Origin of the sequence: Pseudarthrobacter sp. L19 (genome assembly GCF_050859435.1) — a bacterium.
Taxonomy (GTDB): Bacteria; Actinomycetota; Actinomycetes; order Actinomycetales; family Micrococcaceae; genus Arthrobacter.
This window is the reverse complement of the sequence record NZ_CP193935.1, coordinates 1,821,192-2,278,493: the sequence shown is the minus strand read 5'-3', so window position 1 is coordinate 2,278,493 and position 457,302 is coordinate 1,821,192. Positions and strand designations below refer to the sequence as shown.

The following is a 457,302-nucleotide window of genomic DNA, read 5'->3' as shown; positions in this document are numbered from 1 at the left end:
GTCCGCCTCCGGGACCAGGAAAGGGCGGGTGCGGGCGGCGGCCTTGAAGGCCATCCAGACGCAGGCGTCCACGGCCCGCTCCTCATCGAGCGGCAGCAGTTCCTCCAGCAGCGCCAGCACGGCGGTCCGGTGGCCGGGGGTGCCGGGGCTGCCGCGGCGAGGTGCTCCTCGGCGGCGAGCAGCCGGCCGGTGATGCTGTCAACGGCGACGCTGAAGGAGTGGATGAGCAGCTCGTCGCTGCTGGCGAAGTAGTGCCGCACGGAGCCGACGGCCAGGCCGGCCTCGTCGGCCACCTCACGCAGGGACGCCCGTTCCAGGCCGTCGGTGGCGATAATGCGGAACACCGCGTCGACAATTTCCTGGCGCCGCAAAACAGCGTCGACAAATTTGGGCATTGCTCCTTTTTAGCACGCATGTGCCCCGTCCGCGGCGAACCACGCCGTCCCACCCGTCACTCTCGTACCAGCTACGGGTGCTCCCGGCACGGAAAACGGCGGCGGCCGCGCCCCGGAAGGGTGCGCGGCCGCCGCCGTCAGGCTGTGCACAATGGTGCGGTGCCGTCGGATGGGTCCTAGACGGCCGGGTAGTTCCGTTCCGGCTCTCCCGTGTACAGCTGGCGCGGGCGGCCAATCTTAGTGTTCGGGTCGCTGATCATCTCGCGCCACTGGGCGATCCAGCCGGGGAGGCGGCCGATCGCGAAGAGCACGGTGAACATCTTCTCCGGGAAGCCCATGGCCTTGTAGATCAGGCCGGTGTAGAAGTCCACGTTCGGGTAGAGCTTGCGCTCGATGAAGTAGTCGTCCTGCAGCGCCTTCTCTTCGAGGCGCAGGGCGATCTCGAGCAGTTCGTCGTTGCCGCCGAGCTTGCTGAGGATCTCGTGGGCGGTGGCCTTGACGATCTTGGCGCGCGGGTCGTAGTTCTTGTAGACCCGGTGGCCGAAGCCCATCAGGCGGACGCCGTCTTCCTTGTTCTTAACCTTCTCCATGTAGTCCTCGGGCTTGATGCCGTCGGCCTGGATCTGGCGGAGCATCTTGAGGACGGCCTCGTTGGCGCCGCCGTGGGCGGGGCCGAAGAGGGCGTTGATGCCGGCGGAGACGGAAGCGAAGAGGTTGGCGTTGGAGGAGCCCACCAGGCGGACCGTGGAGGTGGAGCAGTTCTGCTCGTGGTCCGCGTGCAGGATGAGCAGCAGGTCCAGGGCCTTGGCGACGACCGGGTCCACCTCGTACTGCTCGGCGGGGAGGCCGAAGCTCAGGCGCAGGAAGTTCTCCACCAGGTTCATGGAGTTGTCCGGGTACAGCATCGGCTGGCCGATGGACTTCTTCAGCGCGTAGGCGGCGATGACCGGCATCTTGGCCAGCAGGCGGTAGGTGGAGACCTCGACGTGCTCGGCGTTGAACGGGTCCAGCGAGTCCTGGTAGAAGGTGGACAGCGCGGAGACGGCGGAGGACAGCACCGGCATCGGGTGCGCGTCGCGCGGGAAGCCACTGAAGAAGCCCTTGAGCTCCTCGTGCAGCAGGGTGTGGTGGCGGATCCGCTGGTCGAAGGCGTCCAGCTCGGCCGGCGTCGGCAGGTTGCCGTAGATCAGCAGGTAGGACACCTCGAGGAAGCTCGAGTGCTCGGCCAGCTGCTCGATCGGGTAGCCCCGGTAGCGCAGGATGCCGGCGTCGCCGTCAATGTAGGTGATGGCCGAGGTGGTGGCCGCGGTGTTCATGAAACCGGGGTCAAAGGCAACGGCGCCGGTCTGCTTCAGCAGCTTGGAAACGTCGTAGCCTTCGTTTCCTTCAACAACCTTGATGCGCGGGAGCTCAAGCTCGCCGCCTGCATGACGCAGGGTTGCGCTGGTGGTCTCAGTCATGGATTCTCCTCATGAGGCCCTGGGCCCCTGTTGAAAGCTTGATCCAACATCTGGTGAAGCCGCCCACGGAATCCGCATCTGCATGCCGGTTCCAACGGCCGCGCTGCCTTCTTGTGGAAAGCCACCATTGATCGTCAGTTAAAAAGTACCGGGAGTTCGCGGGTGGCACTAATCCGCGTGGCCTTCAAGGCGGCGAATCCGCGCTTTGTGTGCCCCGCGTCACAGCATCGTTACGGTCCCGTAGCCAGACGCTCCGCGGCGGCGGCGATCCGCTCGTCGCTGGCCGTCAGCGCCACCCGCACGAAGCCGTTGCCGGCGTCGCCGTAGAACACCCCTGGGCCGACGACGATCCCGCGGTCCGCCAGCCGCCCCACCGTGTCCCAGGTCGGCTCGCCCGCGGTGGCCCACAGGTAGAGGCCGGCGCGGGACTCGTGGATGGTGAGCCCGAAGGCCTCCAGGGCGGGAACGATCCGCTCGCGGCGGCCGCGGTACAGGTCCTTCTGCGCGGTGACGTGGGCGTCGTCGCCGAGCGCCACGCGCATGGCCTCCTGGACCGGGTAGGGCACAATCATCCCGGCGTGCTTGCGGCTGTTGACCAGGTTGGCCATCAGGGCCCCGTCGCCGGCGACGAAGGCGGCCCGGTAGCCGGCCAGGTTGGACTGCTTGCTCAGCGAGTAGACCGCCAGCAGCCCCTCGTGGGAGCCGCCTGCCACCCGCGGGTCGAGGATGCTGGGTACGGGTTCGCCGCCACGCTGGACGTCCCATTCGCCCCAGCCGAGTTCGGCGTAGCACTCGTCGGAGGCGACGACGGCGCCCAGCTCACGTGCCTGCGCCACGATCCGGCGCAGGGACTCGGCGTTGCGGACGCTGCCGGTGGGGTTGGCCGGAGAGTTGACCCAGACGAGCCGGACGCGCGAGCGCGTGCCGGCGTCGAGTTCATCGAGGTCGTCGGCGGCGACGTGCTCGGCGCCGGCGAAGGTGGCCCCGATGTCGTAGGTGGGGTACGCGACGGTGGGCCGGACAACGACGTCGCCGGGCTTGAGGCCTAGCAGGAACGGCAGCCAGGCCACCAGTTCCTTGGACCCGACGGTGGGCATGACGTTCTGCGGGTCGAGGCCGGGGACGCCGCGGCGGCGCTCGAACCAGGCGGCGATGGCCTCGCGGAGGGCGGGGGTGCCGTGCACGGTCGGGTAGCCGGGGGCGTTGGCCGCGGCCCGGAGGGCGTCCTGGACCAGGGCGGGCGTGTCATCCACCGGGGTGCCGATGGACAGGTTGGCCACTCCCCCGGGGTGCCCGGCGGCGCGGGCGCTGTAGGGCGCCATCGCCTCCCACGGGTAGTCGGGCAGGCTGAGGCCGAAGCTGCGCACCGCAGAAGTCACCGTGGATCCGTCCTAGTGGTCTTGGTTCTGCGGCGGCAGGGCGGCGATCATCGGGTGGTCGGTGTGGGTGTTGCCGATCTTGGCGGCGCCGCCCGGGGAACCCAGCACGTCGAAGAACTCGACGTTGGCCTTGTAGTAGTCCGCCCACTCTTCGGGGGTGTCGTCCTCGTAGTAGATCGCCTCGACGGGGCAAACCGGCTCGCAGGCACCGCAGTCCACGCACTCGTCCGGGTGGATGTACAGGGAACGCTCGCCCTCGTAGATGCAGTCGACGGGGCACTCCTCAATACATGCCTTGTCCTTAACATCTACACACGGCTGCGCGATTACGTACGTCACGACCCTGGCCTCTCCACGTTGGCTCCGGCTTCCGCCGGGCGTTCTGCCCCGGCCTGAGCGCCGGGCTGCTGACTTCCGAGCCTATTATCCCCCAGCCCGCTCCCGCCAACCTACCCGGCCGTCACAGACGCACGCGGCAGGCGGTCCGCCCCCGGGACCTAGGATGGTCCCGTGAGCGTTTCCCCTTCCCGGCCCCGTGACTTCCTGGCCTCCGCCGCGCCGGGCACCCGGGTGGTGGTCCGGTACCGGATCGACGGCGGCCTGACCGACGCGCTGGGCGAGCTGCTGGGCTGCGACGGTACCGAGTGCACGGTGCGCACGCGCCGGGAGGACACCGTGATCACGCTGGCGTCCGTGGTGGCGGCCAAGGCCGTGCCGCCGCCTCCGCCCCGCCGGGCGCCGCGGGTGAGGCCGAGCTCTATTGAGCCGGAGAAATCCCCGGACCCGGCCGGCCCGGAGGAAGCCTAGGACGCGGGTTCCTCGACGCTGTCCGGGAGCTTCCGCATGGACATCAGCGGCGAGAACAGCACCGGCGCCACGGAGAGCAGGCTCAGTGCGGCACCCAGCCACATGGCCGGCACCATCCCGATGGATTCGCCGAGGAAACCGCCGATCAGGGCCGCCACCGGCATGACGCCCCAGACGACGCAGCGGACGGAGGCGTTCATCCGGCCGAGCAGCCGCGGCGGGCAGACCCGCTGCCGCATGGTCAGCTGCATGATGTTGTAGACCAGCGCGCCGAAGGTGGTGCCGAACTCGGAGATGGTCAGCAGCACCAGGGCGTTGCCGGGTTCGGTCTGCAGGGCGGCCACCGGCACCAGCACCAGCGCCAGCGACCCCAGCAGTGCCCCCGCCGGGATGACCCGGCCCTCGCCGATCCGGCGGGCAAGCCACGGACCGGACACCGCGCCCAGCAGGCCGCCCGCGGCGCCGACGGACATGATGATGCCCATGCCCTGGGGGCCAAGCCCGAGCTGCCGGAGCACCAGCACCGGCAGCAGCGTGAACACCAGCATGCTGGCGAAGTTCATGCCGGCGGTGCAGAGCACCACGCGGCGGATTAGTTCGTGCCGCGCCACGAAGGAGAGGCCCTCGCGGATCTCGGTGCCCAGCGAACCGTGCTCCCTGGCCGGGCGGGGTTCCTCCCGGTCGCGGGTGCGGCTCAGGAACAGGGCGGAGAGCAGGTATCCCACGGACTGGCCGACGAAGAGCACCGGCGCCGTCACCACGGCCAGGAGCGCTCCGCCGGCGGCCGGGCCGCCGATCCGGGCGATCTGGGCCGTGGCCTCAAGTTTGGAGTTAGCCTCGCCCACGTGGCGGGCGGGCACCAGCAGCGGGACGAAGCTCTGGTAGGAGACGTCGAAGAACACGGTGGCGACGCCGACGACGGCGGAGATGACATAGAGGTGCCAGACCTGCAACGCACCGGCCCACCAGAGTAGGGGCACGGCGCTGATCGCGACCACCCGGACCAGGTCCGCGAGGATCATGGTGCGGCGCTTGAGCCAGCGGTCCACCCAGGCGCCGGCGGGCAGTCCGACCAGCAGGAAAGCGGCGAGTCCGGCGGCATTGAGGATGCCCACCTCGAACTCGGTGGCGCGCAGCAGGGTCACGGCCAGGACGGGGAACGCGAGCTGCCCGAGCTGGGCGCCGAGCTGGGAGAGGGACTGGGCGGTCCAGAAGACTCCGAAGTTGGCGTCCCGCCAGAGCGAGGCCTCCCGGGCAGTGTCCTCCGGGGCCTCAGCGTCCCCGCCGACGTCGGAATCCGCGGCGTAGTCGGCGGGTTTCTGGGCTGTCACCGGGTCAGCTTTGCAGTAGAGGTGACAGCTGTCAATCACTTCGCGGCGCGGCGGGGCGGCGGTGTGCCGCACCGGCGCAGGCAGGACCGGGAGGGCCGAGTTGATCGGCGCTGCCGCCGGGCGGCGGTTGGACCGCCTGCCCCGACGGCAGTTCGTGGTGGCGCTGGATGCACCGGTGCCCTGGCGGGCTGGACCCTAGGCCTTGGCGCGGGCGCGGTTGGCCTTGGCACGCTCGTTGGAGTCCAGGATCAGCTTGCGGATACGGATATCCTCCGGGGTGACCTCGACGCACTCGTCCTCGCGGGCGAATTCGAGGGATTCCTCGAGGGTCAGCTCGCGCGGCGGGGTCAGGTTCTCGAAGGAGTCCGAGGAAGCGGCACGCATGTTGGTGAGCTTCTTTTCCTTGGTGATGTTGACGTCCATGTCATCGGCGCGGGAGTTCTCGCCGACGATCATGCCCTCGTAGACCTCGGAGGTGGGCTTGACGAAGAAGGAGCCACGCTCCTGCAGGTTGATCATCGCGAACGGGGTCACGACGCCGGCGCGGTCGGCGATCATCGAACCGTTGGTGCGGTATTCGATCGGGCCGGCCCACGGCTCGTAGCCCTCGGAGATGGAGGCGGCGATGCCGGCGCCGCGGGTGTCCGTGAGGAACCGGGTGCGGAAGCCGATCAGGCCACGGGCGGGAACGATGAACTCCATGCGGCACCAGCCGGTGCCGTGGTTGGCCATGTTGGTCATGCGGCCCTTGCGGGCGGCCATCAGCTGCGTCACGGCGCCGAGATACTCCTCGGGCACATCGATGGTCATGTGTTCCATCGGCTCGTGGACCTTGCCGTCGATGGTCTTGGTGACAACCTGCGGCTTGCCGACGGTCAGCTCGAAGCCTTCGCGGCGCATCTGCTCGACCAGGATGGCGAGGGCGAGCTCGCCACGGCCCTGGACTTCCCAGGCGTCGGGACGCTCGGTCGGGAGGACCTTGATGGAGACGTTACCGATCAGTTCCTTGTCGAGGCGGTCCTTGACCTGGCGTGCGGTGACCTTGGCGCCCTTGACCTTGCCGGCCAGCGGCGAGGTGTTGATACCGATGGTCATCGAGATGGCCGGGTCGTCAACGGTGATGAGCGGCAGCGGCTGCGGGTTCTCGGCGTCGGTCAGGGTCTCACCAATGGTGATCTCCTCGATACCGGCGACGGCGACAATCTCGCCCGGTCCGGCGGACTCGGCCGGGACGCGGTCCAGGGCCTTGGTGGCCAGCAGTTCGGTGATCTTGACGTTCTTGAGCTCACCGTTGGCGCGGGCCCAGGCCACGGTCTGGCCCTTGCGCAGGGTGCCGTTGTAGATGCGGAGCAGCGCGAGGCGGCCGAGGAACGGGGAGGCGTCCAGGTTGGTGACGTGTGCCTGCAGCACACCCTCCGGGTTGTAGGTCGGGGCCGGGATGTGCTCAATGATGGTCTTGAAAAGCGGTTCCAGGTCCTCGTTCTCCGGAGCGGTGCCGTCGGCGGGCTGCTCGAGGGAGGCGCGGCCAACCTTGGCGGCGGCGTAGACGACGGGAACTTCGAGGATCTTGTCCAGGTCCAGGTCCGGAACTTCGTCCGCGAGGTCGGAGGCCAGGCCAAGGAGCAGGTCCATGGACTCGTGCACGACCTCCTCGATGCGGGCATCGGGACGGTCGGTCTTGTTGACCAGCAGGATCACCGGCAGGTGCGCGGCGAGGGCCTTGCGCAGCACGAAGCGGGTCTGCGGCAGCGGGCCTTCGGAGGCGTCCACGAGGAGGACGACGCCGTCGACCATGGACAGGCCGCGCTCGACCTCGCCACCGAAGTCGGCGTGGCCGGGGGTGTCGATGACGTTGATGGTGATGGTCTCGCCGTTGGAGGACGGACCGTTGTAGGCCACCGTGGTGTTCTTGGCCAGGATGGTGATGCCCTTTTCGCGTTCCAGGTCACCGGAGTCCATGACGCGGTCTTCGAGGTGGTTGTGCTCGGCAAAGGAGTTGGTCTGCTTGAGCATGGCGTCGACCAGGGTGGTCTTGCCGTGGTCAACGTGGGCCACAATCGCGACGTTGCGCAGGTCACTGCGCAATGCAGTGGCTACCGCAGTGTTGGTGGTGGTTTCAGACATGCGTTATTGCTCGATTCAGTGGTGAAGTCAGCTGTTGTATCGCGACATTTCCGACCGGAACGCACGACAGGAATGGCCCGTTCGCACAGGGCACCTGCATCCATTCTAGCGGCACGGGCATTTATTGGCCTAAATCGCCCGCCGGCCCGGGGATCTTCGGGAACCGTGTCCCCCGCCCGACGACGGCGGCAGGGGCGCGCAGGCGTCGTGTCCCCGTGAGGAATGTCACTGGCTTTTGAGAGCGAAGTACCGCATTATTGCCGTGGTAAAGAAAAACAAAGCCCGGAGACCCCAGATGCGAATCGCCTCGGCTCTGACCCGCTACGCCGCACCTGTGATCGCCACCGGCGTTCTCCTGGCCGGCTGCGGGCAGGCACCCACCACTACCTCGTCCGGCCCGGACTCACCGGCCAGCGCCAGCGCCCCTGCCTCCGGCGTACCCGGCAAGTCGGCTGCCCGTGCGGGCGCCGGCGTGTCCGGCGAACCCGTCGCGGCCGGCGGCCAGAAGTCACTGCTGGCACCCCTGCCCAACCCGGCCACCATGGCCCCGGGCACGGTCTACCGCAACCCGGCCAACGGCCGGGACGAGGTCATCGTGGCCAACATCAACCGGACCGCGCTCCTGATCGGCGACTCCCAGTCCGAACCGACCAACGGGTGGCCCCGGCAGGGCCTCTCCGCGGCCGGCTACGACGTCTTCTTCTGCGGCCTGGGCGGCACTGGCTATGTCGCGGCAAACGGAAAGACCGGCAACTACATCGACGCCCTGCAGCGCGGGGACTGGAAGCTGCCCTACGGCGCGCCCGCCCTGGTCGTGATGGAAGGGGGCGGCAACGATGCCACCCGCGGGGCCACCGACGCCCAGATCGTGGCCAACGCCGAGCGGCTGATCGGCTCCCTCAAGCAGCGCTATCCCGCCGCCCGGCTGGCGATGATCGGCACCCTGGCCCGCGGGGCGAACTACGGCGGCGGCCGCCGGACGCAGGTGGATTCGCTGCTGGGCGGCCTCGCGGCCCGGCATTCCATCCCGTTCATCAGCACCGGCGACTGGCTGACCAAGTACAACCTGACCTCGCAGATGGCCGACGGCGTGCACATGAACAGCACCGGACACGCCGCTCTGGGCACGATCCTGGCCGGCAAGCTCAAGGATCTGGGCCTCGAACTGCCGCCGCCCGGGCCCGTGACGACCGAGCCCGGCAACTAGGCAGCGGTACGCCAGGACCGGGAAAAGTAACAAAGGGAGCCGGTGACCACCCCGCGGGGTGGTCACCGGCTCCCTTTGTTAGTGAGGGCCCGGAGGGGCGTCCTGCCTGGAGGTCAGGCGACGTCCGGCGGAAGCATCAGCTTGGCGCCGGGGATGGCGTTCAGCAGGGCCTTCGTGTAGTCCATCTGCGGCGCGTCGAAGACGTCGTCGGTCGAACCGGTCTCCACCAGCTTGCCCTTTTCCATCACGCAGACGTGGTCCGCGATCTGCCGGACCACGGCCAGGTCGTGGGTGATAAAGAGGTAGGTCAGGCCCAGCCGCGACTGCAGGTCCGCGAGCAGGTTGAGCACCTGCGCCTGGACCAGCACGTCGAGGGCGGAGACGGCCTCGTCACAGATGATGACCTCGGGATCGAGGGCCAGGGCACGGGCAATCGCGACGCGCTGGCGCTGGCCGCCGGAGAGCTCGTTCGGGTAGCGCTGCATGGTGGACTGCGGCAGGGCCACCTGGTCCAGCAGTTCGCGTACCTTCTTTTCCCGGCTGGCCTTGGTCCCGATCTTGTGGGTCCGCAGCGGTTCCTCGATGGTCCGGAAGATGTTGTACATCGGATCGAGGGAACCGTAGGGGTCCTGGAAGATCGGCTGGACGCGGCGGCGGAACGCGAAGATTTCCTTGGCGTTCAGCGTCGAGGTGTCCACTCCGTCGAACACGATCTTGCCGGAGGTCGGCTGGAGCAGGTTCAGCACCATCTGGGCCACCGTGGACTTGCCGGAGCCCGACTCCCCACGATCGCCGTCGTCGTTCCGCGCTTGACGCTGAAGGACACGTCGTCCACCGCGGTGAAGTCGGTGGACCGGCCCAGGCCGGAGCGGAGCTTGAAGACCTTGCGGAGGTTCTCGATCTTGAGCACCTCGTCCGGCTTCGCGGCCTCGACCACGCCCTCCTCGGCGGGGGCGAGCAGGTCCTCGGACTCGACGCCCTGCTCCTTGGCTGCCTGGATCCGGCGGGACGCCAGCGACGGCGCGGAGGAGACCAGGCGCTGGGTGTACGGGTGCTGCGGGTTGCGCAGCAGCTCCAGCGACGGACCCGATTCCACCACCTGGCCGCGGTACATCACGACCACCTTGTCGGCACGTTCGGCGGCGAGGCCAAGGTCGTGGGTGATCAGCAGCACGGCGGTGCCGAGCTCGGTGGTCATCTTGTCCAGGTGGTCAAGAATCTGACGCTGCACGGTCACGTCCAGGGCCGACGTCGGCTCATCGGCGATGAGCAGGCGCGGCTGGCAGGACAGGCCGATGGCGATCAGCGCACGCTGGCGCATGCCGCCGGAGAACTCGTGCGGGTACTGCTTGGCGCGCCGGGCGGCGTCGGGCAGGCCCGCCTCCGAGAGGACCTTGGCGACGTCGTCGGGACCGTCGGGCAGCCCGTTGGCCTTGAGCGTCTCGCGGACCTGCTGGCCGATCTTCCAGACCGGGTTGAGGTTGGACATCGGGTCCTGCGGGACCATGCCGATGCTGTTGCCGCGCAGTTCGATCATGCGCTTCTCGCTGGCGTTGGAGATGTCCTCGCCGTCGAACAGGATCTGGCCGCCGGAGACCCGGCCGTTGGTGGGCAGCAGGCCGATCGCGGCCAGCGCGGTCGTCGACTTGCCCGACCCGGACTCGCCCACGATCGCGACCGTTTCGCCCGGCATCACGGTGAGGTGGGCGTTGCGGACGGCGTTGACGTCGCCGCCGCCGGTCTTGAAGGTGATCGCCAGGTCCCGGATTTCCAGGAGCGGACGCACGGCGGCCGTTCCCTCTTCACGGATTTCAACAGGGGTGTTCATGGCTTCCCCTTTCATCGCTTGCGCGCTTTGGGATCGAGAGCATCACGGAGGGCGTCGCCCAGCATGATGAAGCTCAGAACGGTGATGGAGAGGGCGATGGCCGGGTAGAGCAGCGGCATCGGGTTCGAGCGCAGCGAGGCCTGCGCTGCCTGGATGTCGTTGCCCCAGGACATCACGCTGGGCGGGAGGCCGATGCCCAGGAAGGACAGCGTGGATTCCGCCACGATGAAGGTGCCCAGGGAGATGGTGGCCACGACGATGATCGGGGCCAGCGAGTTCGGCATGACGTGACGCATGAGGGCGCCGAACTTGGACACGCCCAGGGAGCGCGCGGCGGTGACGAAGTCGGCATTGCGGACCTCGATCACGGCGCCGCGGGTGATGCGGGCGATCTGCGGCCAGCCGAACGCCATCAGGATCAGTACCAGGGTCCACGCGGTGCGGTTGGAGCGGAACATCGGCAGCTGCATGACGACGATTGCGCCGAGGATCAGCGGGAGCGCGAAGAAGATGTCGTTGATCCGGGCCAGGACCGCGTCAACCCAGCCGCCGTAGTAGCCGGCCAGGGCGCCCATGATGCCGCCGATGACCAGCACACCGATGGTGGTGAACAGGCCGACGGTCACCGAGGAGCGCGTGCCGTAGATGACGCGGGCGTAGACGTCGCAGCCCTGCTGGGTGAAGCCCAGCGGGTGGCCGCCAGTGGGTCCACCGTCGGAGTTGGCCAGCTGGCAGGCCTCGGAGGTGGGGTCGATGCCGGAGAACAGTCCCGGGAAGAGGGACACGGCCACGACCACCAGGATCAGGAACGCGGAGATCAGGAACAGCGGCTGCTTGCGCAGGTTGCGCCAGGCCTCGGCCCAGAGGCTCAGGGGTGCCTGATCCTCCTTGACCTTGTCCGTGGCCTGCAGCGGGGTCTCGGAGAAGTCGGCGACGAAGTGCTCGATGTGGCGCGGGGCGGGCATCGGAGCGTCCTGCCGTGCGGGATTGGTTTCAGGAGTCATAGCGGATCCTCGGGTCAAGCCAGGCGTAGAGCAGGTCAACGAGCAGGTTGGAGAGGCAGTAGATCAGCACCAGGACGGTGACGATCGAGACCACCGTGGGTCCCTCGCCGGAGAGCACGGCCCGGTAGAGCCGGTTGCCGACGCCGGGCACGTTGAAGATGCCTTCGGTGACGATCGCGCCGCCCATCAGGCTGCCCAGGTCCGCGCCCAGGAAGGTGATGACGGGGATCAGGGAGTTACGCAGGATGTGCACGCGGACCACGCGGAACCGTGACAGGCCCTTGGCGGTGGCGGTGCGCACGTAGTCGGCGTTCATGTTCTCGATCACGGAGGTGCGGGTCAGGCGCAGCACGTACGCGAAGGAGCCCAGGCCCAGCACGATCGCCGGCAGGATCAGGTCCTGCACCGTGGCCGCGGAGCTGACCGTCGGCTTGGCCCAGCCGAGCTGGACGCCGATGGTGAACTGCAGCAGGAAGCCGAGCACGAAGATCGGGATGCCGATGACGATCAGGGACGCCACGAGGACGGTCGCGTCGAAGAGCTTGCCCTTCCGCAGGCCGGCGATCAGGCCGAAAATGATGCCGAAGAAGGCCTCGAAGATCAGCGCCATGATGGCCAGGCGGGCGGTAACGGGGAACACCTCGCCCAGCACGGCGGCGATGGGACGGCCGGAGAAGTCCTGGCCGAGGTCGAAGGTGAAGATGCTCTTGAGGTAGAGCAGGTATTGGATCCAGAAGGGCTGGTCCAGGTGGTACTGCGCGCGGAGCTTCGCGGCGACGGCCTCGTTGACCGGCTTGTCGCCGAAGAGGGCGACGATCGGGTCACCGGGGAGGCTGAAGACCAGGAAGTAGACCAGCAGCGTTGCGCCCAGGAAGACGGGGATCAGTTGGAGAAAACGCTTGAGGATGTAAGTCGCCATCAGCGAAGCACACCCTTGTCAGCAGGCATCCGGTCCAGGGATGCGGCGGAGTTGTTCATCGAAGAACCTTTTCACTATGGACTGCAGCCCGGCGCCGGGTCGGTCACGGAGGACGGGCTGCAGAGTTCACCCGAGGCGGTGGCCGTCAGGGCGGACTGTCAGGGAGAACTTTCGGGGATCTGTCCGGGAAAACAGAGTGGAAGCAGAACAACGGCGGAGGCCCCAATCCAGGCAGCCCCCGCCGTCGTTCAGTTATTTACTTGCCGCTGATGTTGTAGTACAGCGGGACGCCGTCCCAGCCGTAGTCAACGTTGGTGACCTTGTCGCTCCAGCCGCCCTGGGCAACCTGGTACCACAGGGGATGGCCGGAAGGTCGGTCAGGAGGATTTCCTGGGCCTTGTTCATGGCCTTGTTGCCGTCGGCGACGGTGGGGGCGTTCAGGCCGTCGGAGATGGCCTTGTCGAACGTCGGGTTCGCGTACTTCGCGTCGTTGGAACCGGCACCGGTCTTGTAGATCGGGCCGAGGAAGTTGTACAGCGACGGGTAGTCTGCCTGCCAGCCGGCGCGGATGGCACCGGTCAGGGTCTTGGCGGTGGCGTCGTTGCGGGCTTCCTTGAACGTGGCGTACGGCTTGCCCTCAACCTTGATGCCGAGGGTGTTCTTCAGCTGGTTCACGACAGCCTCAACCCATGCCTTGTGGCCGCCCTTGTCGGCGTTGTAGGCGATGGTGAAGGTCTTGTCAGCGTCCCACTTCTGGATCGCGTCGGCCTTGGCCCAGGCGTCCTTGGCCTTGGTGGCGTCGAACTTCAGGTTGTCCGAACCCGGGATCGAGTCGCTGTAGCCGTCCAGCACGGGGGCGGTGAAGTCCTTGGCGGGCTGGCGCGCACCGTTGAAGATGACCTTGGTGATCTCATCGCGGTTGATGGCCATGGAGATGGCCTGGCGGCGCAGCTTGCCGGCCTCGCCGCTCCACTCCGGCAGGTATTCCGGGATGGCGATGGTCTGGTTGCCGGCGTACGGCTTGTTGATGGTGCGGTCACCCAGGTCGGACTTGTAGTTCTTCAGGGCGCTCGTCGGGATGGTCTGCAGGATGTCCAGGTTGTTGGACAGCAGGTCCTGGTACGCGGCGTCGTCGTTCTGGTAGATCTTGAACGTCACGCCGGCGTTCTTGGCCTTGCGCGGGCCGTTGTAGTCCGGGTTCGGGACCAGCTGGATCTGCACGTTGTGCTGCCAGCCGCCGTCGGCCATCTTGTACGGGCCGTTGCCGACCGGCTTCTCGCCGAAGCCCTTCGGGTCCTTCAGGGCACCGGACGGGACCGGCACGAAGGCGGTGTAGCCCAGGCGCAGCGGCCAGTCGGATTCCGGCTGGGAGAGTTCAACGGTGAAGGTCTGGTCGTCAACGACCTTCAGGCCGGACATGGTCTCGACCGTGGAGCCTTCCTTGCTGGCCTCGTCGTAGCCCTTGATGGACTCGAAGAAGCCACCGCTGAGCTGTGCGTTCTTCGCGGCGGCACCGAAGTTCCAGGAGTCAACGAAGGTCTTGGCCGTGATGGCCTCGCCGTTGGTGAACTTCTGGTCCTTCTTGATCTTGATCGTGAAGTGCTGGCCGTCCTTGCCTTCGATGGACTCGGCCAGTTCGTTCACGGGCTTGCCGTTGGGGTCGTAGCTGACCAGACCGGAGAACATCAGGTCGATGACCTTGCCGCCGCCAACCTCGTTGGTGTCGGCGGGCATCAGCGGACGCTGGGGCTCGGAACCGTCAGCAATGATGACCTTGCTGGTGTCGCCACCGGTGCTGCCGCCGGCGGTGTTGGAACCGCCGCCGCCGCAACCGGTCAGGGTCATGGCAGCGATCGCCACCAGGCCCAGTGCTTTGGAAGTGCGCGAAAAACGCATTCCTCCTCCTAAGAGTTGTGGGAGTTCTGCGGGAGAGACTTGTGCTTCCCGGCAGGCGCAGGCACAGGGATATCCCTGTGACGTGGCCTACATATGGAAGTAGCCTAACCGCAAGATGTCCAGATCATGGAACTCCGTTGCCAAACCGTGACTCGACAGCACTGTGACGGCTAGCGTCACGCGCAACGTATTTCAAGTCACAGATTACTCGCTGGTAGGATTCGTGCCCCGCCTTTTCGGTTCCTCCTGGATTCCCTCCCCGTTGCCCCTCTTTTAGCCGCTCTCCTAACCGCTCTCTTAGCTGGCGCCCGAGAGCAGCTGGGCACGCAACTCCCGCCGTTCCCGCTGCTTCTCCGGATCCGGCAGGGGTACGGCCGCCAGCAGGCGCTGGGTGTACGGTTCCTGCGGGTTGCGCAGGATCTGGTCGCGGCTGCCCTGCTCGACGATCCGGCCCCGCTGCATCACGCAGATGCGGTCGGCGAGGACGTCGACGACGGCGAGGTCGTGGGTGACGAAGAGGCAGGCGAAGCCAAGTTCCTTCTGCAGGTTCTGGAACAGCTCCAGCACCTTGGCCTGGACCGAGACGTCCAGCGCGGAGGTGGGCTCGTCGGCCACCATCAGCTTCGGCTTCAGCGACAGCGCCCGGGCGATGCCGACGCGCTGCTTCTGCCCGCCGGAGAGTTCGTGCGGGTAGCGGTTGCGGTAGTTGCGCGGCAGTTCCACCTGGTCCAGCAGCGCCTCGATCCGGGACTGCAGCTCGGCGCCCTTCGCCACGCCGGCCAGGAACATCGGCTCGCCGATGCTCTCGCCGATCGGCAGGCGGGGGTTCAGCGAGGAGGACGGGTCCTGGAAGACCATGCCCACGTGGCGGCGCATCTCGTGCAGCTGCCGGCCGTTGCGTTTGGCGGCGGAGATGTCCTGGCCCACCACCTTCATGGTGCCGGCCGCGACGGGCAGCAGGCCGACGGCGGCGCGGCCGATGGTGGTCTTGCCGGAGCCGGACTCCCCCACCAGGCCGACGACCTGGCCCGGGTAAATCGCCAGGTTGGCGCCCTCGACGGCGCGGAACGCCGGCACCCGGCCCTGCTTGGGGTATTCGATGGCGACGTCGGTCAGTTCCAGGACCGGATCGCCCTGCGGCTTGGCGGCCTCCGCGGCGGCGGCGAGGGCCGCGGCGTTCGCCCGCTCCCGGCGGAGGAGCTCCTCGTGCGGGATGGCCTCAAGGTCGGCCTGGGTGGCGGCGGCGAGGGCCGCGGTAACGTCGACGTCGCCGTCGGCCTCCCCGCCCTGGCCCAGGTGCGGGACGGCGTCCAGCAGCGCCTTGGTGTACTCGTGCTGCGGGTTGTGGAAGATCTCCGCCGCCGTGCCGGTCTCCACAATCACACCGCGGCGCATGACCGCGATCCGGTCCGCGAGGTCGGCGACGACGCCCATGTCGTGGGTGATTAGGACAATCGCGCTGTCGAGCTTGTTGCGGAGGTTGCGCATCAGGTCCAGGATTTCGGCCTGGACGGTGACGTCGAGGGCCGTGGTGGGCTCGTCGGCGATCAGCAGCTTGGGGTCGCAGGAGAGCGACTGGGCGATCATGGCGCGCTGCCGCTGGCCGCCGGAGAGCTGGTGCGGGTAGGAGCGGAAGGCCTTCTCCGGATCCGGCAGCTCCACCAGCTCGAGCATCCGGACGGCCCGTTCCCTGGCCTGGTCCGGGGAGACCTCGTTGTGTAGCCGGATGGTCTCCACGATCTGCGACCCGACGGTGTAGACCGGGTTCAGCGCGGTCATCGGCTCCTGGAAGATCACGGCGACGTCCTTGCCGCGGACGGCCCTGATGTTGGCCTCGCTGCCGCCGAGGAGTTCCTTGCCGGCCAGCTTGACGCTGCCGCTGACGCGGCTGTTGCTCGGCAGCAGGCCCAGAAGCGCCATGGAGCTGGCGCTCTTGCCCGAGCCGGACTCGCCGACGATCGCCAGGACCTCACCGGCCCGGACCTCGTAGTTCAGCCGGATGGCGGCCGGGACCCATTTCTTGTCCACGCCGAAGTCGACGCTGAGGTCGCGGACCTCCAGGACGACGTCGCCCTTGCCGGGGGCGGAGGGCTGCGCCGGGTCCACGGTGATGAAGTCAGTCATGATGGGGTGTTCCTTCCGCCGGGCCGCCGCACCGGGAATTTAGTGCGCACGGCCGGAATGCTGAAATATGGGGGGCATGAGCACAGTGCCCGATGCCGGAAACGTCGAAATCTTCAAGGCCCGGACAAACAAATGGTTCGCCGGCCTGGCCTGGGGTGTGGGGCTGCTGGGCCTCGTCGTGACGGTGGCCTCGGCCGGTCCCGCGGGGCTGCTGGGCACCGCTCCCCTGCTGCTGGTGGCCTTCCTGGGCTGGCAGTTCTTCTGGCTCCCCGCCGTCGTGGTGCACGACGGCGGGGTCACCCTGGAGAACCCGTTCCGGTCCGTCGAGGTGCCGTGGGCGGCGCTGGTGCACGTGGACACCCGCTACGCCCTGACGCTCGTGACGGCACAAAAGAGCTACGCCGCGTGGGCAGCCCCCGCGCCGGGCATCTGGGGCGGCCGCAACGCCCGTCCCGAGGACCTGCGCGGGCTGCCGGACACCAGCTACGGCCCGGGCAACTCGGTGCGCCCGGGCGATTTGAAGACCACCGACTCGGGCCAGGCCGCCCGGCTGGTGCGCGGCCGCTGGCAGGCCCTCGTGGAGAGTGGCGCCCTGGCCGCCGGCGAGGCCGCCACCACCGCGGTGGCCGTGACCCCGCGGTGGGCGGCGATCGCCGTCGCCGTGCTGCTGCTGGCGGCCAGCGCCTGGACCGTCGCAGCCGTCTAGCCGGAGGCCCGGGTTCGGGGCTGTCATCTTAGTCGTCCTTGGTGCCGTCGAAGGCGGTGACCGCGGACTTTTCCGCGGCCGGCGAGGCACCCGCCCCGGCGGAAGCACCCGCCGGGGCACCCGCGGCGGCGTCGGCCTCGCGGGCCTTCTTGGCGTTGAACTTCTTCTGCCGCGGGTCGAAGGCGTCCCGCAGCCCGTCGCCGATGAAGTTGATGCTCAGGCAGATCAGCACGATGAACAGGCCGGGGAACCAGAACAGCCAGGGCCGGGTGGCGAAGGCCTGCTGGTTCTGCGAGATGAGCAGGCCCAGGGACGTGTCCGGGGCCTTGACGCCGACGCCCAGGAAGCTCAGCGCGGTCTCGGTGAGGATGGCCGCGGACATGGTGAGGGTGACGTTGACAATCAGGACGCCGACGGCGTTGGGCAGGATGTGCTTGAAAATGATCCGGGCGTTGCTGGCACCGGAGATCCGGGCGGCGTCGACGAATTCGCGTTCCCGCAGGGACAGGAACTCGCCGCGCATGAGCCGGGCGAGGCTGACCCAGCTGATCAGGCCGAGGAAGATGCCCAGGGCCAGGACGCCGTTGGTGCTGGCGAAGGAGGCGAACCAACTGCCGGAGTCGCGCCGGCCGGCCATCTGCGCCATGACCGCTGCGAGGAGCAGTGCCGGGATGATGATGATGACGTCGGTGAGGCGCATCAGGACGGCCTCGGCCCAGCCGCGGAAGTAGCCGGAGATGGCTCCGACCAGGACGCCGAGCAGGCCGGCAATCACGCCGATGACCACCATGACGGTGATGGACTGCTGCGCGCCGCGCATGGTCATGGCGAACAGGTCACGGCCGATCCGGTCCTGGCCGAAGGGGTGCTCGCCCCAGGCCAGCGGCCACAGCGAGGAGGTGGGGGCGCCGTCGTTGACCAGTGCGGAGACCTGCTCGTGGTTGTACTTCCACCAGCCCGGGATGCCGAGGTAGCCCACTGAGGTGAAGGCCATCAGGAAGATGATGGCGAAGACCACCAGGCCGATGATCGCGCCGGTATGGCCGAGGAAGCGCTTGCGCACGATCTGGCCCTGGCTTAGGCCCTTGGCCTCGAGGACGGGTTCGATGCCGGCCGCGGGGGCACCCTTGAGGGCCGCGTCCTCGGCCATGATTTCGTCTTGCTGGCTTGGCTGGCTCATGCTTTTACCCTTACGCGCGGATCAAGTGCGGAGTAGGCGAGGTCCGCAATGAGGTTGAAACCCATGGCCGTTATGGCCACACAGACGAAGACGCCCATGACCGGGTTGGGGTCGGTGTGGGAGATGCCGTCCAGGAACAGGAAGCCCATGCCGCGCACCGAGAACACGGATTCGGTGATGACGGCGCCGCCGATCAGGCCGCCGATGTCGAAGGCCACGATCGTGGCGATGGGAATCAGGGCGTTCCGGAAGGCGTGCCGCATGACCACGGTCCGTTCCGAGACGCCCTTGGCGCGGGCGGTGCGGATGTAGTCCATGTTCATAATTTCCAGCATCGAGGCCCGGGTGAAGCGGGTGTAGCTGGCCAGCGAGATGAGGATCAGGGCCATGGTGGGCAGGATCAGGTGGGTGAACGAGTCCAGCCCGAGGATCCAGAAGTCGCCCTCGATGTTGGGGGTGCCGGCGCCGATCGTGGCGATCGGGCGGCCGCGGACGCGGCTGTTGTCGAAGTAGCTCGGCCAGGCCTGCATGAACCGGTCCAGCAGGATCATTCCGCCGACCAGGAACGAGGTGATCGCTGCGGCGCGCATGGACTGGCCGCGGTCGTAGCCGCCCATCAGGTAGCCGATGCCCAGGCCCACCAGGACGGCGGCGATGGCCAGCAGCACGATCATCAGGAAGGTCGCCTGGTTCAGCAGGGGCTGGACCACGAAGTAGAGGACGACGCCGACGGCGACGGCGATCAGCGAGGACTGCAGCGCCTTGCGATTCTTCAGGCCCGCGGAGAGCAGGGTGACGGCGAAGGCGATGCCGACGCCGGCGATCGCAATCACCACCGGGCCGAGGCCCGGGTTCTTGAACCAGAGGGTGGCGGAGAAGTAGATCAGGACGGCGCTGACGAAGGCAAAGACGACGGCGCCGACGGTGAGCCGTCGTCGCGGTGCGCCGCCGGCGGCGACGGCGACGATCACGCCGAGCACCAGCCCGATGGCCAAAGCCACGGGGAGCGGGACGTCGGGGTCCCTCAGGAAGTTGTTAAAGCCGATGGCGCCGAATTCCTTGAGCAGGACGGCGACCCAGAAGATCGGCAGCGAGAAGAACAGGAACGCCATGAAGGTGACGCCGTAGTCCAGGGCGCTGTACTGGCGCAGCGCGGTGATGATGCCGAGCGTGATGCCGATCAGGATGGCCAGGATGGTGGCGCCGGTGACCAGCGTCAGGGTCTGGATCAGGGCGTGGCCGAGGGCGTCCGTGACGGGCTGCCCGGCGATGTTCTTGCCCAGGTCGCAGGAGTTGGCGAACGGCACCAGGCACTGGGCCGCTCCGCCGAGCCAGCGGAAGTAGCGCACCGGGGCGGGGACGTCGAGCTGCAGCAGCTGCGTCCGGGCGTCCATCAGGGCCTGCTTCTGCGGGGAGTTATTGACCCGGAATTCCTCCAGGGGGTCTCCGGACGCCGCTGTCAGGAGATAGACCAGGAAGGAAGCGCCGAGAAGGATGAGGGCGGCCGTCATGAGCCGCCGGACTACGTAAGTCACCATGGGAGTACAACCTCGGTATTCAGGCCCTGGGATTGCCGGGACCGGTTGCTGGGTTCACGCCGGCCGCGGGGATACGGCGGGGCCAAACCTCTGTGGGGTGCCGCTAGAAAGGCGTCGGGACCGTGGAGCCTTGGTCCCGACGCCTTTCGCCAGCACGTGTTACTTGCGGTCGTCGGCTACTTCTGAGCCCACTCCCAGAAGTTCCACCAGACGCCGGTCTGGTTCGGCATGTACTTCACACCGGTGATGCGGTCGGAGTAGGCGTCAACGCCCACTGCCTGGAACAGCGGCAGACCGTACGCGGAATCCCAGATCTTCTTGTCGATCTGCTGGATCAGGCCGTCCTGCTTGCTCTTGTCGGTGGTGACGATCAGCTCGTCCATCAACTTGTCAGCATCCTTGTCGGAGAACTGGTTGAAGTTGGAGTCGTTGCCGGTCTTGAAGATCTGCGGGACGCCGGAGACACCGACGCCCGGGTTGATCCAGCCGAAGATGGTGGCGTCGTAGCCACCCTTGCCCAGGGCCTTGCCCCAGTCGGACTTGCCGAGGCCGCCGTCGACGATCTTGAAGCCTGCCTTGGCGGCGGACTCGCGGATCAGGGAGAAGGCGTCAACACGGTTGGGGTTGTCCTTGTTGTACATGATGCGGACTTCGGGGGTGGCACCGTTGAGCAGCTTCTTGGCGCCGTCGATGTCGACATCCTGGTACGCGGAGGAGCCGTTGTTCTTGACCGAATCGGCGTAGGCGGCCTGGTCCGGGACGAACAGCTGGGAGTCCAGCGGCGCAGCCTTCGGGTCAAGCTTCTTGACGATCTTGTCGACGATGTCCTTGCGCGGGACGGTCTTCATGAACGCCTCGCGGACGTTCTTGTCCGCGAACGGCCCGGTGTAGTTCAGGTCGATGTGGTCGTAGGAGAGCTGGTTGCCCTGGTCGACCGTGACGCCCTGGCTCTCGAGTGCCTTGAGCTGGTCCACCGTGTCGGCGGAGGCCTGCGGGGCGATGATGTCGGCTTCGCCGTTCTTCAGCGCCTGGACCTGGGCGGCGGAGTCGCCGATGTAGCGAACGGTGATTTCGTCCAGCTTGGCGTCCGGGCCCCAGTTGTAGTCCTTGTTCTTGACCATGGTCAGGGACTGGTCCTGGTTGATGGTCTTGACGACGTACGGGCCGTTGGAGAGGAAGAGCTCCGGATCGGCCGGGAGGGTCTTGGTGTCGAAGCCGGTGTTCCAGAGGTCGGACATGGCCTTCAGCTGCGCGTTGGCAGGCTTCGGAGCCTTGGAGTCGCCGCGTGGCATGCCCTTGAGCATGGAGACGAACGCCTTGGCATCGGCCAGGCCGGCCTTCTTGGCCAGGACGTGCGCGGGGATGTCGACGCCGGGGCCGCCGAGGGCGATTTCCCAGTCGGCGAACGGCTTGGAGTACTTGATGGTCATCGACTTGCCGTCGTCGCTCATCTCCGGGAAGTCGGTGAGCGCCAGGCCGGTGGGGTCACCGGCGTAGGAGAAGTACGAGGTACCTGTCTTCGCGTCGGCATCGGCGTCGTTGTAGTAGCCGGAGAAGGCGGCCCACTGCAGCAGGAGGTCGGCGGCGGTGACGGGCGTGCCGTCGGACCACTTCACGCCGTCGTTGATGGTGTATTTCACCGTCAGCGGGTTATCGGAGGTCTTTTCCATCTTGCCGAACTTTTCGTTGCGGACAACGTTCAGCTTGTTATCGATGTAGTAGAAACCCGAGTGGGTGGCGTAGCTGACCTTGGAGTTGATGTCAGTGTTGCCGTCGGCGGTGTTCGGGTTGAACGTGTTGAACGCGTTAACCTCGACGACCGTTGCCGATCCGCCGGTTTTGCCTGCCGCGGCCGACGACGACGGGGTTGACCCGCCGCTATTGCCGGCGCAGGCGCTGAGTGCGAGGGCAGCTGCCGCTGCCACCCCCACCGCTTTGGAAATACGACCGAAGCGCATTCCGCCTCCTTGTTTCTGTGGTGTGGATGAGACCTGCGCCAACGGCACCGGCCAGACGCCCACACTCCCCCAGCGGCAGTGTGGTTCGTCTCACATGGCATGAACTGTAAACCCGGGATGGCGCGGAATGGTGGGAAATTTGGACAGCACTATCGTTCGTTATCGAGCTGTAACAAACTTTCATTCGGCTGTGTAAATTTTGTGAAAATTCGTTGACGGATCCGTTACCGGGGGCTATTGACGGTGCGGCAGAAATGCGCTTGCCGAAGCTTTGCTGAGGTTTCCCAGTTAAGCCGTAATTACCGGGCTCCCGTTGCGGTGAGCCGGTTCCCCGGCCGGCCGGCCGCCAGGAGGACTTCAGCGCGGTTCCGGTGGCGGGCGCGCGTCTCCGGATCCATCCCGTCCAGCAACGAGACGACCATCCGCGACCGCGGGTTCGCGGCAAACACCTCCCGGTGGTCCGCGATGAATGTCCAGTACAGCCCGTCCCAGTCCGCGGTCCACTGCCCCGGCGGGAGGTCCGACATCTTCTTCAGGTAATTGCTGCCGGAGACGTAGGGCTTGGTGGTGATGGCATCCCCGGCCGCGAACTGGCTCATGGCGTAGACGTTGGGGACCATCACCCAGTCGTAGGCGTCTATGAACAGTTCCATGAACCACTCATAGACGGCGTCCGGGTGAATGCGCAGCAGGGACATGGCGTTGCCGAGGACCATCAGCCGTTCGATGTGGTGGGCGTAGCCGGTGGCCAGGACGCGGGAGACCACCAGGTCTACAGGCGCCAGGCCGGTGCCCGCGTCCCACCAGCCCTCACCCAGTTCATTCCGATGCCCCAGCCGGTTGGCACTGCGCAGGGCACGGCCACCCGTCAGGTACGTGGCGCGCATGTATTCGCGCCAGCCGATAACCTGCCGGATGAAGCCCTCCACCGAGGCCAGGGGCGTGGCCTCATCCGCCCCGTCCAGGACGGCGTCGACCACCTCCCGCGGATCCAGCAGGCCGACGTTCAGGGCCGGGGTGAGCAAGCCGTGCGCGATGAACGGGTGCCCGGCGGAGATCGCGTCCTCGTAGGGTCCGAAGTCGTTCAGCCGGTCCCGGACGAATTCACGCAGATGGTCCCGGGCCTCCCCGGCGCTGGTGGGCCAGGCGAAAAGCGTCGGGTCCCCCGGGGCGTCCGGGAACTCCCTGGCCACCCAGTCGATGGCGTCGGCGACGTCGCGGTGCTGGCCGGCCTGCGGCCCGCCGTCGGGCTGTTCCGCCGCGGCTCCGTCCAGACCCGTCAGGTCGAAGCTGCCCTGCGGCTCGACGGCGGGATGACCGGCGAACCGGCCTACGGTGGCTGGGGTATAGCCGCGCGGCAGTTTCTTGCGGTTCTCCGCGTCGAAGGACCATTTGCCGCCCACGGGCCGGCCGCCCTCCATCAGGAGGTCCAGCCTGCGGCGCTGCCACACGTAGAAGTCGTGCATGCGTGCGGTTTTCCCGGCGAACCAGTCGTCGATCTCCCGGCGGCTGGTGAGGAAGTTCGGGGTCTCCAGCACGTCGGCCTCGCGCGGCCGGTAGCCGCCGTCGTTCAGCGCGGCGTCCAGGTCCCGCTCCAGCCAGTCGTCGACGACGTCGAACCACGTGACCCGGGACGGGCGGCGGCCGCGGACCAGCGCGGCCAGCTGTTCGCCGGAGGGCCGCCCGGCGTCGCTGGCCAGGACCTCCACCTCGAAGCCGCGGCCGCGCAGCCGGCGGGCGAAGCGGGTCATCGTGGCCCGGTGCAGGACCAGCTTCTGGGCGTGGAACGAGTACTGGCGGAACATCAGGTCGTGCTCGATCAGCACGAACACGGTGCCGGCGGCCGCGTCCAGGTGCTGGTCGAACAGCTGGTGCGGTAGGACGAGGCGCAGTTCCGGGCCGGGGCTCATGACCCTACGATAGAGGACTCCGCGCGGCGGTCCCCGGGCCTCAGCCCTGTGTCAGCCCAGGTCCAGGGCCTTGAGGACGCGGGCGACGCGGGCCCGCTGCTCCGTGTCCAGCCCCCGGATGGGCAGCGGAAGGCTTGGCCCCTGGACGAGGCCCAGCTGTTCGGCCACCGCCGCAACCACGCGGAGGCTGCCGCCGAACTCCTGGAAGAGTTCCCACAGCGGGCCGAGCCGCGCGGACTCCGCCGCCGCGTCCGCGGCCTTTCCCTCCTGGACGGCCCGCGTGATGGTGAGCGCAGGCCCGGGCAGCGTCCCGGCGATCACGGAGTACCAGGCGTCGCAGCCCGCTGTTAGCCCGGCCGCGGCGGACGCATCCCCGGAGATGCCGATGGTGACGTGGGCGGGGATGACGGCGCGGATCTCCGCTACCCGTGCGCGGGCCTCCGCCGGGCCGGCGGGGACGGGCGGGATCTTGATCGAGGCGATCCCCGGGAGCGCCGCGATGCCCGAGTACAGGTCGGGGGTGAAGGTGAAGTGTGTGGTCCCGGGATTGTCGTAGACAATGACGGGCAGCCCGGTGTGCCCCGCGACCGTCTCGAAGAGTCCAAAGACGTCGTCCGCGGTGAGTGGCTGGTAGGTGATCGGGGCGAGCAGGACTCCTGCGGTGCCGGCGCGTTCGGCGGCGTCGATATGGCGGAGGACGTCGGAGGTGCGGAGCGCGCCCACCCCGACGAACACCGGCACGTCGCCGGCGTTGGCGACGGCCAGGCGTGCGACACGGGCCCGCTCCTCCGGGCTGAGGTAGGCGTAGGAGCCGGTGGATCCGAGGGCCGTGATCGAGTCGACGCCTGCCGCGGCCAGGCGCCGGACGAGGCCGCCGAACGCCTCCTCATCCACCGCGTCGCGTGTCAGCGGTGTGAGGGGGAAGGCACTCAGGCCGGTAAAGCTGGGGTTCACTGGTTGCTCCTTGCCGTGGCGGCCGCCTGCGTGGGCCGGCCCGAAGGGCAGCGGCCGGCCCTTGCGCCTAGAATACTGACATGCCCACACGTGTTCACGAGTTTGACTGGCCAGACCGGGTGGTCGTCGGCACCATCGGCGTTCCGGGGGCGCGGACGTTCTACCTCCAGGTGAACGCCGGGTCGCAGACGGTGAGCATCGCCCTCGAGAAGCAGCAGTCGGCCCAGTTGGCGGAGAAGATCGACGAGATCCTCGATCAGCTCTTCACAGTCGACGGCAATCCCTTCAGCGTGCCCACCAGCACACCGATCGAACTGGTCGACAACGATCCGCTGGCGCCCGTCCAGGAGCAGTTCCGCGCCGGTGCCATGACGCTCGGCTGGGACCCGACGACGGCCCAGATCATCATCGAGGCGTACCCGATCACCGACGTCGACGCCGATGAGGACGACGATTCGTTCGACGACGACGCGGACGATCGCGAAATGCTCCTGGTGCGCATCCCGGTGGGAACCGCGCGGGCCTTCGCCAAGCGCACCCGGGAAGTCGTGGGAGCCGGGCGTCCGACCTGCCCGCTCTGCGGCTATCCGATGGACCCCGACGGTCACACCTGCACCCTTCCGGGCATGTGATTTCCCCCTAGGCGAACCAGGTTCTTCCGGCCCCTCGGGTCTTCAGGGGGTCAGGACCCGGCGCCCGCGAAAGCCGTGCTGGGAAGATCCTTCTCGCCGTCGATAATAGCGGTGATGATCCGGGCGGCCACCGCGTCCGGGTCAAGGGCCGCGCCAAACTTCGGCGCCCGCCCGGCGATCGGATGCTCGGACAGCGCGGTGCCGGTATGGCCCGGCCTCGCATCCAGGATCCGGATCCCGGCGCGGCGGAACTCGCGGCCGGCGGCCACCGCGAAGGCTGCGAGCGCAGCCTTCGACGCCGAATAGGTCGCCAGCCCGGCGACGGGCGCCTCGGCGACAACCCCGCTCAGGGTGACTACGAACGGCTCCCGGCCCGCCCTCGCCGACTCCGCCAGGTGCGGCTGTGCCCCGGCGATCAGCTCCATGACGCTGGTCGTGTTCACGGCGAAGAGTTCGTCCACCGTCGCCGGGTCCAGGTCCGCCGCGGCGCCGAAGGCGACCACCCCGGCCGCCACCACCACTCCGTCCAGTCGGCTGTGCTGGGCCATCACGCCTTCAAGCACTTCCCTGACCGCGGCGGGCGAGCGCAGATCCTGTCCGCCGGAGCGCGAGGACCGGACCACCGTGGCTCCGCCGTCTTCCAGTCGGGCGGCTATGCGTGACCCGAGCCCTCCCGTGGCACCCAGCACCAGAACAACTGAACCCTCAAGCGTCGTCATGGCTCGATCCTAGGGCAGGGCCGCCGGGCTGCCCAGAGCAGCAAATTTGAAGAGACCTTCTTTTCCTGACAAACTGTCGGCAAGATGCTGACACCACGTCAGCATCTCTCCCACTTCCCCTCCAACCTAGGACCGCCAATGTTCCTCGCACTCCGCGAATTGATCTTCGCGCGCGGCCGCTTCAGCCTGATGGGCGGTGTCATCGCCCTCATCGCCGTGCTGATGGTGATGCTCTCCGGCCTCTCCTCCGGCCTCGTCAACGACGGGGTGTCCGGCCTCAAATCGATGCCGGTCACCGCTTTCGCCTTCGACCAGGGCACCAAGACCGACAATGCCTTCTCCCGCTCCGTCGTCGACCGCCGGCAGCTGGACGCCTGGCGCGGCGCCGACGGCGTGGCCGCCGCCGGACTGATGGGCGTCGGCATGGCCAACGCCACCACCGACGCCGGCAAGCAGGTGGACCTCACCCTCTTCGGCGTCGAACCCGGTTCCTTCCTTGAGCCGCCGCGCTCGGCCGGCAACGCGCTGAGCGCCCCGGACGGCATCGTCGTATCCTCGACGGCTAAGAGCGAGGGCATCAGCCTTGGCACCGTCGTCACCCTCGACCGGATCGGCACCAAGCTCACGGTTGTCGGCTTTACCGACGGCCAGGCAACCTTCGGGCACGTGGACGTCGCCTATCTGCCCTTGAAGACCTGGCAGCTGGTCGCCTCCGGCCAGGCCGCCGCCGGAGCACCGACTGAGGCGCAGCTGTCCGCGCTCAGCTTCGATACCGCCAGCGTCGTCGCGCTTCAGGCGAAGCCGGGCGCCACCCTGGATCTTGCCGCCGGCGACTCCGCCGCCGGGACATCCGCCAAGTCCCTGTCGGCTGCGTTCAACTCCTCCCCCGGGTACGAAGCCGAAACCATGACCCTGAGCATGATCCAGGTCTTCCTCTACGCGATCTGCGCACTGGTGGTGGGGGCGTTCTTCACCGTGTGGACCATCCAGCGCAAGCACGAAATCTCGGTACTGCGGGCCATCGGCGCCTCTACCGGCTACCTGCTGCGCGACGGCCTGGCCCAGGCTGCCGTCCTGCTGGTGGGCTTCACCGCCCTCGGGGTCGCCGCGGGGCTTGGCCTCGGCGCGGCGATGCCGGAGGCCATGCCGTTCTCGCTGGAGCCGGCCCCCATCGCCACAGCCACGGCACTCACCATCGGCCTCGGCCTGATCGGTGCGGCCGTGGCCGTGATCCGTATTTCCCGGATTGATCCGCTCAATGCCCTTGGAGGACAACGATGAGCACACAGCTGTTCCCCGCCGCCGGCCCCGGCCGTCCGGTCGCTTCACCCGCCGCCGGGCTGTCCATCCGTCACGCTGTCATGAGCCTGGGCGACGGCGACACCAAGGTCACGGCCCTGGACCACGTCAGCCTGGACGTCGCCCCCGGGGAGTTCCTCGCCGTCGTCGGGCCGTCCGGTTCGGGCAAATCCTCTCTGCTCGCCGTCGCCGGTGCCCTCGCCTCCCCCGACGCCGGAACCGTCAGCGTCAACGGGCAGGACCTTGGCGCCATGAGCCAGGGCCGGCGTGCCGCATTCCGGTTGGCGAACGTCGGCTTTGTCTTCCAGTCCGGCAACCTCATCCCCGCCCTGACCGCGGCGGACCAGCTGCGGCTGGTCAACCGGCTCGCCGGCGGCCCGCGGACGTTCGATCCCGTGGCCCTGCTGGAGAGCGTCGGCATGGCCCACCGCGCCGGCAACCGTCCGGCGCAGCTGTCCGGCGGTGAACGCCAGCGCATCGGGATCGCCCGGGCCCTGGTCACCGGGGCGAAACTGCTGCTCGTCGACGAACCGACGGCCTCGCTGGACCGGGCTCGCAGCCGCGAGGTAGTGGAGTTTCTCGCCCGGCAGAGCCATGACCACGGCGTCGCAACGGTGATGGTCACGCACGACCACGACGTCCTCGGGTACTGCGACCGCGTCCTCGAAATGGTGGACGGGCGGCTCGGGGCTCCCTCCCCGGTCCACTAAGGCCCCCGGGTGCGGGGCGGCGGCCCTATCGCGCCGCCGTCCCGCGCTTTCTTTGCGCGTCACCGCTGAGCCGGGACGTACCCTTGTGGGTAGGCCAGTCAGCGTCAAAGGATCGAGTCATGCCCAGAATCAGTGCCGCCACCGTTGCAGAGCACCGTGCCGCCCAGGAGCGCGCACTGCTGGACGCTGCCCACGAGATTCTGCGGGAGACCTCCGAGGCGCCGACCATGGCGGAGGTGGCCGCGCGCGCGGGGCTGTCCCGGCCAAGCGTCTACCAGTACTTCGACTCGCGGCAGGACCTGCTGCAGGCCTTGGTCCGCGATATCTTCCCGCGCTGGACCGAGCGGGTCACCGGCGCCATGGCCGACGCCCCGACCGAAGCCGACAGGGTGCTCGCCTACGCCACCGCGAATGTGGATCTGGTGGCCGAGGGCGCCCACGCCGTCGGCGCGGCACTGGCTGCGCTGGCCCCGGGGGCCGAACTCGACGAACAGGCCACGCGGATGCACCGGCAGCTTCAGGAACCGCTGATCGCCACGCTCACTGACCTCGGCGTGGCCGATCCCGTGTCACTCGCGGAGCTGATCAACTCGGTGGTCCACGCCGGCACGCGCCTGCTGGAGGCGGGCCAGCCCGTCGCGCAGGTCCACGTGCACCTGCAGACCCTGTTGGGGCCGTTCGTGGCGGCCCACAGGAATGCCGCGGGCGGCACCGACCCTGAAGGGCACCGCCCGCGGCACTAGCGTCCCTAGCGGGACCGGGCTTTAGTCGTCCCCGCCTGCAGGCCCCTGCCGCTCCTCCTCGATGCCCGGACGCTCAGGGCTACGACCGCCGCCGCGACCACGGCCCCTGCGACGGCCAGCAGCACCGTTTTTTTCGATGCCGGCGGGGTGGAGGCGTTCGCCCCGGCAGTAGTGCTGCGGCCCGCGGCCTCGGGCACGTTCCAGTCCGAAGCCGAGGGGAAGATGCCCGGCGGCAATTTCTCTGCACGGAGTTCGCGGCGCTTCTCCAGACGCTCCCTGACCTGCTCATTCGGCGCGGAGACGGCGTCGTCCGCTGCCAGCGCCGTCGGGAAGTCGATGATGTACGGCTCGCCGTAGTACGCCGAGGATGCCACGGACTCGAGCCAGGTGTAGGGCGGTTCATCCACGCCGTGGTCTGCGAAAGCCGCCCGCAGCCGCGTGATGATCTCATCGAGGCTCCGACCCTTGGAGTCCTTGCTGACCTCGAAGATTGCCAGCTGGAGCTGCAGTTTCGCCTCGGCATCCGGGTCAGTCGCGGCCGGGTCCTGACCGGTCGGGTCCTCGACCGGCAGTTTGGCGTTCACGTCGGCGGACTTGCTGTGGTCAGGATTCATGGGTTTCCTTTCGTCGTGCGTCTTCGCCGTATGCCCCGCTGCCAGAGCCGGAGACGTTCGACGACGACGGCGCGCTTGTCATCGCGGACTACGCAGCCACGGTGTGGCTCCTACCGGGATTATCCCCCACAATACCGACAGCAAACTTAGTATCGCGTGGGATTTCCCACCGCCTCTCGCGCGGCGGCGGGGAGGGTAACGGTTCGGAATGTCGGGCAGAATGCTGGTCAGGCGCTCTTGATGACGCTCGGCGGGTCCTGCCCCGGCCCGGGATCGGGCCCCTGTCCGGGTCTTGGACGGGCACCGTCCAGGAGTTGCTGCTCTCCGTGCACTACCTGATTGACGTATCCCGTGAGACGGTCCGCCTCGGCGCGGTAGTTGTCGGGGTCGGTCAGCGACATCGTCGCCTGGACAAACAAGGTCCCGTTCTTCGCTGCCACACGGAGGAAATGGGCTGGCGGCCGGCCTTCGATGATGATGGTGGCTATCACGGCAAAGCTTTGGTCAGCATCGGTGAACGCCGAGGCCCGCTGGTACGTGGCGGTGAACGACTGATCCTCCAGGGTCATGGTGGCCGGGGAACAGTCCGGCAGCTTGGTTATGGAGCGGAAGGCCAACGCCAACGCAGCATCCCGGTCCGCGCTGACGGCGATGAACACGGGCTCGGCATGGGTTCCGCTGAACGTTCCGGCGGACGGTATCCCCTCCGCCATCAGCGTGGCCCAACCGATAACGTCTGCGCACTCGGCCGGGATGACCTGTGCCGAACCGGCACCGAAATGCAGGGACTGGTTGGTATCCCACAGCCGTTCGCCGGTAAGAACCTCCCCCGTCGCTCCTCCCGGCCCGGCCACTATGCCTGCCAACGTCTCGACGTCGGCCTGTGAAAAGAGCCGTGTCCCTTTGGCGGTGACCGCGGAGTCTTTCGGGGCGGCGGTACTGGTCGCGGAGCTTGGGGTACCGGAATCCGCGCCGGGTTCGGCCGGAACGGAGGCGGCCAGGAGGATCGTCACGAGTGCTGCCGCCGCGAGACTGTGAAGAATTTTCGCCCTCGACATCATGGTTCCCCCAACCTTGCCCGGATGTGAAGTCATCCTATGCGACCCTGGCGGCATCGTTCCCTCCGCCCTCGTCAGGAATTCAGCCGATCCGCCCATGAGATTTGTTGTGCCCGCAGGCCCGCCCCTCACTGCAACGCGTTCGCCCCGATCCCGTCCACTAAAGTGCGACCTCTCCCTTGCCGTCTCCGTGACACCAAAGCGACAGGAGAGACGTGAGTGACAATTGCCGCAATGGGTGCGAAACTCTGTCACGACGTGATGACAGGTTTTGTCAACACGGATCTTGGTGATCCTCAGGGAGATTTCGTGAAGAAAATTCTTAGTGTCTCAGGGACTTTGCTCCTCTTGGTGGGTGCGCTCTCAGCGGCCGCCCCGGCGGCCGTCGCCCAGCCGGCTCCGAACGCCAACTGGCATGCGCAGAGGGTCTGCGCCGACGTCCTCAGCGGTTTTGCATCGTGCTTTGCGCTGAAAATTGTCGACGACTCGGCGACGGCAAACGCGGGCAAGGGTGGAAACGTCCAGCCGGCGGCCACCACACCGCCGGCCACCGGCAAGACTCCGACCGATATTCAGGGCGCCTACAACATCGCGGGCCTCAACCCGGGCGGGCGCACCGTGGCAATCGTGGACGCCTACGGTTATCCGAATCTTGAGCGCGACCTCGGCGTGTACCGTGCCCAGTTTGGTCTGCCGGCATGCACGGTCAGCAATGGGTGCCTCACCATCATGGACCAAAACGGCGGCAGCAAGCTTCCGCGCTTTGACTCTGGCTGGGCCGACGAAACGGCGTTGGACGTCGACGCCGTCTCCGCCGCGTGCCCGGGCTGCAAGATCCTCGTCGTCCAGGCGTCGACTCCCAGCATGGCCAATCTCGGCACGGCGGTAGCCACCGCAGCCAAGCAGCCGGGAGTCGTAGCGATTTCCAACAGCTACGGCGGCGGCGACTCCGCCGACTCCAGCTACGGCGCCTACTACAACCACCCCGGTATTGCCGTTACGGCATCCACCGGGGACAACGGCTACACCGGATCGTCCTACCCGTCGTCATCGAGTTATGTCACGGCGGTGGGTGGCACGTCCCTGGTCAAGGACACGAGTGCCCGCGGGTGGAGCGAGTCTGCATGGTCCGGCTCGGGATCCGGATGCTCCACCGTCAATGCGGCACTCGCGGCAGCGGCCTCATTCGGCACGGGGTGCAGTAAGCGGGCCTCCGCAGACGTCTCCGCAGTCGCAGATCCGCAGACCGGATTGTCCGTCTATGCGCCCACCAGCAGCACCGCGTCGTCCTGGGCGCAGTATGGCGGCACCAGCCTCTCCTCGCCCCTGATCGCCGCCATGTATGCGCTTTCGGGGAACACCGGCAACTCGTCCACGCTGGCCAACTCGCTCCCGTATTCACACACCGGCAACTTCAACGATGTCACCTCAGGTTCCGCGGGCAGCTGCCCTGTAACGCAGTGGTGCCTCGCCGGCACTGGCTGGGACGGACCCACCGGCGTCGGCACGCCGAACGGCGTCGCGGGTCTCTGACCGCAATCCCTAAGCGACCCGGTGATGGCCGGCAGCCCACGGCTGCCGGCCATCACTGCATTCTTGGCCATCTCAGGAGTCCTGGAAATCGAGGCCTACGTTCGAGTCGGAAATCTGCTACGTTCCGTCCCGGAGTAACGCGTTGATGCTCGCCCGCTCACGCCTTTCTACTCACCCTCGACGTCCACCCAATGTTGCCGAGACTCTGTCAACCGATGATGTAGGCAAATCCGCGTCCGTCTGAGGCAGAGGCGCTGACGAAGACTTTCGCTCGATCAAGGAAAGCGTTGGCATAGGCGACCTCGGACTCCAGCGAGAGGGCGGACGAGCCACCCACAAGGCCGATCACTGTGCGTGGATCAGCAAGTGCTTTCGCCGCCTGATCACTGTCAAATGCGTAGGCGTAGTACCGGATTCCCATGGCTGGTTCTCCAACGACGTCGCAGCGGGCTGGAAGGCCGGCCGCAACGACCCGCCCACGACATATTCGAACCGTCCACCATGGGACGCAGCCGGCTCCAGCAGCAGCGCCATCTCACGGCCCTCGCCCGGCGGCGTCACTGACGGGGGCGCCGAAATGGGTCAGGCCACCACCAGTGATGTCGCGATTGGCGCTCAGCCCTGCGTCGAGCAGTGTCCAGATAATCGTCACGCGCCGGGGCAAAGACCGACTCAGGTAGACTCAGCGGCGCGCGGTTCAACTCACATCCTGCCAGCAGATCGCTGATTGCCCTCGGCACCAGCCGCATCCCCCGGTACCTTTCACGGACCGCCGGAGCTGTCCGCCTTGCTCCGTGAGTCGCATCCCCCAGGATGAGTCGAGCTCAGCAAGGCCGGAGCCGACCAGGATCGATATTGCCGTCTCGATCTGTTCCCTTGAAGGCACGTCGGCCTGCAGCATGTCCCATCCTGACAGCAACCCACGTAAAGATGAGGGGTGCTTCCCACGACGCAGCAGGGTCATCAGCGTTGCGGCGTCCTCCACGTCTCTACGGTCCATGACGTTCAGGCTAACGCGCATCGAGCCTCCTACCGAGTCGTAAACAGTCACGGAGGGGCGTGGCGTTCCCATCGGCCGATGCAGCAAAGCCAGGAAGGCCCGGGATGCAATCAGCATCCCGGGCCTTCCTCGAGCTATTGGTCGAAACCTAGACGTTGAAGCGGAACTCCACCACGTCGCCGTCGGCCATGACGTATTCCTTACCTTCGATCCGGACCTTGCCGCGGGACTTGGCCTCGGCCATGGAACCGGCGTCGATCAGGTCGTCGAAGGAGACCACTTCGGCCTTGATGAAGCCACGCTGGAAGTCCGAGTGGATGACGCCGGCGGCCTGCGGAGCGGTGTCCCCCTGGTGGATGGTCCACGCGCGGGTCTCTTTGGGACCTGCGGTGAGGTAGGTCTGGAGCCCCAGGGTGTGGAAGCCGACGCGGGCCAGCTGGTCCAGGCCGGACTCTTCCTGGCCGTTCATTTCCAGCATCTCGCGGGCCTCGGCCTCGTCGAGTTCGACGAGGTCGGACTCGAGCTTGGCGTCCAGGAAGATGCAGTCGGCGGGAGCCACGAGGGCGCGCAGCTCATCCTGCTTCTCGGGGCTGCCGAGGATGCCTTCGTCGGCGTTGAACACGTAGATAAAGGGCTTGGCCGTCAGCAGGCCCAGCTCCTTCAGGTGTTCCATTTCCAGCTTGTCGCTCTTGATCGAGGAGAAGATGGTGTCGCCGCGCTCCAAGACGGCCTGGGCGGCCTTGACGGCGGCCAGCTCGGCAGCCTCACGCTTCTTGATCTTGACTTCTTTTTCGATCCGCGGGATGGCCTTCTCGATGGTCTGCAGGTCCGCGAGGATCAGCTCGGTGTTGATCGTTTCCATGTCCGAGCGGGGATCGACCTTGCCGTCGACGTGGATGACATCGGGGTCGTCGAATACGCGCACCACCTGGGCGATCGCCTCGGCCTCACGGATGTTGGCGAGGAACTGGTTGCCCAGGCCTTCACCCTCGGACGCGCCCTTGACGATGCCGGCAATGTCAACGAAGGACACTGCGGCCGGCAGGATGCGCTGGGAGCCGAAAATCCCGGCCAGCTTCTCCAGCCGCGGGTCCGGCAGGTTCACGACGCCGACATTGGGCTCGATGGTGGCGAACGGGTAGTTCGCCGCGAGCACCTGGTTGCGGGTCAGTGCGTTGAAAAGAGTTGATTTGCCGACGTTGGGCAGTCCGACGATGCCAATAGTAAGAGCCACGAGGATTGATTCTACCGGTAAACGGCTCCCCGGCGTCGCTGGCTAAAACTGTCAGGGGTGCGTGCCAGAGTGAAGCCATGGACGCTTTCGCACTCATTCTTGCCCTCCTGATGCTGCTCATCGGGGCCGTCGCCGGCGGCGGCTTCACCTTCGTCGTTCTCCGTCGCCGCGCGGTTGGCCTCGAGCAGGACTTCGACGGCCTTTCCGCCCGGCTTTCCGAGACCACGGCTCAGCTCGCCGCGGCCGACGCCGAACGCCGTCTCCTCGCAGCCCAGAACCGCGAGCTGGGTGACGCACGGTCGCAGGACGGCAGTGTGCTGCGCGCCCTGGCGCCCGTCGCGGAGAAGCTTTCCGCCGTGCAGCAGCAGGTTTCCCTGCTGGAGCGGGACCGCCTGGAGCAGTACGGCCAGCTCGCCCAGCAGCTGCAGGAAGCCAGGCTCTCGGATGAGCAGCTGCTGCGCTCCACCCACGCCCTGGAATCCGCGCTCCGGTCGAACAGCGCGCGCGGTCAGTGGGGCGAGGTGCAGCTGCGCCGCGTCGTCGAGGCAGCCGGCATGCTGCGGCACGTTGACTTCCACGAGCAGGTGCACAGCACGGGGTCGGACTCCGCCGTCCGACCGGACCTGGTGGTCCAGTTGCCCGGCGCGAAGCAGCTCGTGGTGGACGCCAAGGTCCCGCTCACCGCGTACCTTGAGGCGCAGGAACTCGGTGCGTCCGGCCGGGCCGGCCACGCCGCCGTGGGGACCACAGGGCAGGGCCCTTTGCTGGCGGCACATGCCAAGGCGCTCAAGGCGCATGTCGATGCGCTGAGCGGCAAGAAGTACTGGGACATCCCCGGAAACGCCCCGGAACTGGTGATCTGCTTCCTGCCGGCCGAATCCATTCTGGCCGCGGCTCTGACGGCGGACCCTGCCTTGCTGGACTACGCCCTGTCCCGGAATGTGGTGCTGGCCTCCCCGGCACGCTGCTGGCCGTCCTCAAGTCCGTGGCATTCACGTGGCGGCAGGACGTGCTGACAGACAGCGCCCGGGAATTGTTTGAATTGGCCCAGCAGCTCTACGAGCGGATGGGCACCCTGGGTGAGAACGTCTCCAAGCTAGGCTCCTCGCTGAAGACGTCCGTGGACCGCTACAACTCGATGGTGGGAACCCTTGAGGCCCGGGTGCTGCCAACCGCGCGCAAGCTCAACGCCATGGATGCCGCCGGTCTCACCGCGCCGGTCACCGTCGAGGTGACGCCGCGGTCAGTGGCCGCCCCGGAACTCCAGTACGAGGCCCCCTCCCTTGCCGCAACCGGACCGGCTGAAGAGGGAGAGTCCGCCGCCTGAGGCTTTCCTGGAAGGCCGGGAGCCCTAGGAGCCGGCGGGGCGTGCCCCGCGGCCGCCCAGGGCGCGGGAAACATCGCCGGCCTGCTTGAGGGTGGCCCGCAGTTCCTTCGGCAACGAGAACAGCAGATCCTCCTCCGCGGTGACGACTTCCTCCACGGTGCCGTAGCCGTAGTCGGCCAGCAGCCGGAGCACCTCCTGGACCAGGACCTCGGGCACGGAGGCGCCGGAGGTGACGCCGACGGTGGCAACGCCCTCGAACCAGGACTCGTCGACCTCGTTGGCGAAGTCCACCCGGTAGGAAGCCTTCGCCCCGTACTCCAGTGCCACCTCCACCAGCCGGACGGAGTTGGAGGAGTTGGCCGAACCCACCACGATCACCAGCTCTGCCTGCGGCGAGATCTTCTTGATCGCCACCTGCCGGTTGGTGGTGGCGTAGCAGATGTCGTCGCTGGGCGGATCCTGCAGGGTCGGGAAGCGTTCCTTCAGCAGCCGGACCGTCTCCATGGTCTCGTCAACGCTGAGCGTGGTCTGCGAGAGCCAGATGACCTTCTCCGGGTCCCGGACGGTGACCTTGTCCACCTCGTGCGGGCCGTTGATGATCTGGATGTGTTCGGGGGCCTCACCGGCGGTGCCCTCGACCTCCTCGTGGCCGTCGTGGCCGATCAGCAGGATGTCGAAATCGTCCTTGGCGAAGCGGACGGCCTCGCGGTGGACCTTGGTCACCAGCGGGCAGGTCGCATCAATGGTGCGCAGGCCACGGTCCTCGGCGGACTGCACCACGGAGGGAGCCACCCCGTGCGCGGAGAAGATCACCAAGGCGCCCTCGGGGACCTCGTCGGTTTCGTCGACGAAGATGGCACCCTTCTCCTCCAGCGAGCTGACCACGTGGACGTTGTGGACGATCTGCTTCCGCACGTAGACCGGCGGCCCGTAGTGCTCGAGCGCCTTTTCCACGGCGATCACGGCGCGGTCAACGCCGGCGCAGTAACCGCGCGGGGCCGCCAGCAGCACGCGCTTGGGCCCGGAAACGGGGGCCGCGGCCAGGATTTCCTCCGGCGAACGCCGCCGGCGCGGAACGGAGGGCATCGGAATGGAAACAGCGGTGGACGTCATGTCCCCCATGCTACCGGTGTTCGCTAGGGCCGGGCCGTGGGCCGCCTGTGCGGGGCGACGACGCGGAGTACGATGCCGGCCACCAGCAGCGCACCGCCGGCCACCAAGGCGGCGATGATCCACTGTCCGAAGTTTGCGGTGGCGGCGTCCACGAATTCGCGCTTGAAGATGCCCGCGACGTCGTTGCCGCCCGAGGTCGCCAGGACAGCCTTCCCGGCCAGGTCCGAGCCGAACTTCCACACCGCGGCCAGCACGAGCGCGCCCAGGCCCATACCGGCCAGAACGGTCCACTTGCGGCGGGCAGCGACAAAGGCCAGGAGGAAAGCGATGCCGGCCCCCACGGCCACGGGCGTTCCCATCGGCGCATAGGCGGACACGCGTTCGATCATCTGGCGCTGACTTGATTGCCCGATGTTGATCCGGACCGTGTCGGGGGCCTTCAGCGACAGGGGCAGCGGGGAAGCCTCGGTGATCCGTTTCACCACCAGACCCACCAAGGGTGCGACGTCGAGGGTCAGGGAGGTAGCGCCGTCGGTTTCCGGGGGCAGGGTCGACGGGTCCGCAAAGCTCAGCCGGTGACTGCGGCGGAGAGTCTCCGCCCAGGCGTCCGCGTAGCCCGGAGCGGTGGTGAGGGACTTCGCCGCGTCGGTCAGGATCGGTTTGATCAGGTTGGCCAGTGCGTCCGGGAGCTGCTGCTGGCCGGTGCCGATGCCGTTCACCGCCGCCGTCGCCAGGCCCTGCTGGAAGGCGGGATCCTTGCCCAGCGGAGCGGTCAGGGCAACAAAACCGTCTTCCTGGACGATGTTGCGGTCCACCCAGAGGGCGGGGACGGCGACCGCGGACAGGGCGAGGCCGATCAGCACGGCGATGGCCGAGACAAAAGTGCGCACGAAAGTCTCCTGATGGGTTGGGAGTGAAGCCATCCTACGGGTGAGCCCGGGCGGACGAGTTAAACCACCGCGCTCCCGGCCCCCAAGAGGCCTGCCGTTATAACGTCGGATGCCGCTGGTATTGCTATGGATAGAGTTGAAGCCGGCCCCGCCGCCGGAATCGTTCCGCGACCACCACAGAAGGACCCCGCAACCATGCACCTGGCACCCCGCGTCGACAGCCGCCGGCATGTCTGAGGAAACCGCCGAGGCCTCCACCCTGCCAGTCACCGCGGCCGGAACCAGCCCGGATAACCCGTGGCCGCTGCAGCTGCTCTCCCAGAAGCTGAAAGGCTACATCGATCGGGCACCGTCGGCGTGGGTGGAGGGGCAGGTCATCGAACTGAACCGCCGCGGCTCCAACGCCTACCTGACCCTGCGGGACATCGACGCGGAGATCTCCCTGCCGGCGTCCGTGTGGAGCAGCGTCCTGGACCGGCAGGCGACCCCGCTCGAACGCGGCTCACGCGTCGTGGCCCTGATCAAGGCCGAGTTCTGGCTGAAGACAGGCCGGCTGAACATGTCGGTCAAGGACATCCGCCCGGTGGGGCTCGGTGACCTGCTGGCCCGCATCGAACGGCTCCGCCAGGCGCTGGCCGCCGAGGGGCTCTTTGCCGAATCCCGCAAGAAACGACTGCCGCTCCTGCCCCACCGGATCGGGCTGATCACCGGCCGGGACTCGGACGCCAAGAAAGATGTGCTCCGCAACGCGGCGTTGCGCTGGCCCGCCGTCGAGTTTGAAATCCGTGAGGTCGCCGTCCAGGGCAACACCGCCGTCGCGCAGGTCCTCGGCGCTCTCCGCGAGCTCGACGCCCATCCGGGGGTGGACGTCATCGTCATCGCCCGCGGCGGCGGCTCCTCGAGGATCTCCTGCCGTTCAGCAGCGAGGAGCTCATCCGCGCCGTCTCCGCGGCGTCCACCCCGGTGGTCAGCGCGATCGGCCACGAGGCGGACCGACCCATCCTCGACGACGTCGCCGACCTGCGCGCCTCCACCCCCACCGACGCGGCCAAGCGGATCGTGCCCGACGTGGCCGAGGAACTCGCCCGGGTCCGGCAGGCCCGCGACCACCTGCGCCGCGGCGTCGGCCGGCTGGTCGACCGGGAAACGGACCGGCTGGCGTCGCTCCGGTCCCGGCCCGTCCTCTCCGCCCCCGAGGGGATGATCACCACCCGCCACGACGACGTCGAGCGGCTCAAGAACCGCTCGCACGCCGCGATCACTACGGCGGTGGTCCGCGCCGCGGACCAGCTGGTGCACCTCAAGGCGCAAATCCGGGCCCTGTCCCCGCAGAAAACCCTGGACCGCGGCTATGCCGTGGTCCAGTTGGACGACGGAATCGTCGAACCCGGGACCCGGCACGAGGTCATCCGCTCCCCCGACGAGGCCCCGGACGGCACCGCCCTGGCCATCCGGGTGGCCGGCGGAAAATTCACCGCCCGGTCCACCGGCGGCGCCGAACCCACCGACGACTAACCCAACAGACCACCAGGAGAACCACCATGGCAGCGGACAACGCGGCAACGCCCACCACCCACACGGACCTCGACGCCCTCAGCTACGAGGAAGCCCGCGAACAGCTCGTCGCGGTCGTCGGCAAACTGGAGGCCGGCGGGGTCAGCCTCGAAGACTCACTCGCCCTGTGGGAACGCGGCGAGGCACTGGCGAAGCGCTGCGAGCAGTGGCTGGAGGGTGCCCGGAAGCGCCTGGCCGCCGCAAAGGAGCACGCGGCCGACGAGGGCTAGGAGCGCCGGACCAGCTCCCGCTCCATGTCCAGGTCGATCTCCGGGGCGGGCCACTGCAGGGCCAGGGACTCCAGTGCGTCCAGCAGCAGCTGCTGCACGGCGATCCGGGCGTACCACTTCTTGTTCGCCGGCACCACGTGCCAGGGCGCGTGCTCGGTGCTGGTCCGCTCGAAGGCAGCCTGGTAGGCGTCCATATAGTCGTCCCAGAACGCCCGCTCCTTGAGGTCGTTGCCGCTGTACTTCCAGTGCTTGGCCGGATCGTCCAGGCGGGCGAGCAAACGCTCCTGCTGCTCGTCCCGGCTGATGTGCAGCATCACCTTGACGATCTTGGTGCCTGCCGCGGCCTGCCTGGCCTCAAATTCGTTGATGGCCCGGTAGCGGCGGTCCAGTTCATCGGCGTCGGCCCAGCGGTGCACCCGGTGGATCAGGACGTCCTCGTAGTGGGAACGGTCGAAGACGCCGACCATTCCGGCCGCCGGCACCTCCTTCTCGATCCGCCACAAAAAATCGTAGGACTGCTCCTCGGCCGTGGGTGCCTTGAAGGATTTGAGCTGCACGCCCTGCGGGTTCATCTGGCCCATGACATGGTTGACGATCCCGCCCTTGCCGGCGGTGTCCATCGCCTGCAGGACCAGCAGCACCCGTTTCTTGCCACCGGCGCGCGACTCCGCGAAGAGCTGTTCCTGGAGCCGGGTCAGCTTGCCGTCCAGTTCGCCGAGCAGGGTCTCGCCCGCGGCCTTGTCGCCGCTGTACCCGGGGGTGGCGCCGGGGTCCACATCGCCCAGGCTGAACTTCTTGCCCGCCCTCAGCAACTCGGCGGGATGTTCCTCAAAGTTCACGGCGTCTGCCATTACAGCCTCATTCCGGTCCGGGCAGCCGGCCGCCGCGACGGGTGTCCGGCGGCGCTGCTGACCCGAATCCTAGTTGCCCTTGTAGCGGCTGAGGAAGTCCGCCATGCGGTTGATGGCTTCCTCCAGGTCCTTGACGTTGGGCAGCGTGACCATGCGGAAGTGGTCCGGCCGCACCCAGTTGAAGGCCCGGCCATGGGAGACCAGGATCTTCTGCTGCCGGAGCAGGTCCAGCACAAACTTCTCGTCATCCCGGATGTGATAGACCTCGGGGTCCAGTCTGGGGAACAGGTACATGGCACCGCGGGCCTGCTGGGTGCTCACGCCGGGAATGGCGTTAAGCATGTCGTAGGCCTTGTTGCGCTGTTCCAGCAACCGGCCGCCGGGCAGGATGAGATCGTTGATGCTCTGGTACCCGCCGAGTGCGGTCTGGATGGCGTGCTGGGCCGGGACGTTGGCGCAGAGCCGCATGTTCGCCAGCAGGTTGATGCCCTCGAGGTAGTCCGCGGCGTTCTTCTTCGGCCCGGAGATGGCCATCCAGCCGGCCCGGAACCCGCAGACCCGGTAGGCCTTGGACAGTCCGCTGAAGGTCAGGCAGAGCACGTCGTCGCCGGTGAGGCTCGCCATGTTCACGTGGACGGCGTCTTCGTAGAGGATCTTCTCGTAGATCTCGTCGGCGAAGAGCACCAGGCCGTGCTTCTCGGCCAGGGCCACGATCTTCTTCAGCGTCTCCTCGGGGTAGACGGCACCCGTGGGGTTGTTGGGGTTGATCACCACGATGCCCTTGGTGCGCGGGCTGATCTTGGCTTCCAGGTCCTCCAGGTCCGGCTGCCAGCCGGACTCCTCGTCGCAGAGATAGTGGACGGGCTTGCCGCCGGCGAGGGCGACGGAGGCGGTCCACAGCGGGTAGTCCGGCGTCGGGATCAGCACCTCGTCGCCGGCGTCGAGCAGGGCCATCAGGGACATGGTAATCAGTTCGCTGACGCCGTTGCCGAGGTAGATGTCGTCGACGTGGATGTTCTGGATGCCGCGGGTCTGGTAGTACTGCGAGACGGCGGTGCGGGCGGAGAAGATGCCGCGGGAATCGCTGTAGCCCTGGGCGTGCGGCAGGTGGCGGATCATGTCCACCAGGATCGCGTCCGGCGCTTCGAAACCAAACGGGGCCGGGTTTCCGATGTTCAATTTGAGGATGCGGTGACCCTCTGCCTCCATCTGCTGGGCGGCCTGAAGAATCGGTCCACGGATGTCGTAGAGGACATTATGAAGCTTGGTGGACTGCTGGATTTCTGCCATCCATCAAATATGCCATAAGGGTGATGGACTTCCCCTGAGACTTGCCTCACAGACCGTCACGCCCACACGGACCAACGGCAACGGCCGCCGGGACCCGGTGATCCGGGTCCCGGCGGCCGCCGTCGTCAGGAGGTGGCGCCGTCTACTTGACGATGCCCTTGTCCTTCAGCCACGCCGCGGCGGCGTCCTTCGGGTTCTGCTTCTGGCTGCCGCTGACCGCCCGGTTGAGGTTGATCAGGTCGTCAGTGGTGAGCTGCTTGGAGACGGCGTTCAGCGCTTCCTTGGCCTTGTCCGTCATCTTCGCCTTGTTGTACAGCGGCAGGACCTGCTGGGCGATGAAGTTGTTCTTCGGGTCCTCCAGCACCACCAGGTCGTTATCCGCGATTGCGGGGGTGGTGGTGTAGATATCGGCTACCTGGACCTGGTCGGAGAGCAGGGCCTTGACCGTCAGGGGGCCGCCGCCGTCGCTGAACGGTTCCAGCTTCTTGGGCTCGCAGTTGTAGTTCTTCTTCAGGCCCGGGAGGCCGTAGGCGCGCTCGGCGAACGTCGCGGGGGCGCCGACGACGATCTCGTTGCAAACCTTGGCCAGATCCTCGATGGACTTCAGCTTGTACTTCTCCGCGGTGGCCTTCGTGACCACCATGGCGTCCTTGTCCTCGGCCTTGGACGCATCCAGCACTGCCAGGCCGTCGGGCAGCTTGCCGGGCAGTGCCTTGGCGATGTCGTCCGCGGAAACCTCGGTGGCTTCCTTGTTTACGTACAGCAGGAGGTTGCCGGTGTAGTCCGGAACCACGTCCACCGAGCCGTCCTGGACGGCTTTGAAATACACCTCGCGGGAGCCGATGTTCGGCTTGGTGGTGGCGGTGACGCCGGCCGCATTCAGGGCACCGGCGTACAGCTCGGCGATGATCTGGCTCTCGGTGAAGTCGGCCGAGCCGATCACCAGGGACCCGCCGGCGCCGCCGGTGGAACCGCCGCTGGCGGGCGCGGAGGACAGCGGGTTGGACGAGCCACCGCAGGCGGACAGCGCCAGGGCCAGGCCGACACCGGTGGCCAGGGCGCCGAATGCGCGCCTGCCGAGGGCTCGTTGGCGGTTTTCCTTCATGATGTACCTCCTTGAAGAACAGGCTCCGCGGTCGCGGGGTCTGTGAGATCAACCGTGGCCTGCTGGCCCCGGTTTGGTGTGCGGGCGGCGCCCCGGACGAGGAAGAGCCGCTGGAACAGGGCGAGGACGAGGTCGACGGCGATCGCCAGCACGGCGATCAGCAGCGAACCGCCGAGCATCTGGGGGAAGTCGGAGAGCACCAGCCCGTCGAAGAGGTAGCGCCCCAGGCCGCCGAGGTTGATGTACGCGACCACCGAGACGGTGGCGATGACCTGCAGCACGCCGGTGCGGAACCCGCCAAACATGACGGGCAGGGCATTGGGGAACTCGGCCCGGAACAGCACCTGGAGTTCGGTCATGCCCATCGCGCGGGCGGCGTCCACCACGTTCCGGTCCACGCTGGAGATGCCGGCATAGGTGCCGGCCAGCAGGGGCGGGACGGTCAGGATCACGAGGGCCCAGACCGGGGGCATCAGCCCGATTCCGGCGAGCAAAACAAAGAGCGTCAGCAGGCCCAGGGTGGGCAGGGCCCGCAGCGCGCCGGCGAGGGCGACGACGGCCACCCGGCCGCGGCCGGTGTGTCCGACGTACAGGCCCACCGGCACGGCGATGGCCACGGCGATCAGCATGACCAGGCCGGTGTACTGCAGGTGCTCGGCCAGGCGTACGGGTATCCCGGTGCTGCCGGACCAGTGGTCCGGGTCGGCCAGCCAGGCGAAAGTATCGGAGAAGACGTTGCTCATGCGCCGGCCTCCACGGTGGCCGCGCTGCCGCGGGTGGCCCGCTCCGAGCCGGCCGGGGTGGCGCCCGCGGCGCGGGCCCACGGGGTCAGGAGGCGTTCGAGGACCACGAGGATTGCGTCCATCACGAGGGCGAGGATCAGGATGGCGATGATGCCCACCATCACCTCGGTGACGAAGTCGCGCTGCAGTCCGGAGGTGAACAGCATGCCGAGGTTTCCGATGCCCAGCAGCGCCGCGACGCTGACCAGCGAGATGTTACTGACCGAGACCACCCGGAGGCCGGCGAACATCACGGGCAGGGACAGCGGCAGGTCGATCTGCAGGAAGCGGGCCAGCGGCCTGAAGCCCATGGCGACGGCGGCCTGCTGCAGGTCATCGTCCACCGAATCGAAGGCGTCGAGGGCGGCACGGACCAGGAGCGCCACCGCATAGATGGTCAGCGCGACGACCACGTTGAGGGGGTCCAGGATCCGGGTGCCGATCACGGTGGGCAGGATGATGAACAGCGCGAGGGAGGGAATGGTGTAGAGCAGGGACGAGGCCGTGAGGACCACGGCTCGGAGGGTGCTGCTGCGTCGCGCCAGCTGGGCGAGCGGGATCGCGATCAGCAGGCCCAGGACCATCGGAATCACCGCGAGGACCAGGTGCTGGCCCGCGAGGGTGAAGACGGTTCCGCTGTTGGCCAGGAACCATTCCATCAGAGTCGTCCCTGCCTGGCCCGCCGGTCCGCGTCGATGATGGCGAGCACCTCGTCGGCCTTGAGAATCCCGGCGACGCGGCCGTCGTCGTCGACGGCGACTCCCAGGCCCGAGGGCGAGGACAGCGCCGCATCCAGGGCGCGGCGGAGGGTCTCGCCCTTGCGGAAGAGGGAGCCGCCGGGGACGGTGGCCGCTCCTGCCCCGGGACCGCTCCAGCCCAGGGGACGGCCCTCGTCATCGACCACCAGCTGCCAGTCTCCGGCCCCGTTGCCGGTGCCGAGCTCGTGGAGCCGGACGGTCTGCGCTGCGTGGATGCGGACGCCGTCGGACGGGCTGAAGGCCAGGTGCCGGAAGCCGCGGTCCCGGCCCACGAAGGCCGCCACGAACTCATTCGCGGGAGCGCGCAGGATTTCCTCCGGCGCGGCGTACTGGGCGAGCTTTCCACCGGTAGCGAAGACGGCAACCTTGTCCCCCAGGACGGTGGCCTCGTCGATGTCGTGGGTGACGAACACGATGGTCTTGGCGAGGTCCCGCTGCAGGCGCAGGAGTTCCTTTTGCAGCTCGTCGCGGACCAGGGGGTCCACGGCGCTGAACGGCTCGTCCATGAGCAGCACGGGCGGGTCCGCGGCGAGCGCCCGGGCCACGCCGACGCGCTGCTGCTGGCCGCCGGAGAGCTGGGAGGGGTAGCGCTTCCCGAGGGTGGAGGCGAGCCCGACGACGTCGAGCAGCTCCTCGGCGCGCTTGCGGGATTCGGCCTTGGAGACGCCGTTGAGCCGCGGGACGGTGGCGATGTTGTCCAGGACTGTGCGGTGCGGCATGAGGCCGGAGGACTGCATGACGTAGCCCATGGAGCGGCGCAGCTGGGGTGCGGGGACGCTGGTGACGTCCCGGCCGTCCACGGTCAGGGTGCCCGACGTCGGTTCCACCATCCGGTTGATCATCCGCAGGGAGGTGGTCTTACCGCAACCGGACGGGCCGACGAAAACCGTGATCGCGCCCTTGTCGATGGACATGCTCAGATCGTCGACGGCGGCCTGGCCACCCTGGTACGTCTTCGTGACGCTCTGGAACTCGATCATGGCCTCTGCCATTACGGGCTTACCTAACTGTTGGCGGCAACATGGGACGGTCCAGCCAACTGATCATATGCATGCTTATTTTTTACTGTAAAGCGAGTAGGAGCCCAGCGTAACGGGCGCCGCAGACAGGTTGATCAAACGAGTCGAAAAAGTGATCAAACCGTCCCACGGCGCCCGCGTCTCCCGCAGCGACGGCGGACCGCCTCCGCGGGGAGAGCGAAACTCTCCCCGCGGAGACTTCGGCACCGTCGACCGGACGGATGGGCGTAACTTTCCGTTAGCGGCCGCGCCGCCCGGCCTTGTTACCCCTGCTGGCGCCCCTGCCGCTGCCGGGTTCCCCGGAGCCGGCGGCCCGTTTGGCCCCGTACCCCTCACCCAGGCGTTCCGCCGCCCGTTTGGCCCCGTACCCCTCACCCAGGCGTTCCGCCGCCCGCTGGCCGCGGCTGGCCGCGGACACTTTCTGGTACCATTCCCGCTGGTAGGCCCGGCGCGCGGCCGCGTCGTGCCGGCGGCCCAGGGCGGCGAGCTCGCGCTCCATCTTCTGGTAGCTGGTCCAGCGGCGGGCCTCCAGGGTGCCGTCGGCGAGCGCCGACTGAACGGCGCAGCCCGGTTCGCGGTCGTGGGCGCAGTCGGCGAACCGGCAGGCGGCAAACAGCTCCTCGAGGTCACCGAACATCTCTCCCATGCCGTCCTCGGCGTCGTACAGACCGAAGCCGCGCACCCCCGGGGTATCCATCAGGACGGCGCCGCCCGGCAGCGGCACCAGCTCGCGGACGGTGGTGGTGTGGCGGCCCTTGCCGTCACCGGCCCGGACGGGGCCGGTGTCCTGGACGTCGGCCCCGGCGAGCGCATTGATCAGCGTGGACTTCCCGGCTCCGGAGGGTCCCAGCAGCATGATGGTGCCTCCCGGGGTCAGGTGTGCGAGCAGTTCCTCGAGCCCGTCGCCCTGCTGCGCTGACGTGGTGACCACCGCGGCGCCGGCGGCCTGGTGGAGGACGGTGGCGACGACGTCGTCCGCCACGCCCGCCAGGTCCGCCTTCGTGATGACCACCAGGGGTGTGGCGCCGGAATCCCAGGCGGCCACAAGGGTGCGCTCCAGGCGGTTATGGGTGAGGGGCCGGTCCACCGGCACCACCACCCCTACGAGGTCCATGTTGGCGCCAAGCACCTGGGCCTCCGAGGAGGCGTCGAAGGCCTGTTTGCGGGTCAGGGCGGTCCGGCGGGGCAGGACGTCGATGATGACCGTCTCCCCCGCGCTGTCGGGGCCGAGCCACACCCAGTCGCCGGTGGCGGGCAGGCCGCGGTGGCGGGGATAAGGGAGGTGGAGCGGACCGTCGTGGGCGGCGACCACGACGCGGGTGCGGTCGACGCGGGCCACGCGGCCGGCACCGGTTCCTCCGGACACGGGATGGCCGGCAAACAGGTCCCGGACAGAATCGGTGAAACCGTACGCTTCCGGGCCCTGGAGGCCGTGGTGGTGGTGAAGAGATGGTGCAGAGTGCGCGTTCAAATGAGCGTTCAATGGGAACCCTTTGTACTGGGCCCCGGGACATGTCGCCCGCTGCGGTCGGAATGGACCGGTGGATACCCGCCCGGCAGGGGGTGCCGGGGTCGGGTCAGGAAGCGCGGACGGCCGGGGCAGAACGTGTGCTGTGGCTGCTGATGGTGCGCTGCGCGCACTGGTCCGTTGCAATCATCACGTTCACCTCCCCCGCAGTAACTTTCGCATTTCCCCGCTGCCGTTCACGGCGCGGTGTCTTCAGGGTAGCCGCCCCCGCGGCCGCTGGCTAGGGTCCGTTCGGGGAGAGTCTGCCGTCCAGCGGCCGTTCCCGGTAGAGCCTCAACGCCACGTCCACCAGCGAGACCCGGTTCAGTCCTGCTACCTCGGCCAGCGGGATCCATGCCGCGTGCGTGGTGCTGCCGCCGACCTCATGGCGCAACTCTCCCCCGGTGATCTCCGCTTCGTAGACGAGCCGGAGGGACTGGAAGTCCCGGTGGCCGCCGTCGAGCCGGGACTCGGCGGGCCAGTACCCGACGTCGACGCCAAGCAGGGCGCCGACAGCGGCGTCGTAGCCGGTCTCTTCGAAGATCTCCCGCCGGCAGCCGTCCACGGGGTGTTCGGCCAGGTCCAGTCCCCCGCCGGGCAGCGTCCAGCCCTCGCGGCCGCCCTGCTTCCAGTACGCGAGGAGGAGGCTGTCGTCGCGGATGACGACGCCGTAGGCGGCCGGGCGGGTGTCGAATGGCAGGGTCATCGTCCCAGCGTAACCGCGCACCGCCGGCCCTGCCGGATCCAGCGGCCGGGCCCTAGAGTTTGAGGGTGACCAACCTCGAAGTCCTGCCGCCCGAAGAAGTCTGCCCCGCCGCGCACAGCGTGGCTGGAACCGCCAGCGGTCCGTGCCTCCAGCTCTGGCCGGCCCGCGAGGTCCCGCTCGGCGGGGTCCGGGCCATGAACGTCTCCCGCACCCTCCCGCAGCGCGGCCTGCCGACCGTGGGCGCGTGGTGCTTCCTGGACAGCTTCGGCCCCGACCGGGTCGCGATGTCCGTTCTTCCGCACCCGCACACGGGCCTGCAGACCGTCACGTGGCCGCTGGCGGGAACCATCCGGCACCGCGACAGCGTGGGCAGCGACGTGATTGTGCGGCCCGGGGAGCTCAACATCATGACCGCCGGCCGGGGCGTCTCCCACTCCGAGTTCGCGGTGCTGCCCGGCGGCCCAGATGCCGAAATGCCGCTGCAGCGCGGCCTGCAGCTGTGGGTGGCGCTCCCGGACAGCGACCGGCACCGCGCCCCGGCGTTCGAACAGCACCGGGACCTGCCCGTGGTCCGCGGCGAGGGCTTCGCGGCGACGGTCATGGTGGGAAGCCTGGCCGGGACGACGTCGCCCGCCACCACCTTCACGCCGATCCTTGGGGCCGACATCAGTTGCGACGGGCCGCTGGACCTGCCCCTGGACCCGGACTTCGAGCACGCCGTCCTGGTGCTCGACGGCAGCGTGGAACTGGACGGCCAGCAGGTGCCGCCGGGACCGCTGGGCTACCTCGGCACCGGCCGGGACCGACTGAAACTGGTGGCCGCTCCCGGGACCCGGTTCGTGCTGCTCGGCGGGGAACCGTTCGAGGAGGAACTGCTGATGTGGTGGAACTTCGTCGGCCGCAGCCACGAGGAGGTGGCCAAGGCGAGGGCGGACTGGGAGGCGCAGGCCGGAATCACGGACGCGGACGCCGCGTCGGCCCGCTTCGGGCTGGTGCCCGGCCACGGGCCCGACGCCGGCCCGGAAGCCGGGCGGATCCCCGCGCCGCCGCTGCCCGGGGTTCCGTTGCGTCCGCGCCGGCGGCTCTAACGACGACGGAGGGGTGGCCCGCCGGGCCCGGGTAGGCCGGCTCAGTCCTGTTCGGCGACGAGCTGCAGGACCCCGAACACCGGCTCCTGCTGCAGCACCCGGACATCGGTGATGCCCTCGGCGGCGAGCGTGGCGCGGAACGCATCCTGCAGGCGCACCACGTTCATACCGAGGCCGCTGCCCAGGATCACCGGCCCGGCGATGCCGAGCTGCCGGAGGGTCTGCGCGGCAAGGTCGGCCAGGTCGCGCCCGGCCTGTCCGATCAGAGCCTGGCTGGCGGGGTGTCCGGCGTCGGCGGCCTCGACCACCAGACGCGCCTGCTGGGCCCAGAAGCGCCGGCCGGTGGCCGGCGAGTGGAAGAGGGCAATGAGCTTGTTGGGGTGGTCCGTGCCGCAGGAGGACAGTAGCGCCCGGGTCAGTTCGTCGGGTTCCAGTCCCTGGTTCATCCGGCGCAGGCTGTGCCGGACAGCTTCCCGGCCCAGCCAATAGCCGCTGCCCTCGTCGCCGAGCAGGTAACCCCAGCCTCCGGCCCGCGCCTCGGCGCCGTCCTCGTTGCGCCCCCAGGCGGCCGAACCGGTGCCGGCGATGACGGCCACTCCTGTGGCGGCTCCCCCGGCCGCCAGCAACAACCGGGAATCATGCACCACGGTGACCCGGGCACCCGGGGCTTGCGGGGCGATCAGCGCGGCGAGCGCGGCGGCGTCCTCGTCCGTGTCGATGCCGCCGGCGCCGGCATAGACGCGGGCGATCGTGCCGCCGCCGATCCGCGCAAACAGCTCCGCCAGGTTCCTGGCCGCTTCCTCGGGAGTGACGTTTTGGACGTTGGCGCTGCCGACGGACTCGTCGGCCACGGGCACGCCGGCTTCGAAGCGGACACCACGGGTCTTCGTCCCGCCGATGTCCAGGCCGATCACGGCCCCGCCCGGGCTCGGGACGGCGGCCGGGGAAACGGAGGGAGTGTCAGAATGGGTCACCGGACAAGCCTACTGACAACGGCCGCCGAAAATCCCGTCAGGAGTACCCATGCCGCACCCGATAGCACCCATGCCGCACCCGATGTTTGGCACCAGCGTCTTCGCAGCGCCGATGGCGGGCGGGACGTCGACGCCGTCGTTCGTCACCGCCGTGCACCAGGCCGGCGGGCTGGGCTTCCTCGCCGCCGGCTACAAGGACCCCGCCGCCATGGCGGCCGAGATCCGCTCCGTGCGCGCCACGGGCGCCAGGTTCGGGATGAACGTCTTCGTCCCCGACCCGGCCCAGCTGCCGCCGGGCCCCGCCGTGATGGCGGCGCTGGAGGCGTACCGCCAGGAGCTGATCCCCGAGGCGGAGCGCTACGGCATTGAGCTCCCGGCGCCGCGGCTGGACGATGACGACAGCTGGCAGGAGAAGATCGAGCTGCTGCTTGCCGACCCCGTGGAACTGGTCAGCTTCACCTTCGGCCTGCCCGGGACGGACACGGTGCGTCGCCTGCAGCAGAAAGGTTCCCTGGTCCTGGCCACGGTGACCGGGGTGGCCGAGGCGAGGCTTGCGGAGGAACGCGGCGTGGACGCCGTGGTGGTGCAGCACTCCTGCGCTGGCGGGCACAGCGGGGCCTTCCTGCCGGGATCGGCCGGGCCTGCGGAGGGAACGACGGCGGACCTGGTGCGGGCCGTCCACGCCGCCGTCGGACTCCCCCTGGTGGCTGCTGGCGGCATCATGGACGCGTCCGGCGTGGCCGGCGTCCTCGCCGCGGGGGCCGGCGCCGCACAGGTAGGGACGGCCCTGCTGCGCACCGCGGAAAGCGGAACCCGCCAGCTGCACAAGGACGCACTGGCCAACCCGCGCTTCACCGGAACGGCCATGACCCGGGCGTTCACGGGACGCTCCGCCCGGGCCCTGGTGAACGAGTTCGTCGCCGCACACCCCGACGCGCCGGAAGCCTACCCCGCGGTCCATCACCTGACGGCCCCGCTGCGGGCCGCCGCAGCCGCCGCCGGCGATCCGGAACGGCTGAACCTCTGGGCGGGCACCGGATGGCGGGAGGCGCAGCCCGGGCCGGTCGCCGGGGTGCTGGCACGACTCCTGGGCTAGCCGGGCTTAACGCGCCGGCGCAGCGCACCGGCCGCCGGAGACGACCAGTCAGTGCCCGGAGCGGCCACGGACGAAGCCTGCCAGCAGGGAGGGGCCCTCGCTGAGCACCAGCTCCCGGAACAGCCGTACCGGGTCCGGTTCGGCGTCGGCCCCGCCGCGCTGTTCCCGCCAGGCGAGGCCGATCTCACGGAAGGCCAGGTCCGACTCCAGCGCCAGCTCCACCCAGCCCAGTTCCGGCGGCTGCCCGGGCTGGTGCCGGTCCAGGGACGGCCCCGCCGGCGGAAGGATGCTGACGCCCAGCCCGGCCGAGACCAGGCCCCGGGCCGTATGGGAGTCCTGGCTTTCGAAGGCAATCCGCGGCCGGAACCCGGCCTCCCGGAACAGGGCATCGGAGAGGGAGCGCAGCCCGTACCCGGAGCCCATCGCCACGAACGGTTCGGCCCGCACTTCGGCCAGCGGCACGCTTGCCCGGCCCGCCAGACGGTGACTGTGGTGGACCACCAACCGCAGCGGTTCACGGTAGAGGGCGGCGGAGGAAATTCCCCGGGTGGGGGCGGCGACGGGGGCGGTCAACGCCAGGTCCGCCTCGCCCGCGGCAAGCTCGGCCAGGCATCCGTCGCGGGAGCCCTGGCTGAGCTGGAAGGCCGGCTGCGGGTGCCGCCGGTGGAAGGCGCTGATCAGCAGGGGCAGCATCGCCTCGCCGAAGGTGTGCTGAAAGGACACCGCGATCCTGCCGCGGACCACCTCCGATTCGTGCCGGACCACGTCCAGTCCCGCTTGAAACTGGGAAAGGGCCGCCTCGATGTGCGGCAGCAGCGCCTCCGCCGCAGGGGTGAGCCGGACACCCCGGCCGTCACGGAGCAGCAGTTCCGTACCGATGAGGCGGCCTGCCCGCGCTATGCCGCGGCTGACCGTGGATTGCGGCACGCCCAGGGCCTCGGCCGCCGCGGTGACGTGCCGGGTCCGGCCCAGCTCGGCCAGGACCGGCAGCAGCGGCAGCAGCTGGACAAGGTGTTTGTGCTCCACATCCACGCGGGACCTCCTCGGCACTGGACCTCCCGACGGGCCGGGAGAAGTGTTCCTTTGTGGCTATGAATCTGATGGCAATGATGCATTGGAAGCATACCCGGCCGACGTCTACGCTGGGCAGATGCCCCGCCACCCCGTCTCCAGCCCCGCCACCGGCCGGCCCTCCCCCACGGTTCCGCCCGTCCCCGGCACTGAAGTCCCGGGGCACAACGGGCACCGGGAACCCCAGGCAGCGTGGGCCGGCCACCGCAAGGGCTCCGCGGGGTACCGCAGGATCCTCGCCGGCCTGGCCTTCGCCGGCGTCGCCACGTTCGCGCAGCTGTACTCCACCCAGGCCGTCCTGCCGCTGATTGCGCGCGGGATGCAGGTCACCGCGGCGGAGGCCGCCCTGACGATCTCCCTCGCCACGGTCGGGCTGGCCCTCACGGTCCTGCCGTGGTCCTTTATTGCGGACCGGGTGGGACGGGTCCGGGCCATGGCCTGGGCGATCTCGGCGGCAACCGTGTTCGGCCTGCTGGCGCCGCTGGCGCCGACATTCCCGGTGCTGCTCGCCCTGCGGGCACTGGAGGGTATGGCACTCGGCGGGATTCCGGCGATCGCGGTGGCCTACCTGAATGAGGAGATCACGAAGGCCCAGGCCGCACTGGCCGCCGGGACCTACGTTGCCGGCACCACCCTGGGCGGGCTGGCCGGCCGGTTGCTCGCCGGACCCGTCGGCGAACTCTGGGGCTGGCGCGCCGCCGTCCTGTGCGTCTCCGCCATGGCCGCGGTGGCGGCGGTCCTGTTCCTGGTCCTAGTCCCGCCGGCCCGGAACTTCACCCCATCCCCCGCCGGGGGCTTGCGCGGCGCGCTGGCCACCCTGGGACGCCACAGCCGGAACCCCCGACTGCTGGCCATCTACCTGCAGGCCTTCCTGCTGATGGGCGGCTTCGTGGCCGTCTACAACTATCTGGGTTTCCGGCTCTCCGCCGCACCGTTCGGCCTGCCGGCCACCCTGATCAGCCTGATCTTCCTGGCCTATCTCTCGGGCACGGTCTCGGCCCGTTGGGCCGCCGGGCTGACGGCGAGGCATGGCCGGCGGAACGTCCTGATCGCCGGCACGGTGCTGATGGTGGGCGGCCTGGCCTTGACGCTTACCGCCCAGCTTGTCCTGATCCTGGCCGGGCTCCTGATCTTCACCGGCGGTTTCTTCGCCGCCCACAGCATCGGCTCCGGCTGGACCGGGGTGATCGCCAGCGGCGGCCGGGCCCAGGCCGCGTCGCTCTACAACCTCGCGTATTACCTGGGCTCCAGCGTCCTGGGCTGGGCGGGGGCCTGCTGTTCCAGTCGCTGGGCTGGACGGCGCTGGCCCTGGGGGTGATGGCACTGGCGGCGACGACGGCGGCCGTCACCGCCGTCGTCCATCCGGCCGGGGTGCCCGGCGCCGCGCAGGCCTAGCGCGTGGCTTCCAGGGCCTGGACCAGGTCCGCGATGATGTCCGCCGGGTCCTCGAGGCCCACCGAGACCCGCAACAGCTCGGCGTGTGGCCTCGCCTCGGCCGCAACGGGCCGGTGTGTCAAGCCGGCGGGATGCTGGATAAGGGAGTCGATGCCGCCCAGGGAGACCGCGTGGGTGAGCAGCCGGACGGCGCCCGGAAGCCGCTCGGCATGGTCCGCGCTGCCCAGCTCGAAGGCCAGCAGCGATCCCGGTCCGGCCATCTGGGTTCCCACCAGCCCCTGCGGATCGCAGTCCGGCAGTCCCGGGTAGAAGACGCGGCGGACCAGCCCATGGCCAGCCAGGGCGACGGCCACCTTGTGCGCGCCGGCCTGCTGGGCCCGGACCCGGACCGGAAGTGTGGCCAGTCCGCGGTGCAGGAGGTAGGCCGGCCAGGGCGTCAGGATGCCGCCGGTGATGGCCCGCACCCGCCGCAGCCGGGCGGCCCACTCGCCGTCGGCCGCGATGACCCCGCCCATCGCGTCCCCGTGGCCGCCGATGAATTTGGTGGCACTGTGCAGCACCATGGCCGCCCCGTGGCGTGCCGGCTGCTGCAGCACCGGGGTGGCGAAGGTGTTGTCGACCAGCACCGGGACTCCGTCGGCGGCGGCCACGACGGCGGCGATGTCCACCAGGTCCAGGCTGGGGTTCGCCGGTGTCTCCAGGATGACCAGGCCGGTGTCCGGCCGCAGCGCACCGCGCACGCCGTCGGCCGTGGTGAAGGTGACCTCGGTGCCCAGCGCGCCGGTGGCCAGCAGGTGGTCGCTGCCGCCGTAGAGCGGCCGGACGGCGACGACGTGCTTGCGGCCCGTCGCCACGAGGGCCAGCAGTGCGGCACTCAGCGCCGCCATGCCGCTGGCGAAGCCCACGGCCTCGGGCATCGCCTCGAGGAGGGCCACGCCCTCTTCAAAGCGTGCCACCGTCGGATTCCAGAGCCGCTGATAGACCGTGCTTTGGCCTTCCTCCGGGGTGCCGCCCGTGGCCAGCTGCTCGTACGCGAGGCCGCCGTCGTGGACGGAGGGAAGCGGGGCGGTGGTGGACAGGTCAATCGGGACGGCATGCAGGCCCTGGTCCGTGAGGCCCTGACGGCCGGCGTGGACGGCCTGGGAGTCGAAGGAAAGCACGATTCTCCTTGTGAATATTCGCCATTGAATAGGGAAAGTATCCGGCAGATATTCGGAAGGAGACAGGTGTTTCGAATGGAACCGGCGGATATGGCCGCCTATGATGAACCTAAACCAGATCGAGGAGGACCCGTGAGCAGTGCCGCGAAGAATGTTCGGACCGGAGCGGGGGCCGGCGAACCGCTGGACGCGATCGACGAGCGTCTGCTGGCGGCGCTGGTGGCGGACGCCCGCATCTCCAACAAGCAGCTGGCCGAGCTGGTGGGCATCGCGCCCTCCACCGCCCTGATGCGCACCCGGGCGCTCTCCGACCGTGGCATCATCCAGGGCTTTGAGGCCAAGCTCAGCCTCCCCGCCGTCGGCCGGTCCGTGCAGGCCCTGATCGCCGTGCGCCTGCGGGCCCACGACCGCGAACAAATCGACCGGTTCACCGCGCGCGTGCCCAAGCTGCCCGCCGTGCTGTCGACCTTCCACACCTCTGGCTCGGTGGACTACCTGCTGCACATTGCCGTGGCCACCACCGAGGACCTGCGCGACTGGGTGCTGGACAACCTGGCCACGGACCCGGTGGTGGGCCACACGGAAACCACGCTGGTCTTCGACCACATCCAGGGCAACCACGGGCCGCTGCCGGACTGAGGCGCGGGACCGTCGAAGCCCGCGGGCTTCGAGGGACTAGGCGCGCAGCGCCTGCCGCAGCGACACCGCCGCGAGGACCAGGCCCAGCGCGGCACAGAGCACCACGAAGCCGGCCACCGCGGTCTGCAGCCCGACGGCGCCGGCGGCCAGGCCGAGGCCGATCACCGGGAAGGCGCTGCCGAGGTAGGTGATCACGTACACCGTGCTGATGATCTGAGCGTGGCGGGCCGCCTCGACCTTGCCGGCGACGGTGTTGAAGACGGTCCGGAACGCCACGCCCTGGCCCAGGCCCGCGGTGACGCTGGCCGCGACCAGCAGCCAGGGGCTGCTCCAGGCGGCAGCGGCGGCGATCAACAGCACCGACACGGAGAGCAGCACGAGCCCCACCGGCACCACGAAGCGTCCCCGCACGGCCAGCAGCTGGCTCAGGGCGGACGCGGCGAGGGTGAGCCCGGCCAGCACACCGATCAGCGGCCGCGAGTCGGCGTGGACGATCTGCGCGAAGTAGCCCGGGGCCAGGGAGAGGCAGAAACCGAACACGGCGAAGCTGAGGAAGCCCACCGACGAGGCGATCCAGAAGGCGCCCCGTGCCTCGCTGGAGACGGAGGGCCGGCGCGGGGCGAGGACCTTCAGCGGCTGCTGCCCGGCGGTGGAGGTGATCGCCGGGCGGGCTTTGAGCAGGTACAGCGGGACCAGCAGCGCCGCCAGGACCAGCGAGTGCAGGTAATACGGCGTCGACGTCGGACCCGGGAACACCGAGAGCAGCCCGCCGATCGCCGGCCCGGCCGCCACCCCGCCGGCCGAGGCGAGCAGCGTGAACCGGGAGGCCCATTCGGGCCGGCTGGGCAGCAGTTCACGCAGCGCCGCGGAGCTCGCACCGGTGGCCAGCGCCACCGCCGCGCCCTGCAGGGCGCGGCCCGCGCAGAGCGCCGCCAGGCTGTCGGCCGAGGCAAAGACCAGCCCGCCGGCCAGGCCGGTCAGGACGGCCAGCACCAGGGCCGCACGCCGGCCGATGTGATCGGACCAGTGCCCCGCAAGGATCAGGGTGGCCACGAGGGCCAGGACGTAGGCGGAGAACGCCACGGTCACGTCCAGCGCCGAGATGCCCAGCCGGGCCTGCAGCAGCGGGTAGAGCGGGGTCGCGAGATTGGCTCCGACGAGGAGCGTGAAGATGACGACGCCGGCCATCACCAGCCGGGCGGTGACGGAGGCATCCCAACCCCAGCGGGCGGCGGTGGCCGGGCGCATGCGGAGTTCACTGAAGACGGTCATGACGGTGTCCCTGCACATCGGGGTGCCGCGCGTGTTCCCGGTGGGGAGGCCGCGGACCCGGTAAAGAAATGGATGCCTCCAGAATGCGGCACTCATGAGCGTTCACATCTCTTTTCATGCCAAAATTGATCAAAACCATCAATGATGCCCCGCGCGGATGAACCGGAGTGATGATTTGAACAGCCTCGACCCCACCGATCTGCGGATCCTGCTGGAACTGGTCAAAGATCCCCGGGTCCAGATCGGTGAACTCAGCGACGCCCTGGGCATCGCGCGGAACACGGCGCAGACCAGGGTCCGGCGGATGCTGCGTTCGGGGATCCTGCACGACGGTGGCCGCGAGATCGACCTGGAAGCGGTGGGATACGACGTCGTCGCGTTCGTCACGATCGAAGTGAACCACCGGGAGCTCGACGGCGTGGTCGCCGCGCTGCGCCTCATCCCCCAGGTCCTGGAGGTGCACGAAATCTCGGGCCGGGGCGACGTCTGGTGCCGGCTGGTCGCCACGGACACGCACAATCTCCAGACGGCCCTGCGCTCCATCCTCCGGATCAAGGGCGTCATCCGGACCGAGACGGTGCTCGCCCTGCACACCCACATCCCCTACCGCACCGAGCCGCTGATCAGCCGGCTGGCCCAGGGCGCCGCCGGAACCGCTGCGCGGCCAGCGCGCCGGGCCGTTGCGCCCGGTGACGGCACCGACGCTGGATAATGGCCCGGTGACTATCATCGACAACGCCGTCTACGTGGACGGCGTCCGCCGGGCCGAACCCGAGAGCCTGGAACAGACCTTTGAGACCCTGAACCGCCACGGCGGCATGGCGTGGATCGGCCTGTACCGTCCCACCACCGAGGAAATGGCCGCCGTCGCCGCCGAATTCGGGCTCCACGGCCTCGCCGTGGAGGACGCCGTCTCCGCCCACCAGCGCCCCAAGCTGGAGCGCTACGACGACAACCTCTTCACCGTGCTCCGGCCCGCCCGCTACCTGGACGACTCCGAGACCGTGGAGTTCGGCGAACTGCACGTCTTCACCGGCCGCAACTTCGTGGTGACGGTGCGGCACGCCGAGACCGCCGGCGTCGGCCAGGTGCGGCGCCGCCTGGAACTGCGCCCGGACCTGCTCTGCCACGGTCCCGAGGCCGTGCTCTACGCCCTGATGGACCAGGTGGTGGACGACTACGGGCCCGTGGTTGCCGGGCTGGAAAACGACATCGACGAGATCGAGGACCAGCTCTTCAGTGGCGACCCCCTGGTCTCCCGGCGCATCTATGAGCTCGCCCGCGAGGTGATCCACTTCCAGCGGGCCATCCACCCGTTGCCGGCCATGATGCAGCACCTGCGCAGCGGCTTCGAGAAGTACCGCGTGGATTCGGAACTGCAGCACAACCTCCGCGACGTCGAGGACCACGTGGAGCGGCTGATCTCCCGCGCGGACTCCTTCCGGGACCTGCTGCAGAACGCGCTGACCCTGGACGGCACGCTGACCGCCAACCGCCAGAACGAGGCGAGCGCCGAACAGAACGAGCAGGTCAAGAAGATCTCCTCCTGGGCCGCGATCTTCTTCGCCCCGTCCTTCGTGGCCGGGGTGTACGGCATGAACTTCGAGAACATGCCGGAGTTGCACTGGGCGTTCGGGTATCCGATGGCGATAGGTCTGATGGCCGCCACGGCGACGCTGATGTACGCCATCTTCAAGCGGAAGGGCTGGCTCTGACCGGAGCCCGCTGACGCCGGTGCCTCTGACGGGAGAGCCGTCCCTACCGCCCCGTGTCCCGCGCCCCCGTGTACTCTGGCCGCATGAGCGCGCGGCGGGAGCGGTTCCGGCACATCGTGGAGACCCTGGGCAGGCACGGGCTGGGGTTCGCGGCGGGCGGGCTGCACCTGGAGCGGCTGCATCTTCCCGGCCGGCCCGCCGGCACGCCCGGCGCCCGGATGCCTGCCCCGGAGCGGGTGCGCCTGGCCCTGGAGGAACTCGGGACAGTGTTCATCAAGTTCGGCCAGATCGTCTCCACCCGGACCGACATCCTTCCCCCGGACTACGCAGCGGAGCTCGCCACCCTGCAGGACGCCTCCCCCGCCATCCCGGCCGCACAGATCCGCGGGGTCATCGCCGAGGAGCTCGGGCTGGCCGCGGACCAGCTGCTGGCCGGGCTGCGGGACACCCCGCTCGCGACCGGTTCCATTGGTCAGGCCCACGAGGCAATCCTCGCTGCCGGCGGCGGGGCGGCCGACGGCGGCGCCCTGGCCGACGTCGTGGTCAAGGTGCGCCGACCCGGCGTCGTCGAGGAGGTCAACGAGGACCTGGAAATCATGGCCGAACTGGCCAAACGCGCCGAACAGGCATCCGCGGCCGTGGCCGGCTGGCGGGTCGCGGCACTGGTGGACGAGTTCGCCCAGACCCTCCGGGCGGAACTGGACTACCTGCAGGAGGCGCGCCACGCCGAGCAGTTCGCGGCGAACTTCGCCGGCGACCCGCGCGTACACATCCCCCGGGTCTTCTGGGACGCCACCACCACGCGGGTGCTGACCCTGGAGCGGCTGCGCGGCATCAAGATCAGCGACGTCGGCGCGTTGCGGGCGGCGGGAATCGACACCGGGGCCCTCGCCGTCCGCGCCTGCACCGTACTGCTGAAGATGGTCTTCGAGGACGGGTTCTTCCACGCCGACCCGCACCCGGGAAACTTCTTCGTCGAACCCGACGGCCGGCTGGGCATCATCGACTTCGGCATGGTGGGCAGGATCGACGACGGCGCCCGCTGGAACCTGGTGCGGGTACTCCTGGCGGTGGTGGACAAGGACCCCCGGAGCCTGACAACCGCGGTGGTGCGGCTCTGCGGAGGCGCCGACGGCGACTACGGCACCCTGCAGGCGGCGCTGGGCCGGCTGTTGGACCGCTACGCCGACCGGCCGCTGGCGGAGGTGCCGCTGGTGCCGGTGCTGGCCGAGCTGGCGGGCCTGCTGCGGACCAGCCGGCTCCGCCTGCCGCGGGAGACGGCCCTGATGGTCAAGATGCTGGTCATGGCCGACGGGCTGGGCAAACAGCTGGACCCCGGCTTCGAGCTGACCGAACAGCTGGGGCCCTTCACCCGCGGCGTGGTGCTCTCCTCGCTCACCCCGGAGGCGGTGGCGGAACGGCTGAAGAAGCTCGGGTGGGAGGCGCTGAGGTTCGGCATCGAGGCCCCGGAACTGGCCCGGAGGCTGCTGGAGGTGCTGGAGCGCGGCGGGGTGGACGTGCACTTCCGGGCCGGTGAACTCCAGGCGCTGATGGACCGGGCGGAGAAGACCGGCAACCGGATCGTCGCGGGCCTGATCGTCGCCGCGCTGATCGGCGCCGTCGGGGAACTCGTGTCCTTCCAGCCTGACCGGTGGAAACGGTGGCCCAAGGCCCTGTTCACCGCCGGGCTGGGCGGGGTGGGCGCGCTCGGCGGCTACCTGGCACTCGGCTCGAGGCCGCACCGGCGGCGCGGGACCGGCTAGGGCCGCCCGCTTCAATCCAGCAGGTTTAGCGGGCCTGCCTCAGGGTGTGGGGCGTCGATGCCGTGCCTGCGCCACCAGCCGGGCAAAGGCCAGGACGAATACCGCCTCGATCGCCGCCATCAGCGCGAGCCAGAGCCACTCCCGGTGGCCGATGAAGTAGACCACCCCCGCCCCCACCAGGATGCTGCCAAGAACCAGCGCGTACACCGCGAAGCCGACGGCCACCTTCGCGCTGCGGACCCCCGTGCGGAAGCCGAAGCCGTTGGGCTCGCCGCCCGGCTGTCCGTGCACACGGTCCTGCCGTGCCGGGCCAAGCCGGTCGAATTCCTCCCACGGATCGGGTCCCTGGTCCGGATGTTGGTCCGGAGGTAGGTCCGGAGGTTGTTCCGCCATTGCCCCATTTTAGTCGCCGCCGTCAGCCGCGCAGATCAGGCGGCGCGCTGCTCCACCTGGCCGGGGGCGGCGCCGTCGGCCCCGAAGACCAGCAACCGCGTGGCGATCTTGTCCGTGAAGAACCGGTCGTGGCTGACCACCACGACGGCACCCGGGAAGTGCAGCAGGGCCCGTTCCATCACCTGCGTACTGGAGAGGTCCAGGTGGTTGGTGGGTTCGTCGAGGAGCAGCACGGACGCCCCCGAGAGCAGGCACTGGGCCATGGCGACGCGGGCCTTCTGGCCGCCGGAGAGGTTGCCGATCTTTTGCTTGAGGTCCGCCTCGGAGAACTGGAACATCGCGAGGAAGCGGTTGACCGACTTCCGGGTGGCGGCCAGGGCCAGGCTGTCCGGGAGGGCGTTGACGGCGTGCGAGACGGTGTCGCCGTCGTCGAGCGCCGCCAGCATGGCGTTGTAGGAGACGTACCCCGGACCCTTGGCCCAGGCGACCGTGCCGGCGTCGGGGGCCTCCTCGCCGGTGAGGACCCGGAGGAGGGTGGATTTGCCGCTGCCGTTGGCGCCCAGGACGGCGATCCGGTGGCCCTTGCGGATCTCGAACCCCAGGCCCGTGAACAGCGTCCTGCCGTCGTAGGACTTTTCCAGCCCCTCGACCCGGCAGAGGACGTCCTTGACGTGCAGGCCGCCGTAGATCTCGGTGACGATCTGGTCCACCGGCCGGGGGTGCGGGACTTCTTGATCTTGGCCAGCTTGTTCTCCAGACCGCGGCTGGCGGCCTTGGCGGCCTCGCGCCGGTCGGCAATGCCCTCCGCCTCGAAGGCGAGCAGCTCGGCCTCATGGACGAACTGCTGTTCCAGGGTCTTGAGCCGAAACTGCTTCTGGACCACATATTCGGCGAAATTTCCCGGATACTCGTGCAGGTGGTAGTTCTCCACTTCGACGATCCGCGTGACCACGGCGTCCAGGAACATGCGGTCGTGCGAGACGATGACGGCGGCGCCCTTGAAGTCGCGGAACCAGTTCTCCAGCCACAGCACCCCGGCGACGTCGAGGAAGTTGGTCGGCTCGTCCAGCAGCAACACGTCCGGGCTTTCCAGCAGGATCTTCGCCAGCGCGGCGCGGTTGCGCCAGCCGCCGGACAGCTCGTCGATGGCGCAGTGCCGGTGGGCGTCCTCGAAGCCGAGGGTGGTCAGCACGGTGTCGATCCGGCGCGGGTAGTCCCACCCGTCCAGCCGTTCCATCTCCTCGAAGAGGGCGGCCTGCCGGGTGATCAAGCGGTCCAGTTCCTCTGCGCCGGGGTCGGCGGCGATGGCGGCGTCAATGCCGGCCAGTTCCGCCTCGACGGCCTTCACCGGGCCGAACAGTCCGTTGAGGACCTCCGTGATGGTGGAGGCGCCGTTGAGTTCGGAGAACTGGGAGAAGTAGCCCACGCGGACGCCGGGATCGACGCTGACCGTACCGCTGTCCGGGACGACCTGATCCAGGAGCAGCTTCAGGACGGTGGTCTTGCCGGAGCCGTTCTTGCCGATCAGCCCCACCCGGTCGCCGGGCTCGAGCCGGAAGAAGACCTCACGGAGGACCGGCATGTTCTCGAAGCGGACGCTGACGTCGTTCAGGCGGATCAGGCTCATGGGGGTCCTTTCGGGGCGCCCGTGCCCGACGGCGGACCGTACGGTGGGCGGCCCGGCCGCTGTGGGAAGCGGGAGTGGAAGTCCGGGTGGCGCAGGGAACCCGTGGTTTCCAGAATATCCCGGCATGCGAAGAGCCCCGCACCGCGGCTGCGGTACGGGGCTCTTGGGGTGCCGGACCCTTAGGGTGTGCGGTCCGCTAGCGGCCGGACTTCCCGTGGCCGGCAGCGGGAGCCGCTGCCTGGGCCGGCGCGGGAGCCGGGGCGTGCTCGGCTTCGTGGGCCGGGCCGTTGCCGTAGCTGGGGACGGCGGGGGTGGCAGCGTGCTCGTCGCGGTGCTGCTCGGCGTTGGCCTCGCCGGCGGCACGGTGCGCTTCGGCGTTCGCGTGGGCCCAGGCGCTGTTGCCCGGTTCAGCAGGAGCGGACTTCTCCGGTTCGCTGTCCTTCGTTTCCGTGGACTCGGCCGGCTCCGTGGCCTCGCCGGTTTCGGTCGGGGCCGCGGACGGGGTATCGGTGGCCGTGGGGGCCGGGGCGGGCTCCGTCGGTTCAGCCGTTTCCGTCGGCTCCGCGGATGCGGTAGCGGCCGGGGCCGGTTCCGTCGGCTCGGCCGTCTCGGTCGGCGCCGCCGACGGGGAGTCGGTAGCGGTCGCCGTGGCGGTGACGGCCGGCGTCGGATCCGCGGTGATCTCGCTGACCGTGGCGGCCATCGCCGCCCCTGCTCCGCCGGTGACGACGACGGCGGCCACGGCTGTTGCCTTGCCTGCAGTGCCAAGGGCACCGAGCCACGCAAAAACTCCTGCCAAGGGGTGTTCCTTCCAGAGTTCCAAAGAGGTGTCCGGCAGGCCCTGTCACCAAGCCAACCGGGGAAAACATTACTCAGACTGGGACGGCACTCAGACTGGGACGGCGCGACGGCGGGGAACGGGATTCCTGCGGATTTCTTTGGGATAAACAGTGGTGCGGGGCGTCGGCGCGGGCTCAGGGACCCCTGGGCGCGAACATGATCACGGCCACGCCCACCAGGCAGACCACCGACCCGATGATGTCCCAGCGGTCCGGCCGGAATCCGTCCACCGCCATGCCCCAGGCCAGGGACCCGGCCACGAAGACGCCTCCGTAGGCGGCCAGGATCCGGCCGAAGTGGGCGTCCGGCTGAAGCGTCGCGACGAAGCCGTAGAGCCCGAGGGCAACGATTCCGATCCCGGCCCACCACCAGGCACGGCCCTCGCGGACGGCCTGCCAGATCATCCAGGCCCCGCCAATTTCGGCCACGGCGGCCAGGGCAAAGAGCAAAACGGTGCGCGCAATGGTCATGGCACCATCTTTGCGCACCCCGGCCCTTGCCCCCGGCGGCGTTGGCGGGTATGAGGGAAGCATGCAGACCGGACAGGGGCTCCTCCGGGGGCGGGTAGCGGTGGTGACCGGTTCGTCCCGTGGCCTGGGCTTTGCGATGGCCGAGCTGCTGGGCGCCGAGGGGGCCGCCGTCGTCCTCGCGTCCCGGTCGGCCGCCGATGCCGAGGCGGCCGCCGCCCGGCTCCGGGCGGAGGGAATCACCGCGTCGGGACTGCGCTGCGACACCGCGGAGCTGGCCGACGTCGAGTCCCTGCGCGACGAGGCCCTGCGCCTCGGCGGGCTGGACATCTGGGTGAACAACGCGGGGGTCTCGGGTGTGTACGGGCCGACGGCCTCCACGCCGGTGGACGACTTCACGCGAGTGGTCCGGACCAACATCCTGGGCACGTTCCACGGTTCCCGGGTGGCCCTGCCGGTGATGCTCGGTCAGGGCCACGGCGACCTGGTCAACCTCTACGGTCAGGGCGATGGCGGACCGGTGCCGCTACAGAACGCCTATGCCTCCAGCAAGCGGTGGGTGCGCCAGTTCACCGAGACGCTGCGCCGGGAAACACGCGGCACCGGGGTGCGGGTCCACGGGATGAACCCCGGCCTGGTGGAAACCGACCTGCTGCGGCACACCCGGTCCCAGTCCGGCTACGAGAAGCGCCTTTCCGCCCTGCAAGTGGTCGTGGGACTCTGGGGTCAGGACCCGGAGGCCGCCGCGAAGCCCCTGCTGGGGCTGGTCACGTCGGATGCCGCGGCGTACCGGGACCTCACCCCGACGCGGCTGCTGTCCAGGGGCGCCCGGAGCGTCCTGGCCGGCCGGCTCCGTAGGAGTCACCGGATGCCGCTGGATATCACCGTGGTGGAACCGGAACGCTGAACGGCGGAAGCGCCGCCGCGTCTACCTGATGGGCCGCGGCTACCTGATGGTCAGCGCCGGGTTGACGGGCGCCTTGCCGGCGTTGACCTGCAGCCCGACCGTGACCTTTTGCCCGGCGGCGAGCTTCGCCGTCCAGTCCGAGCCGGTGCAGGTGACGGACGTCTTCGGGACCACGGTGCACTTCATCCCCCAGGAGTTGGCGACCGAGGTCACCATGGGGTCGTTCCAGGACACGGACCACGACGGCACCGCGCGCAGCGCCGTAAGGTCCAGGTTCGCCACGTAGCCGCCGGGCCAGGAACTGGTCAACCGCCAGGTGGCCGTCAGGGCATCCCCGCCGGCCGGTCCCGGGCTCGCGCTCGGCGAAGGCGACGGCGACGGACTGGTGGTCGGTGCCGGAGTGGGAGCCGTGGGCGCGCTTGTCGGCGTCGGGGTCGGGGACGTGCCCGGGGGTTGGTCAGGATCGGGGCCAGCGCATCCAGCTTGGCGCGTTCCGGCGTGCGCCAGTCGGATTGGACCAGACCGCCTGTCCCGGCCGAGTTGGGGTTGAACGCCCAGTAGGCAAAGGACATGCCGTTGGTCTTGAGGTAGCTGACAAGGGAGGTCATCCAGGCCTTGTCGGAGGCGGTGGCCAGGGCGGTGCCGAACTCCCCAGCAGCACCGGGGCGATCCCCTGCTTTTGCAGGTATCCCCAGTTGCGGTCCCAGACGGCGGGAAGGTTGGCCGGGTAGGCGGGGTCGCTGAACCATTTCTGGGCGAACATGGACGCCGGGTAGTCGTGCGGCGAGTAGACCACCCGGTGCGGCACGGCGAGGGTCACCGGCTTCGCACCGGCGTCGGCCAGGCCGCCACCCCACCAGGTGCCTCCCGCAGTCGCCTGGTTCTCGATCCCCTCGACGAGGATCAGGAGGTTCGGGTTGGCGGCCAGGACGGCGTTGCCTCCCCGCGTAGCCGCCGCCTGCCAGTCGGTCGCGGCGGGTCCGCCCCAGGTGGCCGACCCCGCGGGCTCGTTGTGCAGGTCGGCCCCGATCACGGTCGGATCGTTCCTGTAACGGGTCGCCAGCATCTGCCAGTCCGAGATCCACCGGGACTCGGGGACGGCGGCGGTGTACCAGAGGGGCGACTGGCTTGCCGAGGAGGGGCGGTGCCGGTCCAGGATGACCTGCAGGCCGTTGGCCTTAGCCCGGGCGATGACCGTGTCCATCACATCCAGCGGGCGTTTGCCTTCCAGGTTGTAGGCCCGGTTGGCCCAATAGTTGACGCTGCCCTTGATGGTCGTGGCGGCCAGGCACTCGTTGGAGAACGGCAGCCGGACGGTGTTGAACCCCATGGATTTTATGTTGGCCAGGGCTTCGTCGATGGTCAGGGTGCCCCAGAGTCCGTGCGGGACGCAGTCGGGGGTCTCGAGCCCGAACCAGGAGGCCGCCTTGATGATGTACGCGGCGTTGTTCGAGTCCCGGATGGTGCCGCCGTCCGTGTGCAGCCATCCCGTGGCCGCGGGCGTGGTGTCCGCGAGCCGCTCAAGGCCGGCACCGGACGCCGCGGGCCCGGCGCAGCCCGCCACCGCCAGCAGGGCGGCGACTCCCGCGGCGACGACGCCCAGCGTCCGGGCAGGACGACGGCGGGCAGGGCTCTGTTCGGTGGGGCGGCCTGATGACACATGTCCTCCAAGATTCCGGGCCAGGCAGGCCCACTGTGCCTCACCGTACCCACCCCGGGTGCCGCCCCTTCGGCGACGCTCTGGGTGGTCGGAATATTTCCTGGTTCTGGGCCGCGGCAGACGGCGACTAACCCTCGCGGCGCACGTGGCCGGGGCTGGGGTTTGGCTGGGACTTGGCCCCGGATGCGGCGCTCCTACTTGCGCGATAGATCATAAGCAGGCTTAGGATAGAGATATGGCCGTATCGAGCGGCCGCCAACCAGAGGAGGAAACACCATGGGACTGGGCGACAAGATCGAGAACGCTGCCGAGAAGATGACCGGCAAGGGTAAGGAAGCCGCCGGCGACGCGACGGGCAACGACCGCCTCCGCGCCGAGGGCCAGGCCGACCAGGCCAAGGGCGACCTCAAGCAGGCCGGCGAGAAGGTCAAGGACGCCTTCAAGAAGGACTGATCCTGGACAACTGCCAAGGGCGCTTCCCGTCACGGGGGGCGCCCTTTGCTGTGCCACCACACTTCCCACGGCGAACCGACGCGCCTGGAAGCGGTGGATCCTAGAACTTGCCGTACTTGGCCCGGGCCATCGAATACACCCCGTAGCAGACCAGTCCGGCGGCGGTGGCGGCGAGCAGCACCACGCCGAACGGCTGGGACCCCAGGGTCTTGAGGCCGCCGTCCAGGCCCGAGGACTTGGAGGGGTCCGCCGTCGCCGCCGCCACGATGATGAGTATGCCGACCACGGCCAGCACCACGCCCTTGGCGGCGTACCCGATGGTGCCAAGCCATTCCACGGCGGTGCGGGTGTTCCCGGGAACGCTGAGGTCCTCCATGAACTTCCGGGTGACGCCCCGGTAAACGTAGTAGGCCCCGCCGCCGATGATCGCTGCGCCGATGACGATCAGCAGGAGGACGCCGGCGGGTGCGCCGAGAATCTTTGCGGTGAAGTCGCTGGCCGACTGGCTGGAGCTCTTGGAACCGCCGGCGGCGAAGACGGCAAAGGTGATGGCCAGGAAGCCGAAGATGACGGCTTTTCCGGCCGCCGACGCCGTTTCCTTGACCTTGTCCTTCGCCTCGCCCTGCGCGCGGGCGGCGAGGACGGCCTCGCTCACCATCCACAGGGCCAAGGCCGCACAGGCGGCGAACCCCACCCACAAGAGGATTGCTCCGCCTGGCTTGGACGCCAGGGAGCCGATGGCCCCGGACTGGTCGGCCTCGCCGCCCTGCCCGCGGTCGATCTGGAGGGCGATGGCCCCGATCAGGATATGGACCAGGCCGATGAAGACGTAGCCGGCCCGGGCGAGGTTCCGGAGTACCGGTCCTCTGGCAGCGGAGCTGGCCTCCGAAACGGCCCGGTTGGCTTTTTGCGAGGCTTCACCCACGGCGTGATCCTTCACTGGTCATCAAGCGGCTGAACTGGTCCGCTCAGCATAGCCAGCGTGAGGGTGGAGGGGAATGATGGCGCCGCGCGGGGAACCTGCGGCGGGGAGGCAATGTGGAGCTAAGGAGATTCGAACTCCTGACCTCTTCGATGCGAACGAAGCGCTCTACCAACTGAGCTATAGCCCCGTGACAACGCCGCTCCCGAAAGGGAACGGCGTCACCAAACGTTCTTAGGCTACAAAGTATCTGCCCGCAACGCCAACCGACGCACCGGCGCGGGCAACAACCTCACCCGGAAAAGCCAGAAAGCCCCGGATTCACCGTGGTGGTGGATCCGGGGCCTCCTGCGTGGACTCAGGCTCGGCGCCGCTGGAGGACGTCGTCGAGGTTGCTCAGTGCGCTCTGGCCCTTGCCCTGGGGCTTGGCCTCGGCAGCCTCCTCGGCGCCGCGCACGGAGGCCTGCTTCAGAGACGGCTTGCCGACGGCCTTCGGTGCGGCTGGGAGGTCGAGGGGTTCCGGGGCCGCACGTTCGGCCTTGGGTGCCTCGACGTAGGTCGGCTTGGGCACCTGGACCGGTTCCCAACTGGCGCCCTCGGGGGATGCGGGGTCGCCGACCTGGTGGATGGAGGTGTCACCGGACGCGGCGGCCTCGGCCAAGGCAGCCTGCCGCAGCTCGGCGACGGTCAGCGCTGCGGGACGAACCGGCCCGGCGTCGGCTTCGGCGTCGAACAGGGGCTGTCCTTTGCCGGCGCATCGGAGGGGCAGCAGCGGGCTGCTCGGCAGGCGCGGGCCGGGCCGGGCGGGCCGGCGCCATGGCCGACCGGAACGCGCGCTCAACCTTACGGCGACGGTCACGGACAGCGAGGGAACGAAGGACCACGACGGCGGCCACCGCCGCCAGCAGGGTCAGGACCGGCAACCATCCAGAGCCCAGGCCGAAGAGGCGGAGCACGCCGGACACGACACCGGTCAGGAGGGACACCACCGCCAGCAATGCCAGCGACAGGCGGCCATACCGGATGCGGAACGCGGAGTTCGCCGGAAGGCTCGCGGGCCGGGCGGACTTCATCGACGTAGGGGCGGCCGACGGCGCTGCCGCAGACGAGGGCGCTGCCGCGGACGACGGCGCAGCCGCGTCGGGCGTCGAAGGGGCGGAGGCGGGGCGCTGCGTACTGGTCATCGGTTTCTCCTGCGGTGACGTCATGGCCATGACGTTTCCGGCTTGGGGGTCGGCTCGTTCCACGTCCGCGGCGTCCATCAGGAAGTCTCCAGCCGGCCGAAGCTGGCGGCTGTTCCGGAGCATGTAGGGAGCCACCCATACGATCCAGAGCGCAACAGCGACGACAAGGATCACTGAGCTGCTGAGAGGGAAGTCCACACTCAAAACCGTAAGAGCTTGAGGGCGTGGCGGACCGCATTAGCGGCGGTGTGTCGCGGCGCGGCCGGAGAAACTGTCCGACGTGACGAAAACGCAGGTCAGGACGGCGTTTCCCGTTGGCGTACCGGGCCCTCCCGGAGCCAACGGCCCAGCAGGCCCTCGGGGACTTCCTCGGCCGTCAGCGCAAAGCTGCGGTGGTCCGCCCAGCGGCCGTTGATGTGCAGGTACCGGGGCCGGTACCCCTCATCCCGGAAGCCGAGTTTCTCGACCACCCGCAGGCTGGGACCGTTCTCCGGCCGGATGTTGATTTCCATCCGGTGCAGCCCGAGGGTGCGGAAGCAGTGGTCCGTGGCCATGGCCACCGCGGTGGGGGCGATGCCCTGCCCGGCCCGGTCCTGGTCCACCCAGTACCCCAGCGTGGCCATCATGGCTGAGCCCCACACAATAGAGGAAACGGTCAGTTGCCCCACTATGACGGGTTCCCGGTGTCCCGGTGTCCAGGCGGCGATCACGAACGGCAGGGCCGTCGCCTGCGCCGCCTGGGCCTTCAGCGAACTCACCATCTGCCGGTAGTTGGGCAGGCCACCCCCGGGGGCCGGGTTGGACGCCTCCCAGGGCGCCAGCCACTGCTCGTTCCGGGCGCGGAGGGCGCTCCACTCGCGGCGGTCACGGCACCGGATCGGCCGCAGGACCAGGTCGCCGCTCTCCAGCGTGACCGGCCACGTGAAGCTGCCCCCACGGGACTAGTGCGTCAGGCCGGCGGTGAAGCCCGGCAGCCACTCCCGCAGGCCCGGGCCCAGGTCTTCGCTGTCGCAGGCCAGCTGCACGCAGGCCTTCAGGTAGCTCAGCTTGTCGCCGGTGTCGTAGCGGCGGCCGCGGAAGACGACGCCGTACACGCCGTAGCCCTCACCCTCGCCGGCGGCGAGTTCCTGCAGGGCGTCGGTGAGCTGGATTTCGCCGCCGCGGCCGGGTTCGGTGCGCTCCAGCACGTCGAAGACGGCCGGGTGCAGGACGTAACGGCCGATGATCGCCAGGTTGGAGGGCGCGTCTTCGACGTCGGGCTTCTCCACGAGGTGGTTGATGCGCACGTAGTCTTCGCCGTCGACGGCCTCGACGTCGGCGCAGCCGTAGGCGCTGATCTGGGACGGATCAACTTCGATCAGGGCCACGACCGAGCCGCCGGTCTTGGCCTGCACCTCGATCATGGTGCTCAGCAGTTCGTCGCGGGCGTCGATCAGGTCATCACCGAGCAGGACGGCGAACGGCTCGTAGCCGACGTGCTGCTTGGCACGCAGCACAGCGTGGCCGAGGCCCATCGGGTCACCCTGGCGGACGTAGTGGATGTCGCCGAGGTTGCTGGCGGCCTGGATGGACTCGAGCTTGGCGGTGTCGCCCTTCGCTTCGAGGGTCGCCTCCAGGGTGGGGACCCGGTCGAAGTGGTCTTCAAGGGCCCGCTTGCTGCGCCCCGTGATCATCAGGACGTCGTTGAGGCCCACCTTGACGGCTTCCTCGACCACGTACTGGATGGCCGGCTTATCGACGACGGGCAGCATCTCCTTCGGCATCGCCTTGGTGGCGGGAAGGAAGCGGGTGCCGAGGCCCGCAGCGGGGATGACGGCCTTGCGGACGGAGGCGTTAGGTGTCTTCACCCGACTAATCTAACCGAGGGGGCAAACATCAGGTAATTGCCAGTACAGTGCGGCCGTGGCGTTTTTGCCCGGCCGGCGAGGCGAAGGAGCCACCGCATGGACACGCACGACAAGGACACCAAGGAAGCGATCCGCAGCCGGCATCGGCAGCGTCGGGCGGCAATGACTCCGTTGGCGCGTTCGGCGGCCGGTGCAGGCCTGGCGGTGCATGGCGCCGCGTGGGCGGCTTCGCTGACCGACGGCGGAACGGGCACCTTCGCGGCCTACCTGGGGGTCGGTTCGGAGCCGCCGACTCTCCCCTGCTGGAGGCCCTGCACGACGCCGGGCACAGGGTGTTGCTTCCCGTCTGCGAGCCGGACCTGGAACTGAGCTGGGTGGTGTGGACGCCGCAGAGCGAATACGCGCGGAGCCGGTACGCGCCGCTTCAGGAACCGGTCGGTGAACGGCTCGGCACCGATGCCGTGGCGGGGGCCGCCGGAATCTTCGTTCCCGCCACCGCGGTGGACCTCGACGGAAACCGGATCGGCCAGGGCGGCGGCTACTACGACAAGTTCCTCGCCGCCCTCTCGGCCCTCCCCGGGGACAATGGCAGCCACCCGGTGCCGACTGCCGGCGTCGTCTACGCAGATGAAGTGCTGCCCGCGGGCACCATCCCCGTCGAAGTCTTCGACAGGAAGGTCGGCGCCGCGCTCACGCCCGCGGGCCTTGTTCCGACCAGCGCCGGCCGCTGACGCCGCGTATTCTTCCGCCTGTTCGCGCGGTGATAGAATTAGCACTCAGGCCCTGTGACTGCTAATCTCCTGGCTCCCCGAGCCAGCCGCCCCTCGTGGAGCGGACGGGAGGGATGCACTACGGGACCTGCTCGTTTGTCCTAGAGGAGGAACCCAGTGCCCACGTACGCCTACGCTTGCAAGGACTGCAACCACGCCTTCGAGACCGTGCAGTCGTTCTCCGATGAATCGCTGACGACCTGCCCGGAGTGCCAGGGAACGTTGCGCAAGAAGTTCAACAGCGTCGGAGTCGTCTTCAAGGGCTCCGGCTTCTACCGGACCGATTCCCGCGATTCCAAGGGCAGCTCGGTGGCGCCCGCCGCACCGGCTGCCACCCCGGCCGCGGCTCCGACCGCCGCCGCCAACTAGGGCACCTGCAGCTTCCCGCTGCAGCTTGTCCACATAGCCCGACCCGGGGCTAAGCCCGCCGCGTTCAGGCTCCTAGCGTGGAGCCATGGCACCAGCAAGGCTTCCCTTCTCCCGGCCCGGGTCTGCCGGGGGCCCGCCCGTTGCGGGCCGGCCCGCGGGAGGACGCTCCCTTCCCTCCCGCAGGTCCGCACCGCGTCGCCTCCGTCGATGGGTGGGGCGCAACCGCAGGCTGATCGCCGCCCTTCTGCTGTGCCTGGCCGCCGGGCTCGCAGTCCAGCAGCTTACTCCCGCTCCCCCGCCGACGGTCACGGCCTGGGCCGCGGCCGGGGACCTTCCGGCGGGGCGGCTCCTCGCCGCGGGGGATCTCATGGCCGTCCAGGTTCCGCCAGGGGTCTTACCTGACGCGGCCGTTGACCCGTCGACAGCCGAGGGGCAGCAACTGGGCGTCGCGTTGAGCCGGGGGCAGTTGCTGAGTTCATCGTTCTTTGTCGGACCCGGCCTGTTGACCGGCACCCCACCCGGTTCCGCCGCCGTGCCGTTGCGCATGGCTGATCCCGCCTCGATCCAGCTGGTCTCCCCGGTCAACTGGTCAACATCGTGCTGACCGGCGGCAACGGGTTTGAGCAGGCGGCGACGTCGCAGATTCTCGCCGCGCGCGTCCCGGTGCTCTGGACCTCCGCCCGGGGCGGCAAATCCGGGCAATGGCTCGGCGCCGGCGATACGGACGGGCTGATGGTGGTCGCGGCCGACCCGGAGCAGTCCAGAAAGCTTGCCGGCGCATCGACGCAGGGAAAGTTGTTTTTCGTCTTGGTTGGCCCCGGCGGGCCGTAGTCACGCTGCGGGCGTGCTGTGGCCCACCGTGCTGCGCAGGCCCCGGCCCCCTGGCGTCAGCCCCAGTGCGGTGGCTTCTGTTCCTGCAGCCAGGCGTCGTGGTCATACCCGCCGGGCTCGTCGCCCCAGCGTCGGGGATCATCCTCCGCGGCCTTGGTGGGAAGAATCCCCGCCGGGGACGCGCTGTGTGCAGCGGCGCCTTCGGCCCGGGACGGCTGACCGGAAGCACGGGCTGCAGTCCGGTCCGCGTCCTGATCCGGGGAGCCGGCACTCCGGCCGACTCCGGCCCGGGCTTCGCTGTCGGTATCCATGCTGGCCGCCGTGGCGGGTTCCTTGTATGCCTCGCTCGGCTGGTTCGGGTTGTCGTTTGCGGCGCTGTGCTGACTGGTCACGTCCGCCTCCTTAGTACTGCTCGTAAATTCCTGCTGGTGCGCCGCCGCGGCCCAGGCTGTGGGCGCCTGGCCGGAGGCTGCATACGCGTCCCGGGAGCTCTCGAGCCCGAAACTTTCCATGTCGTCCGAGAAGCCCGGCGCGGTCCCGATCCGGGAGGACACCACCGGCTTCTCCAATCCAAGGTACCCGCCAATCCGGTCCGCGCACACGGAGGGATCGGTGAAGACCTCGATGGTCCACAGCGGCATGTAACGCCAGCCCAGGCGTTCCAGCAGCTGCGGCCGGAGCCGGCTTCGTTCGCGGACGGTCATCCGCCGGTAACGCTCGGTTCCGTCGGACTCGATGGCCACCGGACGCGGGATGTCGGCGTCGTCCTGTCCAATCGTGTGCAGTGGATCCGCGGCTGCCACCATGTCCAGGGCCCCGTCGTACTGGTGCCAGACGCGGGCGCCGCGGGCGCGGAGCCTGTCGCCGAGGTCCGTGACCAACGGGTCGGCACCGAGGGCCTGCTCGCTGGCGGCAGCCCGGGAGGCGGGGCTGCCCAGGTCCGAGTTGCCGGCAATCTCCCGGTCGATCAGCTCGTAGAAGTCGACGGCCCCGTGGCTCAGCCGGGAGCTGTCCAGATCCTCGGGCCGGAAGCAGGTCAGCACGTGGAGGGAGCGCCGGGCACGGGTCATCGCCAGGGCGAACTTGGCGCGGCCGCCGTCGACGGACAGGGGACCCAGGCTGTGCAGCGCACGGCCGTGCGGCGTGCGGCCGTACCCGGGCGAGAAGATCACGCGGTCGCGGACCAGGCCCTGCGCACGTTCGAGGTCGACGACGCGGAACGATTCGGTGCCCGCGGTGAAGAAGCCCGCCAGGAGCGGGTAGTTCGGCAGCTGCAGACGGATGGCCTCGCCGATCCGGGCGGCGTGCCGCAGGCTGCCGGTGACGACGGCGAGGGAGGTCCTCGGACGCAGCCTCGCGTGATCGAAGACGAGTTCCACGACACGGTTCACCTCGGCCAGGACAGACTCGACGCCGTCCTGGTCGGCGCTCGGCAGACCCGTTCCGTCCGGCAGGTACTCGACCGTGAGGGCGCGGTCCAGGCCGGTCGCGGACTGCCCCTCCGGCAGCCGCCGGAGTTCGCCGTCGTAAAAGTTCTTGCTCAGCTGCCGGACCAGATCCTCGTCCACGGCACGGTAGACGGTCCGGAGCCTGCGCACCGGCAACACCGCCGCCAGGCACTGGTAGGCGCTGTCGACGCGGTGGTGGGAGCTCTCTCCCGCCGCCAGCCGCTCGACACCCACGGTAAAGGTCCGCGGGCTGGCGATCCTGTCGTCGCCAAAGGCAATGACCTGGCGGGACCGCGCAACCGCGGGGAGCACAGCCTGCAGGGAGGTCGCCTCGGCATCGAGGATCACCACCGCGTCGAAGTGCTGTTCGGCGGGCAGCAGGCTGGTCATCAGGTACGGACTGATGGACCAGACGGGCACGAGCATGGGGATGAGTTCGGCCGACTGGGCGGTGAGCGCCGCCGGCGTGACCCGGCCGTCCTTAAGCAGGCTCCGAAGGAGTTCGGCTTGCCGCGGGTGCTCGGCCAGCGCCGCCCGCCAACGCTCTGCGAGCTTCCATCGCAGCCGGGCCGCGCCGCTGGCGATGTGGGCGTTGTCCGCGAGACGGTATTCCGCCTCCAGCTGCCGGAGGGCGTCGCCGTCGGACATGGCGAGGTAGTCGTCCCCGCTGATCATCGCCTCCAGCGCGGACTGCCACCAGGCGAGCTCGAGTTCGGCGGCGACGGAGTCCGCGGAGACCTCACGCTCGGCGAGGTCCGCCAGCAGCTCACCCAGGCCGTGCTCGCGCATGTTCTCAATCAGCAGCGTGCGTTCGGGCAGGGTTTCGAGGGTCCCGGTGTCCGCCACGAGACGGGTCAGCCGGTCCAGCAGCTCCGGGTACGGCGTGTTCTGCACGTCGCCGCCATCGCGGGTGTACCTGACGGCCTCGCCGAGGTCCTTGAGCTCGGCGTCCAGCTCCCGATACAGCGCCGACAGTTCGCCCAAACCGGACGGCACCGCGGGGTGCCGCTGCGTGGTGGCGTACCCCGACCACGCCGCCCGCTGCTCCTGCACCAGGACCAGCGAACTGTGCAGGTCGGCAATGTGGACGCCCGGCCGGACGTACTCCTTCGCGACCCGCCGCAACCGCGACCGCTGCATCGAGGGCATATCAATGCTGCGCTCCCGCCGCCACGAGGAGGATGCGGTGGCCGAGATGAGGTCGTGGACCGGACGGTCGAAGATGTCCGGCGTGAATTTGTCCAGGCTTCCCCGCACGGCGACCAGCAGGTCGATCTGGTCGCCCCACTCGGCAAAGGTGTCCCCCAGCCGGATTTCGGCGTGCTCGGCGACCTCGTTCATGCGGTCGCGGAGCCGCGGCAGCTTCTCCGCGACAGAACGCGCCACCTGCTGCGCTTCCTGGGTTTCCTTGCGGGTCAGCAGACGGGCGCCGTGCCACGGGCTCAGGGTCGATGCCCGGCTGAAGCTGCCCAGTTCCGCGGCGCGCCGCAGCCGCTCGGCCAGTTCCGCGCGGTCGCGGATATTGTCCAGGACGCTTCGCTTGAGCCTGACGGTGGTCGCCGGGGCGGGATGGATCGCGGTCAGGGCCGCGAGCGACTGCATCGCCTCGTAGGGCGAGCAGCCCCAGCGCTCCCGTACGTTGTGCAGGGAGGCCACGTGGTCCATCAGGGCGTGCCGGTGCTCGGTCAGGGTGGCGTGCAGGTTCTTCAACTGCGGCTCGAGGGACTTCTCGTTGCGCACGATCGCGCGCACCAGCTGGCCTTTGAGCTGGAGCGGGGTGGTGCCCCCGGCCAGCTGCACCAGCATCGAGTCCAGGCCCAGGGCTTCGAGCTGCGCGGAGACCTCGCCCAGGCTGGCGCGGCGGTCCCCCACTACCAGCACGCTTTTGCCCTCGTCGACGAGGGCGCCGATGGTGTTGATCGCGGTCTGGGTCTGCCCGGTTCCCGGAGGGGCGCTGACCACCAGGGAGTCGCCGGCGCGGACCGCGTCCACCACGTACTGCTGGTCGGCGTCCGCGTCGAGGAGCAGCAGCTCATCGGCGGGGTCGCGCTCATCCGTGCTGGCGAAGCGGCCGTCCTTGAGCTCGGGGACCTCCACGGAGTCGCCGGCCGCGACGCGCCCAAGGGCGGCCACGAGCTTGTTCTCCGGGTTGATCCACGGGTCGTCGAGGTTGCCGGAGAGATCGGCGAAGGTGGAGACGAGGAGGTTGTGCTCCACCTCGGCGCCGTGGATCGGCTGGATCAGGGTCGCGAGCCGGTCCAGGACGGGGAGCGGGTCGAAGCGTGCGGTGCTGTAGGCCATCCGCGTCACGGCGTTGACGTCGAAAACGATGCCGTGGATGCTCTTCAGGTGACGGACCAAGGCCGGATTGATCCGGGCCTGCTCGGTCAGTTGCAGTTCGTAGTCGTCTTCGCCGGGACGGACCGTGAGGGACACGGCGGTGAGCATGACCGGAGCGGAGACACGCTGCGGTTTCCCGCCGACGGCCGAGGTCCATACGACGGTGCCGGCCGAGAGGTACCCCGCGTCGATGCCCCGGTCGTTGGCCAGCTCAAAGATCTTCGAGCGCAGGTTCCGCGAGGCCCGCGCCGCCACGACGTACTGCTGGCGGTCACGGATGAGGGTGGACAGCCGCGTGCGCCGCCCGGCCATCAACTGCGCCAGGCCCGACGGGTGGGCGTGCGTCAGGTCGATGGAACCCTCGGGAGTCTTGGTGAAGCGCAGCATCGTGTCGGGGCCCGTGACGGGCTTCAGTCCCGACAGCCATTTCCTGAACTCCTCGGAGCCTTCGGGGTGGCCTTGACCAACTGACACTTCTGCCTTCTTTTCTGTGCTCACGGTTTCTGTGTTCGCGCGGAACGCCCTGGACCATACCGGCATGCCTTCGAGCGTAGCCCGGATCGGTCCGCCGGGAGGGGCCGCAACACTGGCGGGGGCCAAAATAGTGCGGTCGATTCCTCTCCGCCGGCCGGAGGATTAAACGCCAAGGGCCGGCCTCCGGGGAGGCCGGCCCTTCACAAGGCTATTCCCACTCGATGGTTCCCGGCGGCTTGCTGGTCACATCCAGCACCACCCGGTTCACGCCGTCGACCTCGTTGGTGATCCGGTTCGAAATCCGGGCCAGCAGGTCGTACGGGAGTCGTGACCAGTCGGCGGTCATGGCGTCCTCGGAGGAGACCGGACGCAGGACGATCGGGTGGCCGTAGGTGCGGCCGTCGCCCTGCACGCCGACGCTGCGGACATCGGCCAGCAGTACCACGGGCATCTGCCAGACCTCATTGTCGAGGCCGGCGGCGGTCAGCTCGGCGCGGGCGATCGCGTCGGCCTTGCGCAGCAGGTCGAGGCGTTCCTTCGTGACTTCGCCGACGATGCGGATGCCGAGGCCGGGGCCCGGGAAGGGCTGGCGGCCGACGATTTCCTGCGGCAGGCCGAGCTGGGCGCCCACGGCGCGCACCTCGTCCTTGAACAGGGCGCGCAGCGGTTCGACGAGCTCGAACTGCAGGTCCTCGGGCAGGCCGCCGACGTTGTGGTGGCTCTTGATGTTGGCCGCACCCTCGCCGCCGCCGGATTCGACGACGTCCGGGTACAGCGTGCCCTGGACCAGGAACTTGATCTTGTCGCCGTGCGCTGCCGCCTCCGCGATGATCGCCCGCTCGGCCTCTTCGAAGGCACGGATGAACTCGCGGCCGATGATCTTGCGCTTGGTTTCGGGGTCGCTGACGCCGGCCAGGGCGGTCTGGAAGCGTTCCTGTTCGTTGGCGACGTAGAGCTTGACGCCGGTGGCGGCTACGAAGTCGCGCTCCACCTGTTCGGCTTCGCCTTCGCGCAGCAGGCCGTGGTCGACGAAGACACAGGTGAGCTGGTCACCGACGGCCCGCTGGACCAGTGCGGCTGCGACGGCGGAATCCACGCCGCCGGAGAGGCCGCAGATGACCCGGGCGTCGCCGACCTGCTCGCGGATGCGGGCGACCTGCTCTTCGAGGATGTTGCCGGTGGTCCAGTTCGGTTCCAGCTTGGCGCCCTTGAAGAGGAAGTTCTCCAGGACCTGCTGGCCGTAGGCGGAGTGCTTGACCTCGGGGTGCCACTGCACGCCGTAGAGGCACTTCTCCTCGTTGGCGAAGGCGGCGACGTCGGCGCCGGCGGTCGTGGCCAGGACCTCAAAGCCCTCCGGCGCATCGTGCACGGAGTCACCGTGGCTCATCCAGGTGCTCTGGTGCTGCGGCATGCCTTCAAGGATGGAGCGGCCCTCACCCAGGACGGTGGTCTCCGTGGCGCCGTACTCGCGCAGGCCGGTGCGGGCCACCTTGCCGCCCAGGGCGTTTGCCATGGCCTGGAAGCCGTAGCAGATGCCGAAGACCGGGACACCGGCGTCGAACAGGTCCGCGCCGACGCCGGGGGCGCCCTCGGCGTAAACGCTGGACGGGCCACCGGAGAGGATGATCGCGGCAGGGTTCTTGGCCAGCAGCTGCTCGGTGCTGTAGGTATGCGGAACGACTTCCGAATACACATTCGCTTCCCGGACGCGGCGGGCAATCAGCTGCGCGTACTGGGCACCGTAGTCAACAACCAGGACCGGCCTTTGGGACGTCTGGGATGCAGTGGGTGTGGTCACCCCTCTAGCCTACTTTGCGCCCCCGCTCCCCCGCACATTCGCGGTGCGGCGGGTGCGCGAACTCACAGCGCTCAGTAACGCTGGGGTGCCTGCGGGTTGGCGGCCAGTTCGGCTTCGACCTCGGCGTGGAACTTCTTCTCCACGAAGAACGAGAGGAACGGCACGACGCCGCCGAGGGCCAGGATGATCATTTTGCCGAAGGGCCAGCGCATCAGGGACCAGAGGCGGAAGTTGGACATCAGGTAGACCACGTACATCCAGCCGTGCACGATCAGCACCGTGACCGAGACGTTGACGCCGCCGATCACCCCGGCCGGGTCGGCGTCGGCGAACCCGAAGCCGAACGGCTGCCCGGTGACCGCGTTGGTGCCGCCGGCGAAGAGGTACTGGCCGAAAACGTAGCGGGCGATCAGCTCGGCGCACAACAGCAGCAGCATGGAACCGGTGAGGTAGGCCAGCACCTTGTAGAACTTCAGCGCGGAGCGGATCTGGGCCTCGGTTCCGCCGAAGCGGCGCTTCTTGCCGGCGGGACGTCCCGGTCCGGCGGGCTGCTGCGGGTCGATGGCCGGTTTGGGCTCAATCATGATTGCACTCTCGGGTCGGTGGTGGTGTGGGTGGACGTGGTGTCGGTGTCCGGGTCCTGGCGTTCGGCTTCCTCGCGTTCCTGCTCGTCGAGGGCGTCCTCGAGGTCCCGGCGGTAGTCGTCCTTGACCAGCCGCCACCAGATGAACAGGGCGAACCCGGCAAACACCACCCATTCGGCGGCGTAGAAGAGGTTCAGCCAATTGATGCTCTGTTGCGGCGGCTGCGGACCGATGTCCAGGGCCTTCGCCGGCGCGGCAACGGCGACGTCGGCCCCGCCGGAGCGCTCGGCGCTGGCGGCAACGAAGCCGGGGTAGCTGCTGACATTCCAGACGTTGATCAGCTCGGCCGTGGAGACGGCGGTCGCCCGGCCGGGACCCGGGTCCGTGTTGGGGACGGGTGCCTCGGACGGTATCAGCCGCCCGGTCAGGGAGATGGTGCCCGAGGGCGGCGCGGCCGCGTCCGCGGGATCGGCAACCCAGCCTCGGGCAACGGCCAGCCAGGTTTCGGGGCTCCCGCCGGCACCCGTCAGCACGGGGGCTCCCTGGACGGCGAACCCGGTGACAATCCAGTACCCCTTGGCGCCGTCCTTGACCCGTCCGGGGACCAGGACCTGCTTCTGAGGGTCATAGTGACCGGTGGCGGTGACCACTTGGTCTGCCGCGGTACCGGGGAAGAACTCGCCGGGTTTGAGGACGGCGGTTAACGGTTTCGGGTCTTCGGTGGCGGTGGAAACCGGAGCCTCGGACCGCGTGGAGCGGCCGAACTGCCACTGGCTCAGCAGCACGAAGACCCCCGAGATCACCAGCGCAAAGACCAGGCCGGCAATCCAGCGGGGTTTGAGGGCGGTTTTCAACACCCCTTAACCGTACTTCGTCCGCCTGTAGAAGACCGAAACGGGCCTGAGAGTGCCGGCCACGAGAGCAGGGCAGCAGGGTCCCTGCGTGGCGACGAAGTCGACACGAAAGGGCCTGCCCCAATCTTAGTGGTCGAAGAACACCAGGGAAGAGTTGATCAGCTCGGCAATGACTTCCGGGTCATAGGCCCGGCGCAGGGACTCACGGAAGGATTCCTTCGACAGCGAGCGGGCCAGCGTCGCGAGCACCTCGAGGTGGTCGGAGAACGAACTCGCCGGCGTCGCGATCAGCAGCACCACGGTGGCTGGACCGTCGGCGGCGCCGAAGTCGAGCGCCTTGCCGTACTTGGTGATGCCTACGGCGATCGAGGTGCGGGAAACAAACTCGCTGCGGGCGTGCGGCAACCCCACACCACCGGGCAGGCCGGTGGCCATCTGGTGCTCCCGGGCGTTGACGTGGGAGAGGAAGCCCTCCAGGTCCGAAATCCGGCCCGCCTCGAACATCCGTTGCGCCAGCTGGGCGGAGGCGTCGTACTTGTCGGCGGCGTCCAGCTCCAGGATGACCATCTGCGGCGTCGTGAGGTCGGCATCGTACCGGTCCAGTGGTTCCGCCAAGAGCTGTCCCTTCGGTTTGGCTTCGTGCACGCCGGCCGGCTGGGGCCGTTCCCGCCCGGGTCAGCGCAGCGGGACGATGTCCTCCACACCCAGCCGTGCGGCGTCGGCGGATTCGTCGTCCGGCTGCTCCTGGCTGAGCCGTTCGGCGTCCACCCGGGCCAGGTAGTGCTTGATTTCGCTCTCGCGCTGCGCATCGCTCCAGCCGAGAACTTCACCCATGAGTTTAGCGACTACCGGCGCGGCTGACACACCGCGGTCCCAGGCCTCAATCGAGATCCGGGTCCGTCGGGTCAGGACATCCTGCACGTGCCGGGCGCCCTCGAACTTGGCAGCATAGACCGCCTCGGCGCCCAGGTAGTCGTCGGCTCCGGGCAGCGGCTCGGCAAGCTCGGGATTCTCGGCGATGAGGGCCAGGACTTCCGGGGCCATCGACCCGTACCGATTGAGCAGGTGTTCGACCCGTGCCACGTGCACCCCGGTCTCCTCGGCCATCCGGCTTCGCTTGTTCCACGCCGCCTTGAAGCCGCTGGCGCCCAGCAGCGGGATGGACTCCGTGCAGGACGGCGGGACGCGTTCGTCCATGGTGCGGGTAGCCTCGTCCACGGCGTCCTTGGCCATCACGCGGTAGGTGGTCCACTTGCCACCGGCGACGACGACGAGGCCGGGTACCGGGTGCGCCACGATGTGTTCCCGGGAGAGCTTGGCGGTGGAGTCACTCTCCCCCGCCAGCAGGGGCCGCAGGCCGGCGTAGACGCCCTCGACGTCCTCCCGGGTCAGCGGGCGCTTCAGCACCTTGTTGACGTGCTCGAGGATGTAGTCGATGTCCTTGCTGGAGGCCGCAGGATGCGCCTTGTCCAGGTTCCAGTCGGTGTCGGTGGTGCCGATGATCCAGTGCCGGCCCCAGGGAATGACGAACAGCACCGATTTCTCGGTCCGCAGGATCAACCCGACGGTGGACTGGAACCGGTCGCGGGGCACCACCAGGTGGATGCCCTTGGACGCCCGGACCTTGAGCTGGCCGCGGTCCGTGACCATGGCCTGGGTCTCGTCGGTCCACACCCCGGTGGCGTTGATGACCTGCTTGGCGCGGATGTTGAAGCTGGAGCCGTCCTCGTGGTCGACCACCTTGGCGCCGACCACCCGCTCGCCCTCCCGGAGGAAGTCCACCACGGCCATCTGGTTCACCGCGTGCGCGCCGTAGTAGGCGGCGGTCCGGATCAGGTTCGCGACGTACTTGGCGTCGTCGACCTGGCCGTCGTAGTAGCGGATGGAGCCGACGAAGGCGTCGTTCTTCAGACTGGGGGCGGCACGCAGCGTTCCCCGCCGGCTCAGGTGCTTGTGGAATGGGACGCCGCGGCTGTGCCCGCCGGTGATGGACATGGCGTCGTACAGGGCGATGCCGGAGCCGACGTAGGGACGTTCGACGAAGCGCTTGGTCAGCGGATACAGGAACGGGACCGGCCGGGCCAGGTGCGGGGCCAGGACCGAGAGGATCAGGCCACGCTCGTGCAGCGCCTCCTTGACCAGGGCGAAGTCGAGCATCTCCAAATAGCGCAGGCCACCGTGGATGAGTTTCGAGGACCGGCTGGAGGTGCCTGCGGCCCAGTCGTTGGCCTCCACGATGGCGACGCTCAGCCCGCGGGTGACCGCGTCCAGCGCGGCCCCGGCGCCGACGATGCCGCCGCCGACGATGAGGATGTCGAGTTCCTTGCCGGGCTCCGCGGTTGCCCGCAGCGCGGCCAGGGAAGCTTCGCGCTCGTCGGGTCCGAGCGCGCCTCCGGCCTTGGGAGCACCACCGGGAAAACTGTTCATCTCACGCCTCCATCCGGATCAAACCTCGTAGTGCACCACACTACGTCCAAGTTCGGCGGATGGGCAGGGGCAGGACGGCGGACCGAGTTACCCCCGGCGCCGGCTCAGTTCCCGGCGTAGGGCGAGACGACGACGTCGACGCGCTGGAATTCCTTCAGGTCCGAGTAACCGGTGGTCGCCATCGACCGGCGCAGGGCGCCGACCAGGTTGGAGGTGCCGTCGGTGTGGTGGCCGGGTCCGAAGAGGACCTCCTCGAGCGGGCCGACGGTGCCGACGTTGACCCGGTCGCCGCGCGGCAGTTCCAGGTGGTGGGCCTCCTGGCCCCAGTGCCAGCCGCGGCCGGGGGCTTCCTCGGCGCGGGCGAGGGCACTGCCGAGCATGACGGCGTCGGCGCCCATGGCGATGGCCTTGACGATGTCGCCCGAGGTGCCCATGCCGCCGTCGGCGATCACGTGGACGTAGCGCCCGCCGGATTCGTCCATGTAGTCGCGGCGGGCGGCCGCGACGTCGGAGATGGCGGAGGCCATCGGCGAGTGGATGCCCAGGGCGCGCCGCGTGGTGGTGGTGGCGCCGCCACCGAAGCCGACCAGGACGCCCGCTGCGCCGGTGCGCATCAGGTGCAGGGCCGGGGTGTAGCCGGCGGCCCCGCCGACAATCACGGGCACGTCGAGCTCGTAGATGAACTGCTTGAGATTCAGCGGCTCGTGGTCCTTGGAGACGTGCTCGGCGGAGACCGTGGTGCCGCGGATGACGAAGATGTCGACACCGGCGGCCAGCACGGTCTTGTAGTGCTCCTGGGTCCGCTGCGGGGTCAGGGAGCCGGCTACGGTGACGCCGGCGGCGCGGATCTCGGCCAGCCGGGAGGTGATGAGTTCGGGCTGGATCGGCGCCTGGTACAGCTCCTGCATGCGGCGGGTGACGGCCGTGGAGTTCTCCTCCGCTTCGAGGGCCGCCAGCTGGTCCAGCACCGGCTGCGGATCCTCGTACCGGGTCCACAGGCCTTCGAGGTCCAGGACGCCGAGGCCGCCGAGACGGCCCAGGTCGATGGCGGTTTCCGGCGACATGGCCGAATCCATGGGTGCGGCGATCACCGGCATGTCGAACTTGTAGGCATCGATCTGCCAGGAAACGGAGACGTCCTTGGGGTCACGCGTGCGGCGGTTGGGGACGATCGCAATGTCATCCAGGGAGTAGGCACGACGCCCACGCTTGCCTCGGCCAATCTCAATCTCGTAAGTCACTGCTCTAGGTTATCCCAGGCCCGGCCCGGGATGCCTGCGGCCAGCCGCCATGGGTAGCGCTGCCCATGGCGGCCCCGCGGGCCTGTCCCCTACGCTGGGGTCACACCAGCCCCACTTCATCCCTTCCTGGAGGACCATCCATGGCCCCTGGCCTTTACGGCGCCGACGTCGAACAGTTGCGGTCCTTGTCAAAGTCCATGGGGCTCTCCGGGTCGCGGCTCTCTGACACGGAACGCCGGATCAACTCCCTGGTGGCGGGAGCCGCCTGGCAGGGCGCCGATGCCGGCCGGTTCCGCAGCGAGTGGAGCGGCACCCTGAAGCCGCTCCTCAGCAGGGCCTCGCAGTCGCTGGCGGAGGCCTCGAAGCTCCTCCTCACCCAAGCCAACGAGCAGGAGGCGGCCAGCGCGCAGGGTGGAACCGCGGGAACCCCCGGTACCGGAGGCACCTCCCGCCCGGGGACTCCTGCCGGCAGGCCCTCCGGCAGTACCGGCGGCACCGGGCAGGAAACCGGCCTCGAGGCGATCGTCGCCGGGGCCGGCGGGGCACCGTGGCTGGCAGGGAACGCTGCCGTCACCACCGCCGGGCTCTACGCGGACAAACTCTTGGACACCATGGCCAAGGGCGGGCTGGTCACGAAGCTGACCAACTGGCCCATGCTCAGCGCCCAGTACGGCCAGGCTGCCGAAGCCGGCTACGTCCGCGGCACCCAACTCCTCAACGGCACCTCCATGCTGGGGCGGCTGTCCGGCGGTCTGGGCATCGTCACCGGCGGTCTGCAACTAGCGCAGGGAATTGCGACGAACAACACCGGGATGGAGATCGACGGCGGCATCTCCACCATCCTCGCCGCGGGCAGCTTCGTTCCGGTGGCGGGGCCCTTCTTTGCCGTCGCCGGGGTTGCCTGGGGCGGGGCGGGCCTGCTCGCCAGCAAATTGGGCTACGGCTCGGCCTCGGAAATGATCGGCGACAGCGCCACGCATGTCGCCGATGCCGTGGCCGACGGCGCCAAAAGGTGTGGGGCTGGCTCACCTGAGCCGCCCACCGCCCCTTCTCCCTAGACTGGGACCAGAGACCGAGACCCGCACCACCACCCAACCCCCAGACCCGTCGCCCGAAAGGCAGTCATGACCGCGCAAGACGACGCACCCCTGCTTATCACCGAGCACGAACTGATCGCCCTGGTCGCCTTGGCGGGAACCGACGCGGCCCTGAAATGCCAGCGCTTATTCCGGCTGGACCACGCCGCCGGAGCGCCGCTGGAACAGGCAGGGGTCAGCACGCTCCTGGAACGGGGGCTGATGACCGTCGAGGCCGATGCCCTGGTGCCGGTCGGGCAGGCCGCCAGCGTGGCGGCCGCGCTGGCCGGTGCCGACACCTGGCTGGAAATCGCACTGGTTACTCCCCAGGCCGACCACGTGTACTTCCTCTTCGGCTCCGCCGAGGGCGCCCTGATCCTCAGCCTGAGCAAATACGGAGTGCACGAACTGCGACCGCTCACCGATGCCGAGGGCATGATCGTTACAGCCGTCGAGATGGTCAATTTCTACCTGGGCGCGGCCCCGGACGGGCGGCCCGCCGCGGCCACCCTCCGGCGCCACCTCCCGGACGGCGCCTCCCACGCCGTGCACGTGAAGGCGGACCCGGACGGGTCCCTCGAGCTCCGTGCCGGCGACGACGGCAGCGAGGCAGTCCCCCTCCGTCCCGAGGACCTGGACTCCAGCCTCCGCAAGGGCCTCGGCCTGCAGCCGGCATGACCGACCCGTCAACGTTCGCCCGGGACCGGTCCGCGCATCCCCTGGACCACTGGGCCTCGCCGGAGCTGGCCCGGGTCAGCCCGCCGAACGCCCCCTCCCGCCTGCGCCAGTTAGCCGACGCGCAGGCGGCCCGAGCCGCGGCATGGAGCGCTGCCATCGCCGCCGGCCCCGTGCTGCTGCTGGCGGGAGCCTTCATCTCGGCCTTGTCCGGAAACCCCGCCTGGGTCCTGGCCCTCGGCGTGGCCGGAGTGCTGTTGGCGGTGCCGGGCATCGTGGCCTGGAAACGGGTCCGCGTAACGCTGCCGCCCGACGGCGCCAGCCTGGTCACCCGCGGCCCGGGGTCGGCGCGCGGCGGCATCATGATGGTCGCCGTGCTGGCCGTAATCCTCGGGGCCATCCTGGGGTTCGTCTCCCCCGGCATCGCTGCCCGGGGCGGCTCAACGCTGGCGGCGGTAGCCGGCGCCTATGTCCTGCTGGTCGCGCTCCTGGTGGCCTGCATCCTGGTCCCCGCCGTGGTCCTGGGCCGCGGCCGGCAATCCTTCCGCCGCAGGATCGGCACGGACCCGCGCCTCCGTGCCGCGGTGGAAGCAGACCTTGCAACCTGGCGTGACCCCCGCGGTTCCGCTGGCTACGGACCCCTCTGACCATGGCCGGGCACTAATCATGGCCGAGCGCTGGATCTTTGACGGACACATCGCCGGGATTGGCGCCGCATCCGGTTTCCGGGCGGTGGTCGGCATCTGGCATTCCTCCCCCTTGGGCGCCTTCGCCGACGTGATGGTCCAGGAGGCCACCGGACGGCGACTGCTGCTTGCCCCCTCCGCGGCGGTGGCTGAGTTTGTCGCCGCCACTTACCAGTTCGACGAGGTACGGATTGTGGGAGTGGACGCCGGGCTCGACGGCGGCCGGCTCACCGTCGCCGCCGGTCCCCTGGCGATCGAGGCAGGCATCGGCACCCGCACGGTGACCGGCGTCGGGCTCCGGGCGGTCCCGCGCCGCCTGGCCGTCCACCCTGCCTGGCTGACCGCAATCAACCCCCTCGCCGCCCTGTTCAGCCCGGGCGCCCGGACGGCCGGCACCGCCGGGAACGGCAGGCGGGAGTTCTACGGCGTTACGGACCTGCACCGGATCACCGACGCCCGGGTCAGCTGGGACGGCGAAGACCAGGGCGCGCTGGTGCCGATCCGGCCGGCGGTGACCTTCGGTTTCAGCAGCGTCCCGGCCCGGCCCGCCGTGGCGACGGTCCGCACCACGATCCTTTCCGAGCACTGAGCTTCCGGTGAGGCAGCCTGCCGACGGTCAGACGGCGTCGTCCATGCCCAGCTGCGATTCGAACATCCGGAAGTAGCGGCCGCGCAGGGCAACGAGGTCCTTGTGGGTACCCTGCTCCACCACGCGGCCGTCCTCGAGCATGTACACCACGTCGGCCTTCTCGATCGTGGCGAGACGGTGGCTGATGGCGATGATGGTGCTGCTCCGGTCCGCGAACAGCCGGGTGAAGATCCGGTGCTCGGCGAGCGCGTCGATCGCCGACGTCGGTTCGTCCATCACCATGAAGGCGGCGTCCCGGTAGAAGTTCCGGGCCATGGCCAGCCGCTGCCACTGGCCGCCGGAGAGGCCGCTGCCCTTGCGCCCGCGGGGTCCTCCATCCAGTTGCTGACGTGGTTGTCCAGGCCGTTGGGGAGTTTGAGGATGAAGTCCAGCGCCTCGGCGTCGGCCGCTGCCCGGCGGATCCGTGCGTCATCCAGCGGGGCGTCGACGTCGCCGAAGCGGATGTTCTCCGCCGCGGTGGCGAACTCGTACTTCAGGAACTCCTGGCTGAGTACTGCCAGGTGGCGGTGCCAGGAGGTGACGTCGACGGCGGCCAGGTCGACGCCGTCGAGCAGCACCTGGCCCGAGTCGGGACGGTAGAGCCCGGCGAGAATCCGGATCAGGGTGGACTTGCCGGCGCCGTTCTCCCCCACGATGGCGACGTGCTGGCCCTGCCGGATGGTCAGCGAGATGCCCTTGATAACTTCCAGGTCGCTGCCGGTATAGGTGAAGCGGATGTCCCGCAGTTCCTCGGTGCGGGGTGCCTGCAGCAGCGGCGGCGCGTGCTCGGCGTGCACGGGCAGCGCCATGAACAGCTCGTAGTCCTTGAGGTTGGCGAGGTCCTCGTCGATGGAGCTCAGCGAGGAGACCAGGTTGTTCGCCGTGGATAGGGCGCGGCTGACGATCTGCTGGACGTAGAGGAACTGGCCGACGGGCTGGGCCCGGGCGATGATCTGCCCCACCACCCAGATCAGCGCCACCACCTCGGCGCCGTACTGGAGCGCGTCGGCCGCGAGCTGGCGGGGGATGTAACGCTTCTGGAAGTCCAGCCGGCGCTTCTCGTCGGCGTCGCGGAGCCGTGACCGGAGCCCCATCAGGTAGCCGACGATCCCGTAGAGCCGCATCTCGGCGATATGCTGCGGCCGCAGCAGGTTGGTTTCGATCATCCGCCGCTGCCGGCGCGAATCCACCTGGGTGTTCCAATGGGCGATCTGCTCCCGGGAGAGCTTGAACTGCAGGTAGACGCTGGGGACAATCGCCACCAAAACGATCACGGCGATCCACCAGCTGACCAGCCAGAGGGCGCCGATCGCCAGCACCACGGAGACCAGCTGCGTGAAAATCGCGGCGATCCTGTCCAGGACCCGGGCGTAGGAGTCGGAGAAGCGCTTGGCCCGGTCGTACAAGTCCACGGTCTCCTTGTCGTCGTAGCGCCAGAACTCCAGGGCCAGGAACCGCTCGTACATCAGGTCGCCCACGATCGCGCCGACCCGGAAGCTCATCAGCTGTTGAATGTAGCGGTCCACGCTGCTGAACGCGCCCCAGAACAGCCCCAGCGCGGCGGTGACGACGACGTAGACGATCGCCTGCTGCCCGGCGGCGGCATTGCCCGCGTAGGCGGCGGCCAGCGCCGTCGTCGTCAGCGCGGCGAAGTAGGTGGTGACCAGCGGCAACAGCGCCGAGATCAGCGAGCCGGCCACCTTCATGATGACGGCGGCGGGCGAGGCGCGGAAACTGACCCGCAGCACCTGCGCCACGGCCCGGGCGTAGGGCCGCAACGCGAGCTTCCGTGCCGGTTCGCGCGCGGGCAGCAGTTCGGACATAGCTTCAGCCTAGGTCACGCGCCCAGCGCCGCGGACACGCGGAAGGGGCCGTTCTGAGTGATCAGAACGACCCCTTCCGTGTGTCCGTCGGGCGACGGGTTCGGGTCAGCGTGCGCCGTAGTTGGGCGCTTCGACGGTCATCTGGATGTCGTGCGGGTGCGATTCCTTCAGCCCGGCCGGGGTGATCCGGACGAACTTGCCACGGGCCTTCAGCTCGGGGACCGTCGGGGCTCCGGTGTAGAACATGGTCTGGCGGAGCCCGCCGACCAGCTGGTACGCCACGGAGGCGAGCGGGCCGCGGTAGGCCACCCGGCCCTCGATGCCTTCGGGGATGAGCTTGTCGTCGCCGGAGACGTCGGCCTGGAAGTACCGGTCCTTGGAGTAGGAGGTGTTCTTGCCGCGGGTCTGCATCGCGCCGAGGGATCCCATGCCGCGGTAGAGCTTGAACTGCTTGCCGTTGACGAAGATCAGGTCACCCGGGGACTCGTCGCAGCCGGCCAGCAGGGAGCCGAGCATGACAGTGTCGGCGCCGGCCACCAGGGCCTTGCCGATGTCACCGGAATACTGCAGGCCGCCGTCGGCGATCAGCGGCACGCCGGCGGGAATCGCGGCCTTGGCGGATTCGTAGATGGCGGTGATCTGCGGGACACCGACGCCGGCCACGACGCGGGTGGTGCAGATGGAACCGGGACCCACGCCGACCTTGATGCCGTCGGCACCGGCGTCGATGAGGGCCTGAGCACCCTCACGGGTGGCGGCCTGGCCGCCGATGATGTCCACGTGCGCGGCGACCGGGTCCGACTTGAGGCGGCGGATCATGTCCAGCACGCCCTGCGAGTGGCCGTTGGCGGTGTCCACGAACAGGGCGTCGACGCCGGCGTCGATCAGGGCCATGGCGCGTTCCCAGCCGTCGCCGAAGAAGCCGATCGCGGCGCCGACGCGGAGGCGGCCCTCGTCGTCCTTGGTGGCCAGCGGGTACTGCTCGGCCTTGGTGAAGTCCTTGGTGGTGATCAGGCCCTTGAGCCTGCCCTGGTCGTCGACCAGCGGGAGCTTCTCGATCTTGTTGGTGGCCAGCTTGTGGGAGGCTTCCTCGCGGCTGATGCCCACGTGGCCGGTGACCAGCGGCATCTTGGTCATGACGTCGCTGACCAGGCGGATCGCGAAGTCGGCCTCGGGAACGAAGCGGGTGTCGCGGTTGGTGACGATGCCGAGCAGGCGCATCCCCTCGTCCACGACGGGCAGGCCGGAGACGCGATAGTGGGAGCAGATCTCGTCGAGCTCGGCCAGGGTGGCCTCGGGGCCAATGGTCAGCGGGTTGGTGATCATGCCGGATTCGCTGCGCTTGACCCGGTCCACCTGGTCCGCCTGGTCGGCGATCGAGAGGTTGCGGTGGACGACGCCGAGGCCGCCCTGGCGGGCCATGGCGATCGCCATGCGGGACTCGGTGACAGTGTCCATCGCGGCCGAGAGCAGCGGGGTCTTCACGGAGATGCGCTTGGAAATCCGGGAGGAGGTGTCGGCGTCGGAGGGGATGACGTTGGTGTGCCCCGGCAGGAGCAGAACGTCGTCGTAGGTCAGGCCGACGAAGCCAAAGGGGTCGTGTTCGGGCTGGGTCATGAGTGCGCCTCTTACCTTGGGTTTCTGGGGTTCACGGGTAGGGGTTGCAGCAGATGACCAGCCCGTCATTACGGGCATGGCCTGTGCAGAAGTGTTGAATAAATACTAGAACCTTGGCGCCGATCCCCATATTCCGGGCGGCGGGTGTGAGCCACTTCATCCGGGGCGCCCGGACGGCACGCAGGCTCCGCTCAACTCCAGCCCGTTGCCGCGAGCAGCCGCTCCTCGAACATCGGCATCATGGTCTGCACGTAGGTCTTGGTCAGGTGGTTGTCGTCCTTGTAGACGTAGACGTTGCCCACCACGGCGGGGCAGGTGCCGTTGGCGCAGATGAAGTCGCTCATGTCCATCAGGTGCAGCCGGGGCACCTTGCCGCGGTAGTCATCCAGCGGCGAGGCGGCGGCCAGGGACTCCTGGAGCGGGACGTTGCATGCGGCGGCGTCGGCGCCCTTCTTCTGGACGCATTCGGGCATGTTCTGGGTGAAGCGGGGGTTGTCCCGGATCCCGACGACGTCGATCCCGGCGTCGGTGAAGGGTTCGATGCCCTCGAGGTACTGCGGAACCTCGGTCTCGTAGGGAGCATCCTTGTGGGTCAGGGAGGCGACGGTGAAGACCGCATCCGGCTTATGCTCCAGGACGTACTCGGCGCTGGCCTTGTTGAAGGCGTTGCAGTCGGCGTCTCGCTGGTCCGACTGGCCGCCGAACCGGCAGTTGCCCTTGAGCAGGGTGACCACCTCCCAGCCGTGGCTCTTGGCGACCGGGCCGAGGGCGGCCATGTACTGCTGGGCGTGGGAGTCGCCGAGCACCACGATCCGCTTGGTCACGTGCTCGGGGCGGGTGTTCTGCAGGCAGCCCTGCAGCAGCGGGTTGCTGGGCACGTTCGCGTCCGTGCAGAGGCCGTCGATGTCCGCCCATTCGTTTTTCATCGCCTGCGGCGCGGGGATGATCTTCGCCTCCGGCGTGGGCTTGCCGGCGTTTTCCGGCGCCAGAACGGCGGCTCCCGGGGTGAGGTCCCGCGGCTGTGCGGCGGCGGCGGCCTCATCCGCGCTGATGCGTCCCTGCCAGAGCGTGATCGGGGCGGCCAGCAGGGCACCGCAGGCGGCGATCACGACGGCGGAGCGCCAGGCCCGGCTCTGCGGCCAGTGCCATTGGCGCAGCGGCTTCTCCACGTAGCGGGTGGTCAGCAGGGCCAGCGCGATGGAGACGGCGACGATCGCCAGGCCCTGCCAGAGGTTCGGGGCGGTGATCCCCAACCCGGCGAGGGCCAGCACCAGCAGCGGCCAGTGCCAGAGGTACAGGGCGTAGGAGTTGTCGCCGAGGGCAACCAGCGGTCGCCAGGTCAGGAGCCGGTCCACGCCGAACCGGCTGCCGCTCTGCCCGGCGACGATGATGGCGGCGGCGGCCAGCGTAGGCCAGAGGGCGATGAAGCCGGGGAAGGACCGGTCGACGGTCAGGAGCAGCCCGCAGGAAAGCATCGCCACGAGGCCGGTCCAGCCCAGCACCACGCGCAGCGCCTTGCCCGGCTTCAGGTGCGGCAGGGCCAGTGCGAGCAGCGAGCCCAGGGCGAACTCCCAGAGCCGGGCCCGGGTGTCGAAGTACGCGTAGGCCTGGTTGCTGGCGGTCTGGTCGATGGAATAGACGAGTGACGCGGCGAAGACTGCGCCGAAGGCCACCGCGAGCAACAGCGGGTAGCTGACGCCTTTCTTCCCCAGCGGCGTCCAGCGGTTCAGTGCCCGGCGGAGCAGCGCCGTTCCGGCGAAGATCAGCGGCCACAGCAGGAAGACCTGGCCCTGGATGGAGAGGGACCAGAAGTGCTGCAGCGGGCTTGCACCCGAGTGGTCCTGGGCGTAATAGTCCACGGCGGTGTCCGCGAGCAGCCAGTTCTGCCGGTACAAGAGGGACGCCCAGGCCTGGCTCAGCACGTCGGGCCAGCGGCTGGCGGGGAGGATCACCCAGGTCCCGGCGAGCACGGCCAGCACCACCACGACGACGGCGGGCAGCAGCCGCTTCAGCAGGTGGAGCCAGTGGTGCACGAGGCGCAACGGCTTCCCGGCCTCGACCTTGCGGGCGAAGCTCAGGGTCATGAGGAAGGCCGAGATGAGCAGGAAGATGTCCACGCCTCCCGAGACCCGGCCCAGCCAGACGTGGTAGGTCACGACCATGACGACGGCCAGGGCGCGCAGTCCCTGAACCTCGGGGCGGTAGCCCGTTTTCCGGCTCGCCGGAGACCCGGCCGGCGTAGGCGGCCGGGTGGGACTGGTTCGCAGCTCTGGCACGCGGGACCCCTCGGGGTGATTCATCGACACAGTGGGCAGGATTCCGAACCATCAATGTTACCGAACCGTAATTTCGTTCGCTAATCGCCAGAGTGCTTACTAATCGCCGCCGTTCCGGGGGCTGCGCTGCTCAAGGCCGCGCGGCTGGGTCGCCCGCCGCCTTCGCCCGGCTACTCTGAACGGGTCGAAGGAGGCCGCCGGTGATTGTCACGGTGCGAATAAGCGTTCCGGCGGAGCTGACCTCCGCCGTCGTCGAGTGTTGCTCGGATGCGGAGGGCGTGGCGGAGGTGGCGCTGCACCCGGGCACCTCGCTGGTGCCCAAGGGCGACGTGCTGCAGGTGATGATCGCCCGGGAAGCCGTCGAACCGCTGCTGGAAAGGCTTCAGGGCCTGGGCGTGCAGCGGGCGGGCTCCATCTCCGTGACCACCCCCGAACTCCTGCTGTCCGACCGGGCGGACCGCGCCGTCGCTGAGGCGCCGGGCGAGGGCGCGGACGCGATGATCTGGGACGAGGTCTCGCGGCAGACCGGGGATGACGCCAAACTGACCTGGAGTTTCCTGGCCTTCCTGGTTCTCGCCACCCAGCTCGCGGCCATCGGTATCGTCACCGACTCCACCATCGCCATCGTCGGCGCGATGGCCGTCGGTCCGGAATTCGGGCCGCTCGCGGCGCTGGCGGTGGCGCTGGTGCGGCGGCAGTGGCGGCTCGGCCGCAGCGCAGCCCTGGCCCTCGGCGTCGGATTCCCGGTCGCGATGCTCGCGGCCGCCTTCACCGCGTGGCTGTCCGTTCCGCTGGGACTCTTTCCCACGTCCGCACTGGACACCGGCTCCGCCGTCGAGTTCATCTACCACCCGGGACCGTATTCGCTTATCGTGGCACTGCTGGCCGGGGTTGCCGGCATGCTATCGGTCATCAGCCGCCGCTCCACCGCCCTGGTGGGAGTGTTCATCTCGGTGACCACCGTGCCGGCGGCGGGGTTCGTCGCGGTGGCGCTGGTGCTGGGCGAGTATCAGAAGGCGGCCGGCTCTGCCGCCCAGCTGTTCATCAACCTCGCCGGGCTGGTGGTCGCGGCGGTCGCCGTGCTCCTTTTCTACCGGGTGGTGACCCGGAAGCACCCCCGCGGCACGCGACCCCGCCAGGGACGGAGCAGCACTACTCCCAGCCGGTAGCGGAAAGCAACCGGTCCTTGACCATCGGCGCCATGCTCGCCGAATAGGTGCGGCTGAGGTGGTTGTTGTCCAGGTAGACGAAGGTGTTGCCCACAACGCCGGGGCAGTCGTTTTCACGGCAGATGAGGTCGGTCATATCCAGTGTGATGACGTTCGGGGCCCTGTCCGCCAGGGTGTCGAGCGGGTTATCTGCGGCGAAGAGTCCACTCTTGGCCGGCAGGCACGCCTTATCGTCCTTTCCCTTGGTCACGACACAATCAGCCATGTCAAAGCCGAACCGTGGGTTGTCCCGCAGCAGGACCACCTGAATTCCGAGTCCTGTCCACGTGTCGAGGCTGGACTGAAGACCGGGGATCAGCGTTTCACCGGATGACGAGGGCGACGCCGCGGTGCCCACCACCACGATTGCATTCGGGGGGTTGCGCTTGACCTCCGCGGTGACGGCGGCGTTGAACTTGTCGCAGTCAGCATTGGCGTTCTGCGCAGTCGTGCCGGGCTTGCAGCCGCCCATCAGCATGGCGTAGAGCCGCCATCCCTTCTCATCACTCACCGGTTCAAGGGCCGGGAGCCACTGTTCTGCGTGTGAGTCGCCGAGGACGAGGACCCTCTTCGCCGAATCCCCGTTCTGGGTGTTTTCGTTGCACACTCCGCGGAGTGTGGCGTCCTGGGGCTCCAGTGTGCCGCTGCACGGCTGCGGCAAACTGGCCCAGTCCTTACCTAGGTTCTCCGGCGCGGGAAGGAGCGCCGCGTCGGCGTCGGCCTGCTCTGTGAAGTCCGGCAGCAGCGCACGGGCACCGGGATTATTCCGCGCGGCCTTAGCCAGGATGCCCTGATTCTCGAAGTACAACGCCAGCTGAAGCCCGACCAGTGGGACGGCTGCGACCGTCAGGGCGGCCACGATCGCGAGTGAGGCCCGGCGCCGCTTTACCTCCGGCCACTTCCACTGCCGCCACGGGCGCTCCACGAACCGGGTGGTCAGGTAGGCCAGCGCGATGGCGGCCACGATGATCGCCGAGCCCGTGACTGGACCGGCGTGGCCGCGCTGCTGGACGGCAAGCGCAACGACCAGGAGCGGCCAGTGCCAGAGGTACATCGCGTAGGACGTGTCCCCGAGGCGGACCAACGGCCGGGAACTGAGGATCCGATCCACCCCAAACCGGCTGCCGGTCTGACCGGCGACGATCACGCAAGCGGCGGCAAGGGTGGGCCACAGCGCGATGCTGCCAGGGAAGGACGCCTGGACGTCCAGCAGGAAGCCGCAACTCAGCATCGCGGCGATACCAAGCCACCCAAGGCGCACCCGCCATGGGACCGGAATCCGGAGGATCGGAAGGCCCAACGCCACGAGCGATCCGAGGGCAAATTCCCACAGGCGGGCACCGGTGTCGAAATAGGCTTCGGTCTGGTTGGAAGCTGTGAACACGATGGAGTAGGTCAAGGAGACTGCGAAGACGAGCCCGAAAACGTAGGCCAGCAGCGCCCGGAACTTGAGGCGGAAGCGCTTGGCGAGGAACCCGGCACCCACGAAGATCAGGGGCCAGAGGATGAACACCTGCCCCTGGATGGACAGCGACCAAAAATGCTGGAAGGGGCTGGCCGAGGAGTGGTCCGACGCGTAGTAGTCGGTGGCCTGGGCCTGCAGCAGCCAGTTTTCGGAATACACCAGGGACGCCCAGGCCTGGCCGACGATGTCCAGCCACCGGGTCCGGGGAAGGAACAAGATCGTCGCCGCCAGCGTGGCGACCACCACGACGACGGCCGCCGGGATGAGGCGGCGGAAGAGGTGCAGCCAGTGTTTGACCAGGGCGGTCGGACGCCCGTCCTCGAAGCGTCCCACGAACTGCAAGGTCATGAGGAACGCCGAAACCAGCAGGAAAACGTCCACACCGCCGGAGACCCGGCCAAACCAGATGTGGTACGTCATCACCATCAGGACAGCCAGCGACCGCAGCCCCTGGATCTCGGGCCGGTAGCCGGGTTTCCGGTTGGGACGGGCCGGAATGCCCGTTAGGGCGGCTTCCTGGAGCCCCGCCTGCTGCGTCATCAAAATTCCTCACCACGGACGGCCCGCATCGGGCCGCCGAAACCTAAGTGTTCCACTTTACGGAAGGTGCGCCGGGGGTGCCAGCCGCCGTTATGCACCCAGCGAGTTAAGCAGGGCGGACTGTGAGGAGCTTGTGAACCGGCCATGCGGTTCCAGGCCGCACCGCGGCAAAACAGGCGCGCCATGAGACGAAAGAACGCCCCGGCGCGATGCCGGGGCGTTCTTTCTGGATGCACATGGTGCAGCCGGAACTACACATTGACCTTAGTGCTGGTGGCCGGCGTGCTCGTCCTCGTCGGCCGGCTTCTCCGCCACCAGGGTCTCGGTGGTGAGAACCAGTGCGGCGATGGAGGCAGCGTTCCGCAGGGCGGCGCGGGTGACCTTGACGGGGTCGATCACACCGGCGGCGATCAGGTCCTCGTACTCACCGGTCTTCGCGTTGAAGCCCTGGTTGACGGCCGAGTCCGCCACCCGTGCGGCGACGACGTAGCCGTCGAAGCCGGCGTTCTGGGCGATCCAGCGCAGCGGCTGGGTCAGCGCCCGGCGGACGATGCCCACGGCTGCTGCCGCGTCGCCGTCGAGTGCCTTGACCGTCGGGTCCTCGTCGAGGGCCTTGAGGGCGTGGACCAGGGCCGAGCCGCCGCCCGCGACGATGCCTTCTTCCAGCGCGGCACGCGTGGAGGAAACGGCATCTTCGATGCGGTGCTTCTTTTCCTTCAGCTCGACCTCGGTGGCTGCGCCGACCTTGATCACGCCGATGCCGCCGGCCAGCTTGGCCAGGCGTTCCTGCAGCTTTTCCTTGTCCCAGTCCGAGTCGGTGCGGGTCAGCTCGGAGCGCAGCTGCGCGACGCGGGCCGCAACGTCCTCGGCCGAACCGGCACCGTCGACGATCGTGGTGTTGTCCTTGGTGACGGTGATACGCCGCGCGGTGCCGAGGACCTCCAGCCCCACGGTGTCCAGGCTGAGGCCCAGTTCCGGGGAGACGACCTGCGCGCCGGTCAGTGTCGCGATGTCCTGCAGCATGGCCTTGCGGCGGTCACCGAAGCCGGGAGCCTTGACGGCGACGACGTTCAGGGTGCCGCGGATGCGGTTGACGATCAGCGTGGACAGGGCCTCGCCGTCGACGTCCTCGGCAATGATGAACAGCGGCTTGGAGGCCTGCAGGGCCTTCTCCAGCAGCGGCAGGAAGTCCTGCAGCGAGGAGATCTTGCCCTGGTTGATCAGGATGAGAGCGTCCTCGAGGACGGCTTCCTGCCGGTCCGCGTCGGTGATGAAGTACGGGGACAGGTAGCCCTTGTCGAACTGCATGCCCTCGGTCAGGACGAGTTCGGTCTGCGTGGTGGAGGACTCCTCGATGGTGATCACACCATCCTTGCCGACCTTGCCGAACGCCTCGGCCAGCAGTTCGCCGACCTCGTCGCTCTGCGCGGAGATGGCAGCAACGTTCGCCACCTGGGTCCCCTCAACCGGACGGGCGTTCTCCAGCAGGCGGGCAGCGATGGCCTCGACGGAGACCTCGATGCCGCGCTTGATCTGGCCCGGGGCGGCGCCGGCGGCAACGTTGCGCAGGCCCTCCTTGACCAGGGCCTGCGCCAGCACCGTCGCGGTGGTGGTGCCGTCACCGGCGACGTCGTTGGTCTTGGTGGCGACCTCCTTGGCCAGCTGCGCGCCCAGGTTCTCGTACGGGTCGTCCAACTCAACCTCGCGGGCAATGGTCACGCCGTCGTTGGTGATCGTGGGGGCGCCCCACTTCTTGTCCAGAACGACGTTGCGGCCGCGGGGGCCGAGCGTCACCTTGACGGTGTTGGCGAGCTTATCGATACCGGCCTCGAGGGACCGGCGGGCAGCGTCGTTAAACGCGAGCTGCTTTGCCATGGTGTTGTCCTTTCACGAAAGAACCCCGCGCAGCCGTTCCGTTCATTGCTGACGGTCCGGCGGCGCGGGGATCCAAGAGAGTTACTTTACGACGATCGCCAGAACGTCGCGGGCGGACAGTACGAGGTACTCGACACCGCCGGTCTTGACTTCGGTTCCGCCGTACTTGGAGTAGATGACGACGTCGCCAACGGCAACGTCGACGGGAACGCGGTTGCCGTTGTCATCGAAGCGGCCGGGGCCTACCGCGACAACTTCGCCTTCCTGCGGCTTCTCCTGTGCGGAGTCCGGGATAACCAGGCCGGAGGCCGTGGTCTGCTCGGCTTCGAGCGGGCGGACAACAATACGATCCTCAAGAGGCTTAATAGAGACCGACACTCGGACCTCTCCTTTTCGTCAGCAAATTCATGGACTTCAAAGCGGTGGTGCCATGCGTACAGACCGTCGTCGCGGTGCCGGCAGCAGCCTGGCAGCTGATGCTTTGGTATTAGCACCCGCCTAGGGGGAGTGCTAATGACGACTCTATGTAAGGAGTTAGCACTCGGTCAAGGTGAGTGCCAGAAGTTCATCTGGCGAACGGCCGTCTGGAAGAGCGGACGGGCGAGCGGCCCGGCTACTCCCCCGCCAGGTCGTCGTAGTCCCACTCCAGTCCGTCGTCGTCCTCCTCCACCCGGGGCACGTCGTTGCGCGTCCGGTAGAGCAGGAACCCGCCGGCCAGGGCCGCGATGACGCCGGCGACGAGGAAGATGATGCTGCCGATCCGGACCCCGGCGTAGGTGTCGCGGATGGCCCGGGCCTCGTCGGTGGCGTCCGCGACGTCCTTGCCGTCCACCGAGTAAACCGTTGCGTTGAAGGTGTCGAGGAGGAAGATGATCACGAGCAGCGCGACACAGACGACGGCGACCACGATGCCGGCGATCAAAGCCGGGCGGGCGTAACGCGCCAATCCCCGGCGGCCCGGAGCCTCCCCCGCTGCCGTTCCATCGGTTTCCGTGTTCCTGTCGTTCATGCCGTCAAGCCTAGTGGGCGCCGCGGGGTTCCCGGGCCTGAACTACGATCGATGGCATGGCTGAGACACCGCAGGACCAGATCGCACCACTGCTCAATCCGGCGGGGTGGGAACTGTTGTCCTCGCTGGGCCCGTACCGCGAGGAGGAGGCGTTCCAGCTCAACGCGGCGCTCCGCAAGGCAGGTCACCCGGCGGATCTGGTCTCCGCGGCCTTGACGCAGTCCCGGCTGCGGACCAAGGCGGAGGCCAAGTTCGGCGAATTCGCCCGGCAGATGATCTTCACCCGTGCCGGCCTGGAGCAGGCCACGCGGCTCACGGTCGCTGCCCGGCACGCCCAGCGCTTCGCGGAGGCGGGGGTCACCCACGTCGCGGACCTGGGCTGCGGCCTCGGCGCCGATGCGATGGCCCTGGCGTCCCTGGACCTGAGGGTGACCGCGGTGGAGCTGGATGAGACCACCGCTGCCTGCGCCACGATGAACCTGATCCCGTTCCGGAACGCCACCGTGGTCCACGCCGACGCGGAATCCGTGCCCCTGGACGGGATCGACGGGGTTTGGCTGGATCCGGCCCGCCGGACCACGTCCACCTCGGGCACTACCAGGCTCTGGGACCCGGAGGACTTCTCCCCGCCCCTGTCCTTTGTCGAGTCGCTGGCCGCCTCCGGCCGCGCCGTCGGCGTGAAGATGGGCCCCGGGATCCCCCACCCCGCGATCCCCGCGGACTGCGAGGCACAGTGGGTTTCGGTGGGCGGCGACGTCACCGAGGTGGCCCTGTGGTTCAACGCCGTCCGCCGCCCGGGCATCCGCCGCGCCGCTCTGGTGCTCGGCCCGCGGGGGGCGGCGGAGCTCACCAGCGCCGAGGACTTCGACGGCGGCCCGGCGGCCCCCGTAGGCCCGGTGTCCGGGTACCTCTACGAACCCGACGGGGCCGTGATCCGCGCCGGACTCGTGGCCGACGTCGCGCTCCGGCTCGGCGGACACCTGGTGGACGAGCACATCGCCTACATCTGCGCCCCCGAACTGCAGGACACCCCGTTCGCACGGGCCTACGAGGTCCTCGAGGTGATGCCGCTCAACGTCAAGGCCCTCAAGGCCTGGGTCAGGGAAAACGGAATCGGGGTACTCGAGATCAAGAAGCGCGGCGTGGCCGTGACCCCGGAGGAACTGCGCCGGCAACTGCTGCCGGGCGGCCGGGCCGCGAAGCAGGCCAAGAACAAAGCCACCCTGGTCCTCACCCGGATCGGCGAGGAACGGGTTGCCGTCGCGGTACGGCCGGTCGCCCCGTAGCGCTCTGTAGCGCCGGCGGCGCCGTTACTGGGCGCGCATGAACTCCTCGGCGGCCCGTACCTGCTCCACGCTGGGCCGGATGCCGGTGTACAGGACGAACTGTTCCAGCGCCTGGATGGTGGCCACCTCGGCGCCGGTGATGACCTTCTTCCCGGCGACCCGCGCGGCCTTGATCAGCGGCGTCTCGGCGGGAAGGGCGACGACGTCGAACACCACCTCGGCCGCCTCCACCGCCCACTGCGGGTAGGCCAGGGCGTCCGCCTCGGCGCCGCCCGCCATGCCGATGGGCGTGACATTGATCAGCAGCGCGGCGGGGTCCACCCCGTCACCCTGGGCCGGAACGTCGGCGCGCCAGGCGAAACCGTAGAGGTCGGCGAGTGCCCGGCCGGCGTCCTCGTTGCGGGCAATGATGGTGACGTCCCGGAACCCGGCGTCGCGCAGCGCTGCCGCCGTTGCCTTCGCCATGCCGCCGGCACCGCGGAGCCAGACGGAGTAGTCCACCGGCACGGCGTTGCGCTGCAGGAGCTGTTCGATGGCGGTGTAGTCGGTGTTGTAGGCCGTGAGGGTGCCGCCGTCGTTGACGATCGTGTTGACCGAGTCGATGGCCTTCGCGGACGGGTCCATGACGTCCACCAAGGCGATCACGTCCTCCTTGTACGGCATCGACACGGCACAGCCGCGGATCCCCAGCCCGCGGACCCCGGCGATCGCCTGGCCCAGGTCCGTGGGGGCGAAGGCCTTGTAGATCCAGTTCAGGCCGAGCTGCTCGTACAGGCGGTTGTGGAAGCGCGTCCCGTTATTGCTCGGGCGGGCCGAGAGCGAGATACACAGCGTCATGTCTTTGTTCAGGATAGGCACCGCTCCATTAAACGCCACTGGGCCGGACGGTACCGGGCGTAGGGACTGCTGCAGGGTCCAGCCGCTCATCCAGCGGCTGTACAGCCCCTGCGTGAAGCGCCTATTTGCAGCCGGCCCCCGGGCCCTGCGCGCCCACGGCCACCGGGAGTTTCCCCGGCGCCGTTGCCTTGCCGGCCAACACCGCCGCTAGGGCTTCGAAGGCCTCCTGACTCCGGCCGTAGAGGGCGATTTTGGCCGGGGCAGCGGACTTTTCCAGCGGCCAGGGCGCGTCGAGGGCCACCGCGACGTCGGCGGTCACGGGGCCCTCGCCGTAGCCGATGAGCGCCACCACCGGGCCGGCCCCGACGCCGATGCCGGCCTGCCGGGCGGCGGCGGCGAAGCGGGCCCGGTCCTGCTCCGTCCCGCCGGTCACCGGACGCTCGCGGGCACGATCGGACCCTTGCACGGCCCGGACAGCACCGTGATGGCTTCCTGGGAGACCTTCTCGGAAAGGGCCGAGCCGCTGCCGGGCGCCGAGGCATGGGACGGCTGGCTGCGTCCGCGCCAGAGCTGCATGGTCACGACGCGGCGCGCGGCCTCGTCCAGGCGTGCCGCCGGCAGGCTGCCGTTGCGGACGGCGGAGACGATGGCGGCGTGCGCGGTGTCCACCGAGGCGGGCATCAGGATCAGGTCCGCCCCCGCCGCGAGTGCCAGGGGCGCGGCCGAATCGTTGGGGAACTGCTCCGTTATGGCGCCCATATTCATGGCGTCGGTGATTGCCACGCCCTTGAACCCCATGCGGCGCAGTTCGGCATAGGAGGCTGCCGAGACGGAGGCGGGGACTCCGGGCTGGAGGGCGGGCACCGCGATGTGGCCGGTCATGACCATGGGCAGACCCGCGTCGATCGCGGCCTGGAACGGCTTGAGGTCACGGGCCCGGAGCTGGTCCAGGCTGGCGCCCTGGACGGGGAGGCCTTGGTGCGAGTTGACGCTGACGGAGCCGTGGCCGGGAAAGTGCTTGGCCGCGGGCAGCACGCCGGCATCCAGCATGCCCTTGGAGAACGCGGTGCCGACGGCGGCCGCCGTATCCGGGCTGCCGGAGAACGAGCGGGCCCCGATCGTGGGATCCGCCGGTCCCATGGTCACGTCCGCCGCCGGGGCGAAGTCGACGTTGAAGCCCACCCCTGCCAATTCGGCCGAGAGGGCCCGCCCGGCATCGGCGGCCAGCGGGTCGCTGCCGGCGGCGCCGTAGCTCATGGGGGCCGGCCATTCGGTCAGCGGGGCGCGCAGGCGGGCCACCAGCCCGCCCTCCTGGTCGACGCCGATCAGGCCGGGCCAAATACGGCCGTCGGCACGGGCCGCCCGCTGCAGCCGGTCGGTGGCAGCGCGCATGGCGCTGGTGTCCACCTGGCCGGTCGCCGTCGCGGGAACGTTGTCGCCCATCACGATCGACCCGGCCAGGTGCAGCCGTTCCACCGTCTTGGCGTGCGCCTCGACGTCGAGCCCGGCGAAGGAGGCCAGCAGGACCTGGCCCGCCTTCTGCTCCAGGGACATTCCCGCCACCGCCTTGGCGGCGGCGTCGGCGTCGGCCTGCTCGGGTCCCCAGCCGAGGGGCTGTGCGGACGGGGCCGTGGGGTGCCCGGCTGGCCCCGGTGTGCCGGCGTCGGGAGTGGCAGGAGAGGAACATCCGGCAGCCGGGAGCACGAGCCCCGCCAGCAGCGCCGCGGTCACGGGCAACAGGTTCCGGTTGTGAAGACTCTCACGCATCAGCTGTAACTTGACCACCAGCTCGATGCTACCCCTGCACTAGACTTGGGACATTGTTGCCATACCCCCGCTCGCCGCCCCGGCTGCGGTGACGGCGCACATAACCACCGGCGAGCGCCGCCACTACAGCGAAGGGACCGCATGAAGATCGAGTTCGCTTCATCCAGGCAGTCAACACTCGGCGTCGAATGGGAGCTGGCCCTCGTCGACGCCGAGACCGGCGAGCTTGCCTCGGTGGCCAAGGAAGTGCTGCGCGGCGTCGCCGCCCGGCACCCGGAACTCAACGAGGACGACGAGCACCCGCACATCAAGCAGGAGCTGTTGCTCAACACGGTGGAGCTCGTCACGGGGATCTGCACCACGGTGGCCGAGGCCAAGGCGGACCTGGCGGGTTCCCTCGCCGCGCTCCGTGAGGTCACGGATCCGATGGGCGTGGAGGTCTTCTGCGCCGGCTCCCATCCGTTCAGCCCGCCGCAGCTGCAGCCGGTGACGGACAAGGAACGCTACGCGAAGCTGATCGACCGCACCCAGTGGTGGGGCCGGCAGATGGTGATTTATGGCGTCCACGTCCACGTCGGCCTGGACAGCCGCGACAAGGTCCTGCCCGTGCTGGACGGCCTGGTCAACTACTTCCCGCACTTCCAGGCCCTCTCCGCCTCCAGCCCGTTCTGGGGCGGCGAGGACACCGGCTACGCCTCGCACCGGGCCCTGATGTTCCAGCAACTGCCCACCGCGGGCCTGCCGTTCCAGTTCGGCAGCTGGGAGGACTACGAGTCCTACGTCCAGGACATGTTCACCACCGGAGTGATTGACGCCCTCTCCGAGATCCGCTGGGACATCCGGCCCGTGCCCAACCTCGGCACCATCGAGATGCGCATCTGCGACGGCCTGGCCACCCTGGAGGAGGTCGGCGCTATCGCGGCCCTGACCCAGTGCCTGGTCCACGAGTTCTCCACCATCCTGGACAACGGCGGGACCATCCCCACCATGCCGCCGTGGCACGTGCAGGAAAACAAGTGGCGGGCCGCCCGGTACGGCCTGGACGCGATCATCATCCTCGACGCCGAGGGGAACGAACAGCTCGTCACGGACCACCTTCGGGAAACCCTGGACCGGCTCGCCCCGATCGCCGAGCAGCTGGGCTGCGCCGCCGAACTGGGCGACGTCGCGAAAATCATCGACCGCGGGGCCGGCTACCAGCGGCAGCGTCGCATCGCCGCCGAGCACGGCGGCGACCTGCGCGCCGTCGTCCTGGACCTGGTCAAGCAGATGCGGCAGGGCCCGGCGGCCTGACGCCTCCCGCCCGACGGAGTGGGGCAGATGCGGCAGGGCCCGGCGGCCTGACGCCTCCCGCCCGACGGAGTGGTCCGGCCGGAATTCCGGCGAGACCCGCCGCCTCGACCCCTCCGCCGGGTCAGACCGAGACGGACGTGACCGGCATCGACGAGTCCGGCGCAAAGCCGATCCCGCTGGGGGCAGTTCCGGCCATCACCAGTTGCGCCCCGAGGGCGGCCACCATGGCACCGTTGTCCGTGCAGAGGCTCAGCGGCGGCACGGTCAGCCGGATTCCGGCCGAGGTGCAGCGCTGCTCGGTGAGTTGCCGAAGCCGGGAATTGGCCGCCACTCCCCCGCCCAGCAGCAGCTCCGTGATGCCGTGTTCGCGGCAAGCGAGCACCGCCTTGGCCGTGATGACGTCCACCACCGCCTCCTGGAAAGCTGCGGCGATATCGGCCACCGGCACCTCATCGCCGCGGGCCTCGAACTGTTCGACGCAGCGGGCGACGGCGGTTTTCAGGCCGCTGAAAGACCAGTCGTAACGGTGCGGGCCGGGCTCCTCCGCGGTCCCCATGTACTTGGGCTGGCTGAGCCCGCGGGGGAAACGGATGGCCTTGGGGTTGCCCGTGCGCGCCAGCTTGTCGATGGCCGGGCCCCCGGGGTAGCCCAGGCCCAGCAGGCGGGCCACCTTGTCGTAGGCCTCACCGGCGGCGTCGTCGATCGTCGATCCGAGCAGTTCCACGTCGTCGGTGATGCTGCGGATGCGCAGGATCTCGGTGTGTCCGCCGGAGACCAGGAGGGCACCGAGGTTGTCGGGCAGGGCTGCCGGCTGGCCGGGACCGCCGGCGCCGTCAGTGTCCAGCAGCCCGACGCCGACGTGCGCCACCAGGTGGTTGATCGCGTAGAGCGGCTTCCCGGTGGCCACGGCCAGCGCCTTGGCCGCGCAGACCCCCACCATCAGGGCCCCGGCCAGGCCGGGTCCGGAGGTCACGGCGATCGCGTCGATGTCGTCCAGGGCCACGTCCGCGGCGGAGAGCGCCTCGGTCAGCGTGGGAACGAAGGCGTCGAGGTGGGCGCGGGAGGCGATCTCGGGGATGACGCCGCCGAAGCGGACGTGTTCCTCCATCGAGGAGGACACGGTGTTGGCCAGCAGGCGGGTGCCGCGGACAATGCCGACGCCGGTCTCGTCGCAGGAGGATTCGATGCCGAGCACCAGCGGCTGCTGGCTGTGCGGAGCGTTGTTCATGCCTGGCCTGTCTCCTCAGGGTAATCGTCCGGCGTGTGGCCCGGGGTTTCCGGGCCGGTCAGCGTCAGCCGCATGATCAGGGCGTCGACGCCGTCGCGGTAGTAGCGCGGCCGGATGTGGATCTGTTCGAAGCCGAAGCGCCGGTAGAGCTGCTGGGCGCGCGGGTTATCGGCCCGGACCTCGAGCAGCACGTCAGCGGCGCGGCGCCGGCGGCTCTCGGCGATCAGCCGGGTCAGCAGGGCCGAGCCGATCCCGCGGCCCTCCTGCTCGGGGACGACGGCGATGGTCTGGACGTCCGCGATGGGCTCGATGCACATCAGTCCGGCGTAGCCCACGATCCCGCCGTCGGCCTCGGCCACGAGGTAATGGCGGGTGTCGGTCTGCGAGAGCTCGTCGCTGAACATCTGCAACGGCCACGCGTCCACGGGGAAAAGCCGGACCTCCAGGGCGTGGACGGCCGGGATGTCCGCGGCCGTCATGGGCCGCAGGGTCACGCCCCCGGGGGCGGGTCCGGACCCGGCGGCAGCTGCCCCGGCGGTCACAGTGTGCGCTTCCGCGGGCCGGGCACCTGGGCGTCGGATTCGCGCAGGTAGAGGGGCGTGGTGTCGGGCAGTTGTTCCCCGGCGGCCAGGCGTGCGAGGGCGAACTGGCCCAGGGACACCGCCTCGGGCTGTCGTTCGGCGAAACCGGCGACGGCGCGCACCTGGTCGGCGTACAGCCCGGCACCGGCACCGTAGACCGGCAGGTCCGGCAACTCGGAGGCGAAGCCGACATGGGGTCCGTCCGCGAGCTTGGGCAGCTGCCCGGCGGCCAGGGTGTAGCGGGCCCAGTACACCTCGCGGCGCCGGGCGTCGGTGGCCACCAGGAACTCGGCGGCGCTGTCGATGGACTCGGCCACCTCGAGGGCGATCGCATCCAGGCTCATCATGCCGTACAGGGGTTTGCCCCAGACGTTCGCGAGGGTCCGGGCGGTGACGATCCCCGAGCGGAGGCCGGTGAAAGGTCCGGGGCCGACGCCGGCGACCACCGCGTCGAGGTCGGCGCCGGTGAGGCCGGCCCCGGTCAGGAGCCTCGCGATGCCGGGGGCGAGGACCTCGGCGTGGCTGCGGGTGTCCTCGGTGGCGAAGCAGCCCACCACGGACTCGAGGGAATCGTCGGAGACGAGGGCCGCGCTGGCAACCGCCGAGGTGTCGATGGCGAGAATCAGCATCTAGTCCTCTTCCTGGTTGCGCGTTGCGGCCGGGCCGCCCATCAGGGCCGCGGGAGGTTCGGTCCAGCGCGGGCCGTAGCCGCGGAAGACCACGGTGCGGGGTTCGTCGTCGTCCTCGTCTTCGAAGTCGAGCACGCCCTCCGGGGCGGTGTCCGTTTGAGGGGCGGGCTCGTGGCCTCCGCCGGGGCCGCTTCCCAGCCGGCGGTGCAGGTCGATTTCCAGGCGGCTCTCGCTCAGGTGTTCCACCCGATCCCGGCCCCACTCCACCACGGTCACCGCGGAGTCCATGGTGTTTTCAAGGTCGATGTCGTCGATCTCGGCGGCGGACTCCAGCCGGTAGGCGTCCACGTGGACCAGGTCCGGACCGCCGGGGCGCGGTCCGTCCGGCAGGTTGGGGTGGATCCGGACCAGCACGAACGTCGGGGAGATGATGCCGGCGCGCACGCCGAGCCCCTCACCCAGGCCCTGAGTAAAGGTGGTCTTGCCGGCGCCGAGTTCCCCGGTGAGCACCAGGAGGTCCCCCGCCCGCAGTTCGGCGCCGAGGGCGGCGGCCAGCGCCTGTGTCTGGGCGGCGGTGGCGACCTCGACGCTGCGCTCCCACACCGGCGCGCTCACAGCGACTCCCCGCCGTCGGCATCGGGGGCCTCGTTGATGTAGCGGCGCGGCACCCGGGTGCTGATCCGCGTGACGATCTCATAGTTGTTGGTGCCGGCGGCGCGGGCCCAGTCCTCGGCGGTGGGGCCGCCGTCAGCGCCGTCGCCGAACAGGACGGCTTCCTCGCCCAGCAACGACGTGCCGCCCGCCGAGACGTCCAGCGGCCCGAGGTCGATCACCATCTGGTCCATTGCGATGCGGCCCACCACCGGGTAGGTCCTCTCCGCCACCCGGACGGGTCCGCCCGTAGCCACCCGCGGGACGCCGTCGGCGTAGCCCAACGGGATGAGGCCCAGGGTGCTGGGCCCGGCGGTGCGGTAGTTCAGGCCGTAGGAGACGCCCTGGCCGGCGGGGACGTCCTTGCAGTGGGCCACCACGGTGCGCAGGGTCATGGCGGGGCGGAGGCCCACGTCCTCGGCGCCCTGGTCCTCGAAGGGCGAGAGGCCGTAGATGCCCAGCCCCACCCGGACCAGGTCGAAGTGCGTGTCCGGCCGGGACAGGGTGGCAGGGGTGTTCGCAAGGTGGCGGACCTCGGGGTCGACGCCGGCATCCTGGGCCATGGCCAGGATGTCGCGGAAGGCGGCGAGCTGCGCGTCGGTTTCCGGCCGATCGGGCTCGTCCGCGACGGCCAAGTGGGAGAAGATCCCGACCACGCGCAGCAGGCCCTGGTCCTGGTACTCGAGGGCCTCCCCGAGCAGCGAATCCCACGCCGCGAGGGTCACACCATTGCGGCCCAGGCCGGTGTCCACCTTGAGATGAACCCGGGCGGGGCGTTCCTGTTCGCGGGCCGCCGCGACTATCCGGCCCAGCTCCCAGCCGGAGCAGCCGATGTCGATCCCGGCGGCGACCGCGGCGGCAAAGTTGCTGTCCGGGGTGTGCAGCCAGGCCAGCAGCGGCGCGTCGATGCCAGCGGCGCGGAGGGCGAGTGCCTCGGAGATGTGGGCCACGCCCAGCCAGCTGGCGCCGGCGCTGAGCGCGGCGCGGGCCACCGGGATGGCGCCGTGACCGTAGGCATCCGCCTTGACCACGGCCATCACCTTCGCCGGGGAGGCGACGGCGGCGAGCCGCCGGACGTTGTGCCGGACCGCGGCGAGGTCGATGACCGCCGACCGTTCCTCCGCGCGGGCCGGCGCGGCGTCCTCGGACGGCTGGGACTCACCTGATGCTGCTGGGGATATCACCTAACGATTCTACGGGTGGCCCCGGACGCGGCTGAATTCGGGGGCCGGGCTCCCGGCCTGGGTCCCGGCCGTCCTACGTGACCCAGCCGTCCTACGCGTCCGAAAGGTGCGCGATGGTCGCCGCGGCCCGGCGCCGCGCCGCCGGCGGGACGTCGCGCACAATTTCCTCGAGGAAGCGGTAGCGGCGCAGCCACTGGCTGCCCTGCCGTTCCTTCCGGGCGTTGGCCCGCTGCCACCAGTCGGCCACGTCACCCCAGCCCGGCGCGGCGAGGGAACCTCCCACGTGCTGCACGGCCAGGGCGGCGCAGAGATTGGCGAAGCGCAGCCGGTCCCCCAACGGCCAGCCAGCCAGGCAGCCCACGATGAACGCCGCGGCAAAACAGTCGCCGGCGCCGGTGGGATCGAAGGCGGTGACGGGCAACGACGGCACCCATTCCTCCTCGCCGCTCTCCGAGTCCACCGCCATGGCACCCTGCGCGCCAAGGGTCACCACGGCCACCGGCACCCGGTCCGCGAGCGCGTAGAGCGCCGCCCACGGGTTGTCCTTGCCGGTGAAGGCCATCGCCTCCTCCTGATTGGGCAGGAAAGCGTGGAAGTAGCGCAGGTTCTCCAGCCGCGCCCGCGCCCAGGTTTCCGTGGGGTCCCAGCCGACGTCGCCGAAGAGCCGGACGCCGGCCCGGTGGGCGGCCACCGCCCACGGTTCCATCTCCTCGGAGAGGTCGGCGACGGCGGCGAGGGCGAGCGGCGGTGACCCGATCAGTTCTGTGGCGGACACGGGCGCCGGGTGGCCGTGGGTAATCATGGACCGGTCCTTTTCCACGCTGAGGGACACGGTGACGGGCGAGTGCCAGCCGGGAATACGGCGGGACAGCGAGAGGTCCACATGCTCCTGCCCGGCCAGGATCTTCCAGTTCTCCTCGCCGTATCCGTCGTCGCCGAAGGCCGCGGCGAGTCCCGTCCTCAAGCCCAGCCGGGCCGCGGCGATGGCCTGGTTCGCCACTCCGCCCGGGCAGCTGCCCATGCCCTCGCTCCAGATCTCGGTGCCCGGCCGCGGAGCGTGCGGGAGTCCGGTGAAAATGATGTCCTGGAACACGGTGCCCGTCATCAGCACGTCGAATCCCAGGGCCGCCGGGGCACGGACGGTGGCAAGCGGGTCAAAACGCGGCGCTGGAATCGCGTCCATACACCGCAGGGTACGCCGGCCGGCCCGCTCCCGGTAGCGTCTTTCGGCCGGCCCTCCCCTGCCACCGGCGGACGGGCCTACACTGCTGGCATGCGGCTCATGGTTGCCGGCGGCGGCGGGTTCCGGGTGCCGCTCATTTACCGGGCGCTCTGCACCGGCCCGTACGCCGGGCTGGTGGACGAGTGCGTGCTGTACGACGTCGATGCGCACCGGCTGGAGGTCATCGGGGCGGTGCTGGCCTCCTTCCGTGCCCAGCTTCCGGGCTCTGCGCAGGTCCCTGCCGTGCGGACGTCCACGTCCCTGGAGGTGGCCCTCGCCGGGGCGGACATGGTCTTCGCGGCCATCCGCCCCGGCGGAACCGCAGGTCGGGTGGCGGACGAACGGGTGGCCCAGGGCCTGGGGCTGCTGGGACAGGAAACCACCGGCGCGGGCGGCATCTCCTACGCGTTGCGGAGCATCCCTCCGATGCTTGAGCTCGCCGAGGCCATGCGCCGGCTGTGCCCCGGGGCCTGGCTGGTCAACTTCACGAACCCTGCCGGGATGGTGACGGAGGCCCTCGTGCCGGTCCTGGGCCCGAAGGTGGTGGGGATCTGCGATTCCGCCGGCGGCCTGGCCCATCGGGCGGCGCGCGCGGCCGGGGCAGCGCTGCCGGACGGCGTTCTGGCGGGGGTGGGCTATTACGGGCTGAACCATCTCGGCTGGCTGTACCGGCTTGAGGCCGGCGGCCGGGACCACCTGCCGGAGTTGCTGGCGAATCCGCGGGCTCTGGCCGGGTTCGAGGAGGGGCGCCTGTTTTCCCCGGAGCTTCTGGCCGGGCTGGGCTGCCTGCCCAACGAGTACCTCTTTTACTACTACGCCACGGAGCAGGCCGCCGCCGCGATGCGGTCCGCGACGGAGACCCGCGGCGAGTCCATCCACCGGCAGCAGGCCGGGCTGTACCCGCGGCTGGCTGCGGCGGGGGCAGAGGCCTATGCGCTGTGGGACGCAGCGCGCCGGTCCCGTGAGGAGGGCTACCTCGCCGAGGCCCGGCCCGGCGGCGAACAGCGGGACGAGGAGGATCTCGCCGGGGGCGGGTACGAGCGGGTGGCGCTGGCCCTGATGCGGGCGCTCTCCGGCGGCCCGGCGACGGAGTTGATCCTCAACGTCCCCAACACCCTGCCGGATGCCGGGAGCGGGGGTGCCGCGATTCCGGGCCTGCCGGGGGACGCCGTCGTCGAGGTGCCGTGCCGGGTCGGCGCCGACGGCGTCGTGCCCATGGCCCAGGACCGGCCGGCCCCGGCGCAGCTGGACCTGATGCGCCGGGTGAAAGAGGTCGAGCGGCTGGTGGTCCGGGCCACGACGCCGGGGCCGGGCTCAGGGAAGGGCATTCCGGCAAGCAACGACACCGGCGGCGCGGGCGGGGACGGCGGTCCCGGCGCCAGCTCCGGATCGGCACGTAGGGAAGCGGCGCTGGCGGCCTTCGCCCGCCATCCGCTGGTCGACTCCGAGGAGCTGGCCGCGAGGCTACTGGCCGGATACGAGGCGGCCTTCCCCGGCTCCACGCGCTATGGCAGGACGGCGCGGGCAGCTAGACGGAATTGCCGGACAAGCGGGAAAGCCTGCGTGGGAGCGGACCTGCCTACAGCATCCGGTGCATCACGTGCAGACCCACGAACCCGCGCTCCGGGTGCTGGAAGGCTTCCGGAATGGTGGCCAGAACGATGAAGCCCATGCCCTGCCAGGCGGCGACCGCCCTGACGTTGGTCTCCACCACAGCGTTGAGCTGCATGGCCCGGAAGCCTTCCCGGCGGGCGGCGTCGAGGGAGTAGGCGCAGAGCGCGCGGGCCAGGCCACGGCCGCCAAACCCGGCCCGCACCATGTAGCCCGCGTTCGCCACGTGGCTCCCGCCGCCGCCCTGGTTGGCGTGCAGTTCCCCCGTGCCCAGCACGACGCCGTCGCGCTCCGCAGTGCCCACGGCCACGAAGGTCCGGCCCGGCGCCGTCTTGACCCACTTGGCCCGCGCAACGTCCTCGGTGGTGTCCCGGTCCCAGGTGAAAGTCTCACCGGCACGGATCACCGGCTCCAGGATTTCCCAGATGCCGGGCCAGTCGTGGTCCGTGGCGTCCCTGATGATCCAGTCGGCGGTTTCCTGCGGGGCCTTGTCAACGGTGCTCACAGCGGCCACCGTACCAGCGCCGGCGCCGCGGTGGGACCGGTGAGCACGGCGGTGCCGGCATCGGCGAGCGCACCGGCGGCGAGCTGCCGGGTCGGGAACCCGGGGCCCCGCAGGAGTAGTGTTTTACCGAATCCACGTCCCCGGAACGCCGGGAACCAAACCCTGAGAGGAAGGACACCACGATGCCCCTGGTCCGTCGGGTCGCATTCCTCTCGCTGCACACCTCCCCCATGGAACAGCCCGGGTCCGGGGACGCCGGCGGCATGAACGTCTACATCCGGGCCCTGGCCGCCGCCCTGGCCGAATCCGGCGTCGAGGTGGAGATTTTCACCCGCTCCACCGCAGCGGACCAGCCCGCCGTCGAGCACCCCTCCCCCGGGGTGTGCGTGCACAACGTCTTCGCCGGGCCCCCGCGGAAGGTTCCCAAGGAGGAACTGCCCGCGCTGCTGCACACGATGGTCGCGGAGATTGACCGGATCAAGGCCGACCAGCCGCGGGGCCGCTACGACCTAATCCACTCGCACTACTGGGTCTCCGGGGTTGCGGGGCTGGAGCTCTCGGAGCTTTGGGGCGTGCCGCTGGTGCACACCATGCACACCATGGCCAAGGTCAAGAACCTGCTGCTGGAGTCAGGGGAAAAGCCGGAGCCGCGGCGCCGCGAAGAGGGCGAGCACCGGATCGTCGACGGCGCCACCCGCCTGATCGCGAACACCGCGGCGGAGGCGGCCGAACTGGTCTCGCACTACGACGCGGACCCGGACCGGATCGACGTCGCCCCGCCCGGGGTGGACCTCGATGTCTTCACTCCGGCGTTCCGGGCCAAGGCGCGCAGTGACCACGGCGTCCCGCCGGGCCGGTTCCACCTGCTCTTCGCTGGCCGGATCCAACGCCTGAAAGGCCCGCAGATCCTGATCAAGGCCGCGGCCCTGCTGCGGGCCCGGCGCCCCGATATCGACCTGCAGGTCACCATCCTCGGCGCCGTGAGCGGCGCGAAGGACTTCGACCTCAAGGCCCTGATCACCGCCGCCGGAATGGACGACGTCGTCACCCACCACCCGCCCGTCAGCGCGCCGAAGCTGGCCGGCTGGTACCGCTCGGCCGACGTCGTCGTGATGCCCTCCTACAGCGAATCCTTCGGGCTGGTGGCGCTGGAGGCCCAGGCCTGCGGCACCCCCGTGGTCGCCACGCGGGTGGGCGGCCTCTCCCGCGCCATCTTCGACGGCCGGACCGGGCTGCTGGTGGAGGGGCACAGGGCCTCGGACTGGGCGGACGCGCTCGAATCCCTGCACGACGACCCGCTGACCCGCGAGGACATGGGCCGCGCGGCGTCGGTGCACGCCCAGGGATTCGGCTGGCACCACACGGCCGCGCTGACGCTGGAGAGCTATCAGGGCGCGCTGGTCCAGTATTTTGGAACACGAAGCACCACGGCGGTGCCCGCTCCCTGACCGGGAGCCCCGCCGGACGCTTGGCCGGGACCGCCGGCACAGCGAATCCACGCCACGAGCCGAAGGACGCCGATGTCAGCCCCCACCTCCCCCGCCGCGCCCGTTCCCAGCGACCTCGAGATCGCCCGGCGCGCCACCATGCGGCCCATCGACGACGTCGCGGCGGCCGCCGGGATCAACCCCGAGGCGCTGGAACACTACGGCCGGTACAAAGCCAAGATCGATCCCGCCCGGCTCACCGGCGCCGCCACTCCGGCCCGCGGCAAGGTGGTGCTCGTTTCGGCCATGTCGCCGACCCCGGCCGGAGAGGGCAAGTCCACCACCACGGTGGGCCTGGCCGACTCCCTGGCCCGCGCCGGCCACCGGGTGATGATTGCGCTGCGCGAGCCCTCGCTGGGCCCGATCCTCGGGATGAAGGGCGGCGCCACCGGCGGCGGCTACTCGCAGGTGCTGCCGATGGACGAGATCAACCTGCACTTCACCGGCGACTTCCATGCCATCACCTCGGCCAACAACGCGCTGATGGCGCTGGTGGACAACCACATCTACCAGGGCAACGCGCTGAACATCGACCCCCGCCGGATGACGTTCAAGCGGGTCCTGGACATGAACGACCGGGCACTGCGCGAAGTGGTCATCGGCCTCGGCGGCCCCACCCAGGGTGTGCCGCGGCAGGACGGGTTCGACATCACCGTCGCCTCCGAGATCATGGCCGTCTTCTGCCTCGCCACGGACCTGGACGATCTTCGCTCCCGGTTGGGCCGGATCACCTTCGGCTACACCTACGACCGGGAGCCGGTTACCGTTGCCGACCTCGGCGTCGAAGGCGCGCTGACCATGCTGCTCAAGGACGCGATCAAGCCCAACCTCGTGCAGACCATCGCCGGCACGCCGGCCCTGGTCCACGGCGGCCCCTTCGCCAACATCGCCCACGGCTGCAACTCCCTGATCGCCACGCAGACGGCCCGTTCCCTGGCGGACATCATAGTCACCGAGGCCGGGTTCGGCGCGGACCTGGGCGCGGAGAAGTACATGGACATCAAGTCGCGGGTGGGCGACGTGGCACCGTCCGCCGTCGTCGTGGTCGCCACCGTCCGCGCCCTCAAGATGCACGGCGGGGTGGCCAAGGACCGGCTCCAGGAGCCCGACGTCGACGCCCTCGCCGCCGGCGTCGTAAACCTGCAGCGGCACGTCCGCAACATCGGCAAGTTCGGCATCACCCCGGTGGTGGCAATTAACAAGTTCGGCACCGACAGCCAGGAGGAACTCGACTGGCTGCTGGCCTGGTGCAAGACGGAGGGCGTCGAGGCCGCCGTCGCCGACGTCTGGGGCCGGGGCGGCGGGGGCGACGGCGGCGACGAGCTCGCCGCGAAGGTTGCCGCCGCGATCGAGGCCCCGCACGGGTTCTCCCCGCTGTACCCGCTGGAACTGTCGGTGGAGGACAAGATCCGCACCATCGTCCAGGAAATCTACGGCGCCGACGGCGTGGAGTTCTCCGTGCCGGCGCTGAAGCGGCTGGCGGACATCGAGAAGAATGGCTGGTCCTCGATGCCGGTGTGCATGGCCAAGACGCAGTACTCGTTCAGCGACGACGCCACCAAGCTGGGGGCGCCGAAGGGCTTCACCGTGCACGTCCGGGACTTGATCCCCAAGACCGGCGCGGGCTTCATCGTGGCCCTCACCGGCGCCGTGATGACCATGCCCGGGCTGCCCAAGGTCCCGGCCGCGATGCGGATGGACGTCGACGCCGACGGCAACCCGGTGGGCCTCTTCTAACCCCTCCCTCACGTCCGGCACTCCCAAACCCGAACCCTCCCTCACGTCCGGCACCGATCGACGAAACCCTCCCTCAGGTCCGGCACCGATCGACAAAACGCTCCCTCACGTCCGGCGGCTTCTTGGACCGCTGTGGATAACTCCTCCGAGGCTTGTCCAAGTCGTCCACAATGCCAGCATGAGCGCACGAAGAGAGTTGCCGGAGTCGTTGGAGGCTGGACCGTTCACCCTCACGGCCGCGATGTCGTTGGGAGTAACGAGAGCCAGGTTGCGGCAGCCGGATGTCCGGCACGTCAGTCGGGGGCTCTACCGGCCCGCAGGTTGGAGCTTCGAGTTGGAGTCGGCCGCCCGCGCGTTGTCCGAGGCCTCCCCGGGGCGTGGATCTCGCACGTCACGGCCGCTCGGCTTCGCGGCCAACTCTTGCCCCCGCGGCTCTCCGATTCCGAGGAGTTACACCTAAGCAAGCCCCGCGCGCTCCCGGAAGTCCGTCGGAAAGGGATTGTTGGACACACGGTTGTTGCGTTCGACGGCGAGGTCGAGACCGTTGATGACATCCGGATCAGTACGCGCTCCCGGACGTGGCTCGACTTGGCCAGGGTCCTGAACGTGCCTGAGCTGGTCTGCATGGGGGACGAGCTCGTTCGTGTCCCCCGGTTGAACCTGGAGGGCCGGAGCGAGCCGTTCGCGACCCTCGCCGGATTGCGTTTGATGCTGGGTCGCCACCCGAACCTTCAGGGAATCGTCCGGGCCCGAACAGCTTTGGAGTTAATGCGCGTCGGAGCAGACTCAGGACCTGAGACCCTCCTGCGCCTCGCAATGTGCGACGCCGGGCTTCCTGAACCGGAGCTTCAAATAGAACTGCGCCCGGGCAGTCCAGCAACCCCGACGGCCGACCTCGGGTACCGGCGTCGGCGCCTCGCCATCCAGTACGACGGCGGTCATCACCTGGAGCCCGCCCAAATCTTCAGCGATCGACGCCGAGATAAGGCCTTTGAAGCGGCCGGCTGGGCAGTGATCCTTTTGACTAAACAAGACCTCGCCGACGGTTTCGTTGCCGCGACGTCCAGAATCAAACGTGTCCTTCGCAACGCCTACGTTAGCCCGTCAAGCGCCGCAGGCTTTTGATGTCGATTTGAGGGAGCGTCCCAACGGAACCCGCCAATCGTGAGGGAGCGTCCCAACGAAACCCTCCAATCCTGAGGGAGCGTGCGGACAGGAACGTCCCTCCGGCAGGAAAACACAACGCTCCCGCACCGGAAGTGCGGGAGCGTCGTGGTGAAACGTTCCGGATCTGAGGGAGCGTCCGGAGGCGAAGAAGTGCTTTAGCGCTCCAAGTCTCCGCGGATGAAGGCCTCGACCTTTTCACGGCCGAGGTCGTCGTTGAACTGCTCCGGCGGGGACTTCATGAAGTAGCTGGAGGCGGAGAGCAGCGGGCCGCCGATGCCGCGGTCCAGGCCGATCTTGGCGGCGCGGACGGCGTCGATGATCACGCCGGCGGAGTTGGGCGAGTCCCAGACCTCCAGCTTGTACTCCAGCGACACCGGGGCGTCGCCGAAGTTGCGGCCCTCGAGGCGGACGAAGGCCCACTTGCGGTCGTCCAGCCACTGCACGTAGTCGGACGGGCCGATGTGCACGTCGCGGGCGGCGAGGTCGGCCTCGACGTTGGAGGTGACGGCCTGGGTCTTGGAGATCTTCTTGGACTCGAGCCGGTCGCGTTCCAGCATGTTCTTGAAGTCCATGTTGCCGCCGACGTTCAGCTGGTAGGTGCGGTCCAGGGTGACGCCGCGGTCCTCGAACAGCTTGGCCATCACGCGGTGGGTGATGGTGGCACCGATCTGGCTCTTGATGTCGTCGCCCACGATCGGGACGCCGGCCTCAGTGAACTTGTCCGCCCACTTCTTGGTCCCGGCGATGAAGACCGGCAGGGCGTTGACGAAGGCGACGCCGGCGTCGATGGCGCACTGGGCGTAGAACTCGGCCGCTTCCTGCGAGCCGACGGGCAGGTAGCAGACCATGACGTCCACCTGGGCGTCCTTGAGGGCCTGGACGACGTCGACCGGCTCCTCCGGGGACTGCTCGATGGTCTCGAGGTAGTACTTGCCGAGGCCGTCGAGGGTGGGGCCGCGCTGGACGGTGACACCGGTCGGCGGGACGTCCGCGATCTTGATGGTGTTGTTTTCGCTGGCGAGGATGGCGGCGGAGAGGTCCTGGCCCACCTTCTTGCCGTCGACGTCGAACGCCGCCACGAACTGCACGTCGTTGACGTGGTACTTGCCGAACTGGACGTGCATCAGACCCGGGATCGTGGCCTCGGGATCGGCGTCCCGGTAGTACTCGACACCCTGGACCAGCGAGGTGGCGCAGTTACCCACGCCCACGATTGCAACACGAATCGGATTTGCAGACACGAAACTCCCTTAGAGAACCAACAGGTGCCCGGCGAGGCCGTTCCGCGAAGGGGACGGCGAAGAAGCGGGCACGACGCCGTGCGGCGTCCTTGCATTCTAGTCAACGGTGCCACGGGCGGGGTTTGTTCCCGTCCGCGGCACCGTTTCGATAACGGACCGGTTACTTCTGGGCCCAGAGGTTGATGTCGGACTCGACGGCGAACTCGTCGATGGCGTCCAGTTCCTCGGCGCTGAAGTCCAGCTTGTTAATCGCGGCGAGGCTGTCCTCGAGCTGCCGGACGCTGGAGGCCCCGACGAGCGCGGAGGTGACCGGGGCGCCCTTGCGCTGGTCGCGCAGGATCCAGGCGATGGCCATCTGGGCCAGGGTCTGGCCGCGGCCCTCGGCGATCCGGCTGAGCCCGCGGACGCGGTCCAGGTTCTCCTCGCTGATCATGTCCGTGTCCAGCGACTTGTGCTGGGCGGCGCGGGAGTCCTCGGGAACCCCGTTGAGGTAGCGGTCGGTGAGCATGCCCTGGGCCAGGGGTGAGAACGCGATGGACCCGGCCCCCACCTGCTCCAGCGCCTCGTGCAGGCTCGGGCTGCCGTTCTCGGTCCAGCGGTTCAGCATCGAGTAGCTGGGCTGGTGGATCAGCAGGGGCGTACCGAGGTCCTTCAGGATGCGGGCCGCCTCCAGGGTCTGTTCCGGGGTGTAGGAGGAGATGCCGGCGTAAAGGGCCTTCCCGGAGCGGACCGCCTGGTCCAGGGCGCCCATGGTTTCCTCCAGCGGGGTCTCCGGGTCCGGGCGGTGGCTGTAGAAGATGTCCACGTAGTCCAGGCCCATCCGTCCCAGGGACTGGTCCAGGCTGGCCAGCAGGTATTTGCGGGAGCCCCAGTTGCCGTAGGGGCCGGGCCACATGTCGTAGCCGGCCTTGCTGGAGATGATCAGCTCGTCGCGGTACGGGGCGAAGTCGTCGCGGAAGTGCCGGCCGAAGTTGGTTTCGGCGCTGCCGTAGGGCGGGCCGTAGTTGTTGGCCAGGTCGAAGTGCGTGACGCCCAGGTCGAAGGCGCGGCGCAGGATGGCCCGCTGCACCTCGAAGGGCTTGTCGTCGCCGAAGTTGTGCCACAGGCCCAGTGAGATGGCCGGCAGTTTCAGGCCGCTGCGCCCGACCCGGCGGTAGGGCATCGTGTCGTAGCGGTTTTCCGCTGCGGTGTAGGTCATGGGCTTCCTTCCGTTCTGACGTTAGGACCGGGACGCGAGGATGCCGGCGCTGTGGCCGGGCAGGCTCAACGTCCCGCCTTCGAGGGCGACGGCGTCGTCCGTGGCGAGCCGCAGAGATGACCCGGCGACCGGCACGGTCCGGGCCTCGGCGGAGAAGTTCAGGGCGACCTCGGTACCGCCGCGGCGCAGCAGCAGCCAGCCTTCGTCCTCGCTGAAGTCGACGGCGGTGTCCGCGAACCCGCCGTCGGTGAGGTCCGGCGTCGAGCGTCGCAGGGCGATGAGTTCCCGGTAGAGGGCCAGGAGCCGGGCGTGGTCTCCCTCGGAGGCCTCGGCCCAGTTCAGCTTGGAGCGGGTGAACGTCTCCGGGTCCTGGGGGTCGGGGACGACGTCGGGGTCCCAGCCCATGCGTTCGAATTCCTTGATCCGGCCCTCGGCGGTGGCCTTGCCCAGTTCCGGTTCCGGGTGGGAGGTGAAGAACTGCCAGGGCGTGCTGGCGCCGTATTCCTCGCCCATGAACAGCATCGGGGTGAACGGGCCGGTGAGGGTGGCGACGGCGGCCAGGGCCAGCTGCCCGTAGCCCAGGGTCTGGGAGAGCCTGTCGCCGGTGGCCCGGTTGCCGATCTGGTCGTGGTTCTGGTTGCAGACCACTAGCGCGGCGGGGTGGACCAGGCCGGTGTTGATCGGCCGGCCGTGGTGCCGTTCGCGGAAGCTGGAGTAACTGCCGTCGTGGAAGAAGCCCTTCTCCAGCACCTTCGCCAGTGCGCCCAGGGAGCCGAAGTCCTCGTAGTAGCCGGTGGTTTCGCCGCTGACGTTGACGTGCACGGCGTGGTGGAAGTCGTCGCTCCACTGACCGGCCAGGCCGTAGCCGTTCGCGTCCCGGGGGTACAGCAGGCGCGGGTTGTTCAGGTCGGACTCGGCGATCATGGTGGCGGGCCGGCCGGTTTCGGCGGCGACGGCGTCGGCGAGCGCGCCGAAGTCCTCCAGCAAATGGACGGCGCGTTCGTCCTTGAAGGCGTGCACGGCGTCGAGCCGGAGGCCGTCGACGTGGTAGTCGCGCAGCCACATGGCGGCGTTGTCCAGGATGTAGGAGCGGACGACGTCGGAGCCGGGGCCGTCGAGGTTGACCGAATCGCCCCAGGTGTTGCCCTCGCCGGACTTCAGGTACGGGCCGAACCGGGGCAGGTAGTTGCCGCTGGGGCCGAGGTGGTTGTAGACCACGTCCTGGATGACGCCCAGTCCGGCGGCGTGGGCGTCATCGACGAAGCGCTGGTAGGCGGCGGGCCCGCCGTAGCCCTCGTGCACGGTGTACCAGAGGACGCCGTCGTAGCCCCAGTTGTGGGTGCCGTTGAAGCCGTTGACCGGCAGCAGTTCGACGAAGTCCACGCCGAGGTCGGCGAGGTAATCCAGTTTTCCGGCGGCGGCGTCGAGGGTTCCCTCGGGGGTGAAGGTGCCCAGGTGCAGCTCATAAATGACACTGCCCTGCAGTTTCCGGCCGGACCAGCCGGCGTCGGCCCACCGGTGGGCGCGGGGGTTGAAAGTCCGGGACAGGGAATGCACGCCCTCGGGCTGCCGGCGGGAGCGCGGGTCCGGCAGCGGGCTGTCGTCGCCGTCGAGGAGGTAGCCGTAGTCGACGTCGTCGCCGGCGGGCGCGTCCGCCGCCGTCCACCAGCCCTCGGGGCCGGAGGTCGCCTGGGTCATGGGGTAGCGCTGGCCGTCGGCGAGCAGGACGACGTCCTTCGCCTCCGGCGCCCAGATGTCGAAGCGCGCGGATCCGCCTGTGGGCAGTGTCATTGTAGTTCCCCCTGGGTTGGCGTCGGTCTGTGAAGGGCTCATGCGGTCGGGGCGAGGAGGGCCACCGGGAAGTGGCGGAGGAGGTCCCCCACCGCCACGGAGCCCGGCTCGAAGAACCGGCCGGTGAGCTGGTCGGTCATCGCCACGGCGAGCTCGAGGGCCGTGTCCTGCCAGCCGCCGCGCTGCTCCAGCCCGTGGGGCAGTCGGGTCGCGACGGTGACGGCGCCCGGGGCGTCCTGTCCGCGGTCGAAGGCGACGACGTGGCCGGCGGCGTGACCGGTGGCCTGCAACGGCGTGTAACCGGTGAAGAGGTCCTGCCGGTCGCGGCGCAGGCGCAGGGCCCGGGAGGTGACCAGGAGTTTGGCGTCGTCGTCGCGGTAGGAGTCCGGCAGTTCCCCGGCGTCCAGCCGCGCCAGGGCGGCCCGGCGGGCGCCGAAGTCGAACGGACGCCGGTTGTCCGGGTCGGTCAGCGACCGGTCCCAGAACTCGGTGCCCTGGTACACGTCCGGGACGCCGGGCATGGTGAGCTGGACGAGCTTTGCGCCGAGCGCGTTGACCGCGCCCCGCGGGTCCAGCCATTCGACCAGTGAGTCCAGCTCGGCGCGGACGGCCGGGTTGTCGAAGGCGGCGTCGACGGCGGCGGTCAGCTTAACCTCGAACTCCTCGTTCGGGTCCAGCCAGTCGGTGGAGTTCCCCGCTTCCCGGGCGGCCTTCTGCGCGTAGGACTGCAACCGGTCCCGGTCCGCCGGCCAGACTCCGGCGATGGCCTGCCAGAGCAGGTTCGCCAGCGGGCCATCGGGCAGCGGGGCGAGCTGCTGCAGCCGTCCCAGGGACGCGCTCCATTCGGCGGGGCACTCGGCGAGCACCGTGATCCGGGCGCGGGTGTCCTCGCTGCGCTTGGTGTCGTGGGTGCTGAGAGTCGTCATGGAGAGCGGCAGGCGCTCCTGCCGGCGCGTCATCCGGGTGTGGAAGTCGTCCACGGAGATTGCGAATTCGGTGGGGTCCGCACCGACCTCGGTGAGGGTGCCCAGGCGGGTGTAGCGGAAGAAGGCCGTGTCCTCGACGCCCTTCGCCATCACCATGCCGGAGGTCTGCTGGAAGCGGCGGCCCAGTTCCTCACCGGCGTCGGGGCCGGCCTTCAGGAGCAGCGGCAGCAGGGTGCGGACGGCGTCCTTGAGCTCCGGGCGGCGCTCGACGGCGAGATCGCACGCTTCCTTCAGCACGTCCTCCCCCTCGGGCAGGTAGCTGCGGTAGACCGGGAAGGCGGCAATGATCTCGGAAAGTGCGTCCGCCGCGGCGTCGACTCCCAGGCCCGCGTCCGACGGGACCAGCCGGGCGAGGCGGAGCATCTCGGAGTGCAGGATGCCGTCGGTGATCCGCCGCTTGGTGCCGCGGATCATGTCTTCGTAGTCGGGGACCCGGCCGTCGCGCAGGGACGCGTCCAGTGCGTCCAGGCGGGCCTGGCCGGCCGGGTCGACGAAGAGACGGTCCACGTCGGCGAGTGCGTCGTAGCCGGTGGTCCCCTCGGCTTCGAACCCGGCGGGCAGTTCCTCGCCCGGCTCAAGGATCTTTTCGATCAGCAGGTACGCCCCGCCGGTGGCCTCGCGGAGCCGGTGCAGGTAGCCGCCCGGGTCGGCCAGGCCGTCCGGGTGGTCGATGCGGAGGCCGTCCACCAGGTCCTCGCGGAACCAGCGGACAATCTCCTCGTGCGCCTCATCGAAGACCTTCGGGTCCTCGACCTTGATTCCGGCGAGGGTGTTGACCGCGAAGAACCGGCGGTAGTTCAGCTCGTTGTCGGCGCGGCGCCAGCCCACCAGTTCGTAGTGCTGCCGGTCGTGCACCGCGCGGGGGTCATCGCCCTCTGTGTAGGTGCCTTCGGCGAGGGGGAACCGGTGGTCGTAGTACCGGAGTTCGCCGTCGCGGACCTCCAGGGCGTCGACGTCGGTGTCCTCACCGAGGACGGGGATGCGGATGCGTCCGCCGCCGAAGTCCCAGTCGACGTCGAACGCCGGGGCGTACGGCGACTGGCGGCCTTCCTTGAGCAGGGACCACCACCACGGGTTCTGGACCGGGGTGGCAACGCCGACGTGGTTGGGCACGATGTCCACCAGCACGCCCACGCCGGCCTCGCGGGCGGCGCGGGAGACAGCGGCGAGGCCCTCGGGTCCGCCGCGGTCGGGGTCGACGCTGGAGGGGTCGGTGACGTCGTACCCGTGGTCCGATCCCTTCTCCGCGGTCAGGATGGGTGAGAGGTAGATCCAGTCGACGCCGAGTGACGTCAGGTACGGGACCTGGGCGGCGGCGTCCTGCAGGGTGAAGCCGGACCGGATTTGCAGCCGGTACGTGGAAATCGGTGTTTTCATGCCTGGGTGGCCTTCGCTTCGCTCTCGTCGGCGGCCTTGGTCTGGGCCTGAACCATCTCTTCCTGGGCTTCCTCGTCGGCGGCGCGGGCGGCCAGCGACGCGGCGGCGGAGTAGTCGACCTCCACCTCGGGGCCGGAGTAGGCACGCAGCACCACCATGGACTTGGCGGCGAGGGTCAGGGTGGTCCCGGCCTTCAGCGGCTCGTAGTCGTCGGCCTGGGCTGCGGTGTCGATGAGGACCTCCCAGTTCGGGGAGTACTCGTCCGGCGGCAGGACGAAGTCGACGCCGTCGTCGTGGGCGTTGAAGGCCATGAGGAAGCTGTCGTCCGTGATGCGCCGGCCGCGGGAGTCCTGTTCCTGGATGCCGTGGCCGTTGAGGAACACACCGATGGTCCGGCCGAAGCCGCTCCCCCAGTCCTCCGGGAGCATGCCCGTGCCGTCGGTCTTGAGCCAGACGATGTCCGGCAGCTTCTCACCCTCACCGCGGACCACCGGGCGGCCGTCAAAGAAGCGGCTGCGGCGGAAGGTCGGGTGGTCGTGGCGGAGCTTGTTCACGAAGGCGGTGAATTCCACCAGCGGCTGGTCCATCGCCTCCCAGTGGACCCAGCTGAGCTCGGAGTCCTGGCAGTAGGTGTTGTTGTTGCCCTGCTGGGTGCGGCCGAGTTCGTCGCCGTGCAACAGCATGGGGACGCCTTGGGAGAGCAGCAGGGTGGCGATGAAGTTGCGCTGCTGGCGGGCGCGCAGTGCCAGTACGGTCTCGTCGTCGGTGTCACCCTCGATGCCGCAGTTCCAGGAGCGGTTGTGGGACTCGCCGTCGTTGTTGCCCTCGCCGTTGGCCTCGTTGTGCTTCTCGTTGTAGGACACGAGGTCCCGCATGGTGAAGCCGTCGTGGGCGGTGACGAAGTTGATGGAGGCCACCGGCCGGCGGGCGGAGCTCTCGTAGAGGTCCGCGGAGCCGGTCAGCCGGGACGCGAATTCGCCCAGCGTGGAGGGTTCGCCACGCCAGAAGTCGCGCACGGTGTCCCGGTATTTGCCGTTCCATTCGGTCCACTGCGGCGGGAAGTTGCCCACCTGGTAGCCGCCGGGGCCGACGTCCCAGGGCTCGGCGATGAGCTTAACCTGCGAGACGATTGGGTCCTGCTGGATGAGTTCGAAGAAGGTGGAGAGCTTGTCGACGTCATAGAACTCGCGGGCCAGGGTGGAGGCGAGGTCGAAGCGGAAGCCGTCGACGTGCATCTCGGTGACCCAATAGCGCAGCGAGTCCATCAGCAGCTGCAGCGAGTGCGGGTGTCGGACGTTCAAGGAGTTACCGGTGCCGGTGTAGTCCATGTAGTGCTTGAGGTCGCCATCAACCAGGCGGTAGTAGGCCTGGTTGTCGATGCCCTTGAAGGACAGCGTGGGGCCCAGGTGGTTGCCTTCAGCGGTGTGGTTGTAGACCACGTCGAGGATGACCTCGATGCCGGCGCGGTGCAGGTCCCGGACCATGGCCTTGAATTCCTGGACCTGGTGCCCGCTGTCGCCGGCGGAGCTGTAGGTGTTCTGCGGGGCGAAGAAGCCGATGGTGTTGTAGCCCCAGTAGTTGTTCAGGCCCTTCTCCACCAGCGTGCCGTCGTTGACGAACTGGTGAACGGGCATGAGCTCGATGGCGGTCACGCCGAGCTTCTTGAGGTGTTCGACGACGGCGGGGTGCGCCACGCCGGCGTAGGTGCCGCGCTGCTCCTCGGGGATCTCCGGGTGGAGCTCCGTCAGGCCCTTCACGTGCGCCTCATAGATGACCGACTCGTGGTACGGCACGCGCAGCTGGCGGTCGCCGTCCCATTCGAAGTAGGGGTTGATGACGACGCCGTGCATGGTGTGCGGCGCGGAGTCGGCGTCATTGGTGGAATCCGGGTCGCCGAATTCGTAGGAGAAAAGGGCCGGTTCCCAGTCGATCTGGCCCTTGATGGCCTTGGCGTAGGGGTCCAGGAGGAGTTTGTTCGGGTTGAACCGGTTGCCGTTGGCCGGGTCGTAGGGGCCGTGGACGCGGAAACCGTAGCGCTGGCCCGGCTGGACCATGGGCAGGTAGCAGTGCCAGACGTAGCCGTCCACCTCGGTGAGTTCGATCCGCGTCTCGGTGAGGTCGTCGGCCAGAAGGCAGAGCTCCACCCGCTCAGCCTGTTCGCTGAACAGTGCAAAATTGGTGCCGGTGCCGTCGAACGTGGCACCCAACGGGTATGCCGTACCGGGCCAAACTTCCATGTGTACTCCTCGTGCGATGCGGACTATCTCTAGACAGACTACTTGTAAGCAGGGTTACTAAATTACCAAGGCGCGGCGGGGTCGGTTGTGTTACAGCGCGGCCATGACCTCCGGGAGCGTGCGGGCGATATCGGTGGCCGTAATGGGGCCTCCGCGGCTGGCGAGTGTCCCGGCCCGGCCGTGCAGGCTTGCGGCCATGGCGCCGACGGCGGCCCAGCGGTCCGCGGCCGGGATTCCGGCGGCCGCGAAGTGGCCCGGATCGTCAGCCAGCTGGGCCATCAAGGCGCCCAGGATGCCGCCCAGCACATCGCCGCTGCCCGCCGTGGCCATCCAGGGGTGGCCTCGGCCTGGCTGAATACCGCGCCGGACGGGGCCGCCACCAGCGTGGTCGCCCCTTGAGCAGCACCGTCGCGCCTGTCAGGGACACGGCGTGCCGTGCGCTGGCCAGCGGCGCGGCCTCGACAGCGGTGCGTTCCCCGTCGGCGCCGTAGCGGGTCAGGAGGGTGGCCAGTTCGCCGGCGTGGGGTGTCAGCACCGTCTGCCCGGTCAGCTCATGGGGCAGGACGGGAAGGGCCCCGGCGTCGGCCACGACCGGCAGCCCGGCGGCGGCCGCGGCCCGGACCCGGTCAAGCTGCTCCCCGGCGCCGTCGTCGAGTCCCGAGCCGAGGAGCCAGGCCTGGACCCGCACGTCGGTGTCCTGGCCGCAGACCACCTCGGGGCAGGCCTGCCGGACCAGGTCGGCGACCGCCGGCGGCCCGACGTAGCGGACCATGCCGACGCCGGCGGCGAGGGCGCCGCGGCAGGCGAGAACGGCGGCTCCGGGGTACCGCTCCGAGCCCGCGACCACGCCGAGGACGCCGCGGGAGTATTTCTGTGCCCGGCGGGTCGGGTGCGGCAGGAGCGCCGCCAGGTCGGGGCCCTGGAGCCGGCGCAGCGCCGGGGCACCGAGGCCGTGCTCAACGCCGATGGGTATGGTCACGATCCGGCCGACGTGGTCCGCGCCGGGGTCGGCCAGGAGACCGGCCTTGGCGGCGCCGAACGTCACGGTCAGGTGGGCGGACAGGACTGTGCCGTGCGCTTCGCCCGTGTCCGCGTCGATGCCGCTGGGGATGTCGCAGGCGACCACGAGGGCTCCGGTGCCGGGCGCCAGCCTCCGGTCCCGCTGGTTCCTGATCTCACCGGCCAGCAGCTCGAGGAAGCGCGCCGTCGGACCCTGCAGGCCGCCGCGGGCGCCGGTGCCGAGGATGGCGTCGATGACGATGTCCGAACCGGCGGCCCGGCGCGCCAGCCCGGCGGCTGCCCCGCCGGAGTCCGGCTGGGCGATGGACCGGCCGCCGGCGGCGTGGAAGGCGGACAGGCCCTCCGGGTGGGCGTCGCCGGCGGTGAGTACCGCCGTCGTCCTCATGCCGCGGCGGGCCAACAGTGCCGCGGCGAAGAGACCGTCCCCGCCGTTGTTGCCCTTGCCCGTGAGGACGGTGACACTGGCCCCGTAGAGGCGGCGCCCGCGGCCCCGCAGCTCCCGCACCACAGCGTTGGCCAATCCGTAGGCGGCCCTATGCATGAGAACAGCGCCCATACCAGGGTCCGCAGCTGCGTCCAGGAACCGCCTTTCGACGTCCCGGATGTGCGTTCCGGTATAGGCGCTGATCATGGCTTAGCCTTCGGCGATCACCGTGGCGGTGGCGATCCCGCCGTCGTGGCTGATGGACAGGTGCCAGCGCTTGACGCCCTTGGACTGGGCCACGGCCAGCACGGTGCCCTTGACCTGCACCGTGGGGCCGTTCTGGTCCAGGCCGATCCAGCAGTCCTGCCAGTTCATGCCGGCCGGGGCGCCCAGGACCTTGGCAACGGCTTCCTTGGCGGCAAAACGGGCCGCCAGGGAGCGGGTATTGAGCTCACGCTCGGCCGGGACAAACAGCCTGTCCCGCAACCCGGGAGTGCGCTCCAGTTGCCGTCCGAACCGCTCGATGTCTACGACGTCTACGCCAATGCCTACGATCATGCGGCTATTCTACGGTCACGCTCTTGGCGAGGTTCCGCGGCTGGTCCACGTCGTAGCCCTTGGCGCTGGCGAGGGCCAGGGCGAAGATCTGCAGCGGGACGGTGGTCAGCAGCGGTGCCAGCAGGGTGGGGCTTTCCGGGATGTAGATGACGTGCTCGGCGAAGGCCTTGACCGCTTCGTCGCCCTCTTCGGCGATGACGATCGTCTTCGCACCGCGGGCACGGACTTCCTGGATGTTGGAGACCACCTTGGCGTGCAGGGAGTCGCGGCCGCGCGGGGACGGGACCACCACGAACACCGGCTGACCCTCTTCGATCAGGGCGATCGGGCCGTGCTTGAGCTCGCCGGCGGCGAAGCCCTCGGCGTGGATGTAGGCAAGCTCCTTGAGCTTGAGGGCACCCTCCATGGCGACAGGGAACCCGACGTGGCGGCCCAGGAACAGCACGGACTTGGCATCCGCCATGGATTCGCCAAGCTCCTTGATCTGCGCGTCATTGTCGAGGATGGACTGGACTTTCTCCGGGATCTTGCCCAGGTCGGAGAGGATGTCCTTGATCTCGCCCTGGAACTTGTTACCGCGCAGCTGGGCGAGGTAGAGGCCCAGCAGGTAGGCGGCGGTGATCTGGGCGAGGAAGGCCTTCGTGGAGGCGACGGCGATTTCCGGGCCGGCGTGCGTGTAGAGCACGGCGTCGGATTCGCGCGGGATGGTGGAGCCGTTGGTGTTGCAGATGGCAACCGTCTTGGCGCCCTGTTCCTTGGCGTAGCGGACCGCCATGAGGGTGTCCATGGTCTCGCCGGACTGGGAGATCGAGACGATCAGGGTCTGGGCGTCCACGATCGGGTCGCGGTAGCGGAACTCGTGCGAGAGTTCGACCTCCGTGGGGATCCGGCACCAGCGCTCAATGGCGTACTTGGCGACCTGGCCGGCGTAAGCGGACGTACCGCAGGCGAGCACGATGATCTTGTCGACGCTCTTGAGCAGCTCGGGGTCGATGCGCAGCTCGTCGAGGGTCAGCTTGCCGTCGACGTCGGAGCGGCCCAGCAGGGTCTGCAGCACGGCGTCGGGCTGATCGTGGATTTCCTTCTCCATGAAGGACGGGAAGCCGCCCTTCTCCGCGGAGGCCGGGTCCCAGTTGACGTGGTATTCCTTGCCCTCGGCGGGGGCACCGTAGAAGTCGGTGATCTCCACGGAGTCGGCGGTGATGGTGACGATCTGGTCCTGGCCGAGTTCCACCGCGCGGCGGGTGTAGTCGATGAAGCCGGAGACGTCGGAACCGAGGAAGTTCTCGCCCTCGCCCAGGCCTACCACCAGCGGGGAGTTGCGCCGGGCGGCCACGACGACGTCGGGCTGGTCGGCGTGGATGGCGAGCAGCGTGAACGCGCCCTCGAGCCGCTGGCAGGCGAGCTGCATGGCCTTGGTCAGGCCGCCGTTGGCGTTGTCGCCCCCGAGCTGGTTGCGGTAGATGTCGCCGAGCAGGGCGGCCGCGACCTCAGTGTCCGTCTCGGACTGGAAGGTCACGCCCTTTTCCAGCAGTTCCTGCTTGAGTTCGGCGAAGTTCTCGATAATGCCGTTGTGGATCAGCGCCAGCTTGCCGCCGTCGGAGAGGTGCGGGTGGGCGTTCTGGTCGGTCGGACCGCCGTGCGTGGCCCACCGGGTGTGGCCAATGCCGGTGGTCGCATCCGGCAGCGGGTTGGCCTCGAGTTCGGCGATGAGGTTGCTGAGCTTGCCGGACTTCTTCCGCGAGGAGATCGCGCCATCGGCGACCACCGCGATGCCCGCGGAGTCGTATCCGCGGTACTCCAGCCGGCGCAGGCCTTCGAGGACAACGTCCAGGGCCTGGTGCTCAGTACTTGTCTGGCCACCCGGGCGGCCTACATATCCAACGATTCCACACATGCACCCAAGCCTATCTGGTTTTGGCGCTGCGTTATGGATCGCTACGTCCGGAAGGCCCGCCGCCACGGCGCGCGCATTTCGCTCTGGGCGCCTGCGAGGGCAGAATCTCTAGGGTGACTTCGCAACGCAACGATGCGAACGGCGAGGGCGTCTCCCCGTTCGTGGAGCTGGACCGGCAAACCTGGTCCCGGCTCGCTGCCCAAATGGAGCAGCCCCTCAACGAAGAGGACGTCCTCCGGCTCCGCGGCCTCGGCGACCCGCTGGACATGCGGGAAGTCCGCGAGGTGTACCTCCCGCTTTCCCGGCTGCTGCACCTCTATGTTGAGGCCGCCAATCAGCTGCACGCGGCCACCACCACGTTTCTGGGTGAGACGACCCGCCGCACCCCCTTCGTGATCGGCGTCGCCGGCTCGGTGGCCGTGGGCAAGTCCACCATTGCCCGTGTGCTGCGGGAAATGCTGCGCCGCTGGCCCGGCACGCCCAATGTGGAACTCATCACGACGGACGGCTTCCTCTATCCCCTTGCCGAGCTAAAGCGGCGACAACTGCTGGACCGCAAGGGATTCCCGGAGTCCTACGACCGCCGCGGCCTCCTGCGTTTTGTCAGCGAGGTCAAGGGCGGAGCGGAGGAAGTCCGGGCCCCGTGGTACTCGCACGTCACCTACGACATCGTCCCCGGCAAGGAAGTGGTGGTCCGCCGGCCGGACGTGCTGATCGTGGAGGGCCTGAACGTCCTCGCCCCCGCCCGCCCGCGCTATGACGGCCGCCAGGGCCTGGCACTGAGCGACTTCTTCGACTTCTCGATCTACGTGGACGCCAAGACCTCCTACATCGAGGAATGGTACGTGGACCGGTTCCGCAAGCTGCGCACCACCGCGTTCGCCCAGCCGGAGTCCTACTTCCACCGGTACGCCACGCTCTCCGACGCCGAGGCCGAGGAGACGGCCCGTGGGATCTGGAAGCGGATCAACGAGCCGAACCTGGTGGAAAACGTCCTCCCGACCCGGGGCCGGGCACAGCTGGTGCTCACGAAGGATGCTGACCACTCGATCCGCCGCATGTTGCTCCGCAAGGTCTAGCACGGGTGGGCTATATACCGGGCGAAGATGGGCTTGAGGGGCTTTTCAGCCGCCGGCGCTTCGGCGGCCTTCTGGCTGCGGCTGCCGTCCCAGTAACCGCCGCCGCCCTGACAGCCTGCGAGCCCTCCGTCCGATCCTCGCCGTCGGCGTCCGGCACGGGCGTGCCATCAACACCGGCTACCACCCCGGTCAGCTCCTCCCCGGAAACGACGCCGACGGCGACGCCCTCGGCAAGTCCGGAGCCCACCACACCGTCGGCGACCGCCCCGGCACCATCGTCGCCTGCGGCTTCCGCGCCCGGGCCGCAGCACTCCCTGACAGATCCCGCCAGCCCGTGGGTGGTGGTCAACAAGCACCGGCCGCTCTCCCCCGCGACCTTCATCCCGCCGGATCTGGTTCAGCCCGCGGTCCGCTTGGCGGTGTCCGGCGAGGCCGCCCTCCTGAACAGCACGACGGCGGCTGCAGCGGAGCGGATGTTCGCCGCGGCCGCAACGGCCGGCGTGGTGATGACCCTGGCCAGCGGGTACCGATCCTTTGTCACCCAGACCTCGACCTACAACGGCTACGTCGCGACCCGGGGACAAGCGGAGGCGGACACCGCATCGGCCCGGCCGGGCTTCTCCGAGCACCAGACGGGCTGGTCGTTTGATATTGGCGACGGCGGGGGCGCCTGCAGCTTCCAGCCGTGCTTCGCAGAGCAACCCGCGGCCGTCTGGGCGAAGGCCAACGCCCACCGCTTCGGCTTCATCGTTCGATATCCATGGATGTACCACGAGACCACCGGCTACTACTACGAGTCCTGGCACCTGCGCTACATCGGAGTGGAGGCCGCCGGCGACATGGCCGCCAGGGGTGTCCCCACGTTGGAGGAATACTTCGGCCTGGAAGCCGCGCCGGCCTACCTCTGATCGAGGCAGGCCGACGAAATCTGCTCCGCGTGGTCGTTAGTCGCCGGCCAGCGCCAGTGCGAGCTCGGTCCGAACCACCTCGGCCAATTCCCCGGCCACCCGTTCTGCGGTTTCATGGTCCCCTGCTTCGACCATGACGCGAACCACCGGCTCGGTACCCGAGGGACGCAGCAGCACCCGGCCCGTGTCGCCCAGCGCGGCCTCGGCAGCTTCCACGGCAGCGGCGACGGCCGCGTCGCCATTGACCCGGCTGCGGTCGACGTCGCGGACGTTGATCAGCACCTGGGGAAGCTTGGTCATGACCGTGGCGAGGTCCTTGAGTGGACGCCCCGTCAAGGCCACCTGCGCGGCAAGTTGGAGGCCGGTGAGGACACCGTCGCCCGTGGTGGCGTGATCGGCGAAAATGACGTGGCCGGACTGTTCACCACCCAGGCTGAACCCGCCGTCGCGCATGGCTTCAAGGACGTACCGGTCCCCCACACCCGTTTCCTTCAGCTCGATGCCGGCGCCGCGGAGGGCCAGCTTGAGGCCGAGGTTGCTCATGACCGTGGCCACCAGGACATCGTCCTTGAGTTTCCCGGCGTCCTTGAGGGCCAGGGCGAGGATCGCCATGATCTGGTCGCCGTCGACTTCGGTGCCCTCATGGTCAACGGCCAGGCAGCGGTCCGCGTCGCCGTCGTGCGCGATGCCGAGGTCTGCCCCGTGCGCCACGACGGCAGCCTTGAGCGGGGAGAGGTGGGTGGATCCGACGCCGTCGTTGATGTTGATGCCGTCCGGCTCAGCGCCGATGGTGATGACTTCGGCGCCGGCGGTCTTGAACACCTCGGGTGAGCAGCCGCTGGCCGCGCCATGGGCGCAGTCCACGACAACCTTGAGTCCCTCGAGGCGGTGCGGAAGCGTGCCGAGCAGGTGAACGATGTAGCGGTCCTCGGCGTCGGAGAAGCGCTGGATACGGCCTACGTCGGCGCCCACCGGACGGAGCGGCTCTTCGGAGAGTCGGGCTTCGATCGCGTCCTCGACGTCGTCGGGGAGCTTCTGGCCGCCGCGGGCGAAGAACTTGATGCCGTTATCCGGCGCCGGATTGTGCGACGCGGAAATCATTACGCCGAAGTCGGCGTTGAGGTCCGCCACCAGATAGGCGGCCGCCGGGGTTGGGAGGACACCGGCGTCGTAAACGTCGATGCCGGAGCTGGACAGCCCCGCCTCCACGGCGGCGGCGATGAACTCGCCGCTGGCCCGCGGGTCACGTGCCACGACGGCGCGCGGCCGCCCCTGGCCCGTGTTGCGGTCGTGCCCGAGCACGACGGCGGCGGCCTGTGCCAGCTGCATCGCCAGTTCCGCGGTCAACAGGCCATTGGCAAGGCCCCGGACACCATCTGTTCCAAATAATCTAGACATCGTGTCTGAGTTTAGTCGATGGGCCGGGACCGTGCCGCCCCCGTCCGGAGCCAACAACGACGGAAGCCCGCCCCGCGCGTGCGGGACGGGCTTCCAAAGCAGGCGCCGTTTAGCGCTTGGAGTACTGCTGAGCCTTACGGGCCTTCTTGAGACCGGCCTTCTTACGCTCGATGACGCGGGCATCACGGGTGAGGTAGCCAGCCTTCTTCAGGGTGGCGCGGTTGTTCTCGACGTCGATCTCGTTCAGCGAACGGGCGATGCCGAGGCGCAGTGCACCGGCCTGGCCGGAGGGGCCACCGCCGTGGATGCGGGCGATGACGTCGTAGGCGCCTTCGAGATCGAGGATCTTGAAGGGCTCGTTGACGTCCTGCTGGTGCAGCTTGTTCGGGAAGTAGTTCGACAGCTCGCGGCCGTTGATGGTCCACTTGCCGGAGCCCGGCACGACGCGAACGCGTGCAACGGCTTCCTTGCGGCGGCCAACAGCTGCGCCAGCGACGGTCAGTGCCGGACGTTCCTTCTTCGGAGCGGCTGCATCAGCAGCGCCGCTCTCCGAGGTGTAGCTGGTCAGGTTTTCCTCAGCCTCGACGGCTTCGGTGGTCTCTTCGTTCTGAGCCACGGTTCTCCTTGTATTAATAAGTTGTTTGGTGGCCAGGACTACTGGGCGACCTGGGTAATTTCGAAAGTCTTGGGCTGCTGGGCGGCGTGCGGGTGCTCCGCACCGCGGTAAACCTTCAGCTTGCCCAGCTGCTGAGCAGCAAGGGAGTTCTTCGGGAGCATGCCCTTGATGGCCTTCTCCACGGCGCGGACCGGGTTGGTCTCCAGCAGCTCCGCGTAGTTGACGGAGGTCAGGCCGCCCGGGTAGCCGGAGTGGCGGTAAGCGCGCTTCTGCTCCAGCTTGGCGCCGGTCAGGGCAACCTTCTCAGCGTTGATGATGATGACGAAGTCGCCCATGTCCATGTGGGACGCAAAGGTGGCCTTGTGCTTGCCGCGCAGCAGGATTGCGGTCTGGCTGGCAAGACGACCAAGGACAACGTCGGTGGCGTCAATGACGTGCCACTGGCGGTTGATATCGCCGGGCTTCGGGGTGTACGTACGCACGGTGTTTGCCTCGTTCTTGTTCTGGCGTTCTTGTTTTAGGCGTCACGCGGGGTGAACCTACTATCTATGCGCTACCGGAACAGAGGTGAGGGCTCTATGTAACCAGTCATCCTGTGGTCTCGAATGTGCACGCGGAGTAGTTATCCTGCAACCGGATTCTCAGCGGGCACGCACCATCGAGATAGGACACGCACAACGACTACTTAGATTAGCGGAAGCCGTGGGCATGGGTCAAAATGAACTGTCCGCCGCCCGCAGGCCTGCAGTGGCGCAGAACCGGGCGGCACCAGCGCCGCACTTGATACCAGGAGGCCCCGTGACCGCTCCCACCCTGGCCGGGGCGGAAGACCTCCCGGCGGCCGGCGCGGCACTCTTTATCCTGGCGATCGCCGTTGCGGGTGTCGCGCTCGACTTCGCAGCCCGGGCCGCCTCCAGACGCGCACTTCCGCAGTACGCCGCTTCGTCACCGCGCCGGGCCTGGCCGGCGACGGCCGCAGGGCTGCTCTGCGGCGCACTGGCCTGGCATTTCGGCCCCGCACCGGAATTACCCGCCTATCTTTTTCTGGCAATTGCCGCGGTGGAATTGACGCGAATTGATTTTACTTTCCATATCCTTCCCAACCGACTTGTGGGCCCACTCCTGGGCATCGGCCTTGTGCTTCTGACAGGCGCAGCGACTAGCTCCGGCGAGTGGCAGGCATTGCTCCGGGGCCTCATCGGCCTCGTCATCCTCTTCGTTTGCTACTTCATCTTGGCTCTCACCAGTCCCAACGGCATCGGAATGGGCGACGTAAAGCTGTCTGCGCCCCTCGGGCTGTACTTGGGATACCTAGGCTGGCCCCAGTTGTTCTACGGGGGCGCCCTGGGCTTTGTCGCCGGCGGGGTTGCCGCGGCGCTTCTCGTGGCCCGGAACCGCGAAAACAAGCCGAAGGAAGTCGCCTTCGGGCCATCCATGCTCGCGGCCGCCCTGGCCGTCATCCTTTTCCCCGCCTGAGTCGCCGGCGCCCTCCGAACATTCGCCTGATAAGTAAGCGAACTTATCAAACCAAGTAGTCGCCGCTTCGGGCCGAACACGACTGAGTACAGATCGCCTGCCACCCGCGTAATAACGCTCTTTTACCGCGGGAAGTCGAGTAGTTGAAATCATTGCCGGGCCGATATTTGCCGTGCCATTGTGGTCGCATCGACGCTCCACCGAATAGCAAATGGGGGATTTTGCCGGAGCTTCGTCAATATCAAAAACTCTGGAAAAGGATTAAAACAATGACTGGTCTCATGGTCTCAATGCTCTCCCTCATCGCCGGCGTCAAGAACAAGTTCGAATCCGAAAAGGGTGCCACCGCGACGGAATACTCGCTCCTCATTGCGTTCGTAGCCTTCGCGATCATCGTCGGCGCCACGCTCTTCGGCGGCGCCCTGAGCGCCTGGTTCGGCCGCCTCGCCACCCAGGTTGCCGGCTGGGCCACCCACCCCTAGCGCACTCGGTCCCAGCACCATCTCCTGTGCCGCGTCCGCGCCACGCGGGCGCGGCACAGTCCACATCTTCCGCTGCATCTATCCCTGGGGGATCCTATGAAGCGCAGCAACCAGCCTTCGCATGCCTCGAAGCCGTCCGTACGCGAACGCGGGGCCGCCGCCGTCGAGTTCGCCCTCGTCGCGCCGATCCTGCTGACCCTGGTCGGCGGGATCGTGGAGTTCTCCTACACCTATAACCTCCAGATCTCCGTTACGCAGGCGGCCCGCGAGGCGGCCCGGACCATGGCGATCTTCAATGACCCTGCCCGCGCTCAGACGGCGGCCGTGGCCGGAGCCCCAGGTCTCAACCCTGCGGGTTTCAGCTACACCTTTACGGGGGCATGCCCCACCGGCGGGACCGGAAATGCCCAGGTGGCCTTGAGTTACACCGCCAACTCCCTGACCGGAATCTTCGGAGGTTCCGTCACTGTCCGTGGGACGGGGGCCATGCGATGCCACGGTTGAGGACGCCTCCACCACAGGGCGGGAATCGGGAGCGCGGGGCCGCCGGCGTCATGGTGGCCCTGTTGATGCTGGTCCTGATCGGCGCAGGCTCCCTGGCCGTCGACACCGGGGAAATCTATGCCGAGCGGGCCCAGTTGCAGAACGCGGCAGACGCTGGCGCGCTCGCCGTCGCACAGCGCTGCCACGCCGCCGGATCCTGCTCCGTCAGCCAGGCTCTGACCTGGGCGCGGGAGCTCGCCGGCCCAAACGCGAACGACGGGGTCTCCGCCGTAGATTCCGTCGACCTCTCCGTGGCGGGTCAGGTCACGGTGGTCACTTCTACGCTGGGAACGGACGGGGCGGGCTACCTAACGAAGATGTTTGCTAGCGCCCTCAACGCCGGGCCGGCAACTGTCCGGGCGGCCGCTACCGCATCCTGGGCGCCGATGACGAGCGGCTCCGGATTTCCGCTCGCAATTTCCAACAGTTGCTTCAACCTCTCCACTGCCGTTGCAACCGGAGAGGTACAGAAGATTTCCTACAAGCCCGGCGGAACGTGCACCGGCCCCTCCGGCACCCAGATTCCCGGCGGATGGGGATGGCTCGACCGGAGCACACCATGCGTCGCCGTCACTACCACCGGCAGCAACCGGGCGGGATCCGATCCGGGAAACAATCCGCCGACTGACTGCGACTCCGTGCTTGGCGGCTGGATAACCACCATCCTCGCGGGCGGCGACGTCAAAGTAGCTTTTCCTGTCTTCGACGATGTGGGTAACCAGGGGCAGAACGGCTACTTCCACGTGATCGGCTACGCCACTTTCAAGATGTGGGGCTGGAAATTCGGCAACAACCACAACTACGAATTCAGAAACGACGCGGGCGACCCGAACATGACGAGTGCCCTTGCCTGCAGCGGCGGCAACAACCGCTGCATCATCGGCCAATTTGTGAAGTTCGAAACTATCGATTCATCCGGCGCAATTTCCGGCGGCGGAGCTGACTTGGGAACCGTCGACATAAAACTCATTCGATAAAAATTTTTAAGGAGTTAAAATGAGAACACGCCTGCTGGGGGGCATTGCGGCTCTACTCGTTGCCATCATTGGCACAATCCTTTTGGTCTCATATGTTCAGAATGCCGACAAACGCGCTATTGCCGGAACGGAAACAGAGTCCGTGTACGTCGTGCAAAAGCAATTCCCGCCGGAACCGCGGCGGACAAGGTCGCCGGCATGGTCGCCAAGAAAGACGTTCCGAAGCTGGCGGTGGCGGACAACACCATCACCGATCTCTCCTCCCTGGGGTCGAAAGTTACGGCCGTGACCCTGCAACCCGGAGAGCAGCTGCTGTCCAGCCGGATGGTGGACGAAACGTCGTTCCTCGGCCCGTCCCGGGTCCAGGTACCTGCCGGTCTGCAGGAGATCACTCTCAAGCTGCCCATCGAACGCGTGGCGGGCGGCATCCTGAAGGCCGGCGACACGGTCGGTGTCTTCCTCTCACTGGATTCGACGGGCACGGGCACCGACGGCGCCGCCGGAGCCAAGCTGAGCCGCACCCAGCAGACCTTCCACAAGGTCCTGGTCACCGCGGCACAGTACAGCGACGGTGCGGCGACCCAGTCCGGGGCATCCGCGGACACGGGCGGCGCCAGCCAGGTCTCGTCGACGACGACGTCGAAGTCCTCCGGCGACGCCAGCTACCTCATCACCCTGGCGCGGAACAGCGCCGACGCTGAACGCATCGTCTTCGCGGCGGAGTTCGGCAAGATCTACCTGTCCAAGGAACCCTCGGATTCCCCGGACGCCGGAACCGGCACGGTGGATGCGGCAGGGCTGTTCAAATGAGCCGCTTCGTCCTGATCACCCCCAATTCGGAATTCGAACGCCTGGTCCGTCTGGCCGTCAGCGGAATGCACGGCGAGCTGCACGTCTTCAAGGCGGACTACCTGCCCGAGGGTCCGGCCGACATGCTGAAGCAGCTGGTCGGCGAACCACCGGAGGTTCTCATCCTGGGACCGGGCGTTCCGGTGCCGGACTCGCTGAAACTCGCGTCCGTGATGGATCTGCAGTACCCCGAGATCAGCGTCGTGCTGGCCTGCACGGCCGAACATGAGACCGTGGTCCAGGCCATGCGCGCCGGCGTCCGCGACCTCCTCGACCCCGACGCGGATCCGGACACCATCAGGGTCATGCTGGAGCGGGCAAGCCTCGCCGCCGCGGGCCGGCGCCGGGGGCTGGGACCGCAGGCCACGGAGCACGCAGACCACGGCCCCGGTCGCGTGATTGCCGTGATGTCGCCCAAGGGCGGCGTCGGCAAGACGACGGTGGCCACCAACCTCGCCGTCGGGCTGGGCAAGAGCGCCCCGATGAGCGTGGTGGTGGTTGACCTGGACCTCCAGTTCGGCGACGTGGCCAGCGGGTTGCTGCTGGAACCGGAGTTCACCATCACCGACGCCGTCGCGGGCGCGGCCAGCCAGGACTCCATGGTCCTCAAGACCTACCTCACGGTCCACCCGGCCGGAATCTACGCGCTCTGCGCCCCGCGGACGCCGATCGAGATGGACCGCATCACCGCGGCCCACGTCAGCCACCTGCTCGAGCAACTGCGGCAGGAATTCCGCTACATCGTGGTCGACACCGCGCCGGGCCTGGGCGAGCACGTACTGGCCACGTTGGAGCAGGCAACTGACGCAGTCTGGATCTGCGGGATGGACGTCCCCAGCATCCGGGGACTGCGGACCGGGTTCCAGATCCTCGACGAGTTGAACCTGGTGCCGGCCCACCGGCACATCGTCCTCAACATGGCAGACCGCCGCGCAGGTCTCTCACTCAAGGACGTCGAGGCAACCATCGGGGCACCCGTCGACGTCGTCCTCCCCCGCTCACGCACCCTGCCGTTCTCCACCAACAAGGGCGTCCCCATCCTCCAGGACAACAGCCGGGACGCGGCACTCAAGGGCCTTCGGCGCCTGGTCGACCGGTTCAAGCCGGACTGGGACGCCCGGCCGCACAAGCAACTCCACAGAAGGGCGGTAGTCCAGTGAGCCTCGCGGACCGGTACCAGCAACTGCGCGGGGGCCCCGAGCCCACCGAAGCGAACAAGCCAGACGACGACGTTTTCGCCGCCCGCAACGCGCCGGCCACCCTCGGCCGGATCCTCGAGGCCAAGACAGCCGCGGATGCGCAGCTCCCGTCCGAAGAGCTCCAGCAGACGGCGACGGTGGCCAGCGATGCGCTCAACGCGCTCAAGGAACGGGCCAGCGTGTCGCTCTTCGAACGGTTGGGCTCCCGCATCACGGATTCCTCGGTGGACGAGGCCGAGCTGCACCAGTCGGTCAAGGAAGAGCTCAAGGCCGTCGTCGAAGAGGAGCAAATTCCCCTCTCCGCAGCAGAACGCCAGCGGCTGATCCGGGACATCACCGACGACGTGCTGGGACATGGACCCATCCAGCGCTATCTGGACGACCCGACCGTCACCGAGGTGATGGTCAACCGGTTCGATCAGATCTACGTGGAACGCCAAGGACGCCTGCAGCTCACCGACGCGAAGTTCACTTCCGACGAGGCACTGCGCCGGGTGATCGAGCGGATCGTCTCCAACGTTGGCCGCCGCATCGATGAGTCGTCCCCCCTGGTGGATGCCCGCCTCTCCGACGGGTCACGTGTCAACGCCATCATCCCGCCCCTCGCGGTCAGCGGGCCGGCCCTGACAATCCGCAAGTTCGGCAGGGACCCCCTGACGGTGCACGACCTGGTCACCATGGGCAGCCTGTCGCCCGAGATGGCCGAACTGCTGCTAGCGTGCGTTCAGGCACGGCTGAACATCATCGTCTCCGGCGGTACCGGCACCGGCAAGACCACCCTGTTGAACGTGCTCTCTTCCTTCATCCCGAGCACGGACCGGATCGTCACTATCGAGGACGCTGTGGAACTGCAGCTGCAGCAGGACCACGTGGTCCGGCTGGAGAGTCGTCCGCCCAACATTGAGGGCAAGGGCGAGATCTCCATCCGAGACCTGGTCCGCAACTCGCTGCGCATGCGGCCGGACCGGATCGTGGTTGGCGAGGTCCGCGGCGGCGAATCACTGGACATGCTGCAGGCCATGAACACCGGCCACGACGGGTCCATCTCCACCGTCCACGCCAACTCGCCGCGGGACGCTATCGCCCGGCTGGAAACCCTCGTGCTGATGGCCGGGATGGACCTGCCACTGCGGGCCATCCGCGAACAGGTCGCCTCCGCGGTGAACCTGATCGTGCACATCACCCGCCTCCGTGACGGCTCGCGCCGGGTCACGCACATCACCGAGGTCCAGGGGATGGAGGGCGAGGTCGTCACACTCCAGGACGCCTTCGTCTTCGACTACGCTGCCGGGGTCGACGGCAACGGCCGCTTCCTGGGCCGGACCATCCCCACCGGCGTCCGCCCCCGCTTCACGGACCGCTTCGCCGAGCTGGGGATTCCGATCTCGCCAGCGGTCTTCGGCGCCGCAGCGATGAGGGGGCGGTAACGGTGCAACTCTCTCCCTTGGTGTTTGTCGGCGGCCTGCTCCTGGTATACGCCGCCCTGGCCATCGTGGTCGCCGTCGTGTTCGCGTCACCCACCGTCCCCCTGTCGCGGCGCCGTCCGGAGCTGCAGGCCAGCCAGCACACCTCAGGCCTCACAAAGCTGACCGATCATGCGGTGACTGCCCTCAACCAGCAGCTCCGCGACCGAGGCCCGGGGCTGCTCAGCCGGGAACGGCTGGACAGTGCGGGCCTGAAGAAGCAGCCCGGAGACTACCTACTTTTCGGCGGAGCTGCCGCCTTCGTGGCCGCGGCCATCGGATTCGTGCTGGGAGGGCTGGTGCCGGCCTTCCTGTTGCTGGTCACGACGCCGGTGGGGCTGGTTCTCCTCTTAAACGTCCTCGTCTCCCGGCGCCGCCGGAAGTTCGACGAGCAGGTACCGGATGCGCTGCAGATGCTCGCCGGGGGCCTGCGCGCCGGACACAGCCTCCTCCGGGCGGTGGACGCCGCCGCTGAGGAAAACGAGTCGCCCATGAAAGATGAACTCAGCCGGGTGGTCAACGAGACCCGGATCGGCCGGGACCTCGGGGAATCGCTGGCCGACGTGGCACGGCGGACCTCCAATGAGGACTTCGCCTCCATCACCCGCGCCATCGAGATCCACCGCGAGGTGGGCGGTGACCTTGCGGTGGTCCTGGACAACGTCGGCGAGACCATTCGGGACCGCACCCGGCTCCGTGGCCAGGTGAAGGCCCTGAGCGCGGAAGGACGGATGTCCGCCATGGTCCTGATGGCGCTGCCGATCCTCATGTTTACCGGCCTGGTCATGTTCAACCCGACCTACTCCAAGACATTCCTGACCACGATCCCGGGATTCCTGATGATCGCGGCCTCGGTGGTACTGCTCGCCGTCGGCGGTTTTTGGCTCAGCCGCCTCATCAAGCCGAAGTTCTGAGAGGGAGAAGACCATGAATCCCATCGCCTACGCCGCCATCCTGGCGGTCATCGCCCCGGCATCCGTCATGACCTGGCTTGCCGTCACCGGCGACCGCGCCGGCCTGCGGAACATCCAGGCCAACCTCGGGCGGCGGCCTGAGGCGGGCGCGTCCCCGCTGTCGGCCACGGGGCAGTTCGCCGCGGTGTCCCGGAGGATCACCCCTGCCGGCTACACGGGATGGCTGGACCGGCAGCTCGCCGGTGCGGGCCGACCCAAGGACTGGCCCCTGGGACGGGTCCTGATGATGAAGCCCCTCCTCGCCTTGGGCGGGGCAGTTACCGGGGCTCTCCTTATCGCGGGGAACCCCACACCCGCCAACATCCTGCTGGCAGTCGCGGCCTCCGGGCTGGCGTATGCCGTCCCGGACATCCTGATCCGGAACAATGCCCAGAAACGTCGGGAGCAGATCAAGCTGGAGCTGCCGGACACGCTGGACCAGATGCTGATCTCAGTTCAGGCCGGGCTCGGATTCGAAACTGCCATGGCGCGCGCTGGCCAGAATGGCAAGGGTCCGCTTGCCGACGAACTCATTCGGACGCTGCAAGACATCCAGGTGGGACGGTCCCGGAAGGAGGCGTACCTGGCCATGGCGCAGCGCGTCGGCGTCCCAGACCTGCGGAGCTTCGTCCGCGCCGTCGTCCAAGCGGACAGCTACGGCATCGCCATAGCCGGCGTGCTGCACGCACAAGCCAAGGACATGAGGGTGAAGCGGCGCCAGCGCGCCGAGGAACATGCCATGAAGATGCCGGTCAAGATGCTCTTCCCGCTGATCTTCACCATCCTGCCCACGCTCTTCATCGTTCTGCTGGGGCCGACCGTGATGAGCACCATCGCGGTGTTCAGCGGTTCCCGCTGACGACGGCGGAACGCCTCACAGGCGCCTACAGACCGGACCCCCTCGGACCAGAGCCGAGGGGGTCCTCCGCTGTGATGGCCAGCCGTAAGGAATTTCCGGCGCAGTATCGGCGCAGGTAAAGAGCAGGAAAGGGACAGTTCGGCAAGCCTTCACACAGGAAGTTGGAAAGTCGGGTTGAGGGCGTGTCGGTGGTTGCTAAGTTCCTCTCAGTGCTGGTGCAGGGCCAGCCGCCCACCTCGCTCAGGAGTCACTCATGCGTTCCTTCTTCGCCACCATCGCAAGCCGCCTTCGCCGCGACCAGCGCGGCGCCACCGCCGTCGAGTACGGCATCATGGTCGCCCTCATCGCCGTCGCCATCATTGTGGCCGTCACGTTCCTCGGCACCAACCTGACCAAGACTTTCCACGACGTTGGCTGCAAGATCACCAACAGCACGACCGGCGATTGCGCTGCCCCGGCCGCACCGGCTGCTGGGTAGTCGGCCCTCAATACCCCGAAATGCGATGTGTGGCGGCGGCAACAGCCGCCGCCACTCATCTGTAACCGGCCCTCATGAGACCAGGAAGGCGGTACCCATGTCCAGGACAGGCGAACGGGGTGCCGTCGCCGTGGAGTTCGCGTTGTTGGCACCGGTCCTGGTCATGCTGCTGCTGGGGATCATGGAATTCGGCCGAGCATACAACGTCCAGGTCTCGCTTTCGAGCGCCGCCCGGGAGGGCGTCCGCGTGATGGCCATCAATAACAACCCCTCCGCCGCCCGCACCGCGGTCAAAAATGCGGCGACTCAGTTGCAGCCGGCCTTGACCGACGCCAACATCACGGTCGCCCCGTCACAATGTACCGCGGGCTCGCAGGTCACCGTCACCATCAGCTACACCTTGTCCACCATGACCGGCATCGCCGGGCCCTTTCCCATGTCCGGCAAGGGAGTCATGCTGTGCGGCGGCTAGCCTGCCCCGCATCCGACCGCGACGGCGAGCACGGCGCCATCGCTGTGATCGTCGCGGTCCTCATGGTCGCCTTGCTGGGATTTGCGGCCATCGCCGTGGACGTCGGCATGCTCTATGCCGAACGCACCCAGCTGAGCAACGGGGCGGACGCGGGGGCGTTCGCCATCGCGCAGAAGTGCGCCAAGAATGTCAACGATCCCAACTGCTCCGCTACGTCGTCGCTGCCCGGCATCCTCGCCAACGGCAACACCGGCGATGGCTTGAGCAATATCCAGTCCGTCGCACTGGACACGACGAACCGCACCGTCACAGTTACAGCAGGCGCCCAGGAAGCCGGCAAGGCCCCCAACAAGGTATCGCTGTTCTTCGCAAGGGTTCTCGGCATCAAGGACGCCTCGGTGACAGCGGCTGCCACCGTGCAGTGGGGCAGCCCCGTGGCGGGGCCCACCGCCTTTCCAATCGCCTTTTCTGTCTGCCAAGTCAACGACCATATAGGCGCTGGAGCCCAACTCCTGGTGAGCCACGGCAGCAAAGCTGAGACGTCCTGCAAATATGTACCGTCCGGGCAGGTCGTCCCCGGCGGCTTCGGCTGGCTGAAGCGCCCCGACGGCGGTTGCGCGGGGAATGTCAGCGCCTCAGGCTGGGCCGACGGCGACCCGGGCAACAGCTACCCCAATATCTGTAACAATCAGCTGATTTCCTGGGCCTCGGACATCCAGGCTGGCAAGGACGTCATCGTGCTCCTGCCGATTTTCGACCAGGTCACCGGCACGGGGACAAGCGTCTCGTACCATCTGACGTCGTTCGCCGCTTTCAAAGTCCAGGGCTGGAGCTTCAACGGCAACAAGTTTCCCATCACCTTCCGCAACGCCCCGCCCGACGTATCCCCCGCATTGTCTTGCACCGGCAGCTGTGTGGGCGTGATCGGCAGCTTCATCCGGTACGTCTCGCTGGACAACGCCTACACGCTGGGAACGCCGCCCGATTTCGGTGCCGGCGTCATCAAACTTACGCAATAGCCGTCCAGGCCTTCCCGTCCATCCACATCAGGAGCAGTTTTTTGAAGTCACGCTTATTGGCAGGCGTAGCGGCAATTGTCCTCGCCGTCGTCGGCGCCATCCTCGTCGTCAGCTACGCCCAGGGTGCGGACAGCCGGGCCGTCGAGGACCTCAACCCCGTCAGTGTCTTGGTGGTCCAGAAGGCCATCCCCGCGGGCACCCCGACGGCGAGCCTTCAGGCCTTCCTGACAACTGAGGAGCTCCCCGGCACTGCTGTTTCCAAGTCGGCTTTGAAGAACCTGGACGGTCAGGGCGGCAAAGTAACCTCCGTGGAGTTGCTGCCGGGCGAACAGTTGGTGGCCGAACGGCTGATCCAGCCCGAGGAACTGAAGACCAGCGGCGCCGTCGAGATCCCCAAGGGACTCCAGGAGGTCTCCTTCCAGCTCGAGCCCCAGCGTGTCGTCGGCGGACGTATCTCCGCCGGGGATCACGTCGGCGTCTTCATCAACCTGAAGAACGGGGGCCTGGACGCCAAGCCGGAGAAGGAAACCACCCAGCTGAGCATCCACAAGGTGCTGGTGACCTCCGTGCAGCGGGCGCCCACGGCCACGCCGAGCCCGGCGCCGTCAGCCAACGGCTCAACTGGCCCTGCACAAGACACCTCACTTCCCACCGGTTCCTTCCTCATCACCGTCGCCGTAAACGAGCCAGATGCGACCAAGATCGTCTATGCCTCCAACTTCGGAGAGGTCGCCAGCATTTGGCTCAGTAAGGAACCCTTGGACGCCACAGAAGCCCCCCGCCCCGGAATCATGACCCGCCCGGAGGTATACAAGTGAGCCGCTTCGTCCTCATCTCCCCCAACACCGACTTCGACGCGCGGCTCCGGCGGGCGGTGGGCGGCGGATTGACGGGCGGCGTCCAGACCTTCGCCGCCGTCGATCCCGCAAATCCGGGCGAGCTCTTCGCCAAGCTGGATCAGGAACGCCCCGAGGTGCTGATCATCGGACCCGACGTCCCCGCCGAGGACGCGCTCCGCCTGGCGACAGTCTTCGACGTGCAGCTGCCCGAGCTCAGCGTGATCCTGGTCGGGGAGACGGACCCCGACGTCGTCCTGCTCGCAATGCGCGCCGGGATCCGGGACATCCTCAGCCCTGCCTCGGACCCTGCACAGATCCGGGTGCTGCTGGAGCGGGCCTGCCAGTCCTACGCCAGCCGCAACCGCACCGCCGCGATCCAGAACCCTGACGCCCCGCGCGGCCTGGTGATCGGGGTCTTCTCCCCCAAGGGCGGCGTCGGGAAAACGACCATCGCCACGAACATCGCCATCGGTCTGGGCAAGGTCGCGCCGATGAGCGTCGTCGTGGTGGACCTGGACCTGCAGTTCGGCGACATCGCCTCCGGGCTCTACCTCAACCCTGAACACACCGTCACGGACGCCGTCTCCGCCTCCGCCAGCCAGGACTCCCTGGTCCTCAAGGCATTCCTCACCGTGCATCCGAGCAGCATTTACGCGCTGTGTGCGCCGCGGACCCCGGTTGAGGCGGACAGCATCACCCCGCAGCAGGTCAGCCGCCTCATCGCCCAGCTGGCCGAGCAGTTCCAGTACGTCGTCATCGACACGGCGCCCGGGCTGCCGGAGGTGGGGCTGGCCGCGCTGGAGCAGTGCACCGACGTGGTCTGGGTCAGTGCCATGGACGTCCCCAGCATCCGCGGCCTCCGGTCCGGACTGGACATCCTCCGCCGGCTGGACCTGCTTCCCGAGACCCGGCACGTCGTGCTGAACATGGCCGATGCCAAGTCCGGCCTCAGCGTCCAGGACGTGGAGGCCACCATCGGCGCCCCGGTGGACGTCAGCATCCCCCGGTCCAAGGCCGTGGCCTACTCCACCAACCGCGGCATTCCCGTCCTCCAGGCCGCGAGGAGGGACCCTGCCGTGAAGGGGTTGCGGCAACTCGTCGCCCGGTTCGATCCGGCCTGGCGTGCCAAGGCCCAGAAGAAGCTGCACCGAAGGGTGGTCGTCTAAATGAAACTCTCCGAACGCCTGTCCGTGGCAGAGGGCGGCCACGTCCCGTCACCCCCGCAGCCGGCTCCCCCGCGCCACACCCGTCCCCCATCCCGGGTGGTCCCCTCCCAACCGAAATCGGTGCACAGGCCGTCCCGGCGCACGCCACCGCCCCGCAGGGTCCGTCCCGCCTGGCCGCGGCGGCGCCGTCGCACGCCCTCGGCGAACACCACGACGGCGGCCGCGGAGCCCAGCCGGTGGATGCCTTCGCCGCACTCAAGGAACGCGCCGCCACGGCCTTGTTCGAGCGGATGGGCACCCGTTTCAGCGACTCCGCACTAAAGGAAGACGAGCTGCGGGCTACCGCCCGGGACGAACTGATCCGCATCGTCGACGCCGAACAGGTTCCGCTCTCCGCCGAGGAACGCGGCCGGCTGGTCCGCGACGTCGCCGACGACGTTCTCGGCTACGGACCGCTCCAACGGCTTTTGGACGACCCCGCCGTCACCGAAATCATGGTCAACCGGATGGACCAGATCTACGTGGAACGCAAGGGCCAGCTCACTCTCACGGAATCCCGGTTCAGCTCCGAGGAGCACCTGCGCAAGGTGATCGAGCGGATCGTTTCCAAGGTTGGCCGCCGCATCGACGAGTCCTCGCCCCTGGTGGACGCCCGCCTCGAGGACGGCTCCCGCGTCAACGCCGTCATCCCGCCGCTGGCCGTCGGCGGCTCCTCACTCACCATCCGTAAATTCAGCAAGATCCCCCTCACCGTGCAGAACCTGATCGAGTTCGGCACCCTGACCCCAGAGATGGCAGAGCTGCTCAACGCCTGCGTCCGGGCCAAGCTGAACATCATCGTCTCCGGCGGCACCGGTACCGGCAAGACCACCCTCCTGAACGTCCTGTCCTCGTTCCTGCCGCACGACGAGCGGATCGTCACCATCGAGGACGCAGTGGAACTGCAGATCCAGCAGGAACACGTGGTGCGGCTGGAGAGCCGACCGCCGAACACCGAGGGCAAGGGCGAGGTCACCATCCGCGACCTGCTCCGCAACTCCCTGCGTATGCGGCCCGACCGGATCGTGGTCGGCGAGGTCCGCGGCGGCGAGTCCCTGGACATGCTCCAGGCCATGAACACCGGCCACGACGGATCGCTGTCCACCGTCCACTCCAACTCCCCCAGGGACGCGGTCGCCCGCCTGGAGACGCTGGTCCTGATGGCCGGGATGGACCTGCCCCTGCGCGCCATCCGGGAACAGATCGCCTCCGCGGTGAACCTGATCGTGCAGATCTCCAGGCTCCGTGACGGCTCCCGGCGCATCACCCATGTCACCGAGGTCCAAGGCATGGAAGGGGACATCGTCACCCTCCAGGACGCATTCGTCTTCGACTACTCCGCCGGTGTCGACGGCAGCGGACGCTTCATGGGCAAACCGGTGGCCACCGGCATCCGCCCCCGCTTCATCGACCGCTTCGAAGACCTTGGAATCTTTGTCTCCCCGAGCGTGTTCGCGACGCCGCTGGCACCCGCCGGGCGGGGTGACCCGGACCGTGATTCTGTACACCGGCGTCGCCCTCCTGGTCGCCGCCATCCTGCTCCTCGCCGTCGCCGTCGTAGCCCCCGGCGCGTCCCGGGTACCCCTTGACCGACGGCGGCCGGTACAGGCCGCCGCGGAGTCCTCCCTCAGCCGCTTCGCCGGCTCCGCCGCAGGCCTGGCCGAGGGTTTCTTCGCCCGTCGCAAGATCCGGCTCTTCAACCGGGAAGCCCTCGAGCAGGCCGGTCTTCGCCTGGGACAGGGGGACTTCTACGTGCTGCTGCTCTCCGGCGCACTCGTCGGAGCCCTGGCCGGCCTCCTGGTGGGCGGCCCCCTCCTGGCGGTACCCCTGGTCCTCCTCGCTCCGGTGGCCGGTCACCTGGTCCTCACCTTCCTCGCCGGCCGCCGCCGTTCCCGGTTCGATGACCAGCTCGGTGACACCCTGCAGCTGCTCTCCGGCGGCCTGCGCGCCGGGCACAGCATCCTGCGGGCCATCGACGCGGCCGGCAACGAATCGCAGAGCCCCACCGCCGAAGAGATGCGCCGGATCATCACGGAAACCTCGCTGGGCCGTGACCTACTCGACTCCCTGACCGACACCGCGGACCGAATGCAGAACGAGGACTTCGTCTGGATCGCCCAGGCCATCCAGATCAACCGCGAGGTCGGCGGCAACCTGGCCGAAGTCCTGGACCAGGTCAACGAGACCATCCGCGAGCGCAGCGAGATCAAGGGCCACATCAAGTCCCTCGCCGCCGAAGGCAAGTTCTCCGCCTACATCCTGATGGCCATGCCCGTGGGCATCGTACTCATGCTGATGCTGGTCAACCCCGGCTACATGAACGTCATGTTCACCAACCCGCTGGGCTGGGGCATGATCGTCGCCTCTATCATCCTGATGACCATCGGCGGTCTGTGGATGCGCAAGATTATCGACCTGAAGTTCTGAGGCAGCCGTGAACCCCATCCTCCTCGCCGGGCTGCTGCTGATCTGCCTGCCGCTGTGCTACCTGTCCTGGTCCGTGCTCTCGGTGGACCGGAAGTCCCAGCGCGCCATCCGCCAGATGCTCGCCCTCGGCACCGCACCCGTAGAGGCCACCGAGACGCGCAAGCGTGACGTGCTGGAGCGGCTGGGACGCCGCCTCACTCCCCCGGCCTACGTCCGCAAGCTCGACCACCTGCTGGCCCTCGCCGGCAGGCCGGCGTCGCTGCCCCTGGGCCGGGTGCTCGCCGCGAAGCCGCTGCTCGGCGCCGTCGGGGCCCTGCTGGGGTTGTGGTTCGCCAGCACCCCCGCGCCCATGCTCAAGCTCGTGGGGCTCTTCGTAATACTGCTGGGCTACTTCATCCCCGACCTTTTGCTGTACAGCAAGGGCCAGGAGCGCCAGAAGGCCATGCAGCTGGAGCTGCCGAACACCCTGGACCAGATGCTCATCTCGGTGGAGGCGGGCCTGGGCTTTGAGGGCGCCATGGCCCGGGCCGGCGAAAACGGCAAGGGCCCCCTCGCGGAGGAACTGGTCCGCACCCTGCAGGACATGCAGGTGGGACGGAGCCGCCGCGAGTCGTACCAGGCCCTCTCCGAGCGCACCAGCATCCCCGAACTCCGCAGCTTCGTCCAGGCCGTGGTGCAGGCGGACACCTACGGCATCGCGATCAGCCGGGTCCTCCGGATCCAGGCGAAGGTCATGCGCGTCAAGCGCCGGCAACGGGCCGAGGAGAAGGCCATGAAACTGCCCGTGACCATCCTGTTCCCCCTTTTGTTCTTTATCTTTCCGGTGCTGTTCATCGCCATCCTGGGCCCCGCGGTCATCAACGCGATCAACACCTTCAGCGGCCACTGACGCCGCGTGTGGCGGGTGCCTTCGGGCCCGAGAAGGTTCCCCGCAGGGTTTGCGCAGGATCATCGGGCGCCCGGACGGGCACCGGGCCAAGCGGGTACCGTAGTGCCATGTCTCTTTCAGCTGCCAGCCCCGAAATCCCTGCATCGGGGGCCGCGACCACAGCCGTCACTCCCGACGACGGCGGGCGGCCGGGGCCCGCGGCGGCGCCCCTGATGGACCCGGGCGCCCTCCAGGACCTGGGTGAACAGGTGAACAGCGCGACGGTCGCGCGGGGATTTGCCCGCGACTACGCCCAGATGTGGGAGCAGCGCTACGCCTCCTGGCTGTTTCCCTCGAGCGCCGCGACGCGACGGCGGCCCTCGACGCCGTGCTGAGCGTGAAGACCTCGTCCTCGATGGTCGGCGGCCTGCGCCTGGCAGCCCTGGCCACGGAACTGGAAGTCCTGGTCCGGGAGGGCCTGCTGGCGGAGGCCGAGGCCAGGCTCGGCGAGGTCGCCGCCCGGGGCCGGGAAACCGTCCAGGAATTGCAGTTCAGCTACATCTTGATGGAGTGCTAGGGCTGCGCAGGCGCGAGCCGGTAGCCCACACCGCGTACCGTCTGCAGCCAGCGGGGCTGCACGGCATCCTCGCCCAGTTTCCGGCGCAGGTTGCCGATGTGAACCTCGACGGCGCGCTCGTCGGAGTCGCTGATGTACGCGTCGGCCCGGTAGTACTCCCCCGGACCACACGGACCAGGTCCGTCTTAGACCGGACCGCGCCTGCGCCCTTAAGAAGCGCATGCAGCAGGTCGAATTCGCTGCGGGTCAGGGAAAGCGGCTCGCCGTCAACCGTCACAGAGCGCATGTCCGGATTCAGCGACAGCCCGTTATGGCGCAGCACGTTGTCCGGCGCCGGTGCAGGCGCGGCCACAGCTCCGCCGTTGTCCCGGCGTGGGCGGCGCATCATGGCCGCCACGCGGGCGCGGAGTTCGCGCGGCCGGAAGGGCTTGGTGAGGAAGTCGTCCGCTCCGGTGTGGAGCGCGGTCAGGGTGTCGAGTTCGTCGGTGCGGGCCGTGAGCATGACGACGTACGCGTCGCTGAACTGGCGGATCCGGCGCAGGACCTCGAAACCGTCAATGTCCGGCAGTCCCACATCCAGGGTGACCACCTGGGCATCCTCGCGGCGGACGACGTCCACGCCCTCGCGGCCCTCCGAGGCGGAATGCACCTCGAAGCCCGCCTGCCGCAGCACAGCCTCGACGAGGTTCCGCACATCGGCGTCGTCTTCCACGACCACGGCCACGCCCAGGTCTGTCATGCCACCCTCACATCCGCTGCAGTTCCGCTTCCACCGCCGCCATCGGCCCGGGGCGCCACCGCCAGGCGGGGCACCGCCGCACCAAAGACCCGCAGCACGTCCTGCCACCATACCCAGCCCGGGACCGAATCCCGGGCTCCGGCACATTTTTGTTCAGCAATCTTCGTATGTTTTATGTCAATTTATTTTGACACGACTGTAAACTCAAGCTTCGTGAGAGGAGCGTTGGTCTTTGGGTGAGTGGCGGCTGGTTCATGACGTGCGGGTGCCCCGCCGCCCGACCACCCTGCACACCCGGCTTCGCGTCCTGACCTCCCAGCTTCCCCTCACCCTGCTGCTGACCGCTGGCCTCGCCGCGGCCCCCTCGGCTTGGGACCTGCACCTCTACAGCGGCTGGGGCCAGGCCGCCGTCGCCGCCCACGCCGCCCTCTTCCTTGCCTGCCTGGTGGTCCCCTGGGAGCGGCTCCCGCCCCTGGCAACGCTGTGGATTCCGGTGCTCGATCTCGCCGCCATCGGTCTGAGCCGGGCCGCCGCGGCCGAGGAGTTGCAGGGCCTCGGGGTGCTGTCAGTCCTGCCGGTGGTCTGGCTCGCCTCCTCCCGGCTCTCCCCCGCCGTCACCGCCGCCCTGAGCTTTTTCGGACCGCTGCTGGCCGGACTCCCGTGGTTCTTCGACGCCGGCCCCGACGACAGCCCCGGCCGGATCGCCACCGTCGCCCTGCTGTCGCTGACCACCCTTGCCGTGGCTGTGGCCATGGAGTTCGTCAAGGGACAGCTGGCCCGCCAGCAGCGCCGCGTGGACTCGAAGGAGGCGCAGCTGCAGGCGCTGCTGGCCGAGAGCCGCGAGCGGGAGCGGCTGCTGAACACCATCCTGGACACGGTGGACGTGGGGATCGTCGCCGTGGACGCCGAGGGGCGGCGCCTGCTCACCAACAGCTGGCAGAGCCGGCTCGAGGCGGGCGCCGCGCCGCACGGGGCCAGCACCGCCGTGCACCGCGGCTGGGAGGACCACCTGCTGCTGACCGGGCCGGACCAGCGGACCCCGCTCCAGCCCGAACGGCGGCCCATCCGGCGTGCCATGGCGGGGGAATCCTTTGCGGACCACCTGGTCTGCTTCGGCGGCGCCCCCGGCGGCCGGGTAGTCTCCACCGGCGCCCGGCCGCTGCGCGACGACGACGGCCGCTTCGGCGGCGCCGTCGTGGTCTACAACGAGGTCACGGGACTGGTGAATGCCCTGGCCGCCAAGGACGACGTCGTCGCCACCGTTTCGCACGAGTTCCGGACGCCCCTGACCTCCATCATCGGCAACCTGGACCTTGTCCTCGGCGAGGAGCTGCCGCCGTCCGTGCTGCGCCGCATTGAGGTGGCCCAGCGCAATGCCGAGCGGCTGCTGGCCCTGGTTTCCGACCTGCTCGTCACCGCCAGCGCCGCCGTCCAGCTGCAGCCCCGCCGGACCGACCTCGCCGGGCTGGTGGAGGCCAGCATCGGCTCTGCCCAGGCGCACGCGCACGCGGCCCGGGTGTCCCTGTCGATGGAGGCCCGGGAGCCGTTGTGGGCGAACGTCGATCCGCTGCGCATCAGCCAGGCCCTCGACAACCTCGTCTCCAACGCCATCAAGTACTCGCCCGACGGCGGGTCCGTGACGGTCTCCGGCTGCGCCGCGGAAGGCCGCGTGGTCCTCCAGGTGCGGGATACCGGGATCGGGATGACCGCCGCCGACGCCGACAGGGTGTTCACCCGCTTCTTCCGCAGCCCGGCGGTGCGCGACGGCGCCATCCCCGGGGCGGGGCTGGGCTTGTCCATCACCAAGGCGATCGTGGAGGGACACGGCGGGTCCATCACCTGCCGCACCCGCCCTGGCCACGGCAGCACCTTTACTGTCGAGTTGCCAGCGGACGGGCCGCCGCGCTCCTTCTAGCCGCGCCCTGCCAACCGAAGATCACGGGTGGGCGGCGAAGAGTTGCTACTCGCGCCGGGCGCGGGTCAGCTCCGCCCGGGCCAGCAGCCCTTCCGCCGAGGGGTACGCCACCTCTTCCAGGATCAGCGGATGCGGCGGGGCCAGGACGGAGCGGGCGTCCCGCTGCCGGGCCAGCAGCCGTTCGTACAGCCACCCCGGGGCTGCTCGCCGGCGCCGACGAACAACGCCGCGCCAATGAGGGCCCGGACCTGGTTGTGGCAGAACGCGTCCGCCTGGATGGTGGCGACAATGACGCCATCGGCCCCGCGGCTGAAGTCGAAGCGCTGCAGCTCACGGATGGTGGTGGCCCCCTCCCGCGGCTTGCAGTAGGAACGGAAGTCCTGCAGCCCCAACAGCGGCGCGGCGCCCTCGTTCAACAGGTCGGTGTCCAGGTCGGTCTTGTGCCAGAGCGTGGCGTGCCGGGTGACCGGGTCCCACCGGGGTGTGCCGTCGGCGATCCGGTAGCTGTAGCGGCGCCAGAGGGCGCTGAACCGGGCGTCAAAGCCTTCCGGCGCCAGCGCGGCGCGGTGTACCTCGACAGCACCGGCGAGGTCCCCCATGCCCCGGCGGAGGGCGCCGCGTAGCCGGCGCAGCAACGCGGCGGCCGGGTCCAGCCCGGCGCCGCGGGGAAGCCCGGCCCATTCGGCGGCGGCCATGTCGAAGTGCACCACCTGGCCGCGCGCGTGCACACCGGCGTCGGTGCGTCCGGCCACGGTGACCCGGGCCGGCCGGCGCAGCAACAGGGCCAGGGCTTCTTCCAGGACTCCCTGGACGGTGCGCCTACCGGGCTGGAGCGCCCAGCCGCTGAACGGCGCCCCGTCGTAGGAGAGGTCCAGCCGGATACGCAAAAACCCGCCGTCCCCGGTAAGGGGGACAGCGGGTTCGTGCTCGTTCATAGACCTAAGTCTATAAGAAGGCGGTCAGCGAATTACTTCGCTTCCTTCTCGGTCTCGGCGGGAGCTTCCTCGGCGGCCGGAGCCTCTTCGGTTGCTGCTGCCTCGGCCTCGGGGGCCTCTTCGGTCTCAGCGGCTTCGGTCTCGGCAACCGGAGCAGCCTCGTCCTTCTTGTCCGAGTCCTTCTTTTCAGCGTCCCGCTGGGCGGCGGTGGTGGCCTCGGCAACCACGGCTTGCTTGGCGGAAACCGGCTCCAGGACCAGCTCGATGACAGCCATGGGGGCGTTGTCGCCCTTGCGGTTGCCGATCTTGGTGATGCGGGTGTAGCCGCCGTCGCGGTTCTCCATCGCCTGGGCGATGTCGGTGAACAGCTCGTGGACGACACCCTTGTTGCTGATCAGGCCCAGCACGCGACGGCGGGAAGCCAGGTCGCCGCGCTTGGCGAAGGTCACCAAACGCTCGGCGTACGGCTTCAGGCGCTTGGCCTTGGTCACCGTGGTGGTGATGCGCTTGTGCTCGAACAGTGCGGCAGAGAGGTTCGCGAGCATGAGGCGCTCGTGAGCCGGGCCGCCTCCGAGGCGCGGACCCTTAGTGGGGGTAGGCATAACTATTTCTCCTCATATGGAAGCCTGCGGACCGTGCACGCTGCGGTGCGTCCGGTCCGCCGGCCAAGATCTGTTTTAGAGCTCGTCGTCGCTGAACGCGGCGTCGTCCTCTTCGATGGCTGCGGCGCGGGCTGCAAGGTCGAAACCGGGAGGGGAGTCCTTGAGGGACAGACCCAGCTCAACAAGCTTTGCCTTGACCTCGTCGATGGACTTCGCACCGAAGTTACGGATGTCCATCAGGTCAGCCTCGGAGCGGGCAACGAGTTCACCCACGGTGTGGATGCCCTCACGCTTGAGGCAGTTGTAGGAACGGACGGTGAGGTCCAGATCCTCGATCGGCAGTGCCATGTCCGCGGCCAGGGCAGCGTCCGTCGGCGACGGGCCGATCTCGATACCTTCAGCTGCGGTGTTCAGCTCGCGGGCCAGACCGAACAGTTCCACCAGGGTGGTACCGGCCGAAGCAACGGCATCGCGCGGGGCGATGGCCGGCTTGGTCTCGACGTCGACAATCAGCTTGTCGAAGTCGGTGCGCTGCTCGACACGAGTAGCTTCCACGCGGAAGGTCACCTTCAGCACCGGCGAGTAGATCGAGTCGACCGGGATGCGGCCGATCTCGGAGTCGCCGGACTTGTTCTGAGCTGCCGACACGTAGCCGCGGCCGCGCTCGATGGTCAGTTCGAGTTCGAACTTGCCCTTCGAGTTCAGCGTGGCGATGTGCAGATCCGGGTTGTGGAATTCGACACCGGCCGGCGGAGCGATGTCCGCGGCGGTGACGACTCCCGGGCCCTGCTTGCGCAGGTAAGCGACAACCGGCTCGTCGTGCTCGGAGGAAACCGACAGGTTCTTGATGTTCAGGATGATCTCGGTGACATCTTCCTTGACACCCGGAACCGTGGTGAACTCGTGCAGCACGCCATCGATCCGGATGCTCGTGACAGAGGCACCGGGGATGGAGGAGAGCAGGGTACGGCGGAGGGAGTTACCGAGGGTGTAGCCGAAGCCCGGTTCCAGCGGTTCAATGATGAAGCGGGAACGGTTTTCGGAGACGACCTCTTCGGAGAGGGTGGGGCGCTGTGCAATGAGCACTTAGGTTTCCTTTCGGCGAGCATCCGCTATATGACGCAACACAGGTGGTGGAAAGATCGGTCTAATGGCTTAACGCCGCGGCGCTTGCCCGGACCGGCGACGGTCCGGGCAAGCACGGCAGAGCATTAGACGCGGCGGCGCTTCGGCGGGCGGCAGCCGTTGTGGGCGCTGGGGGTGACGTCCTGGATGGAGCCAACCTCGAGGCCAGCGGCCTGCAGCGAACGGATGGCGGTCTCGCGTCCCGAGCCCGGTCCCTTGACGAAAACGTCAACCTTGCGCATGCCGTGCTCCTGGGCGCGCTTGGCAGCGGCCTCGGCGGCCATCTGAGCGGCGAACGGAGTGGACTTACGCGAGCCCTTGAATCCAACCTCACCGGACGAGGCCCAGGAGATGACAGCACCGGACGGGTCCGTGATGGACACGATGGTGTTGTTGAACGTGCTCTTGATGTGCGCCTGGCCAAGCGCGATATTCTTCTTGTCCTTCTTACGCGGCTTGCGAACCGCGCCACGAGTCTTCGGGGGCATTATTTCTCCTACAGAAAGTTATTTGGGGGAAGCGAACGCTGTCGGCCCACAAATGCCTGGTTCCCTGCAATCGCGAAGCGATCTCAGGGGGCACTTGGGTTTTAGCGTCCGGCCTTCTTCTTGCCGGCGACGGTGCGCTTCGGACCCTTGCGGGTACGAGCGTTGGTCTTCGTACGCTGACCGCGTACGGGCAGGCCCTTGCGGTGACGCAGGCCTTCGTAGCTGCCGATCTCGACCTTGCGGCGGATGTCGGCGGCTACCTCGCGGCGAAGGTCACCCTCAACCTTGTAGTTGCCTTCGATGTAGTCACGCAGCTGAACCAGCTCGGCGTCGGTCAGGTCCTTGACCCGAACGTCGGCGCTGATGCCGGTGGCAGCCAGGGTTTCGTGTGCACGGGTCTTGCCCACGCCGTAGATGTAAGTAAGCGCAATTTCCAGCCGCTTTTCGCGGGGAATGTCTACGCCAGCGAGACGAGCCATAGTGGCGGTACTCCTTGAATAAACCGGAGGTCGTAGGCAGTACACCCGCACGGTGTGTGCGGCCCCAGCCTCCGACCGGGGGTTAGCTGTCCGGACTCGTTGATGCTCAATGTCCCAGATCAGCTTGTGCTGCCTTTTATTTACTTGCGTGGGTTAGCAACCCGGGGTTCTCCGAAGGGGAGAATTAGCCCTGGCGCTGCTTGTGGCGCGGGTTCTCGCAGATCACCATGACCCGGCCATTACGGCGGATCACTTTGCACTTTTCGCAGATCTGCTTGACGCTCGGCTTGACCTTCATGGCGTTCCTTTGCGTGTTGCAGTGGTCAGCTGGCCCGGACCCTGGCTGATGCCACGGCCGTCCAGTGGTTATTTGTAGCGGTAGACGATACGACCACGTGTCAGGTCGTAAGGGCTCAGTTCCACCACTACGCGGTCCTCGGGGAGGATCCGAATGTAGTGCTGTCGCATCTTTCCAGAGATGTGTGCCAGAACGATGTGCTTGTTGGTGAGCTCAACGCGAAACATCGCGTTGGGCAGCGCCTCGGTCACAACGCCCTCGATCTCAATGACCCCGTCCTTCTTGGCCATACCCTCCGCTAACTGTTGTTGCCGCGGCACCCCGGTTTGCACCGGATGCGGCCGCGAACGTTTGTGATTTCTTGCTTGCCTCCCGGCTACCGCTCCCCAAAAGGGCACAGCAGGGCAGACAACCAACAGTCAACATTACGGCATCGAAGGCCGAATGTTAAATCCAGTCATGCTAGCGCACTCAGCGGCGGTATGCACGAAACCGGCCCGCCGGGGTGGTCTCGTCACCCGCGGCGTCGACCCCGTCCAGGATCGCCAGCCGCACGGCGTCGGCCGCCGCGCTCTGCAGCGCGATCAGGCTCAGCTGCCGCGCCGCGTCGGTGTCGCGGTCCAGCGCGAGCGCGCCCGTGGCGAGGCAAAAGACCGTGTCCCCGTCGGCCAGGGTGTGGCTCGGGTTCAGCGCCCGCGCCAGTCCGGCGTGGGCCGCTGATGCCGTCCTTTTGCACTCGGCCTTGTCCAGGATGGCGTTCGTGGCGACGACGACGAGGGTCGTGTTGAGCGGCGGCAGCTGCGGCGCTTGCGCGCCCTCCGCCCCGTGGCCGGCTTCCGCCGGCGCAGCCGCAACCCTCTGCGTGCTCGCTCGTTCCTCGCTTAGACGCACGCTGCCGGGTTCCGCCTGCTCCGGCGATGTGCCAAAGGGTAGTCCCAGCGCGTTGACTACTGCTATTGCTCCAACCACCACCGGCCCGTCTTTGGAGATGTTCTCCAGGGTGATTGATGCGGTACCGACACCGCCCTTGAACTGGCCCCGGCCGATCAGGGCTCCGGTGCCGGCGCCGGTGCTGCCGCGTTCGACGTTGTGGCCCTCCGGGCGGGAGGCGGCGTCAGCCGTGGCGTCGTAGCCCATGGCCGCGTCCGGGCGGGCGCCGAAGTCGCCGCCCCGGCCCAGGTCGAAGATCGCCGCGGCGGGCACGATCGGAACCACCCCGCCGGGGACTGCGAACCCCCTCCCTGCTCCTCGCACCACCTCTGCGCCCCGTGGGCGGCGGCGAGTCCGAACGCGCTGCCGCCGGTGAGGACGACGGCGTCGACCGTGGCCGTGAGGGTGGTGGGGTCCAGGGCGTCGGTCTCGTGGGTGCCGGGTCCGCCGCCGCGGACGTCGACCGAGCCGGCGGTCCCCGGCGGCGGCAGCACCACCGTCACCCCGCTCAGCCAGCCCCCGCTGCGGCGGCCGGCATGGCCCACCCTGATCCCCGGTACATCCGTGATCCCCGTCATGGCTCCATTGTGCGCCGGTGCGGGCCGAATTGGAGCCCGATCCGCCTTTCCCCGCATCCCTGACCACAGGCGAACGGTGTGGAATACTGCAACCAACAGTAGGTAAACGGGCAAGGAAGCCTGGCATAACAAAGCTCTGACGGGGCCTTGTGCGGGGTTCCACCCACCAAGTGTGTGATGAAGTGTATGTTGATCCCCCGCCCGAACGCCTGCCAGTGGCAGGCCTGGATCCGTTAGAGACGCACCATGACAAGACAATTGACTGACAGGCCTGCGGCTACCGCCGCGGCCGTCGCACCGGCCCGGCGCAGGGGACGCTGGTCCGCCAGGACCCGCCGGGACTTCTTCGTATTTCTCGCGCTGGCGTTGCCCAACCTGGCCCTGATCGCGGTGTTCACCTACCTGCCGCTGATCAACAACATCTACTACTCGACGCTGGACTGGACGCTCGGCTCCGCCTCCGCGACCGTCGTCGGCCTCGACAACTACATCAACTTCTTCACCAGCGCCGATGCACCCAACGTGCTCGGCACCACGGCGGTCTTCACCGTCGTGACCGTCGGCGGTTCGATGATCCTGGGGCTGCTGGTGGCCCTGGCCCTGAACGCCAAGGTCCGCGGCACCACCTTCGCCCGCTCCGCCGTCTTCGCCCCCTACGTCCTCAGCGGCGTCGGCGTCGGCCTGGTCTGGCTGTTCATCTTCGACCCGGGCTACGGCGTCCTCTCCTGGCTCCTGCGCAGCATCGGCCAGCAGAGCCCGCAGTGGATCAACGACCCGCAGCTCTCGCTGGTCATGGTCATCATCGTCTACATCTGGAAGAACCTCGGCTACTGCGCCGTGGTGTACCTCGCCGGGCTGCAGTCGCTGCCCAAGGACGTCATGGAGGCAGCGTCCCTCGACGGCGCCAATGGCTTCCGCCGCTTCATCAGCATGGCCGTTCCGCTGCTCTCCCCCACCACGTTCTTCCTCCTGATCACCACGCTGCTCAGCTCCCTGCAGGCGTTCGACCTGATCCGGATCATGACCCCGCTGGGCAACGGCACCTCAACGCTGATTTACGAGGCCTACCTGCAGGCCTTCGGCGCCTACAACCGGGCCGGCTACTCCGCGTCCATCTCCGTGATCCTCTTCGCGATCCTGCTCATCATCACCGTGCTGCAGGTGCGGTTCGTCGAACGTAAGGTGCACTACTCATGAGCACGCTCTCCCCCGTCAGTCCCGATCCGGCGGCCGGGGCCGCCCCCGCGGCAGGCGCGAACCAGGACCTCCCGCCGCAGCGGAACCGCCCATTCTCCCGTGCCAACCTGGTCCAGACAATCGTCGGCGGCTACGTGCCGCTGATCCTGGCCACCCTGGTCGTCGTCGTCCCGCTGCTGTGGATGCTGCTCAGCTCGCTTAAGACGCCGGGCGAGATCGTGACCACGGACCTGAAGATCCTGCCGCAGAGCTTCAACCTGGAGAACTACAAGGTGGCCATGACCACCGTGCCGTTCGGCCAGTTCTTCATCAACAGCCTGATCGTCACCACGGTCGGTTCCACGGTGAAGGTCATCCTGGCCATCCTCACCGCCTACGCCCTGGTGTTCGTCCGGTTCCCGTTCAAGAACGTCATCTTCATCGTGATCCTCGTGGCCCTGATGGTGCCGCCGCAGGTGTCCATCCTGCCGAACTACATCCTGATCGCCGGGATCGGCGGGAAGAACACCCTCTGGGGCATCATCCTCCCCGGCCTGGGCACGGCGTTCGGTACGTTCCTGCTGCGCCAGCACTTCCTGACCCTCCCGGCGTCCATTCTTGAGGCCGCGGAGATCGACGGCGCCGGCCACTGGCGCCGCCTCTGGCAGGTCGTCGCCCCGGTGTCCCTGCCCTCGATCGCCACCGTGGCGCTCGTGACCGTCGTCAGCGAGTGGAACGACTACATCTGGCCGCTGATCATCACCGACCGGCCCGAGACCATGACGCTGCCGGTGGGCCTGACCCTGCTGCAGAACTCCGAGGGCAACGGCGCGGGCTGGGGCATCCTGATGGCCGGCGCCATGTTGGTGATCGTCCCCATCCTGCTGGTGTTCGCGGCGCTGCAGCGGTACATCGTCGCCGGCCTCACCCAGGGCAGCGTCACCGGGTAGCCGCCCGGCCTGCCCTCCGCCCACACCCGATTTCCCCGTTCCACCACGCTTCAATCGAGTCAACCTTTCCCGAGAGGATCCATCATGGCCCCCACACTTGATCGACGTAACTTCCTTGGCCTCGCCGGCGCCAGCGCCGGTGCCGCGGCCCTGGCCGCCTGCGGCGGACCGTCCACCAGCGGCGGAGGCGCCACCACCGACGCGTCCGACATCGACTTCACCGGCGTCAAGCCGGCCGGCTCCTTCGACTTCTGGACCAGCCACCCGGGCAAGTCCCAGGACGTCGAGAAGGCCATCATCGACAAGTTCCAGGCCAAGTACCCGGACATCAAGGTCAACCTGATCACCGCCGGCGCGAACTACGAAGAGATCGCCCAGAAGTTCCAGACCTCCCAGGCGGCCAAGTCCGCCCTGCCCGGCCTGGTGGTCCTCTCCGACGTCTGGTGGTTCCGTTACTACACCAACGGCAACATCATCCCGCTCGACGGCCTGATCAAGCAGCTGGACTTCAAGATGGACGATTTCCAGAAGTCGCTGGTTGACGACTACAAGTACAACGACAAGCAGTGGGCCCTCCCCTACGGCCGGTCCACCCCGCTGTTCTACTACAACAAGGACCACTTCAAGGCCGCGGGCCTGCCAGACCGGGCACCGAAGACCTGGCAGGAATTCGGCGAGTGGGCCCCGAAGCTGAAGGCCGCCTCCGGCGCCAGCTACTCCTACATGTACCTGGCCCTGGCCGGCTACGCCGGCTGGACGCTGCAGAACAACCTCTGGGGCTGGGGCGGCAGCTGGTCCAACGGCTGGGACCTCAACTGCGACTCCGCCGAGTCCGTAGCCGCCCTGCAGTGGGCCCAGGACTCCGTCTACAAGGACAAGTGGGCCGGCGTCTCGTCCAAGAACGCCGCCGACGACTTCGCCGCCGGCATCGCCTCGGCCACGATCTCCTCCACCGGTGACCTGCTGGGCGTCCTGCAGTCCGCCAAGTTCAACGTGGGCGTCGGCTTCCTGCCGGGCGGCCCGAAGAAGGACACGGGCGTCTGCCCCACCGGCGGCGCCGGTCTGGGCATCCCGAGCGGTGTCAGCAAGGAAGTCCAGATGGCAGCCGCGACGTTCCTGAAGTTCATGACGGAGCCGGAGAGCACGGCGGCCTTCTCCGCCGCCACCGGTTACATGCCGATCCGCAAGTCTGCGGACATGGCCGCGGTGCTCGCCAAGACCCCGCAGATCAAGACCGCCATGGACCAGTTGGCCGTGACTCACGTCCAGGACAACGCCCGCGTGTTCCTGCCCGGCGCGGACCAGGAGATGGCCAAGGCCGCTGCCAAGATCCTCACCCAGCAGGGCGATGTCAAGGCCACCATGACGGACCTGAAGACCACCCTCGACGGGATCTACACCAAGGACGTCAAGCCGAAGCTGAAGAGCTAGCACCGGCCGGCGATACGCAAAGCCCTGGCGCAGCGGGAATTCCCGCAGCGCCAGGGCTTTTCTGTGTCACCGGGGACGCAGGGCGCCACCGTCCCTGGGTGGCCGGATGTTAGGGAATCGGCACGGGCACGACGCCGAGCGGGGCGAGCTTCGCGGCGCCGCCGTCGGGTGCGGAGAGGACCCAGATGCCCTTCTCGTGCACGGCCACGGAGTGCTCCCACTGGCAGGAGCGGGCGCCGTCGGTGGTGATGACGGTCCAGTCGTCCTCCAGCACGGCCGTGTCGATGCTGCCGCGCACCAGCATGGGCTCGATCGCCAGGCACAGTCCGGGACGGATCTTGGGCCCGCGGTGGCTGGTGCGGTAGTTCAGCACGTCCGGGGGCATGTGCATGGCGGAGCCGATGCCGTGGCCCACGTAGTCCTCGAGGATGCCCAGCGGCTTGCCCGGGACCGAGGAGACGTAGTCGTCGACGGCGTTGCCGATGTCGCCGACGAACTTGCCCTTCGCCAGGGCAGCGATCCCCCGCCACATGGCTTCCTCGGTGACGTCGGAGAGGCGCTGGTCCTCGGGGTCTGCGGTGCCGACGATCACGGTGCGGGCCGAGTCCGAGTGCCAGCCGTCAACGATCGCGCCGCCGTCGATCGAGATGATGTCGCCGTCGTTCAGCACCCGGTCCCCGGGGATGCCATGCACAACTTCCTCGTTGACCGAGGTGCAGATGGTGGCGGGGAACCCGTGGTAGCCGAGGAAGTTCGACGTGGCCCCGGCCTCCTTGAGGACGCCGGCGAAGACGGCGTCGAGGTCCTTGGTGGTGACGCCGGGGACGGCCGCGGCGACGGCGGCGTCGAGCGCCCGGCTCAGCACCAGGCCGGCATCGTGCATGGTCCGCATCTGGGCGTTGGTCTTGTATTCAATGCGCGTCTGGCCGAATGCCATACTCTGCGTCCTCTCGGTGGTGCCGCCGCCCCTGGCGGGATGGCGGACAAATGCCTGAGGCTCCTCCCGGCAGTGCGGGAGGAGCCTCAACGGTTTGCGGCGGGTCCTAGGCGGACTGTGCTGCCTTGATGGCCTGCATGACGCGGTCGGTGACCTCGTCGATGCCGCCGATGCCGTCCACGCGGGTCAGGATGCCGCGTTCGGCGTACTTGTTGACGACCGCCTCGGTCTGGCCGTGGTACAGGTCCAGCCGGTGGCGGATGACGGCTTCGTTGTCGTCGCTGCGGCCGGTTTCCTTGGCGCGGCCCAGGAGCCGGGTAACGAGCTCCTCGTCGTCGGCGGTGAGCTGGAGGACGACGTCGAGCTTCTGGTCGTTATCGGCCAGGATCCCGTCGAGGTAGTCCACCTGGGCGGTGGTGCGGGGGTAGCCGTCCAGCAGGAACCCTGCCTCGACGTCGCCCTCGGAGAGACGGTCGCGGACCATCTTGTTGGTCACGCTGTCCGGGACGAAGTCGCCGGCGTCCATGTACTTCTTGGCTTCGAGCCCGAGGGGCGTCTCACCCTTGACGTTGGCCCGGAAGATGTCGCCGGTGGAGATCGCAATGACGCCGAGGCGCTCCGAAATGCGTTCCGCCTGCGTTCCCTTGCCGGAGCCGGGAGGTCCGATAATCAACATTCTCGTCATCGCAAAAGCCCTTCGTAGTGACGCTGCTGTAGCTGCGCATCAATCTGCTTGACGGTCTCCAAGCCAACGCCCACCATGATCAGGATCGAGGTGCCACCGAACGGGAAGTTCTGGTTGGCGTTGATCAGGACCAGGGCGATGAGCGGGATCAGGGCAACGAAGCCCAAGTAGATCGCGCCGGGCAAGGTGATCCGGGAAAGCACGTACTGCAGGTAGTCCGCGGTCGGCTTGCCGGCACGGATGCCCGGAATGAAGCCGCCGTACTTCTTCATGTTGTCAGAAACTTCTTCAGGGTTGAAAGTGATCGCAACATAGAAGTACGTGAAGAACACAATCAGGGCGAAGTACAGCGCCATGTAGATCGGGTGGTCGCCCTTGGTCAGGTTGTTGTTGATCCACTCAACCCAGGGGGCCATCTGCTCGCCCGGCTTGGGCGCGTTGAACTGTGCGATCAGGCCCGGCAGGTACAGCATCGACGAGGCGAAGATGACGGGCACGACGCCGGCCATGTTCACCTTGATCGGGATGTAGGTGCTGGTGCCGCCCACGGTGCGGCGGCCGATCATGCGCTTGGCGTACTGCACCGGGATGCGGCGCTGAGACTGCTCGACGAAGACCACCAGGGCCACGGTCAGCAGGCCGATCAGCAGCACCAGGAAGAACGTGCCGGGGCCCTGGGCCTTCCAGATGGCGCCGAGGGACGTCGGGAAGCCGGCGGCGATCGAGGTGAAGATGAGCAGCGACATGCCGTTGCCCACGCCCTTCTCGGTCACGAGCTCGCCCATCCACATGATCAGGCCGGTACCGGCCGTCAGGGTGATGACGATCAGGATGGTGGTGATGATGCTCGAGTCCGGGATGATCGGCAGCTGGCAGTTCGGCAGCAGCTGGCCGGAGCGCGCCAGCGACACCAGCGTCGTGGCGTTCAACAGGCCGAGGGCGATCGTCAGGTAGCGGGTGTACTGGGTCAGCTTGGACTGGCCCGAGGCACCCTCTTCGTAGAGCTGCTGGAACCGCGGGATAACCACGCGGAGCAGCTGCACGATGATGCTGGAGGTGATGTAGGGCATGATCCCCAGGGCAAAGATGGAGACCTGGAGCAGTGCACCGCCGCTGAACAGGTTGACGAGCTGGTAGATCCCGCCCGAGGTCTGACCGTTCTGCAAGCATTGCTGGACATTCTGGTAGCTCACACCGGGCGAGGGGATGAAGGCACCCAAGCGGAAGATGGTGATGATTCCCAGCGTGAACAACAACTTGCGTCGCAGATCAGGCGTGCGAAAGGCCCGGCCAAATGCGCTAAGCAAGCGTCCTCCTGTGTAATAAGTAAAATCGTGTGAGATAGGTCAAACAAACCCAACAACCGAGTCTAGCGGTTGGAAGCTCCCTGCGAACAATCGACAGGGGGTCCGGGTGTGAAAAACTCCCGGCACCCGGAGGCGTGAGCCCCAGGGTGCCGGGAGTTTTATGCAACGGGCATCAGCCCCGCCGCCTCCTTAGAGGGCGGTGGTGCTTCCGCCGGCAGCGGCAATCTTTTCCGCGGCGCTGGCCGAGAATGCGTGGGCGGTGACGTCAACCTTGACGGTGATGTCGCCGGTGCCCAGCACCTTGACGGGCTGGTTCTTGCGAACGGCGCCCTTTTCGACCAGGTTCTCCACGGTGACAGTGCCACCTTCCGGGAACAGCTCGTTGAGCTTGTCCAGGTTTACAACCTGGAACTCAACCCGGAACGGGTTCTTGAAGCCGCGCAGCTTCGGCAGGCGCATGTGCAGCGGCAGCTGGCCGCCGGCAAAGCCAGCCTTGACCTGGTAGCGGGCTGCAGTGCCCTTGGTGCCACGACCGGCGGTCTTACCCTTGGAGCCTTCACCACGACCAACACGGGTCTTGGCGGTCTTGGCACCCGGGGCGGGACGCAGGTGGTGCACCTTCAGCGCGTTCTGCTTCTCAGCAGCGCCCTGTGCCTTCTCGGCGGTGTTCTTCTCGGCCATTTACTTCGCCTCCTCTACCTTTACCAGGTGCGGAACCGTGTTCAGCATGCCAACGGTCACGGCGTCGGCGGTGCGGACAACGGTGTGTCCGATCCGCTTCAGGCCGAGGGACCGAAGGGTGTCGCGCTGGTTCTGCTTGCCGCCAATGGCGGACTTGATCTGGGTGATCTCCAACTGAGCGTCGGACGGAATCAGGTTCTTCGCCATGACTCAGACACCTGCCTTCTGGTTCATGATCGCCTTCACCATTGCCGGCGTCGCGATCTCGTCGAGGGGCAGACCGCGGCGTGCTGCCACTGCTGCCGGCTCTTCGAGGCGCTTCAGCGCGTCAACGGTCGCGTGAACGATGTTGATGGCGTTGGAGGAACCGAGCGACTTGGAGAGGATGTCGTGGATGCCCACGCACTCCAGGACCGCGCGGACCGGACCACCGGCGATAACACCGGTACCAGCCGACGCCGGGCGCAGCATGACGACGCCTGCGGCGGCCTCACCCTGAACGCGGTGCGGGATGGTGCTGCCGATGCGGGGAACGCGGAAGAAGGACTTCTTGGCCTCTTCAACGCCCTTCGCGATGGCGGCGGGAACTTCCTTGGCCTTGCCGTAGCCGACGCCGACCATACCGTTGCCGTCACCGACGACGACGAGGGCGGTGAAGCTGAAGCGCCGACCACCCTTGACGACCTTGGAAACACGGTTGATGGTTACGACGCGCTCTACGAACTGGCTCTTCTCCGCTTCGCGGCCGCCGTCGCGGCCACCACGGCCACCACGGTCGCCACGGCCCTGGCCGCGGTCGCCACGCTCGCCACGACGGGCACCGCCACGGCGGTCGTCGGTGGTAGCAGGCGCAGCGGTCTCGGTTGCCGGAGCAGCTACAGCTTCAGTCACCTGAGTGTCCTTTTCGTTATTTTCGGTCACAGTGCCAGCCCACCTTCACGTGCGCCGTCAGCGACGGCGGCGATCCGGCCGTGGTACTTGTTACCACCGCGGTCGAAGACGACAGCTTCGATGCCGGCAGCCTTGGCACGCTCGGCAACGAGCTCGCCGACGCGCTTGGCCTTGGCGGTCTTGTCGCCGTCGAACGCGCGCAGGTCGGCTTCCAGGGTGGAGGCGCTTGCCACGGTCAGGCCCTTGGTGTCATCGACAACCTGGACGAATACGTGGCGGGCCGAACGGTTGACGACCATGCGGGGACGTACAGCCGTACCGGAAATGCGCTTGCGGATACGAAGCTGGCGGCGGCTGCGCTGGGCAGACTTGCTCTTGTTCGTACGCTTCTTGTTAATTGCGATGGCCATGGTTACTTACCAGCCTTTCCGACCTTGCGGCGGATGACCTCGCCGGCGTAGCGGATACCCTTGCCCTTGTACGGGTCGGGCTTCCGCAGCTTGCGAATGTTGGCAGCAACTTCGCCGACCTGCTGCTTGGAGATACCTGAAACAGAGAGCTTCGTCGGAGTCTCAACTGCAAAGGTGATGCCGTTCGGAGCCGAGACGTTGACCGGGTGGCTGTAGCCCAGAGCGAACTCCAGGTCAGAACCCTTGGCCTGGACGCGGTAACCGGTACCGACAATCTCAAGCTTCTTCTCGTAGCCTGCGGTGACACCCTGGATCATGTTGGCGATCAGGGTGCGGGTCAGGCCGTGCAGCGAACGGGAGGCGCGCTCGTCGTTCGGGCGGCTGACGGTCAGGGTGCCATCTTCCAGGGCGACCTCGATCGGGCTGGGCACGGTGTGGCTCAGCTCTCCCTTGGAACCCTTGACGGAGACGACAGAGCCGTCAACCTTGACCTCAACGCCGGCAGGAACGGTGATGGGGAGACGTCCAATACGTGACATTATTCTCTTCCTTTCCCGTTACCAGACGTACGCGAGGACTTCGCCGCCCACGCCCTTCTTGCCGGCCTGCTTATCAGTCAGGAGGCCGGAAGAGGTGGACAGGATTGCGATACCCAGGCCACCCAGCACGTGCGGCAGGTTGGTGGACTTCGCGTAAACGCGGAGACCCGGCTTGGAGATACGGCGAACACCGGCGATGGAACGCTCGCGGTTCGGACCGAACTTGAGCTCGAGGGTCAGCTTCTTGCCGACCTCCGCGTCTTCTTCCTTCCAGCCGGCGATGAAGCCTTCTGCCTTAAGGATGTCGGCGACGCGAGCCTTGAGCTTGCTGTAAGGCATAGACACGGAATCGTGGTATGCCGAGTTTGCGTTGCGCAGACGCGTAAGCATATCTGCGACAGGATCTGTCATAGTCATGGTGGGCTCTTGCCCTTCCTCATAACGGTTTCCGCTGCCGGCCTAGTGACTGGCGTGCGGACCTTTTATGTAGCTGGATTAGTCTTCGGTCTTGAACGGGAAGCCCAGCGCCTTGAGCAGCGCGCGGCCTTCGTCGTCGGTCTTGGCAGTGGTCACGACGGTGATGTCCATACCGCGAACGCGGTCGATGGAATCCTGGTCGATCTCGTGGAACATAACCTGCTCGGTCAGACCGAAGGTGTAGTTGCCGTTGCCATCAAACTGCTTGCCGCTGAGGCCACGGAAGTCCCGGATACGCGGCAGAGCCAGCGTGACAAGGCGGTCCAGGAATTCCCACATGCGGTCGCCACGGAGGGTGGCGTGCGCACCAATCGGCATGCCTTCGCGCAGCTTGAACTGTGCGATCGACTTGCGGGCCTTGGTGACCTGCGGCTTCTGGCCGGTGATCAGGGTGAGGTCGCGGACGGCGCCATCGATCAGCTTGGAGTCCTTGGCGGCATCTCCAACACCCATGTTCACAACGACCTTCACCAGGCGGGGAACCTGGTTGACGTTGGCGTACTTGAATTCCTCAACGAGCGCGCTCTTGATGGAATCGGCGTACTTGGTCTTCAGACGAGGAACGATCTTGCTAGCCGGAGTCTCGAGAGTCTCAGTCATTAGATGTCCTTCCCTGAGCTCTTGGCCACGCGGACGCGCACTTCGCGCTTCACGCCATCGCGCTCAACGGTCTCGGTGCGGAAACCGACGCGCGTGGGCTTCTTGGTGGAGGGGTCAACCAGGGCCACGTTGGAGATGTGGATCGGGGCCTCAACGACCTCGATGCCACCGGTCTTGGTGCCGCGCTGCGACTGACCGACCTTGGTGTGCTTGGTGACGCGGTTGATGCCTTCGACCAGCACGCGGTTGGTCTCGGGGAACACGCGCAGGACCTTGCCCTGCTTGCCGCGGTCGCCGCCGCGCTCAGCCTTGGCGCCAGTGATGACCTGAACGAGGTCACCCTTCTTGATCTTAGCCATGGACTAGAGCACCTCCGGAGCCAGAGAAACGATCTTCATGAACTTCTTGTCGCGCAGTTCACGACCAACCGGTCCGAAGATACGGGTACCGCGGGGGTCACCGTCGTTCTTCAGGATCACAGCTGCGTTCTCGTCAAACTTGATGTAGGAACCATCCGCACGGCGGCGTTCCTTCTTGGTGCGGACGATGACAGCCTTGACGACATCGCCCTTCTTTACGTTGCCGCCCGGGATTGCATCCTTGACGGTGGCGACGATGACGTCGCCGATGCCTGCGTAGCGACGACCGGATCCACCGAGAACGCGAATGGTAAGGATTTCCTTAGCACCCGTGTTGTCGGCGACCTTGAGTCGCGACTCCTGCTGAATCACTATTTACTCCTTGCGTCGCGCCGGTTCTCAGGCCGTGGTCTTGCTACGGAATGAGCCTTGCGGAACGGTTGATCGGGGTGTCTCTTGACCTGCCTGGATTTTGCCAGACCAGGCCTAAACGCCCGTGCCAAAAGCAGTTGCATCCCGTGCGCCCTGGGGCGCGGGCATGCACTATGCCGTGGCACGATTGTTTACGAGGTTGACGATGGCACACGAAAGGCGCCATACAAACTCAATATCTTAGCACGGCCGGGGCCCTGGCAGAGAATCGCCCATTACCACAGACCCTCCCCGGATCCGGCGGCCACTCCCCGGGAACGGCGAAACCCCCGCTCCCAGAAGGGAACGGGGGTTTCCTAGCCGATTCCCCTGAGGGGGAAGCAGTAGATGCTACTTGGCCTTTTCGAGGATCTCGACCAGGCGCCACCGCTTGGTAGCGGAGAGCGGGCGGGTCTCGGCGAGGAGGACCAGGTCGCCGATGCCGGCGCTGTTCTCTTCGTCGTGAGCCTTGATCTTGGTGTTGCGCCGCATGACCTTGCCGTAGAGCGCGTGCTTCACGCGGTCTTCGACCTGGACAACGATGGTCTTTTCCATCTTGTCCGAGACGACGTAGCCGCGCTTCGTCTTGCGGTAACCGCGCTCGTCAGCCTTGGCAGCGTCGGAAACAGTTTCCGTCACGTTCTCGTCCTTTTCACTCACTTGGCGTCCTCCTCGGTCTCAACCTCGTCGGCCTTGTCAGCCTTCTTGGTTGCAGCCTTCTTGGACTTCTTTTCTTCCTTGGCTTCCACAACCGGTGCGGCAACCTCGGCACGAATGCCCAGCTCGCGTTCGCGGAGAACGGTGTAGATGCGTGCGATGTCCTTCTTGACCGCACGCAGACGACCGTGGTTCTCCAGCTGTCCGGTGGCGGACTGGAAACGCAGGTTGAACAGCTCTTCCTTCGCCTTGCGGAGTTCCTCAACGAGACGCTCGTTGTCGAAACCGTCCAGCTGCTTGGGTGCGAGTTCCTTCGACCCTACTGCCATTTCTATTCACCACCTTCGCGACGCACAATGCGTGCCTTCAACGGCAGCTTGTGGATTGCCAGGCGCAGGGCCTCGCGAGCTACCTCTTCATTGACACCGGAGAGTTCGAAGAGAACCCGGCCCGGCTTGACGTTGGAGACCCACCATTCCGGCGAACCCTTACCGGAACCCATGCGGGTTTCGGCCGGCTTCTTGGTCAGCGGACGGTCCGGGTAGATGTTGATCCAGACCTTGCCGCCACGCTTGATGTGGCGGGTCATCGCGATACGGGCGGATTCGATCTGACGGTTGGTGACGTATGCCGGGCTCAGAGCCTGGATACCCCACTCACCGAACGAAACCTCGGTGCCACCCGTGGCAGCGCCGGAACGACCCGGGTGGTGCTGCTTACGGTGCTTGACTCGACGTGGGATAAGCATTTCAAGCCTGTCCTCCTTCTGCAGCGGCCGGAGCCGCCTCTGCCGGAGCCTCGGCAGCAGGAGCTGCGTCGGCGGCCGGACGGTCGTTACGACGACGGCGGTCACCACGGTCGGCGCCACCGGGACGGCCCGGACGGTCGCCGGCGCGGCCGCGGGACGGGGCAGCAGCAGCCTGCTGGGCCAGTTCCTTGGCAGTGACGTCACCCTTGTAGATCCAGACCTTCACGCCGATGCGGCCGAAGGTGGTCTTGGCCTCGTAGAAGCCGTAGTCGATGTTCGCGCGGAGGGTGTGCAGGGGCACACGGCCTTCGCGGTAGAACTCCGAGCGGGACATTTCAGCGCCACCCAGTCGACCCGAGCAAGCGATACGGATGCCCTTGGCACCGGCACGCTGCGCGGACTGCATGGCCTTCTTCATCGCGCGGCGGAAAGCCACGCGGGAAGTCAGCTGCTCTGCAACGCCCTGGGCAACAAGCTGGGCTTCCATCTCGGGGTTCTTGACCTCGAGGATGTTCAGCTGGACCTGCTTGCCGGTCAGCTTTTCGAGCTCGCCGCGGATGCGGTCTGCTTCGGCGCCGCGGCGGCCGATCACGATACCCGGACGAGCCGTGTGGATATCCACGCGGACACGGTCGCGGGTGCGCTCGATCTCAACCTTGGCAATACCGGCGCGCTCCATGCCCGTGGACATGAGCTGGCGGATGCGGATGTCTTCGCGGACGAAGTCCTTGTACCGCTGGCCGGACTTGGTGCTGTCGGCGAACCAGTGCGATACGTGATCGGTGGTGATGCCGAGTCGGAACCCGTGCGGGTTTACTTTCTGTCCCACTTAGCGAGCCTCCTCTTTCTCCGGGGTAGCGACTACCACGGTGATGTGGCTCGTGCGCTTCTTGATCTGAAATGCACGACCCTGGGCGCGCGGCTGGAACCGCTTCATGGTCGGGCCTTCATCAACAAACGCTTCGCTGATGATGAGGTCACCTTCGTCAAACGCCACGCCGTCGCGGTCCGCGAGGACCCGGGCGTTGGAGATTGCCGACTGAACTACCTTGAATACCGGCTCAGAAGCTGCCTGCGGGGCAAACTTCAGAATTGCCAGAGCCTCGTTCGCTTGCTTCCCACGAACAAGGTTGACGACGCGCCGGGCCTTCATAGGCGTTACGCGGATGTGACGCGCAATTGCCTTGGCTTCCATTGCTTTCCTTCTCTCGTCTTTGACGTAAGTGCAGGCGCCTAGCGGCGCTTGCCCTTACGGTCGTCCTTGACATGGCCGCGGAAAGTCCGCGTGGGAGCGAATTCGCCGAGCTTGTGCCCGACCATCGACTCAGTGACAAACACCGGGATGTGCTTGCGTCCGTCGTGCACGGCGATCGTGTGGCCGAGCATGTCGGGGACGATCATCGAACGGCGGGACCAGGTCTTGATGACGTTCTTGGTGCCCTTTTCGTTTTCCCTGGCTACCTTCACAAAGAGGTGCTGGTCAACGAAAGGACCTTTTTTCAGGCTGCGTGGCATGTGTCCAGGCTCCTATCGCTTGTTCTTGCCAGTACGACGGCGACGAACAATAAGCTTGTCGCTCTCTTTGTTGGGACGGCGGGTGCGGCCTTCGCGCTTACCGTTGGGGTTGACGGGGTTACGACCACCGGAGGTCTTACCCTCACCACCACCGTGCGGGTGGTCAACCGGGTTCATGGCGACACCACGGACGGTCGGGCGGACGCCCTTCCAGCGCATACGGCCGGCCTTGCCCCAGTTGATGTTCGACTGCTCGGCGTTGCCGACCTCGCCGACGGTGGCGCGGCAGCGCACGTCAACGTTGCGGATTTCACCGGAGGGCAGACGCAGCTGGGCGTAACGGCCTTCCTTGGCGACGAGCTGGATCGATGCGCCGGCGGAGCGGCCCATCTTGGCGCCGCCACCCGGACGCAGTTCAACTGCGTGGATCACGGTACCGACCGGGATGTTGCGCAGCGGCAGGTTGTTGCCGGGCTTGATGTCAGCGTCGGCACCTGCTTCCACGGTGTCACCCTGGGCCAGCTTGTTCGGGGCGATGATGTAACGCTTGGTGCCATCAACGTAGTGCAGGAGGGCGATGCGAGCCGTGCGGTTCGGATCGTACTCGATTTCGGCAACGCGGGCGTTGACGCCGTCCTTGTCGTGGCGACGGAAGTCGATCAGACGGTACTGACGCTTGTGTCCACCACCCTTGTGACGGGTCGTGATCTTACCGGTGTTGTTACGTCCACCCTTTTTCGGGAGGGGACGAACCAGCGACTTTTCCGGCGTCGACCGCGTGATTTCGGTGAAGTCCGCTACGCTCGAGCCACGACGGCCCGGGGTAGTCGGCTTGTATTTACGGATTCCCATAATTTATTTCCTCGTTAAAGTGGTCTCCGCTACGAGAGCGGACCGCCGAAGATGTCGATAGTGCCTTCTTTGAGGCTGACAATCGCACGCTTGGTGCTCTTGCGGGTGCCCCATCCGAATTTGGTCCGCTTGCGCTTACCGGCACGGTTGATGGTGTTGATCGAGTCGACCTTGACGGAGAAGATCTTCTCCACGGCCAGCTTGATCTCGGTCTTGCTCGAGCGGGGGTCCACCAGGAAGGTGTACTTGCCCTCGTCGATCAGGCCGTAGCTCTTTTCCGAGACGACGGGCGCCAGGACGACGTCGCGCGGGTCTTTGATGGTGGCTGCGCTCACTTGGCATCCTCCTCGGTCTTTGCAGCCTTGTCCGCAACGAATGCGTCGTAGGCGGCCTTGGTGAAGACTACGTCGTCAGAAACGAGCACGTCGTAGGTGTTCAGCTGGTCTGCGTACAGAACGTGAACGTCCTGGAGGTTGCGCACGGAGAGTGCAGCAACATCGTTGGCGCGGTCGATGACGACGAGCAGGTTCTTGCGCTCGGAGACGCCACGCAGCGTTGCCAGTGCTTCACGGGAGGACGGCTTGGAGCCGGCAACCAGTTCAGCGACGACGTGGACGCGGCCGTTGCGGGCGCGGTCAGAGAGAGCGCCGCGCAGTGCAGCAGCAATCATCTTCTTGGGGGTGCGCTGGCTGTAGTCACGCGGCGTCGGGCCGTGGACAACGCCACCACCGGTCATGTGAGGAGCACGGATGGAACCCTGACGGGCGCGGCCGGTGCCCTTCTGCTTGAACGGCTTGCGACCGGCCCCGGAAACCTCGGCGCGGGTCTTGGTCTTGTGGGTACCCTGGCGAGCAGCAGCGAGCTGTGCGACGACGACCTGGTGCAACAGCGGCACGTTGGTCTGAACGTCGAAGATCTCTGCAGGCAGGTCAACCTTGACAGTGCTAGTCATTGAACTAGGCTCCCTTCACGGCGGTGCGTACGAGGACGACCTGGCCGCGGGCGCCGGGAACGGCACCCTTGATAAGGAGCAGCGACTTCTCGACGTCAACCGCGTGGACCGTGAGGTTCAGCGTGGTGTGACGAACGGCGCCCATGCGGCCGGCCATTTTCATGCCCTTGAAGACGCGGCTCGGGGTGGATGCGCCACCGATTGAACCGGGCTTACGGTGGTTCTTGTGAGCACCGTGGGAGGCTCCAACGCCGTGGAAGCCGTGACGCTTCATAACACCGGCGAAGCCCTTACCCTTGGTGGTGCCGACGACGTCGATCTTCTGGCCGGCTTCGAAGAGCTCAACAGGAAGCTCCTGGCCCAGCTCGTAAGAGTCGGCATCTGCAGTGCGCAGTTCGACGACGTGGCGGCGAGGCGTGACGCCTGCCTTTTCAAAGTGACCAGCCAGCGGCTTGGTGACCTTGCGGGGGTCGATCTGGCCGTAGCCGATCTGAACGGCGACGTAGCCATCAGCCTCTGCGTTGCGCAGCTGGGTGACGACGTTCGAGTCTGCCTGGACCACAGTGACGGGGATGAGCTTATTGTTCTCGTCCCAGACCTGGGTCATGCCGAGCTTCGTGCCCAGCAGGCCCTTTACGTTACGGGTTGCGGTCATAGTCTCTCAGCACCTCCCTACAGCTTGATTTCGATGTTCACGTCGGCCGGCAGGTCGAGACGCATGAGCGAGTCAACAGCCTTGGGCGTGGGGTCGATGATGTCGATAAGACGCTTGTGCGTGCGCATTTCGAAGTGCTCGCGGCTGTCCTTGTACTTGTGCGGAGAGCGGATAACGCAGTACACGTTCTTCTCCGTCGGCAGCGGCACGGGGCCAACTACAGTTGCGCCTGCGCGCGTGACCGTCTCAACGATCTTCCGTGCTGAAACGTCAATGACCTCGTGGTCGTATGACTTCAGCCGGATGCGGATTTTTTGTCCCGCCATGTCGCCTGACTCTCTTTCAGTCTGTGCTTCCCCTGGTTAGGGCTGCCCTGTTCACTTACGTGTTGTGCGGCTGCCGAAGCATTTGAGGTCGTAACCACCACCCGCCGCACAAGCTGAATCCGGATGAATCCGGGTTCCTCAACCTGCCGGCGTAACCGACCCCCGCGGTCGGGCGTGTCGCGCTGTGCACGCGTACTCGTCCGCAAATCCTTGGAGAGTGGGTTATGTTTGGGCTCTTACCTGGACCCTGACACCCGGCATTATCCGGATCGGGACGCGAAAGAGCGCTTGAACAACTCATCTAGTATGCCGGAAATATCAGGCAGACGCCAATTGGCGGGATTTTCGGCCGCCGATCCGTTGCCTTCGGCGCCCGCGCGGACGAGGATGTGGTGATGACCGTGCAGGACTCCGCCGCCGTCCGCGACCTCGCCGAACGCCTCCCCGGAGGCTTCCTCCTGGGTGTGGCCTCCGCGGCCTTCCAGATCGAGGGTGCATTGTCCGCCGGCGGCCGCGGCCCCTCCGGCTGGGATGCCTTCGCCGAGAAGCCCGGGACCATCCAGGACGGCCACTCCCCGCGGTCGCGTGCGACCACTACCACCGCATGGACGGGGACGTGGACCTCATGCGGGATCTCGGTGTCGACTCCTACCGCTTCTCGCTCTCCTGGCCGCGGATCCAGCCGGACGGGACAGGCCCGGTCAATCCGGCCGGCCTGGACTTCTATGACCGGCTGATCGACCGGCTGCTGGCCGCCGGCATCACCCCCATGGCCACCCTCTACCACTGGGACACTCCCCTGCCCCTGGAGCACCGCGGCGGCTGGATGAACCGGGATACCGCCCTGCGCTTCGGCGAGTACGCCGCCGCGGCGGCCGACCGGTTTGGCGACCGCGTCTCCCACTGGGTGACGCTGAACGAACCGGCCTCGGTGACCCTGAACGGCTATGCCCTCGGCGTGCACGCCCCCGGCCGCGACCTGCTGTTCAATGCCCTGCCCTCCGTCCACCACCAGCTGCTGGCGCACGGCCTGGCGGTGCAGGCCCTCCGCGCCGCCGGCATCCCCGGGGCGGTGGGCGTCACCAACCTGCACTCACCCGTGCATCCGGCCAGCGGCTCGTTCCTGGACCGGCTGATGGCCACGGTCTTCGATCTCGCCCTCAACCGGATCTACGCCGACCCGATCCTGCTGGGCCGGTACCCTACGCCTCCGCTGGCGGCCCGGCCCTGGTTCCGCCACCTGTCCCGGGTGTCCGACGCGGATCTGGACACCATCCACCAGCCGCTGGATTTTTACGGGCTGAACTACTACTACCCCGTGCGCGCCGCCGCCGGGCGGGGTCCGGCGGAGAGTCCCGCCGGGACCACGGAAGCGATGGCACGGCTGCCGTTCCACCTGGCCGCTTTCCCCGAGTACCCAACCACCGGCTTCGGCTGGCCGGTGGCGCCTGAGCACCTGGGCACCCTGCTGCGCGGGCTCAAGGACCGGTACGGCGCCGCGCTCCCGCCGCTCTTCATCACCGAGAGCGGCGCCAGCTTCCCGGAGCCGGACCATGTCGACGGGACACTGCCCGACCCGAGCCGCATCGCCTATCTCGAGGGCCACCTGGGCCAGGCACTGGCGGCGACCGCTCCCGGCGGCATCGCCCACGACGTCGAGCTCCTCGGATACTACGTCTGGACGCTGATGGACAACTTCGAATGGGCCGCCGGCTATTCGCAGCGCTTCGGCCTGGTCCACGTGGACTTCGAGACCCTGGAGCGGACGCCCAAGGAATCCTACTACTGGTACCGCGCGCTCAGCCAGGCCCGCCGCCGGGGTACCTGACAGCGCGCGGCCTCTCTTAAAGCAAACAGCCCCGCTGCAGTGCAGCGGGGCTGTTGTGATCGTGGCGGCTCCGGGGAGCCGTTCCGATCGTGCTAGGCCATCAAATTACTTGATGATCTTGGTGACACGTCCCGAACCAACGGTGCGGCCGCCTTCACGGATAGCGAAGCCGAGGCCCTCTTCCATTGCGATCGGCTGGATGAGCGCAACGGTCATCTCAGTGTTGTCGCCGGGCATAACCATTTCCGTGCCTTCCGGCAGGGTGATGACGCCGGTAACGTCCGTCGTACGGAAGTAGAACTGCGGGCGGTAGTTCGAGTAGAACGGGTTGTGGCGTCCGCCTTCGTCCTTGGAGAGGATGTAGACGTTGGCCTCGAAGTCGGTGTGCGGGGTGATGGAACCCGGCTTGACGACAACCTGGCCACGCTCGACATCGTCGCGCTTGAGGCCACGGAGCAGCAGGCCACAGTTCTCGCCGGCCCATGCTTCGTCGAGCTGCTTGTGGAACATCTCGATACCGGTAACCGTGGTCTTCTGGACCGGGCGGATGCCGACGATCTCGACCTCGGAGTTGATGGCGAGGGTGCCACGCTCGGCGCGGCCCGTAACAACGGTGCCACGGCCGGTGATGGTGAAGACGTCTTCGATCGGCATCAGGAACGGCTTGTCGCGGTCACGAACCGGGTCCGGAACGGACTCGTCGACGGCTGCCATCAGGTCCTCAACGGACTTGACCCACTCCGGGTCGCCTTCCAGAGCCTTGAGGCCGGAAACGCGAACGACCGGGGCGTTGTCGCCATCGAAGCCCTGCGAGCTCAGGAGCTCACGAACTTCCATTTCGACGAGGTCGAGGAGCTCTTCGTCGTCAACCATGTCAGCCTTGTTCAGGGCGACCAGCAGGTAGGGAACACCAACCTGGCGGGCGAGCAGAACGTGCTCGCGGGTCTGAGCCATCGGGCCGTCGGTAGCGGCAACCACGAGGATTGCGCCGTCCATCTGGGCAGCACCGGTGATCATGTTCTTGATGTAGTCAGCGTGACCGGGGGCGTCAACGTGTGCGTAGTGACGCTTCTCGGTCTGGTACTCAACGTGGGAGATGTTGATGGTAATGCCGCGCTGACGCTCTTCGGGAGCAGAGTCAATCGAGGCGAAGTCACGCTTCTCGTTGAGAGTCGGGTACTTGTCGTACAGCACCTTGGAAATGGCGGCCGTCAGCGTCGTCTTACCGTGGTCAACGTGACCAATGGTACCGATGTTAACGTGCGGCTTAGTCCGCTCGAACTTTGCCTTTGCCACAGGTTCCTCCTAGAACGTTTTCAAATGACTTACCCTTCGCCCGCGCTTGTCGCGGCCGAAACTCCAGTAAGTCTACTTGGGGGCTTTGGATTGGTGAAATTGCAGATTCAGGAACTAATACTAGTGCCTCGAGCCTGTTCGTGCTGGCGGCCGGACCGGGTCCGGCCGCCGGCACAAGGTGAATCTCCCCTGGAGGAAACGCACCCGAGTTTTTGTCGCAGCTGCGTGCAGTCCGGAGACTACTCGCCGCGGCTCTTCTGGATGATCTCGTCGGCAACTGCCTTCGGGACCTCCGCGTAGCTGTTGAACGTCATGGAGTACACAGCGCGGCCCTGGGTCTTCGAACGCAGGTCACCGATGTAGCCGAACATGCCGGACAGCGGAACGTGTGCGCGAATGACCTTGACGCCCTGGGCATCCTCCATGGACTGCATCTGGCCACGGCGGGAGTTGAGGTCACCGATAACTTCACCCATGTATTCCTCAGGGGTGCGGACCTCGACATCCATCAGCGGTTCAAGCAGGACAGGGTTCGCCTTGCGGGCGGCTTCCTTGAAAGCCATCCGGCCGGCGATCTTGAACGCCATTTCCGAGGAGTCAACATCGTGGTAAGCGCCGTCAATCAGCGTGGCCTTGATGCCGACAACCGGGTAACTCGGCCAGGACGCCGTCGTTCAGTGCATCCTGGATACCGGCGTCAACCGAAGGAATGTATTCGCGCGGAACGCGGCCACCGGTGACCTTGTTCTCGAACTCGTACATCTCGCCCTCGGCGGTGTCCAGCGGCTCGATCGCGATCTGGATCTTTGCGAACTGGCCCGAACCACCGGTCTGCTTCTTGTGCGTGTAGTCGTGACGCTCCACAGCACGCTTGATGGTTTCGCGGTAGGCGACCTGGGGCTTGCCCACGTTTGCCTCGACCTTGAATTCGCGGCGCATGCGGTCCACCAGGATGTCCAGGTGGAGCTCGCCCATGCCGGCGATGATGGTCTGGCCGGTGTCTTCGTTGAGGGAGACCTGGAAGGTCGGGTCCTCAGCGGAGAGCTTCTGGATGGCCGTGGAGAGCTTCTCCTGGTCACCCTTGGTGTTCGGCTCGATGGCAACCGAGATCACGGGCTCCGGGAAGCTCATGGACTCGAGGACGATCTGGTTGGACGCGTCGCACAGGGTGTCGCCCGTGGTGGTGTCCTTCAGGCCGATCGCTGCATAGATGTGGCCAGCGGTAGCGCCGTCAACCGGCATTTCCTTGTTGGCGTGCATCTGGAACAGCTTGCCGATGCGCTCCTTCTTGCCCTTGGTGGAGTTGACCACCTGGGCGCCGGCCTCAACGTGACCGGAGTACACGCGGATGAAGGTCAGCTGACCGAAGAAGGGGTGTGCGGCGATCTTGAACGCCAGAGCGGAGAACGGCTCGTCAGCGGAAGGCTTACGGGTCAGTTCCTTCTCCTCGTCGCGCGGGTCGTGACCGACCATCGGCGGGACGTCAAGCGGGTTCGGCAGGTAGTCCACGACGGCGTCGAGCATCGGCTGGACGCCGCGGTTCTTGAACGCGGAGCCACAGAAGACCGGGTAGAGCTCGGAGTTGATCGTCATCTTGCGGATGCCGGCCTTGAGCTCGTCGATGGTGATTTCTTCGCCCTCGAGGTACTTCTCCATGAGCTCTTCGGAGGACTCGGCAACGGTCTCAACGAGGGCGTTGCGGTACTCCTCGGCCTTTTCCTTGAGGTCAGCCGGGATCTCCTGGATCTCGTACTTGGCACCCATGGTCACGTCGCCCTTGGCATCGCCGGGCCACACCAGGGAGCGCATGTAGAGCAGGTCCACGACGCCGATGAAGTCGTTCTCGGCACCGATCGGCAGCTGCATGACCAGCGGCTTGGCGCCGAGGCGGCTGACGATGGTGTCAACGGTGAAGTAGAAGTCAGCGCCCAGCTTGTCCATCTTGTTGACGAAGCAGATACGCGGAACGTTGTACTTGTCAGCCTGGCGCCAGACAGTCTCGGACTGCGGCTCCACGCCTTCCTTGCCATCGAACACGGCGACGGCACCGTCGAGGACGCGCAGGGAGCGCTCAACCTCAACCGTGAAGTCCACGTGGCCGGGGGTGTCGATGATGTTGATCTGGTTGTTTTCCCAGAAGCAGGTCACGGCGGCAGACGTGATGGTGATGCCGCGTTCCTTTTCCTGTTCCATCCAGTCGGTGGTCGACGCGCCGTCGTGGGTCTCGCCGATCTTGTGGTTCACACCCGTGTAGAACAGGATGCGCTCGGTAGTAGTGGTCTTGCCGGCATCAATGTGGGCCATGATGCCGATGTTGCGGACCTTGCTAAGGTCGGTAAGCACGTCCTGTGCCACGGTGTCTCCCTTTCGGATGGACTGCACGTTCGCCGCCGGCCCGGTTGAGCCGGCGGCGTCCGGGAAGTATTACCAGCGGTAGTGTGCGAAGGCCTTGTTGGACTCGGCCATCTTGTGGGTGTCTTCGCGACGCTTTACAGCGGCTCCGAGACCGTTCGAGGCATCCAGGATTTCGTTCTGGAGGCGCTCGGTCATCGTCTTCTCGCGGCGGGCCTTGGAGTAACCGACCAGCCAGCGGAGGGCCAGGGCCGTGGAACGGCCCGGCTTGACCTCAACGGGGACCTGGTAGGTTGCGCCACCGACACGGCGGGAGCGGACCTCGAGGGAAGGCTTGACGTTGTCCATGGCCTTCTTGAGGGCTGCAACGGGGTCGCCGCCGGACTTGGCGCGGGCGCCTTCGAGGGCACCGTAAACGATGCGCTCTGCGGTGGACTTCTTGCCGTCAACCAGCACCTTGTTGATCAGCTGAGTGACCAGCGGGGAGCCGTAAACGGGATCTAGTACTAGCGGCCGCTTGGGGGCCGGACCCTTGCGAGGCATATTACTTCTTCTCCATCTTTGCGCCGTAGCGGCTGCGGGCCTGCTTACGGTTCTTCACGCCCTGGGTATCGAGGGCGCCACGGACGATCTTGTAGCGGACACCCGGGAGGTCCTTCACACGGCCGCCGCGGACGAGCACAATGGAGTGCTCCTGCAGGTTGTGGCCAACACCGGGGATGTAAGCGGTGACTTCAACGCCACCGTTGAGGCGCACACGGGCAACCTTACGCAGAGCCGAGTTCGGCTTCTTCGGGGTGGTCGTGTAGACGCGGGTGCAAACACCGCGGCGCATCGGGCTGCCCTTAAGCGCGGGAGCCTTGGTCTTCGAGACCTTAGGCGTGCGGCCCTTGCGGACCAGCTGGTTAATCGTAGGCACTCTCGTGTTCTCCGTTTTATCCGGAACGGCCGTTGGCGGCCGCTCTCTTGTCGCTGCGCCCCGCCGCTCGAGCTTTGAAGTGATCTCCAGAGCAGCTGAGGCGAAGCCTTAATAGTCGGACCGCACACCGGGGCCGGCGGACTCACGTCCGGAACTGCCCCTAGGCATGCGAAAATGTGGCATACGTTGCACAAGAACCCTGCAAACCGGAAACGTCGTCTCGGTTCATCCTCAGCCTGAAGCTGTTTCCTGAACCGGCGCACTCATCCACTGCCACAATAACAATTAGTCTCCAGTCTACCACGGGCGGTCCCCAGCCCTTAATCGGCGCGGAAACCGGGCCCCTCGGACCATCGGAAGACGGCGTAAGGCGCTTAAAGGGAACGGTCCCCCACCGTGAGGTGGAGGACCGTTCCAGAGACCTGTTACCGGGGCGGCGGACCGCCCGGCAGGTTAGCGGAAGTCGCTGCCCAGGTCGTAGTCATCCAGCGGGATGGCGTGGAACTCAGGAGCTCCGTCGCCGCCCAGGGAATCGTAGGAGAAGTCACTGAACGCGCTCGGGCCGGTGAAGAGGTTGGCCTTCGCTTCCTCGGTCGGTTCGACCGTGACCTCGGTGTAGCGCGGGAGACCCGTGCCGGCCGGGATCAGCTTACCGATGATGACGTTCTCCTTGAGGCCCAGCAGCGGATCGCTCTTGCCTTCCATGGCCGCCTGCGTCAGGACGCGGGTGGTCTCCTGGAACGAAGCTGCGGACAGCCAGGACTCGGTGGCCAGGGAGGCCTTGGTGATACCCATGAGCTCGGGACGGCCGGAGGCCGGCGTCTTGCCCTCGGAGACCACGCGGCGGTTCGCGTCCTCGAACCGGCTGCGCTCGGCGAGCTCGCCGGGCAGCAGGTCGGATTCACCGGACTCGATGACCGTGACGCGGCGCAGCATCTGGCGGACGATAACCTCGACGTGCTTGTCGTGGATACCGATGCCCTGGCTGCGGTACACGCCCTGGACCTCGTCCACCAGGAACTTCTGCGCGGCACGGGGACCCATGATGCGCAGAACCTGCTTGGGGTCGACCGGACCGTTGATCAGCTTCTGGCCGACGCTGACGTGGTCGCCGTCTTCGATCAGGAGACGGGAACGGCGCAGCACCGGGTAGGCGATTTCTTCGGAACCGTCATCCGGGGTGATGACCAGACGCATCTGGCGCTCGGACTCTTCGATGGTGATGCGACCGGCTGCCTCGGCAATCGGTGCGACACCCTTCGGGGTACGGGCTTCGAAGAGCTCCTGGATACGGGGCAGACCCTGGGTGATGTCGTCGCCGCCGCCGGCGGACACAGCACCACCGGTGTGGAACGTACGCATGGTCAGCTGGGTACCGGGCTCACCAATGGACTGTGCGGCGATGATGCCGACGGCCTCGCCGATGTCCACGGTCTTGCCGGTGGCCAGCGAACGGCCGTAGCACAGGGCGCAGGTACCGACGCTGGACTCACAGGTGAGTACGGAGCGGACCTTGACCTCGGTGATGCCGGCCGCGAACAGCTCAGCGATGACCACGTCGCCGCAGTCGGTGCCGGCAGCCGCCAGGACCTTGCCCGAGGAATCAACGACGTCCACGGCCAGGGTGCGGGCGTAGGCGCTGTTCTCCACGTTCTCGTCCAGGACCAGCTCGCCGTTGGCGTCAGCCACGGCAATCGGGGTGACGAGGCCGCGTTCGGTGCCGCAGTCCTCTTCACGGACGATGACGTCCTGCGAGACGTCCACCAGACGACGGGTCAGGTAACCCGAGTTGGCGGTACGCAGTGCGGTATCGGCCAGACCCTTACGGGCACCGTGCGTGGCGATGAAGTATTCCAGCACCGACAGGCCCTCGCGGTAGGAGGACTTGATCGGACGCGGGATGATCTCACCCTTAGGGTTGGCCACCAGGCCACGGATACCCGCGATCTGACGGACCTGCATCCAGTTACCACGGGCACCGGAGGACACCATGCGGTTGATGGTGTTCATCGGCGACAGGCTGTCACGCATCGCCTGGGCGATCTCGTTCGTGGCCTTGTTCCAGATCTCGATCAGTTCCTGGCGACGCTCGTCGTCGTCGATCAGGCCCTTGTCGTACTGGCCCTGGATCTTCGCGGCCATGGTCTCGTAACCGGCCAGCAGCTCCGGCTTGGAGGCCGGAACCTCGATGTCGGAGATGGCGACGGTAACGCCCGAGCGGGTGGCCCAGTAGAAACCGGCATCCTTCAGGTTGTCCAGCGTTGCCGCGGTGACGACCTTCGGGTAGCGCTCGGCGAGGTCGTTGACGATCCGGGACAGCTCGCCCTTGTCGGCAACAGCCTCAACCCACGGGTAGTCCGCGGGCAGCGTCTGGTTGAAGATGACCTGGCCCAGGGAGGTCTCGACCAGTGCGGTCTGACCCTGCTCCCAGCCCTCCGGGGCTTCCCAGCCGGCGTAGGGCACGAAGCCGTCAAGACGGATCTTGATCTTGGAGTTCAGGTGCAGCTCGTGCAGGTCGAACGCCATGATGGCCTCGGAGATCGAGGAGAAGATCCGGCCTTCGCCCGCCGAACCCACACGCTTGGTGGTCAGGTGGTAGAGGCCGATGATCATATCCTGCGACGGCAGGGTCACCGGGCGGCCGTCGGACGGCTTCAGGATGTTGTTCGAGGACAGCATCAGGATCCGGGCTTCGGCCTGGGCTTCGGGGCTCAGCGGCAGGTGCACTGCCATCTGGTCGCCGTCGAAGTCGGCGTTGAAGGCGCCACAAACCAGCGGGTGAAGCTGGATGGCCTTGCCTTCGACGAGCTGCGGTTCGAACGCCTGGATGCCGAGGCGGTGCAGGGTAGGTGCACGGTTCAGCAGCACCGGGTGCTCGGTGATGATCTCTTCGAGAACGTCCCAGACCTGCGGACGGTAACGCTCGACCATGCGCTTGGCCGACTTGATGTTCTGGGCGTGGTTGAGGTCAACCAGGCGCTTCATCACGAACGGCTTGAAGAGCTCCAGAGCCATCTGCTTGGGCAGGCCGCACTGGTGCAGCTTCAGCTGCGGGCCGACGACGATGACCGAACGGCCGGAGTAGTCGACGCGCTTGCCGAGGAGGTTCTGGCGGAAACGACCCTGCTTGCCCTTGAGCATGTCGCTCAGGGACTTCAGCGGGCGGTTGCCCGGTCCGGTGACCGGACGGCCGCGGCGGCCGTTGTCGAACAGGCTGTCGACGGCTTCCTGAAGCATGCGCTTCTCGTTGTTGACGATGATCTCGGGGGCACCGAGGTCCAGAAGCCGCTTGAGGCGGTTGTTGCGGTTGATCACGCGGCGGTACAGGTCGTTGAGGTCGGAGGTCGCGAAGCGGCCACCGTCCAGCTGGACCATCGGGCGCAGTTCCGGCGGGATCACCGGGACGGCGTCCAGCACCATGCCCAGGGGGCTGTTGTTGGTGGTCAGGAACGCGTTGACGACCTTGAGGCGCTTGAGGGCACGGGTCTTGCGCTGGCCCTTGCCGTTGGCGATGATGTCGCGCAGCAGGTCGGACTCGGCCTGCATGTCGAAGCTCTCGAGGCGCTTCTTGATGGCTTCGGCACCCATGGAGCCCTCGAAGAACATGCCGTAGCGGTCACGCAGTTCGCGGTACAGGCCCTCGTCACCTTCGAGGTCGGCGACCTTGAGGTTCTTGAACCGGTCCCAGACCTGCTCGAGGCGCTCGATGTCGGCGTCGGCACGCTTGCGCACGTTCGCCATCTGGCGGTCGGCGGAGTCGCGGGCCTTCTTCTTGTCGGCAGCCTTCGCGCCTTCGCCCTCGAGGCGTGCGATTTCGCCTTCGAGGTCGCGGGCGATCGCGGCGATGTCGGCGTCGCGGTTGTCGATCAGCTGCTTCTTCTCGATGTCGTGCTCAACCTGCAGGTTGGGCAGTTCCTCGTGGCGGGCATCGGTGTCGACGCTGGTGATCATGTAGGCGGCGAAGTAGATGACCTTTTCGAGGTCCTTCGGAGCCAGGTCAAGGAGGTAGCCCAGACGGGACGGAACACCCTTGAAGTACCAGATGTGCGTGACCGGGGCGGCCAGCTCAATGTGGCCCATGCGCTCACGGCGGACCTTGGCGCGGGTGACCTCAACGCCACACCGCTCGCAGATGATGCCCTTGAAGCGCACGCGCTTGTACTTACCGCAGTAGCACTCCCAGTCGCGGGACGGGCCGAAGATCTTCTCGCAGAAGAGGCCGTCCTTCTCGGGCTTGAGCGTGCGGTAGTTGATGGTTTCCGGCTTCTTAACCTCGCCGTAAGACCAGCCGCGGATGTCTTCCGCGGTGGCGAGGCCGATCTGCATGAGGCCGAAGGAGGATTCGCTGGACATATGGTCCCTGTTCTCTCTTGTTCTCTAAATTCTGAAGTCTTGGGTTACGGGAAGAGGGAGGTCGTCCACGACGGCGGGCGGCAAGCCCGCCGTCGTGGACTCCCTGCTAGACCTCTTCTACGGAACTGGGCTCTGCACGAGACAGATCGATGCCCAGTTCTTCCGCAGCCGTGAAGACTGCGTCATCAGAGTCACGCATTTCAATTGTGGTTCCGTCCGTGGAAAGAACTTCCACGTTCAGGCACAGCGACTGCATTTCCTTGATCAAGACCTTGAAGGACTCAGGAACGCCCGGCTCGGGGATGTTCTCGCCCTTGACGATCGCTTCGTAGACCTTCACACGACCGTGGATGTCATCGGACTTGATCGTGAGGAGTTCCTGGAGCGTGTAGGCGGCGCCATAAGCTTCGAGCGCCCACACTTCCATCTCACCGAAGCGCTGGCCGCCGAACTGTGCCTTACCACCCAGCGGCTGCTGCGTGATCATGGAGTACGGGCCGGTGGAGCGCGCGTGGATCTTGTCGTCCACCAGGTGGTGGAGCTTCAGGATGTACATGTAGCCGACCGAGATCGGATCCGGGAACGGCTCGCCGGAGCGGCCGTCGAACAGGCGGGTCTTGCCGGAGGAGTTGATCAGGCGGTCACCGTCGCGGGTCACATTGGTGGAGTCCAGCAGACCGGTGATTTCCTCTTCGCGGGCACCGTCGAAGACCGGCGTCGCGACGGTGGTGGAACCACTCTCGCGCGGCAGGTTCGGCAGGTTCTTGACCCACTCGGGCTCGCCTTCGATCTTCCAGCCGGTCTTGGCAACCCAGCCCAGGTGCGTTTCCAACACCTGGCCGACGTTCATACGGCCCGGAACACCCAGCGGGTTCAGGACGATGTCGACGGGGGTGCCGTCGGCAAGGAAGGGCATGTCCTCGATCGGAAGGATCTTGGAGATAACACCCTTGTTGCCGTGACGGCCGGCGAGCTTGTCACCGTCGGTGATCTTGCGCTTGGCGGCCACGTAGACGCGCACCAGCTGGTTCACGCCCGGGGGCAGCTCGTCGTCGTTGTCGCGGTCGAAGACGCGGACGCCGATGACGGTGCCGGACTCGCCGTGGGGCACCTTCAGGGAGGTGTCGCGCACTTCGCGGGACTTCTCACCGAAGATGGCGCGCAGCAGGCGCTCTTCCGGGGTCAGTTCGGTCTCGCCCTTGGGCGTGACCTTGCCGACCAGGATGTCACCGGCTTCGACCTCGGCACCGATGTGGATGATGCCGCGCTCGTCCAGGCCTGCCAGGACTTCCTCGGACACGTTCGGGATGTCACGGGTGATTTCCTCGGCACCAAGCTTGGTGTCGCGGGCATCGATCTCGTGCTCCTCGATGTGGATCGAGGACAGGACGTCCTCGGCAACGATCCGCTGCGAGAGGATGATGGCGTCCTCGAAGTTGTGGCCTTCCCAGGACATGAATGCCACGAGGAGGTTCTTACCGAGGGCGAGTTCACCTTGGTCCGTTGCCGGGCCGTCGGCGATGATGCCGCCGACCTCGAGGCGCTGGCCTTCGTTGACCAGGACACGGTGGTTGTAGCAGTTGCCCTGGTTGGAGCGGGCGAACTTGTTGATCCGGTAGTTCGTCTCGGTGCCGTCGTCGTTGAGCATGATGACGAGCTCGGCGGAGACCTCGGTGACCACACCGGCCTTCTTCGCGATGACAACGTCACCGGCGTCGACGGCGGCGGCGCGCTCCATGCCGGTGCCGACAAACGGCGCCTCGGAGCGGACCAGCGGCACAGCCTGGCGCTGCATGTTGGCACCCATGAGTGCACGGTTGGCATCGTCATGCTCGAGGAACGGGATCAGGGCGGTAGCCACGGACACCATCTGGCGCGGGGAAACGTCCATGAACTCGACGTCGGCGGCGGGAACCAGCACGGGCTCGCCTCCACCACCACGGGCACGGACAAGGACGGTGTCCTCGGCGAACTTCTTGTTCTCGTCCAGCGGCGCGTTGGCCTGGGCGATCAGCACTTCGGCCTCGTCGTCGGCGGTCAGGTACTGGACGTCGTCGGAAACGACGCCGTCCTTGACCAGGCGGTACGGGGTCTCGATGAAACCGAACGGGTTGATGCGGCCGTAGGACGCCAGCGAACCGATCAGACCAATGTTCGGGCCTTCAGGGGTTTCGATGGGGCACATACGTCCGTAGTGGGACGGGTGCACGTCACGGACTTCCATGCCGGCACGGTCACGGGACAGACCGCCGGGGCCCAGCGCGGACAGGCGGCGCTTGTGGGTCAGGCCCGAGAGCGGGTTGTTCTGGTCCATGAACTGCGAGAGCTGGGAGGTTCCGAAGAACTCCTTGATCGCGGCAACGACCGGGCGGATGTTGATCAGGGTCTGCGGCGTGATCGCCTCGACGTCCTGGGTGGTCATCCGCTCGCGGACAACGCGCTCCATGCGGGACAGGCCGGTGCGGACCTGGTTCTCGATGAGCTCGCCGACGGCGCGGATGCGGCGGTTGCCGAAGTGGTCGATGTCGTCGATCTCGACGCGCAGCTCGTGGTCCTGGCCATCGCGCTTGCCCATGATGGTCTTCTCGCCGGCGTGCAGCGCGACGAGGAACTTGATCATGGCGACGATGTCTTCAACGTGCAGGACCGAGGCTTCCTTGTCGCCAAGGGAACGGTCGATGCCCAGCTTGCGGTTGATCTTGTAGCGGCCAACCTTGGCCAGATCGTAGCGCTTGGAGTTGAAGTACAGGTTGTCCAGCAGCGACTGGGCAGCCTCGACGGTGGGCGGCTCGCCCGGTCGCAGCTTCCGGTAGATGTCCAGCAACGCGTCTTCGCGGGTTTCGGTGGCGTCCTTCTCCAGCGTGGCACGCATGGAGTCGTACTGTCCGAACTCCTCGAGGATCTGGCCTTCGGTCCAGCCGAGGGCCTTCAGCAGCACCGTGACGGACTGCTTGCGCTTGCGGTCGAGGCGGACGCCGACCTGGTCGCGCTTGTCGATCTCGAGTTCGAACCAGGCGCCGCGGGACGGGATGATCTTCGCGGTGAAGATGTCCTTGTCGCTGGTCTTGTCGGCGGTGCGCTCGAAGTAGGCGCCCGGCGAACGGACCAGCTGGGAGACGACGACACGCTCGGTGCCGTTAACGACGAAGGTGCCCTTCTCGGTCATCAGCGGGAAGTCACCCATGAACACGGTCTGCTGCTTGATTTCGCCCGTGTTGTTGTTCATGAACTCGGCCTTGACGTACAGCGGAGCCGAGTACGTTGCGTCCCGGTCCTTGCACTCGGCCATGGTGTACTTGGGGTCAGCGAACTCCGGCTCGGAGAAGCTCAGGGACATGGTGCCCTGGAAGTCCTCGATCGGGGAGATCTCTTCGAAGATGTCGGACAGACCGGACGTCGTTGCGACGCTCAGGTCACCTTCTTCGACTGCCTTCGCTACGCGTGCCTGCCAGCGTTCGTTGCCGACGAGCCAGTCAAAGCTGTCGGTTTGCAGGGCAAGCAGATTCGGAACATCCAGCGGTTCGTGAATCTTAGCGAAGGAGAGCCGGCGGGTGGCACCATCGGTGCTGTCGGCATTAATAGCGGCGTTGTTTTCATTAGAGGTGCTCGAGGCGACCAAGAGGGATCCTTCCACAGACCTTCAGGCGTTTTCAGATCTCCCCCGTCATGCAGTCTGCGGAGTGACTCCGCAGTGCTACCAATCCGGTTCCGCTATATGACCCGGGACCCATACTGCCCATGCTGGTGCACGTTGTAGACGGCACATTGATGGAGCAGCTGTCAGGCTAAGCCCACCGCTATATGAAGGCTGAAGGTAAACAGGGAAGACGCAAATATCTACGATACGGCAAAGCAACCTACTTGTCTACCCCACTTGCGCCGTGATTGCAAACACCGGCCCTCCCCGGGCGGCGGGGTTGGAAGAGAGGTGTGCGGCAGGGCGGCCACCGGTGTGGCGGCCCTGTGGGCGGCCGGGCAGGTTCCCCAGATAGCCCCGTGATGGGGCTCACGATAACCTTGGGCTATCCCCAGAGATCGGAAAAGACCATCATGAACAACTCGCCGGACAACAACGATGTTGTCATCCTCGCCGCCGCCCGCACCCCGCAGGGCCGGCTGAACGGACAGCTGTCCAGCTTCACCGCCGTCGAGCTCGGCACCCACGCCATCCGCGCGGCCCTCGCCGCCAGCGGTGTCGCCACCGACCAGGTGGACGCCGTGATCATGGGCCAGGTCCTGCAGGCCGGCGCCGGGCAGAACCCCGCCCGCCAGAGCGCCATCGGCGCCGGTGTGGGCTGGAACGTCCCCACCGTCACCATCAACAAGGTCTGCCTCTCCGGCCTGACGGCCGTGATCGACGCCGCCCGGATGATCCGCAGCGGCGACGCCACCGTGGTGGTGGCCGGCGGCCAGGAGTCGATGAGCCGCGCGCCGCACCTGCTGCCGGGCTCCCGCCAGGGCTGGACCTACGGCTCCATCCAGGCCCTCGACGCCGCCGCGCACGACGGCCTGACGGATGCGTTCGACGGCCAGTCCATGGGCCTCTCCACCGAGAGCAAGAACGTCACCCTTGGCATCGACCGGACCGCGCAGGACGAGGTGGCCGCCGCGTCGCACCAGAGGGCCGCCGCCGCCGGCAAGGACGGCGTGTTCGACGGCGAGATCGCGCCGATCAGCGTGAAGCAGCGCAAGGGTGAACCGGTGACGGTCAGCACAGACGAGGGGTCCGGCCGGACACCTCCGTGGCGTCCCTCAGCGGGCTCCGCGCCGCCTTCGCCACCGACGGCACGATCACCGCCGGCAACTCCTCCCCGCTCTCCGACGGCGCAGCCGCCCTGGTGCTGACGTCCCGGGCCTACGCCGAGGAGCACGGCCTGGAGTACCTTGCGGTCGTGGGCGCGCCGGGCCAGGTGGCCGGGCCGGACAACTCTCTGCACTCCCAGCCCTCCAACGCCATCAAGAAAGCCCTGCAGCGGGCCGGGTGGACGACCGCGGACCTGGACTTCATCGAGATCAATGAGGCGTTCGGCTCCGTGGCGGTGCAGTCCCTCAAGGATCTGGACTACCCGCTGGAGCAGTGCAACATCCACGGCGGCGCCATCGCGCTCGGCCACCCGATCGGTGCCTCCGGCGCACGGCTGGCCCTGCACGCGGCGCACGAACTGAAGCGGCGCGGCTCCGGCAAGGCGGCGGTGTCCCTCTGCGGCGGCGGCGGACAGGGCGAGGCCCTGCTGCTGTACCGCGACTGATGACCGGTCCGGAGGAGGTCCCGGCGCCCGGCCTGGGCGCCGGGAACGGCCCCGTCGGCGGCGCCGGGCGCCGGCGGTTCCTGGCCGACGCCGCGGCCCGGGGCCTCAGTGTGGAGCTGGTGGAGCGGCAGGCGGCGCGCAGCCTCGAGGAGGCGGCCGCCATCCTGGGGATCACCCCCGCTGACATCGTCAAGTCGCTGGTGGTCAAGCACAAGGACGGCACGTTCCTCTTTGCACTGGTCCCGGGCGACCGGCAGATCTCCTGGCCCAAGCTCCGCCAGGCAGTCGGGGTCAACAAACTCTCGCTGCCCAGTGCCGACGTCGCCCTCGACGCCACCGGCTACGAACGCGGCACCATCACTCCCCTGGGCAGCACCACGGCGTGGCCGGTCTACGCGGACAGCACGGTCGCCGGCCGGCGGATTTCGATGGGGGCCGGGGAGCACGGCTACAGCGCCTTCGTCGACGCCGACGCGCTGCTGGCCGCACTTGGCGCCGTCGTCACGGACATCACCGACCCGATGTCCTAGCAGCGCCGGGCGAAGTAGCCGGCCCGGGTTAAGACGGGAAAGGGGCCCCGGCGGCCCGCCCCAGGTCGGGGGCGGGCCGCCGGGGCCCGCGTTGTCCGTGGTCCCTAGGCCCGGGGGCGGACCGCCGAAGCGACCGTCAGGCGGTGACCGTCAGGGGCTGGTCGTTGACGGTCAGGCGCCAGTTCGACTGGCTGAAGACCGCGGCGTCCAGGGTTCCCTGCGCCACCACGTAGTCGATGATCCGCTGCCGGATCTCCTGCTGGCTGTTCGAGAGCACCGGGGCGGTCTTGACCGCCGGGAAGTTGCCGCCGCCGCTCTGCCGGTAGTTGTTGATCGCCATGGCGAACTCCTTGCCCGCGGGCAGGGGTACGCCGTCGTAGCTGAGGTTGCGGATCCGGTCCCCCACCGGCCGGGCGAGGTCGATCTCGTAGTTCAGCGGTGCGTCCAGGCCGTAGACGACGTCGTAGTTGTAGTCCGGGGTGCCGTTGGGGGCCAGTGCGGTGGCCGCGTTGGTGATTTGGTCCGCCCGCACACTGGTACCGCTGGCCGGCTTGAAGTACTGGGCGGACCACTCCAGGTAGTCCTTGACCTGCGCGCCGGTGACCTTGATGGAGAGCAGGGTGTTGTCGAAGATGTACAGCCCGGCCACGTCCCGGATGGTCAGCGGACCGGCCTTGACATCCACCGACCGGGAGAACGCCGCGGCGATGGAGAGCACCGGGAGGCCGGCGGAGGGGCCGTTGGCGAGCTCGGCCTTGATGGTGCTGGCCTGGACGTAGTTGATGGCGTCGATCGCCGCGGAATCGGACCAGCAGGCCGTCGCGGTGCTCAGCGGCGCGGTGCACGTGCCGATCACCTGGTTGACGTATTTGACGGTGGCGTCGTGGCCGGCCTGGACGGCGCCGACGACGGCGGGATCGGCGTCGACGGTCTTGGCGTCCAGAAGGTGGGCGTGCGCCGCGGCGACGCTCCACCGACCCTGCTCCTTGCTCAGCTGCAGGTCAATCACGGCGACGCGCATGCCCCATTTGAGCGGCTCGGTCAGCAGCACCTGGCGGCCGGTGGCCTTGTTGGTGACGAAGCGCTCCGGGATCTCCAGGTGGGCGTGGCCGACCAGGATCGCGTCGATGCCCGGGACCTCCTCGGCCAGCTGGGTGGAGGCGTTCTCCGGGAACGGGAGGGCGTCACCGTAGGAGGAGCCCGGGGTGGCGCCCGAGTGGCTGGAGACGATGACGACGTCGGCGCCTGCGGCCTTCATCTCGGGGATGACGGTCCTGGCTTCCTCGACGATGCCATTGAAGTCCAGCTTGCCGTGGACGTTGTCGCGGTCCCAGAGCGCACAGCCGGGCGTGACGAAGCCGACCAGGCCCACGGTGACCCAGCCGCTCTCGGTTTTGACGCGCTTGAGCACGTAGGGCGTGAACGCGCGGCTTCCGCTGACGGCGTCGTGGACGTTGGCGCCCAGGAGCGGGAAGTCCAGCTGCTTCTCCCAGGTCCGCAGCAGGGGGATGCCGTAGTTGAATTCGTGGTTGCCGAGGGCGACGGCGTCGTAGCCGACGGCGTTCATGGCCAGCGCCATGGGGTGCTTCACCTCGGTGGAGATCGGGTTGACCTTGGCGAAGTAGTAGGCCAGCGGGGTGCCCTGGATGGTGTCGCCCGAGTCGATGGTCAGCGTATTGGCGGCCCCGCGCTCGGCGCGTACCGCCTTGATGAGGGTGGCGGCCTGGGCGATGCCGATCTTGTTCCCGGCGGTGTCCGCGTAGGGGGCGTTCTTGAAGTAGTCCCAGTTGAAGACGTTATTGTGCAGGTCGGTGGTGCCCAGGACGGTCAGGGTGAACTGCTTCTTCGCAGCCCCCTGGCCGCCGGCGTCGGCCTGTGCGGCCGGGGCTCCGGCGACGGCGGCCGCCGCGGCGCTGCCTCCGACGAAGGCTGCCGCGAGCATGGCGCGGCGGGACACGTGGGGGTTCGGATCGGTCATGGATGGACTCCTCGGGGTTGGCGGCCGGTTGGCACAATGCCACAGTCTAGGCCGCCGGCTCCCGGCTGAAAAGGAGAGGAGACGATCATTTTCCGAGCGTTTACCAGATGTTTTCTGCCCCGGAACGCAGGAAACCCCGCCCACCGGAGTGGACGGGGTTTCCCGGAGCTGAAAGGCGTGAAGCCTTCCGAAGAGCCGGTCGTTACTTGACGGTAACGGTGGCGCCGGCAGCCTCGAGCTGCTCCTTGGCCTTCTCGGCAGCTTCCTTGTTGGCGCCTTCGAGGACGGCCTTCGGGGCGCTGTCAACCAGGTCCTTGGCTTCCTTGAGGCCCAGGGAGGTGATGGCGCGAACTTCCTTGATCACTGCGATCTTCTTGTCGCCAGCAGCCTCGAGGATGACGTCGAAGTCAGTCTTCTCTTCGGCTTCCTCAGCGGCACCGCCACCGGCGGGGCCGGCGACAGCAACAGCAGCTGCGGTAACTTCGAAGGTCTCTTCGAAGAGCTTGACGAACTCGGAGAGCTCGATGATGGTCAGTTCCTTGAAAGCTTCAATGAGCTCTTCGTTGCTGAGCTTCGCCATGGTTTGGCGTCCTTCCTATAGTGGTGCTTGGCGGGCTTGGCCGTGCCGTCACACCGGAGTCTTGGGTGAGAGAGAGTTAGTTCTCTTCGGCGGCTGCGGCTTCGGCCGGAGCCTCGGCTTCTGCTGCGGGGGCTTCTTCAGCGGCGGGTGCTTCGGCTGCTGCCGGGGCACCGTTCTCTTCTTCAAGCTTGAGGCGCAGAGCGTCGATGATACGAGCGGCTGCGGCAGCAGGGGCCTTGAGGACGCCTGCGACCTTGGCGAGCTGAAGCTCGCGGGACTCGAGTGCTGCCAGGGCAGCAACTTCGGTGGCGTTCAGTGCCTTGCCCTCGAAGTAACCGGTCTTGATGACCAGCTGCTTGTTGGCCTTGGCAAAATCCGTCAGGCTCTTTGCAGCGGCAACTGCGTCACCCTTGATGAACGCGATTGCAGTGGGGCCGGCAAGCTGGCCGTCGAATGCTTCGACACCGGCTTCCTTGGCTGCAATGGCGGTCAGGGTGTTCTTGACGACCGAGAACTTGGTTTCCTGGCCGAGAGAAACACGCAGCTGCTTGAGCTGTGCAACGGTGAGCCCACGGTATTCGGTCAGGACAGCGGCGGTCGATTCCTTGAAATCGTTAGTGATCTCAGCTACTGCTGAAACCTTGCTAGGCGTTGCCATAACCCTCCTTCCGGGGATAAATGCCGGTGTGTCCGGGTCCCCTCAGGATCGCTAAAACTAAAAACGCCCCGCGCAGATGCACGGGGCTTGTCTCGACGCGGCGTGCCGCGGAGCTTTGCTTCGTTCACCTGCGCCGGCCGCCCTGCGTTGAGGGGCCTTCGTCCGGAAACCAACTTGAATCCCCCGCACACAACTGCAGAAGTGAGCAATGCTCAGGAGAGTGGATTTCCAACAACCGACGGTCTTTGGTTCTTCTAGGGTACGGGATAGGAGCGGGCCCCACCAAATCGGGTCAGCTGGTGCTGGGCCGCAGGTCCGGAAGCTCCTTCTGCCACAACCCGGTGACACCGGCCGTGGTGAAACCGAGCTTCTGGTTCACCGTGAGGAGATAGCGGTTTTCCGGGGCGTTCCAGGTGTAGAGCACCCGCGCGTCCGGGAACTGTTCCGAAAGCCGTTCCATGTTGGCCAGTTTGATCAGCAGGCCCAGTTTGTTGCCGCGGTGTTCGGCCAGGACCACGGTATCGTCCTGGAAGACGACGTCGGGGCGCTGTCCCAGGACACTGATGGTGGTCAGCCCCACCAGCGCGCCGCTGGCGATCTCCTCGACGGCGGTGACCACGGTCCGGCGGCCCTGGGCGATGGCGACGTCCTCGGTCTCGCGCAGGAGTTCGCTGTCGAACACCAGCGCGTCCTCGTCCTCCTCCGGCACGCCGCCCTCGCCCGCCCGGTTCTCCAGCAGTGCGACGGCCTCCAGCCAGCGGTCGGGGCACCGGTCGGTCCAGTGGTGCAACCGGTATCGTCCGGCATTGGCCTCCTCCGCCTCGGCCTGCAGGTCCGCCACCAGCTGGCTGTCCAGCGGTAGGGTGCAGGCGCTGAACTGTTCGATGTGCTGCAGCGTGTAGCCGGTGAGCCGGGCGAACTCCACCTCGCGGCTGTTCAGCGGGACGTACCCCAGACCCGCCCCGGGGATCAGCTGGCCGGCCGACTGGTCGGCGAGGGTGACGCCGGGGTGGTTGGTGTCGATCAGGATGATCCGCCGGCCCTCGTCGCGGGCCAGGTGCTCGGCGGTTTCGAGTAGCTGACGCCCCACCCCGCGGCCCTGGAAGTCAGGGAGAATGTCCAGGGTGAACTCGGCCAGTTCCAGATTGTCCGCGAGCGGCAGGGCGATGTCCACGGTCCCCACGATCCGTCCGTCGACCTTGGCCACCAGGATGATCTGGCGTTCGTACGGATCCGCCATCTCCAGCAGTTTCTCCTGCGGAGCATAGGCCAGGTCATCGGTGCCCCAGGTCGCCATCCGGACCTTGCGTCCCACCTCGACGGCGGCGATGAAGTCCGCCGCGTCCTCCCCTCCAACGAATCCGGGATCCAGAGCTGCTCGATCCGTACATCGCCTGCCTGAGCGGTCATGTTCCCAGCCATTCTGCCGCCTTAGCCTGGCCCCGCTGGTGCCAGGCTTTGAGCGTCAGCATATGCCCGAAACCCCTTGCGTTCCATGCCCCGCCACGGGGATTTTTAGCAGCGCGTCGCACCGCGGGCGGCGCGGGCTACTCCCCGCCAGGTCCGGCCCCGCGACGCGTTGCCACTCGCCATCCCACCCCGCGGGCCGGAAGCCCAGCGCCTCGTTGATGGCGAGCATGTAGCCGTTTTCGGCCGCGTTGAAGGTGGTGACGCGTTCGGCGGCGGGGGCGGCCAAGGCGAGGCGGCGGAGGTTCGCGATCTTCACCAGCATGCCCAGGCGGTGTCCGCGGTGCGAGGCGGCGACGAGGGTGTCGTCCTGCTCGGCCAGCCAGGGTTTACCGGCCGGGAGTTCCAGCACCGAGTAGGCGGCGAGGTCCCCGGTGACCCGGTGCCGTGCGGCGGCCACCAGCGAGGTGTTCCCGGCTTCCTGCCAGGTTTTCTCCACGTGCCGAACCCGCGCCGCGTCCCAGTGTTCCTCCTCGTAGCTGATGCCGCCGCTGGGGGCGTCGGAGCTCATCCGGGACATCAGGATGGCCAGCTGCGGCAACAGCGCCTCCGGGCAGTGGTCCGTCCAGGTGAGGATGTCGTAGCCGCCGGCCTTCGCCAGCGCCTCGGATTCCAGCCGGTCCAACTCCGGGGCCGATGCCGCCACGTCCAGGCTGCTGTACCGCTCCACCTGTTCGAGCCGGTAGCCGGCGGCGGCGGCGAAGCGGACGCTGCGCGCCCCCGCCGGGAGGGCCCCGGTCCCGGTGGCGGGACGGACCACGGCGCCGCCGTCGACGTCGAAATCCGCACGGTGCTGAGTGGAGCCGAGGAACACGGTCCGGTCCTCGGCGGCCGCGGCGGCTTCGGCGTGGGCCAGCAGGGCCCGTCCGATGCCCCGCCCGGTGTGGGCCTGCACCACCGCGACCAGGATCCCGGCGCGGTCAAGGTTTTCCGTCAGGCCCAGCCGGACGCTGGCGCGGGCCACCATCCGGCCTTCGGACCGGACGACGAAGAGCCGGGTCCGGCCGTACCCGCTCTCCTGCCAGAAGCGCAGGCGGGACCGGGCCGCCGTCGTCCGGTCGTGGTTGCCCCACGATTCGAGCGCCAGCGCGTCACAGAGTTCATTGAACTCCCGGAACTCCGTGGCGCCGTCGGCGTCGTCATCGAGCGAGGCGGGCAGGCGCAGTTCGTCGATGCGGTGGGGTGCTGGATTCACCCGCACAGCCTAGCCGGGGCGCCGACAGCAGAAAAGACCGCCCCGCGGGTGCGGGACGGTCTTCACTGGCGCCTGCCGCCGAAAGGCGGCGCGGGCGCGGGGTCCGGAAGCTTACGCTTCGGTCAGGACCTTGGTGACGTTCGGGTCAACCGAGATGCCGGGGCCGAAGGTGGTGGCCACGGTGGCCTTCTGGATGTACCGGCCCTTGGAAGCGGACGGCTTGAGGCGCAGGACCTCTTCCAGTGCGGCGGCGTAGTTCTCGGCCAGCTTGACGGCATCGAAGGAAACCTTGCCGATGATGAAGTGCAGGTTCGAGTGCTTGTCGACGCGGAAGTCGATCTTGCCGCCCTTGATGTCGTTGACAGCCTTGGTGACGTCAGCGGTCACGGTGCCGGTCTTCGGGTTCGGCATCAGGTTACGCGGACCCAGGACCTTACCCAGACGGCCAACCTTGCCCATGAGGTCAGGGGTGGCGACGGCGGCGTCGAAGTCGGTCCAGCCGCCGGAGATCTTCTCGATCAGGTCGTCGGAGCCAACGAAGTCGGCGCCGGCTGCGATCGCGGCCTCGGCCTTGTCGCCGGTCGCGAAGACCAGGACGCGGGCGGTCTTACCGGTGCCGTGCGGCAGGTTGACCGTGCCGCGGACCATCTGGTCGGCCTTACGGGGATCAACGCCGAGGCGGAACGCGACCTCAACGGTGGCGTCGAACTTGGACGGGTTGGTGTCCTTGGCGAGGGTCACTGCCTCGAACGGCGCGTAGAACTTCTCCGCGTCGATCTTGGCGGCGGCTGCCTCATATGCTTTGCTGCGCTTTGCCATGCTGCTGTTTCTCCTTGTGCAGTTGTGGTCTGCGGACCGCGCTGGGCCCTGCCACAGTCGGATATTCGGACGGCGTGTCCGGGGTTCCGATCTTTCGATAATTAGGGGGTGCCGGTTGCCCGACGGGTGCTGGTCGCTGCCGTTCGCGGTGTTCCGCGGCGGTGTTCTCCCAGCGGGTGGGGACTAGCCCTCGACGGTGATACCCATGGAGCGGGCGGTGCCGGCGATGATCTTCGCTGCGCCTTCGAGGCTGGTGGCGTTGAGGTCTTCCATCTTGGTGGAGGCGATCTCGTTGACCTGGGCCTGGGTCAGCTTGGCAACCTTGACGGTGTGCGGGGTAGCCGAACCCTTGGCGACGCCTGCAGCCTTCTTGATCAGCTCGGCGGCCGGCGGGGTCTTGGTGATGAACGTGAACGAGCGGTCCTCGTAAACGGTGATTTCAACCGGGATGACGTTGCCGCGCTGGGCTTCCGTTGCAGCGTTGTACGCCTTGCAGAATTCCATGATGTTGACACCGTGCTGGCCGAGCGCAGGACCGATCGGCGGGGCCGGGTTAGCGGCACCTGCCTGGATCTGCAGCTTGATGAGGCCGGTGACCTTCTTCTTGGGAGCCAATGTAGGGTCCTTCTCTCAATTTCGTCCTGGGACACAGGAGCGTGTCTCAGGTGGTTGGCCGCCATGGCGAGGCGGCCGGCCGCTCCGGGGCCGCAAAGCGGGCAGCCTGGAGCGAATTCTGTAATCGGTGCTAGATCTTGCTGACCTGGTTGAACGCCAGGGTGACCGGGGTCTCGCGCTCGAAGATGGAGACGAGGACGACCAGGGTCTGGGATTCGGGCTTGATCTCCGAGATCGTGGCAGGCAGGGTCTCGAACGGGCCCTCCTTGACGATGACGGACTCGCCAACCTCGAAGTCCACGGCAACCGGGGTCTGGTTCTGCTTGTTGACCGGCTTGCCCTTCTCGGCCTGCTCGCCCTCGAAGACGGGGGCCAGCATGGAGAAGACCTCGTCCAGGCGCAGCGGCACCGGGTTGTGGGCGTTGCCCACGAAGCCGGTCACGCCGGGGGTGTGGCGGACGGCGCCCCAGGAGGCGTCGGTCAGGTCCATGCGCACCAGCACGTAGCCGGGGATCCGGACGCGGTTGATGATCTTGCGCTGGGCGTTCTTGATCTCGACGACTTCTTCCATCGGGACCTGGATTTCGAAGATGTAATCTTCCATGTCCAGGGTCTGGATGCGGGTCTCGAGGTTGGCCTTCACGCGGTTCTCGTAGCCGGCGTAGGAGTGGATGACGTACCAGTCACCTTCCTGGCGGCGCAGCTTGGCCTTGAACTCCTCGGCGGGGTCGGCTTCGGCCGCGGCGGCAGCGGCTGCCAGGGCATCGCCTTCTTCCGCCTCGCCCTCGTCCTCGGAGCCGGCGGAAGCCTCGTCCACGGCGTCGTTCGCGTCAGCGTCGGCGGCGTCGTCGAATTCGGGCGCAGCAGCCGGGGCCTCGGACTCCTCCACGGCGTCCTGGCTCTTCTCCAGCTCAGTCTCAGTTACCTCGAGCTCCTGCTCAGACACTTGGTCTCCTGCTTCCTCATTGCCTAACATGCCTATTTCAAATGACTCAATTCCGCACACCCCGTTACTGCCCCGATTTCCCGGGGCGGCACGCGGCCTGCGGACGGTCGCCTTAGCGGTCCGTGGGACCCGTTCCGCCGAAGACCCAGCCGACGCCGGTCCCGAAGGCCAGGTCCAGCAGGGTGACGACGACCATCATGATGACCACGAACACCAGCACCACGAGCGTGTAGTTGACCAATTCCTTGCGGGTGGGCGCGACGACCTTCTTCAGTTCGCCGATGACCTGGCGGAAGAAGAGTGCGATCCGGGCGAAGAAGCCTGACTTGGGGGCCTTCTTGGCGGGGCGGCCTTTGGAGCTGCTGGCAGCTGTTTCGGTCACCTGACCCTCACTCATCCTCGCGATGTCGGATACCCGGCTCCGGACTGAACCATGGTTGCTGCGCTGGTTCCGGTGCATTCCGGAACAGCTTGCGCAGGGCAGACAGGACTCGAACCTGCAACCTGCGGTTTTGGAGACCGCTGCGCTACCAATTGCGCCACTACCCTATGGATTAAAAACCGTGCCGGCGGCGAACTGAACAGGTTTCCCTGAGGCGCACGCCATCATCGTGTTTTCAACACCGGAGAACCATTCTACGCATGAACTACGTCCACGTCGAACCGGCCCTCCCGGCATCCCGGAGGATCCGGTGAACAGCATAGAGTAGATTCCGTCGAATCCCACATCCAGCCCCGTGCTGACGCGAAGAACGGACCCGCGATGCCTGCCGCCCGCATTTCCAAGCGCATTTCCGCCATAGCCGAATCCGCCACCCTGGCCGTCGATGCCAAGGCGAAGGCACTGAAGGCGGCTGGACGTCCGGTCATCGGGTTCGGTGCCGGCGAGCCCGACTTCCCGACTCCGGGCTACATCGTGGATGCCGCCATCGAGGCCGCCCGCCAGCCGAAGTACCACCGCTACTCCCCCGCCGGCGGCCTCCCCGAGCTGAAGCAGGCCATCGCGGAGAAGACGTTCCGGGACTCCGGATACCGGTGCGAGGCGTCGCAGGTCCTGGTAACCAACGGCGGCAAGCAGGCCGTCTACAACACCTTCGCCACCCTGCTGGATCCGGGCGATGAGGTCATTGTCCCGGCACCGTTCTGGACCACTTACCCGGAGGCCATCCGGCTGGCCGGCGGCGTGCCGGTGGAGGTCTTCGCCGGGCCGGAGCAGGGTTACCTGGTGACCGTCGAGCAGCTCGAGGCCGCCGTCACGGACCGGACCAAGATCCTGCTGTTCGTCTCCCCCTCGAACCCCACGGGCGCCGTCTACTCCCCCGAGCAAGTCACGGCGATCGGCGAGTGGGCCGCGGCCAAGGGCCTGTGGGTGGTCACCGATGAGATCTACGAGCACCTGACCTACGACGGCGTTCCGTTCACCTCGATCGCCACGGCTGTCCCCGCCCTCGGGGACAAGGTGGTCATCCTCAACGGCGTCGCCAAGACCTACGCCATGACCGGCTGGCGGGTGGGATGGATGATCGGCCCGGCCGACGTCATCAAGGCCGCCACCAACCTGCAGTCCCACGCGACCTCCAACGTCTCCAACGTTCCGCAGATCGCGGCACTGGCAGCCGTCTCCGGCCCGCTGACCGCCGTCGAGGAAATGAAGGTGGCCTTCGACCGCCGCCGCAAGGCGATCGTCGCGGGGCTGAACGCGATCGAGGGCGTCGACTGCCCCACCCCCAAGGGCGCGTTCTACGTCTACGCGGACGTCCGCGCACTGCTGGGCAAGGAGTTCCCGACGGCGAACGGGCCGGTGGCGCCGTCGACGTCGGCCGAGCTCGCCGCGCTGATCCTCGACGAGGTAGAGGTGGCCGTGGTGCCTGGTGAGGCGTTCGGCCCCTCGGGCTACCTGCGCCTGTCCTACGCCCTCGGCGACGAGGACCTGGCCACCGGCGTCGGACGCCTGCAGGAATTCCTGGGCAAGGCCAAGTAGCCGACGCTCCCTCACGTTCGGCAGCCAATCGAGCGACGCTCCCTCACATCCTTCCGGGACGTGAGGGAGCGTCCGCTCTAACCCTGCCTAACGTGAGGGGGCGTCCGCTTTAACCCGGCCGTACCTGAGGGGGCGACGGGTTTCATGTCACCGGATCTGAGGGAGGGTTATAGCAGGCGGCGTTCGGCGGCCCAGCGGGTCAGTTCGTGGCGGCTGGAGAGCTGGAGCTTGCGGAGCACTGCCGAGACGTGGGTCTCCACGGTCTTGATGGAGATGAACAGTTCCTTGGCCACCTCCTTGTAGCTGTACCCGCGCGCGATCAGCCGCATCACCTCGAGTTCGCGGGCCGAAAGCCGGTCCAGTTCGTCGTCGGCAATGTCCGAGGGTGAGGTCCCGAAGGCGTCCAGCACGAAGCCGGCGAGCCGCGGGGAGAAGACCGCGTCCCCGCCCGCGACGCGGCGCACGGCGTTGCTGATTTCGGCGCCCGAGATGGACTTGGTGACGTAGCCGCGGGCGCCGGCGCGGATCACGGAGACGACGTCCTCGGCGGCGTCGGAGACGCTCAGGGCCAGGAATCGGGTGGTGCCCAGCAGCGCGGCGCAGCCGGCCAGGACGTCCCGGCCGCCGCCGCCGGTCCCGCCCGGCAGGTGCACGTCGAGCAGCACCACGTCCGGCCGGGCCTCGCCGATGACGCGCACCGCGTCTTCGACGGTGGCGGCCTCCCCGACGACGGCGATCCCGGCGTCGAGGTCCGCCTTCAGGCCGGAACGGAAGATGGCGTGGTCGTCCACAATCACCACCCGGGTGGCGGGGACGGGGGATCCCGCGGGCAGGGGGCTGTCGGGCTGGCTGGTCATGGCGTGTCCTTCATGGTGCTGCCGACGGGTGTGGGCCGGAGTGGTTCGGGAGGCGTGGTGGTGGACGGCGGCGGTGCGGCCGCGGCCGCGTCGGGGACCAGGGGCAGGCTGAGCCGGACCTCGGTGCCGTCCGGGTTGCTGACGATCACGGCCGTTCCGCCGTGCCGCCGCATCCGGCCGATGATGGATTCGCGCACGCCCAGCCGGTCCGCGGGGATGGCGGCCGGGTCGAACCCCGGGCCGCGGTCCTTGACGAAGATTTCCGCGGCCGCGCCGGTGGCTTCGAGGTATACGGAGACGGGACCGCCTCCGTGCCGGGCGGCGTTGAGCATGGCCTCCCGCGCGGCCATGACAAGGGCCTCCAGCCGTCCGGTCATGGCGCAGTCCCCGACGCTGACGACGTCGACGGGCTGGCCCAGAGCGTCCTCCACCTCCGCGGCGGCGGCCAGGAGGGCGTCCGAGAGCTGCCCCTCGTCCCGTTCCGCGTTGCGGTACAGCCAGCCGCGGAGTTCGCGCTCCTGGGCCCGGGCGAGGCGGATGACGTCCTGTTCGTTCCCGGCCCGGCGCTGGATCAGCGCGAGGGTCTGCAGCACCGAGTCGTGCAGGTGGGCGGCGATCTCGGCCCGTTCCGTGGCGCGGACCCGGCCTTCCCGCTCGGTCTCGAGGTCGCGCCAGAACTTCAGCCCCCAGGGCAGCAGCACCAGAGCAACGCCGCCCAGGACCGCCACCGAGGCCAGGAGCGCCAGCCAGGTCTGCTGCCACGATCCGGAGCCGGAGACCATCACCAGGACCCCGGCCACCACCAACGCCAGGCCGGCCGCGAGCCGTGCCCAGCCGCCGGCCTGGTTTGCTTTGGCCTTGTCCATGATCCCGGTGCGGCGGGTCTCATCCAGCTGCATCCAGGCGATGGCCGCGCCGCCGAGGATCGCGGCCACGGGAATCAGGGTGCCCAGCGGGACGTCCAGCCCCAGGAGCCGCGCCACCAGGATCCCGGCGGCCAGCAGCAACCCGACGCCCAGGAGGATCTCTTTCCCGTAGGGCATCCCGGCGAGCCGGAAGCGCCACGGCTCCCCGGCGGTGGCCGTGTTTCCTTGGGCCTCCGGGGACTCCACGGGGGCGCTCACGGCCGGGGCGATGGGCGACGCCGGACGCCGGGCGTTGCGGCGGGCGCTCTCGTCCGCCGTCGGCACCATGATCCACAGCCAGGCGTAGAACGCGACGCCGGCGCCGCCGGCGAACGCGGCAACCACCATCCCGGCGCGGACCATCTGCATGGGCCAGCCCAGGTGGCGGGCAAGCCCCGCGCAGACACCGGCAATCATGCGGTCGCCGCCGCGGGTCAGCGGTGGGCGGAGGGGCGCGGTGGTCATGGATCCATCCAAGCACGGCAGGGGCCTTCCGGAGGCGGTTCACGGCCCGAACCGGGGGCCGGTCAGGGACCGGTCAGGGGTTTCCCCAGTAGAGCGGACGGTCCCGCCGGCGGGAGGATCGAACTATGAACACGCACCCTGACCCCGATGAGGTCCCGGCCGCCGGCAGCCAGCCGGACGGCCGTCCCGCCACTGACCCGGCGGACAGCACGGCGGTCCCCTCCGCACCGTCGCCTTCCGGCCCGTCGCCTTCCGTCCCGTCGCAGGCCTCCTCGGCGGAACCGGACGGCGCGCCGCGGTATGCGCCGCCGTCGTACACCCCGCCGCCCTACACCCCTCCGCCCGGTGGCACCCCGCCATACACGCCTCCCCCGGGGCCGCCTTACTCCGGCGACCGCCGGCCGGCCGGGTCCCAGCAGAACTTCTTCGACTGGATCCGCAGCCACGGCATCCACCGGGGCCGCGAGCGCTGGGTGGCCGGTGTGGCCAGCGGCATCGCCCAGCGGCTGGGCGTCGATCCCCTGATTGTGCGCGGGATCCTGATTGTCCTGACGGTCTTCGCCGGCGTCGGCGTCCTGCTGTACGGGCTGGCCTGGGCCCTCCTGCCCGAACCCGACGGCCGGATCCACGTCCAGGAGGCGGCCGCCGGACGGTGGAGCACCGGTATGACCGGCGCGCTGATCACCACGCTGATCGGCTTCCCGAGCCTGGGCAACGGGGTCTGGGGCTGGGACCGGTACGGTTTCGGAGCCGTCGTGTGGACTGTCTTCTGGGTGGGCGGGGCGATCTACGCCTTCTATTACTTCTCCCAGCGGGGCAGGACGCGCCGGCCAGCCGACCCCCACGGCGGCGCGTTCACGCAGCAGGATCCGGCGGCAACCGGCCCGGCCCCTGCCAGAACGGCGCCGCCCGCGACCGGCACCCCGGCGGGTTTCCCGTCGGGTGGCACCCCGCCCATGGGCGCCTATCCGGCCGCCTCGTATCCCACCACGACCTACCCCACCGGGCCCGACTACACGGCGGCGCCCGCTGCCCCCGCGCCGGGCCGTAGCGCAGACCCGTCAGCATATGCGCCGGTGCCCGCTCCGAAGGTCCGGGCCACCGGTCCCGGCGCCCCCGCCGTCGCGGTCACGACCGGCCTCGCACTCCTGGCGGGTGGCGGGCTCAAGGCACTCGACGCCGTCCACGCAATCAACCTCGGACCGGCCGGCAACGCGGTGGTCTGGGCGGTAGGAGCCGCCGTCCTGGGCCTCGGCATCCTGGTCTGCGGCCTGCGCGGCCGCGGCGCCGGCATCCTCAGCTTCTTCGCCGTGGTGGCGCTGGTCACCGGGGCGGTCTACGGCCTTATCCCGAACGCGGACCGGGCACGGTTCCAGAACGTCGACTGGGCGCCCACCACCATCGGGCAGGCCGCCGACGGCTTCGACATCACCGGCGGCAGCGGCACGGTGGACCTGACCCGGCTGGACCTGAACGCACCGCTGAGCTCCGACGTCGTGGTGCCCCTGGACGCGACCGCCAGCAACATCACCGTGCTGATTCCGCGTAATATCCCCGTGCAGATCCGGGCGGACCTGACGATGGGAAACCTCAACGACTCCAACGGCAACCACGGCGGCATGACCAGCCAGCAGAGCGACTACAACACGGACGTCGCCGGATCCCGCCTGGTCATCAAGGTCTCCGGCACCCTGAGCAACATCACCGTGAAGGAAGGGAACTGACATGAGCAGCTACGACCCGGGAACCACCCCGGACGGCACCCCGTTGGTCACGGAGAACGCACCCGCCAGTGAGGGCGCCCGGGTGGGGACGGTGGTGTGGGGGTTGATCGTGCTGGCCCTCGCCGCGCTGATCATCATTTCCCGTCTGGGCCTGGTGGTCCTGAACGGGACCTACGTCCTGATCGGCCTGATGATCGGGGCCGGCGCGGCCCTCGTGATCGGCGGACTGGTCTCCGCCCGCAAGCGTGACAAAGCCACTACTACAAGGAAGTCTTAATCCATGGAAAAGTTCTTCAGCATTGTCCGGGGCCTCGGCCTGCGCCGGGGACCGCAGCGGTGGCTCGGCGGTGTCTGCGGCGGCATCGCGGCCAGGCTCAACGTGGACGTCGCCTACGTCCGGATCGCGTTCCTCCTCTTCGCCCTGCTGCCGGGCCCGGCCTTCGTGTTCTATCTGGCCGCCTGGGCCCTCCTCCCGGACCAGCAGAACGCCATCATCGCCCAGACGTTCCTGGAGCGCCGCGCGAACCGCCCCTGACCCCGGCTCATGACTGACGCTGCCCCCGCCACTGCCTGTGGCGGGGGCAGCGTGCGTCCGGGCCCCCGGGACCGGTTTGTGTCCTGCCCCACATCCCCGGCTAAACTTCTTGGTGAGCTCAGCGTGGCGCTCTGCCCGTATACCTTCAAACCAGGATTTGAGCCCAGATATGAAAATTGGAATCCTCACCAGCGGCGGCGACTGCCCCGGACTGAACGCCGTCATCCGTGGCGCCGTTCTCAAGGGCATCGCGGTCCACGGCCACGAGTTCGTGGGATTCCTGGACGGCTGGCGCGGCGTCGTCGAGGGCGACATCATCGAGATTCCCCGGACCATGGTCCGCGGCATCGCCAAGCAGGGCGGCACCATCCTGGGCACCTCCCGCACCAACCCGTTTGAAAACAACGGCGGCCCCGACGTCATCAAGGCCCACATGGACCGGCTGGGCATCGACGCCATCATCGCGATCGGCGGCGAGGGCACCCTCGCGGCCGCCAAGCGCCTCACCGACGCCGGCCTCAAGATCGTCGGCGTCCCCAAGACCGTCGACAACGACCTCGACGCCACGGACTACACCTTCGGCTTCGACACCGCCGTCGAGATCGCCACCGAGGCGATCGACCGGCTGCGGACCACCGGTGAATCGCACCACCGCACCATGATCGCCGAAGTCATGGGCCGGCACGTGGGCTGGATCGCCCTGCACGCCGGCATGGCCTCCGGCGCCCACGCCATCCTCATCCCCGAGCAGCAGGCCTCCATGGAGCAGATCACCGAATGGGTGGTCTCCGCCCATGAGCGCGGCCGCGCACCCCTGGTGGTCGTCGCGGAGGGCTTCGTCCCCGAGGGCCAGGAATCGCCGCACTCCGAGCGCGGGCTGGACACCTTCGGCCGGCCCCGGCTGGGCGGTATCGCCGAACTGCTGGCCCCCGAGCTCGAGGCCCGCACCGGCATCGAAACCCGCGCCACGGTCCTCGGCCACATCCAGCGCGGCGGCGTCCCCACTGCTTTCGACCGGGTCCTCGCCACCCGCCTCGGCATGGCGGCCATCGACTCTGTGGTGGAGGAGCGCTGGGGCACCATGGTCTCGCTCAACGGCACGGACATCGTCCACGTCGGTTTCGAGGCGGCCCTGGGCAACCTCAAGAGCGTCCCGCAGCACCGCTACGAGGAAGCCGCCGTCCTCTTCGGCTAAGCCGCCGCAGCCGCGCCCGGCCGATGCCCGCTACGGGTCTGGGTAGGGTTGAACCATGACACTCACGCCCGGCTCCGCCGACATCATCCAGCTCGCGTGGGCCCGCCGCTTGGGGCTCGACGACGGCGCGTTCGCGGCCTCCGGCGGGCAGCGGATCACCCGCGTCGTCGACGATGCCCGGGCGCTTCAGTTCGTTCGGCTGTTCGGCGGCTCGGCCCTGGTGGGACCGGGTTGGGCGTTGGAAGCCGCCGAGGCCTACTCCGACGAGGAGCTGGCCCAACACGTGACGCTCCTGACGATCACCCGTGCCCGGGGCGGCCACGGCCTCGGGGCCGCTGCCCTTTTCTTCGCCGATGACCTGCCCCTGCGGCAGCCTGCCGAAGAGCTCACCGTCTCCCACGGCAACCCCGAGGCCATCGAACTCGAGGGCCTGTGCCCGCCGGATGATGTCAACGAGGTGGGCCTGGCGGACCTGGAAAACCGGTTCACCATCATGCACGTCGAGGACGGCCACCGCTCCCCCGTGGCCTGCGGCGCCTACAGCGAGTGGGAGGGGATCCTGGCGCACCTTGGTGTCCTGGTGGCCCCCGAGTGGAGGCGGCGCGGGCTCGGGACGCTCGCAGCCTCGATCGCCGCCCACGAGGCCCTCGCCTCCGGGTTGACCCTGCAGTGGCGTGCCGATGTCAGCAACAAGGGCTCGCTGGCCCTGGCCCGGAGCCTGGGCTTCACCGCCGGCGGGATCCAGACCAGCGTCCTGCTGGGCTAGAGCTGCCTCTGCGGCCCCGGCCCCTCAGGGCCGCTCGACGGGGCATCCCATCGAGCGGCCCGGGCGTATCGCCTTAGACCTGCCGGGCTTCCACGCCCTCGGCCACGGCGTCGCGGGCCTCCTTAGCGGGCTCCGCCATCGCAGACTCCGACGTCGGCTTGGATTCCGTTGCCGGTGCCGTCCACGGCTGGGTGACCTGGGGCTTGGCGAAGAACAGCGCCACGGCAGCGCCGAGCAGGATGACGACGGCGGGCAGCAGGATGGACTGGCCCATCGCCGTCGAGAACCCCTCATGCAGCTGCGGCGGCAGCGCGCCGCCAAACGCCATGGGGCTGGCCTTGCCGGCCGATCCCGGCGCCGCGGGAAGCTCTGCGGCCAGCCGGGACTGGATCAGCACGGCGATCGCGGCGCTGCCCAGGACCGCGCCGATCTGGCGGGTGGTGTTGTAAACGCCCGAGCCGGCGCCGGCCTGCCGCGGCGGCAGGTTCCGCGTGGCGGTGGAACTCAGCGGAGCCCAGATCCCGGCGTTGGCGAAACCGAGGACGGTGCTGGGCAGCAGGAACAGCCAGATGGGCGTGTCCGGGTGCATCAGCGTGGAGTTCCAGAACAGGGCCACGGACATCAGGACCAGACCCGTAGCGGTGATGTACTTCGGGTTGACCCGGTCGATGATACGGCCGACCACCGGGGCCAGACCGCCGGAGATAACGGCCATGGGCACCATCATCAGCGCCGACTGCGTGGGCGTGAGGCCGCGGACCACCTGGTAGTAGAAGATCAGGGGCAGACCGAACCCGGTGACCGTGAAGCCAACCGAAGTGATGGCGATATTGGCCAGCGAGAAGTTGCGGTCCTTGAACAGGCCCAGCGGCAGGAGCGGCTCACCCTTGTTGAAGTGCTGCCAGAGGACGAAGCCCACGAGCACGATGATGCCGGCAATGATCAGGCCCCACACGGTGATCGGGCCGCTGATGGTGCCCCAGTTGTAGGTCTCACCCTCCTGGATGCCGAACACCAGCAGGAACAGGCCGACGGCGCTCAGCAGCACGCCGGGGATGTCGAACTTGTGCGGGTGGGTGCCCAGCGCCGGGACGAAGCGGGAGGCCAGCACGAAGCCGACGATCCCGACCGGAATGTTGATGAAGAAGATCCATTCCCAGCCAAGCCCGTCCACCAGGACGCCGCCGAGGATAGGGCCCACCAGGGTTGCGACGCCGGCGGTGGCGCCCCAGATGCCCATGGCGGCACCGCGGCGGTCCGGCGGGAAAATCCTGGTGATGACGGCCATGGTCTGCGGCGTCATCAGCGCGGCGCCGAGGCCCTGCAGCACGCGGGCTGCGATCAAGGTCTGGATGTCGCCGGAGAGCCCGCACCAGAGTGAGGCAAGGGTGAAGACCACCAGGCCGGTGAGGTAGAGCCGCTTCGGACCGAATCGGTCGCCAAGGCGTCCGGTGATCAGCAGCGGAACCGCGTAGGCCAGCAGGTAGGCACTGGTCACCCAGATCACCGAGTTGATGTCGGCGTTGAGTCCTTCCATGATCTTCGGGTTGGCCACCGAGACGATGGTGGTGTCGATCAGGATCATGAAGAACCCAATCACCAGGGACCAGAGGGCCGCCCAGGGCCGCGCTACGTTTTCCATCGGTTCTTCCTTTAGGTGCTTACTGCCGGGGTGAAGGTGGAGCGTTGAGACTACAGCCGGGGTGGGACAGCCACTTCAGCGCAGCAGTGCGAGGATCTCACTGCGCGCGAACATGGTGGCCGCGTCCCGGGCGGTGGGGCTGCCAGCGTCGGGGTCTGCGCCGGCGTCAACCAGCGCCTCGACCACGTCGCGGTAGCCCTTGAAGACGGCGCCGGCCAGCGGGGTCTGGCCGCGGTCGTTGGCGGTGTTGACGTCCCCGCCGTGGCTCAGGATCAGCCGCACCGTCTCCGCGTGGCCGTGATAGGCGGCCAGCATCAGGAGGGAATCGCCGGAGGCGGTGCTCAGCGTCGCGGGGGCGCCGGCGGAGAGGTATGCCGCCAGAAGCGCCGTGTCGCCCTCCCGTGCGGCGTCGAAAAGCCGGTGCGCGAGGTCGACGGCGTCCGCGTCCGGGGCCTGCGTGGCTGAATGCTGTTCGCCGGTCATCGGGGGCTCCTGAGGAATCCGGTCTGCCGGCCGACGACCTGGCCCGCGTCGGGCGCGACCACGAGTTCCTGGGCCGCGGGGTACGTCTCGGTGCCGTCGGCGACGGTCAGGACCTGCGCCGGATCGGCGGAGCGCTTGATCACCGCGAGGGCCACCGGGCCCATTTCGTAGTGCTGGCCCACCGAAGTCACAGTGCCGACCTTCTTGTCCCCGGCGAGCACGTCACTGCCGACGGCGGGCAGCGTGTGCTGGGACCCGTCGAGCTGGAGGAACACCAGACGGCGGGGCGGGTGGCCAAGGTTGTGGACGCGGGCGACGGTTTCCTGGCCCTTGTAGCAGCCCTTGGCCAGGTGGACGGCCGTGCGCAGCAGGTCCAGTTCGTGCGGGATGGTCTTCTCGTCGGTCTCCGCACCCCAGCGCGGACGCCAGGCGGCGATGCGCAGCGCCTCGGCGGCGAGGGTACCGGCGAGGGGGCGCTCCCCTACTGTGGCTTCAAGCTCCGCTGCGGGGACCAGGTATTCGAACCACGGCCGCTCCAGCCCGGGGTGCTCCTGCTCGGCCACGACGGCGTAGGAGTACCCTCCGGCGCCGACGTGCGGCCAGGGATCCTCCCAGACGGTCAGGCGGTCCCATTCGGGGACAGCCCGGGTGCTGCCCAGCACGGCCCAGTCCGCGGACACGTCGGCGATCTCCACACGGAGCATGAACTTCATCCGGTTCAACCACTCTGCCAACGGGGCGGCCTCCGCGGCCTCGACGATCAGCCAGGTGGTGGCGCCGTCGTCGACGACGCGGGCATCGAACTCAATCCGGCCCTGCACGCTGAGCAGCAGCAGCTCGGTGGACTGGCCCGGGGGCAGTGCCGTGACCTGCTGCGAGGAGAGGGTATTGAGCCAGCTCAGGCGGTCGGGTCCGGTGACCGTGACCACCCCGCGGTGGGATAGGTCGACGACGGCGGTGCCGGCCGCCAGGGCGCGCTGCTCACGCAGGGGCTCGCCGTAGTGGGCGGCGACGCCAGCGTCGGGTCCGGCGGCTTCCACGGCTCCGGGGCGCGACAGCAAAGGGCTCTTGGTGCTCATATGAAGTAGAAGTCCTCTGCCCTCAGCGGTATTCCGGATTTTCGAAGTCAAAACGGGTGCCCGATTTCCAAGCCTCGGGCAGGTTGCCGTAGGCGGGGATACCACCGGCGTCCTTGAGCATCCGGGCCAGGTGCAAAAGGTTCCAGGTCATGAAGGTGGCGTTGCGGTTGGTGAAGTCGTTCTCCGGGCCGCCGGAGTCCTCGTCGAGGTAGCTGGGACCGGGTCCCACGGCGCCGATCCAGCCGGCGTCGGCCTGGGGCGGGATGGTGAACCCGATGTGCTGCAGGCTGTAGAGCACGTTCATGGCGCAGTGCTTGATGCCGTCTTCGTTGCCGGTGATGAGGCACCCGCCGACCTTGGGGTAGAACGCCCACTGGCCACGGGAGTTCAGTTCGCCGGAGTGGGCGTAGAGGCGTTCGATGAGTTTTTGGTCTGCGAGCTGTTGTCGCCCAGCCAGATGGGGCCGGCGACGACGACGATGTCCGCGTCCCGCACCGCCGGGTACAGCTCCGGCCACGCGTCGCTGGACCAGCCGTGCTCGCGCATGTCCGGGTACACACCGCTGGCGATGTCGTGGTCCACGGTCCGAATGACCCGGGTGGCGACGCCCTGCTTCTCCATGATCCGGCGGCTGACCTCGATCAGCCCGTCCGTGTTGGAGGTTTCCGGAGACTTCTTCAGTGTGCCGTTGAAGAAGACGGCGGAAAGGTCGTCGTAGCGGCGCTTGCCGGCTTCGCTGGTCTGCGGATCCTTCATGGCTCTGCTCCCTGATTTATATGCGGACTTGTGGAAAGCCGGCGGCGGGGAGCGGTCCCGGGCAGCTGCGCTGTCAGCCGACCTTGCTGAGGATGGCGGAGGCGTGGGCCTCCAGGCCGCTGCCGCCGTCGGTAGCCTGGCTCTTTCCGGCTGCAACGTCCCACCTCCAGAGGAGGTTCCCGTCCACCAGTCCGAAGATGCGGGTGGCCGCGGTGTAGTCCTTGGAGTGGCTGCCGCGCATCACCAGGTCCGTGCTGAGCTGGATCTGCGGCCCCTTGATCTGGCCGTAGTACAGCTCGGAGATGCCGCCCGGGTGGGCGATGGAGACGGAGATGTCGAACCCGCCGTCGGCGTTGCGGAGCTCCTCGACCTCTTCGGCGCTCTTGAAGACGGGGACGATGTCGGCCGGGATCAGGCCGGGACCGCCGTCCTCCTCGCGCTGTTTCCGGTCGAGGGCCCAGAAGCCGGTCTCCACCGTCAGCGGGCGCAGCTTGGTGCCCTCGTCATCCGTCAGCCACGATTCGGCCCGGTACTGCAGGTAGGGCAGGCCGTTGTGGGTGAAGGAGACGTGCTGCAGGAAGTGCTCGGAATCCTCGTCGCCGGCGCCGAGCCGGCCGCGGCCCTCCCACTCACCAATGAGCCAGGACAGCGGAACGATTTCGGGCGTCAGATCGGTTGGGATCTCAATGGGCACGGCGATGACCTCTAAAGCGACGGTTTCCGGGCGGTTGCGGGGTGGTGGTTACTTCTGGCCCTTGAAGAGGCGGTAGACCACGAATCCGGCGAACCAGGCCATGGACAGACCGGCCACGGCAAGCAGGACAAGGAAGAAGATTTCAAATGCAAGTACGGACATGATGACATCCTAACGCGTTAGTGGATGAGGAGTTTATCGATGAAGTAGGCCAGGGATCCGACGGCTGAGACGGGTCCCAGCCCCATTCCAAGGACCGCGGCGAGGTTTAGGGTTTCGCCGCGGATGATCACGAGGCGGCGGAAGCTGACCAGCACGGCGCCGACCACTATTCCAACCAAGGCCGCGGGCACCACGGCGATGTTCGAGATCGCCAAACCCGCCAGCGGTCCGGCCAGCCCGGCCCCCACAATGCCCAGCGGCGCCACCACGCGGTCCGGCCAGCGGATCAGGCCGGCCGCCAGCGCGATCGCCGCGCTGATGGCGGCGATGAGCAGCATCTCCTTGACTCCGTTGAACCGCGAGCAGGCGATCCAGCCTGCGCCGAGGCAGGAGAGCAGGACGCCGGCGCAGGAGCCCAGGGTGGATTCGAGCCGCTGCGCCTGGCCGGTCCCGCGGATCAGCTGCATGACGAACACCGCCATCACGCCGGCGGCGATGAAGGCCGGGGTCCAGGCGAGGAATGCCGGGCCTGGCAGGTAGGTTGCGGCCACCGCGGATCCGATCCCCGGCAGCCCGATCAGCGCGGCAAGGGTCTTTTTGGCCGGGATGCCCAGGAAGTGCGGCCATCCGAAGCCCACGAGGGCTGCGGTCAGCACGGCGACGGCCAGCAGGACCTCCGGGGTGGAGTAGGCTCCGGCGACGATTGCGGCGAGCCCGGCCAGGCCGATAACACCGACGCTCCAGGACTTCATGCGCTTCTTCCCAATGCGGTTCTCCCCCGTGCGGCTCTGTTGACTGCCGTGTTGGCTGCTCTGTGGACTGCGGTTCTTTCCGCGGCGGTTCTCCGGTCAATCCTGCCCTATATGAACGTTGTGTGTCGCAGCAGCGGGCGCGGCAAGCCGCGAAACCGTGCCCGTTGGAGGGCGTTTGGGTATACTCAGAGCCTCAGCTACGCTCCCCCGGCCGGCCCCACCCAGGGCTGCACCAGACTTCAAGCAGGGCTCCGCACACCGGAGTCCGGACCGGGAGTCCAGTACCGGCCGGTGAAAGCCCGGCACAAACGCCCAACGATGCGCGGACACCCCTTGGAGGAACCATGTCGCACATCCTGTTATTGACGAACAGCACCGGCTCATCGGTGGACGTCCTGCCTGCGCTTGAGTTGCTCAACCACCGGGTCCACATCCTGCCGGCGGAGCCCACGGCACTGCTCGAGACCGACCCCTGCGACATCGTCCTGCTCGACGCCCGCAAGGACCTGGTGGGCGCCCGCTCCCTGACCCAGCTCCTGAAGGCCACCGGCCTCAGCGCCCCGCTCATGCTGATCCTCACCGAGGGCGGCATGGCCGCCGTTTCCTCCGCCTGGGCCGTTGACGACATCCTGCTCGAGTCCGCCGGACCGGCCGAGGTGGAGGCCAGGATCCGGCTCGGCATCGCCCGCGCCATGCCGGACCAGGACGACACCCCCACCGAGATCCGCGCGGCCGGCGTCGTGATTGACGAGGCCAGCTACACCGCCCGGGTCAACGGCGCCGTGCTGAACCTGACGTTCAAGGAATTCGAACTGCTGAAGTACCTGGCCCAGCACCCCGGACGGGTGTTCACCCGCCAGCAGCTGCTCACCGAGGTCTGGGGCTATGACTACTACGGCGGCACCCGCACCGTGGATGTGCACGTCCGGCGGCTGCGCGCCAAGCTGGGAGCGGACCACGAGAACCTGATCAGCACCGTACGCAACGTCGGCTACCGGCTCACCCTGGCCCGGCAGCCGGACGAGGAACTCTCCGAGGCGTAGCCCCTCGGCGCGGCTGTAAACTCCGCGACAGAACGCCGGACCATAGCCAGAAACAGCAAAGGCCCCGGACCATCAGGTCCGGGGCCTTTCCTGTGCACCTTCGGGCGCTTTCGTGGAGGACATACGGGTCGAACGTATCGAGGCCACCCCACTGGTGGATCCCCCTCACATTCCAAAACAGCGATCTGATCGATCAATCCCTGCGCCGGATGAGTTACCGACTATACGCATCCGGCGGCGATGCATCAAATCCGGCGGATACCCCGTTCCCGGGCCCGGGGACGTATAGCCTTGCACCATGAGTCCCGCGCACCCGGAAAACTGGCCCGTACTCACCCTGGAGGGAGCTGTGGATGAGCAGCTGCTGCGTGATGTCAGGACGCTGGTGGCCGCCGCGGAGGAATCCGACGGCAACCCGCCCCTGTCCGAGCAGACGCTGGTCACCCTGCGGGCGGCGGACGCCGGCCCGCAGTCGGTGATGACCCTGGCGCTCTACTCCCCCGACTATTCCGGCAAGGCCGCGGATGAAGACGTTCCGCAGGCTTCCGACGCTCCCGCCGGTCCGCACGGCAACGACCTGGCCGGCGTCGCCGTCGTGATCGGGGAGCCGGACGGCGGCGCGGTGCTGGAGGTGGCGGTGCACCCCAGCTACCGCAACCAGGGCGTGGCGGACCGTCTGGTCAGCGAACTGCAGCGCGTGCGTGGCCTCGACGGCCTGAAGGCGTGGTCGCACGGCAACCATGAGGCCGCGGCGGACCTTGCGGCCCGGTACGGGTACGTGCCGGTCCGGGAACTGTGGAAGATGCGGCTGGCCACGGCAGCCTCGGACCTGCCGGACGTGCCGCTGCCGGAGGGCGTGACGCTGCGCAGCTTCGAGCCGGGACGGGACGAGGAGCCTTGGCTGGCGGTGAATCGTGCCGCGTTCGCCCACCACCCCGAACAGGGCGCCATGACCCGCGCCGACCTGGACGCCCGGATGGCCGAGGACTGGTTCAGCCCCGAGGGATTCCTGCTTGCCGAGGACGCCTCCGGCCGGCTGCTCGGCTTCCACTGGACCAAGATCCACCCCCGGCACGGCGACCACCCCGCGATCGGCGAGGTCTACGTCGTCGGCGTCGCCCCGGAGGCCCAGGGCACCGGACTCGGCAAGGCCCTCACCGTCGCCGGGATCCGGCACCTCCAGCGGCAGGGCCTGCACGCGGTGATGCTGTACGTCGACGGCGACAACATCCCCGCCGTCGCGCTCTACCGCCGGCTCGGCTTCACCCGCTGGGACATGGACGTCATGTACGCCCCGCGGACCGCCGGCTAGGGCGCACCACGGCCGCCGGACCGGGCGTCAAACGGGCTCGCCGGGGTGCGAATCCTTGTAAGGTTGAAGCTACATCGCGCCAGCATTAGGAGAGACCATGCAACGGGAACACGCCGGGACGGCCACGTCTGAAGCCGGAACGCAGAACACCTCCTCCCGGCCGGCGCGGGCCCGGTTCGGCTCCTCCGAAGTTCCCGCCTCGCGCGCCACCCAGGACCGGATCGACATCCCGGAGTTCGCCCCGAACCTCGAACCGGAGGGCGACATCAGCCCGGACCGGTTCCTGGACCGCGAGCTGAGCTGGCTGGCCTTCAACGCCCGCGTCCTGGAACTTGCCGAGGATCCGAACCTGCACCTGCTGGAACGGGTCAGCTTCCTGTCCATCTTCGCTTCCAACCTGGACGAGTTCTTCATGGTCCGGGTGGCCGGCCTCAAGCGCCGCATCGCCACCGGACTCGCCGTGCCGTCCCCGGCAGGGCTGAGCCCCATGCAGGTCCTGGAACAGATCGGCGAGGAGGCGCACCGGCTGCAGCAGCGCCACGCCCGTGTCTGGGCCGAGCAGATCCGCCCGGCCCTGGCCTACGAGCACATCCACCTGATGCACTGGGACGAGCTGGATGACCAGGCCAAGGACCAGCTCAGCGCCATGTTTGCCGAGAAGGTCTTCCCGATCCTGACGCCGCTGGCCGTGGACCCCGCGCACCCGTTCCCTTACATTTCCGGCCTCTCCCTGAACCTCGCCGTCGTGGTCCGCAACCCGGTCAGCGACAAGGAACTCTTCGCCCGCGTCAAGGTCCCCGACCAGCTGCCGCGGCTGATCTCCATCGACGGCCCGCGCGCCGGGTCCGTGCCCGGCCGGGTGGCCCGCTTCATCGCGCTCGAGGAAGTCATCGCCGTCCACCTGGACCAGCTGTTCGCCGGCATGGAGGTGCTGGAGCACCACACCTTCCGCGTGACCCGCAACGAGGACGTCGAGGTCGAAGAGGACGACGCCGAGAACCTGCTGCAGGCGCTGGAGAAGGAACTGCTGCGCCGCCGGTTTGGCCCGCCCGTCCGGCTGGAACTTACCAACGACATCAACCCCAACATCCGGGCGCTGCTGATCCGTGAGCTGGGCGTCGAGGAGTCCGAGGTGTACTCCGTGCCCGCGCCACTGGACCTCCGCGGCCTCTCCGTCGTCGCCGGGATCGACCGGGCGGACCTGCACTACCCCAAGCACGTCCCCCACACCTCCCGCTACCTGAACGAATCGGAGACCTCGAAGGCGGCCAACGTCTTCGCGGCGATGCGCCGCCGGGACATCCTGCTGCACCACCCCTACGACTCGTTCTCCACCTCGGTCCAGGCCTTCCTGGAGCAGGCCGCCGCGGACCCCAAGGTCCAGGCCATCAAGCAGACCCTGTACCGCACCTCCGGTGACTCACCGATCGTCGACGCCCTGATCGACGCGGCCGAGGCCGGCAAGCAGGTCCTGGCCCTGGTCGAGATCAAGGCCCGCTTCGATGAGCAGGCCAACATCTCCTGGGCCCGGAAGCTGGAGCAGGCCGGCGTGCACGTGGTCTACGGCATCGTGGGCCTGAAGACGCACTGCAAGCTCTCCCTGGTGGTGCGCCAGGAAGTGGACGGGCTGCGCCGCTACTGCCACATCGGCACGGGCAACTACCACCCCCGCACCGCCCGCTACTACGAGGACCTGGGCTTGCTGACCGCCAACGAGCAGGTGGGCGAGGATCTGTCCCGGCTGTTCAACCAGCTCTCCGGCTACGCGCCCAAGTCCACGTTCAAGCGGCTGCTCGTGGCGCCGCGGTCCGTCCGGTCCGGCCTGATCGACCGGATCGAAACCGAGATCCGCAATGCCCGCGCCGGCATCGCCTCCCGGGTGCAGATCAAGGTCAACTCCATGGTCGACGAGGCCATCATCGACTCCCTCTACCGGGCCTCGCAGGCCGGCGTGAAGGTGGACGTGATCGTCCGCGGCATCTGCTCGCTGCGGCCGGGTGTGCCGGGCCTGAGCGAGAACATCACGGTCCGCTCCATCCTGGGCCGGTTCCTGGAACACTCGCGCGTCTTCGCCTTCGCCAACGCCGGGGACCCCGTGGTCTACATCGGTTCCGCGGACATGATGCACCGCAACCTGGACCGCCGGGTCGAGGCCCTGGTCCAGCTCTCCAGCAGCGACGACGTCACCTACGTGCTGGACATGCTGCGCCGGTACATGGACCCCGCGACGGCCAGCTGGCACCTGGACCGCAGCGGCGAATGGTCCCGCCACCACCTCGCCGAGGACGGCACCGAACTGCAGGACGTCCAGTCCTGGCTGCTCGCCTCCCGTTCCCGGCAGCGCCCGGCGAGCCTGCGCTAGGGCCGCCGCTAGTGAACAGCGACGCGCTGGCAGCGGACCAGACCGAGCATGCCGGCGAACCGATCGCCGTCGTCGCCGCCGGGGCCCTGCCCTGGCGGGTGAAGAAGGACACGCTGGAGGTCCTGCTGATCCACCGGCCCCGCTACGACGACTGGTCCTGGCCCAAGGGCAAACTGGATCCGGGCGAGACGGTTCCCGAGTGCGCGGCCCGGGAGGTCTCCGAAGAGATCGGCCTGCGGGCGCCGCTGGGCATCCCCCTGCCGCCGATCCACTACCGGGTCAACGCCGGGCTGAAGGTGGTGCACTACTGGGCGGTCGACGTCGACGGCGCTCCCCTGCACCCGGACGGCAAGGAAGTGGACAGCGTGCTGTGGTGCGCGCCGGAGAAGGCAGCCCGCCTGCTCACCAATCCCTCCGACCGCGCGCCGCTGGACGCGCTCGTGGCCGCCCACGAGCGGCACGAGCTGGAGACCTGGCCCCTTGTGGTGATCCGGCACGCCAAGGCCAAGCCCCGCTCCTCCTGGTCCAAGGCCGAGGGTGACCGGCCGCTGGCGGCCACCGGAACCCGCCAGGCCCAGGCCGTGGGGAGGCTGCTGCAGGCATGGAGCCCCTCCCGCGTGGTCACCAGCCCGTGGCTGCGCTGCGTCGCGACGGTCGCGCCCTATGCCAAGGCCGTGGACGCCAAGGTCAAGTTGCACGATTCACTCACCGAACACCTGCACAGCCGCAGCCCCCACAAGACAGCCAACGTGGTGGAGGGGCTCTTCGACAAGGAACGGCCGGTGGCGCTGTGCACGCACAGGCCGGCGCTCCCCACCGTGTTCGCGCAGCTGGGCAAGCACATGAACTCCAGGCTCCGCGCCCTGCTGCCGGAGTCGGATCCGTATCTTGCGCCGGGCGAACTCGTGGTCTGCCACGTCTCGCGGGCCAAGGGCAAGGTTATCGCCGTGGAGCAGTTCCGCCCGTTCGACGACTAGATCCTTGACCCCCGTGTCCCGCCGGGCTAGTTTGTATCAAATGCTTGATACAAAATAGGCGGATCATTGGGGGATCTTATGCCGGGCCTTCTGTACGTGCCATCGATGCTGGTGGTGGGGCTCTCGCTGGGCGCCATGGTGGTGTACATCGTGCTCCGCTAGGTGAGCCGCGACCCCGCCACCGGAACATCGGCCGCGTCGCTGTCCAATCATGCGCTGTGGGTGGGGATCATCGGCTGGTTTGCCAGCTCGCTTCAGGGCGCGATGAACCTCGGCATCATCCCGGCCAATCCCTCGGGGGCGCCCTATGCCAGGACCACAGACGCCGTCGCTCTCGCCCTGGCCTGGCCGGTCCTGGGCTGCCTCGCGGTGCACGCCGTGGGACAGCTCAGCTACCCCGGGCCCCAGCAGGCCCGACGTCGGACGGTGCTCTCCGTACGGCGGATCCGGGATTTCCTGCCGCGCCGCCTGGCGCTGGTGACGGGCGGGATTTTCGCAGCGGCCGGTGCGTTGATCGCCGTCGTTGCGACGCTGCCGGGCTTCGACGCCGTCCCGGCCGTTACCGTGAACGACGGATCCGTCCCCCTGATCCTGGGAGGCCGCGACGGGCGCATCCCCGGACTGGAACTGGCCGCCTGGCTCGGCGGGGCGCTGGTGGTCCTGGCCGGCGGCACTGTGCTGGTGCTCCTTCTCATCGCCGGCCGCCGTCAGCTGGAGGCCCTCGACGCCGCGGACAATGCGACCCTGCGCAGCATCGCCATGAACCGCCTGCTGAGGACCGTCGCCACCATCGCCGCGGGCCTGGGCGTCATCGCAGGCAACTTCGCGACGCACCCGGGTCCGGCCGCCGTTTCCACGGGGTGGGTCAATCCGGCCGGACTGGCCGGCATGGCGGTGTTGCTGGTGATGTTCTGCTGGCGGCCGCCCACGCTGGCGGCGTCGCTGCTCGGACCCGATAACCGTCCGGTTGAGGGGCTGCGATCCGGCCAGCATCCGGCGGCACGACTGCTGTCCTCGCTTGGGCCGCTCCACGCCGCTGCTGCCGGGTTGCCGGTGGTGGTGGGGGCATTCGTCCTCTCCGGTCCGGCTGCCGAAACCTTCGAGCTGGGCTGGGCCGTCTTCGCCACCGTCGCCGCGGTTGCCTCATCAGCCGTCCTGGCCGCCGGGGAGCTGGTGCTCCAGCACAACTACGGCGACGCCGGAGTCCCCCGCGGCCAGCCACGCAGGACCGTCGGCCCGGCGATGCTGACCACGGCCATCCTGGCGCTCGTCGCATTCCTGCTGGCCTTGGCCATCACGGCCGTCGGTCAGAGTTCACTCGGTGGCGCGGCGGACTGGCTGCCCATCGCGGGGCTGGCGGCTGTCGGCGCGGCCGCCTCCCTGCCGGTCGCACTGCTCTCCCAGTTCCGGCGAAGCGTCCTCAACGGGCCGGACACAGCGCTCCGGACCGTCACCGTGCACCGGGCCGTGCGGACCCTGTCGTCGCTCCTGGCCGCGTTGACCGCCGCCTTGCTCATGACCCAAACCCCGGCATGGGCTGCGGTCTTCGCGCCGGCCGGGACCGGAGTGCCTTTCGGGTACTCCGTCGGTGAGTGGTGGCCCGCTTCCGCGGCGGGCGCCGTCTTCGTTGCTGCCGCCATCGTCATCGCCATCGTGCCCGTCCGTCTTCCGCACGGAGGTTTCGTACGGTCCAGCCCGCAGCCGGCCGCATGACCGCAGGACTTTCCATCGATCTCCGCTCGGCAGTGCCCCCGTTCGAACAAATCCGGGCCCAGATTGCGGCGTTGATCTCAGCCGGCGCCCTTGAGCCGGGGGCACAGCTCCCGACCGTGCGGCGGCTGGCGGCAGACCTGGGCATCGCCACGGGTACGGTCGCCCGGGCGTACCGGGAGTTGGAGCACGCCGGTTTGGTCGAGACGGGCCGCCGGAAGGGGACGACGGTGGCAACCTCACTGCCGCCGAAGGCCAGCCCGGGAGGCGCCGGCGTCGAGGTGGCGCAGGCTGCCGACCGCCTCATCGCCGCTGCCCGCTCTGCCCATCTGGACGATGCGGCGGTCCTCGAACTGCTCAGGGTGCGGCTGTCCCGCACCTACGACTAGGACCGGCCGCCGAACACCGCCTCCGGGTTCCGGTCAGTAGGTCAGTAGACTGGTGGGGTGAGCATCCCAACGCCCTACGAAGACCTGCTTCGCGACGTCCTGGAGCACGGCACCCACAAATCCGACCGCACGGGAACGGGCACCAGCAGCGTCTTCGGCCGCCAGCTGCGCTTCGACCTGGCCGACAGCTTCCCGCTGATCACCACCAAGCGGGTGCACTTCAAGTCGATCGCCGCCGAACTGCTCTGGTTCCTGCGCGGCGACAGCAACGTGAAGTGGCTGCAGGAGCAGGGCGTCACCATCTGGAATGAATGGGCCGACGCCGACGGCGAGCTGGGCCCGGTTTACGGCGTGCAGTGGCGGTCCTGGCCCACGCCCGACGGCGGCCACATCGACCAGATCGCCGAGCTCATCGAGAACCTCAAGAGCAACCCGGACTCCCGCCGGCACATCGTCTCGGCCTGGAACGTCTCCGAACTCAAGAACATGGCACTGCCGCCCTGCCACGCGTTCTTCCAGTTCTACGTGGCCGACGGCAAGCTCTCCTGCCAGCTGTACCAGCGTTCGGCTGACCTCTTCCTCGGTGTCCCGTTCAACATCGCCTCCTACGCCCTGCTGACCCTGATGGTCGCCCAACAGACCGGGCTGGAACCCGGTGAGTTCGTCTGGACCGGCGGGGACGTGCACATCTACGACAACCACGTGGACCAGGTCCGCACCCAGCTGGAACGCGAACCATACGAGTACCCGGCGCTGAAGCTCACCCGAACCCCGGCGTCGATCTTCGACTACACCCTTGAGGACTTCGAGGTGGTCGGCTACCGGCACCACCCCACGATCAAAGCCCCGATCGCCGTATGAGCACCGAACCCCAGCAGGGCAACACGGCGGCCGCCCCGGCAGAGCCCGGCGGCTTCACCGACCAGTTGCACGGCAGCCTCACCGGCCTGGGCCTGGTGTGGGCACAGACAAGCACCGGAGTGATCGGCCAGGGCGGCACCATGCCGTGGGAGCTGCCCGAGGACATGCGGCACTTTAGCCGGCTCACCGCCGGACACCCGGTCATCATGGGACGGAAGACCTGGCAGTCCTTCCCCGCGAAGTTCCGCCCCCTTCCCGGCCGGGCCAACATCGTCATCACCCGGCAGGACGGCTGGGGCGACACCCCCGAGGCGGAGGGCGCCCTGGCCGTGGCATCCCTCGATGAGGCGCTCCTGGAGTCGCAGTTCGCGCCCGGCCCGGAGATGGTCTGGGTGATTGGCGGCGGGGAGATCTACGCGCAGGCCCTGGACCTGGCCGACGTCGCCGTCGTCACCACTATCGATACCGCTGCCGAAGGCGACACCTTCGCCCCCGAGCTCGGCTACGAGTGGCGCACCGATGCCACGTACCCGGCCGACGGCTGGCTCACCGCCGCCAACGGCACCCGCTACCGGATCACCCTCTGGCGCCGTACGGAGGCCAAATAATGCTACGTAAACCCGAAACCCTGTTCGTCCTGGGCTACATGCTCCTGCCCCTGCTGGCGCTGCTGTCCGCGATCGTGGGACTGACCATGATCCTGGGCGGCAACAAGATCGCCGGGGCGATCGTGCTGGTGATCGTCACCCAGGTGTTCGCCTTCGGCGCCATGTTCGCGCTGCGGCGGCGCAAGAGCGCCCTGCTGGCCGACGACGGCGAGTAGCGGCCGACGTCTCCTGCGGGACCCGGATGGGGAGAGCACCCCATCGCGGGCTGCCGGCAACCGGGTTAGATTGGGGCGGTCCGGTTCACGGGTCCCCTCGCTGAGGTGGACGCCTGCCGGTGGAATACGTGGGAGTGCGGCAGCGGCACAGTAGGCTGGTGCCCGACAAAGGGGATGGACATCGTGACAGGTCACGTGTGGGGCGCCGACGTCGCCCAGCTGCGCATGCTGGCGCAAAGCTTCGGGCAAACCTCGGAGACACTGCTGCAGCAGTCGACGGCCCTGACGGCGGCGATCAACAACAACACGTCGTGGAAGGGTGCGGACAGCGCGCGCTTCACCTCGGAGTGGAACGGCAGCCACCGCGCCCTGATCCAGCAGACCGCCCGGGCGCTCAAGCAGCAGTCCAAGCAGCTTCTGACGCAGGCTGACGAGCAGGAGAAGGCCAGTAACGCCAAGGCCGGGTCCGGCGGCGGGCCGCTGGGTCCGCTCGGCCATGGCGCCGGCGCATGGGCTGTGGTAGGCGGCGGCGCGGCCGCCGGGGGCGTTGCCACCATCAGGTCCATCATGGGGATCCATAAGAACATCAAGGCTCCCTTCACTCTGGCGAAACACCTCGGGCAGTATGGCTGGGTGCTCAAGAACGAGCGGGATGCACTGTCCAAGGCGTTCTTTACCAGCGGTCGTCACCGGGTGGGCGGCCCCGGATTCACCGCCCGCAACCTTTTGCGAAGTGACCCTCTCAAGAAGCTGCTCACGAAATCGACGGAGTCAAGCAAGACGATCGGCCTGATCGACAAGGCCTCGGACATCGCATCGCTCAAGGACCTTAACAAACACCTCCCCGGGCTGTCACGATTGGCGCCGCTGCTGGAAGAGCGGCAACTCTTTGGGGCTGGCAAAAGCTGGGACTGGCTAGGGAAATCCGGTCTGTCCCGAACTCTCGGCTGGGCCGGGGTCGGATTCAATGCCGTGGACACGGTCAAGAACTTCTCGGAAGGCAAACTCCTGGACGGCGCCGCCAGCCTGGGCAAAACGATGCTCGGTGTCGGATGCTTCATGCCACCACCTGCGGGGACCATCTGCCAAGTGGCCAGCGTGGGCGTAGCCATTTACGAGAATTGGGACACCATTACCAGCGTGGGAAAGAACGTCGGCGAAGGCATCGCCAATGCCGTCAAGGATCCCGGGAAGTTCGTCAGCGATGCCGCTGACAGGGTCACAGATGCTGGCAAGTCCGTGGCACACTTCTTCGGCTTTTAGATTAGGAGAACTACATGACAGTCCAGGACGAAACCGCCTACGAGCCCCGGCTCGGCGTCGATGTCGTCGGGTTCGGCGTTGGCGAAATCGCCTACCTGCTTGACGTTTTCGAGGGACCGGCCCGTGACCGTTCCGTCAGCGTCTTCCGGGCTGAAGAGATGGTGGACGACGTCACTCTGGCGACCGCCGGCGCCTCCTCACTGCTGGCACGGGATATGGCCACGGTCGATGAAGAGGGAGACCTCGGCGTGACCGGTGTCGCCGCCGCCGTCGCGGCTGCCTTTGGCCAGGCGACCCGCTGGACGGAGGTGTCCCTCCTGGCACCCGAGTCGATGGACAACGTGCTGCTCATCGAGGCCCCCGACATCGCGCTGATGCTCCAGCCCCGGCTGCTGGGCACATGGTTCGCGTTCGCGCAGGACCCGGCCATCACTTCTGCGGAAGCGACACTGCGCTTGGTCCGGCAACACGCTCAGGACAACCCCGGAGGCTCCGCCTATTTCGTTTTCAAGACCCTTGAGGATGAAACCCACCTGCTGGTGCGCAGGGAGGGCGACTTCTGGACGACCGGCGTTCCCGACTTCGCCACTGATCAGGTCGAGGAAACTGAAGGCCTGGACGATGTCGCTCTGTTGCGGGCCATCGAGGAGTGCCGTGGCGAGGCGTAGCAGGGACGTCCCGCAGGATCCGGGATATGTTCCGCCCGAGCCTCCGGAGAACCGGGTTCGGCACCGGCTGGGAGATAACGGTGAGGTTGTCGCTTACACCGACGAAGAATACGGCGTACGCAAAGACGACGGGCTGGGCGTCATCAAGCCGGTCAATAGCGCCAACGGCATTCTTTTCCTGGCTATCCTGCTGACGATCGGAATGGGTGGGCTGGTCTACTTCGTCGTCCAGGTCATCAGGCAGGACGCCTGGCACATCGCTGGCGAGGTCTGGTGGGTCTTTCCCGCGTGCATCTTCCCGTTCACCGCTGCCTGGTTCAACTACTTTAAGGAACGCAAAGCCGAAAGGCTTCGCAAGGCCCGTAACCTGCCCCGGCCAGTGGAATAGCGTGACGGAGGAGCCGCATGCGCGTCTGTTGCTGTCCCGAAACGTTGACAATGCGGCCGAAAGCGAGGAAGCACACCTAAAACACTTCGCGACCGAAAACGGCGAGATCGTCGCCTACACCGACGAGGCAAAGGCTGTGGCGTAACCGACTGCGGCTCCGGCGGCGTGAAGTCTAAACTGGCCCAATGACTACAGCAGCTTCCCCGACCGTCGGACTGGTCGGATGGCGCGGCATGGTCGGCTCCGTCCTGATGCAGCGCATGCAGGACGAGGGCGACTTCGCCGCCATCAACCCGGTCTTCTTCTCCACCTCCAACGCGGGCGGTGCAGCCCCGGACATCGCCGGTGCAGCGTCCGGCGCGGCCGGGAAGCTGGAGGACGCCTACGACGTCGAGACCCTCGCGAAGCTGCCGATCATCGTCACCGCCCAGGGTGGTGACTACACCAAGCAGGTCCACGGCGAACTGCGCAGCCGCGGCTGGGACGGCCTCTGGATCGACGCCGCCTCCACCCTGCGGATGAGCGAAGACTCAATCATCGTTTTGGACCCGATCAACCGCGACGTCATCGACGCCGGCCTGGACGGCGGGGTCAAGGACTTCATCGGCGGAAACTGCACCGTCTCCTGCATGCTCATGGGCCTGGGCGGCCTGTTCACCAACGGCCTGGTCGAGTGGGGAACCTCCATGACCTACCAGGCGGCCTCCGGCGGTGGCGCCCGGCACATGCGCGAACTGCTCAGCCAGTTCGGCACGCTCAATGCCGAGGTCAGCACGGAACTGGACGACCCGGCGTCGGCCATCCTCGAGATCGACCGCAAGGTCCTCGCCCACCAGCGCACCGACATCGACGCTACCCAGTTCGGCGTGCCGCTGGCCGGCTCGTTGATCCCGTGGATCGACGCGGACCTGGGCAACGGCCAGTCCAAGGAAGAGTGGAAGGCCGGCGTGGAGACCAACAAGATCCTTGGCACCTCCGCCGCGGACCGGGTGATCATGGACGGCCTCTGTGTCCGGATCGGCGCCATGCGCTCCCACTCGCAGGCCCTGACCCTGAAGCTCCGCGAGGATCTCTCCGTTGCGGAGATCGAGAAGCTGCTGGACGCGGACAACGAGTGGGCCACCGTGGTGCCCAACACCAAGGAAGCGTCCATGGCTGACCTGACCCCCGTGGCGGCGTCCGGCACATTGAACATCCCTGTGGGACGGATCCGCAAGCTGGAGATGGGCCCCGAATACATCAGCGCCTTCACCGTGGGTGACCAGCTCCTCTGGGGCGCGGCCGAGCCGCTGCGCCGCATGCTCAAGATCGCCACCGGCACGCTCTGACGCCCGGGGCTACAGCCCCAGGAACCGCCGGTACTCCGCGGCCCGCAGCTCGAACGAATGTCGGGCGGCGGGCCGCAGTCCGTCCCGGCCCTCGAAGGGTTCTGCGACGACGACGACGCCCTGGTTCCCGCCGGCGCCCTGGTTCCCGCCGGCGACGGCCCGGCCGCGGCGCGCCGTGGCGCTCCACGTCCCGACCACCTGCCCGCCGGCGACGATGGTCTTCTTGAAGACGCCGTTACCGCCCGGCACGATCTTGTCAGCGTGGTCGGCCGGGAGGACGACGGACCGGTCCGTGTAGCCGAGGACGAACTCGTCGAACCCCGGCAGTGCCAGTACGGAGCGGCCGCCGGGCACACCCTCGGCCAGCAGCGCCGCGGTTTCCGGGGCCAGCCAGTAGCGGTTCCCCTCGAACTCCAGCTCCGCCAGTTGGTCCCTGATCTGCGCCAGCGCGGCGCGGGTCTCGGTGAGCGGAATCCCGGACCACCAGGCGAAGTCCCGTTCGGTGGCCGGGCCGTGGCTGAGCAGGTAGCGCAGCAGCCATTCGGCCGTCCCCTCCGCCCGATCCAGGGTCCGCGACGCCGTGATCCAGTCATCGAAGGCGACCACCAGCTGCTGGTTGCCCGCAAGCGGACCCAGGACCAGCAGGCCCAGCTGGCAGAGGGCCGCGAGCAGGTGGATACCGCGCTGCCCTGCCGGGGATTGCCCCGCATGGTCAAATGCCTCGAACAGCTCCGCCCGGCTGACTGCTGCACCGCCGGCCACCCGTTGCAGCGCGGCGTCCGCGGCGGCGTCGATGTCCGCGCTGGTGATGTCCAGTTGCCGGTGCCGTGCGCCCAGGCTCCGGAGGAGCCGGCCGGAGGTGATCTGCAGGATCCAGCCCAAGTCCTCGGGAGCGAGCAGGTGAAGAGTCCCGCGCATCGGCCAGGACCGGACCACTTCGCCGCGGTCCAAGGCGTCGCGCACGTCGGCCAGGGCAGCCCCGGGGACCCGCACGCCCACGGCCCAGAGTGCGGCCGGCAGGTCCTGGGCCTGCATCGCCGTCATGGTCCGTACCGCCTCCGGAACCGACGCGAAGCCCGCCCCGACCAGTCCCTGCGACACGAGCCGGAGCCGCCCCAGCAAAGGACGGGTCAGGCGCGGACCGGTGCGTTCCATGGCACCATCCTAGGACCGCCTTCCGGCCGCCCGCGGGAACCCGCGGAACCCCCGGATCCCTCCCAGCGTCCGCCCAGCCGGAGTCCTTTAAACTGGATCAATGACATTGGGAGACGTGTGGCCCCGGCTGCGGCCGCTGTGCCGGAGGCTGGCCCTGCTGGGCTGGGTCGCCAGCGCGGTGGGCATGGCCGCGGGACTCGCCGTCGCCATCGCCAGCGGCACCCGCCTCTCCCCCTGATGACGACGTTCCAGACCGTCTCCGTGGCCGCCATGGCCGTCGCCGTCGTAAGCTTCGCGACCGCCGCCACCCTGCAGCCCCGGCGGACCCCCAGGGAGCAGGAGCGCCGGGACCTGGAGCTGGACCCGGGCGCCGCGTTCCCTGCCACGGTGCAGAGCCTGCTGCTGGGGTCCCTGGCCCTGCTGGCCGGAGCGGTGGCCTTCGCATGCGCCGGGCTGATGCTGCGCAGCGGCCCGAGCGTGCAGTCCGTGGCCTTCTGCCAGGTGTTCCTTCTGGGCGCGGCCGCCTCCGGCTTCACGTTCATGCTCTTCACCAAGGTGGTCCCGCGGCGGGGACGCAACTAGTCCGCTGCTGACGTGGCCCGGCCCCTCCCGTAGGCTGGCACGATGACTGTGGGGAGTTTACTTGGCGGGGTGGGACGCGCCCGCCTCTGGTGGCTGTCGCTGGCGAGCCTTGCCGTCGCCGCAGGAACCGCCGCGACGGCGGGAGCCCTGGGCCAGGAGGCGACCGGCCGCGACCCGGAGCCCTATCTCATCTGGGGAATCCTGGGGTTGGCCGGCGGGTACGCCTCACTCTCGGCCGGAGGCCAGGCTGTCACTGCGGCGCCCGGGAAGGTCAGGCTGCTGCGCGGCTGGCGTGAGCATCCCGGATCGGTCCGGGTGCTGGTGGTGCTGACCGCCCTGGGCACGGCGGCATCCATCACAGCCATGGCGCTGGGTCTGAACCATGTTTTCGGCGGGATACGGGCGAGCACACTTTCCGCGGCCGTCTATTACCCCACCATGGCGCTGGCGGGCTGGGCGCACGCGCTGGCGGCGTCGGCTCTGAAGACCCGCGCACGGCAGGAAGACCCCGCCCCGGATACCCTCCGCTAGAGTTCGACGCCGATTAGCAGTGGTTCTGGGTGCAGCTCGATGCCGAACCGGTCGGCGACCCCCGGCGCACCTCGCGGGCGATGGCCAGCACATCATCGGTGCTGGCGCCGCCGCGGTTGGTGATGGCGAGGGTGTGCTTAGTGGACAGGGATGCCCTGCCGCCGGACACGCTGCCCGGTTCCAGGCCGAACCCCTTGCCGAAGCCGGCCCGGTCGATCAGCCACGCTGCGGAAAGCTTGACCATGCCTTCGGCGCCCGCGGGGAACCGGGGCGCATCGGCCGGCAGCCGGTCAGCGGTCCCGGCCGGCACGATCGGGTTGGTGAAGAAGGACCCGGTGGAATAGGTATCGCGGTCCTCGGCGTCCCAGACCATGCCCTTGGAGGAACGCAACCGCAACACCTCGCGGCGGACATCGTTGGAATAAGCCCGCTGGCCGACCTCCACGCCGAGGGCCCGGGCCAGCTCGGCGTAGCGGATGGGGGCGCTCATGCGTCCCAACGGAAGCTGGAATTCGACCGTGAGGACCACGTAGCGGGGCGAACCAGCGACGGTGGTCTGCTTCAGGATCGAGTCGCGGTAGCCGAACTTCAGTTCGGAATTGGTGAAGGTCTGCACGGCGTTCCGCTGCCGGTCCCAAGTGCGGACCGTAGCGATGGTCTGGGACACGTCAGCCCCGTAGGCGCCGACATTCTGGACCGGGGTGCCGCCGGTGGCGCCGGGGATGCCGGAGAGCGCCTCGATGCCCGACCACGCGTGCCTGACGGCGTGTTCCACCATCGCGTCCCAGTTGTGACCGGCCTGGACCACGACGGCGACGCCGCCGCAGGAGTCCTCGGCGTTGACGGTGAACCCTTGGGAAGCGATCTTCACCACCGTGCCGGCGAACCCGGCGTCGGCAACCAGGAGGTTCGAGCCGCCGCCGAGGATCAGCACCGGCTCCCCCGCGGCGTCGGCGGTGCGGACGGCGTCGATAATCTCCGCCTCGGTCCGGGCCTCCACATAGCGGGCGGCGGGACCGCCGACGCCGGCGGTGGTCAGGGAGGAAAGCAGAGTCTGGGTCACCCCTCCAGCCTAGCCGCGTTCGGCGGCGCCTCCGAAAGCGTGGGCGGCCGCCGGGGAAGGCAGGCCGGCACCCGGGTGGGTATGCGGCCTGGCACCGGACAACGGACCATCGTCAGGCGGTCTTGCGCGCCACCGGCGAGAGCAGGAAACTGACCACCAGCATCACCATCACGGCCAGCAAGGAGTGCAGGATTCCCACGTGCTCGGCCAGCAGTCCCAGCAGCGGCGGTCCGCAGAGGAACGCGCCGTAGCCGATGGTGGACACCACGGAAACCCGGGCCGCGGCGCGCACGGGATCGTCGGCCGCGGCGGACATCCCCACCGGGAAGCCCAGGGACGCGCCGAGTCCCCAAAACGCGAGGGCCACATAGGCCAGCCACGGCACCGGGGCGAAGACGAACAGGGCGAGGCCGCCGACGGCCAGCGCGGCGCACCAGCGCATCACCGGGACCCTGCCGAAGCGGTCCAGCGCCACGGTTCCGGCGAACCGGCCCACGGTCATGAAGGTGACGAACAATCCGTACCCGGCGGCCCCGGCGGCCTGGGTCTGGCCGTGGCCGTCGGCCAGCGCCAGTGCCACCCAGTCCCCCGCAGCCCCTTCGGCGAGGGCCAGGCCGAGGACCAGCACGCCCAGCAGCAGGGTCCTGCGGTCGCGCCAGGCCTGCGCGATCTGGCGTTTGTTGTCCAGGGGTATGGCCTGATCCTGGGTGGCCTGGCTGATCACGGGGATGGGCCCGGTGGACGGGTCCTCGAAGGTATCGGGGCCGGAGGGGGTGAAGGGTTCCTCGGCGGCCACCGGGGTGACGTCGGCGCGGAACCAGGTGGCGGCCGTGGCCACGGATCCGGCGACGACGGCGCCGACGACGGCCAGGTGCCAGGCGACCGGGATCCCGGCGCCGGCGGCCCACGCTCCGGCGCCTGCCCCGGCGACGGTTCCGAGGCTGAAGGCGCCGTGCAGGCGCGGCATGATGTGCCGGCGCACCGCCCGCTCGACGGCGGCCCCCTCGACGTTGGAGGCGGTGTTCCAGCTGGCAGTACCCAGGCCCACCACCACTAGCCCGGCCGCGACCGCGAGCGGGTTGACCAAAACGGAGGTGCCGATCCCGGCGATCACCAGCCCGATGCCGACCATGATGCTGCCGATCCGGATGGTCTGCTTGGACCCGAAGTGCAGCACGATCAGCCCGGACGCGGACACGGAGACGAAGGACCCCAGCGTCATGCAGAGCAAGAGCAGGCCCACGGTGCCCGGGGTCAGGTCCAGCCCGTCACGGATGGCGGGGATGCGGGACACCCAGCTGGCGAAGGCGACGCCGCTGAAGGCGTAGGCCGCGACTACTGCGTTGCGCCACCGGGTGATCTCGGTGGCCTGCGGGGTTCCGACCGTCACGGCAGCGCCATCGGGTCAGGCCACCTTGACGACGGCCTGGGCCTTCATCAGGACCTTCTGGCCGCCCGAGACGACGGTGAGGTCCACGCGTGCGGTGCCCGCGTCGGCGTCGAGCGCGCCGATGACGGCACCGACCTCGATCACGGCGCCGGCGTCGGGCGTTCCGGTGGTGTCCGCAACGGGGACCGGCTTGCTGAAGCGGGTCTGGAAGTCGACGACGGCGGCGGGGTCGCCGGCCCAGTCGGTGACGAGCTGGACGACTGCGCCCATGGTGAACATGCCGTGCGCGATAACGCCGGGCAGCCCGACGCCGGTGGCGAAGGCCTCGTTCCAGTGGATGGGATTGAAGTCTCCGGAGGCGCCGGCGTACTTGACCAGGTCCGTGCGGGTGACCTCGATGGTGCGGCTGCCGAGGTCCTGGCCGACGGTGAGTTCTGTGAAGGTGGGGCTCATGGTTACTGTCCCTCTCCGCGGACCAGGATGGACGAGGTGGTGGTGGCGACCGGGACGCGCTGTCCGGCGTCGGCTCCGGCGTCGCCGCCGGTGACGGCGAAGATTTCGGCGCGGGTGGTGATCATGGCCCCTCCGCCCATGGCGCGGACGCCGTCGACGTGCAGTTCGGCGACGAGCCGGTCCCCTGCGGTGATGGGGCGGTGGTGGACGAAGCGCTGGTCCGCGTGGACCACGCGGGAAAAGTCGATGCCGGAAGCCGGGTCCGCGATCAGCTGGGCGTCGGCGCGCTGGGCGACGATGATGGCGAAGGTGGGCGGTGCCACCAGGTCCGCGTGGCCCAGCGACCGTGCGGCCTCGACGTCGAAGTGGGCGGGGTGGGTGGCCTTGACGGCGCGCGCGAATTCGCGGATCTTTTCCCGGCCGACGTCGTACACCTCTGCGGCAGGGTAGCTGCGGCCCTGCAGGTCCGGATTAATAGTCATGAGTCCAGCCTCAGCGGCCGCTAACGCTGGAGTTTTTGCGGATCGCCTGGCCGCGGACCACCATGCCGGCGATGTGCAGGATGAGGCCGGCGCCGATCACGCCGAGGGCGGTGAACGACAGCGGCTGGTTGCCGGTGGAGTTGCCGATCAGGGTGAGGATGATGCCGGCGGCGATCAGTCCCATGGCTCCGAATACGAGCACCTTGTAGCGGGTCGGCGCGGTGGCCCAGAATTCGTTCAGCACCCTGCCATTCTACGGGGCCGGTCCGGGCGGCCCGCGCCGGCGTGGAAGCCCCGGCTTGGAAGCTCGGCCCGGAAGAGCGCCTCCTGGACCGCCGGCACCTCGGAGTGGTGCTCTCCGGTTTCCAGCCGGCGTCCCTTCAGGTCTCCGAGGTTGATGACGAACTCCGGCCCGCTGTCCGTCAGGCAGGCCAGGGCGATGCCGCCGCTCAGGGACCGGATGGTGAAGCCGTGGGCGTCGGCGGCGAGGGGGTGCGGGTACGGGTGCCGGGGGCTGTGGCGGCAGGCCAGGTCCGCCAGCGCCGGCCGGGTCCAGGGTTCGTCCACCACTTCGTACCCGTCGCCGCCGGCCACACTCAGCAGCGTCCTGGCCCGTTGAGCTGCCTCGGCGTTGCGGGCATCGATCTCCGCCGCGGGGCGCGGGGCGGCCTGGCCTGCGGCCTTGGCGGCGGACCGGATCTGCTGGGGCAGGCCGGCGTCCCGGGTGATCAGGTCCTCGAGCAGCCGGACGATCCGGCCGTCGTCTGCCCGGGCAATGTACCGTGCCGCCACCGCGCCCTGTTCGGCGAGCCGGTGCCATTTCCGCAGCGCGGAGGCCGTGCCCACCTTGGTGACGCCGTGGGCGAAGGTGGCGACGTAGAGCCAGTGCGGCTGCATCAGGTAGGCCCGCAGGCCGGGCGGGACGCGGCCGCCGCGGTGGAAGTCGTGGATCAGGCGGGAATCGTCCGCGCCGAAGCAGGGGCCGCACTGGTTCCCGCGTTCGGCGTGGGCGTTCCGTGGGCAGGGGATGTGGTCCCGCTCGGCCGGGCCGTGCACCCGGTGGTGGCCCAGACAGTGTTTGCCGGGGACGGAGATCCGGAACCCGAGCCGGGTTCCGGCGTCGAGCCCCACGTCCCGGAAGCCGCCCGTGCCGTCCTGGACGCGCAGGGCGGCGCGGGGGTTCTGCGGTTGATCCCAAAGACCCCGTGAACCAGCTCGTTGGCATGGTTCACGGGGTCTCCTGACGGGTCGGGCGCGGCTACAGGGCCGGCTGCACCCCAAAGGCTACCGCGAGCTTCATGATCTTCTCGGCGCGGCCCAGGCGCGGCAGGTCGGAACCGTCGCGGATGACGCGGCCGTTGGCCTCGAAGTCGGCCATGAAGTCGGTGGCCCAGGCGACGTCCGACGGCGTCGGGCTGATGACCTCGTTGATGACGTGGGTCTGGTCGATGGCCAGGCAGAGCTTGCCGGTCATGCCCATCATCACGGTGATGCCGGTCTGCTCGCGAAGGATCGGGTGGTTGGTGCCCACCGTAGGGCCGTCGATGGGGCCGGGCAGGTTGCCGACGCGGCTGGCGACGACGAGCTTGGCGCGCGGGTAGGCCATGGCCTCCGGGGTGGCGGCCATGCCGGTGTCGCGGCGGAAGTCACCGGAGCCGAAGGCGAGGCGGAACGCGCCCTGGGCCTTGGCGATGTGGTTGGCTTCCTCGATGCCGACGGCGGATTCAACCAGCGGGATGACGGGGGTCTTGCCGTCCATGCGGTGGAAGCTCTCGGTGACCTGGTCTGCGGACTCGGTCTTGGCCAGCATCACGCCGAGCAGGCCGGGGGTGCCGCGGAGGCCGGCGAGGTCGTCGGCCCAGAACGGGCTGGTGGCGTCGTTGATCCGGACCCAGGCGTTGCCGCCCGCGGTCAGCCAGTCGACGACATGCTGCCGGGCCTGGTCCTTCTGGGAGGGGTCCACCGCATCTTCGATGTCCAGGATGATCGCGTCGGCGCGGGACTCCGAGGATTCGGTGAACAGCTCCGGCTTCATGGCGTTGACCAGCAGCCAGGAGCGGGCGATCTCGGCCGGGACATTGCGTTGGGGCCGGACAATCCCGGCGGTGGTCGTAGAGGTCATGCCTCTACGCTAGCCGCCCGGAACGTCCGGCCGCCAAGTAATACCCCGGTTCCGGGCGACCATTACGACCAAAATCACGTTCCGTTCGCCCGCGGGCCGGCAGGTGGGGCCTATAACGGCCTCGCCTGCCGGCCCGGTGGGGTCGGTTAGGGGATGTTGCTGCCGCGGGCGGTGATCCAGAGCCGGTACCACTCCGGCCGGGTCATGGCCGCGGCCACGTCCGCCGCACCGGCGCAGGCGCGGATTCGCTCCGGGTTGGCACTGCCGATCACCGGGGAGATGCCGGCCGGATGCTTCATCAGCCAGCCGAGCACCACGGCTTCGCCGGTGGTGTCCTTCTCCGCCGCCATCGCGGCGACGAGGTCCGCCGTCGCGCCTGCGGCGGCATCCCCACCACCCGCCGCCCCGGTATACCGGCCCTGGGCAAGCGCCCCGTAGGCCTGCAGCCCGATGCCACGACGGACGCAGTGCTCCACGGTGCCGTGCGGGAAGCTGTAGTCCGCCCCGTCGGCATGGTTCACCAGGACCGTGCTCTCCAGCCAGGCCCGGGCCGCCAGGCTCATCTCCAACTGGTTGGCCACGACGGGCACTTCCAGGCGGTCCTGCAGCAGGTCGATCTGCGCTGCGGACATGTTGGACACGCCAACCGCGCGGACCTTACCCTCGACCATGAGCCGGCCGACGGCGGAGGCCACCTCGGCCGGATCCAGCAGGGGATCCGGCCGGTGCAGCATCAGCACGTCCACGTAGTCCGTCTTGAGCCGGGCCAGGCTGCCGTTGACCCGGTCCAGGATGGACTCGCCGCTCAGGTCGTAGTAGGCGTCGAGTCCGTTCTCGCCCAGCCGGATCCCGCACTTGGTCTGCAGGCGGATTCGTTCGCGCAGGCCCGGCGTCCGCGCCAGCACTTCGCCGAACACCGCCTCGGCCTTGCCGCTGCGGTAGATGTCGGCATGGTCGAACAGGGTGATGCCGGCCTCCAGGGCGGCACCAACCGCGGCCGCCGCCTGATCGACATCGGCTGCCGTGTACGGCTCCGCCGACCAGCTGCCGCCCAGGCCCATGCAGCCATAAATCAGTTCCTGGACGGGCTTCAGTTCCCGGACGGGGCTCAGTTCCTGGACGGAGAGCAATTCTTCGGCACTCACCGCAGCCAGACGGTGGTGTTGCCAGGCAGCCGACCGCCGTCGAGGGGTCCGCTGCTGATCAGCACCTCACCGGCGGGCAGGTCGACGGCGTCGGAGCCGAAGTTCGTCACCGACTGCCAGCCGTCGTGCCGGCGGAAGTGCAGGACACCCGCGGCGGCGTTCTCCACCCATTCCAGGTTCTCGGAGGCCTGCAGCTCGCGGCGGAGCTTGAGGGCCTTGCGGTAGAACTCCAGGGTCGAGCCCTCCTGGCCGTCCTGGGCGGCGACGGCGTAGCGGCCGAACCATTCGGGCTGGGGCAGGTGGGCGGGGCCGGCGCCGAAGCCGAAGGAGCTTCCCTCGGTTTCCCAGGGCAGCGGGACGCGGCAGCCGTCGCGGCCGATCTCGACGCCCTTGTTGCGGAAGAACGTGGGGTCCTGACGCTCGGAGTCCGGGATTTCGCCGACTTCCTGGAGGCCCAGTTCCTCACCCTGGTACAGGTAGGCGGAGCCGGGGAGCGCCAGCATCAGCAGCGTGGCGGCCCGGGCACGGCGCAGGCCGAGTTCGATGTCGAGCTCCTCGGCGGGGGCGCCGGCGAGGAGCCAGCCCTTGCCGTCCTGGCCCTTGGCGTGCCTGCCGCCTCCCTGCGGGAGGCCGTAGCGGGTGGCGTGCCGGACGACGTCGTGGTTGGAGAACACCCACGTGGACGAGGCACCCGACTCGGTGGCCTCGGCGAGGTTGCGGGTGATGATCTCCCGGAACTCGTCAGCGTGGAAGTCGGCCTGCAGCAGGTCGAAGTTGAACGCCTGGCCCAGGCCCTGCGGGCTGGCGTAGCGGGCGCGGCGGCTCGCGTGGACCCAGGCCTCGGCGACCGCGGTGCGCGGCGGGTTGTATTCGTTGAAGACCTCGCGCCACTCGACGTAGATCTCGTGCACCTCATCGCGGTCCCAGAACGGGTGCGAACCGTCGATGAAGCCGTCGGTGCCGGTGTTGGCCTCGCTGAGCTCCAGCTTGGAGAGCAGCGGCTCGGTCAGGTCCTTGGTCAGGGCGTGCGCGACGTCGACGCGGAAGCCGTCCACGCCACGGTCGGACCAGAAGCGCAGGGTCTTGAGGAAGTCGTCCCGGATCTCGCGGTTGGACCAGTTCAGGTCCGGCTGCTCCTTGGCGAAGATGTGCATGTACCACTGGCCCGGGGTGCCGTCGGTCTCGGTGATGCGCTCCCAGGCGGGGCCGCCGAACACGGACTCCCAGTCCGAGGGCGGGATCTCGCCGTTCTCACCCTTGCCATCGCGGAAGATGTAGCGTTCGCGGGCGTCCGAGCCGCGCGGGGAGGCGAGTGCCTCCTTGAACCATTCGTGCCGGTTGGACGAGTGGTTGGGGACGATGTCGGCGATCAGCTTGATCCCGGCGGCGTGCAGCGCGGCGGACATCTCGTCGAAGTCGGCGAGGGTCCCCAGCTTGGGGTCGACGTCGCGGTAGTCGTCGACGTCGTAGCCGCCGTCGGCGAGGGCGGACGGGTAGAACGGGGAGAGCCAGACGGCGTCGATGCCGAGGGCCTTCAGGTACGGGACCTTGGCAGTGATGCCCTTGATGTCACCGATGCCGTCGCCGTTGGAGTCGGAGAAGCTGCGCGGGTAGATCTGGTAGACGGACGCCTGGCGCCACCAGTTCGGGTCGGCGGCGGCGTCGGATCCGGACAGGGTGGCCAGCGTGGCGGTGTTCGACAAGTGAAGTCCTTTTGAGAGCCGGGTCTGATACTTTGGACAGCATATTTTAGATAGAAACTAAATCTATTACCGCTCAATTATGGGTGCCGCGTCACAGGGAGGTCAAGATTCCGCAGTCGCACGCCGCCGGGACGCCGCAGTCCCTCCGCCGGGTCAACGCCCAGGCGGTGCTCGCCGCCGCCCGGACCACGGACGTGGCCACCGGCACCGGGCTGATGGCAGCCACAGGACTCACCCGCGCCACCGTGATCGCCGTCTGTGAGGATCTGGTCCGGAGCGGCTGGCTGAGGGAACTGGACGCCCCGGCACGCGACGGCGCCTCCACCTCCAATGCCGCCGGCAAGCCGCGGAAGGGCCGGCCCGCGCGGCGCTTCGAGCTGAATGCCCGCGCCGGCGTCGTCCTCGGCGTCGACATCGGCGCGGGGACCACGACGGCGGCCGTCGCGGACCTGCGCGGCACCGTCCTCGGCCGGGCCAGTGCGGCCTTCCGGGCCACGGATATCCCGGCGGAGGAGCGCGTCAGCGTGGTGGACCGGGCCTGCCTGGATGCGCTCCGCGAGGCTGGCGAGACCCCGGAGAAGGTGCTGGCGGTGACGGCCGGCATCGCTGCGCCCGTCGACCGGGAGGGTACCGTCCTCGCCGCCCAGCACTTCTGGACCCTGTTCGACGTCGGGCTCCGCTCCGCCCTCCACGAACGCCACGGCTGGCCGGTGCGGCTCGAGAATGACGCCAATCTCGCTGCCCTCGGCGAACGCTGGCGCGGAACCGGTGCCGGGGTCTCGGACCTAGTGGTGCTGCTGGCCAGTGAACGCCTCGGCGCGGGGGTGCTGGAATCGGGCCGGCTGCTGCATGGCCGGGCGGGCGGCGCCGGCGAGATGGGGTTCCTCTCGCTGGTGGAGGGCGTGGGCTCCAGCGCGGGCATCGCGAGTCTGGCCCGGACGTGGCAGGCGGAGGCCGGGGGGCCCACCGGCGGAGGTCAGGCAGGCGCCCGGCGGGTGTTCGCCGATGCAGCGGCCGGGGATGCCGCGGCGCTGGAGATCCTTGAGCGCCTCGCCGAGCGGATGGCGCGGGTGATCGCCGCGATTGCCAGCTTCATCAACCCCGAGCAGGTGGTGATCGGCGGTGCCGTCGCCGATTCCGCGGGCGCACTGCTGCCCGGCATCACCGCCGCCCTGCCGGCCCTGACCGCTACTCCCCGCGCGTGACCGTGTCCACGCTGGGGGATGCGATCGTGACGGTCGGCGCCGTCCGGCACGCCCTGGACTACGTCGAGGCGAACGCATTGGACCTGCGGCTGACGCCGTAGGGGCCGCTACTCCGGCATGGTCATGGTGCGCAGGTCCAGCTGCCGCAGCACGCGGTCCGCCACCTCGGGGTCCATGTCCGGTTCGCTCCGGGCGGCCACGACCTCCTGGCGGGCCGCGTCCAGGGCGATGGTCTGAACCGCGATCGCCAGCTCCCGGCCGCGCTTGCGCTTGTCCCCCAGGCTCTCGTTGCGCAGGCTGCCGTCGAGTAGCTCGGCGTGCAGGCGGGTCATCTTCTCTTTGACCAGGGCCACCTTCTCCGGCGGCAGTTCCTTCATCAGCTGGTGGTCCTTCAGTGCGGCGACGGCGGCCTGCTGGGCGCGGGCGGCCAGCAGGCGGGCGGCATCCCGCTCCACGGACCCGTCCTCGGAGGCCTTCAGCACGCGCATCAGCCAGGGCAGCGTCAGCCCCGGAAGCACCAGGGTGGCCAGCAGCACGGCGCAGGCGATGACCAGCAGCTCGCTGCGGGCCGGGAACGGTGAGCCGTCCTCCAGGGTCAGCGGCAGCGCGAGCGCCAGGGCCAGGGTGGCCAGCCCGCGCATGCCGCACCAGGTGAGGATCAGCACCTCCTTGGCGGAAGTGGGCCGGAGCGTGTTCTTGCTGCTGCGGGCCAGCCCGGACATCAGCGCCAGCCAGCCGAAGCGGACGGCGAAGACCAGGACGCAGATGACCGCCGCGGTCCCCACCATGCCGAGGACGGCAGAGCCCTCGTCATGGATGACCTGCCGGATTTCCAGGCCCACTAGCCCGAACGCCAGGCCCGTGACAAGCAGTTCCACCACATCCCAGAACGCGGTGCGGGTGATCCGCTCGGCGGCGTCCTGCGGCCGAGCGTGGCGCTGCACCTCGAGGGCGGTGACGACGACGGCGATGACGCCCGAAGCGTGCAGTTCCTCGGCGAGGATGTAGGCGGCGAACGGCACCACGAGGGTGACGGCGCTGCGGGCCACCATGGACTGCACCAGCCGGGTGATGAGGCCGGTGAGCCAGCCCATGGCGATCCCGACGCCCACGGCCAGGGCCGCGCCGAGCGCGAACTGGAGGACGACGTCGGGTCCCAGCTTGGTGCCCGAAACGGACGCGGCGACGGCGGCTTGGAAGATGACGATGGCCGCCGCGTCGTTGAACAGGCCCTCGCTTTGCAGCACGGTGATCAGCCGGCGGGGCATGTGGACCCGGCCGGCGATGGAATCCACGGCCACGGGGTCCGGGGGTGCCACCATGGCCCCGAGGGCGATGGCGGCGGGGATGCCGATGCTCGGAATCATCAGCCACGCGGCACCGGCCACGACGGCGGTGGAAACCACAACCAAGGCGACGGCGAGCATCAGCAGCGTGCGCCAGCGGACCCTGAACACGGCCCAGGAACTGCGTTGCGCGGTGGCGAACAGCAGCGGCGGGAGGAAGACCGGCAGGATCAGCTCCGGGGTGATGTCCACCTCCGGGAAGCCGGGGATGAAGGTCAGCCCCACCGCCAGGATCAGCATCAGCACCGGGTAGGGCAGCCGGAGCCGGTCCCCCAGACCCACGGCCACGACGGTGGCCAGCAGTAGTCCAATAATGAGGGCCAAAAGGTCCATGTGCTCACTTTCCCCGGGGTGATTGCTGCCAGCCCCTCGGCGGAATCGCCGTTTCGGGGCGGCCGGGAGCCCCTACCACCCTACCCGGGGGCGCGCCTGCGCCCCCGGGACCGGGGATTGAGAGGGCCTAGACCAGGGACTTCACGGCGTCCGCTACGGGAGTCGACCCGTCACGGAATTCGATGGTGTGCCCCGCGGTCTTCGGCTCGGCCAGCACGGCAGCTGCGACCAGCGCGACGTTGGCGCGGGCGGTGTCGGTGCCCTCCGAGGTGTCGGCCGGGTTGGTCTCGATCAGGCCGTTGCCCTCGCCGTCGGTCAACGAGCCCGGACCCAGGATGGTCCAGTCCAGGCCGCTCTGGCGCAGGTGGGCGTCGGCCGCCGCCTTGGCCTCGGCGTAGGCGTGGAAGCTGTTGTCCTCCGGCACGCCATGGTCGGGCCCGGCGCCGAGGTACGAAACCATGACGTAGCGGCGCACGCCGGCCTGGTCTGCGGCGTCCATGGAACGGATGGCCGCGTCACGGTCGACGGCGTAGGTGCGTTCCGGGCTTCCGCCGCCGGCTCCGGCAGACCAGACGACGGCGTCGTGGCCGTCCAGCGCCGCGGCGATCTCCGCCGTCGTCGAGTTTTCCACGTCCAGCACCAGCGGGCTGGCGCCGGTAGCGGCGACGTCGTCACGGTGCTCGGGGTTGCGGATGACCGAGGTCACCTCGGCCCCGTCCTTGGTGAGGATGCTGGATAGTTTCAAGGCCACTTTGCCGTGGCCGCCGATGATCGCAATTTTCGTCATCGTTCCATTCTGTCCCACCCCGGCGGCCACCGCACCCGTTGCGCTATCACTTCGGGCAGCTAACCGGCCCGGATAGGCCCCGGAAGTGATGGCGCAACGCCCGGAGGCGGGAAACAGAAAACCCCCGGATGCTTTCGCAGTTCCGGGGGTTTTTCTGTAGCGGTGGGGAGGCTCGATCTCCCGACCTCACGATTATGAGTCGTGCGCTCTAACCAACTGAGCTACACCGCCACGAATGAGAAAACCTGCGTCAAGCCGGTCAAAACCGCCTTGACGCAGGCCCTCATTCAGAGCCCCCACCGGAATCGATCCGGTGACCTCGTTCTTACCAAGAACGCGCTCTACCACTGAGCTAGGGGGGCAACGAGTAAATACTCTACCGGAAGATTCCGCTCCCAACAAATCGGCGCAGCCAGGGGCCCACTACCCCCAAAATCCGCGCCAGGACGGGGATGTGGCGGCACCGGAGGCCCCCGAAATGACGACGGCGAGCCCCTCCCGGCCCGGATGTGACGAAGGCTACGTCGCGCCCGGACCCGGTCCAAGTGGAGGGACAAAGGACGGGCCGGCTCGCGATGAGCCGGCCCGTCCGGGTGGTGCTTAGCTCCAGGTGGTTACCACTTGTTGCGGGGCTTGAAGCCGCCCTCGGTCCGCGGCTTGCGGTCGCCGAAGCTGCGCTCGGAACGGTCGCTGTAGGAGCGGCCGCCGCGGTCAGCGGAGGAACGCTCGCCGCCGTCGTTCTTGCGGAACTCGCGCTTGAAGCCGCCGCTGCCCTTGAAGTTGCCGCTGCCGCCGGAGTAGCCGCCACGGCCGCCGTGGCCGGCGCCGCGGTCCCCGGAGGGCTTCCGGCCGTTGTCCAGCTCCAGGTGGATCAGCTCGCCGCCGATCCGGGTGCGGGACAGGGCCTTCAGCTGCTCGGGGCTAAGGTCCGCCGGGAGCTCCACGAGGGAGTGGTCCGAGCGGATGTCGATGCCGCCGATCTGGGCCGAGGAGATGCCGCCCTCGTTGGCGATGGCACCCACGATGGAGCCGGGCATGACGCGCTGGCGGCGTCCGACGGCGATCCGGTAGGTGGCGTTGCCCTCGGTCAGCGCGCGGGTCGGGCCGCGGGAGCCGAAGCCGTCCTTGGCGCGTTCGCGCTTCTGGTACTCGGGAGCGGCCGGGAGTTCCTTGACAAGCAGCGGCTGTCCACCCTGGGCCATGACGGCCAGGGCGGCGGCGATCTCCGCGGCGGGCACGCCGTGCTCTTCCTCGTAGGAGGCGATCAAGTCACGGAACGCGGCGACGTCCTCGGACTCGAGGGTCTCGGTGATCTTGTCCGCGAACTTGCCCAGACGGAGGGTGTTGACCGTCTCGGCGGTGGGCAGGTGCATCTGCTCCACCGGCTGGCGGGTGGCCTTCTCGATCGACCGCAGCAGGTACTTCTCGCGCGGCGTCATGAACAGGATTGCCTCGCCGGAGCGGCCGGCGCGGCCGGTACGGCCAATCCGGTGCACGTAAGACTCAGTGTCGTGCGGGATGTCGTAGTTGATGACGTGGCTGATGCGCTCGACGTCGAGACCGCGGGCGGCGACGTCGGTGGCGACCAGGATGTCGATCCGGCCTTCCTTGAGCGCGTCGACGGTGCGTTCGCGCTGCTGCTGCGGGATGTCGCCGTTGATGGCGGCAGCCTGGAAGCCGCGGGCGCGGAGCTTGTCGGCGAGGTCCTCGGTGGCCATCTTGGTGCGCACGAAGGCGATGACGCCGTCGAACTCTTCGACCTCGAGGATGCGGGTCATGGCGTCGAGCTTGTGCGGGCCCATGACCTGCAGGTAGCGCTGGCGGGTGTTGGCGCCGGTGGTGGTCTTGGACTTGACCTGCACCTCGGCCGGGTTGTTCAGGTACTGCTTGGACATCCGGCGGATCTGGCCGGGCATCGTGGCGGAGAACAGGGCAACCTGGCGGCCCTCAGGGGTCTGCTGGAAGATCTGCTCCACGTCATCGGCGAAGCCCATGCGCAGCATCTCGTCGGCCTCGTCCAGCACCAGGTACTGGAGTTCGGACAGGTCCAGGGAGCCCTTGGCGATGTGGTCGATCACGCGGCCGGGGGTACCGACAACAACCTGGGCGCCGCGGCGCAGGCCGGCCAGCTGCGGGCCGTAGGCGGAGCCGCCGTAGACGGGGAGGACGGTGAAGTCGTCGATGTGCTTGGCGTAGGAGGTGAAAGCCTCGGCAACCTGAAGTGCGAGCTCGCGGGTCGGGGCAAGCACCAGGGCCTGGGTCTTGCGGGACGGGCCGTTCAGGTCGTGCAGTTCGGCGAGCCGGGACAGTGCCGGCACCGCGAAGGCTGCGGTCTTGCCGGTACCCGTCTGGGCGAGGCCCACGACGTCGCGGCCCTCGAGCAGCAGCGGGATGGTGGCCGCCTGGATCGGGGACGGCTTCTCGTAGCCGACGTCCTGCAGGGCTGCGAGGACGCGGCCGTCGATGCCGAGGTCGACGAACTTGACGCCCTCTTCTTCCTGGCCGGCGTTCTCAGCGGGCTGCTCGGCCGGAGTCTCGGCGGCAGCGGCTTCGGTGGTCTCGACGTCGTTCATACCGGTCGCGGTGGCGGTCTCGGTGTCGACGGAGTGGTCCTGATTTTCGGGCATAGGTGATTCTTCCTCATCCATAGGGGCCAAGCGGCACAACCCGAGGTGAGCGGAGCCGCAGAACGCGTGACGCGTTAACGCCGGGCATCCTTTGACCGGCCGGTCACAGAAGTCCGGCGCTTTCGCAATCCCTGGCAGGACTTCACGCTGCATCTCTTGGCTGCTATCCCAGCAGTCTGTACAGCGTTTTCTTTAGCCGGCTCTCCCTATGAAAATGCCCGCTCACAATGGCGGGCCCCAACACTTACCAGTCCTGCCTCAAAAATTGGGCAGGAATTAGGGATTTCCGGAGTGGGGGATGTTTCAAGTGTAGGTCATGGCACCGCATGGGCGCCAACGTAGAACGGCGACGACGGCGGTGAGCTTGCGCACACCGGCCGGCGCGGCCAGGGCTGAGGCGTATTCAGGCACGGCGCAGGGGTACGGCCCGGTTCAGGCCAGGCGGCCGGCCTGCAGCTTCTCGAACATGCGGTGGTATTCGGGCTGCAGCCGGATGGAGCCGTCGGCCTCGGCGTCGCGCAGGGCATCCGCGTCCTCCACGGTGGGGTCGGCAAACCACTTGCCGACCGTGACGCCGTGCGCCGGGACGTAGAGCCGGTGGATGTGGTCGCCGGCCTGGATGGTGCCGGGCTTGACCACGCGCAGGTACGTCCCCACCCGGCCGGCCTCGGTGAAGCGCTTGACCCAGTGAGCCTCCCCCACCCGGCGCTGGAACGTGCTGCACGGAACGCGCGGCGAGGTGACCTCCACCTCCAGGTCCAGCCCGATCCGCCAGCGTTCGCCGATCACCGCGTTCGTCGCGGACAGGCCCGCCACCCGCAGGTTCTCGCCGAAGTACCCCGGCGGGATGTCCCGCCCCAGTTCCTCAGTCCAGTAGTCGGCGTCGTCCTGCGAGTAGGCATAGAGCGCCTGGTCCTCGCCGCCGTGGTCCAGCCGGTCAGCCTGCACGTCGCCGCGCAGTCCCAGCCGGTGGACCTTGACCGGGCCCTGGACCGGGCGCTTGTCGATGGCGGTGACGCCCAGCCGTCCCTCATCGCTGAGCAACTGGTGTACCACGCAGACGGCGAGCACGGATGCGGTTTCCATGGCACCAGTGTAGGCCGGTGCGGGGACAGAGCGGCCGGGTTTTTGGGCGGTCTAATCCGCTGCGGACCGGCCGTTTGCCGGTTAGGCTGGCTTTCAGAATTCCGCGGGGCCGCCGGAGTGCCGGGCCGTCCCGGCCGGCGCAAGGCCGCCATTCGGAGAAGCAACCACGCAGGGGGAAGCATGGACACGCACGACGGCGGGCGCAGCGCCGCGGACCAGCCCGGGGAACCGGCCGGCGACCAGCCCGCCGACAAGGCTGACGGTCAGGGCGACGCGACCAAGCCCGGGAGGGGTCCCAAGCCGCCACCCTGGCAGGTACCCCAGCCCGAACTCCGGCCCGAGCTGCTGGATCAGGCCGCCACCGCCCCGAGCCCCGGGCCAGGACCGGCGGAGGCCGGCCCCACCGCCGTGTTTGATCCGTTCGAGCGGGACCGCGAACGCGCCGCAGCGGCGCGAAAGAAGCGCTCCCAGCGCCGCACCGTCGTCGTCGGCCTCGGTGTCACCGCGTTGCTCGCCGGCACCATCACCGCCATGGTCTCCAGCGGCGGCGACGACGCCGACTACGCCCAGGTCTGCTTCAACGACGAGACCGGCGAACGCGTTGACGACTCCCAGTGCGGTAACAGCAGCACCGCCGGCCGCAGCTCGGGCGTCTACGCCTGGTACTTCTACTCCCGCGGCGCCAGCGTCCCCGGCATCGGCCAGAACCGCTCCGCCTACCCCAGCTACAGCAAGACCGTCCCCTCCGGCGCGAAGGCCTCCACCGGGTACAGCTCCAAGGGCGGAACTGTCAGCCGCGGCGGCTTCGGCGGCAGCGCCAAGGGCGGAAGCACGGGAGGCTAGGGATGAAACGGCTGCACTCCACACCGCGCCCGGACTGGAAGGCGCGGATCGAATCCCAGGGGCTGGTGTTCTCCACCACCGAGCTTCCCGACGGGAAAACCCTCGAGTACTGGCATGAGGACGCCTACTACGAATTCACCATGGACGAGGTGGAGACGCTGGAGGCGACCGCCGAACAGATGCACCTCATGTGCCTGGAGGCGGCAAAGTTCCTGGCCACCGGGGAGATGGGCGGGATCGGCATCGGCCCGCAGGCACTGGAGCTAGCGGCCGAATCGCTGCAAGCCGGCGACGTGGATATCTACGGCCGCTTCGACTTTGTCTACGACGGGCGCGGGGGGCCGGCGAAGATGCTGGAGTACAACGCGGACACCCCCACCGGCCTGATCGAGGCCGCCGTCGCCCAATGGTTCTGGCTGCAGGACGTCCACCCGGAAAAGGACCAGTGGAACGGCATCCACGAGGCCCTGATCCGGCAATGGCGGAAGCTCCAGTACCGGACCGGGATGAGCACCCTGCACGTGGCCCACGCCGAGGAGGAGGAATCCGGCGAGGACTGGATGACCGCCGCGTATATGCGCGACGTGGCCGAGCAGGCCGGCTGGAGCACCATCGGGATCAACATGTCCGACATCGGCTGGGACCCCAACCTCAACCGGTTCGTGGACCTGGACAACTACCTGATCAGCACCATGTTCAAGCTCTACCCCTGGGAGCTGATGATCAAGGAACCGTTCGGCCAGCGGCTCTTCCAGCGGGCCTCCAATCCCCGCTGGGTGGAACCGGCGTGGAAGATGCTGCTCTCCAACAAGGCACTCCTTGCCGCGCTGTGGCACCTGTACCCGGACCACCCCAACCTGCTGCCGGCCTACCTGGACGGCCCGGGCCCGCTGCGGGAATGGGTCGCCAAACCGCTGCACGGCCGCGAGGGGGACAACATCCGGATCCACGCCGACGGCCTCAGCCTGGAACAGCCCGGAGACTACGGCCGGGAGGGCTGGTGCTACCAGCAGTTCCACGCCCTGCCGGACTTCGACGGCAACCGGCCGGTGCTGGGGCTGTGGGTGGTCGACGGCGAATCGGTCGGCTGCGGCATCCGCGAATCCGACGGCCCGGTCACCGACTACTTCTGCCGCTTCGTCCCCAACACTATCGACGCCCCGGCCCCCGCTCCCCCGGCCGGCCGCAACCAGAATTCAGCCAAGGCAGGTATCGCGCTATGACCATCCCCTCCACGGCGGCGCCCGGAGCCGCGGACGCCGTCCCGGCCAAGGGCCTGCGCGCCGGCATCCTGGACCTGGGCGACTCCGTCATGCTGGGCCTGGCCTCCACGGCCCCGGTGTACTCCCTCGCCGCCACGCTGGGCCTGATCGTGGCCGTGAACGGGAATGCGACGCCGCTGATCCTGCTGCTGGGCTTCGTTCCGGTCCTCTTCATCGCGTACGCCTTCCGCGAGCTCAACAGCGCCATGCCCGACTGCGGCACCACCTTTACCTGGGCCCGCAGTGCCTTCGGCCCGTGGGCCGGCTGGCTGGGCGGCTGGGGCGTGGCGCTGGCCGGGATCGTGGTGCTGGCCAACCTCGCCCAGGTCGCCGGCCAGTACCTCTGGCTGCTGATCGGCGACGGGTCCCTCGCCGGCAACCCGCTGGTGGTGACCGCCACCGGCGTCGTCTTCATCGTGTTCATGACCCTGGTGAATTACCGCGGGATCAGGCTGGGCGAGCACGTCCAGCGCACCCTGACCTACGTCCAGTACGTGTCCCTCGGCATCTTCGCCGTGGCCCTGATCGTCCAGATCGCCGCCGGCAGCCCGGCAGCCTCGGGCCAGCCGTTCGACCCGGCCTGGTTCAACCCGGCGGCGCTGGTCACCGATCCGGGCGCCGCGGTGCACGGGGTGCTGCTGGCCCTGTTCATCTACTGGGGCTGGGACACCTGCCTGGCGGTCAACGAGGAGACCGAGCACCCGGCCACCACGCCCGGCCGAGGCGCGGTGCTCTCCGCGGTGATCCTGGTGGCGATCTATGTCTCGGTGGCCCTGCTGGTAATGATGTATGCCTCGGTGGGTACGGACGGGATCGGCCTGGGCAACGAGGCCAACCGCAGCGACGTCTTCCTGGCGATGAAGGACACCGTGCTCGGCCCCTGGGGCTGGCTGATCGTGGTCGCGGTCCTTGCCTCGGTGCTGTCCTCGACCCAGACCACCATCCTCCCGACGGCCCGCGGCACACTCTCGATGGGCGTGCACGGTGCCCTCCCCCGGCGCTTCGCCCACGTGCACCCGCGCAACCAGACCCCCGGGTTCTCCACTCAGGTGATGGGCGCCGCGGCGGTGGGCTACTACGTGCTGATGAGCGTCCTGAGCCAGAACCTGCTGGCCGATTCGATCAGCTCGATCAGCCTCTTCATCGCCTTCTACTACGCCCTGACCGGGTTCGCCTGCGTTTGGTACTTCCGTGGGACCCTGCGCGCCTCGGCCCGGAACCTGTGGTTCCGCGGGGTCCTGCCCGCCGTCGGGGCCGTGGCGCTGACGGCGGCGTTCGTGGTCTCCGCGGTGCAGATGTGGGACCCGGGCTACGGCAACACCACCATCTTCGGCGTCGGCGGGGCCTTCGTCAGCGGGGTGGTGCTGCTGGCGCTGGGCGTGGTCCTCGCCGCCGCCTGCCGCTTCGCCCCCGCCACCCGGAACTATTTCGTCCGGCCCGCGCGGACGGAGGCCGCGGTCGACGGCGCCCGGCCGTAGGATGGCCGCATGAGCCGACCCGCTGAAGTGTCCGACGTCTCCGACGTCCTCGCCATCGATTCCCTGCTCAGCTTTGAGGAGCTGGCCGTCCGGGAGAAGGTCCGAGACTTCACCCGGCAACGGATCCGGCCCGGCATCGCCGAGTGGTTCGACGAGGGTGTGTTCCCCTTGGACCTGGCCCCGGAGCTCGGCGAGCTGGGCGTGCTCGGCATGCAGCTGGAGGGCTACGGCTGCCCGGGGCGCTCCGCCGTCGAATACGGCCTGGCCGCGATGGAACTGGAGGCCGGGGACTCCGGCATCCGCACCTTCGTCTCGGTTCAGGGTTCGCTGGCCATGACCGCCATCCACCTGTGGGGCTCCCAGGATCAGAAGCAGCAGTGGCTGCCGCGCATGGCCGCGGGCGAGGCGATCGGCTGCTTCGCCCTGACCGAACCCACCGCAGGCTCGGACCCCGCGGCCATGCAGACCTTCGCCCGCCGGGACGGCAGCGGCGAGGACGCCGGCTGGATCCTGGACGGCGCCAAGCGCTGGATCGGTCTGGCGTCCGTGGCGGACATCATGGTGGTCTGGGCCATGACCGACGACGGCGTGCGCGGCTTCCTGGTTCCGGCCGGCACCGCCGGGGTCACGGCCGCGCCGATCCGGCAGAAGCTCTCGATGCGCGCCTCGATCCAGTGCGACATCACCTTCGACGGCGTCCGGCTGGGCCCCGAGGCGCTGCTCCCGGCCGCCCGTGGACTGCGCGGCCCGTTCAGCTGCCTGAACGAGGCGCGCTACGGGATCGCCTGGGGCGCCATGGGCGCGGCCAGGGACTCCTACGAGGCGGCGCTCCGCTACGCGCAGGAGCGCCTGCAGTTCAGCAAACCGCTGGCCGGCTACCAGCTGACGCAGGAGAAGCTGGTGAACATGCTGCTGGAGATCCAGAAGGGGACGCTGCTGGCCCTCCAGCTGGGCAGGCTCAAAGACGCCGGGCAGCTGCGGCCCGAGCAGATTTCCCTCGGCAAGCTCAACAACGTCCGGGAAGCCATCGCGATCGCCCGGGAGGCCCGGACCATCCTGGGCGGCAACGGCATCACCCTGGACTACTCACCGCTGCGGCACGCGGCCAACCTCGAATCGGTGCGCACCTACGAGGGCACCGACGAGGTACACACCCTGGTGTTGGGCCAGCACATCACCGGTCTCGCGGCCTTCCGCTAGCGGTTCGGGACCGGGCTCCGGGACGTCAGGCGGAGAAACCGCCGTCGGCCTTGACCAGCTGGCCGGAGATCCAGCGGCCCTCGGACGAGAGCAGGAACGCCACCGTCCCGGCAACGTCCGCGGGGGTGCCGAGCCGTCCGCCGGGTTGCCGCCCGGCCAGGTCCTGGCGCAGCTGCGCATCCATCCAGCCGGTGTCCACCGGGCCGGGGTTGAGCGCGTTGGCGCTGATTCCCTGCGGTCCCAGCTCCCGCGCCGCGGCTATCACGATCCGGTCCAGGGCGCCCTTGGACGCCCCGTAGGGCAGGTTGAAGGCGGTGTGGTCGCTGGTGAGCGCCACGATCGCGCCGCCCTCGGCCGGAGCCTGGCGGGCAAACGCCGCGATCAGTTGCCAGCTGGCGCGGGTATTGACGGCGAAGTGCCGCTCAAAGCTGGCCAGCGACGTATCCAGGATGCCGGAGTCCACGGATTCCGCGTGGCTGAGCACCATTCCGTGCAGGGTGCCGGCCTCCTCCGCCACCGTGGCCATCAGCACGTCGACGGCCTGCGGATCCTGGAAGTCGGCGGGTACCGTCACCACCGCCGCCCCGGTGGCCTGCAATTCGGCCGTGAGGCGTTCGACGTCGTCCGGCTGGACGCCCCAGGGCATCCTGGCGTCGTAGTCCTGCCAGTAGGTGAGCACCAGGTCCCAGCCGTCGGCGGCCAGCCGCCGCGCGATGCCGGCCCCGAGGCCCGCGAGGCGTCCGACGCCGGTCACCATGGCCGTCCTGCGCTGTACCGGGGCAGTGTCGGCGGCGGCGGGAGTCGGAGTCATGTGATTCAGCCTAGCGCGGCCCGCGCGGCCGCCGGTTCGCGGGCCGGCGTTGGCGCGGTGTGCACGTCGAAGGCGTGGGCCAAAGACCCGCGGCGCAAGGCCAACCGCCAGCACAGCAGCAGAGCGACGGCGCAGAAGACCCCCGCACTGGAGGCCATGATCCAGAGCCCCGGCGTCTGGACGTCGAGGTTCTGCGCGCCGAGGGCCGTGCCGATCGTCTTCGGCGAGAAGCAGAACACCAGGACGGAGATGCCCAGCACCGCGCCCATCAGCCAGCGCGTCCCCCGGTAGAGGTACGGCGTTTCACGCAAGGTCCAGGCGAAGGCAGGCAGGACGAGGGCGACCCAAACCCAGTGGTGGGACCAAGAGACGGGGCTGATCAAAAGCATGGTGAGGGCGGTCGTGGAGATGGCGACCACCCGGGCACCCTGTTCGCTCGCCGACTTGATGATTCCGGCCGCAAGCGCCACCACGAGCAGGCTCAGCACCAGCCAGGGCACAGTCACGGCGTCCTCGGGAACTCCAAAGTGCAACAGCGCGCCCTTGAGTGAGAGGTTGTCCACGTAGCCCGCCCCGCCGATCCGCGAGGTGTCCGGCAGGATCCGGAACCAGAACTCCACGGACTCGGCCGGGCGCAGCAGCGCTCCGAGCAGGACGGTGGTGAGGAATCCCGCACCCATGTTCAGCAGGCCGCGCCAGTCGCTTGCGAACCAGGAAGTAGAGCCCGAAGACCAGCGGCGTCAGCTTGATGCCCGCGGCGACCCCCACCAGGAACCCGCTGCCGGGGACAACGTGGGCCTGGCGGGGGTTCCGTGCCAGCAGGTCCGCCGCCATCAGGCCCATCAGCAGGATGTTGATTTGCCCGAAGGCCAGGGTCTCGCGCCAGGGGCCGAGGTTGAGCACGGCCAGGACCAGCACGGCCGCGGCCCATTGGTTGCCCAGGGACCGGAAAACGGCCCTCCAGTCGGCTTTTGCTGTCCAGTACCGGAGGGCCCGGACCGCGACCCAGAGCGCTGTAAGGACGCCGGCGTTGTTGAACAGGTTCAGGGCGAGCTTCTGCGGCAGCAGGGCCAGCAGGCTGAAGAGGAGGGCGGCGAAGGGCGGGTAGGTGAACGGCAGGCCGGGCCCGCCGGCCCAGTCCACATTGCCCCGATAGAGCTCCGACGCCGCCGGGCCGGCGTCGTTGAGGATCTTCCCGCCGTACCAGTAGACGCTGAAGTCGAGCCCCTGCTCACCCCAGCCGGACAGCCAGTGCCACACCGCGAGGGCGACGGCGGCGAGGCCCAGCGGAAGCAGGGCGGCGGCGAAGGCAACGCCGAGGCGTCGGTGGCGGCCCGAAACCCTGGGCGGCGTCTCCCGGGGTGCGGACGGCGGGGCGTGCGGATAGTCGACGTCGAGCAATGGCATGTGTGGATCCCCCAATAGATGCTGCAGCGGGACGAGGGCGCAGCGCGCCGGCGGCATCTGTGCCCGTCCCCGCCGTTCATCCTACCGAGAGCTCAGGCCGGCACCGCGACCTTGGCGTCGCGCCCGGCGTCCTTGCGGATGGTGGCGCTGATGACCGCCGCGATGGTGCACATGGCGGCTGCCGCGAACCAGGCGTAGGTGTACTGGCCGGTGGCGTCCCGGACGGCCCCGGCGGCCAGCGCGGCCGTTGCTGCGCCCAGCTGATGGGCGGCGAACACCCAGCCGAAGACGACCCCGCCGTCGGCGCCGAACACCTGACGGCAGATGGCGGCGGTGGGCGGGACGGTGGCCACCCAGTCGAGGCCGTAGATGACGACGAAGACGATCATGCTGGGCTGGACCTCGGCGCCGAGGAGAAGCGGGAGCACCAGCAGCCCGATGCCGCGGAACTGGTAGTACACGGCGAGCAGCACCCGCGGATTGAAGCGGTCCGTGAGCCAGCCGGAGGCGATGGTGCCGACGATGTCGAAGATCCCGACGACGGCCAGGAGTCCGGCCGCTGTGGTCTCCGGCATGCCGTGATCGTGCGCGGAGGGAATGAAGTGGGTGCCGATGAGCCCGTTGGTGGTGGCACCGCAGCTGGCGAAGCCTGCCACGAGTGCCCAGAAGGTGCGGACCCTGCTGGCGCGGCGAAGCACCCGGAGGGCCCGGACGGCGGCGTTGACGCGCGGGGCGGGCTCTGCTGCCGGCTCCGTCGCGTGCGGCCCGCCAACACGCTCCGCCGGGGCGGGTGCCGCGGCGGCGGGACGCGTGCCGGCGTCGGGCACTTCCGGGGTTTCGGCACCGTAGGGCAGGACGCCGGCGTCGGCCGGGGAATTCTTCAGGAACTTCAGCACCAGCGGGACCACGGCCAGGGCTCCGGCGGCGATCAGCAGGGAGGCCTGCCGCCAGCCGGGGTGCTGGGCCAGCGCCGCGATGAAGGGCAGGAACACCAGCTGCCCGGCGGCGCTCCCGGCGGTGAGGATGCCGGTCACCAGGCCCCGCCTCGTGGCGAACCAGGTGTTGGCGATGGTGGCCGCGAAGACCAGCGCCATGGAGCCGGTGCCAAGCCCGATCAGCAGCCCCCACGTGAGGAGGATCTGCCAGGACTGGTTCACCAGGACGGTGAGGGCGCTGCCGGCGCCGATCAGCCCCAGGGCGACGGCGGTGACGGACCGGATGCCGAAGCGCTCCATCAGGGCCGCGGCGAAGGGGGCGGTGAGGCCGAACAGGACCAGGTTGATGCTGACCGCGGCGGAGAGGACCGTGGTGGACCAGCCGAACTCCTGCTGCAGCGGGACCATCAGCACGCCGGGAGCTGCCCTGAAGCCTGCCGCGCCGACGAGGGCCAGGAACGCGACGGCCGCCACCGTCCATGCGGGGTGGATCCGGTGCCGGCGGCCCGACGGCGGCCGGGTCGACGCGGCGACGTCGGGGGAACCGGCGGCCCGGGCGCTCATGCCGCGGCGCCGTTCCGCGGGGCGGTGGCCAGCGGGACGGGCTGGTCTGTCCGGGTGAGGCTGTGCCAGCTGGTATTGCCGGCGGTCAGCCGCTCGCCGCAGCCGGTGCAGGTGTCGGCGGAGCTGGTCCGCTGCCCGCAGCCGGTGTGGACCACGAACATGTGCGCCTCCGGGGTGGGGGCCGGCAGGTGTTTTTCGGCCCAGATGACGACGGCGTTGAGCACCGGGAGGGCGTCCTGGCCCTTGGCGGTGAGCACGTATTCCTCCCGGCTCCGGCCGCCGTCGTCGTAGGGGCGCCGGGTGAGCAGTCCGGCGTCGACGAGCGCCGCGAGCCGCCGGGTCAGCACCGAGTCGGAGGCGCCCAGCCGGTCCTTGATCGCATCGAACCGGCCGTTGCCGAAGAAGATCTCGCGGAGGACCAGGACGCCCCAGGGGTCGCCGAGGATGTCCAGGCCACGGGCCATGCTGCAGGTGCGTTCGGACCAGTCGGATCTCAGTGCCATACCGGCAGGCTAGCTGACTTCTTTCAAGAAAGCCAGAGTCGGTGAGGTATTAGTCCCCGGAACGCAGTGCGGCGCGGGACGGCCGGTACGCCAGCGCCCAGTAGGCCAGCATCGCGATGCCGCACAGCACGCCCAGGCTGGCGAGGGTGAGCTGCCACTGGGTGTGCGGCCCCTTGCCCCACTCGTGCGCCCCGGCCAGGACGGCCAGGTACTTGGGCGTCAGGTAGAACGCCGCGGCGGTGGCGGCCAGGATGACCCATCCGGTGACCCGCATCCTGCCGTTCCGGGAGGGCACACGGTGGATGGCGAAGCCCAGGCAGGGCAGCGCGACGGCCATCCAGACCCAGTGGTGGGACCAGGAGACGGGGCTGACCAACAGCATCAGCACGGCGGTGGCGGAGACGGCCACGAAGTTCTCTTCGGCGGCCAGCGCCCAGCGGATGACCAGCGCGGCCACGGAGGCCAGCGCCAGCGACAGCACCAGCCAGAGCAGGGTGGTGGAGGTGGCGTCCGGCAGGCCCAGGTGCAGCAGCAGGCCCTTGACCGAGAGGTTGTCCACGTAGCCCGGGCCGCCGATGCGGCCGGTGTCCGGGAGGATCTTGGTCCAGAAGGTGACCGAGGCGGCGGGCAGCAGCGCCCAGGCCAGGGCAATCGAGCCGAAGAAGCCGGCCGCCATCCAGGCCAGGGCCTTGAAGTCCCGGCGGACCAGGAAGTACAGCCCGAACGCCAGCGGGGTCAGCTTGATGCCTGCGGCAATGCCGATCAGCAGCCCCGCGGGCCAGCGCAGCTCCCCGGCGCGGGACTTTCCGTACAGGGCGAAGTCGGCCAGGATCAGGCCCATCAGGATGATGTTGATCTGGCCGAAGTCGAAGGTGTCCCGCCAGGGCCCCAGCAGCAGCACCGCGGCGGTCCCGGCCAGGGTCACGGAGCGGAACCGCCAGTCAGCGGCCGCGTCCCGCCACCGGCCCAGTCCGAAGTAGTGCCGGGTCAGCCAGGCGGAGACCACGAGGGCGCCCAGGAGCGCCGTCGCCGTGAAGACCGTGCTGCCGCCGGCGGACCCCAGCAGGGCCATCGCGGCGAAGACCAGGGCCGCGAACGGCGGGTAGGTGAACGGCAGCCCTTCCCGGGGTGCGTAGAGTTCGTTCACCCCGGTCTCGCCGGTCTGCAGCACGCGGTTGCCGCCGTAGAAGTAGACCTCGAAGTCGTTCATGAGCGGCTCGTACGCCGTGTAGAGGACCACCAGCGCGACGACGACGGCGGCCGCACCAGCCGCCGTCGCGAGCCAGCCGCGCAGCGGGGTGCGGGCCCGCGTGGAGAGAACGGACACCGGCGTTAGCTGCCCGGCTGGAGCCGGGAGAAGGCCTGCTCGAGGTCCGCGATCAGGTCCTCCACGTCCTCGATGCCGCAGGAGAGCCGGAGCAGGTTCTCCGGGACGGCCAGCTCGGTGCCCTTGACGGAGGCGTGCGTCATCTCGGAGGGGTAGTTCATCAGCGACTCGATGCCGCCGAGGGATTCGGCCAGCGTGAACACGGACGTGGATTCCGCCACCGTCCGGGCCGCCGCTTCGCCGCCCTTGAACTGGACGGAGACCATGCCGCCGAACTTCTTCATCTGCTTCTTCGCCAGCTCGTGGCCGGGGTGCGAGGGAAGGCCCGGGTAGAGCACGGCCTCCACCTCGGGCCGCTGCAGCAGCCATTCGGCCACGGCCTGGGCGTTGTCGCTGTGCCGGTCCATCCGCACGCCGAGGGTCTTCAGCCCGCGGGTGGTCAGGAAGGCGTCCATCGGGCCGGACACGGCGCCGACGGCGAACTGCACGAAGCCGATCTTCTCGGCCAGCTCCGGGTCGTTGACCACGATCGCGCCGCCGACGACGTCGGAGTGGCCGCCGATGTACTTGGTGGTGGAGTGCACGACGACGTCGGCCCCCAGCGCCAGCGGGTTCTGCAGGTACGGGGACGCGAAGGTGTTGTCCACGACCAGGAGGGCCCCGGCGTCGTGCGCCACGGTGGCGAGCGCGGCGATGTCGGTGATCTTCATCATCGGGTTGGACGGGGTCTCCACCCAGACCAGCCGGGTCGGGTTGGCGGCGACCGCGGCGGCGACGGCGTCCAGGTCGGACATGTCCACCGGGGTGTTGCCGATCCCCCACTCGCCGAGGACACGGCTGATCAGGCGGTAGGTTCCGCCGTAGGCGTCGTTGCCGAGAACGATGTGGTCCCCGGGCCGGGTCAGGGCGCGGATCATCGAGTCCTCGGCGGCCAGGCCGGAACCGAAGGAGTAGGCGTGCGATCCGCCCTCGAGGGCGGCGAGCTGCTCCTGCAGCGCGTCCCGGGTGGGGTTGCCGCCGCGGCCGTACTCGTAGCCGGAGCGGAGTCCGCCGATGCCGTCCTGGGCATAGGTGGAGGAGAAGTGCAGCGGCGGGACCACGGCGCCGGTGCGCGGCTCGAAGGCCTGGCCGGCGTGGACGGCGCGGGTGTTGAAGCCTGCGGGGGTGCTGTCAGACGAGGACATGGGACTCCTTGGAGGTGTCAGTTGCTGAGGTAGGCGAGGAGGTCGTGGCGGGTGAGGATGCCCACCGGCGCGCCGACGAAGGTCACCATCAGGGTGTCCGCGTCGGAGAGGAGTTCGCGGGCGGTCGAGATCGATTCGAGCGAACCGATCACCGGCAGGCGGGGCTCCATGTGTTCGGAGATCTTGTCCGTGAGGGCGGCCTCGCCGCGGAACAGCTTGGCGGTCAGCGTGCGTTCGTCGACGGAGCCGAGGACCTCGCCCATCACCACCGGCGGTTCCTGCGAGAGGACCGGGATGTGCGAGACGCCGTACTCGTTCATGATGTTGATGACGTCGCGGACGGACTCGTTCGGGTGGATGTGCACCAGGTCGGGCAGTTCCCCGGTCTTGGCCTTGAGCACCTCTTCCACGGAGGCCTCGTCGCCGCTGGCGAGGAAGCCGTAGGAGCGCATCCACTGGTCGTTGAAGATCTTGGCCAGGTAGCCGCGGCCGGAGTCGGGCAGGATGACCACCACGACGGCGTCGGCCGGAAGCTCCTTGGCGGCCCGCAGCGCGGCGACCACGGCCATGCCGGAGGAACCGCCCACCAGCAGGCCCTCTTCGCGGGCCAGGCGGCGGGTCATGGCGAAGGAGTCGGCGTCGGTGACGGCAATGACCTCGTCCGGGACGCCCTTGTCGTAGTTGCCGGGCCACATGTCCTCGCCGACGCCCTCGACGAAGTAGGGACGGCCGGTGCCGCCGGAGTAGACCGAGCCGGCAGGGTCGGCGCCGATGATCTTCACGACGCCGCCGTCGGCCTCGGGACGGTCCGCGGAGACTTCCTTGAGGTAGCGGCCGGTGCCGGTGATGGTGCCGCCGGTGCCCGCGCCGATCACGCAGTGGGTGATCCGCCCGTCGGTGTCCCGCCAGATTTCCGGGCCGGTGGTCTCGTAGTGGCTGCCGGGGGCGGCGGGGTTGGAGAACTGGTCCGGCTTGTACGCGCCGGGGATTTCCCGGACCAGCCGGTCCGAGACGCCGTAGTAGCTGTGCGGGCTGTCCGGGGCGACGGCGGTGGGGGTGACGACCACCTCGGCGCCGTAGGCCTGCAGCACGGAGCGCTTGTCCTCGCCGACCTTGTCCGGGACCACGAAGATGCAGCGGTAGCCCTTCTGCTGGGCCACCAGGGCCAGGCCGACGCCGGTGTTGCCGGAGGTCGGTTCCACGATGGTGCCGCCGGGCTTGAGTTTGCCGCTGCGCTCGGCCTCGTCGATCATCTTCGCCGCGATGCGGTCCTTGATGGACCCGCCGGGGTTCAGGTATTCCACCTTCACCAGGACCGTGGCGGCGATGCCTTCGGTGACGTGGTTGAGCTTGACGAGGGGCGTGTTGCCAATGAGGTCCAGGACGGACGGCGCGTACTTCATGACTACCAAGTTACCGTCTTCGCGCCGCCGGGCCGCTCCCGTGCCGTGCGGGGCCCGCACGGGTGCGAGGATTAGCCGGTGAAGCGAAATTCCTGGCTGCCTGCGCTGCGCAGCTACGCGGTTCCCGGCGGCATGCTGCTGGCCGGTGTCCTGGCGCTGGCGGTGGGCCTGCTGCCGCTGCCGGCGTTCGGCGAACTGGCCGACCGCACCGTGCCCGTGCTGGCGTTCGTGGTGGCCATGTCATTGGTGACCGAACTGGTGGACGATGCCGGCCTCTTCCGGGCTGTGACGGACCGGCTGGCGGCGTGGGGACGGGGCCGGGTCCTGCTGCTCTGGCTGCTGGTGATCGGCCTGTCCACGGTGTCCACCATCTTCCTGTCGCTGGATACGACGGCGGTGCTGGTCACGCCCGTCGTCGTCCTCCTGGCGGTGCACGCGCGCATCCCTCCCCTGCCGTTCGCCCTGACCACCATCTGGCTGGCCAACACGGCCTCGCTGCTGCTGCCGGTCTCGAACCTGACCAACCTGCTGGCCCAGTCCCGACTGGGCCTGAGCCCCGCCGGGTTCGCGGGCCTGGTCTGGGCTCCCTCGCTGGTGGGCATATTGCTGCCGCTGGTGCTGCTGTGGCTGGCATTCCGCAAGGACCTGCGTGGCGGGTACGGCCACCAGGCCCCGCACGGGGTCCGGGACAAGGTGCTGCTCTACGCGTCATCGGGCGTCATGATTCTGTTGCTGCCGGCGCTGGTCTCCGGCCTGCCGGTCTACATCCCTGCCGGCATCGCGGCCGCGGCGCTGCTGGTGTTGTTCCTCTGGCGCCGCCGCTCCTCGCTGCGCTGGTCCATGGTTCCCTGGCGCCCGCTGGTGCTCACGGTGGGGCTCTTCATGGTGGTGGAGACCCTGCACGCCAACGGCCTGACCCGTGCGCTGGCGGGAATAGCCGGTACCGGGGACAGCCTGCCGGCGCTGCTGCAGTTGGCGGGCCTCGGAGCGGGGGCGGCCAACGTGGTCAACAACCTCCCCGCCTACCTGGCGCTCGAGCCGGTGGGCGGCTCGCCCGTGCGGCTGGCGGCCCTGCTGATCGGCGTGAACCTGGGTCCGCTGGTGACCCCGTGGGCCTCCCTGGCCACCTTGCTCTGGCACGAGCGGCTGCGGGCCCTGAACGTGGAGATCCGCTGGGGCGGCTTCGCCCTGGCCGGCCTCGCCGCCGTCGTCCTCACGCTGCCGCTGGCGGTCGTGGCGCTCTGGCTGACCAGCGGGATGCACTGACCCTGTCCTGTTACTGACCGCTGCCCTAACCGCCGGCGGCATCCCCGGCGGGTGCGGCGTTCTGCCACAGTCCCACCACGTTTCCCTCGGTGTCCGTGAAGTAGGCGTTCCAGCCGGAGCCCGGTACCTCCATCTTGCCGCGCAGGACGGCGCCGCCGCGGGCGGCGATGTCGCGGAGGGCGGCGTCGATGTCCTCGACGTCGATGGTGACCACGGGCGCGCGCAGCTCGCCGCGGCGGAAGATCCCGCCGTTGATAGACCCCGTCACCGCCGGCCGGCCGTGCTCGTCCATGGGCGTGGTCAGCGCCAGGCTGTACTCCATTTCCGGCATCACCTGAAAGGTCCAGCCGAACACCGCCTTGTAGAAACCGCGGGCCCGGTCCTCGTCGTCCGCGGGAAGTTCAAAGTGCACCACGCCGCCGCCCATGAGCCGCTCCTGTCCCTCCGGGGTCCGCGCATTCGGCCCGGACCAGCTTCTCCTGGTGGGATTGTAGGGCCGGGATGACGCCGCCGGTCAGGGCCGTTCGACTCGGCGTCGGAGCTCCGTGGGAACATGGAAGCATGACCACCGCAGAACTGTCCGCCGGCGCGTCCGCGTCCGCGGATGCCTCGCTGCGCTGGCGTCCGGGCGGCCCGTTCGATCTGCTGCAGACCATCAGCCCGCTGCGCCGTGGCCACGGAGATCCGGCCGTCAAGGTCGCTGCCGACGGCGTGTGGCTGGCCTTTACCACTGCGGCCGGTCCGGCCAGCCTGCGCCTGGTGTCCCAGGGACCGGCGTCGGATCCTGTGGTCGATGCCCGGGCCTGGGGTCCCGGCGCGGAGGAGGCCGTCGCGGCCGTTCCCCGGCTGCTGGGCGGCGACGACGACTGGACGGACTTTGACGAGCCGTCCTTCCACGCCACGCTCCCCCGCATGGTCCGGGACGCCCGCCACCGGAACCCTGCCGTCCGGCTGCCCGCCACCGGTCGCATGGTCGACGCCCTGGTCCCGACCATCATGGAACAAAAGGTCACCGTGATCGAGGCCCGCCGCGGCTACCGCTACTTGGTCTACCGCTTCGGGACACCGGCGCCGGGTGCGGGCACCGTGGCCCCGGCCACCCTGATGGTCCAGCCCACGCCCCGGCAGTGGCTCGCCATTCCGTCGTGGGAGTGGCACAAGGCGGGCGTCGGACCGCAGCGCTCGGACACGGCCATGCGCGTCCTCCGCTCCGCCGCGGCCCTCGAACGGCTGGCCGGGCTGCCCTCGGCCGAGGCCGCCACCAAACTGCAGACCCTCCCGGGGGTCGGGATCTGGACCGCGGCCGAGGTGGTGCAGCGGACCCACGGCTGTCCCGATTCGATCGCGCTGGGCGACTACCACCTCGCCGCCTACGTGGGCGCGGCCCTCACCGGCCGGCGCACCGACGACGCCGGGATGATCCGGCTGCTGGCGCCCTGGGCCGGGCACCGCCAGCGGGTGGTCCGGATGATCGGGCTCAGCGGGTTCCGGAAACCCGTTTTTGGCCCGCGGATGACCATCCAGGACCACCGGCACCATTAGGACCCGCCGGCGGGGACCCGGGTCAGAGGCCCAGGCGCGCCACGGCCTCCTGCCGCATGTCGACCTTCCGGATCTTGCCGGACACGGTCATCGGGAAACTGTCGCGGACCTCCACGTACCGGGGGATCTTGTAGTGCGCCAGCTTGCCGCGGCAGAAGCCGGCCAGGGACTCGGCGTCCATCGGGCCGGCCTCCGGCTTGAGGACCACGCAGGCCATCAGTTCCTCCCCGTAGGTGGCATCGGGAACGCCGATCACCTGCACGTCCTGGATGTCCGGGTGGGTGTAGAGGAACTCCTCGATCTCGCGCGGGTAGATGTTCTCGCCGCCGCGGATCACCATGTCCTTGATCCGGCCCTCCACCACGATGTACCCGTCCTCGTCCATCCGGGCGAGGTCGCCGGTGTGCATCCAGCCCTCGGGGTCGATTGCCTCGGCGGTCTTCTCCGGCTGGTTCCAGTACCCCTGCATCACCGAGTAGCCGCGGGTGCACAGTTCGCCGATCTCGCCGCGCTGCAGCACCTCGCCGGTGACGGGATCGATGATGCGGCTCTCCAGCTGCGGCATGGTCCGGCCCACGGTCTGGGTCCGCTGCTCCATGGTGTCCACGCTGCGGGTCATGGTGGACACCGGCGAGGTCTCCGTCATGCCGTAGCAGATGGCCACATCGCGCATGTTCATCTCCGCGATCACCCGGTTCATCACCTCGATGGGGCACAGGGAACCGGCCATCACCCCGGTGCGGAGGGTGGAGAGGTCGTAGGAGGCGAAGTCCGGCAGCGCCAGCTCCGCGATGAACATCGTGGGGACCCCGTAAAGCGAGGTGCCGCCGAAGTCCTGGACCGCTTCCAGGGCGGCGGCCGGGGAGAAGCCGCGGCCGGGGATGATGGTGGCCGCGCCATGGCTGAGCGCCGCCAGGTTGCCGATCACCATCCCGAAGCAGTGGTAGAACGGCACCGGCAGGACCACCCTGTCGTGTTCGGTGTAGTCCAGCAGCTCACCGATCGAGTAGCCGTTGTTGAGCAGGTTGTAGTGGGTCAGCGTGGCGCCCTTGGGGAAACCCGTGGTGCCGGAGGTGTACTGCAGGTTGATGGCGTCATGCGCGTCCAGTCCCGCCATCCGGTCCTTGAGCGCGGCATAGGGGACGTCGTCAGCGCGCCGGAGCAGCTCGGCGTAGCTCTGCTCGGCGTCGCTCTCCGGCTCCGCGCCGGTGAGCCCGGGCTGGCCGGCGGGCAGGAAGACGAGTTCCTTCAGCTCCGGGCATTCCGCCAGGGCCTGCCGTGCCATGGCGGTGTAGTCGCTGTTCTTGTCCGACGGCGCAGTGACCAGCATCCGCATGCCGTTCTGCTTCACCACGAACTCGAGTTCGTGGCTGCGGTAGGCGGGGTTGACGTTGACCAGGATGGCGCCGATTTTGGCGGTGGCGTACTGCAGCAGGGTCCACTCGGCGCAGTTCGGGCTCCAGATGCCCACCCGCTCCCCTTGTCGACGCCGAGGGCGAGCAGCGCGCGGGCCAGCCGGTCGACGTCGTCGTTCATTTTGGCGTAGCTCCAGCGCCGGGCTTCACCGCCCGGGACGGCGGCGGCCTCGATGAGGGCGTCATGGTAGGGGAACCGGGCGGCGATCCGCTCAAAGTTCGCGCCAATGGTTTCATCGATCAGCGGGACGTCAGTGTCTCCGGCGGTGTACGCAAGCATGATGTGACGCTACCAACACGCCGTCGGCAAGAGAAGAGGAAAGCGTGGATGTCCTAGGAAATCTTTCGGTCGCCCGGGGCGTCGCGCGGGGACGCCAGCTAGGCTGGAGGACATGAGCGAACCCATTGATCTGCGAGCCACTTTCATCCCCAACGACGGCGAATTCTTCCGCGTGAAGCTTGCCCTCGAGATTGCGATCGACGAGGTGGTCAACGAACCCGGCTGCCTGCGCTATGAACTGACCGAGGCCACGGAAGAGCGGCTGGTCCTGACCGAGCAGTGGGCCAGCCAGGAGGACCTGGACCGCCACGCGAAGGGCAGCGCCCTTCAGGACCTGAACGAGTCCATGAGCGCCCTGCTGGCCGAGCCGGTGAAGGTGGAGCGGGTCTAGCCGCCCCACCCGGCGGGGCAGCCCACCGCCCCTAAACGACGCAACGCGGGGCCGCTCCAGGCTCGCCATCCTTGAAAGGATGGGCCTGGGGCAGCCCCGCGTTGGTTATAACGCCGGCCGTGGGGACTAGGCGTCGGGGATCTGCGTGCCGTCCTGCTTGGTGGCGGCTTCGGCCTGCGAGCGGGCCACGTGGGCGTGGACTTCCTCCATGTCGAGTGCCTTGACGGCGTCCACTACCTGTTCCAGCTGCTGGGCGTTCAGGGCGCCGGGCTGGGAGAAGACCAGGACCTTCTCGCGGAACGCCATCAGGGTGGGGATCGAGGTGATGCCGGCCTCGGCGGCCAGCTGCTGCTCGGCCTCGGTGTCCACCTTGGAGAACACCACGTCGGGGTGCTTCTCCGAAACGGCGGCGTAGGTGGGGCCGAACTGCTTGCACGGGCCGCACCATTCGGCCCAGAAATCTACCAGGACAATATCGTTGTCCTCTACGGTCGCTGCGAACTGTTCACCTGTAATGTCTACGGTTGCCATTTCTCAACGGTACGCGAGACGGGCCGGAAAGTCGCCGGTGTTTCGCTCTTGGCTCATCCGGCCGGCCGCCGTGCGCGCATGCCCGAACAGGGCCCCGGCGGGCGCGGAAGTGGGTTCGGCCGGTCAGCCCCAGAGGTGCGGCGCCGGGCGGCGGGCACCCGGAAGGGCGTTGGTTTCCCGCCAGGAGTGCAGCCATTCGGGCAGTTCGAGGCCGGCGGGCGGCTCGCCGAATTCGCGCAGGATGTCCTCCTGGCTGACCGGCTTGCCCTTGCTGACCAGCCGGGTGGCGATGTGCGCGCGGGCGTAGATCTCGCCGTCGACCACCATCCGTTGCTCGAAGTAGATGGCCTTGGAGTCCAGGCCGATCACCTTGGTTTCGATGGTGTACTGCTGCCAGAGCTGCAGCGAGCGGCGGAACGCGATGGTCTCGCCGGCCACCACGGGGTCCAGCCGCGCCGGCGCATGGCCTTCCAAGTGCCGCTGCGCGCCATCAGGTCGAACCGCCCAAGGTCCATGAGCGAGAAGTACATGCCGTTGTTGACATGCATCGCGATGTCGATGTCCGTGGGCAGGACCCGGAGCGGGAGGCTCGCGGCGTCCCAAATGCCCAGCTTCGGGCGCCGGGACGCGTTCATCAGGAGGAAGAGGGTGCGGAGCAGCAGGTGCATGCCAGCCATGTTACCCGTGAGTAACTATGGTGCCAATGATGACGCCGCGCGGCGGAGCGCGCGCCTAGCCGGCCGTCAGCACCGCCACCGTTGCCTTGGTGCCGGAACGGCGGATGGACCAGCAGTGTCCGGCCCCAAGGACCTGCAGGTCCTCGAGGTCCTGGTGCCGCAGCACCAGTGCGGTGTTTTCATCGATCGCCATCACCCGCTCCGCGAGTCCCCCGGTGACGACGGCCACGGCGCGGCTCAGGGTGCCCGCCTGCGCGGCATGGACGTCGACGGCGAAGGGCACCAGGCCCAGCCCGTCGCGGATCTCGAGCTCTTCGAGGCCCTCGGAGCATTCTTCCTCGCAGACGTCGACGCCGTGGAGGCGGTACCCGCCGATGAGGGCCCGCTGCGGGACGATCATGGCGCCTGCCGAAAATCCCAGATAAGGCACGCCGTCTGCCACCGCCGCACGGATGGCCCCCGCAGAGTCAAACAGTCCGCGCAGGTACTCCGGCGTCGGGCCGCCGCCCACGACGATGCCGTCGACGTCGGCGAAGACCGCCGGCTCTGGGCGTTCGCCGGTCCGTACCGGGACGGGGATGATCCGGCATTCCGCACGGTCCCGGAGCGGTGTCTCGTAGGCCGGGAGAAAGTAGTCCCAGCTGCCTTCCCGATCGAACAGCGCCACGGCCACCCGCGGCGGCCGGGTTCCCCCGGCGCGGCGCCGCAGCTCGTCGGCGAACCGGTCAAAGATGGCGGAGGTGGTGACCGTGTCGGGACCGCCGCCCACCAGCAGAATGCTCATGGGCCACACGCTACCGCGGCGGCCGCCCGGCGGGCACTCCAGCCGCCAGCCCGCCGCCGTCTTCCGCTCATACGCTCAGTACAGCAGCCGCTGGAACAGCAGGTGGTCCTGCCAGCGCCCGGCGATGTTCAGGTACTGCGGAGCGACGCCGATCTCCTGGAAGCCGGTGCGCCGCAGCACCTTCTGCGAGGCGTCGTTGTGGAGCAGGGTGGCCGCCTGGATCCGATGCAGTCCCAGGGTGGTGGATGAGGCTTTGAGGACGTGGGCGACGGCGGCCGAACAGATGCCCCGGCCGTTCAGGTCCTGGTCCACCCAGTAGCCCAGGTTGGCGCTGAGGAACGGGCCCCGCACGATGCCGCTCAGGGTCATTCCGCCGACCACCCGGCGTCCGGAAAGCAGGATCCAGGGCACACCGGTTCCGGCCTCAAACATCCCCAGTTTGCCGCGGGTGTTCGCGAGCTGGCCGGCTTCGGTGAGGAACTCCTCGCCGCGGACCGGTTCCCAGGGTGCGAGGTGGGCGCTGTTGCGGCGGTAGGCATCGGCGAGCTCACCGGCGTCGTCCTCCCGGACGATTCGCATAACAACGCCGCCATGCAGGTCGGCCGCCAGGGATTCAGGAAGGGGCATCCCCTTATCCTTCCACCGCATCGGCTCCGGCTGCGGCCAAGGCCAGGATCATGCGCTCCATCCGGGCGACCCCGGCGAACCGGCCCGCGTTGTCCGTGACGAGGAGGGCCTCGTAGCGCTGCTCCCTGGGCCGGGTCATGGACCGCGCCAGGGCCTGGTCCAGCGGGGTGTCCAGATTGACTCGGATGCCCTGGCTGACCACGCCCATGGCCGCCGCCCCGGGATCCAGGATTGCTACGGGCCGCAGGTTCTCCCCGAGGAGGACCACATCCTCCAGGGTCGGATTGGCTCCGAAGGCATCCGCTGCCGCGGCGACTGTCGGGACGGCCGGAGCCGCCTCCACGATGTCCCGGATAACCGTCTTGTCCGCCACCGTGCGCGAGCTGGCCAGCCGGTGCGCGACGTCAAGCTCGATTCCGGCCCAGGGCGGCCCGGGCCGGGCAAGGTAGTAGCCCTGCACCAGGGGAACGCCCAGGGCCACCAGCGCATCAAGTTCCTCGGACCGCTCTACGCCCTCGGCCAGGATCCAGGCGTCGACGCGGCTGGCGAAGGCACCCATCATCTCGATCAGTGCCCGCTTCGCCTCGTCCCGGTCGACGTCCTGGATCAGCTCGCGGTCGATCTTGATCATCGAGGGCCGCAGCGCCAGCAGGTGGCGCAGGCCCGCGTACCCCGCACCGGCGTCGTCGACGGCGATCAGGGCGCCGGCCGAGCGCAGCTGGTTCAGGTCGGGCTCGAGGCCGACGTAGGAATCAATCGGGGTCTGCTCGGTGAGCTCAACAATCAGGCCGCCCAGCCGCCCCTCGTCCCGCCAGACGGAACGGATGCATTCGGAGGTCAGCAGCTCCGGGGAGATATTGACGGTCAGGAAGCAGTTGGCCGGCAGTGCCGCCCTCGCCCGGAGGGCTGTACGCAGTGCGGCGGCCTCCAGTTCGGCGGCTTTGCCGTGGGAGCGCGCCGCGGCAAACCAGACCTCAGGGTTCTTTTCTGTGTAGCCGGGGAATCGCGCGAGCGCCTCATACCCGACGACGGACCCGCGGGAGGTGTCCACGATCGGCTGATACGCCGTCGCCAGACCCTCACCGCGGCAGGCGGCGGCGAGCAGGGCGTCCCAGTCCGGCGGCGTTGAAGTGCCGGCTTCCGGGCCCGACCTGCCCGCCCCGTGACTCAACTGACCGGACGGATGGACTTCTGCACCGACGAGACCAGCTCGTGCGGCAGTTCGGTCAGGCCATGGACGGACGCGGCGTGCGCACCGACCTGGACCAGGATTTCATCTTCAGTGCTGCAGACCCAGCGTGCTTCACAGCCCGGGACCACGTCACCACATGCAAACGACTTCACTTCAGCTCCTATGCTTCAACACGAATAACGGCACAACCCTACTTCCCGGTAGGGTCCGCCAACCGATTGCACGGAAGATGACTTTTTCGGCGCGCCGCGGGGCGAGGTGGGGCGCTACGGCGCCGGATCAAGTGGGATTTCCGGGCGCCACCCCGGGGGTGGATTCGTCGGAGGTTTGCGCCCGCGGCCGACGCTAGGCCGGGGTGGGTTCGACGGCGGTCGCGACAACGGGCTCTTGTCCGGCGGCACTGGGCCGTTCGAGCCCGTTCAGCCACGCCTCGGCGTCGCTGAGGTCGGTGAAGTACCGCTGGGGGCAGTCATTGCCGCGGCGCATCCACGCCGCCACCACACGGTCCACATTGGTGGCGCCCACGAGGGCGACGGCGCACACGAAGCGGCTCTCCAGGTAGTGGTTCCGCGCGCCGGCGCTGACATCAACGTCGCTGATGTCGATCAGCAAGGGCAGCATCCGGCCGGCGCTGACCTTGCCGACGGCCAGCACGGATTCCATGGCGTCAACGGCTTCCACGGAGGAACCCTTTGCCCAGCTCAGACGCAGAATGCCGCTCCGGTCGAGGGTGAGCGTACCCTTTCCCGCCGCCAGGCTGATCTCCATGTCGAATCCTTTCCAGCGCCAGAATAACCCCGGTCCGCCGGATCGGCGCGGTGGCCCGCGGTCCGCCGGATCGGCGCGGTGGCCCGCGGTCCGCGCGCGGATGTGACGCCGGGCAAAGAAAAACCTCCGGAACCGTGATGGTTCCGGAGGTTTTTCCGAGGGTGGCAGATGAGGGATTCGAACCCCCGTAGGCGTTGCCAGCTGATTTACAGTCAGCCCCCTTTGGCCGCTCGGGTAATCTGCCGAACTTCAAAAGAAGATCACTCGCGCCACCGTCCTGGTTCGTCCTGTTTCCAGGTCGTTCCGTGTCCGGCAACCGCGGGCAAGACAACTTTACAGAACTTCCGCCGAAGAATCGAATCGGCCCCGCCGCTCCCCGTGAAGGCCACTCAAGGGCCGGAACGACGGCGGCAGCACGCGGCGGACGCGGGCTGCGGGTGAGTGGGTTGCGGTCAGGACGCGCCGAGGATGCGTCCGGCCAGCTTGGCCTCGAACCGGGCCGCCTGCTCGGACGTGACCTGGTTCAGTTGGACGGCCCGGGCGAGGTCGGCATGGACGCCGTCGAGCCGGGCGATCGTCCCGGCGGCGGGGCTCAGGACCACCGAGGCAGCCAGGGCGGCCGCGGCCATGGAGGTGGCCGCCGTCGTCAGTGAACCGGCGGCCGCGGCGGTGGTGGCGGTGACGTAATGGATGGCTTTGCGGCTCATGGGCCCTGCCTTTCGTGAAACTCTTTCAACGCCTTCAACCCTGCCGGGCCAACCTTCGTTCCCACCCGCGTTTCGCTTTGAGCCGACTGTGAACGGGCCCGCTACGCCCGGGCCATCCGTATTAGGCTGGATGGCAGGAAGTACCGCCCTTTTCGGGGGCCGGCACAGTGAACCATCACCGACAAACAGCAGGAGGACAGTCATGGCAGGCGAATCCACATTCGACGTCGTCAGCAAGGTCGACAAGCAGGAAGTTGCCAACGCGCTGAACCAGGCCCAGAAGGAACTGGCCCAGCGGTACGACTTCAAGGGCGTCGGCGCCGAGGTCGACTTCAGCGGCGAGAAGATCCTGATGAAGGCCAACTCCGAGGAGCGCGTCCTGGCCGTCCTCGACGTCCTGCAGTCCAAGCTCATCCGCCGCGGCATCTCGCTGAAGTCCCTGGACACCGGCGAGCCCTACCCCTCCGGCAAGGAGTTCCGCCTGGAGGCGAGCATCAAGGAGGGCATCGCCCAGGATCTGGCGAAGAAGATCAACAAGCTGATCCGCGACGAGGCGCCCAAGTCCGTAAAATCCCAGATCCAGGGCGACGAGCTCCGCGTGACCTCGAAGTCCCGCGACGACCTGCAGGAGACCATGGCCCTGCTGAAGAACTTCGACGAGGCCGACCTGCAGTTCGTGAACTTCCGCAGCTAACCTCGCACGGTTTTCGACGCGCAAAGGCCTGTCGCTCCCGGTATACCGGCAGCGGCAGGCCTTTTCCGTGTCGCGGGGCGGCGCGAGGAAGGGCCCTAGCCCAGCCGCTGGCCCGCCATCCGTTCCAGCCGGTCGATCCGGTCGGCCATCGGCGGGTGGGTGGAGAACATCCGGGCCATGCCCCCGCCGCGGAACGGGTTGGCGATCATCAGGTGCGAGGCGTTGACCAGGCGCTGGTCCTGCGGCAGCGGCGCCAGCTGCACCCCTGTTCGATCTTGCGCAGGGCCGAGGCCAGCGCCAGCGGGTCCCCGGTCAGCGCGGAGCCGTCCTCGTCGGCGTCGTACTCGCGGGTGCGGGAGATCGCCATCTGGATCAGGGAGGCGGCGAACGGCGCCAGGATGGACATGGCAATCAGGGCGAGCGGGTTGGCGTTCCGTCGGTCGCCGCCGCCGAAGAAGATCAGCAGCTGCCCCACCGAGGTGATCACGCCGGCGACGGCGGCCGCGACCGAGGAGGTGAGGATGTCGCGGTTGTAGACGTGCATCAGCTCGTGCCCCAGGACGCCGCGGAGCTCCCGCAGGTCCAGCAGCTGCAGGATGCCCTGCGTGCAGCAGACGGCGGCGTGCTGCGGATCGCGGCCGGTGGCGAAAGCGTTGGGCGCCATGGTCGGGGAGATGTAGATCCGCGGCATCGGCTGGTTGGCCCGGGCCGAGAGCTCCCGGACGATCTGGTACAGCTGCGGCGCCTCGGCCTCCGTGACCGGGAAGGCCTGCATGGCCCGGATGGCGAGCTTGTCGCTGTTCCAGTAGCCGTAGAAGGTGGTGCCGACGCCGATCAGCGTCATGATCCACAGCGGCGCCGAGCTGCGGGTCCCGGACGCGATCAGGGCACCCAGTGCCAGCAGCACCGCCCAGAGGGCACCGAACAGGGCGGCCGTCTTCAGGCCGTTGTGATGGTTGTGCACAGATCCTCCCAAGCCGAACCGGAACCGTCCCCCGGCGCGGAAGCACCGGGCCCGTTCCACTCTAAAAACGAACCGCTACGGCACCGGGTTCCGGGCATCATAGCGCAGGAAGCCGGACTGCCACCGGGCCACCAACCAGGCCGCGACGGCGCACAGGACGCCCCCGGCCAGGAGCACCCAGCCCTCGCTCAGCAGCTTGGTCGTGCCGCCGGCCAACAGGTCCCCCACCCGCGGGCCGCCGGCGACGACCACGACGAACACGCCCTGCAGCCTGCCGCGGAGATGATCGGGTGCGGCGGACTGCAGGATGGTGGTCCGGAAGACGGCACTGACCGAGTCTGCGATGCCGGCGAGCGCGCAGCAGAGCGCGGCGGGAATCAGCCAGGCCGTCACACCCGCACCGCCGGAGCGCCCGGCCAGGACGACGACGAGCCCCAGCCCGGCAACCGAGGCGCCCCACCCCATCACGGACCAGACCACGGCGGCCCCCTGGGCGCGGACGCCGCCGAGCGGACCGGAGAACAGCCCGGCCAGGAAGGCGCCGACCGCAGTGGCGGCCAGCAGGATGCCGACCGTGGCCTCCCCGCCGCCGATCATCAGGGCGCCGATGGCCGGCAGCAGGGCCCTCGGCTGGGCGAGGATCATGGCGATCAGGTCGATCACGAAGGTCATCCGCAGGTTGGGCCGGGTGCCGAGGAAACGGAAGCCTTCCACCACCGAGCGCAGCCCGGCGCGGTGCGTCACCCGGTCCGGCGGCATGGCCGGCAGCTTGACCAGGGCCCAGACCACGAACGCGAAGCTGGCCACGTCGATGGTGTAGGTCCAGGCGAAGCCGATGGTGGCCACCAGGACGCCGGCCAGCAGCGGCCCGGCGGTCATGGACAGGCCCATGCTCATCATGGACAGAGCGTTCGCGGCCGGCAGCAGTTCCTTGCGCACCAGCACCGGGATGATGGCGCTGCGGGCCGGCTGGTTGATGGCCTGGGCGCCGCTCTGGACCGCCACCAGGGCGTAGAGCAGCCAGACGTTGCCCACCTGCAGCCAGGCCTGAAGCGCCAGGCAGCCGGTGGTCAGCCAGAGGACGGAGGAGGCCAGCAGGGCCACCCGGCGCCGGTCGTGGGCGTCGGCGATCGATCCGCCCAGCAGCCCGCCGAGAACCAGCGGGACCAGCGCGAAGATACTCAGCAGGCCGACGTAGAAGCTGTCCTGGGTGAGGCGGTACACCTCGAGGCTCACGGCCACGAGGGTGAGCTGGCTGCCGACGGCGGAGGCCGCGGTTCCCAGCCACAGGCGGCGGAACGCCGGGCTCTCGCGAAGCGGCGTGATGTCAGCCAGGAATTTCCCCACCCGGCAACTCTAATGGGACGGCAAGACTAACTAAGTCCCGCCTTATTGCGACTTGCTAAAAATAGATGCTTGAATGGGACCATGAAGGCTACCCCGGGCAGCAGCGACGCATGGGCCGAGGCCCTGCGCGCCCACGGCCGCCGGGTGACCAAGCAGCGGCTGGCCGTGCTCGACGCCGTCGAACGCCACCCGCACTCGCCGGCCGAGCGCATCCTGGCCGCCGCGCGGGAGGAACTCCCGGAGCTCACCGCCCAGTCGGTGTACGTGGTCCTTGGCGACCTCACCGAACTGCAGATGCTCCGCCGCTTCGAACCCCCGCACTCCCCCGCCCTGTACGAGACCCGGGTGGGCGACAACCACCACCACGCTGTCTGCATCGGGTGCGGGCGTGTGGAGGATGTCGAGTGCGCCGTCGGCCACGCCCCCTGCCTGACCCCGCACTGGGGCTCCGGGACCGCACCGATGACCATCCAGATCGCCGATGTCCTGTACCAGGGCATCTGTGAAGAGTGCCAGCGCACCCAAAACTGCCCGCCCACAGCAACTAGGTTCACAACAACAATTGAGGAGAACGATGACTCAGAACATTTCTGTGCCCGTGTCCACGACCCAGTCCGGAGCGCCGGTCACGTCGGACGCACACTCGCAGTCCGTCGGTGCCGACGGCGCCATCATCCTGACCGATCACTACCTGATCGAAAAGCTCGCCCAGTTCAACCGCGAGCGGGTTCCGGAGCGCGTCGTGCACGCCAAGGGCGGCGGTGCCTTCGGCACGTTCAAGACCACCGAGGATGTCTCGAAGTACACCAAGGCAGCCCTCTTCCAGCCGGGCACCGAGACGGACATGCTGATCCGCTTCTCCTCCGTCGCGGGCGAGGCCGGCTCGGCCGACACCCTGCGCGACCCGCGCGGCTTCGCGATTAAGTTCTACACCTCCGAGGGCAACTACGACCTCGTGGGCAACAACACCCCGGTGTTCTTCATCCGCGACGGCATCAAGTTCCCGGACTTTATCCACTCCCAGAAGCGCCTGCCGGGCTCGCACCTGCGCGACGCCGACATGCAGTGGGACTTCTGGACCCTCTCCCCCGAGTCCGCCCACCAGGTCACCTGGCTGATGGGTGACCGCGGCCTGCCCGCCACCTGGCGCGAGATGCAGGGCTACGGCTCGCACACCTACCAGTGGATCAACGCCGAGGGCGAGCGCTTCTGGGTCAAGTACCACTTCAAGTCCAACCAGGGCGTCAAGTCCCTGACCAACGACGAGGCGGCGGAACTGGCCGGCAACGACGCGGACTTCTACATCCGCGACCTGCGCGAAAACATCGACGCCGGGAACTTCCCCGCCTGGGACCTGCACGTCCAGGTCATGCCCTACGAGGACGCGAAGACCTACCGCTTCAACCCGTTCGACCTGACCAAGGTGTGGCCGCACAGCGACTACCCGCTGATCAAGGTCGGCACCATGGAGCTGAACAAGAACCCGGAGAACTACTTCGCGCAGATCGAGCAGGCCACCTTCGCGCCGTCGAACTTCGTGCCGGGCATCGCTGCCTCCCCGGACAAGATGCTGCAGGCCCGCATCTTCTCCTACGCGGACGCGCACCGCTACCGCGTGGGCACCAACCACGCCCAGCTGCCGGTCAACGCCCCGAAGAACGAGGTGAACAACTACAGCCAGGACGGCGCGGCCCGCTACCACTTCAACGCCCCGACCGTTCCGGTCTACGCACCGAACTCCTTGGGCGGCCCCGCCGCCGTCGAGCCGCAGAACCCGGCCGGCGGCTGGGAGAACGACGGCGCGCTCACCCTCTCCGCGCACTCCCTGCACGCCGAGGATGACGACTTCGGCCAGGCCGGCACGATGTACCGCGAGGTCTACGACGACGCCGCCAAGGCCCGGTTCCTGGAGACCATCACCGCCGCCGTGGGCGGCGTGAAGAACGCCGACATCAAGGAACGCGCCATCCAGTACTGGACCAACGTCGACGCCGAACTCGGCGCCAAGCTGCGCTCCAACCTCGGTGCCGCCAACCCGTCCGACGCCGAGGCCGCCAACAAGATGGCCTAAGCGTCCCTACGGACACAGCAGCGCCCCGCCGCGGAACTTCCGCGGCGGGGCGCTGCTGTGTGCGGGCAGTGTCGTGCCGGCCGTGTCAGGCAGGCCAGTCAGGCGGTTTTGGCCGCGCCGCCGGCCGGCGCGGGCTCCGCCGCGGCCGGGCGGTGGCCCTTCTTGGCCAGCTGGATCTGCTCGTACACGTGGTGCCGGAGCTCGGTGAACCGCGGCAGGGACCGGGTCTCCAGCTGGTCCCGCTCCACCGGCAGGTCGATCCGGATGTCCTCCTGGACCACCGTGGGCGAGCTGGAGAGGATGATGACCCGTTCGCCCAGGTAGACCGATTCGTCGATGTCGTGGGTGACGAAGAGGACGGTCACACCGAACTTCTTCCAGATCGTCCGGATCAGGTCTTCCAGGTCGGCGCGGGTCTGGGCGTCCACCGCTGCGAACGGCTCGTCCATCAGCAGCACCTCAGGCTGGTAGGCGATGGCCCGGGCGATCGCCACACGCTGCTGCATGCCGCCGGAGAGCTGCCAGGGGTAGGAGCGCGGCACGTGGGACAGGCCCACAGCCTCCAGCGCCTCGTCCACCAGCCGGTCGCGTTCGGCCTTCGGCACGCCCTGGTTCTTCAGCGGCAGCGCCACGTTGTCCCGGACCCGCATCCAGGGAAAGAGGGAGCGGCCGTACTCCTGGAAGACCACCGCCATCTTCTTCGGCGGACCGGAGACGCGCTTGCCGTCGAGCAGGACCTCTCCCTCGGTGGGCGCCATCAGGCCCGAGATGCACTTGAGCAGGGTGGTCTTGCCCGAGCCCGAGGGGCCCACCAGGCACGCCAGTTCCCCGGCGCGCAGGTCGAACGTGAGGTTGCGGACGGCCTCGATGTCGCCGCCGTCGGTCTGGTAGACCTTCTTCAGTCCGCGGACCGAGAGCATGGCCTCCGGCCGGATGGTCCCGGCCTCGGGTGTGGTGTCAGGCTGCATTTTCTACCTCTTTCTGGCCGTGGTACCAGCGCAGGATGTTCCGCTCGGCCCACTGGAAGATGAACGACATCGTCACGCCCAGCAGCCCCAGCACCACGATGCCGGACCACATTTCCGGGATGGCGAAAGAACGCTGGAACTGCACGATGGTGAAGCCAAGCCCGGAGGACGAGGCGAACATTTCGGAGATGACCATCAGGATCAGCCCGAGCGAGAGCGACTGGCGGACGCCGGCCAGGATCTGCGGGCTGGCCGAGGGCAGCACCAGGTACCGGACCCGGGCCCAGCCGGAGATTCCGTAGGTGTGGGCCGAGTCGGAGAGGACACCGTCGACGGCGCGGACGCCCTCGATGGTGTTCAGCAGCACCGGCCAGACGCAGCCGGAGATGATCACCGCGATTTTCATGGAGTCGGTGATGCCCATCAGCAGCATCAGGACCGGGACCAGCACCGGCGGCGGGATGGCCCGGAAGAACTCCAGGGTGGGTTCCAGCAGGGCGCGCAGCCACCGGACGGAGCCGATCACCACGCCGCCGACGACGCCGATCGCGATCGCCGCGACGACGCCCACCAGGAGCCTGCCAATGCTCGGCAGCACGTCGGAGAAGAACCGCGGGCCGAACCAGGTCTGGGCGAACTTCTGCACCAGCGCCGCCGGCGTCGGCACGAAGAAGTTCACCGCGCCCAGGGTGGAGGCCCACCAGAGCAGGACGAGCAGCACCGGCAGCGCCAGCACGTAGCCCAGGGTTTTCAGGGCCTTCATACAATCACCTCGGAGCGGACGGAGGAGTGCCAGGACAGCGTCTTCTTCTCGATCAGCCGCATCAGGGCGTTGATCACGACGCCGATCAGGCCGGTGGCCAGCACCAGGGCGTACATCCCGGAGATGGCGCCGCCGGACTGCGCCAGCGCGATCTCCCGGCCCAGGCCCGGGGAACCGATCACGAGCTCGGCCGTGATGGCGAGGACCAGTGCCACGGTGGCCGCCAGCCGCACGCCGGTCATCAGGTAGGGCAGCGCCGTCGGGAAGACGACGTAGCGGATCCGGGCCAGCGGCCCGAGCCCGTAGGTCTTGGCCGTGTTGTTGGCGACCATGTCGACGTCGGCCACGCCGTAGAGCACCTGGATCAGGACCTGCCAGAAGGCGGCGTAGGTGATCAGCATCAGCGAGGATTCCAGCTTCACGCCGAACAGCAGCACGGCCAGCGGAATCAGCGCCACCGACGGGATGGGCCGCAGGAACTCCACCGTGGAGTTGGTGGCCCGGCGGAGGAAGGTGCTGGACCCGATCACGAAGCCCAGCACGACGGCGAGGACGATCGCGAGGACCAGTCCCAGGAACCAGGCCTTCATGGTCTCCCCCACCGAAACCCAGAACGCGGTGAGGCCCAGGTCGCGGACCAGTGCCATCACCACCTCGCTGGCCGGCGGCAGGTACTTGGTGTCGATCAGGCCGAGCCGCGGAATCAGTTCCCAGGTGGCCAGGAAGCCGAGGATCCCGGCCAGGCCCAGCAGCCGCTGGCCGGGGAAGGCGCGTTTGCCCGTGCGGCGGCCGCGTCCCGCACGGGTCGAGCGGCCGCCGGTGGCGAGGGCGTCGGCGCTCACGGCAGCAGGTCGCCCGCGTTCGGGGCCTTGGAGAGGGTGCCGTACTTGGCGGCGGCGTCGCCCAGGGTCTTGAAGGCGTCCTTGTCGAAGTTGACCGTCCAGTGCGTGAGGGTCATCTTGGAGCGGGCGGCCTCGTCGATCTTGGTGTAGGTGCCCACGATGTCACGGACTTCCTGCGGGTGGGCCTGGGCGTACTCGAGGGACTTGTTCATGGCCCGGGTGAACTTCTGGGTCAGCTCCGGCTTGTTCTTGATGGTGTCGGCCTTGGTGAAGTACCCGGCGATGTCCAGCTTGGGGCTGACGTCCACGAAGTTCCAGGACACCACCGTGCCGCCGTCGGCCAGGGCCTTGGACATGAAGGGTTCGAGGATCCAGGCGGCGTCGACCTGCTTGTTGGCGATGGCTGCCGGCGCGTCCGGGAAGGCCACCTCGACAAACTTCACGGAGGAGGGGTCGCCGCCGTCCTTCTCGATCGCGGACTTGATGCTGGTGTCGCCGATGTTGGAGAGGTTGTTCACGGAGACGGTCTTGCCGGCCAGGTCCTTGGCGGACTTGATCGGGGAACCGGCCGGAACGACGACGCCGCCGACGTCCTTGCCCTTCTCACCGGTGGTGGAGGCGCCGTTGGCGACGAACTTCAGGTCGAGGCCCTTGTCCTTGGCGACCATCACGGAGATCAGGTTGGAGAAGGCGAAGTCGAAGCTGCCGCTGACGACGCCGGGGACGATCGCGGCGCCGCCGGTGGCGGTCTGGATGTCCAACTGGAGTCCCTCGTCCTTGAAGAAGCCCAGCTTGTTGCCCAGGTAGACCGGCGCGCAGTCGACGATCGGAATGACGCCGACGCTGACCTTGGTCAGGTCTCCCCGCCGGCGGCCCCGCCCTGGGCGGTGCCGCCCGTCGAGCTGGGCGATCCGCTGCCGCAGGCCGTAAGGGCCAGGACGGACGCGGCCGCCAGCAGGGAGAAGGTACGACGTAACATGTTCACTCCTTTGTGCACTGCGGCCCGGGAGTGACTCGCCCCCAACCACCGCCAATGTTCGCTTTTCGAACAAACGTTCAAATATCAAGTCTGGTCTAAGGCTACTGTGAGGTCAACCACATTCGGGGCATTGTTACGGCTCTGAGACAGGCGTCCGGGCACAGCAAAGCGGGGCCACTCCGGTCCGGTCCGGCGGTGCCGGACGGGACGGAATGACCCCGCTGTGCGGTGCTGCTGGAGGCTGCCCGCTAGGGGCGGGAGACTTCCTCGGAGGCGACGGTGCCGGGTTTATCAGTGGAGGGTTCGCCGGTGCCGGCAGCGGCCGGGCCGCTGACGGACGCCCGCGCCTCGGCGAACTTCTCGTTCAGCCGGGAGTGCCGGCGGCCGTAGGAGAAGTAGATGATGATGCCCACCACGAGCCAGAGGGCGAAGAAGATCCAGGTCTCCACGGCCAGGTTGGTCATCAGATAGAGGCAGAGCACGGCGGAGACCACCGGAACAACCTTGCCGAACGGCCGGCCGCTTCTTGCGCAGGACCAGGATGCCCAGGCTGACCATCACGAAGGCGGACAGTGTACCGATGTTGATCATTTCCTCCAGCAGGTCCACCTTGGTCAGGCCGGCCACCAGGGCCACGGCGGCACCGCAGATGATCTGCAGCCGGGCCGGGGTGGCGCGGATGGTGCTGGTCTTGGACAGGGAGCGCGGCAGCAGGCCGTCGCGGCTCATCGCAAGGACCACGCGGGAGAGGCCCATGAGCAGCACCATGATCACCGTGGTCAGGCCCACCAGCGAGCCGAAGGCGATCACCTTGGCGGCGTCGTTGTTGCCCACGGCCTCGAAGGCGGTGGTGAGCGTGGGGCTCTCCGCCTCCGCGAGCTTGCTGTAGGGGACCATGCCGGTCAGCGCGAGCGAAACCAGGATGTAGAGCACGGTGACGATCGCGAGACCGCCGAAGATGCCGCGCGGCAGGGTCTTCTGCGGGTTCTTGACCTCCTCGGCGGAGGTGGCGACGACGTCGAAGCCAATGAAGGCGAAGAAGACCAGCGCGGCACCGGCGAAGATGCCGAGGGTGCCGTACTGGGCGGGGGCCGCACCGGTGAGGAAGCCGAAGAAGGACTGCTTGAGCACGTCGGTGGTGCCGGTGCCGCCGGTGGGCTGGGAGGCCGGGACGAACGGGCTGTAGTTCTCAAACTTCACGTAGGTGAAGCCGACGACGATGACGAAGAGGACGACGGCGATCTTGATCAACGTGAAGACGTTGCCGACGCGGGCGGACAGCTTTGTCCCCAGCACCAGCAGCACGGTGAAGATGGCCACGATCAGGAAGGCGCCCCAGTAGAGGTCGATCCCGCCGAGGGAGATGGACGGCGGGACGTCGAGCCCCATCAGCGCAAAGACCTTGCTGAGGTAGATCCCCCAGTACTTGGCGATCACGGCGCCGGCGGTGAACAGTTCCAGGATCAGGTTCCAGCCGATGATCCAGGCCAGCACCTCGCCCATGGTGGCATAGGTGAAGACGTAGGCGGAGCCGGCCACGGGGATGGCGGTGGCGAACTCGGCGTAGCACATGATGGCCAGGGCACAGGTGACGGCTGCGATGGCGAAGGAGATGGTGACGGCGGGGCCGGCGAAGTTGGCGGCGGCCTTGGCGCCGACCGAGAAGATCCCGGCGCCGACGGCGACGGCGACGCCCATGATCATCAGGTCCCAGGTGCTGAGCGAGCGCTTGAGCTTGCGGCCGGGCTCTTCGGCGTCGGCCATCGACTGCTCGACGGACTTGGTCCGGAAAAGGTTCATAGGAAGGTCCACGGTCTCTATAGCAGGGGAAAACGGACCTATTAATAGTAGTGTCCATCCACTGGACGGCCGCTTTAATCCCACATGGTGAGACGCTGGTGAGGTCTTAAACCGGCCAGTCCATCAGCGTGGAGCGGATCAGGAAGCGCTTTCCCTCGGGTGCCTCGACCGAGAAGCCGCTCCCCCGGCCGGGCACGACGTCCACCGTGAGGTGGGTGTGGCTCCAGTAGTTGAACTGCTCGCGGGACATCCAGAACTCGATCGGCTGGGATGGTCCGGCGCCGGTGTCCGCGGCGATGTCGAAGCGTCCCAGCAGCACGTCGGAGCCGCCGGTGATGAACTCCCCGCCGGGTAGCACATGGGCGAGGAGCCGTCGCAGCAGCCGCCGGACTGGTGGAACATCAGCGGTCCGTGCTGGTCCCAGAGCTTGCGCAGCAGCTCCACGGCTGCGGGGGTGAGGGCCACCCTGGAGAAGTCCTCGCCGGGGAGGGTGGATGCCGCGTCGAGCACGGGCTGGGTCATGGCGGACTCCTGGGGTGTGGGAGGGGTGAACGGGGAGGCGGCGGGCCGGTCCCGGGTGGGGGCCGGCCCGCCGCTGCCGCGGCTTAGAAGAAGCCCAGCTTGTTCTCGTTGTAGCTGACCAGCAGGTTCTTGGTCTGCTGGTAGTGGTCGAGCATCATGGCGTGGTTCTCGCGGCCGATGCCGGAGGACTTGTAGCCGCCGAACGCCGCCCCCGCCGGGTAGGCGTGGTAGTTGTTCACCCAGACCCGGCCGGCCTGGATCTCGCGGCCGGCACGGTAGGCGACGTTGCCGTTGCGGGACCAGACGCCGGCGCCGAGGCCGTAGAGGGTGTCGTTGGCGATCCCCATGGCGTCGTTGTAGTCACTGAAACGGGTCACCGAGACCACCGGGCCGAAGATCTCCTCCTGGAAGATGCGCATCTTGTTGTGGCCCTCGAAGATGGTCGGCTGGACGTAGTAGCCGCCGGCCAGGTCGCCGTCGAGCTCCGCGCGGGCGCCGCCGGTGAGGGCCTTGGCGCCCTCCTGCTTTCCGATGTCGATGTAGGAGAGGATCTTCTCCAGCTGGTCGTTGGAGGCTTGGGCGCCCAGCTGGGTGTCGGTGTCCAGCGGGTTGCCCTGGATGATCTTCTGGGTCCGGGCCAGGGCGTCGGCCATGAACGAGTCGTAGATGCCTTCCTGCACCAGGGCGCGGGAGGGACAGGTGCAGACCTCGCCCTGGTTGAACGCGAAGAGCGTGAAACCCTCCAGGGCCTTGTCGTAGAACGCGTCGTTGCTGTCGGCGACGTCGTTGAAGAAGATGTTGGGGCTCTTGCCGCCGAGCTCCAGGGTGACCGGAATGAGGTTCGCGGAGGCGTACTGGCTGATCAGCCGGCCCGTGGTGGTCTCGCCGGTGAAGGCGATCTTGCGGATCCGCGGGCTGGAGGCGAGCGGCTTGCCGGCCTCGACGCCGAAGCCGTTGACCACGTTGACCACGCCGGCCGGGAGCAGATCGCTGATCAGTTCCATCAGGACCAGGATCGAGGAGGGGGTCTGCTCTGCGGGCTTGAGGACGACGGCGTTGCCGGCGGCGAGGGCGGGGGCCAGCTTCCAGACGGCCATCAGGATCGGGAAGTTCCAGGGGATGATCTGGCCGACGACGCCGAGCGGTTCGTGGAAGTGGTAAGCGGTGGTGTCGTCGTCGAGCTGGGAGAGCCGGCCCTCCTGGGCGCGGACGGCGGAGGCGAAGTAGCGGAAGTGGTCGGCCGCGAGAGGGATGTCCGCGTTGAGGGTTTCGCGGATCGGCTTGCCGTTGTCCCAGGTTTCGGCGACGGCCAGCAGCTCGGTGTTCTCATCGATCCGGTCCGCGATCTTGTTCAGGATGGCGGCGCGTTCGGCGACGGAGGTCTTGCCCCAGGAGGGTGCCGCCTTGTGCGCGGCGTCCAGGGCGAGCTCGATGTCTTCGGCGGTGCCGCGGGCCACCTCGCAGAAGGCCTTGCCGGTCACCGGGGTGATGTTCTCGAAGTACTGGCCCTTGACCGGGGCCACCCACTCCCCGCCGATCCAGTTCTCGTAGCGGTCCTTGAACTGGACCTTCGAACCGTCGGTACCGGGTTGTGCGTAAACAGTCATTGCTAGCTCCTTTGCTGTGCAAGGTCGGTGGCGGACGCGGCCGGGACATCACCGGCCGCCGCTGCACCCAGCGTAGGAGCGGGAAGGTTGCAGCCAGGTTGCATCGGCGTGACCCGGGTCACGTTCCGCGCAGCGGGCCCAGTGGCGGCCCCTGCCGCGGGGTCCGCGGGCCGGTCAGGCGCTGAGTTCGGCTTCCAGCCGTTCGAGTTCGGTGACGACGGCGGCCCGGCGCGGCGAACGCGCCGGGAGCAGGCGAAGGGCCGCGGCACGGACCTCGACGTCGTCCCGCGCCTCGGGCAGGGCGGCGTACTTCAGGAGGGCGTCGGCGCTGCCGTCGGTGAGGACGGCCTCGCGCAGCAGTGTCGCGACCCGGCCGCGCAGCTCGACGACGCCGGGCGCCTCCGAGCCGGGCAGGACGGCGCCGCGGTAGAGTTCCAGCGCGATCCGGTGCGCTCCGCGCTGCAGGCAGCCGAGTACCTGCCCGGTGTCCGGGACCAGGTCCACCGGCAGGCGGTATGGCCGCGAGTCGGGCACGGCGTCGGGGTTGAGTTGCTGGAGGACTTTCCGGAGCCGCACCATCTCGGCCCGCAGCGTGGTGGTGGAGCCGTCCCCCGGGTAGAGCAGGGCGGTGAGCCGCTCGGCGCTGAGGCCTTCCGGGTGGGAGCTGAGCAGCGCCAGGATCTCGCTGTGCCGGGCCGAGAGGGTGACGGTCCGGCCGTCGAGGGTGAGCACGGCCTGGTCCCGGCCCAGCAGCTGCAGCCCGTTGCGGTAGAGAGTGCCGCCGGCGTTTTCGGTGCGCCGCCCGGCGGCGCCCGCGGCGGATCCGCCGGCCGCCGGGCCGGTCCGGCGGCGACCTGCGGGGGTGGTGAGCCGGGCTGCGTCCCGCTGCAGGCGTTCCACCCGCAGGTGCGCCTGGGCGGCGGCGACGGTCGCCTCGACGAGGGAGAGGGTGTGCGGGGCGACGGCGTTCTCGGTGCCGGTGATGTCGACGACGCCGAGCAGGGCGCCGGAGTCCGGATCGTGGAACGGCACGGCCGTGCAGCTCCACGGGTGGACGGAGCGCTTGTAGTGTTCGGCGCCGGCAATCTGGATGCCGCGGCCCAGGGCCAGGGCGGTCCCCGGCGCACTGGTGCCCACGGTGGCCTCGGACCAGTCCGCCCCGGGGACAAACATCATGGACTCGGCCCGGCGTTGCAGGACCGGGCTGCCCTCCACCCAGAGCAGCCTGCCTACCTCGTCTCCCACCGCCACGAGCATGCCGCTGTCGTGACTGGGCAGGATGAGGAGCTTGTGGATGACCGGCATGATGGCGGCCAACGGGTGCTGCCGCCGGTATTCCTCGAGTTCCTCGCGGTCCATGGCCAGCGGGGCCTCGGGGTTGTCCGGGTTGGCGTGTGACCGGGCGGAGCGCTGCCACGATTCCTGGATCAGGCTGCGCAGGCCGGGGACCGGGCCGTCCGGGAGGGCGGCGGTGTCCCCTGAGGCGCCGAGGAGTTCGTGCCCGGCGCGGGCATACCGCTGCCTCAGCTCCGGGTCGGGTCCGGCGTAGGATCCGTGCGGGGCTGGCTGCTGGAGCGGATTCCTCATTGAACTCCCCTGGCCGGCATCGGCGTCGATGCACTGCAACTCGTCCCGTCGAGTCTACGGTCGCGGCAGGCCGCCCGCCAGAGGATGGACCGACGTCGTTCGGGGCCTGCGACACGGAAAATGCCCGCCGCCCCGGTTATTCCGGGAGCGGCGGGCATGATGCGCGTCGTCGGCGCAGGACCGCCTCAGGCGGCGTCAGTCGCGGGAGATCCGGATCATGTCCTCGCGCGGAACCACCTTGACGCGTTCGCGTTCGATTCCATCGGCCGGGTGGGCGGCGGTCCAGGCGGCGCCGAGTTCCTTCTCGTGGGCGTCGAGCTTGTTCCAGCCTTCCCAGGTGGTGTATTCGACGCCGCGTTCCTTGAGGAGGTCGATGATGGCCTGCGGGTCCGGGTTCTGCGCCGGGGGAAGCGTGAGCCGGTCCTCCAGCAGGAATCCGATGGTCTCGAGGGCGTCGCCCTTGGTGTGGCCAATCAGGCCCACCGGGCCGCGCTTGATCCAGCCGGTGGCGTAGATCCCGGGGACCGGGCTGCCGGCGGTGTCCAGCACGCGGCCGCCCTCGTTGGGGATGACGCCGCGGCGGGCGTCGTACTCCAGTTCGGCCAGGGGCGAGCCGTGGTAGCCGATGGCGCGGTATACGGCCTGGACCGGGTAGTCGACGAACTCGCCGGTGCCCTTGGCGTTGCCGGTGCCGTCGAGCTGCATGCGCTCGAAGGTCATGCCGGTGACCTTGCCCGGGTGGGCGGGGTCGTCGTGGATCTCGACCGGGCTGTGCAGGAAGTGCAGGTGCAGCCGGCGGGAAGCCGTGAGCTCGGAGAGGTCCTCGGGCTGCTCGGCGATCCAGTTCGTCAGCGTGCCCACCATGGTCTTGATCTGGTTGTTCGACTGGATCGCCTCATCCGAGGCCTCATCAAACTCGAAATCCTCCGCATAGAGGACGATGTCCACATCCTTGGAGTGCGAGAGTTCGCGCAGTTCCAGCGGGGTGAACTTCACCTGCGCCGGGCCGCGCCGGCCGAACACGTGCACGTCCGTGACGGGGAAGCCTTCAGCCCGGAGTAGACGTTCTCGGGGATCTCGGTGACCAGCAGGTCGTCGGCGTGCTTGGACAGGATCCGGGCCACGTCCAGGGCCACGTTGCCGTTGCCGATCACCGCGATTTCCTTGGCCTCCAGCGGCCACTCCCGCGGCACATCCGGGTGCCCGTCGTACCAGGAGACGAAGTCCGCGCCGCCGAAGGAACCCTCCAGGTCGATGCCGGGGATGTTCAGGTCCGCGTCCTTGATCGCACCGGTGGCGAAAATGACGGCGTCGTAGAAGGCCCGGAAGTCGCTGAGAGTAAGGTCGCGGCCGTAGGTGACGTTGCCGAAGAAGCGGATGTCGCCGCGGTCCAGGACCTTGTGCAGGGCGTTGACGATGCCCTTGATCCGGGGTGGTCCGGGGCCACCCCGTAGCGGATCAGGCCGTAGGGCGCCGGGTAGGCCTCGAAGAGGTCGATGCTGACCTCGAGGTCCCCGTCCTTGACCTGGTTCGACTTGGTCAGGATGTCCGCGGCGTAGACGCCGGCCGGTCCGGCGCCGATGATGGCGACGCGGAGGGGACGATTGGACGGTGATTCGGCCGAGTTGGACACCGGGAACCCTTCTGACTCTTGGCGGATGCGCCGGCACGATGCGGCGCGCAGTCTTCCATTCTAGATGCCCGCGCCCGCTCCCGGCCCGGAAAACGGGAGCGGGCGTGACGGACGTCGCAGTGCTTCGGCTCCCGGGCACGGCCCGGCGGGAGGAATAGGGTCCGCGAAGGTGATGTTATGTCTCCTGTGCCTACTTCCGACGGATCCTCCGCTCCCACCGCCCTGACCCCCTCGGGAGATGCTTCCCCCGCAGTGAACGGCGTCTCCCGCGGCAGCGGTCCCGGCCCGGCGGCAACGCCCCCGGCAACGCGCACGGCCGCTGACAAGGAAACGACGACGGGCATCCTCTTCGGCATCGGCGCATACGGGCTGTGGGGACTGCTCCCGCTCTACTTCTATGTGCTGAACCCGGCCGGCGCCGTCGAGATCGTCGCCAACCGCGTCGTCTGGTCGCTGCTGTTCTGTGCCCTGCTGATCACCGTGTCCCGCGCGTGGCCCGCCATCGGCGCCGCCTTCCGCAACCGCACCGTGTTCGGCACCCTGGCCCTCGCGGCCGGACTGATCGCGGTGAACTGGGTGACCTACACGTACGGTGTGACCACCGGCCAGGCCGTGGAGACCTCGCTGGGGTACTTCATCAACCCGCTGGTCTCGGTGCTGCTGGGCGTCTTCGTCCTGAAGGAGAAGCTGCGGCCGCTGCAGTGGGCGGCGGTGGCCGTGGGCTTCGTCGCCGTCGGCGTCCTGACCTACTCCTACGGCAAGCTGCCCTGGATCGCGCTGACCCTGGCCTTCAGCTTCGGCCTCTACGGCTTCGTGAAGAAGCGGGTGGGCCCGCGCGTTGACGCCCTCACCAGCCTCAGCGTGGAGACGTTCGTCCTTGCCCCGATCGCCGCGGTGGCGATGGTAGTCCTGGCGGTCACCGGTGCGGCCACCCTGACCAGCAACGGCTCCGGCCACTTCTGGCTGCTCGCCGCCTCGGGCGTGATCACCGCCGTGCCGCTGCTCTTCTTCGGCGCCTCCGCGCGGCGGCTGCCGATGACCACCATTGGCCTGCTGCAGTACTTCGCCCCCGTGCTGCAGTTCATCGTGGCGCTGGTCGTCTTCAAGGAGGCGATGACCCCGGAGCGCTGGGTGGGCTTCGGCGTCGTCTGGCTGGCGCTACTGCTGCTGACGGCGGACATGCTCCGGGCTGCCCGCAGGAATGCGGTGACCCGGAAGCGCGCCCGCGCCGCCGCCTAGCTAGCTAGATCCGAGCGCCTGCACCGAAATGCGATGCCTATGGAATTACCGTCGCCCGGTTACACCGACGCCGACTGCCGATATGCTAATCTAATGGGCCGCAAATTCTTGCGCGCAGGAATCTTTGTTCTGGCAATTGCCATGACCGCTTTGGTACTCGGTCTCGGCCAGCTGACGACAGCTTCGAGGAACAGCACGTGTCAAGTCTCCGGAAGCAAGGCCAGCCGGAGCGTAGAGGTAAGCCCAAGTGCTGATGAGGCAGGCGACGACTCTACTCAAATCCAGAAAGCGATCAACGCCGCGGCGCAAGAGGGCGGCGCGATCGTGAAACTTCCCCGCGGCACCCTGCACATCGACCGGCCGCTGGTGCTGCGGTCGAACGTGGAACTGAGAGGCGAGGGCAACGAAACAGTCCTGAAGGCTTCCCACTCGTTTCTCGACAGCAAGGGCCCCTATGGCGGTCACCCCTAATCACGACCGATGGTGCCTCCAACATAACTATTACCCGCCTGATGGCGGACCAGAGCGGCGACGCATTGGATGGCAATGTTCCTGGACGCCTCAACGAATACCTGGTCGATATACGGCACTCTACCAACGCAGTGGTGGAAGACATCACCACGAGGAACCCGTTCACCTACTCAATCGCGGTCGTGGCAAGCAAGGATTTCTGCGTACTCAACAACCGCACTGCTGTGCGATCTTCGGGAAGGTACAACCAGCTCGATGGGATCCACATCACCGATTCCCACTCCGGCTTGGTCGTGGGGAACCGGGTAGACCAAGGCCAGGGTAACGACGGAGACGACGGCCTCGTTGCGCAAACCATCGGGGAGCCTGTCTACGACGTCGAATTTCGAGACAACGATGTTCGGGGCGGCTCTCATGGGTCGGGAATGCAGATGGCTCTGGGCACCCACGAAATTCACGACCTCAAGGTCTCCGGGAACCGGTTTTGGGGCTCCCCGAACGGGATCCAAACCGGCCACTACGACGGTGCCGCGGCCCTCCGACAGGTTTCGATAACCAAGAACAACTTCGTAGACGTGGCCGGCCCGTCCGTAGTGTTCAATGGGGAATTGATCGGCATCACTGTCGCCGACAATTCCGAGTGCCGCAGCGGAGGGGTCCAAGTTGCGGAAGGGCGGTCCAACCGCGTCGATCAACCCACTCAGCGTTGCTAGGGTTCCTCAGGCAGGAAGGTAATACGTTTCTGGTGCCAGAGGAATGTGCCCCTGCGCGAACAGGGCGTCCACCTGGGTAGCGTACTTCCGGATCAGGTCTTGCTTCTCGACTATCCGGTCCTGCCACACCCATGGGGTGAGCTTCCGGGATTGAAGAAAACGATTATCGGGTCTCTGCTGTTGGTCATAGGGAAAGTCGGAGTAGTAAACAACCCGATCCGAAAATGCTTCGCCGAGCCTACGGGTAATCAGGTGGTCGACGTGGAGGCCCACCCCGACTGGGCAGAAAAGACGGTGGACTTGAAATTCATCAACTAGGCGGGCCACGGTGCCTTCCAGTTCCGAGATTAGCTGCCGGTCGCCGCGGGAAACACGTCCGCGAGCGATGTCGAACCGATAGCTGGGATAACGGTGTACCACTTCAGGTATCCTGCGCCCGAGGTAATTGGAGACCACCGTGGGCGTCTCGCGCTTTCGGAATAGAGCGTCTGTGGCTCCAAGGTGAAGACTACGAACCCCAAGCCGCTGAGCGCGGCCGCATCCTCCTGCCTTCTGGCCTCGAAGAGCTCCCTGGCAGACTGGGCTGAACACTGGCGCAGGAACGAAGAGGCAGCGCGGGTATGCGGTGGCTCCCCCGACTCCGTAAACACTGTCACCACCGCTACATCGCGAGTTCCCGACACTGACGCCATGAGCCCGCCGCAGGACAACACCGCGTCGTCGAGGTGCGCGGAAAGGAATAGCCAAGGCCCATCGATCGCCAACAAATCTGCAACACGCCGGGACGCGGGCGCCGTCACAATTGCCGCTCCTGCCGAGGCATACACACCACCTCTGCCAACGCCCCCGGCGTCTCGGCGACGGTAGCGAGATACTCCCCTTCTTGCAGCACTGCCAGCCGATCCCAATCGAAAGTGGCAGCGAATTTGCGTCCCTCCGCCCCGGCTGCAGCTAATTCCTCAATCGCACCGTACCTCTGGATAATCTCCCGGGCGAGGGCTTTAATTTCGAACGGCCGAACCAGCCACCCGCAGCCGTGCGGTAAGACTTCGTTGAACGACGGGATCGCGAAGGCAACCACCGGGGTGCTGCACGCCAGAGCTTCGAGCACCACAAGGCCGAACGTTTCCATTCTCGACGGAACAACGACCAATCGCGCTGAGTTAAGAAGTTCAAACTTGGCCGAGCCTGCGATCCAGCCGATGAAATGCACGCGGTGGGACACGCTGGATTCCTTTACTAAACGCCTGCACTTTTCCGCGTCTGGTCCGGACCCCGCTATCACCAAGTCCCCGTCGACGAACGGGGCAGCCTCTGCCCATGCCGCCAGGAGCAGGTCTATTCCTTTCCCGATGAATTCGAGGCGCCCGATACAAACGATGTCTTTCCCCGGACGGGGCGGAATCTCAAAGGCTTGACGGTCGACGCCATTGCCAATGACCCTAACCCGAGCGCCGGGGTTCATTTCCAGCAAGTTGTCCGCCGTGTCCTGCGAGACGGCTATGAGGCGCTGGTGCTGGCGAACTCCGACCCGTTGTATCAAGTGAAACGGCAGCTTATACTGCTTTGATTTTTCGACGGCGTGCAGCCACTGCACAACGCCAATGGTCGGCATTCTCGTCCACAGGGGTGACGCCACCGTGGAGAACGGCGCAAAGAAGTCCTCCACGACGAGGTCAGCCATCCGACGACGCTTCCAGGTTTCGACCGGCAGGCAGATGACATAGCCGAGAAGTCGTGTGAGACGTGATGCGCCCTTGCCGAACCCGATAGGCACGTAGAGCACGCCGTCCTGAATCCGCACAATCCACCCCGGATAACGTGTGGTCAGGACGGTCACCTCGTGTCCCCTCGCGGCCAGGCGCCTGTTGATTTCGTGCGTTCGGACAGAGCCGCCGCCGGCGCCGGGCATATGCGGGTCCTCAAATCCCAAGTGCAATATTCTTAGCACCTTGCCCGTCGCAGGCCCACCAAACGGTCTACGTTGGGCTGTCACTTTAGTGTCATGCATACGGCCTCGCATTGGATTTTTTCCCCCTAGCGTTCGGTCTCGTACGTTCCGGCAGGTGCTCCGATCCCTTCCTGGGCTGCTTTTTGGAGCGCGATCGGGTTGATCATCCATATCGTCGTAGCACCATTTGTCGGCCCGTCCGTCCTGAACACCGGCGTCGCATTGCTTGCCAGCCACCGCAGCATCCCCGGTTGGGCGTACCCGTAGCCCTGGCTGGTTGGAAGCGACTGCGTAAGCATGTAGCGGACGCCGTTGGCGTACATCAATGGGGCCGAGGGCCACACACCGAAACGTGGATCGTCGGAGAAAGCAAGTTCCCCAGTGCTGTTGGTAACGCTTACCCTCGCATCGGAGGGGAGATGACTCCGCACCCATTCGAGCGCTGTGGCGTAGCCGTTGTCGGTGATGCTTTCAGCCCGGATACCCAGCAGGAATGTAACCACGAGCAAAGCAATGCCAAAGGCATTGACCGGGCGGCGGTACCGCGGGTGTCGTTCCATGAATTCAGACGTCATGACCGCGACGACCAGCACAGAGGTCACGATGACGCCGTAGCCGTACTGCTCTTCAAAGGTGCCAAAAGCCGCACTATAGGCTCCGTAGAGACCGAGTACCAACCCGACCAGTCCCGTGAGTCTCCGCTCACGACGTGCACAGAAGCACGCAAAGGCCGCCGCAAGTGGACAAAGCCCTAACAAGACGTAGCTCGTGCCGAAGTGCTGCAACTGGTCGAGCAGGCGCGACATGAGGTCGGGAGATCCCGCAGCGTTGAAACCCGTGCTCTTATCCATGCCAACCAGACGCTGCGCTCCACTCGTTTTCGCGACAATCCAATCCATAGAAAACCCCTGGGCCCAGAGAACTACAAGATACGAGGCGTACGGAATAACGGTTCCAGCACCAAGTACCAGGGCTTCTCGGCGGCTGAGAGTCCGCTTCCAAAGAAAAGCCAGTCCCACGGGCAAAAGTGTGCTGAGGGCGAAGAAATCTTTTGTGAGAACTGAGTACCCCATTAGCAGCCCGGCGGCGGCGAACGAGGGGACACTATGCCTTCCGCGGGGCGCCTGAATCTGGATTACTACGAGAAGCAACGCCGCAAGTACGCAGGCCATCCCGGAAGATTCTAGGAAGAGGTGGCTATTGTTACGAAGGACAAAGGGATCGAAGGCAAGAACGACCGTGGCTCCCCATGCCGTGGCTGCGCTGCCAACCCTCCTGACCAAAAAGTATGCCAACGCCACTGAGATTGCGCCGGCCGCCGCGTTAAGCCACCGCAGCTCCATCACCACGTCGATTGCAGTCCCTGAGATCCCAAACACCCGATCAGCGGCACCCTCCAACAAGAAGAATCCTGGGGGTGAAGAAAGAAGGGACCATCCGGAAGATTAGGGAGCTGACCGTTGCTGACAGACAACCCGAGGCTGGCATAAAGCATTTCATCAGCCCATAACTCGAAGGACCGGGTCAGCCCTACGCCCCGGATGGCAAAGGCAACTCCCGCGATAGCTAAGAAGAGCGCGAGCGATGTCGTCTTGTTCATTGGCCGAAGCATGACGGCAGCGGACATTGTGGGCCGATGTTCCACCCCGAAAGCAGGCACACGTCTCGCACCCTCACACTTTGCATCTATTGCCCTGCTGGCCCTCGAAGACGCTGCAGGCCCTAGCCAGGAACCGGTCTTCCACCCGGCGGTCAAGCGTGGAGTCGGGAAGCCCGCCGGGCCTCGGGTGGCTTGAAATGAGGAAGCCAGGCGTCTTCCATAGGAGACGAGGCTCTGATGCCCGGAAATATTTCCGCGCTGATATAGGAGGACGCCAAGGCCTAGACCCGCGGCTAGTACGGACCACAGCAGCGGCCAGAGGCTCGCGAAGGCTAGAACCGAACCGATCGAGACAATTAATACTGCGCCCTTCAGGGCAGCCATCCCCTCCCCTACCGGGAGGAACGGCGACATCATTGTGGCAAGGACCGATCCAGCCAGTACCGAGCCGATCGCGCAACCTACTGCTATGCCGCTGACGTCGGCAAGCTGCCAGCCAAGCAGTATTCCCCCGGTCATAAGAGTAGAAGCGACGACGAGCCCCCATTTACAACGGCTGTAAGCCTTGAGGGCCAGCAGTACCGTGGCAAACACTGTGAGTGCGGCATACCCGATGCCCGCTAGCCCCAGCCATGGCAGCAGGTCGAGGGAGTCGTGGTAGCGTGCCGGGAAAATGATACCTACGAGTGAGTGCGGAGCGGTTGAAATGACTACAAAAGCTACTCCGGCCAGTTGAACAAAAGATCTCAAAGCTGATCGGAGCACTTCGCTGTCGGGAATCCGGGGTGCGCGCAGGAGGGGAAACGCAACGAGCGCCGTCCCGGCCGCAACATAGACGGGCCCCTTCGCGATAGTTGAAAGCGCTTGGAAACCAGCTGTTGCCGGTGACCCTCTGTCGAGGAACGCCACGATGACGACGTCCGCCCCCACCAGAACGGAAACGACGCACAAGGTTAGAGCAATATCGCCGGTCTCAGTCCACCGCCACCTGTGGTGGAGGACCTGGGGGGACCATTTCACATCCCGATAGAACCCGAGCGGGATTGCGAACAGAACGAGCGCCCCGACTGCGAAGCCGAGAATGCCCCCAACGGCACCCCAGGAGAAAACGGCCACACAAAAACTGAATAAGAAGCGTACGGCGACCTCTCCGATGGATATGACGGCGTACCGCATGAAATGGAGCTCTCCCTGCAACCATCCAGCAGGTGCGGCGACGGTAAAGAGCAACATCGCGGCGAAGGCGACAGCTCCAGCCATTGCAGGACCCGCAAAAGCCAGCGTCACACCGCTGGCCAGGATTGCCGAAAGAGTCCCCGCAATGACTGAGACAAAGAAAGCAAACGCAATACCCTCCCGGCGGCCCGTGGAACCTTGGGCGTGGGTGGCCACAATATGCGACAGGGGCAGTGGAACTAACGCGGAGGCGACAATTCCGACGATTCCCAAGAGCATTTGTGCCGCGGCGAACTGGCTGTATTCGCCCGCGCTGAGCATATTGGCAAGCAGCAATGTACAGCCGTAGCTGAGGAGCCCGACCACCGCTGCGGAGATCGATAACAGGCCGCTGTGGGCCGCGATCTTGTAGTCCCTGACCCTCCCAATATCGGCGATTGCGGCCGGGTCCTGGGCTCCAACGTCCGGGCTGCTATCCATTTTTAGCCTTTTTGGTCCAAGTCCGGCCGGGTCCAGAGACCAAAGCCACTCGAAGGACCGGCGAGCAGGTCGCAGCGACTGGCTGCCCACATCTCTGCCTGCGTCACGCCGAGTCGCCTTATGAGGGCCGAAGCCTCAAATTCATCGCGGCCTTTTAGTAAGGCCGACACGATTCCGCCACGCTCCGCCATCTCGTCAGTACCCCGCAATAGGCCACCTAAGTCTGCACCTTCGGGCCGCACGAACCGCGCAACTGTCGACATGTCGGACTGGATCCCTGAACGGTCGAGGGCAAACCTCCGTCGACCGGGCGCCCCTTGCTCGTCAAGAAGTACGCCCGCGAGCAGCTCCGCGCTCCGCTCCCAACTGAAGCACCTCGCCCAATCCTGGCACGCACTGGAGATGGAACTACGGACTCTTGCGTCGGATATCGCAGCCACCGCAGAAAGCAAACTTGCCCCTAGTTCCTTGGGTGAATCCACCAGCCAGCCGGTGCGTCCGTCGACTACGGAGTCGCGAATGCCCGCAACTCTGAGGGCAACGCAGGGAACGCCCCAAGCTGCCGCCTCGATGATGGAGCAGCCCCACCCCTCGGCGTCTGACGTACACACAGTCAGCCAGGCGCGGTTGAGGAGGGCATTCCTTACTTGGTCCGGCTGGTATCCGTGGAATGTCACGAGTGAAGCTAGGCCGAGATCCATTGACAGACGTTCCAGACGGGCATGCTCGGGGCCGCTGCCGACTATTTCAACCCGCAAGCGCGGGATGGCTGTTGCCGCAACCGCCACTTGGCCTAGCAAGATGTCGATGCGCTTGTGTGGCACGAGCCGGCTCACGACAGTAATAGTTGGATCGGGATTGCGGGGGCCGACCCTCCCCGGGACATCGATGGTTCCGTTGGGGACAATCTCGATGGGGCCCCGAACGCCAAGCCGACGAAGCTCGAGCCTGGTTGACGGGGAAACGGCAGCTATGGTTCGGGCCCCGTAAACGGCCTGCGACACAGTACCCTCCAGATAGCGTCCCAGCGCCGCCATTGGCCTCGAGAATCTGGTGTCGAATTGGTCCTGGTGTACATGGTGAACAAGTTGAACCACTGGTATGCCCTTGGGCACGAACAAGGGGAGAAAAAGGGATGCCATTCTGACAGTCCACAACTGCGTCGAATGTCCCTCTCATTCGCAGGATCCTCAGCGCAACCTGCGTGTAGACGGACAGCTGCCCGCCAGCGCGGTAAATGGCGACGCCGTCAATTGACTCTTTCGCTGGCTGGTTCAGCTCACGGCTCGTCAGCCAACTGACGTTCACCCCGGCTTCGACCCAACGCCGCGAAATTTGATGCATGAATTGCTCGGCTCCGCCCGCTTGGGAGTGATGGATGTCCCGCCAGTTGAGAACGAGGATATGCTTGCTGGCGAATCCGGAGAGGGACCTTGCTAAGGATTCTTGCGTCATGGTCGCTACCGATGCATTTGCACGACAGATGCGAAGCTCGCAATTCCGTCTCGAAGCGGATGAAAGGTGGACCCCGTGCCGTCGGTCCAAGCGACCGGAATCTCAACGATGCGGTCCCCATTGTGTTGAAGCCGTTGTAGAAGTTCGACGTCAAAGGCAAAACCCAATGTTCGGCATTGCACCAACGCGCGGGTGACTGCTCCCCGCTCAAAGAACTTAAAACCGCATTGAGTGTCCGTGACGCCATGGACCATGTCTCTCGTCAGCATTCGAAATGCTCCTCCGCCGAGGCGCCGTGTGAGGTGCTGCGGCCGCACGAACGTGGAACCTGCCGCATGGCGCGAAGCTATGACTGCGCCAGCCCCGTCTGCTAAGCACTTCATGACGATGTCGAGGGTCTCAACGGGAGTCGCTAGATCCGCATCGAAGAAGCCGGTGAATCTAGATGTGCCGCTAAGCAGCCCCCTCCTGACGGCGGCGCCTTTTCCAGGTGAAGAACAGCCCACCAGAACGACTGGTACCGGCCCCTGGCAATTGCGAGCGAAACTTCCGACCACCACACCGGTGTCGTCTACGCTGCCGTTGTCTACCACCACGATGCGGGAGCTCCAGGCTTGGAACTCCAAGAATTCCATGGTCTGACGGAGTGTTAGCGATATTCGGTTCGCCTCATTCAATGCGGGAATGACGATTTCCAAATCAACGGGCGACCGACGGAGGCTCGATGCTGGCGCGGCGGGCGGGCGAGACAGACTCAATTCGCGAATCGGACTACTGGGGCTAGGGTCCGATGAATGGGTGGCGGACGGCTGCATCTGTCCTAGTGGTACCCCCGAGGTTTGTTCAACGAAGTCAGCCGCCGGGGAAAACTCGTTCTTGAGAACCATTTTGCGCCTCCTACATAACGGGCTAGTGGCTCGACAACCAACCTACGACCCCGCCCTAGGTGTGACACGAGTGGTAATTACTCGAAAATACTGGGTATGTGAACGGAAAACTACGTGTTCTGAGAGAGATGTACCCGGTACGAAACAGCCTCATGGCTCCCCCGGCCCCAACAACCCGGGCAGCCAAGTGAATTCCATCTCTACATCGGTGGACGACTGCCCAGAACAGCGACAAATCTACGTGGTAGCTTCCAGAGCCTCCGAGTAGTTATTCCTGGTCCTGAGTCAGTCCTCCGGGCTGCTGTCGATCCGGACGTAGTCCCGCGGGACCACGACCATCGGAACCGGCAGGGCCCGCAGTACCTTGTTGGCCGTGCTGCCGAGGAACAGCTTGTTCTTCTCCGCCAGCCGAGAGGACCCGACGATCATGATTTCGGCATCGTCCCACTCGAGGTCGTCGATGGCTTCCTCGATCGTCCGGCCGTGGGCGACCTCGACGCTGACGTGGTGGCCTTCCGGCAGCCGTTCGGCGGCCGCCCGCAGGACCGTGTTGGCGTGGACGTGGGCCGCGTTGACGTTCTCGCCGCCGTCGCCCTCGGCGTCCAGTTCCACCAGGGAGACCAGCCGCAGCGGCACGCCGCGCCGTTCGGCCGATTCGATGGCGACGTCGATCGCCGCCTCCGCGCCGGTGCGCTGGCCCACCGCGAGGGTGAGGCGGCTGACCGGTTCGGTACGCCGGTAACCGCGGGGGCGAGCGCCACCGGAACCGGGGAGGCGTGCAGCAAGGCGTTGGCCACGCTGCCGATGCTGAACCGCTTGAACAGGCCGTTGCCCGCGGCGCCCACCACGATCAGGCCGGCCCGGTATTCCTTCGCGGCGTCGATCAGTCCGGCGGCGAAGGACTCCGCCTGCCGGACGTGGAAGCGGGCCTGCAGCCCCTCCGGGACAAGGGCCAGGCCCTGCCGCTCCGCCGTGAGCACCGACTGTTCCGCGGCGCTGACGCGGTTGCCCTGCGGGTTCAGCGCCACGTACGGGGTATTGCGGTCCACCACGTGGACCAGGTCCAGGTGGGCGCCCTGCGCCCGGGCCATGGCGGAGGCGAGGGCGACGGCGTCAGCGCCGCGGTCGTTGGGGGTGTAGCCGACGATGTATCGCATGTGTACCCCTTGTGGGTCCGGGCAGGACCGGGCATCCGCCCGGGATTCCGGGCCGCGCTGGCCGGCCTGCATTCCTGCAGTGTTGGCACGACTCTAGCCCAGCAATGCGCGGATGGGGGTGGTGACTTTGGACCCTCGGGCGGCGCGTCGTGGCGTAGGTACCCTGAAGTCGCAGAGGGGAGCCCATCATGGCCGGTATTGCATTCAAGGGGTTCGTGGCAGGGCGCACGGGTCTGGCGGCAGTGCTGCTGCTGGTAGCGGCCGCCGGGTGCTCCCCGTCCCCGCCGCAGCCTTCCGCCTCCGCCTCAGCCTCAGCGACCGGTTCCGGATCTGCCACGGCTGCCGGTTCCGCATCCGCGTCCTCCCCCGGGTCATCAGGCGCGGCCACAACGGCCCCGGCCGGCAACGGCTCATCCGCCGAGGCCACCCCGCCGGCGGACGCCGACGAAACGTCTCCAGCCGCCAACGGAGACCGGGTCATTTCCTCGACCGTCACGCACGACTGGGCCGTCCCTTCCGCCGACGCACCGTTCCGGACCGCCCATCAGAATCCGGTTCCGCTCGCGCCTCCGCCCGCAGAGCCGTTGCCCGCGCTCTTCACCATCGGAGCTGGCCAGCACCCCGCCGGCACGCCGCCCTACGACCAGCTGAGCTTCCGTTTCACCGGGGCGTTCCCTGGATACGAGATCTCCTTCGTTCCGGAACTGCGGGCCGATGGCAGCGGCAACCTCATCCCCATGCCAGGGACCGGGGCCATCCTTAAGGTCGTTTTCCGTGGCGCCCAGGCGCACACCGCGGACGGGACGGCGAGCACCATTACGGAGAGCCCGGCCCCCGCCATCGGCTACCGCGCCCTCACCAGCTACGCCGCCGCCGGGGACTTCGAGGGCGTCCTCAGTTATGGCCTCGGCGTGGGCCGGCCCGGGACGCCGGCCCCGCAGACCAAGGTACGGGTCTACGAAGTGGAGAAGATCGAGCAGGGACGCCATCTCTACGTGGTGGCCATCCAGCTCGACGCCGGTTCCCTGTAGTCCGGAGCGGGGAACCCGCCAATCCAGGCGGTGAGAACGCGGCGTGAAGCAGCGCTCACACGCGGCGAGGCCGCGGACCATGGGTCCGCGGCCTCGCCGTGTCCATCCCTGCGGGACGCCGGGGGTTAGCGCTCAGGCGTGGGCCTTGATGGCGGCCGCGAGGACCTCCAGACCGTCGGTGAGCAGTTCGTCGCTGATGACCAGCGGCGGGAGCAGGCGGATGACGTTGCCGTAGGTGCCACAGGTGAGGATGATGACGCCCTCCTTGAGGCAGGCGGCGGCGACGGCCTTGGTCAGCTCCGGGTTGGGCTCCTTGGAACCCTGCTGGACCAGTTCGACGGCGAGCATGGCGCCGCGGCCGCGGATGTCGCCGACCACGGACCCCTCGCCGAGTTCGGCGGCGAGCTCACGCAGCTTGCCGGTGGCGAGCTCCTCGATCCGGCGGGCGCGGGCGTTCAGGTCGTACTGCTCCATCGAGCCGATCGCGGCCAGTGCCGCGGCGCAGGCCACGGGGTTGCCGCCGTAGGTGCCGCCGAGGCCGCCCGGGTGGACGGCGTCGAGGAGGTCCGCGCGGCCGGTGATCGCGGAGAGCGGCATGCCGCCGGCGATGCCCTTGGCCATGGTGATGATGTCCGGAACGACACCCTCGTGGTTCACGGCGAACCATTCGCCGGTGCGGCAGAAGCCGGACTGGACCTCATCGGCGATGAAGACGATGCCCTTATCCTTGGCCCAGGCGGCCAGGGCCGGCAGGAAGCCCTCGGCGGGAACGATGAAGCCGCCCTCGCCCTGGATCGGCTCGATGATGATCGCGGCCACGGACTCGCCGCCGATCTGCTTCTCGATCATGGTGATAGCGCGCTTGGCGGCCTCGGCACCGGTGATCTGCGGGTTCTCCTCGCGGAACGGGTAGCTCATCGGCATCCGGTAGACCTCCGGCGCGAACGGGCCGAAGTTGGTCTTGTACGGCATGGCCTTGGCGGTCAGCGCCATGGTCAGGTTGGTGCGGCCGTGGTAGGCGTGGTCGAAGGCGACGACGGCGTCGCGGCCGGTGGCGAGGCGGGCCACCTTGACGGCATTCTCGACGGCTTCGGCGCCGGAGTTGAACAGCACGGTGCGCTTCTCGTGGTCGCCCGGGGTGAGCCGGTTCAGCTGCTCGGCGACGGCGACGTAGCCCTCGTAGGGGGTGACCATGAAGCAGGTGTGGGTGAAGTGCTCCACGGCCTCCTTCACGGCGCCGACGACGGCGGGATCGGACGCGCCCACGCTGGTGACGGCGATGCCGGAGCCGAGGTCGATGAAGGAGTTGCCGTCAACGTCCTGGATGATGCCGCCGTCGGCGTCTGCGACGTAGACCGGGACGCTGGACGCGACGCCGGAGGCGACGACGGCCTTGCGGCGCTCGGTCAGGGCGACGGACTTGGGACCGGGGAAGTCGGCCTGCACGCGGCGCTTCTGCTCCAGGCGGTAGGTGAGTTCGTTGGCGGTGGTGGTCATGGCGGGGCCTTTCTCAGGGTGAAGTGGTCGGCAGGAGCCTGCGTTATGCGACTGCGTTATGCATTGGCGTTATGCATTGGCGTTATGCATCAGCGTTATGCATCCAATGCACTCATCACGTGCTTGATCCGGGTGTAGTCCTCGACGCCGTACATCGAGAGGTCCTTGCCGTAGCCGGACTGCTTGAAGCCGCCGTGCGGCATCTCGGCGGTGAGCAGGATGTGGGTGTTGATCCAGACCGCGCCGAAGTCCAGGTCGCGGCTGACGCGCATCGCGGTGCCGTGGTCCGTGGTCCAGACGCTGGAGGCCAGGGCGTAGTCGACGTCGTTGGCCAGCTCGATCGCTTCGGCTTCGCTGCTGAACTTCTGCACGGTGATGACCGGGCCGAAGGTTTCCTTCTGCACGATGTCGTCGGTCTGCTTGGCACCGGTGATGATGGTGGGCTCGAAGAAGAAGCCCTTGTCACCGGCGCGGTGGCCGCCGGTTTCGATCCGGCAGTTCTCCGGCAGGTTCTCCACCACGGAGGTGACCGCGTTGAAGTGGTTGACGTTGTTCAGCGGGCCGAAGTAGTTGTCTTCGTCGTTCTGCGAGCCCGTGTGCAGGGTCTTGGTGTGCTCCACCATGGCAGCCACGACGTCGTCGTGGACGGAATCCTCGACCAGCACGCGGGTGATGGCGGTGCAGTCCTGGCCGGCGTTGAAGAAGGCGAACTCGGCGATCGCCGCGGCGCTCTTCTTGATGTCCGCGTCCTTGAAGACGATCGCGGGGGCCTTGCCGCCGAGTTCCAGGTGGGCGCGCTTGAGGCCCTTCGCGGCGCCCGAGGCGACGGCGATGCCGGCGCGGACGGAGCCGGTGATGGAGACCAGGCCCGGGACCTTGTGCTCAACCATCATGGCGCCGGTCTCGCCGGTGCCGAGGACCACGTTGAGCACCCCGGCGGGGAGGATTTCGCCGGCGAGGCGGGCCAGGACCAGGGTGGATTCCGGGGTGGTGTCGGAGGGCTTGAGCACCACGGTGTTGCCGGCGGCCAGGGCCGGGCCGATCTTCCAGATGGCCATCAGGAAGGGGTAGTTCCACGGGGCGACCTGGGCGACGACGCCGATCGGTTCGCGGCGGATGAAGGAGGTGTGGCCTTCCAGGTACTCACCGGCGGACTTGCCCTCGAGGAGACGGGCGGCCCCTGCGAAGAAGCGGAGCTGGTCCGCGCCGGCGGCGACTTCCTCTGCGGCGATCAGGGAGCGGACCTGGCCGGTGTTGCGGTGCTGGGCCTCGACGAGCTCGTCGCTGTTGGCCTCGACGGCGTCGGCGAGCTTGAGCAGCATCAGCTGGCGCTGGCCCGGGGTGACGTGCTTCCAGCTGGCGAAGGCGTCCTTCGCGGCGGTCATGGCGGCGTCGACGTCGGCCTCGACGGAGATCGGGGACTTCGCCACTACCTCGCCGGTGGCGGGGTTGACGATGTCCAGCAGGCCGGTGCCGGCGGGCGTGACGAACTCGCCGTTGATGAAGTTCTGCAAGGTTTGAACCACGGTGTACAACCTCTTTCGTGCTGGCCTGGGTCAGGCAGGGATGAGGGGATCGGTGACTGCTCCGAGCCTATGTCAGGGTCCTTGGGGGCGGAATAGGCAGCTGCACACCGGCCCGGCGGCGCTTTAGTGCGCCTGACCAGCACGCGGCTATCCTGAATCCATGGCAATTTCTCTCGCCGCACTGCTGGGGGTTCCGTCCCTGCGGCTGACGAAGGCCGGTCTGGCCGAGACCACCTGGCACCAGGACATCCACTGGGTGGCGGTAACCGAGCAGGAGGACCCGCAGCGCTTCCTCAACGGCGGGGAACTGGTCCTCACCACGGGGATGCGGCTCCGGTCCGCCCCGGAGCAGCGCCGCTTCGTGCGGCAGGTGCAGCGGGCCGGCGCGGTGGGGATCGGCTTCGGCGTCGGCCTCACCCACGAGACGGTGCCGCCGGCCCTGGTGGCAGAGGCCAACCGTTGGGGGCTTCCGGTGGTGGAGGTTCCCTACGAGACGCCGTTCATCGCCATCGGCAAGCTGGTGGCGGACGCCCAGTCCGCGGACCACTACGCCAAGCTGGAGCGGCTCATTGCCGGGCACCAGATCCTGGCCCGGGCGCTGCTCACCGGCGGCGGGCTGGGCGAACTCCTCAAGCACCTCGGGACGATGCTGCGCACCGACCTAATCCTGACCCAGTTCACCGCGGAACTGTACAACAGCGCCCCGGGCGGCTCCTCCCCCAGCACCGACGGCTGGGCGTCCTACCCGATCCCCACCGGGCGCCGGGATGCCTGCACCCTGTGGGTGAAGCAGCCCTTCGAGGACACCGGAATCATCGGCTACGCCCAGAACCTGATCAGCGTCGAACTGAACAACATGGTCAAGCAGCGGCAGGCGCAGCGGCCCTCGCCGGGCAGGTGCTGGAGGACGTCATCCACGGCACGCTCGAACCCACCGAGGCCGCCCGCCGGCTCGCCGGGATCGGCGTCGACAGCACCCGCAAGAACGTGGTGCTGCTGGCCGAATCGCCTGCCCACGCCAAGCAGCTGGGGAGTTCCTCGCTGCCCCAGCCGCTGCGCGCCGCCGTGACCGCCGTCGTGGGCAAGGACCTGGTGGTGGTGGTCGCCGACGACGGCAGCGGCGCCAGCGCCCTGGCCCGCAACCTCAGCGACCACCTGGCCGAGGCCGGCATCCACGCCACGATCGGACTGGGCGGGGCATACACCAAACCGAACGGGCTCCGCTGGAGCTACTTCGAGGCCCGCGAGGCTGCCAGCCACGGCCTTCCGGTCAACGAACCCGAACGGCTGAGCCTGACCTCGCTGCTGCTGGCCAGCGAGGATGTCCCGCTGGCGGACATGGCCAACGAATCGCTCAACCCGCTCCGTCAGTTCGACGCCGCGCACGGGGCGGAACTGATGACAACGCTGGAGAGCTACCTGAACAACAACGGCTCCGTGGCCGCGGTGGCCGAGGAGCTGACCCTGCACCGGAACACGGTGCGCTACCGCCTGGCCCAGATCACGGACCTGACGGGGTACGACCCGGCACAGACCGCGGACCGGGTCCAGCTCTGGCTGGCCCTGGCCGTGCAGCGGCTCAGCGCCCGCCACCCGCGCTAGGGCGTCCGCGGGCAACCCGCGCTCCCTCGCGGTGACTCCGGTGCCCGGGCTGTCCGCATCCCATCCGGCTCCATCACGGCTCCGAATATTCCTTTGACGCCACCATCTGGCGAGTGGAAACCATACGGATACGTAACTGGAGATGATCATCGTGAACAAATCCTTAAGACCACCACCCGCGTCGCAGCAGGCTCAGCCCTGGCGCTGACCGCCTTCGCCGCCGCATCCATGCCCGCCCAGGCGAGCGTGCCCGAAGCCGCCGCTGCGAGCCAACCGGTCATTTCCGGACCCGGCACCAGCTCCGGGTTGCTTCAGGACATCGGGATCCTCAACGGCGGCATCATCGATGGCCCCCTGATTACCGGTCCCCTGGTCAACGCCCCGGTCACCACCGGCGGAATCAGCACCGGCCCGGTGGGCCCGTTCCAGTTCGGCCAGTTCCAGTAACCCCTCCCACATCCTGATCTGTCGGCGGCCGCCCGCGGCCGCCGACAGCCCTTTTGCCTGAGCTCCCGGCGCGGGCCCTACTGGCGTGCCCCTGCATGTCTTCGCCCCGCAGACAACCCGAGAAGGAACATGTCCAAGACTCCCCTGACCACCACGTCCGATGATGCCAAGAACCGGCTCGAGCTGACCACGGCGCAGCGCGGGATCTGGTACGCGCAGCAATTGGCGCCGGAGAACCCCATGTTCCAGATCGGGCAGTTCGTTGAGATCCTCGGCGCCGTGGACGTGCCGGTCCTGGAGGAGGCGCTCAGGCTTGCCGTGTCCGAGACGGACGCCTTGAACATGGCCTTCGACGAGGACGACGCCGGACCCTACCAGCGTCCGCTGGTGCGCGACGGATCGTTGCTGGAGGTGACGGACCTCCGGGGCGCCGGGGACCCGGAGACCCAGGCGCGGATGCTGATGGACTCCGATCTGGGGCTTCCCCGGACCACCGACGGCGGGGATCTGCTGCACACCGAGCTCATCCGGCTCTCGGACGAGCGGTACTTCTTCTACCAGCGCGTCCACCACGTGGTGATGGACGGTTACTCCGCCGTCCTGGTCCTCCGGCGCGTGGCCGAGCTTTACAACGCGCTACTGGCGGGGAGCGGTCCCGGCGGCGCTGCGGACGAGGGCGGCTCACCCTTCGACGGGCTGCCGGAACTGATCGCGGCGGAGGCAGGCTACGCCGGTTCCGCGGCTGCCGACGGCGACCGTGAGTACTGGCGGGACGAGCTCGACGGCGTCCCGGCAGCCACCGGACTCGCGGGGCGTCCTTCCGGGACCGCCTCGGCCCTGGTTCGCGCGGCCTCAGCCCTGCCCGCGGCGACGGCTGCCGCGTTGCAGGCTGCCGCGGGATCTGCCCCGGCACTGGTGCTCACGGCTGCCGCACTCTACCTGCACCGGATCACCGGCGAACGCGAGGTTTCTGTCGCACTGCCTGTCACCGCCCGCCGGGGAAAGCTGGCCAAGTCCACGCCCTCGATGCTCTCGAACGTTCTTCCCCTCCGGCTCGCGGTCGACCCTTCCTCGACGGTGAAGGACGCGACGGCCGCGATGGGAACAAAACTGCGAGGCGCCCTGATCCACCAACGCCACCGCTTCGAGGACCGCGACGTGCAGGCGGGGTACCTTGGCCCCTCGGTCAACATCCTGCCCGTTCTTGAGGACATCCGCTTCGGGTCCGCCCGCGGCACCATGCACATCCTTTCCACCGGTCCCATCGACGACCTCTCGATCGTGGTCCACGGCCTGGACGGCGGGTCCTCCGGAGCCCCGGCCACCGTCCAGTTCGAGGCAAATGCTGACCTTTACAGCAGCGAACGGCTCCGCGAGCATCTGCGCCGCTTCCTTCGTCTGCTGGGAGAAGTCGCCTCCGGGCCGGACGCCCTGCTGGCTTCCCTCACGGTCACGACCGCCGAGGAAGAACGATCGCTCCTTGCTGCCGGCGAGGCCACGGGCAGCGCGCTGCCCGGCCACACGATCGTGGAGGAGTTCCGCAAGAACGCCCGGGAGCACGCCTCCCGCACCGCCGTCGTCGCGCCCGACGGCGAACTCAGCTTCGGCGAGTTGGAGGCCCGCTCCAACCAACTGGCCCGGTTCCTGTCCGGCCACGGAGCGGGCCCGGGGGAAACCGTGGCCGTGCGGCTGGACCGAAGCGTCATGGTGCCTGTTTCGCTCCTGGCCATCCTGAAAGCGGGTGCAGCCTACCTCCCCCTGGACCCTGAGTACCCGGCCGGCCGGGTGGAGGGCATGCTCGAAGACGCTTCCCCGGTGCGGCTGCTGACGAGCTCCGCCTTCACCGGCAACGATTCGGGCCATGCACCCATCTCCACCGAGGTGCCGGTCACGGTGCTGGATTCTGCCCTGGTGGAGTCCTGCCTCGACGGCAAGGACGCCGCGGCCACCCAACCCGCCGCCGGCCAGCAGGACCTCGCCTACGTCATCTTCACCTCGGGTTCCACCGGCCGTCCCAAGGGCGTCGGTGTTGAGCACCTGCCCCTGCTGAACCTGTTTAGCTCCCACCGGGAAAGCATCTTCGTCCCGGCCGAAGAGCGCCTGGGACGCAAGCTCAGGGTGGCGCATACGGCAGGCTTGTCCTTCGATGCCTCCTGGGATCCCATCCTCTGGCTGGTCGCCGGCCACGAACTGCACCTGGTGGACGACCAGACCCGCCGGGACCCGGAAGCCCTCAGCAGGTACCTCACCGTCTCCGGCATCGACTCGCTGGAGACCACGCCGTCCTTCGCCAAGGCACTGCTGGCCGAAGGCCTCTTCGACCGGACGGGTCATCCGTCAGTGGTGGCTCTGGGCGGAGAGGCCGTCGATCCGGCCCTGTGGGCCGCGCTCGGCAGTAAAGACGGCCTGACGGCATACAACTTCTACGGTCCTACCGAAACGACGGTGGACTCCCTCACTGCTGTCATGCAGGACGGCACCGACCCGACGCTCGGCGAATCCATCGCCAACACCCGGCACTACATTCTCGACTCGGCACTGAACCCGGTGCCGGTCAACGCCATCGGCGAACTTTACGTTGCCGGCGTGAACCTGGCCCGCGGCTACCTCGACAAGCCTGGCCTCAGTGCGGAGCGCTTCGTGGCCGATCCGTTCGTTCCGGACGGATCCCGGATGTACCGCACGGGCGACGTCGTCCGCCGTCTTCCGGATGGGACCCTGGAGTTCCGTGGACGCATGGACGCCCAGATCAAGATCCGCGGATTCCGGATCGAACTCGCCGAGATCGAGGAAGTCCTGCGCGGGCTCGACGGCGTGGAGCACGCCGCCGTGGCCGTCACCAAGAACCGCGCCGGCTATGACCAGCTCCAGGGCTACGTCACCGCCAATAGCGAGCTCGACACCGCCGTCCTGCGGACGCAGTCCCGCCGGTTGCTGCCCGATTACATGGTCCCCACCGCCATCCAGCAGATCCCGGCGATCCCGCTGACCCCCAACGGCAAACTGGACTCCGCCGCGCTTCCGGCGCCGGAGAGGGATACCGCCGTCTCCGCACCCCGGAATGAGAAGGAACGGACCGTAGCCGCCGCCTTTCAGGAAATCCTGGGCCTGGACGCCGTGGGCCTGGAGGACGACTTCTTCGAGCTGGGCGGCCACTCGCTGCTGGCCACCCGGCTGGCGGCGCTTCTGCGCGACCGCACCGGAACCGCTCCTGCCCTGCGCACCATTTTCGAACAACCCACCGTCGCGGCCCTCGCCGCGGCGCTGGACGACGGGACTGCCTCCACACACCCGCTGGTCCCGGTTGCCCGGCCGGCAGCTGTGCCGCTCTCCTTTGCCCAGCGGCGGCTGTGGTTCCTGAACCGGCTCGACCCGGAATCCGCGGCCTACAACATCCCGGTGGTCCTTAACCTTCGGGGCGTCCTGGACGTGACGGCCCTGGAACGGGCCCTCAGCATGGTGGCCGACCGACATGAAACCCTTCGCACTGTCTTCCCCCTGGCTGACGGCGAACCGGTCCAGGACGTCCTCCCCGCGGGCGGACACCACGTCGACCTGTTGGCCGTGCAGTGCTCCGACGACAACCTCGCCGCTGCCCTTGGGGCGGAGACCGGCCGTGGCTTCGACGTCAGCCGGGAACTGCCGGTGCGTGCGGTGCTCTTCCAGCTGGCCCCGGACCGGCATGTCCTGGCCCTGACCCTGCATCACATCGCCGCGGACGGCTGGTCGCTGGCCCCTCTGGCGAACGACCTGTCTGCCGCCTACAACGATGTGCTCTCCGGCGATGGCGCCCGTCTGGAGCCGCTTCCGGTCCAATATGTGGATTACACGCTGTGGCAGCGCGACGAGCTCGGCAGCGAAGACGATCCCGCGAGCGCCATCTCCCGCCAGCTGGAGTTTTGGTCCCGTGAACTGCGCGGTGCTCCGGAAGAACTCACCCTGCCGTTCGACTCGGTCCGGGGCAGCAACAGTGCTTCGGCCGCTGCGGCGTCCGTGCCCGTCCGGATTCCGTCCGCGACGGCGGCCGGTCTCCACCGGCTGGCCCGCGACCACAACGCCAGCCTGTTCATGGTGCTGCAGGCGGCCTTCGCCGCCCTGCTGACCAAGTCCGGTGCCGGGGAAGACCTTCCGTTGGGTACGCCCGTGGCCGGCCGGACCGACACCCAGCTCGATGAGCTGGTGGGCTTCTTCGTCAACACCCTGGTGCTCAGGACCAACACGTCCGGGAACCCGAGCGCCGCGGAACTCGTCGAGAGTGTCCGCTACACGAACCTGCATGCCTACGCCAACCAGGACGCACCGTTCGAGCGGGTGGTGGAGCACCTCAACCCGGCCCGTTCGCAACACCGTCACCCGCTCTTCCAGGTGATGCTGACGCTGCAGGGCACGTCTGCCGCCGAGCTGTCCATGCGCGGCTTGGAGGCGAGCGCGGATCTCAGCCAGGAACCCGGCGGCGCCAAGTTCGACCTGTTGCTGGACCTGGCCGAAACGGCCGCCTCCTCCGCCCAGGAGGCCGGGGAACCGGGTGTCCCCGCGGAACCGGCGCCCGCCATCGCCGGTTCACTCGCGTATAACCCGGCACTGTTCGAGGCCGAAACCGCCCAGCGACTGGCCGACGGCTTACTCGCCGTACTCACCCAATTCGCCGCAGATCCGGAGATCACCCTGGACCGGCTCCGGATCCAGTCCGCGGGCGAGCACGCACAGGCACTGGCCCGGGGTCTTCGGACAATGACGGACGACGGCGGGGACGACGCGGGCACCGCCAGCGGGACCATCGTGGAGGCCTTCCGTGCCACCGTTGCCCGGACCCCCGACGCCCCGGCGGTATACGCCGGCTCCGGCCGCACCACCTTCTCCGCGCTTGGCCACCGGGTTGAGGATCTCGCGAAGGGGCTGATCGCTGCAGGCGTCGAACCCGGCGACCGGGTAGCCGTGGCGCTGCCGCGAAGCGGCGACGTTGCCGCGGCCGCGCTGGCCGTCCTCTCCGCGGGAGCGGTCTATCTTCCGGTGGACCTGTCCTACCCGCAGGAACGGATCCGCATCATCCTCGAAGACGGCGACCCCGCCGTCGTGATCTCTACCGCCGATGCCGCGACAACCGCCGGGGGCGGAGCCCGAGTGCTCACCGTCGACCAGTTGATCACCGCAGGAACCGGGACTTCCGACGCCCTGTCCAGCAGGCGCCCCACCGGAGACGATCTGGCCTACGTCCTCTACACCTCCGGCTCCACCGGCCGGCCCAAGGGCGTGAGCGTCACCCACGGCGCCCTCGCCAACCTGTACCGGCACCATCACCGGACGCTGTACGCCCCGCGGTTCGGGACCCAGGCGGGAGGGACGTCGGTGGCCCACATCGCCGGCCTGGGCTTCGACGCAGCGTGGGACCCCATGCTCTGGATGGTCGCCGGAGCGGAACTCCACATGGTCGATGACGCGGTCCGGACCGACCCCGAAGCGCTCGCCGCCTACTGCCGGGACCACGGAATCGACGTGCTCGAAACCACCCCCTCCTACGCCGACCAACTGGTGCATTACGGCCTGCTAACGGAACCGCGCAGCGAGCCCCTGCTTCTGGCACTGGGCGGCGAAGCGGTGTCCGCCAAGCTCTGGAACACCCTGGCCGCCGCGCCGGGCGTTATGGCCTACAACTTCTACGGACCCACCGAATTCACGGTTGATTCGGTGGTGGCTGAGGTTCGCGGGGACGTCCCGGTTATTGGCCGCGGCATCGCAGGCACGGACACACTGGTCCTGGACCAGTACCTCGCGGTTGTCCCGGCGGGAGTGCCGGGCGAACTGTATTTGGCCGGCGAGGGCATGGCCCGGGGTACGACGGCCGCCCGGCTGAGACGGCATCCAGGTTTGTGGCGAACCCCTACGCGGCCGACGGCAGCCGCATGTACCGCACCGGCGACCTGGTCCGCCGCCTGCCGGACGGTGACCTGCAGTTCCTGTCCCGTACGGACGAGCAGGTCAAGGTCCGCGGCTTCCGCGTCGAGCTCGGTGAGATCGAGGCCGTGCTCCGCTCTCACGCCGGGGTGGAACGGGCGGTGGCGATTGCCGACGGCGTCCCGGCCCACCGGATCGTGGCTTACTACACGGGTCACGCCGCGCCGGAGGAGCTGCGGGCGCTGGCCGGAGACCGCCTGCCCGATTACATGGTCCCCGCCGTCTTCATGCCCCTGCCGGCCATTCCACTGACGCCGCACGGCAAGCTGGACCGCAGGGCGCTCCCCGCGGCCACGGCCACCGCGGGTGCCGGGGAGGCGCCGGCGACGCCGGACGAACACACCATGTGCGGAATCTTCGGCGGTGTCCTGGGCGTGGACACGGTCTCCCTGGCCGATGACTTCTTTGCCCTCGGCGGCCACTCCCTCCTGGCGGTCGCCATGATGGGCGGCATCCGGGATGCTTTCGGCGTCGACTTGCCGCTGCGCACCCTGTTCAACGAACCGACTCCCGCCGGGTTGCTCTCCGCCGTCCACCGGCAGACCGGTGCGGTGGACGGCACCTCCGGACCGGCGGAGGGCACCGACGGCGGCCCGATGTCCGCGGGCCGGACGTCCCTGGCCGACTGGCTGTCGGGGCCGGATTCTGTCCGGCCCGAACGTCCCGCGCTGTCCCCCGCGCAGTCCCGGATGTGGTTCCTCAACCAGCTGGATCCGGGCTCGGCTGACTACAACATCTCGCTGGCGGTCCGGCTCACCGGCAGCCTCGACGAGGCAGCGCTGGATGCTGCCGTCCGCGCCCTCGTTGGCCGGCATGAGGTGCTCCGGACCGTCTACCCGGAAACCGGCGGGGTCGCTGAGCAGCATGTGCTGGCCCCCGACGGCCCGGCTGCGGCAGCCATGAGCCTCGAGGTGGTCGACGCCGGTTCCGACGCCGAGGTGGAAGCCCTCCTCGCCGCGGAGGCGGGCCGAGGCTTTGACGTCCGGTCCGACCTCCCGCTGCGGGCCCGGTTGATCCGCGTCGGCCCGGCCAGTGCCGACAGCAAGGACCGCACGTGGGTTCTTCACCTTGTGATGCACCATATCGCCAGCGACGGCGCCTCCCTGGCTCCGCTGGCCAGGGACCTCTCGGCCGGCTATGCGGCCGCCCTCGCCGGCACTCCCGCGGCGGAGCCTGCGCCATTGCCGCTGCAGTATGCCGACTACGCCCAATGGCAAGGCCAGCAACTCTCTGGTCCGGCCCTGCAGGCCAAGCTGGACCGCTGCCAGGAGGACCTTTCGGGCATACCGGCCGAGCTTGCTCTGCCGGCCGACCACCGCCGGCCGCGGGAAGCCCGGCAGCCCGGACGGCAGCTGTCCTTCCGGTTGTCTCCCGCCGCTACTGCTTCCATAAATGCGGTGGCGGCCGCGGCCAACGCCAGCCAGTTCATGGCTCTTCACGCCGTCCTGGCCGGCTTCCTGCACCGGTCCGGTGCCGGTGATGACCTGGTGATCGGGTCCCCTACTGCGGGGCGGACGGACCCTGCCCTGCGGGATCTGGTCGGGTTCTTCGTCAATACCCTCCCGCTGCGCGTGGACGCCTCCGGCGACCCCAGCCTGCGGACCATGGTGGCCCGCTCCAGGAAGAGCATCCTGGCCGCCTTTGACCGCGACGATGTCCCGTTCGAGCGGCTGGTCGAAGCGGTGAACCCGGAGCGTGAACTGGGCCGTCACCCGTTGTTCCAGACCATGCTGACGGTCGACAGCGAGGCGCCGTCCGTCCCTGAACTGCCCGGGCTGCGGGTCACCCCGGAGCCGGAGGCACCGACCGGTGAAGCCAAGTTCGATCTCTCCTTCACGTTCCGGCCAGCCCCCGGGGATGGACTCAACGCCACCCTCGACTACAACGCGGCCATGTTCGAGGAGGACACCGCCCGGCGCCTGGCGGATGCGTTCGTTCGCTTCGCGGAACTGGCAGGCGGGTCCCCGGATTCGCCGGTCGCCTTGTTGCCGCTGGTCAGCGACGATGAGGCCGGGCAACTGATGCGGGCCACCGCCGGTGCCGAGCATGACGCCGGCGCCGGGTTGGGAGTGCTGGCGGCCCTCGAGGCGACGGCCCGTTCGACCCCACAGTCAACGGCGCTCGTCGCCGACGGCCGGGCCTTGAGCTATGCCAGCCTCACTGCTTCCGCCACCCGCATCGGCGCCGCCCTGACCTCGGCGGGGGTCGACGTCGGGGACGTCGTGTCCGTGATGCTTCCGCGCTCTGCCGGGACCGTGGAGGGAATGTTCGGGGTGCTGGCCGCTGGCGCGATCTACAACCCGATCGACACCGATTACCCCGACGAAAGAGCCGCGGCCATCATCGAAGACGGTGCCCCGGCGGTCCTGCTGACCTCCCGTGGCGAAGCCGACCGGGTAGACCGGCTGCTGGCCGGCCTCCGGCGACGGCCTTCGGTGCTCCTGCTCGAGGATCTCGCCGAAGGGGATGTGGCCGGGGACCTCGACGACCTGTCGGCCTTCCGCGACGTGGGTCATGAGCAGACGGCCTACGTCATGTTCACCTCCGGCTCCACCGGCCGCCCCAAGGGCGTCGAGGTCAGCCACGGCGCACTCGCCGCCCTGCTGTCCTCGCACCGGGGCACGCTGATGTCGGGCGTCTCAGGCCGGCAGAAGGTCGCCCACACCACCGGCGTCGGCTTCGACGCTTCGTGGGACCCGATCCTGTGGATGGTGGCGGGCCACGAGCTGCACATGATCGACGACCCGACCCGGCGCGATCCGGAACAACTCGCGGGCTACTTCTCCGGCCACGGCGTCTCGGTGTGGGAGACCACCCCGGGCTACGTCCGGCAACTGCTGGCCGAACCGGCCTTCGCGGAATTGCTCGACAGCCACGCCACCCGGGGCGGCGTGTTCAGCCTGGCCCTCGGCGGCGAGGCCTTCGACGCCGACCTCTGGAGCACGCTCGCGGCGCACCCGGGGTCCGCGCGTGGAACCTCTACGGGCCCACCGAAGCCACCGTGGACACGGTGCTGGCCCGGGTCGGCGACTCCGCCGAGCCGCTGCTGGGCTCGCCCACCGCCGGAACCAGGCTGTACGTCCTGGACCACCGGCTGCAGCACGTCATGCCCGGCGCTTCCGGCGAACTGTATCTCGCGGGACCGCAGCTGGCCCGTGGCTACCGGGGGCGCCCGGACCTGACGGCGGAGCGTTTCGTCGCCGACCCCTTCACCGGCCGCGGCGAGCGCATGTACCGGACCGGCGACCTGGTCTTCCGCCACGCGGACGGACGACTGGTCTTCGGCGGCCGCAACGACGACCAGCTGAAGATTCGCGGGTTCCGCGTGGAGCCCGGCGAGGTCGAACGCGCCCTGGGCCACGCCCCCGGTATCGGCCAGGCTGTGGTCCGGGCCGTCGGGACCGGCGGTTCCGACACACGCCTGGTCGGCTACGTGGTCCCGGACGGTTCGGGCGCCGAGGCCTCGGAGCTCGCCTCAACTGCCCGCGCCTACGTCAAGGCGATCCTGCCGGACTACATGGTGCCGGCCGCCGTCGTCGTCATCGACCAAGTGCCCCTTACCGCGCACGGCAAGGTCGACACCGCCGCGCTGCCTGACCCCGGAACCAGCGTCCGGGCCGCCGGCCGCCCGGCGGGAACACCGCGGGAGAAAGCCGTCGCCGGCGTGTTCGCGGAGGTCCTCTCCCTTGACCGGGTGGGTGTCGACGAGTCGTTCTTCGAACTGGGCGGACACTCGTTCCTGGCCCGGCCGCTGATCACCAAGATTAACGCGGCGCTCGGCACGGATCTCCAGGTCCAGTCGCTGTTCCGGGCACCGACGGTCGAGGGTCTGCTGCGGGAGGCATCGAAGGGTGCCGCCGAGAGCACGGCCGAAAGCCTGCGCCAGCTCCTGCCCTTGCGGACCAGCGGGACCAAGCTGCCGCTCTTCGCCGTCCATCCGGCATCGGGCATCAGCTGGGGCTACGCCTCAATGCTGGGCCATCTCGACCCTGAACGGCCGTTGATCGGGCTGCAGATGCCCGGGATGGAGCCGGGACGGACACACCAGGTGGACGCCGGCAGCCTGACCGAGCTGGCGGATGACTACATCGCCCGGATCCGCTCGGTCCAGCCGGAGGGGCCGTATCACCTGATGGGCTGGTCGTTCGGCGGCCACTTGGTCCACCGCTTGGCCACCCGGCTGCAGGAGCTCGGCGATGAGGTAGCCTTCCTGGCGATCCTGGATGCCTTCCCGGGCAACGTGGAGAACAACGCCGACGTCGGGACAGGGCCGGCCCTTTGGGCCAGCTACCTGGACGCGCAGGGCTATGAGCTCTCGGATGAGGACCGTGCCGCCATGGACGGGCCGCGCGCACTCCAGATCCTCCGGGAGCACGACAACCCGCTGGGCACGGTGCCGCTGGAATCCGTCCAGGCGATGGTGGCGAATTTCCCGGAGCTGGCGCGGCTCATTCGGACCGGACGGCCCGGCGTGTTCGACGGTGACCTGCTCTTCTTTCGGGCCACCCGCGACATTCCTGCGGGGACCCCGGACAGCACGGCCTGGGCGCCCTTCATCACCGGGGACATCACCGAAGTGGAGGTGGATGACCGCCATTCACAGCTGTTAAGTGACCGGGCTCTCAGCGCCATCATGCCCGCCCTGGCAATCCACTTGGGCCCGCGAGCCGAATAACCAATGATGCCCCTGATGCAGTTGAGGGGCGGTCCGAACGACAGAACCGACAGGAAAGGTCGACGTGACGAACCCCTTCGATGACAAGTCCGCAACGTTCTCCGTGCTCGTGAACGAGTACCAGCAGCACTCCCTCTGGCCCGCCTTCGCGGCCGTACCGCAAGGCTGGGTGACCATGTTCGGCCCGGACAGCCGTGAGGCCTGCCTGGACTACGTGTCCCGGACGTGGACCGACATGGCACCGCGTAAAGTCGCCGAACTCGCCGCTTCGCAGTGATCCGGATCGAGAACGTCAGCAAGAGCTTCGGGAATTTCAAGGCCCTGGACGGACTCACCCTGCGGGCCGGGGAGGGAACGGTGCTTGGCCTGCTGGGACCGAATGGCTCCGGCAAGACCACCACCGTCAAGATCCTCACCACCCTTTTGAGCCCGGACAGCGGAGACGCACGGGTGGCCGGGTACTCGGTCGTCAAGGAACCGGGCAAGGTACGCCGTAACCTCGGCCTGTCCGGCCAGTACGCGGCGGTGGACGAAAAATTGACGGCCTTCGAAAACCTGCACATGGTGGGCCGGTTGTACGGGCTGAGTCATCGCTCGGCCTCGGCGCGGGCGCATGAGTTGCTGCTCAACTTCCGGCTTGACGACGTCGCGGGTAAACGTGCCGGGACGTTCTCGGGCGGAATGCGGCGCCGCCTGGACCTGGCCGGGGCCATCGTGGCCCGGCCCAAGGTCGTCGTCCTCGACGAACCCACCACCGGCCTCGACCCACGCGGCCGCCTCGACACCTGGGATGTGGTGTCCCGCCTCGTCGCGGACGGCACCACGGTCCTGCTAACAACCCAGTACCTCGAGGAAGCGGACCGCCTCGCGGACCATATTGCCGTGATCAACCACGGCAGCGTGATCGCCGAGGGCACGGCCTCCGAACTGAAGCAGCGCGCCGGAACGGAACGAATCGACGTCGTGCTGCGGAACGCCGGGGACCTCGAAGCTGCCGCCGCGGTACTGTCCCGCGCCGCCGGCGCCAAGGCCGAGGAAGACCCGCAGAACCTGCGGATCTCCGTCGCCGCCCCCGGCGGCCACCGCCTGCTGGTCCACGTTCTTTCCGAACTCGACGCCCAATCCGTGCACGTCGAGGAGGCAGCCCTGCGCCGGCCCACCCTGGACGATGTCTTCCTGCAGCTGACCGGGCAGGGACAGGCGGAGGGCGGGGTCTCCGCCACCGACCGGATTTCCGAGACGGCGGGGGTGTCCGCATGAGTGCCATCGCCGCTGCCGCCCGGGACAGCTCGGTTATCGCCCGGCGCAACCTGATCAACGTGCTGCGCACCCCGGGGGCGCTGGTCACCGGCATTGTGCAGCCCGTGATGTTCGTCCTGCTGCTGGGCTTCGTCTTTGGCGGGGCGCTTGGCGGAGACCAGTACCGCAGCTACCTGATCGGCGGAATCCTGGCCCAGACGCTGACGTTCAACGCGTCCTTCACGGCCGTCTACCTGGCCAAGGACCTGCAACTGGGTCTGATCGACAGGTTCCGCTCGTTGCCGATGTCCCGCGTGGCGGTCATCCTGGGGCGCACGTCCTCCGACCTCTCGACCAGCGTCCTCTCCGTTGCCGTGACGCTGCTGTGCGGGCTGGCGATCGGCTGGCGGATCACCACCGGCCCCGGTTCCGCCCTCGCGGCACTGGCCCTGCTCCTGCTGTTCGCTTTCGCGGTGTCGTGGATCGGCGCCGTCATCGCCCTCACCGCTCGGAGCGTCGAGGTCGCCCAAAGCCTGGGCCTGGTCTGGCTGTTCCCCGTGACGTTCGTTTCCGGCGCTTTCGTCCCTGTCAGCTCGCTTCCAGGACCCTTGCGCGCCATCGCCGAGTGGAACCCGGTGACCGCTGTGGCAACGGCCGCCCGCGAGCTCTTCGGAAACGCGGCCCCCGCAGGTTTTGCGGCGCCCGGCGGATGGGCCGCGGATAACGCGGTGCTCTACTCGGTCCTGTGCAGCCTGGCAATCATCGCCGTCTTCGCCCCGCTGGCGATCGCGCAGTACCGCCGGATCAGCAAGCGGTGACAATGCCCGACGGTGGCGCCGCGGGCCCCGTTTATCTCACGGCGGCCGCCGCCGCGGTCCAGGCGGCGGCGGAGCCGGCAGGCGGTTTGGAGACGTTCCTCTCCCCCGACGAACAGCGGTCAATGCTGCGCTTCAAACACGAAACTGACCGGTTGGATTACGCCGCATCGCATGCACTCTTTCGGCTCCTGGCTGCCAGGCAGTTGGGGTTAAGTCCGGGCGGGGCCGCAGGACTGCCGGTCAGTCGGCGTTGCGCCGGGTGCGGCAGTTCGGAACACGGCAAGCCGTCCATCGCCGGCGTGGAGCTGAGCCTGTCCCGAAGCCACGGCGTTGTCATGGCCGCGGCGGGACCCGCCGGGACGCAGCTGGGAGCGGACATTGAAAGAATCCCCTCTGACCTCTTTGCCGGCTTTGACGACTACGTCCTGGCGCCTGAGGAGCGGACCGGGCCGGGAATGGCGCAACCCCCGGAGAGTTCACTACACGGCGATGTCATCCGGCGCACAGCGCGGATAGCACTCTGGGTCGCGAAAGAGGCCGTGCTCAAGGCCGCCGGCCTGGGCCTCGCACTCGACCCGTCCACGGTGTCCTTGGTGGACGCCGGCGGTATTGAGGCGCCGGGCTCGGCTTCACGGTTGCAGGCCACGGGCACCGGGCATCCGTCCGTTGACGGCCTGCTCGCCGCCGCGGTTCCGGCTCCGGCCGGCTACCTCGCCGCCATTGCGGCGCGCGACGGTGTTCCGGGACACTCCCTACCGCTCTCCGCTCTCTTTTCCTGAGCCGCGGCCCCAAGCACGTCCGTCCTGCCGGCACAGCACGGCGGGGCCGGATCCGGTGCCGGGAAGGTTCCCGGGCCGGTTCCGACCCCGCCGTGGTGGTGCCGTGGAACGAACGTGCTGCTGAAGGACTAGGAGCGGCCCAGGCCCTTGAGGACGTTCTTCGGCCGCTGCATCTCGCCGTGCTTGGCGCCGAGGACAATGACCCACCCGGCGAAGACCGGGATGGCCCACTGCAGGATCTTCAGCTGCTGCTGTGCGGAGCGGAGTTCCTCGGAGGCGCCCGGCTTCGGTTCGGTGGCACCCTCGGCACCTTCGGCGGCGAGCTTCTCCACCTTGGCGCCCTGCATGCCGGCGTAGAGGGTGACGCCCGCACCGGCGGCGGTCACGATGGACTTGTAGATGCTCAGCCGGGTGACGCCGTCCTGCTTGGCCATCCGGCCCTTGTTCTCCCACATGATGGCCAGGCCGGAGAGGAAGTGCGCGCCGAAGGCCGCGGTCTGGTACGGGGCCCACTTCTTCCAGCCCAGGCTGGAGAGACGGGTACGCTCGGCCGGGTCCTTGGCCTCCGCGGTGGCACCGTTGAGTCCGATGGCGCCCATCAGCGAGCCGCCAAACCAGGCGCCTGCGGTCAAATCGTGAATGGAACGTGCAACGAGGTTTCCTGCCATGATGAGCTTCCTATCGTCTGTCTGCGGGTCCGGGCCGGCACGGCCAAGAATCAACCATGCCCCAGCACATAGTAAGCACACTTACCAACAAGTGTGAAGTCCGGGCTCACCGCCGGCTGGCCACTGGCGTCAACGTCCGGGACACACCCTCCCGGCGCGTAAACTCAGGCCCATGAAACGGCAGACGGACTGGGTGCGTGGCGGCGGCACGGCACCGGACGTCGACGGCGGACTCGACGACGCCGTTGACGCGGCCGAGGCCGCCTCCAACAGCCGGGCGCTCGACGTCGTCGCCCGCTGGGGATTCGCGGTGATGGCCCTGCTGCACATCGTCATCGGCGCGATCGCCGTCGCCTTGGTCCTGGGCGCGCCCGGCCAGGCCGAACCCACCGGCGCCATCGAGCAGCTTGCCGACAACCCGTGGGGCCCGGCCGTGATGTGGTCCGGGTTTATCGGCTGCGCGGGCCTCTCATTGTGGCAGCTCAGCGAGGCCACCCTACGGGCACGGCACCTGCCGCGCGGCGAGCGCCTAGGCAAGCTGGTCTCCTCAGGGTTCCTGGCCGTGGCCTACGGCAGCGTGGGCTGGACCTTTGCGAATTTCGCGATCGGGGTCCGGAGCGACTCGGGTGATTCCACGGCCGCCTTCAGCGAAGACGTGATGAGCCGCCCGCTCGGCGGCCCGCTGCTGATCGGTCTGGGCCTAACCGTCGGCGGGATCGGCGTATATTTCGTGGTCAAGGGGCTGGGGAAGAAGTTCAAGGAGGAGCTGCGGCACTTCGAGGGCACCCACCGCGGCCACCTGATCAGCGGTTTGGGCGTGGCCGGGCACGTCGCGAAGGGCGTGGCCCTGATCCTTACCGGCCTGCTGTTTGTCATGGCGGAGGTCACCGATGACCCCGCCTCCTCCACCGGCCTGGACGGGAGCCTGAAGGCCCTCCAGCATCACCCGTTCGGCCCGTTCCTGCTGCTGGCCATCGGCGCCGGCTTCATCGCCTACGGCCTGTTCGCCCTGATCCGGGCCCGCTTCGGGCGGATGTAGCCGGGCCCGGCGGCCCTGTTCCCGACTCCGCGGCGGGACTATCGTAGAGGCAGCCCCCGGACCCTTCCCTCCGCTCGGCCCGGCGGCGTGCGAGGTCCGCGATGAGTTATGTTCCCGTCAGCCGGCGCACCCTGCGGCGGCGCCGCGAATCCGAGCGGTCCACCAGACGCCTGGTGGCCGGACTGTCGTTCGCGGCCGCGGTGGTGTGGCTGCTCTCGGTTGGCGCCTCCACGGTCATCAGGGTGGGCGCCCCGGCGTACACCTTCGCCGTCGTCCTGCATGTCATGTCCCTGGTGGTCGCCTTCGGCGCAATCATCCTGGTCGACTGGCACGGCTTCCTCTGGCTGCTCGGCCGCCGGTCCCTCTCCGAGATCATCCGGCTCGACGGCGCCGCCACTCCGCTGATCTGGGGCGGCCTGGCCGGGATGCTGGTCACCGGGGCGTTTCTGAGCCCGCACCTGACGAGCCCCATGACGGACCTGAAACTCGCCGCCGTCTTGGTGCTGAGCCTCAACGGGATCATGCTCATTCCGCTGATGCGCCGCTTGGCGCACCTGCCCCCGGGCACCCGCTTCGGCGCCCTCACCACCGGCCAGCGGATTCACATGATGGCCTGCCTGGCCATCTCGCAGGCCTGCTGGTGGACAGCCATCGTGGTGGGGTTCATCAACGCCGAGTCCTGAGCCCCCGGAACCGGGCGCCCCCGCCAAGCGCGCTCAGCGCAGCGGCACCACGTTGCCCTCCTGGTAGAGCAGGGCGCGGATCTCCGACTCGGCCGAGTCCAGCCTCTTGGGGTCGATGGTCTCGCCCGCGGCGAAGTGGTCCAGCAGCCGCGGGTCGACATAGCTCTTGCGGGCGATCGAGGGCGTATTGCCGAGGACGGCGGAGGCGTCCACCATGGCCCGGCTCACCGCCCGCTTCCGTGCCGAGACCTTCGGCTGTGGACCGCTCTTGGCCAGGCTCACCGCGGCCGCGACGGTACCCCGGAGGGTCCGGAAGTCCTTAGCGGTGAAGTCCCCGCCGGTGCGCTCCTTGACGTACTCGTTGATCTCGGCGCTCGTCACGGGGTGCCAGCTGCGTCCATTCTTGTAGGCAAGCAGGCGGGCGTTGCCGCCGCGGCGCTTGAGTGATCGGACGACGGCGGCCAGGTCGGCGTCGTCGATGCGGGACTCCCAGGTCTTGCCGCTCTTGGCCGGGAAGGTCAGGCGCAGCTCGTCCTTGCGGACGGTGACGTGGGCGCAGAGCAGGGTGGCGAGGCCGTGGCTGCCGTTTTCGTTCGTATAGCGCTCCGAGCCAACCCGCAGCGAACCGCTGTCGAGCATCCGGAAGGCGGCCGCGAGCACCCGCTCCCGGGTGAGGCCCTCGGACCGGAGGTCCAGGGTGACCCCGCGCCGCGCGGAGGGCAGCGTCTCGGCGAGCTGGAGCGACCGGTCGAACTTCACCCGGTCCTTCCGCTCCCGCCAGGTCGGGTGGTAAATGTACTGCCGGCGGCCGACGGCATCCACACCCGTGGCCTGGATGTGCCCGTTCTCGTAGGGGGCGATCCAGACGTCCGTCCAGGCCGGCGGGATGCCGAGGCCTTCCAGCCGGTCCCGGAGCTCGCCGGGCGGAATGGTGGAACCGTCCAGGTCCTTGTAGCTGAACCCGGAACCGGAGGGCACGCGTCGGTAGCCGCGGCCGGAGGCGTTGCTGCGGCGGAGCCTCACCGGAGCGGCCCGAGCGTCGAGTGTGCGTTCATGACGGTAAGCCTACTGACTATCCGCCCGGAATGCCGCCACTTTGGACGCGCGGTGTTCCCCGGATTCGGTGTCCCCTAGACCTGTGCCGTCACCCCGCCTCGGGAGATCTCCACCATCTCGTCCCGGGGGACCACCTTGATGCGTTCGCGCCGGAGGCCCGCGTCCGCAGCGCGGCCGCCCAGGTCCCGCTCGTGGGCATCCAGGGCCAGCCATCCCTCCCAAGTGGTGAAATCGGTGCCGCGTTCCTCCAGCAGGGCGACGACGGCGTCCGAGGCAGGTGCGGGGGCAGCCGGCAGGGTTTCCCGGTCCTCCAGCAGGAGGGTAATGGTCTCCAGGGCGTCGCCCTTGGTGTGGCCGATCAGGCCCACCGGGCCGCGCTTGATCCAGCCGGTGGCGTAAAGGCCCGGCACGTGGGTGCCCCCGGCATCCAGCACCCGGCCGCCGTCGTTCGGGATCACTCCCTTGCTGTGATCGAAGTCCACCTCGGGGAGGGCGGAACCGAAGTAGCCGATGGCGCGGTAGACGGCCTGGACCGGGTAGTCGACGAACTCGCCGGTGCCGCGGGCGTTGCCGGTGCCGTCGAGTTCGGTCCGTTCAAAGCGAATCCCGGCTACCGTGCCCGGCGCCGACGCGTCGTCGTATACCTCAACCGGGCTGTGCAGGAAGTGCAGGTGCAGCCGGCGGGAAGCCGTGAGCTCGGACAGGTCCTCGGGCTGCTCGGCGATCCAGTTCGTGAGCGTGCCCACCATGGTCTTGATCTGGTTATTGGACTGAATCGCCTCATCCGAGGCCTCATCAAACTCGAAGTCCTCCGCATAGAGGACGATGTCCACGTCCTTCGAGTGCGAGAGTTCGCGCAGTTCCAGCGGGGTGAACTTCACCTGCGCCGGACCGCGTCGGCCGAACACGTGCACATCGGTGACCGGGGAGGCCTTGAGCCCGGCGTAGACGTTGTCCGGAATCTCGGTCACCAGCAGGTCATCGGCATGCTTGGACAGGATCCGGGCCACATCCAGGGCCACGTTGCCGTTACCGATCACCGCGATCTCCTTCGCCTCCAGCGGCCACTCCCGCGGCACGTCCGGGTGCCCGTCGTACCAGGACACAAAGTCCGCGCCGCCGAAGGAACCCGCCAGGTCGATGCCGGGGATGTTCAGGTCCGCGTCCTTGATCGCGCCCGTGGCGAAGATGACCGCGTCGTAGTGGGTGCGCAGGTCCGCGAGGGTGAGGTCCGTGCCGAAGTCGACGTTGCCGAAGAAGCGGATGTCGCCGCGGTCCAGGACCTTGTGCAGGGCGTTGACGATGCCCTTGATCCGGGGGTGGTCCGGGGCCACGCCGTAGCGGATTAGGCCGTAGGGTGCCGGGTACCGGTCGAAGAGGTCGATGCTAACGGTGAGCGCGCCGCTGGTGACGGCCTCGCTCTTGGTCAGGATGTCCGCGGCGTAGACGCCGGCCGGTCCGGCGCCGATCACGGCGACGCGGAGCGGACGGGCGGGGGTTCCTGCGGGGAGGGTTGCTGACACGGCTGTGTTCCTTTGGTTCGGGCGGGGGCTGGTTCCGGGCGTGCTTAGGGGGCGGGGACGCGCGGGGTGTTCGGGGAGGTGGTGCTGTAATCCGCGGTCTTGAAGTGGGGCGGGGCGTAGGGGCTGACCCGGACGACGTCGCCGATGACCACGACGGCGGGGTTCGCCACCCCGGCGGCCTCCGCCTGGTCCGCGATTGTCCCGAGCGTCCCGATCGTGACCCGCTGGTTCGGCAGGTAGCCGTTCTCCACGATGCCAACCGGCGTTGCCGCGAGCAGACCCGCCGCCGCGAGGGTGGCCGCGGAGTCGCGCAGCCGCCCGACGCCCATGAGCAGGACGACAGTGTGGTCGGCCCGGGCCGGCACCTCCGCGAGCTCCTCGTGGCCGGTGACCACGCTGAAGCCCCTGGCCAGGCCGCGGTGCGTGACGGGGATGCCGGCGGCGGCGGGGACGGACACTGCGGACGTCACGCCGGGGACGAGTTCGACGTCCACGCCGTGCTGCCGGCAGTACTCGGCCTCCTCGCCGCCCCGGCCCAGGACGTACGGGTCGCCGCCCTTGAGCCGGACCACGCGGTGGCCGGCCAAGGCCTCGGCCACGAGGATCCGGTTGATCTCGGCCTGCGGGACGGGGTGGTGGCCGGGGTCTTGCCGACTTCCACCACGCGGACGTCGGGGGCGAGTTCGTCGAGCAGTTGCCGGGGTCCCAGCCGGTCGGCGACGACGACGTCGGCCTGGCCCAGGAGGCGCCGGCCGCGGACGGTGATCAGGCCTGGGTCGCCGGGGCCGCCGCCCACCAGGGCGACGGAGCCGGTGCCAGCCCTGCCCCGGCGCAGCGGCAGGTCTCCGGTGTCCAAAGCGGTGGCGACGGCGTCGCGCAGCGCCATGGCCCGGCGCGGGTCTCCCCGGCGTTGATGGCGATCTTGACGTCGTCCACGACGGCGACGGCGGGCGTCCAGGCGGCGGACGCCTCGTGGTCGGAGGCGTTGACGCACCAGGTCCGCTGCGCCTCGGCGTCGGCGGCGACCTGTGCGTCCACGGCCGGGTCACCGGTGGCGGTCTGGATGAACCAGGCGCCGTCGGCATCGCCGGGGCGGTAGGGCCGGGCCTTCCAGGCCAGGAGTCCGGCGTCGGCCAGCTCCCGCACCCCGGCCCCGGCCTCGGGGGCGACGAGCGTGACCCGTGCGCCGGCGTCCAGCAGGCCCTTGGCGCGGCGGGCGGCGACGGCTCCTCCGCCCACCACGAGTACGGGGCGGCCGAGCAGGCGCAGTGCGGCGGGATAGATGTCCTGGATGGTCATGCGTCGAGGGTAGGTCCCGGCCGGGCGGGCCGACCAGCGGCCGGGAAACACCGGTTCACGCGAGGTCACGGGGCGTCATCTGGGCTGTCATCTCTCTGGTCCGCCGGGTCAGCGGGTGCTGCCGGCCAGGAGCCCGCGGCGGCGGAGCAGGTGCTTCTCCACCGGGGCGAAGACCAGCAGTTCCACCAGGATGCCGATGGCGAGGATGAGCAGGATCGCGGCGAGGACCACCGTCATGTCAACGAGATCGCGGCCCTGGTTGAGCAGGGAGCCCAGGCCGAAGCCCATGCTGCCGCCCACGGTGATGATTTCGGCGGCCATCAGCGAGCGCCAGGAGAAGGCCCAACCCTGCTTGAGTCCGCCCAGGTAGCCGGGGAGGGCGGCGGGCAGGATGATCCGGAGGGTCAGGGCCAGCCGGGAGGCGCCGAGGACGGAGCCGACGCGGCGGTACTGCGGGGGATCTGGTCGACGCCGGAGATCAGGCCGTTGATGATCGACGGGATGGCCCCCATCAGGACCACGAAGTAGACGGTGGCGTCGCTGAGGCCGAACCAGATGATGGCCGCCGGCACCCACGCCACCGAGGGCAGCACCTGCAGTCCGGAGATCAGCGGCCCGAAGGCGCGCCGGAGCGGTGCCACCTGGGCCAGCAGCAGGCCCAGCGGCGTCGCGATGAGCACGCTGATGACGAACCCTGCGGCGCCGCGCTGCAGGGAGGTGGCCACGGCCTGTTGCAGGGTGGCCTCACCCCAGAGGGCACCGAGCTGCCCGGCGACGTCGAGCGGACCGGGGACCAGGTCGCGGCGCTTGATGCCGAGCCAGACGTAGGCCTGCCAGGCCAGGAGGAGCACGGCCAGTGCGGCCACCGGCAGCAGCACCCGGGACCAGTCGATGCGGGCGGTCCGGGCAGCGGCGGACTGCAGCGAGTCGAGGCCGGCCTCCAGCTGGCGGAGGTCCTCGACGCCGGGACGAACTGTCTCCTCCCGGGCGGCGGAAGTGGGCGTGGCGGCTTCGGGGGCGGCGGCACGGGCGGCGGTGGGGCTAGTGGGCATGGCGGCGGATCTCCTCGCGTAGCCGGGCGGTGATGGCGCCGGAGAGCTGTCCGGCCAGTCCGGGGTCGGTGCGGTGTTCCGCGGTGACCTGCCATTCCTGGACCACCCGGCCCGGGCGGGAGGAGAGCAGCAGGACGCGCTGGCCCAGACGCACCGCCTCGGAGACGTTGTGGGTGACGAAGATGATGGTCCGGCCGGTTTCCTGCCAGACGCGTTCCAGTTCGTCGTGCAGCAGGTCCCGGGTGATGGCGTCGAGCGCGGCGAAGGGTTCGTCCATCAGCAGCAACGGCCGGTCCTGGGCCAGTGCCCGGGCCAGGGCCACCCGTTGGCGCATGCCGCCGGAGAGCTCGTGCGGGCGTTTGCCGCCCGCACCGGACAGGTGCACCAGGTCCAGCAGTTCCCCGGCCGTCCGGCGTCGTTCCGCCTTCCCCACTCCGCGGAGCGTGAGGGCCAGTTCGACGTTTTCCCGGGCGGTGAGCCAGGGAAAGAGGGCCGCGTCCTGGAACATGAACGCGGCGCCGTCGCTGGGCACCTCAAGGGCGCCGGCGGTGGGTGCCTCCAGCCCGGCGATGATGTTGAGCAGGGTGGATTTCCCGCAGCCCGAGGCGCCCAGCAGCGCCACGAACTCACCGGCGCCGATGCTTGCGTTCACGTCCTCCAGGACGGGCGCGCCGTCGTCGAAAGTCTTTCCGAGGTTTTCCAGCAGTACCGGCATGAGGAGGTCCTCCCTTGGTTGCGGTGGGGGCGGCGGGGCGGTCAGTCCTTGCCCAGGCCCCGGGCGGACACGTGGGTGGCGGAGACGGCGTTGAGGGCTGTCAGGTTGAAGATGCCGGTGATGTCCGCGGGTTTGGTGATGCCCGAGTCCGCCCCGTCCTGCAGCAGCTTCGGGTAGGTGCCGGCGAGGGGGTCGACGGTGAAGACAATGTTCTGCAGGGAGCGGTCCACGACGTCGGCGGGCAGCTCGGCACCGCCGGCGTCCTTGAGCGCGGCATTCAGGGTGCCGGCCTTCTCCGCGGCGGGGGCGTGCTGCAGCCAGTCCACGGCCTGGACGTGGGCCTTGAGCAAGGCCTTGACCGTGTCCGGGTGGGCCGCGGCGTAGGCCTTGTTGACGATCAGCACGGTGGTGGGGAACTGCCCCGGGGCTCCGGACAGCGAGCCGTCCCAAAGGTCCTTCTCATCCACCAGGACCTTGGCACCGGCCTGCAGCACCAGCCGGGACGCCCAGGGTTCGGGCAGCCAGGCGCCGTCGAGCTTTCCGGCCTGGAAAAGCTTCAGGGTCTGGGCATTCTCGGTGGGGTTGATGGTGACGTCGCCGCCGCCGTCGGGGCTGACGTGGAAGCCCTGTTTGCCGAGCCAGGCCCGGAGCGCCACGTCCTGGGTGCCTCCCAGCTGCGGGGTGGCGAGCGTCCGTCCGCGTAGCTGCGCCGGTGTGCTGATCTCCGGCCGGACCACCAGTTGGGCGCCTCCGGAGGCGGCACCGGCGACGATGCTGATGGATTCGCCCTTGCTCTTGACGAAGGAGTTGATCGCCGGGCTGGGGCCAATGTAGGTGGCGTCGATGGCGCCGGCGTTGAGGGCCTCGATGGCGGCGGGGCCGGCGTTGAAGACCTGGGTGCTGAGCCTGGTCTGGCCGAGGCTCGCGGCGATGAAGCCCTTGCTGACGCCGATCAGGGCGGCACCGTGGGTGACGTTGCCGAAGTAGCCGAGTTTGAGTTCGGCCGCGGGGGTGCCCCCGGCCGTGCCGGCGTCCGGGCCCGGTGCCGGGCCGCGGCTGACGGTGGAGGCCACGGCGGCGCCCGCCCCGATGAGCAGGGCGAGTCCGACGGCGACGCCCACCTCGAGGCCGCGGCGGCGCCGGGACTTGTCGTTCCGGTTTTTGTGGTGCCGGGAGGGTCCCGGTTCACCGGCAACGATCCGGGTGGTCCGGGGCTGTGAGCTTGTCATGGCTTCACCCTAGGGAGCCGCCCGAACGGGGATCAACGGCCCGGAAACCGGGGGTCACGGGGGTTCACGCAGCGTCACACTGGGCGCCTCACCGGGCCCGGGTCAGCCCTCCGGCGGTGTCGGAAAGCGCGGTGAGTAGCGGGTCCAGAGGCCGAAGTAGCGGCGGCCGCTGCGGACCAGGGCGACGGCGAGGTACGCGACGGCGGCGACCGCGCCGAGCCCCACCGTAACGGGCGCCGGGGCGGCGAGGGTTCCGGCGACGGCGGCGGTCAGGAGGCCCGCGAGCGCGGCGTTGACGGAGACGATGAAGACCATGCTGCTGCCCAGGAACTGGCTGACGTGCCTCCGGTTGCGGAAGAAGAAGTAGGTCTGCTCGGAGCCGGGCCGGTCGTCGTGCGGGATCCGGGTCAGGACCTCCCTCTGGGTGGTACTTCGGGAGGCCAGCAGGCTCCAGTGTTCGGTGGCGAGCAGTTGCGCCCGCCCCGCGGGCGCCGCCTCCGCCGAAGCTCAGATCGAGGCTCACATCGCGGCTCAGATGCTGTAGCGCTCGTCCTCGTGGTCGCCCGGATGGTCCCGGACCAGGCCCGCGGCGAGGGTGTTGCCGTCCCGCGGGTCGATCACCAGGAACGCGCCGGTCCGCCTGTGGTGCTGGTAGTTCTCCAGCGGCAGCGCAGCGGCGAGCCGGAGCTGGGCGTGGCCGATGTCGTTCAGTTCCAGCGTGGTGGCCGGTTCCACCCGGAAGCTGCCGAGGTCCAGCCTGCCGGTCAAGTTCCGGACCAGGGCCTGAACCGTGCGGGTGCCGTGTTTGACCAGCACCTTGGCCCCCTCCCGCAGCGGCGTCGGCGAGAGCCAGCAGAGCGAGGCGTACAGGTCGGCGGTGGACTCGGAAACCGTTCCGGCGGCCGCGATCGTGTCGCCGCGGGCGACGTCGAACTCGTCCGCCAGCCTCAGCGCCACCGACTGCGGGGCCACGGCCTCCGTGAGCTGCCGGCCGGCGAAGTCGATCCCTGTGACCGTGGTGTTCCGCGGCGCCTGCCCGGGCGTCAGGACGGTGACCGGGTCGCCGAGCTTCACCGCGCCCTCGGTGATCTGGCCGGCGTAGGCCCGGTAGTCGCGGTACGCGCCGGGGTTGAGGCCGCGGGCGATCGCGTCGGCGGCCAGCGCCCCCTGCGGCCGGACCACCAGCTGGACCGGGAAGCGGAAGCTTTCCAGGTGGGTTTCGATTTCGTCCGCGGCCGGGAGGGTCTCGAGGATCTCCAGCAGCGCCGGGCCGCGGTACCAGGGGTGCGCGCGGACCGGTCGACGACGTTGTCGCCGTCGAGCGCGGACACCGGGACCACCAGCAGCCCGGAACCGTCCCCGTCCCCCAGCCCCAGTTCGCGGCCCACGTGCTGCACCTCGGCCTCGATGGCGCGGAACACGTCCTCGCTGAAGTCCACCAGGTCGATCTTGTTCACCGCCACGATCACGTGCGGCACCCGCAACAGGTGCAGCACGGACAGGTGCCGGCGGGTCTGTTCCAGGACGCCTTTGCGGGCGTCGATGAGGACGACGACGGCGTCCGCGGTGGAGGCTCCGGTCACCGTGTTCCGGGTGTACTGCACGTGCCCGGGGCAGTCGGCGAGGATGAAGCTGCGCCGGTCGGTGGCGAAGTAGCGGTAGGCGACGTCGATGGTGATGCCCTGTTCCCGCTCGGCGCGCAGCCCGTCGGTCAGCAGGGCGAGGTCGATCCGCTGCCCTCCGCCCTCCCCGTCCGCCGCGCCGAAGCCGCGGTCCGCGGAGGTACGGGCGACAGCGTCGAGCTGGTCGGCGAGGATGGCTTTCGAATCGTGCAGGAGCCGGCCCACCAGGGTGGACTTGCCGTCGTCGACCGAGCCGGCGGTGGCGAAGCGGAACAGCGAGGCGGAGGAGAGTCCCAGGCCTGCGGCGGCGGCATCATGGGTGGCGGGAATGGTGCTCATTAGAAATAGCCGTCTTTCTTGCGGTCTTCCATGGCGGCCTCGGAGATGCGGTCATCGGCCCGGGTGGCGCCACGTTCGGTGATGGTGGAGGCGGCAACTTCAATCACGACGTCGCGCACGGTGGCGGCGGCGGATTCGACGGCGCCGGTGCAGGACATGTCCCCAACGGTGCGGTAGCGGACCGTCTTGGTGATGACCTGCTCGTCAGTGCGGGGTTGCGAGACCTCGCCGACGGCGCGCCACATGCCGTCGCGGGCAAAGACCTCGCGCTCGTGGGCGTAGTAGAGGCCGGGCAGGTCGATGTTCTCGCGTTCGATGTAGCGCCAGACGTCCAGTTCGGTCCAGTTGCTGATCGGGAAGGCCCGGACGTGCTGGCCCACGGTGTGCCGGCCGTTGTACAGGTTCCAGAGTTCCGGGCGCTGGTTGCGCGGGTCCCACTGGCCGAATTCGTCGCGCAGGCTGAGGATGCGTTCCTTGGCCCGGGCCTTGTCCTCGTCCCGGCGGCCGCCGCCGAAGACGGCGTCGAACCGGTTGCGGCTGATCGCATCCAGCAAGGGGACGGTCTGCAGCGGGTTGCGGGTGCCGTCCGCGCGCTCGGCCAGCTCGCCGGAATCGATGAACTCCTGCACGGAGCCCACCACCAGCCTGAGCCCCAAGCGATCCACGGTCCGGTCCCGGAACTCGATCACCTCTGGGAAGTTGTGTCCGGTGTCCACGTGCAGCACCGGAAACGGCACCTTCCCGGGCCAGAACGCCTTGGTTGCCAGGTGCAGCATCACCACGGAGTCCTTGCCCCCGGAGAAGAGCAGCGCGGGCCGCTCAAACTCGGCCACGACCTCCCGGATGATGTGAATCGCCTCGGACTCGAGCGTGTCCAGGCTGGAAAGGCGGGCCGACCGCGGAGCCGCAGCCGCATCTGCTGTGGAGGCGTAGCCGGCCACGAAAGTCTCAACACTGCTCATACGTGTAGTCCGCATTCTGTCTTGTCGGTTCCGGCCCAGCGGCCGGCGCGGGGGTCCTCGCCGGGGGCGACCTGGCGGGTGCAGGGCTGGCAGCCGATGGAGGGGTAGCCCCGGGCGAGCAGCGGGTTGACCGGCAGGAGGTTCTCCTCCGAGTAGGCCACAAGCTGGTCGAAGGTCCAGGCCGCCACCGGGTTGATCTTGACCAGTCCGTTGGCTTCGTCCCAGGTCACCAGCGGGGTGTTGGTGCGGGTGGGAGCCTCGTCGCGGCGGACGCCGGTGAACCAGAGTTCGTAGCCGGCCAGGGTGCGGCGCAGCGGGGCGACCTTGCGCAACGCGCAGCACTGGGCGGCGTCGCGGGCGAAGAGGTCCTTGCCCAGCAGCCGGTCCTGCTGCTCCACGGTGGTCTCCGGCAGCACGTCCACGACGGTGACGCGCAGGTTCGCGGCCACCTCGTCGCGCGTGGCGTAGGTTTCCGGGAAGTGGTAGCCGGTGTCCAGGAAGAGGACGTCGACGCCGGGGATCCGTTCCGCGACGAGGGCGGGCAGGACGGCGTCGGCCATGGAGCAGGCGACGGCGACGGCGGGCCGTTCGAAGGTGCGCGCCACCCAGCCGATCACCTCGCCGGCCGGGGCGTCCCAGCCGAGCTCGGCGGCACCGGCGGCGGCGAGGGCCTTGAGATCCTCGCGGCTACGGAGGGAGGGCCCACGGCCACCGGGGTCCCCGGCCGAGGGCCCCGACTCGCGAGGGCCCCGGTCCGAGCTTGCGAGGACGGGGAGCGAGTTGGGACTTGCGAGGTTGGGGTGTGGCTGGGGAGCGGTCACTGCAGGTCCCCTTCGTCGGCGACGAAGGCCCATTCGGCGAAGCTCTGGCCATCGGCGCGGCTGGCGGCGAACTGTCGCACCACCCGCTCCACGTAGTCGGGCAGTTCGTCGGCGGTCACCTTGAGGCCCCGGACGGTGCGGCCCAGGCCCGCTTCCTCCCGGTCGGTGGAGGCGAGTCCGCCGCCGAGGTGGACCTGGAAGCCGGGGGTCGGGTCGCCGTCGGGCGTGGGAAGCATCATGCCTTTGAGGCCGATGTCCGCCGTCTGGATGCGGGCGCAGGAATTGGGGCAGCCGTTGATGTGCAGGGACAGCGACTCCGGCAGCTTTCCGGTGTCGACGAGGTCGGCGAGGCGCCGCTCCAGCTCGGCCACTGCCGTCGCCGCCGTCGCCTTCGTTTCGACGATCGCGAGCTTGCAGAATTCGATGCCGGTGCAGGCGATAGTGCCGCGGCGGAACACGGAGGGCCGGGCGGAGAGGCCCAGGGCGTCGAGCTCGGCGACGAGCGGTTCCACCTGGTCACCGGGGACATCGAGGACCACCAGCTTCTGGTGCGGGGTGGTCCGCAAGCGCCGAGAACCGCGGGATTCGAGGGTGTCGGCGAGGGCCACGAGCTGGCTGCCGGAGAGGCGGCCGGCTACCGGGGTGGCGCCGATGAAGAACCTGCCGTCCTTTTGTTCGTGGACGCCGATGTGGTCGCCGGGGGTGGCGGGCTTGGGCGCTGCGGGGCCGTCGCTGAGCGTGTAGCCGAGGTATTCGTCTTCGAGGACCCGGCGGAACTTCTCCGGGCCCCAGTCGGCCAGCAGGAACTTCAGTCGGGCCTTGGTGCGCATCCGCCGGTAGCCGTAGTCGCGGAAGATGCTGGTGACGCCGAGCCAGACGTCGGCTGCCTGGTCCGGGCGGACGAAGGCGCCGAGGCGCTTTCCGAGCATCGGGTTGGTGGAGAGCGCGCCGCCCACCCAGAGGTCGTAGCCGGCGCCGAGTTCGGGGTGGACCAGGCCCACCAGGGCGACGTCGTTGATCTCGTGGACCACGTCCTGGCTGGGGTGGCCGGTGATGGCCGTCTTAAACTTGCGCGGCAGGTTGGCCAGCTCCGGGTCGCCGATGAAGCGTTCGGCGAGCTCCCGGATCAGCGGGGTGGGGTCGATAATCTCGTCCTTGGCGATCCCGGCCACCGGGGAGCCCAGGATCACGCGGGGCACGTCGCCGCAGGCCTCCGTGGTGGACAGTCCCACCGCCTCGAGGCGGCGCCAGATCTCGGGGACGTCCTCGACCCGGATCCAGTGCAGCTGGATGTTCTGCCGGTCCGTGAGGTCGGCCGAGTTCCAGGCGAAGTCCACGGAGATCCCGCCGATGACGCGCAGCTGCTCGGTGGTGAGGGCGCCGCCGTCGATCCTGACCCGGAGCATGAAGTACTTGTCCTCGAGCTCGTGCGGCTCCAGGGTGGCGGTCTTGCCGCCGTCGATCCCGGGCTTGCGCTGCGTGTAGAGGCCCCACCAGCGGAACCGGCCGTGCAGGTCGGTGCCGTCGATCGAGTCGAAGCCGTGCTTGGCGTAGACCGATTCGATGCGCTCGCGCACGTTCAGGCCGTTGTCTTCCTGTTTCCAGGTTTCGTTGGCGTTCAGCGGCGCGGTGCCGTCCACCTTCCACTGCCCGTGGGGCTTGGCGGCGGGCCGGCCGGGCCTGGCGGCGCGGGCCGCACGGCCGCCGGCGGTCTGGTCCTGGGGCGCTCCGGCTAGAGCTGTATCAGTCATGGCTCGACTGTAGGGGCGGCCCGAATCGGCCGACAACGGGTCAGAAACGCGGGGTCACCGTGGGCAACAATTCGTCATCTGCGGCCCTTCAGGATCCGGCCACCGCCGCGTCGTAGCGGTTCAGGGCGATCCGGGCGAGGTGCGGGGAGGGCAGCAGCGGTGCGGTGACGAGATCCGCCCCGGCCTTGGCGAGCTGGTTGTGGAAGAACCCGGGCGCCAGCAGGTAGGACGCGATCACCACCCGGCCGCCGAGGTCGACGGCGCCGGCGGACGCCCCGGCCCCTGCTCCCCCGGCAGCCTCCTCGCGGAGCATCGCGACGGCCTCGGGAACGGACGGTTTCGCGGAGGCACCGTAGGCGGCGACGATCCGGTTCGAGCGTAGGTCCCGCAGCTGACCCACCAGTTCTTCGACGTTGTCCGCGGCGGTGGGGTCGGAGGAGCCCGCCGCGGCGACAATCACGGCGTCGTTGTCCGTCACCCCTGCCTCCCGCAGCCGCAGGTCCAGCAGGGCGGCGAGGCGGGGGTCCGGCCCCAGCGGCGCCGCCGCGGCCGTGCCGGGGCGGCTGCCCACCGCCCGGGCGATGTCCACCTTGACGTGGTAACTCGATGCTCAGCAGCAGCGGCACGACGACGGCGCTCCGACCGGCGGGGAGCCCCGCGACGACGTCGGGCAGGGCCGGCTCCTGGACGTCGACGTAGGCCTCAAGGACCTCCAGTCCGGGGCGGAGGGCGGCGATGGCGGCGCGCAGGGCGTTCACTTCGGCGGCGCCGTCCGGGTTGGCGGTTCCGTGGGCGCAGGCGATCAGGAGGGGGCTATCCATAGCCGTTAGCGTAACCTTGGAGCCGCCCCTCCGCCCCGCCGAAAAACCAGGACCGCCATGACCTTTTCCTTCAGCCTCGTCCTGGTGTGGTTGGACCTGGCAGGTGTCTTCTTCTTCGCGGTGTCCGGGTCGCTGCTGGCGGCGCGGAAGGAATTCGACATTGTCGGCTCCCTGCTGCTGGCCTCGGTGGTGAGCCTGGGCGGCGGCGTCATCCGGGACATCATCATCAACAATGGCTCCCCGGCGGCGTTCACCAACCCCGCCTACCTCGCTCCCCCGCTGCTGGCGACCGTCCTGGTGTATTTCCTCTACTCGAGCGTCCAGCGGTTCACCTCGCTGCTGGTGCTCTTCGACGCCGGCGGTCTGGCCCTGTTCTGCATCACGGGCAGCCTGAAGGCCCTCGCCGCGGGGATGCACCCGGTGGCCGCGGTGCTGCTGGGTGTGACGACGGCAGTGGGCGGCGGCCTGCTCCGCGACATCACGGCCAACGAGGTGCCGCAGCTCTTCGACCCGGGCGACCTGTACGCCCTGCCCGCGTTTGCCGGCGCCGGGTTGACGGTGGCGCTGTCCGTGACGGGCTCCTTCAACCCGGTCACCGGACCGGTGGTGGCGGCCCTGGTTTTCGCGTTCCGGGTCACCGCGTGGCGGCGTCGCTGGCGGGTTCCGCTGGCCGTACGCGGCTGGCACCGGCTGGGCCTGGGCCGGGCGGGGAGAGGGCCCTCGGATTAGCTAGGATATGAAGCATGACTGACATGTTCCTCGAGAAGTTCCGCGCGCTTGTTCCGAAATATCTCGAAGACGAATGGCAGGAAGCGGACGGCCTGTCCGAGCAGGAGCTGGACGAGGCCCTGGCCGAGCACCAGTTCACCATTCCCCTGGTCCTCCGCGAGTTCTACCTGGCCTTGGGTGGCTGCGAGGACCTGATGGAGGCGTACCACTACTTCTGGGATCCCGAGGAACTCGAAGTCGACGACGAGGGCTTCATGATGTTCCTCGAGGACGAGGAAGAGCAGTTCACCTGGGGCTTCCGCGTGGGCGACCTCAGCGTCCCGGACCCCATCGTGTACCGCCGCAACAACGCCCGCGGACAGTGGAAGAGCGAAGAGGGGACCTTCTCCGAGTTCGTCTTCGACATGTTCGAGTGGGCCTTCAACGACGACGACGACTAGCCTCCCGACGCCGGGGTCGGAGTCCCTCCGGGGGCACTTTGACACGAACACGCACAGGTGCCTGTGAACCCGTGCTCCGGCGTCGAACTGCACCCGCACCGCTGGGGATGCAGCCTCACGGATGGAACCCTCCCCTGCGCCAGAGATCAATGAGTGCCCTAACCTGGGTCACCATCCGCTCGGAGTGGTGCACGACATCGTCGTAGCCGAACCGAAGCACAAGGTAGCCACCGACAACGGCGGTATTGTTACGCCGCCGGTCCTTCTTGACCTGGAATGGTTCCAGGTGGGTTGCCCCGTCGGTCTCGACGATCACTAGGGCCTCCACGAGGAAATCAACCTCCCCGACGCCGGGTATCTCCACGTGCCTGCGGATATGGAGGCCGGCGCGTACGAAGGCGGCGTTGGCGAGGACCTCGAGCAGCGAATCCGCCCGGGGAATGATCAGATCCAGCACTGCCCGTGCCCGGGCGTTCCGGTTCCCGGCGAGGCGTCCGCGCAGGAAAGCCAGGCTGATGTCACCACGGCCGACCGCGCACTGAATCATCACCAGGGCTTCACGTTCCGGCAGGCAGCGCAAGGCGTGCAGCAGGACGTCAGCCAAGCCGACCATCGGCAGGGTCGGGTGCCTGGGATGAAGAATGCGGCCGTGTTGGATGACGCCGGGCGGGGCCAATCGGTGGCCTACGCAGACGTGAAGACGTGCAGCAGGCACGAGCGTCCACAAGCCGTAGCCGGGCGCAGCCGAAAGGCAGGTCAGCAGACCCCGGATCTCACGGGCGGCCCCATATTCACCGGCGTTCCCCGGCAGGGCATAGTGTCCGCGGCGGACCCTCACAACGACGCCCGACGCCACGCCTGCCGTGAGGCGGTGACGGGTAAACCCGGCCCGCTGCAGCGCCGCCGTCGTCGCCATTCCACCCCGCCCTGCCAAGAATGTGAAAAGCTCCATCAGCTCAATCTCACGGACACCATGCGCACGCGCACCTGTGCCGGTGCCGTATGTGGACAGCGTCGCCCTATCCCGTTCAGCCGGACGGGGGCACTTCGGCCCAGACACGCCGGCGTCTGAGCGGCTAAGTCAGGCAGAGGAGATTCAATGTGCCCCCGGACCGCCAGCAGCGAGCCCCGGCAAAAACCATGACAGCAAAATTACAGAAACCCTAGACAGCTTGACAGAGTTGTCATACGCTTATTCATGGGTTCACTAAACGCCTCCGGTGAATCTGATGCGAACGGAGAAATGGCCCCGGTTCCGCACAACGGACGACTCGAACGTTGTGAGGACCGGGGCCATTCCGCGTCCACAGGGGTGCCGGCCCTGACAAGGGCCGCGGCAGGAACCTAGCTGCTGCGCTCCACCACGGCGTGCGCAAAGCTGGTCAGCGAATCCTTGACCACTCCCTCGGGCAGCGGCTGGAGGGCGGCAATCGCCTCGGCCGCCCACTCCCGCGCCACGGCCCAGGACTGCGCGGTGACCGGGTGCTCACGCAGCCCGGCCACGGCGGCGGCCAGCGCCTCATCGGAGCTCAGGTCCCCGTCGATCAGGGTCAGCAGATCCACGGCGGACTGGTCGCCGTCGGCCGCGGCCTTCCGCAGCAGCAGCACGGGCAGCGTGGGCACGCCCTCACGTAGGTCGGTGCCCGGGGACTTGCCGCTCTTGACCTTGACGCCGGTCACGTCGATCACGTCGTCGGCCAGCTGGAAGGCCACGCCCACCTTCTCGCCGTACTCGACCAGCAGGGCCTCGTAGGACTCGTCGGCCCCGGAGAAGATCGCCCCGAGCTGGCCCGAGGCCGCCACAAGGGAACCGGTCTTGTCCGCGATCACGGACAGGTAGTGCTCCACGGGATCCTCGTCCGGCCGCGGCCCAACGGTCTCGTGCAGCTGACCGAGGCACAGCCGCTCGAAGGTGCGGGCCTGGATGCCCAGGGCACGCGAGCCCAGTTCGGAGACCAGGATCGAGGCGCGGGCGAAGATCAGGTCGCCGGTCAGGACGGCCACGGAGTTGCCCCAGACCTCGTGCGCAGTGGGGGCCCCGCGGCGGAACGGCGCGGAGTCCATGACGTCGTCGTGGTACAGCGTGGCCAGGTGCGTCAGCTCGACGACGACGGCGGCCTGCACCACGGCAGGCCGGGAGGCATCGCCCAGGTGCGCGCACAGCAGGGTCAGCAGCGGCCGGATGCGCTTGCCGCCGGCCTCCACCAGGTGGCGGGAGGTGGCATCGGCCAGCGGATCGGAGTTGGCGATCGCCTCGCGCAGCTTCTTCTCCACGCGCGCGAGGTTGGTGGTGATCGCGGGGCCCAGTTCGGCGTCGCCGGCGATCGCCGCAAACCCTGCCGGAAGCTGCAGCCCGGTGGCGATGGCGGTGGTGTTCAGGTCGGGCTCGGAGCCCTGCAGGCCGTGCCCGGCGTGCGTCCAGCTTTGGTCTGCGGAGTTGGTCACGGGTCAACCCTAACTTTTTGTTGCGGAAACCGCGGATTCGGGGCCGGAACGGTGCCGGTATTGGACGTCGCCGGGACCAGGGCCTCCAGGACCCGGATCATCCGGTCCTCGATGCCCCTGGCGGAGGGGTCGGTCAGGTTGGCCATCAGCCGGACCACGAACTTCATCAGCAGCGGCAGCGGCATGCCGGTCCGCAGCGCCAGCTTCATGACCGCCGGCTTGCCGATCACGGCGGCGAAGGCGCGGCCCAGGGTGAAGTGCGAGCCCCACTGGTCGCGGACGTAGCCGGCGTACCCGGACAGGTGCGCATCGGCGTCGTTCCGGTCCCAGCCGGCCGCCGCGGACCGGGAGGCGGTGTCGATCAGGTATTCGGCGGCGAAGCGGGCGGACTCCATCGCGTAGGAGATGCCCTCGCCGTTGAACGGGGAGACCATGCCGCCGGCGTCGCCGAGCAGCAACAGGCCCGGCGCGTAGTGCGGGGTGCGGTTGAAGCCCATCGGCAGCGCGGCGCCGCGGATCTCGCCCACCTGGTTCTCCGGGGTGAAGCCCCACTCCGGCGGCATCCCGGCAGTCCACTCGCGCAGGACCTGCTTGTAGTCGAGCTTGCCGAATTCCTTGGAGGAGTTCAGGATGCCCAGGCCCACGTTGGAAGTGCCGTCGCCGACGCCAAAGATCCAGCCGTAGCCGGGCAGCAGCTTGCCGTCGGCGCCGGGCAGTTCCAGCCAGCCCTCCATCCAGTCGTCCTCGTGGCGGGGGCTGGTGAAATAGGTGCGCACGGCGACGCCGAGGGGGCGGTCGTCGCGTTTGCGCAGGCCCAGGGACACGGCGGTGCGGGTGGAGTTGCCGTCAGCGGCAAGGACGACGTCGGCGGCGAAGTCCCGGGTCTCCCCGTCTTCCGGCCGGCGTCATCCAGCAGCGCGGCCCGGACGCCGGTGACCCGGCCGTCGTCGCCGCGGAGGGCCTCGGTGACGCTGTGGCGTTCGAGCACGACGGCGCCCGCGGACTGGGCGTGCCGGGCGAGTTCCTCGTCGAAGCCCAGACGGGTCCGGATCAGGCCGTACTGCGGGAAGTCGGAGACCTCGGGCCAGGGCAGTTCGATGGTGCGGCCGCCCGCGATCAGCCGGAGGCCCTTGTTCCGCCGCCAGCCCTCAGTCTCGGGGTGCGGCAGGCCGAGCTTCTGGATTTCCCGCACCGCGCGGGGCGTGAGGCCGTCGCCGCAGACCTTTTCGCGCGGGAAACTGGTCTTCTCCAGCACCGTGACCTCGAGGCCGGCCTGCGCCAGGTAGTACGCGGCGGTGGATCCGGCGGGACCCGCGCCGACGATCAGTACTTTCACGGCATCGCCGGGCTAGCGCCCGGGCCGGGTGATGTTGCGGCGCAGCTTCGCGACCGGGCCGGTGTGGTTGGCCAGGGCCTGCGCGCCGGCGGCCGGGCCCTCCGCGGGACCGGCCGGCTTCTGCGCCCGGTGCACGGCAACGATGCCGCCGCTGAGGTTGCGGTAGCTGACAGACTCCCAGCCGGCTTCCTGCAGCCAGGCCGCCAGGTGATCCTGGTCCGGCCAGGCGCGGATGGATTCGGCGAGGTAGACGTAGGCGTCCGGGTTCGAGGAGACCTTGACGGCGATCGCCGGCAGCGCGCGCATCAGGTACTCGGTGTACATGGTCCGCCAGAGCGGCACCACGGGCTGGGAGAACTCGGCAATGACCAGCCGGCCGCCGGGCTTGGTGACCCGGAGCATCTCGGCGAGGGCCTTCTTGGGCTCGTTGACGTTGCGCAGGCCGAAGGAGATGGTGCTGGCATCGAAGGTGTTATCCGCGAACGGCAGCCGGGTGGCGTCGCCGGCGATGAAGTCGATGTCCGGGCGGCGGCGCTTGCCCACCTTGAGCATGCCCAGGGAGAAGTCGCAGGCGACGACGTCGATCCCGGCGTCCGCGTACGGCTCGCTGGAAGTACCGGTTCCCGCGGCCAGGTCCAGCACCCGCTGGCCGGCCTTGACGTCCATGGCCTCGACGACGATCCGGCGCCAGCGCCGGGTCTGTCCCATCGACAGCACATCGTTGACGACGTCGTATTTAGGCGCGACGTCATCAAACATCGTGGCTACTTCGTCCGGACGCTTATCCAAGGATGCTCGGTTCACCTCGTCATTGTCTCAAAACTTCCACCCTCCCCTAACCGCCGGACCGGGCAGAGGGCGGGACACGCGGGAGTAGTGTTGTCTCATCATGACGAGCGCGCCCGGCACCAGACATATCAGGACCCTGACAGTCCCCCTCGATGCTGATTCGTTCCCCGGGGGCTGCCGTCATTTCTGGTCCGTGACGACGTGCTCTGCTGGACCCGCCGCGAAGCCGGCCTGGTGGGCTTCGGCGAGGTGGACCGGTTCACGGCCACGGGTCCGGAGCGGTTCCTGGAGGCCGACATCTGGTGGCGCCACCTGGTCCTCGAGGCCGACGTCACCGACGCGGTGGAGTGCCCCGGCACCGGCCCGGTGGCCTTCGGCTCCTTTGCCTTCTCCAAGGTTTCCGCGCACGAATCCCGGCTGATCATCCCCGAGGTCGTGGTGGGACTGCGCGACGGGACGGCCTGGCTGACCCAGATCACCGCCGACGACGTCGAACTCACCGAGGCGGGCGCGCGCGCCGCCCTGAACCGCTGGCTGGACACCGCCCCGGAGCGCGCGCCGCAGGGCGACCGTGAGGCCAAGCTCAGCACCGGGGCGCTCAACGAGACGGACTGGATGGCAGCCGTCGCCGCCGGCGTCGCCGAAATCCGCACCGGCGCCCTCGAGAAGCTGGTGCTGGCCCGGGACATCGTGGCCACCCTGCCCGACGGCGTGCACGCCGCCGCCATCCTCCGCGAACTGGCCGTCCGGTACCGCGAGTGCTGGACCTACGGCGTGGACGGGCTGGTGGGATCCACCCCGGAGATGCTGATCCAGGTGGAAGGCCGCACCGCCCAGGCCCGCGTGCTGGCAGGAACCCTGGACCGGCGCGACGCCGACGGCGTCGAGGGCAGCCCGCTGGACTTCGCCGAACGGGTCCTGGCCGGGTCCGAGAAGCAGCGCCACGAGCACGACATCGCCATCGCGTCGCTGACCACCCAGCTGGCGCCGTTCTCCGAGGCGATGAACGCCCACAGCGAGCCCTTCATCCTGGAACTGCCCAACGTCTGGCACCTCGCCTCCGACGTGAAAGCCGAACTGACCGAGGTAGAGGGGCACGTCCCCACCTGCCTGGCGCTGATCAACGCCCTGCACCCCACCGCGGCCGTCTGCGGCACCCCCACCACGGTGGCCGGCGCGCTCATCCGCAAGCTCGAGCACCTGGACCGCGGCCCCTACGCCGGACCGGTGGGCTGGCTGGACGCGGCCGGCAACGGCGAATGGGGCATCGCCTTACGCGGCGCGGTGGTCGAGGGCCCGGACACGGTCCGGCTCTACGCCGGCTGCGGCGTGGTGGAGGGCTCGGTTCCCGAGATGGAGCTGGCCGAGACGTGGGCGAAGTTCCGGCCGATGCTGGAGTCCCTCGGCATCGAAAGCTGAACCCCGGCTCTCCCCGCGCACACCGGCGTGCTCGCTGGCGGCGAAAAGCCGGCACACGGGCGCGCCCCGTCGCCCACGGAACGCCGGCGCATCGCCGTCGTACCCCTGTTACACAAGGCGGCCCGCCGCCGCGACACCGAATCCGGGATTCCAGACATCTCCCCGGCGGTAATGGTTGCAAAAGCGTTCACTATAGTTATCCAATAGTGAAACTTAGTTTTCTGTGACGTACATCTCTTGTTCGGCGATACACTATGAACCGATTTAGTTCCCGGCTCCCCTGCAACAAAAGGTAAGAAAAAATGCAGATCTCCCGTTCGCTCCTGAGCGCCTCCACGCTCAAGGCCGCCACCGTCCTCGCCGTCGGTGCCCTGGCACTGTCCGCCTGCACCAACGCCTCCGAGACCGGGTCCGGCGCCGGCAGCCCCGCAGCCTCCGGCGCGTCGAAAGCCAGCTTCGACCCCACGACGGTGCAGAAGGACGATTCCCTGGCAGCCATGGTCCCCGCGGCCATCAAGTCCAAGGGCACCCTGACCATCGGCGCCGACACCAGCTACGCCCCGGCCGAATTCCTCGGCCCGGACGGCCAGACCCCGGTGGGCTACGACGTCGACATCGCCAAGGCGATCGGCGCGACCCTGGGCCTCAAGGTCCAGGTCCAGACCGCGGAATTCACCGGCATCCTCCCGGCGCTCGGCCCGAAGTACGACCTGGGCATCTCCTCCTTCACCATCAACAAGGAGCGCCTCGGCGCGGTGAACATGGTCAGCTACTTCAACGCCGGCACCGCCTGGGCAGTGAAGAAGGGCAACCCGAAGGGCTTCTCGCTCGATGACGTCTGCGGCAAGGCCATCGGCGTCCAGACCGGCACCGTGCAGGAAGACCCGGACCTCGCCGACCGCAACAAGAAGTGCACCGCCGAGGGCAAGAAGCCGATCGAAATCGTGACGCTGAAGAACCAGACTGACGTCACCACCCGCCTGGTCAACGGCAGCATCGACGCGATGGCCGCCGACTCCCCGATCATCGGCTACGCCCTGACCCAGACCAACGGCCAGCTCGAGAAGCTCGGCGACGTCTACGACGCCGCTCCGCAGGGTATCGCCGTCGCCAAGTCGGACACGGCCCTCGCGGACCTCGTCCAGAAGACCATGACCAAGCTGATCGCTGACGGGTCCTACAAGAAGATCCTCGAGGGCTGGGGCAACGCCGAAGGCGCCATCACCAAGTCCGAGCTCAACCCGGCGGCGTCGTCTTGAGCCTAACCGGCCACTCGGATGCTGCAATGAAGGACCGGAATGACGAAGCACCGGTACTGAACAAATCGGTACCGGTGCGCCACCCCGGCCGCTGGATCAGCGCCATCATCATCGGTGGCGCCCTGATCCTGCTGCTGCAGAGCCTGGTGACCAACCCCAACTTCCGCTGGGACGTCGTCGCCACCTACATCCTGGACGTCAAGGTGGTCCAGGGCGTGGGCTGGACCCTGCTCCTGACCGTCACCTCGATGGTCCTGGCGATCGTCCTGGCCATCCTGCTGGCGGTCATGCGGCAGTCCGACAACCCGGTGCTGCGCTACACCAGCTGGCTCTGGGTCTGGTTCTTCCGCGGCACCCCGGTCTACACCCAGCTGGTGTTCTGGGGCCTGGTCACCGTGCTCTACCCGGCCATCACCCTGGGCATCCCGTTTGGGCCGGAGCTGTTCAGCTACGCGCTCTCGGATCCCAGCAAGGGCCTGATCCCCGCGATCCTGGGCCTGGGCCTGAACGAGTCCGCGTACCTGGCCGAGATCTTCCGGGCCGGCCTGAAGTCCGTGGACCGGGGCCAGACCGAGGCCGCCGAGGCGCTCGGCATGTCCAAGGGCAAGATCATGTGGCGGATCATCCTGCCGCAGGCCATGCGGATCATCGTCCCGCCCACGGGCAACGAGACCATCGGCATGCTCAAGACCACCTCCCTGGTCCTGGCCGTGCCGTTCACCCTGGACCTGACCTTCGCCACCAACGCCCTGGCCAACCGGATCTACCTGCCGATCCCGCTGCTGATCGTCGCGGCGTTCTGGTACCTGCTGGTCACCAGCATCCTGATGGTGGGCCAGCACTACCTTGAGGCGTACTACGGCAAGGGCGTGGACAACCTCGCACCCGCCGCGGTGAACCCCGCCGCCGCCAAGGCTGCCGCCGCCGGTACCCCCGGCGCCGACGCCCAGCGGTCACTGAAAACGGACTTCCCCGAGGAGAGTGCCCGATGACGGCCATCGCCGAGAAGCCACTGGTCGAAATCCAGGGGCTGCACAAGTACTACGGCCACCACCATGTGCTGCGCGGCATCGACCTGACCGTCAACCAGGGCGAAGTCTCCGTGGTGATCGGACCGTCCGGATCCGGCAAGTCCACCATGCTCCGCTGCGTGAACCTGCTGGAAACCATCAGCGCCGGACGGATCTCCGTCGGCGGATCGCTGATCGGCTACCGCGAGGTCAACGGCCGCCTGCACGATTTGAAGACCAAGGAGATCGCCGCCCAGCGCCGCGAGATCGGCATGGTCTTCCAGCGCTTCAACCTGTTCCCGCACAAGACGGCGCTGCAGAACGTGATGGAGGCTCCGGTGCAGGTCAAGGGCCAGCCGAAGGACATCGCCAAGAAGCGGGCGCTGGAGCTGCTGGACCGCGTTGGCCTGGCCGACCGCTCCGGGCACTACCCCTCGCAGCTCTCCGGCGGCCAGCAGCAGCGCGTGGCGATCGCCCGTGCGCTGGCCATGGATCCGGAACTGATGCTCTTCGACGAGCCCACCTCGGCGCTCGACCCCGAGCTGGTAGGCGACGTGCTGAACGTGATGAAGGACCTCGCCAAGTCCGGCATGACCATGATCGTGGTGACCCACGAGATCGGTTTCGCCCGGGAGGTCGGTGACCGGCTGACGTTCATGGACGGCGGCGTCGTCGTCGAATCCGGCGACCCGCGCGAGGTGCTGTCCAACCCGCAGCACGCGCGCACCAAGGAGTTCCTGAGCCGGGTGCTCTAGGGCCCCGCCGCGATTCCGCGCCGAAAAGGACAGCCGCTCCGTGGATCCACGGAGCGGCTGTCCTTTTCGTTGCGTAAATCATCTGTCGTAGCGGAAGTGCGGAGCTACCCGCCGAGGGTGCCGGCGACGGCGGCGGCCACCGCGGTGCGGATGCTGCCGTGCAGGGCCCGCAGGCGCCGCCGGTCGGTCCGGACCTCGATGATGCTGCGAACCTCCACCGGTTCGGCCAGCGCCGCGGCGAGCTCCGCCGTCGTGGTCACGGCCCGGTGCGGCACGCCGTAGGCCGTGGCGAGGGCGGACAGGTCCACGGTGTGCGGGGTGCCAAAGAGGCGTTCGACGGCGGTGCCGTAGCGGCCGGACTGGGCGATCCCGCCGTGTTCCAGCAACCCGAAGATCGCCCCGCCCGCGTCGTTGAGGACCACGAGCCGCAGCGCCGGGTCCTTCTCCCCCGCCCCGAGGAACAGTCCCCCGGCGTCGTGCAGGAAGGTCACGTCGCCCAGTAGGACCGTGGTCTCCTGCCGCCCGCCGACGGCGACGCCGGTGGCGGTGGCCAGGGTGCCGTCGATCCCGGCGAGGCCTCGGTTGGCGAAGACCGTGGCCCGCGGTTCCTGCGGCGGGACGCCGGCCAGGTCCACGTCGCGGATGCCGTTGGAGGAGCCCAGCACCAGCTGCCCGGAGGCGTGCTCCCACACCTGGGCGCCGACGGCGGGACCGGTGGCCTCGGCAGTGCCGGCGAGGACGGAGTCCAGGGCGTGCTGCGCGGCGGCACCGGCCAGCACCCAGGCGTCCAGCCAGGCGGCGGGTCCGCGGCCGGCGAACTCGGCCAGGTCCGCGAGGGTTTCCAACGGCAGCTCGGTCCGGCGGCCGGGTTCGTACCAGGCCACCGGCACCGGCTGGTAGAGGGCGGAGGGGACGTCGGCGCGGGCCAGCAACGCGGAGACCGGCCGGGACAGGGTGGGCCGGCCGAAGAGGACCACCCGTTCGATGGGCTGGGCCGCGTCCGGACCAAAGTGCTCCAGCAGTAGCCGGTAGGGGCCAACGGCGTTGGGACCGAACCGGGCATTGGAGGACGGTTCGGCCAGCAGCGGCAGTCCGTGGGCCCGGGCGAACGCCTCGGCGACGGGGCCGGCGTCGTGCCCGGCGAGGACCACGGTGCGCCGCTCCGGCAGGGCGGCGTCGGCGGCGGGGAAGTCCAGCGCGAGCGGGGTCCGCGGGGCGTGGTGGACCCGGCGGGCGGCGGGGTCACCCATGCTTTCCCCTCGGCGGGGACCAGCGGGTCCCGGAAGGCCAGGTTCAGCTGCACAGGGCCGGGCGGGATGTCCTCGAAGGCTCCGGTGGCGGCGCTGAGCGCGGTCTCCACCGCGCGGACGGGGTTGTCCCCGGCGGCCACGTCCACGGCGAAGCGGACGTGCTCGCCGAACAGGTCCGGCTGGATGGTGGTCTGGTTCGCGCCGGTGCCGCGCAGTTCGTCGGGCCGGTCGGCGGAGAGGACCACCAGCGGCACGGCGGCGTGGTTGGCCTCCATGACGGCCGGCAGCAGGTTGCCGACGGCGGTCCCGGAGGTGGTGAGGACGGCGGCGGGGGCGCCGGTGGCGAGGGCCAGGCCCAGGGCGGTGAAGCCTGCGTCGCGTTCGTCGATCCGGACCAGCAGCTCCACCCGGCCGGCGGTGTCCGCTTCGGCCAGCGCATACGCCATGGGCGCGGACCGGGAGCCGGGGGCGACGACGACGTAGCGGACGCCGGCCCCGAGCAGGGCGGCCACGGCCATCCGGGCGCTCTCGACGGCGCCCAGTCCCCCGCCCTGGCTCACATGTTCTCCGGCGTCTCGATGCCCAGCAGGTCCAGGCCCGCGCTCAGCCGGCGCAGCACCAGCCCGCAGAGGGCCAGCCGGGATTCCCGGACAGTGTCTTCGGCTTTCAGCACCGGGCACTGGTCGTAGAAGGAGGTGAAGAGCTGCGCGAGCTCGAACAGGTAGGCGCAGAGCCGGTGTGGTTCGAGCATCTCGGCGACCTTCCGCAGGGTGGCGTCGTACTCGAGCAGGTGCAGGGCCAAGGCGCGTTCGGCGGGCTCGACGATGGCGATGGTGGCCGCCGGGGCGGTCCCGGCCGCGGCCTCGTGCTGTTCCAGTGCCCCGGCCTTGCGGAGGATGGAGCGGATCCGGGCGGCCGCGTACTGGACGTAGGGGCCGGTGTTCCCGCTGAGGGCCAGCATCCGGTCGAAGTCGAAGACGTACTCGGTGTCGTGGCCGGTGGAGAGGTCGGCGTACTTGACCGCCCCAATCCCCACCTGGCGTGCGGTGACGGCGCGCTCCTCATCGCTGAGCTCGGGCCGGTTGGCGTCGATGACGGCGCGGGCCCGGTCCACGGCCTCCTGCAGCAGCGCCATCAGCTTGACCGGGTTGCCGGCGCGGGATTTGAGGATCTTGCCGTCCTCGCCCAGGACGTTGCCGATCTGGACGTGGGTGGCCTCGACGGTGTCCGGCAGCCAGCCGGCGTCGCGGGCGGTGGCCATGACCATGCGCAGGTGCACGTTCTGCGGCGCGCCAACGACGTACAGCACCCGGTCCGCCCGCAGCTCGCGGACCCGGTAGCGAATGGTGGCCAGGTCAGTGGTGCCGTAACCGTAGCCGCCGTCGGACTTGCGGATAATCAGCGGCAGCGGATCGCCCTCGCGGCCGGTGAAGCCGGCCGGGAAGGTGCAGAGCGCACCCTCGCTGATCCGGGCGATCCCGCGTTCCTCGAGTTCCTGGCACAACTGTGCCAGATGGGCGTCGTAGGAGCTTTCGCCGGCGATGTGGGCGTCGGTGAGGCTGATGCCCAGCATGGCGTAGATGGCGTTGAAGTAGCGCTTGGACTGGGCCACGAGGCGTTCCCAGACGGCGAAGGTTTCCGGGTCCCCGCCTTGCAGGGCCACCACGCGCAGGCGGGCGCGGGTGGCGAAGCCGTCCGGTTCCTCGGTGGAGGCGTCGAACTTGGCGCGGGCGGCCTGGTAGAAGGCGCTGGGGTCATCGACCAGCAGGGCGGCCTCGGGGGAATCCTCGCCCACCTCCAGCCAGTGTTCGATCAGCATGCCGAACGGGGTGCCCCAGTCGCCGATGTGGTTCTGCCGGATCACGGTGTGGCCGAGGGCCTCCATGACCCGGACCAGGCTGTCGCCCACCACGGTGGTGCGGAGGTGGCCGACGTGCATTTCCTTGGCGACGTTCGGGGAGGAGTAGTCGACGACGACGCGGTGCAGCGGGCCGTGCCCGTCGCCCCCGGCGGCCTGCGCGGTGGGGGCGTTGAGCAGTTCCTCGATCCAGGTGCCGTCGAAGGTGAGGTTGATGAAGCCGGGGCCGGAGATCTCGACCAAGCTGCAGACCCCGTCCAGGTCCAGCGCGTCGACGATCCGGGCGGCGGCGTCCCGCGGCGGCAGTCCGACCTTGCGGGCCAGGGCCAGGGCGGCGTTGATCTGGATGTCCGCGAACTGCGAGGGGCGGATCACCGGGTCCGTTCCGCGGAACTCGTCGCCGAATGCGGTGGCAATCGCTGCCTGGACTCTGGGGACAACCATTTCGGCCGGATTATTCACACTGTTCAAATTATCAGTTCCGCCCCGCTCCCCGGCCCTGCCGAGCGCGCCTACGGAGCGCGCCCGCAGGGCCGAGCCGCTGAGCGCGCCCACCGGGTGCGCGCCCGGAGCGCCCGCAGGGCCGGCCCGATGAGCCGGCCCCGCAGGCGCGGTATGGACGGCTAGTTGCCGCCGCGGAGGACCTGGACCACCGACGGGCGGGGAATCCGGGCCTGGCCGGGCTTCGGCGCCGCGCCGGCCGGCACGTAGTCGGGGAAGGCGGAGTGCTGGTCCGCGAAGGTGCCCTCCTCGCCCGGGTGCTGGACGGCAACGAAGACGCGGCGTTCGTCGTCGTGGATGACCGGCCCGCAGGTCTCCGCGTCCCGCGGCACCGCGAGGAACTGCTCCACCCGGCCGCGCTCGGGGCCGTCGAGGGTGACCTTGAACAGGCCGTCGGCGTAGCCGGTGCTGGAGGGGGCGCCGTCGGTGGAGATCCACAGGTTGCCCACCGAGTCGAAGGCCACGTTATCCGGGCAGGAGATCGGTGAGACCTGGCTGGCCGGGAAGCCGGCGAAGTACGCGGACGGGTTCCTGGCGGGATCGCCGCAGACCATCAGCAGGTTCCACGTGAAGGAGGTCGAGGCCTGGTCCCCGGTCTCGGAGATCTCGACAATGTGCCCGTCCCGGTTGATGGCGCGGGGGTTGACCTCGGTGGGGCCTTCCTTGCCGGCCTTTCCGCGGTCCGTGTTGTTCGTGCAGACCACGTAGACCTTGCCCGTGTGCAGGCTGGGCTGGACATCCTCGCAGCGGTCCATCTTGGTGGGCCCGACCTTGTCCGCGGCGAGCCGGGTGTAGACGAGGACCTCTTCCACGCTCATGCCGGGGACCTTGGACTGGCCGCCCACCACCAGCGGCAGCCAGTCACCGGCACCGTCGAAGGCGCCGTCGGCCGGCAGGGCCCCGGAGCCGTCGATCTCCGCCGCGGGCGAATCTCCGGAGAACCGGGCAACGTAGAGGTCGCCTTCGGTGAGCAGGGTCATGTTGTGCGCCCGGTCGCCCTCCCGGTAAGTGTCCCGGGAGACGAACTTGTACAGGTAGTCGAAGCGTTCGTCGTCGCCCATGTAGGCGACCACGTGGCCCGAGGCGGCGACGATAACGTTGGCCCCTTCGTGCTTGAAGCGGCCCATCGCGGAGTGCTTGCGCGGCGTCGATGTCGGGTCCAGCGGGTCCACCTCGACGATCCAGCCGAAGCGGTTGGCTTCGTTCTCGAACCCGGGGTTGCGGGTGTCGAAGCGCGGGTCATCGAGCTCCCACTGGCGGGCCGTGGGCTTGTTGGTCAGGCCGTAGCGCTTGTCCGCCGCGGACGTTCCCGCGGCGACGAAGTAGCCGTTGAAGTTCTCCTCGCCGGAGAGGATGGTCCCCCACGGGGTGGTGCCACCGGAGCAGTTGCCCACGGTTCCCCTGATGGTCCGCCCGGCGGGATCCGCGGCGGTGCGGACCAGGGCGGAGCCGGCGGCGGGTCCGGTCAATGCGTACGCCGTGTCGGTCAGGAAGCGGCGGTTCCGGGGCGCACCCTTGACGTAGGTCCACGGTTTCGTAGTGTTCTGGCGCTCGAGTTCGACGACGGTGAGGCCGTGCGCGGCGCGGCCGATCGCGCGGGCCTCGGCGGGGTCGAAACCGGCGGGGAGCATGATGTTTTCGTTGGTGTACTCGTGGTTGGTGAAGAGCACGGCCCGGCGGTTCTTGGCGTCGATGGGCAGGATGTCCGTGTAGTCGTTGTTGTAGCCGAACTGGCGGGCCTGGGCCGCGGCGCTTTGGCGGTCCACGTCGAAGTCCGGTGCATCGGCGAAGAGCGGATCACCCCACCGGATCACCGGCTGCCAGGTGAACCCGGCGGGGACGGTGAGGGCATCGACGGCGGCGTCCACCGGAGAGATCGCGGTGAACTGCAGTTTCGAGGGGCCGAAGCCTGCCTTCGCGGCGCCGGCGAGTCCGGCACCCTTGCCCTCCGTCCCGGTGGTGGCGGCGTTGCCGAAGACGACGGCGAGCGCACCGGCGGCGCCGAGTCCGAGCGCGGAGCGGCGGGACAGGGTGGCGGAGGCGATGTCGCGGAAGTAGGCGTTGGAGCTGGTGTTGCAGACTTCACCGGAGCACGCGTTGTCGCACTTCAGGGCGCAGGTGACGGGGCTTCGCTTGCCCTTGGTGTGGCCGAGCATCGGCAGCAGCGGGAAGGGGCGTCCGGGACGTTCAGGCATGGCGGACCTTTCGAGAGGGTGGGGTGCGGTACCGCCCACCCTGTCACCGGGACGCAACGCCCCGGCGGCCCGGCAGTGAAGTTCCGGTGAACTTCCTCAATGATTGCTGGGAGCCTACCGGGTGCGGGCCAGCTCCCCGTACACCCGGCGGAGGCGGTCCAGCCACCAGTCGCGGCGCCCGCGGCTAGGAGTCGGGCGTGCTCGCGGCGGCCAGGAGCCGTTGTCCGATGCCCTCGAGGAAGCCGGCCACGTCGGTGATGCTCTCCTGGGACGCGCCTTCCAATACGGCGGCGGCGGCCTCGGCAAAGTGCTCAGTGGCCCACTGCATGGCGTGGGTCCCGGCGGGGCTGAGGTGGAGAAAGACGCTGCGGCGGTCCGCCGGGTTGGGCTTGCGGATCATGAAACCCTTGGACTCAAGGCGGTCCACCATGGCCGTCACAGATCCGGTGGTGATGTTGAGTAACTGCCCGAGCGCCTTCGGCGTCATTCCGTCCACTTCGCCCACGAACGCCATGGCGTTGATGTCGATGGTCCCGATGTCCAGCTTCTCGGCCAGCCGGATTCGGAGCGCGTAGGTGCCGACGTCGACGCGACGCAAACCCTGCGTGATGCGCTGCAGCGCCTCCTTATCCCCCAAGGGTCCTTCCGCTTGGCCTGGCATGTCTAGCTCCTTGTAACCGCGCCCGCCTTTTGCGGGCACCTCATCATAAGCTCCCCGCCCTCATCACGCCCCGCCCTGACCTCCGGCGAAGCCTTTAGGAGTTACTTTATTATCAAGCTATGTCCTCTTAAGGCTCTAAAACAAGGGATTTCCGGACCCTAAAAATAGAAAGAAAGCCTGTTTGCTTGAATTTCAAGACAAATCTGTGTAGTTTTGCTTTTGCGGGGTCCGCTCAGGGGCCCCGCGCAGGTCTCAAAAGGGGCGGGGGCCCCACACACTCGCTAGGAGCATGACATGGCAAAGGTCTCAGCACGCACTGCCCGTTGGGCTAAATGGGCAGCGGTTCCGGCTGCGCTCCTGGTAAGCGGCGTGGCCGTCTCCCAGGCCTCGTATTCCGCGTTCAGCGCGACCACGCAGAGCTCGTCCAACAACTGGCAGGCCGGCACGGTCGCTCTCGACAACACCGACAAGTCCGCCTCGGCGACTTTCGCCGCTACCAATATGAAACCGGGCGACGTCGGAGCCAAATGCATCACCGTCACCTCCACCGGTTCCCTCGCCTCCGCGGTGAAGCTCTATGCCTCCGCTCCCGCTTCGTCCAGCAAAGCACTAGCTGACAACATCGACCTAAGTATCGTCGAGGGCACCGGCGGAGATGCTGCCTGCAAAAACTTCACCCCGGTTTCCCCGTCCAAGCCCTCCTACACAGGGACTCTGGCGTCATTTGGCACTACGGCCAGCAACTTCGCAACTGGTGTCGGCAGCTGGACCCCGACGGGCGCCTCGGCCGAAACCCGGACCTACAAGATCACCTATGGGCTGAAGTCCGACGCTCCAAGCACGACTATGGGCGGCACTGCTTCCCTGACCCTCACCTGGGAAGCCCAGAACAGCTAAGCCGATGCCCGGACCGAGCCGACAGCCCGCGACGTCCGGGCTTCGTACTGCCCGGACCCGCCGCGCTGCCGCCGCTCCGTCGTCGGAGATGACCGACAGCGGGGAGATCGTCCCGGAGGTCGCGGGTACCCGGCTCATCGTCAGCATCGCGGCCCGGGCGGTTCTCTTCGCCCTGCTCGGAATGCTCATGTGGGCCGTGCTGCCGCTGGCGATCGGTTGGCAGACCACCACCGTCATGACCGGTTCCATGGAGCCCAGGATTTCTGCCGGTGACGTGATCATCTCCCGGCCCGTTCCGCCTGGCGCCGCCGGCCTGGGCCATGTGCTGCTGGTCGACGATCCGGACCACGCCGGCAGGCTGCGGCTGCACCGCTACGTGGACAACGCCCCGGACGGCGCGCTGATCCTCCGAGGCGACGCGAACCCCGCCAATGACTCCTCCCCCGTCTCCCCCGCCGCCGTCCACGGCGTCGCCGTGCTCCGGGTTCCCTACGTGGGGCTCCCGGTGGTGTGGCTGGCCGAGAAGAACTGGACGGCCTTGGGCTCCGTAGCGGCCGGCGCCTTGCTGCTCACGGTGGCCGCCGCGGCTGGTTCGGGCGCGTTCCCGGACGACCGGCCGGCACCAAAGGCATCCGGTTCCTCCGACAAGGTCGGGGGACCCCGGAACGACGCCACACCCACACTCCCAGTCTCCGCCGGGCTGGCCGCCGAGCCACACGACGGACCGCCCGACGGCGGGCCGAGTCACCGCGCCGCAGCACCCACAGCGTGCGTGCCCTGCTGGTCCTGGCGTCCCTGCCGGTCCTGATCGCCCCCGAGCTCCTCTTGGCGACGCCGGCGCACGCGGCCTTCTCCGCGGTGGCCGCTCCCGGTACCGGTTCCTTCGCGGCCGCGGAAAACTACGACTGCCTGGACCCGACCGTGGGATTCGGGCCAACCCTGTTCTACCCTTTCAACGAGGCAGCGGGCGCCACCGCCGTCGACTTCTCCGGCAACCGCCGCAACGGCGTCCTGGGAGCGGGGGCGGCACGCGTCGTCGGATCCTGCGCTCCCGGCGACAGCCCGGCCCTGGACCTCAGCAGCCCCGGCGCCATGGTCGGTACCCCCCAGATCGTCGACGCCCCCACGACGTTCAGCCTCGCGGTCTGGTTCAGGGCCGTACCGGGCGCAACCCCGGGCGGACGGCTCCTGGGTTTCGGCGACGCCCAAACCGGCGCCTCCGCCCAGTCGGACCGTCACCTCTACATGACCAACACCGGCGGCATCGGTTTGGGCGTCATCACCCGGAACGGCCAGAGCGATCAGTACAAGGCGGAGAGCGTCGTCGCCGCAGGCCCCTTCAACGACGGCCGCTGGCACCTGGCCGTGGGCACTCTTGACCCCGTGCAGGGTGCTGCGCTGTACGTGGACGGGGTGCTGATGATGTCCGGCAAGAACATCGTTGCGGAGCGCCCGTACAAAGGCTTTTGGCGGGTGGGATACGACAGCATGGACGTCAACACCAAGAAGGACTGGCCGGGAGCACCCACTGACGTATCGTTCCGCGGCGCCGTGGACAACGCGGCCGTGTATGCCGCGGTCCTGTCGCCCGCGCAGGTTCAGTCCCTCTACACCGGCGGCCGCTGACACCCGGGCAGCCGGTCGCCTGGCGCTCAGGCGTTCAAGTAGCCGTAGACGCGGCGAAGGCGGTCCAGCCACCAGTCGCGGCGTTCCGGGGACGCGGCATGCTCCTCCAGGAGGGCCGGGTCCGCGCCCACGTCGCGGAGGGCGATCCCGCCGTCGTTAGGCACCAGGGAGTCCGTCGTGACGTCCGCGGCCAGCAGCGAGACGGTGCCCAGGCCGCAGGCGTAAGGCAGCTCCGGGAGGCTGGCAGCGAGCGCCAGCCCCGCGCGGATTCCCACGGAGGTGTCCAGGGCGGAGCTCACGACGGCGGGAAGCCCGGCGGCGGCGACGATCTCCAGGGCGCGGCGCACTCCCCGAGCGGGGCCACCTTCACCACGATCAGGTCCGCGGCGCCGGCCCGGGCCACCTTGAGCGGGTCCTCTTCCTTGCGGACACTCTCGTCGGCGGCGATCAGCACCGGCACGCCCGCCGCTCGGAGCCGGCGTCGCACCTCGGCGAGTCCGGCGATGCTGGGGACGGGCTGCTCGGCGTATTCGAGCCCGACGTCGGAGAGCCGGGTCAGGGCGGCCACCGCGGAGTCGACGTCCCAGCCGCCGTTGGCGTCGACCCGGACGGCGGCGTCCGGCAGGGCGGCGCGCACCGCGGCCAACCGGGCGGCGTCGTCCTCAAGCGTCTGCCCGGCTTCAGCGACCTTGATCTTGACGGCGTCCACGCGGCCGAAGCGGGCCAGGATCTCCGGGACCCGCTCCGCCGGGATGGCAGGAACCGTGGCGTTGACGGGGATGCTGGAACGCAGCGGCTCCGGGAAGCCGTGCCAGCCGGCTTCGAGGGCGGAGGCGAGCCAGCGGGACGACTCGGCGTCGCCGTACTCCGGGAAGGGGAGAACTCGGCCCAGCCGCCAGGTCCCTTAAGCAACAGGGCTTCCCGGGTGGTGATACCCCGGAACTTCACCCGCATGGGCAGGCTGACCACCCGGGCCACGGCGAGAAGCTCGTCGATCCCGCCGGGGTTGAGCGGACTGGGGGCAGGGGCCGGGAGGCTGGTGGGCATGGCTGTACTCTACCGGCGGCCCAGCGGACGCAAAGGGTTCTGTGGGAACCTGTATGACGATGAGTTTCCGGTACAAAAGCTTCAACAACGCGCTGACTGCAGCCCTTTTTGCTGTCGGCACGGTCGGCTGTGCGGTGGCCCTGGCGCTGACGTACCTGTTCTTCGTGCGCACCACTACGGGGCAGTTCATCGACGAATCGGCACTCGTGGAGGCGGTGCAGCTGTATGGCAGCGCGGGAAAGGCCTCCACACAGTTCCTGGATTGGCTGCCCGCTCTCTCCCTGCTGATCGCCACCGTCGTCGTGCTGGTGGTGACCGTGGTGAAGCGGCGCTGGGCGGCGGCGGGAATCGCCGTCGCCGCAGCGGTGGGCTCCAACCTGGCCACCCAGTTGATCAAGAACCTTGTCCCGGACCGCCCGTACCGCGGCATCGAGACGCTGGAGATGAATTCGCTGCCCTCCGGCCACACCACGCTGGCCGCCTCCGCCGCGGCGGCGGTTTTCCTGATGTCCTCGCCGCGCTGGCGGCCGCTCGCGGGTTTCCTCGGTGGCACCTTCGCCGTCGCCACCGGGGTCTCGACACTGATCAACCAGTGGCACCGGCCAGCCGACGTGGTGGCAGCTTTCCTGGTGGTGGGTATGTTTACGCTGCCGGCCGGCTGGCTGGTGATGCAGACTGGTCAGCACTGGAACGGGTGGGAAGGGTACAACCGGCACTGGGCCTCGATCCGGCTCTGGGTGGCCCTGCCCGTGCTCGCAGGCCTGGCCTCGGCGGCGGTGGCGGCCTACTCCCTGCTGAAGATTGCCCCCGGGCCCGGCCAGGAGGGCAGCACCACCAATTACTTTTGGGCGGGAACGGCGCTGATCGTCATCGCCGGCTACCTCGCCACGGTGGCCGGCGTGTGGCTGTTCGGCCACGCCGCTTTGCGCCTTCGCCCGCAACGCTGAGACGACGGCGGGTGCCGCACACCCAAGTAGCTCGCAGCTGAGGCCGTTATGGGCGCTCAAAACGGCCTCACCTGCCAGTCAGTTGGGGCGCCGGGGGTGCCTTCATTCCCGGCGGACACGGTGTGAATCAGCATGTTCTTTCCAGTGGGATTCACGCGCGCTTTACGGATGTGAAAGTACTTGGGATGTAGTACTCCCTTAGCTATTGGCGTGGCCGCGCCAAAACCACGTGTCGACTATCGCTTCGCTGAGTACAGCGCCCCGCCATAGGCCCCGGTGGCAGGTGTCGCCGCAGGTCAGGGCCGAATCCTGCACGCAGAAAGACGGGTAGCCGCCACCCGTGCCCCGGGTCCGTCCGGCGCCTAGATTTTTGTCCATGGGAAACGCCACCACGCCGGCAGGCACGCCGCACACCGAGACAGCGGCCACGGCTCCATACCTGCCAACGGACATTTCGGCTCTCGCCCACCCCCACCGAGAGCTGAGCTGACCATGGCCCAGGAACCGGCCGGCGGCCGGAAGGCGTACCGGGAAGCCGTCAGCATGGAGGTCCCGGAGCTGGTCCAGGCACTCTGCGAGCTGCTGGGAATGCGGCTGGTCGCCCAGATCGGCGCGGTTAAGGAAACCCGCGCCGTCCGGCAGTGGATCAGCCACGAACGCTCGCCGTCCGCACCGACCGTCCGGCGTCTTCGCGATACGTACCAGATCGCCCGAACCCTTTCCCAGGCCTGTAGCCAGGAGGTTGTCCAGGCCTGGTTCAACGCCATGAATCCGCTGCTGGGCGACTTCTCGCCGGCCCGGCTGCTGCGCGAGGGCGAGGGCGATGAGGCACCCCTGCGGGTGCTTGCCGCCGCCCGGGACTTCGCGTCCGGCTCCGGCTGAGCACATGCCCGGCACCCCCGGGCGCCCGGCTGAGCATCGCCGAAGCACCCGGCTAAGCGCCCGGCTCAGCGCCGTCGTCCCCTCCCCCACCCAGACCAGCACCGCCCGCACACTTTGCGGACCCGCCAGCAGGCGGGCCCGCCGACGCCCTATGCCGCCAGGAGGCAGCCTTGACCGAACTGCTCGAATCCCCCACCGGAAATCCGTACCTGACCGTCGCACCCCGCCGCACCCCTGAGGGAACCGCCCGGGCCACGATCGCCTGCGTGATTCCCGCCTACAACGAAGAGGACAGCATTGTGGAGGTCCTGCAGGCCCTGCTGCGGCAGAGCCGGCTCCCGGACGTCATCCACGTGGTCATCAACAACACCGACGACGACACGTTCTACCTGGCCCGGGAGTTCGCCGGGCCGCACGAACACACCTACCAGGACATCACCTACCGCACCGAGGTGTTCGTTCACGACATCGGCATCAACAAGGACAAGAAGGTCGGGGCCCTGAATTACGGCTTCGCCCAGGTCTGCGACGACTACGACTACTTCCTGGGCGTCGACGGCGACACGGTGGTGGACAAGACGGCCGTGGAGCTCCTCGAGGCGGAGATCATCAGCGACCCGCGTATCGGCGGTATCTCGGCCATCTACACGGTGTCCGAGGCCGCCGCGGAGGGCTTCACCGCCAAGTTCCTCACCGCAGGCCAGCGGGCGCAGTTCGCGGCCTTCAACATGGACAACCTGTTGCACGGCCGCAACATGGCGGTGCTCGGCGGGCAGTGCTCCATCCTGTCCATGGAGGCGCTCAAGAACGTCATGGTGGACAACCGCCAGGCGACACCGTGGGTCAAGGACTCGGAGGTGGAGGACTCGCTGCTCTCGCTGCAGATCAAGAGCCTGGGCTATGCCACAAAAATCTCGGCCAACGCCCGCGCCTCGGTGGGCGGCATGTCCACCATGCGTGCGCTGGACGGCCAGCAGGTGAAATGGAACTACGGCGCCATCGACCTGATGTGGCCCGGCCAGCGAAGCAACACCGCAGGCCAGCCGTTCCACCCGAACCTGCGGCTGCGCTGGAGCGAGAACATCTCGATGCTGTTCAACATCCTGACCCGGCTCTCCTTCATCATGCTGCTGGCGGCGTCGCTGAGTATCGGCGCCTACGTCTTCTACCCGGTGTGGCTGATCCCCCCGCTGGTGGCCGTGATCCTGAACCTCCGGATCGCCACCTCCATCCGGCGCAAGTCCGGCAAGGACATCGCCTTTGCCCTGCTGGTCATCCCGGCCGAGCTATACCTGTGGCTGCGGATGGGCCACTTCGTCCGGGCCTGGGCCAAGTTCTTCACCAGCACACAGACGGACAACTGGGCCGCCCAGGCCCGTGCCGAACGGGGAGCCGGCAGCGCCCACATCATGCCGGCTGTGGTGTTCGCCATCATCAGCGTGGGCCTGGTCGCGGCCTGGCTGCAGCAGTCCGTGGACGTGCAGTCCGCCATCCTGTCCGTGGGGTGGCCCGTCCTCTACATCACCACCATGGTCCAGACCGCATTCATGCTCCGCAAGGCCCTCCGCCGGCACCGGGGCTTCCAGGTCTGACCCTCTCCGGCACACCCAGCACACCAAGCACACCCCAGAACCTCCGGAAGAACAGGAACCGCCATGACTCCCCTCAACTCCGCTTTCGGCCTGCCGCCGCGGGGCCGCCACGCCCGCCCCACCCGGTGTCCCGCGCAGCAGCGGCGCCGCTACGGTATCGCCCTGATCGCCACGGCCGCAACGCTCTCGCTGGCAGGCTGCGCAATCCCGGGCCTGCCGGGCGCCACCGGAGCCCCCGACATCCAGCGGGTCGCGGCCACCGGGGCGCGGCCGGCGAACACGACGCCCACCGCGGGAGCGTCGGTCTCAGCGTCCGCCTCACCGTCACCAACGGCGGCACCAACAGCTGCGGCAACACCGGCAGCCACGACGACGGCGGCGGGCCCGGGTGCCGCCGTCGTCGCACCTCCCGCAGCGCCGGCCTGGGTCCCCGTAGCCAACGATCTCCGGACCGGGTCGGTGACGCACCGGGTGGATGCCGCGGCGCACACGCTCGTCATCGACTACTGGACCACCGAGGACCCCGCATCCTGGACTCCGGACAGCGCTCCCCTGATCAGGTTGAACGCCCACATCGACGGGCCCGACTACGGCAACGCCATCAAGGTGACCCGGTTCAATGTCCGGGCCGACAGCCTGGCGGCGGTGCTCGCCAACGACGCGGGAGAATTCACCGTTGCGCCGCCGTTCGCCTACTCCTCCGGGGTGGTGGTGCCGCCGAACCCGAAGGCGCACAGCACGCAGCTGCTGTTCACCTTCGACCTGCTCACCGAGACGGCCCCAGGGTCCGGAGTGTTCGCCCGCCAGACGGTCTTGGATACGCTGACCATCGGCTACGCGAAACCCGGATCCGCCGCCGGGGCTTCGGCCACGCCCTCACCCAACTGATTCCACCCCCAACTGACTCGCAGCTGAGGCCGTTATGAACGTTCATAACGGCCTCAGCTGCGAGCCAGTTGGGAGGGCGGCCCTTCAGTAGTTCCGGCGGTGCTTCAGCCGGGGAATGGTGATGGCGAAGACGACGGCGGCGGCGAAGCCCAGCACGCCCGTGGAGGCCACGCCGGCGCCGAGCGAGGCCAGGGCGGTGACGCCGGAAAGCAGCACGGGCCCGCCGGTGGAACCGGCGTCGGCCAGGAACCGCCAGATCCCCAGGAACTGGCCGCGGCCGTTGTCGGGCGAGAAGTCGGCGCCCAGGGTCATGTTCAGCCCGGAACTGATGCCGTTGCCGAAGCCGATCAGCAGCGAGGCCAGCAGCAACCCGACGAACCCGGCGCTCAGCGGGATCAACAGCATCGCCGTGCCCATGATGAGGGTGGACGGGATGGCCACCCACTGCCGGCCCTTGCGGTCCATGAGCTTGCCCGCCGGGTAGAACACCAGCATGTCGATCGCCCCGGAGATGCCGTAGATGAGCGACGCCTGCGTGGCATCGAGGCCCAGGTGCTCGGACCAGAGCGGGATCACCACCTGCCGGGAGGCCCGCAGCGCGCTGAGCAGCAGCACGCCCATGCCCACGCTGAGGAACACCCCGGCGTGGGAGGCCGCGACGCTGCGCATGGTGGCCGCCTGCGCGGGGGCGCCGCCGTCGTCCGCGGCTGGGACTTCGAGGTCGGGAATGGTCAGCGACAGGGCAGCCGCGGCGGCCATGCCGACGACGCCGGCCCAGTACGCGGCGGGGATGCCGCCGAACTGCATGACGGCGGCACCAATGAACGGTCCGATGAAGATGCCGATCCGGTTGACGCCGCCCAGGCTGGACAGGGCGCGGGCGCGGAGGACCACCGGGACGGCCTCGGTGAGGTACTTCTGCCGGGCCAGGCTGAAGACGCTGGCGGCCATGCCGACCACCACCATCGACGCGGCTAGCAGCCAGAGCCCGTGCGGCGCGAACGGGGCCAGGGCCGCCCCGACGAGGGCGACGGCGCTGGCGGCAGCGGCGCCGACGATCGCCCAGCGTTCGCCGAAGCGGAGGGTGATCACGGATGCCGGCAGGTTGAAGAACCAGGAGCCCAGCCCGATCAGCGTGACGATCAGCGCGGCGACGGCCACGGAGGCGCCAAGGTCGCGGGCGGAGAGGGCCACCACCGGCAGGATCGCCCCTCGCCAAAGCTGAACAGCAGGGCCGGCCCGAACGCGGGAACGGCGATGCTGCGGAGGCTGAAGGGGGCGGTTTCTGTGCTGGTCATCCCCTTCATCCTAGGTCCGAGGCGCCGGCCCTAAGGGTGTCCGCTCGTGTCCTTCGAAGCGAACAAAAGCGGATGAGTTAGATTCAGCTTGGTCTATAGCTGGAAAATTTGGGGGTAATTCGTGAATAGGTCCATGGTGTTCAGAATCATCGGAGTCTCACTGGCTTCGTCGGTTCTTCTCTCCGGAGCAATCGTTGCCGGGAACCCGGCGTCGGCGCTTCCGGCCGCAGCAGCAATTGAGACGTTGCCCGTGGTTGCCTATCAGGCCGAGAAGTCGGAGATTCTTGACCGGATCAATGCCTACCGGGTCGAGAATGGTCTCTCCCCTGTTGTCTTGAACCCCGCGCTGGGCACTGTTGCCCAGAACTGGTCAGACAAGATTGCCGCCGCCGGCGCCTTCAAACATAACCCTGACTTTTCTTCCCAGATACCTGTGGGTTGGTCCGCCTGCGCCGAGATTATCGCGGCCGACTCCGAGCCCGAGGCAATGGTGATCGGTTGGCAGAATTCCTCGAGCCATAACGAAATTCTGCGCGATCCAGTGCTCGCGGAAGTCGGCATCGGCTACGCCTATCAAGGTGACCCCAGGGGCGAATATCCGGGCAATTATTTCGCAACTGTGAATTTTGCCAGTTACGCACCGTTGGTCCCCACATACCCCGTACAGGCCGATCCGCCGGTATTCGGAGCTACGACGTACACCATTCCTTCATCCCCGTGGGTCCAGTACTTCGTGGACGGGGCGCCGAAGTCGGCAGGTACCTATGACGCCTCGGGACCAGTGACCATAACGGCGCAGGGTGTGGAAAGAACGGATGCCAACTTCGTTATCACGGGCACTGCCTCGTGGTCCAAAACTTACAACGTAGTCGTGACGCCGCCCGCAGCCATTCCTGTCACGGCGGCGGCGCCCGTGTTCCGCGTCACCAGCTATAACATCCCGGCCGTCCCAGGCGTCCAGTACACGGTCAACGGATCCGTCAAGGAACCGGGCAGCTACTCCGGCGCGGGAACGATCACCGTGACGGCGAAGGGTCTTCCCGGTTACGTGCTGACGGGCACAGCTTCGTGGCAGGGCGAGCTAGTGCTGCTGAGCGACGTCCCGGAGAAATCAGCTTTCCACGCTGAAATATATTGGCTTCTCGAGGCGGGAATCTCGACCGGCTGGGTGGAACCGGACGGAACGACAACATTTCGTCCCCTCCAGCCGGTAAAGAGGGATGCGATGGCTGCGTTCATGTACCGTCTGAGCGGGCGCCCTGATTTCACACCGCCGAGCGTCTCACCCTTCAGCGATATTTCCACCGGATCCCAGTTCTACAAGGAAATCACGTGGTTGGCCAGCAAAGGGATATCAACGGGATGGGAGGAACCCAACCAGACCAAGACCTTCCGGCCCCTCGAACCGGTGAACCGGGACGCCATGGCCGCATTTATGTACCGGCTGGCGAAGAGTCCGGGCTTCACCGCCCCCACTAGCTCTCCATTCAAGGACGTCGGGCAAGGGCAGTTCTACAAGGAGATCACCTGGCTGGCCTCCACCGGAATCACCACCGGGTGGACCGCTCCTGACCAAAGCAAAACCTTTGCGCCCCTCCAGCCTGTGAACCGCGACGCCATGGCGGCATTCATGTCCCGCTTCCACGCGAAATTCCTGTCGAGCTGAGCCCCCCGGCCACCGGCGAGGACCTGCCAACAATGTCAACTGCTGACCCGACGAAACGGGAACCATGATCACGCGCTTAAAGGCCGCACGGTTTGGCCTCGCCGCTCTTCTTGCCCTCATTCCGTTCTTTGCCGCACCGCCTGTCTTTGCTGCTGATCCAGCCACGGATTCAGAACCGAGTTCCACCGTCCGGACCGTGGAAGGTTCGGCTGCGGATGGAACGGCGGACTCGCAAGCCAGACGGCGCATCGCTGCTGAGGCTGTGGCAGCACAGGCCTGGGAAATTCCCTCAGGGAATGGCAGCATCTCAGGGACAATCACGGTCCCCGGCGCGAGTGCCGCCGACATCAGCCGGCTCAAGATCAGCGCGAACTATTCGTTCTTCGGGAAGTTTCAGGGCGGCTTGATCATCATGGGTGAAGCCGCCGTCACCAGCCCGGACAGCAAAGGCCGGTTTAGTCTGTCAGGTCTTGGCCCCGGGTTCTACAGCCTTGAGTTCCGGGACCCCACAGGCATGATTGCCCACGACGTCGCGTACGGCATGGAGAACATGATCGAAGTCGGTGAAGGGCAGGCATTATCCGGCAAAGACCTGGTGACGACCTTGGCCGGGTGGCTTGCGGGCAAAGTGAGTGTCCCTGCGGGCTATCCACTCGACAAGGTCCGCGTCGCACTCTACCGTGTCAATCGAACCCCGAATGAGTTCAACAGCAGGCTGTGGGAGGAAGACATCCCAGTAGGGACGGACGGCAGCTATCGGATCGGCGGGCTGCCTGCCGGGGCGTGGCTGCCGTTCTTCTCCGCCCCCTCCACCAACCTCATGCCCCTGTACTACAGAGACTCCCCGAGCAGCGCGGCCGCGACCGACGTTTTGCTCAAGGCCGGGCAGACCGCCGCGCTGGACACGGTCGCCCTGTCGAAGGGAGGGGCCATCAGCGGTCGGGTGGTCGGACGGGACGGCAGCCCCGCGGGGGCGGGAATCGACGTTTTGGCAGGCTTTTCGGAGCTTCCCGGCAGCAGCACCACGACCCGGGCCGACGGGACGTTCACACTTGAAGGGCTCGGCACCGGAACCTTCATCCTCAGCGTCATCGACTACACCAACGGGCTGGGGGCAGAGACTTACTCCGGCGACACCATGGACCTGGGTTCCGCGCTGAAGGCTACGTCACGGATCGGGCGGGACACCTACTATGGCGCCATCCGTCTGGGTGGCAGTGCCTCCTTCGCTGACGTCCCCCAGGGAACCCAGTTCTTCTCCGAGATTGGGTGGCTTGCCGGTAAAGGGGTCTCCACGGGCTGGGTCGAGCAGGGCAGGGCGCTCTTCAGGCCGGGACAGCCGGTCAACCGGGACGCAATGGCAGCGTTCATGTACCGTCTTGCCGGCAGCCCGGCGTTTGATCCGCCGGCCGTGTCCCCGTTCGCCGACGTCACCAGAGACACCCAGTTTTATAAGGAGATCACCTGGCTCGCTGCCCAGAAAATCTCCACCGGTTGGAACGAAGGCGGAGGACGTTGGACATACCGGCCCCTGCAACCAGTGAATCGTGACGCTATGGCGGCCTTCATGTACAGGTTCGCCGGAAGCCCGCCGTACACGGCCCCGCCAGCTGTGCTCGCTCCGTTCTCCGATGTGCCTGCGGGAACGCAGTTCTACAAGGAAATTGGCTGGCTTTCAGATAACCGGATTTCGACGGGCTGGGTCAACGGCTGGGACGCACAGTTCAAGCCGACCGCCGAGGTCAAGCGAGACGCCATGGCTGCCTTCATGTACCGGCTGGATCTAGCCTTCGGACGGCGGTGAAGCCGCTACTTCCGACGCAGGCGATCAGCAACCCGCCGGAAACGTCGGCGAACGAGGCTCACAAGGCTGGCATCGCTGACGGCAGCTTCTAACGCCTGGAGTCGCTCTTCGGTGTGCTTGGTTCGCTCCAGAATTTCCCGGAGCAGCCCCTCGGAGTAAGTCTGGCGGTGGTGGAAGTGGCCAATCTCCCCGTCCTGGTGTCTGGTCAGGTACAGCAGACCGCCCAGACCGGTCTCGGAGACATAACTGCGGAGATAACGTTCCCGAACGGCTCGGTCGAAAACGTGGTGGGCCTGGTCCGCGACGATGACGCTGTTACCCAGGTCTCCCGTGGACTCACGGCGCTGGCGCCAGAAAGCGAGCGGTTCCCCGTCGATGAAGCCGATTGAATTGTGCTGCAAGACGCGGAGGAGGAATTCCCAGTCGCCCACGACGTCGAGGGTCTCGTCGAAGTAGCCGACGGCGTCGTGAACCGAGCGCCGGTACAGCAGTGAAATGGGGACACAACGGTTGGACCGCAGCGTGTCGAAGAGTGAGATTGCCCTGATTCCAGGCTCAAAGATCTCACGACTGACTTCCTCTACGCCGCCGTCGACTAACCGTTCGAAGACGATTTCGGTCCGCACGCCGACGCCGGCGTCCTGGGTTGAGCGCAGGTACTCTACGGTCCGCTGCAGGAATTCGGGGTGCCAGGTATCGTCATCGTCGTGGACGGCGATGAACTCTGACGAACTTGCGGCGATGCCGGCGTTCGAGGCCGCTTCCATGCCCTTGCTGGACTCGTGGGTGAGGACGTGAACGCGGCCGGCGAGTTCCTGGCGGTGCCGGTCGATGACGGGATCAACTTCATGCGGATCCCCGCCGTCGTTGACAACCACCAGTGTCCAGTCCTGGAAGCTCTGGCCGATGACGTCACGAACAGCCCTGTCCAAGAGCAGGCTCCGGTTTTTCGTTCGCATGATGATGGCTACGGCCGTCGATGATGCCTCGCTCATTGGCGTACTTTCCCCCTGATGAAATTTCTCACGTTTACAAGTTTTCGGGTCAGCGCGAAGCTTCTGGAGTTCAACCAGCGCTCCAGGTGGTCCTGCGCCGCATCCCGGTCCCGGAGGGCTTGGTCCAGCCGGCCGGAGAGATGCTCCCGCTCGACCTGCAAATCCGTGGCCTCGGCAGACATCGGCAGGAAGATAGCGCCGCTCATGGCCGCCCGCTCGGTCCACGGCCGTCCGAACTCGAAACGGTTTTGCGGCTCCTCGGAAACACGCACTTCCGCGCCCAGTCCTTGGACCCGGGAAGTCTCGCCAGGTGCACCAAGGGTATCGGCAATCGCGTCCCACCATCTGACCGCACCGCTGTGAAGGCGGGGCCGCGCGGCGGCCAAGTGCTCTGCGATCTCTCCCCGGCGCGTCCAGCTTTCGTCGATGGATTCACCGGCCGTGCCGTCAAAGAGAGAGGGCAGCGGCAGCGCCAGCGGACCGAGTCCCCAGTTGCGGAGCGCCCCGTTCAGGCGGACGTAGCTGTAGTTTTCGCACGCGATCGCCACCACCGGGATGCCGGCGTCCAGGGCAAAAATCACCGGGTGGTAGCGGGACGTGATCACCATGGCGGCACCGGCAGTGAGGGCAGCGGTGTCCTCCGCCGACAGGATCGGCAACAAGGTGGCCTTACCGCGCATGGCGGCGGCAACCTCAGCGTGCATCGCTTCGTCGCCGTCCCCCGTTCCCGGCGTGGCCATATGCGGCAGGAACACGACGTGGCATCCGGATTTTGTTGCAGCCTCGTCGAGTAGGGCGGCAACCGCGCCGATGTAGTCACTTCGGTCTGCCGGACCGTAGCCGCCGGAAAACGTCGCCGCGATGTACGGTCCAGCGGGAATGGTACCGGCGAGCTCCTCGCTGACCGAGGCACCTGAGGCGAAGAAGGACGCGTCATCGAGGCAAGGGGTGACGGCGCCGGTACGGGCGCCCGGCAGGCTGCGACCGAGGTCCAGCGAGGACGGCTCCCGGGCGCCCACCAGGGACGCGCTCGCCACGAGCTCCGAGAGCACGTCGCGGTCCCGCCCATGCAGCGCGGGACCGAAGGTCTGTCCCGCCACGACCACGGTCAGGCCGAGCTTTTTCGCAATCAAGGCCGCCGCCGCACGTTCGTAAAGCAACCACCCGTAGAGGGAGTTCATGTTGCCTCCGCCCGCGAGCAGCAGTGCGTCGCAGGTGCCCAGCGCCGATATGAAGGCCCAGGCTGGGTCCTCCGGCGGCAGTGCACCGCGATCGCCGCCGGCAGCGCGAAGCACCATGTCCAGGTAGGCCGAACGCTCCTGAGGCGGCCAAGGGAAGGGAAGTGTCAGAGCAGCATCCCTGCCGAATCGGCGGCGGGAGTCCGCCTCATCCCTGGTCAGCACCAGCACGTCCCGGAGCCCCCGGCCGGCCAATTCCTCGATGCAGGCATGCGTCATCGCCTCATCCCCAACGTGGTACACGGGCTGGCCCACGTCCCCCAAAATCGCGATTCGCATGGGTTCAATTCTGCCGCATCGGGACTGCGGCCATGAACTTGGCCGTGCGCGGCAGCCGGGCAGGACGAAACGCCGCGCGGTGGTGGACGGATGCCGCAACCCGGCGTGGCATACTCTGGGAAGCCGCCCGGGGGCGGCGATCCTTAATTACTTCCCGTTCAGTGAACGGATGATCCGGGGGAAATGTGAATATCGCCATGGTGCGCGCCCACCAGACCACAGGCAGGGCCACTCGGCACCGCTCCACGAAGCTCGGCTCAACGCTCTTAGCGCTGGCGCTAGGCCTTGTGCCCGTCGTCGCTGGGAGCGGACCGGCGTCTGCCGCCCCTGCGGTAAGCGAGGCCACGGTCCAGGGTGTGTCGTTCGCCGACGTCGGTCCCTCCAGCCAATTTGCCACTGAGATCAGCTGGCTCGCGTCCAAAGGAATTTCCACCGGATATTCCGATGGAACTTTCCGGCCGGTCCAGGCCGTCAACCGCGATGCCATGGCTGCGTTCCTGTATCGTCTTGCCGGTTCACCCGACTACGCGGCGCCCGCCCAGTCGCCCTTCACGGACGTGACGCCCTCGACCCAGTTCTACAAAGAAATCACCTGGCTCGCCTCACGGGGAATCACCACCGGCTACCTTGACCGCTCCTACCGCCCCGTTCAGCCCGTAAATCGGGACGCCATGGCAGCGTTCCTATACCGGTTCCAGGCGAATCCACCCTTCACTGCGCCCACGAACTCCCCGTTCCGTGACGTTGGCGCCGGAACGCAGTTCTTTACGGAAATGAGTTGGCTTGCCGCCAAGGGCATTTCCACGGGGTGGGCTGAAGATAGCACCTACCGGCCCCTCCAGGCCGTGAACCGGGATGCCATGGCGGCCTTTATGTACCGGCTGAACACCAAACTGGCGCCCAACGGCCAGCCTGCCTATGGATCCACGGCTCAGCAGGTGCTTGAAACGCTCCCGGTCAAGGGCAGAGCACCTAAGACGGGCTACAGCCGCGATCAGTTCGGGCCGGCTTGGTTCGACGTTGACGGCAACGGATGCGACACCCGCAACGATGTCCTGCGTCAGCAGCTGACGTTCCGCAGTGAGAACGGCTGCCTCGTCGATACCGGGCACCTCGATGACCCCTACACGGGGACCGGGATCGACTTTGTACGGGGTGTCAGCACCAGCACGGCCGTCCAGATCGACCACGTCGTAGCGTTGTCGGATGCGTGGCAGAAGGGAGCCCAGGAGCTTTCCGCCGAGCAGCGGCTGGAGTTCGCCAACGATCCCCTGAATCTCCAGGCCACCGACGGACCTACCAACCAGCAGAAGAGCGACGGCGACGCCGCCACGTGGCTTCCCCCGAACTCCGCCTACCGTTGTGAGTATGTCGCCCGACAGATTTCGGTGAAGGCCGCATATGCTCTCTGGGTCACGCAGGCGGAGCATGATGCGATGGCATCCATCCTCGGCGCGTGCGCAGGTCAGCCCGCGCCCACACGGCAGCCTGCGCCCGTGGCGCTGACCCCCGCACCGGTTCCGCAGCCCTCCCCCGTTCCCGCGCCCCAGCCGGCTCCGGCGCCGGTCCCCGCCCCGGTACCGCAGCCCGGTCCGGTTGTGCCGGGAAACCCGGGTGATGTGGTGAACTGCTCCAGTTTCACCACTTGGCGGGATGCCCAGAACTGGTACAACACCTACTTCCCTTACTACGGCGACGTCGCGAAGCTGGACAGCGATAAGGACGGTACCGTCTGCGAATCGCTGCCGGGTCATCCCTGATTGAGGAATCCCACATATGGCACAGATGAGGGTGGCAATTGCCGCAGTTATTGCTGCCGGAATTCTGACGGTGGCGTCCCCCGCCGGGGCAGCTACGGTGGGGGCGGCATGGGCCACCCCCACCATTGCCGCCGGCTTGGCGGCCCAACCGCGCAACCTACCGTCTGTGACATCGCCCCCTCCGTTTGCCGACGTCCCGTCCGACGCTGCTTTTGCCGCTGAGATCCAGTGGCTTTCGGCACAGGGCATCAGCACCGGCTGGGTGGAACCCGATGGCAGCAGAACCTTTCGGCCGCTAAGCCCGGTTAACCGCGATGCCATGGCCGCCTTCATGTTCAGGTTTGCGGGGGCGCCGGATTTCTCGCCGCCGCCGGTATCCCCGTTGGTCGACGTGCAACCCACGGACATGTTTTTCAAGGCCATCATCTGGATTACCGCCCGACAGATATCCACCGGCTGGGATGAGGGCAATGGGGCCCGGTCCTACCGTCCTGGTCAGCCGGTGAACCGGGACGCCATGGCGGCCTTCATGTACCGTTTGGCGGATCGGCCCGCCTTCTCTCCGCCGGCTGCCTCGCCGTTTTCAGATGTCTCAACCGACAATATTTATTACCACGAGATCACCTGGCTGGCGGCCCAGGGCATTTCCACGGGGTGGGTGGAGGCGGACGGCTCCCGCACGTTCCGGCCGCTCCAGCCGGTCAACAGGGACGCGATGGCGGCGTTCATGTACAGGTTTAGTGCCCGCCCCGTCGGCGGCTGACTCTGCTGGCGCCGGAGCCTGAGGTTCTCCTGGGTCTTTGAGCACAAGGTCGTTGGACAAAAAGGCCCCGGGACGACGGAAGGACGTCCCGGGGCCTTCGCTGGAAGGGCCTTATCTGATTGCCGAATGGTTCAGATTGAAGCGATACATGAACGCGGCCATGGCATCGCGGTTGACCGGCTGAAGAGGCCTGAAGCTTTTGGTGCCATTCCCTTCATCCCAGCCTGTGCTGATTTTTTCAGCTGCCAGCCATCCGATCTCCTTGAAGAACTGGCCTGAGCTACTAACGTCTTGGAATGCTGGCGAGGCCTGGAAATCCGGCTTGCCAGCCAGACGGTAGAGGAAGGCGGCCATGGCATCGCGGTTCACCGGCTGGAGGGGACGGAAGGTGTGGTCCTCGGCCCATCCAGTCGAAATACCCCTGCTGGAAAGCCACGTGATTTCCTTGTAGAACTGGTTGTCCGTTGCCACGTCAGCAAACGGAGACACCGTCGGCGGGGTGAAAGCCGGGCTGCCGGCCAGCCGATACATAAAAGCCGCCATGGCGTCTCGGTTGACCGAGGTCAGGGGTCGGAACGATTTCGCCCCGCCCGGCTCTGTCCATCCAGTTGAAATGCCGACGTTCGCCATCCACATGATCTCGGAACTGAACTGCGTTCCGGCGGCGACGTCTGTGAAGGCCGGTGCAGGCGGCAGGTCAAAGTTCAGGCCGGAGGTCTCCTGAGCGTCCCTCACGGACACCGGCGTGGCCGACTCATACGATGCCGCGTTTTTGTACCAGAGACCGCGGCTGGTTCCAGCCCAGAACGTTAGTTTGTAGGTTCCGGCTGGAAGCGAGGAGAACTTGAATGTCCCGTCTGTCTGGACTCTCCCCCGCCCCCACCATGTTCGGTCCGCGTCGACGCCGTAGATATCAAAGGTGCCGCTGAGGTCTGCACCTTGGGGGCCGACGAGCCGCCCGCTGAGGGATCCAGCCTTAACCATCGTTGTGTCAATCCCGGAAACGGCTTGGCTTGTGGCAACCTTGAAAATTTTCGCGGTGGCCAGGTCGTCGGATCCCCCATACCAGTGAGCTAACGTGACGTTGGAATCGTCGTAGAAGTGCACTCTGTAGTCACCGGCAGGCACACCGGTGAACTTAAAGCTCCCATCGGGACCGAGCCGGACCTGATCAGAGTGTGGTGATGTCGTTTGGTCCGTGCTGGCGAGAGATACCGAGATTTTGGAGGCGTCGGCACCGGTGGGTACCGAGACGCGGCCGCTGACGGTGGCGAATTGCGCCAAGGTGATATTGACCCCGGTTGTGTCCTGTCCCAGCACCACATTGATGGGTGGGGCCGTTTCGAAGGAGTCGGCGCCTCCATTCCACTTTGTGATTACCGTCGTCTGCCACGAATTGCCACCGAATTTGAGCTTATAGGCCCCCGTGGCGAGTCCGGTTACTTCAAATGAGCCGTCCGCATTGGCATTGTTCAGACGATAAGCACTGTCGTAGTCCCCCGGCGTTGATCCCGCCTGAAAAGCCTGTACTGAAAGCTGGGATAGATCTGTTGTTGGGAGGTCGCTTCGGGGCGGCAACGTGAACCGTACCGGGTTTGATGCCGCTTCCTTTTTTGTGAAGGATGGCGATCATGCCCAAGCGATACCCCCAGGACCAGCGTGAGCGTGCCGTGCGGATGGTCCTGGACCACCTCAGTGAGTACGACTCCGTTTTCGCCGCCTGCTCCGCCATCGGACCCAAGCTCAATATCGGCAGGGAGTCCCTGCGCCGGTGGGTTCTCCAGGCCCAGATCGACGCCGACGAACGTCCCGGCGTCACCAGTGCCGAGCAGACCCGGATCAGGGAGCTGGAAAGTGAGAACCGGGAACTGCGGGAGGCCAACGAGATCCTGAAGAAAGCCTCGATTTTCTTCGCGAGGGAGCTCGACCCTCGCCGCCGCAAATAGCCGGATTCATCGACGAAATGCGTGCCGATGGCCACGGGGTCGAGCCGGCCTGCAAGGTCCTGCGTGAGCAGGGCGTGCAGGTCGCCCCGCGGACTTACCGGTCCTGGAAATCCAAAGCACCCGCTGCCCGGACTGTCACGGACGCTGCTATCGTCAACGCGCTGAAAGACACCGCAGAGAAACCCGAGTCCCTGTACGGACGGCGGAAAATGACAGCCTGGCTGCGCAGAGAGGGCCACGAAGTGGCCAGATGTACCGTCGACCGGCTCATGCGGGATGAAGCCATGAACGGCCTCGTCCGGGGCCGGAAACCCAGAGCCGGTGCGCCAGCGAAGGACTCCCAGCGGGCCCCGGATCTGCTGAACAGGGACTTCACCGCGGCCCGGCCGAACGCCGTGTGGGTCACCGACTTCACTTATGTCAGAACGTGGGCCGGCTTTGCGTACGTGGCCTTCGCGATTGATGTCTTCTCCCGGGCGATCGTGGGGTGGCACGGCTCGACGATCAAGGACACGGACATGGTGCTCACCACCTTGAAGATGGCGCTCTGGCGCCGGGATCAGGCCGGAACGCCGGTCCCTGCTGGCATGGTTCATCACAGTGACGCCGGCTCCCAGTACACCTCGATCCGGTTCGGAGAGGCACTGCTGCTTGAAGGCTTGGCGGCTTCCGTCGGCAGCGTCGGCGACGCGTACGACAACGCCCTCGCGGAATCCACGATCGGTCTGTACAAGAACGAACGCGTCCGCAAAGGCAGTCCCTTCATGACAGGCCCGCTAAAGCAGTTGGCGGATGTGGAGAAGGCGACCATGAACTGGGTCCACTGGTACAACACCAAGCGGCTTCACAGCACCTTGTCCATGATCCCGCCCGACGAGTTCGAGCAGAACTACTATGCTCAAATAGACGCCTCATCAGACGACGAGGCCACCAGCAAGAAGACGGCCTAAAACCCGGTACGGTTCAACGTCACCTTGCCGCGAATTTTTCCTCCGCTCTGGAGTACGACGTCGATTCCACGGACATCCTGGCCCGCAGCCAGGGTGATGGTCTTGGCCGCGGCAGCCGAACTAACGCCGTCGTACCATTGATCGGCCGCACCACTGCTTTGACCGTCGAAATGTAGCTTGTAAGAGCCGGCGGGGATGCCAGGAATCCAATACTCGTAGACGTTAGTCCCGTTGCCGCCAAAATTAATGTGTCCGTCCGGGACCTCGACACCCGTTTCAGCCGAAACGACAGCGAAACGGGTGCTCAGGAATTTGTCTCCTGAGCCCGGCGGCACCGTGAGTTGTCCACTGATGCTTGCTCCTCTAGCGAGGGTGGCATTGATCCCGGTAATGGCTTGTCCCGAGGTTACGTTGATTAGTTTCGACGACTCGACAGTTTCGCCTCCGTACCACGTAGTGATGCCTCCGCTGGAGCCTGTTTGGAACTTGACCCGGTAGTTCCCAGCCTTAACGTCAGCGAAACTAAATGCGCCGTCTCCGCTTGGAAGAGCGCTGAGAATATATGCACCCAAGTCGGCGTCGTATAGTTCGATAGTGGACACTGCCGCGTTGACCCCGGGGGCGCCCAGCACCTTACCGCTGATACTTCCGCTTCCTGTCCCTGCGCTAGCTGAAACGGGAATGACAACGATCAGCAGCAGTGACGTCAACAAGGCCACGAGAGTTGAAACGAACCGCCTCCGGCGATCCGGTAATCCAGACATAGAATTCCCCCAAATCGAGATGTCCGCCCCATGCGGACAAACTGATAATAGGTCACCTTGAGGCGCTGCCGAATTTCTGCGAAGAAAGAGGCTCCGGCGCCGCTACTAACCGTCGAGTCGGCGGATTTCCTGCTGCAAAGCGGCCGCTTTGTCAGGCATCCCGCCGGCGGCATAGAGCCCAGTGAGCAATGTCAGAGCTCTCTTAGGCTGGGGAGTCAACGAACTGGACCGCTGAACGTCGACGATAGCCTCCGGGATTAGCCCGAGGTTCGCTTTCGCCAAACCGCGCAACAGATACAATTCGGAGGTCCACGGCGCGCGTCTAATCTGTTCGTCCAGGGCGGGAACGGCGTCCTCGGCACCACCGGACCCGATCATACCGATGGCAAGGGCCGAGGCCGCTTCTACCGACTCAGGGGTCTTCCCCATAGCGCGGTTCGCCCACGAAACTGCTGCTTCTCCTGCCATGCGGTCGCCTGTCACGGTTCTCTCAGCAAAGGCCTGGGCGGCCAGGCGGGGCACGTCGGAGTCCCACGGTCTCAGCGCGACAGCCCGCTGGAATGCGCGTTCGGCGGCAGCCGTTTGGCCTCGACCTGCAGCTTCATAACCGGACTTCAGCGGCAGCTCGGCCGCGGCTCCGAAAGCCACGAACGCCGCCGCGACCAAGGCCGCCACGCATGCCGCAGCGGTTCCGGCCGGGCGCCACCACTCCCGTGAAACCTGCGCAATCCCTCGGGTTTTGGCGCCCGTCGTCGTAAGGAGCGCTCCCGCCATGACACAAATCGCGGCCAAAGTGCCGGCTGAAGGGAAATGCGTCATGAAAACCATCCCCGCGGCTACGCAAGCCGCGAGCGACCCGGTCAGAAAGTCTCGAGGCGGACCAGCGTCCTGTCTTTTGACAGTTCTCACACCGTAATACAGCACACAGCCTGCGACGGCCGAAAAGGTCAACAGAAGGGGAAGCCCCCTGCCGCCAACAACTCGAGTGGCAGCATATGCGGGCTATCGGCCGGAAACTCGGTGCCCACTTGTCGCGCAAAAGAGTCGGATTGGTACCGGGGGAAAAGGTCTACAAAAAGCCCGGGCCCGACTCCCAGGACGAGGTGGTCAGTAATCAATTTCATCGACTGCTGCCACAGCAGCCATCGTCCACTGACGGTTTGAGCGGAGAACAGCCGGTGTGCAGTCGCGGGCACGGCGAAAACAACGACGACGCAGGCCCCCAGAAAGCCGAGCACGGCCGCTGCGGTAGCTCCGAGCCGCCGGATGCGGAATGACGCATAAAGTGTTTGGGCGGCCAGAATCAGGAGGGCAATAACCAGCGCAATGATAACGGCCCGCGAACCCGAACAAATGCTGCTCAGTGCCCCTGCGGCCGCTCCGAGGTTCATGAGCCAGTTCTTCGGGCGGATTGCCAAAGGTAACAAGGAAACGCAGCCCACCAAGGCTACAATCCCGAGATCGGTAGCGTTGCCCAGGGTGGCTCCGGGGCGGACGTCAACTGCCCCACCCAACGGACGAGCACCTAGGGCCTCTGACAATGCGAGCGGGGCCAGAGCGATCATGACCACAGACGTTCCTCGCGCCCACAGCAGTCGGGCGTCAGCGCCGCCGGCTCCGCCAAACACCCTGGCCCCACCAGCAACGAGGCCCGCATAAACCGTGGACAACAGTAGACCGTCATAGCGAGGCCATCGCCCCACAATGCCGAGCAAGGGGTTTCCGGAGAACAACGCCGCAACGAGAATGGCTGCCAAGACTCCGCCCAACAGCCATTTTGCTCTAAGCGACAGCGCTCCAGACGACGGGACGATTAGCGCCGCAGCCACAGCAAGACTCATCAGGAGGATTTTGGGAAGCTCAAACCGGTATAGACCGGAAGGTATCATCACCAGCGGCACGGCCAAAGTAAGTAAAACGAACGCCGCAGCCATCACTTGGCCTCTCGGAGCGCATTTTGCAATGACCGGCTTCTTAGGCACCACGAATCAACTTTCTTCCATGATTGGTGACGGAATGCGAGCTGTCCGCGAGTCCGGGAATCCAGGGCGTGGGCGACAGGCCCAGTACATCCCAAATCCAACATAATACTAGGTCAGGAAATCGACAGACGAGCACCCCGACCCATATACTTCGCAGGCTGGGGCGGATTCTGCCCCGGGTAACTTTGCGTATGGGGGAAATTTGAAAACAATGAGGGGGCCCGGAAAACTGGGCACCGCACTTGTGGCTCTTACAGTGAGCCTGGCGGCTTTGACCGTCGCGCCGCCGGCAATGGCAGCCGGAACGGCAAGTATCAGTGGAGTAGTAACCGTCCCCGCGGGGGCCGATCCGACAAATGTACTGGTTCAGGCTGTGGTACCTCCTGGTAGCCCGCTAACAGGCCCCACACCGGAAGCGAAGGTCGACTCCTCCGGCAAGTATATTTTGTCCGGCCTGGAGGCAGGGAGCTATAAGCTGCATTTCACCTACTGTTCTGAATGCTCCATGTTGAATTACGGGGTCAAGAGCGGTCCGGAGGTCGCAGCGATCTGGTCGGGCAATGGTGATAGCTTCGACCAAGGCACCCTAACAACCGTTACCGCCGGCCAGACCGTCACTGACGTTTCGGTCAATATGAACCTCGGTGCCACGATTTCCGGGAAAATCAGCTTCCCGGCCGACGTTGATCCGACCACCATCTCAGTAAACGCAACGACAACGACAACGTATTACAATTCTTACGGCTCTACCCGTCTTCTCAAGGACGGCACGTACAGCATCCCCGCTCTCCCATCCGGACAGTACCGGATCAGTTACACGTCCTTTGCGGCGAAGCCCGACATTGTTCGAGGTTTTTACGGCGGTCAAACTGAATCGTCGGCCACGACGGTTGACGTTCCGCGTCTAGGTAAAGTCACGGGCATTAATATGACGGCTCGCGCGGCCGGCTTCATCACTGGCACGGTTTCCGTCCCCACAGGCATGAGCCCGGCGGAGGTTACAGTCTCCGTATTTGCAGCAGGCGGTGATTATCGCAATTCCCTGGTTAATGCGTGGCCGAAAGACGATGGCACCTTTAGCATCGACGGACTAGCCGCAGGATCCTACAAACTACAATTCAACGGATCCTGGCTGAACATTCCCACGCTGTGGCTTGGTGCCGACTCGGCGGAAGCTTCGCAAACGGTAGCTGTCACAGAGGGGCATACGACGTCGGGGATCAACCAAGCCATGGAACGTGGTTCTACCATCAGCGGCAAGGTCAGCCTCCCGAAAGGAACTGCCCCCGTCGTGGCCGGCGGCGCATCGCTGCTTCGCGCAGACGGCTCGATTGTAAACATCAAGCCACTAGATGCGTCGGGCGGCTTTTCGTTTGCAGGGCTCCATTCGGGCAGTTACACGGTCGAGTTCAACCGCACCAGCGGCTACACCACGAACCTCGAGGCTCAGTTCTTCAAGGACGTCCCAGAATCCGCCGGAGCGGCGGCCGCAACCAAAGTCACCGTAGCGGCCGGCGAGACGAAGTCCGACTTGACCGCCAGCGCTCAGCTCGGAGGAACCTTAACCGGCACATTGGTAGATGCTGGCGGTAAGCCCATGGCCGCCCGCATTCGGGCCTACACCACGGACGGAAGCCTCGTCACTCGAGGTACTTCCTCTGCTCCGGACGGTACCTTCAAAATCACTGGCCTCACGACCGGCGAGTACTCCTTAACCGCTCTCGACGTCCAAAATGGTCAGCTCGTGGAAGCACCTGCGATAAAGGTGAAGACGACTGTTGGTCAGAACACGGACGTGGGAATGCTTAATTTCGGAGGCGCTCCGACTCCCACACCCACTCCGACTGCACCGGTGTTCAAGGACGTAGCCCCAGGCGCGCAGTTCTCTTCGGAGATCAGCTGGCTGGCCAGCCGCGGCATCAGCACAGGATGGGATGAGGGGAACGGAAACACCAGTTACCGCCCGCTGACTCCGGTGAACCGCGACGCTATGGCAGCATTCATGTATCGGCTGGCGAACAAGCCCGCCTTCACCGCACCGCCGGTCTCCCCGTTTGAGGACATGACCACCAGCACTCAGTTCTACAAGGAAGTCACTTGGCTGGCTGACCGGAAGATCAGCACCGGATGGACCAATGGAACCGTCAGTTCCTACCGCCCGGTGTCGTCAGTGAACCGCGATGCCATGGCCGCCTTCCTTTACCGCCTGGCTGGCAAGCCTGACTTCACGCCCCCGGCCACGTCACCGTTTACGGACGTGGCAACGGACAACCAGTTCTACAAAGAGATCACGTGGCTCGCCGCCCAGAAGATCTCGACGGGCTGGGACGAAGGGAACGGAAAAGCAACGTACCGTCCCCTTCAGTCAGTCAACCGTGACGCAATGGCCGCTTTCATGTTCAGGTGGAACAGCAAGTACGGCAATTAGCCCATCCGGTTCAATGTAGTTCTGAGGCCGGCCCGGTCAATCCGGGCCGGCCTCACCCTTGTCCCGCGCCAAGCGGCGGCCCAGGGCACACCCACGCAGAGGGGCCCTAGCCGTCGAAGTGGGTGTGGACCTCGTCGGAGGTGACGCTGCCGAGGATGTCCGCGGCGACCACGCGCAGTTTCTGGTTTCGGTTGCTGGAAACGCTGGTGAGGATCCGCATCGCCTCGTCCTGGGAGCAGCGGTTCTGCGCCATCACCACGCCGCAGGCCAGGTCGATGGTGGTGCGGTGCTCCATGGCGGCCTGCAGGTCCTCGGCCCGCCCCTGGGCGGTGCCGATCCGGACGGCCAGCCGCAGCGCCCGACCGGCAATGTCGGCCAACCCGGCGGCCTCGGAGACCACCTCGGTGGTGAAGACGCCCGTGGCGGGGGCGAAGAAGTTCAGAGCGGCGGTGGAGTCATCGCCGATTTCGAGCGGGACGCCCAGGCTGCTGCGGCAGCCGTGGGCCGCCAGCTGCTTCTGGTACGCCGGCCAGCGCGGGTCCGTCTCCACGTCGGCCAGCAGGATGACCTTCTTGGTCCGCAGCGCCTCAATGCAGGGTCCGTCGCCCAGGCTTTGCTCGATCTGGTCGAGGGCGACGGCGGTGCTGCTGGAGCCGGCCACGGTCATGGTTTTCCGGCGCCGCTGCAGCGTGACGCCGCATTCGATGTCGGTGCCGGCGAAATGTGTCAGTGTCGACGCGGCGAATTCCGAGAGGCCGTCCAGGAAGTCCTCGACGGTTTCGGTTCCTGCAACAAGCTCCTGCAGGTGTGCGGTGGCGTCGTCCCCGACGTAGTTGCTCATGGCCTAAATGTAGCGGCTAAACGTACCCGTCCACGATTGCGGCCGCAATCTCCCGGTACGCACGGCGGGTCTCGGGGCGCAGCGCGTCCAGGGTGACCAGGTCGCCGTCGGCCACGCCGCGGTCGTGCGGCACCGCGATCAGCTTCCGGCAGATGCCGGAGAGGTGGTCCTCGATGGCGTCCTTGTCCACGCGGGAGGACACCTCGTCCTTGTCCGTGATGACCACGACGGCGTTGCGCGCCAGGTCCTCGTAGCCGTGGTCAGCCAGCCAGTGAAGGGTGCTGCGGGCACGCTTGGCGCCAGAAACCGCGTAGCCGGCGGCGATGATGAGGTTATCCGCGGACTGCAGGATCCCGCTCATGGCGTTGTGGGTGACCCCGGTGCCGCAGTCGGTGAGGGCCACGGAGTAATAGCCGGAGATCAGCTTGCGGATCCGCAGGTATTCCTCGGCGGTGAGCGAATCCGAAACTTCCGGGTCCTGCTCGCCGGCGATCAGGTGCAACCGGCCGGCGTGGTGCATGTAGCGGGCCAGGGCGGTCAGCGAATCGATCGAGTCGACGTTGCGCAGCAGGTCGCTGATGGTCCGCGGGGTCTGCTGCTGGTAGATCCCTTCACCCAGTGCACGCTCCACCAGATCGCCGGAGTCCGGGTTGGCATCGATGGCACACGGCGGATCGCCCCGGTACTCGGCCAGGGTCAGCCCCACGCCCACGGTGGTGGAAGTCTTGCCGATGCCGCCCTTGAGGCTCAGCACTGCGGTGTTGTAGCTTCCCTGCAGCTGGCGGGAGATGCGACGGGCCAGCTCGTCCTCCTCGCGCTGCTTGGCGCTGGGGCCCAGGTTCAAGCTGCCACCGGTGAGCTTGTAGAGCGCACCGCGCAGGCCGCCGACAGGCCGGGGCTTCTGTTCGCGGACGAACAGTCCCGGGGAGCTGATGAAGTCCGGGGCGGGCGAGTCCGAGGCCGCCCGGAGACCGGAGCGGGTGGCGCGGGAAGGCTGCGGGGGCACGGCTCCGCGGGTGGGTTCGGTGCCGGCGTCGCTCACGGACGACGACGGCGGGCCGTCCGGCTGGCGTGGCGCGGTGGGCCTGGCGGCGGGCTGCTCTGGGGTCTCCTGCCGGGCCGCCGGGACCTCGCTGCTGGGGGCCTGCTGGATGACCGGGGTGGTACCGGTCGCGGGGTTGCCGAATCGTTCGTCGGCCGCTTCGGCAGCCTGGGCCCAGGAACTGCTGCGCACGGGGGCGGGGCGGGGCGGGGCATCGTCGGAGCCGTTGTTGGCCTCGATCACGGGGATGGTTCCGGTCCAGTCTGAACCGTCCCGCCGCCGGTCGCGGCGGCGCGGAAGTTCGGGCAGGTCTGCATCCGCGGCGGCCGCGTCCTGGTGTGCCGGTTCGGGCATGTTTGTTCCCCTTGGCTTCACAGCGCGGAACGCTGCAACGCTCGTCTGAATAGATCCAAACAGCCAGTCTAGGCGTTACCGCGTCGCGGGCGCGCCAAAAAGCGCCCTGACATGCCGTTTTGTCGTGGTGATCAGCGCTGCAGCGCCATGAGGACCACCACAAGGGTGATCACCGCGAGGGCCCCCAGCCCGGCGTAGGCAAGGACTTGGAGGCGCCGACGCCGGAATTCGCGCTTGGCGTCGTGTGAATAAAAGTTCCCGCTACTCATCCCCATGCGGTTGACCCTAGTGCACGGACCGCAAAAAAGGCAAGTCATGCGTTTATTTCTTTCGGGGCTGCCTGCGCCTAACGCTGTCGCCGGGCGCGAAAGGGCGCATTTAGCGGGACAGGGCCATCCAGACGACGACGCCGGCCGCGACGGCCAGGATTCCCAGCAGGACGTAGGCCTTCCAGCGGGCCTTGGTGCGGTGCGGATTGATATCGATGTACGGCATGCGCGAGTGACTCCAGTTTGCTCAGGGGGCCGCGGCGCTTTTCAGCATTGACGGAGTCACCGTGGGGGGAGATGAGACCTGCGGAAAGTGCGCTGCGAATGGTGGCCGCCGGTGAATCCCCATTCTGCGGGCGAGCCAGGGTGGGAACGGCGGCGGGAAACCCTTGCCGGACCCGTACCGAGGGTACTCAGGGCCTTCGGCCCTGTCCAATCACACGGGCCCGGCCAACGGCGTTCTCTAAGGGTCCGCCGCGGACCAGCCCTCAAGCGCCTAGTGGTGGGCGCGGGTCTCCTGCAGGCGGTTGATGAACCAGCGGGACTGCTCCGGACCGTAAGGGAGGATGGGGATGGCCTTGGTGGCGTCGTTTGGCGCTTCCCGGGTTGCCTGGGTGGCCTGCCGGACGGCGGTGGTCATGGTGTTTGCCATGGTTTTGACGAACTGGTCGCTGCATGGTTCGCCGTGGCCGGGGATCAGGAATTCGTAGCGGTGCCGCAGCGCGGAGAGGTGCCGGAGGGCGTCGGCCCATTCCTCCGGGTAGGAGTCTTCGAAGGAGGGGTGCGCGCCCTGCTCCACGAGGTCGCCGGCGTAGAGCGTGCTGCCTGTGCCCACCAGGAGGTCCCCGTCGGTGTGGCCGCGGCCCAGGTAAAAGAGGGTGACGGAGACGCCGCCCAGGTCCACCAGGACGGGTTGGTCCTTGACGATCGCGTTCGGAACCACCAGTTCCACGGCTTCGCCCTGTCCGGCCGCCATGTCAGGCTCGTCTTTGGCCACCAGGGGGCGCTGGGCGTCCCCGTTATCCTCGATCTCGGCTGCGCAGTTCTCGTGTGCCCAGAACTCCGTGACGCCGTCGTTGGCGAACACCGCGTTGCCGTAAAAGTGGTCGTAGTGGGCGTGGGTGTTGACCACCACCAGCGGCAGCTGGGTCTTTTGCCGGACGGCGTCGAGGATCTCGCGGCCCTGCCGCGGCCCTCCCCCGGTGTCAATCACCATGGCCCGCTCGGAACCCACCACTAAGCCCGTGTTGAGCTTGGATCCTTCGGTGGTCAACACGTAGTTGCCCGGGCCTGCTTCAAGCCATCGTGACATGAAATCTCCGTATCCCGGCCCTCCGCCGGCATGGTTGGTTCGATGTTCAGGTCTCGATTGTAGCCGCGCCGCCCGGACACACTCTGGAAGCCGAGGGATGCAATCCGCGGGCCGACGGATGGGGTCTAGTTCGCGTGGGCTAGGGCGAGATATACGACCAAAAAGGTGGCACTCGCCAGCATGGCCAGGCCGATAAGCTGTACCTGCCGCCAGGCACGCTGCCGCGAGATCCGCTGCATCTCACGAAGATGGGTGTTATAGCCAGAGTGCATCTGCTCTCCCCAGTTCGGTCCCAATACCGTCGGGATCGGAGGGAAACCTTCGCCCCGTCCACTCAGCTTGACCGGTGGACAGAAGGGGAAAAACAGTAGCGATTACTCGCTTTCCTCGCAGTGGCTACTTACCCTCGCATCAGAGATCCGCCAGCACGGACCCCGGGTTCTCGATCGCATCGGCGACGTAGCGCAGGAAACCGCCGGCGGTGCCGCCGTCGCAGACGCGGTGGTCGAAGGTGAGCGTGAGCTCGGTGACCTTGCGGACCGCGAGCTCCCCGTTGACCACCCACGGCTTGTCGATGATCCGGCCGACCCCGAGGATGCCCACCTCGGGGTGGTTGATGATCGCGGCGGAGCCGTCCACGCCGAAGACGCCGTAGTTGTTCAGCGTGAAGGTGCCTCTGCCCAGTTCCGCGGGGGTGGCCTTGCCCTCGCGAACGACGGCGGTGAGCCGGCGGATCTCGGCGTCCAGTTCGCGGGCGCTGAGCTTGTCGGCGTTCCGGACGGACGGGACCATCAGGCCGCGGTCCGTCTGCGCGGCGAACCCGAGGTTGACGCCGTCGAACGCCACGATCTCCTGGCCGGTTCCGCCGTCGGCGTCGCCAGTGGTGACGATCCGGGTGTTCAGCTCCGGGTATTTCCTGAGGCCGGCGGTGACAAACCGGGCGATGAAGGCGAGCAGGCCCGGGGTGTGATGCGGGTCGGACTTCTTGAGGCCGGCGCGCAGCTCGACCAGCGCGGTGGCGTCCACATCCACCCAGACGGTGGCCTCGGGGATTTCCGAGCGGCTGCGGCTCATGTTCGCGGCGACGGCCTTGCGCACGCCGCGCACCGGGGTCCGGCCGGTGATGCCGAGCCCGGTCCGCGAATCGGTGCCGCCGGCGGAGGAAGGTTCCGGTGCGGAGGCCGCTGCAGGCTGCGGTGCGGTCACGGCCTGCGAGGCGGCCGGCTCAGGCTTGATGGCCGCCTCGACGTCGCGCCGCATGATCATCCCGCTGGTCCCGGAACCTTGGAGTCCCCCCAAATCAACCCCATGGTCCCGGGCCATCCGCCGCACCAGCGGGGAAATCACTGCCCCCAGCTTCCCCGGCACCCGGGTCCGCATGAGGATCAGCTCATCGGCGGCCTTCTCGGCCTCCGACACCTGGACGGCCCCGGCATCGGCCCCGGAGGCCCGCTTAGGAGCCCGCGTCCGCCGGGCCACCCCATGCCCGCCCGGAGTCCCGTACCCAATGAGCACGTTCCCAGACCCGGCCTTCTCCTCCTCGCGGTAAGTCTCAGCCGCTTCAGCCGCCGGCGAGGACGGTGCCGCAGCTGGGGCACCCCCAGCCGATGGCGACGCAGAAGTAGACTCCGCAGCACCCACTGGAGTCACGGAAATCAGCGGCTTCCCGACGTCGAGCGTCTGGCCGGGCTCGCCGTGCAGCACGGCGACGGTGCCGGCGTACGGCGAGGGGACCTCGACCATGGACTTGGCGGTCTCCACCTCGGCGATGGGTTGGTCGACGCGGATTTCGTCACCGACGGCGACCAGCCAGTTGACCAGTTCGGCTTCGGTGAGGCCTTCGCCGAGGTCGGGCAGGAGAAATACTTTCGGTTCGCTCATGGTCAGTCTTCCCACTGGAGGTCGTCGACGGCGTCGAGGATGCGGTCCACGCCGGGCAGGTAGTAGTGCTCGAGTTTGGGCGCCGGGTAGGGCACGTCGAAGCCGGTAACGCGCCGGATCGGGGCGGCGAGGTGGTGGAAGCAGCGTTCCTGGACCCGGGCCACGATCTCGGAGGCGACGGAGGCGAAGCCGTGGGCCTCGGCGATGACGACGGCGCGGCCGGTCTTGCGGACGGACGCGGCGACGGTTTCGTCGTCGAACGGGACGATCGAGCGGACGTCGATCACCTCGAGGGAGCGGCCCTCCTCGGCGGCGGCCGCGGCGGCGGCGAGCGCTGTGGGGACCGAGGGGCCGTACGCGATCAGGGTGGCGTCGGTGCCGGGGCGGGCGACGGCGGCGCTGCCCTCGGAGGAGGTGCCCCGTGCGGCGTTGGCGTCGTGTTCGGCCCGGAGCGCGCCCAGGTCCACCTGGTCCTTGGACCAGTAGAGCTTCTTGGGCTCCATGAACATGACCGGGTCGTCGGAGTCGATGGCCTCGCGGAGCATCCGGTAGCCGTCGGCCACCGTGGCGGGGGTGTAGACCTTGAGGCCCGCGGTGTGGGCGTAGTAGGCCTCGGAGGAGTCGCAGTGGTGCTCCACTCCCCCGATGCCGCCGGCGTAGGGCACCCGGATGACCATGGGCAGCTTCAGGGCGCCCTTGGTGCGGTTGTGCATCTTGGCGACGTGGCTGACGATCTGTTCGAAGGCCGGGTAGGCGAAGGCGTCGAACTGCATCTCGATCACGGGACGCATGCCGTTCATCGCCATGCCGACGGCCATGCCGACGATCCCGGATTCGGCCAGCGGAGTGTCGAAGCAGCGGTTCTGCCCGAAGGTTGCCGTCAGCCCGTCGGTGATGCGGAAGACGCCGCCGAGCATGCCGACGTCTTCGCCGAAGACCAGGACGGAGTCGTCGGCGCGCATGGCGTCGGCCATCGCGGTGTTGAGGGCCTTGGCCAGGGTGAGGGGCTGGGGACCGGTCTGCTCGGCTTCGACGGCCGCCTTGGCGGCGGCTCGGGCCGTGGCTGCGCTGACGTTGCCGTTGGCCGCGGAGGAGGTGGTGACGGTGGGGCTCATCGTGCGGACTCCTCGGAGGTTGCTGCGGCGTCGCGGACCAGCTCGTCGGCGAGCTGCGCGGACTGTTCCTTCAGTTGCGGGGTGGGGCTGGAGAAGACGTAGGAGAAGAGGTCCTGCGGGTTCACCGGGACGTCCTCGCCCAGGCCCTCGCGGAGCTGGGCGGCGACCGCCTCGGCGCGGTCGGCGATCCGGGCGGCGCCGGCGTGGTCAAGCAGTTCGCGCTCCGTCAGGTAGGTCCGCATCCGGGTGAGCGGGTCCTTGGCCAGCCATTCGGCCACCTCGCTGTCCTGGCGGTAGCGGGTGGCGTCGTCGGCGTTGGTGTGGGCCTGCATGCGGTACGTGTGGGCCTCCACCAGCAGCGGGCCGGAGCCTTCGCGGGCCAGCTTCACGGCCCGGCCCAGCACGGCGAGCAGCGCCACCAGGTCGTTGCCGTCCACGCGTTCGCCGGCCATGCCGTAGCCCACGGCCTTGTGCGCGAGCGACGGCGCCACAGACTGGTGTGCCAGCGGCACGGAGATGGCGTACTGGTTGTTCTGGACGAAGAAGATCACCGGGAGGTGGAAGACGGCGGCGAAGTTCAGGGCCTCGTGGAAGTCCCCCTCGCTGGTGGCGCCGTCGCCGCACATGGCGAGGACCACGGTGTCCTCGCCGCGCAGCTTGGCCGCGTGGGCGACGCCGACGGCGTGCAGCAGCTGGGTGGTCAGCGGGGTGCACTGGATCCCGACCTTGTGCCTGGCTGGATCGTAGCCGCCGTGCCAGTCGCCGCGGAACAGCGTCATGGTCTGGACGGGGTCCACGCCGCGGGCCATCACGGCCACGGAGTCGCGGTAGGTGGGGAAGATCCAGTCGCCGTCGGCGAGGCAGAGGGCGGCGGCCACCTGGCAGGCTTCCTGGCCGTGGCTGGACGGGTAGACGGCCATTCGGCCCTGCCGGACCAGGGCGGAGTTCTGGTCGTTGACCCGGCGGCCGACGACGAGCTCTTCGTAGGCGGCGAGCAGTTCCGCGTCGCCGGGGAGTCCGTATTCGTGGCCGGGCTGGGCGCCCTGTTCGGTGTGCGCGTTGGGCGTCCCGTCCGGGCTCACCATCTGGATCGGGTGCCGGGCGGGCAGCATGTAATCCTCGACCGTGATCCCGAACTTGCGTACCGCCTCGCTGGCGGCGCTGCCCTGCCGGGTCTCGGATTCCTGTGCAGCGGAGTCCGCGGAGATCGTCATTGGTCCGTCCTTCTGTAGCCACTATTCGCACCAAGTATGCTTCCGCGGACGCTTTCGTATCCACACCCGGGGGAAATCGTGGAGACTTCATCCCAAACGGCTTACTCTTGAAGACAAATCGTAAGTGTGAGCTGGGTTACCGGCGGGAGTTGAAGACAAATGGCAGGAACCGAATCGGAGCAGGCGGTGCCGCTGGATGAGGTGGACCGGAGCATCATCGCCGAGTTGACCCGGGACGGGCGCATGTCCGTGACCCAGGTGGCGGAAAACGTGCACATTTCCCGCGCCCACGCCTATTCGCGCATCTCCCGCCTGACCGGCGAGGGCGTGCTGACAAAGTTCACGGCCCTGGTGGACCCCATCAAGGCCGGCTTGAAGTCCTCGGCCTACGTGACGCTCAAGGTGCGGCAGCACTCCTGGCGGGAGCTCCGCGAGCTGCTGCGGGCCATCCCGGAGGTGCACCACATCGCGTTGGTTGGCGGGGACTTCGACGTCATCCTGCTGGTGCGGGCCGTGGACAACGTGGATCTGCGCCGGGTGATCTTCGACCAGCTGCAGTCCATGCCGGGGGTGCTGGACACCCAGACGTTCCTGGTCTTCGAGGACCTGGACACGCGCTAGAACGGCTCGCAGGCAAGCTTCTCGACAGCCGCGGTCGAGGCGGAGAATCTCGATCAGCCCGCTAGTGGCGCAGTGTCGGCTCATCGCCAGCCAAGGTACGCTAGGAATGACTCAGTCATCACTAGCGGTTGGACATGCCCATAATCTCGGGCCCACCGAAAAGATTAGGGGATCTCGGTTTGGACCTGCTTCAGTATTTGCGAATTTTTCGACGCAATTGGGTGCTGATAGCGTCCATAACTTGTTTAGGTTTGCTAATCGGCGGTGCCGCGAGTTTGCTTTCTAAGCCTACATACACCGCCGAAACTCAACTTTTCGTAGCCATACAAGGTTCGGGTTCAGTCCAAGAGCTTCAGCAGGGGAACACTTTCAGCCAGGCGCGGGTCCAGTCGTACGTTAAGACGGTCAACACGCCAATAGTTCTGCAGCCGGTGATCGACCAGATGCGGCTTGACACCACTCCGTCAGAGCTCAGCAAAAGAGTTAAAGAGTACAACCGACTTAAATACCGTTTTGATTAATATCTCGGTCTCAGATTCCTCTCCCAGCGGAGCCGCCGAAACTGCTCGGGCGGTAGCTGATAGTCTCATAAAAGCCGTCGACCAGCTTGAGCAGCCGACTAAGGGGGCTCGTCGCCGGTAAGCCTTTCTGTCGTCACGCCGGCTACAGCCCCAGATCAGCCCTCGGCTCCCAACACCAAGATGAATATAGCGTTGGGCCTTTTGATAGGGCTTGTAGCAGGCTTTTCGACAGCTATCCTGAGAACAACTCTTGATACCAGAATCCGCGGCGAAGCAGATCTTCAGAGGGTGGCGCAGACGCCGCTGCTAGGTGGAATATCCTTCGATGCGGATGCGGCGAAGAACCCACTTCTAACTCAGAGTCCTTCTCAAAGCCCCCGCGCTGAGTCATTTCGGCAACTCAGGACTAACCTTCAGTTCGCTAATGTGGACGGTAAGGCTAGAATCGTATTAGTTACATCATCTATGCCAGGTGAGGGCAAAAGTTCGACGTCAATCAATTTGGCCATTGCTCTCGCGCAGGCTGGACAAAGTGTCTGCCTGGTGGACGCAGATCTACGGCGTCCCATGGTGCATGATTACCTGAGGCTTGACCATAACGCCGGTCTCACCACGGCCCTGACAGGAGTCGCCGACGTCAACGATCTCCTTCAGCCTTGGGGCGGAGATGAACTCTACGTCCTCACATCAGGACAGATACCTCCGAATCCGAGTGAGCTTCTAGGATCACGGGAAATGGCCGAGCTCCTTGAACGCCTGGAAGCGACTTTTGACACCGTGATTTTGGACGCTCCGCCGCTGCTTCCGGTTACGGACGCGGCTGTCTTAGCCCAGCACGTTGGCGGTATCGTAATGGTGGTCGACGCCTCAAAGACCCGGACGCAAGAGTTGTCCAAATCCATGGCGGCTCTCAAATTGGTGGGAGCCAATATCCTCGGAGCAGTTTTGAACCGTTTGCCCGCTAAGGGGCCAGACTCTTACGGAGGCGGCTACTACTCGTATAGCGCCGACGTCAAAAGTCCAGCGAAGCGGTTCAACCGCGCCAAATTCGAAGCTGAAGCCATTTCCGCGACATCAGGTGCCGAGCGCTGGGGATCCGAGTTTCACTTTGATGAAACTCTGACGGGCAAAACCAACTAAGCCATTGGCGCCGCCTTTGTTGAGCACTCGAGTGCCGGGCATGGCGGGAAATCAATAAGCTCATAGTAAGTTCGCTGTAGATTTTTAGACCGGCGGGTTTAATATGAGAAGATTCGGACTGAAATCGCCGCTCCCTTATTGAAGCAATCCAGCGGAGCCGTTTCATGCTCACTGATAATAGATGAAGGGTTGGAATATGAGTGGTGCCAACGCCCCGATTGCTGTAGTAATCCCAGCTAAGAATGCGCAATCGACCATAGGACGGGCAATCAAGTCGGTAGCCATGCAAGAAACCCGGCCTCAGGAAATTCTCGTAATCGATAACGGCTGCACAGACAACACTGTAAAAGAGGCGCAGCAAGCGGGACGTGACCTAAATCTTAGGGTAATCGAATGCAAAAACCAGGCAGCGGTGCGGCACGTAATGTCGGAATTTTGGCTTCCAAAGCAGATTACATCTCATTTCTAGACGCAGACGATCTCTGGTACCCGGATAAAGTGGGTAGCCAAATGGCGGTCGCTACCGGGCGAGACAGCACTTTTTCTGGTACGTTCATGCACTACCTTTCAGCTTCAGGACGCGTCCTAGGAGACAACATCCGGTACGCGAGCTCCGGGGATGCGAGCAAGGCCCTGAAAGAAGGGCGCGCAATGCCCGTCCCCCTCTCAAGTGTCATGGTTGGTAGAGGGGTTCTTGAGTCTGCGGGAATGTTCAACGAAGAATTCAGACGCGCTCAAGATTTCGAGTGGCTCAACCGGATATCAGTCAAATCCGAGCTTGTGATTCCTCGGGCCGCTCCTTTGGTGGGCTATGTCTTGCAGCCGGGCTCAAGTTCGGACAACTCCTACTTGGAACAAGGGCTGGCCGCAAAGGCTATCCGTGACGCCGTTAGCAATGGCACTCCACCTGACTACAGGCGTGATGTAGAACAGCCTCTCGCTCAGGGAAAGGTTCCTCGCAATTATAGGGCCGGCCAGCATTACAGGCGGGCCGGGGCACTGATAAGTGAACGGAAACCACTTCATGCCTCAGCCGAGATGGCGTGGTCAGTCGCCATTGATCCTCTGGGTACCCTGAAGAAGCTTTCATGGCAGTCTGTCGGAAGATCTAAGCATGCCGTCCCTGCCCAGGTAACTGGACTCTTTACAGACTATAAAGAATTGTAATGCAGCGTTTCGGCAGCTACGAGCGAGCGGTCATTCCTTTGCTCTACATTGCGCCGCCCCTCGGCGCTCTAATTAGTGCAACCGTTGATGGATCTGTTAAGACAAGAGACTTCGAGGGCTATCTTACTTGGTCATCCACATCAAACTATTCCTCGACGTTTACCAGCACCTTGGCATATGTATGCGTGGGGCTGGCACTTTTCGTAATATCCAAGGATCTGCTCAACGAGAGAAGGCTGCTTGCAGTACCGGCGCTCACGGTCCTACCCCCTTTCTGTGGCGGCCTGTTACTTAGTCCGCAGTAGCGGTTCCGAAGCTTTCAACTCGATTGGAGTGGCGATTGTACTTGCAGCGGTATCCGTCGCCGGGGTCAGACGCCAAGACGTTGCCGTAATAGGAAAGCTAGCCATCGTCGTGGCCGGAGCAACGGTGATTTTCGCCATAGCGAATCCGGAACGAGCTCTAATTCCTTGTCGGCCCGACAAATGTTCCCCATTGAATAGTCTGCTAACATCATTTTTCCCTCAGGAAAATGTTCTAGCAATTTTTATGATATTGAGCATCATTCCAGTCTTATTTGGGCTGAGTGGGCCTTTGAGGATATTTGGAACTCTGCTGCTGGTTTCACTAGTGACTCTCTCCGGAAGTCGAACCTCGATCGCCGCGGCTCTCGGAATTGTGGCTCTTTCCTTGCTGCTTACGAAGCTTCGAAAATCCTCGCTAGATGCCAAGTTTCGGAAAGTTTCTGCAATTTCTGTCCTAGTTCTCTTCTCTACATCAGCCCTGTTGTTCTTTCTTCCGCTCGATCCGCTGGCATTCACTGGAAGGGGTTTTATTTATGGACTCTTGCGCGCCTTTTGGTTAGAGCAACCCATAATCGGACCTGGTAGAGATGTTCTGAACTATGCATATAGTATTCGCATTTCCGCCAATTACGCGATTTCGCACGAGCATGGCGGCATGCCGTACATGCTTGTCAATGGCGGTATTTTAGGTGTTGCCTTTTTTACGGCATGGCTTACACGGGTGGTCTACAACAACTCAAAAAAGACTTCTACATGGATCAGCGGATTGGCATTAGCTTTCTCCGTAGCAGTCGCAATCGTTTCCCTCACCGAACCAGTATGGACCTATGACCTGAAGAGTCCAGCACTCTGGTCACTCGCACTTGTGAGTAGTAGTTTGTGCAGGCCGGAAGAAAAAAATTTCTTTGACGAAGATTCAAACATCACAGAAAAGCACGCATCTTGAGACTAGTCGCGGTAGTAACGGTAGACGAAGAAGAGACAACAGGAGCAGACTTTTTGCGCCTCCTAACTACTGGGGGCGATGAAGTCGATCAGTGGGTAGTAGTTCTCCGGAGTGAGAGTGCGGATGCCCTGGCTGCATGCAGGGCAGTGCTTGCGGAAAAAGATCTCCTGACGACGACGATCATAGCGAGTTGCGAGCCGTGCGGGGTTTCGCGCGCCCGAAACGTCGGATTGAATGCGCTTCTATCATCCGACAATAGTTCTGAAGAAGATGTCATATGTTTTCCGGATGACGACTGCTACTTTGATTCCGGTTTCGGTTCGGTCCTAAAGGGGCGCTTCTCCACTTCTCAGGCACAATTAGCAATCACTCCCTATGCCCCCTCAGTTGAGGAGATCAATAGGTCACGATGGCCACGAGTTCTTTCAACTCTCGGCCCGAAGGAGCTCCTTCAAATTACTTCCTCGGCTGGAATCTTCATCCGAGCATCGGAACTCCGCTGGCTTCAGGGGTTTGACGAAAGCTTCGGGGTGGGAACTCAACTCGCCGCGGCTGAGGACGTTGATTTTGTCTTGCGTGCATACCGACACGGCGTCAAAATCTGTTACTGGGGGGACATGTCAATGCTCCATCCCTACCGTTCGCAGCCGTCGAGTCGTCGCTTCGGAAATCTGGCGCTTTTGGTACATCACCGGGATATTCTGCCTGTTTCCTCGTTGATTCGTTCGTTCGCTGGGTGCCTCCTTAGATCGGAGTTCGGGTTAAGAACGTCAATGCGACGGGCTGCAGTTGCATTGCGTAGTAGCGAAGTTGCATTCAGCGCGGTCGACATTCGCCGACGTCGAAGCATCGCTGGTCTTCAGATAGACGCACAAGCTCCGGAAGAACTTGTCGATCGAGCCACCAAATACATATGTGCTCCGAAAGGGTCCCCCCGAACGGTAGTCGCTGGGCACATAACCGCAGTGAACTCCGCCGCCGACGAGCCCTTCCGAAGAGCATTCAACCGTTCGGACATCGCCATGGTCGACGGCATCTCGTTGTCACTGATCTCAGCTCTCACCCCAGGTGTGCGATTGCACAAGATGGCGACAACTGACTTTGCTCCGGCAGTATTCAGACGCGCTGCTAGAACCCTTGGCAGGCCCGTCAGGGTTGCCATCATTGGCGGGACGGAGGACGTTTCGAAGGGGGCAGCCGAGGCCCTAAATAGGGAGACACAAGTCAATGTTGTTTACTCAACGCACGGATATTGGCCTACCTTCACTGAACCCATCGAGCGGCTGAACCGGCTGGATCTGGATATCCTCATACTGGGTCTCGGAATGCCATTAGAGGCACACTGGCTTGCCGAGTACCAGACAGAGATTGACGTTCCTTTAGTAATAACTTGCGGCGGTTGGCTCAGGCTCTTGGCCGGAATTGAGCACAGAGCGCCGATTCTATTCCAAGTAATCCACCTCGAATGGCTGTGGCGCCTGACAACGGATCGTAAGCGAACGGCGAAGCGATACGGGACTGGCCTAGTTTCAGTCGCCAATGCCCTCGTAGGACACTGGAAATGGTGACCGCCACGACGACTTTCCGTAAGGTTGTTAGAAGCCCGTGGGGGCACACACTAGCCGCCTATGGGACTTCCCAGGGAGTCCTTGCTGCAGGAGCATTTGCTCGCATACCTCTATTGGTTTCGGCGGTTGCCGTCTCCGGCTACGGAAGTATCGTGGCTTTCAGCGGGCTCTGCGTCATCGTTATCGCAGTTGCCGACGGTCTAGCTCAGACAAGTAGAGTTATGGTCGCGGAAAGGGCCACGCCTAATTACGGACGGTATAACCGGTTGTTGAATTTGGCAAGATCTCTATCGGTGGCTATTTTCCTATTATTCGTAATTCTGGCGATCATTGCAGCATGTTACTCGCCCGATTTAGATAATCCGTGGGTGGCAGCGTTTTGCTGCCTGGCCTTTTCTTCGACCAGTCTTTTAGGTGGACCCGCGAAAGGCCTGCTGGAAGCAACAGGTAAAACTGCTCAGGTACATCTTCTTCAAACATCAACCACTCTTATAGGATTGCCACTTCTTTTGGCAGCCTTAGCACTCAGCAAAAGCCTTGTGGTCGCTTCTGCCGTGACAGGTCTAGGACTGGCTTTACCTTACCTCTGCTATCTTGTAGTAGCCCAGAGGATACTGAGAAGTAAAGACGTTAGGGTTCGAAAAGATTTTTACCTGTTTTCCCAGGCCCGACGAGTCAAGGAAATCAAACCAGTTCTAAACATGACGGTCTGGACGTGGGCAAACTCTCTCAATTACGCCTTCGACGCGGCAATTGTCGGTGTCGTAGCTGGCGCAACGGCGGCCGGGGAATTTGGGCTGGCGAGTCGCGTAATGACGCTAGCCATGTTGCTCTCTCTTGCGCTTAGTCCGCTCATAACCGCCCGCGTCAGCTCTTGGCGGACCGAGAGGAATTATTCCTATCTTATTAAGAAGGTGACCCGCTTGACGTTCGTTATAACCGTCGCATCGTTGATCCTTTCTGCGACGAGCGTTGCCGTAGGTCCTTGGCTTGAGGGCGTCCTGTCTCAGCACAAAATAGCCAGCCCGTTTACTTTATATGCAGCACTTGCGGTTTTTGCCACAGCTAGCGCCTCCACCGCTCCGCTTATGGCTCTCTTTGCAGGCGTCGGAGGTGCCCGATTTCGAGCACGGGCTGCTGCGGCTCTTGCGATCGTCAACATAACATTGTCTATTCTCTTCACGATTCTGTGGGGACCACCTGGTCCGGTCTTCGCATCCACTTTGACCCTTTTTGTACTCGCAGGCGTCCTCGTCATGAAGTTGCGATCGAATCCTTCCCTGATAATGGAGCGCTATTAATGGTGTCGTTCTTAAGGCCACTTTACCCGTCAGAAGCGGGGAGCCTGGGTGTAAGTTGGCCCTACTCCGTGGGCATCAGGGCGAATATTAATGCCGGACGCGAATTTTTGCTGTCAAACTCTGTCTTTCCTGCGCCCCATTTCCGGGAATTTAGAATTCATCGTCGATATAACTTAGGTAATCATCTCCGTCAGGTAGTCAATGCCGTCCGTTTTGCTGAACTACACCAAGTTCCTTCAGTGAGACTTCCTGCAGATTCTTTCTTCATGCCAGGCCAAGTTGGTGATGTTCGACTCCTAGAACATGGGACTGCGGATCAGGTCAGGCCGATTCTTGTGGGTGATTTTTTCTATTACGAGAAGCTTGGCGTTGATATTCAGAATCTCCAGCGTGCACGAGTCCTCAGGAATCTTAGACCGCTCGCTATCGATTTGCAGGCGACTGAACCAGTCGAGAAACTCGGAATACATCTCCGTGCAGGAGACGCATTTGAACCCAATCCTCATCCTTCTTATATGCCGCCGCCCTTGAGTTTCTTCCTCGAATCTATTCAAAAGTCGAACCGACGCATTGGAGGTGGAGTTCATCTAGTTTGTCAAGAACTAAGCCATCCCTACGTAGAACCGATTAAGGCGTTCTGCAAACTTGAGGGGATACGTCTTGAGATTAGCTCATCCTCTCTGAGTGAGGACTTTCGTCTTTTGGCCAGTTTTCGAGAATTGTGCTTGTCGCAAGGCACGCTAGGATTGGCTGCGGCTTGGCTATCAGCACACTGCCAACGAGTCTTTGCGTTCGAGAGAGAGTCAAACGAAATCAGCACAACTCTTGAGCTTGGTTTACAAGTAGACGAGGCCGCTTCAGCCGTCCCCTTCGGCGCCTGGCAAGCCTTGCCAGAGCAGATTGCCCGCTTGACTGATATATCCGCTTCGCCGCTAATCTGGCGACGTTAGTCGGCCTATGTCGAGGTCTTGTAGAATGGTTAGCGCCAAGTCTGCACCCAAACATTCCGAGGTCGGACTCATCACGGGGAAGCATCTGTGCATGTTTTCCAATGTGCGCTGCATCATAAGCAATAGGGGGATGGAAGTATGAAGAAAACTGCACTTATCACAGGCATAACGGGTCAGGATGGCTCCTATCTTGCGGAGCTGCTCTTGTCGAAAGGCTATCAAGTCCATGGTCTGATTCGACGAGCGTCCACTTTCAACACGTCCCGGGTTGACCACCTATATGTCGACCCGCACAATCCAGAGGCACGGCTGTTTCTTCACTATGGAGATCTCAGCGATGGCGCACGTCTGGTCACTCTCCTAGCGGAGATCAGGCCAGATGAGGTGTACAACCTCGCGGCTCAGTCCCATGTGCGTGTATCTTTCGACGAACCCGAGCACACCGCCGATACGACAGGCGTCGGGACCATCCGCTTACTGGAGGCGGTGCGCATGTCCGGCATCGAGACCAAGTTCTACCAGGCATCGTCCTCGGAGATGTTCGGAGCGACCCCTCCGCCGCAGAATGAGGAGACTCCGTTCTACCCCCGCTCCCCCTACGGCGCAGCGAAGGTCTACAGCTACTGGATCACCAAAAATTACCGTGAAGCGTACGGAATGTTTGCAGTGAACGGCATCCTCTTTAACCACGAGTCACCCCGCCGTGGTGAGACATTCGTAACCCGTAAGATCACCCGTGCCGTTGCCGCCATCAAGGCCGGCCAGCAGGACCTTCTCTACATGGGCAACCTCGACGCTGTGCGGGACTGGGGTTACGCAGCCGAGTACGTCGAAGGGATGTGGCGCATGCTGCAGGCCGACGAACCCGACGACTTTGTCTTGGCCACCGGCGGAAATTACACGGTTCGTGACTTTCTGCAGATCTCGTTCGAGCACGCTGGCCTCAACTGGGAAGACCACGTTCGCTTCGACGAACGCTACCTCCGTCCCACGGAAGTGGACGCCCTGGTGGGCGACGCCTCCAAGGCGCAGGAAAAGCTCGGATGGAAAGCTTCCGTCCACACGCCCGAACTGGCGCGGATCATGGTGGACGCCGACATCGAAGCCTTGAAGCACGCCGGACGGCCCTGGATCGATACCGTTTCGCTCGACAGCTGGAAGAACCAGTGACCACTGAACCCACTTTCGTACCCACAGAGCTGGACCGGGCCTCAACGTTCTACGTAGCCGGGCACCGCGGACTGGTGGGGTCAGCGATCTGGCGAAAGTTGGATTCCGAAGGCTTTACCAATCTCGTCGGCCGCAGCTCTGCGGAGCTCGATCTCAAGGACCGCGAAGCTGTCTTTGCCTTCTTCGCGGAAACCAAACCGCGTTACGTGGTGCTGGCGGCGGCGAAGGTGGGCGGCATCCTGGCCAACAACACTTACCCCGTGGACTTCCTCAGCGACAACCTCCGTATCCAGGTCAACGTCCTGGACGCGGCCGTAGAGCACGGCGTGGAGCGGCTGTTATTCCTCGGCTCGTCCTGCATTTACCCGAAATTTGCTGAACAGCCCATCCGAGAGGATTCGCTGCTAACGGGACACCTTGAGCCGACGAATGATGCCTACGCTATCGCCAAAATCGCCGGCATCATGCACGTCCAGGCGATCCGAAGGCAGCACGGTCTGCCCTGGATTTCCGCGATGCCCACGAATCTCTACGGGCCTGGCGACAATTTCTCGCCGGAGGGTTCACACGTCCTGCCGGCTTTGATCCGTCGCTATGACGAGGCCGCACGGTCCGGTGCAGAGGTCGTCACAAACTGGGGCACAGGGTCACCCCTTCGGGAATTCCTGCATGTGGATGACATGGCCGCAGCCTGTCTCCACCTGATGGAGCACTATGACGGTCCCGATCAGGTCAACGTCGGGACCGGCTCGGACGTCACCATCAAGGAGCTCGCCGAGATGGTGGCTGCTGCAGTTGGATACCGGGGCGAGATGCACTGGGACGAGTCAAAGCCTGACGGAACGCCGCGCAAGCTGTTGGATGTCTCTAAGCTGGCTGATGCGGGGTGGACGGCGACCATCGGCCTGAAAGACGGCATCCGGAGCACTGTTGAATGGTATCGGGATAACATCTCGTCCATTCGGGAGTAATTTCGGAGATCGCTCTGGCTGGAGTTTTTCGGGACAAATTAGCTCTGGCACGAACGTCAATGGGGGGAAATCTTAGTGAGTGCAAATGCGGACTGGCGCTCCAAGGCATCGCGCACCCTGCGGCTGCTTGACGCCTCCGTTGTCGGCTGGGCCGTCACCGGGGCCTACTTCCTGAGATTCGGCGTTGACCCGGACCTCCTAACGCCTCCCCAGCAGCCCGTGTATCTGTGGTGGTCCATTGCGCTTGCCGTCGCGTGGTGGCTGGCCTTGGGAGCTTGGAATAGCCGGCATAGTCGGATCCTCGGCGCAGGGCCCGAAGAGTACAAACGCGTTGCCGCCGCATCGCTGTGGCTCTTCGGCATGCTGGCCATCATGTCCTATCTCCTCAGGGCAGACTTTGCCCGCGGCTATGTCGCCATCGCCCTACCCGTAGGGCTCTTGGGGCTGCTGGCGGCGCGCTGGTTCATGCGGCAACACCTGAACGTGGACCGGCAAAGGGGTGGCAGTATGTCCCGGCTCCTGCTCATCGGCGGGGAGGCGGCCGTGGCTCACCTAGCGGCATCGTTGGAACGGGGCAGGCACGCCGGCTACCTCCCGGTGGCTGCCTATACGCCGGGTGCCTGGGAACGGACCGCCAGGGATGGCGAATCCGGAGAACCGCTCTTGGGCCCACGCATCGAGCCTGAGTCCGGGCTCCCCATCCTGGGCCACCGACCGGACACGGCAGCCATCCTCGAAGCCATCGAGTTGTGCAACGCCGATGCAGTTGCCCTGTCTGCGGGTGTGCAGCTGCATCCACAGCTGCTCCGCCACCTGGGCTGGGAACTGGCAGCGCGCAACATTGGCCTGATCATGGCACCGGCGTTGACGGACATCGCCGGGCCGCGGATCCATACCCAACAGGTAGCAGGTCTTCCCTTGATCCACGTCACTACACCCACACTGGACGGTGGGCAGCGCGTGGTGAAGAGGCTCTTCGACGTGGCGGCCTCTGCCTGCCTTCTCCTCATCCTCTCGCCGGTGCTGGCGGTGGTGGCCCTCATCATCAAGCTGGACAGCCGCGGCCCGATCTTCTTTGTTCAGGAGCGCGTGGGGGTGGAAGGTTCGCAGTTCCGGATGTTCAAGTTCCGGTCCATGGCCGTGGACGCCGAGGAGCGGTTAGCCGAGCTGGCCCACCGCAGCCAGGGCAACGGCGTGCTCTTCAAAATGAAGAACGACCCGCGGGTCACCAGGGTGGGCCGGGTCCTCCGCAAACTCAGCATCGATGAACTCCCCCAGCTGATCAACGTGCTGGACGGCTCCATGAGCCTGGTGGGGCCGCGGCCGCCCCTGCCTCAGGAAGTCGAAGCCTACGAACAGCACGTGCGGCGCCGGCTGCTCGTAAAGCCCGGACTGACCGGCCTCTGGCAGGTCAGCGGCCGCTCGAACCTCTCCTGGCAGGACTCCGTCCGTCTGGATCTTTACTACGTGGAAAACTGGTCCCTGGCCGGCGACCTCATCATCCTGCTACGCACCTTTCGTGCTGTCTTCCGCAGCACCGGCGCGTACTAAAGCTAAATTTTTCTACTTACGGCCCTTCGGGGGAAGGAACTTGAGAATGCGAATTTCCGTCATTGGTTGCGGCTACCTGGGCGCGGTCCACGCTGCCTGCATGGCGAAGCTTGGCCACGAGGTGGTGGGCATCGACGTCGACGAGCGGAAGGTGGCAGAGCTCGCCGCCGGCACCGCTCCGTTCTTCGAGCCCGAGCTCGACGGACTGCTGCAGGAAGTCCAAGAGACCGGGCGGCTGAGTTTCACCACGGACATGGCGGCCGCCGCCGGCAGCGACGTGCACTTTGTTTGCGTTGGCACCCCCAGAAAAAGGGTGAAAACGGGGCGGACATGCGCTACGTTGACGCCGCTGTAACGGCTCTCCTGCCAATTCTGCGACCGGGCAACTTGGTGGTGGGAAAGTCGACTGTCCCGGTCGGCACCGCCGCGCGGCTTGCCGACCTGATTGCGAGTGTGGCCGACCGTGTGGACCTGGTATGGAACCCGGAATTCCTCCGTGAGGGCCACGCCGTGGCAGATACCCTCCGCCCGGACCGGTTCGTCTACGGGGTGCCGGACGGCTCCGAGGAGCACCCCGCCGTCGCCGTTCTGGACGAGGTCTACGCCGCCTCGCTGGAGCTCGGCACCCCGCGGCTGGTCACCGACCACCCCACCGCCGAGTTGGTAAAGGCCGCCGCGAATTCTTTCCTGGCCACCAAAATCTCCTTCATCAATGCCATGGCAGAGGTGTGCGAGGCCACTGGCGCCGACGTCAGCCGGTTGGCCGACGCCATCGGTATGGACGACCGGATTGGCCGGAAGTTCCTCAACGCCGGCATCGGCTTCGGCGGAGGCTGCCTCCCCAAGGACATCCGGGCGTTCATGGCCAGGGCCGGTGAGCTGGGCGCGGACCAGGCGCTGACCTTTTTGCGCGAAGTGGACGCCATCAACATGCGGCGCCGCACCAGAGTGGTGGAACTGACCCGCGAGTTGTGTGACGGCAGCCTGATGGGGCGCCGCATCACCGTCCTGGGGGCAGCCTTCAAGCCTGAAAGTGACGACGTCCGGGACTCCCCCGCCCTCAGCATCGCGGCGCAGCTGCAGCTGCAGGGTGCCGTAGTAACGGTCACCGATCCCAAGGCCCTGGAGAACGCTGCCAGGCGCTTCCCGGAGCTCAGCTACGAGGAGGACCTGGACACCGCGTTGGGGCGCGCAGATGCCGTCCTGTTGCTGACCGAGTGGCGCGAATACCGGGATCTGGACCCCCACAATGCCGCGGCTCTCACAGGCTCCCGGCGCATCCTGGATGGCCGAAACGTCCTGGATGCCACCAAGTGGCGCGCCGCCGGATGGACCTACCGCGGACTCGGCCGGCCCTGACGCCACGCCGGGACCGCGGAGGGTTTCACAAAAATAGCATTTTCTTTGCTATGACACTCCTGTGCATGCTAAGTTTTCTCCGGGCCGGACAGAGGCTATGGCCCCGGGGGAACTACCGATATGAAACGCACGCTGGCCGCCATCGCTCTGGCCGGAACCTATACTCTTCTGGGCGCACTGCCCGCCATGGCCGTGGATACGGCCGAAAGCACCGATCCGCGTGGTAACTCCGCGGTGGCCGGGGGCGACCGCACCATCAACGTCGGCACCGTGGGAAGTCGGAGCGCCGTCGCTCCCGTGCTGTCCGGCTTCAATGACCCCGCTACCGCAACGGGCGTACTGCTCTGGTCCGCCGTCGGCGGGGTGCGCTTCTGGTGGGCGCCACCTCTGTGGTGCGGGTACGCCGGCAGGCACGGTCCGACCAGGCCTAGCGCCCGGCGTGCGCGCCGATACGACATAATCAATCCCATGGGGAGACATTGGCGGAAACGACGCACCGTGCTGGGCATCCCGCTGCCGCGGAGGCCGCACCTCCCGGTGATCCGGCGGCCCAGAATTCCCCGGCTACCGTTGCCACCCCAGATCCTTCCGTACGCCGCGTTGGCCGTCCTGGCGATCGTGTCCACCGGAGTGGCCTATCTGGCGCTGACGGGCACCTCCTGAAGGCAGCGGAGACCGTGCCCGATAAAAGGGTCTGGGCCTACGCCTTGGGCGCCTACTTCGGCTTGCTGGCGCTCATCGCGTTCTGGCCCAGTCCGGTGGACGCGCCCGTCCAGGGGCAGCTCGCCATCACCCTGCGCTGGCTACACGCCCACGGCGTCCCCCGCTGGGTCAACTACAGCTTCGTGGAGATGGCCGCCAACGTGGTCCTCTTCATCCCCGCCGGCCTCCTCGGCCAACTGACGCTCCCACGGCTGCCCTGGTGGCGCATCACCGCCGCCGGCATGCTCATCTCCGGGTGCATTGAGGCCGGCCAATATCTTTTCCTGCCTCACCGGTTCGCCAGCCTCACCGACGTGCTGACCAACACCGCAGGGGCACTCCTGGGCGCAGTGGCGGCCCGGAAGCTCGCGCCGGCCCTCCCCCGCCTTCTGGGACGGGTGGGCCGGCGCACCGTTCGCAGGCCTTAGCTGACGAACGCCTTCATCCAGACCTTCAGTTCCTCGCCGAACTCCACCCGCTCAGAGGCCATGGTGATCACGGCCTTGAGGTAGCTGAGCTTGTCTCCGGTGTCGTACCGGCGGCCCTTGAAGACCACGCCGTAGACGCCGGAGCCCTCGCCCTCCCCAGCGGCCAGCGTCTGCAGGGCGTCCGTCAGCTGGATCTCTCCGCCGCGGCCGGGCTCCGTGGTCTCCAGCACGCCGAATACCGACGGGTGGAGCACGTACCGGCCGATCACGGCCAGGTTGGACGGCGCCTCGCTGACGGAGGGCTTCTCCACCAGGCTCTTGACGCGGACGAAGTCCTCCCCGTCGATGGCACTGACGTCAGCGCAGCCGTAGGCGCTGATCTGGGCAGGATCCACCTCAATCAGGGCGATCACTGAGCCGCCGGTCTTCTGCTGCACCTCCATCATGGTGGTCAGCAGGTCCTCCGCTTCATCGATCAGGTCGTCGCCCAGCAGGACGGCGAACGGATCGTCACCCACGTGCTGGCTGGCGCACAGGACAGCGTGCCCCAAGCCCTTCGCCTCGCCTTGGCGGACGTAGTGGATGGGTCCCAGCTCGGAGGCCTCGTGGATGGCGGCCAGGCGCTCGGTGTCGCCCTTGAGTTCCAACGCACGTTCCAGTCCGGGTTCCCGGTCGAAGTGGTCCTCCAGCGCGCGCTTGCTGCGGCCCGTGATCATCAAGATGTCATCCAGGCCGGCCCGGGCGGCCTCTTCCACCACGTACTGGATGGCGGGCCGGTCTACCACCGGCAGCATTTCCTTCGGCATTGCCTTGGTGGCGGGCAGGAAGCGGGTTCCCATTCCGGCAGCAGGAATGACGGCTTTAGTTATTGATTTCCCCAATGTCATGGCCCGAGTTTATCGGTCAGCCCTTGAAGACCGGAGTTCGTTTCTCCTGGAAGGCCAGGAAGCCCTCGGCGTAGTCCTCGCTCTCGCAGAGCCGGGCCTGCTCGGAGTTCTCCTCCGCCATGGACTGCCAGAGGCCCAGCCGCTGATCGCGGATGTGGGCCACCAGTTCCTTGCTGGCGGTGAAGGCGCCGGTGGGGCCGGTGGCGACCTTGGCGACGATGCCGCGGGTGGTCTCCAGCAGCCCATCCGCCGGGAGCGCCCGGCTAAAGAGCCCCTCCGCCACCGCCTCGGTGCCGGAGATCAGCTCGGCGGTGTAGATCAGGTCCAGGGTGCGGTGCATCCCGAGACGTTCGGTGAAGTACCAGTGCCCGCCGGAGTCCAGGGTGGCGCCGAGCTTGGCAAACGGAGAGCCGAACTTCGCGTTCTCCGCCACGTACACGACGTCCGTGGCAAGCAGCAGTCCCAGTCCCACGCCCAGGCAGGCGCCCTGCGCGGCGGCGAAGGTGGGGGCCGGGAAGGCGCTCATCTTCTCCATCAGCGGCTGCACCAGCCCGCCGAGGTAGGCCTCGGCGTCGTCGTTCGCGGGGTGACGCCGGCGATGTCCCGGCCGGCGCAGAACGCCCGGCCCTCCCCGCGGAGCAGCAGCGCCCGCACCTCGCCGCGCGCGGCGGCGGCCGCGGCGTCGGCGTAGGCCCGGTCCAGGTCCCGCAGCGCCTGCTCGTCGAGAGAGTTCAGCTTCTGCGGGGCGTCCAGGACGATCTCGGCGACGCCGTCGGCGATGGTCAGGGAAATCATGCGGCTCCTCGTCGGGGAAAGGCAGTCGGAAAGGCGGTGGCGGGCTTAGACGTCGAAGTCGACGGTGACGCTGGGGGTGGTGGGGTGCGACTGGCAGGTCAGCACGTAGCCCTTGTCCAGTTCGTCCTGTTCCAGCGCGTAGTTCTCGTCCATCGTGACGGAGCCGGTGACCACCTTGGCCCGGCACGTGCCGCAGACGCCGCCGGCGCAGGCGAAGGGGACATCCGGGCGGACCCGGAGGGCTGCGTTGAGGATGGACTCGCGGGCGTGGGTGGGGCTGGCCACCTCGCCCTGCAGCCCGTCGAGGGTGAAGGTGATCTTGTAGCTTTCCTGGGATTCGTCGGCCACCACCGGCCGGCCGATGTTGCCCTCGGGACGGTCCGGCTTGCCGGAGGTGAACAGCTCGAAGCGGATGTGCTCGGGCTTGACCCCGCGGGCGGCGAGGGTGTCGCGGCACAGCTGGACCAGTTCGAACGGGCCGCAGAGGAACCATTCGTCCACGTCGTCGGCGTGGATGGCGGTACCCAGCAGCGCCTCGAGCTTCTCGGCGTCGATCCGGCCGCTGAGGAGCGGGGCGATCCGCTGCTCGCGGGAGAGCACGTGGTGCAGGGCCAGCCGGGACGGGTACTTGTCCTTGAGGTCCGCGAGTTCCTCGAGGAACATCACGTCCATGGCCGCCTTGTTGGCGTAGATCAGGTCGAAGCGGGTGTCCGGGTGCGCGGCCAGCAGGGTCCGGGCGATGGCGATCACGGGGGTGATGCCGGAGCCGGCGGCGATCGCCACGAAGTTCCCGGCCTCCCCGGCGAGCTGCTCCGGGTTGTTCATGGACGTCATGAGGTTTTGTTCCTGGCCGTCCCGGCCGTGCTTGGAGACGAACGCGCCCATCGGGCTCATCACGTCCAGCACGTCCCCGGCCTTGAGCTCGGCGTTGGCCCAGGTGGAGAACAGGCCGCCCAGGTCCTTCTTGATGGCCACGCGGATCTCGCTGCTGCCGTCCGCGAAGCTGCGCGGCTCCGCGCAGATCGAGTAGCTGCGGCGGATCTCGTGCGGTTCCCCGGCAGCGTCCGGCAGGGTGGTGCGCAGGGCGACGTACTGGCCCGGGAGGTAGTCGAACTGGCCGGCGAGTTCGGCCGGGACGGCGAAGGTGACCTCGATCGCATCGTCGGTGAGCCGGCGGACCTGGTCCACGGTCAGCGGGTGGAAGGACGCACGACGGCGGCCGGTGGCTGCCGCCGTCTCGGCGGCGGTCTGGCGGACAACGGTCATGGGGGCACCTGTTCCTTACAAGACTTTGAAGTAATCGAACGGTTCCTTGCAGTCCTGGCAGACGTAGAGCGCCTTGCAGGAGGTGGAACCGAAGCGGGTGAGTTCCTTGGTGTGCAGCGAGGAGCACTGCGGGCATTTCACGGCCAGGCTCAGCCGGACCGGGCCCGAGTGGCCGCCGGCACGGGAGTGGCCGGAGGGCGGGGCGATGCCGTACTGCTCCAGCTTGGCCTTGCCCTCCTCGCTCATCCAGTCGGTGGTCCAGGCCGGGGAGAGCACCAGGTCCACGTCGACGCGCGGGTAGCCGGCGGCGTGGAAAGCCGCGGTGAGGTCGTCGCGGATGGTGTCCATGGCGGGGCAGCCCGAGTAGGTGGGCGTGATGGTGACCCGTACCGCAGGGACCATGCCGCCGTCGTCCCTGTCCGGTTCCTTCGCCACCTCGACATCCCGGAGGATGCCGAGGTCGGCGATGGTCAGGACGGGGATTTCGGGGTCGCAGACCGTCGCGGCGAGGTCCCAGGCCTTCTGCTCCGCGGACTTCGGGCTGGGGGCAGCGTCAGCCGTCGGGTGGCTGAGGTACATCTCGGCCATGGTTACCAGCTCGCTCCGGGATGCTCGCGGGCCAGGACCTGCATCTCGGCGAGCAGGTAGCCCAGGTGTTCGGAGTGCAGGCCGCGGCGGCCGCCGCCGGGGGCGGGCTGGACCTTCGGCACCTCGAGTTCGGCCTCGGCCAGCACCTCGCCGGTCAGCCGGTCGAAGTCGGCGCGCAGGCTGGAGGGCTGGACGGCGACGCCGGCGTCGCTGAGCCGGCCGGTGAGCTCGTCGTCGCGGAACAGTTCGTCCACGTAGGGCCAGACCACGGCGAGGCCATGGATCATCCGGGCCCGGGATTCCTCCGTGCCGAGGGCCAGGCGCAGCACCCATTGGGCGCTGTGGTCCCGGTGGTAGTCGACTTCCTTGACCGCCTTCGCGGCGATGCCGGCGATCATGGCGTCGCTGGACTGGGCCAGCTGGCGGTAGAGCTCGAACTGGTAGTAGCTGACGGCGAACTGCCGGGCGATGGTGACGGCGAAGTCGCCATTGGGCTGTTCGAAGAGCTGCACGGAGCGGAACTCGTGCTCGCGGCGGAAATACGCCAGGTCGTCCTCGCTGCGGCCGTCCAGGCCGCCGGCGTAGGTCAGGAAGGAGCGGGCGTGGCCCAGCTGGTCCAGGGCGATGTTGCCCAGGGCGATGTCCTCTTCCAGCTCGGGGGCGCGGGAGATCCAGTGGCTCAGGCGCTGGGCGAGGACCAGGGCGTCGTCGCCCAGGCGCAGGGCCAGCTCGGCGGCGTCGGCGTCCGGTGTGGCGGTGCCGCGGCTGACGGCGAGGGCGATGTCTTCGGGGCGGAGGGCGTTGCCGGGGGTGATGCGGGTGGCGCTGGCCATGCCGTCGCCGCCCGCTCCCGCACCCGCGACGCCGACGGAGATATTTCCGTGGCCGCCGTCGTGGTCCGTTGCGTTGGTGGTGGCTGCTTCGGGGGTGCTCACAGGTGCTTCACGCCCTCGCTCTTGGTGTAGTAGGTGGCGTGCCGGTAGTCCTTGCCCTGGGGGGACTCGAAGAAGGAGCCCTTGGCGTCCGGATCGGAGGAGGCGATGGCCTCGGCCGGGACCACCCAGATGGAGACGCCCTCGTTGCGGCGGGTGTAGAGGTCGCGGGCGTTGCGCAGCGCCATTGCCGCGTCCGGGGCGTGCAGGGATCCGGCGTGGACGTGGGACAGGCCGCGGCTGGAGCGGACAAAGACTTCCCAGATCGGCCAGACGTTGCCGGCGTGGGGTTCGGGGGTGGTCATGCTGCGGCTTCCTTCTCTGCGTTCTTCTTGGCCTGCTTCTCGGCGTAGGCCGCTGCGGCCTCGCGCACCCAGGCGCCGTTCTGGTGGGCTTCGCGGCGCCGTTCCAGGCGCTGGGCGTTGCACTGGCCGCGGCCGGCGATGACCTCGTGGAATTCATCCCAGTCCAGCGGGCCGTGTTCCCATTTCTTCGTTTCCTCGTTGAAACGGATGTCCTCGTCCGGCAGGGTCAGACCCAGGACCTTGACCTGCTCCATCATCATGCCGACGAAGCGGTTGCGGAGCTCGTCGTTGCTGAAGCGCTTGATGTTCCAGGCCATGGACTGCTTGGAGTTGGGCGAATCGTCGTCCGGCGGCCCGAACATCATCAGGGCCGGGGCGTACCAGCGGTTCACGGCATCCTGGGCCATCTGCTTCTGCGCGGGGGTGCCGTGCGAAAGTTCCAGCAGGATCTCGAAGCCCTGGCGCTGGTGGAAGGACTCTTCCTTGCAGACCCGGACCATGGCGCGGCCGTAGGGTCCGTAGGAGGCACGGCAGAGCGGGACCTGGTTGGCGATTGCGGCGCCGTCGACCATCCAGCCGATCGCGCCCATGTCTGCCCAGGTGCGGGCGGGATAGTTGAAGATGGAGGAGTACTTGGCCTTGCCGTCCATCAGGTCCTGCATCATCTGGTCCCGCGGCTGGCCGAGGGTCTCCGCGGCGGAGTACAGGTAGAGCCCGTGGCCGGCCTCGTCCTGGACCTTGGCCATCAGGATGGACTTGCGCTTCAGGCTGGGGGCGCGGGTGATCCAGTTCGCCTCCGGCTGCATGCCGATGATTTCGGAGTGCGCGTGCTGGGAGATCTGCCGAACCAGGGTCTTGCGGTACGCCGCCGGCATCCAGTCCCGGGGCTCGACCCGGGAATCGTCCGCCATCACCTTGTCGAAATAGGCCTGGCCTTCGGCATCCCGGCGGGCCGCGTCCTCGGGGCTCATTTCGTGCCGGCTCTCGAGCCGTGAATCGTGCCGTGCCGGCGAGGGCTCGGCGGGCACTGACTGCAGGGTCTGCGATGCCATGGTTGCTCCTATGCGTTTCCGATAAATAATTACCGACCGTTCGTTCAGGATATGCGCAAGGTTCGGAGCGCGTCAAGCACCGGGTCGTGTCCTGCAAGGGTGTTGCGGGGTCACGACGGCGGGGCCGCGGGGCGCCTCCGGGGGTGTAGCGGGGACCCGTGTTAAGTTGAGGGCGCGGACCACGCGGGTACCGCCAGTTGTGAAAGAGTTTTTGTGGAAACGCACTCCCCCATTCGTATTCTCACCGTCTGCACCGGCAACATCTGCCGCTCCCCGTCGCCGAGCGGCTTCTCCAGGCGGGTCTCGACCAGGTGCAGCCGGGGGCCTTCGTGGTCCGCAGCGCGGGCACCCGGGCCATGGTGGGAGAGCCCATGCAGCCCCGGTCCGCGGAGATCGTCGGCACGTACGGTGGCACACCGGACGGGTTCGCGGCCCGGCAGCTGACCCGCGAGATCCTCCGCGAGTCCGACGTGGTCCTGACCATGGCCGCCTCGCACCGCGGCGAGGTCCTGCAACTGGACGCCTCCCTGCTCAAACGGACCTTTACCATCCGTGAGTTCGCGCGGATGCTGGGCCGGCTCCAGGAACGTGAAGGGGCCGCACCCGTTCCCGTGTCCCGGGGCGGGGGCGCCCCGCAGTGGCGTGACCTTCCCATCCGTGCTGCCTCCGTCCGGCACCTTGCGCTCGCGGCCGACGCCGCGGACAACGACGTCGTGGACCCTTACCGCCGCGGCCAGGACGTCTATGACCAGATGGAAGACCAGTTGGCGCCCGCCATCCTGGCCGTTCTGCGTTACGCGCGTCTCACCTGGCCTGCCTGAGGCCGGGCCTTCGGCACCCGCTCGGTAGACTGCGGGCAACGCTTCCAAACCCTGAGGACATCATGACCCACCCCCTGGACACCGCCCCCGCAGATTCTGAGGCGTCCCCGCCCGGGCCCGGCGCCAAAAATCCCGCGGCCGCAAGGTGCTGCTGGTGATCGGCATCCTGGTGGTGGTGGCCGCGGTGGTGGCCGGCGGCTACATCTTCAACCTGGCCCGGACCTTCGACTCGCAGAGCACCAAGATCGAGACGGCGTTCCCGCAGGAGTCCACCCGGCCGGAGAAGCCCCAGCCCACCCAAGGCGGCAACGGCAAGACCGCCGTCAACATCCTCCTGATGGGCAGCGACAGCCGGGGCGCCACCGAATCCCAGGCCGCCGAGGGCGCCTCGAGCGACCAGCGCGCGGACACGCTGATGCTGGTGCACATCCCGGCAGACCGCAAGAACATCTACACCATGTCCATCATGCGCGACCTGTGGGTGGACATCCCCGGGCACGGTCAGGCCAAGATTAACGCGGCCTTGTCCCTGGGCGGGACGCCGCTGATGGTGCAGACGGTCGAATCGATCTTCAAGCAGCGCATCGACCACGTGGCCATGATGGATTTCCAGAGCTTCAAGGGCCTGACCGATGCCTTGGGCGGCGTCACGGTCAACGTCACCACGCCGTTCAATTCCAGCCACCTCAAGGGCCACTATTTTGGGCTCGGTCCCAACACCATGAACGGGGACGAGGCGCTGGCGTTCGTCCGGGAGCGGTACGCCTACGCCGACGGCGACTACCAGCGGGTGCGCAACCAGCAGGCCTACCTCAAGGCGGTCCTCAAGAAATCGATCGACGCCCAGACGCTGTCCAACCCCGTGACGGTCAGCAACCTGGTGGGTGCCATGTCCCCCTACATCAGCGTGGACAAGTCCCTGGACGCCGCGACCATTGCCGGGCTCGCCGTCGACCTCAAGGACGTGCGGGCGCAGAACGTGGTCATGTTCACCCTGCCCACCTCCGGCACCGGCACCTCGGCCGACGGCCAGTCCATCGTCCTGCCGAACCCCGACGCGATCGCACACATCACCGACGCAATGACGAAGGACACGCTGACCTCCTACGTGGCCGAAAACCACTTCGAGAACGGCAACTAGGGCCAGCTAGGCACCGCACCTCGGCCCTGTTTCCGGCCGGATTTCCGTGGTAGCTTCCGCGGATGGGGAGCAGCGCTGACAGTCCCGGCACCGGGCCCGGCGGCCATGCCGGGGCAGGCGGCGGCGCCGGCCGGCCTTCTGCGCGGCGCCGCCGGGTGCTCTGGATTCTCGCCGCTGCCGTGGTTCTGGCCCTGGTGGCCACGGGCGTGCTGCTGGCCCGCCCGTGGCCGCAGGGCAGCGAACCTGCCACGCCGCCGTCGCCGTCGTTTCCGCCCAGCGCAGCCTCCCCCACACCAACGCCCGAACCGTCGGCCGCCGACCTCAACATCCTGATCATCGGCAGCGACAGCCGGGTCAATGCCCGGGCGGACGCGGTCGCGGGCGCGCCGTCGGACCAGCGTGGCGACGCCCTGATCTTCGTGCACCTGCCGGCGGACCGGCAGCACGTCTACGGCATCTCGATCATGCGCGACTTGTGGGTGGAGATCCCGGACCACGGCGAGGGCAAGGTCAACGCCGCCTTGGAACTCGGCGGCCTCGAGCTGCAGACGCGCACGATTGAGTCCCTGCTGCAGACCCGTATCGACCACACCGTGATGGCAGACTTCGAGGGGTTCGCGGCCCTGACCGACGCCCTGGGCGGCATCGAGGTCGACGTGCCCCTGCCGTTCACGTCCACGCTGGAATCCGGCCACGTCTTCACGCCCGGCATCAACCACCTCACCGGCGCCCAGGCCCTGGACTTCGTCCGCGAGCGCAAGGCGTTCGCGGACGGCGACTACCAGCGGGTCCGGGACCAGCAGGCCTTCCTCAAGGCAGTCCTGGCCAAGGCAGTGGGGGGCGGCGCACTGGCGGACCGGGCCACTGCCCGCGCGTTCGTCACCGGCGTCCTGCCGCACGTCTCAGTCACCCCGGGCCTCACCGTGGACACCCTGGAACGGCTCTCCTACAGCCTGCGCGGCACCCCCGCGGGGAACGGCGTCTTCTTCACCCTTCCGACGGCGGGGACCGGCACCAGCCCGGACGGACAGTCGATTGTGCTGCAGGATCCCGGCGCCACCGCGGAGGTGGCCACCGCCCTGGCAGCCGGTACCCTGCCTGCCTATATCACCGCGCACAACCTTCAGAACGGGAACTGACACCCGGCTTTCACGCCGCCTCAACGGCCGTCGAGTGGTCATTGAGCGCGGAATCGTTACGTGAAACCTGAGGCTCTTGCACCCTATGACAAGACCGGGCCCGCAGACTCGGTCATAATCGAGGAATGAATGACCTCAGCAGCCCCACCAGTCACTGGAGCCTTCAGGAGATACTGGATGCGGCAGCGGACGCCATGTACGGCGTGGACGCCGAAGGCCGGATTTCCTTCGCTAACCGGGCGCTCCTGGAGTTGCTGGGCGTACGCCGCGAGGATCTGGTGGGGCAGGACCACCACCTCGCGCTGGGACACCCGGCTGGGCCCGGCAGCGCTGAGCGTGGCAGCGCCGAGCGTGGCAGCGCTGAGACCGGCAGCGCCGACGCCTGCGCGGCGTGCGACGCCATCGGCCCCGGCCGCCCTGCCCACGGCGAGCTGCTCCTCGACCGCCCCGGGAAGGCACCCCTGCCGGTCGCCTACGCCGCCCGCCCCGTCGGAACGGACGGGAGCCGCGGCGCCGTCGTAACCCTCCATGACCTGAGCGAGCGCCGTGCCCTGGAGGAACGCCAGCGCAAGGCCCAGGCAGAGGTAGGCCAGCTGGTGTCCGTGGTGGAGGCCAGCCCCAACCTGGTGGTGGTGGGCAGGTCCGACGGCCGGGTCCAGTGGCTCAACACCAGCGGCCGCACCTTGCTGGGGATCGGCGCGGACGAGGACGTCAGCAGCCTGGCCATCGAGGACATCTTCGAGCCGGAGGAGATGGCCCGGGTCTTCGCGGAGGACATGCCCGCGCTTCTCAGCGCCGGCCGCTGGCAGGGTGAGCGGGTCCTGCGCTCCCGGACCGGAGAAGCGATCCCGGTGGCCGTTGCGTCCCGGCTGCATCTGGACGAGACCTTCCCCGAGGGGTACTACGTCACCGAAATCATGCGGGACCTCCGGCCGCAGCTGGAGCAGGAACGGAACCTCAGGCTGAGCGAGAACCGCCTCTCCACCGCCGAGACCATCGCCGGGGTGGGCAGCTGGGAATGGGACCTGGAGAAAGAGCACGTCCACTGGTCACGCGGGCTGTACCAGCTCTATGGCATGACCGGTGACGGTGTGGAGACGCTGGAGACGTGGTTGGCCACGGTACATCCGGACGATCAGCGGCGGGTCGGGGAGATCTGCGCCCGGGCGGCCGAGGGCAAGGGCGGCCTGGACTTCATCTGCCGGTCCAGCCGGGCCGACGGTACGCAGATGGTGGTACACAGCCGCGGCGGGATCGTGGACGAGGTGGGCGCCCCGCGCGTCATTGTCGGCACCCTGCTGGATATCACCGAGCAGCACGCGGCCCTCGCGGCCGTCCAGCGGAGCCAGGAACTCACCCGCCGGATCCTACAATCCGCCGGCGACGCCTACGTGCAATTCTGCGCCGACGGCGTTGTGACCGAATGGAACGCCCAGGCCGAGAAGATTTTCGGACGGGACCGTGACGAGGCCCTGGGCCAGCCGCTGGTGTCCCTGGTCACCGGGACGGACCGGCGCGAGACCCTGGCGGCATTGCTGGGGCTGAGCGGTGGACCGGGTGCCGCCGGACTGCCCACCGAGCATTTTGAACAGCCGATGCTGCACCGCTCCGGCCGCGAGTTTCCCGCCGAGGTGACGGCGTGGACCACCGACGACGGCGAACAGCGCGTCCTCAGCTGCGTGATCCGCGATGTCAGCGAACGCCGCGCCGCGGAGCGGGCCAAGAACGAATTCGTCTCCGTGGTGGGCCATGAACTGCGGACACCCCTGACCTCAATCCACGGAGCCCTGGGCCTGCTGCGGGCCGGCTTGCTGGGGGAACTGAATCCCCGCGGCAAGCAGATGGTGGAGATCGCCGCCCACAACACGGACCGCCTGGTCCGGCTGATCAACGACATCCTGGACATCGAACGGCTCAATTCCGGGAAGGTGGACCTGACCCTGCAGGACTGCGACGTGGCAGTCCTGGCGGAGCGGTCCCTGGAGGTGATGCGGCCCATGGCCGACCGGGCCGGGGTGCGCCTCACCCTGGACGCCCCGCCCGCCCGGCACCGGGTAGACCCGGACCGGATCGAACAAACCCTCACCAACCTGCTGAGCAACGCCATCAAGTTCTCCCCCGCCGGTGCGGAGGTTGTGCTGTCCGTCCGGGAAGATGACACCGGGTTGACCATTCAGGTCCGGGACCAAGGCCGCGGCATCCCCGAGGCCGACCTGGAGCGGATCTTCGACCGATTCCAGCAGGTGGACGGCTCCGATGCGCGGGACAAGGGCGGCACCGGGCTGGGCCTGGCCATCTGCCGGACCATTGTCGAACAGCACGGCGGCAGGATCCGGGCCGAGAGCCCGCCGGGCGGCGGAGCTGTGCTGGCGCTGACCATCCCGGCCGCCCCTGCACCGTCACTCGCTGTAGCTGAGTCTCCGGTGACGCTGTCCCCCGCCGTGGCGGCGTCGTCCTCTCTGGACGCTGAGTCGGACGAGGAGGACGCACCGGCCGGACCCAGGGTCCTGGTCTGCAGCGACGTGGCCGCGGTCAGGGAACGGATCGCGGACGTGCTGCTCTCCCGCGGCTACGAACCGGTCGAGGTGGCCGGCGGGACGCTGCTGCTCGACGCGGCACTCCGCCACCGCCCCGCGGTGATTCTCTTCGAACAACGCACCCCGGCGGTGGCCAACTGGGAGGCGGTCATGGGGCTGCACGCCCAGGCGGAGACCCATGACGTGCCGGTGGTGTTCCTCAGCTTCGACGGCGACAGGGTGTTCGCCGAATCCGACGACCTCGCCGCGGCGGACGAGCCGATGGACCTGGGCGGCCTGGTGGAGGCCGTGCGGGCGGTCATCGACAGGCATGACGCGGGCCCGGAGCTCCTGCTCGTGGAAGATGACGACGGGCTGGCCGCCGTCCTGGCCGAACGGTTCCGCCGGCTCGGCATCCGCGTGCACCGGGCCGCCACCGCACGCCAGGCGGTGGACGCCTGCGCCCGGATCGTGCCGGACCTGGTGGTCCTGGACCTGCAGCTGCCGGACCAAGACGGATTCGCCGTTGTGGCACAGCTGCGCCAGGACCCGCGGCTGCGGGGCACCCCGCTGGCGGTCTACAGCGCCCGCGACGTGGACGAGCCGGACCGGAAGCGGCTGAGGCTTGGGAAGACCGGCTTCTTCACCAAGGGCCGGGTCAACCCGGACGAATTTGAACTGCATGTCATGGACCTCCTAGGCCACCTGACGAACACCTCAAAGGAGATCTCCCATGGCTAAGCGCCGGAGCATTTTGCTGATTGACGATGACCGGGGCATCCGGGAAGTGGCGTGCACCGCGCTCGAGATGGTGGGCGGCTACGACGTCAGCACCGCCGCTTCCGGCACGGAGGGCCTGGACAAGGCCCGGACCAGCCCGCCGGACGCGATCGTGCTGGATGTCATGATGCCCGGGCTGGACGGGCCGGAAACCTTCGCGCGGTTGCAGCAGCAGCCCGAGACGGCGGACGTTCCGGTGATCCTCCTGACGGCCAAGACCCAGGCCGCGGACCGGACCCGGTTCACGGCGCTGGGCGTTGCCGGGATGCTGGCGAAGCCCTTCGACCCGATGACGATCAGCAACGAGATCGCGGCCATCCTGGGGTGGGACCGGTGACCGGCGGCACGGCAGCGGCCGGCGTCGACTCCCCCGGAGCCGGCGACGCTGCGGCAATGATCCGGGTGATCTGGAACAACAACCGCGACGACGTCATGGACCGTGTCGCCTCGCTGGAGGACGCGGTAGCGTCGCTGATCGAGGGGAGCCTCTCCCCTGACACCCGCCTGGCCGCCGAACGCGATGCCCACAGGCTCGCCGGCGCGGCCGGGACGTTCGGGTTCCGCCGAGCCTCGGCGGCGGCCCGCGAACTCGAGAGCATTCTGGCCGGAGCGTATCCCATCCCCCTGGACCGGACCCTGGCGGCGGCCGACGAGGTGGTGGCCCTGCGCGACGACCTCGGCCGGGACCCGGATCTGGTTACCGCACCGAAAGCCGGTCAGGACGGGGCCGGTTCTCCGGCCAACGGCTCACCCTCCGGCCCGTCCGTGGTCATCGAAGTGACCAGCCGGAGACTGCGCCGGCAGCTGACATCCGCCGCCGAGGGCCTGGGACTGGTCCCGCTGGCACCCGACGCCGGGGGATCCTCCCGGAGGGATCGCAGCCCGCCGCGGCACTGGTGGAACTCACCTCCGGCAGCGGCAGCCTGGGGCTCATCAGCCGATTGGCAGCCCTCAACCCGCCCGTCCCTGCGCTGGCCCTGGCAGCCCCGGAGGCGGCCGGTGAGCGGGTCGCCGCCGTGCGCGCCGGAGCCCGCGGCTTCCTCAGTTCGGAGACGGCCGCCGGGGACATCCTCGCCGCGCTGCAGGGCTTGATGGCCCCGGCGAAGGATTCCGAAAGCACGGTGCTGATCCTGGACCAACTGCCCCGGGAGCTCTCCCCGGCAATCGGAGCCGTGCTCCAGGCCGGCCTGAGCGTCGAATCCGTGGCCGACTCCGCGCAGTTTTGGGTGCAGCTGGCAACCGTCGGCCCGGACCTGGTGATCCTCGGGACCTCTGCCGCCGGCGATGACGCGGCCGAATTGTGCCGGGCGCTCCGCAGCGACCCCACATGGGCGGCGCTGCCCGTCATCGTGCTCTCTGACGATCCCGACCCGGGAGCGGCGGCAGCCCTCTTCGACGCCGGGGCGGACGACGTCGTCGCAGGCACCCTCGACGCACCCGAACTGGCCGCGCGTGTCCGCAACCGCATCGCCCGTGCCCGGATGCTCGGCGCCGGGCCGCGCAACGGACAGGCGCACGATGTGGCCGTTAAGGCCCCGGCCCCCGGACCGGACGCCGGGGTATCCGGCGCGGGCGCAGCGCCCGGAGCCGATTATGACGTTGACGTTGTGGCGGTCGAGGACGACCCGCTCCTGGCGGACCTCCTGCGGCACGCAGTGACCACGCGCGGCTACCGCTTCCGCCACTTCGGCGACGGACAGGCGGCGGCCGATGAGCTGGCCGGGGCCAAACCCGCGCTGCGCTCGCGCGTGGTGCTCCTCGACGTCGACCTTCCCGTCCTCAATGGGTTCGGCCTGCTCCGGCAGCTTGCCGTCACAGGCCGCCTGTCCGAGACCCGGGTGATCATGCTGACCGCCCACTCCAGCGAAAAGGAAATCGTCAATGCCCTCACTCTGGGCGCGTTCGACCACGTCGCCAAGCCCTTCAGTGTGCCCGTGCTGATGCAGCGCGTTGACCGGGCCATGGGACTCTGACGTGCAACTCTACGACATGCTGGCAGCCGTCCTGCTCGCCGAGGGCGGGGTGCTGGGTGCCGGGCTGAGCGTGGTACTGGGCCACGCGGCATTTCAGCAGCTACGCACCGCCCGGCTGAGGTCCGGGCTGCGCACCGGCCGGCAGGTGGTTGCCCGCGTCCTGGCCGGCGCCACGGACCGCCCCGCCCTGGGCCGGCTCCCGGTGGACAAGGCGATCGAGGTGGTGGCCGACGCCACCCGCAGCGTCGACGCCGCCGGCCGCGCCCGGCTGGCCGAACTTCCCGTCTACGCAGCGCTCACCGAGCGGGCCGCCCGCTGGTGCGCCAGCCCGTCCTGGCCGCGCAGGCTTAAAGGCATCCGGCTGCTGGTGATCCTCGGCGGTGGCGAGAGTACCGTCCCGCCGCTGCTCGAAGACGCCCGTGCCGAGGTCCGCAGCGCCGCCGCCGCCTGGGCGGCGAACCACCCGAGCCCGGAGCTCGCATCACGGCTGGTCCGCATGCTCAGCGACGACGCCCTCGCCTGCCGGTTGACCGCCCACCGCACCCTGATCCGGATGGGCCTGCATGCGGTGCCCGCCCTCATCGACCACATGTCGGAGGAGACCCCGGCGTCGCTGGCCACGGCACTCCTCGTGGCCTCCCGCGTCCACGACTCCGCTTTGATGGGGCCGGCGCTGGCCCACCGCGGGAGCAGCGACCCCGACGTTCGCGCCGCCGTCGTCCAAGTGATCGCCTCCGGAGGCGGATCCGACGGCGTCGAAGGCCTGGAGGGCTTCCTCGACGACCCGGCACCCGCAGTCCGGGCCGCAGCCGCGGCAGGACTGGGCGGCCTGGGCCACTGGCCCAGCTCGCCCCGGCTGGCCGGGATGCTCAGCGACCCCGCCTGGGAGGTACGTCGTGCGGCCGGCCTGGCGCTGGACCGGCTGGGCGGCCCCGGCCAGCTGTACCTGCAGCGGGCGCTGGACAGCTCCGACCGGTTTGCCCAGGACATGGCCCGGCAGGTGCTGGACCGCGGCGGCCCCGCCCACTTTGCGGACAACGGGATCGCCCCGGACGCTTTCGTAACGAACGGTAAGGAGCGCGGATGATCGCCGACCTCGTCAGCACGATTCTGGTGGGTTTCGCCTGGGCGGTGTTCGCCTACTTCATCGTGGTCAACGGCTGCCAGACGGCCCTGCTGGTAAGCGCCTCCGCCGCCATGCGGCGGCACCGGCAGCGCACCTGGGAGGAAGACCGCGTGGGCCTGCTGGGATCCGCGGTTACCCCCACCATCAGCGCCCTGGCGCCGGCCTACAACGAGGAAGCCAACGTCGCCGAAAGCGTCCATGCGCTGCTGATGCTCCAGTACCCGGCGCTGGAGGTGGTGCTCATCAACGATGGTTCCAGCGACTCCACCCTGGACGTCCTCATCCGCACCTTCGAGCTCTACCCGATCCACCCGATCTTCCGGAACCAGGTGCAGTCCCAGCGCATCCGGGGCCTCTACCGCTCCCAGGTCCACCCGCAGCTGCTGGTGGTGGACAAGGAGAACGGCGGCAAAGCCGATGCCCTGAACGCGGGCTTGAACTGTGCCACCGGTGAGCTTGTCTGCGCCATCGACGCCGACACCCTGATCGAACCGGATGCGTTGCTGCGGATTGTCCGCCCCTTCCTGACCGATGAGAACGTGGTGGCCGCCGGGGGGACCATCCGGGTGGCCAACGGCTCGACAGTGGCCAACGGGCGGGTCATCGACGCCCGGGTCCCCCGCGGGCTGCTCGCCGGCTGCCAGGCGGTGGAGTACCTGCGCTCCTTCCTCTTCGGCCGGCTGGGCTGGAACAACCTGGGCGGCAACCTGATCATTTCCGGAGCCTTCGGCCTCTTCAACCGGGCTTCCGTGCTGGACGTGGGCGGGTACGTCCACGACACCGTCGGCGAGGACATGGAACTGATCGCGGACCTGCGGCGGCGGGGCCAGGAACGCGGGACGGCCAGCCGGGTGGACTTCGTGCCCGACCCGGTGGCCTGGACCGAGGTGCCCGAATCCCTGCGGGTCCTGGGGCGGCAGCGGGACCGCTGGCACCGCGGCCTGACCGACGTGCTGCGGCGGCACCGGCGCCTGCTGCTCAATCCGCGGTACCGGTCCCTGGGCCTGGTGGTCTACCCGTACTACGTTGTGGTGGAACTGCTGGGTCCCGTCGTCGAGGCACTCGGGGTCATCGCCGTCCCGCTGGGCCTGATGCTCGGGGCGGTGGACGTGACCTTTGCGTTGTTGTTCCTGGCCGTAGCCTATGGCTGGGGCGTCCTGCTGAACGTGGCCGTCATGGCGCTGGAGGAACTCTCTTACCGGCGCTACCACCGGTGGTCGGACCTGATGCTGCTGCTCCTCTGGAGCGTGGTGGAGGGCATCGGCTACCGGCAACTCACCGTGTACTGGCGGCTGACCGGGCTGGTGCGCTACGCCCGGGGCAGCAAGGACTGGGGCGTGATGAGCCGCAAGGGCTTCGGCACTCCGGCTCCCGCGCAGACCCTGCCGAACGGGAACTGACACCGGTCGCGGGTAGATTGGGTCCATGACTGAGACTCCCGCCGCCGGCAGCCCGTCCGCCCCCGATCAGGCCGCCTCGCGGCCGCCCGTCGCCCGGAAGGTTCCTACGCTCCGCACCCACCACGGGGATGTGTTCGAGGACAACTACGAGTGGCTGCGGGACAAGGAATCCGCCGAGGTCGTGGAGCTGCTGAAGGCCGAAAACGCCTACCAGGAGGCCGTCACCGCGCACCAGGAGCCGCTTCGTCAGGCCATCTTCGAGGAGATCAAGGGCCGAACCCAGGAGACGGACCTCTCGGTACCCAACCGCAAGGACGGCTGGTGGTACTACACCCGCTCGGTCGAGGGCAAGGAATACGGCATCCAGTGCCGCGTCCGCGCCCAGGACAGCGGTGACCCGGTGGCGGACTGGACGCCGCCCGCCGTCGAGGTCGGCGTCGGCATCCCCGGCGAGGAAATCCTGCTCGACGGCAACATCGAGGCCGAGGGCAAGCCGTTCTTCTCCATCGGCGGCGCCGCCGTGACCATCGACGGGAACCTCTACGCCTACGCCGTGGACAACGCCGGCGACGAACGCTTCACGCTGCGGATCAAGGACCTGCGGACCGGCGAACTGCTGCCGGACGTGATCGAGAACGTCTTCTACGGGCTCTCCTTCTCCCCCGATGGCACCCGGATCTTTTACACCGTGGTGGATGCCTCCTGGCGGCCCTACCAGGTCAAGGCCCACGTCCTCGGCACCCCCGTGGCCGAGGACGAGGTGATCTACCAGGAGGACGACGTCGCCATGTGGCTCGGCTTCGAGCTCTCCGCGGACCGCCGCCACCTGGTCCTGGGCATCGGCTGCTCCGAGTTCAGCGAGACCCGGCTGCTGCGCTTCGATGACCCCGGCGCCGGCCTCACCACCGTCATCTCCCGCGACGAACGCATCCTCTACGAGGCCGAGCCGTTCCAGCTCGCCGACGCTTCCGGCGCCCCGCGCGAGACCATCCTGCTGACCCACAACAAGGACGCCATCAACTCCATGGTGTCCCTGGTGGACCCGGCCGAGCTCGCCAAGCCGGTCGCGGAGCAGCACTGGCAGACCGTCGTCGCCCACTCCGACGATGTCCGCGTCAACGGCGCCGGCGTCACCGCCACCCACCTGGTGCTCTCGATCCGGAAGGACACCATCGAACGCGTCCAGGTGGTGCCGCTGGCCGGGCTCGGCACGCCGGACCAGGCGCCCGCCGTGGAACCGGCCTTCGACGAGGAGCTCTACACCGCCGGAGTCTCCGGCTCCGACTACGAGGCGCCGGTGATCCGGATGGGCTACACCTCCTACGTCACCCCCTCCCGCGTCTACGATTTCGTCCTGCCGACGCCCGAACGCTCCGCCGGCGAACTGCTCCTGCGCAAGGAAAGCCCGGTGCTGGGCGGCTACTCCGCCGCCGACTACGTCGCCACCCGGGAATGGGCGGAGGCCTCCGACGGCACCCGGATCCCGCTCTCGGTGCTGCGGCACGCCTCCGTGGCGAGGGATTCCAGCGCGGCCGGCCTGGTGTACGGCTACGGCTCCTACGAGATGAGCATGGACCCCGGCTTCGGGATCGCCCGGCTCTCGCTCCTGGACCGCGGGATCGTGTTCGTGATCGCGCACATCCGCGGCGGCGGCGAGCTGGGCCGGCACTGGTACGACGACGGCAAGAAGCTGCACAAGAAGAACACGTTCACGGACTTCATCGCGGCCACGGATTGGCTGGCCGGCTCCGGCTGGGTGGACCCGGCCCGGATCGCGGCGATGGGCGGATCGGCCGGCGGACTGCTGATGGGCGCCGTCGCGAACCTGGCGCCGGAAAAGTACGCCGCCATCGTCGCCGCCGTCCCGTTCGTGGATGCGCTGACCACCATCCTGGACCCTGAGCTGCCGCTCTCCGCCCTGGAGTGGGAGGAGTGGGGCAACCCGATCACGGACCCCGAGGTGTACGCGTACATGAAGTCATACACGCCGTATGAGAACGTCCGTGCCGCGGCGTACCCGAAAATCGCGGCCGTGACCTCGTTCAACGACACCCGGGTGCTCTACGTCGAGCCGGCCAAGTGGGTGCAGCGGCTTCGCGAGGTCAACACCGGCAGCGAGCCGATCGTGATGAAGATCGAGATGGACGGCGGCCACGGCGGCGCGTCCGGCCGGTACGTTCAGTGGAAAGAACGCGCCTGGGACTACGCCTTCGTGGCCGACTCCCTGGGCGCCACGGAACTGCTGCCGGGGGCCGGGCTGAAGTAGCCCGGCCGTCCACTCGCCCAACTGACTCGCAGGTGAGGCCGTTTTCAGCTCCCAAAACGGCCTCAGCTGCGAGTCAGTTGGGTCGGAAGCCGGGTTGCCGCTAATTAAGCGCGCGGGGTGGTGCGTTATTTGCTAACCATGCTTACTATTGAGCGTCGCTAGGCGCCTTGGGGGCGCTGCCCGCTGGGGGCAGCAGAACCGGCGCCGGAAACTGGAGCCACTCGTGAGCATGGAATCTGCCGCCAACGGACTGTCCGACGAAGAACTGATGGCCGAGGGTGCCACCCCGCTGCCGGACAAGGAAGTCGCCTCCGTCCTGGACCTCAATGCCGACCTCAACCTCGGCATCAGCGCCGCGGCCCCGATCGACCTCGGCGTCGCGGCCAACGCCAACGTCGCCGCCCCAATCGACGCCGCCGCCTCCGCCAACGTCCTCTCCTTCGGCTCCGAGTCCCAGGCGCTGGCCGATCAGGGCACCCTCATCAACCAGGGCATTACCGGCGACGCCACCGCGCATTCCGTCCAGGACAGCGGCATCGACCAGGGCACCGCAACCCCAACGGACGGCACGGGAACCACGCCGGCCACCACCGCCCCCGCGACCACGGATCCGACCGCGGCCGGCGCGGCGGCGACCGTCCCGGCCGGAACCACCGACGGTGTCCTCCCCGGCGGTGTCGTCCCGGCCGGAACCAACCCGGACCTCGGCGCCACCACCGCCGGAGCAGCCGGCGCCCTCAACGGCAACCTGCTCAACGTCAACGTCAACCTGGACGCTAACGCCGGCATCGCCGCACCGATCAACGGTGCGGTGGCTGCCAACGCCAACGTCGCCGCCCCGATCGACGCCGCCGTCGGCGCCAACATCGGCTCGATCGACAGCCAGGCCTTCGCCGTCGCGCACCAGGACGCCATCATCAACCAGGACATCCACGGCAACGCCACCTCCGGGGCCGAGCAGCAGTCCACCCTGAAGCAGTAACCAGTCAATGACTAGCGTGCAAGGCGGGCCGTCCACACAGGACGGCCCGCCGGCTACTGCCACCGGCCCCGCCGCTCCCACCGGCACTCTCCCGCCGCCGGCGTTGGCCGACGGGGTCCAGCTTCTGGGCGAGACCAAGGGCTCCGGCTACAAGCAGGCCCCCTCCCTGGTCCGGCGGGCCGACGGCCAGACCATCCAGCTCACGCGGCTGCTCTACCTGGTGCTCGAGGCCGCCGACGGCCGCCGCGGGCTGGAGGAGATCGCCCGGCACGCCGGTACGGCCTTCGGCAAGCAGGTCAGCGCCGCGAACGTGCGGACCTTGGTCGACCAGCAACTGCTGCCGCTGGGACTGTTGCGCCTGGCGGACGGCTCGCAGCCGGAGGTCCGCAAGGCCAACCCGCTGCTGGGCATGAAGTTCCGCTATTCGGTCACGGATCCCGAACGCACCCGGAAGATCACGGCACCGTTCGCCGCCCTGTTCAACCCGCTGATCGTCGTGGCGGTGACCGTTGCCTTCCTGGCGATCTGTTGGTGGGTCCTCATGGTCAAGGGCCTGGCCTCGGCCACGCACGAGGCCTTCGCCAACCCGGGGCTGGTGCTGCTGATCTTCGTGGTCACCGTCCTGTCCGCCGGCTTCCACGAGTTCGGCCACGCGGCCGCCGCCCGCCGCGGCGGCGCCACGCCCGGGGCCATGGGCACCGGGCTGTACCTGATGTGGCCGGCCTTCTACACGGACGTCACCGATTCCTACCGGCTGGGACGGGCCGGCCGGATCCGCACCGACCTCGGCGGCCTCTACTTCAACGCCATCGTCGCGGTGGCCATCATGGGCATCTGGTGGGCCACCGGCTTCGACGCCCTGCTCCTGGTGGTAGTCACCCAGATCCTGCAGATGGTCCGCCAGCTCATGCCCATGGTCCGCTTCGACGGCTATCACATCCTTGCGGACGCCACCGGCGTGCCGGACCTCTTCCAGCGGATCAAGCCCACCCTCCTGGCGCTGATTCCGTGGCGCAAGACCGACCCGCAGGCACAGCTGCTCAAGCCCTGGGCCCGCGCCGTCGTCACCATCTGGGTCCTGGTCACCGTGCCGTTGCTGCTCTTCAGCCTGGCCACCATGGTCCTCACGCTTCCCCGCGTCGTGGGCACCGCCTGGGACAACGGCAGCAAACAGCAGGCCGCCCTCGCCCACAGCCTGTCCACCGGCGACCTCACGGACGCCGCTGTGCGGGTCCTGGCCCTGATCTGCATCGCGCTGCCCGTGGCCGGCATCTTCTACATCCTGGTGCGGTTGGGGCGGCAGCTCGTCACCGGGCTGTGGCAGAAAACCCGGGGCAAGGCCTGGCAGCGCGGGGTTGCCCTCGCCGCGGTCGCCGCCCTCGGAGCGGGCCTCGCCTGGGCATGGTGGCCCGCCGGAGGGACCTACCGACCCGTCCAGCCGTACGAGCGCGGGACGCTGACCGACGCCACCACCGCCATCTTCCCCACCGCCGCCGGCCTCGACCTGAAGCAGGGCCAGGCGGGGCGGACCGTGGCGCTCTGGCCCCAGGGCGCCCGCAAGCCCACCCGGGAAGAGCCGCAACTGAGCATGGTGCTGGTCCCGCGGAATGCTGCGACGGCTCCCGGCTCCGGCCAGTCCGGGGCGGCGGCGCCGTCGTGGGTCTTCCCCTTCGATAAGCCGGCCGCCCCCGACGACGGCGGGAATCAGGCCCTCGCCGTGAACACCACGGACGGATCTGTCGTCTACGACGTCGCCTTCGCTTTGGTGTGGGCCGACGACGGCGCGGACGTCCTGAACACCAATGAGGCCTACGCGTTCGCGAGCTGTAAGGACTGCGCGGCCGTGGCGGTGGGATTCCAGGTGGTCCTGGTTGTGGGGCAGGCCGACGTCGTGGTGCCGCAGAACCTCTCCACCGCCGCGAACTACAACTGCGTCCGCTGCCTCACCTATGCCCTCGCAAACCAGTTGGTCCTGACCCTGGACGGACCGCTGAGCGCCGACGGCATGGCCAAACTGAACGCGCTCTGGCAGCAGATCGCCGACTATGGCCGGAACCTGCAGAACGTGCCGCTCTCGGAGATCCAGGGGACGCTGGAGGGGTTCAAGAAGCAGATCATGGACGTGGTCCAGTCCGACCCCAGCGCCAAGCCGCGCGGTGCAACGGCTACCAGTTCGGCGTCGTCGTCCGCCTCTCCCGGCGCCACGGCAACGCCCTCACCCACCGCGAGTACCGGCCCAGGGACGTCGGCGACAACCCCGGCAAGCGGTGAGACCGTTGCCCCTGCCGCTCCGACGGCATCCCCGACCGCGGACGGCGCTGTCGGCGCCTCCACGGACGGCTCCGGTCAGACAACCGGCACCCTCCCGGCGCCCGGCGCATCCGCGTCGGGTCCGGCCGTGGTAACACCCGCCCCGGCCCCAACCGGAACCGCGGCACCCATGCCTTAGGGAACCGCTGCGATCGGGCCCGTTTGCCAACAATGGCCGCTATGGAAGTCTCATAGCGGCCATTGTTGGCAAGTCGGCGGCGCGCGGCCAGCTAAGAAACGTCTGCTGACCTAGCGGGAAGCGGATACGACGGCGGCGGTCGCCTCGGCGATGGCGCGTTCCTCGTCCGTGGGGACTACCAGCACCGGGATGGCGGACTCCGGCGTCGAGATCACCCGCGGCTCCTTCGAGCGTTCCCGGTTCAGTGCGGTGTCCAGTTCGATGCCCAGCGCGCCGAGCCGTTCGGCTACGAGGTTCCGGAACTGGTGGGAGTTCTCTCCGATCCCGGCGGTGAAGACCAGCGCCTTCGCCCCGCCGACGGCCACGTGGTAGCCGCCGATGTACTTGGCCAGCCGGTAGGAGGCCACCGCCAGTGCCATGGCGGCCTTCGCGTCTCCGGCTTCCGCGGCCTCGACCACGGAGCGCATGTCGTTGTTCCCGGCCAGGCCCTTGAGGCCGGACTGTCGGTTGAGCATGGAGTCGATGTCCTCGGCGGACCAGCCGGCGCGGCCAAGGAAAACCAGGATCGAGGGGTCAAGGTCGCCTGAGCGGGTGCCCATCACCAGCCCCTCGAGCGGCGTGAACCCCATTGACGTGTCGATCGATTTTCCGCCGTGGATCGCGGTGACGGAAGCGCCGTTGCCCAGGTGGGCGATCACGGCGTCGAACTCCTCCACCGGCACGTCCAGCAGGGCCGCGGCCCGGTGCGCAACGTACTCGTGCGAGGTGCCGTGGAAGCCGTACCGCCGGATGCCGTGGTTGGTGTACAGCTCATCCGGTACCGCGTAGCGCCAGGCGTGCTCGGGCAGGGTGCGGTGGAAGGCGGTGTCGAACACGGCCACCTGCGGCAGGTCCGGCCACTTCTTGGCGATGGCCCGGATGCCCAGGACATTGGCCGGGTTGTGCAGCGGCGCCAGCGGGTTGAGCCGCTCGATGGCACGGGTGATCTCGTTGTTGATCAGCTCCGGCTCGGCGAACCGCTCGCCGCCGTGCACCACGCGGTGGCCCACGGCGTCCAGGGCCCGGTCCCCCAGCGCCTCGTGGATGGCACCGTCGACCAGTTCCAGCGCCTCGGCATGGTCCCGGGGGCCCTCGACGGCGCCGTCGCCGCCACCGCCGTTGCCCATGCCGATCCGTTCCACCAGCCCCTCGGCCAGGACACTGCCGGCCTCCACGTCACGGACCTGGTACTTCAGTGAGGACGAACCGGAGTTGATGACGAGCACGAGCACGGGGGCCTCCTAGGCCTGGGCGTCGATGGACGGAGCGGGCTGGGGCACTTCGTGTGGTGTGGCTGCCGGCACGGACTGGGCCTGGATGGCGGTGATCGCGACGGTGTTCAGGATGTCGTCCACCGTGCAGCCGCGCGAGAGATCGTTGACCGGTTTGCGCAGGCCCTGCAGGACGGGCCCGACGGCGACCGCCCCGGAGGACTGCTGCACCGCCTTGTACGTGTTGTTGCCGGTGTTCAGGTCCGGGAAGATGAACACCGTCGCCTGGCCGGCCACGGTGGAGTCCGGCATCTTCGAGGCCGCGATCGAGGCGTCGACGGCGGCGTCGTACTGGATGGGGCCTTCGACGGCCAGGTCCGGGCGGCGGGCGCGGACCAGCTCGGTGGCCTTGCGGACGGCCTCTACCGCCTCCCCGGAGCCGGAGCCGCCGGTGGAGTAGGACAGCATGGCCACCCGCGGTTCGACGCCGAACTGGGCGGCGGTCTCGGCCGAGGCGAGGGCAATGTCCGCGAGCTGTTCGACATTGGGTTCCGGGTTGACCGCGCAGTCGCCGTAGACCAGGACCCGGTCCGGCATCAGCATCAGGAACACCGAGGAGACGATCTTGACGCCCTCGCGGGTCTTCACGAACTCCAGCGCCGGCCGGATGGTGTGCGCCGTGGTGTGGGCGGCGCCGGAGACCATGCCATCAACCACGCCCAGCTGCACCATCATGGTGCCGAAGTAGCTTTCGTCCTGCATCACCTCCAGCGCCTTCGCCAGGTCCACTCCCTTGTGCGCGCGCAGCTCGGCGTACTTCTCCGCGAAGCCCTGGCGCAGCTCCGAGGTGGCCGGGTCCACGATGTTGATCCCGGCCAGGTCGATGCCCTGGGTGGCGGCGAGCTCGCGGACCTCGGCCTCGCGGCCCAGCACCGTCAGGTCGCAGACGTCGCGGCGGTGCAGGATCTCCGCGGCCCGCAGGATCCGCACGTCCTTGCCCTCGGGCAGCACGATGTGGCGGCGCTGGGAGCGGGCCCGCTCGATCAGGTCATGCAGGAACCGCAGCGGCGTCATCCGCTCCGGCCGGGGCAGGTGCAGCCGCTCCAGCAGCTCGGACTCGTCCACCTGCTTGGACCACAGGCCCAGCGCAGAGGCCACCTTCCGGCGGTGCCCGGACCAGATCTCGCTGCGGACCTCGGAGACGCGCTTGGCGGTCACATAGGTGTCATCCGGGGCGGCGAAAATCGGGAACGGCGCCTGCGCCAGCAGCGAGTAGATGGTGGGGTCGGGGGCCAGTCCGCCGGTGAGGATGAGCGCGGACGGGACCGGGAATTCCGGCGAGAAGGAGGACGCCAGGCAGGCAACCAGCACGTCGGCGCGGTCGCCCGGGACGATCACCAGGGCGCCGTCGTCGAGCACGTGCAGGAAGTTGGCCACGTTCATGGCCGCCACCTTGACCGAGTGCACGTCCCGCTCCAGGTCAGGCAGGCCCGCCACCTGGCCGATGCCGAGGGCGGAGGCCACCTCGCCGGTGGTGGGCCGGGCGATGTCCTCCAGTTCCGGGAAGACGTAGACCGGGCGGCCGGACGCGCCGGGCCGGACCGCGGCCGCGATCCCCTCCAGGTCCTCCGGTTCGGCGCGGTTGACCATGATCGCCAGCAGCGTGCAGCGCTCGGCGATGAGCTCCTTGCGGGCCACCTCGACGGCGTCGGCGGTCTCCGCGACGGTGCGGCCCTTGGCCCCCACGACGGCGACGACGGGTGCGGACAGGTTGTTGGCGAGCCGGGCATTCAGGTCGAATTCGACGGCGGCGTCCTGGCCGGTGAGGTCCGTGCCCTCGATGATGATCACGTCGCAGTGCCGGCCCATCTCGGCGAAGATTTCGACGCAGCGGGAGTCGATCTCCTCGCGCTTGCCCTCGGCGAGAAGGCTGCGGACCTCCTCGAACGTCAGCCCGCTCCGGCACCTGGCGTCGTCGAGGTCGAAGCGTGCCTTCATCAGCGACACCATGGGGTCGACGTCAGCGTGGCCGTGGACCACGGGTTTGAAGAAGCCGATGCGGTCCGCGTGCCGGTGCAGCGTGTCCGCGAGGCCCAGGGCGACGAGGGACTTGCCGGATCCCGGCGTGGTTGCGCTGACGTAGATTTCCTTGGCCATGTGTCCCAGCATACTTACACCCCTTGACAGCGGGGGCCGCGATGGGATTACCTAATGAACATTCGGTAAATAAAGCTGGAGGCAACGACGCATGGCTGAACTGACAATCCCGGGGAAGACCCACCCGCTCCTGAACAACGACTATGCCTCCGAGTGGATGGGCATTGAAGTCCTCGAACTCGCCGACGGCCACGCCACGCTGCGGATGCCGCTGCGTCAGGAAATGCTCAACGGTTTCGGGATGGCCCACGGCGGGATGATCTTCGCCTTCGGGGACACCGCCTTCGCCTTGGCCTGCAACCCCGCCGCACCCGCACCCGGCGGAGCCGGGGATGACACTGGGACCATGACGGTGGCCTCCGGCGTCGACATCAACTTCATCAAGTCCGCCTACCGCGGCCAGGTCCTCACCGCCGTCGCCAACCGCCGCGCCAGCACCGGCCGCAGCGGCATCTACGACGTCCAGATCTACGCCGCCGACCCCGACGCAGTCGACCTCACCGCAGAATCCCCCTCCACCCCCGCCGGCGCGGGAGAACTCATCGCCGAGTTCCGCGGCCGCAGCCGCACCATCTCCAAGAAATAGAAACGTAGGACGCAGATGACCACCCCCACCGCTGAATCCGCCCTCGCCACCAGCGACGCCGTCCTGGACCGCGAAGAAACCATCTCCCGCGACGAGCTCGAGGCCCTCCAGCTCTCCCGGCTCCAGCACACCGTGGCCTACGCCTACGACCGGGTCCCGCTGTACAAGCGGAAGTTCGACGAGTCCGGGGTGCACCCGACCGACCTGCGCGAGCTTTCGGACCTGGGGAAGTTCCCGTTCACCACGAAGGAAGACCTCCGCCTGGAGTACCCGTTCGGCATGTTCGCGGTGCCGCAGAACGAGGTGGCCCGGATCCACGCCAGCTCCGGCACCACCGGCCGCGCCACGGTGGTTGGCTACACCAAGCAGGACCTCGCCGACTGGGCCAAGCTCGTGGCCCGCTCGCTCCGCGCCTCCGGCGTCCGGCCGGGCATGAAGGTCCATAACGCCTACGGTTACGGCCTCTTCACCGGCGGCATGGGCGCCCACGCCGGCGCCGAGGCCCTGGGCTGCACGGTCATCCCGATCTCCGGCGGCCAGACCGAACGCCAGATCCAGCTCATCCAGGACTTCGAGCCGGACGCCATCCTCGCCACCCCCACCTACCTGCTGACGATCGCCGACGCCATGATCAAGCAGGGCATCGACCCGGCCTCCACCTCGCTGAAGTACGCGGTGCTCGGGGCCGAGCCGTGGACCGAGGAGATGCGGCACGAACTCGAGGTCACCATGAACCTCAAGGCCTGCGACATCTACGGCCTCTCCGAGGTCATGGGCCCCGGCGTCGCCGGCGAGGCCGTCGAGACCCAGGACGGCAGCCACATCTGGGAGGACCACTTCCGGCCCGAGATCATCGACCCGTTCAACCCGGCCGTCGGCGTCGAGTCCGTGCTGGGCGACGGCCAGCACGGCGAACTGGTGTTCACCTCGCTGACCAAGCAGGCCCTGCCGATCATCCGATACCGCACCAAGGACCTCACCCGGCTGCTGCCCGGCACGGCGCGCCCGGCGCACCGCCGCATGGGCCGGATCACCGGCCGCAGCGACGACATGATCATCCTGCGCGGCGTGAACCTCTTCCCCTCCCAGATTGAGGAAATCGCGCTGCGGATCCCTGAGCTCAGCCCGCACTTCCAGCTGGAACTGACCCGTCCCGAGGGCCAGCGGATGGACCAGCTGACGGTCAAGATCGAGCGGCGCGACGCCGTCTCGGTGGAGAGCAGCGCGACGGCGGCGAAGGTGCTGCAGCAGCAGATCAAAATCCACGTCGGCTCCTCCTGCGCCGTCGACGTCGTCGAGCCCGGCTCCCTGGAGCGCTCCAACGGCAAGCTCCGCCGGATCTACGACATGCGCCCCAAGGGCTGAGAACCGCCCGAACCGTTCCGGCCCGGCAGCCGCGTCGCACCCCGGCGCGGCTGCCGGGCCGACCCGTCATGAGAAACTAGCGAGTATGCCCACTTCAGCTACCACCAAGCGCGGCCGGCCCGGCTACGACCAGCAGTCCGTGCTGATGATCGCCGTCGACGTCTTCAATCGTCACGGCTACGACGCCACGTCGATGGGCATCCTCGCCGAGAACCTGGGCATCTCCAAGTCCGCGATCTACCACCACGTCCCCTCCAAGGGCGATCTGCTGAAGCTCGCGCTCGACCACGCCCTGGGCGGCCTCGAGGCCATCCTGGACCGGCCCGAGGCGCAGACCGGTTCCGCGGACGCCCGGCTGGAGTTCGTGCTCCGCGAGACCATCTCGGTGCTGGTGGAACGGCTGCCGTTCGTCACCCTCCTGCTGCGGCTGCGCGGCAACACCGAGATCGAACGGGACGCCCTGGCCCGCCGCCGCACCTTCGATCACAAGGTCGCCGCACTGATTTCCGCCGCCCGCGACGAGGGCTCGCTCCGCCAGGACATCGACCCGCGGACCGTCACCCGCCTGCTCTTCGGCACCATCAACTCGATCGTCGAGTGGTACAAACCCGGCGGCTCCCTCTCCCCGAGAAGCTCGCCGACGACGTCATCACCATGGCCTTCCACGGCCTCCACGTGCCGGACTAGCCCCTCGGCGGAGGCCCTAGCCGGGAACGATCCCCGGGAACCCGCGGACGGCCGCCACCCAGCCCATGTAGGCCAGCACCCCGGACAGCGGGATCACCGCCATGACCAGCACCACGGAGCGGTCCCTCGCCAGGACCAGTGCCGCAAGGTTGGTGAGCACGGCGACGGCCACGACGGCGGCCTGGAACACGCTGTTGGCAAACACCGCCCGGGGCGATTCGAAGAGGGTCCCGGCGCCGGCGAGGTACGTCACCAGATACCACGACGGGAACAGCCAGAGCGGAAATCCGAGCATCACGACGTCGACGGCGAGGGCCACCCTCCCGGTGCGCGTGGTTGGCCACCAAGTCCTCGGACGTCCGCCCGGCTTGGCCGCCGTCGTCACAGGACGGCTCCGCCCCGGGCGGTCACGATCCACCAGATGAGGCGCATCAAGGCCGCGGACAGGATCACGGTAAAGGCAGCGACCAGGAGGGACCGCTCCTTCGCCAGCAAGATGGCGGCCCAGAGCGCGGCCACGGAGCAGGCCAACATGGCGACCACCACGTCGTCGGAAGCTCCCGCCACGAACACAGCCTGACCCAAACCCACCAGAGTCCAGAAGGGCGACAGCACCGCGAGGTAAGCCAGCATCAGGGCCACCTTGCCGGTGCGGGTGGTGGGGACCAGACACGACGCCGGCTGCGGGAGTCGCCTGCCGGCCGGGGAGTCGACTGCGTCATGCGCGCACCACTCCCCGCCGTCCCGCCAGCGTTTGCCCGCACCGAAGTCGGCCCGCTCAGAGCTGGTAGTCGGCCGGGCCGGGCAGGTTCTCGTGGATGCAGAGAACGTTGTGCTCGGTGTCCATGAACCAGGCGCACTTCTCGGAGTCCGTGGTGCAGATGTGGTTCTCGGTTTTGAGTCCGGGCAGGTCGTAGTCCTGGAACGTGACGCCCCGGGCTTCCATGTCCTGAACCGTGCGTTCGATGCCGCTGACCTCAAAGCTCAGGGCCGTGTGCTCGGAGTGCTTTCCGTCCGTGACCGGCATGAGCTGCAGCAGCGGTCCGCCGTCCGAACCGAAGATTTCGCTTCCGTCCGCTGCCACGCCGCGGTGCGGGAGCCCGAGGGTGTCCGCGTAGAAGTGCCGGGCACGCGCCGCGTCATCGACGGGCAGGATGGTTGTGGCTTTGTTGAGTACCAGGGACATGACGCCACCTCCTACGGGCACGATGTTACGCCGGAGACGGGGCGGAGGGACGGGCACTTCGCCCCCTCCCCTCACCGCCGGGCGCCCCACGACGGACGCCCCCTCACATCGTGAGGGGGCGTCCGTTGGGAAGGCGTCACATCCGAGGGGGCGCCGACAGGGGTGGGGCTACTTCTCGACGAGGGTGAGGACGTCGTAGGTGGCCACGATCTCGTCGTTCTGGTTGGTCAGGACGGCGTCCCAGGCCACCTCGCCGTATTCGTCGGTCTCGCGCGGGGTGATCTTCTTGGCCGTGAGGGTGACCCGGATGGAGTCCCCGGCGGCCACCGGCGTGATGAAGCGCAGGTTCTCCAGGCCGTAGTTGGCCAGCACCGGGCCCGGGGCGGGTTCCACGAACAGCCCGGCACCCCAGGAGAGCAGCAGGTAACCGTGCGCCACGATGCCGGGGAAGAACGGGTTGGCTTCCGCCGCTTCCTGGTTGGTGTGGGCGTAGAACGTGTCGCCGGTGGAGTTGGCGAACTTCGTGATCTCCTCCAGCGTCACCTCTCGCAGCCCGGAACGGACCGCGTCGCCGATGCGCAGGGTGGCCAGCGGCTTGCGGAACGGGTGTAGTCCCTCGGTCTCGACCGTGAAGTTCCGGTCCGCGCCGGTGTGCCAGACGCCGGTGACGGCGGTGAGCATGTTGGGCGAGCCCTGGATGGCGGTGCGCTGCATGTGGTGCATGACCGAGCGGATGCCGCCGAGTTCCTCGCCGCCGCCGGCCCGGCCGGGGCCGCCGTGGACCAGGTGCGGGACCGGGGAACCGTGGCCGGTGGAGCTGCGGGCATCCTCGCGGTTGAGCATCAGGACACGGCCGTGGTGCGCGGCGATGCCGGTGACCAGTTCGCGGGCCACGTCGGGGTCGTTGGTGCAGACGGAGGCGACCAGGGAGCCGCCGCCGCGGGCGGCGAGGCGGACGGCGTCGGCGATATCGCTGTAACCGATCACGGACGAGACCGGGCCGAAGGCCTCCAGCGAGTGGATCTCCTCGGCCTCCGGGTCGGCCCAGCGCAGCAGCACCGGCGACATGAAGGCGCCCCCTTCGACGACGCCGACGCTCCCGTCCGCGCTGGTGACCTTCGGGGCATCGAGGGAGCCGTAGGCGAGCTCGCTGCCGGCGTCGAGCATGGACTGGACGGCGGCGCGCACGTCGGCGAGCTGCTCGAGGGAGGCGAGGGCACCCATGGTGACGCCCTCAGCACGCGGGTCGCCCAACACGACGCGTTCGTTGATCCGCTCCCCCACCGCGGCGGCGACGTCCGCGACAAGCTCCTGCGGCACGATCGCGCGGCGGATCGAGGTGCACTTCTGGCCGGCCTTGGCGGTCATCTCGGTGACCAGGGACTTGACGAAGGCATCGAATTCGGGCGTGCCCTTGACGGCGTCCGGGCCGAGGATGGCGGCGTTGAGCGAGTCCGTCTCGGAGGTGAAGCGGACGCCGCCCTTGACCACGTTGGGGTGGGACTTCAGCGTGTTGGCGGTGGACGCCGAGCCGGTGAAGGCGACCACGTCGCGGTAGTCGAGGTGGTCCAGCAGGGTGCGGACGGAGCCGGACACCAGCTGCAGCGAGCCCTCGGGCAGGATGCCTGACTCGTCGATCGCCTTCACCACGGCCGCGGCGACGTAGCCGGTGGGGGTCGCGGGCTTGACGATGGTGGGCACGCCGGCGATGAAGGCCGGGGCGAGCTTCTCCAGCATGCCCCAGACGGGGAAGTTGAAGGCGTTGATCTGGACCGCGACGCCGGGGATCCGCGTGTAGATGTGCTCGCCGGCGAAGGAGCCGTCCTTGGACAGGATCTCCATCGGCCCGTCGACCACCACCTGGGAGTTGGGCAGTTCGCGGCGGCCCTTGGAACCGAAGGTGAAGAGCACCCCGATGCCGCCGTCGATGTCGATCATGGAGTCGACCTTGGTGGCGCCGGTCTGGGCGGAGAGGGCGTAGAACTCGTCGCGGCGGCCGTTGAGGTACTGCGCGAGTTCCTTGAGTTTGAGGGCGCGCTGGTGGAAGGTCAGCTTGCCCAGTTCCGCCTGCCCGGTGGCGCGGCCGTAGTCGACGACGGCGGCGAGGTCCAGGCCCTCGGTGCTGACCCTGGCGAGCAGCTCCCCCGTGCTGGCGTCCAGGACCGGGGCGGCGGAGGCGGCGGCCGCTGCGGCCGGCGTCCACCAGGAACCCCGGACGAAGCTGGGGACGATTTCGGCGGTATCCACGGCGGATGCGGGGGCTGTTGCAGTGGTGGTCATCGTTGACGGGTCCTTCCAACGCGGGGCAAGAGCAGCACGTCCGGAACATTACTGACCGGCCGTTCGGTAATATGACCACAGTACATGACTGAGGCCTGCGGCACACTAGTACCGCGGGACCATTGCGGCCCCGCCCCGGTCCTGTTCCGGTTCCGCCCCACCCCGTCCCGACCCTGAGGAGACCCGATGACCACCCAGCCCGGCGCCAACGAGCCCTGGAAGATCACCCTCGGCGAGCTCGACGAGAAGATGGGCGTGAAGATCGTCGAGGAATCGGTTCAGCGCGTGGTGGCCACCATGCCCGTGGAGGGCAACCGGCAGTCGTTCGGGCTCCTGCACGGCGGCGCCTCGCTGGCCGTGGGCGAGGCCGTCGGTTCCTGGGCCGCGGTGAAGCACGCCAGCACGCTGGGCAAGACGGCCGTCGGCGTCGACGTCTCCGCCACCCACCACAAGTCCGCCCGGGAGGGCCTGGTCACCATCACCGCGACGCCGATCCACCTGGGCGGCACCGTCACCACCCACGCGGTGGTCATCAGCAACGCCGCCGGCGAGCGGCTCTGCACGCTGCGGATCACCAACCTGCTGCTGGACCGCAAGGTCTGAACCCGGCACCGTCCGGGGAACGGCCTAGAGGGCGGCCGGCTCCGTGCTGGCCCGGACCACCAGGCGTGCCGGGAAGATCAACGGCTCGCGGCCGGCCCCGGGGTTCTCGATGTCGGCCAGCAGCAGGCGCCCGGCCTGCGCGGCCATGTCCACGGTGGGCTGGTTGACCGTGGTCAGGGGCAGTTCCCCCGGCCCGGACAGGTGGTCGTCAAAGCCGACGACGGCGACGTCGCCGGGCACCGTGCGGCCGGCCGCCTGCAGGGCAGTGATGGCACCGCGGGCCATCAGGTCGGACGCGGCGAAGATACCGTCGATGCCGCCGTCGCGGGCCAGCAGCCGGGCGGCGGCCTCGGTGCCGCCGGCCGCCGTGAAGTCGCCCGGCTCCTCGGGCCCGGCCGGCAGCCCGGCATCCTTGAGGCCCGCCCGCCAGCCCTCGAGCCGGTCCGCAGCGGCGGTCATGTCCAGCGGACCGGTGATGGTGGCCAGCCGGCGGCGCCCGGTGGAGGCCAGGTGCAGCGCCGCCTGTCGGGCGCCCTCGAAGCTGTCCACGTCGACGTAGTGGATGCCCAGGCCGGTGTCCCAGGGCCGGCCGATGAAGACGGTGGGCAGCCCGGAGGCCGCCAGCTCCTCCGTCCAGCCGTCCGTCTTGTGGTGCGAGACGACGATGGCGCCGTCGACGTGGCCGCCGCGGAGGTAGCGGACCGTCCGGGACGGGTCCCCGCCCGCCCGGGACATCAGCAGGACCAGCTGCATGTCCGTCTCCCGCAGCGCCTCGGTCACCCCGGTGATGACCGCGGCAAAGAAGGGGTCCATCATGACCCTGGCATCGGGTTCGTTGATGACGAGCGCGATAGAGGACGTCCGGCGGGTGACCAGGCTGCGGGCCGCCCGGTTCGGGGTGTAGCCCAGGGAGATCACGGCGGCGTCCACGGCGGCCTTGGCCTCCGGGCTGACCCGGGACCCGCCGTTGATCGCCCGCGAGGCGGTGGAACGGGACACGCCCGCCGCCGTCGCCAGGTCTTCAAGCGTGGGAGTGGGACGGGCCGCTCCCGGCCGGGATCCGTGGTGGGTCTGTGCGCTCATCACCTTGAGAATACGGGATCCGGCCGGGGATGAGGCCTTGTCCGGGCCCCGGGCCGGTGTTACGCTTCCCCGACTGGGAGCGCTCCCACAACCTTCCGCATGGAGCCCCGCCACCCCCACAGAGAGCAGGCCGAGCAATGCCGCTAGCCCACTTCCCGTCCCGCCCGGCGTCCCCGCCGGGCCTCCGCACCTCCCCGCACGGCGCGGGCCGGCTGATCGTCGGGGGCGTCGTCGCCCTCGCCGCGGCCTTGGCAGGCAGCACCGCGGCCACCGCCGCCGTACCCGCCGGGACCGTCCCCGCGCCAGCCGCCGTCGTCGTCCCGGCAGCCCCCGCCACCCCTGCGGCGCAGCCCACTAGGGCGCAGTCCGCTCCTGCACAGACCGCTCCGGCGCAGCCCGCCGCGGTGGGCAAGCCGGCACCCGGCGCCGCGTCCGCGTTCGGCCCCAACGTCCGGGTCTTCGATCCGAGCATGCCGGTGGCGCAGATCCAGGCCACCGTCGACGCCATCGCCGCCCAGCAGGTCGACGACGAGATGGGCACGAACCGCTACTCGCTGCTCTTCAAGCCCGGCACCTACGGCACCGCGCAGACACCGCTGATCATCCAGGTGGGCTACTCCACCGAGGTGGCGGGTTTGGGCAACTCCCCCACCGATGTGACCATCAACGGCCACGTGGACACCTACAACCGCTGCCTGACCGCGGACAACTGCATCGCCCTGAACAACTTCTGGCGGTCGGTCTCCAACCTCACCATCAACGTCACCGGCCTGGATGGCTGCCGCGCCTCGGCCAACTTCTGGGCCGCATCGCAGGCCTCGCCGATGCGGCGGGTCAACGTCACCGGCGGAAACCTCACCCTGATGGATTACTGCACCGCCGGCCCGCAGTACGCCAGCGGCGGCTTCATCGCCGACTCCAAGACCGGGTCCGTGATCAACGGCTCCCAGCAGCAGTACTACGTCCGCGACAGCAGCCTCGGCGGCTGGTCCAACGCCGTCTGGAACCAGGTCTTCTCCGGCGTCAACGGCGCACCCGCGCAGTCCTTCCCGGACCCGCCGTACACCACACTGGCCAGCACCCCGGTCAGCCGCGAAAAGCCGTACCTGGCCATCGACGGCGCCGGCAGCTACAGCGTGTTCGTTCCCTCCGCGCGGCAGAACTCCTCCGGCACCACCTGGGAGAACGGTCCGACGGCGGGACGCAGCGTGCCGCTCTCCGACTTCTACGTGGCCACACCCGCCGATTCGGCCAAGGACATCAACGTCCAGCTGGCCCGCGGCAAGAACCTGCTCTTCACCCCGGGCGTGTACAACATCGACCGCACCCTCGAGGTCAAGCGTGCCGACACGGTAGTCCTCGGGCTCGGCATGACCACCCTGACCGCCGTCGGCGGCGCGGTTCCGCTGGAGGTCGCGGACGTCTCCGGCGTCCAGGTCGCCGGGCTCACCATCGACGCCGGCACCGTGAACTCCCCGGCGCTGGTGCGGCTGGGCAAGGCCAAGGGTAACGCCTCCCACACGGACGCCTCCGGCAAGCACGGCGACCCGGCCAACCCCACGGCCCTGCACGACGTGTTCTTCCGCATCGGCGGCCCGCACATGGGCAAGGCCTCCGTCAGCCTCGAGGTCAACAGCGACGGCGTGCTCCTGGACCACATCTGGGCCTGGCGCGCGGACCACGGCAACGGCGTGGGCTGGGACACCAACACGGCGGACAACGGCGTCACCATCAACGGCGACGACGTCACCGCCACCGGCCTGTTCGTGGAGCACTACCAAAAGTACAATGTGACCTGGAACGGCGAGCGCGGACGGACGGTCTTCTTCCAGAACGAACTGCCCTACGACGCGCCGAACCAGGCCGCCTGGCAGCACGACGGCGTCCTCGGCTGGGCCGGGTACAAGGTGGCCGATTCGGTCCGGTCGCACGAACTCTGGGGCGGCGGCAGCTACGTCTACACCAACGTGGATCCCTCGATCCACGCCACCCGCGGCTTCGAGGTCCCGGTTACCCCGGGCGTGAAGCTGCACGGGCTGCTGACCGTGAACCTGGGCGCGGGAACGTTGGACCACGTGGTCAACGACACCGGCGCCCCGGTGACCACCGGCGAGGTGGGCAAGCCAAGCTACGTCGCGAACTTCGGCTAAACGCAAAGCCCGGCCGGACCGGACCCTGGATGGTTTCCAATGGGCCCGTCCCGCCGGGCTTTGTTGTGTCCGATCTACCGGGCAGACTCCGGCGCCGCCGGCTTCCGGCGGCGGCCCAGGACCAGCATGCCGGTGCCCAGCAGGACCGCGGCCGCGGCGGCTCCGGCCGCGGGCAGCAGTCCGCCGGCGCCGGTGCTGGCGAGCACGGGCGTCCCGGTGGAACGGTCCGGGGACACGGCCGCGGCGGCGGCCGCGACCGGCGCGCTGATCGAGAACGTGGAGGACAGCGGCGCGGAGGCGATGCCGTCCAGGGACTGCGACACGGTCAGGGTGTGCTGTCCCGCCGCCAGCCACGTGGGGAACGGCACGGACCAGTGCCCGCCGGTGGCGAGGACTGCCAGGGCCAGCGACCCTGCGACGGCCTTGCCACCGACGCCGGGTCCGCTGCCCTGGCCGGCGTCCAGCGGGACGCCGTCGATGCTCACGCTGACCGAGGCGCCCTCCACCCCGGTGCCGGAGATGGTCTTGGGCAGCGCATCCTGCCGGAACGTGGCCCCGTCGAGGGACAGTGCCAGGGCGGGGACCGGTGGCTGGACCAGGTATACCGCAGTGGCCGCGGGACCGTCCTCGTGGCCCGGGGAGGTCTGCACCGCCGAGACGGCGAGCTTGCCGTACAGCGGGCCGCTCCCGAACGGGACGCTCCAGCGGCCGTCGGCGGCGACCGTGGCCGAGCCGGTGATGGCGCCGGTCACCGCGACGGTGTTGCCCGGCGTTCCGGTGCCCTCGATCACGGCGGGTGCCGAGGCTGTGGGGACCGCGGCGGGGGTGGTGATGGCGGGGGCGGTCAGTACCGAGGCCGTGAGGGCGAACGCGGTGGTCTCCGAGTGGCTGAAGCCGTTGACGGTGGCCGCGGTGTAGGCGTACTTCACTTCGGTGGCCGGCAGGGCGAAGGACCAGTTTCCATCCTTGTCCACCGGAAGGTCGACGCTGGAGCCGTCGCGGGTCAGGCGGACCGAGGAGCCGGCGGCGACGGCGGACGCGGGGGCGGCCGCGACACGGCCGTGGATCGTGGTGCCCGGCTGAAGGGTGGCGCCGCTGGCGGTCCCGTCGAGTTGCGGTGCGTTGAGGAACAACTGCAGCTGGACGTTGTCCTTGAGTGGGACCGTATCCATGGCGTCCTTTAGGGTGGCGGCGATGGCGCGCAGCTGGGTCCCGTTTTTGGGTCTCGGCCCCGGTGTGGGTGCCGACGGCGAAGTTGCCGCTGACCCAGGGGCCGCCGGAGTCGCCGCCGGCGGACTTCACCGTGGACGAGTCGAACGCACGGACAGCGCGCAGATCGTTGTCGTAGTTCGGCGCAAGGCTGGACCGGCCCGGGATGAGCATGATGCCCACGGTGTCGACAGTGCCGCACTTCCAACCGCTGGTCCGGCCCGAGTGGCAGACCGCCTGGCCCTGGACGGGGGCGAGTGTGCCGATGATCCTGACCGACGACGGCGCCGGGTTGGCCACGTTGTCCCAGGTGGTGGCAGCGGGCCGGGGCGTGACGCCGGCGGCGAGGCCCTGGATGACGGCGATGTCGGTGCCGATGTTGCCCGGGTTGTCCTGCGTTCCCGTGATGGCGGTGTTGCCAGGGCCGCCGAACTGGCTGAAGCCAAAGGTGCCCAGCGGGTCGCGGGTGGTCGGAAGGGGCGTGGTCGCCCCGCCCGCCGTTGATGCGGCGGGCGGCTCCACGGTGGTGGTCTTGCTGATGCCGTCTTCGGCGCAGTGGCCGGCGGTCAGGATCAGCGGGAGCCCGGTCGGATCATAGACGCCGAAGCCGGCGGAGCAGATGGTGCTCACATCCGTGACGTAGCCCTGGCCGCCGAAGTAATCGGTGCTGGCCTCGGTGGTGATCGGGGCGGACTTCTCCAGCTGGACGTTCTTGTAGCGGGCCACGAACGCCGCGGGGGAGATCTTGCCGGGCGCGGCGGTGGTCAGGGCCGGGCTTATGCCCGCCGGGACGTTCGTCGCTCCCGCGGTGGGAGCGGGCGTGGCCGTCGCCGCGGGAGCCGGGGCGGGGGTGGAGGAAGTTTCCTCGGCGGCGGTCACGCCGCCGGTGCGGATGACGAAGTGGCCGCCGGCGTACGCCACGGCCTGCAGTCCTGCGGGTCCGACGTCGCGGACGTAGGCGGCGAAGAGCTGGTCGGTGCTGGCAGCAATAAGGTCGGCGGCGCTCGGTGCCGGGGCCGGCGCTGCCGGGGCTGCGAGCGTGAACACGGCCGTGGGGCCGGCCGCGTTGAGGGCATCCACCCGGGCCTGCAGCTCGGCGCCCTGTCCGTCGACGATGATCCTGCCGTTGTTGATGCTGATCCCGACGTAGCCGGGCAGCCCGGACAGGGAGGGCAGCGCGTCAGCGGCGCGGCGGGCGAGCTCACCGGCGGCGTTGAACTGCTCAAGGGTCATGCCGAGGTCGCGGAGGGTCGCCTCGGCGAGGCCGTCCGCACTGATGCCCGGGGCCGGTTGCGTCGTGGGCGCGGTAGCCGTCGGCGAGGGAGAAGCAGGTGTGGGAGTAGCAGTCGCGGTAGAAGCCGTCACGGGCGACGTCGTCGGAGCCGCCGTCGCCCCGGCAGAGGCCGAAGGGCTGGAGGCGGCGGCGGGCGCCGGCTGGACGGAGCCCGTTTCGGCGAGCGCGGGAACGGCCAGGGACGCTCCGGCGAGCGCGACGGCCACGGCGGCCGTCATCCGCAGCGCAGGAACGCGTTTTGCTATCTTCACCCGGTCACTTTAGCGTCCGAGTTTGGCCCGAATGGCCGCCAGCTCCCCTTCCGTTACGCCATTGTGGCCCAAAAATGTGGAAGTCCTGAGGTTGCGCAGGAAACCAAGGAGGCTGGCCTGCCGGGTGGCGAGCAGCGGTGCCAGTTCGTCCTCGGTCAGGTAGCGCTCGTGCGGGTGCTTCACCAGGGAGACGCGGTGGTGTTCGTTGATACCACGCATGGCCCGTTCGTAGGCCAGCACGATGGCGTCCTCCCCCGCCCCGGCGAGGTCCTGGAGCATCGCAGCGATCATGCCGCTGCGGTCCCGGCCGGCGGAGCAGTGCAGCACGACGCCGGCGGGCGCGGCCGCGATGGCCCGGAACACCCGGACCATCCGGTCCGGGAAAAGCCGGGCATTGTCCGGGTAGGACGCGGGGTCGTTCAAGTAGGGCACGCAGAGGGCCCGGAATTCCTCGTTGGCGGGGTCCTCGGTGGGGGCGTGCACGACGTCGAACGGCGCCAGCGCCGTCTCCGGCACCCGTGGATCCGTCTCGCGGCGGTGGATCTCCTCCGGGTTGCGCAGGTCGATGACGGTGCGGATCCCGGCGTCGTACGCCTGCCGCCAGCCGGCCTCGGTGAGCCACTCGCGGCGGCCCATCCGGTACACCGCCCCGCCCACGTGCCAGGCGTTGACCGCCCCGTCCCAGGTGACCGCCCCACCCACGGCTCCGTCCGCGCTCATTGGGCCGGTTCCCTGCCGGGCCGCTGCCGGGCGAGGCGGTACTCCAGGTTGTTCCGGACCATGGGCCATTCGTGCTCCAGGATCGAGAACACCACGGTGTCCCGCAACGCGCCGTCGGCGCTCCTGGTGTGGCTGCGCAGCACCCCGTCCTGTTTGGCACCGAGCCGGGCGATCGCTTCGCGGGACTGGTGGTTGAGCCAGTGCGTGCGGAATTCGACGGCGGGGCAGCCCAGGGTCTCGAAGGCGTGCCGGAGCAGCAGCAGCTTGGAGTCGGGGTTGCTGCCGGTGCCGTGCGCGGACGCGGCGTTCCAGGTGGAGCCGATCTCCACCCGGGGCACGGCGGCGTCGATGTTCATGTAGGTGGTCATGCCGATGATCCGGCCGGGTTCGCCGGTGGCGGGATCGAGCAGCCGGGTGGTGAACGGCAGCATGGAGCCTGCCGCCTGCAGCGTCAGCCGCCGGTCGATCTCGGCACCCATGGCCTCCGGGGCGGGGACCGCGGTGTACCAGAGCTTCCACAGCTCCCCGTCCCGAACGGCGTCCACCAGCCCGTCGTGGTGGCTGTGGTCCAGGGGTTCGAGGGCGACGTAGCGGCCGGTCAGGGTGAGCGGCTGGAAGGGGTTCACGGCACCATCCTAGGCCCGCGGCCGCGGCGGACCCCGGCCGGGGCTGGACGCCGTGGGTAGGCTGGGCCCATGATCACAGTCACCGGCACGGTCCGCACCCCGCTGGAGGCCGGCAAGGCCTTCGCCTACCTCTCCGCCTTCGAGCACACGCCCGAGTGGGACCCCGGTACGCCGGTGGTCAAGAAGCTCACCGACGGCCCGGTCGCAGTGGGCCACCGCTACCATGCGGAGGCAGAGTTCCGCGGCAAGCGCCAGAGCCTGACCTACGAGGTGGTGAAGCTCTCCGGTTCCGAGATCGTGCTCCGCGGTGAGAACAAGAGCGTCATCTCGGTGGACACCATTGAGGTCCGGCCCGCCGGCTCCGGCAGCGAGGTCAACTACACCGCGGAATTCCAGCTCAAGGGCTGGATGAAGCTGGCCGAGCCGATCGCCCGGCCCATGTTCCAGAAGCTCGCGGACCCGGCCATGGACGGGATGAAGCGGACGCTGGACTCACTGGCCACGCACTCCAACTAGGCGCCGCGGCCTCCAAGGGGCCGGGAAGACGGCCTGCTGGGGCCGGTTCAGCTGTTCCAGTCGAAGAATCCCTTGCCGGTCTTCCGGCCGAGCTCGCCCCGGGCCACCTTGTCGCGCAGGATCTGCGGCGGCGCGAAACGCTCGCCCAGGGTCGAGGCGAGATACTCGGCGATGCGGAGGCGGACGTCCAGGCCCACGATGTCCGTGGTCCGGAGCGGGCCGGTGGGGTGCTTGTAACCCAGGACCATGGCGTTGTCGATGTCCTCGGCGGACGCGACGCCTTCCTCGACCATGCGCATCGCTTCCAGCGCGATCGCGACACCCAGCCGGGAGGATGCGAAGCCGGGGGCGTCATTGACGACGACGGCGGTCTTGCCGAGCGCCTCGACCCAGCCGCGCGCCGCGGCGGCCACAGCGTCCGAAGTCTGCTCGCCCAGGACCACCTCGATCAGGGTGGAAGCCGGCACCGGGTTGAAGAAGTGCAGGCCCAGGAAATTCTGCGGCCGGCCCAGTTCGCGCGCCAGCCCGTTTACGGAGAGCGAGGAGGTGTTGGAGGCGAGGTACGCGTCGTCGGCCAGGCGCTCCTCGATGCCGCGCAGCGAGGCGACCTTGAGGTCCCAGTCCTCGGGAACGGCCTCGACCACCAGCTGACGGTCCTTGAAGTCGTCGTAATCCACGGAGACGGCGAGGCGGGAGACCATCTCGTCGAGGTTGCCGTCGACGGCGCCGCGCTCGATGCTCTTGGCGGCGGCTGACTCAACCCGCTCGCGGGCGGCCTCGGCCGACTGCTCGTCGCGTTCGACCACCAGCACGTCCGAGCCCTTGATCAGGAAGGCGTGGGCGATGCCGGCGCCCATGCGGCCGCCGCCGAGCACCCCGACGAACCGGGGAAGAACGCCGTCGGACGTGGGGGCGGACTGTGCGGAATTGCTCATGGTTACTTCGTCCCGTCGTGCTGGTCTTGAGGTGTGGAAGTTGTTTTGGCGCTCTTCTTGTCGAGGAACGCCTGCATCCGGTCGAACTTGGCCTGGGATTCGAAGAGGATGCCCTGGGCCAGCTGGTCGATCAGCGGGTGCGCCTCGGCGGGGGCGTGGAAGACGGACTTGGTGATCCGCACCGCCAGCGGGTCCTGCCGGCCGATCCGGTCCGCGAGATCGTGGGCGGCATCAATGAGCCGGTCCGGGTCGTGGACTTCGGTGATGAGGCCGACGGCGAGGGCCCGGTCGGCGCGCAGGACGGTCCCGGCCAGCAGGATTTCCTTCGCCACGGGCTCGCCGACGAGTTCCTTGAGCCGCCAGCTGGCTCCGGCCGCGGCCAGGATGCCCAGGCCGGTTTCGGGGTTGCCGATCCGGACCCCGGGGGTGCCGATGCGGAAGTCGGCGGCGTAGGCCAGCTCCGCGCCGCCGCCGAGGCAGAAGCCGTCGAGGGCCGCGATGACCGGCATGGGCAGCTTGGCGATCCGGACGAAGATCGTCGAGTTGATGCCCTGCAGTGCGTCGTCGCGGCGGCGTTCGCGCAGCTGCGCGATGTCCGCGCCTGAGGCGAACACGCCATGGGTCCCGGCGATGATCAGCACCTTGGGGGCCTGTTCCAGGTAGGCGCAGACCCGGTGAAGCTCGTCGACCATCTGCTGGTCGATGGCGTTGCGGACCTCGGGCCGGTTGAGCAGCACTACCAGCCGGTCGGGGCGCTCCTCGATCAGGAGCGTGGCGAAGCCTGTGGTGTCCAAGCCGTCGGCGGCCATTAGACGCGCTCCAGCAGCATCGCGGTGCCCTGTCCGACGCCCACGCACATGGTGGCGAGGCCCACCTTGGCGTTCTCGCGCTCCATCCGGCCCAGCAGGGTGATGGCGATCCGCGAGCCGGAGGAGCCCAGCGGGTGGCCCAGGGAGATCGCGCCGCCGTCGCGGTTCACGATCTCCGGGTCCAGGTCCAGCCGGCGCATGCTGGCCAGCGACTGGGTGGCGAAGGCTTCGTTGAGTTCGACGGCGCCGAGGTCGCCGACGTCCAGCCCGGCAGCCGCGAGGGCCTTGCGGGTGGCCGGGACCGGGCCAATGCCCATGATCTCGGGCTCGCAGCCGGCGGAGGCGCCGGCGACGATGCGGGCCCGCGGGGTCAGGCCGAGCTTCCGGATGGCAGCCTCGGAGGCGACGATGATCGCGGAGGCGCCGTCGTTGAGGGTGGAGGAGTTGCCCGCGGTGACCACCGAGCCGCCCGCGACGACGGGGCGCAGCCCGGCGAGCACCTCTGCGGTGGTGCCGGGGCGGGGGCCCTCGTCGGTGTCCACCACGGTCTCGCCCTTGCGGGTCTTGACGGTGACGGGAACGATTTCGTCGGCGAACCGGCCTGCGGCGATCGCGGCGAGGGCCCGTTCGTGCGAGCGGACGGCGAACGCGTCGGCGTCGTCCCGGGTGATCCCGTCGACCCGGGCCACCTCCTCCGCGGTTTCCGGCATGGAGTAGGTCATCTTCCCGTCGCGGGAGAGCTCGCCCTTCTGGAACAGCGGGTTGGTGAAGCGCCAGCCGATGGAGGTGTCGAAGATCTCGCCGGGCTTGGCGAAGGCTGTCTGCGGCTTTTCCTGCACCCAGGGCGCGCGGCTCATGGACTCGACGCCGCCTGCGATCACGATGTCCGCGGCGCCGGCCTTGATCATGTGGCTGGCCATGATGATGGCGCTCAGGCCGGAGGCACAGAGCCGGTTGACGGTGATTCCGGGGATGTGCAGCGGGAGTCCGGCCAGCAATGTGGCCATCCGGGCGACGTTGCGGTTTTCCTCGCCGGCTCCGTTGGCGTTGCCGAGGATGACCTCCTCCACTGCGTCCGGATCGACGCCGGCGCGGGCGACGGCCTCACGGACCACCAGCGCCGCCAGGTCATCGGGACGGACCCCGGACAGGGCTCCCCCGTACCGGCCAACCGCGGTGCGGGCACCGCCAACGAGAAAAGCCTCGACCATGAGAACATCCTTCACCAGAGAGGGGGCCGGCAGCAGAATAAATTACCGACCGTTCGTTCTATAAAGATTACACGGCGGGTCAAGAGGGTCAACCGGGGACGCCTGCATGACGTTCCGGCAGATCCCCTACGGCTCAGGCGACGGTGATCCCCAGGTGCGCGGCCAGCAGCGGCGCGAGCAGGTCCAGCTGGCGCTCGTCAACCACCAGCCCGGCCACGCTGCCCAGGCCGCTGACCGCGCGGAATTCACTGCCGCGCAGGTCCACGTCCTTGAGCCGGGCGCCGGTGAAGTCCAGCGCTCCGATGGTGCAGTCCTTCAGGACCACCCGGGTGGCCGCGGCCGCGCCAAGGTCCAACTCCCCGATGATGCAGTCGCTGATCTGCACGTCCACCAGGGTGGCGCCGCGGAGGTTGACGTAGTCGAGCTTTCCGCCGTCGACCCGCACCGATTGCCAGCGCCCCTCGTAGAGTTCGGCGGAGCCCCAGCGCGGATTGCGGATCTCCACCTCCGTCAGCCCCGCCCGGGCGGCGGTAAGCACGGGCGCATTCGGGTCGGACAGGACGCAGTCCCGGAACCCGGCGCCGCGCAGCTGCGTCTCGTGGAAGGAGACCCCGGCGAACGAGCACTCGACGAAGTCCGTACCTGCAAGGTCCAGCCCGTCGGCCACGGCCTGCCGGTAGGCGCGGCCCTCGTAGCGCTCCCCGCGGCGGAAGTCAGGGTCCGCGTCCTCCTGGAGATCATCCAGCCGGAGGTCCGGGAGGCGCGGTGCGGTGATTCGGGGCTTACCGGGTTTCATGACGTCGAGCCTAGCGCTGACCGGAAAAGACTTGAACTAGTAAGCATGCTTTGCTTATGCTGGAACCGAAGCAGTCAACCGGAGAGAAGGGCGGTTCCCCATGGGTCTCGGCGACAAGATTCAGCACGAAGCGCAGCACCTTGGTGGCAAGGCCAAGGAGGCTGCCGGAACCGCCACCGGCAACGACCGCCTGAAGGCCGAAGGCCAGAAGGACCAGGTGGTCTCGGATGCCAAGAAGGTTGGCGAGAACGTCAAGGACGCGGTCCGGCGAGACTAGCCGTCCCGCCGCGATGACCGACGACGCCGGGCGCTCCTTTGGGGGCGTGCCCGGCGTCGTTTTTTATCCCTCACCCAGCCAGTACACCGCCCCGCACCGATGAACCGAGGAGCCCCCGTGGCCAGCACCGCCAACCGCCCCACCGCCGGCAGTACCGACCTGCGCAACGTCGACCTCGGCCCGGCCGGGCGGGACGGTTCCCCGAGGCTTCGGGGCTATTTGGCCACCCCGGACGGGGAAGGTCCCTTCCCGGCGGTGCTGATGATCCACGAGGTCTTCGGGCTGGACGACATCACCGTCCGCCACGCGGACCGGATGGCCGCCGCCGGCTACCTCACCCTGGCCGTGGACCTCTTCAGCGACGGGGCGCGCGCCGATGCCTGGTCTCCACCATGCGCTCCCTGGCCTCGGGCCAGGGCAAGGCGTTCGCCGACCTCGAGGCGGCCCGGCGGTGGCTTCTCGACTCGGGCCGGACCAACGGGAAGGTGGGCGTGATCGGCTTCTGCATGGGCGGCGGCTTTGCCCTGTTGCTGGCCAACGACGGCTTCGACGCGGCCGCGGTGAACTACGGCAAGCTGCCCTCCAACCCGGAACGGGAACTGGCCGGGGCGTGCCCGATCGTCGCCAACTACGGCGGCCGGGACCGGGGACTGCCGGGAGCCGCGGAGAAGCTCACCGACGTCCTGGAGCGGCTCAACGTCAGTCACGACGTGAAGGAGTTCCCGACGGCGGGGCACGCCTTCCTCAACGACGTCGAGGCCGGCCCGCGGCCGCTGCGCCCGCTGCTGCGCGTGATGGGAGTGGGCCCGGACCCGACGTCGGCTCCGGAGGCCTGGCGGCGCATCGAGGATCACTTCGCCCGGCACCTCAAGGGCTGACGGCGGCTTGAACGGCGACGGCGGCCACCCCGCCGCAGCGCGGGTGACCGCCGTCGTCCGTGTGTCCGAACCGTGCGTCCGAACGGGAGGAGCTAGCTGTAGAGCTCGCTCTTCGGGGCGTTGTGCTTGACCTTCTGCCAGCCCAGCCACAGCACCACTGCGAAGAACGGGATGGTGGCCAGCGTCCAGAGGCCCAGCTGGAAGACCTCGCCGGTCTTGCTGGTCATGGTGTCGAAGCCGATCAGCACGGTGATGGCCAGCAGCGCCACGAGGCCGGCCCAGCTGGTCCACGGGGAGCCCGGCATGGGCAGCGAGGAGGCGTCGTTGCCCTTGATCCTGCGCAGTGCGATCTGGCTGGCGAAGATCGATCCCCAGGTGAAGATGACGCCGATCGAGGCCGTGTTCAGGGCCAGGTCGAAGGCGTGCGAGCCGCCCAGCCAGATGTTCAGCAGGATGCCGACAAGGTAGACGGCGCCGATCGCCAGGATGGCGGCGTAGGGCACGTGGGTCTTGGACATCCGGGTCAGCCACTGCGGGGCGTGGCCGTTGTTGGCCATGGTGCGGAAGATCCGGCCGATCGAGTACAGGCCCGAGTTGCAGGAGGACAGCGCCGCGGTGATGACGATCATGTTCATCACGTCGCCCATCCAGGGCAGGCCCATCTGACCGAAGACGGTGACGAACGGAGAGGTCCCGGCCTTGTATTGGTCCGAGGGCAGCAGCATGGCCAGCAGGGTCACGGAGCCGACGTAAAAGACCACGATGCGGATGACGACGGCGCGGATGGCCTTGGGGACCTCCTTGGCCGGGTCCTCCATTTCACCGGCGGTGATGCCGACCAGTTCGATGGCGTTGTAGGCGAAGATCACGGCGTTGAGCACCAGAATCATCACCAGGGCGCCCTTGGGGAACATGCCGCCGTCGCCGGCGAAGAGGTTGGTGACGGAGGCGTGCCCCTCGCCCACCTTGGCGTTGGTGACCACCATGAAGGTGCCCACGGCCAGGAAGATCACAATGGCCCCGACCTTCAGGACGGAGGCCCAGAATTCGAACTCGCCGAACGCCTTCACGCTGAGCAGGTTGACGCCCACCAGGAGCAGCAGCGCGGCGACCGCGGTCAGTTCGACCGGGACGTTGGGGAAGAAGAACTGGAAGTAGAGGCCGATCGCGATCAGTTCGGCGATGCCGGTCATGGCCCAGTTGATGAAGTACATCCAGCCGGAGAGGTAGGCGCCCTTGCGGCCGAACATCTCACCGGCGTAGCTGACGAAGGAGCCGGAGGTCTGGCGGTACATGATGAGCTCGCCGAGGGCCCGCATCAGCAGGTAGGCGATGACGCCGGCGATGGCGTAGGAGAAAACCAGGGCGGGGCCGGTGGAGGCGAGGCGCCCGCCGGCTCCCATGAAGAGGCCGACGCCGATGGCGCCGCCCATGGCGATCATGGTGACCTGGCGGCCGCTCAGCGACTTCTTGTAACCCTCGGCGCTGAGGGAGGAGTCGACGGCGGTGGGGGCGGCCGCGGTTTGCTTGTCTGTGGAGGTACTTTGAGGCACAGCTGTTCCTTGCGGTTGGGGATCTGGCCGGGACAGGGCGGCGTTTTCCGGGCGTTCGGCAGCAGGGGCGGCCCGGCGAACGGGGCAGCCGGTGGTACCGGAGCCGGCTGCGGCTCGGCGTCGCGCGGCTCATCTATCGTACTAGCTCGGCCGGCCCCGCCGTGACGGGGGCAACACCGGGCCGCCGCCGGATAGTCTGTTTCCATGGGCACCGATCTCCGCCGCATCCCGGCACCGCGACCGGATTTCTATTTGTTTTCCCGGCTGGATTTCACCGCCGCGGGCATCTACGTGGCCGTGGCCGCGTTCTTTGCTACCGCCGCGGACCTGCTGACGCCGGTGGTGCTGCAGCTCTCCCCAACCCCGCCGCGGCGTCGTACGCGATCAACCTGGTCTTCTACGGCGTGATCGGCGCGCTGGCGCTGACCGCGGCACGCCGCGTGGTCCGGCGGGACCTGCAGGTCCTGGCCACCCGCCCCTGGTTCACCCTGCTGATGGTGCCGGCATCCGTGGTGGCCGCCATGATCCTGACCGCCGTCCTCGTGGCGCTGACCGGGCCCCCGCAGACCTCCGCCAACCAGGCCGGGCTGCAGGCGCTGATGCAGCAGGTGCCGGCCTGGCTGATGGTGCCGCTGCTGGTGGTGGTGGGCCCGTTCGTGGAGGAGTATATCTTCCGGCATCTGCTGATCGGCAAACTCAGCCGCAAGCTCAACATCTGGGTCTGCAGCGCAATTTCCGTGGTGCTCTTCGCGGGGCTGCACATCGTGGGCCAGGAGGCGCTGACGCTCCCGGTGCTGATGCCGTACATCGCGATGGGCGCCATCCTGGTGTTCGTGTACGTCTGGACTGGCCGGAACCTGATGTTCTCCTACTTCGTGCACGCGGCCAAGAACCTGCTGGCCGTCATCTTCATCTACGCGATCCCGCCGGACATCCTGGACCGGCTGCAGTAGCTGGCTGGTTGCCGGGCCGCGGCCTCTGGCGCCCCGCGGGCCGCCGTCGTAGGTTTCTGCCATGACACTGAACATCCAGATCGCCGTCGACTGCACTGACCCGCACGCCCTCGCCGACTGGTGGGCCGAGACCCTTGACTGGGCCGTGGAGCCGCAGGACGAGGACTTCATCCGGTCCATGATCGAGCAGGGCTTCGCAACCGAGGCGGACACCCTCCGCCACGGCGGGAAGCTGGTCTGGCGGACCGGCGCCGCCATCCGGCCGCCCGAGGACCTGGCCAGCAGGCCGGCCACGCGGAGGATCCTGTTCCAGACCGCCCCCGAACCCAAGACCGTCAAGAACCGGGTCCACTGGGACGTGAACCTGGCCGGTGGTGACAAGGACGAGGCGCGCGCCGCCCTCGAGGCCCGCGGCGCCACCTACCTCTGGACTGCCAACGAGGGACCGCATTCCTGGTACACGATGGCGGACCCCGAGGGGAACGAGTTCTGCATCAGCTGAGCCGATTACTAGACTCGGTCTGTGAGCAACGAAATCCCCGCCAAGGTATCCGACGTCTTCGACCCCTCCCGGTGGCGCACCGTGTCCGGTTTCGATCTGCAGGACATGACCTACCACCGGCAGGTGGAGCGCGCCGCGGACGGCACCGTGGTCCGGGACCTGCCCACCGTGCGGATCGCGTTCAACCGGCCTGAGGTGCGCAACGCGTTCCGTCCCGGCACCGTCGATGAGCTCTATCGCGTGATGGACCACGCCCGGATGACCCCGGATGTGGCCACGGTGCTGCTGACCGGCAACGGCCCCTCCCCCAAGGACGGCGGCCACTCGTTCTGCTCCGGCGGTGACCAGCGGATCCGGGGACGGGACGGGTACCGCTATGCCGATGGGGAGACGCAGGAGAGCATCGACCCGGCCCGCGCCGGCCGGCTGCACATCCTGGAGGTCCAGCGGCTGATGCGGACCATGCCCAAGGTGGTTATCGCCGTCGTCAACGGCTGGGCGGCCGGCGGCGGGCACTCCCTGCACGTCGTCTCCGACCTCACCATCGCCTCCCGCCAGCACGGCAAGTTCAAGCAGACCGACGCCACCGTCGGCAGCTTCGACGCCGGCTACGGTTCGGCGCTGCTGGCGCGCCAGATCGGGCAGAAGGCCGCCCGCGAGATCTTCTTCCTGGCCCGCGAATATTCCGCCGAGGACATGGTCCGGATGGGCGCCGTGAACGAGGCCGTGGACCACGAGCGGCTCGAAGAGGTGGCGCTTGAGTACGCGTCGGACATCGCCCGGCAGTCCCCGCAGGCCATCCGGATGCTCAAGTTCGCCTTCAACCTCGCCGACGACGGCCTGGCCGGACAGCAGGTGTTCGCCGGCGAGGCCACCCGTCTGGCGTACATGACCGACGAGGCGGTGGAGGGCAAGGAAGCCTTCCTGGAAAAGCGGGACCCGGACTGGTCCCAGTTCCCCTACTACTTCTAGGCCCGCCATGACTGCCGCCCCGCCAAACCTGGACCAGGTCCTGACCGCCCTCGCCGCCGCCCTCGGCGGGGAGGGCCCCGCCGTCGAGCTCTCGGCCGGCCCGGACGGCTCCCCCGTGGCCCGCTCCGTGGACGTCCCCGGAGTGGAGGGCGCCGCCGTCGTGGTCCGCACCTCCGGGTCCACCGGCACCCCCAAGGCCACCATCCTTACCGTCGATGCGCTCGCCGCCTCCTCGATGGCGACTGCGATCGCGCTCCGCGGCGAGGGCCAGTGGCTGCTGGCGCTGCCGGTGCAGTTCGTGGCCGGAGTGCAGGTGCTGGTCCGCTCGCTCTTCGCCGGCACCCGGCCCTGGGCCATGGACCTCTCCGACAAATTCACCCCCGAGGCGTTCACCGCAGCCGCCGGGGAGCTGACCGACACCCTCCGCTACACCTCCCTGGTGCCCACCCAGCTGCAGCGGCTGCTCGATGACCCGTCGGCCGAAACGCTGGCCGCGCTGCGTCGCTTCAACGCCGTCCTGCTTGGCGGCGCGCCGGCGTCGCCGGAGCTGCTGGCCACGGCCCGGGAGGCGGGCGTCCGCGTGGTCACCACCTACGGCTCGGCCGAAACCAGCGGCGGCTGCGTCTACGACGGCGTCCCGCTGGAGGGCGTCGAGGTGGCGGTCGACGCTGACGGGCGGATCCTGCTCGGCGGCGCCACGGTGGCCGCCGGGTACCTGGGCGAGCCCGACCTGACGGCGGCGGCCTTCGTCGAACGCGACGGCCTCCGCTGGTACCGCACCAACGACCTCGGCACCCTGGCCCCCGACGGAACCCTCACGGTGCAGGGCCGCGCGGACGACGTCGTCATCACCGGCGGCGTCAAGGTCTCGGCCGCGCACGTGCAGGCGGAACTCGAACGGCTCGACGGCGTCCGTGCGGCGTTCGTGACCGGCGTCCCCTCCGCCGAATGGGGGCAGGCACTGGCCGCGTACGTGGTCCTGACCGACGGATCCGACGAGGCTGCGGCGGACTTCCGCGCCCTTCTGGACTCCGGCCCGGCGGGTCCGCTGACGGGCGCGCTGGCGCCCAAGACCGTCCACATCGCCGACGAATTGCTGATGCTCCCCAACGGGAAACCGAACCGGCTGGGCATGGCCATTCGGCTGGACGCCCTGCATCAGGGAAAATAGTAAAAGCTTCCACCAGGCTTGTTCCCCAGCAGGCCGCCACCCCCCAAGCAACGAGGTACTGAACGTGGCCACAGCCGCACAATGGATCCAGGGCGCCCGTCCCCGCACCCTCCCGGCCGCGATCGCGCCGGTGCTGATCGGGTCGGCCGCCGCCTACGAGATGGACGCGTTCCGTCCGGTGAATGCCCTGCTGGCGGCCCTGGTGGCGCTGTTCCTGCAGATCGGCGTGAACTTCGCGAACGACTACTCCGATGGAATCCGCGGCACCGACGAGGACCGCGTGGGCCCGCTCCGGCTGGTGGGATCCGGCGCCGCGGAACCGGCCCTGGTGAAGCGGGCGGCCTTCGGGGCCTTCGGCCTGGCCATGCTGTTCGGGCTGGTGCTGGTCATCATCACGCAGGCGTGGTGGCTGATCCTGGTGGGCGTGGGCTGCGTCCTGGCCGCCTGGGGCTACACCGGTGGCAAGAACCCCTACGGGTACCTGGGCCTCGGCGACCTGTTCGTCTTCGTCTTCTTCGGCCTGGTGGCCACGCTCGGCACCACGTACACGCAGGCCGGTCAGGTCAGCCTCGCGGCGGTCATCGGTGCGATCGGCACCGGCCTGATCGCCTGCGCGCTGCTGATGGCCAACAACGTCCGGGACATCCCCACAGACACGGTGGCGGGCAAGAAGACCCTCGCCGTGCGCCTCGGCGACAAGCACGCCCGGGAAAGCTACGTGCTCATGCTGGCCGTCGCCATCCTGCTGGTGATCGTGCTGGCTCCGGCGAAGCCGTGGATGCTGATCGTGCTGCTGCTGATCCCGGCCAGCCTGATGCCGTCCTGGCTGATGATCGCCGGCCGGCGCCGCAAGAGCCTGATCCCGGTGCTGAAGCAGACCGGCCTGATCAACCTCGGCTACGCGGCGCTGTTCTCCATTGGACTGGTCCTCAGCCACGGTTTCTAGGCGGGGCTAGGCCGGGATCTAGTTCCGGCTAGGCCGGGCTCGGGGCCGCCGGCGCGCGCTGACCGGCGCCGGCGTACAGGCCAGCCGGTCCGCTCAGACCGTCTGAGGGGTCAGGCCGGACGGTCCGCACAGAATGCGACGGCCGGCTTCCGGCCTAGGACTCGTCGGAGTCCTTGCGGCGCTCGGTGCGGACCGTGACGTCCGGGTGGGCCTCGACCAGGCGGTCCTCGGCCTCGGCGTCGTCGACCTCGCCCGCGGTGCGCAACGGCTTCGCCTTGCCGGAGAACCGGTTGTGCAGCGAAGCGGTGGCCTGGTCGCGCTGCTTCTGGAAGAACAGGAAGCTGATCGCGAACGCCATCATCCCGGCGCAGAGCGCGGCCAGCAGCCAGCCCAGCTGCAGGTAGACGAAGAGCGCAAAGAGCGGCGCGAACAGCACCAGGCGGATCAGGGAGTATTTCAGGAAAGCCACGGTCCCAGTTTAGCCGTCCGGAACCCGCCGGGCCGCGGCCGAGTGTTATTGCTCCGTGCCCTGGCCCAGCCGCCGAACGGCCGGGCGGCGGCTAGACTGAAAGTATGCTCCGCGTGGTGGTACCAATCATTGTTTTGGTGGTCTTTGTCTACGGACTGATCGACCTGATCCGCACGGACGCGCGCGACGTGAAGGGCATTTCCAAGCCCGCGTGGATCGCGGTCCAGATCGTCCTGCCGGTGCTCGGTGCCGTGCTCTGGTTCCTGATCGGGCGTCCCCGCGGCAACGCCGGGCCGGCTCCCGCGACGTACCGCCACCCCACCGCCCCGGATGACGACCCCGAGTTCCTCCGCAACCTGGAGGTGCGCCGGCGCAACCAGGCGGAGGCTGACCGGCTGAAGAAACTCAAGGACGACCTCGAGGCCCGGGAACGGGACCTGCGCGGCGACTCCGGGTCCGGGGAGGCCCACGGCAGCGGAGATCCCGCCCCGGGCACCGACGAGGTCAAGTAGCCCCTCCCCGCTGGACATCCCACCCCTCCGTACCCCGCCCTTCGGATCCCCGCGCACGAACTTGCTGAGGTCCGCCAAGGCCACCTACTGCGGCCATTCGCCACAAACGGTCGCTAAAGCAGCTTCAGAACAGCCATCTCCGGCAAACCAGCGGCCCCGGTAACGTCTCCGGCATAGCGTCTCGGCCCGGATCCGCCGGTCCTGCGCCGGCTCGCCAAGGCCGGTCCGAGGTGGACCACTCCTCCCCCACACCCGGGGTTCCCTGTGGACAACGGACCTGTCCCGCTCAAACCGGCGCAGAATGGCCCCCATGCGCCACCCCAGCACGCTCCCGCCCCAGCTTCTGCACCGGCCCTTCAGCACGGCCGAAGCCCGGGCGGCGGCGGTCACCCGGGGCCGGACCCGTGCGCGGGATCTTGTCAGCCCCTGTCACGGCGTCCGAACGGACAGCACCGAACCGGACACGCTCCTCGGCCGGGCCCGCGCCCTGGCCACGGTTACCGACGCCGTCGTGAGCCATCTCTCGGCGGCACTCCTGTGGGGTTTCCCGCTGCCGTTAGCGTCCGCCGCCACCGCCGTCGTCCATCTGACGAGCCAGCCCGGGCACCGTGCCGTAAGGCGCAAAAACGTCGCGGGCCACCAACAACTCCTGGCCCCGGACGAGATTGTCTCCGGCGCGCACGTCCGCTGCACCTCTCCGCTCCGGACCTGGTTCGACCTCGCCGGCCTCTTAGGCCTCGATGACCTGGTGATCGCCGGGGACTTCCTGCTCAGGCGCCGCAACCCGCTGTCCACCCTGCAAGCCCTGGACGCGTACCTTCACGGACGGGCCGGGAAGGCCGGCTACCGAAAGGCCACCCGGGCGCGTGCGCTCATGCGCCCGGGCACGGACTCCCCCAAGGAGACCGAGCTCCGGCTCTTGCTGCTCCGCCATGGGCTGCCGGAGCCCGGGCACAACGTCCCGATGCTGGACGAGACGGGCGGCTGGATCCAGGACCCGGACATGTCCTACGAACGGGAGAAGGTGGCGGTGCAGTATGACGGCGGACATCATGCCGAACCGCGTCAACGCCGCAGCGACATCTTCCGGGACGAACGCGCCCGGGACGCCGGGTGGCGGGTGGTGGTGCTGACCCAGTGGGACCTGACGCCGTTCGCCCCGGGGCTGGAGCCGACGGCGGTCACCCGCGTGCGGGCGGCCCTGCTGGACCGCGGGTGGACCCCGGAACCCGCCCCGAGGAGCAGGGCACGTCCGCGGACAGACCACCCAGCGGACAGACCGCCCAGCTGACAGAAATGGCCGCTAAGCGCTGTGGCTTAGCGGCCATTCCTGGCAAACGGATAGATCAGCGGACCGGCCCGAGAGACCGGGACCAGCGCCCCGAGAGTGGAAGCGCCTACAGCCCCGAGTAGGAGTGCAGGCCGTTGAAGAACTGGTTCACGATGGTGAAGTTGAAGACCACGCACAGGTAGCCGACGATCGAGAGCCAGGCCGCACGGGTGCCGGTCCAGCCGCGGGTGGCGCGGGCGTGCAGGTATCCGGCGTAGACCACCCAGATCACGAAGGTCCAGACTTCCTTGGTATCCCAGCCCCAGAAGCGGCCCCAGGCCTTCTCGGCCCAGATCGCGCCGAACATGAGGGTGAAGGTCCAGCCGACGAAGGCGATGGCGTTGATCCGGTAGGAGAGGTTCTCCAGGCTCAGGGCGTTCGGTACCAGCCGCATGAAGCCCAGCTTGTCCTTGCCGCCGGCCGCCACGGTTTTCTGCCGGTGCGACTGCACCAGCTGCAGGGCGGACATCGCGAAGGTCAGGGTGAACAGCGCCGAGGACAGCACCGCGATGGAGACGTGGATCAGCAGCCAGTAGCTCTGCAGCGCCGGTACGAGGTGGCCCACGGGCGTCCAGAAGGCGACGGAGGCGGCCACCAGCATGATGATGGCCAGGCCGATCACGAAGGTACCCAGGAAGCGCAGGTCGCGGCGGATCAGCACCAGCAGGAAGACGGCCACGGCCACGAACGCACCGGTGGTGAGGAATTCGTACATGTTGCCCCACGGCACACGTCCGGCGCCGAAGCCTCGGGTGATGACGCCGGCGGCGTGGATGGCTGCACCCAGGACGGCGAGGGCGACGGCGACGCGGGCGGGCACCCGGCGCTCGGAGCCGTAGCGCATACCGCCGTCGGCCGTCAGACCGGCACCGTCGGCGGCGGAACCAGCGGCGGAGGAGGTCGGCCGCTCGGCCCGGTCGGCGGGACCGGCCAGCTCGGGACCGCCAGTGCTGCCACCGGCGGCGCCGACCCCGGCGCCCACAGGGACGCGGGCGGACTGGGCCGTTGAGCGCTCGGCTGCGGAGAGCTCCGCCGCCTTCTGGTCCACGGCGCGGAGCATCTTGCTGCTCTTGGCCAGGTCCCAGGCGAAGGCGATGAACGCGACCGTGTACGTACCGGCCGCCAGGAGCATGAAGAGCTCGCTGTACTGGCCCATGGTTTCGTTGATGGGGAACATTACTGATCCTTCTTTGACTCGGTAGAGCCGGGTGTGGGCTGGGTGGCGTCTGCGACGGCGTCCTCCGGGGCTGTTGCCTCCCCGGCGCCGGGCAGCGCGGTCTCCGCCCGGCCATTATCCGCCATGGTGCTGGGAGCGGGCTGGGAGGCCGGGCTCTGGGCCCCGCCGCCGGGAGCCTTTTCGGATTCGGATTCCTCGTCCAGCGGCCAGGCGGCGGCGAGCATGGCGCGGATGGCGGCGGCTTCACCGGCCAGCCGGTGGTCCTCGCCGCGGGCCAGGAGGCCGTATTCGATCATGGTCCGGCCGTCCGGGTGCGTACCGGTGCGGACCCAGGCCCGGCGCCGGTTGACGTAGAGGGAGGTCACCAGGCCGGCGACGGCGATCAGGGCGAACGCCAGGGCGGAGGCCTGACCGGGGTTGTGGTGGATGTCGACGCCGACGTAGCGCTTGACGCCGTCGAACGTGATGGAGCCCTTGCCGTCCGGGAGGGTCTGCGTGGCACCGGGGGTGAGCACGATGCCCTTGGTCGGCAGGTTTCGGGCGTTCAGCGGGGTCAGCTTCTTGACGTCGAGCTCGAAGACGTTCTGCGGGGCGCCGTCGTTCAGGCCCAGGTCGCCGTAGTAGGAGTTCAGCGTCAGCTGCGGGTTGAAGAGCTCAGGGTCCCCGCTGAAGGAGACGCCCTCGGGGGTGATGAAGGCGGTGGGCAGGAAGAACCCGGCGAACGCGAGCTGGTCCGGCTTGGCGTCCGGGACCTTGATGACCACGGAGGAGTAGTAGTTGTCGCCCTGCAGCTTGGCCACCACCGGGCCCTGCATGGCGACGTTGCCGGCGCCGTCGCGGACCGTGACCACAGGGGCGTAGCCGTTACCGGTGAGGTAGACGCTGGTGCCGCCGAGGCTGAGCGGGTCGTTGACCTTCAGCACTTCCTGCTTGGCCGGCGAGTCCGGGGTTTCCTTGGTGGTGACGTCGGCCTTGAAGTCGATCGGTTGGCCGAACTTGCCTTTGGATTCGCGGTCGAAGGTGATCTGGAACTTGTCCAGCTGGATCGAGTACGGCTGCAGCTGGCTGGACTGGAAGTTGGTGCCGGGGCTGAACTGGTCGTAACCCACGAGGGTGTTGACGAAGGTATCGCCCTCCACCAGGATCCGCTGGCCGCTGTAGCCGAAGAGGCCGCCGGCGGCGACGGAGACCAGCACGCCGATCAGGGCGGTGTGGAAGACCAGGTTGCCGACTTCCTTGAACAGGCCGCGTTCGGCACCGACGGAGGGCCGTTCGCCGTCGCGGTCCCTGACCTCCACGCGGTAGCCGCGCTTCTTCAGCAGCGCCGCGGCGTCTTCGATGGCGCGCGACGCCGGGATCCCGGCGTCAGCGGGGATGATCAGGGTGCCGTATTCGGGCAGCCGGGACAGTCGGGCCGGGGTGCGCGGGGGCTGTGACCGCATCGCCTTGTAGTGGACGATGGCGCGCGGCACCACGCAGCCGATCAGCGAGATGAACAGCAGCAGGTAGATCGCGGAGAACCACGCCGAGGAGTACACGTCGTAGAGCTGCATCGAGTCGAGCAGCTTGCCGTAATCCGGGTGGTCCTTGATGTACTGCGTGACGATCGCGGGGTTGGCCGGCCGTTGCGGGAAGAGGGACCCGGGGACGGCGGCGACGGCGAGGAGCAGCAGCAGGAACAGCGCGGTGCGCATGCTGGTCAGCTGGGTCCAGGCCCAGCGGAGCATGCCCAGCGGGCCCAGCGTGGGCAGCACCGCCTCGGACTTAACCGAGGAGACGGCCTTCTTCCGGGGCTTGGTGGTGGTGCCGCTTTTGCCGTCCGGCGTGGTTTTCGTTTGTTCGTTCACTCGCTCGCTCATCAGATCGGCAACTTCACATCGGTTTGGAACCAGTACTGCAGGCCGGACACCCAGGCGCCCCACACGCCGGTGGCCATCAGCAGCCCCAGCGCTATCAGGATGCCACCGCCGGTGCGTTGGATGGCGAGCCGGTGCTTGCGGAAAAGGACATGACGCCGACGCCGCGGCGCACGGCCAGGGCGATCAGCAGGAACGGGATGCCCAGGCCCAGGCTGTAGACGAAGGCCAGCAGGGCGCCCTTGGCGGCGGAGGAGCCGCCGGAGAGGCTCAGGAGCTGGACGGCGGAGTAGGTGGGGCCGATGCACGGCGCCCAGCCGAGGCCGAAGGTCACGCCCAGCAGCGGCGCTCCCCAGAGCCCGGCCGGCGGTTTGGCGTGGATCTTGGCGTCACGCTGCAGCCAGGAGAAGCCGCCCAGGAAGACCACGCCCATGATGATCACGAGGATGCCGAGCAGCTGGGTGATCCAGCCGTTCTGGGATCCGGTGATCAGCGTGCCGAGCTGGCCGAACGCCCCGCCGAGCAGGACGAAGATGACCGAAAAGCCCAGCACGAACAGCCCGATCCCGGCCAGCATCCGTCCGCGGCGCTGTTTCTGCAGGTCGACGCCGGTCAGTCCGGTCACGTAGCCGAGGTAGCCGGGCACCAGCGGCAGCACGCAGGGGGACAGAAAGGACACGAACCCGGCCAGCAGGGCCACCGGGATGGCCAGCAGGAGGGATCCGTTGAGGATGGCTTCGGCGAAGGGACTGTTCACGGCGGCAGCTACCGGCTCACTCGGCCACGGCTGCGGCGATGAGGGACTTCAGGGTGCCCTTCTCGATTTCGCCGAGCACGCGGGAGGCCACCCGGCCCTGCTTGTCGAGAACCAGGGTGGTGGGGACGGCGCCGGGCGGAACCAGGCCGGAGACGGCCAGAAGGACCGCCCCGTCCTTGTCGTTGAAGCTCGGGTAGGTCAGGTTGAAGGTCTTGTCGAACGCGTCCGCCGTCGCCTTCTCGTCGCGGAGGTTGACGCCGTAGAACTGCACGCCCTGGTCCTTGAACTCCTGGTGCAGGGCCTCCAGCGACGGGGCCTCCACCCGGCAGGGGGCGCAGGCGGCGAACCAGAAGTTCAGCACGGTGACCTTGCCCTGGAACTGCGCTGCGGTGACGGTGGTGCCGTCGAAGAGGGTGCCCTTGAGGTCCACCGGCTTCTTCCGGTCCGCGGCAGCGAATTCGGTGACGGAGCCGTCGCCGGCAACGTAGTTCTTGTTGTCCCCGGCCTTGGCCTGCTTGGCCAGGTCGTCTTCCTGGGCGCAGCCGGTCAGGCCCAGCACCGCGGCCAGGCCCGCACCGCCGGCGGCGAGGAGGCCGCGCCGGGTGACGCGGACGTTCGTCGTCTTCATGCTCAGGCTCCCGGTGTGCTGGACGCGCCCGGAAGCAGGGCGGCGGCGGGTTCGCTGTAGTCCACGCGCAGCAGCGTGCCGTCGTCATTGAACACCAAGGAGGTCACGGACGTCAGGGTGCATTCGCGCTTGCGGGGATCGTGCCACAGCCGGCGTCCTTCGGCGCTCAGGCGCGTGGCCCAGATGGGCAGCTGGTGGCTGACCAGGATGGCCTGGGCGTCGTCGCCGCCGAGCTCCACGGCCTTGAGCCGGGCGTCCTGGACGGCGGCGCGGACGCGGGTGGCCTGCTCCTCGTAGGGCTCTCCCCAGGAGGGTCGGAGCGGGTTGCGGAGCATGGGCCAGTGCCGGGGCTTGAGGATCTCGGAACGGGACACCTGCATCCCCTCGAAGTAGTTGGCCGCCTCGATGATGCGCTCCTCGGTGGCGATCGGCAGGCCCAGGGCCTCAGAGATGGGCTGCGCCGTCTCCTGCGCCCGGGTCAGGGGCGACGCCGCCAGGTGCACGATGTTGGCCCCTTCGGCGACGCGGCGGCTGAAGTGGTCCGCGACGGTCTGCGCCATCTCCCGGCCCAGCTCGGAGAGGTGGAATTCCGGGAGCCTGCCGTAGAGGACGCCGTCGGGATTATGGACCTCGCCATGGCGGAGCAGATGAACAGTCGCGTGGGGCATGTGTACCAGTTTCTCAAAGGGCAGGGGCAATGACGAAATCTTCTACGAGGAGTAGAACTCAAGTTTTTTCCGAAATGTTCCCCGCAGGTGGAATAAAAGATGCAAATGCATGTTTATACTGGGTGAAGCAGTTAGTTGAGACTTCAACCAATGAGGCCGCGACCGACGATCAGACAACGATCCGAATGAACCACCTACTCAAGGAGAACCACCATGGCACTTCCCGCTAACCTCACCGCCGGTACCTGGACCCTCGACAACTCGCACAGCGAGATCGGCTTCACCGTCCGCCACGCGGGCATCAGCAAGGTCCGCGGCCAGTTCAAGGAAGCCGACGCCACCCTCGACCTCTCCGAGAACGTCGCCGACTCCAAGGTCAACGCCACCATCAAGACCGCCAGCTTCGACTCCGGCGACGCCAACCGCGACGGCCACGTCCGCGGCGAAGATTTCTTCGACGTCGAGAAGTTCCCGGAGATCTCCTTCGTCTCCAACGGCATCGTCGAGAAGGGCGACGCCTACGAACTGCAGGGCGACCTGACCATCAAGGGCATCACCCGCCCCGTCACCCTCGAGACCGAGCTCAACGGCGTGGCCGTCGACCCCTTCGGCAACACCCGCGCCGGCCTGACCGCTGAGACCACCATCAGCCGCAAGGACTTCGGCCTGACCTGGAACGCCATGCTCGAAGCCGGTGGCGTGCTGGTCAGCGACAAGGTTGCCATCAACCTGGAACTGGCCTTCATCGCCCCCGCAGCCTAGTCTGCACGCCCCGGCAGCGCCGGGCACTTCCGGCCACCGCGGCCGGCCCTCGGATGCCCCGCACCTCTTCGGATGGTGCGGGGCATCCGCGCATTTAAGCGGCCCCCGGGTGGCGGCTCGAAACCGTCAGCGGGTCCGTCTACAGTGAAATTCATGAGCACCACCGGCGACCTTCCCGAGCCACCCAAGCCAGGCGCCAACCGGTTCGCGTGGCCCGCAGACCATCCCCAGAGCTTCCGTGAAGTTCTGCCGGTGGGCGGCTACGCGGGGATGTTCATGGTCCCGCCGATGCCCGTGCCGTTGAGGATTTCGTATTGGATTTGGGTGGCCGGCGGCCTCCTCGGGCTGCTGGCCGGCGTCGTCGGACTCTTCGGCGGGCTGGTCCTCTTCGTCGTCTCCCCGGCCCCGGCATCCTGTTGCTGCTGCTGGTCCTGATCGCCCTGGCCCTCGCGGCGGCCCAGGTCACGCTGGCCATGAAGATGAAGGAGGGCCGGGAATGGGCCCGCTATGCCCTGACCGTCGCCGCCGGTGTGAGCCTCCTGCTGGCCGCCGTCAGTACCGGGTTAGCCGGGGGCGGCAGCTGGCCCAGTTTCGTCATCTGCCTCGCAGCCACGGTGCTGATGTGGCTGCCGGCGGCCCAGGCCTGGTTCAATGCCGGCAAGTCCCGGCCCTGAGACTGCCGGACTTCACGGGAAAGTGCGCGGCATCCGTTCCCCCACAAGGGCGCGCGGGCGGGGTACGGTGGGACTATCCACGCTGGGGGCAGGGTCTAGGCGCTGATCCCGGCAGTTCGCCTTCGAATGCAGAGGACCGCCATGACCAACCCGCCAGTCGAGCCCTCCAGCCCTGACGGGCACGAGTCCGGCACACCCCAGTACGGACAGAACGCTCCGCAGTCCGGCCAGCCCCAATACGGGCAGAACGCTCCCCAGTACGGCCAGCAGGCACCGCAGTACGGGCAGCAGCCGCAGTACGGGCAAAATGCACCGCAATACGGGCAGAACGCACCTCAGTATGGCCAGCAGGCACCCCAGTTTGGGCAGAACGCGCCTCAGTATGGGCAGAACGCGCCGCAGTACGGGCAGCCCCAGTATGGCCAGCAACCCCCGGCGTACACCAACGGCACCTCGCCGTACGGGTACCCGTCCGAGCAGCCGCAGCAGTCCGCCGCGGGCCAGCCGCAGCTGCTCAACACCGCGTTCTGGCTGCTGGTGGCCTCCGGCGTCGTCTGGGTGATCTCTTTGCTCCTGGCGCTCGGTACCCTGGACAACCCCGCGATGCGCAGCACGGTCGAGCAGCAGATGGCCGCCGGCGGCGCGGACATCAGCTACGACAGCATCAAGGGCGCGGTGGTGGTCAGCATCATCGTCTTCGCCGTGATCAGCGCCGGCCTGTACGCCCTGGTGGCCCTGAACGTCCGGAAGGGCCGGAACTGGGCCCGCATCCTCGGCACCGTGTTGGCGGCCCTGTCGCTGCTGAGCCTGTTCCCGCTGAGCCTCGGCACGCTGGCCGTGGTCCTCGGCGTCGCCGGGATCGTGATCCTGTACATGCCCGCCGTCGCGCCGTACTTCAAGAAGCAGCAGCCGTTCGCCAACCCGTACGGCCAGAACCCGTACGGCCGCTAGCCTCACGCGCTGGGCGCGGGAGCCGGGGCCGCCGACTTAATCAGTCGGCGTCGTCCGGGTCCTGCGCCCTTTGTGCGTGGTAGGCGAGGATCTGCAGTTCGGTGGCCATGTCCACCTTCCGCAGGTTGACCCCGTCCGGGACCTGGAGCATCACCGGGGCGAAGCTGAGGATGCTGCGCACCCCGGCGGCCACCACCCGGTCGCAGACGCTCTGGGCGACGGCGGCGGGCAACGCCAGCACCACCATGTTGGCGCCGGTGCGGTGCACGACCGCTTCGAGGTCGGCGGCGTCGCTGACCCGCAGCCAGCCCACCTCGCTGCCGATCACCATCTGGTCGGCGTCGAGGATGGCGACGATGTCGAAGCCGCGGGATTCGAACCCGCCATACCGGGCCAAGGCCTTGCCCAGGTTGCCCGCGCCGACGATCGCGACTTTCCAGTCCCGGGTCAGTCCCAGGGCCGCGGCGATGTGCTGGTTCAGGTACTGCACCTCATAGCCGACGCCGCGGGTGCCGTAGGAGCCGACATAGGACAGGTCCTTGCGGAGGGTGGAGGAGCTGACCCCGGAGGCCTCGGCGAGCGATTCGGAGGAGACCCGGTCCACTCCCTCGGACAGGAGCGTGGTCAGGGCGCGCAGATAGAGTGTCAGCCGCGCCACGGCCGCGGGCGGGATCTGCTTGGCGGCTGCGCCGGCACCCGCGGCCAAGGCGCCGGGTGTGGGGTCCAGCGAGGTCACTATCTGCTCCATCGAGTTCTGTTGTGTTCCCACTCTAGGGCCGGGCGACTTCGGCCCACAAAGCAGCGGCGGCCGGACGGCTTATCGGTGCCAGGCCCAGTGACCTGATCAGTGGCCGTCTTAGTGGCTGGTGCCGAGCGCGCGGGTAAGGGTCCGCGTCAGCCGCGCCTCGTCGATCCGCCAGAAGTCACGCTGCACGCCGTCCACCAGCACCACCGGAATCTCCTCGGCAAAGCGCTCACGCAGGGCCGCGTCGTCGTCGATCGACCGCTCTGACCACTCCAAGCCCAGCTCGGCGGTCACACGGGTCACGGCCTCGCGCGCATCCTCGCACAGGTGGCAGTTGGGCTTGGTGATGAGGACGACGGCGGGACTGGGCGCGTTGTGCGGGTCGGTGGTGGCCATGGTTTAACGGTAGCCGGGGGCGGCCGCCGTCGTCGACGCAGCCCTGGTCCGGTCCCGACGAAGGCGTCGTGCCCTCTCCCAGGCCATGTTCGCAGGGCTTTTCGGCCCGGTCCTACGGTGCGGCGGACGGCTCCGATCATGGGGATGCCTGCCGCATTGACTAGACTCGTGGCATGCCCGAGGAGAAGATCGTCGCCGTCGCCGCGCGGACGGCAGCGTCACCGAAGCACGGCGAAGCTGCCTTCTTCGACGTCGACAACACGCTGATGCGCGGCGCCAGCCTCTTCCACGTGGCACGCAAAATGCACCAGCGCGGGGCGTTCACCCTTCGCCAGGCCGCCGGGTTTGGCTGGAAGCAGCTGATGTTCGTCTGCCGCGGTGAGAACCTCGAGGACGTCCACGCCGTCCGCGATACTGCCCTCAGCCTGGCTTCCGGCTTCACCGTTAAGGACATCGAGGCCCTCGGCGAAGAGGTCTACGACGAGATGATCGAGTCCCGGATCTGGCCCGGCACCAAGGCCCTCGCCGAACAGCACCTGCGGATGGACCGCCCGGTCTGGCTGGTCACAGCGACGCCGATCGAGGTGGCCACGGTGATCTCCACCCGGCTGGGCCTCACCGGGGCACTCGGCACCGTGGGCGAGATCCACGAGGGCTCCTACACCGGGCGGCTGGTGGGCGACATCCTGCACGGCCCGGCGAAGGCCGTCGCTGTCCGCCGAATCGCCGAGGAGCAGGGCCTGGACCTGTCCCGCTGCTGGGCCTACAGCGACTCGCACAACGACATTCCCCTGCTGAGCATGGTGGGCCACCCCGTGGCGATCAATCCGGACGCCCGGCTGCGCCGCCACGCCCGCGAGAACAACTGGCCGGTCTACGATTTCCGGTCCGGCCGCCGCGCAGCGACCCTGGGCCTCAAGGCGGCCACGGTCGGCGGCGCCATCTACGGCCTCTGGCGCAGCTACTCCCGCTTCCGCGGCCCCTCCGCCTAAGCTCCCTAGGCTCTCCCGCCCGTAAACCAGGGACGTCCCGCCCGTGCCTTAATCCGGGCAAAGAAAATGCCCGCTGCCGGAAGGCAACGGGCATTTCACGCTGAACGAAGTATCTCTACTTCTTGTTGCGGCGCTGGTGGCGGGTCTTGCGAAGCAGCTTGCGGTGCTTCTTCTTGGCCATACGCTTGCGACGCTTCTTAATAACTGAACCCACGAAAGTTCCTTACCGGCTAGATGCAGTACCTGCCCGTTGGGAAGTGTCCGCGGGCTTAGCAGCAGACTGAAACAACTGACAGGTTCTTACAATGACGTTAAACGTTCCTTAACAGGGTACCGCCTCTACGGCCCGCACCACGACCGCGGCCCGGGCAGGGGTGTATTGCGGCCCGGGCTGAACGGCGGCGGACTCAGGCTGTTTCGGTGTGCCCGTCGACCACAGCACCCTTGAGGTACTGTTCGACGGCGCTTTCCGGAACCCGGTAGGAGCGGCCAAAACGCACCGCCGGCATTTCACCGGAGTGCACCAGGCGATACACGGTCATCTTGGATACGCGCATGACCTCCGCGACCTCGGCCACAGTGAGAAAGCGCGCGTTGGAGAAGTTGGCCTCCGAAGACATTTCCCTTATTCCTTTTGCTCAAGCGAACGGCTGCCCCGTCTGAACGACATGGCGGTGTGC

The 457,302-nt window shown here is 68.0% G+C and carries 388 protein-coding genes, 5 tRNA genes, 51 pseudogenes and 1 other annotated feature (1 of these 445 cut by a window edge); of the genes and pseudogenes, 177 read left to right on the top strand and 267 right to left on the bottom strand.

Annotated elements, in window-relative coordinates:
* The 5 genes and pseudogenes from ACRQ5B_RS10855 to fdxA all read right to left on the bottom strand — a co-directional run.
* Positions 1–120, bottom strand: partial view of a TetR family transcriptional regulator C-terminal domain-containing protein gene (locus tag ACRQ5B_RS10855; RefSeq protein WP_432393804.1) — the start only. It extends 237 nt beyond the left edge of the window; 120 of the gene's 357 nt are visible here — the first part of the coding sequence; it begins with the start codon at positions 118–120; its stop codon lies off the left edge, out of view.
* A 164-nt stretch (positions 121–284) separates the two neighbouring features.
* Positions 285–395, bottom strand: a pseudogene (locus ACRQ5B_RS10850) (TetR family transcriptional regulator); the annotation flags it as partial.
* 176 nt (positions 396–571) lie between these two features.
* Positions 572–1,855 (bottom strand): citrate synthase, encoded by a 1,284-nt coding sequence (locus ACRQ5B_RS10845; protein ID WP_432393802.1) that lies wholly within the window; start codon positions 1,853–1,855, stop codon positions 572–574.
* A gap of 230 nt (positions 1,856–2,085) precedes the next feature.
* Entirely contained in the window at positions 2,086–3,234 is a 1,149-nt protein-coding gene (gene dapC, locus ACRQ5B_RS10840; protein WP_432393800.1) for a succinyldiaminopimelate transaminase, read from the bottom strand.
* 12 nt (positions 3,235–3,246) lie between these two features.
* Complete coding sequence (fdxA, locus tag ACRQ5B_RS10835; RefSeq protein ID WP_290255783.1) at positions 3,247–3,573, bottom strand: ferredoxin; 327 nt, start codon at positions 3,571–3,573, stop codon at positions 3,247–3,249.
* 171 nt (positions 3,574–3,744) lie between these two features.
* Between fdxA and ACRQ5B_RS10830 the strand changes: the two genes are divergently transcribed.
* Positions 3,745–4,041 (top strand): hypothetical protein, encoded by a 297-nt coding sequence (locus ACRQ5B_RS10830; RefSeq protein WP_432393798.1) that lies wholly within the window; start codon positions 3,745–3,747, stop codon positions 4,039–4,041.
* Here the strand turns inward: ACRQ5B_RS10830 and ACRQ5B_RS10825 are convergent.
* Both ACRQ5B_RS10825 and typA read right to left on the bottom strand, forming a co-directional pair.
* Positions 4,038–5,372 (bottom strand): MFS transporter, encoded by a 1,335-nt coding sequence (locus ACRQ5B_RS10825; protein WP_432393797.1) that lies wholly within the window; start codon positions 5,370–5,372, stop codon positions 4,038–4,040. The two genes, ACRQ5B_RS10830 and ACRQ5B_RS10825, sit on opposite strands and share 4 nt — an antisense overlap.
* Positions 5,373–5,567: 195 nt before the next feature.
* Positions 5,568–7,496 carry a translational GTPase TypA gene (typA, locus tag ACRQ5B_RS10820; RefSeq protein ID WP_412883589.1) on the bottom strand — a complete coding sequence of 643 codons (1,929 nt, stop codon included), beginning with the start codon at positions 7,494–7,496 and terminating at the stop codon, positions 5,568–5,570.
* Positions 7,497–7,791: 295 nt separating this feature from the next.
* Between typA and ACRQ5B_RS10815 the strand changes: the two genes are divergently transcribed.
* Positions 7,792–8,703, top strand: a complete 912-nt coding sequence (locus ACRQ5B_RS10815) for an SGNH/GDSL hydrolase family protein (RefSeq protein ID WP_432393794.1) — start codon at positions 7,792–7,794, stop codon at positions 8,701–8,703.
* Between the two features lie 113 nt (positions 8,704–8,816).
* On the opposite strand, the pseudogene ACRQ5B_RS10810 reads toward ACRQ5B_RS10815, so the two are convergent.
* From ACRQ5B_RS10810 to ACRQ5B_RS10790, 5 genes and pseudogenes are all read right to left on the bottom strand, one after another.
* Positions 8,817–10,531: pseudogene (locus tag ACRQ5B_RS10810) on the bottom strand (dipeptide ABC transporter ATP-binding protein).
* A gap of 11 nt (positions 10,532–10,542) precedes the next feature.
* The gene (locus tag ACRQ5B_RS10805) at positions 10,543–11,535 is read right to left on the bottom strand and encodes an ABC transporter permease (RefSeq protein ID WP_364133087.1); all 993 of its coding nucleotides are present in this window, start codon (positions 11,533–11,535) and stop codon (positions 10,543–10,545) included.
* Positions 11,525–12,454, bottom strand: a complete 930-nt coding sequence (locus ACRQ5B_RS10800; RefSeq protein ID WP_412883592.1) for an ABC transporter permease — start codon at positions 12,452–12,454, stop codon at positions 11,525–11,527. Before ACRQ5B_RS10800 ends, ACRQ5B_RS10805 begins: the two co-directional genes overlap by 11 nt.
* Positions 12,455–12,710: 256 nt before the next feature.
* Positions 12,711–14,350 (bottom strand): annotated as a pseudogene (locus ACRQ5B_RS10795) (peptide ABC transporter substrate-binding protein).
* Positions 14,351–14,647: 297 nt separating this feature from the next.
* Positions 14,648–16,474, bottom strand: a complete 1,827-nt coding sequence (locus tag ACRQ5B_RS10790) for an ABC transporter ATP-binding protein (protein WP_412883593.1) — start codon at positions 16,472–16,474, stop codon at positions 14,648–14,650.
* Positions 16,475–16,550: 76 nt separating this feature from the next.
* Here ACRQ5B_RS10790 and ACRQ5B_RS10785 point away from each other — a divergent pair, with 76 nt between their 5' ends.
* Positions 16,551–17,180 (top strand): PH domain-containing protein, encoded by a 630-nt coding sequence (locus ACRQ5B_RS10785; RefSeq protein ID WP_432393791.1) that lies wholly within the window; start codon positions 16,551–16,553, stop codon positions 17,178–17,180.
* Between the two features lie 28 nt (positions 17,181–17,208).
* On the opposite strand, the gene ACRQ5B_RS10780 is transcribed toward ACRQ5B_RS10785, so the two are convergent.
* From ACRQ5B_RS10780 to ACRQ5B_RS10760, 5 genes are all read right to left on the bottom strand, one after another.
* Positions 17,209–18,330, bottom strand: a complete 1,122-nt coding sequence (locus tag ACRQ5B_RS10780; RefSeq protein WP_432398741.1) for an ABC transporter permease — start codon at positions 18,328–18,330, stop codon at positions 17,209–17,211.
* Positions 18,331–18,356: 26 nt separating this feature from the next.
* Positions 18,357–19,898 carry an ABC transporter permease gene (locus ACRQ5B_RS10775; protein ID WP_432393789.1) on the bottom strand — a complete coding sequence of 514 codons (1,542 nt, stop codon included), beginning with the start codon at positions 19,896–19,898 and terminating at the stop codon, positions 18,357–18,359.
* Between the two features lie 176 nt (positions 19,899–20,074).
* Positions 20,075–21,856, bottom strand: a complete 1,782-nt coding sequence (locus ACRQ5B_RS10770; protein ID WP_432393787.1) for an ABC transporter family substrate-binding protein — start codon at positions 21,854–21,856, stop codon at positions 20,075–20,077.
* Between the two features lie 299 nt (positions 21,857–22,155).
* Positions 22,156–23,766, bottom strand: a complete 1,611-nt coding sequence (locus tag ACRQ5B_RS10765; RefSeq protein ID WP_432393785.1) for a cryptochrome/photolyase family protein — start codon at positions 23,764–23,766, stop codon at positions 22,156–22,158.
* A 51-nt stretch (positions 23,767–23,817) separates the two neighbouring features.
* The gene (locus ACRQ5B_RS10760) at positions 23,818–24,720 is read right to left on the bottom strand and encodes a dihydrodipicolinate synthase family protein (protein WP_432393783.1); all 903 of its coding nucleotides are present in this window, start codon (positions 24,718–24,720) and stop codon (positions 23,818–23,820) included.
* Positions 24,721–24,800: 80 nt separating this feature from the next.
* On the opposite strand from ACRQ5B_RS10760, the gene ACRQ5B_RS10755 reads away from it, so the two are divergent.
* Positions 24,801–25,352: a DUF3090 domain-containing protein gene (locus ACRQ5B_RS10755; RefSeq protein WP_432393781.1), complete on the top strand. Its 552-nt coding sequence runs from the start codon at positions 24,801–24,803 to the stop codon at positions 25,350–25,352.
* Positions 25,353–25,402: 50 nt separating this feature from the next.
* Here the strand turns inward: ACRQ5B_RS10755 and ACRQ5B_RS10750 are convergent, their stop codons facing one another.
* Positions 25,403–26,071: an SDR family NAD(P)-dependent oxidoreductase gene (locus tag ACRQ5B_RS10750; RefSeq protein WP_432393779.1), complete on the bottom strand. Its 669-nt coding sequence runs from the start codon at positions 26,069–26,071 to the stop codon at positions 25,403–25,405.
* Positions 26,072–26,209: 138 nt separating this feature from the next.
* On the opposite strand from ACRQ5B_RS10750, the gene ACRQ5B_RS10745 reads away from it, so the two are divergent.
* From ACRQ5B_RS10745 to ACRQ5B_RS10735, 3 genes are all read left to right on the top strand, one after another.
* Positions 26,210–27,352, top strand: coding sequence for an ABC transporter permease (locus tag ACRQ5B_RS10745; RefSeq protein WP_432393777.1), 1,143 nt, complete (start codon positions 26,210–26,212; stop codon positions 27,350–27,352).
* Positions 27,349–28,080 carry an ABC transporter ATP-binding protein gene (locus ACRQ5B_RS10740; RefSeq protein WP_432393775.1) on the top strand — a complete coding sequence of 244 codons (732 nt, stop codon included), beginning with the start codon at positions 27,349–27,351 and terminating at the stop codon, positions 28,078–28,080. The genes ACRQ5B_RS10745 and ACRQ5B_RS10740 overlap by 4 nt, the downstream gene beginning before the upstream one ends.
* A 119-nt stretch (positions 28,081–28,199) precedes the next feature.
* A complete protein-coding gene (locus ACRQ5B_RS10735) occupies positions 28,200–28,823 on the top strand; it encodes a TetR/AcrR family transcriptional regulator (RefSeq protein WP_432393773.1) in 624 nt (207 codons plus the stop codon).
* A gap of 5 nt (positions 28,824–28,828) precedes the next feature.
* On the opposite strand, the gene ACRQ5B_RS10730 is transcribed toward ACRQ5B_RS10735, so the two are convergent.
* Both ACRQ5B_RS10730 and ACRQ5B_RS10725 read right to left on the bottom strand, forming a co-directional pair.
* Entirely contained in the window at positions 28,829–29,437 is a 609-nt protein-coding gene (locus tag ACRQ5B_RS10730) for a hypothetical protein (protein ID WP_432393771.1), read from the bottom strand.
* A 227-nt stretch (positions 29,438–29,664) separates the two neighbouring features.
* On the bottom strand, positions 29,665–30,531 hold the full coding sequence (locus tag ACRQ5B_RS10725) for a hypothetical protein (RefSeq protein ID WP_432393769.1): 867 nt from the start codon (positions 30,529–30,531) through the stop codon (positions 29,665–29,667).
* 273 nt (positions 30,532–30,804) lie between these two features.
* Here ACRQ5B_RS10725 and ACRQ5B_RS10720 point away from each other — a divergent pair, with 273 nt between their 5' ends.
* Entirely contained in the window at positions 30,805–32,028 is a 1,224-nt protein-coding gene (locus ACRQ5B_RS10720) for a S53 family peptidase (RefSeq protein WP_432393767.1), read from the top strand.
* Between the two features lie 208 nt (positions 32,029–32,236).
* On the opposite strand, the gene ACRQ5B_RS10715 is transcribed toward ACRQ5B_RS10720, so the two are convergent.
* Together ACRQ5B_RS10715 and ychF are read right to left on the bottom strand one after the other, a co-directional pair.
* Positions 32,237–32,449 carry a hypothetical protein gene (locus ACRQ5B_RS10715; protein ID WP_432393765.1) on the bottom strand — a complete coding sequence of 71 codons (213 nt, stop codon included), beginning with the start codon at positions 32,447–32,449 and terminating at the stop codon, positions 32,237–32,239.
* 727 nt (positions 32,450–33,176) lie between these two features.
* Positions 33,177–34,262: a redox-regulated ATPase YchF gene (gene ychF / locus ACRQ5B_RS10710; RefSeq protein ID WP_432393763.1), complete on the bottom strand. Its 1,086-nt coding sequence runs from the start codon at positions 34,260–34,262 to the stop codon at positions 33,177–33,179.
* A 77-nt stretch (positions 34,263–34,339) separates the two neighbouring features.
* Here ychF and ACRQ5B_RS10705 point away from each other — a divergent pair.
* Positions 34,340–35,589 (top strand): annotated as a pseudogene (locus ACRQ5B_RS10705) (DNA recombination protein RmuC).
* Between the two features lie 24 nt (positions 35,590–35,613).
* Here the strand turns inward: ACRQ5B_RS10705 and ACRQ5B_RS10700 are convergent.
* Positions 35,614–36,702 carry a 4-hydroxy-3-methylbut-2-enyl diphosphate reductase gene (locus tag ACRQ5B_RS10700; protein WP_432393761.1) on the bottom strand — a complete coding sequence of 363 codons (1,089 nt, stop codon included), beginning with the start codon at positions 36,700–36,702 and terminating at the stop codon, positions 35,614–35,616.
* Between the two features lie 23 nt (positions 36,703–36,725).
* Positions 36,726–37,592 (bottom strand): hypothetical protein, encoded by an 867-nt coding sequence (locus ACRQ5B_RS10695; RefSeq protein ID WP_432393759.1) that lies wholly within the window; start codon positions 37,590–37,592, stop codon positions 36,726–36,728.
* 229 nt (positions 37,593–37,821) lie between these two features.
* On the opposite strand from ACRQ5B_RS10695, the pseudogene xseA reads away from it, so the two are divergent.
* A pseudogene (xseA, locus tag ACRQ5B_RS10690) lies at positions 37,822–39,107 on the top strand (exodeoxyribonuclease VII large subunit).
* A 26-nt stretch (positions 39,108–39,133) separates the two neighbouring features.
* Positions 39,134–39,376 (top strand): exodeoxyribonuclease VII small subunit, encoded by a 243-nt coding sequence (locus ACRQ5B_RS10685; protein ID WP_432393757.1) that lies wholly within the window; start codon positions 39,134–39,136, stop codon positions 39,374–39,376.
* Here ACRQ5B_RS10685 and ACRQ5B_RS10680 read toward each other — a convergent pair.
* From ACRQ5B_RS10680 to ACRQ5B_RS10645, 8 genes are all read right to left on the bottom strand, one after another.
* On the bottom strand, positions 39,373–40,227 hold the full coding sequence (locus ACRQ5B_RS10680) for a polyphosphate kinase 2 family protein (RefSeq protein WP_432393755.1): 855 nt from the start codon (positions 40,225–40,227) through the stop codon (positions 39,373–39,375). The genes ACRQ5B_RS10685 and ACRQ5B_RS10680 overlap by 4 nt on opposite strands.
* Before the next feature lie 69 nt (positions 40,228–40,296).
* A complete protein-coding gene (locus ACRQ5B_RS10675; protein WP_432393753.1) occupies positions 40,297–41,517 on the bottom strand; it encodes a pyridoxal phosphate-dependent aminotransferase in 1,221 nt (406 codons plus the stop codon).
* Between the two features lie 142 nt (positions 41,518–41,659).
* Positions 41,660–42,622: an ABC transporter substrate-binding protein gene (locus ACRQ5B_RS10670; protein WP_290255816.1), complete on the bottom strand. Its 963-nt coding sequence runs from the start codon at positions 42,620–42,622 to the stop codon at positions 41,660–41,662.
* Positions 42,619–43,365, bottom strand: coding sequence for an ABC transporter permease (locus ACRQ5B_RS10665; protein ID WP_290255817.1), 747 nt, complete (start codon positions 43,363–43,365; stop codon positions 42,619–42,621). Before ACRQ5B_RS10665 ends, ACRQ5B_RS10670 begins: the two co-directional genes overlap by 4 nt.
* The gene (locus ACRQ5B_RS10660; protein ID WP_412883668.1) at positions 43,362–44,063 is read right to left on the bottom strand and encodes an ABC transporter permease; all 702 of its coding nucleotides are present in this window, start codon (positions 44,061–44,063) and stop codon (positions 43,362–43,364) included. The genes ACRQ5B_RS10665 and ACRQ5B_RS10660 overlap by 4 nt, the downstream gene beginning before the upstream one ends.
* On the bottom strand, positions 44,063–45,154 hold the full coding sequence (locus ACRQ5B_RS10655) for an ABC transporter ATP-binding protein (RefSeq protein ID WP_432393749.1): 1,092 nt from the start codon (positions 45,152–45,154) through the stop codon (positions 44,063–44,065). The genes ACRQ5B_RS10660 and ACRQ5B_RS10655 overlap by 1 nt, the downstream gene beginning before the upstream one ends.
* 265 nt (positions 45,155–45,419) lie before the next feature.
* Complete coding sequence (rsgA, locus tag ACRQ5B_RS10650; protein WP_432393747.1) at positions 45,420–46,664, bottom strand: ribosome small subunit-dependent GTPase A; 1,245 nt, start codon at positions 46,662–46,664, stop codon at positions 45,420–45,422.
* Between the two features lie 265 nt (positions 46,665–46,929).
* Positions 46,930–47,394 (bottom strand): NUDIX hydrolase, encoded by a 465-nt coding sequence (locus ACRQ5B_RS10645; RefSeq protein WP_432393745.1) that lies wholly within the window; start codon positions 47,392–47,394, stop codon positions 46,930–46,932.
* Positions 47,395–47,459: 65 nt separating this feature from the next.
* Between ACRQ5B_RS10645 and ACRQ5B_RS10640 the strand changes: the two genes are divergently transcribed.
* Complete coding sequence (locus ACRQ5B_RS10640; protein ID WP_432393743.1) at positions 47,460–48,482, top strand: pirin family protein; 1,023 nt, start codon at positions 47,460–47,462, stop codon at positions 48,480–48,482.
* A 41-nt stretch (positions 48,483–48,523) separates the two neighbouring features.
* On the opposite strand, the gene ACRQ5B_RS10635 is transcribed toward ACRQ5B_RS10640, so the two are convergent.
* On the bottom strand, positions 48,524–49,456 hold the full coding sequence (locus ACRQ5B_RS10635; protein WP_432393741.1) for an N-acetylglucosamine kinase: 933 nt from the start codon (positions 49,454–49,456) through the stop codon (positions 48,524–48,526).
* Positions 49,457–49,526: 70 nt separating this feature from the next.
* Between ACRQ5B_RS10635 and ACRQ5B_RS10630 the strand changes: the two genes are divergently transcribed.
* Positions 49,527–50,552 (top strand): nitronate monooxygenase, encoded by a 1,026-nt coding sequence (locus ACRQ5B_RS10630; protein ID WP_432398740.1) that lies wholly within the window; start codon positions 49,527–49,529, stop codon positions 50,550–50,552.
* 48 nt (positions 50,553–50,600) lie between these two features.
* Here the strand turns inward: ACRQ5B_RS10630 and ACRQ5B_RS10625 are convergent, their stop codons facing one another.
* A complete protein-coding gene (locus ACRQ5B_RS10625) occupies positions 50,601–51,584 on the bottom strand; it encodes a LysR family transcriptional regulator (RefSeq protein ID WP_412883674.1) in 984 nt (327 codons plus the stop codon).
* A 271-nt stretch (positions 51,585–51,855) separates the two neighbouring features.
* On the opposite strand from ACRQ5B_RS10625, the pseudogene ACRQ5B_RS10620 reads away from it, so the two are divergent.
* A pseudogene (locus tag ACRQ5B_RS10620) lies at positions 51,856–53,018 on the top strand (MFS transporter).
* Here ACRQ5B_RS10620 and ACRQ5B_RS10615 read toward each other — a convergent pair.
* Positions 53,015–54,178 (bottom strand): trans-sulfuration enzyme family protein, encoded by a 1,164-nt coding sequence (locus ACRQ5B_RS10615; protein ID WP_432393738.1) that lies wholly within the window; start codon positions 54,176–54,178, stop codon positions 53,015–53,017. The pseudogene ACRQ5B_RS10620 and the gene ACRQ5B_RS10615 sit on opposite strands and share 4 nt — an antisense overlap.
* 132 nt (positions 54,179–54,310) lie before the next feature.
* On the opposite strand from ACRQ5B_RS10615, the gene ACRQ5B_RS10610 reads away from it, so the two are divergent.
* On the top strand, positions 54,311–54,817 hold the full coding sequence (locus tag ACRQ5B_RS10610; RefSeq protein WP_290255827.1) for an Lrp/AsnC family transcriptional regulator: 507 nt from the start codon (positions 54,311–54,313) through the stop codon (positions 54,815–54,817).
* Between the two features lie 36 nt (positions 54,818–54,853).
* Here the strand turns inward: ACRQ5B_RS10610 and ACRQ5B_RS10605 are convergent, their stop codons facing one another.
* Positions 54,854–56,089 (bottom strand): MFS transporter, encoded by a 1,236-nt coding sequence (locus ACRQ5B_RS10605; protein WP_432393736.1) that lies wholly within the window; start codon positions 56,087–56,089, stop codon positions 54,854–54,856.
* Between the two features lie 175 nt (positions 56,090–56,264).
* On the opposite strand from ACRQ5B_RS10605, the gene ACRQ5B_RS10600 reads away from it, so the two are divergent.
* The 3 genes from ACRQ5B_RS10600 (at position 56,265) to ACRQ5B_RS10590 (ending at position 59,567) form a co-directional block, all read left to right on the top strand.
* Complete coding sequence (locus ACRQ5B_RS10600) at positions 56,265–56,801, top strand: Lrp/AsnC family transcriptional regulator (RefSeq protein WP_412883679.1); 537 nt, start codon at positions 56,265–56,267, stop codon at positions 56,799–56,801.
* Between the two features lie 7 nt (positions 56,802–56,808).
* Positions 56,809–57,804, top strand: a complete 996-nt coding sequence (corA, locus tag ACRQ5B_RS10595; protein WP_290255830.1) for a magnesium/cobalt transporter CorA — start codon at positions 56,809–56,811, stop codon at positions 57,802–57,804.
* 83 nt (positions 57,805–57,887) lie between these two features.
* Positions 57,888–59,567, top strand: a complete 1,680-nt coding sequence (locus tag ACRQ5B_RS10590; protein ID WP_432393733.1) for an ABC1 kinase family protein — start codon at positions 57,888–57,890, stop codon at positions 59,565–59,567.
* 39 nt (positions 59,568–59,606) lie between these two features.
* Here ACRQ5B_RS10590 and ACRQ5B_RS10585 read toward each other — a convergent pair whose 3' ends face one another.
* From ACRQ5B_RS10585 to ACRQ5B_RS10565, 5 genes and pseudogenes are all read right to left on the bottom strand, one after another.
* Entirely contained in the window at positions 59,607–59,960 is a 354-nt protein-coding gene (locus ACRQ5B_RS10585) for a hypothetical protein (protein WP_432393731.1), read from the bottom strand.
* Positions 59,961–59,995: 35 nt separating this feature from the next.
* Positions 59,996–60,670, bottom strand: coding sequence for an ATP-binding cassette domain-containing protein (locus ACRQ5B_RS10580; RefSeq protein ID WP_432393729.1), 675 nt, complete (start codon positions 60,668–60,670; stop codon positions 59,996–59,998).
* A gap of 401 nt (positions 60,671–61,071) precedes the next feature.
* Positions 61,072–61,542: pseudogene (locus ACRQ5B_RS10575) on the bottom strand (ATP-binding cassette domain-containing protein); the annotation flags it as partial.
* A 241-nt stretch (positions 61,543–61,783) separates the two neighbouring features.
* The gene (locus tag ACRQ5B_RS10570) at positions 61,784–62,386 is read right to left on the bottom strand and encodes a hypothetical protein (protein WP_432393727.1); all 603 of its coding nucleotides are present in this window, start codon (positions 62,384–62,386) and stop codon (positions 61,784–61,786) included.
* A 175-nt stretch (positions 62,387–62,561) separates the two neighbouring features.
* Entirely contained in the window at positions 62,562–62,897 is a 336-nt protein-coding gene (locus ACRQ5B_RS10565; RefSeq protein ID WP_432393725.1) for a YnfA family protein, read from the bottom strand.
* Positions 62,898–62,958: 61 nt separating this feature from the next.
* On the opposite strand from ACRQ5B_RS10565, the gene ACRQ5B_RS10560 reads away from it, so the two are divergent.
* Entirely contained in the window at positions 62,959–63,801 is an 843-nt protein-coding gene (locus tag ACRQ5B_RS10560) for an SDR family oxidoreductase (protein ID WP_432393724.1), read from the top strand.
* A 39-nt stretch (positions 63,802–63,840) separates the two neighbouring features.
* Here the strand turns inward: ACRQ5B_RS10560 and ACRQ5B_RS10555 are convergent, their stop codons facing one another.
* Positions 63,841–64,110 carry a cellulose binding domain-containing protein gene (locus ACRQ5B_RS10555; protein WP_432393722.1) on the bottom strand — a complete coding sequence of 90 codons (270 nt, stop codon included), beginning with the start codon at positions 64,108–64,110 and terminating at the stop codon, positions 63,841–63,843.
* 295 nt (positions 64,111–64,405) lie between these two features.
* Positions 64,406–65,461: a glycoside hydrolase family 5 protein gene (locus ACRQ5B_RS10550; protein WP_432393720.1), complete on the bottom strand. Its 1,056-nt coding sequence runs from the start codon at positions 65,459–65,461 to the stop codon at positions 64,406–64,408.
* A gap of 276 nt (positions 65,462–65,737) precedes the next feature.
* Here ACRQ5B_RS10550 and ACRQ5B_RS10545 point away from each other — a divergent pair, with 276 nt between their 5' ends.
* Positions 65,738–65,914 carry a CsbD family protein gene (locus ACRQ5B_RS10545; RefSeq protein ID WP_290255838.1) on the top strand — a complete coding sequence of 59 codons (177 nt, stop codon included), beginning with the start codon at positions 65,738–65,740 and terminating at the stop codon, positions 65,912–65,914.
* 100 nt (positions 65,915–66,014) lie between these two features.
* Here ACRQ5B_RS10545 and ACRQ5B_RS10540 read toward each other — a convergent pair whose 3' ends face one another.
* The 5 genes from ACRQ5B_RS10540 to galU (ACRQ5B_RS10520) form a co-directional block, all read right to left on the bottom strand.
* Entirely contained in the window at positions 66,015–66,839 is an 825-nt protein-coding gene (locus ACRQ5B_RS10540) for a DUF1206 domain-containing protein (protein ID WP_432393718.1), read from the bottom strand.
* A gap of 114 nt (positions 66,840–66,953) precedes the next feature.
* A tRNA-Ala gene (locus ACRQ5B_RS10535) sits at positions 66,954–67,026 on the bottom strand.
* Positions 67,027–67,194: 168 nt separating this feature from the next.
* On the bottom strand, positions 67,195–67,677 hold the full coding sequence (locus ACRQ5B_RS10530; RefSeq protein WP_432393716.1) for a hypothetical protein: 483 nt from the start codon (positions 67,675–67,677) through the stop codon (positions 67,195–67,197).
* Between the two features lie 639 nt (positions 67,678–68,316).
* Positions 68,317–68,928: a GNAT family N-acetyltransferase gene (locus tag ACRQ5B_RS10525; protein ID WP_432398739.1), complete on the bottom strand. Its 612-nt coding sequence runs from the start codon at positions 68,926–68,928 to the stop codon at positions 68,317–68,319.
* A gap of 33 nt (positions 68,929–68,961) precedes the next feature.
* The gene (gene galU, locus ACRQ5B_RS10520; protein WP_290255842.1) at positions 68,962–69,867 is read right to left on the bottom strand and encodes a UTP--glucose-1-phosphate uridylyltransferase GalU; all 906 of its coding nucleotides are present in this window, start codon (positions 69,865–69,867) and stop codon (positions 68,962–68,964) included.
* Positions 69,868–70,199: 332 nt separating this feature from the next.
* Here galU (ACRQ5B_RS10520) and ACRQ5B_RS10515 point away from each other — a divergent pair, with 332 nt between their 5' ends.
* From ACRQ5B_RS10515 to ACRQ5B_RS10500, 4 genes are all read left to right on the top strand, one after another.
* Positions 70,200–70,598, top strand: a complete 399-nt coding sequence (locus tag ACRQ5B_RS10515) for a 5-formyltetrahydrofolate cyclo-ligase (protein ID WP_432393714.1) — start codon at positions 70,200–70,202, stop codon at positions 70,596–70,598.
* A gap of 156 nt (positions 70,599–70,754) precedes the next feature.
* Positions 70,755–71,006, top strand: coding sequence for an FmdB family zinc ribbon protein (locus tag ACRQ5B_RS10510; RefSeq protein ID WP_290255844.1), 252 nt, complete (start codon positions 70,755–70,757; stop codon positions 71,004–71,006).
* Positions 71,007–71,217: 211 nt separating this feature from the next.
* Positions 71,218–71,610 (top strand): hypothetical protein, encoded by a 393-nt coding sequence (locus ACRQ5B_RS10505; protein WP_432393712.1) that lies wholly within the window; start codon positions 71,218–71,220, stop codon positions 71,608–71,610.
* Entirely contained in the window at positions 71,604–71,837 is a 234-nt protein-coding gene (locus ACRQ5B_RS10500) for a hypothetical protein (protein ID WP_432393710.1), read from the top strand. The genes ACRQ5B_RS10505 and ACRQ5B_RS10500 overlap by 7 nt, the downstream gene beginning before the upstream one ends.
* A gap of 56 nt (positions 71,838–71,893) precedes the next feature.
* On the opposite strand, the gene ACRQ5B_RS10495 is transcribed toward ACRQ5B_RS10500, so the two are convergent.
* The 7 genes from ACRQ5B_RS10495 to ACRQ5B_RS10465 all read right to left on the bottom strand — a co-directional run bounded on the left by ACRQ5B_RS10495 (position 71,894) and on the right by ACRQ5B_RS10465 (position 83,003).
* Positions 71,894–76,099: a DUF4011 domain-containing protein gene (locus tag ACRQ5B_RS10495; RefSeq protein WP_432393708.1), complete on the bottom strand. Its 4,206-nt coding sequence runs from the start codon at positions 76,097–76,099 to the stop codon at positions 71,894–71,896.
* Positions 76,100–76,307: 208 nt separating this feature from the next.
* Positions 76,308–77,897 carry a glutamine-hydrolyzing GMP synthase gene (gene guaA, locus ACRQ5B_RS10490; RefSeq protein WP_432393706.1) on the bottom strand — a complete coding sequence of 530 codons (1,590 nt, stop codon included), beginning with the start codon at positions 77,895–77,897 and terminating at the stop codon, positions 76,308–76,310.
* Between the two features lie 71 nt (positions 77,898–77,968).
* On the bottom strand, positions 77,969–78,481 hold the full coding sequence (locus ACRQ5B_RS10485; protein WP_290255848.1) for a DUF3817 domain-containing protein: 513 nt from the start codon (positions 78,479–78,481) through the stop codon (positions 77,969–77,971).
* Positions 78,478–79,338, bottom strand: coding sequence for an SURF1 family protein (locus tag ACRQ5B_RS10480; protein WP_432393704.1), 861 nt, complete (start codon positions 79,336–79,338; stop codon positions 78,478–78,480). Before ACRQ5B_RS10480 ends, ACRQ5B_RS10485 begins: the two co-directional genes overlap by 4 nt.
* Positions 79,339–79,461: 123 nt before the next feature.
* Positions 79,462–79,950 (bottom strand): PTS sugar transporter subunit IIA, encoded by a 489-nt coding sequence (locus tag ACRQ5B_RS10475; protein ID WP_290255850.1) that lies wholly within the window; start codon positions 79,948–79,950, stop codon positions 79,462–79,464.
* Positions 79,951–80,010: 60 nt separating this feature from the next.
* Positions 80,011–81,762 (bottom strand): glycerol-3-phosphate dehydrogenase/oxidase, encoded by a 1,752-nt coding sequence (locus ACRQ5B_RS10470; protein ID WP_290255851.1) that lies wholly within the window; start codon positions 81,760–81,762, stop codon positions 80,011–80,013.
* Between the two features lie 104 nt (positions 81,763–81,866).
* Complete coding sequence (locus ACRQ5B_RS10465; RefSeq protein ID WP_432393701.1) at positions 81,867–83,003, bottom strand: GuaB3 family IMP dehydrogenase-related protein; 1,137 nt, start codon at positions 83,001–83,003, stop codon at positions 81,867–81,869.
* A gap of 140 nt (positions 83,004–83,143) precedes the next feature.
* Here ACRQ5B_RS10465 and ACRQ5B_RS10460 point away from each other — a divergent pair, with 140 nt between their 5' ends.
* The 4 genes from ACRQ5B_RS10460 (at position 83,144) to ACRQ5B_RS10445 (ending at position 86,029) form a co-directional block, all read left to right on the top strand.
* Complete coding sequence (locus ACRQ5B_RS10460) at positions 83,144–84,061, top strand: WXG100 family type VII secretion target (protein WP_432393699.1); 918 nt, start codon at positions 83,144–83,146, stop codon at positions 84,059–84,061.
* A 66-nt stretch (positions 84,062–84,127) separates the two neighbouring features.
* On the top strand, positions 84,128–84,757 hold the full coding sequence (locus ACRQ5B_RS10455) for a hypothetical protein (protein ID WP_432393698.1): 630 nt from the start codon (positions 84,128–84,130) through the stop codon (positions 84,755–84,757).
* Positions 84,754–85,401 (top strand): hypothetical protein, encoded by a 648-nt coding sequence (locus ACRQ5B_RS10450; RefSeq protein ID WP_432393696.1) that lies wholly within the window; start codon positions 84,754–84,756, stop codon positions 85,399–85,401. The genes ACRQ5B_RS10455 and ACRQ5B_RS10450 overlap by 4 nt, the downstream gene beginning before the upstream one ends.
* A gap of 19 nt (positions 85,402–85,420) precedes the next feature.
* Positions 85,421–86,029, top strand: coding sequence for a hypothetical protein (locus tag ACRQ5B_RS10445; protein WP_432393694.1), 609 nt, complete (start codon positions 85,421–85,423; stop codon positions 86,027–86,029).
* Positions 86,030–86,056: 27 nt separating this feature from the next.
* Here ACRQ5B_RS10445 and ACRQ5B_RS10440 read toward each other — a convergent pair.
* From ACRQ5B_RS10440 to ACRQ5B_RS10430, 3 genes and pseudogenes are all read right to left on the bottom strand, one after another.
* Positions 86,057–87,891: pseudogene (locus ACRQ5B_RS10440) on the bottom strand (ABC transporter ATP-binding protein).
* Between the two features lie 105 nt (positions 87,892–87,996).
* Complete coding sequence (gene guaB, locus ACRQ5B_RS10435) at positions 87,997–89,508, bottom strand: IMP dehydrogenase (protein ID WP_290255858.1); 1,512 nt, start codon at positions 89,506–89,508, stop codon at positions 87,997–87,999.
* 191 nt (positions 89,509–89,699) lie between these two features.
* Positions 89,700–91,808, bottom strand: a complete 2,109-nt coding sequence (locus ACRQ5B_RS10430; RefSeq protein WP_432398738.1) for an acyltransferase family protein — start codon at positions 91,806–91,808, stop codon at positions 89,700–89,702.
* Between the two features lie 176 nt (positions 91,809–91,984).
* On the opposite strand from ACRQ5B_RS10430, the gene ACRQ5B_RS10425 reads away from it, so the two are divergent.
* Positions 91,985–92,953: a DUF389 domain-containing protein gene (locus ACRQ5B_RS10425; protein WP_432393692.1), complete on the top strand. Its 969-nt coding sequence runs from the start codon at positions 91,985–91,987 to the stop codon at positions 92,951–92,953.
* On the opposite strand, the gene ACRQ5B_RS10420 is transcribed toward ACRQ5B_RS10425, so the two are convergent.
* The 4 genes from ACRQ5B_RS10420 to ACRQ5B_RS10405 all read right to left on the bottom strand — a co-directional run bounded on the left by ACRQ5B_RS10420 (position 92,937) and on the right by ACRQ5B_RS10405 (position 97,881).
* Positions 92,937–94,997 carry an acyltransferase family protein gene (locus ACRQ5B_RS10420; protein ID WP_432393690.1) on the bottom strand — a complete coding sequence of 687 codons (2,061 nt, stop codon included), beginning with the start codon at positions 94,995–94,997 and terminating at the stop codon, positions 92,937–92,939. The genes ACRQ5B_RS10425 and ACRQ5B_RS10420 overlap by 17 nt on opposite strands.
* A gap of 264 nt (positions 94,998–95,261) precedes the next feature.
* Entirely contained in the window at positions 95,262–96,872 is a 1,611-nt protein-coding gene (gene groL, locus ACRQ5B_RS10415; RefSeq protein WP_432393688.1) for a chaperonin GroEL, read from the bottom strand.
* Positions 96,873–96,953: 81 nt separating this feature from the next.
* A complete protein-coding gene (gene groES, locus ACRQ5B_RS10410) occupies positions 96,954–97,250 on the bottom strand; it encodes a co-chaperone GroES (protein ID WP_056737866.1) in 297 nt (98 codons plus the stop codon).
* A gap of 235 nt (positions 97,251–97,485) precedes the next feature.
* A complete protein-coding gene (locus ACRQ5B_RS10405) occupies positions 97,486–97,881 on the bottom strand; it encodes a hypothetical protein (RefSeq protein ID WP_412883707.1) in 396 nt (131 codons plus the stop codon).
* A gap of 56 nt (positions 97,882–97,937) precedes the next feature.
* Here ACRQ5B_RS10405 and ACRQ5B_RS10400 point away from each other — a divergent pair, with 56 nt between their 5' ends.
* Positions 97,938–99,167, top strand: a complete 1,230-nt coding sequence (locus ACRQ5B_RS10400) for a THUMP-like domain-containing protein (RefSeq protein ID WP_432393685.1) — start codon at positions 97,938–97,940, stop codon at positions 99,165–99,167.
* A 24-nt stretch (positions 99,168–99,191) separates the two neighbouring features.
* Here ACRQ5B_RS10400 and ACRQ5B_RS10395 read toward each other — a convergent pair whose 3' ends face one another.
* From ACRQ5B_RS10395 to ACRQ5B_RS10385, 3 genes are all read right to left on the bottom strand, one after another.
* On the bottom strand, positions 99,192–100,025 hold the full coding sequence (locus ACRQ5B_RS10395) for a shikimate 5-dehydrogenase (protein ID WP_432393683.1): 834 nt from the start codon (positions 100,023–100,025) through the stop codon (positions 99,192–99,194).
* A 100-nt stretch (positions 100,026–100,125) separates the two neighbouring features.
* The gene (locus tag ACRQ5B_RS10390; RefSeq protein ID WP_432393681.1) at positions 100,126–100,437 is read right to left on the bottom strand and encodes a hypothetical protein; all 312 of its coding nucleotides are present in this window, start codon (positions 100,435–100,437) and stop codon (positions 100,126–100,128) included.
* Positions 100,434–101,771, bottom strand: a complete 1,338-nt coding sequence (locus ACRQ5B_RS10385) for a glycoside hydrolase family 3 protein (protein ID WP_432393679.1) — start codon at positions 101,769–101,771, stop codon at positions 100,434–100,436. The genes ACRQ5B_RS10390 and ACRQ5B_RS10385 overlap by 4 nt, the downstream gene beginning before the upstream one ends.
* 141 nt (positions 101,772–101,912) lie before the next feature.
* Between ACRQ5B_RS10385 and ACRQ5B_RS10380 the strand changes: the two genes are divergently transcribed.
* A complete protein-coding gene (locus ACRQ5B_RS10380; protein ID WP_432393678.1) occupies positions 101,913–103,064 on the top strand; it encodes a glutamate--cysteine ligase in 1,152 nt (383 codons plus the stop codon).
* A 121-nt stretch (positions 103,065–103,185) separates the two neighbouring features.
* Here ACRQ5B_RS10380 and tsaD read toward each other — a convergent pair whose 3' ends face one another.
* The 6 genes from tsaD to ACRQ5B_RS10350 form a co-directional block, all read right to left on the bottom strand.
* Positions 103,186–104,292, bottom strand: coding sequence for a tRNA (adenosine(37)-N6)-threonylcarbamoyltransferase complex transferase subunit TsaD (gene tsaD, locus ACRQ5B_RS10375; protein WP_432393676.1), 1,107 nt, complete (start codon positions 104,290–104,292; stop codon positions 103,186–103,188).
* Positions 104,289–104,834 (bottom strand): ribosomal protein S18-alanine N-acetyltransferase, encoded by a 546-nt coding sequence (rimI, locus tag ACRQ5B_RS10370; RefSeq protein ID WP_432393674.1) that lies wholly within the window; start codon positions 104,832–104,834, stop codon positions 104,289–104,291. Before rimI ends, tsaD begins: the two co-directional genes overlap by 4 nt.
* Positions 104,831–105,502, bottom strand: a complete 672-nt coding sequence (gene tsaB, locus ACRQ5B_RS10365; RefSeq protein ID WP_432393672.1) for a tRNA (adenosine(37)-N6)-threonylcarbamoyltransferase complex dimerization subunit type 1 TsaB — start codon at positions 105,500–105,502, stop codon at positions 104,831–104,833. Before tsaB ends, rimI begins: the two co-directional genes overlap by 4 nt.
* Positions 105,503–106,117 carry a tRNA (adenosine(37)-N6)-threonylcarbamoyltransferase complex ATPase subunit type 1 TsaE gene (gene tsaE, locus ACRQ5B_RS10360; RefSeq protein ID WP_432393670.1) on the bottom strand — a complete coding sequence of 205 codons (615 nt, stop codon included), beginning with the start codon at positions 106,115–106,117 and terminating at the stop codon, positions 105,503–105,505.
* The gene (gene alr, locus ACRQ5B_RS10355; RefSeq protein ID WP_432393669.1) at positions 106,114–107,337 is read right to left on the bottom strand and encodes an alanine racemase; all 1,224 of its coding nucleotides are present in this window, start codon (positions 107,335–107,337) and stop codon (positions 106,114–106,116) included. Before alr ends, tsaE begins: the two co-directional genes overlap by 4 nt.
* Before the next feature lie 91 nt (positions 107,338–107,428).
* Entirely contained in the window at positions 107,429–108,520 is a 1,092-nt protein-coding gene (locus ACRQ5B_RS10350) for a carbohydrate kinase family protein (RefSeq protein ID WP_432393668.1), read from the bottom strand.
* A 90-nt stretch (positions 108,521–108,610) separates the two neighbouring features.
* Here ACRQ5B_RS10350 and ACRQ5B_RS10345 point away from each other — a divergent pair, with 90 nt between their 5' ends.
* The gene (locus tag ACRQ5B_RS10345; RefSeq protein WP_432393666.1) at positions 108,611–110,224 is read left to right on the top strand and encodes a 6-phospho-beta-glucosidase; all 1,614 of its coding nucleotides are present in this window, start codon (positions 108,611–108,613) and stop codon (positions 110,222–110,224) included.
* Here the strand turns inward: ACRQ5B_RS10345 and ACRQ5B_RS10340 are convergent.
* Positions 110,139–110,675: a GNAT family N-acetyltransferase gene (locus ACRQ5B_RS10340; protein ID WP_432393665.1), complete on the bottom strand. Its 537-nt coding sequence runs from the start codon at positions 110,673–110,675 to the stop codon at positions 110,139–110,141. The two genes, ACRQ5B_RS10345 and ACRQ5B_RS10340, sit on opposite strands and share 86 nt — an antisense overlap.
* 182 nt (positions 110,676–110,857) lie before the next feature.
* Between ACRQ5B_RS10340 and mshA the strand changes: the two genes are divergently transcribed.
* From mshA to ACRQ5B_RS10325, 3 genes are all read left to right on the top strand, one after another.
* Positions 110,858–112,123 carry a D-inositol-3-phosphate glycosyltransferase gene (gene mshA, locus ACRQ5B_RS10335; protein ID WP_432393663.1) on the top strand — a complete coding sequence of 422 codons (1,266 nt, stop codon included), beginning with the start codon at positions 110,858–110,860 and terminating at the stop codon, positions 112,121–112,123.
* A 72-nt stretch (positions 112,124–112,195) separates the two neighbouring features.
* On the top strand, positions 112,196–113,899 hold the full coding sequence (locus ACRQ5B_RS10330; protein ID WP_432393661.1) for a formate--tetrahydrofolate ligase: 1,704 nt from the start codon (positions 112,196–112,198) through the stop codon (positions 113,897–113,899).
* 606 nt (positions 113,900–114,505) lie between these two features.
* Positions 114,506–115,024 (top strand): endonuclease domain-containing protein, encoded by a 519-nt coding sequence (locus tag ACRQ5B_RS10325; RefSeq protein WP_432393659.1) that lies wholly within the window; start codon positions 114,506–114,508, stop codon positions 115,022–115,024.
* 197 nt (positions 115,025–115,221) lie between these two features.
* Here the strand turns inward: ACRQ5B_RS10325 and ACRQ5B_RS10320 are convergent, their stop codons facing one another.
* The 8 genes and pseudogenes from ACRQ5B_RS10320 to glmS all read right to left on the bottom strand — a co-directional run bounded on the left by ACRQ5B_RS10320 (position 115,222) and on the right by glmS (position 127,795).
* Positions 115,222–116,307 carry an inositol-3-phosphate synthase gene (locus ACRQ5B_RS10320; RefSeq protein WP_290255877.1) on the bottom strand — a complete coding sequence of 362 codons (1,086 nt, stop codon included), beginning with the start codon at positions 116,305–116,307 and terminating at the stop codon, positions 115,222–115,224.
* 160 nt (positions 116,308–116,467) lie between these two features.
* Positions 116,468–117,505, bottom strand: a complete 1,038-nt coding sequence (mgrA, locus tag ACRQ5B_RS10315) for an L-glyceraldehyde 3-phosphate reductase (protein WP_432393656.1) — start codon at positions 117,503–117,505, stop codon at positions 116,468–116,470.
* A gap of 21 nt (positions 117,506–117,526) precedes the next feature.
* On the bottom strand, positions 117,527–119,296 hold the full coding sequence (gene treZ / locus ACRQ5B_RS10310) for a malto-oligosyltrehalose trehalohydrolase (RefSeq protein ID WP_432393655.1): 1,770 nt from the start codon (positions 119,294–119,296) through the stop codon (positions 117,527–117,529).
* 38 nt (positions 119,297–119,334) lie between these two features.
* The gene (gene treY, locus ACRQ5B_RS10305; protein ID WP_432393653.1) at positions 119,335–121,659 is read right to left on the bottom strand and encodes a malto-oligosyltrehalose synthase; all 2,325 of its coding nucleotides are present in this window, start codon (positions 121,657–121,659) and stop codon (positions 119,335–119,337) included.
* On the bottom strand, positions 121,656–123,896 hold the full coding sequence (gene glgX, locus ACRQ5B_RS10300; RefSeq protein ID WP_432393651.1) for a glycogen debranching protein GlgX: 2,241 nt from the start codon (positions 123,894–123,896) through the stop codon (positions 121,656–121,658). Before glgX ends, treY begins: the two co-directional genes overlap by 4 nt.
* A 90-nt stretch (positions 123,897–123,986) precedes the next feature.
* Positions 123,987–125,547 (bottom strand): annotated as a pseudogene (locus ACRQ5B_RS10295) (NAD(P)H-hydrate epimerase).
* Between the two features lie 3 nt (positions 125,548–125,550).
* Positions 125,551–125,898, bottom strand: coding sequence for a holo-ACP synthase (locus tag ACRQ5B_RS10290; protein ID WP_290255883.1), 348 nt, complete (start codon positions 125,896–125,898; stop codon positions 125,551–125,553).
* Between the two features lie 4 nt (positions 125,899–125,902).
* Positions 125,903–127,795, bottom strand: coding sequence for a glutamine--fructose-6-phosphate transaminase (isomerizing) (glmS, locus tag ACRQ5B_RS10285; protein WP_432393649.1), 1,893 nt, complete (start codon positions 127,793–127,795; stop codon positions 125,903–125,905).
* 113 nt (positions 127,796–127,908) lie between these two features.
* Between glmS and coaA the strand changes: the two genes are divergently transcribed.
* Both coaA and ACRQ5B_RS10275 read left to right on the top strand, forming a co-directional pair.
* Positions 127,909–128,874 carry a type I pantothenate kinase gene (gene coaA / locus ACRQ5B_RS10280; RefSeq protein WP_412883728.1) on the top strand — a complete coding sequence of 322 codons (966 nt, stop codon included), beginning with the start codon at positions 127,909–127,911 and terminating at the stop codon, positions 128,872–128,874.
* Positions 128,875–128,888: 14 nt separating this feature from the next.
* Positions 128,889–129,782, top strand: a complete 894-nt coding sequence (locus tag ACRQ5B_RS10275; protein ID WP_432398737.1) for a M15 family metallopeptidase — start codon at positions 128,889–128,891, stop codon at positions 129,780–129,782.
* A 36-nt stretch (positions 129,783–129,818) separates the two neighbouring features.
* Here ACRQ5B_RS10275 and glmM read toward each other — a convergent pair whose 3' ends face one another.
* The 3 genes from glmM to rplM form a co-directional block, all read right to left on the bottom strand.
* On the bottom strand, positions 129,819–131,180 hold the full coding sequence (glmM, locus tag ACRQ5B_RS10270; RefSeq protein WP_432393646.1) for a phosphoglucosamine mutase: 1,362 nt from the start codon (positions 131,178–131,180) through the stop codon (positions 129,819–129,821).
* Positions 131,181–131,289: 109 nt separating this feature from the next.
* Positions 131,290–131,796, bottom strand: a complete 507-nt coding sequence (gene rpsI / locus ACRQ5B_RS10265) for a 30S ribosomal protein S9 (protein WP_056737844.1) — start codon at positions 131,794–131,796, stop codon at positions 131,290–131,292.
* A 38-nt stretch (positions 131,797–131,834) separates the two neighbouring features.
* Positions 131,835–132,278 (bottom strand): 50S ribosomal protein L13, encoded by a 444-nt coding sequence (rplM, locus tag ACRQ5B_RS10260; RefSeq protein WP_043454696.1) that lies wholly within the window; start codon positions 132,276–132,278, stop codon positions 131,835–131,837.
* Between the two features lie 316 nt (positions 132,279–132,594).
* Between rplM and ACRQ5B_RS10255 the strand changes: the two genes are divergently transcribed.
* From ACRQ5B_RS10255 to ACRQ5B_RS10170, 18 genes and pseudogenes are all read left to right on the top strand, one after another.
* Entirely contained in the window at positions 132,595–133,272 is a 678-nt protein-coding gene (locus tag ACRQ5B_RS10255) for a prepilin peptidase (protein ID WP_432393643.1), read from the top strand.
* Positions 133,273–133,541: 269 nt separating this feature from the next.
* A complete protein-coding gene (locus ACRQ5B_RS10250; RefSeq protein WP_432393641.1) occupies positions 133,542–133,754 on the top strand; it encodes a Flp family type IVb pilin in 213 nt (70 codons plus the stop codon).
* A gap of 96 nt (positions 133,755–133,850) precedes the next feature.
* Complete coding sequence (locus ACRQ5B_RS10245) at positions 133,851–134,258, top strand: TadE/TadG family type IV pilus assembly protein (RefSeq protein ID WP_432393639.1); 408 nt, start codon at positions 133,851–133,853, stop codon at positions 134,256–134,258.
* On the top strand, positions 134,246–135,274 hold the full coding sequence (locus tag ACRQ5B_RS10240) for a pilus assembly protein TadG-related protein (RefSeq protein ID WP_432393637.1): 1,029 nt from the start codon (positions 134,246–134,248) through the stop codon (positions 135,272–135,274). The genes ACRQ5B_RS10245 and ACRQ5B_RS10240 overlap by 13 nt, the downstream gene beginning before the upstream one ends.
* Before the next feature lie 198 nt (positions 135,275–135,472).
* Entirely contained in the window at positions 135,473–136,084 is a 612-nt protein-coding gene (locus tag ACRQ5B_RS10235) for an RcpC/CpaB family pilus assembly protein (RefSeq protein WP_432393635.1), read from the top strand.
* The gene (locus ACRQ5B_RS10230; protein WP_432393633.1) at positions 136,081–137,283 is read left to right on the top strand and encodes an AAA family ATPase; all 1,203 of its coding nucleotides are present in this window, start codon (positions 136,081–136,083) and stop codon (positions 137,281–137,283) included. Before ACRQ5B_RS10235 ends, ACRQ5B_RS10230 begins: the two co-directional genes overlap by 4 nt.
* Complete coding sequence (locus ACRQ5B_RS10225) at positions 137,280–138,749, top strand: CpaF family protein (protein WP_432393632.1); 1,470 nt, start codon at positions 137,280–137,282, stop codon at positions 138,747–138,749. Before ACRQ5B_RS10230 ends, ACRQ5B_RS10225 begins: the two co-directional genes overlap by 4 nt.
* Positions 138,750–138,751: 2 nt before the next feature.
* Positions 138,752–139,699, top strand: coding sequence for a type II secretion system F family protein (locus ACRQ5B_RS10220; protein WP_432393630.1), 948 nt, complete (start codon positions 138,752–138,754; stop codon positions 139,697–139,699).
* 13 nt (positions 139,700–139,712) lie between these two features.
* Positions 139,713–140,597, top strand: coding sequence for a type II secretion system F family protein (locus tag ACRQ5B_RS10215; RefSeq protein WP_432393628.1), 885 nt, complete (start codon positions 139,713–139,715; stop codon positions 140,595–140,597).
* 253 nt (positions 140,598–140,850) lie between these two features.
* On the top strand, positions 140,851–141,075 hold the full coding sequence (locus tag ACRQ5B_RS10210) for a Flp family type IVb pilin (RefSeq protein ID WP_432393626.1): 225 nt from the start codon (positions 140,851–140,853) through the stop codon (positions 141,073–141,075).
* A gap of 97 nt (positions 141,076–141,172) precedes the next feature.
* Positions 141,173–141,547 carry a TadE/TadG family type IV pilus assembly protein gene (locus tag ACRQ5B_RS10205; protein ID WP_432393624.1) on the top strand — a complete coding sequence of 125 codons (375 nt, stop codon included), beginning with the start codon at positions 141,173–141,175 and terminating at the stop codon, positions 141,545–141,547.
* Positions 141,535–142,566, top strand: coding sequence for a pilus assembly protein TadG-related protein (locus ACRQ5B_RS10200; RefSeq protein WP_432393622.1), 1,032 nt, complete (start codon positions 141,535–141,537; stop codon positions 142,564–142,566). Before ACRQ5B_RS10205 ends, ACRQ5B_RS10200 begins: the two co-directional genes overlap by 13 nt.
* 56 nt (positions 142,567–142,622) lie before the next feature.
* Positions 142,623–143,384, top strand: a complete 762-nt coding sequence (gene cpaB, locus ACRQ5B_RS10195) for a Flp pilus assembly protein CpaB (protein WP_432393620.1) — start codon at positions 142,623–142,625, stop codon at positions 143,382–143,384.
* Positions 143,381–144,571: an AAA family ATPase gene (locus ACRQ5B_RS10190; protein ID WP_432393618.1), complete on the top strand. Its 1,191-nt coding sequence runs from the start codon at positions 143,381–143,383 to the stop codon at positions 144,569–144,571. Before cpaB ends, ACRQ5B_RS10190 begins: the two co-directional genes overlap by 4 nt.
* A 170-nt stretch (positions 144,572–144,741) precedes the next feature.
* A pseudogene (locus tag ACRQ5B_RS10185) lies at positions 144,742–146,091 on the top strand (CpaF family protein); the annotation flags it as partial.
* 13 nt (positions 146,092–146,104) lie between these two features.
* The gene (locus ACRQ5B_RS10180; RefSeq protein ID WP_432393616.1) at positions 146,105–147,037 is read left to right on the top strand and encodes a type II secretion system F family protein; all 933 of its coding nucleotides are present in this window, start codon (positions 146,105–146,107) and stop codon (positions 147,035–147,037) included.
* A 7-nt stretch (positions 147,038–147,044) separates the two neighbouring features.
* The gene (locus ACRQ5B_RS10175; RefSeq protein WP_432393614.1) at positions 147,045–147,926 is read left to right on the top strand and encodes a type II secretion system F family protein; all 882 of its coding nucleotides are present in this window, start codon (positions 147,045–147,047) and stop codon (positions 147,924–147,926) included.
* A 298-nt stretch (positions 147,927–148,224) separates the two neighbouring features.
* The gene (locus tag ACRQ5B_RS10170; RefSeq protein WP_432393612.1) at positions 148,225–148,482 is read left to right on the top strand and encodes a hypothetical protein; all 258 of its coding nucleotides are present in this window, start codon (positions 148,225–148,227) and stop codon (positions 148,480–148,482) included.
* On the opposite strand, the pseudogene ACRQ5B_RS10165 reads toward ACRQ5B_RS10170, so the two are convergent.
* A pseudogene (locus tag ACRQ5B_RS10165) lies at positions 148,479–149,221 on the bottom strand (response regulator transcription factor). The gene ACRQ5B_RS10170 and the pseudogene ACRQ5B_RS10165 sit on opposite strands and share 4 nt — an antisense overlap.
* Before the next feature lie 265 nt (positions 149,222–149,486).
* On the opposite strand from ACRQ5B_RS10165, the gene ACRQ5B_RS10160 reads away from it, so the two are divergent.
* Positions 149,487–151,136, top strand: coding sequence for a sensor histidine kinase (locus ACRQ5B_RS10160; protein WP_432393610.1), 1,650 nt, complete (start codon positions 149,487–149,489; stop codon positions 151,134–151,136).
* 45 nt (positions 151,137–151,181) lie between these two features.
* On the opposite strand, the pseudogene ACRQ5B_RS10155 reads toward ACRQ5B_RS10160, so the two are convergent.
* The 8 genes and pseudogenes from ACRQ5B_RS10155 to ACRQ5B_RS10120 form a co-directional block, all read right to left on the bottom strand.
* A pseudogene (locus ACRQ5B_RS10155) lies at positions 151,182–152,071 on the bottom strand (tRNA pseudouridine synthase A).
* 32 nt (positions 152,072–152,103) lie between these two features.
* Entirely contained in the window at positions 152,104–152,673 is a 570-nt protein-coding gene (gene rplQ / locus ACRQ5B_RS10150; protein ID WP_412883751.1) for a 50S ribosomal protein L17, read from the bottom strand.
* Between the two features lie 75 nt (positions 152,674–152,748).
* The gene (locus tag ACRQ5B_RS10145) at positions 152,749–153,759 is read right to left on the bottom strand and encodes a DNA-directed RNA polymerase subunit alpha (RefSeq protein WP_290255912.1); all 1,011 of its coding nucleotides are present in this window, start codon (positions 153,757–153,759) and stop codon (positions 152,749–152,751) included.
* A 125-nt stretch (positions 153,760–153,884) separates the two neighbouring features.
* Positions 153,885–154,286, bottom strand: coding sequence for a 30S ribosomal protein S11 (gene rpsK, locus ACRQ5B_RS10140; RefSeq protein WP_066436904.1), 402 nt, complete (start codon positions 154,284–154,286; stop codon positions 153,885–153,887).
* 101 nt (positions 154,287–154,387) lie between these two features.
* A complete protein-coding gene (gene rpsM, locus ACRQ5B_RS10135; RefSeq protein ID WP_011775569.1) occupies positions 154,388–154,765 on the bottom strand; it encodes a 30S ribosomal protein S13 in 378 nt (125 codons plus the stop codon).
* Positions 154,766–154,949: 184 nt separating this feature from the next.
* Positions 154,950–155,063: a 50S ribosomal protein L36 gene (rpmJ, locus tag ACRQ5B_RS10130; protein WP_009358722.1), complete on the bottom strand. Its 114-nt coding sequence runs from the start codon at positions 155,061–155,063 to the stop codon at positions 154,950–154,952.
* A 68-nt stretch (positions 155,064–155,131) separates the two neighbouring features.
* Positions 155,132–155,353, bottom strand: coding sequence for a translation initiation factor IF-1 (gene infA, locus ACRQ5B_RS10125; RefSeq protein ID WP_009358723.1), 222 nt, complete (start codon positions 155,351–155,353; stop codon positions 155,132–155,134).
* Positions 155,354–155,534: 181 nt separating this feature from the next.
* A pseudogene (locus tag ACRQ5B_RS10120) lies at positions 155,535–156,571 on the bottom strand (P1 family peptidase).
* Between the two features lie 246 nt (positions 156,572–156,817).
* Between ACRQ5B_RS10120 and ACRQ5B_RS10115 the strand changes: the two are divergent.
* The 3 genes from ACRQ5B_RS10115 to ACRQ5B_RS10105 all read left to right on the top strand — a co-directional run bounded on the left by ACRQ5B_RS10115 (position 156,818) and on the right by ACRQ5B_RS10105 (position 160,128).
* Positions 156,818–157,768 (top strand): carbohydrate ABC transporter permease, encoded by a 951-nt coding sequence (locus ACRQ5B_RS10115; RefSeq protein WP_432393605.1) that lies wholly within the window; start codon positions 156,818–156,820, stop codon positions 157,766–157,768.
* Positions 157,765–158,697 (top strand): carbohydrate ABC transporter permease, encoded by a 933-nt coding sequence (locus tag ACRQ5B_RS10110; RefSeq protein WP_412883754.1) that lies wholly within the window; start codon positions 157,765–157,767, stop codon positions 158,695–158,697. The genes ACRQ5B_RS10115 and ACRQ5B_RS10110 overlap by 4 nt, the downstream gene beginning before the upstream one ends.
* A gap of 84 nt (positions 158,698–158,781) precedes the next feature.
* Positions 158,782–160,128 carry an ABC transporter substrate-binding protein gene (locus tag ACRQ5B_RS10105; protein ID WP_432393603.1) on the top strand — a complete coding sequence of 449 codons (1,347 nt, stop codon included), beginning with the start codon at positions 158,782–158,784 and terminating at the stop codon, positions 160,126–160,128.
* A 109-nt stretch (positions 160,129–160,237) separates the two neighbouring features.
* Here ACRQ5B_RS10105 and map read toward each other — a convergent pair whose 3' ends face one another.
* The 24 genes from map to ACRQ5B_RS09985 all read right to left on the bottom strand — a co-directional run bounded on the left by map (position 160,238) and on the right by ACRQ5B_RS09985 (position 173,702).
* Complete coding sequence (gene map, locus ACRQ5B_RS10100; RefSeq protein ID WP_432393601.1) at positions 160,238–161,065, bottom strand: type I methionyl aminopeptidase; 828 nt, start codon at positions 161,063–161,065, stop codon at positions 160,238–160,240.
* Between the two features lie 106 nt (positions 161,066–161,171).
* Positions 161,172–161,741, bottom strand: a complete 570-nt coding sequence (locus ACRQ5B_RS10095; RefSeq protein ID WP_290255919.1) for an adenylate kinase — start codon at positions 161,739–161,741, stop codon at positions 161,172–161,174.
* Positions 161,742–161,746: 5 nt separating this feature from the next.
* Entirely contained in the window at positions 161,747–163,057 is a 1,311-nt protein-coding gene (gene secY, locus ACRQ5B_RS10090) for a preprotein translocase subunit SecY (protein ID WP_290255920.1), read from the bottom strand.
* Positions 163,058–163,246: 189 nt separating this feature from the next.
* A complete protein-coding gene (gene rplO / locus ACRQ5B_RS10085; RefSeq protein WP_364133347.1) occupies positions 163,247–163,738 on the bottom strand; it encodes a 50S ribosomal protein L15 in 492 nt (163 codons plus the stop codon).
* Complete coding sequence (gene rpmD / locus ACRQ5B_RS10080) at positions 163,739–163,945, bottom strand: 50S ribosomal protein L30 (RefSeq protein WP_056626615.1); 207 nt, start codon at positions 163,943–163,945, stop codon at positions 163,739–163,741. It lies immediately after the preceding gene.
* 3 nt (positions 163,946–163,948) lie between these two features.
* A complete protein-coding gene (gene rpsE / locus ACRQ5B_RS10075; RefSeq protein ID WP_290255922.1) occupies positions 163,949–164,629 on the bottom strand; it encodes a 30S ribosomal protein S5 in 681 nt (226 codons plus the stop codon).
* A 26-nt stretch (positions 164,630–164,655) separates the two neighbouring features.
* The gene (gene rplR / locus ACRQ5B_RS10070; RefSeq protein ID WP_290255923.1) at positions 164,656–165,039 is read right to left on the bottom strand and encodes a 50S ribosomal protein L18; all 384 of its coding nucleotides are present in this window, start codon (positions 165,037–165,039) and stop codon (positions 164,656–164,658) included.
* Positions 165,040–165,041: 2 nt separating this feature from the next.
* Positions 165,042–165,578 (bottom strand): 50S ribosomal protein L6, encoded by a 537-nt coding sequence (gene rplF / locus ACRQ5B_RS10065; protein WP_290255924.1) that lies wholly within the window; start codon positions 165,576–165,578, stop codon positions 165,042–165,044.
* Positions 165,579–165,596: 18 nt separating this feature from the next.
* On the bottom strand, positions 165,597–165,995 hold the full coding sequence (gene rpsH / locus ACRQ5B_RS10060) for a 30S ribosomal protein S8 (protein WP_018769139.1): 399 nt from the start codon (positions 165,993–165,995) through the stop codon (positions 165,597–165,599).
* 78 nt (positions 165,996–166,073) lie between these two features.
* A complete protein-coding gene (gene rplE, locus ACRQ5B_RS10055) occupies positions 166,074–166,655 on the bottom strand; it encodes a 50S ribosomal protein L5 (RefSeq protein WP_412883759.1) in 582 nt (193 codons plus the stop codon).
* Positions 166,655–167,014 carry a 50S ribosomal protein L24 gene (gene rplX / locus ACRQ5B_RS10050; RefSeq protein ID WP_290255926.1) on the bottom strand — a complete coding sequence of 120 codons (360 nt, stop codon included), beginning with the start codon at positions 167,012–167,014 and terminating at the stop codon, positions 166,655–166,657. Before rplX ends, rplE begins: the two co-directional genes overlap by 1 nt.
* 3 nt (positions 167,015–167,017) lie before the next feature.
* A complete protein-coding gene (gene rplN / locus ACRQ5B_RS10045) occupies positions 167,018–167,386 on the bottom strand; it encodes a 50S ribosomal protein L14 (protein WP_003803789.1) in 369 nt (122 codons plus the stop codon).
* A gap of 390 nt (positions 167,387–167,776) precedes the next feature.
* A complete protein-coding gene (rpsQ, locus tag ACRQ5B_RS10040) occupies positions 167,777–168,085 on the bottom strand; it encodes a 30S ribosomal protein S17 (RefSeq protein ID WP_056737811.1) in 309 nt (102 codons plus the stop codon).
* Entirely contained in the window at positions 168,082–168,411 is a 330-nt protein-coding gene (gene rpmC / locus ACRQ5B_RS10035) for a 50S ribosomal protein L29 (RefSeq protein ID WP_290255927.1), read from the bottom strand. The genes rpsQ and rpmC overlap by 4 nt, the downstream gene beginning before the upstream one ends.
* A gap of 2 nt (positions 168,412–168,413) precedes the next feature.
* Positions 168,414–168,830: a 50S ribosomal protein L16 gene (gene rplP, locus ACRQ5B_RS10030; protein ID WP_056737809.1), complete on the bottom strand. Its 417-nt coding sequence runs from the start codon at positions 168,828–168,830 to the stop codon at positions 168,414–168,416.
* 1 nt (position 168,831) lies between these two features.
* The gene (gene rpsC, locus ACRQ5B_RS10025) at positions 168,832–169,659 is read right to left on the bottom strand and encodes a 30S ribosomal protein S3 (RefSeq protein WP_290255928.1); all 828 of its coding nucleotides are present in this window, start codon (positions 169,657–169,659) and stop codon (positions 168,832–168,834) included.
* Positions 169,660–170,025, bottom strand: a complete 366-nt coding sequence (gene rplV / locus ACRQ5B_RS10020; RefSeq protein WP_003803798.1) for a 50S ribosomal protein L22 — start codon at positions 170,023–170,025, stop codon at positions 169,660–169,662.
* A gap of 38 nt (positions 170,026–170,063) precedes the next feature.
* Entirely contained in the window at positions 170,064–170,345 is a 282-nt protein-coding gene (gene rpsS, locus ACRQ5B_RS10015) for a 30S ribosomal protein S19 (RefSeq protein WP_018773666.1), read from the bottom strand.
* A gap of 12 nt (positions 170,346–170,357) precedes the next feature.
* Positions 170,358–171,197, bottom strand: a complete 840-nt coding sequence (gene rplB / locus ACRQ5B_RS10010) for a 50S ribosomal protein L2 (protein WP_290255929.1) — start codon at positions 171,195–171,197, stop codon at positions 170,358–170,360.
* Positions 171,198–171,226: 29 nt separating this feature from the next.
* A complete protein-coding gene (gene rplW, locus ACRQ5B_RS10005) occupies positions 171,227–171,532 on the bottom strand; it encodes a 50S ribosomal protein L23 (protein ID WP_290255930.1) in 306 nt (101 codons plus the stop codon).
* Positions 171,529–172,149 carry a 50S ribosomal protein L4 gene (rplD, locus tag ACRQ5B_RS10000; RefSeq protein ID WP_432393592.1) on the bottom strand — a complete coding sequence of 207 codons (621 nt, stop codon included), beginning with the start codon at positions 172,147–172,149 and terminating at the stop codon, positions 171,529–171,531. The genes rplW and rplD overlap by 4 nt, the downstream gene beginning before the upstream one ends.
* A gap of 4 nt (positions 172,150–172,153) precedes the next feature.
* Positions 172,154–172,804 carry a 50S ribosomal protein L3 gene (gene rplC / locus ACRQ5B_RS09995; RefSeq protein ID WP_432393591.1) on the bottom strand — a complete coding sequence of 217 codons (651 nt, stop codon included), beginning with the start codon at positions 172,802–172,804 and terminating at the stop codon, positions 172,154–172,156.
* 17 nt (positions 172,805–172,821) lie between these two features.
* Positions 172,822–173,130: a 30S ribosomal protein S10 gene (gene rpsJ, locus ACRQ5B_RS09990; RefSeq protein ID WP_003803825.1), complete on the bottom strand. Its 309-nt coding sequence runs from the start codon at positions 173,128–173,130 to the stop codon at positions 172,822–172,824.
* A gap of 260 nt (positions 173,131–173,390) precedes the next feature.
* Positions 173,391–173,702 carry a hypothetical protein gene (locus tag ACRQ5B_RS09985; RefSeq protein WP_432398803.1) on the bottom strand — a complete coding sequence of 104 codons (312 nt, stop codon included), beginning with the start codon at positions 173,700–173,702 and terminating at the stop codon, positions 173,391–173,393.
* Between ACRQ5B_RS09985 and ACRQ5B_RS09980 the strand changes: the two are divergent.
* Positions 173,589–174,958: pseudogene (locus ACRQ5B_RS09980) on the top strand (GH1 family beta-glucosidase). The gene ACRQ5B_RS09985 and the pseudogene ACRQ5B_RS09980 overlap by 114 nt on opposite strands.
* A 105-nt stretch (positions 174,959–175,063) precedes the next feature.
* On the opposite strand, the gene tuf reads toward ACRQ5B_RS09980, so the two are convergent.
* From tuf to rpoB, 6 genes and pseudogenes are all read right to left on the bottom strand, one after another.
* On the bottom strand, positions 175,064–176,254 hold the full coding sequence (gene tuf, locus ACRQ5B_RS09975) for an elongation factor Tu (RefSeq protein ID WP_018760460.1): 1,191 nt from the start codon (positions 176,252–176,254) through the stop codon (positions 175,064–175,066).
* Positions 176,255–176,493: 239 nt separating this feature from the next.
* Positions 176,494–178,609, bottom strand: a pseudogene (gene fusA / locus ACRQ5B_RS09970) (elongation factor G).
* A 69-nt stretch (positions 178,610–178,678) separates the two neighbouring features.
* The gene (rpsG, locus tag ACRQ5B_RS09965) at positions 178,679–179,149 is read right to left on the bottom strand and encodes a 30S ribosomal protein S7 (protein WP_026531948.1); all 471 of its coding nucleotides are present in this window, start codon (positions 179,147–179,149) and stop codon (positions 178,679–178,681) included.
* A 1-nt stretch (position 179,150) separates the two neighbouring features.
* Complete coding sequence (gene rpsL, locus ACRQ5B_RS09960; protein ID WP_009358312.1) at positions 179,151–179,525, bottom strand: 30S ribosomal protein S12; 375 nt, start codon at positions 179,523–179,525, stop codon at positions 179,151–179,153.
* 453 nt (positions 179,526–179,978) lie between these two features.
* Positions 179,979–183,878, bottom strand: coding sequence for a DNA-directed RNA polymerase subunit beta' (locus ACRQ5B_RS09955; protein ID WP_290255937.1), 3,900 nt, complete (start codon positions 183,876–183,878; stop codon positions 179,979–179,981).
* Between the two features lie 106 nt (positions 183,879–183,984).
* Complete coding sequence (rpoB, locus tag ACRQ5B_RS09950; protein ID WP_412883763.1) at positions 183,985–187,497, bottom strand: DNA-directed RNA polymerase subunit beta; 3,513 nt, start codon at positions 187,495–187,497, stop codon at positions 183,985–183,987.
* Positions 187,498–187,928: 431 nt separating this feature from the next.
* Between rpoB and ACRQ5B_RS09945 the strand changes: the two are divergent.
* Positions 187,929–189,127: pseudogene (locus tag ACRQ5B_RS09945) on the top strand (acetyl-CoA C-acetyltransferase).
* On the top strand, positions 189,127–189,657 hold the full coding sequence (locus ACRQ5B_RS09940; protein WP_412883765.1) for an aminoacyl-tRNA deacylase: 531 nt from the start codon (positions 189,127–189,129) through the stop codon (positions 189,655–189,657). Before ACRQ5B_RS09945 ends, ACRQ5B_RS09940 begins: the two are co-directional and overlap by 1 nt.
* A gap of 136 nt (positions 189,658–189,793) precedes the next feature.
* Here the strand turns inward: ACRQ5B_RS09940 and ACRQ5B_RS09935 are convergent, their stop codons facing one another.
* The 10 genes and pseudogenes from ACRQ5B_RS09935 to ACRQ5B_RS09890 form a co-directional block, all read right to left on the bottom strand.
* Positions 189,794–191,635: a bifunctional metallophosphatase/5'-nucleotidase gene (locus ACRQ5B_RS09935; protein WP_432393582.1), complete on the bottom strand. Its 1,842-nt coding sequence runs from the start codon at positions 191,633–191,635 to the stop codon at positions 189,794–189,796.
* A 202-nt stretch (positions 191,636–191,837) separates the two neighbouring features.
* A complete protein-coding gene (rplL, locus tag ACRQ5B_RS09930; protein WP_290255942.1) occupies positions 191,838–192,215 on the bottom strand; it encodes a 50S ribosomal protein L7/L12 in 378 nt (125 codons plus the stop codon).
* A 76-nt stretch (positions 192,216–192,291) separates the two neighbouring features.
* The gene (gene rplJ, locus ACRQ5B_RS09925) at positions 192,292–192,873 is read right to left on the bottom strand and encodes a 50S ribosomal protein L10 (protein ID WP_412883767.1); all 582 of its coding nucleotides are present in this window, start codon (positions 192,871–192,873) and stop codon (positions 192,292–192,294) included.
* A gap of 292 nt (positions 192,874–193,165) precedes the next feature.
* Positions 193,166–194,283, bottom strand: a pseudogene (locus ACRQ5B_RS09920) (GNAT family N-acetyltransferase).
* Between the two features lie 55 nt (positions 194,284–194,338).
* Positions 194,339–195,535 carry a GNAT family N-acetyltransferase gene (locus ACRQ5B_RS09915; RefSeq protein WP_432393580.1) on the bottom strand — a complete coding sequence of 399 codons (1,197 nt, stop codon included), beginning with the start codon at positions 195,533–195,535 and terminating at the stop codon, positions 194,339–194,341.
* Between the two features lie 111 nt (positions 195,536–195,646).
* Entirely contained in the window at positions 195,647–196,354 is a 708-nt protein-coding gene (rplA, locus tag ACRQ5B_RS09910; RefSeq protein WP_290255946.1) for a 50S ribosomal protein L1, read from the bottom strand.
* A gap of 183 nt (positions 196,355–196,537) precedes the next feature.
* Positions 196,538–196,969, bottom strand: coding sequence for a 50S ribosomal protein L11 (rplK, locus tag ACRQ5B_RS09905; RefSeq protein WP_003803853.1), 432 nt, complete (start codon positions 196,967–196,969; stop codon positions 196,538–196,540).
* Between the two features lie 130 nt (positions 196,970–197,099).
* Positions 197,100–197,915 (bottom strand): transcription termination/antitermination protein NusG, encoded by an 816-nt coding sequence (gene nusG / locus ACRQ5B_RS09900; RefSeq protein ID WP_412883770.1) that lies wholly within the window; start codon positions 197,913–197,915, stop codon positions 197,100–197,102.
* Between the two features lie 112 nt (positions 197,916–198,027).
* Positions 198,028–198,312, bottom strand: coding sequence for a preprotein translocase subunit SecE (secE, locus tag ACRQ5B_RS09895; RefSeq protein WP_432393576.1), 285 nt, complete (start codon positions 198,310–198,312; stop codon positions 198,028–198,030).
* 79 nt (positions 198,313–198,391) lie between these two features.
* Positions 198,392–198,464, bottom strand: a tRNA-Trp gene (locus tag ACRQ5B_RS09890).
* 214 nt (positions 198,465–198,678) lie between these two features.
* On the opposite strand from ACRQ5B_RS09890, the gene ACRQ5B_RS09885 reads away from it, so the two are divergent.
* On the top strand, positions 198,679–199,896 hold the full coding sequence (locus tag ACRQ5B_RS09885; protein ID WP_400158582.1) for a pyridoxal phosphate-dependent aminotransferase: 1,218 nt from the start codon (positions 198,679–198,681) through the stop codon (positions 199,894–199,896).
* A gap of 167 nt (positions 199,897–200,063) precedes the next feature.
* On the opposite strand, the gene ACRQ5B_RS09880 is transcribed toward ACRQ5B_RS09885, so the two are convergent.
* Both ACRQ5B_RS09880 and ACRQ5B_RS09875 read right to left on the bottom strand, forming a co-directional pair.
* Positions 200,064–200,753: a LuxR C-terminal-related transcriptional regulator gene (locus ACRQ5B_RS09880; protein ID WP_432393574.1), complete on the bottom strand. Its 690-nt coding sequence runs from the start codon at positions 200,751–200,753 to the stop codon at positions 200,064–200,066.
* Positions 200,750–202,123, bottom strand: coding sequence for an ATP-binding protein (locus ACRQ5B_RS09875; RefSeq protein WP_432393572.1), 1,374 nt, complete (start codon positions 202,121–202,123; stop codon positions 200,750–200,752). Before ACRQ5B_RS09875 ends, ACRQ5B_RS09880 begins: the two co-directional genes overlap by 4 nt.
* A gap of 125 nt (positions 202,124–202,248) precedes the next feature.
* Here ACRQ5B_RS09875 and ACRQ5B_RS09870 point away from each other — a divergent pair, with 125 nt between their 5' ends.
* From ACRQ5B_RS09870 to ACRQ5B_RS09850, 5 genes are all read left to right on the top strand, one after another.
* Positions 202,249–203,847, top strand: a complete 1,599-nt coding sequence (locus tag ACRQ5B_RS09870; RefSeq protein ID WP_432393570.1) for a PspC domain-containing protein — start codon at positions 202,249–202,251, stop codon at positions 203,845–203,847.
* A 1-nt stretch (position 203,848) separates the two neighbouring features.
* Entirely contained in the window at positions 203,849–204,124 is a 276-nt protein-coding gene (locus tag ACRQ5B_RS09865; protein WP_377973191.1) for a hypothetical protein, read from the top strand.
* A gap of 3 nt (positions 204,125–204,127) precedes the next feature.
* The gene (locus ACRQ5B_RS09860; RefSeq protein ID WP_290255953.1) at positions 204,128–204,382 is read left to right on the top strand and encodes a PspC domain-containing protein; all 255 of its coding nucleotides are present in this window, start codon (positions 204,128–204,130) and stop codon (positions 204,380–204,382) included.
* 169 nt (positions 204,383–204,551) lie between these two features.
* Positions 204,552–205,577: a 6-phosphofructokinase gene (locus ACRQ5B_RS09855; protein WP_432393568.1), complete on the top strand. Its 1,026-nt coding sequence runs from the start codon at positions 204,552–204,554 to the stop codon at positions 205,575–205,577.
* Positions 205,578–205,632: 55 nt separating this feature from the next.
* The gene (locus ACRQ5B_RS09850) at positions 205,633–206,343 is read left to right on the top strand and encodes a GNAT family N-acetyltransferase (RefSeq protein WP_432393566.1); all 711 of its coding nucleotides are present in this window, start codon (positions 205,633–205,635) and stop codon (positions 206,341–206,343) included.
* Positions 206,344–206,416: 73 nt separating this feature from the next.
* On the opposite strand, the gene ACRQ5B_RS09845 is transcribed toward ACRQ5B_RS09850, so the two are convergent.
* The 6 genes and pseudogenes from ACRQ5B_RS09845 to ACRQ5B_RS09820 all read right to left on the bottom strand — a co-directional run bounded on the left by ACRQ5B_RS09845 (position 206,417) and on the right by ACRQ5B_RS09820 (position 211,911).
* Complete coding sequence (locus tag ACRQ5B_RS09845; RefSeq protein WP_432393564.1) at positions 206,417–207,985, bottom strand: DHA2 family efflux MFS transporter permease subunit; 1,569 nt, start codon at positions 207,983–207,985, stop codon at positions 206,417–206,419.
* Between the two features lie 75 nt (positions 207,986–208,060).
* Complete coding sequence (locus ACRQ5B_RS09840) at positions 208,061–208,468, bottom strand: ankyrin repeat domain-containing protein (RefSeq protein ID WP_432393562.1); 408 nt, start codon at positions 208,466–208,468, stop codon at positions 208,061–208,063.
* The gene (locus ACRQ5B_RS09835; RefSeq protein ID WP_432393560.1) at positions 208,465–209,547 is read right to left on the bottom strand and encodes a YgfZ/GcvT domain-containing protein; all 1,083 of its coding nucleotides are present in this window, start codon (positions 209,545–209,547) and stop codon (positions 208,465–208,467) included. The genes ACRQ5B_RS09840 and ACRQ5B_RS09835 overlap by 4 nt, the downstream gene beginning before the upstream one ends.
* 22 nt (positions 209,548–209,569) lie before the next feature.
* A pseudogene (locus tag ACRQ5B_RS09830) lies at positions 209,570–210,303 on the bottom strand (flavodoxin family protein).
* Positions 210,304–210,376: 73 nt separating this feature from the next.
* Positions 210,377–210,997 carry an FABP family protein gene (locus ACRQ5B_RS09825; protein WP_432393559.1) on the bottom strand — a complete coding sequence of 207 codons (621 nt, stop codon included), beginning with the start codon at positions 210,995–210,997 and terminating at the stop codon, positions 210,377–210,379.
* 179 nt (positions 210,998–211,176) lie between these two features.
* A complete protein-coding gene (locus ACRQ5B_RS09820) occupies positions 211,177–211,911 on the bottom strand; it encodes a permease (protein WP_412883781.1) in 735 nt (244 codons plus the stop codon).
* A gap of 344 nt (positions 211,912–212,255) precedes the next feature.
* Between ACRQ5B_RS09820 and ACRQ5B_RS09815 the strand changes: the two genes are divergently transcribed.
* From ACRQ5B_RS09815 to asd, 14 genes are all read left to right on the top strand, one after another.
* Positions 212,256–212,954 (top strand): winged helix-turn-helix transcriptional regulator, encoded by a 699-nt coding sequence (locus tag ACRQ5B_RS09815; protein WP_290255962.1) that lies wholly within the window; start codon positions 212,256–212,258, stop codon positions 212,952–212,954.
* Positions 212,955–213,252: 298 nt separating this feature from the next.
* On the top strand, positions 213,253–214,266 hold the full coding sequence (gene mshD / locus ACRQ5B_RS09810; RefSeq protein WP_432393556.1) for a mycothiol synthase: 1,014 nt from the start codon (positions 213,253–213,255) through the stop codon (positions 214,264–214,266).
* A 97-nt stretch (positions 214,267–214,363) separates the two neighbouring features.
* A complete protein-coding gene (locus ACRQ5B_RS09805; protein WP_432393554.1) occupies positions 214,364–216,628 on the top strand; it encodes an RNA degradosome polyphosphate kinase in 2,265 nt (754 codons plus the stop codon).
* A gap of 11 nt (positions 216,629–216,639) precedes the next feature.
* Positions 216,640–217,605, top strand: coding sequence for an NUDIX hydrolase (locus tag ACRQ5B_RS09800; RefSeq protein ID WP_432393552.1), 966 nt, complete (start codon positions 216,640–216,642; stop codon positions 217,603–217,605).
* A 162-nt stretch (positions 217,606–217,767) separates the two neighbouring features.
* A complete protein-coding gene (locus tag ACRQ5B_RS09795; RefSeq protein ID WP_432393550.1) occupies positions 217,768–219,318 on the top strand; it encodes a hypothetical protein in 1,551 nt (516 codons plus the stop codon).
* Complete coding sequence (locus tag ACRQ5B_RS09790) at positions 219,315–219,704, top strand: GntR family transcriptional regulator (RefSeq protein WP_432393548.1); 390 nt, start codon at positions 219,315–219,317, stop codon at positions 219,702–219,704. The genes ACRQ5B_RS09795 and ACRQ5B_RS09790 overlap by 4 nt, the downstream gene beginning before the upstream one ends.
* A 57-nt stretch (positions 219,705–219,761) precedes the next feature.
* Entirely contained in the window at positions 219,762–220,565 is an 804-nt protein-coding gene (locus ACRQ5B_RS09785; protein WP_432393546.1) for a thymidylate synthase, read from the top strand.
* The gene (locus ACRQ5B_RS09780; protein WP_432393544.1) at positions 220,562–221,173 is read left to right on the top strand and encodes a dihydrofolate reductase; all 612 of its coding nucleotides are present in this window, start codon (positions 220,562–220,564) and stop codon (positions 221,171–221,173) included. The genes ACRQ5B_RS09785 and ACRQ5B_RS09780 overlap by 4 nt, the downstream gene beginning before the upstream one ends.
* Entirely contained in the window at positions 221,173–221,388 is a 216-nt protein-coding gene (locus tag ACRQ5B_RS09775) for an NF038396 family protein (protein WP_290255970.1), read from the top strand. Before ACRQ5B_RS09780 ends, ACRQ5B_RS09775 begins: the two co-directional genes overlap by 1 nt.
* A gap of 174 nt (positions 221,389–221,562) precedes the next feature.
* Entirely contained in the window at positions 221,563–222,651 is a 1,089-nt protein-coding gene (locus tag ACRQ5B_RS09770) for a WXG100 family type VII secretion target (RefSeq protein WP_432393542.1), read from the top strand.
* 14 nt (positions 222,652–222,665) lie between these two features.
* Positions 222,666–223,319 carry a hypothetical protein gene (locus ACRQ5B_RS09765; RefSeq protein WP_432393540.1) on the top strand — a complete coding sequence of 218 codons (654 nt, stop codon included), beginning with the start codon at positions 222,666–222,668 and terminating at the stop codon, positions 223,317–223,319.
* Positions 223,306–223,707, top strand: coding sequence for a hypothetical protein (locus ACRQ5B_RS09760; protein ID WP_432393538.1), 402 nt, complete (start codon positions 223,306–223,308; stop codon positions 223,705–223,707). Before ACRQ5B_RS09765 ends, ACRQ5B_RS09760 begins: the two co-directional genes overlap by 14 nt.
* A gap of 1 nt (position 223,708) precedes the next feature.
* Positions 223,709–223,852, top strand: coding sequence for a hypothetical protein (locus tag ACRQ5B_RS09755; RefSeq protein WP_432393537.1), 144 nt, complete (start codon positions 223,709–223,711; stop codon positions 223,850–223,852).
* Between the two features lie 40 nt (positions 223,853–223,892).
* On the top strand, positions 223,893–225,035 hold the full coding sequence (gene asd / locus ACRQ5B_RS09750; RefSeq protein WP_432393535.1) for an aspartate-semialdehyde dehydrogenase: 1,143 nt from the start codon (positions 223,893–223,895) through the stop codon (positions 225,033–225,035).
* Between the two features lie 9 nt (positions 225,036–225,044).
* On the opposite strand, the gene ACRQ5B_RS09745 is transcribed toward asd, so the two are convergent.
* On the bottom strand, positions 225,045–226,190 hold the full coding sequence (locus tag ACRQ5B_RS09745; RefSeq protein ID WP_432393533.1) for a winged helix DNA-binding domain-containing protein: 1,146 nt from the start codon (positions 226,188–226,190) through the stop codon (positions 225,045–225,047).
* Between the two features lie 100 nt (positions 226,191–226,290).
* On the opposite strand from ACRQ5B_RS09745, the gene ACRQ5B_RS09740 reads away from it, so the two are divergent.
* From ACRQ5B_RS09740 to ACRQ5B_RS09730, 3 genes are read left to right on the top strand one after another with little or no spacing between them, the layout of a single operon-like run.
* Positions 226,291–226,428 (top strand): hypothetical protein, encoded by a 138-nt coding sequence (locus tag ACRQ5B_RS09740; RefSeq protein WP_432393531.1) that lies wholly within the window; start codon positions 226,291–226,293, stop codon positions 226,426–226,428.
* Positions 226,428–226,772, top strand: coding sequence for a hypothetical protein (locus ACRQ5B_RS09735; RefSeq protein ID WP_432393530.1), 345 nt, complete (start codon positions 226,428–226,430; stop codon positions 226,770–226,772). Before ACRQ5B_RS09740 ends, ACRQ5B_RS09735 begins: the two co-directional genes overlap by 1 nt.
* A gap of 42 nt (positions 226,773–226,814) precedes the next feature.
* Positions 226,815–227,303, top strand: a complete 489-nt coding sequence (locus tag ACRQ5B_RS09730) for a hypothetical protein (protein WP_412883797.1) — start codon at positions 226,815–226,817, stop codon at positions 227,301–227,303.
* Here ACRQ5B_RS09730 and ACRQ5B_RS09725 read toward each other — a convergent pair.
* The 9 genes and pseudogenes from ACRQ5B_RS09725 to ACRQ5B_RS09685 all read right to left on the bottom strand — a co-directional run bounded on the left by ACRQ5B_RS09725 (position 227,300) and on the right by ACRQ5B_RS09685 (position 235,661).
* Positions 227,300–228,366: pseudogene (locus ACRQ5B_RS09725) on the bottom strand (UDP-N-acetylmuramate dehydrogenase). The gene ACRQ5B_RS09730 and the pseudogene ACRQ5B_RS09725 overlap by 4 nt on opposite strands.
* A gap of 112 nt (positions 228,367–228,478) precedes the next feature.
* Positions 228,479–229,756 (bottom strand): MFS transporter, encoded by a 1,278-nt coding sequence (locus ACRQ5B_RS09720; protein ID WP_412883799.1) that lies wholly within the window; start codon positions 229,754–229,756, stop codon positions 228,479–228,481.
* Positions 229,757–229,771: 15 nt separating this feature from the next.
* Complete coding sequence (locus ACRQ5B_RS09715) at positions 229,772–230,209, bottom strand: MaoC family dehydratase (RefSeq protein WP_412883800.1); 438 nt, start codon at positions 230,207–230,209, stop codon at positions 229,772–229,774.
* 2 nt (positions 230,210–230,211) lie between these two features.
* Complete coding sequence (locus ACRQ5B_RS09710) at positions 230,212–230,691, bottom strand: FAS1-like dehydratase domain-containing protein (RefSeq protein WP_412883801.1); 480 nt, start codon at positions 230,689–230,691, stop codon at positions 230,212–230,214.
* Between the two features lie 10 nt (positions 230,692–230,701).
* Entirely contained in the window at positions 230,702–230,935 is a 234-nt protein-coding gene (locus ACRQ5B_RS09705; RefSeq protein WP_432393528.1) for a DUF3188 domain-containing protein, read from the bottom strand.
* Positions 230,929–231,822, bottom strand: a complete 894-nt coding sequence (locus ACRQ5B_RS09700; RefSeq protein WP_432393526.1) for a DUF2797 domain-containing protein — start codon at positions 231,820–231,822, stop codon at positions 230,929–230,931. Before ACRQ5B_RS09700 ends, ACRQ5B_RS09705 begins: the two co-directional genes overlap by 7 nt.
* Before the next feature lie 127 nt (positions 231,823–231,949).
* Positions 231,950–232,813 carry an HpcH/HpaI aldolase/citrate lyase family protein gene (locus tag ACRQ5B_RS09695; RefSeq protein ID WP_290255983.1) on the bottom strand — a complete coding sequence of 288 codons (864 nt, stop codon included), beginning with the start codon at positions 232,811–232,813 and terminating at the stop codon, positions 231,950–231,952.
* 146 nt (positions 232,814–232,959) lie between these two features.
* Positions 232,960–233,907 (bottom strand): aldo/keto reductase, encoded by a 948-nt coding sequence (locus ACRQ5B_RS09690; RefSeq protein WP_432398736.1) that lies wholly within the window; start codon positions 233,905–233,907, stop codon positions 232,960–232,962.
* 47 nt (positions 233,908–233,954) lie between these two features.
* Entirely contained in the window at positions 233,955–235,661 is a 1,707-nt protein-coding gene (locus ACRQ5B_RS09685) for a glycoside hydrolase family 13 protein (RefSeq protein WP_432393523.1), read from the bottom strand.
* A gap of 83 nt (positions 235,662–235,744) precedes the next feature.
* Between ACRQ5B_RS09685 and ACRQ5B_RS09680 the strand changes: the two genes are divergently transcribed.
* Positions 235,745–236,866 carry an ROK family protein gene (locus tag ACRQ5B_RS09680; RefSeq protein WP_432393521.1) on the top strand — a complete coding sequence of 374 codons (1,122 nt, stop codon included), beginning with the start codon at positions 235,745–235,747 and terminating at the stop codon, positions 236,864–236,866.
* Positions 236,867–236,973: 107 nt separating this feature from the next.
* Here ACRQ5B_RS09680 and ACRQ5B_RS09675 read toward each other — a convergent pair whose 3' ends face one another.
* The 6 genes from ACRQ5B_RS09675 to ACRQ5B_RS09650 all read right to left on the bottom strand — a co-directional run bounded on the left by ACRQ5B_RS09675 (position 236,974) and on the right by ACRQ5B_RS09650 (position 243,045).
* Complete coding sequence (locus ACRQ5B_RS09675) at positions 236,974–238,545, bottom strand: Na+/H+ antiporter (protein WP_432393519.1); 1,572 nt, start codon at positions 238,543–238,545, stop codon at positions 236,974–236,976.
* A gap of 127 nt (positions 238,546–238,672) precedes the next feature.
* Positions 238,673–239,332, bottom strand: a complete 660-nt coding sequence (locus tag ACRQ5B_RS09670) for an NAD(P)H-binding protein (protein WP_432393517.1) — start codon at positions 239,330–239,332, stop codon at positions 238,673–238,675.
* A 157-nt stretch (positions 239,333–239,489) separates the two neighbouring features.
* Positions 239,490–239,563, bottom strand: a tRNA-Met gene (locus ACRQ5B_RS09665).
* A 60-nt stretch (positions 239,564–239,623) separates the two neighbouring features.
* Positions 239,624–239,694, bottom strand: a tRNA-Thr gene (locus ACRQ5B_RS09660).
* Between the two features lie 252 nt (positions 239,695–239,946).
* Positions 239,947–241,959 (bottom strand): DEAD/DEAH box helicase, encoded by a 2,013-nt coding sequence (locus ACRQ5B_RS09655; RefSeq protein ID WP_432393515.1) that lies wholly within the window; start codon positions 241,957–241,959, stop codon positions 239,947–239,949.
* A gap of 432 nt (positions 241,960–242,391) precedes the next feature.
* On the bottom strand, positions 242,392–243,045 hold the full coding sequence (locus tag ACRQ5B_RS09650) for an MOSC domain-containing protein (protein WP_432393513.1): 654 nt from the start codon (positions 243,043–243,045) through the stop codon (positions 242,392–242,394).
* Between the two features lie 180 nt (positions 243,046–243,225).
* Between ACRQ5B_RS09650 and ACRQ5B_RS09645 the strand changes: the two genes are divergently transcribed.
* From ACRQ5B_RS09645 to ACRQ5B_RS09630, 4 genes are read left to right on the top strand one after another with little or no spacing between them, the layout of a single operon-like run.
* A complete protein-coding gene (locus tag ACRQ5B_RS09645; RefSeq protein ID WP_432393511.1) occupies positions 243,226–243,888 on the top strand; it encodes a Tat pathway signal protein in 663 nt (220 codons plus the stop codon).
* A gap of 2 nt (positions 243,889–243,890) precedes the next feature.
* A complete protein-coding gene (locus ACRQ5B_RS09640; protein WP_432393509.1) occupies positions 243,891–245,111 on the top strand; it encodes a glutathionylspermidine synthase family protein in 1,221 nt (406 codons plus the stop codon).
* On the top strand, positions 245,108–246,628 hold the full coding sequence (locus tag ACRQ5B_RS09635) for an APC family permease (RefSeq protein WP_432393507.1): 1,521 nt from the start codon (positions 245,108–245,110) through the stop codon (positions 246,626–246,628). The genes ACRQ5B_RS09640 and ACRQ5B_RS09635 overlap by 4 nt, the downstream gene beginning before the upstream one ends.
* A gap of 9 nt (positions 246,629–246,637) precedes the next feature.
* Entirely contained in the window at positions 246,638–247,828 is a 1,191-nt protein-coding gene (locus ACRQ5B_RS09630) for an acyl-CoA dehydrogenase family protein (protein WP_432393505.1), read from the top strand.
* A 25-nt stretch (positions 247,829–247,853) separates the two neighbouring features.
* Here the strand turns inward: ACRQ5B_RS09630 and ACRQ5B_RS09625 are convergent, their stop codons facing one another.
* From ACRQ5B_RS09625 to ACRQ5B_RS09590, 8 genes and pseudogenes are all read right to left on the bottom strand, one after another.
* Positions 247,854–248,639 carry an SDR family oxidoreductase gene (locus ACRQ5B_RS09625; protein WP_432393503.1) on the bottom strand — a complete coding sequence of 262 codons (786 nt, stop codon included), beginning with the start codon at positions 248,637–248,639 and terminating at the stop codon, positions 247,854–247,856.
* 5 nt (positions 248,640–248,644) lie between these two features.
* On the bottom strand, positions 248,645–249,319 hold the full coding sequence (locus tag ACRQ5B_RS09620; RefSeq protein WP_432393501.1) for a glycosyltransferase 87 family protein: 675 nt from the start codon (positions 249,317–249,319) through the stop codon (positions 248,645–248,647).
* 94 nt (positions 249,320–249,413) lie between these two features.
* Positions 249,414–250,046 (bottom strand): annotated as a pseudogene (locus ACRQ5B_RS09615) (glycosyltransferase family 87 protein); the annotation flags it as partial.
* Between the two features lie 92 nt (positions 250,047–250,138).
* Positions 250,139–251,545 carry an MFS transporter gene (locus tag ACRQ5B_RS09610; RefSeq protein ID WP_432393499.1) on the bottom strand — a complete coding sequence of 469 codons (1,407 nt, stop codon included), beginning with the start codon at positions 251,543–251,545 and terminating at the stop codon, positions 250,139–250,141.
* Positions 251,542–252,048, bottom strand: coding sequence for a winged helix-turn-helix transcriptional regulator (locus ACRQ5B_RS09605; protein WP_432393497.1), 507 nt, complete (start codon positions 252,046–252,048; stop codon positions 251,542–251,544). The genes ACRQ5B_RS09610 and ACRQ5B_RS09605 overlap by 4 nt, the downstream gene beginning before the upstream one ends.
* A 49-nt stretch (positions 252,049–252,097) precedes the next feature.
* On the bottom strand, positions 252,098–253,375 hold the full coding sequence (locus ACRQ5B_RS09600) for a glycosyltransferase 87 family protein (protein ID WP_432393495.1): 1,278 nt from the start codon (positions 253,373–253,375) through the stop codon (positions 252,098–252,100).
* A 5-nt stretch (positions 253,376–253,380) separates the two neighbouring features.
* Positions 253,381–254,559, bottom strand: coding sequence for a cystathionine gamma-synthase (locus ACRQ5B_RS09595; protein ID WP_432393493.1), 1,179 nt, complete (start codon positions 254,557–254,559; stop codon positions 253,381–253,383).
* 17 nt (positions 254,560–254,576) lie between these two features.
* A complete protein-coding gene (locus ACRQ5B_RS09590; protein ID WP_432393491.1) occupies positions 254,577–255,962 on the bottom strand; it encodes a cystathionine beta-synthase in 1,386 nt (461 codons plus the stop codon).
* 132 nt (positions 255,963–256,094) lie between these two features.
* On the opposite strand from ACRQ5B_RS09590, the gene ACRQ5B_RS09585 reads away from it, so the two are divergent.
* Positions 256,095–257,228: an SLC13 family permease gene (locus ACRQ5B_RS09585; RefSeq protein WP_432398735.1), complete on the top strand. Its 1,134-nt coding sequence runs from the start codon at positions 256,095–256,097 to the stop codon at positions 257,226–257,228.
* Between the two features lie 25 nt (positions 257,229–257,253).
* Here ACRQ5B_RS09585 and ACRQ5B_RS09580 read toward each other — a convergent pair whose 3' ends face one another.
* On the bottom strand, positions 257,254–257,655 hold the full coding sequence (locus ACRQ5B_RS09580; RefSeq protein ID WP_432393489.1) for a VOC family protein: 402 nt from the start codon (positions 257,653–257,655) through the stop codon (positions 257,254–257,256).
* A 134-nt stretch (positions 257,656–257,789) separates the two neighbouring features.
* On the opposite strand from ACRQ5B_RS09580, the gene ACRQ5B_RS09575 reads away from it, so the two are divergent.
* A complete protein-coding gene (locus ACRQ5B_RS09575; protein ID WP_432393488.1) occupies positions 257,790–258,770 on the top strand; it encodes a DNA-3-methyladenine glycosylase family protein in 981 nt (326 codons plus the stop codon).
* A gap of 22 nt (positions 258,771–258,792) precedes the next feature.
* Here the strand turns inward: ACRQ5B_RS09575 and ACRQ5B_RS09570 are convergent.
* A pseudogene (locus ACRQ5B_RS09570) lies at positions 258,793–260,465 on the bottom strand (AMP-binding protein).
* 112 nt (positions 260,466–260,577) lie between these two features.
* Between ACRQ5B_RS09570 and ACRQ5B_RS09565 the strand changes: the two are divergent.
* Positions 260,578–260,856 carry a putative quinol monooxygenase gene (locus ACRQ5B_RS09565; protein WP_377973230.1) on the top strand — a complete coding sequence of 93 codons (279 nt, stop codon included), beginning with the start codon at positions 260,578–260,580 and terminating at the stop codon, positions 260,854–260,856.
* 126 nt (positions 260,857–260,982) lie between these two features.
* On the opposite strand, the gene trxA is transcribed toward ACRQ5B_RS09565, so the two are convergent.
* From trxA to ACRQ5B_RS09520, 9 genes and pseudogenes are all read right to left on the bottom strand, one after another.
* Positions 260,983–261,387, bottom strand: coding sequence for a thioredoxin (gene trxA / locus ACRQ5B_RS09560; RefSeq protein ID WP_290256008.1), 405 nt, complete (start codon positions 261,385–261,387; stop codon positions 260,983–260,985).
* A gap of 123 nt (positions 261,388–261,510) precedes the next feature.
* Positions 261,511–262,055: pseudogene (locus tag ACRQ5B_RS09555) on the bottom strand (acyl-CoA thioesterase).
* Between the two features lie 64 nt (positions 262,056–262,119).
* A complete protein-coding gene (locus tag ACRQ5B_RS09550; protein WP_412883825.1) occupies positions 262,120–262,848 on the bottom strand; it encodes a Type 1 glutamine amidotransferase-like domain-containing protein in 729 nt (242 codons plus the stop codon).
* Between the two features lie 75 nt (positions 262,849–262,923).
* Positions 262,924–263,475, bottom strand: coding sequence for a GNAT family N-acetyltransferase (locus tag ACRQ5B_RS09545; RefSeq protein ID WP_432393485.1), 552 nt, complete (start codon positions 263,473–263,475; stop codon positions 262,924–262,926).
* Between the two features lie 4 nt (positions 263,476–263,479).
* Positions 263,480–264,646 (bottom strand): EAL domain-containing protein, encoded by a 1,167-nt coding sequence (locus ACRQ5B_RS09540; RefSeq protein ID WP_432393483.1) that lies wholly within the window; start codon positions 264,644–264,646, stop codon positions 263,480–263,482.
* A complete protein-coding gene (locus ACRQ5B_RS09535) occupies positions 264,643–264,819 on the bottom strand; it encodes a DUF1059 domain-containing protein (protein ID WP_290256012.1) in 177 nt (58 codons plus the stop codon). Before ACRQ5B_RS09535 ends, ACRQ5B_RS09540 begins: the two co-directional genes overlap by 4 nt.
* A 193-nt stretch (positions 264,820–265,012) precedes the next feature.
* On the bottom strand, positions 265,013–265,435 hold the full coding sequence (locus ACRQ5B_RS09530; protein WP_432393481.1) for an STAS/SEC14 domain-containing protein: 423 nt from the start codon (positions 265,433–265,435) through the stop codon (positions 265,013–265,015).
* A gap of 162 nt (positions 265,436–265,597) precedes the next feature.
* Positions 265,598–265,679: transfer RNA gene (locus ACRQ5B_RS09525), tRNA-Tyr, on the bottom strand.
* A 208-nt stretch (positions 265,680–265,887) separates the two neighbouring features.
* Positions 265,888–266,142, bottom strand: a complete 255-nt coding sequence (locus ACRQ5B_RS09520; RefSeq protein WP_432393479.1) for a hypothetical protein — start codon at positions 266,140–266,142, stop codon at positions 265,888–265,890.
* Positions 266,143–266,344: 202 nt separating this feature from the next.
* On the opposite strand from ACRQ5B_RS09520, the gene ACRQ5B_RS09515 reads away from it, so the two are divergent.
* On the top strand, positions 266,345–266,836 hold the full coding sequence (locus tag ACRQ5B_RS09515) for a YajQ family cyclic di-GMP-binding protein (protein ID WP_290256015.1): 492 nt from the start codon (positions 266,345–266,347) through the stop codon (positions 266,834–266,836).
* Between the two features lie 95 nt (positions 266,837–266,931).
* On the opposite strand, the pseudogene htpX reads toward ACRQ5B_RS09515, so the two are convergent.
* A pseudogene (gene htpX / locus ACRQ5B_RS09510) lies at positions 266,932–267,800 on the bottom strand (zinc metalloprotease HtpX).
* Between the two features lie 75 nt (positions 267,801–267,875).
* The gene (locus ACRQ5B_RS09505; RefSeq protein WP_432393477.1) at positions 267,876–269,147 is read right to left on the bottom strand and encodes an MFS transporter; all 1,272 of its coding nucleotides are present in this window, start codon (positions 269,145–269,147) and stop codon (positions 267,876–267,878) included.
* 81 nt (positions 269,148–269,228) lie between these two features.
* Here ACRQ5B_RS09505 and ACRQ5B_RS09500 point away from each other — a divergent pair.
* Positions 269,229–269,681, top strand: a pseudogene (locus ACRQ5B_RS09500) (Fur family transcriptional regulator); the annotation flags it as partial.
* Between the two features lie 40 nt (positions 269,682–269,721).
* Positions 269,722–271,218, top strand: a complete 1,497-nt coding sequence (locus ACRQ5B_RS09495; protein ID WP_432393475.1) for a catalase — start codon at positions 269,722–269,724, stop codon at positions 271,216–271,218.
* A 98-nt stretch (positions 271,219–271,316) separates the two neighbouring features.
* On the opposite strand, the gene ACRQ5B_RS09490 is transcribed toward ACRQ5B_RS09495, so the two are convergent.
* The 10 genes and pseudogenes from ACRQ5B_RS09490 to ACRQ5B_RS09445 all read right to left on the bottom strand — a co-directional run bounded on the left by ACRQ5B_RS09490 (position 271,317) and on the right by ACRQ5B_RS09445 (position 281,919).
* Positions 271,317–272,186 carry an ABC transporter ATP-binding protein gene (locus tag ACRQ5B_RS09490; RefSeq protein WP_432393474.1) on the bottom strand — a complete coding sequence of 290 codons (870 nt, stop codon included), beginning with the start codon at positions 272,184–272,186 and terminating at the stop codon, positions 271,317–271,319.
* Positions 272,176–272,949, bottom strand: coding sequence for an ABC transporter permease (locus ACRQ5B_RS09485; RefSeq protein WP_290256021.1), 774 nt, complete (start codon positions 272,947–272,949; stop codon positions 272,176–272,178). The genes ACRQ5B_RS09490 and ACRQ5B_RS09485 overlap by 11 nt, the downstream gene beginning before the upstream one ends.
* Positions 272,946–273,791 carry an ABC transporter permease gene (locus ACRQ5B_RS09480; protein WP_432393471.1) on the bottom strand — a complete coding sequence of 282 codons (846 nt, stop codon included), beginning with the start codon at positions 273,789–273,791 and terminating at the stop codon, positions 272,946–272,948. The genes ACRQ5B_RS09485 and ACRQ5B_RS09480 overlap by 4 nt, the downstream gene beginning before the upstream one ends.
* On the bottom strand, positions 273,788–274,594 hold the full coding sequence (locus ACRQ5B_RS09475) for an ABC transporter substrate-binding protein (RefSeq protein WP_432398734.1): 807 nt from the start codon (positions 274,592–274,594) through the stop codon (positions 273,788–273,790). Before ACRQ5B_RS09475 ends, ACRQ5B_RS09480 begins: the two co-directional genes overlap by 4 nt.
* 50 nt (positions 274,595–274,644) lie before the next feature.
* The gene (locus ACRQ5B_RS09470) at positions 274,645–274,770 is read right to left on the bottom strand and encodes a hypothetical protein (protein WP_432398802.1); all 126 of its coding nucleotides are present in this window, start codon (positions 274,768–274,770) and stop codon (positions 274,645–274,647) included.
* Between the two features lie 248 nt (positions 274,771–275,018).
* Positions 275,019–276,570: pseudogene (locus ACRQ5B_RS09465) on the bottom strand (amino acid permease).
* A gap of 106 nt (positions 276,571–276,676) precedes the next feature.
* A pseudogene (locus tag ACRQ5B_RS09460) lies at positions 276,677–277,092 on the bottom strand (DUF779 domain-containing protein).
* 83 nt (positions 277,093–277,175) lie between these two features.
* Positions 277,176–278,699, bottom strand: a complete 1,524-nt coding sequence (gene exaC, locus ACRQ5B_RS09455) for an acetaldehyde dehydrogenase ExaC (protein ID WP_290256025.1) — start codon at positions 278,697–278,699, stop codon at positions 277,176–277,178.
* A 174-nt stretch (positions 278,700–278,873) separates the two neighbouring features.
* Positions 278,874–280,286 (bottom strand): GAF domain-containing protein, encoded by a 1,413-nt coding sequence (locus tag ACRQ5B_RS09450; RefSeq protein WP_432393469.1) that lies wholly within the window; start codon positions 280,284–280,286, stop codon positions 278,874–278,876.
* Positions 280,287–280,481: 195 nt separating this feature from the next.
* Positions 280,482–281,919 (bottom strand): annotated as a pseudogene (locus ACRQ5B_RS09445) (FAD-dependent oxidoreductase).
* 177 nt (positions 281,920–282,096) lie between these two features.
* Here ACRQ5B_RS09445 and rarD point away from each other — a divergent pair.
* From rarD to ACRQ5B_RS09430, 3 genes are all read left to right on the top strand, one after another.
* Complete coding sequence (gene rarD / locus ACRQ5B_RS09440) at positions 282,097–283,158, top strand: EamA family transporter RarD (protein ID WP_432393467.1); 1,062 nt, start codon at positions 282,097–282,099, stop codon at positions 283,156–283,158.
* 93 nt (positions 283,159–283,251) lie between these two features.
* Positions 283,252–283,629 (top strand): glycosyl hydrolase family 28-related protein, encoded by a 378-nt coding sequence (locus tag ACRQ5B_RS09435; protein ID WP_432393465.1) that lies wholly within the window; start codon positions 283,252–283,254, stop codon positions 283,627–283,629.
* Positions 283,630–283,670: 41 nt separating this feature from the next.
* A complete protein-coding gene (locus ACRQ5B_RS09430) occupies positions 283,671–284,342 on the top strand; it encodes a right-handed parallel beta-helix repeat-containing protein (protein ID WP_432393463.1) in 672 nt (223 codons plus the stop codon).
* A gap of 6 nt (positions 284,343–284,348) precedes the next feature.
* Here the strand turns inward: ACRQ5B_RS09430 and ACRQ5B_RS09425 are convergent, their stop codons facing one another.
* The 10 genes and pseudogenes from ACRQ5B_RS09425 to ACRQ5B_RS09380 form a co-directional block, all read right to left on the bottom strand.
* Entirely contained in the window at positions 284,349–284,798 is a 450-nt protein-coding gene (locus ACRQ5B_RS09425; RefSeq protein ID WP_432398801.1) for a hypothetical protein, read from the bottom strand.
* The gene (locus ACRQ5B_RS09420; RefSeq protein ID WP_432398733.1) at positions 284,690–285,034 is read right to left on the bottom strand and encodes a hypothetical protein; all 345 of its coding nucleotides are present in this window, start codon (positions 285,032–285,034) and stop codon (positions 284,690–284,692) included. Before ACRQ5B_RS09420 ends, ACRQ5B_RS09425 begins: the two co-directional genes overlap by 109 nt.
* Positions 285,035–285,138: 104 nt before the next feature.
* A complete protein-coding gene (locus ACRQ5B_RS09415) occupies positions 285,139–286,254 on the bottom strand; it encodes a glycosyltransferase family 4 protein (RefSeq protein ID WP_432398732.1) in 1,116 nt (371 codons plus the stop codon).
* A 125-nt stretch (positions 286,255–286,379) separates the two neighbouring features.
* Positions 286,380–287,192, bottom strand: coding sequence for a hypothetical protein (locus tag ACRQ5B_RS09410; protein WP_432398800.1), 813 nt, complete (start codon positions 287,190–287,192; stop codon positions 286,380–286,382).
* Positions 287,193–287,252: 60 nt separating this feature from the next.
* A pseudogene (locus ACRQ5B_RS09405) lies at positions 287,253–287,636 on the bottom strand (phospholipid carrier-dependent glycosyltransferase); the annotation flags it as partial.
* Positions 287,636–289,549 carry a lipopolysaccharide biosynthesis protein gene (locus ACRQ5B_RS09400; protein WP_432393461.1) on the bottom strand — a complete coding sequence of 638 codons (1,914 nt, stop codon included), beginning with the start codon at positions 289,547–289,549 and terminating at the stop codon, positions 287,636–287,638. The gene ACRQ5B_RS09400 and the pseudogene ACRQ5B_RS09405, both read right to left, overlap by 1 nt.
* A gap of 2 nt (positions 289,550–289,551) precedes the next feature.
* Positions 289,552–290,691, bottom strand: a complete 1,140-nt coding sequence (locus ACRQ5B_RS09395) for a glycosyltransferase family 4 protein (protein WP_432393459.1) — start codon at positions 290,689–290,691, stop codon at positions 289,552–289,554.
* A 318-nt stretch (positions 290,692–291,009) separates the two neighbouring features.
* Entirely contained in the window at positions 291,010–291,819 is an 810-nt protein-coding gene (locus ACRQ5B_RS09390; protein WP_432398731.1) for a glycosyltransferase, read from the bottom strand.
* 357 nt (positions 291,820–292,176) lie between these two features.
* Positions 292,177–292,593, bottom strand: coding sequence for a universal stress protein (locus ACRQ5B_RS09385; protein WP_432393457.1), 417 nt, complete (start codon positions 292,591–292,593; stop codon positions 292,177–292,179).
* A 107-nt stretch (positions 292,594–292,700) separates the two neighbouring features.
* Positions 292,701–292,982, bottom strand: a pseudogene (locus ACRQ5B_RS09380) (universal stress protein); the annotation flags it as partial.
* Between the two features lie 254 nt (positions 292,983–293,236).
* On the opposite strand from ACRQ5B_RS09380, the gene ACRQ5B_RS09375 reads away from it, so the two are divergent.
* Complete coding sequence (locus tag ACRQ5B_RS09375) at positions 293,237–294,079, top strand: AMIN-like domain-containing (lipo)protein (RefSeq protein ID WP_432393455.1); 843 nt, start codon at positions 293,237–293,239, stop codon at positions 294,077–294,079.
* A gap of 132 nt (positions 294,080–294,211) precedes the next feature.
* On the opposite strand, the gene gabT is transcribed toward ACRQ5B_RS09375, so the two are convergent.
* Together gabT and ACRQ5B_RS09365 are read right to left on the bottom strand one after the other, a co-directional pair.
* Positions 294,212–295,576, bottom strand: a complete 1,365-nt coding sequence (gene gabT / locus ACRQ5B_RS09370) for a 4-aminobutyrate--2-oxoglutarate transaminase (protein ID WP_290256034.1) — start codon at positions 295,574–295,576, stop codon at positions 294,212–294,214.
* Positions 295,577–295,671: 95 nt separating this feature from the next.
* Positions 295,672–297,102: a gamma-aminobutyraldehyde dehydrogenase gene (locus ACRQ5B_RS09365; RefSeq protein ID WP_432393453.1), complete on the bottom strand. Its 1,431-nt coding sequence runs from the start codon at positions 297,100–297,102 to the stop codon at positions 295,672–295,674.
* Between the two features lie 160 nt (positions 297,103–297,262).
* Here ACRQ5B_RS09365 and ACRQ5B_RS09360 point away from each other — a divergent pair.
* The 9 genes and pseudogenes from ACRQ5B_RS09360 (at position 297,263) to ACRQ5B_RS09320 (ending at position 312,614) form a co-directional block, all read left to right on the top strand.
* Positions 297,263–298,704: pseudogene (locus tag ACRQ5B_RS09360) on the top strand (PucR family transcriptional regulator).
* Between the two features lie 93 nt (positions 298,705–298,797).
* Positions 298,798–299,151 carry a hypothetical protein gene (locus ACRQ5B_RS09355; RefSeq protein ID WP_432393451.1) on the top strand — a complete coding sequence of 118 codons (354 nt, stop codon included), beginning with the start codon at positions 298,798–298,800 and terminating at the stop codon, positions 299,149–299,151.
* A gap of 129 nt (positions 299,152–299,280) precedes the next feature.
* Positions 299,281–304,923 (top strand): annotated as a pseudogene (locus tag ACRQ5B_RS09350) (amino acid adenylation domain-containing protein); the annotation flags it as partial.
* A 128-nt stretch (positions 304,924–305,051) separates the two neighbouring features.
* A pseudogene (locus ACRQ5B_RS09345) lies at positions 305,052–308,000 on the top strand (condensation domain-containing protein); the annotation flags it as partial.
* A gap of 104 nt (positions 308,001–308,104) precedes the next feature.
* Entirely contained in the window at positions 308,105–309,778 is a 1,674-nt protein-coding gene (locus tag ACRQ5B_RS09340) for a thioesterase domain-containing protein (RefSeq protein ID WP_432393449.1), read from the top strand.
* A 64-nt stretch (positions 309,779–309,842) separates the two neighbouring features.
* The gene (locus ACRQ5B_RS09335; protein WP_432393447.1) at positions 309,843–310,055 is read left to right on the top strand and encodes an MbtH family protein; all 213 of its coding nucleotides are present in this window, start codon (positions 309,843–309,845) and stop codon (positions 310,053–310,055) included.
* On the top strand, positions 310,052–311,038 hold the full coding sequence (locus ACRQ5B_RS09330; RefSeq protein WP_432393445.1) for an ATP-binding cassette domain-containing protein: 987 nt from the start codon (positions 310,052–310,054) through the stop codon (positions 311,036–311,038). The genes ACRQ5B_RS09335 and ACRQ5B_RS09330 overlap by 4 nt, the downstream gene beginning before the upstream one ends.
* Positions 311,035–311,835 (top strand): ABC transporter permease, encoded by an 801-nt coding sequence (locus tag ACRQ5B_RS09325; protein ID WP_432393443.1) that lies wholly within the window; start codon positions 311,035–311,037, stop codon positions 311,833–311,835. Before ACRQ5B_RS09330 ends, ACRQ5B_RS09325 begins: the two co-directional genes overlap by 4 nt.
* A 2-nt stretch (positions 311,836–311,837) precedes the next feature.
* Entirely contained in the window at positions 311,838–312,614 is a 777-nt protein-coding gene (locus ACRQ5B_RS09320; protein ID WP_432393441.1) for a 4'-phosphopantetheinyl transferase family protein, read from the top strand.
* Between the two features lie 128 nt (positions 312,615–312,742).
* Here the strand turns inward: ACRQ5B_RS09320 and ACRQ5B_RS09315 are convergent, their stop codons facing one another.
* The gene (locus ACRQ5B_RS09315; RefSeq protein WP_412883867.1) at positions 312,743–313,282 is read right to left on the bottom strand and encodes a hypothetical protein; all 540 of its coding nucleotides are present in this window, start codon (positions 313,280–313,282) and stop codon (positions 312,743–312,745) included.
* Between the two features lie 172 nt (positions 313,283–313,454).
* Here ACRQ5B_RS09315 and ACRQ5B_RS09310 point away from each other — a divergent pair, with 172 nt between their 5' ends.
* Together ACRQ5B_RS09310 and ACRQ5B_RS09305 are read left to right on the top strand one after the other, a co-directional pair.
* Positions 313,455–314,321 (top strand): DUF1206 domain-containing protein, encoded by an 867-nt coding sequence (locus tag ACRQ5B_RS09310; RefSeq protein ID WP_432393439.1) that lies wholly within the window; start codon positions 313,455–313,457, stop codon positions 314,319–314,321.
* A 101-nt stretch (positions 314,322–314,422) separates the two neighbouring features.
* On the top strand, positions 314,423–315,004 hold the full coding sequence (locus ACRQ5B_RS09305) for a hypothetical protein (RefSeq protein WP_432393437.1): 582 nt from the start codon (positions 314,423–314,425) through the stop codon (positions 315,002–315,004).
* 33 nt (positions 315,005–315,037) lie between these two features.
* Here ACRQ5B_RS09305 and ACRQ5B_RS09300 read toward each other — a convergent pair whose 3' ends face one another.
* The 12 genes and pseudogenes from ACRQ5B_RS09300 to ACRQ5B_RS09245 all read right to left on the bottom strand — a co-directional run bounded on the left by ACRQ5B_RS09300 (position 315,038) and on the right by ACRQ5B_RS09245 (position 328,194).
* Positions 315,038–316,027, bottom strand: a complete 990-nt coding sequence (locus tag ACRQ5B_RS09300; RefSeq protein WP_412883869.1) for a DNA topoisomerase IB — start codon at positions 316,025–316,027, stop codon at positions 315,038–315,040.
* Between the two features lie 107 nt (positions 316,028–316,134).
* Positions 316,135–317,583 carry an FAD-dependent oxidoreductase gene (locus ACRQ5B_RS09295; RefSeq protein WP_432393434.1) on the bottom strand — a complete coding sequence of 483 codons (1,449 nt, stop codon included), beginning with the start codon at positions 317,581–317,583 and terminating at the stop codon, positions 316,135–316,137.
* Positions 317,584–317,627: 44 nt separating this feature from the next.
* Positions 317,628–318,882, bottom strand: a pseudogene (gene cobA, locus ACRQ5B_RS09290) (uroporphyrinogen-III C-methyltransferase).
* Positions 318,883–318,990: 108 nt separating this feature from the next.
* Positions 318,991–319,934: pseudogene (locus ACRQ5B_RS09285) on the bottom strand (ABC transporter permease).
* Positions 319,924–320,649: an ABC transporter ATP-binding protein gene (locus ACRQ5B_RS09280; protein WP_432393432.1), complete on the bottom strand. Its 726-nt coding sequence runs from the start codon at positions 320,647–320,649 to the stop codon at positions 319,924–319,926. Before ACRQ5B_RS09280 ends, ACRQ5B_RS09285 begins: the two are co-directional and overlap by 11 nt.
* 41 nt (positions 320,650–320,690) lie before the next feature.
* On the bottom strand, positions 320,691–321,878 hold the full coding sequence (locus tag ACRQ5B_RS09275; protein WP_432393431.1) for an ABC transporter substrate-binding protein: 1,188 nt from the start codon (positions 321,876–321,878) through the stop codon (positions 320,691–320,693).
* Between the two features lie 102 nt (positions 321,879–321,980).
* A complete protein-coding gene (locus ACRQ5B_RS09270; protein ID WP_432393429.1) occupies positions 321,981–322,193 on the bottom strand; it encodes a hypothetical protein in 213 nt (70 codons plus the stop codon).
* A 216-nt stretch (positions 322,194–322,409) separates the two neighbouring features.
* A pseudogene (locus ACRQ5B_RS09265) lies at positions 322,410–323,839 on the bottom strand (sulfate adenylyltransferase subunit 1).
* Complete coding sequence (gene cysD, locus ACRQ5B_RS09260) at positions 323,839–324,801, bottom strand: sulfate adenylyltransferase subunit CysD (protein WP_432393427.1); 963 nt, start codon at positions 324,799–324,801, stop codon at positions 323,839–323,841. The pseudogene ACRQ5B_RS09265 and the gene cysD overlap by 1 nt, the downstream one beginning before the upstream one ends.
* A complete protein-coding gene (locus ACRQ5B_RS09255; protein ID WP_432393425.1) occupies positions 324,798–325,622 on the bottom strand; it encodes a phosphoadenylyl-sulfate reductase in 825 nt (274 codons plus the stop codon). Before ACRQ5B_RS09255 ends, cysD begins: the two co-directional genes overlap by 4 nt.
* A complete protein-coding gene (locus ACRQ5B_RS09250) occupies positions 325,619–327,373 on the bottom strand; it encodes a nitrite/sulfite reductase (protein ID WP_432393423.1) in 1,755 nt (584 codons plus the stop codon). Before ACRQ5B_RS09250 ends, ACRQ5B_RS09255 begins: the two co-directional genes overlap by 4 nt.
* A gap of 88 nt (positions 327,374–327,461) precedes the next feature.
* Positions 327,462–328,194 (bottom strand): annotated as a pseudogene (locus ACRQ5B_RS09245) (sirohydrochlorin chelatase).
* Between the two features lie 57 nt (positions 328,195–328,251).
* Here ACRQ5B_RS09245 and ACRQ5B_RS09240 point away from each other — a divergent pair.
* Together ACRQ5B_RS09240 and ACRQ5B_RS09235 are read left to right on the top strand one after the other, a co-directional pair.
* The gene (locus ACRQ5B_RS09240; RefSeq protein ID WP_290256051.1) at positions 328,252–328,923 is read left to right on the top strand and encodes a trimeric intracellular cation channel family protein; all 672 of its coding nucleotides are present in this window, start codon (positions 328,252–328,254) and stop codon (positions 328,921–328,923) included.
* A 14-nt stretch (positions 328,924–328,937) separates the two neighbouring features.
* Positions 328,938–329,363: a hypothetical protein gene (locus tag ACRQ5B_RS09235; protein WP_432393421.1), complete on the top strand. Its 426-nt coding sequence runs from the start codon at positions 328,938–328,940 to the stop codon at positions 329,361–329,363.
* 115 nt (positions 329,364–329,478) lie between these two features.
* Here the strand turns inward: ACRQ5B_RS09235 and ACRQ5B_RS09230 are convergent, their stop codons facing one another.
* The 4 genes and pseudogenes from ACRQ5B_RS09230 to ACRQ5B_RS09215 form a co-directional block, all read right to left on the bottom strand.
* Complete coding sequence (locus tag ACRQ5B_RS09230) at positions 329,479–330,315, bottom strand: DUF559 domain-containing protein (protein WP_432393419.1); 837 nt, start codon at positions 330,313–330,315, stop codon at positions 329,479–329,481.
* A 392-nt stretch (positions 330,316–330,707) separates the two neighbouring features.
* Positions 330,708–331,808, bottom strand: a complete 1,101-nt coding sequence (locus tag ACRQ5B_RS09225; protein WP_432393417.1) for a polyprenyl synthetase family protein — start codon at positions 331,806–331,808, stop codon at positions 330,708–330,710.
* Positions 331,805–333,144 (bottom strand): annotated as a pseudogene (locus ACRQ5B_RS09220) (geranylgeranyl reductase family protein). The gene ACRQ5B_RS09225 and the pseudogene ACRQ5B_RS09220 overlap by 4 nt, the downstream one beginning before the upstream one ends.
* A 12-nt stretch (positions 333,145–333,156) precedes the next feature.
* On the bottom strand, positions 333,157–333,948 hold the full coding sequence (locus ACRQ5B_RS09215) for a demethylmenaquinone methyltransferase (RefSeq protein WP_432393416.1): 792 nt from the start codon (positions 333,946–333,948) through the stop codon (positions 333,157–333,159).
* An 85-nt stretch (positions 333,949–334,033) separates the two neighbouring features.
* On the opposite strand from ACRQ5B_RS09215, the pseudogene ACRQ5B_RS09210 reads away from it, so the two are divergent.
* From ACRQ5B_RS09210 to ACRQ5B_RS09195, 4 genes and pseudogenes are all read left to right on the top strand, one after another.
* Positions 334,034–335,352, top strand: a pseudogene (locus ACRQ5B_RS09210) (isochorismate synthase).
* A gap of 302 nt (positions 335,353–335,654) precedes the next feature.
* The gene (locus ACRQ5B_RS09205; protein WP_432393414.1) at positions 335,655–336,611 is read left to right on the top strand and encodes an ABC transporter substrate-binding protein; all 957 of its coding nucleotides are present in this window, start codon (positions 335,655–335,657) and stop codon (positions 336,609–336,611) included.
* A 26-nt stretch (positions 336,612–336,637) separates the two neighbouring features.
* Complete coding sequence (locus tag ACRQ5B_RS09200; RefSeq protein ID WP_432393413.1) at positions 336,638–337,603, top strand: amino acid ABC transporter permease; 966 nt, start codon at positions 336,638–336,640, stop codon at positions 337,601–337,603.
* Positions 337,600–338,376, top strand: coding sequence for an amino acid ABC transporter ATP-binding protein (locus ACRQ5B_RS09195; RefSeq protein WP_432393411.1), 777 nt, complete (start codon positions 337,600–337,602; stop codon positions 338,374–338,376). The genes ACRQ5B_RS09200 and ACRQ5B_RS09195 overlap by 4 nt, the downstream gene beginning before the upstream one ends.
* 104 nt (positions 338,377–338,480) lie before the next feature.
* On the opposite strand, the pseudogene menD reads toward ACRQ5B_RS09195, so the two are convergent.
* The 4 genes and pseudogenes from menD to ACRQ5B_RS09175 all read right to left on the bottom strand — a co-directional run bounded on the left by menD (position 338,481) and on the right by ACRQ5B_RS09175 (position 344,841).
* Positions 338,481–340,144: pseudogene (gene menD, locus ACRQ5B_RS09190) on the bottom strand (2-succinyl-5-enolpyruvyl-6-hydroxy-3-cyclohexene-1-carboxylic-acid synthase).
* 38 nt (positions 340,145–340,182) lie between these two features.
* Complete coding sequence (gene argS / locus ACRQ5B_RS09185; RefSeq protein WP_432393409.1) at positions 340,183–341,928, bottom strand: arginine--tRNA ligase; 1,746 nt, start codon at positions 341,926–341,928, stop codon at positions 340,183–340,185.
* 179 nt (positions 341,929–342,107) lie between these two features.
* Entirely contained in the window at positions 342,108–344,180 is a 2,073-nt protein-coding gene (locus tag ACRQ5B_RS09180; protein ID WP_432393407.1) for a PhoX family protein, read from the bottom strand.
* 184 nt (positions 344,181–344,364) lie between these two features.
* The gene (locus tag ACRQ5B_RS09175) at positions 344,365–344,841 is read right to left on the bottom strand and encodes a MarR family winged helix-turn-helix transcriptional regulator (protein ID WP_432393405.1); all 477 of its coding nucleotides are present in this window, start codon (positions 344,839–344,841) and stop codon (positions 344,365–344,367) included.
* A gap of 294 nt (positions 344,842–345,135) precedes the next feature.
* Between ACRQ5B_RS09175 and ACRQ5B_RS09170 the strand changes: the two genes are divergently transcribed.
* The 3 genes from ACRQ5B_RS09170 (at position 345,136) to ACRQ5B_RS09160 (ending at position 347,364) form a co-directional block, all read left to right on the top strand.
* Positions 345,136–345,738: a hypothetical protein gene (locus tag ACRQ5B_RS09170; protein WP_432393403.1), complete on the top strand. Its 603-nt coding sequence runs from the start codon at positions 345,136–345,138 to the stop codon at positions 345,736–345,738.
* Positions 345,739–345,826: 88 nt separating this feature from the next.
* Entirely contained in the window at positions 345,827–346,546 is a 720-nt protein-coding gene (locus ACRQ5B_RS09165; RefSeq protein WP_432393402.1) for a hypothetical protein, read from the top strand.
* Positions 346,507–347,364: a LamG-like jellyroll fold domain-containing protein gene (locus ACRQ5B_RS09160; protein WP_432393400.1), complete on the top strand. Its 858-nt coding sequence runs from the start codon at positions 346,507–346,509 to the stop codon at positions 347,362–347,364. The genes ACRQ5B_RS09165 and ACRQ5B_RS09160 overlap by 40 nt, the downstream gene beginning before the upstream one ends.
* Before the next feature lie 26 nt (positions 347,365–347,390).
* On the opposite strand, the pseudogene ACRQ5B_RS09155 reads toward ACRQ5B_RS09160, so the two are convergent.
* Positions 347,391–348,411: pseudogene (locus tag ACRQ5B_RS09155) on the bottom strand (o-succinylbenzoate synthase).
* Between the two features lie 53 nt (positions 348,412–348,464).
* On the opposite strand from ACRQ5B_RS09155, the gene ACRQ5B_RS09150 reads away from it, so the two are divergent.
* From ACRQ5B_RS09150 to ACRQ5B_RS09135, 4 genes are all read left to right on the top strand, one after another.
* Positions 348,465–349,358, top strand: a complete 894-nt coding sequence (locus ACRQ5B_RS09150; RefSeq protein ID WP_432393399.1) for a phosphatase PAP2 family protein — start codon at positions 348,465–348,467, stop codon at positions 349,356–349,358.
* A gap of 492 nt (positions 349,359–349,850) precedes the next feature.
* Positions 349,851–350,240, top strand: coding sequence for a hypothetical protein (locus ACRQ5B_RS09145; RefSeq protein ID WP_432393397.1), 390 nt, complete (start codon positions 349,851–349,853; stop codon positions 350,238–350,240).
* 170 nt (positions 350,241–350,410) lie between these two features.
* Complete coding sequence (locus tag ACRQ5B_RS09140; RefSeq protein ID WP_432393395.1) at positions 350,411–351,832, top strand: glycosyltransferase family 2 protein; 1,422 nt, start codon at positions 350,411–350,413, stop codon at positions 351,830–351,832.
* A gap of 63 nt (positions 351,833–351,895) precedes the next feature.
* A complete protein-coding gene (locus ACRQ5B_RS09135; RefSeq protein WP_432393394.1) occupies positions 351,896–352,720 on the top strand; it encodes a hypothetical protein in 825 nt (274 codons plus the stop codon).
* Between the two features lie 84 nt (positions 352,721–352,804).
* Here ACRQ5B_RS09135 and ACRQ5B_RS09130 read toward each other — a convergent pair.
* Positions 352,805–354,018 (bottom strand): annotated as a pseudogene (locus ACRQ5B_RS09130) (MFS transporter).
* 133 nt (positions 354,019–354,151) lie between these two features.
* On the opposite strand from ACRQ5B_RS09130, the gene ACRQ5B_RS09125 reads away from it, so the two are divergent.
* The gene (locus ACRQ5B_RS09125) at positions 354,152–355,684 is read left to right on the top strand and encodes an S-layer homology domain-containing protein (protein ID WP_432393393.1); all 1,533 of its coding nucleotides are present in this window, start codon (positions 354,152–354,154) and stop codon (positions 355,682–355,684) included.
* A gap of 64 nt (positions 355,685–355,748) precedes the next feature.
* Positions 355,749–357,488, top strand: coding sequence for an S-layer homology domain-containing protein (locus tag ACRQ5B_RS09120; protein ID WP_432393391.1), 1,740 nt, complete (start codon positions 355,749–355,751; stop codon positions 357,486–357,488).
* 5 nt (positions 357,489–357,493) lie between these two features.
* Here the strand turns inward: ACRQ5B_RS09120 and ACRQ5B_RS09115 are convergent, their stop codons facing one another.
* Together ACRQ5B_RS09115 and ACRQ5B_RS09110 are read right to left on the bottom strand one after the other, a co-directional pair.
* Positions 357,494–358,483, bottom strand: a complete 990-nt coding sequence (locus ACRQ5B_RS09115) for a glycosyltransferase family 2 protein (protein ID WP_432393389.1) — start codon at positions 358,481–358,483, stop codon at positions 357,494–357,496.
* Positions 358,480–360,000, bottom strand: coding sequence for a polysaccharide pyruvyl transferase family protein (locus ACRQ5B_RS09110; RefSeq protein WP_432393388.1), 1,521 nt, complete (start codon positions 359,998–360,000; stop codon positions 358,480–358,482). The genes ACRQ5B_RS09115 and ACRQ5B_RS09110 overlap by 4 nt, the downstream gene beginning before the upstream one ends.
* 356 nt (positions 360,001–360,356) lie before the next feature.
* Between ACRQ5B_RS09110 and ACRQ5B_RS09105 the strand changes: the two genes are divergently transcribed.
* Positions 360,357–361,760 (top strand): S-layer homology domain-containing protein, encoded by a 1,404-nt coding sequence (locus ACRQ5B_RS09105; RefSeq protein ID WP_432393387.1) that lies wholly within the window; start codon positions 360,357–360,359, stop codon positions 361,758–361,760.
* A 184-nt stretch (positions 361,761–361,944) separates the two neighbouring features.
* Positions 361,945–362,523 (top strand): annotated as a pseudogene (locus tag ACRQ5B_RS09100) (S-layer homology domain-containing protein); the annotation flags it as partial.
* Between the two features lie 111 nt (positions 362,524–362,634).
* Here the strand turns inward: ACRQ5B_RS09100 and ACRQ5B_RS09095 are convergent.
* Positions 362,635–363,201: pseudogene (locus tag ACRQ5B_RS09095) on the bottom strand (S-layer homology domain-containing protein); the annotation flags it as partial.
* 953 nt (positions 363,202–364,154) lie between these two features.
* Here ACRQ5B_RS09095 and ACRQ5B_RS09090 point away from each other — a divergent pair.
* Positions 364,155–365,419 (top strand): IS3 family transposase gene (locus tag ACRQ5B_RS09090; protein WP_432393385.1). Its coding sequence is split into 2 segments (ribosomal slippage): positions 364,155–364,428 and positions 364,428–365,419, totalling 1,266 coding nucleotides; the frame shifts between segments, so codons are not numbered across the junction.
* Positions 364,424–364,558, top strand: a sequence feature (AL1L pseudoknot). (Overlaps the previous gene by 135 nt.)
* Here the strand turns inward: ACRQ5B_RS09090 and ACRQ5B_RS09085 are convergent.
* The 3 genes from ACRQ5B_RS09085 to ACRQ5B_RS09075 all read right to left on the bottom strand — a co-directional run bounded on the left by ACRQ5B_RS09085 (position 365,416) and on the right by ACRQ5B_RS09075 (position 368,117).
* Positions 365,416–366,021: a hypothetical protein gene (locus ACRQ5B_RS09085; RefSeq protein WP_432393383.1), complete on the bottom strand. Its 606-nt coding sequence runs from the start codon at positions 366,019–366,021 to the stop codon at positions 365,416–365,418. The genes ACRQ5B_RS09090 and ACRQ5B_RS09085 overlap by 4 nt on opposite strands.
* 267 nt (positions 366,022–366,288) lie before the next feature.
* A complete protein-coding gene (locus tag ACRQ5B_RS09080; protein WP_432393381.1) occupies positions 366,289–367,002 on the bottom strand; it encodes a tetratricopeptide repeat protein in 714 nt (237 codons plus the stop codon).
* Between the two features lie 128 nt (positions 367,003–367,130).
* Positions 367,131–368,117, bottom strand: coding sequence for an O-antigen ligase family protein (locus tag ACRQ5B_RS09075; protein ID WP_432393379.1), 987 nt, complete (start codon positions 368,115–368,117; stop codon positions 367,131–367,133).
* Between the two features lie 304 nt (positions 368,118–368,421).
* Between ACRQ5B_RS09075 and ACRQ5B_RS09070 the strand changes: the two genes are divergently transcribed.
* The gene (locus ACRQ5B_RS09070) at positions 368,422–370,593 is read left to right on the top strand and encodes an S-layer homology domain-containing protein (protein ID WP_432393377.1); all 2,172 of its coding nucleotides are present in this window, start codon (positions 368,422–368,424) and stop codon (positions 370,591–370,593) included.
* Positions 370,594–370,699: 106 nt separating this feature from the next.
* On the opposite strand, the gene ACRQ5B_RS09065 is transcribed toward ACRQ5B_RS09070, so the two are convergent.
* From ACRQ5B_RS09065 to ACRQ5B_RS09035, 7 genes are all read right to left on the bottom strand, one after another.
* Positions 370,700–371,434, bottom strand: coding sequence for a GAF and ANTAR domain-containing protein (locus tag ACRQ5B_RS09065; RefSeq protein ID WP_432393375.1), 735 nt, complete (start codon positions 371,432–371,434; stop codon positions 370,700–370,702).
* A 16-nt stretch (positions 371,435–371,450) separates the two neighbouring features.
* Positions 371,451–372,830, bottom strand: coding sequence for a MinD/ParA family ATP-binding protein (locus ACRQ5B_RS09060; RefSeq protein WP_432393373.1), 1,380 nt, complete (start codon positions 372,828–372,830; stop codon positions 371,451–371,453).
* Between the two features lie 131 nt (positions 372,831–372,961).
* Entirely contained in the window at positions 372,962–373,105 is a 144-nt protein-coding gene (locus ACRQ5B_RS09055) for a hypothetical protein (RefSeq protein ID WP_432393371.1), read from the bottom strand.
* Between the two features lie 490 nt (positions 373,106–373,595).
* Positions 373,596–374,411 carry an MBL fold metallo-hydrolase gene (locus ACRQ5B_RS09050; RefSeq protein ID WP_432393369.1) on the bottom strand — a complete coding sequence of 272 codons (816 nt, stop codon included), beginning with the start codon at positions 374,409–374,411 and terminating at the stop codon, positions 373,596–373,598.
* A 411-nt stretch (positions 374,412–374,822) separates the two neighbouring features.
* The gene (locus tag ACRQ5B_RS09045) at positions 374,823–376,292 is read right to left on the bottom strand and encodes a dihydrolipoamide acetyltransferase family protein (protein WP_432393368.1); all 1,470 of its coding nucleotides are present in this window, start codon (positions 376,290–376,292) and stop codon (positions 374,823–374,825) included.
* A gap of 2 nt (positions 376,293–376,294) precedes the next feature.
* Complete coding sequence (locus tag ACRQ5B_RS09040; RefSeq protein WP_432393366.1) at positions 376,295–377,407, bottom strand: alpha-ketoacid dehydrogenase subunit beta; 1,113 nt, start codon at positions 377,405–377,407, stop codon at positions 376,295–376,297.
* Complete coding sequence (locus ACRQ5B_RS09035; RefSeq protein WP_432393364.1) at positions 377,404–378,621, bottom strand: thiamine pyrophosphate-dependent dehydrogenase E1 component subunit alpha; 1,218 nt, start codon at positions 378,619–378,621, stop codon at positions 377,404–377,406. Before ACRQ5B_RS09035 ends, ACRQ5B_RS09040 begins: the two co-directional genes overlap by 4 nt.
* 159 nt (positions 378,622–378,780) lie before the next feature.
* Between ACRQ5B_RS09035 and ACRQ5B_RS09030 the strand changes: the two genes are divergently transcribed.
* From ACRQ5B_RS09030 to ACRQ5B_RS08965, 14 genes and pseudogenes are all read left to right on the top strand, one after another.
* The gene (locus ACRQ5B_RS09030) at positions 378,781–379,242 is read left to right on the top strand and encodes an Lrp/AsnC family transcriptional regulator (protein WP_290256073.1); all 462 of its coding nucleotides are present in this window, start codon (positions 378,781–378,783) and stop codon (positions 379,240–379,242) included.
* Positions 379,243–379,376: 134 nt separating this feature from the next.
* The gene (locus ACRQ5B_RS09025) at positions 379,377–379,763 is read left to right on the top strand and encodes a YveK family protein (protein ID WP_432393362.1); all 387 of its coding nucleotides are present in this window, start codon (positions 379,377–379,379) and stop codon (positions 379,761–379,763) included.
* A 180-nt stretch (positions 379,764–379,943) separates the two neighbouring features.
* Entirely contained in the window at positions 379,944–380,903 is a 960-nt protein-coding gene (locus ACRQ5B_RS09020) for a CpsD/CapB family tyrosine-protein kinase (protein ID WP_432393360.1), read from the top strand.
* Positions 380,904–381,084: 181 nt separating this feature from the next.
* Positions 381,085–382,070 (top strand): annotated as a pseudogene (locus ACRQ5B_RS09015) (glycosyltransferase family 2 protein).
* Between the two features lie 333 nt (positions 382,071–382,403).
* Positions 382,404–383,321 carry a hypothetical protein gene (locus tag ACRQ5B_RS09010; protein ID WP_432393358.1) on the top strand — a complete coding sequence of 306 codons (918 nt, stop codon included), beginning with the start codon at positions 382,404–382,406 and terminating at the stop codon, positions 383,319–383,321.
* 965 nt (positions 383,322–384,286) lie between these two features.
* Positions 384,287–384,889 (top strand): WecB/TagA/CpsF family glycosyltransferase, encoded by a 603-nt coding sequence (locus ACRQ5B_RS09005; RefSeq protein ID WP_432393357.1) that lies wholly within the window; start codon positions 384,287–384,289, stop codon positions 384,887–384,889.
* Positions 384,883–386,190 carry a lipopolysaccharide biosynthesis protein gene (locus tag ACRQ5B_RS09000; RefSeq protein WP_432393355.1) on the top strand — a complete coding sequence of 436 codons (1,308 nt, stop codon included), beginning with the start codon at positions 384,883–384,885 and terminating at the stop codon, positions 386,188–386,190. The genes ACRQ5B_RS09005 and ACRQ5B_RS09000 overlap by 7 nt, the downstream gene beginning before the upstream one ends.
* A gap of 68 nt (positions 386,191–386,258) precedes the next feature.
* Positions 386,259–387,140 (top strand): hypothetical protein, encoded by an 882-nt coding sequence (locus ACRQ5B_RS08995; RefSeq protein ID WP_432393354.1) that lies wholly within the window; start codon positions 386,259–386,261, stop codon positions 387,138–387,140.
* A gap of 138 nt (positions 387,141–387,278) precedes the next feature.
* Positions 387,279–388,310 carry a GDP-mannose 4,6-dehydratase gene (gmd, locus tag ACRQ5B_RS08990; protein ID WP_432393352.1) on the top strand — a complete coding sequence of 344 codons (1,032 nt, stop codon included), beginning with the start codon at positions 387,279–387,281 and terminating at the stop codon, positions 388,308–388,310.
* Positions 388,307–389,281 carry a GDP-L-fucose synthase family protein gene (locus tag ACRQ5B_RS08985; protein ID WP_432393350.1) on the top strand — a complete coding sequence of 325 codons (975 nt, stop codon included), beginning with the start codon at positions 388,307–388,309 and terminating at the stop codon, positions 389,279–389,281. The genes gmd and ACRQ5B_RS08985 overlap by 4 nt, the downstream gene beginning before the upstream one ends.
* Before the next feature lie 75 nt (positions 389,282–389,356).
* Positions 389,357–390,832, top strand: coding sequence for a sugar transferase (locus ACRQ5B_RS08980; protein WP_432393348.1), 1,476 nt, complete (start codon positions 389,357–389,359; stop codon positions 390,830–390,832).
* Between the two features lie 46 nt (positions 390,833–390,878).
* Positions 390,879–392,191, top strand: a pseudogene (locus ACRQ5B_RS08975) (UDP-glucose dehydrogenase family protein).
* A 120-nt stretch (positions 392,192–392,311) separates the two neighbouring features.
* Entirely contained in the window at positions 392,312–392,854 is a 543-nt protein-coding gene (locus ACRQ5B_RS08970) for a hypothetical protein (RefSeq protein ID WP_432393347.1), read from the top strand.
* 14 nt (positions 392,855–392,868) lie between these two features.
* Entirely contained in the window at positions 392,869–393,321 is a 453-nt protein-coding gene (locus tag ACRQ5B_RS08965) for a VanZ family protein (protein ID WP_432393345.1), read from the top strand.
* Here ACRQ5B_RS08965 and galU (ACRQ5B_RS08960) read toward each other — a convergent pair.
* The 7 genes and pseudogenes from galU (ACRQ5B_RS08960) to paaA all read right to left on the bottom strand — a co-directional run bounded on the left by galU (ACRQ5B_RS08960) (position 393,318) and on the right by paaA (position 399,146).
* Positions 393,318–394,208, bottom strand: coding sequence for a UTP--glucose-1-phosphate uridylyltransferase GalU (gene galU / locus ACRQ5B_RS08960; protein WP_432393343.1), 891 nt, complete (start codon positions 394,206–394,208; stop codon positions 393,318–393,320). The two genes, ACRQ5B_RS08965 and galU (ACRQ5B_RS08960), sit on opposite strands and share 4 nt — an antisense overlap.
* A gap of 16 nt (positions 394,209–394,224) precedes the next feature.
* Positions 394,225–395,003: pseudogene (locus ACRQ5B_RS08955) on the bottom strand (enoyl-CoA hydratase/isomerase family protein).
* Between the two features lie 45 nt (positions 395,004–395,048).
* On the bottom strand, positions 395,049–396,269 hold the full coding sequence (gene paaE, locus ACRQ5B_RS08950; protein WP_432393341.1) for a 1,2-phenylacetyl-CoA epoxidase subunit PaaE: 1,221 nt from the start codon (positions 396,267–396,269) through the stop codon (positions 395,049–395,051).
* A gap of 15 nt (positions 396,270–396,284) precedes the next feature.
* A complete protein-coding gene (paaD, locus tag ACRQ5B_RS08945; protein ID WP_432398730.1) occupies positions 396,285–396,848 on the bottom strand; it encodes a 1,2-phenylacetyl-CoA epoxidase subunit PaaD in 564 nt (187 codons plus the stop codon).
* 11 nt (positions 396,849–396,859) lie between these two features.
* Complete coding sequence (paaC, locus tag ACRQ5B_RS08940) at positions 396,860–397,792, bottom strand: 1,2-phenylacetyl-CoA epoxidase subunit PaaC (protein ID WP_432393339.1); 933 nt, start codon at positions 397,790–397,792, stop codon at positions 396,860–396,862.
* A complete protein-coding gene (paaB, locus tag ACRQ5B_RS08935; protein ID WP_290256078.1) occupies positions 397,789–398,094 on the bottom strand; it encodes a 1,2-phenylacetyl-CoA epoxidase subunit PaaB in 306 nt (101 codons plus the stop codon). Before paaB ends, paaC begins: the two co-directional genes overlap by 4 nt.
* Positions 398,091–399,146 (bottom strand): 1,2-phenylacetyl-CoA epoxidase subunit PaaA, encoded by a 1,056-nt coding sequence (gene paaA / locus ACRQ5B_RS08930; protein ID WP_432393337.1) that lies wholly within the window; start codon positions 399,144–399,146, stop codon positions 398,091–398,093. The genes paaB and paaA overlap by 4 nt, the downstream gene beginning before the upstream one ends.
* A gap of 213 nt (positions 399,147–399,359) precedes the next feature.
* Here paaA and ACRQ5B_RS08925 point away from each other — a divergent pair.
* From ACRQ5B_RS08925 to ACRQ5B_RS08870, 12 genes and pseudogenes are all read left to right on the top strand, one after another.
* Positions 399,360–399,967 (top strand): annotated as a pseudogene (locus ACRQ5B_RS08925) (low molecular weight phosphatase family protein).
* A 154-nt stretch (positions 399,968–400,121) separates the two neighbouring features.
* Positions 400,122–401,108, top strand: coding sequence for an LCP family protein (locus tag ACRQ5B_RS08920; protein ID WP_432393336.1), 987 nt, complete (start codon positions 400,122–400,124; stop codon positions 401,106–401,108).
* Between the two features lie 62 nt (positions 401,109–401,170).
* A complete protein-coding gene (locus ACRQ5B_RS08915; protein ID WP_432393334.1) occupies positions 401,171–402,247 on the top strand; it encodes an LCP family protein in 1,077 nt (358 codons plus the stop codon).
* A 125-nt stretch (positions 402,248–402,372) separates the two neighbouring features.
* Complete coding sequence (locus ACRQ5B_RS08910) at positions 402,373–405,504, top strand: PAS domain S-box protein (protein ID WP_432393332.1); 3,132 nt, start codon at positions 402,373–402,375, stop codon at positions 405,502–405,504.
* Positions 405,497–405,880, top strand: coding sequence for a response regulator (locus ACRQ5B_RS08905; protein ID WP_432393330.1), 384 nt, complete (start codon positions 405,497–405,499; stop codon positions 405,878–405,880). Before ACRQ5B_RS08910 ends, ACRQ5B_RS08905 begins: the two co-directional genes overlap by 8 nt.
* Complete coding sequence (locus ACRQ5B_RS08900; protein WP_432393328.1) at positions 405,877–406,635, top strand: Hpt domain-containing protein; 759 nt, start codon at positions 405,877–405,879, stop codon at positions 406,633–406,635. The genes ACRQ5B_RS08905 and ACRQ5B_RS08900 overlap by 4 nt, the downstream gene beginning before the upstream one ends.
* Positions 406,560–407,516, top strand: coding sequence for a response regulator (locus ACRQ5B_RS08895; RefSeq protein ID WP_432393326.1), 957 nt, complete (start codon positions 406,560–406,562; stop codon positions 407,514–407,516). The genes ACRQ5B_RS08900 and ACRQ5B_RS08895 overlap by 76 nt, the downstream gene beginning before the upstream one ends.
* 1 nt (position 407,517) lies before the next feature.
* Positions 407,518–408,603, top strand: a complete 1,086-nt coding sequence (locus ACRQ5B_RS08890) for a HEAT repeat domain-containing protein (protein WP_432393324.1) — start codon at positions 407,518–407,520, stop codon at positions 408,601–408,603.
* Positions 408,600–410,042, top strand: coding sequence for a glycosyltransferase family 2 protein (locus tag ACRQ5B_RS08885; protein WP_432393322.1), 1,443 nt, complete (start codon positions 408,600–408,602; stop codon positions 410,040–410,042). The genes ACRQ5B_RS08890 and ACRQ5B_RS08885 overlap by 4 nt, the downstream gene beginning before the upstream one ends.
* 25 nt (positions 410,043–410,067) lie before the next feature.
* Positions 410,068–412,308, top strand: a complete 2,241-nt coding sequence (locus ACRQ5B_RS08880; protein WP_432393320.1) for a S9 family peptidase — start codon at positions 410,068–410,070, stop codon at positions 412,306–412,308.
* A 229-nt stretch (positions 412,309–412,537) separates the two neighbouring features.
* Positions 412,538–413,290: a peptidoglycan-binding protein gene (locus ACRQ5B_RS08875; protein ID WP_432398729.1), complete on the top strand. Its 753-nt coding sequence runs from the start codon at positions 412,538–412,540 to the stop codon at positions 413,288–413,290.
* Between the two features lie 7 nt (positions 413,291–413,297).
* Positions 413,298–415,739 carry a hypothetical protein gene (locus ACRQ5B_RS08870; protein ID WP_432393318.1) on the top strand — a complete coding sequence of 814 codons (2,442 nt, stop codon included), beginning with the start codon at positions 413,298–413,300 and terminating at the stop codon, positions 415,737–415,739.
* A gap of 110 nt (positions 415,740–415,849) precedes the next feature.
* Here the strand turns inward: ACRQ5B_RS08870 and ACRQ5B_RS08865 are convergent, their stop codons facing one another.
* Both ACRQ5B_RS08865 and pta read right to left on the bottom strand, forming a co-directional pair.
* Positions 415,850–417,010 (bottom strand): acetate kinase, encoded by a 1,161-nt coding sequence (locus ACRQ5B_RS08865; protein WP_432393317.1) that lies wholly within the window; start codon positions 417,008–417,010, stop codon positions 415,850–415,852.
* A 9-nt stretch (positions 417,011–417,019) separates the two neighbouring features.
* Complete coding sequence (gene pta, locus ACRQ5B_RS08860) at positions 417,020–419,146, bottom strand: phosphate acetyltransferase (protein WP_432398728.1); 2,127 nt, start codon at positions 419,144–419,146, stop codon at positions 417,020–417,022.
* A gap of 91 nt (positions 419,147–419,237) precedes the next feature.
* Here pta and ACRQ5B_RS08855 point away from each other — a divergent pair, with 91 nt between their 5' ends.
* From ACRQ5B_RS08855 to ACRQ5B_RS08845, 3 genes and pseudogenes are all read left to right on the top strand, one after another.
* Positions 419,238–419,732: a hotdog fold thioesterase gene (locus ACRQ5B_RS08855; protein WP_432393315.1), complete on the top strand. Its 495-nt coding sequence runs from the start codon at positions 419,238–419,240 to the stop codon at positions 419,730–419,732.
* A 15-nt stretch (positions 419,733–419,747) separates the two neighbouring features.
* Complete coding sequence (paaK, locus tag ACRQ5B_RS08850) at positions 419,748–421,097, top strand: phenylacetate--CoA ligase PaaK (protein WP_432393313.1); 1,350 nt, start codon at positions 419,748–419,750, stop codon at positions 421,095–421,097.
* Between the two features lie 85 nt (positions 421,098–421,182).
* Positions 421,183–421,784 (top strand): annotated as a pseudogene (locus ACRQ5B_RS08845) (TetR/AcrR family transcriptional regulator).
* 16 nt (positions 421,785–421,800) lie between these two features.
* Here ACRQ5B_RS08845 and ACRQ5B_RS08840 read toward each other — a convergent pair.
* From ACRQ5B_RS08840 to paaZ, 4 genes are all read right to left on the bottom strand, one after another.
* Entirely contained in the window at positions 421,801–422,103 is a 303-nt protein-coding gene (locus tag ACRQ5B_RS08840) for a hypothetical protein (RefSeq protein WP_432393311.1), read from the bottom strand.
* 62 nt (positions 422,104–422,165) lie between these two features.
* Positions 422,166–422,417: a hypothetical protein gene (locus tag ACRQ5B_RS08835; protein WP_432393309.1), complete on the bottom strand. Its 252-nt coding sequence runs from the start codon at positions 422,415–422,417 to the stop codon at positions 422,166–422,168.
* Between the two features lie 145 nt (positions 422,418–422,562).
* Positions 422,563–422,970 (bottom strand): VOC family protein, encoded by a 408-nt coding sequence (locus ACRQ5B_RS08830; protein ID WP_290256090.1) that lies wholly within the window; start codon positions 422,968–422,970, stop codon positions 422,563–422,565.
* Between the two features lie 168 nt (positions 422,971–423,138).
* On the bottom strand, positions 423,139–425,250 hold the full coding sequence (gene paaZ / locus ACRQ5B_RS08825; RefSeq protein WP_432393307.1) for a phenylacetic acid degradation bifunctional protein PaaZ: 2,112 nt from the start codon (positions 425,248–425,250) through the stop codon (positions 423,139–423,141).
* A gap of 186 nt (positions 425,251–425,436) precedes the next feature.
* Between paaZ and ACRQ5B_RS08820 the strand changes: the two genes are divergently transcribed.
* A complete protein-coding gene (locus tag ACRQ5B_RS08820; protein ID WP_432393305.1) occupies positions 425,437–425,853 on the top strand; it encodes a PaaI family thioesterase in 417 nt (138 codons plus the stop codon).
* A 24-nt stretch (positions 425,854–425,877) separates the two neighbouring features.
* On the opposite strand, the gene ACRQ5B_RS08815 is transcribed toward ACRQ5B_RS08820, so the two are convergent.
* Complete coding sequence (locus ACRQ5B_RS08815; protein ID WP_432393303.1) at positions 425,878–426,936, bottom strand: LacI family DNA-binding transcriptional regulator; 1,059 nt, start codon at positions 426,934–426,936, stop codon at positions 425,878–425,880.
* A gap of 137 nt (positions 426,937–427,073) precedes the next feature.
* On the opposite strand from ACRQ5B_RS08815, the gene ACRQ5B_RS08810 reads away from it, so the two are divergent.
* Entirely contained in the window at positions 427,074–429,086 is a 2,013-nt protein-coding gene (locus ACRQ5B_RS08810) for an adenylyl cyclase (protein WP_432393302.1), read from the top strand.
* A gap of 74 nt (positions 429,087–429,160) precedes the next feature.
* On the opposite strand, the gene ACRQ5B_RS08805 is transcribed toward ACRQ5B_RS08810, so the two are convergent.
* Complete coding sequence (locus ACRQ5B_RS08805; protein WP_432393300.1) at positions 429,161–430,258, bottom strand: hypothetical protein; 1,098 nt, start codon at positions 430,256–430,258, stop codon at positions 429,161–429,163.
* Between the two features lie 203 nt (positions 430,259–430,461).
* Here ACRQ5B_RS08805 and ACRQ5B_RS08800 point away from each other — a divergent pair, with 203 nt between their 5' ends.
* Positions 430,462–430,893 (top strand): hypothetical protein, encoded by a 432-nt coding sequence (locus tag ACRQ5B_RS08800; RefSeq protein ID WP_432393299.1) that lies wholly within the window; start codon positions 430,462–430,464, stop codon positions 430,891–430,893.
* Between the two features lie 956 nt (positions 430,894–431,849).
* On the opposite strand, the gene ACRQ5B_RS08795 is transcribed toward ACRQ5B_RS08800, so the two are convergent.
* Both ACRQ5B_RS08795 and ACRQ5B_RS08790 read right to left on the bottom strand, forming a co-directional pair.
* Positions 431,850–432,560, bottom strand: coding sequence for a tyrosine-protein phosphatase (locus ACRQ5B_RS08795; protein ID WP_432393298.1), 711 nt, complete (start codon positions 432,558–432,560; stop codon positions 431,850–431,852).
* The gene (locus ACRQ5B_RS08790; RefSeq protein WP_432393297.1) at positions 432,557–433,186 is read right to left on the bottom strand and encodes a GNAT family N-acetyltransferase; all 630 of its coding nucleotides are present in this window, start codon (positions 433,184–433,186) and stop codon (positions 432,557–432,559) included. The genes ACRQ5B_RS08795 and ACRQ5B_RS08790 overlap by 4 nt, the downstream gene beginning before the upstream one ends.
* A 69-nt stretch (positions 433,187–433,255) precedes the next feature.
* Between ACRQ5B_RS08790 and ACRQ5B_RS08785 the strand changes: the two genes are divergently transcribed.
* Positions 433,256–433,702 carry an SRPBCC family protein gene (locus ACRQ5B_RS08785; protein ID WP_432393296.1) on the top strand — a complete coding sequence of 149 codons (447 nt, stop codon included), beginning with the start codon at positions 433,256–433,258 and terminating at the stop codon, positions 433,700–433,702.
* Between the two features lie 47 nt (positions 433,703–433,749).
* Here ACRQ5B_RS08785 and ACRQ5B_RS08780 read toward each other — a convergent pair whose 3' ends face one another.
* The 4 genes from ACRQ5B_RS08780 to ACRQ5B_RS08765 form a co-directional block, all read right to left on the bottom strand.
* Entirely contained in the window at positions 433,750–434,637 is an 888-nt protein-coding gene (locus ACRQ5B_RS08780; protein ID WP_432393295.1) for a 3-hydroxyacyl-CoA dehydrogenase family protein, read from the bottom strand.
* Between the two features lie 2 nt (positions 434,638–434,639).
* Positions 434,640–435,446, bottom strand: coding sequence for an enoyl-CoA hydratase/isomerase family protein (locus ACRQ5B_RS08775; protein WP_432393294.1), 807 nt, complete (start codon positions 435,444–435,446; stop codon positions 434,640–434,642).
* On the bottom strand, positions 435,446–436,657 hold the full coding sequence (locus ACRQ5B_RS08770) for a thiolase family protein (protein ID WP_432393293.1): 1,212 nt from the start codon (positions 436,655–436,657) through the stop codon (positions 435,446–435,448). The genes ACRQ5B_RS08775 and ACRQ5B_RS08770 overlap by 1 nt, the downstream gene beginning before the upstream one ends.
* A 133-nt stretch (positions 436,658–436,790) precedes the next feature.
* Positions 436,791–437,453: a pentapeptide repeat-containing protein gene (locus ACRQ5B_RS08765; protein ID WP_432393292.1), complete on the bottom strand. Its 663-nt coding sequence runs from the start codon at positions 437,451–437,453 to the stop codon at positions 436,791–436,793.
* A gap of 100 nt (positions 437,454–437,553) precedes the next feature.
* Between ACRQ5B_RS08765 and ACRQ5B_RS08760 the strand changes: the two genes are divergently transcribed.
* The gene (locus tag ACRQ5B_RS08760) at positions 437,554–437,730 is read left to right on the top strand and encodes a CsbD family protein (protein ID WP_290256103.1); all 177 of its coding nucleotides are present in this window, start codon (positions 437,554–437,556) and stop codon (positions 437,728–437,730) included.
* Between the two features lie 159 nt (positions 437,731–437,889).
* A pseudogene (locus tag ACRQ5B_RS08755) lies at positions 437,890–438,608 on the top strand (dienelactone hydrolase family protein).
* Between the two features lie 92 nt (positions 438,609–438,700).
* Here ACRQ5B_RS08755 and ACRQ5B_RS08750 read toward each other — a convergent pair.
* Positions 438,701–440,161, bottom strand: coding sequence for an amino acid permease (locus ACRQ5B_RS08750; RefSeq protein WP_412883927.1), 1,461 nt, complete (start codon positions 440,159–440,161; stop codon positions 438,701–438,703).
* Positions 440,162–440,365: 204 nt separating this feature from the next.
* Here ACRQ5B_RS08750 and ACRQ5B_RS08745 point away from each other — a divergent pair.
* The 5 genes and pseudogenes from ACRQ5B_RS08745 (at position 440,366) to ACRQ5B_RS08725 (ending at position 444,705) form a co-directional block, all read left to right on the top strand.
* Positions 440,366–441,114, top strand: a pseudogene (locus tag ACRQ5B_RS08745) (CPBP family intramembrane glutamic endopeptidase).
* 61 nt (positions 441,115–441,175) lie between these two features.
* Complete coding sequence (locus ACRQ5B_RS08740; RefSeq protein ID WP_432393291.1) at positions 441,176–441,616, top strand: VOC family protein; 441 nt, start codon at positions 441,176–441,178, stop codon at positions 441,614–441,616.
* A gap of 21 nt (positions 441,617–441,637) precedes the next feature.
* Positions 441,638–442,588, top strand: a complete 951-nt coding sequence (locus tag ACRQ5B_RS08735) for a 1,4-dihydroxy-2-naphthoyl-CoA synthase (protein WP_432393290.1) — start codon at positions 441,638–441,640, stop codon at positions 442,586–442,588.
* 7 nt (positions 442,589–442,595) lie between these two features.
* Positions 442,596–443,759, top strand: a complete 1,164-nt coding sequence (locus ACRQ5B_RS08730; protein ID WP_432393289.1) for an AMP-binding protein — start codon at positions 442,596–442,598, stop codon at positions 443,757–443,759.
* A gap of 64 nt (positions 443,760–443,823) precedes the next feature.
* Complete coding sequence (locus ACRQ5B_RS08725) at positions 443,824–444,705, top strand: 1,4-dihydroxy-2-naphthoate polyprenyltransferase (protein WP_412883932.1); 882 nt, start codon at positions 443,824–443,826, stop codon at positions 444,703–444,705.
* 154 nt (positions 444,706–444,859) lie between these two features.
* On the opposite strand, the gene ACRQ5B_RS08720 is transcribed toward ACRQ5B_RS08725, so the two are convergent.
* Positions 444,860–445,174, bottom strand: a complete 315-nt coding sequence (locus tag ACRQ5B_RS08720) for a DUF4229 domain-containing protein (protein WP_432393288.1) — start codon at positions 445,172–445,174, stop codon at positions 444,860–444,862.
* Positions 445,175–445,278: 104 nt separating this feature from the next.
* Between ACRQ5B_RS08720 and ACRQ5B_RS08715 the strand changes: the two genes are divergently transcribed.
* Positions 445,279–445,686 carry a PLD nuclease N-terminal domain-containing protein gene (locus ACRQ5B_RS08715; protein ID WP_432393287.1) on the top strand — a complete coding sequence of 136 codons (408 nt, stop codon included), beginning with the start codon at positions 445,279–445,281 and terminating at the stop codon, positions 445,684–445,686.
* A gap of 310 nt (positions 445,687–445,996) precedes the next feature.
* Positions 445,997–446,977 (top strand): hypothetical protein, encoded by a 981-nt coding sequence (locus tag ACRQ5B_RS08710; RefSeq protein ID WP_432393286.1) that lies wholly within the window; start codon positions 445,997–445,999, stop codon positions 446,975–446,977.
* 106 nt (positions 446,978–447,083) lie between these two features.
* Here the strand turns inward: ACRQ5B_RS08710 and ccsB are convergent, their stop codons facing one another.
* The 5 genes and pseudogenes from ccsB to ACRQ5B_RS08685 all read right to left on the bottom strand — a co-directional run bounded on the left by ccsB (position 447,084) and on the right by ACRQ5B_RS08685 (position 452,102).
* On the bottom strand, positions 447,084–448,193 hold the full coding sequence (gene ccsB / locus ACRQ5B_RS08705) for a c-type cytochrome biogenesis protein CcsB (protein WP_432393285.1): 1,110 nt from the start codon (positions 448,191–448,193) through the stop codon (positions 447,084–447,086).
* The gene (gene resB / locus ACRQ5B_RS08700) at positions 448,193–450,052 is read right to left on the bottom strand and encodes a cytochrome c biogenesis protein ResB (RefSeq protein ID WP_432393284.1); all 1,860 of its coding nucleotides are present in this window, start codon (positions 450,050–450,052) and stop codon (positions 448,193–448,195) included. Before resB ends, ccsB begins: the two co-directional genes overlap by 1 nt.
* A pseudogene (locus ACRQ5B_RS08695) lies at positions 450,052–450,806 on the bottom strand (cytochrome c biogenesis CcdA family protein). Before ACRQ5B_RS08695 ends, resB begins: the two are co-directional and overlap by 1 nt.
* Positions 450,807–450,822: 16 nt before the next feature.
* A complete protein-coding gene (locus ACRQ5B_RS08690) occupies positions 450,823–451,434 on the bottom strand; it encodes a TlpA family protein disulfide reductase (RefSeq protein ID WP_412883938.1) in 612 nt (203 codons plus the stop codon).
* Between the two features lie 2 nt (positions 451,435–451,436).
* A complete protein-coding gene (locus tag ACRQ5B_RS08685; protein WP_432393283.1) occupies positions 451,437–452,102 on the bottom strand; it encodes a histidine phosphatase family protein in 666 nt (221 codons plus the stop codon).
* Between the two features lie 213 nt (positions 452,103–452,315).
* Here ACRQ5B_RS08685 and ACRQ5B_RS08680 point away from each other — a divergent pair, with 213 nt between their 5' ends.
* The 4 genes from ACRQ5B_RS08680 to ACRQ5B_RS08665 all read left to right on the top strand — a co-directional run bounded on the left by ACRQ5B_RS08680 (position 452,316) and on the right by ACRQ5B_RS08665 (position 454,489).
* On the top strand, positions 452,316–452,864 hold the full coding sequence (locus tag ACRQ5B_RS08680) for a YceI family protein (protein WP_412883940.1): 549 nt from the start codon (positions 452,316–452,318) through the stop codon (positions 452,862–452,864).
* A 153-nt stretch (positions 452,865–453,017) separates the two neighbouring features.
* Positions 453,018–453,299 carry a hypothetical protein gene (locus tag ACRQ5B_RS08675; protein WP_432393282.1) on the top strand — a complete coding sequence of 94 codons (282 nt, stop codon included), beginning with the start codon at positions 453,018–453,020 and terminating at the stop codon, positions 453,297–453,299.
* Positions 453,281–453,538: a hypothetical protein gene (locus ACRQ5B_RS08670; RefSeq protein WP_432393281.1), complete on the top strand. Its 258-nt coding sequence runs from the start codon at positions 453,281–453,283 to the stop codon at positions 453,536–453,538. Before ACRQ5B_RS08675 ends, ACRQ5B_RS08670 begins: the two co-directional genes overlap by 19 nt.
* Positions 453,539–453,679: 141 nt before the next feature.
* Positions 453,680–454,489 (top strand): hypothetical protein, encoded by an 810-nt coding sequence (locus ACRQ5B_RS08665; RefSeq protein ID WP_432393280.1) that lies wholly within the window; start codon positions 453,680–453,682, stop codon positions 454,487–454,489.
* A gap of 40 nt (positions 454,490–454,529) precedes the next feature.
* Here the strand turns inward: ACRQ5B_RS08665 and ACRQ5B_RS08660 are convergent, their stop codons facing one another.
* The gene (locus ACRQ5B_RS08660) at positions 454,530–455,225 is read right to left on the bottom strand and encodes a redox-sensing transcriptional repressor Rex (RefSeq protein ID WP_432393279.1); all 696 of its coding nucleotides are present in this window, start codon (positions 455,223–455,225) and stop codon (positions 454,530–454,532) included.
* A gap of 120 nt (positions 455,226–455,345) precedes the next feature.
* A complete protein-coding gene (locus ACRQ5B_RS08655) occupies positions 455,346–455,630 on the bottom strand; it encodes a glutaredoxin family protein (RefSeq protein ID WP_432393278.1) in 285 nt (94 codons plus the stop codon).
* Between the two features lie 173 nt (positions 455,631–455,803).
* Here ACRQ5B_RS08655 and ACRQ5B_RS08650 point away from each other — a divergent pair, with 173 nt between their 5' ends.
* Positions 455,804–456,622, top strand: a complete 819-nt coding sequence (locus ACRQ5B_RS08650; protein WP_432393277.1) for an HAD family hydrolase — start codon at positions 455,804–455,806, stop codon at positions 456,620–456,622.
* 115 nt (positions 456,623–456,737) lie between these two features.
* On the opposite strand, the gene ACRQ5B_RS08645 is transcribed toward ACRQ5B_RS08650, so the two are convergent.
* Complete coding sequence (locus tag ACRQ5B_RS08645) at positions 456,738–456,836, bottom strand: 30S ribosomal protein bS22 (RefSeq protein ID WP_003792170.1); 99 nt, start codon at positions 456,834–456,836, stop codon at positions 456,738–456,740.
* Between the two features lie 193 nt (positions 456,837–457,029).
* Positions 457,030–457,242, bottom strand: coding sequence for a helix-turn-helix domain-containing protein (locus ACRQ5B_RS08640; protein WP_290256124.1), 213 nt, complete (start codon positions 457,240–457,242; stop codon positions 457,030–457,032).
* Positions 457,243–457,302: the final 60 nt, after the last annotated feature.

Excerpts from the sequence above, each read along its gene's own strand:
- ACRQ5B_RS10715 (WP_432393765.1), bottom strand. The coding sequence starts at position 32,449 with ATGGGAATCCGGTACTACGCCTACGCATTTGACAGTGATCAGGCGGCG.
- ACRQ5B_RS10775 (WP_432393789.1), bottom strand. The coding sequence starts at position 19,898 with ATGGTGACTTACGTAGTCCGGCGGCTCATGACGGCCGCCCTCATCCTT.
- ACRQ5B_RS09110 (WP_432393388.1), bottom strand. The coding sequence starts at position 360,000 with ATGCGAATCGCGATTTTGGGGGACGTGGGCCAGCCCGTGTACCACGTT.
- rplD (WP_432393592.1), bottom strand. The coding sequence starts at position 172,149 with ATGACTAGCACTGTCAAGGTTGACCTGCCTGCAGAGATCTTCGACGTT.
- rplO (WP_364133347.1), bottom strand. The coding sequence starts at position 163,738 with ATGGCCGAGAAGAACACCGCCGAGAAGGCACAGGGCGCTGCTGAGAAG.
- argS (WP_432393409.1), bottom strand. The coding sequence starts at position 341,928 with ATGGTTGTCCCCAGAGTCCAGGCAGCGATTGCCACCGCATTCGGCGAC.
- ACRQ5B_RS10670 (WP_290255816.1), bottom strand. The coding sequence starts at position 42,622 with ATGAAGGAAAACCGCCAACGAGCCCTCGGCAGGCGCGCATTCGGCGCC.
- ACRQ5B_RS09845 (WP_432393564.1), bottom strand. The coding sequence starts at position 207,985 with ATGGAAAACGTAGCGCGGCCCTGGGCGGCCCTCTGGTCCCTGGTGATT.
- ACRQ5B_RS10655 (WP_432393749.1), bottom strand. The coding sequence starts at position 45,154 with ATGGCAGAGGCCATGATCGAGTTCCAGAGCGTCACGAAGACGTACCAG.
- ACRQ5B_RS09865 (WP_377973191.1), top strand. The coding sequence starts at position 203,849 with ATGAGCAGCTACGACCCGGGAACCACCCCGGACGGCACCCCGTTGGTC.
- typA (WP_412883589.1), bottom strand. The coding sequence starts at position 7,496 with ATGTCTGAAACCACCACCAACACTGCGGTAGCCACTGCATTGCGCAGT.
- rplC (WP_432393591.1), bottom strand. The coding sequence starts at position 172,804 with ATGACCGCAACCCGTAACGTAAAGGGCCTGCTGGGCACGAAGCTCGGC.
- ACRQ5B_RS08830 (WP_290256090.1), bottom strand. The coding sequence starts at position 422,970 with ATGTCCCTGGTACTCAACAAAGCCACAACCATCCTGCCCGTCGATGAC.
- ACRQ5B_RS09240 (WP_290256051.1), top strand. The coding sequence starts at position 328,252 with ATGACCTTTTCCTTCAGCCTCGTCCTGGTGTGGTTGGACCTGGCAGGT.
- ACRQ5B_RS10095 (WP_290255919.1), bottom strand. The coding sequence starts at position 161,741 with ATGTTGATTATCGGACCTCCCGGCTCCGGCAAGGGAACGCAGGCGGAA.
- ACRQ5B_RS09470 (WP_432398802.1), bottom strand. The coding sequence starts at position 274,770 with ATGTTACGTCGTACCTTCTCCCTGCTGGCGGCCGCGTCCGTCCTGGCC.
- galU (WP_432393343.1), bottom strand. The coding sequence starts at position 394,208 with ATGACATTGGGGAAATCAATAACTAAAGCCGTCATTCCTGCTGCCGGA.
- ACRQ5B_RS09430 (WP_432393463.1), top strand. The coding sequence starts at position 283,671 with ATGGCGGACCAGAGCGGCGACGCATTGGATGGCAATGTTCCTGGACGC.
- ACRQ5B_RS08910 (WP_432393332.1), top strand. The coding sequence starts at position 402,373 with ATGAATGACCTCAGCAGCCCCACCAGTCACTGGAGCCTTCAGGAGATA.
- ACRQ5B_RS10585 (WP_432393731.1), bottom strand. The coding sequence starts at position 59,960 with ATGGCGGAACAACCTCCGGACCTACCTCCGGACCAACATCCGGACCAG.
- ACRQ5B_RS09390 (WP_432398731.1), bottom strand. The coding sequence starts at position 291,819 with ATGCAGCCGTCCGCCACCCATTCATCGGACCCTAGCCCCAGTAGTCCG.
- ACRQ5B_RS08970 (WP_432393347.1), top strand. The coding sequence starts at position 392,312 with ATGAAACGCACGCTGGCCGCCATCGCTCTGGCCGGAACCTATACTCTT.
- ACRQ5B_RS09730 (WP_412883797.1), top strand. The coding sequence starts at position 226,815 with ATGACTGTGGGGAGTTTACTTGGCGGGGTGGGACGCGCCCGCCTCTGG.
- ACRQ5B_RS09020 (WP_432393360.1), top strand. The coding sequence starts at position 379,944 with ATGAATATAGCGTTGGGCCTTTTGATAGGGCTTGTAGCAGGCTTTTCG.
- ACRQ5B_RS09050 (WP_432393369.1), bottom strand. The coding sequence starts at position 374,411 with ATGTCACGATGGCTTGAAGCAGGCCCGGGCAACTACGTGTTGACCACC.
- ACRQ5B_RS10400 (WP_432393685.1), top strand. The coding sequence starts at position 97,938 with ATGGCTGAGACACCGCAGGACCAGATCGCACCACTGCTCAATCCGGCG.
- ACRQ5B_RS09835 (WP_432393560.1), bottom strand. The coding sequence starts at position 209,547 with ATGAGCACCAAGAGCCCTTTGCTGTCGCGCCCCGGAGCCGTGGAAGCC.
- ACRQ5B_RS09055 (WP_432393371.1), bottom strand. The coding sequence starts at position 373,105 with ATGGGGATGAGTAGCGGGAACTTTTATTCACACGACGCCAAGCGCGAA.
- ACRQ5B_RS10485 (WP_290255848.1), bottom strand. The coding sequence starts at position 78,481 with ATGATTGAGCCCAAACCGGCCATCGACCCGCAGCAGCCCGCCGGACCG.
- ACRQ5B_RS10230 (WP_432393633.1), top strand. The coding sequence starts at position 136,081 with ATGAGCCGCTTCGTCCTGATCACCCCCAATTCGGAATTCGAACGCCTG.
- rplP (WP_056737809.1), bottom strand. The coding sequence starts at position 168,830 with ATGCTTATCCCACGTCGAGTCAAGCACCGTAAGCAGCACCACCCGGGT.
- rplJ (WP_412883767.1), bottom strand. The coding sequence starts at position 192,873 with ATGGCAACGCCTAGCAAGGTTTCAGCAGTAGCTGAGATCACTAACGAT.
- ACRQ5B_RS10740 (WP_432393775.1), top strand. The coding sequence starts at position 27,349 with ATGAGCACACAGCTGTTCCCCGCCGCCGGCCCCGGCCGTCCGGTCGCT.
- ACRQ5B_RS10755 (WP_432393781.1), top strand. The coding sequence starts at position 24,801 with ATGCCCACACGTGTTCACGAGTTTGACTGGCCAGACCGGGTGGTCGTC.
- ACRQ5B_RS10685 (WP_432393757.1), top strand. The coding sequence starts at position 39,134 with ATGGCAGCGGACAACGCGGCAACGCCCACCACCCACACGGACCTCGAC.
- ACRQ5B_RS09550 (WP_412883825.1), bottom strand. The coding sequence starts at position 262,848 with ATGAGCATTCTGCTGGTGGGCGGCGGTCCCGACACGGTCACCACCTCC.
- ACRQ5B_RS10560 (WP_432393724.1), top strand. The coding sequence starts at position 62,959 with ATGCAGACCGGACAGGGGCTCCTCCGGGGGCGGGTAGCGGTGGTGACC.
- ACRQ5B_RS09270 (WP_432393429.1), bottom strand. The coding sequence starts at position 322,193 with ATGGTCTTCATCGTCTCCGTCAACGCCGCGCTCGCGGGCCTCCTGACC.
- ACRQ5B_RS09145 (WP_432393397.1), top strand. The coding sequence starts at position 349,851 with ATGGCCCAGGAACCGGCCGGCGGCCGGAAGGCGTACCGGGAAGCCGTC.
- ACRQ5B_RS10420 (WP_432393690.1), bottom strand. The coding sequence starts at position 94,997 with ATGACGCAGCAGGCGGGGCTCCAGGAAGCCGCCCTAACGGGCATTCCG.
- rplE (WP_412883759.1), bottom strand. The coding sequence starts at position 166,655 with ATGACTGAGACTCTCGAGACTCCGGCTAGCAAGATCGTTCCTCGTCTG.
- ACRQ5B_RS10445 (WP_432393694.1), top strand. The coding sequence starts at position 85,421 with ATGGCCGAGCGCTGGATCTTTGACGGACACATCGCCGGGATTGGCGCC.
- ACRQ5B_RS08875 (WP_432398729.1), top strand. The coding sequence starts at position 412,538 with ATGGAATCTGCCGCCAACGGACTGTCCGACGAAGAACTGATGGCCGAG.
- ACRQ5B_RS10845 (WP_432393802.1), bottom strand. The coding sequence starts at position 1,855 with ATGACTGAGACCACCAGCGCAACCCTGCGTCATGCAGGCGGCGAGCTT.
- gmd (WP_432393352.1), top strand. The coding sequence starts at position 387,279 with ATGAAGAAAACTGCACTTATCACAGGCATAACGGGTCAGGATGGCTCC.
- ACRQ5B_RS10780 (WP_432398741.1), bottom strand. The coding sequence starts at position 18,330 with ATGGCCGAGGACGCGGCCCTCAAGGGTGCCCCCGCGGCCGGCATCGAA.
- ACRQ5B_RS10605 (WP_432393736.1), bottom strand. The coding sequence starts at position 56,089 with ATGACCGTCTTCAGTGAACTCCGCATGCGCCCGGCCACCGCCGCCCGC.
- ACRQ5B_RS09575 (WP_432393488.1), top strand. The coding sequence starts at position 257,790 with ATGACCACCGCAGAACTGTCCGCCGGCGCGTCCGCGTCCGCGGATGCC.
- ACRQ5B_RS09670 (WP_432393517.1), bottom strand. The coding sequence starts at position 239,332 with ATGACGAAAATTGCGATCATCGGCGGCCACGGCAAAGTGGCCTTGAAA.
- tsaD (WP_432393676.1), bottom strand. The coding sequence starts at position 104,292 with ATGAACAACGCTCCGCACAGCCAGCAGCCGCTGGTGCTCGGCATCGAA.
- ACRQ5B_RS09815 (WP_290255962.1), top strand. The coding sequence starts at position 212,256 with ATGTCGCACATCCTGTTATTGACGAACAGCACCGGCTCATCGGTGGAC.
- rplX (WP_290255926.1), bottom strand. The coding sequence starts at position 167,014 with ATGGCTAAGATCAAGAAGGGTGACCTCGTTCAGGTCATCACTGGCGCC.
- ACRQ5B_RS08765 (WP_432393292.1), bottom strand. The coding sequence starts at position 437,453 with ATGAAACCCGGTAAGCCCCGAATCACCGCACCGCGCCTCCCGGACCTC.
- ACRQ5B_RS09180 (WP_432393407.1), bottom strand. The coding sequence starts at position 344,180 with ATGCCTGAACGTCCCGGACGCCCCTTCCCGCTGCTGCCGATGCTCGGC.
- rpsH (WP_018769139.1), bottom strand. The coding sequence starts at position 165,995 with ATGACTATGACAGATCCTGTCGCAGATATGCTTACGCGTCTGCGCAAC.
- ACRQ5B_RS09175 (WP_432393405.1), bottom strand. The coding sequence starts at position 344,841 with ATGCCAGGCCAAGCGGAAGGACCCTTGGGGGATAAGGAGGCGCTGCAG.
- ACRQ5B_RS09030 (WP_290256073.1), top strand. The coding sequence starts at position 378,781 with ATGGCAGGAACCGAATCGGAGCAGGCGGTGCCGCTGGATGAGGTGGAC.
- ACRQ5B_RS09075 (WP_432393379.1), bottom strand. The coding sequence starts at position 368,117 with ATGGCTGCGGCGTTCGTTTTACTTACTTTGGCCGTGCCGCTGGTGATG.
- ACRQ5B_RS10805 (WP_364133087.1), bottom strand. The coding sequence starts at position 11,535 with ATGACTCCTGAAACCAATCCCGCACGGCAGGACGCTCCGATGCCCGCC.
- ACRQ5B_RS08675 (WP_432393282.1), top strand. The coding sequence starts at position 453,018 with ATGAGCACCACCGGCGACCTTCCCGAGCCACCCAAGCCAGGCGCCAAC.
- ACRQ5B_RS09765 (WP_432393540.1), top strand. The coding sequence starts at position 222,666 with ATGACAGTCCAGGACGAAACCGCCTACGAGCCCCGGCTCGGCGTCGAT.
- ACRQ5B_RS09955 (WP_290255937.1), bottom strand. The coding sequence starts at position 183,878 with ATGTCCAGCGAATCCTCCTTCGGCCTCATGCAGATCGGCCTCGCCACC.
- ACRQ5B_RS09325 (WP_432393443.1), top strand. The coding sequence starts at position 311,035 with ATGAGTGCCATCGCCGCTGCCGCCCGGGACAGCTCGGTTATCGCCCGG.
- ACRQ5B_RS09775 (WP_290255970.1), top strand. The coding sequence starts at position 221,173 with ATGCTACGTAAACCCGAAACCCTGTTCGTCCTGGGCTACATGCTCCTG.
- ACRQ5B_RS08775 (WP_432393294.1), bottom strand. The coding sequence starts at position 435,446 with ATGGCCGCCGACGGCTTGGACACCACAGGCTTCGCCACGCTCCTGATC.
- asd (WP_432393535.1), top strand. The coding sequence starts at position 223,893 with ATGACTACAGCAGCTTCCCCGACCGTCGGACTGGTCGGATGGCGCGGC.
- ACRQ5B_RS09205 (WP_432393414.1), top strand. The coding sequence starts at position 335,655 with ATGCAGATCTCCCGTTCGCTCCTGAGCGCCTCCACGCTCAAGGCCGCC.
- ACRQ5B_RS10735 (WP_432393773.1), top strand. The coding sequence starts at position 28,200 with ATGCCCAGAATCAGTGCCGCCACCGTTGCAGAGCACCGTGCCGCCCAG.
- groL (WP_432393688.1), bottom strand. The coding sequence starts at position 96,872 with ATGGCAAAGCAGCTCGCGTTTAACGACGCTGCCCGCCGGTCCCTCGAG.
- rplB (WP_290255929.1), bottom strand. The coding sequence starts at position 171,197 with ATGGGAATCCGTAAATACAAGCCGACTACCCCGGGCCGTCGTGGCTCG.
- mshD (WP_432393556.1), top strand. The coding sequence starts at position 213,253 with ATGAGTCCCGCGCACCCGGAAAACTGGCCCGTACTCACCCTGGAGGGA.
- ACRQ5B_RS09415 (WP_432398732.1), bottom strand. The coding sequence starts at position 286,254 with ATGCCCGGCGCCGGCGGCGGCTCTGTCCGAACGCACGAAATCAACAGG.
- ACRQ5B_RS08835 (WP_432393309.1), bottom strand. The coding sequence starts at position 422,417 with ATGCTGGCTTACCTCGCGGTGCTGTCGCCCTTCTGGACTCTGGTGGGT.
- ACRQ5B_RS10290 (WP_290255883.1), bottom strand. The coding sequence starts at position 125,898 with ATGATCGTAGGCATTGGCGTAGACGTCGTAGACATCGAGCGGTTCGGA.
- ACRQ5B_RS09935 (WP_432393582.1), bottom strand. The coding sequence starts at position 191,635 with ATGACCGATCCGAACCCCCACGTGTCCCGCCGCGCCATGCTCGCGGCA.
- ACRQ5B_RS10665 (WP_290255817.1), bottom strand. The coding sequence starts at position 43,365 with ATGAGCAACGTCTTCTCCGATACTTTCGCCTGGCTGGCCGACCCGGAC.
- ACRQ5B_RS08805 (WP_432393300.1), bottom strand. The coding sequence starts at position 430,258 with ATGGATACGGTCCCACTCAAGGACAACGTCCAGCTGCAGTTGTTCCTC.
- rarD (WP_432393467.1), top strand. The coding sequence starts at position 282,097 with ATGTCTCCTGTGCCTACTTCCGACGGATCCTCCGCTCCCACCGCCCTG.
- ACRQ5B_RS09715 (WP_412883800.1), bottom strand. The coding sequence starts at position 230,209 with ATGAGCCCCACCTTCACAGAACTCACCGTCGGCCAGGACCTCGGCAGC.
- ACRQ5B_RS09435 (WP_432393465.1), top strand. The coding sequence starts at position 283,252 with ATGGGCCGCAAATTCTTGCGCGCAGGAATCTTTGTTCTGGCAATTGCC.
- ACRQ5B_RS10450 (WP_432393696.1), top strand. The coding sequence starts at position 84,754 with ATGACCGACCCGTCAACGTTCGCCCGGGACCGGTCCGCGCATCCCCTG.
- ACRQ5B_RS08785 (WP_432393296.1), top strand. The coding sequence starts at position 433,256 with ATGATCACAGTCACCGGCACGGTCCGCACCCCGCTGGAGGCCGGCAAG.
- ACRQ5B_RS10430 (WP_432398738.1), bottom strand. The coding sequence starts at position 91,808 with ATGAATCACCCCGAGGGGTCCCGCGTGCCAGAGCTGCGAACCAGTCCC.
- ACRQ5B_RS09120 (WP_432393391.1), top strand. The coding sequence starts at position 355,749 with ATGATCACGCGCTTAAAGGCCGCACGGTTTGGCCTCGCCGCTCTTCTT.
- ACRQ5B_RS09025 (WP_432393362.1), top strand. The coding sequence starts at position 379,377 with ATGCCCATAATCTCGGGCCCACCGAAAAGATTAGGGGATCTCGGTTTG.
- ACRQ5B_RS09870 (WP_432393570.1), top strand. The coding sequence starts at position 202,249 with ATGAACACGCACCCTGACCCCGATGAGGTCCCGGCCGCCGGCAGCCAG.
- ACRQ5B_RS09595 (WP_432393493.1), bottom strand. The coding sequence starts at position 254,559 with ATGTCCTCGTCTGACAGCACCCCCGCAGGCTTCAACACCCGCGCCGTC.
- paaA (WP_432393337.1), bottom strand. The coding sequence starts at position 399,146 with ATGGCATCGCAGACCCTGCAGTCAGTGCCCGCCGAGCCCTCGCCGGCA.
- ACRQ5B_RS09420 (WP_432398733.1), bottom strand. The coding sequence starts at position 285,034 with ATGGCGTCAGTGTCGGGAACTCGCGATGTAGCGGTGGTGACAGTGTTT.
- ACRQ5B_RS09230 (WP_432393419.1), bottom strand. The coding sequence starts at position 330,315 with ATGGAGCTTTTCACATTCTTGGCAGGGCGGGGTGGAATGGCGACGACG.
- ACRQ5B_RS08740 (WP_432393291.1), top strand. The coding sequence starts at position 441,176 with ATGACACTGAACATCCAGATCGCCGTCGACTGCACTGACCCGCACGCC.
- paaB (WP_290256078.1), bottom strand. The coding sequence starts at position 398,094 with ATGACCACCCCCGAACCCCACGCCGGCAACGTCTGGCCGATCTGGGAA.
- ACRQ5B_RS10790 (WP_412883593.1), bottom strand. The coding sequence starts at position 16,474 with ATGACTGACTTCATCACCGTGGACCCGGCGCAGCCCTCCGCCCCCGGC.
- ACRQ5B_RS10110 (WP_412883754.1), top strand. The coding sequence starts at position 157,765 with ATGAGCACGCTCTCCCCCGTCAGTCCCGATCCGGCGGCCGGGGCCGCC.
- ACRQ5B_RS08800 (WP_432393299.1), top strand. The coding sequence starts at position 430,462 with ATGAGCATGATGCCCACGGTGTCGACAGTGCCGCACTTCCAACCGCTG.
- ACRQ5B_RS08640 (WP_290256124.1), bottom strand. The coding sequence starts at position 457,242 with ATGTCTTCGGAGGCCAACTTCTCCAACGCGCGCTTTCTCACTGTGGCC.
- ACRQ5B_RS08855 (WP_432393315.1), top strand. The coding sequence starts at position 419,238 with ATGGCTGAACTGACAATCCCGGGGAAGACCCACCCGCTCCTGAACAAC.
- ACRQ5B_RS09710 (WP_412883801.1), bottom strand. The coding sequence starts at position 230,691 with ATGACTATTAATCCGGACCTGCAGGGCCGCAGCTACCCTGCCGCAGAG.
- ACRQ5B_RS09275 (WP_432393431.1), bottom strand. The coding sequence starts at position 321,878 with ATGACAAGCTCACAGCCCCGGACCACCCGGATCGTTGCCGGTGAACCG.
- ACRQ5B_RS09590 (WP_432393491.1), bottom strand. The coding sequence starts at position 255,962 with ATGAAGTACGCGCCGTCCGTCCTGGACCTCATTGGCAACACGCCCCTC.
- rpsS (WP_018773666.1), bottom strand. The coding sequence starts at position 170,345 with ATGCCACGCAGCCTGAAAAAAGGTCCTTTCGTTGACCAGCACCTCTTT.
- ACRQ5B_RS09605 (WP_432393497.1), bottom strand. The coding sequence starts at position 252,048 with ATGGCACTGAGATCCGACTGGTCCGAACGCACCTGCAGCATGGCCCGT.
- ACRQ5B_RS09880 (WP_432393574.1), bottom strand. The coding sequence starts at position 200,753 with ATGACCAGCCAGCCCGACAGCCCCCTGCCCGCGGGATCCCCCGTCCCC.
- rpmC (WP_290255927.1), bottom strand. The coding sequence starts at position 168,411 with ATGGCAGTAGGGTCGAAGGAACTCGCACCCAAGCAGCTGGACGGTTTC.
- ACRQ5B_RS10680 (WP_432393755.1), bottom strand. The coding sequence starts at position 40,227 with ATGGCAGACGCCGTGAACTTTGAGGAACATCCCGCCGAGTTGCTGAGG.
- ACRQ5B_RS09855 (WP_432393568.1), top strand. The coding sequence starts at position 204,552 with ATGAAAATTGGAATCCTCACCAGCGGCGGCGACTGCCCCGGACTGAAC.
- ACRQ5B_RS09135 (WP_432393394.1), top strand. The coding sequence starts at position 351,896 with ATGACTCCCCTCAACTCCGCTTTCGGCCTGCCGCCGCGGGGCCGCCAC.
- ACRQ5B_RS09745 (WP_432393533.1), bottom strand. The coding sequence starts at position 226,190 with ATGGAACGCACCGGTCCGCGCCTGACCCGTCCTTTGCTGGGGCGGCTC.
- ACRQ5B_RS09395 (WP_432393459.1), bottom strand. The coding sequence starts at position 290,691 with ATGGCATCCCTTTTTCTCCCCTTGTTCGTGCCCAAGGGCATACCAGTG.
- ACRQ5B_RS09635 (WP_432393507.1), top strand. The coding sequence starts at position 245,108 with ATGACCATCCCCTCCACGGCGGCGCCCGGAGCCGCGGACGCCGTCCCG.
- ACRQ5B_RS08780 (WP_432393295.1), bottom strand. The coding sequence starts at position 434,637 with ATGAGCAATTCCGCACAGTCCGCCCCCACGTCCGACGGCGTTCTTCCC.
- ACRQ5B_RS09850 (WP_432393566.1), top strand. The coding sequence starts at position 205,633 with ATGACACTCACGCCCGGCTCCGCCGACATCATCCAGCTCGCGTGGGCC.
- rpsM (WP_011775569.1), bottom strand. The coding sequence starts at position 154,765 with ATGGCTCGTCTCGCTGGCGTAGACATTCCCCGCGAAAAGCGGCTGGAA.
- ACRQ5B_RS09820 (WP_412883781.1), bottom strand. The coding sequence starts at position 211,911 with ATGAAGTCCTGGAGCGTCGGTGTTATCGGCCTGGCCGGGCTCGCCGCA.
- ACRQ5B_RS10770 (WP_432393787.1), bottom strand. The coding sequence starts at position 21,856 with ATGCGCTTCGGTCGTATTTCCAAAGCGGTGGGGGTGGCAGCGGCAGCT.
- rplQ (WP_412883751.1), bottom strand. The coding sequence starts at position 152,673 with ATGCCTACCCCCACTAAGGGTCCGCGCCTCGGAGGCGGCCCGGCTCAC.
- ACRQ5B_RS10565 (WP_432393725.1), bottom strand. The coding sequence starts at position 62,897 with ATGACCATTGCGCGCACCGTTTTGCTCTTTGCCCTGGCCGCCGTGGCC.
- ACRQ5B_RS10235 (WP_432393635.1), top strand. The coding sequence starts at position 135,473 with ATGGTCGCCAAGAAAGACGTTCCGAAGCTGGCGGTGGCGGACAACACC.
- ACRQ5B_RS09565 (WP_377973230.1), top strand. The coding sequence starts at position 260,578 with ATGAGCGAACCCATTGATCTGCGAGCCACTTTCATCCCCAACGACGGC.
- ACRQ5B_RS10765 (WP_432393785.1), bottom strand. The coding sequence starts at position 23,766 with ATGAGCCCCGGCCCGGAACTGCGCCTCGTCCTACCGCACCAGCTGTTC.
- ACRQ5B_RS10105 (WP_432393603.1), top strand. The coding sequence starts at position 158,782 with ATGGCCCCCACACTTGATCGACGTAACTTCCTTGGCCTCGCCGGCGCC.
- ACRQ5B_RS10215 (WP_432393628.1), top strand. The coding sequence starts at position 139,713 with ATGAATCCCATCGCCTACGCCGCCATCCTGGCGGTCATCGCCCCGGCA.
- ACRQ5B_RS09080 (WP_432393381.1), bottom strand. The coding sequence starts at position 367,002 with ATGACGCATTTCCCTTCAGCCGGCACTTTGGCCGCGATTTGTGTCATG.
- glgX (WP_432393651.1), bottom strand. The coding sequence starts at position 123,896 with ATGGAAGTTTGGCCCGGTACGGCATACCCGTTGGGTGCCACGTTCGAC.
- ACRQ5B_RS10380 (WP_432393678.1), top strand. The coding sequence starts at position 101,913 with ATGAAGATCGAGTTCGCTTCATCCAGGCAGTCAACACTCGGCGTCGAA.
- rplL (WP_290255942.1), bottom strand. The coding sequence starts at position 192,215 with ATGGCGAAGCTCAGCAACGAAGAGCTCATTGAAGCTTTCAAGGAACTG.
- ACRQ5B_RS09450 (WP_432393469.1), bottom strand. The coding sequence starts at position 280,286 with ATGAGGAATCCGCTCCAGCAGCCAGCCCCGCACGGATCCTACGCCGGA.
- rplA (WP_290255946.1), bottom strand. The coding sequence starts at position 196,354 with ATGGCAAAGCGCAGCAAAGCATATGAGGCAGCCGCCGCCAAGATCGAC.
- ACRQ5B_RS10630 (WP_432398740.1), top strand. The coding sequence starts at position 49,527 with ATGCCGCACCCGATGTTTGGCACCAGCGTCTTCGCAGCGCCGATGGCG.
- ACRQ5B_RS10675 (WP_432393753.1), bottom strand. The coding sequence starts at position 41,517 with ATGGCAGAAATCCAGCAGTCCACCAAGCTTCATAATGTCCTCTACGAC.
- ACRQ5B_RS08655 (WP_432393278.1), bottom strand. The coding sequence starts at position 455,630 with ATGGCCACCACCGACCCGCACAACGCGCCCAGTCCCGCCGTCGTCCTC.
- ACRQ5B_RS10645 (WP_432393745.1), bottom strand. The coding sequence starts at position 47,394 with ATGACCCTGCCATTCGACACCCGCCCGGCCGCCTACGGCGTCGTCATC.
- secE (WP_432393576.1), bottom strand. The coding sequence starts at position 198,312 with ATGAGTGAGGGTCAGGTGACCGAAACAGCTGCCAGCAGCTCCAAAGGC.
- ACRQ5B_RS09655 (WP_432393515.1), bottom strand. The coding sequence starts at position 241,959 with ATGCCCGAAAATCAGGACCACTCCGTCGACACCGAGACCGCCACCGCG.
- ACRQ5B_RS09040 (WP_432393366.1), bottom strand. The coding sequence starts at position 377,407 with ATGAGCCCCACCGTCACCACCTCCTCCGCGGCCAACGGCAACGTCAGC.
- ACRQ5B_RS09375 (WP_432393455.1), top strand. The coding sequence starts at position 293,237 with ATGGCCGGTATTGCATTCAAGGGGTTCGTGGCAGGGCGCACGGGTCTG.
- ACRQ5B_RS09885 (WP_400158582.1), top strand. The coding sequence starts at position 198,679 with ATGCCTGCCGCCCGCATTTCCAAGCGCATTTCCGCCATAGCCGAATCC.
- ACRQ5B_RS08715 (WP_432393287.1), top strand. The coding sequence starts at position 445,279 with ATGCTCCGCGTGGTGGTACCAATCATTGTTTTGGTGGTCTTTGTCTAC.
- ACRQ5B_RS09315 (WP_412883867.1), bottom strand. The coding sequence starts at position 313,282 with ATGGCAGGAAACCTCGTTGCACGTTCCATTCACGATTTGACCGCAGGC.
- ACRQ5B_RS09035 (WP_432393364.1), bottom strand. The coding sequence starts at position 378,621 with ATGACGATCTCCGCGGACTCCGCTGCACAGGAATCCGAGACCCGGCAG.
- ACRQ5B_RS08810 (WP_432393302.1), top strand. The coding sequence starts at position 427,074 with ATGCCGCTAGCCCACTTCCCGTCCCGCCCGGCGTCCCCGCCGGGCCTC.
- ACRQ5B_RS09280 (WP_432393432.1), bottom strand. The coding sequence starts at position 320,649 with ATGCCGGTACTGCTGGAAAACCTCGGAAAGACTTTCGACGACGGCGCG.
- ACRQ5B_RS10350 (WP_432393668.1), bottom strand. The coding sequence starts at position 108,520 with ATGGACGCGATTCCAGCGCCGCGTTTTGACCCGCTTGCCACCGTCCGT.
- ACRQ5B_RS08795 (WP_432393298.1), bottom strand. The coding sequence starts at position 432,560 with ATGAGCGCGGACGGAGCCGTGGGTGGGGCGGTCACCTGGGACGGGGCG.
- ACRQ5B_RS09515 (WP_290256015.1), top strand. The coding sequence starts at position 266,345 with ATGGCAGGCGAATCCACATTCGACGTCGTCAGCAAGGTCGACAAGCAG.
- ACRQ5B_RS10660 (WP_412883668.1), bottom strand. The coding sequence starts at position 44,063 with ATGGAATGGTTCCTGGCCAACAGCGGAACCGTCTTCACCCTCGCGGGC.
- ACRQ5B_RS09150 (WP_432393399.1), top strand. The coding sequence starts at position 348,465 with ATGACGATGAGTTTCCGGTACAAAAGCTTCAACAACGCGCTGACTGCA.
- ACRQ5B_RS08730 (WP_432393289.1), top strand. The coding sequence starts at position 442,596 with ATGACTGCCGCCCCGCCAAACCTGGACCAGGTCCTGACCGCCCTCGCC.
- map (WP_432393601.1), bottom strand. The coding sequence starts at position 161,065 with ATGGCATTCGGCCAGACGCGCATTGAATACAAGACCAACGCCCAGATG.
- ACRQ5B_RS08680 (WP_412883940.1), top strand. The coding sequence starts at position 452,316 with ATGGCACTTCCCGCTAACCTCACCGCCGGTACCTGGACCCTCGACAAC.
- ACRQ5B_RS09165 (WP_432393402.1), top strand. The coding sequence starts at position 345,827 with ATGACCGACAGCGGGGAGATCGTCCCGGAGGTCGCGGGTACCCGGCTC.
- ACRQ5B_RS09580 (WP_432393489.1), bottom strand. The coding sequence starts at position 257,655 with ATGGGCGGCGGCGTGGTGCACTTTGAACTTCCCGCGGACGACGAGGAC.
- treZ (WP_432393655.1), bottom strand. The coding sequence starts at position 119,296 with ATGACACTGCCCACAGGCGGATCCGCGCGCTTCGACATCTGGGCGCCG.
- paaZ (WP_432393307.1), bottom strand. The coding sequence starts at position 425,250 with ATGACCACCACTGCAACAGCCCCCGCATCCGCCGTGGATACCGCCGAA.
- ACRQ5B_RS09305 (WP_432393437.1), top strand. The coding sequence starts at position 314,423 with ATGAGTTATGTTCCCGTCAGCCGGCGCACCCTGCGGCGGCGCCGCGAA.
- ACRQ5B_RS09490 (WP_432393474.1), bottom strand. The coding sequence starts at position 272,186 with ATGCAGCCTGACACCACACCCGAGGCCGGGACCATCCGGCCGGAGGCC.
- ACRQ5B_RS09630 (WP_432393505.1), top strand. The coding sequence starts at position 246,638 with ATGAGCCGACCCGCTGAAGTGTCCGACGTCTCCGACGTCCTCGCCATC.
- ACRQ5B_RS09790 (WP_432393548.1), top strand. The coding sequence starts at position 219,315 with ATGACCGCAGGACTTTCCATCGATCTCCGCTCGGCAGTGCCCCCGTTC.
- ACRQ5B_RS09045 (WP_432393368.1), bottom strand. The coding sequence starts at position 376,292 with ATGAGCGAACCGAAAGTATTTCTCCTGCCCGACCTCGGCGAAGGCCTC.
- ACRQ5B_RS08770 (WP_432393293.1), bottom strand. The coding sequence starts at position 436,657 with ATGGTCGAGGCTTTTCTCGTTGGCGGTGCCCGCACCGCGGTTGGCCGG.
- ACRQ5B_RS09485 (WP_290256021.1), bottom strand. The coding sequence starts at position 272,949 with ATGAAGGCCCTGAAAACCCTGGGCTACGTGCTGGCGCTGCCGGTGCTG.
- ACRQ5B_RS09195 (WP_432393411.1), top strand. The coding sequence starts at position 337,600 with ATGACGGCCATCGCCGAGAAGCCACTGGTCGAAATCCAGGGGCTGCAC.
- ACRQ5B_RS10700 (WP_432393761.1), bottom strand. The coding sequence starts at position 36,702 with ATGACGTCCACCGCTGTTTCCATTCCGATGCCCTCCGTTCCGCGCCGG.
- ACRQ5B_RS09625 (WP_432393503.1), bottom strand. The coding sequence starts at position 248,639 with ATGACTCCGACTCCCGCCGCCGCCGACACTGCCCCGGTACAGCGCAGG.
- ACRQ5B_RS10745 (WP_432393777.1), top strand. The coding sequence starts at position 26,210 with ATGTTCCTCGCACTCCGCGAATTGATCTTCGCGCGCGGCCGCTTCAGC.
- rpmJ (WP_009358722.1), bottom strand. The coding sequence starts at position 155,063 with ATGAAGGTCAAGCCGAGCGTCAAGCAGATCTGCGAAAAGTGCAAAGTG.
- ACRQ5B_RS09770 (WP_432393542.1), top strand. The coding sequence starts at position 221,563 with ATGGACATCGTGACAGGTCACGTGTGGGGCGCCGACGTCGCCCAGCTG.
- mgrA (WP_432393656.1), bottom strand. The coding sequence starts at position 117,505 with ATGACCTACACCGCAGCGGAAAACCGCTACGACACGATGCCCTACCGC.
- ACRQ5B_RS10330 (WP_432393661.1), top strand. The coding sequence starts at position 112,196 with ATGTCAGCCCCCACCTCCCCCGCCGCGCCCGTTCCCAGCGACCTCGAG.
- ACRQ5B_RS09585 (WP_432398735.1), top strand. The coding sequence starts at position 256,095 with ATGCTGCTGGCCGGTGTCCTGGCGCTGGCGGTGGGCCTGCTGCCGCTG.
- ACRQ5B_RS09860 (WP_290255953.1), top strand. The coding sequence starts at position 204,128 with ATGGAAAAGTTCTTCAGCATTGTCCGGGGCCTCGGCCTGCGCCGGGGA.
- ACRQ5B_RS08880 (WP_432393320.1), top strand. The coding sequence starts at position 410,068 with ATGACTGAGACTCCCGCCGCCGGCAGCCCGTCCGCCCCCGATCAGGCC.
- glmS (WP_432393649.1), bottom strand. The coding sequence starts at position 127,795 with ATGTGTGGAATCGTTGGATATGTAGGCCGCCCGGGTGGCCAGACAAGT.
- mshA (WP_432393663.1), top strand. The coding sequence starts at position 110,858 with ATGCCCCTGGTCCGTCGGGTCGCATTCCTCTCGCTGCACACCTCCCCC.
- rpsK (WP_066436904.1), bottom strand. The coding sequence starts at position 154,286 with ATGCCCCCGAAGACTCGTGGCGCGGTTCGCAAGCCGCGTAAGAAGGAC.
- ACRQ5B_RS09170 (WP_432393403.1), top strand. The coding sequence starts at position 345,136 with ATGGCAAAGGTCTCAGCACGCACTGCCCGTTGGGCTAAATGGGCAGCG.
- ACRQ5B_RS08710 (WP_432393286.1), top strand. The coding sequence starts at position 445,997 with ATGCGCCACCCCAGCACGCTCCCGCCCCAGCTTCTGCACCGGCCCTTC.
- ACRQ5B_RS09125 (WP_432393393.1), top strand. The coding sequence starts at position 354,152 with ATGGTGTTCAGAATCATCGGAGTCTCACTGGCTTCGTCGGTTCTTCTC.
- ACRQ5B_RS09675 (WP_432393519.1), bottom strand. The coding sequence starts at position 238,545 with ATGGACCTTTTGGCCCTCATTATTGGACTACTGCTGGCCACCGTCGTG.
- ACRQ5B_RS10460 (WP_432393699.1), top strand. The coding sequence starts at position 83,144 with ATGGCCCCTGGCCTTTACGGCGCCGACGTCGAACAGTTGCGGTCCTTG.
- ACRQ5B_RS10240 (WP_432393637.1), top strand. The coding sequence starts at position 134,246 with ATGCCACGGTTGAGGACGCCTCCACCACAGGGCGGGAATCGGGAGCGC.
- rplF (WP_290255924.1), bottom strand. The coding sequence starts at position 165,578 with ATGTCACGTATTGGACGTCTCCCCATCACCGTTCCTGCCGGCGTTGAG.
- ACRQ5B_RS09065 (WP_432393375.1), bottom strand. The coding sequence starts at position 371,434 with ATGAGCAACTACGTCGGGGACGACGCCACCGCACACCTGCAGGAGCTT.
- ACRQ5B_RS08665 (WP_432393280.1), top strand. The coding sequence starts at position 453,680 with ATGACCAACCCGCCAGTCGAGCCCTCCAGCCCTGACGGGCACGAGTCC.
- ACRQ5B_RS09235 (WP_432393421.1), top strand. The coding sequence starts at position 328,938 with ATGACTGACATGTTCCTCGAGAAGTTCCGCGCGCTTGTTCCGAAATAT.
- ACRQ5B_RS09400 (WP_432393461.1), bottom strand. The coding sequence starts at position 289,549 with ATGGATAGCAGCCCGGACGTTGGAGCCCAGGACCCGGCCGCAATCGCC.
- ACRQ5B_RS09320 (WP_432393441.1), top strand. The coding sequence starts at position 311,838 with ATGCCCGACGGTGGCGCCGCGGGCCCCGTTTATCTCACGGCGGCCGCC.
- ACRQ5B_RS09875 (WP_432393572.1), bottom strand. The coding sequence starts at position 202,123 with ATGACCACCGCGCCCCTCCGCCCACCGCTGACCCGCGGCGGCGACCGC.
- paaE (WP_432393341.1), bottom strand. The coding sequence starts at position 396,269 with ATGACCGTTGTCCGCCAGACCGCCGCCGAGACGGCGGCAGCCACCGGC.
- ACRQ5B_RS08885 (WP_432393322.1), top strand. The coding sequence starts at position 408,600 with ATGATCGCCGACCTCGTCAGCACGATTCTGGTGGGTTTCGCCTGGGCG.
- ACRQ5B_RS09735 (WP_432393530.1), top strand. The coding sequence starts at position 226,428 with ATGACGACGTTCCAGACCGTCTCCGTGGCCGCCATGGCCGTCGCCGTC.
- ACRQ5B_RS09545 (WP_432393485.1), bottom strand. The coding sequence starts at position 263,475 with ATGCCCCTTCCTGAATCCCTGGCGGCCGACCTGCATGGCGGCGTTGTT.
- rpsG (WP_026531948.1), bottom strand. The coding sequence starts at position 179,149 with ATGCCTCGCAAGGGTCCGGCCCCCAAGCGGCCGCTAGTACTAGATCCC.
- ACRQ5B_RS09650 (WP_432393513.1), bottom strand. The coding sequence starts at position 243,045 with ATGGAAACCGCATCCGTGCTCGCCGTCTGCGTGGTACACCAGTTGCTC.
- ACRQ5B_RS10210 (WP_432393626.1), top strand. The coding sequence starts at position 140,851 with ATGCGTTCCTTCTTCGCCACCATCGCAAGCCGCCTTCGCCGCGACCAG.
- ACRQ5B_RS10545 (WP_290255838.1), top strand. The coding sequence starts at position 65,738 with ATGGGACTGGGCGACAAGATCGAGAACGCTGCCGAGAAGATGACCGGC.
- glmM (WP_432393646.1), bottom strand. The coding sequence starts at position 131,180 with ATGTCTAGATTATTTGGAACAGATGGTGTCCGGGGCCTTGCCAATGGC.
- ACRQ5B_RS10800 (WP_412883592.1), bottom strand. The coding sequence starts at position 12,454 with ATGGCGACTTACATCCTCAAGCGTTTTCTCCAACTGATCCCCGTCTTC.
- ACRQ5B_RS09115 (WP_432393389.1), bottom strand. The coding sequence starts at position 358,483 with ATGAGCGAGGCATCATCGACGGCCGTAGCCATCATCATGCGAACGAAA.
- ACRQ5B_RS10455 (WP_432393698.1), top strand. The coding sequence starts at position 84,128 with ATGACCGCGCAAGACGACGCACCCCTGCTTATCACCGAGCACGAACTG.
- rplR (WP_290255923.1), bottom strand. The coding sequence starts at position 165,039 with ATGGCCATCGCAATTAACAAGAAGCGTACGAACAAGAGCAAGTCTGCC.
- ACRQ5B_RS09310 (WP_432393439.1), top strand. The coding sequence starts at position 313,455 with ATGAAACGGCAGACGGACTGGGTGCGTGGCGGCGGCACGGCACCGGAC.
- tsaB (WP_432393672.1), bottom strand. The coding sequence starts at position 105,502 with ATGCTGATTCTCGCCATCGACACCTCGGCGGTTGCCAGCGCGGCCCTC.
- ACRQ5B_RS10590 (WP_432393733.1), top strand. The coding sequence starts at position 57,888 with ATGAGCGCGCGGCGGGAGCGGTTCCGGCACATCGTGGAGACCCTGGGC.
- ACRQ5B_RS09495 (WP_432393475.1), top strand. The coding sequence starts at position 269,722 with ATGACTCAGAACATTTCTGTGCCCGTGTCCACGACCCAGTCCGGAGCG.
- ACRQ5B_RS09780 (WP_432393544.1), top strand. The coding sequence starts at position 220,562 with ATGAGCACCGAACCCCAGCAGGGCAACACGGCGGCCGCCCCGGCAGAG.
- ACRQ5B_RS09200 (WP_432393413.1), top strand. The coding sequence starts at position 336,638 with ATGAAGGACCGGAATGACGAAGCACCGGTACTGAACAAATCGGTACCG.
- ACRQ5B_RS08815 (WP_432393303.1), bottom strand. The coding sequence starts at position 426,936 with ATGAGCGCACAGACCCACCACGGATCCCGGCCGGGAGCGGCCCGTCCC.
- rpsJ (WP_003803825.1), bottom strand. The coding sequence starts at position 173,130 with ATGGCGGGACAAAAAATCCGCATCCGGCTGAAGTCATACGACCACGAG.
- ACRQ5B_RS09000 (WP_432393355.1), top strand. The coding sequence starts at position 384,883 with ATGGTGACCGCCACGACGACTTTCCGTAAGGTTGTTAGAAGCCCGTGG.
- ACRQ5B_RS08820 (WP_432393305.1), top strand. The coding sequence starts at position 425,437 with ATGACCACCCAGCCCGGCGCCAACGAGCCCTGGAAGATCACCCTCGGC.
- ACRQ5B_RS10245 (WP_432393639.1), top strand. The coding sequence starts at position 133,851 with ATGAAGCGCAGCAACCAGCCTTCGCATGCCTCGAAGCCGTCCGTACGC.
- ACRQ5B_RS09805 (WP_432393554.1), top strand. The coding sequence starts at position 214,364 with ATGCAACGGGAACACGCCGGGACGGCCACGTCTGAAGCCGGAACGCAG.
- ACRQ5B_RS08760 (WP_290256103.1), top strand. The coding sequence starts at position 437,554 with ATGGGTCTCGGCGACAAGATTCAGCACGAAGCGCAGCACCTTGGTGGC.
- ACRQ5B_RS08650 (WP_432393277.1), top strand. The coding sequence starts at position 455,804 with ATGCCCGAGGAGAAGATCGTCGCCGTCGCCGCGCGGACGGCAGCGTCA.
- resB (WP_432393284.1), bottom strand. The coding sequence starts at position 450,052 with ATGAGCGAGCGAGTGAACGAACAAACGAAAACCACGCCGGACGGCAAA.
- ACRQ5B_RS09840 (WP_432393562.1), bottom strand. The coding sequence starts at position 208,468 with ATGACCGGCGAACAGCATTCAGCCACGCAGGCCCCGGACGCGGACGCC.
- cysD (WP_432393427.1), bottom strand. The coding sequence starts at position 324,801 with ATGAGCAGTGTTGAGACTTTCGTGGCCGGCTACGCCTCCACAGCAGAT.
- ACRQ5B_RS10205 (WP_432393624.1), top strand. The coding sequence starts at position 141,173 with ATGTCCAGGACAGGCGAACGGGGTGCCGTCGCCGTGGAGTTCGCGTTG.
- ACRQ5B_RS08870 (WP_432393318.1), top strand. The coding sequence starts at position 413,298 with ATGACTAGCGTGCAAGGCGGGCCGTCCACACAGGACGGCCCGCCGGCT.
- ACRQ5B_RS09520 (WP_432393479.1), bottom strand. The coding sequence starts at position 266,142 with ATGAGCCGCAAAGCCATCCATTACGTCACCGCCACCACCGCCGCGGCC.
- trxA (WP_290256008.1), bottom strand. The coding sequence starts at position 261,387 with ATGGCAACCGTAGACATTACAGGTGAACAGTTCGCAGCGACCGTAGAG.
- ACRQ5B_RS10470 (WP_290255851.1), bottom strand. The coding sequence starts at position 81,762 with ATGAACAGTTTTCCCGGTGGTGCTCCCAAGGCCGGAGGCGCGCTCGGA.
- ACRQ5B_RS09060 (WP_432393373.1), bottom strand. The coding sequence starts at position 372,830 with ATGCCCGAACCGGCACACCAGGACGCGGCCGCCGCGGATGCAGACCTG.
- ACRQ5B_RS09740 (WP_432393531.1), top strand. The coding sequence starts at position 226,291 with ATGACATTGGGAGACGTGTGGCCCCGGCTGCGGCCGCTGTGCCGGAGG.
- ACRQ5B_RS08685 (WP_432393283.1), bottom strand. The coding sequence starts at position 452,102 with ATGCCCCACGCGACTGTTCATCTGCTCCGCCATGGCGAGGTCCATAAT.
- ACRQ5B_RS08905 (WP_432393330.1), top strand. The coding sequence starts at position 405,497 with ATGGCTAAGCGCCGGAGCATTTTGCTGATTGACGATGACCGGGGCATC.
- pta (WP_432398728.1), bottom strand. The coding sequence starts at position 419,146 with ATGGCCAAGGAAATCTACGTCAGCGCAACCACGCCGGGATCCGGCAAG.
- ACRQ5B_RS10815 (WP_432393794.1), top strand. The coding sequence starts at position 7,792 with ATGCGAATCGCCTCGGCTCTGACCCGCTACGCCGCACCTGTGATCGCC.
- ACRQ5B_RS09250 (WP_432393423.1), bottom strand. The coding sequence starts at position 327,373 with ATGACTGATACAGCTCTAGCCGGAGCGCCCCAGGACCAGACCGCCGGC.
- guaB (WP_290255858.1), bottom strand. The coding sequence starts at position 89,508 with ATGACCCAGCCCGAACACGACCCCTTTGGCTTCGTCGGCCTGACCTAC.
- treY (WP_432393653.1), bottom strand. The coding sequence starts at position 121,659 with ATGAAAACACCGATTTCCACGTACCGGCTGCAAATCCGGTCCGGCTTC.
- ACRQ5B_RS10725 (WP_432393769.1), bottom strand. The coding sequence starts at position 30,531 with ATGACTTCACATCCGGGCAAGGTTGGGGGAACCATGATGTCGAGGGCG.
- ACRQ5B_RS08915 (WP_432393334.1), top strand. The coding sequence starts at position 401,171 with ATGGGGAGCAGCGCTGACAGTCCCGGCACCGGGCCCGGCGGCCATGCC.
- ACRQ5B_RS10405 (WP_412883707.1), bottom strand. The coding sequence starts at position 97,881 with ATGAACGACAGGAACACGGAAACCGATGGAACGGCAGCGGGGGAGGCT.
- paaD (WP_432398730.1), bottom strand. The coding sequence starts at position 396,848 with ATGTACCTCAGCCACCCGACGGCTGACGCTGCCCCCAGCCCGAAGTCC.
- ACRQ5B_RS09410 (WP_432398800.1), bottom strand. The coding sequence starts at position 287,192 with ATGGATTGGATTGTCGCGAAAACGAGTGGAGCGCAGCGTCTGGTTGGC.
- ACRQ5B_RS09640 (WP_432393509.1), top strand. The coding sequence starts at position 243,891 with ATGAAACGGCTGCACTCCACACCGCGCCCGGACTGGAAGGCGCGGATC.
- paaK (WP_432393313.1), top strand. The coding sequence starts at position 419,748 with ATGACCACCCCCACCGCTGAATCCGCCCTCGCCACCAGCGACGCCGTC.
- ACRQ5B_RS10750 (WP_432393779.1), bottom strand. The coding sequence starts at position 26,071 with ATGACGACGCTTGAGGGTTCAGTTGTTCTGGTGCTGGGTGCCACGGGA.
- rpmD (WP_056626615.1), bottom strand. The coding sequence starts at position 163,945 with ATGGCGAAGAACCTGATTCCGTCCGACGCTCAGTTGGAGATCACCCAG.
- ACRQ5B_RS10730 (WP_432393771.1), bottom strand. The coding sequence starts at position 29,437 with ATGAATCCTGACCACAGCAAGTCCGCCGACGTGAACGCCAAACTGCCG.
- ACRQ5B_RS08690 (WP_412883938.1), bottom strand. The coding sequence starts at position 451,434 with ATGAAGACGACGAACGTCCGCGTCACCCGGCGCGGCCTCCTCGCCGCC.
- ACRQ5B_RS10250 (WP_432393641.1), top strand. The coding sequence starts at position 133,542 with ATGACTGGTCTCATGGTCTCAATGCTCTCCCTCATCGCCGGCGTCAAG.
- infA (WP_009358723.1), bottom strand. The coding sequence starts at position 155,353 with ATGGCCAAGAAGGACGGGGTCATTGAGATCGAGGGCGTTGTGACCGAG.
- ACRQ5B_RS09610 (WP_432393499.1), bottom strand. The coding sequence starts at position 251,545 with ATGAGCGCCCGGGCCGCCGGTTCCCCCGACGTCGCCGCGTCGACCCGG.
- exaC (WP_290256025.1), bottom strand. The coding sequence starts at position 278,699 with ATGACTGTTTACGCACAACCCGGTACCGACGGTTCGAAGGTCCAGTTC.
- ACRQ5B_RS09530 (WP_432393481.1), bottom strand. The coding sequence starts at position 265,435 with ATGGAGATCAGCCTGGCGGCGGGAAAGGGTACGCTCACCCTCGACCGG.
- ACRQ5B_RS10785 (WP_432393791.1), top strand. The coding sequence starts at position 16,551 with ATGAGCACAGTGCCCGATGCCGGAAACGTCGAAATCTTCAAGGCCCGG.
- ACRQ5B_RS10385 (WP_432393679.1), bottom strand. The coding sequence starts at position 101,771 with ATGCGTGAGAGTCTTCACAACCGGAACCTGTTGCCCGTGACCGCGGCG.
- rplV (WP_003803798.1), bottom strand. The coding sequence starts at position 170,025 with ATGGAAGCCAAGGCAATTGCGCGTCACATCCGCGTAACGCCTATGAAG.
- ACRQ5B_RS09620 (WP_432393501.1), bottom strand. The coding sequence starts at position 249,319 with ATGGGTGCGGGATTCCTCACCACCGTCCTGCTCGGAGCGCTGCTGCGC.
- ACRQ5B_RS10115 (WP_432393605.1), top strand. The coding sequence starts at position 156,818 with ATGACAAGACAATTGACTGACAGGCCTGCGGCTACCGCCGCGGCCGTC.
- gabT (WP_290256034.1), bottom strand. The coding sequence starts at position 295,576 with ATGACCACCACCGCCAACGAACTCACCTACCGCCTGGAGCAGAAGCGC.
- ACRQ5B_RS10345 (WP_432393666.1), top strand. The coding sequence starts at position 108,611 with ATGCGGCTCATGGTTGCCGGCGGCGGCGGGTTCCGGGTGCCGCTCATT.
- ACRQ5B_RS09645 (WP_432393511.1), top strand. The coding sequence starts at position 243,226 with ATGGACACGCACGACGGCGGGCGCAGCGCCGCGGACCAGCCCGGGGAA.
- ACRQ5B_RS09940 (WP_412883765.1), top strand. The coding sequence starts at position 189,127 with ATGACCGGTCCGGAGGAGGTCCCGGCGCCCGGCCTGGGCGCCGGGAAC.
- ccsB (WP_432393285.1), bottom strand. The coding sequence starts at position 448,193 with ATGTTCCCCATCAACGAAACCATGGGCCAGTACAGCGAGCTCTTCATG.
- ACRQ5B_RS09695 (WP_290255983.1), bottom strand. The coding sequence starts at position 232,813 with ATGACCTCTACGACCACCGCCGGGATTGTCCGGCCCCAACGCAATGTC.